Source organism: Bacillus sp. FSL M8-0025 (genome assembly GCF_037975475.1).
Classification (GTDB): Bacteria; Bacillota; Bacilli; order Bacillales; family Bacillaceae; genus Bacillus; species Bacillus subtilis.
The window spans coordinates 793,015-1,254,387 of the sequence record NZ_CP150258.1; the positions used below are offsets into that span (position 1 = coordinate 793,015).

Here is a 461,373-nt window from a genome sequence, read left to right on the forward strand (position 1 = left end):
ACTTGTCCATTTTTCACCGCTTTGAGATTTTTCCAGAGCGGGTTCGTTTTCCACTCATCTACAATGGTTTTGCCTTCGTTGGCTGAGATGAACAAAATATCAGGATCGATTTTGCTCAATTGCTCTAGGCTGACCTCTTGATAGGCGTTATCTGACTTCACAGCGTGTGTAAAGCCTAGCATTTTAAAGATTTCTCCGTCATAGGATGATGATGTATGAAGCTGGAAGGAATCCGCCCTTGCAACGCCGAGAACGATGTTGCGGTTTTCATCTTTCGGAAGTTCGGCTTTTAGATCGTTGATGACTTTTTTGTGATCGGCAAGCTTTTCTTTTCCTTCATCTTCTTTATTTAATGCTTTAGCAATGGTCGTAAAGCTGTCGATCGTTTCGTCATATGTCGCTTCACGGCTTTTTAATTCAATCGTCGGAGCGATTTGTTTCAGCTGTTTATAAATGTTTTTATGGCGCTCAGCGTCAGCGATGATTAAATCAGGCTTCAAGGAACTGATGACCTCAAGATTGGGTTCGCTGCGTGTGCCTACAGATGTGTAATCAATGGAGCTGCCGACAAGCTTTTTAATCATATCTTTTTTGTTGTCATCTGCGATGCCCACCGGCGTAATGCCGAGATTGTGAACGGCATCCAAGAATGAAAGCTCAAGCACAACCACCCGCTTAGGTGTGCCGCTTACTGTCGTTTTTCCTTCTTCGTCATGGATCACTCTGGAATCCTTAGACTCGCTTTTGCCGCTTCCGTTGTTATTCTGGCTTGATGAACAGCCGGATACAATGAGGCAGGCGAGCAATAAAACACTCATGATGGCAATCAACTTGTTAGAATAGGTGCGCATGTCATTCTTCCTTTTTTCAGATTTAGTAATGAGAATCATTATCACATGTAACACTATAATAGCATGGCTTATCATGTCAATATTTTTTTAGTAAAGAAAGCTGCGTTTTTACTGCTTTCTCATGAAAGCATCATCAGACACAAATAAGTGGTATGCAGCGTTACCGTGTCTTCGAGACAAAAACGCATGGGCGTTGGCTTTAGAGGTTTCGAACATATCAGCAGTGACATAAGGAAGGAGAGTGCTGAGATAACCGGACAATTTCTTTTCTATTTCATCTGTTAGTGCAAATTCAATGTCGCCGATATTCATGATAATCGAGAAAACAAAGTCGATATCGATATGAAAATGTTCCTCGGCAAAAACCGCAAGCTCGTGAATTCCTGGTGAACATCCGGCACGCTTATGGAAAATCTGTTTGACTAAATCACTCACAATCCAAGCATTGTATTGCTGTTCTGGTGAAAAGTATTGCATTAGACATACCTCCTGCTCGTACGGATAAAGGCAGCGTTTCATGGTCGTGTGCTCCGTGCAGCGGCTTCTCCTTAATTTTGATTTTTCTGAAAATAGGTCCCGTTCCTATCACTTTACCATGGACGGAAAACAAATAGCTACTACCATTCCTCCTGTTTTTCTCTTCAATGTTCTGGAATCTGTTTCAGGTACAGACGATCGGGTATGAAAGAAATATAGAAAACATGAAGGAGGAATATCGACATGAAACCAGTTGTAAAAGAGTATACAAATGACGAACAGCTCATGAAGGATGTAGAGGAATTGCAGAAAATGGGTGTTGCGAAAGAGGATGTATACGTCTTAGCTCACGACGATGACAGAACGGAACGCCTGGCAGACAACACGAACGCCAACACGATCGGAGCCAAAGAAACAGGTTTCAAGCACGCGGTGGGAAATATCTTCAATAAAAAAGGAGATGAGCTCCGCAATAAAATTCACGAAATCGGTTTTTCTGAAGATGAAGCCGCTCAATTTGAAAAACGCTTAGATGAAGGAAAAGTGCTTCTCTTTGTGACAGATAACGAAAAAGTGAAAGCTTGGGCATAAAGCAAGGAAAAAACCAAAAGGCCAATGTCGGCCTTTTGGTTTTTTTGCGGTCTTTGCGGTGGGATTTTGCAGAATGCCGCAATAGGATAGCGGAACATTTTCGGTTCTGAATGTCCCTCAATTTGCTATTATATTTTTGTGATAAATTGGAATAAAATCTCACAAAATAGAAAATGGGGGTACATAGTGGATGAAAAAAGTGATGTTAGCTACGGCTTTGTTTTTAGGATTGACTCCAGCTGGCGCGAACGCAGCTGATTTAGGCCACCAGACGTTGGGATCCAATGATGGCTGGGGCGCGTACTCGACCGGCACGACAGGCGGATCAAAAGCATCCTCCTCAAATGTGTATACCGTCAGCAACAGAAACCAGCTTGTCTCGGCATTAGGGAAGGAAACGAACACAACGCCAAAAATCATTTATATCAAGGGAACGATTGACATGAACGTGGATGACAATCTGAAGCCGCTTGGCCTAAATGACTATAAAGATCCGGAGTATGATTTGGACAAATATTTGAAAGCCTATGATCCTAGCACATGGGGCAAAAAAGAGCCGTCGGGAACACAAGAAGAAGCGAGAGCACGCTCTCAGAAAAACCAAAAAGCACGGGTCATGGTGGATATCCCTGCAAACACGACGATCGTCGGTTCAGGGACTAACGCTAAAGTCGTGGGAGGAAACTTCCAAATCAAGAGTGATAACGTCATTATTCGCAACATTGAATTCCAGGATGCCTATGACTATTTTCCGCAATGGGATCCGACTGACGGAAGCTCAGGGAACTGGAACTCACAATACGACAACATCACGATAAACGGCGGCACACACATCTGGATTGATCACTGTACATTTAATGACGGTTCGCGTCCGGACAGCACATCACCGAAATATTATGGAAGAAAATATCAGCACCATGACGGCCAAACGGATGCTTCCAACGGTGCTAACTATATCACGATGTCCTACAACTATTATCACGATCATGATAAAAGCTCCATTTTCGGATCAAGTGACAGCAAAACCTCCGATGACGGCAAATTAAAAATTACGCTGCATCATAACCGCTATAAAAATATTGTCCAGCGCGCGCCGAGAGTCCGCTTCGGGCAAGTGCACGTATACAACAACTATTATGAAGGAAGCACAAGCTCTTCAAGTTATCCTTTCAGCTATGCATGGGGAATCGGAAAGTCATCTAAAATCTATGCCCAAAACAATGTCATTGACGTACCGGGACTGTCAGCTGCTAAAACGATCAGCGTATTCAGCGGGGGAACGGCTTTATATGACTCCGGCACGTTGCTGAACGGCACACAGATCAACGCATCGGCTGCAAACGGGCTGAGCTCTTCTGTCGGCTGGACGCCGTCTCTGCATGGATCGATTGATGCTTCTGCTAATGTGAAATCAAATGTTATAAATCAAGCGGGTGCGGGTAAATTAAATTAAGAAAGTGAAAAACACAAAGGGTGCTAACCTTTGTGTTTTTTAATTAATTAAAATGTTTATTAACTTAGTTAAGGAGTAGAATGGAAAAGGGGATCGGAAAACAAGTATATAGGAGGAGACCTATTTATGGCTTCAGAAAAAGACGCAGGAAAACAGTCAGCAGTAAAGCTTGTTCCATTGCTTATTACTGTCGCTGTGGGACTAATCATCTGGTTTATTCCCGCTCCGTCCGGACTTGAACCTAAAGCTTGGCATTTGTTTGCGATTTTTGTCGCAACAATTATCGGCTTTATCTCCAAGCCCTTGCCAATGGGTGCAATTGCAATTTTTGCATTGGCGGTTACTGCACTAACTGGAACACTATCAATTGAGGATACATTAAGCGGATTCGGGAATAAGACCATTTGGCTTATCGTTATCGCATTCTTTATTTCCCGGGGATTTATCAAAACCGGGCTCGGTGCGAGAATTTCGTATGTATTCGTTCAGAAATTCGGGAAAAAAACCCTTGGACTTTCTTATTCACTGCTATTCAGTGATTTAATACTTTCACCTGCTATTCCAAGTAATACGGCGCGTGCAGGAGGCATTATATTTCCTATTATCAGATCATTATCCGAAACATTCGGATCAAGCCCGGCAAATGGAACAGAGAGGAAAATCGGTGCATTCTTATTAAAAACCGGTTTTCAGGGGAATCTGATCACATCTGCTATGTTCCTGACAGCGATGGCGGCGAACCCGCTGATTGCCAAGCTGGCCCATGATGTCGCAGGGGTGGACTTAACATGGACAAGCTGGGCAATTGCCGCGATTGTGCCGGGACTTGTAAGCTTAATCATCACGCCGCTTGTGATTTACAAGCTGTATCCGCCGGAAATCAAAGAAACACCGGATGCGGCGAAAATCGCAACAGAAAAACTGAAAGAAATGGGACCGTTCAAAAAATCAGAGCTTTCCATGGTTATCGTGTTTCTTTTGGTGCTTGTGCTGTGGATTTTTGGCGGCAGCTTCAACATCGACGCAACCACAACCGCATTGATCGGTTTGGCCGTTCTCTTATTATCACAAGTTCTGACTTGGGATGATATCAAGAAAGAACAGGGCGCTTGGGATACGCTCACTTGGTTTGCGGCGCTTGTCATGCTCGCCAACTTCTTGAATGAATTAGGCATGGTGTCTTGGTTCAGTAATGCCATGAAATCATCCGTATCAGGGTTCTCTTGGATTGTGGCATTCATCATTTTAATTGTTGTGTATTATTACTCTCACTATTTCTTTGCAAGTGCGACAGCCCACATCAGTGCGATGTATTCAGCATTTTTGGCTGTCGTCGTGGCAGCGGGCGCACCGCCGCTTTTAGCAGCGCTGAGCCTCGCGTTCATCAGTAACCTGTTCGGGTCAACGACTCACTACGGTTCTGGAGCGGCTCCGGTCTTCTTCGGAGCAGGCTACATCCCGCAAGGCAAATGGTGGTCCATCGGATTTATCCTGTCGATTGTTCATATCATCGTATGGCTTGTGATCGGCGGATTATGGTGGAAAGTACTAGGAATATGGTAGAAAGAAAAAGGCAGACGCGGTCTGCCTTTTTTTTATTTTCACTCCTTCGCAAGAAAACGGATTTTGAAAAATGAGAAAATTTCCTGTGAAAAATGGTATGATCTAGGTAGAAAGGACGGCTGGTGCTGTGGTGAAAAAGCGGTTCCATTTTTCCCTGCAAACAAAAATAATGGGGCTGATTGCGGCTCTGCTGGTCTTTGTCATTGGTGTGCTGACCATTACGTTAGCCGTTCAGCATACACAGGGGGAACGGAGACAGGCAGAGCAGCTGGCGGTTCAAACGGCGAGAACCATTTCCTATATGCCGCCGGTTAAAGAGCTCATTGAGAGAAAAGACGGACATGCGGCTCAGACGCAAGAGGTCATTGAACAAATGAAAGAACAGACTGGCGCGTTTGCCATTTATGTTTTGGACGAAAAAGGAGACATTCGCAGCGCCTCTGGAAAAAGCGGATTAAAGAAACTGGAGCGCAGCAGAGAAATTTTGTTTGGCGGTTCGCATGTTTCTGAAACAAAAGCGGATGGACGAAGAGTGATCAGAGGGAGCGCGCCGATTATAAAAGAACAAAAGGGATACAGCCAAGTGATCGGCAGCGTGTCTGTTGATTTTCTGCAAACGGAGACAGAGCAAAGCATCAAAAAGCATTTGAGAAATTTGAGTGTGATTGCTGTGCTTGTACTGCTGCTCGGATTTATTGGCGCCGCCGTGTTGGCGAAAAGCATCAGAAAGGATACGCTTGGGCTTGAACCGCATGAGATCGCGGCTCTATATCGTGAGAGGAACGCAATGCTTTTCGCGATTCGAGAAGGGATTATTGCCACCAATCGTGAAGGCGTCGTCACCATGATGAACGTATCGGCGGCCGAGATGCTGAAGCTGCCCGAGCCTGTGACCCATCTTCCTATAGATGACGTCATGCCGGGAGCAGGGCTGATGTCTGTGCTTGAAAAAGGAGAAATGCTGCCGAACCAGGAAGTAAGCGTCAACGATCAAGTGTTTATTATCAATACGAAAGTGATGAATCAAGGCGGGCAGGCATATGGGATTGTCGTCAGCTTCAGGGAGAAAACAGAGCTGAAGAAGCTGATCGACACATTGACAGAGGTTCGCAAATATTCTGAGGATCTCAGGGCGCAGACTCATGAATTTTCAAATAAGCTTTATGCGATTTTAGGGCTGCTTGAACTTGGGGAGTATGATGAAGCCATTGATCTGATAAAAGAGGAATATGCGATACAAAATGAACAGCATGATCTTTTATTCCATAATATCCATTCGCAGCAGGTGCAGGCCATTTTGTTAGGGAAAATAAGCAAGGCATCGGAAAAGAAGGTCAAGCTGGTGATTGATGAGAACAGCTCACTCGCGCCTCTTCCTGCGCATATCGGCTTGTCCCATCTTATTACGATTATTGGCAATTTAATTGATAACGCTTTCGAAGCTGTAGCGGAGCAAAGCGTGAAGGAAGTTTTGTTTTTTATCACGGATATGGGCCATGACATTGTCATTGAAGTATCAGACACAGGGCCCGGTGTGCCGCCAGAGAAAATAGAAGCTGTGTTTGAGAGAGGCTATTCTTCAAAGGGGATGAAGAGAGGCTACGGTCTGGCCAATGTGAAAGACTCAGTGCGTGAACTGGGCGGCTGGATCGAACTGGCGAATCAAAAAACTGGCGGGGCGGTATTCACTGTGTTTATACCAAAGGAGAAACAAAGGGGGAATCCATTTGATTCACATCGCGATTGCGGAGGATGATTTTCGAGTTGCGCAAATCCATGAGAGATTGATCAAACAGCTTGATGGATTCAAGATTATCGGCAAGGCGGCTAACGCAAAAGAGACATTGGCGCTTTTGAAGGGACACAAGGCTGATTTGCTTCTGCTGGATATTTATATGCCGGACGAGCTTGGGACCGCGTTGATTCCTGAAATACGAAGCCGATTTCCTGAAGTGGACATTATGATTATCACAGCGGCAACAGAAACCCGGCATTTGCAGGAAGCGCTAAGGGCAGGAATTGCCCACTATTTGATCAAACCCGTAACGGCTGACAAGTTCAGGCAGGTGCTGCTTCAGTATAAAGAAAAAAGGAAGCTGCTCATGTCTCAGCCGGAGGTCAGCCAATCCATGATCGACCATATTTTTGGGAACAGTGTGAAGACAGCTTTGCCGGCAGAGGATTTGCCGACTGGCATTAATTCGATTACACTGCGAAAAATTAAGGAAGCGCTTCAGACTGCGTCAGAAGGATTGACAGCGGAGGAACTTGGGGAAAAAATGGGGGCGTCACGAACAACTGCCCGCCGTTATGCCGAGTATCTTGTGTCAAAGGAAGAAGCAAGAGCCGAGCTTGAATACGGGATTATCGGCAGGCCGGAGAGAAAATATTATTTGGCGGCGGATTAGATATGAAAAAATCTATAATCCTATTGATTATTCTATTGATCTTTATGCAGGGTGATATCAGGCAGGCGGCTGCGCCGCGCCTGCCTGACGGGCCGATAGAAATTGTCGTCCCTGCCGAACCTTCTGGCGGTTGGGATGTCACAGCGCAGGCGATCCAATCAGTTTTGAGGCAGAAGCAGATCGTGAAGGATGATGTTCATATCGTCTATAAATCCGGCGGCGGGGGAGAGAAAGGCTGGAAATATGTCAACAAAAGCAGCAAACAAACCATCAGCATGACGTCCAGCTTAATATTGAGCAATGATCTTCTCGGGCAAAGCAAATTAAAAATGGCCGATTTTACGCCGCTCGCCATTCTCTCCAAGGAGTGGCAGACGGTTGCATTGCCAAAAGGATCAGCGTTAACAAATGGCAAGGATGTGCTGAATGAGATCAACATGCATCCCGGCAAGGTGAGAATCGGCTTTGCCCCGGGGTTTGGCAATGATGATCAGCTCTCGTTCGTCAGAGCGGCAGATATGTACGGCATTGACCCGTTTGACATTCAATTCTCACAGTATGACAGCAGCGAACAGCTCATTCAGGCGCTGATCAGACATGAGATAGAAGCGGCTTCCATGACACTTTCTGAAGCGAAACCATATGAACGAAACGGCGATATCACGTTAGCTGCTGTAACATCTGATAAAAGACTTCCCGGTTTTCCAAATGTACCGACGTGGAAGGAGCAGGGAATCCCGTTTGTTTTTTCTCATTGGAGAGGGATTTTGGGCCCGAAAAATATGTCTGAGGAAGAGATTTCTTACTGGGATCAAGCGCTAAAGAAGGTCACCTCCTCACCTGAATGGAAGCGGAAAATAAACGAACAGGACTGGGAAAGCTTTTATTTGAACAGCAGGGAAACGAAACGGTTTTTAGAAGAGCAATCCGCTTTTTATCAAAGCATCATGACAGGAAATTAAGATCCCGGCATCCCGGGATTTTTTCATGCCGAAAAATGATCAAAAAGAACAAAACGGTTTTAAAAATTTAAAAATACAAAAAAACCAAATTATTTACTTGCGGTTGGTTTTCCCATACGATGGCAAAAAGGCAAGACAAAAAGGGGAGTAAGGGAGAAAAAAATGTAAGCGGATTCATTTAAGGGGGAATGGATGTGTTAGCAATCTTAGGCTTTCTCATGATGCTTGTGTTTATGGCATTGATCATGACAAAACGGCTTTCTGTTTTAACAGCATTAGTTTTGACGCCGATTGTGTTTGCGCTTATCGCCGGATTTGGATTTACTGAAGTTGGGGACATGATGATTTCGGGGATTCAGCAAGTCGCACCGACTGCGGTCATGATTATGTTTGCGATCTTATATTTTGGAATTATGATTGATACAGGCCTGTTTGATCCAATGGTTGGCAAAATTTTAAGCATGGTCAAAGGAGACCCTTTAAAAATTGTTGTCGGGACAGCGGTCCTTACAATGCTCGTCGCCTTGGACGGAGATGGCTCGACAACGTACATGATTACGACAAGCGCCATGCTTCCGCTCTATTTGCTGCTAGGCATCCGGCCAATTATCTTGGCAGGAATCGCGGGAGTCGGCATGGGAATCATGAACACGATTCCATGGGGCGGTGCGACGCCGAGGGCCGCGAGTGCGCTGGGGGTTGATCCAGCTGAGCTTACAGGGCCGATGATTCCTGTCATTGCAAGCGGGATGCTTTGTATGGTGGCGGTTGCGTATGTGCTTGGAAAAGCGGAACGAAAGCGCCTTGGTGTGATTGAACTGAAACAGCCAGCCAATGCCAATGAACCGGCTGCTGCGGTTGAAGATGAGTGGAAGCGGCCGAAGCTTTGGTGGTTCAATTTATTGTTAACGCTTTCTTTAATAGGATGTTTAGTATCGGGTAAAGTCAGTTTAACCGTACTGTTTGTCATTGCGTTTTGTATTGCGCTGATTGTGAATTATCCCAATCTCGAGCATCAGAGACAGCGCATCGCGGCGCATTCCAGCAACGTGCTGGCTATCGGTTCAATGATTTTTGCCGCGGGGGTGTTCACGGGGATTTTGACAGGCACGCAAATGGTTGATGAAATGGCGATCTCGCTCGTGTCCATGATACCGGAACAAATGGGCGGATTGATCCCGGCGATTGTTGCCTTAACAAGCGGCATTTTCACATTCTTGATGCCGAATGACGCGTATTTCTACGGGGTGCTGCCGATTTTATCAGAAACAGCTGTCGCATACGGTGTGGATAAAGTGGAAATTGCCAGAGCCTCTATTATCGGCCAGCCGATTCATATGCTGAGTCCGCTTGTGCCATCCACTCATTTGCTTGTCGGACTCGTCGGAGTTTCTATTGATGACCATCAAAAATTCGCATTGAAATGGGCGGTTCTCGCAGTGATCGTCATGACGGCTATCGCTCTATTGATCGGTGCGATCTCTATTTCCGTATGATCTCCGTATGATAATTCAGGCGTAATGACACACACTAACGGCATACAACATTCCGGAGGTGTCATTATGAGTGATCCTTATATGCCGCTGACTTCAGTCAGAAGCGGAACGGGGTTCGAAGCGGCAAAAGGGGTGCACGGCCTGACTGTGCAAATTGCGAATGTCTATTTTATTCAGCTGCCTTCTGAACCTCACTCATTTGTTTTAATTGATGCCGGCATGCCCCAATCAGCCGGCGTGATTGTCAATGAAGCCAAACAAAGATTCGGTGAAGGGTTTCAGCTGAAGGCGATTATCCTCACACACGGGCACTTTGACCATATTGGGGCAATCGAAGAGATCCTTGAGCATTGGGATGTGCCTGTTTATATCCATTCTCGGGAAATGCCTTATGTAACAGGTAAAGAGGATTATCCTCCGGCTCGTCCTGACAGCAAGAGCGGGCTGGTCGCTAAGCTGTCGCCGCTGTTTCCGCGGCACTCCATCGATATTTCCTCACATGTCCAGGCACTGCCGGAAGACGGTTCAGTCCCTTTTCTTGACGAGTGGATGTGGATCGCGACACCAGGACACACGCCGGGCCATATTTCGTTATTCCGCGATGACGGCCGCGTGCTTGTAGCAGGTGATGCTGTTATTACAGTGGAACAGGAGAAAATGGCTGACGTCTTGATACAAAAACAGGAGCTTCACGGGCCGCCGGCTTATTTCACGCCTGACACAGAGACGGCCGCTGAGTCCATTCTAAAGCTGGCCGGTCTTGAACCGGAAGCGTTATTGACAGGGCACGGCATACCGATGACCGGCAAAAACTTTCGAAGTGACTTAACTGAATTGGCAAATCGATTATCGTCTATTTGACACCCGCACCACGCGGGTGTTTTTTATTGTTTTCCAGGAAGTTGCAGAAAAATCATTTGTCTTGCCGCTTAAAAACGATACAATGAAAAGCATGAAGTGATGTGAAGGGGAGAGTTTGTTGGAAGAAAAAGAAATACTCTGGAACGAAGCGAAAGCGTTTATTGCCGCATGCTATCAGGAATTGGGAAAGGAGGAGGAAGTGAAAGACCGTCTCGAGGACATTAAAAGCGAAATTGACCTGACCGGAAGCTATGTACATACGAAGGAAGAGCTAGAGCACGGAGCGAAAATGGCTTGGAGAAACAGCAACCGCTGCATCGGCAGATTGTTCTGGAATTCGCTGAATGTTATCGACAGACGAGACGTCCGGACGAAGGAGGAAGTGCGTGACGCCCTCTTTCACCATATTGAAACCGCCACCAATAACGGGAAAATCAGACCGACCATTACGATTTTCCCTCCGGAAGAGAAGGGTGAAAAGCAAGTCGAGATCTGGAATCATCAGCTGATCCGGTACGCTGGATATGAGTCAGACGGAGAAAGAATCGGCGACCCGGCTTCCTGTTCCCTGACAGCAGCCTGCGAAGAGCTCGGCTGGCGCGGAGAGCGAACGGATTTTGACCTGCTGCCGCTCATTTTTCGCATGAAAGGCGACGAACAGCCTGTCTGGTATGAGCTGCCGCGTTCACTTGTGATCGAGGTTCCAATCATACATCCGGACATCGAGGCGTTTTCTGATTTGGAGCTGAAGTGGTACGGCGTGCCTATCATCTCTGATATGAAGCTTGAGGTCGGGGGCATTCATTATAATGCCGCGCCATTTAACGGCTGGTATATGGGCACGGAGATCGGAGCGAGAAACCTCGCAGATGAGAAGCGGTACGACAAGCTCAAAAAAGTAGCGTCCGTGATCGGCATCGCCGCTGATTACAATACGGATTTATGGAAGGATCAAGCGCTAGTTGAATTGAATAAAGCTGTGCTGCACTCGTATAAAAAGCAGGGTGTCAGCATCGTTGACCATCATACAGCGGCAAGCCAGTTTAAACGGTTTGAAGAACAGGAGGAAGAAGCGGGCAGAAAGCTGACGGGGGACTGGACGTGGCTGATTCCGCCAATTTCACCCGCTGCCACTCATATCTTCCACCGATCCTATGATAACTCAATCGTTAAGCCGAATTACTTTTATCAAGATAAGCCTTATGAGTAAACAATAGAAAATCGATGATGGCCTTCAAGGCTGCGGGATTCAGTCACAGAGATGTCGGTAACCTTTGAGAAAGGGCTTCCGTTCTTTACAGCCTCAACAAACGATTGCAGGGCGTTTTCCGGACCCTCTGCCAAAATCTCGACACGCCCGTCATCACGGTTTTTGACCCAGCCGGCCAGTTTTCGCTTATCAGCTTCCATTTGAACAAAATAGCGAAAGCCCAAACCTTGAACCCGGCCGTTTACAATGATTCGGTATTGAAGCATGTAAAAACCACCTTTTCTTTTTATGATAATCAATCATTTTACAACCTGTAAAGGGGATGTGTTTGTATGAAACCAGAGCGCTATTCAGTTCTTTCTCTTAATCTGGGAAAACCGCAGACGCTTGAATATGACGGAAAGAAAATCGAAACCGGCATCATGAAGCGGCCGGCTGAATCAGCCGTCATGCTGTATCGGGAGAATTTTGAAGGAGACGGACAGGCGGACCTCGTCAACCACGGCGGACCTGATAAGGCTGTCTGTGTCTACCCGGCGGAGCATTATCCGTTTTGGGAAGAGTTCCTCTCAAGACCGCTGTCAAATGCCGCATTTGGAGAAAATCTGACGGTCGCGGGCCTGACTGAGGAGAATGTTTGCATCGGGGATGTGTTCAGGCTTGATGAAGCTGTTGTTCAGGTCAGCCAGCCGCGCCAGCCGTGTGTAAAGCTGGCGAAAAAGTTTGGTGTAAAAGAAATGGTGCTGAAGGTCCAGCAAACCGGCTATACAGGGTTCTATTTTCGCGTGCTGGAGGAGGGCAGGGTGTCTCCCGGCGCGAACCTTGAATTGCTGTCCAGAGGAGAGAAGGGCATATCCGTCCAGTTCGCCAACCGCATCAACTACCATGATGCAAAAAATCTCACCGCCATTGAACTGATTTTAAGTGAGGCTGCACTATCGGAAAGCTGGAGAGCGTCCTTTATGAAAAAAAAGGACAGGCTGCTGCCGGTTGAATAGAAAAAAGCCGCGCATATCAACGTGCGCGGCTTTGCCATATTTAAGATTGTTTTTTCTTTGATTCAAGCAGGTTGGCAAGAAAATAGGTTTTATAGCTTTGAAGCTTTCTTCCTTCATGGTGCGTGATCCCCTGCTTTTTTAGTTCTGCCACATACCAGCCTTTACTGCCGTAATGCATGTCAGAAAACTCCTTTCCCTATCTGATTTCGAAACGATTGGCATTGTAACATCTATAAAAAGATGCTGAAAAGAGATGCGGGGAAAACTGAGCCTTTCGCACTAGATGTACGAATGTTCTTCTGAATGTATATGCGGAGCAAAAGCCGAATATGATTTAATGGCCGGTTAGTTTGATCATGACAACGCCAAATGTCATAATGGCGAAAACAATGCCGATATATGTGAGCATCCCGTTTTTTTTCTTAACGCCGTAAACGGTCATAATGATGCCTTCAATGAAAAAAATGATGCCGAAAATAATAAACCACATGCAGATAAAGGCTCCTTTCACAGACATAATAGTAGTGTAGCATATCTGAAAGAGCCGGGCTGTGACAATATCAAGAAAGCCGGGCGCATATCGCCCGGCTCATGTTTTATTGTTTATCAACCAATTTGACCAGAAGCTGTGCCAAATGTTCTTTCTCATCTTCGTCTGCAACGCTCCAAAGCTCTTGCAGCAGCATTTCTTCACCGTTTTGCGGCTCTTCATGCTTTGCGAGGTAGTCTCCCAGGATCGCAGCGCTTTTTACAAGCTTGCCGTCATCCAATCCCAGCTTTTTGCCTCGGTTGACTTGTTTTTTCAGGTAGCCTTTAAATTCCTCAAAGTCTTTTAAAATGTCTTCTTTTATTGTGCCATGCATCGCGTTCATTTCGTTTTCAATTTGGATTTTTTCTTGATCTCTGTTCATTGCAAGACCTCCTCGTACAGAATAATGATGCTTTACCTGCAATTGGAGGAGGTTAAACCTGCCGGAAGCCCGGAATGTGTTTTACAGTTTCGTCAGGATAATCGGTTCATCTTTTGTGATGACGATCGTGTGTTCAACTTGGGCAACCATGCTTTTATCCGGCGTCTTGAACGTCCAGCCGTCTCCAGCTTCAACAATCGTTTCTGCTTTCGTTGAAATAAACGGTTCAAGCGCGATGACTGTGCCATTTTTGAACAGTGCGTTATCAAACGGATCATAATAGTTCATGATGTGGTTCGGCGCTTCATGCAGGCTTCGGCCGATTCCGTGGCCGGTCAGGGTTTTGATGACGGTAAAGCCTTGAGAGCGTGCTTCATGATAAACGGCTCTTCCGATCTGGTTTTGGCGCTTGCCCGCTTTTGCCTGCTGAAGCCCCTTTTGAAATGCGTTTTCCGCGCATTGGCAAAGCTTATGAAGGCGTTCTTCTCCTTCACCGAGCACAAATGAGATGCCTGTGTCGGAATAGAAGCCGCCAAATTCAGCGGAGATGTCGATGTTGACAAGATCCCCTGCTTTTAAAATTTTGGATGTGCTTGGTATGCCGTGAGCCACTTCATCATTTACGCTGATGCATGTCACACCTGGAAAATCGTATTCCTTCTCAGGAGCTGAAACGGCGCCGTGCTCATCAAGCACAGCTTTTCCGATAAGGTCAAGGTCTTTTGTGCTCATGCCGGGCTCTGCCTTCCGCTTCATTTCTTCACGCGCAAACGCGACGATTCTTCCGATTTTTTTCAGGCCTTCTAATTCTTGATCGTTTGTTACAATCATCTGTCATTCCCGCTTTCTTTTTAAATAATCTAGATTAAGCTTACCACAACTGTCTTAAAAATAGGAAACACACGGACCTGGGAAAAAAGAAATACCCCCGGGAAAATTGGTATAGATCACTAGATATCTTATATGGTATATTTGAAAAAAAAGGGTATGAGGGGGATGGGTATGCTTTCATTTTTACAAAAACTCGGGAAGTCATTTATGCTCCCGATTGCGGTTCTGCCTGCGGTTGGAATTATCCTTGCGCTTGGCAGAGAGGATGTATTTAATATCCCGTTTGTCTATCAGGCGGGGACGGCGGTTTTTGATCATCTGCCGCTTATTTTTGCGATCGGTATTGCCATCGGCATTTCAAAAGACAGCAATGGGGCCGCGGGTTTATCAGGGGCGATATCGTATCTGATGCTTGACGCGGCAACAAAGACAATTGATAAAACAAATAACATGGCGGTGTTTGGGGGAATTATTGCCGGTTTAATTGCCGGTTACACCTATAACCGCTTCAAGGATACCAAGCTGCCTGAATATCTCGGGTTCTTCAGTGGCAGACGGCTTGTGCCGATTTTAACAGCCATTATTACGATCATTTTAGCGGGCATATTCGGAGTCGTCTGGCCGCCGATTCAATCGTGTATCAACTCGTTTGGAGAGTGGATGCTCGGGCTCGGCGGCATCGGGGCAGGCATATTCGGCCTTTTCAACAGGCTGTTAATTCCGCTTGGCCTTCACCATGTGCTGAACAATATTTTCTGGTTCCAATTCGGAGAATATAACGGAGTGACAGGGGATCTGGCGCGCTTTTTCGCGAAAGATCCGACAGCGGGCACATATATGACCGGATTCTTCCCAATCATGATGTTCGGTCTTCCGGCGGCGTGTCTGGCTATGGTTGTGACTGCGAAGCCGTCTAAACGGAAAGCGACGGCTGGAATGATGATTGGATTTGCTTTAACGGCGTTTATCACAGGGATTACGGAGCCGATTGAGTTTGCATTTATGTTTTTATCTCCGCTTTTATACGCTGTTCACGCGGTCTTAACCGGGTTATCTTTATTTATCGTCAACTGGCTCGGCATCCGTTCAGGCTTTTCTTTTTCAGCTGGAGCTATCGATTATGTGCTCAGCTATGGAATCGCAGAAAAACCGCTGCTTCTGCTTTTGGTAGGTATATGCTATGCGGCAGTATACTTTATCGTGTTTTATGTACTGATTAAGGCTTTGAATTTAAAAACGCCTGGACGGGAAGACGATGATGTGGATGAAGTGCTGGATGAAAATACTGTCCAGGATGTAAATGAAAACATCATGCTGAAAGGGCTCGGCGGAAAAGAAAACCTTCAAACCATTGATCATTGCGCCACAAGGCTGCGACTGACTGTGAAGGATACCGCTTTGGTGGATGAAGCGCTGCTAAAGAAAGCAGGCGCAAAAGGGGTTGTCAAATCAGGCGGGCAATCGGTTCAAGTCATTATTGGCCCGAATGTGGAATTTGCGGCGGAAGAATTGAGGGCTGCTGTCAAATAAAAAAAGCGGAGAGGTTGCCCTCTCCGCTTTTTCTTATTTATCTTCGTTATCCTTTGACGTTTCGGAAGAATCTTCGTCATGTTTTGTGTAATCATAATCGGAAGGATTCACCTTCTTAAAACCTTTCGGCTCGTAGAACCGCAGCAGGTCTCCGTTTATGATTTTATCGGACATTTCAAGTTCCTTCTTGACGAGCGAGTCTTCTGACTTGTCGACTTCGGATTCATCGAGTTCTTTTCCGGTTTTCGTGTCGTAATACTTACCGGATATTTTCGTGTACTTCGGTGAAATAAAGTCTCCGTTTCGGAACGGAATCACTTCACGGTGTTCTTTCGATAAAATATCAGAACCGGACATCAGATAGTCCTTCGTATCCACTCCGAGCAGATGCAGAATGGTAGGAGCCACATCAACGTCTCCGGCATATTTATGAACTTTCTCGCCCTTCACGCCGGCAGCGTGGATAAAGAGCGGCACCCGTTGAAGCTGGGCGTTGTCGTAATCAGTGATTTCATCCTTGCCAAGCACTTTCGCCATCGCTTTATTGTGGTTTTCAGAGATGCCGTAGTGGTCTCCGTACATCACAATAATCGATTTATCATATAACCCGTCTTTTTTCAGATCATTGAAGAATTGTTCAATGGACTGATCAAGGTAATGGGCTGACTGGAAGTAGTTATCGACGACAGAGTCACCAAAGTCTCCAGCCGGGAAGTCTGTATCCCCCTCATCCATTCCGAATGGGAAGTGGTTAGACAGGGTAATGAACTTCGTATAGAACGGCTGCGGCAGGCTTTCCAGCAGCGGCATTGATTCTTTGAAGAACGGTTTGTCTTTCATGCCGTAGTTTTTCGTGTTTTCTTCGTTCATGTCATAGTAAGCAGAATCAAAGAATTTATCAATGCCTTCCGCCTTGTACATTTCGTTACGGTTCCAGAACGTCTGCGTGTTCCCGTGGAAAGTAGCAGATGTGTAATTCTTAGACTTCAGAATCGCCGGAACGGATTGCAGCGTGTTTTGCGCTTTGTTTACGAAAACTGAACCTTGAGCCAGCGGGTACAGAGAGTTTTCCATCATAAATTCAGCATCAGATGTTTTACCTTGTCCCGTTTGGTGGAAAAAGTTATCAAAGTAGAACGTTTCGTTATCATGTGCCAGTTTATTTAAGAACGGTGTCACTTCTTTGCCGTCAATTTTATAGTCGATGATAAATGACTGCAAAGATTCAAGTGAAACGTAAATGACGTTTTTTCCTTCCGCTTTGCCGAAATACACGTTATTCGGCACATCGTAATTGGCTTTCATGTAGTTTTCTACTTCCGTTACGTCGCTGGAATCGGCAAGCGCGCGCTGGCTGTTGGACTTGATATTCTGTACAGCGTCATAAATCGTGAAATTGTATGTTCCCAAGTATTTCACAAGATAGTTCCGGTCGAATGATCTTGTCAGCAATTCAGGACGGTCTGATTCCGCAACTGCCAGGTTGATCAAGAACACAAGAATTGAAGACGCAAAAATAATTCGGAACGATTTTTTGCTTGACGTTTCGGCAGGCTTGTTTACTTTGATCGCCAAGATGATCAGGATGATCGTATCGATAAAGTAAAAGGCGTCAGTCGGTCTCATCAGCGAAAATGCGCTGTCACCGAGTTGGCCGCCGTTTGTTTTAGCCTGCATAATGACCGGAATTGTAATAAAATCATTGAAAAATCTGTAGTACACAATGTTGGCGTACAGTAAAAAAGACATTAAAAAATGAATCACTATAATGGCTGTCTGCTGTAATTTTTTCTTGAACAAGAGTCCAAAGCCAAGAAAGAACAAGCTTGAGCTAAGAGGATTCACAAAAAGCAATATTTTTTGTATCGTGTTGTCTATTCCTAAGTTGAAGTTCAGGACATAACCGACATACGTTTTGATCCATAACAGGACGACCGCAATTAAGAAGAAGGCCAGTCCTCTTTCTTTTATAAATGTTTTCATTGTTACACTCCTTTTTTCCGATCCAGTTCGAGCGAAACGATAGAAAAAACGAACGTATCCAATATAACACGAATCAGCAGATTAGAAAAGTGAAAATCGTATGAGGGAGAAAGTGGCGAAAAACGCCGTCGAATCAACGTTTCGCTTTGATATTACCAAATGTAAAACAAGGTATCTTTCTAGAAATAAAGGAATAAAATGGTACATTGAGAATTGTATGATAAAATATAAGGTATAGATAAAAAGAGGTGAAATGATGGATTTTTCCCATATTGTGTCTGAAGATAAAATTAAGCGCGCCATCAAAGACGGGGACTTTCAAAACCTCCCGGGAATGGGGAAGCCGCTGCCGAAGGATGACGCGGCACACTTGCCGGAATCGCTGCGCATGGGCTATCGTATTTTGAAAAACGCGGGAATGGCAGAGGACGAGGGCGCGCTCAAAAAAGAGCTTATGACCATCGACCATTTAATCGAAAAGTGCTATGACGAAAAAGAACGCGAGCAATTAATCAGAAAAAAATCTGAAAAGCAATTGCTGCTTGATAAGCTTGTCGACAAAAAAGGCATGTTTTCAAAGCCAGCATCCGCTTTTTATAAGAATAAAGTATATGACCGGCTTGGACGAAACAGACCTTCTTCCAGCTGATTTGTCTTGTCTGCAGGATGGCGATTGATAAAAGCCATCCTTTTTATGTTCCAAGTTCTATGTCAAAAGGTTTATGTTTTTCCATCTATGGGAAATGATTCATAAACGAAAAAAGGGTGATGGGATGGAACGACTATTAGTATGGATAGAGCATATATCTGATTGGCTGTGGGGTCCGCCGCTAATCATCCTGCTGACGGGGACGGGCTTGTATTTCACTATTTTGCTGAAAGGTTTTCAATTTCGCTATCCTTTATACATTTTCAAACAGACAATCGGCAGTGTAGGAAAAAAGCCGAAGGGAGAGGGCACAGTCACACCGCTTCAGGCATTGACCTCAGCCCTCAGTTCAACGATCGGTGCAGCGAACATTGTCGGTGTGCCCGCCGCTATTATGTTTGGAGGACCAGGAGCGGTTTTTTGGATGTGGCTTATTGCCTTATTTGCCATGGCGATTAAGTTTTCTGAAAGTGTTCTTGCTGTTCATTACAGAGAAAAAAATGAGCAGGGTGAATACGTCGGGGGACCGATGTATTACATAACAAAAGGGCTGCGCATGAAATGGCTCGGCGTATTCTTCTCTGTTGCGCTGATTGTGGAGCTGATTCCCAGCATTATGGTTCAGGGAAATTCGGTTTCAGTCTCGCTTGCCGAGACGTTTTCTTTCAATAAAATATACGCAGGAATCGGAATTGCATTTTTGATTGGGTTAGTGGTGATAGGAGGGGTAAAGCGGATCGGAAAAGTAACAGAGTTTGTCGTGCCTCTTATGCAGGGGCATACGCAGGTGCCGGTCTCCTGATTGTTCTCATGAATCTATCATCAGTGCCGGCGTTTTTCTCTCTCGTTTTTTCAAATGCGTTTACCTCTTCTTCAGCAGTTGGAGGGTTCGCAGGTGCTGCGTTGGCGGAAACCGTTCGCTGGGGATTTGCCCGCGGGCTGTATTCTAATGAAGCCGGAATGGGAACAGCCCCGATTGCACATGCGGCAGCAATGACTGATCATCCTGTGCGGCAAGGGTTTTGGTCTGTGATCGGCATTGTCATTGACACCTTGATCATCTGCACGACCACCGCTTTTGTCGTTCTTGCATCTGGTGTCTGGACAGGGAAGAACGCCTCAATTGACCCGGCAGCACTGACGACGGCTGCATTTCAGCATTATTTCGGTTCTGGCGGAGGGTACTTCGTTTCGGTTTCCCTAGTCTTCTTTGTCGTATCAACCATTATGGTTGTCATTTTTTACGGCGTAAAGCAAGCTGAATTTCTGTTCGGGCGGCTGGCAGGACACGTGATTAAATTCGTATATTTAGCGGCTATTATCATAGGTGCCGCAGGCGGAGCAAAAGCCATTTGGGGCTTTTTGGACTTAGCATTGGCTTTTATTCTCGTTCCAAATGTGATTGCGCTGTTGTTATTGAGCAGAAAGGTAAAAGCGCTGTACACCGAATTCTTTACATCTGAACAGTACTACCTGAAAGATATAAGAAAAACAAAACAGAATCCTGTTTATCAAACAAAAGAAGCTAAAAATTCCTAGTGCTTTGCTTTGGCGCTGAACAACGCTTTGCTTTTTATGATCAAATAAATGAGTAAAGGCAGCAAAAGAGAAATCACTACATTAATGATTGGTTTGATTCTGTTAAAGTCGATTAGCTGATTTGTATTTAAAAAGAACCAAAAGCCGCATACGACTGAGAACATGCCGGTTGGTGTATACATGGCTTTCGGGTCGATTTTTGAGTGTAAAAACGAAAGGCCGTATACCACGATATATAGGGAACCTGCTATCTTCACCATAATGACTGGAATCCAAAAAGCCGCGATGATCAGGTCTGAGCGATCCAGAAAATCCGTAATGCGGATCTGCCTGATGACCATATAAGCAGGATCAAAGAAAGTAGATGTCAGGTTGGGACCAAAGACAGAAATTGAAGAAAATAACATCACGGCCAGCAATAAAGCGCCCAGCAGTATCGCGAAAATGGTGTATTTTAGCGGGACGCTCCGGTTTGAGAAGAGAAGCGGAAGGATAATCAATTCCCCCATTGTCCCAAACGCGTAATAGCCTGATTGAAGGTATGGGATTAGACCTTCAAAAACAGGCGTCAAGTTTTGAAGCTCAATTTGTGTGGCCAGCGTAAATGGAAGGAACAAGACCAGGATGCCGAATGGAAATAGGAATATCTGCGCCATTCTGGTCAATGTTTCTTTTCCCTCTCTGGCAATACAGATCGCCACAAAGATAATAACACCGCCAAGAACAGCCATTGGTGTTCTCGGGAGAAATAAAATGTTAATCAAATTGATGAAAAAACGGATGTCATGAGCATTGATTAACAGGAAATACAAAGAAAACAGTAAAATGATAATCCGGCCTGCGATTGGTGAGGAATCGCTCAGCAGCTCATAGATATTTTTATCCTGATGCTTTTTCATCAGCCTATGCATGAGCCAGAGTGCCGGAATCACGATGACAACGCCGAGGATGTAGCTGTGCCAGGCATTTTGTTTTGCTGATTCGATCATGAGAATCGGAGCATGCTTTAATCCGACTGCTAACGTATACAGAGCTCCGAAAAATAATCCTTGGTATGCAGAGGTCTTGTCCATAAAGCACATCCTTTCTGTCATGTTCAAAACGGAATATATTTAAACAGGTGCCCCAGCCGCGGAAGCAGGGGATTCACTCTCATATAAATCCATAGAAAAGCACTTCCTGCAATCAGCAGGCTGAAGGCCCATTTTGTTAGATTGTTAGCGGAACGAAAATTCTTCCATTCATATGCGTATATGGCAATGCACACAATCAATGTCTGTACGATAAAGCTGATCATGCTGACGCACCTCCATTAATGGCTGATCGTTTTGTATAGGACACCGCCCTGCTCAATCGTCACAATTGGGACGACGTGAACCTCCATATCTTTATATACCTCTTCCCATTCCTTTTTCAGCAGATTCTTCGTGGTTGCCGTGCTTCTGATGGTCCTGTCTTGAAAGCCGGCCGGGTCCGCCTTTAGCTTTTGCAAACGATGAACGGTGCTGATCACATCCTTCTTTATGGTTCTGTTTAGTGCTTTTTGAATGATGTAATACTGGTCATTTTCTCTCGTCTCATAGGTTGATTGGTTTTCCATAATAATTCCTTTGGCTCTGATCTCGATTGTCATTGACAGCTTTCCGTTTTTTTCAGCGGCATGAAAGGATGCATTGGACTTTTGAAGCTGAATGGATGCTTGCCCCATTTGATTCGGCAGGTCTACTATGAATTCTGGCTGGCGGGCTTGATTCAGCAACATCAGGGCTGCTGTCATGTGTTCATCTTTGAAAATATCCATCAATCTGTCCTTTTTAAAGATCGCAAGCCCGTCAATTTTCAAATTAGATTTGCCTTTCCCTCCAGGTTTTGTTTTAGATGCAGAGATAACCGGTGCATACGGATCACTGCCTATTTCTACTAGATCAGACATGAATCTGCTTAAGAAAACGGGGCGGCTCGTTGCGATAATGGCCAGCTCCCGAATCATTTCCGCCGGAAATTGTTCAAGCTGAACATCGGTATTTAAAATGTCCCGCGCTTCTCCCCGGCTGACTAAAATGAGCGCCGTTAATCTGTTCTGCGGATTTCGCGTTAAAATATCAAAGACTGGGGCAACGCCGTCTCTCGCCATATCCTCTCCAATAATGACTGTACGTCTGTGGGACGTATTGATTGTCCGTGACAAGGAGGTTTGCAGCTTGTTGTTCGCTTCTCTGATCGTAGTGCCGGAAGCTGAATCAACATACCATGTTTTTGAACCGGCAGTTCCGCCGCCGCCCCCTGTTTGTCCGCCTAATTGGCCGACCAAGGGAATCTGCATGGCCACTCGATACTGATCTTTTTTCTTATCAATGGCTGAGCTGACAACAAATGCAATGTCATTGATTTCTGTCCGGTCCCAGCACCCCGTTAGAAGGATACAAATGAGAAGCGGCAAAACACACTTATATATTGTTTTCTTCATCTTTTGGGTCCTCTCTTTTCGCTCCCTTCTGTCCGTTGCCGCGCGAATACGTGCCCGGCCTTCTGGTCATCGTCCACCAAGGCGCCCTGACAAAAATATCTTTTACTTCATCTCGTTTAAACGGAGAAATCCCGGATAAATAAGGAATGCCGAAAGATTGCAGCTTGCATAAATGAAGCACTAAGATAATCGTGCCGAGCATAATGCCGAATATCCCAAAAATACTCGCCAAAAACATAAGCGGGAAACGAAGCATCCTGATGGAGATAGCTAAGTTAAACCGCGGAATTGTGAATGACGCGATCCCTGTTAACGATACGATGATCACCATGGGGGCAGACACAATTCCCGCTTCAACAGCTGCTGTCCCAATGACTAGGGCCCCGAGAATACTGACGGTCTGGCCGATGGTTTTCGGCAGGCGCACTCCCGCCTCACGGAGAGCCTCAAAAGAAATTTCCATAATCAATGCTTCTATGATGGCGGGGAAAGGAATCGGTTCACGCGCAGAGGCCACACTGAACATTAAGTTTGTCGGCATTAAGTCCTGGTGGTATGTAATAACGGCAACATAAATAGCCGGCAAATATAAAGCAACGAATAAAAACATATAGCGAAGCCAGCGGATTAAGTTAGACATCAAATAACGCTCATAGTAATCTTCACTGGCCTGCATAAGCTGCCAAAACGTAATCGGGCCTGTTAAGACAAAGGGCGTATTATCTGTGAAAATGGCAAATCGGCCTTCGAGAAGCTGGGCGGCGACGGTGTCCGGCCTTTCTGTGTATTGCAGCTGGGGGAATGGCGAGTACGTGTCGTCTTCGATAAATTCTTCAATATATCCGCTTTCTAAGACAGCATCAATCTTTATCTTTTTGATTCTTTTTTTTGCTTTGTCAATGACCTTTGGATCGGCAAGCCCGTCAATATAGGCCAAGACAACATCGGTTTTGGTTTTCGTGCCGATTTTAAACGAGATCATTTTAAGCTGAAACGTTTTGACGCGAAAGCGCACAAGAGCGGTATTGACCCTGAGGCTTTCAGTGAAGCCCTCTCTTGACCCTCTGATGGTCGATTCTGTTATCGGCTCTTCAATGCTTCTTCTTTGTCCGCCTTTTATATTTAAGATCAGGCCTTTTGAGTGCCCGTCAGCAAATAAAACCGCGTTCCCCTCAATGATGGATGCAGCCACTTTGCTCATACTCGTTTCTAATGCAACACTTGAAATTGATAGAGTATTTTGCAGCGCCTCTTCATGTTCATCTATTTGATCCGTCAAATGCATTAAGAAAGGGCGGAGGGCGTGATCCTGAATATGTTCAGATTTTACAATTCCTTCGATATAAACAATAAATCCGCACAGCCCGTTTCCAAAGTCAAATTGTCTAAATACGATGTCTGAGCAGCCTTCTGTTAATAAGGTCAGATTTTCGAGGTTTTCCTTCAAATTGGGAGAGATCGGTCTGTCCTGATTGTCTTCAAGCTCTTTGATGAGCTGAAGCGCTTTGTCGCGTTTATTCATAGAGGCTCACCCTGCTTTTTAATGTCATATTCAACAAGTGCTTGTGACTTTTAGGGTAACCTTGTCTGTTTCATATATTCCAGACTAGGATGAAAGCGCTATAAAAAAGTGTTGACTACCTGTATATACAGGAATACAATATGATTATAAGTTGTATATACAAGTTATAAAAACGGATACGGAGGGGTTGGCATGGGGGAACTGAACAAATCGGCACGTCAGATTGTCGAAGCAGTCGGCGGTGCTGAAAATATTGCAGCGGCAACTCATTGTGTTACACGTTTGCGTTTTGCTTTAATAGATGAAAGCAAGGTTGACCAAGAGATGCTTGATCAAATTGATGTGGTAAAGGGATCATTCTCGACAAACGGACAGTTTCAGGTTGTAATCGGCCAGGGAACTGTCAATAAAGTATATGCTGAACTGGTTAAGGAAACGGGGATTGGCGAGTCAACAAAGGATGAAGTGAAGAAGGCCTCAGAAAAAAATATGAATCCTTTGCAGCGTGCTGTGAAAACGCTTGCAGATATTTTTATTCCAATATTGCCTGCGATTGTCACGGCGGGTCTTTTAATGGGGATCAATAACATTTTAACGGCGGAAGGCATTTTCTTCAGCACAAAATCGATTGTGCAGGTTTATCCACAGTGGGCGGATCTTGCTAATATGATTAACCTGATTGCAGGCACGGCCTTTACGTTTTTGCCTGCGTTAATCGGATGGTCTGCCGTCAAGCGGTTCGGCGGCAATCCGCTTCTCGGCATTGTGCTCGGGGTTATGCTCGTGCATCCTGATTTGCTGAATGCGTGGGGATATGGAGCGGCAGAACAAAGCGGAGAGATCCCGGTATGGAATCTATTCGGCCTAGAGGTGCAGAAAGTCGGCTATCAGGGCCAGGTGCTCCCAATTTTGCTTGCTTCTTATATGCTGGCGAAGATTGAGGTATTTTTAACAAAACGCACACCTGAGGGCATACAGCTGCTCGTTGTCGCACCAATTACGCTTCTCTTAACAGGATTTGCCTCTTTTATCATTATCGGCCCGATTACATTTGCGATCGGTAATGTACTGACTTCAGGGCTTATCTCGGTGTTCGGTTCTTTTGCCGCACTGGGCGGTCTGTTATATGGCGGTTTCTACTCAGCGCTCGTGATTACCGGTATGCATCACACGTTTCTTGCAGTCGACCTGCAGCTCATCGGATCAAAGCTCGGCGGCACCTTTTTATGGCCGATGCTGGCGCTTTCTAATATCGCACAAGGTTCGGCGGCTCTGGCCATGATGTTTATCGTGAAGGATGAGAAACAAAAAGGCCTCTCCCTCACATCAGGGATTTCTGCTTATCTTGGCATTACAGAGCCTGCCATCTTTGGGGTGAATCTGCGATACAGATTCCCGTTTATCATTGCAATGGTCAGCTCTGGCCTGGCCGGAATGTATATTTCTTCTCAAGGTGTGCTGGCAAGCTCCGTCGGTGTCGGCGGCGTGCCGGGGATTTTCTCAATCATGAGCCAGTACTGGGGCGCATTTGCAATCGGGATGGCTATTGTATTGATCGTGCCGTTTGCCGGAACATACGCGTATGCGAGATTCAAACATAAATAACAAATGGGGAGCGGGACGTGTTGAACGTTCCCTTTTCCCGTTTTCAATTTAAATATGGTGGTGGAAACAGATGAAAACAGAACAAACGCCATGGTGGAAAAAAGCTGTGGTTTATCAAATTTATCCGAAAAGCTTTAATGATACGACGGGAAATGGTGTCGGCGATCTGAACGGCATTATTGAAAAGCTGGATTACTTAAAAACGCTACAGGTGGATGTGCTTTGGCTGACGCCGATTTATGATTCTCCCCAGCATGATAATGGGTACGATATTCGTGATTATTACTCGATTTATCCTGAATATGGAACGATGGAGGATTTTGAGCGGCTAGTGTCCGAAGCACATAAAAGAGACCTGAAAGTCGTCATGGATCTTGTTGTCAATCATACGTCAACAGAGCACAAATGGTTTCGCGAGGCGATCTCTTCAATAGACAGCCCGTATCGTGATTTTTATATATGGAAAAACCCGCAGGAAAACGGTTCTGTTCCGACGAACTGGGAATCGAAATTCGGCGGCTCGGCATGGGAGCTTGACGAAGCATCGGGCCAATACTATTTGCATCTGTTTGATGTGACACAGGCTGATTTGAATTGGGAAAATGAAGAGGTCAGAAAGCATGTCTATGACATGATGCATTTTTGGTTTGAAAAGGGAATAGATGGCTTCAGGCTTGATGTCATCAACCTGATTTCTAAAGATCAGCGCTTTCTGAATGCGGAGGACGGCGGCGACGGCCGCTCTTTTTACACTGACGGGCCGCGAGTGCACGAATTTCTGCATGAAATGAACGAAAAGGTGTTTTCACATTACGACAGCATGACGGTCGGTGAGATGTCTTCAACAACCGTAGACCACTGTATCCGGTATACGAATCCTGACAATAAAGAACTTGATATGACATTCAGCTTCCATCATCTCAAGGTTGACTATCCTAACGGCGAAAAATGGGCCTTGGCGCCGTTTGATTTTTTGAAGCTGAAGGAGATCCTATCCGACTGGCAAACGGGGATGCACGCAGGAGGAGGATGGAACGCTCTGTTCTGGTGCAATCATGATCAGCCGCGCGTTGTATCAAGATATGGAGATGATGGCGCATATAGGGTGAAATCGGCGAAAATGCTTGCTACGGCCATTCATATGATGCAGGGCACGCCTTATATTTATCAGGGCGAGGAGCTGGGGATGACGAATCCGAAGTTTACTGACATCAGCTCCTATCGGGATGTCGAATCGCTGAACATGTATCACGCCTTTAAGGAAAAAGGAATGGCTGATCAAGAGATCACAGCCATTTTACAGGCGAAATCCCGTGACAATTCCAGAACCCCCGTTCAGTGGGATGCTACGGAGAATGGCGGTTTTACAACGGGCACACCATGGATACCGGTTGCAGGAAATTACCGGGAAATCAATGCTGAAGCGGCGCTGAGGGATCAGAATTCGGTGTTTTACCATTATCAAAAATTGATTCGAATTCGCAAAATGTATGACATTGTGACAGAGGGAACGTATGAGTTAATCGCAAAGGATGACCCGAACATTTTTGCGTATCTCAGACACGGCAGCAATGAAAAGCTGCTCGTGATCAATAATTTTTACGGGACAGAGGCGGCCTTTACACTGCCGGACTCTTTAGCGCCTGACGAATGGAAGGCAGAGGTGCTGTTGACGAACGATGAAGCAAGGGAAGGGCTTCAGAACATGACGCTTCGCCCGTATGAGTCCATTGTTTATCGTTTAACGAAACCGTGTTAAACTAAGCTGGGTGGTCCATAATGAAGGTGAATAAATTCATCACAATTTATAAAGACATCGCACAGCAAATTGAAGGCGGCCGATGGAAAGCGGAGGAGATTCTTCCGTCTGAACATGAGTTGACCGCACAGTACGGTACATCAAGAGAAACGGTCCGAAAGGCGCTTCATATGCTCGCGCAAAACGGTTATATCCAGAAAATCAGGGGAAAAGGCTCCGTCGTGCTCAACCGTGAAAAAATGCAGTTTCCCGTTTCGGGCCTTGTCAGCTTCAAGGAGCTCGCGCAAACGCTTGGCAAAGAAACGAAAACAACTGTACACAAATTCGGGCTGGAGCCTCCGTCAGAGCTGATCCAAAAACAGCTCCGGGCCAATCTGGATGACGACATCTGGGAAGTCATCAGGTCTAGAAAGATTGACGGGGAACATGTGATTTTGGACAAGGATTACTTTTTCAGAAAGCATGTCCCTCACCTGACGAAAGAAATTTGTGAAAACTCCATATATGAGTATATAGAAGGAGAGCTCGGTCTTTCGATCAGTTACGCCCAAAAAGAAATTGTCGCCGAGCCGTGTACGGACGAGGACAGAGAGCTGCTCGATTTACGCGGCTATGACCATATGGTCGTGGTGAGAAACTACGTCTTTTTGGAGGATACCAGTTTGTTTCAATATACGGAAAGCAGACACCGTCTCGACAAATTCCGATTTGTTGATTTTGCGCGGCGGGGGAAATGAGAGAGGCGCCTGCCTGAGGCAGCGCGCTTTTTTGTTTGGTATCAAAATTGATACTATCCAACAAAAATGTGCGTACTTTTACTTTTTATCATAATGGCTACAATAGAGATGAGAGTAACCTAAAGGAGAGGTGTTTTACATGGCAGATCTAAAGAAACAAATTCTGGATGCATACAATTTCAGGCATGCGACTAAGGAATTTGACCCGAATAAAAAAGTGTCAGACAGCGATTTTGAATTTATTTTAGAAACAGGAAGACTGTCTCCGAGCTCACTCGGTCTTGAGCCTTGGAAATTTGTCGTCGTCCAAAATCCGGAGTTCCGCGAGAAGCTTCGTGAATACACATGGGGCGCGCAAAAGCAGCTGCCGACCGCAAGCCATTTCGTCCTGATTCTTGCGCGTACAGCGAAGGATATCAAATATAATGCGGACTACATCAAACGTCATTTAAAAGAAGTAAAACAAATGCCTCAAGACGTGTACGAAGGCTATTTAAGCAAAACAGAAGAATTCCAGAAAAACGATTTGCATTTGCTTGAAAGTGACAGAACATTGTTTGACTGGGCATCAAAACAAACCTATATCGCGCTTGGCAACATGATGACTGCCGCTGCGCAAATCGGTGTTGATTCCTGCCCGATCGAAGGCTTCCAGTACGATCACATTCACCGTATTCTTGAAGAAGAAGGCCTTCTGGAAAACGGAAGCTTCGATATTTCTGTGATGGTGGCATTTGGCTACCGAGTGAGAGACCCTCGTCCGAAAACAAGATCTGCTGTTGAAGATGTTGTGAAGTGGGTTTAAATAAAGAAAGCTGCTCGCTTAGCGAGCAGCTCTTTTTTTATGCCTGATTCGTTCTATTCTGTTTTCTCCTCTGATGTAAGTACATTGCCGTTCCGAGTGCGCTGATAAGAAATCCGGCCAACAGGATCGAGTACATGGATGTGGCTGTGTCCGGAAGCAGGCCGCCAGCCGGACCGTCTGTTCCTGATCCGCCCGAACCGTTTCCTCCAGAGCCGTTAGTCGGTTGAGTGCCGGGAGGCGTATCATTTCCTCCGTTTCCGTCAGTCGGCTGTTTTCCGCCTGGTTTGTCGGAGCCTCCGCCATGACTGCCGTCATCACCGCCTGTCGGTTGGTCGGACGGGAATGCCGGCGGTTTGTTGTTCGAACCGGAATTTAAGATCGTGTATTCGCTGAAGTGGTTTGTATATCCTGTCACCATATCATCGTCAACTGATCCGTTATCTGTCTTTGTGAAAGCTCTCTTTTTCCTGTCGACGTGATAAATGGCAGGGTTATGAGCTTCTTCAATATCAAACATGCGAAGCGAAAGCTGTACGGGCTCCTTGAATGATTTTATTTCTTTTCCTTTTTGCTTTACTGTAAAGTCATATACATCTGCCAATGACACATTCAATTCTCCCGTCGACTTGATTCCGATTGCAGTGTCTGCAGTTTTAAGGTTCGCCATTGGCATCTTCATGCTGTACCAGTAGTTGAACACCGTCAATGAAGGATCTGACTCTCTTTCTTTCAAAAGTTTGACCTGATCTTTTTTTACTTTGAGATTGATAGGCTTCTCTTGTGATCCTTCATGTGTTCCGTAATAGACAAGCGGCGTGTTGGCATTTTTAGCGTAAATCTCAAATTTGTCTTCATCAAGTGTCCAGCTGCCGTCCTTCTGCTTTGTCGGCAGGAATACTTCTTTGATCCGTCCTTCAACTTTAGGAGAGACCTTGTTTCCTAGTTTTTTCAGCTGTTCGGTGAAAATCTCATAATCAACGTAGCCAAGGTCTTCACCATGGGAGGCTTCTGTAAAGACAGAATATCCGTCTCCTCCGGCACCGACAAAATTATTTGTTGCCACGCGGTAGGTATCATCCGTATTTATAGCAACTTTGTCTCCGTTAGGCGATTCAATTTTCACTTCTAACACACGGTGCCCAGGTTCGTTGTTTAATGTAAAGGTATATTCGATTCCGGCCACCTGAGGGAAAGCGCCGCCGCCATTTTCCACATTGCTTAGGCCTTGTTCAAGGGCTTCTTTAATTTGTTTTCCGGTTAAATCGGCCACGTAAAGCGTATTGCCGAACGGCATCACGTTGAGCACCTCGCCGAGTGTGATATCACCTTTGTCAATGCCGGCTCTGATGCCGCCGCCATTTGTTATCGCTATTCTGGCGCCGGCTACTTCTTTCGCTTTTGCCAGCATACCGTCCGCGATGAAGTTTCCGAGATTCGTTTCTTTCGTGCGCACATGCTCACGCTGGCCGTCAAGCGCCACATCCGTATAGCCGACTTTTTCATTTTTTACGTCTTCTAATTCACTTTTGAACTGATCAAGCTCTTGTTTTGCTTCTGCGTTTTCTTCTGTATGCTCATCAATTGGCAGCACGCTCAGATTTGATTTGTCTGTTTGCACAACGCCATTTTCATCAAACGCGACATCAACGCGCCCCAAGAATTGGCCGTATTCTTTTGCCTGTGCCACGATCGTCGGTTCTTCGTTGTTCACGACCTCCATTTTGTCTACGAGGGTGTGAGTGTGTCCGCCGATGATCAAGTCAATGCCTTTTACTTTTTTGGCTAGCTCAAGATCACGGTTATGACCGATATGGGTTAAAGCAATAATTTTATTTACCTTTTCTTCTTCCTGAATCGCTTTGACGGTGTTTTGTGCTGTTTCAAAGGCATCATTGAATACGATGCTTTTGCCCGGGCTTGATGTGGTGGCTGTATCTTCTGTTGTCAGGCCGAATACGGCGACTTTCTCCCCGTCAACGTCTAACAGAATGTAAGGGTGAATGCCGGCATCTTTCTTTTCACCTGCCGTAAAGGTTTGCGGCTTTTTGACAAATGATTTCAGCTTGGGCTCATTTGACACATCTACGTTTGCACTGACAATCGGAAATTCCGGCGCTTCAAAGTGATAGCGGTTCGCCGGATCAACGGTTGCGCTGTTTCCGCTTAGAAAATCAGAAAGCACTGTCGGGCCTTTGTCAAATTCATGATTTCCGAAGGTCATGGCGTCATAGCCCATCATGTTCATCATTTTCAGATCGGCCAAACCGTTCCATTTTGTAAAATACAGATCGCCGGAAAACACATCTCCCGCATCAAGGAGAATGTTGTGATTTGTTTCGCTGCGTACTTCGTTGATTTTCGTCATTCGTCTTGCTGCATCATCGAGATGTGCGTGCGTATCATTGGTGTGCATGACGGTCAGGTCCCACAGTCCGTCTTTAGGAGGATCTGGATTTGAATCATCATCGAATTGCAGCTTATACACACCATAGCCTTCATTCGCAGACTTGCCTACATAAGCGACGTCGTCTGCTTTATCGGCAAATGGCTTGGCCAAAAGCGAGGATTCAAACGTCAGATTCGTGCCGGAAACAGGCGCGATTGACCAGTTGTTGTCTGCTTTTGGATTGACTGTTTTTTGTTCAATAATATAGTCCATCAGCACCTGCCTGTTTTCAACCGCAGAGCCGTGGACAATTTTATCGCTCGTCAGATGAGGGAACCCGCCGCCTCCGGACGCACGATAGTTATTGGTGACCACGAGAAATTCCTGGCTTGGGCTGATCGGCTTGCCTTCATAGGAAAGATTGATGATCCGGGATGAATCCGCATTGATCACTTTTCCGTTCTCATTGTATTTAGCCGGTTTTGTCACATCGACCTGATATGTGACACCGTCAATCACGTCAAAATTATAGGAGCGGAAATTCTCGTTCAGCAAGGCCTGGTCGCCGCCTTTAGCTGGATCAATTTGATTGAATTGGCCTGCTGACATCTCCAGCCAGTCCTTGACCTCGCTGCCTGTCAGCTTGACGATTTGAACAGTATTATCGTAAAGATACAAGTCACCGACATTTTTAATCGCAAGATCTCCGGCTGGAATGTTTGTATAGTAATTGGCTCCGTTTCTGCCGCCTGCTTTAAACGGCGCTCCAGCGGATAAAATCGGCAGGTTCTTGTACTCGGTATCCTTCATTTCTTTTTCAGCGTACCACTTTTGCGCGTCAGTCACGATCTGAATGGAAGGATCATCTTTGACCTGTGCAAAGAAGCTGTTAATATCTGCTTCGGTTTTGCCGACTGGCTTTCGGACATACTCCAGTGTGTTTTGGTGTGTTTGCTGAATGGTGTTTGTAACGGTTTCGTTTCTTGATGTGACGTTGCCAGCAATAGATTCAATACTTCCTTTGGAATCTGCTACTTTCCATGAGCCGTCCGCCTTTTCAAGCTTGAGGTCAATCACGCCTAAATATTTGCCCCAGCTGCTTGGCATGACGACAGGAATGCCGTTAATTGTTCCCTTTTCCACATTGAACTGAGCAACACCCGCATACTCGGCGGAAGGAAAGAGTCCGTGCTGATGGCCCGAGATAATCGCGTCAATGCCTTTCGTTTTAGTGGCAAGGTCAAACACGGCGTTTTCTGCGCCTGATGATTGCGCCTGCTTTTCAATGCCGGTGTGGGCGAGGGCAATAATGACATCTGCGCCTTCCGCCTTCATTTTCGGGATCGTTTCATTGGCGGATTCTACGATATCCTGCACCTGAACTTGCCCCTCGAGATTCTTTTTGTCCCATGTCATGATTTGCGGCGGGACAAAGCCTATGTAGCCGACTTTTACTTTCTGCTCATTACCGTTTTCATCAATGAGGGTTTTTTCATTAATCATATACGGCGTATAACGGTTTTCGCCGCTAGTTGTTTTGACGTTGGCATTTACAATCGGGAAATCGGCTCCTTTGATTGTGCCGTCGAGAAAGTCGAGCCCGTAGTTGAATTCATGATTGCCAAGCGTTCCGGCGTCGTATTTCAGCGCATTCATGACGCTGATAATCGGATGGGTTTTCGTGCCGGAGATAATGTCGTCTTTTTGATATTTCACCGCGTATTCACCCAGCGGATTCCCTTGAATCAAGTCGCCGTTATCCACAAGCAGAGTGTTAGGGTTTTGCTCGCGGTGCTTTTGGATCAATTGCGCTGTTCTTGCCAGACCGAAATCCGCCGTTTCTTTGTCGCTGTAGTAATCGTAATCCATCATGTTGGCATGAATATCAGTTGTAGCCAAAATACTCAGATGCACCTGAGGAGCCGCGCTTTCTTCTGCATGAATGGGTGGTGTTGGGAGGATTAGGCTAAGTATCATAATTGGGGGCAAAAGAATACGGAGAATGTTTTCGACGTGTGTTCGTCTTTTCTGTATTCTCACCAGTTCTCCACCTTTCAACGAAATTTGTGTTACAGCTCCTATTGTAAGAATATTTTGTAACTATTTGTAGGTGTTTCTTTATGATTATTGTAAAAGGGAGAAAAATGAGTACTATGTAGCAGCTTCAAGCGACAAATACTGGGTATTTATGCTTATCGTTTGTCCATATTCGCAAAATGTTTATTTTAGTGTGGCTGGGGTAGAGTGTTTTATGTAGACATATAAAGCGGGAGGTTATGAACCATGGGGAAAAAAATTGCAGTTGTTTTGACAGATTACTTTGAGGACAGCGAGTACACTGAGCCTGCGAAAGCCTTTAAAGAAGCGGGACATGAACTGACTGTCATCGAAAATGAAAAAGGAAAAACAGTAAAAGGCAAGCAGGGAAAAGCGGAAGTGACGGTTGACGCGTCCATTGACGACGTAAACCCTTCAGACTTTGATGCGCTTTTGATTCCCGGAGGATTTTCACCAGACCAGCTTCGCGCTGACGATCGTTTCGTCCAATTTACAAAAGCGTTTATGACTGACAAAAAACCGGTATTCGCCATTTGCCACGGCCCGCAGCTTTTAATCAATGCGAAAGCGCTCGACGGCCGAAAAGCGACGGGCTATACGTCCATTCGTGTTGACATGGAAAACGCCGGTGCCGACGTTGTGGACAAGGAAGTGGTTGTTTGCCAGGATCAATTGGTCACTAGCCGCACACCGGACGATATACCGGCATTTAACCGCGAGTCATTGGCATTGCTTGAGAAATAAGAAAAAACGGACGCTCTTGGGCGTCCGTTTTTTGTTGCTTAGGCTTGAGCACCTGTCAGTTTCTTGTACCTGTAATACAAGAAAGCAGCTGCAGCCGTTCCGATGACCGCAATGCCGAAGTCGAATATGAAAATATGAGCGATGCCCCCCGCTTTTGCGATAAGCCCTGTTGCAATCGGCAGCAGAATCGATGCAAGACTTGAAGCGGTCGCTACAATTCCGGTAACGGTTCCTTTTCGCTTCCAGAAAAGCTCTGTCATTAACGTAATGGTAATTTGAAACACACCCGCAGTTGAAAAGCCTAAGAAAAAGGCAGTGATGTCCAGCACAACTGGGATATGAACGGTCAGCATGACTGCGAGCGTACATAAAGTAATAATAGGATATAAGAGCGTTATGAAGACAGGTTTGACCCATCTATTCAGCAAAACGGCTAATAATAAAACAGATGCCAGAGATCCTATACTATAATAGCTCAGCAATTGTACAGATGCTGATTCAGCTAAACCGGCTGCCTTTTGCGCGTAGCTCGGGAGCCAGATTTGAGAAACCGTAAATAAAGCCGTGGATGTAAAACCGATGATAATCAGTGCGGTGCCTTCCTTCTGAAAAACGGGTTCAGACAAGAAAACGGGAGATTCCTGTTGGCCGCTATTAGTTGGTTTCTTATGTTTTTTAGGAAACGAAAGCGTTGATAAATAAATAATATTCAGGAGATAGACCGCTGCCGGCAGATAAAAAGCAAATCCGTAAAACATGCTGTGGTCTGATAAAAATGTGATCAAAAGCGGCAAAAGTGCGGCCCCGACAGACATAAAGGCTTTGACCAAGACATTCGCCGAACCGGAAGCAGACGGAAAGAGCTCGGTTAGGGCCGGATATGTTCCGGCATCCATCGCTGAATTTGCGACTCCGGCTAATAAGGCGAACACAAACGCCAGCTCATAGCTCGGTGATAAAGGAATACCGACTAAAAAGACGGCCATAATTCCCGCAGAAGCGACAACAAGCGGCTTTCTGCCGATTTTATCTGATAGAACGCCGGAAATGCCGTATGTCAGCAGTTTGCCAAACCCGATAGCGGCAATGACATAACTGATGCCGGTCGGATCGGTATTCCACTGTTTTGTTAATGAAGACATATTGGATGCGAGAATGATGTTGACCATCCCCAGAAAGAAGTAGTTGATATACATTCCGGATGCTGTTTTGATAGATGTCGTTTGCATGCTTGTACTCCTTCAAATCTTATTCGAACACTTTGCTGTTTTGGTTTGGGGAAATGATAAAAAAGACTCGCCGAGTTTCCGGCCAGTCTCCATTATTTACGAAGCGAGGCTAATTCTTGAGCAATCGCCTGCATTTCACTTGGGCTGAATGATTCTTTTTTCATCACCATTCTGTGAAGGTACGTGAGGTCTTCAATCTTCTCATCACTGAAATCCTCCGCTTTGATTACGCCGACGTTCAGCATGTTCAGCTTTTGGGAAATCTCTTCAATCATTTGAGTTAATGTTTCTGTATTTGGGCTGGACAAAGGGTTCCATCCTTTCTATGCGCAATATAGGTATGTTTTATTCTAACAGAATTCCATCAGAAAAAAACCCTATTCTAAAAGCAGGCTGTTCATTCCAAAAAAGTGAAGACATCAGTTGAAAAGAAAATGAACATCCTACTAAGATATTCATGAAGGTTTCTTTTTAGAGAAATAGGGGCAAAGAATAGGGAGGTTGGACAACATGATAAGCGTGTTATTTGTTTGTTTAGGAAACATTTGCCGGTCTCCGATGGCGGAAGCGATTTTTCGGGACCTTGCAGCCAAAAAAGGATTAGAGGAGAAAATCAAGGCGGACTCAGCGGGAATCGGCGGCTGGCACATCGGCAATCCGCCGCATGAGGGAACGCAGGAGATATTGCGCAGAGAAGGAATCAGCTTTGATGGCATGCTGGCGCGTCAAGTCAGCGAACAGGATCTGGCCGATTTTGATTACATCATTGCAATGGATGCAGAAAATATCGGAAGTCTCAGAAGCATGGCGGGATTTAAAAACACCTCACATATCAAAAGGCTTTTGGACTATGTTGAAGATTCAGATCTTGCCGACGTTCCCGATCCTTACTACACAGGGAATTTTGAAGAAGTCTGCCAATTAATCAAATCGGGCTGTGAGCATCTCCTTGCGTCTATTCAAAAAGAAAAACAATTGTGAGTGAAAGGAGAATTTGCATGAACAACGAACGTTTAATGCTGAAAGGGATATTTCTCGGAGCTGCGGCAGGTGCGGCGTTATCACTGCTCCATAAGCCGACAAGACAGGCGTGCGGCATGAGATGGCTGACATGCAAGCATAAACTTTCACTGTATAAAAGCAATCCAGAGCTGTTAAAAAACACTGTTATCACAAAAGTGGATGAGGCCAAAAAGCTCGCCCAAACGCTTTCAAAGGAAGTCGACTTTGTGAACCAGCAGGTGAAAGAGCTGAAGAAAACAACGCCGCAAGTGATGGAACTCGTGCAAGAAACGAAAGAGCATTTTTCAAAAAAATGATCAAACATGCGAGGTGAGACGACATGAGTTTTTTGAAAGAGCTTTTCAGCAGATACACCCTTCATGAAGGACAAAGTAAATCAGCGGAGCTGGCGTATTTTTTTCTATTATCACTGTTTCCGTTTTTGATTTTTATGCTGACGCTCACCGCGTATCTTCCGCTTTCTACTGATGATGTTTTAGGAGTCATAGAACAATATGCTCCCGCCAGTGCGATGTCTCTCGTTGAATCCATTACCCATCAAACCTTAAATAATCGAAATGGCGGTTTGCTGTCATTCGGGATTATCGCCGCATTATGGTCTGCGTCTAATGGAATGAACGCGATCGTCCGGTCGCTAAACCACGCGTATGATGTGGAAGAAAACCGCTCTTTTATCATTGTTCGTCTAACCTCGATTTTTTTGACGATTGCCATGGTATTTACGATTTTAGTGGCTTTGCTTCTGCCGGTATTTGGCCGGGAGATTGGAAGGCTCGCTTCTGACTTTGTCGGCGCGTCGGATCTGTTTTTATCCGTCTGGGCCGCCATTCGCTGGGGTGTCAGCCCGCTTGTGCTTTTGATTGTTTTTTCCGCGCTGTATGTGATTGCGCCGAACAAAAAGCTGTCTCTCCGGTTTGTCATGCCGGGTGCGGTCTTTGCGACTATCGGCTGGATCATTGTCAGCACATTGTTTTCATTTTACGTCAGCACGTTTGCGAACTATAGCGCCACTTACGGGAGCATCGGGGGAATCATCGTTCTGATGATTTGGTTTTACTTGAGCGGCATTTTAATTATCCTAGGCGGAGAAATCAACGCTCTTTTACATAAACGTAAAAAGCTTCCTGATGAAAATCCCTACCAATAGCGCACCCTATAAACGAACTTCGGTTCAAAAAGAAGTCGGGGGGATATCGTGATGACCAAGCATACGAAAAAAGGCGGAAGCCATAACAAACAAAATTCGAAAAGCAAATCGAGCCATAAAACAAGCGGAAGCGCCAACGGACAAAACGGCTACCATTAGCATAAAAGCCTCCTGACATGATGTCGGGAGGCTTTTTGATTAAGAAGATGAAGAATAGGTTTCAGCCGGTGACCAGCTTTTCGGTTTGCCCAGCACAAGGGCCAGCCACACAGCGCTAAGCGTGAGAGTAATGAAGTAGAACAAGTTTGCGCTTTCAAATGTCTGCATATACCAGCCGCCGGCAACCGGGCCGAGGATGCTGCCGAGACTGAATGTAATGCCGCAAAGCAGGTTTCCCGCCGGCAGGAGGTGAGGCGGGAGAAGATCTGTCATATAGCTGATGCCAAGTGTAAAGGTTGATCCGACTGCCATTCCTGCAATAAAAAAGCAGCCGCCGATCACGTAAGGCGAAGGAAATACACCGGCGATGAAAAAGCAAAGAGCCCCAGTCAGCAAAATCACCAGCAGCACATTCCGCCTGCCGTATCTATCGCTGAGGATGCCGAGCGGAAACTGAAAGATAATGCTTCCAATCGCAAATGCGGGAAGGATGATCGCTACTGCGTCTACTGATATCCCCAAACGGAGCGCGTACACCGGAAAGCTTCCGTTCAGCGCCGTTTCCAGAAAGCCATAGCCAAATGTAGGCATAAAGGCAACCCACCCAAACAACATGGCCTGATAAAATCGCCTGAAACTATTGTCTGATTTGGTTTCATGAGGACTGGTTTCCGGGTATGCATTTTGTAGAAAGAAAACAAAAAGCCACGCAAACAGACTGATGCAGCCGGACACGATAAAAGGAAGCGACGGACTCAGTTTGACAAGCGGCACCATGAACGGGCCTGCGGCAAAGCCAAGGCCAAAGGAAAGCCCATAAATAGACAGGTTTCTTCCGCGATTTTGTTTTGATGACATGGAGGTCACCCACGTTTGCGTAGAAAAGTGAAGCATGTGGTCGCCGATTCCAATGAACAGGCGAAGCAGGAACCAAACCCAAACTGACTGAAGCCAAATAAATCCGAATAAGCTTAAAATGACAATGCTTCCGCCCATGACGATCAGTGGCTTGAACCCGAGCTTTCTGAGCGGCGCTTCCATAAACGGCGAAGCCAAAAGCACACCGATATACAGCCCGGTCGCGTGCAGGCCGTTGATAGCAGCGGATTCTCCATTTGTTTCAAAAATGATTGAAATGACAGGCAGTAGCATGCCTTGTGAAAACCCGGAAATGGATACGAGCAAGACAAGGATAAAGAAATGAAATCGTGACATCGTGTCAGTTCTCCTTATGTGGAATCTATGTTGATCGTACAATGTTTTCCAAAAGCAGGCAACCTGAAAAAAGCCTATATCACGCTATACATTTGCCCTCGTGTAATCATGAAGGTTTTTGTGAAGAATAAAAATAAAACAAGTCATAAAAAAGGAGCTATTTCACCATGAATCGTATCTTTTTTATTTTAGTGGCGGCCGGTGTTCCGCTTTCTGTGATTGGCAGTTTGATGCATTGGCCTTCCGCGGTTCTATTTGCAGTTTATTGCGTGACGATTATCGCGCTTGCAAGCTATATGGGGAGGGCGACAGAATCACTGTCCATCATTGCAGGACCGCGTATCGGCGGTTTGTTGAATGCAACCTTCGGGAATGCGGTGGAGCTGATTATTTCCCTTTTTGCATTAAAAGAAGGCCTGACAGGAATCGTGCTTGCCTCTTTAACCGGTTCAGTGCTGGGGAACCTGCTGCTGGTAGCGGGCCTATCGTTTTTTGTCGGCGGTTTAAAATATAAGCGGCAGGAATTTAATATCCATGATGCCCGCCATAACTCCGGGCTTCTGATTTTTGCCATCATTGTCGCCTTTGTGATTCCGGAGGTATTCTCTGTTGGTATGGGAAACGCCAGCAAGCTCAATTTAAGCATCGGCATCAGCATCATTATGATTCTGTTATATGTGGCGGCGCTGTACTTTAAACTTGTCACGCATCGGGGCGTTTATCAGCCGAATAATGCCGCTCAGACTGAAGAAGAGGAAGAGCCAGAATGGTCAGGGAAGGTTGCGACGATTGTCTTGTTTGCGGCAACGATTGTGGTTGCATACATATCCGAAAACCTGGTCCATACCTTTCACTCGGTGGCTGAACAGTTCGGGTGGAGCGAGCTGTTTATCGGGGTCATCATCGTGGCGATTGTAGGAAATGCGGCGGAGCATGCGTCAGCGATTATTATGGCCTTCAAAAATAAAATGGACATTGCTGTTGAAATTGCAGTAGGCTCTACGCTGCAGATCGCTATGTTTGTCGCACCGGTTCTCGTCATCTGTTCTATCTTTTTTCCGACAAGCATGCCGCTTGTATTTACATTGCCGGAGCTCGTCGCGATGGTATCAGCGGTTCTCTTGATGATCGCGATTTCGAATGACGGGGATTCCAACTGGTTTGAAGGGGCGACACTGCTTGCTGCATATGTCATTATGGCGATCGGCTTTTTCCTTCTTTAACCTGAAAAAATGATGGATAACAACAAAGCGGGATGAAAAGACTAAGGGAAAATGCCATAGAAAGAGTGATATGATGAAAAAGCTATTTCATTCCACACTTATCGTGTTGTTATTCTTTAGTTTTTTCGGCGTTCAGCCCATCCACGCGAAAAAGCAGTTTAAGGTTCCTAATTCTGTCGCAAGCATTTCAAAGGAAAACACGTATCCGAATGCTTCACAGGATCAGCCAATGCTTCAGCCGAGCAAGCTGGCAAAGGAATTGCTCGATCATTCTGAGGTGAAGATTGAAAATCCGCATCTCATCAAAATGCTGAATGAATCCAACATATCCGGCACACCGCTTGCAGTAGGGTACCGGGCGACAATATTTCTCGGGAAATGGGCGCTCGGCTATGAATCAAATGAAACAGTCGCAAACTGGGAATATAAAAAAATCAATACAAACCGTGCGGATAACCGCGGCGGGAAAGAAACGGCTGAAATGCATTATGCCCAGGAACAGCAGTACAGAGTGAAGGGCGGCCTGACAGCTAAAGTTCCAAATGCTGAAGATGTCAAAAGCATGATGATGCAAAAAGCAATGAAGAAAACGAACCTTCCGCTTGCATTTGAGACGGTCATTGGGGCTGGCACAAAACGGGATCAGATTTATAAAGTCGCTCCTAAAAAAATCGGTTATCTACATGCATATGCACCGGCTGTGAATGAAAAAGGAAAAGTGACTTACGGAGAAGTGTACTTAGTGCTGAAAGGAAATAAACGCAAACTCGTCGTGAAAAATGTCACGTCACAGGGAATCGGCGCGTGGATTCCGGTTCAAGATCATGTCACGTTTGGCTTTCAGCTTTCCTCACTGCCAAGATAAATAAAAAACTGATTCCAACTCGGAATCAGTTTTTTGTTTATTGGGTTCTCTCGATTCTGACCGCTTCCTCAAGCATTTGCACATTGTTTTGGTAGAGCTGGCGAACGAGAACCCGTCTGACTGCAAGGCTGGCACTGAAATAATCATCATCTTTCACCATGCCTTTAACCGTAAATTCGACGCCGCGATTGATTTTATTCAATGCGGTGATGCCGTGGATTTGAAACGGTTCTGTCGGATTGCCGAATTCATCCCGCTTCAATGAATCACGAAGCTCTTCATTCAGCATGTCACATGCCTCTTCCAACACGCTGTACACACGGTCCGGATCTTCTTTAAAGCTGATAAGAAACGATTCGGTAATCCGCATAAAATCAATATTATAGTTCTCTATTTGTCTGACCTCGCCGTTGCTGATGGTGAGCAGCTTCCCGCTCCATTCCCGGATTTGCAGCGAGCGGAGGCCGATTTCCTCCACTGTCCCGTTGAACAAGTTGTTGACGGTGACATAATCGCCTTTGTGCAGCTGGCGTTCATATATTAAGAACACACCAGCCAGCACATCTTTGATCAGCGATTGGGCGCCAAAACCGATCACGATACCTGCTACGCCCGCCCCGGCCAATATCTTGCCGAAATCATGCACAAATAAAGAAATAACGTAAAAGATAAAACCAATTGTCGCCGTATACTGGGTGACAGAACGGACAAGGCTTTCAATCGTTTTTTCCTTTTTTTCTTCAATAAAATCCGTCCGTTTAAAAAATAGCTGTACCAGCCGGTTGATGATAAAGACACCGATCCAAAGGATAACGGCAACGAGGAGAATATCGACGATTTTATTTTGAAAAATCTCCGTAAGTGTTTCTTTCATCCGCATCTAACTCCTGGCTTGACGTTTTGTGAAGTCTGTATCCTGATAATAACTGTTTTTGACAAGAACATTCGGTCCGAGGCACCGGACATTCGGGCAGTGGCAACTCAGTTCTTTCGCAAGCTTGGTCTCTCTCCACTTTTCATAGGCGGAAGGGAGGCTGTCCGTCTGAATGTTGCCAAGCGGCGGGGTATCACCGAAATCGGTCACGATAATATTTCCGTCGAAAATGTTCACATTCAGGCGGGATCGGCCGTCAGGGTCATTTCGCACTGTGACGTTTTTCGCCGCGCGAAGCCGGCGAAGCAGCTTTTGGTCGTCTTCGTCCGGACTGCAGGCATAAAACGGCAGCGTTCCGAACAGCATCCACGTATTTTCATCACGAATATCCAGCAAGCGGTGAATGGCCTGTCTCATCTCTTTCAGGCTGAGGGATTCAAGAGCGCTTGCGAAATCGCTTGGATACATTGGGTGGACCTCGTGACGCTGACATTTCATATCTTCTGTGATTTGGCGGTGAATATGCTCAATATGCGGAAGTGTTCGTTTGTTCAGCATCGTTTCCGCAGATACCATTACTCCGGCATCCACGAGCGTGCGGCTGTTTTCGATCATTTTTTCAAAATAGCGCGCGCGCTGTTCGAAGGTCGGTTTTCTGTCCATCATGGCGAAGCCGATTTCAGCAAAATCTTCAACTGTACCCCAGTTATGAGAAATATGTAGCACATCGAGATACGGAATGATCCATTCGTACCGCTCGATGTCGAGGGTCAGATTTGAATTAATTTGTGTCCGCACACCCCGTTCATGGGCATATTTCAATAAAGGAACAACATATTCTTTTACTGATTTCAGCGAAAGCATCGGCTCTCCGCCTGTGATGCTGATGGATCTGAGGCGCGGGATTTCCTCCAGCCGTTTTAACAGAAGATCTATTGGCAGAGCATTCGGGTCTTTAGGCTGCAATGTATAGCCTACAGCACAATGCTCGCATCTCATATTGCACAGTGTCGTCGTTGTGAATTCAACGTTTGTCAGCTGCATGTCTCCGTATTGGTCAACATCCATATAGGCTTCCCAAGGGTCAAACTCGGGCGTAATCGGACGCAGCTTCGTGTTTTGTGTCATGACTATCTAACTCCTTTATAAATGGGCATACTAACGCTGCCAACAGTTAATTTTAGACCTGATTTGCCAAGATCGCAAGTAGCGCGGCGATTGAAAAACGGCAAAAAATGAGCTACCATAATAAAAAATGATTGGAGGAACAGAATGGGGAACGCCGTAAACAATAAAGATCAGCAGATTGATTATTTAAAGAACAGACTTGACATGTTTATGAACGTCATCGATTCATTAGACCCTGAAGCAACCGACGTTGAAGATATAGACAGGCTTATCAGCATGCTTGATGACCTGGAAGCCAAATACGAACGTTTTAAAAAAGATTGGGAATAAAACCGCGCGCCCGCCGCGGTTTTTTTATTGGCATAAAGCAACAGTATAAAACAAAGCCCCTATCTGTAAAATAAGAAAAAATGCAGAAGGAGCGCTGGCCATGAAGTGGATGTGTTCAATATGCTGCGCCGCCGTATTGCTTGCCGGAGGTGCAGCACAGGCGGAAGCGGTGCCGAATGAGCCGATTAATTGGGGCTTTAAACGAAGTGTCAATCATCAGCCGCCAGATGTCGGGAAGCAGCTGAACAGTTTAATTGAAAAATATGACGCGTTTTATTTAGGGAATACAAAGGAAAAAACGATTTACTTAACGTTTGATAACGGATATGAAAATGGCTATACGCCAAAAGTGCTTGATGTCTTAAAAAAACATCGCGTAACAGGAACGTTTTTTGTCACCGGGCATTTCGTAAAGGACCAGCCTCAGCTGATCAAACGTATGTCAGATGAGGGCCATATTATCGGCAACCATTCCTTTCACCATCCGGATTTAACGACAAAAACAGCTGATCAGATTCAGGATGAACTTGATTCAGTCAACGAAGAGGTTTATAAAATTACGGGAAAGCAGGACAACCTGTATTTGCGTCCGCCGCGCGGCGTGTTCAGTGAGTACGTACTGAAAGAAACGAAACGCCTCGGCTATCAAACCGTTTTTTGGTCGGTCGCTTTTGTTGATTGGAAAATCAACAACCAAAAGGGAAAGAAATATGCCTACGATCATATGATCAAGCAGGCGCACCCGGGAGCCATTTACCTGCTGCACACCGTATCAAGGGACAATGCAGAAGCGCTAGATGACGCGATTACAGATCTGAAAAAACAGGGCTACACATTTAAAAGCATTGATGATCTGATGTTTGAGAAAGAAATGAAGATGCCGTCCTTGTAATGAGAAGAGCCTCTCCTGAAATGGAGAGGTTTTTCTTTATTTTATACATTTAATCAGTGCGGCCCAGTCCAGATCCCCGAAGCCTTTCTCAATCCCGCTTTCAAAATGGCTCTTGGCCAGCTCGGCAAGAGGAAGATTTGCAGAAACCCGTTTTGCGGCGGCGAGTGCCAGGTTGGTATCCTTCAGCCCTAAAGACATTTTGAAGCCGGCCGGCTCAAATTTCTGCTCGGCCATAATGGTTCCGTAATTTTGATAGACTGGAGAACCAAAGAGCGCGCTGGCGATTTCTAAAAATTGTTTTTGTTCTAAGCCGTATTTCTCCATCATTAAAAAGGATTCAGATAACGCCTCCAGCATGGACACAAGCAAGAAATTGATGCTGATTTTGGCTGCATTTGCCGTCTTGCTTTCTTCGCCGACGTCAAATACCTGCTGGCTCAGGCTGTCGAGAAGAGGCTTGGCAGCTTGCTTTGCTTCCGCCGGTCCGGCTGTTATGATACGGAGCGCGGCTTTGGCTGCGGCATCCGGTCTGCCAAGGACAGGAGCGGCGAGAAAAAATTGTCCTTTCTCTGTATGAGCCGCTGCGAGCTTTTCTGAGAACTCAACACTGATTGTGCTCATCGAGATGTGAATGCCGTTCTCTGCTAATCCTTCAAGCAGCCCGTCTTCTCCGAATGTCACGGCGCTGACAGAATCATCATCTGCAAGCATAGTAATGACAATATCAGCGGACTTTGCCGCCAGCCGCGGCGTATCAGCTGCCTGTGCGCCTTTTGTGACAAATTCTTCTGTCTTTTGTTTCGTCCGGTTATAGACAGTCAATTCGTAGCCTGCTTGAAGAACATTTCGGGCAATGGGCTGTCCCATATTGCCGAGTCCGATGACAGCAATTTTCAATCTGATCACTCCCTGAATATTTTTTCCATTATAAACAATATGAACAGAATATGCATAGCGATCGGCTTACAACAAAAAAGAACAGCTGCTCGCTGTCCTCATTTAAAAATATTGAACCATCCTTTATGTACAAACCAAATCAGCATTCCAATCACAAGCGCTGTCATCAGGCCAAGTACAGCGAAATATCCGTATTTCCAATGCAGTTCCGGCATAAAGTCGAAGTTCATACCGTATACACCGGCAATAAAGGTGAGCGGGATGAAAATGGTTGATACGATCGTCAGTGTCATCATAATCGCATTCATCCGGTTTGAGTTTAGCGTCACGTAGCTGTCACGCAAGTCGGACGTCATGTCACGGTTGGATTCCACAATTTCAGACAACTTTAACAAATGATCATATATGTCGCTGAAGTAGGCTTTCGTTTCCCGCTGCTCTTTCACATGGTCAAGGCTTAAAATCCGATAGAGCAAATCACGCATCGGGATAATCGTCCGTCTCAAATGCAATAGGTCTGTTCTGAGATCAAACACCTCGTTCATCAGCGTTCCATACGTTTTGTGGGGACGGCTTTCTTCAATTTCATTCAGCCGGTCTTCAATTTTATACACGAGAGGAAAATATTCATCAACAAGCTGATCCATGATCATATAAGAAATATGCCCGGGCCCTTTTTTCAATATGTCCGGTGAAGCATACAAACGCTCCCGGACTTTAGCGATACCGGGCGTTTCGTGTAAATGAAAGGTGACGACAAATTTTTCGCCTTGAAAGATATCGACTTCCTCCGTCTCAAGTGTTTCCTTATTCAGCGCATGAATCACGTAAAAACGATAGCCGTCATAATGGTCAAGCTTTGGCCGCTGCATATGCTGGAAGCAATCCTCAATGGCAAGCGGGTGAAAATGAAAAAAATCTCTCAATAACGCCGTTTCCGTATCCTCCGGGCCGTAAAAATCAACCCAGTACCATGCAATATCAGGCTGTTCCACTCGTTCGATTGGTATATTTTTCAGCAGCTGATGCTCTGTTGTGATTGCGGTAATGTTGATCATAAACAACCCTCCACCTGCCATTATATCATGCGGTCTTTATGAGAAAAGTATACGGTACTCTCTGCCTAATTCAAGCGGCATGTTATACTGAACAAAAACGGAAAAAGGGTGGATCTCATGTGGAAGGAAAAAGTATCTGTCACGCCTCCGTATCATTTTGACCGCGTGCTGGACAGGCTGTCTTTAGACCCCCTCAATGCTGTTGATCGAGAGGCGAGGGAAGTCCGTGTGCCAATCAGAAATCAAGCGGGGGACGTATGTATTGTAAAGGTACAGGCGTTAGGCCATGCGGGCGAGCCTGAGTTCCTCGTCAGCGGGGAAACGGATCAGGGAGAAATGATGAAGGAAATCAAGCGGATTTTTCAATGGGAAAATCATTTGCAGCACGTTCTGGATCATTTTTCAAAAACGAGCCTGTCCGCCATTTTTGAAGAGCATGCAGGGACTCCGCTTGTTCTGGACTACAGCGTGTACAACTGCATGATGAAATGCATTATCCACCAGCAGCTCAATCTTTCCTTCGCTTACACGCTAACAGAACGGTTTGTTCATGCGTTTGGTGAGCAGAAGGATGGCGTGTGGTGCTACCCAAAGCCGGAAACGATTGCAGAACTCGATTATCAGGATCTGCGTGATCTGCAATTCAGCATGAGAAAAGCGGAATACACCATTGATACATCAAGGATGATCGCAGAAGGCACACTCAGCTTGTCAGAGCTGCCGCATATGGCGGATGAAGACATTATGAAGAAACTGATCAAAATCAGGGGTATCGGCCCGTGGACCGTGCAAAATATCCTCATGTTCGGACTTGGCCGTCCCAATTTATTCCCGCTTGCCGATATCGGCCTCCAGAATGCCATCAAACGCCATTTTCAGCTGGACGATAAGCCGGCAAAGGATGTCATGCTGGCGATGAGCAAGGAGTGGGAGCCTTATTTAAGCTATGCGTCTTTGTATTTGTGGAGGAGTATAGAATAATTCGTCTGACAATGAAGGAAATCCTGCAAACGTGTTATACTAGAAAGATGTGAAAAAACCATTTCACTTTCTGCCATCCGCAGAAAGCTTCATATAGAAACGGAGAGAACAACGTGAACCAACAAAAGAAACAGGCGCCCGTCGAACTGAAGGTCGGACAAACCTTTCCGCTGACGATTAAGCGTCTCGGCATTAACGGAGAAGGTGTCGGCTATTTTAAGAAAAAAGTCGTCTTCGTGCCCGGCGCGCTTCCTGGCGAAGAAGTTGTTGTGCAGGCCACAAAGGTCCAGCCGAAGTTTTCGGAGGGCCGCATTAAGAAAATCCGCAAGGCATCTGAGCACCGGGTGGCACCGCCTTGCCCTGTTTATGAACAATGCGGCGGATGTCAGCTTCAGCACCTTGCATACAGCCAGCAGCTTCGGGAAAAACGCGATATCGTCATTCAGTCTCTTGAACGCCATACGAAGTTTAAAGTTGAAAACATGGAAATCAAAGAAACGATTGGCATGGACAACCCGTGGAATTACCGCAATAAAAGCCAATTCCAGATCGGGCGCTCGCAAAGCGGCAGCATCATCGCCGGCTTATACGGCCTTGATTCTCATGACATCGTGCCGATTAAAGACTGTATCGTTCAGCATCCGGCAACGAACAAAACAACAGGCATCGTCCGCCGCATTTTAGAGGACTTCAATGTGTCTGTTTATAATGAAAGAAAACGAAAAGGTGACGTTCGCACGATCGTGACGAGAGTCGGCTTTGAAACAGGCGAAGTGCAGGTCGTGCTTGTAACCGCAAAAGAAACGCTTCCGCACAAGGAAGAAATCGTCAAAGCGATTCAAAAGCGATTGCCAGAGGTCAAATCCATTATTCAGAATGTAAACGGGGCGAAAACTTCAGTGATTTTCGGTGAGAAAACAAAACCGCTCGCCGGAAAAACAGTGATTCAAGAAGTGCTCGGCGACGTATCTTTTGAATTGAGCGCCCGCGCTTTCTTCCAGCTCAATCCGGAACAGACCGTCAAGCTGTATGATGAAGTGAAAAAAGCGGCGCAGCTGACCGGAAAAGAAAAAGTCGTTGATGCGTATTGCGGCGTCGGCACTATCGGCATGTGGGTGGCGGACGGAGCGAAGGAAGTCCGCGGCATGGACGTCATCAAGGAATCAATTGACGATGCTAAGAAAAACGCCAAAAAACACGGCATGGCAAATGCCACATACGTAACAGGAACAGCCGAGCACTGGCTCCCGAAATGGACGAAAGAAGGCTTCCGCCCGGACGTCGTCATTGTAGACCCGCCAAGAACGGGCTGTGACAGCACGTTCCTGGACACGATCAAAAAAGTCAAACCGAAACGCTTTGTCTACGTTTCCTGCAATCCATCCACGCTTGCGAAGGATTTGCAGACGCTGTCGAAGGACTATCGCGTGGACTATATTCAGCCTGTCGATATGTTTCCGCAGACGGCGCATGTTGAAGCAGTGGCGAGACTTGTATTGAAATCGTCTAACTAAAATAAACAATACCTAATAAGACCTGGATTTCGGTAAAATAAACAATTCCGATTTCCGGGTCTTTTTCATGTGCAGCCCTTGTCCTGACTGTCTGTTCTCAATTTTATCTTCCTTCTCATTCTCGGAGATCTTTATTTTAACTGGCGAAAAGAGTTGAAAAAACGTGTTGAAAAGCGGGTGAAAAAAAGCGTTATTTAACCGGGAAAATTTCCTTCCAGTATGATTAAAATACATGAGAAGAATGATGTGAAATCATAGATATTTTTTTCATAATTTGTAAAATTATATATTGACTTGCAGTTATTACGTGTGAAATATTGATGATAGGAATATAAGGAAAGGTATGGCGTATATCATTTCAAGAGTCATTCGATGTAAAAAGTTGAAACATTGTAATAAACGAAAGAGGTGAAAATGATGGCCAACCCCATTTTAAAATGAATAACGTATGAGCACTACAACAATTAAATAATAGTGCCGACGATAACAACTATTACAGTAATACCTACAATGGTTATATCCTTGCGACAATCATGCTTCATAATAATTTAGATTGACACTTGGCTAAAAAGTATTGCAGAGAAGGAAATGGATAACTAAATGGATAAAGTATATAAAAAACGACCGTTATATAAAAGAAGTTGGTTTCAAACATTTTTGGCATTTTTAGTATCTCAGCTTTATTTTAATTTTGTAGAATTAACGGGATGGGGTCCTAAGTATAGAGAAATGAATGGATTCCCAGCAAACATAGTTGAACTAGATTTCTTTCAAACATATCTTTCATTCTATGATAATCCATGGTTTAATATTATTACTGTTTTCTTGGGAGTTTTCACTATTATACAAATAATTACAGGGGTAACAAAGGATATTCGAAATTAAAGCAATAACTTCTGATGCCTTATTTAATGATGAAAGAAAATGTACACTTTCTTAATTATCTTATGAGTGAAGACTGCGACACTTAGTCAGCAGTCTATTTTATGGTTCTGGATCAGGATTACCGAATTATAACCCTATACAAATATATAGTAGGTTGCCACTTGCTGCGTTGGTTATTTTCTAAATCATGAGCAAATCCCAAATGATTCAGATTGAAGTTCTTGAATTCTTTTAAATAAGGGTTTATTTTCTCTTCTCATCCTCTTTACTCCATGTGATTCACAAGTGGTAGCAGCTTAAGTAGGTTTTTTCATTCTCTTGAGTACTCAGTTATACCACCCCCAACTCAATTTGCTTTATCTCTATTAGTTTTTCCGCAAATATGATATAGAGATACGGATATGGTGTAGTGTTAAATATCTTATCTTCAATAACAGGGCAATTATTTTGCGTTGGTAATATGGAGAACTCATATGATATTCTATTTAGGTTGGAATCCTTTTTATCCAAAAAGTTCAAAAGCAAGGCCACTAAGAAAGACGAAGGTCAGCGCCAGTGTTAACCACAATATAAAAAATAGGTATAGATGGTCATCCCACGTGAAATGTTCAAAATTTACTATAGATTGATAAGAAATGCTTTCGCATGCGATAAGTGTAAAAGAAGCATGGTCAGTTTTTTAATATTGAGATACAGGTCTAGCTGTATCCTCTAATGAAAGGATTTGATTTTTGTTATGACAGAAAATTTCTGGCGTGAATTGCCACGGCCGTTTTTTGTACTGGCACCAATGGAAGATGTGACAGATGTAGTTTTCCGGCATGTAGTAAGTGAAGCAGGCAGACCGGATGTGTTTTTTACAGAGTTCACAAACTCAGAGAGCTATTGCCACCCGGATGGGAAGGATAGCGTGCGCGGCCGTTTGACTTTTACAGAGGATGAACAGCCAATTGTGGCCCATATATGGGGAGATAAGCCTGAAAACTTCCGTAAAATGAGTATTGGCATGGCAGAGTTAGGATTTAAAGGACTAGATATCAATATGGGCTGTCCTGTGCCTAATGTGACACAGAACGGTAAGGGAAGCGGTCTTATCCGCCGGCCGGAAGTTGCAGCAGAGTTAATACAAGCAGCAAAAGCAGGGGGATTGCCCGTAAGCGTAAAAACAAGACTTGGTTTCACGGATGTAGACGAATGGCGCGAGTGGCTGACACACATACTGAAACAGGATATTGCCAATCTTTCTATTCATCTGCGCACAAGAGCAGAAATGAGCAAAGTAGATGCGCATTGGGAACTCATCCCGGAGATTAAGAAACTTCGTGACGAGGTGGCACCAGATACATTGTTAACAATAAACGGGGATATCCCTGACCGCCAAACTGGCTTGAAACTTGCTGAACAATACGGTGTTGATGGAATTATGATTGGGCGTGGTATTTTTACAAATCCATTTGCCTTTGAAAAGGAGCCGAAAGAGCATAGCAGCAAGGAATTGCTTGATCTCTTAAGGCTGCATCTGGATCTTCATGATAAATATTCAGCATTAGAAGCCCGTCCGTACAAGCCTCTTCCTCGCTTTTTCAAAATTTATCTCCGCGGGTTCCGAGGGGCAAGTGAATTAAGAAATCAATGCATGAACACAAAGTCAACAGATGAAGTGCGTGCATTGCTCGACGACTTTGAGAGAAAGTATCTTGATGGGATAGAGTAACTGCAGTGCTTGATTCAAAAAAGGCTAACAAAATAAAGGAATTTTTACACAATTCTTGACTAAAATACCTGGATTTTCGGTAAATCCGGGTCTTTTTTGTACGCAGCTTTACTCAGCCTGTCTTTTCTCTAATTTATTGTAAGAAAATAATGGTATATTTAGTGGAGATATCTTATAAAGGGGGAGAGAAAAATGAAACGGCTATGCATCATCCCCTGCGGCAAGAAAAAAATCTGGGACGTCCAGCCTGATGCCGGGCCGGTAAGAGCAGAGGACGCTTATCTCAGCCCGTTTCATCAGGCGTGCGAGCGGTATGCGAAAGCATTTTTCGATGAGTGGGTGATTTTGTCGGCGAAGCATGGCTTTCTTCGCCCTAGTGATCTCGTTTCGGGAAATTACGATGTCACTTTTGGCACCGGTCATCCGGAAATCATGACAGCGGACGAGCTAGGCCGTCAATTTCACGAAAAAGGCTTTTCTGATATCGAAGAGCTAGTCATGCTTGGCGGAAAAAAATATCGAAGCATTCTAAACGCCGTCATCGGAGAACACCAGCATATCAGCTGGCCGCTATCATCATACAAAGGCATAGGCTACATGCTCCAAGCGCTGAACCGGGCTGTTGAAGAAAAGCATGAACTGTAGCACGTACATATGAGGAAAAGAGTGGGAACATGAAAAAACTTGTGTTTGGCTTGCTTGCCATTGCGTTATTCGGATGCGGACTATATATCTATCATGTATGGTTCGGTGATCCATTTTCGAAAAATGCTGCAGAACAGAAGCTAGTGTCTTATGTGGAACAAACCTATCCTAAGAAAGAAATCAAGATCACGAATGGGGTATATAACGCTAAAACCTCTGAATATGTATTCGAAGCAACCTCCCAATCTCATCGCTACCCAATGTGTACGAAGGGATTTCTGCATCATAAAGTAACGTGCGATGGAATTGAAGAAGCGTAATACCGAATCAGTAGCAAAACATGTAAATGAAGAAGCATCGAAGGCAATCGAAGCAGATCTGAAAAAAACGGTTCCTCGACTTATAAAAGCTGATGCTGCTTTGAGTATCGAAAACGGACAGTTCACGTTAGATACAAAATGGAACAAACAGCTGGCTGAAAAAGCGCCTATGAGCATGACGATTCAGTTAGACACCAGCGGGTTATCAAAAACAGATGCCGCAAAGATGGCGGAAACGGTCAGAAAAACGCTTAATGAAAAGGGATACACATACTCAAACGGCACGATAGACTGTATGCAGAAGGACGGGGGCGGCGGTATTGGATATGTCAAATATTCAATTGATTTTCTTTCAAAAGCAGCTATTCAGTCAAACGATGCAGAGGAACTAGGAAGTTAAAAAGATTTCCAAGGAAATAAATACGTCGATCATTGTCAAGGGCCGGGTGATATCCGGTCTTTTTTTTGCATGCTGTAAAACGAGACAAATGAATCAGTTTGAGACAAAACGAGACACACGTCTCAAACTGTCTCCAAAGTGAAGATGAGAAGACTGATTTTACGGGCTCAAAAGACTGGCACACTTCTTGCATTTATAATGGTGAACCCTAAATAGAAGGAGGCGCACAAAATGAAATTGTTAAAACGAGAAGGCTTGTCATTAACTGAGGAAAAAGCGCTGTGGATGTACCAAAAGATGCTGGAGATCAGGGGCTTTGAAGACAAAGTGCATGAACTGTTCGCCCAGGGAGTGCTTCCCGGATTCGTTCATTTATATGCCGGTGAGGAAGCCGTGGCTGTAGGGGTGTGCGCTCATTTACATGATGGCGACAGCATTACAAGCACCCACAGGGGACATGGACATTGTATCGCCAAAGGCTGTGACCTGGACGGCATGATGGCGGAAATTTTCGGGAAAGCGACCGGATTGTGCAAAGGCAAGGGCGGTTCTATGCACATTGCGGATCTTGATAAAGGCATGTTAGGCGCAAATGGAATCGTCGGGGGCGGCTTTACGCTCGCATGCGGATCAGCGCTCACGGCTAAATATAAACAGACTAAAAATGTAAGCGTTTGCTTTTTCGGGGACGGGGCAAATAACCAAGGCACCTTCCACGAAGGGCTGAATTTAGCGGCTGTATGGAACCTTCCTGTCGTGTTTGTCGCTGAAAATAACGGCTATGGCGAAGCCACCCCATTTGAGTACGCATCAGCCTGTGATTCAATCGCCGATCGGGCGGCTGCTTATAACATGCCGGGGGTTACAGTTGACGGCAAAGATATTTTAGCAGTTTACCAGGCAGCCGAGGAAGCGATAGAAAGAGCAAGAAACGGCGGAGGCCCATCTTTGATTGAATGTATGACCTACAGAAACTACGGCCATTTCGAAGGAGATGCCCAAACCTATAAAACGAAGGATGAAAGAGTTGAGCACCTTGAAGAAAAGGATGCCATTCAAGGTTTTAAAAACTACCTTTTAAAAGAAACAGATGCTAATAAGCTGTCAGACATTGAACAGCGTGTCAGCGAATCGATTGAAAAAGCCGTTTCGTTCAGCGAAGACAGTCCATATCCAAAAGATTCGGAGCTGCTGACAGATGTGTACGTGTCATATGAAAAAGGAGGAATGTAAGAGATGGCGAGAGTCATAAGCATGTCAGACGCGATCAATGAAGCAATGAAGCTTGCGATGAGAAGAGACGAAAATGTGCTTTTGATCGGTGAGGATGTCGCCGGGGGAGCGGCGGTCGATCATTTGCAGGATGATGAAGCATGGGGCGGTGTATTAGGGGTCACAAAGGGACTCGTACAGGAATTCGGGCGTACAAGAGTGCTGGACACTCCGATTTCTGAGGCAGGCTATATGGGAGCGGCTATGGCTGCGGCATCAACCGGTTTGAGACCGATTGCCGAGCTGATGTTTAACGATTTTATTGGCACGTGCTTTGATCAGGTGATCAACCAAGGGGCGAAATTCCGTTATATGTTCGGCGGAAAAGCGCAAGTGCCGATTACCGTCCGCACCACATACGGAGCAGGGTTCCGGGCCGCTGCCCAGCATTCACAAGCGCTATATGGCCTTTTCACGAGCATCCCTGGACTGAAGACGGTTGTTCCATCCAATCCGTATGATGCCAAAGGTCTTCTGCTTGCAGCAATAGAAGATAATGATCCGGTGTTCTTCTTTGAAGACAAAACGTCCTACAACATGAAGGGCGAGGTGCCGGAAGATTATTATACAATTCCCCTCGGAAAAGCGGATATCAAACGCGAGGGCAATGATGTTACGCTCTTTGCAGTCGGCAAGCAGGTCAATACTGCGCTTGAAGCGGCTGCACAGCTTTCAGAGAGGGGCATCGAAGCCGAGGTCCTTGATCCGCGCAGTCTGTCCCCTCTGGATGAGGATGCGATTTTCACATCGTTAGAAAAAACAAATCGTCTGATCATCATTGATGAAGCCAATCCGCGATGCAGCATTGCCACGGATATTGCTGCGCTTGTCGCTGACAAGGGCTTTGATTTGCTTGATGCGCCGATTAAACGGATTACAGCGCCGCATACACCGGTTCCGTTTTCACCAGTGCTTGAAGATCAATATTTGCCGACACCAGATAAAATTGTCAGCGTCACGCTTGAATTGCTTGGCGAGCCGGCAATGAATTAAAGGGGGAACACAAATGGCGGTAAAAGTAGTGATGCCAAAATTGGGAATGGCCATGAAACAAGGGGAAGTATCGATATGGAATAAAAAAGTAGGCGACCCGGTTGAAAAGGGAGAAAGCATTGCCAGCATTCAATCGGAGAAAATTGAAATGGAGATCGAAGCGCCTGAAAAAGGAACGCTGATCGATATCAAAGTGAAAGAGGGAGAAGAGGTTCCGCCTGGCACAGCTATTTGCTATATCGGGGACGCCAATGAGTCGGTGCAGGAAGAGGCGGGGGCGCCTGTTGCTGAAGACAATATGCCGCAAGCCGTTCAGCCCGTCAAACAAGAAAACAAACCCGCAGCCTCCAAAAAAGATCGAATGAAAATATCTCCAGTCGCCAGGAAAATAGCAGAAAAAGCAGGATTAGACCTAAAACAACTGAAAGGAACTGGACCAGGCGGACGAATCGTGAAGGATGACGTAACAAAGGCTCTTGCTGAACAGAAAAAAGATCAGGCAAAGCCTGTTTCGGAGCAGAAAGCGCAGGAAATCCCGGTGACAGGCATGAGAAAGGTCATCGCTGCCCGAATGCAGGAAAGCTTGGCAAACAGCGCGCAGCTGACGATCACGATGAAAGCTGATATCACCAAGCTTGCCACTCTTCAAAAACAGCTTTCACCAACTGCGGAAGAGAGATACGGCACAAAACTGACGATCACTCATTTTGTCTCAAGAGCCGCCGTTCTCGCTCTGCAAGCTCACCCTGTGCTGAACAGCTTTTATCAAAATGAGCGCATTATCACACATCCCCATGTACACCTTGGTATGGCTGTAGCCTTGGAAAATGGCTTAGTGGTGCCTGTCATCCGCCATGCTGAAAAGCAATCGCTGATTGAACTGGCTCAATCCATCTCAGAAAATGCCAAAAAAGCACGCGAGGGACGTGCGGGAAGCGAAGAACTGCAAGGCTCAACCTTCTCCATTACAAACCTTGGCGCTTTTGGAGTTGAGCATTTCACACCGATATTAAATCCGCCGGAAGCAGGCATTCTCGGTATCGGAGCAAGCTATGACACACCGGTGTACCAAGGGGAGGAGATCGTCAGAAGCACGCTCCTGCCGCTCAGCCTGACATTTGATCACAGAGCGTGTGACGGCGCTCCAGCAGCTGCATTCCTGAAGGCGATTAAAACATATTTGGAAGAACCCGCGGCATTAATTTTATAGGAAAAGCAGGTGAAAACGACATGACACTAGCCATTATCGGCGGCGGACCTGCAGGCTATGCGGCTGCGGTCTCCGCGGCACAGCAGGGCAGAAACGTGCTGCTCATTGACAAAGGCAAGCTTGGGGGGACCTGCCTGAATGAAGGCTGCATCCCCACGAAGTCTTTGCTAGAAAGCGCAAACGTTCTTGATAAAATCAAGCATGCCGGCAGCTTTGGAATCGAACTCCCCGCAGGTGCGATATCAGTCGATTGGAGTAAAATGCAAAACCGAAAACAGCAGGTTGTCAGACAGCTTGTTCAAGGCGTTCAGTATCTAATGAAGAAAAATCAAATACAGGTTGTAAAGGGAACAGCCTCCTTTCTTTCTGAAAGAAAGCTCTTAATCGAAGGAGAAAACGGAAAAGAATTCAGAGAGGCGGATCAAGTATTGATTGCCTCCGGATCAGAGCCAATCGAGCTGCCTTTCGCTCCGTTTGACGGCGAATGGATCATCGACAGCAAAGACGCGCTTTCTCTTTCCGAGATTCCGTCTTCACTAGTCATTGTCGGCGGCGGTGTCATCGGGTGTGAGTATGCAGGGCTGTTCGCCAGATTGGGATCGCAGGTGACCATCATTGAAACAGCGGACCAGCTGATCCCGGCTGAAGATGAAGATATTGCCCGTCTCTTTCAGGAGAAACTTGAGGAAGATGGTGTCGAAGTGCATACCTCATCCAGATTAGAGCGGGTGGATCAAACAGCCAAAACGGCAATATGGAAAAGCGGTCAGCGAGAGTTTAAAACGAAGGCCGATTATGTGCTGGTGGCGATCGGCAGAAAACCCCGTCTTGACGGATTGCAGCTGGAACAGGCCGGAGTTGATTTTTCTCCAAAGGGCATTCCGGTGAATGGGCACATGCAGACGAACGTGCCTCATATTTACGCGTGCGGAGATGCTATAGGGGGCATTCAGCTCGCGCATACCGCTTTCCATGAGGGCATCATCGCTGCTTCTCATGCTTCCGGAAGGGATGTCAAAATCAATGAGAAACATGTGCCGCGCTGCATCTATACGTCCCCGGAAATCGCGTGTATCGGAATGACAGAACGACAGGCAAGAAGCATATACGGGGATGTGAAGATCGGCGAATTTTCATTTTCCGCAAACGGCAAGGCGCTCATTAAACAGCAAGCGGAAGGAAAGGTCAAAATCATGGCTGAACCGGAATTCGGCGAAATCGTGGGTGTCTCGATGATTGGCCCGGATGTAACCGAGCTCATCGGCCAAGCGGCAGCGATCATGAATGGTGAGATGACGGCAGATATGGCGGAGCATTTTATCGCCGCCCATCCGACTTTATCGGAAACATTGCATGAGGCGCTGTTAAGCACGATCGGCCTTGCGGTACATGCATAATAAAGGAAAAGCAGGCGCATGGATATAAGGCGCCTGCTTTTTTATTGTTGAAAGCGCTTTATTTTTCCCCTACAATAGATGAAAACGGCGTGTAAGGGAGGAGCGATCAAGGAAATGAATTCGGTCCCAAACGATTTGCAAACCTGGAAACGTTTTGTGAAAGACGGTGTGCTTGACGAAGCCCGATTAAGAAAACGGATTGCAGAGTCATGGCATCGCTGCAAAAAAGCTGAGGTCAATCCTTATTTAGAAAAAGGCCCGAAGGTTTTACAGCAAACGGAGCTGGATCAGCAGTCAAAAAAACATTCATTCTTCTTGACGACCGCAAAGCCTTACCTCGAAAAACTGCTGCCTGCCATAAAAGAAATGGAAATGATGGCGCTGCTAATTGATTCAGACGGTGTTGTTCTGGCATTGGACGGCCATCCCCGCGCGCTCTATGAAGCCAAACGCATCAACTTTGTCGAAGGGGCATGCTGGACGGAAACGGCTGTCGGAACAAATGCGATTGGCACGGCGCTCCACATCAGCGAGCCGGTTGCGATACAAGGATCAGAGCATTACTCCATTGCTTCCCATCTTTGGAACTGTTCAGCCGCTCCGATTCACCATGAGGATGGCAGCCTTGCGGGTGTGATTGACATATCGTGTCCGGCGGCAGGCGCTCATCCTCATATGCTCGGTATTGCCACTGCGATCGCCTATGCAGCTGAACGGGAACTCGCAGCTAAAAGCCGTGAGAAAGAGCTCCAGCTGATCAGCCGTTTTGGAGAGAGGGCTGCATCCAGTGTGCCGATGGTGCTATGCAATAACAAGCAGCACATCATCAGTGCGAGCATACCGATTCGAACCTCAATGCCTGATTGGCAGGGCCGGCACCTGTATGAGTTGAAAGAACGGGGCTACTCAATCGAAAAAGCTGTCACCATAGGAGATAGCGGCACTTGTTTTTATCTTTCGGAACAAAAGAAAAAGAAGGTGTTCCGATTCAATGGAGTGATCGGGAAAAGCGGCCGATCGCAAGCGATGCTGATGAACCTTGAACGTGCAGCTGCGGCAGATGCAACGGTCTGTTTGTCGGGCGAAACTGGTACGGGAAAGGAAGTCGCGGCTCGCGCTCTTCATGAGAACAGTGAGAGACGTCACGGTCCGTTTGTTGCTGTCAATTGCGGAGCGATTCCGTCTGATTTGATTGAGAGCGAACTGTTCGGATATGCAGAGGGCGCTTTTACGGGAGCGAAACGAAATGGCTATAAAGGCGCCTTTCAAAAAGCAAATCAAGGCACATTATTTTTAGATGAAATCGGAGAAATTTCCCACTCGATGCAGGTTGCACTTTTACGGGTGCTTCAGGAACGCAAGATAACGCCAATCGGCGGGACGAAAGAAATTCCGGTTGATATCAGAGTTATTGCCGCCACACATTGTGATTTACGCGAGCTTGCCGAAAACGGAAAAATCAGAGAGGACTTGTTTTACCGTCTTCATGTCTATCCAATTGAACTGCCTCCATTACGCGATCGCACCGAGGATATCCCGGACCTCTTTGAGTACTACAAACAGAAGAATCATTGGCCAGGCGAACTTCCTTCTGATTTTTGTAATGTGCTGAAGCAATGGAAGTGGCCGGGGAATATCCGTGAGCTGTTTAATGTGTTTGAACGTCTTTCTATCAGATTTCCGGACGGCCGGCTGAGGGATGAATCGCTTCCCGCTTTACTGGAAGCCGCTGGATTGCCGGCCAGCTCTGCAGAAAAAAAGCCGGCTGCTGCCGGCGTGCTTACCTTTCGTGAGCAAATCCAAAAGGATATGATGATCAAAGCGCTTGAATCTGCAAAAGGAAACGTCTCTCAAGCTGCCAAAATCAGCGGGATTCCCCGAAGCACTTTCTACAAACGCCTGAAAAAATTCAACTTGTCCGCTGAATCATAAAGCATACTTCCTTCAGGAAATGGAAACGTTATGTATTGAAGGAGGGTGTTACGATGAATATTCAAAGGGCGAAAGAAATTGTAGAATCTCCCGACATGAAGAAAGTAACATATAACGGCGTTCCTATTTACATTCAGCACGTAAATGAAGAAACTGGAACAGCAAGAATTTATCCGCTTGACGAACCGCAAGAGGAGCATGAAGTGCAGCTGAACAGCTTAAAAGAGGATTAAACAAAAATGGCCCGCTTCATAAGCAGGCCATTTTGTTATCCGCGCGGCGCAAATAAAATAACACAGACACCGATGAGACAAATGAATGCGCCGATCCAGTCATACAGATCAGGTGTTTTCCGGTCAACAAGCCATCCCCACAGGACCGCAAGCACGATGAATACTCCGCCATAGGCGGCGTATACACGGCCGAAAGATGGGAAGGACTGAAACGTCGGAAGAATGCCGTATACAATGAGGATCAGCGCCCCGGCGATTCCGTAGCCGGCTGGCTTTGCCTCTCTCAGCCATAGCCAAACCAGATATCCGCCGCCAATTTCAGCAAGCCCTGCCGCGAGAAATAAAAGAATGGTAATCAGCATCATGAGCACTCCTCAATTTGCATTTATCTTTCATTATAGAGGAGGAGAGCTTTTAAAGCTTCGGATGATTCTCAAATTCCTTCAAATACGCTTTTCGCTGAACCTCTGTAAATTGGCTGATCCAATTGTTTTGAGCCTCTTCACTCAAATGGGGAAGGATATAGCGTTCAACCGCTTCGAAAAACAGCGGATTCGCGATGATGTTCCAGGTCGGGATGCGAACGATTTTCCCGTCTGTTTTTTCGATGATAATATCCTCAAAAAAGATCCCTTTCAAACTGTATTGATGACGTCCCATATAAAGCCGCTTCACCTCGGAAAACAGCACGCTGCGCTTTCTCGAAAAGATCTCGCCATTAGGTCCGGTCTTTATGCTGAAAATGACATTTCCACGGCTTGTGAAGGCAGGAAAAGCCATAAAGAATGTGATCAATCCATAAATCATCGCCAGTAAACCGCCGCCCAAATAAAGCAGGGCATATTTAGATTCAAACGTGAGGGTTTCAGACACCAGCCAGACGCCCACAATAAAGGCGCCCCCTGTAGCGAGGAACAGCCAAGCCCTTAGAAACATCATGCTTTTTACTTCAATCATGTGCTGCCCCTAAAGCTTCGGATGATTCTCAAATTCCTTCAAATACGCACTGCGTTGGATGTCTGTAAACTGTCCGATCCAATTGCTTTTCGCCTCTTCATTCAGATGTGGAAGGATATAGCGTTCAACCGCTTCGAAAAACAACGGATTCGGAATGATGTTCCAAGTGGGAATGCGAATGGTCTTCTGATCAACGGTTTGGATCAATATATCTTCTTGGAAAATTCCTTTTAGACTAAATTTATGGCGGCTCATCTCAATTTTCTTGATATCAGTAAACGTAACAGACACTTTGTCAGTGAACACTTCTCCATTTTTTCCTGTCTTGATGCGGAAAATGGTATTTCCCCGCGGGGTGAAAGCCGGAAAGAAGATGATAAATAAATATAAACAAAACAAGGTGAACAGAAAGCCAGCAGGAATGGCTAATAGGTAATATTTCGTTTGAAACGTAATACCCATATAAAAGAGCCACAAACATGCTAATCCCATACCGGCAGATCCGACAAAAGCCCATATTCTCAGGAACATTTTGCTTTTGACTTCAATGATTTCTTGGTTTTTCAATGCTTTTCTCCTTTTGTTAATTCAATTCTTATCATTGTGAAATGATTTGATTTACAACATCCTTATGAGCAGGGAGGATAGAAAATTCATTCTGGGTGATGCCTGTGACAAGCCAAGTATGGTGGGCCCCCGGCAGGACAAATGCCATGTCAGCCACTTCAGGAGTGTTATCTTTGCCATATGCCAGACGCATAAGTGTATCCATTTTCCCTTTCCGCAAAGCCAAATCATTTGTAAATCGGGTAACGTCCTCTTGGTGGTCATGTTTTTCAAGGAACTCTTTTAGATATGAAGGGTTGTCTGAAGCGCCCTCCAAGAGTTTTTCAAATTCATTTGATGTCAATGTCACAATCGATTCTCTTTTATCCTCTGTATCTATTATATGTAAAAACTCATCTGTCTTAGCAAGTAACCCTTCACTTGATTCCATTTTTGTAATGCGATGGACTTGTTCATCAAAAAGGAGTTCGTGAGAGTAGGTGCCGAATTTTGATACATGGCAGGACACATTCTGTTCGGCGCCTTGCCCGTTAAATTTAGAAAGCTTCACTGTATAGTCAGCGTCGTTTAACACATGGATAAACGGACAGTATTCGTCCTTTAGCCGATATTGATGATTCCGATATTCCGCCGCATCTTTGGCTAAGAGTGAGCGGCACGCGGCTTCAAATAAGGCGCCGAGCTGTTCATCTTCTATTTCGGGAAAATAGGCTTGTTTTAAGGCCATTCCCTGTTCGAAAAACCCTTCGCTGTAAAAGCAAAATAAGAGTTCTTCTATGCTAATTGTAAACTGCTTCATTGTTTATTCTCCTATCCAAATGAAAATTTCCCTTTAAGGAAATGGGTTGCGCCGTGTATAAGCGAATCCGCTGTTTTCTTTGCTTTTTCCATTCCTTTTTTTGCGCTGTCTATCCCTTTATGTATCGATTTATTCGCCGCATCTATGCCGTCATTCACTGATTTGACGACTTTGCCGGCTGATTCCAGCCCTTTTTTGGCTGTATCAACAACAGCATGGATCGGTTCTTTCAGCTTTAAGGCTGCTTTTTCAGCAAAACCGGCTGTATATTTGGCGATTTGTTCTCCGACGACTCCGCCAATGTATGAACCTGCTGCCCCAAGAAGGACAGTACCCACAGGTCCTGCAAAGCTTCCGATTGCACCGCCGATGACAGCACCAGCTGTCGCACCGCCGGCAACAAAAATCGTATTATTCACAGCATTCCCGACGGCCTTGGCGTTTTCACGCTTGAGAACTTCGGGTTTGTCCTGGTATTTTGCATAATTTTCAGCAATTTTCACGCCTGCTCCGAATGTTTCGGTCGCACCGGTAATCAGTGTGGCGGTAATGGCATTTCCTTTCGCGAATCTCAAGCCCGTTTTTCCCACATCCTTCAAAGTGGAGCGTACGCCGGCTTCATTAAGAAATCCTTTTGTGTAGCTTCTGACGCTGTTTGAAAAATCCACCGTGTCCTGAGGGAAGTATTTTGTAAACTTTTTATGTACCAAATCTGAAAATGGACGGTTTGTCTTTTTCAACAAATATTTAGGATTCAAAAGCACTCTTGCCGCTTTTTGATAACGTGAGCTGTCAACGGCCCTGGAAATATCCAAGAGCAGTTTTGAGTGCTGGGCTGTATGCAAGCCGCTTGGCTGTTTCACAAATTTCGTAAGCCCTAATCCGTAATATTTTCCCTGCGTCAGCATAAGAGCGGTTAAGCTTATCATCGTACCGTATTTGTCGTAGGCATTGTAGAGCTTTCGCAAAATATCATCTTGTTCCACAAATTTATCGCCTGTTTTTCTGATGAAAATCTCATTGTCACTCAGCTTAGTGACGAGCGCCTTTCCTGAGCTCCACGCATCGCCCACTCCAGAAAAACAGCTGCTGTAGCGGGGATCGCATTGCAAAATCATCTGCCCCAGCTCCACATGCAGGTCCTTATATTTGTTTTCCATATCAGTTAATTCAGTGACTACATCATTTGCAAGCTGTTCGAGCTTATCCGGATCAACTGCAATGTTTCCTGACACACCGTTCACCTCCCGAGTTTATGTCTTTCCTCTCTTGCTTTACGCTCCAGTTCTTCCATTCTGGCAATTTCAGCTTTTCGTTCTTCTATTTTGACAGCGGCAGCCTTCAGCTCTTGGCTTGTTTCAAGCAGCTCCTGTTCGAATTGATCGTAGGCGGCTTTCGTTTCCTCGAAATCCTGGTCAAACGAATCTCTTGCTTTGCCCTGCCAAGCATCTCCCAATGCAGATAACCGGGATTCAAGCAACATTTTGGAGCTTCTGACCTCTTCTGCGGCCGCACTGTACTTGTTTGCCAGCTCAATGACTTTATATGAGTCCAACTTTTGTCCCCTGCCTTTTCTAAATTCACGCACAATTGGATGTTTTATATAAATGATTATAAATAATTCGGCATGTATCCGAATCGTACAAAAGAACCTTTTCATAAGAATTGGAAGGGCGTATATTCACTTAAAATTCACAGTTGGTGAGACTTTAAGATTACAAAAAAGGTAAAAAAAACAAATCCCTCAGACATAAGCCAAATGAGAAATTTCCCGCTCTATGGGAAAAAACACTAAAATTGATCAAATGACCTAAGTGCGCCAAACGTGTTACGGGACGGGCTATCTCATGGTATAAATGGAATTGTAAACGTTATCAAGGAGGTCGTCATATGAAGAAAAAATCATTCTCAATCGTAATAGCGGGCGGAGGGAGCACTTTCACTCCAGGGATCGTACTCATGCTCTTGGACCATTTGGAGGAGTTTCCGATCAGAAAGCTGAAGCTGTATGATAATGATAAGGAGAGACAGGATCGAATTGCAGGCGCCTGTGACGTTTTTATCAGAGAAAAAGCGCCGGATATTGAATTTGCAGCGACGACTGACCCGGAAGAAGCTTTTACAGATGTCGATTTTGTTATGGCGCACATCAGAGTAGGGAAATACGCGATGCGCGCGCTTGATGAGCAAATTCCGTTAAAGTACGGAGTTGTCGGCCAGGAGACGTGCGGGCCGGGCGGGATCGCATACGGTATGCGTTCGATCGGCGGTGTGCTTGAAATATTAGATTACATGGAAAAATACTCGCCTGATGCGTGGATGCTCAATTATTCCAATCCGGCGGCAATTGTGGCTGAAGCTACGAGACGCCTTAGACCGAATTCTAAAATTCTCAATATCTGTGATATGCCGGTTGGGATCGAAGACCGGATGGCGCAAATTCTTGGCTTATCCTCAAGAAAAGAAATGAAGGTCCGCTATTACGGATTAAATCACTTCGGCTGGTGGACATCAATTCAGGATCAAGAGGGCAACGATTTAATGCCGAAGCTGAAGGAGCATGTATCTCAATACGGCTATATTCCGAAAACAGAGGTTGAAGCGGTGGAGGCGAGCTGGAATGACACATTCGCCAAAGCGCGTGACGTGCAGGCCGCAGATCCTGATACACTGCCGAATACGTATTTGCAATATTATTTGTTCCCGGATGATATGGTGAAAAAATCAAATCCGAATCATACGCGGGCAAATGAAGTGATGGAAGGGCGCGAAGCTTTTATTTTCAGCCAATGTGACATGATTACACGTGAGCAGTCCACAGAAAACAGCGAAATCAAAATCGATGACCACGCATCATATATTGTTGATCTTGCCCGGGCGATTGCCTACAACACAGGTGAAAGAATGCTGTTGATCGTTGAAAATAACGGCGCAATTGCAAACTTTGACCCGACTGCGATGGTCGAGGTTCCATGCATTGTCGGCTCAAATGGGCCTGAACCGATTACCGTCGGCACCATTCCGCAATTCCAAAAAGGGCTTATGGAGCAGCAGGTATCCGTTGAGAAGCTGACTGTTGAAGCGTGGGCGGAGAAATCGTTCCAAAAGCTGTGGCAGGCGCTAATCCTGTCAAAAACAGTGCCGAACGCGCGTGTGGCAAGACTCATTCTCGAGGATTTAATAGAGGCCAACAAAGACTTCTGGCCTGAGCTTGATCAAAGCCCGACCCGTATATCATAACTGAAATTCCCCCATTTTCGAATCTGTAATTGTATATAATAGAAAGAAAATGGGGGGATCTGATATGCAGCTCGAAGAACTGATCAATCAGCACTACAGCAAATTGAATGACAACGATTTTCATATTTTAAAATATATATTGAATCATAAGCACACATGCTATCACCTTGGAATCGACGCGCTTGCTAAAGCTTGCAGTGTATCGCGTTCCTCAATTTTACGGCTTGCCCAAAAGCTCGGTTTCAGCGGTTACAGTGAATTTCGCGTCTTTTTAAAGTGGGAAGATCAGCCGGAAGAAGGCGAGAGTATGAGTTTTCAAAAGCTGCTTGATGATATTGAAGCAAATTTGAAGTTCTTACGGACAAAGGACATGACGGACATGTGCCAGCTGATTGATGAAGCGGACCGCATTTTCGTCTACGGTTCAGGAAATGCGCAAAAGATATGCGCCCGCGACCTGCAAAGAATGTTTATTCCGCGCCATCGCTATCTTATTTTAATTGAAGATACAAATGAATTTAATTTGATGCGCGATGATTTTAAAGTAAACGATCTGTTTATCATCATTTCTCTTTCCGGAGAAACACCGGAGCTGATTCCTCAGGCAAGAATGCTTTCTGCAAAGGGTATTCCCTTTATTTCCATTACGAATTTAAAAAACAATGTCCTCGCCCAGCTGACTCCGCATAATCTTTATGCGACAAGCAAACCTGTGACATTAAGCGATAAAACGGAAATTGTCGCTTTTGCACCGTTTTTTCTCGTTGGCGAAGCATTGTTCCGCGCATATGTTGATTACAAAGAGGCAGAAAAAAATGACAATGAGTAGCAGGGGGTTCTGGTATGATGCAAAAAATTCAGCGCTTTGGAAGCGCGATGTTTGTGCCTGTTTTATTATTCGCGTTCGCCGGCATTATCGTCGGTATCAGCACGCTCTTTAAAAATAAAACCCTCATGGGCCCGCTCGCCGATCCTGACGGTTTTTGGTATCAGTGCTGGTATATCATTGAGCAGGGCGGCTGGACTGTTTTTAACCAAATGCCGCTCTTATTCGCCATTGGCATCCCGGTTGCTTTGGCGAAGAAAGCTCAGGCACGCGCTTGTTTGGAAGCGCTTACTGTCTACCTGACATTCAACTATTTTGTCAGCGCGATATTGACGGTATGGGGAGGAGCATTTGGCGTCGACATGAATCAAGAGGTCGGCGGAACGAGCGGGTTAACGATGATTGCGGGCATAAAAACGCTCGATACCAACATTATCGGAGCCATCTTTATTTCTTCGATTGTCGTCTTTTTGCATAATCGCTATTTTGATAAAAAACTGCCCGATTTTCTCGGCATCTTTCAAGGCTCAACATATATCGTGATGATTTCCTTCTTTATTATGATCCCAATTGCCTTGGCTGTGTCTTATATTTGGCCGATGGTTCAATCGGGAATCGGCTCGCTTCAAAGCTTCCTGGTTGCTTCTGGGGCGGTGGGCGTTTGGATATACACGTTTTTGGAACGGATTTTAATTCCGACCGGCCTGCATCATTTTATTTACACGCCGTTTATTTATGGCCCGGCTGTAGCGGAAGGCGGGATCGTCACGTATTGGGCACAGCATCTCGGCGAATATTCGCAAAGCGCCAAACCGCTGAAGGAGCTCTTTCCGCAAGGCGGATTCGCGCTTCACGGCAACTCAAAAATCTTCGGTATTCCGGGTATCGCCCTGGCTTTTTATGTGACAGCCAAAAAGGAAAAGAAAAAACTCGTCGCAGGGCTGCTGATTCCTGTCACACTGACAGCGATTGTCGCCGGGATTACAGAGCCGATTGAGTTTACTTTCTTATTCATTTCACCTTTCTTATTTGCGGTTCACGCCGTGCTTGCCGCCACAATGTCGACAGTTATGTATATGGCCGGCGTCGTCGGAAATATGGGAGGCGGACTGATTGAGGCGGTGACCTTGAACTGGATTCCGCTCTTTGGCAGCCACGGTATGACATATGTGTATCAAATTTTGATTGGGCTCTCGTTTACAGCAATTTATTTTTTCGTCTTCAGATTTTTAATCCTCAAATTCAATATCGCTACACCAGGACGGGAAAAGGATGAACAGCAGGAAACAAAGCTATATTCGAAAAAGGAATATAGAGAAAGGAAAAACAAGGATGAAACGGCCTCCGCTGCTGAAACGACTGATGACACCGCTTTTCTGTATATTGAAGCGCTGGGCGGAAAAGACAACATCACTGAAGTCACAAACTGCGCCACCCGCCTCAGAGTCAGTGTCAAGGATGAAACAAAGGTTGAACCCGACAGCGTATTCCGCGCGCTTGGCGCACACGGCGTTGTCAGGAACGGGAAGGCGTTTCAGGTGATTATCGGATTAAGCGTACCGCAGATGCGGGAGCGTGTGGAAAAAATATTGAATCAATAAAGACTGCCCTCCTTTTCGGGAGGGTTTTCGTTTGCCGTCAAAAAGACCGCCATAGTAAAGTAAAGAAAGAGACAATCGAGTAAAAAGGGGTTTGGAGGCTTTTACATGCAAAAGGCTTTGTCGTTTTTAAAACCATATTCATTGCTGGCGGGAATTGCTCTGATTCTTATGCTGACGGAGCTTGCAGTTGAACTGATGCAGCCTTTATTGATCGCAAAAATCATCGACGATGGGATATTGAAGCAAGATCTGCGGCATGTATGGATATGGGGCGCGGTCATGATCGGGCTGACCGTGTTATCCTTTGCGGCGGGGATGCTGAATTCCTTTTATGCCGCCCATGTCAGCCAAAGCTTTTCCTATGATACGAGAAAAGGGCTTTTTCAAAAAATCCAGTCCTTCTCCTATTCCACATTTGGACAGTTTTCGTCCTCTTCTTATATTACAAGGCTGACAAACGACGTCACACAGGTTCAAAATATGATTTTTATGAGTTTGCGGTTTATGCTGCGGGCTCCCTTAATGATTGCAGGCGGCATTGTGCTGTCGCTTGCCGTTAATGTGAAACTCGGGTTTTTTCTGCTTGTGACCATTCCGATCCTGATCTTGTTTTTGCTCTGGGTATTAAGGAAAGGCGGGGCACTGTTCCGCTCAGTGCAGAAAAGGCTGGATCAAGTGAACACCATCATGCAGGAAAATTTAATCGCAATCAAGCTGATCAAAGCGCTGCTTCGCGGCAGCCACGAAGTCAAACGATTTATCAAAGCCAACACAAGGCTGATGGAAAAAACGGTTTCGGCCTTTCAGCTTGTGGAATTCACGATGCCTGTACTGATGCTGCTGATGAATCTCTGCATCCTTTTGATTTTGTGGGCCGGGTCCTACAGTATCACGAGCGGAAGCACTCAGGTCGGCGATGTTGTTGCGATAATTAACTACGCAACACGAATTACAGGCGCGCTTTCGATGTTTCCGTTTTTGATTATGATTTTCACCCGGGCGAAGGCTTCAGGGGATAGAATCGGTGAGGTGCTTGAAACAGAAGGCGACGAGCGGGAGGAAGGCATCATATCTGATCGTTTGTCAGGACGGATTGAGTTTCAGCATGTATCCTTTCGCTATCCTGAAATGGACAGAGAAGCGCTCAGGAATGTCTCATTTTCCGCAAAGCCAAGAGAAACGATCGCGATTCTCGGTGCGACGGGCTCGGGCAAGTCTACGCTTTTTCAGCTCATTCCGCGGCTTTATCAGCCGGGTTCAGGCCGCATTTACATAGATAAAAAGCCGGTTCAAGATTTTCCGGCTGAAGGGCTGCGCAGGCAAATTGGATATGTACCGCAGGAAGTCCTCTTGTTTTCCGGCACAATCAAAGAAAACATCGCTTGGGGCAAAGAAAATGCTTCACTAGATGAAATAATGGATGCGGCCAAACATGCGCAAATTCATGAAACGATTTTGAAGCTCCCAAATGGATATGACACTGTTTTGGGGCAAAGAGGCGTCAACCTGTCCGGCGGCCAAAAGCAGCGAATTTCCATTGCGCGGGCGCTGATTCGAAAACCGGCTATCCTTCTTTTAGATGACAGCACAAGCGCGCTTGACCTGCAAACGGAGGCGAAGCTGTTTGAAGCAATCAGCACATACCATTGCACAACTTTGATCATTACACAAAAAATGACCACGGCGATGAAAGCTGATCAGATTTTGCTGCTTGAGGACGGCGAACTGATTGAAAAAGGCACTCACAGTGAGCTGCTTTCTGAATCTCAGTTATACAAGCGCATTTACGAGTCACAATTCGGAAGGGAGGGGAGCGAGTCATGCTAAAAGACATCCGCAAGCCTTTCCAATATCCCAAACTGCCAATTGACAAAAAAGAAGGCGCGAAAAAGCGGGCGAAAGCAAAGGATACAAAGGGCACACTGAGACGAATCTGGTCTTACTTGGCTGAAAGAAAAGGACTGCTCATACTTGTCATGCTGATGGTTTTCATCAGCGCCATATTCGGGCTCCTTGGTCCCTTTGTGATCGGAAAGGCCATCGACCATTTTATCGTCGGGAAAACGGTCAGCGGCTTGATTCCTGTTTTGCTTCTTCTGCTCGCTATCTATATCATTCAGTCCCTGTCGCTTTGGTTTCAAAACTATTGGATGATTACGATCTCGCAGGGCACGGTTTTCAGAATGAGAAGCGAATTGTTCACCCATCTGCATGAGCTGCCGATTCCATTTTTTGATAAACAGCGGCACGGCGAGCTGATGAGCCGGGTGACGAATGACATCGAAAATGTCAGTTCTACCTTAAACACGTCAGTCATTCAAATTTTGTCAAGCGTGATCACCTTTGTCGGGACGATTGCGGTGATGCTGTACATGAGCCCGCTCCTTACATTGATTACGCTGACCATTATTCCGGTGATGGCAGCGAGCCTGAAATGGATCACCAACCGAACGGGAAAGCTGTTTAAAGAACAGCAGAAAAACCTTGGTGATCTGAATGGGTATATTGAGGAATCTGTTTCAGGCGCAAAGGTCATCAAAGCATATTCACGTGAGAAGCAGATTACTGCTGAATTCCTCGAAAAAAACGCTGCACTCAAGACGTCGGGCTTTTGGGCGCAGACGATTTCCGGGTTTATCCCGAAGGTCATGAACTCTTTGAATAACTTAAGTTTTACAATGATAGCGGCAATCGGCGGTTTGTTTGCGCTGAAAGGCTGGATCTCGATCGGCTCCATCGTTGTCTTTGCCGAGTATTCAAGACAATTTACACGCCCTTTAAACGATCTGGCCAACCAGTTTAATACGATGCTGTCCGCAATCGCCGGCGCTGAACGGGTGTTTGACGTGCTTGATGAAAAAGAAGAGCGCGAGGATGAAAAGAACGCCGTGCATCAGCCCATCCAAACAGGCAGCATTGAATTCCGGGATGTGTCCTTCGGTTACGATAAAGGGCAGCAGACACTGAAGCATTTACAGTTTACCGTGCCTGCAGGGCAGTCCATCGCGTTTGTCGGACCGACGGGGGCGGGGAAGACAACCGTCACTAATCTTCTCGCCCGTTTTTACGAGCCTAACGAAGGAAAAATTTTAATCGACGGTACAGATATTAAAACCCTTACTAGAGCAAGCCTGAGAAAAAACATGGGGTTTGTTCTTCAGGATTCTTTCTTATTTCAGGGAACGATCAGAGAAAACATTCGCTATGGCAGGCTCGATGCTTCTGATCAGGAAGTCGAAGCCGCTGCAAAAACAGCGAATGCCCATAGCTTTATTGAAAGGCTGCCAAAAGGGTATGACACCGTGCTGACGCAAAACGGTTCGGGCATCAGTCAAGGACAGAAGCAGTTGATTTCTATAGCGCGGGCGGTGCTTGCCGATCCGGTTCTTCTCATTTTGGATGAAGCGACAAGCAACATTGATACCGTAACAGAAGTCAACATTCAAGAAGCGCTCGCCCGTTTAATGGAAGGAAGAACAAGTGTCATCATTGCACACAGGCTGAACACCATTCAAAGAGCGGACCAGATTGTGGTGCTAAAAGACGGTGAAATGATTGAAAAAGGCAGCCATGACGAGCTGATTCGGCAAAAAGGATTTTACAGTGACTTATATGAAAGCCAATTTGAGAAATAGACCTTTGTCCTGCACAGAGGTCTTTTTTGTTACAGATTTATAGTACTTTTATTTCATTTTCGTAAAATGTAACAAAATTACTTGACGTAAACAAGTTATGTATATATACTAGCTTACATTAAGTAAGTGATAACATTTATCAAGGAGGATAAAATGAATAAATCATTTGAAATTGGCACATTACTTTTAAGAGTTATTACAGGTATTATCTTTTTTGTTCACGGTTTATCAAAGTTTCAGGGAATGGAGGGCACCATCCAATTTTTCGGCAGCATAGGCCTTCCAAGCTTTATGGCGTATGTCATCGCAGCGATTGAACTGATTGGCGGAGTGCTTGTCTTCTTCGGATTGGCTACACGTATTGTCGGTGTACTGTTCGCTCTTACACTGATCGGCGCCATCATCACTGTTAAGCTGAAAGCGCCATTCATGGGCAATGCAGAATTTGATTACCTTCTGCTTTTGACATCCATTCACCTGGCGCTTACTGGAAGTCGATTCCTGGCGCTGGACCCATTTGTGTTTAAAGGAAAAAAGAACGGAAACGTTTCAGCATAAGAAAAGAGGCATGCAGCATGACCAGCATTCATGAGGATACACACATTGGCTATGCCAAACTCACAATTCGCAGTCTGGAGTGTTCGCTTCAGTTCTACTGTAACGTCATCGGTTTTCAAGTCTTAAAAAAGACGGATCGCCAAGCGGAATTAACGGCTGACGGGAAACGCGTACTGCTTATTCTTGAAGAAAATCCGAGCGCTGTCGTCTTGCCTGAACGGTCTGTGACAGGCCTTTATCACTTTGCGATTCTTCTTCCGGACAGGAAAGAACTTGGGATCGCGCTCGCCCGCCTGATTGAACACGGCATTGCTATCGGACATGGAGACCATGCTGTCAGCGAAGCGCTCTACCTGTCTGATCCTGACGGAAACGGCATTGAAATGTACGCTGACCGCCCCCGCAGCACGTGGCAGCGTGATCGGGAAGGAAACTATGTCATGACGACAACCGCTGTTGACATTGAGGGCCTTCTGGAAGAGGCAGGAGATGAGCGGAAAACATCGCTTCCGAACGATACAATCATCGGACACATTCATCTGCATGTCAGTGATTTGAAAGAAGCAAAGGCGTTTTATACAGATGTACTGGGCTTTGACATTGTCGGAAACTATGCGGGCATGTCCGCCCTCTTCGTTTCAGCCGGGGGGTACCACCATCATATCGGCTTAAACATTTGGGCGGGAAGAAATGCGCCGCCTAAACCGACAAATGCCAGCGGACTAGACTATTACACTGTTGTCCTGCCTCACCAAGAGGAGCTGGATTTAGTGGCAAACCGAGTCAAACATGCCGGGTATTCGATTGAAGAGACGGAAAACAGCTTTCGTGTGAAAGACCCTGTTTCCGGCGCCTATATTACATTTGTGATTTAACTGCAATCCCCTTGCCGAAAAAACGGCAGGGGGATTTTTTATTTTCCAGAAACTCCTGTCAAAAATGCCCTGAGGCAGGTATGATAAGAAGGGAATTGGGTATCGGGAGTGATGAGCGTGAAAGCTCTTTTTTTTACGAGAATGTTCACCTTGATGGTGAGCTGTTTAATGTATCTGTCCATTGTGAAAGAGGATGACTGGTTTGGATATGTATTTATAGCAGCAGGTGCTGCCATGTATGCAGCCAATCATGTTTTGCTGACAAAAGAGACAAATGCCATCTGGTTCTGCCTGATTGATATTGCAATCGGCTTTTCGTTCGGATTTATATTTCCCGGCACAGGTTTGTTCATTATTATGCTTTGTCCGGTTGCGGTCGCTTTTTTTCTGCGGGGGTTTCCTAAAAGAACAGCATGGTCTGTCTTATGTCTTTCCTCTATTTTATTTTTGACCGTCCTCATCCGTACATATGCGATGTTCGGCAATGAATTTGTCATTGATCATTTGACTAGCATGACATTCGTCGTCTTCTGCGGTGTCGTGGGCAAATTAATCCGCAAGCTGTTGGATGCGCAGGAAACGGCAAAACAGCAGTTTCAGGAACTGACGGAGTCCCATCTGGCGCTGTCTGCTGCACATCAGGAGCTCCATTTATATGCGAAGCAGGTTGAAGAGCTGACTGCCATTTACGAGCGGAACAGAATGGCGCGGGAAATCCATGATACAGTGGGGCATAAAATGACGGCCCTTCTCGTCCAGCTGCAGCTTTTGCGTGAATGGCAAAAAAGAGACAGCCAAAAAGCGGATGAGACAGTAGGTGTCTGTGAAACACTTGCCCGTGAAGCGCTTGATGATGTCCGCTTATCAGTACGCACTCTGCAAACTGAAAACGATCCTTCGCTAATCGAATCGCTGAAACAGCTGACAGAGGACTTTTGCAAAAATGCAGGGGTCACAACAGAATTTGCGGTCAGCGGCGATCCTGCAATCATTCCGCTGTCTCTTCATCCGACCCTGATTAGAACGGTGCAGGAAGCGCTGACCAATGCCAAACGGCACGGCGGCGCCACAGCTTGTTCGATACAGCTTGCCTGCACAACGGACAGCATCAGCCTTGTCATTAAGGATGACGGAAAAGGCAATCCCGAAGCGGCACTTGGCTTTGGCCTCTTGAATATGAAAAAGCGGGCAGCGGAGCATGGCGGAACGATCCGCTTTGAAAGCGAACAGGATCAAGGATTTACTGTGAATGCAGAATTTTCACTTGCCAATAAAAAATGGAGCTTCAGGCCCGTGCAGCAAAAGGAGAGTTTATCATGATTAAGATCATCATTACCGACGATCAGGATATCGTCAGAGAAGGGCTGGCATCCCTGCTCCAGCTCCGAGAAGAGCTCGATGTGATCGCAACGGCGCGAAACGGACAGGAAGCATTCGAAAAGGCGAAAGAGCTGGAGCCGGATATCGTATTAATGGACATCCGCATGCCGGTTTCCAACGGGGTGGAGGGAACAAAATTAATCACAAGCTCATTGCCCGGCGTAAAGGTTTTGATGCTGACAACCTTTAAGGATTCAGCGCTGATTGCTGAAGCGCTTGAAGAAGGAGCAAGCGGGTACCTGCTGAAGGATATGTCGGCAGATACGATTGTAAAAGCGGTGATGACTGTTCATTCTGGCGGAATGGTGCTTCCGCCGGAATTGACTGCCCAAATGCTGAATGAATGGAAGCGTGAAAAACAGCTGAAAGGAATAAATGAGATAGAAAAACCTAAGGAGCTGCTCGACCTGACCGAGCGCGAAATCGAAGTTCTGGCTGAGCTGGGATACGGGCTGAATAACAAAGAAATTGCCGAAAAGCTTTACATTACAGAAGGCACAGTCAAAAACCACGTTTCAAATATTATCAGCAAGCTGGCTGTCAGGGACAGAACCCAAGCCGCCATTTACTCGGTCAGATATGGTGTATCTGTCTTTTGACATATGACGTTTTGCATATACGCTTCTCTGAAAAGGCCTTTTACAGGCCTTTTTTTCATGCCCTATGTTCTATCTGCCGCTACATGCCGCACGCCTTTCTTTCTTCTACAATGGCAATGGATCAAAAAAAGGAGTGAGACGACGTGCTGCAAGCAGAAAACATCAAAAAGGCATACGGAAAAAAAACAATCGTGAAAGGCATTTCTTTTTCCCTCAAAAAGGGGGAGTCGTTCGGTCTGCTCGGGCCTAACGGTGCGGGGAAATCCACAACCATCTCGATGATTTCCGGCCTTGTGCCGCATGACAGCGGGAACATCACGGTGGGCGGCTATGTTATCGGAAAAGAAACGGCCAAAGCGAAACAAAAAATCGGCATTGTTCCGCAGGAAATTGCATTATATCCGACGCTGACGGCTCATGAGAATCTTATGTTTTGGGGGAAAATGTACGGACTTACGCACGGTGAGGCCAAAAAAAGAGCGGCAGAGGTCCTTGAATATGTCGGTCTGACTGAGCGGGCTAAAGATAAGATTGAAACATTTTCCGGGGGGATGAAACGAAGAATCAACATCGGTGCGGCTTTAATGCATAAGCCCGAGCTGCTGATTATGGATGAACCGACTGTCGGTATTGACCCTCAATCGAGAAATCACATTTTAGAAACGGTCAAACAGCTCAACGAAACGGGCATGACGGTGATCTATACGAGTCATTACATGGAAGAAGTTGAGTTTTTATGCGACCGGATCGGGATAATTGATCAGGGGGAAATGATTGCGATTGGCACAAAAACTGATTTGTGCAGCCGCCTTGGGGGCGATACCATCATTCAGCTCACGGTCAGCGGGATCGATGAAGCGTTTCTTGTGGCGATCCGATCTCTGGCCCATGTGAATGATGTAACAGTCCAGGAGTCAGAGCTCAAAATTGACATTTCTGCGGCCCATCATGAGAAAGTCGTCACAAGCCTGCTTGCTGAAGCTGCTGCTCATCATATAAACCTGCTGTCCCTTCAGGTGCAGGAACCGAATCTGGAGCGCCTGTTTCTGAATCTGACCGGCCGCACGTTGCGGGATTGAGGAGGGACGGCCATGAAAAAAAGCATATGGATCGCATGGAAAGATGTCAAAATCAGAATCACGGACAGAAAAGGGTTTATGATGCTTATCCTAATGCCGCTGATCCTAACGTGTATTTTAGGGGCGGCGCTCGGATCAGTTGTTGACGGAGGCAGCCGGATTGATGACATCAAAGTCGGCTACATTCAATCAGACCAGTCGGATGCAGCGAACATGTTTACAAAAGATGTTCTCAAAAAAATGAAGTCGATAAAGGCCACAAAAGCCGGCAGCGAAGACAAGATGAAGAAGCTGATTGATGAAAAGAAAATCGATGTAGGCATCGTCATCCCGAACCATTGGGAAGCCGGCAAAACCTCAGCTGTTGTTTATGCCGCACCTGATCAAACATTGAAAAGTTCCATCATCGAAACAGCTGCCAGCTCTTTTATAGAGCAATATAAAGCGGTAAAGGAAGCCGCGTCAGCCTCAATGGACTACATCAGCAAAACGGAAGCTGTACAGCAAGGAAAACTTGACCCTGCACAGTTTGCAGAAAAGCTGGCAAAGACGCTTGAAAAAGAAACAGGTGACAAGCTGACTATTGCAGAAAAATCTGTCGGCAGCAAGGCCGTTACCAGTTTTCAATACTATTCGGCGGCAATGCTTTGCATGTTTATGCTGTTTCATATCACAGTCGGGGCGAAATCGTTTTTACAGGAAAAAGATACGGAGACGCTTGCCAGAATGCTGATGACGCCCGCGCAAAAATCTGTCATTCTCTTCGGAAAATGGCTTGGGACGTATCTGTTTGCCATCATACAATTTTTCATATTTCTGATCGTCACAATCAATGCATTTGGTGTGGACTGGGGAGGTAATCTGCTGTTTGTGAGTGTACTCGGGCTTTCTTACGCCGCCGCTGTATCTGGCATTTCAATGCTGCTTGCGTCGTGCATCAGCGATATGAAATCTGCAGATGCGATAGGCGGCTTCGGTATTCAATTGCTTGCGGTTCTCGGCGGGTCCATGCTGCCGCTGTATCAATTTCCGGACGTCTTGCAGTCTGTATCCAAAGCGGTGCCAAATCGCTGGGCGCTTGACGGCTTTCTTTCTTTAATGGAAGGAGGAGGCTGGGCTGACCTTCAAAAGCCTGTGCTTCTTTTTGCGGCGATCGGCCTTTGTTCACTTGTAATTGGTATCAGACGGCTTCATACAAGATAAGGAGGGTACAAAAGGTGAAAAAAATCATAGCCATTTGCGGCATTGAGCTTTCTCTCATTTTTAAGAAGCCGCAGAACTATTTGATCATGTTTGCTGCCCCGCTTTTGCTTACCTTTGTATTTGGGAGTATGCTCGGCGGCAATGATGATAAGGTGCGGCTTGCAATCGTTGATCAGGACGATACGATTCTCTCACAGCATTATATTCGGCAGCTGAAGGCACACGATGATATGTATACATTCGAAAACGTGCCTGAAAACAAAGCGTCAGAAAAGCTGAAACAAAAGAAAATTGCCGGGATCATCGTCATTTCCCGCTCGTTCCAGACACAGCTGGAAAAAGGCAAAAATCCTGAGCTGATTTTCCGTCACGGCCCCGAGCTGTCGGAAGCGCCGATGGTCAAACAATATGCAGAAAGCACATTGGCAACGCTCAATATTCAGGTGACCGCGGCGAAAACGGCATCTCAGACTGCGGGAGAAAACTGGAAGGCGGCGTATAAAACCGTTTTCGCCAAAAAACATGAAGATACGGTTCCGGCTGTAAAACGACAGATGCTCAGTGATAAAAAAGAGGGTGCGGAAGCAAGTGACACAGCCTCCAGAGCAGCAGGTTTTTCCATCCTGTTTGTCATGCTGACCATGATGGGAGCGGCTGGAACCATTTTAGTAGCAAGAAAAAACGGCGTCTGGTCCAGATTGCTTACAGCCTCTGTCAGCCGAGCTGAAATCGGTGCTGGGTATGTGCTTTCCTTCTTTGTTATTGGCTGGATTCAATTTGGCATATTGCTTCTTTCCACCCATTGGCTGTTTGGCATCAACTGGGGGAATCCGGCTGCGGTTATGGTGTTGGTGTCGCTTTTTCTGCTGACCGTTGTCGGCATTGGATTGATGATTGCGGCCAATGTCAGAACGCCAGAACAGCAGCTTGCGTTCGGTAACTTGTTCGTCATCGCAACATGTATGGTGAGCGGGATGTATTGGCCGATCGACATTGAACCGAAATTTATGCAATCCATCGCTGAATTTCTTCCGCAAAAGTGGGCGATGAGCGGGCTGACAGAGATTATCGCTAACGGTGCCCGCGTCACAGATATTCTCGGAATCTGCGGCATCTTGCTTGCTTTTGCAGCAATCACTTTCGCAGCGGGGCTGAAAGCGCTCCGAGCCTAAAAAACATCTGCCGTTTAGGCAGATGTTTTTTTGCATGTGGGTACATTCGTATGGGTGTAGCCTGAACTGCGGTTAATCCTTATCTATCATAGCTAAAATTGATTCCAGCCAAGAAACGTAATTTTTCTCCCGCTCCAGCGCTTTCGTCAGCACAAGATAGTGGCCGAAGTCCGGTGAAGAAAATGACATCGGCTCTGCTGAAGCCATAAGCTTTTCATAGCTTCCCTGTAAGTCAGAAAGCTTGGCCTGGCGTTTTTGCAGCTGGTCTTTGAACAAATCAGAAGCCTCCTGGCGCGATAGACAAGAAATGAAATAAGCCTTCAGCATAAATTCATCCTTCACCGTCTCGGGTATCGGCTGGTGGCGGATCAGCCAGTCATGCAGCTCCTGCTTTCCGCTGTCTGTCAGGGTGTACATCTTTTTCTCCAGCTTTGTGCCCTGAATCGTTGTCCGGAACGTGATAAATCCTTCATCCGTCAGCTTTTTGAGCTCAGGGTAAATCTGGCTGTGCTTGGCGCTCCAAAACTGGCCGAGCTCCTCTTTAAAATAACTCGTAATATCGTATCCACTCAATTCGCCTTTTCGCAAAAGCCCTAATATGGCGTATTTTAATACTCTCATGCTATCCTCCGTGTCTGGCTGTTTCGCAAAACAGATGAGCCGGTGCTCAACTGTGATTCTAACTGCCTATTCCCCTTATTATAGAAAAGGGAGGAAGGGAACACAACCGGGCTCTTTGGAAATGAAGATAAAAGGTTTGTCAGAAGGTATCCGATTTATCTCCGTCAATATAAAAGAGATTTAAATTTAATTTTCAGAAAAAATATTAACCATATTGATTTTTTATGTATAATAGGAAATTGGTGGTATCAACATTTTAAGGGGGAATAAACGTGAAAAAAGTACTTATGGCATTCATTATTTGTTTATCGCTGATTCTATCTGTTTTAGCCGCTCCGCCGTCTGGCGCAAAAGCTGAATCAGTACATAATCCTGTCGTTCTTGTTCATGGAATAAGTGGTGCATCATACAACTTTTTCGCTATTAAAAACTACTTAATTTCTCAAGGCTGGCAAAGCAACAAACTGTACGCAATTGATTTTTATGATAAAACAGGAAATAACCTAAATAACGGCCCGCAGCTTGCTTCATATGTTGACCGTGTTTTAAAAGAGACGGGGGCAAAAAAAGTAGATATTGTGGCTCATAGTATGGGAGGCGCCAATACGCTGTACTATATTAAATATTTAGGCGGAGGCAATAAGATTCAAAATGTCGTAACGCTTGGAGGGGCTAATGGTTTAGTGTCATCAACCGCGCTGCCGGGTACAGATCCTAATCAAAAGATCCTCTATACATCTATTTACAGTCTCAATGATCAAATTGTCATCAATAGCTTGTCTCGGTTACAAGGAGCGCGAAACATCCAGCTTTATGGCATCGGTCATATTGGCTTGCTCTCTAATAGCCAAGTGAACGGCTATATCAAAGAAGGGCTGAATGGCGGAGGCCTCAATACAAATTAATATCTTCAAAAAACAACCTGCTGTCTCCGTTACAGTGGGTTTTTTCGTCTGAGAAAGCCATAGGGTCTTATGACCTTAGTCTATCATACATACGTCAATTTATGACATCAGGCACTTTTTCAAATAGAGCGGACATGTTAAGGTACAACCATCGATTTCTATCAATTTGAAATAAAAGGAGCGCTGTTATGCAAATTAAAGAAATTTTTATGATCCGCTGCGTTTCGTGCTTAAGTGTCGTCTTGCTCCATATCATTTCAATGGTCCTGATGCTTCAGGCAGAAGCTCTTGCAGATATTTCTCACACTGTTGATTCTTTCCGAACACTCCTGATGTTCAGCACGCCCGCTTTTATTTTCATCTCTGAATTTTTACTGGCCCGTTCTTATCCTGATGGGGTGCCTGACGGTTTTTTAAAGAAGCGGGGAAAAGTGATTTTTGTTCCTTTTTTATTTATCGCGGCCATCGATGCGCTGCTGATGACCAGTGCGATGGGGGGAGAGGTAACCTTTCTCGCGTTTGTGCAAAAATATCTGGCGAACGTATTCTTAGGAAACTTTATCGGATACTTCATTCTCGTCATCTTTCAATTTTACATGCTGCATATGATGTTTCATGAGTATTTGAAAAAAGCATCGCCGAAATGGGTGCTGTCTATCTCATTTGTGGTGACAGCCGCTTATTTAGGCTATTTCTCCGCAGCCAGCCCGGCTCCTGCTTCTGAAGAGGGCGGGGCATTTCCGTTCTTCTGGGTTCCGTTCGCAGGCTGGCTTTTCTACTTTTGTCTAGCCTACTATTGCGGAAAAGAATACAAGCGTTTTTTAGCGCTGCTGAACCAATACCGCTGGGTGGTGTACGGCGCCGCAATTGCTTCTGGGGCGCTGGTTGTCACTGTTTCTTATGTCGGTGAAATCGGCATGATCAGCTCGAAGCGGCCTGATATCATGCTGTATTCAACAAGCATGATTTTCCTGTGTTTTCATTTGTTTTCCAAAATGAAGCATGTGCCGAAAATCATGATGTTTATCAGCAACTATTCCTTTTCGATTTATCTGCTTCATGCCTATTTTATGATTATAGGCTACGTGTTGCTTTTGAATATGCCCGAAATTCCTGCCGTACCGACTGTTCTCCTGTTGTTTGCCGTGTGCACAGCCGGCCCGATTCTGACCTCATGGGCGCTGAATAAGTTCAAATATGGGTATTTATTTGTGGGGAAAATTTATCAGCCAAAACAGAAGAAGGTAACAGTCGAAGTGCGTGATCACGCAGGGTGAAAAACAAGCGGCAGGGGGGCTCCTGCCGCTTGTTGTGTATTAAATCATACAGTATATACAATCTTTTTCTTGTAAAATAAAGGAGAAGATTGAATAGAAGGGAGAACATTCATGACATCAGTCAATCTAAGCTACCCAATAGGAGAATACAAGCCGAGGGAATCCATATCGAAGGAGCAAAAAGATAAATGGATTCAAGTACTTGAAGAAGTGCCGGCAAAATTGAAGCAAGCTGTAGAGGGCATGACGGACAGCCAGCTTGACACACCGTACCGGGACGGTGGATGGACCGTTCGGCAAGTTGTTCATCATCTGGCTGACAGTCATATGAACAGCTATATTCGTTTTAAATTGAGCTTGACGGAAGAGACACCGGCTATTCGTCCGTATGATGAAAAAGCATGGTCGGAGCTAAAAGACTCGAAAACGGCAGATCCGAGCGGCTCACTCGCGCTTTTGCAGGAGCTTCACGGAAGATGGACGGCTCTGCTCCGCACTCTGACGGATCAGCAATTTAAGCGCGGATTTTATCACCCTGATACAAAGGAGATCATTACCCTGGAGAACGCGCTCGGCCTGTATGTCTGGCACTCACATCATCATATCGCTCATATTACGGAGCTTTCCAGACGGATGGGGTGGTCTTAACGCTTTTGCCGGCGGAAAGCCGGAATACTGATAGCAGCAATCACCAGAAGTGAGATCACAGCAGCCGCTGCATATAACTGATCATAGCCGCTGGCGACACTCGCATGAATGGCGTCGCTTATCGCGGTTTTGACTTCAGGAACGGGAATGCGTTCGATTTGTTCTTGTAAAGAAGAAACATCAGAACTGTCGATCTCCGGAATCATCTGCATCGCCTTTTCTGAATATCCGCTGTCCGATAAGCGGCTGTTGATCTCATCACCTATTTGGTCAAACCCGGCTGTGATAAAACCTGCATAAAGAGTAGGCGCCAAGGTCAGTCCAATTTGCCTTACTAATGAAAGCGTGCCAAGAGCTGTACCCTTATTTGTTTTTGCCGCTTCTGATACAAGGACGTTCAGCGGAGCGCCTAACAGAAAGCCAAAACCGATCCCAGCTGCCACACTTGCGATCATAAACTCCCATTTTTCCGTCACCCAGAACGGAAATAAAGCAAACCCCGCACATGAGATGATTCCCGAAAGAATAACGGTTTTTACAGGACCTTTTTTGTCGGTAAGCGCTCCGCCAAGCCAAGCGCCGATTCCGGAAGCCAACGCAAGCGGTGTCATCCAATAGCCTGCTTTTGCGGCAGGGACACCCAAATACTGTTCGACATATGACGGGATAAAAATGACTGCCGCCAAGAGCCCCCCGGATAACAAACCGATGATAAGCGTGCGCTGAAACATATGGTTTCGCAGCAGAGAATACGCCAAAATGGGATCGCCTCCTCGCATTTCAACGCTCTTTTCATACGAGATAAGCGCTGCAAAACAGAGTATGCCAAAAATAATACATCCATAAACCTCCGGATTCCCCAAGCTGTGTAAGAGATTTGCCCCGTCAAGATTGGTCATGCCGTACATCACAGCTAAAATCGACAGGGACAAAAGGAAGATTCCGGCCGCATCGAGGCGCTTAGCCTCAGGTGCTTTTGTTTCCGCGATAAAACATGCGCCGAAAACAACCAATAGCACGGCAATCGGCAAATTAATCAAAAACAGCCAATGCCAAGACCCGGTCCAATCAAGCAGAAAGCTTCCGATATTTGGCCCGAGCACAGCGGCCATCCCGTTCATTGCGCCAAGCAGCCCAAGCGCCTTCCCTTGTTTTTCCTTTGGGAGGGTCGCGAGAATGTGAGAGCTGCCGATGATGAAAATCCCGCCGCCTCCAAGCGCCTGAATCAGCCGCGATATCAGAAAGAGCGGGAAGCTTTGGCTCAAAGCAACAAGCAAAGAACCAAGTCCGAACAGGCAAACCTCAATGAGAAAGAGTTTTTTTCTGCCGTAGCGGTCGGAAAGCTTTCCGACGATTGGCACACTGACGCTAAGACCGAGCGTATAAAGGGTGATGCCCCATGATCCCCAGGAAGGAGAAACGGCAAACGACTCGTTTATCGTTGTTAAAGCAGCCGAAATAATTCCGTTATCTAAAGCAGCCATAAACACGCCAATCGTAAACAGGCTGATCGCCCACTTTTGGCCTTTCTGCTCTGTTAATGCTTCAGGCATATTCATCAACCCCTTTTTTATTGACTAGAAGTATATTATTCATTTTAAATGAACTAAATGTCAAATAAAAAAAGCCTGCTCCCGCAGTTTGCGGATGACAGACTTACAGATTTATTCTTTTTTCGCATTCTCTAATGCTCTTGAAAGGATAGACAGCCCTTCGGAAACAGCCTGCTTTTCTTCAGGGGACAGCAGCTCTAATGAACGCTTCAATTTCAGGTGGCCTTTTTCATACAAACCCCGGAAAATCTTTTTCGCATTCTCTGTCAACTGAACAACTACAGAGCGGCGGTCCTCTTCAGAATGTGAGCGTTTGACAAATCCTGATTTTTCAAGCCGGTCAAGCAGCCCAGTTGTATTGGACAGGGAAGCCCCCATTTTTTCAGCAATGTCGCTCACTTTCAATGTTCCATGGTTGTTTAATAGCATCAGCACCTTCATTTGCGGCATGCTCATATCCAGTTTCATCCACTCGGACACATCACCGAGCCCGGCGGACGTTAAGACTTTCATATAGAGCACCCATATTTCCCGTTCCTCCGATGAAAGAATGTTTTCGTTTAATACTGTTGTATCGTGTAAATTATATTCCATTTCATCACTTCCTCATCATTCACTCCTCTTACCATATTACTCGATTTTCACTCCTGAAAGAAAGTGAGCAGAAACCGCATGCGGGACTTTGTCCGAAAAATAACGGTAGTGTATAATGAGTTGGAGATTATTGGGGGAGAGGATCGAACTAGAATATGATTGGAGAGACCATTGCTGATTAAAAAGAATGCTTTATCAATATTAAAAATCGTTTTTCCTATTGCTGTTTTGCTATTTGTTATTTATCAATCGAAAAAAGAACTGACAAATCTGTCATTCAAACGTACGCTCATGGTCATCAACGGACTGGAACGAACGGACTTATTCATGCTTGTGTTGATCGGCTTGCTGGCTGTTGCGGCCATGTCGCTGTATGATTACGTCCTGAAATACTCACTGCGCCTATCGATCACAAACGGAAAAGTATTCAGGGTTTCCTGGATCGCCAATTCATTTAATAATGTGTTGGGATTCGGCGGTTTAGCCGGAGTCGGGTTAAGAATGATGTTCTATAAGGAGCATACGAAAGACCATAAGGCACTCGTGAAAGGAATCGCCTGGCTCACATCATCTATGCTGCTCGGATTATCTGTTTTCAGCATTTTCGTCGCTGCGAGAGTGCTGCCAGTGGATGAAGTGATTCATGAAAAGCCTTGGCTATGGGCGGTCGTTATCGGTTTTGCGCTGATATTGCCGCTGTCTTTGGCGGTGTCCAAAATAAAAGACCGCAAAGCTGGGGACGAAGAGAATGCGGATAAAGTGAAAAATCCGATTTTCGCATATATTGGAGCTTCAGTTGTTGAATGGCTCATGGCCGGGACCGTCATCTATTTTGCTTTGTTCGCTATGGGCATTCATGCAGATATCAGGTATGTGTTCGGGGTGTTCGTCATTGCGGCGATCGGAGGAATGATCAGCCTCGTGCCGGGCGGCTTCGGCTCGTTTGACCTTTTATTTTTGCTGGGGATGGAGCAGCTTGGCTATCATCAAGAGGCCATCGTTACTTCTATTGTGTTGTACAGGCTCGCCTATTCATTTATCCCATTTATCTTGGGACTGTTCTTTGCCGCAGGCGACCTGACGGAAAATACAATGAAGCGGCTCGAAACGAACCCGCGCATCGCACCGGCAATTGAGACGACAAACGTTCTGCTTGTTGTTCAGCGTGCGGTATTAGTGAGAATTTTGCAAGGCTCGCTTTCCCTTATTGTGTTCGTAGCAGGTCTGATTGTCTTGGCCTCAGTTTCCTTGCCGATTGACAGGCTGACGGTTATACCGCACATTCCGCGCCCGGCGCTTTTGCTGTTCAACGGCCTGTCCTTAAGCTCAGCACTCATTCTGCTAATTTTGCCGATCGAGCTTTATAAACGGACAAAACGTTCCTACACGATGGCCATTACAGCGCTTGTCGGCGGCTTTGTGTTCAGCTTTTTAAAAGGGCTTAACATCAGCGCGATATTCGTACTGCCGATGATTATCGTATTGCTTGTGCTATTGAAAAAACAATTTGTCCGCGAACAGGCATCCTATACACTGGGACAATTGATATTCGCTGTGGCGCTGTTTACTGTGGCGCTCTTTAACTACAATCTGATCGCGGGCTTTATTTGGGACCGGATGAAGAAGGTGCTGCGTCACGAATATTTCGTCCACAGCACCTCGCATATTACACATGCAACCATCATGGCGATCATCATTGTGCCGCTGTTCTTCTTTATATTTACAGTGGTCTATCATAAGAGAACGAAACCGATCGGAGAGCAAGCTGACCCTGAGCGTCTTGCTGCGTTTCTTAATGAAAAAGGCGGCAACGCGCTGAGCCATCTCGGTTTTCTTGGAGATAAGCGGTTTTATTTTTCCAGCGATGGGAATGCACTGCTTCTATTTGGGAAAATCGCCAGAAGGCTGGTCGTGCTTGGCGATCCATCTGGCCAAAGAGAATCATTCCCGCTCGTGCTGGAAGAATTTCTAAACGAAGCGCATCAGAAGGGATTCAGTGTTTTGTTCTATCAAATTGAACGAGAGGACATGGCGCTGTATCACGATTTTGGCTACAACTTCTTTAAATTGGGCGAGGAAGCATATGTAGATTTAAATACATTTACCTTGACTGGGAAGAAAAAAGCCGGCCTTCGGGCAATCAATAACCGCTTTGAGCGGGAGGAGTATACTTTCCATGTGGATCATCCCCCATTTTCTGATGCGTTTTTGGAGGAGCTGAAGCAAATCTCAGACGAATGGCTCGGCTCGAAAAAAGAGAAGGGATTCTCGCTCGGATTTTTTGATCCTTCCTATTTACAGAAAGCGCCGATCGCCTATATGAAAAATGCAGAAGGAGAGATCGTTGCATTCGCAAATGTCATGCCGATGTACCAGGAAGGAGAGATATCGGTTGATCTGATGCGCTATCGCGGCGACGCTCCAAATGGCATTATGGACGCATTGTTCATCCGCATGTTTTTATGGGCAAAGGAAGAGGGCTGCACGTCTTTTAATATGGGAATGGCACCCTTGGCCAATGTTGGCACTGCCTTTACATCCTTCTGGTCCGAAAGGTTTGCCGCTGTCATTTTTAATAATGTCAGATACATGTACAGCTTCAGCGGCCTAAGAGCCTTTAAAGAAAAATACAAACCGGAGTGGCGAGGGAAATACTTAGCGTATCGGAAAAACAGATCTCTTTCTGTCACCATGTTCCTCGTTACACGTCTGATTGGCAAAAGCAAAAAAGACTCCGTCTAATAAGACGGAGTCTTTTTTTTATTTCGTTTTTAAGAAGTAGGTTTCAATATCATCAAGCAGATAGTTTGCTGCTTTAATTCCGCCTGCGGTTGTCCACACGACGTCATCGACTTCATGTGCATTACCTGACTTCACGGCCTTTAGGTTTTTCCATAGTGAACTGCTTGTCCACTGATTGGCCCATTTTTCATTTTCTTTTGCATTATCGGCTTTATAAGTGAAATAAAACAGCACATCAGCATCCATATCAGGAATAGATTCTTTACTGTCGGTTGAGAACGTAAATTGGTCCTTTTGTTTCTTAAACAGCTCCACTTGTTTTTCAGGGCGTTTGAAGCCAAGCTGGTCTAAAATAATCCCAGGAAATGAATCGGTATAATAGATTCTTGACTCACCGGATAAAAAGCGTACGACAGAAACGGTTTTGTTTGTCTGGTCGCCCAGCTTGTTTTTTAAATCAGAAACGCGTTTATCAAAATCGGCAATGACTTCCTTGCCTTTGTCCGCCTTATTCACCGCGTTGGCGTATAGAGTCAGGTTATCCTTCCAGTTCCCGGCCAAAGATTCAGCAAAAACAGTCGGCGCAATCGCATTTAACTGATCATAAATTTTTTCCTGGCGCACTTTGTTTCCAATAATCAAATCAGGCTTTAATTCTGCGATGGCTTCCACATTCGGTTCCGTTTCAAGACCGACGTTTTTAACACCTTTCATGTCATCTTTCAGATAGTCATACCACGGGTCGCCCTTCCATGACTTTACGGCTCCGACCGGCTTAATGCCAAGCGCTAAGAGCGCCTCTGTTCCTTCATTAGTTAAAACAACAATCCGTTTTGGATTGGCGGGGATGTTGTCTGATGTCCCCATTGCATGTTTGACCGTTCTTGTTTTGCTGCTTGACCCCTCGCTGTTGCTTGAACTTTCTGAACTATTACAGGCAGAAAGTACCATAAAGGCCATTAAAAATACGAATAGCATGCTGATATGCTTTTTCATCTTTTTCCTCCCAATATTGAAATTCATTATCATTTAGATCATAATAAGCAGTGTTAAGAGTGTCAATCCCTAATTGAGGATTATTCTCAAAAACAAACATTACATAGTAAATAACTAGGAGAATATTAGATCATGATCTGCAAAAAGGCATCTTCAAAATGGATTGTGTTAGTATGTCTGATTTTCATTTTACTGGCGGCTGTCTGCGCAAGCGTCGTGTATGGCTATACAGGTACGTCATGGAGACAGGTCTATCAGGCGTTTACTTCCTTCAACGGAACAAATGAGCATGTCATCATCAAGGATGTCAGGCTTCCGCGCGCTTTGGTTGCGACAGTCGTCGGCGCCTCGCTTGCAGCCGCAGGCGCTCTCATGCAGGCGCTCACAAAAAATCCGCTTGCGTCACCGGGGATTTTCGGGATTAACGCCGGTGCCGGTTTTTTTATTGTTGCCGGATCGTTTTTTCTGCATATTCAGTCACCTCAGGCATTAGTATGGAGCTCGTTTCTGGGGGCAGCATTTACCGCCGCGATCGTCTATGCAGCAGGCTCGCTTGGGAGGGAAGGGCTGACGCCAATCAAACTGACGCTGGCGGGAGCTGCCATGGCAGCCATGTTTTCTTCTCTGACACAGGGCTTGCTGTCTGTCAACGAACTCGAGCTTGCCCAGGTGCTTTTTTGGCTGACTGGCTCTGTGCAGGGCCGGAGTCTGGATCTGTTGATGACGATGTTTCCATATGCAGCGGCAGCGCTGGTAATCTGCTTCTTTCTCGGCCAAAAAATTAACCTCCTCGTTATGGGAGAAGATGTGGCAAAAGGACTCGGCCAAAAAACAAGCCTGCTGAAATTTGTGATGGCGCTTTGTATTGTCATGCTTGCAGGGTCCGCTGTCGCCATTGCCGGGCCGATTTCTTTTATCGGCATCATTATTCCGCATTTTGCCCGCTTTGTCGTTGGTAATGATTATCGCTGGGTTCTGCCATTTTCCGCTGTTTTGGGTGCCATTTTGCTTGTTTGCGCGGATATCGGTGCGCGATATATCATTATGCCTCAGGAAGTTCCTGTCGGGGTCATGACCGCCATCATCGGAATGCCTGTGTTTGTGTACATCGCAAGAAGGGGGGCGAAGCTATGAAACTTCGTTTTGGCGTTACTGCGGCTGAAAAGAAAGCATGGATCGTCTTTTTAATTTTACTGGGGTTAACAGCTGCTGTACTCATCATAAGCGCAGGTCTCGGACAAAGGTTTATTCCTCCCTGGGATGTAGCAAAAACATTCTTTGGTGCAGGTTCCAAGCTGGATGAACTGATGATCATGTCGTTCCGCATGCCAAGAATTTTGACGGCTTTATGCGCCGGTGTCTGCTTGGCAGCGGCAGGCGCGATATTGCAGGGGCTCGTCAGAAACCCTCTCGCATCTCCGGATATTATCGGAATAACAGGAGGAGCGGCGGTAGCGGTCGTGCTTTTAATGATGTTCTTCTCAGACCGCAGCAGTTCACTTACGATCAGTCTGTCATGGCTTCCAGCAGCCGCATTTATCGGCGCATCGGCTGTCGGGCTCATCGTCTATTTACTGGCATACAAAAATGGCGCCTCCACATTTCGGCTGGTGCTTATCGGAATCGGATTTTCAATGTCGGCGCAGGCGATGACTACCCTGTTGATGATCAAAGGCCCGATTTACCGAGCATCACAAGCCAATGTGTATATCACTGGGTCAGTTTATGGGTCAAACTGGCAGCATGTAAAAATAGCTATTATCTTATCTGTCATTCTCTTATTCATTTGTTTTGTCGCGCTAAAAAATATGAATATACAGGTGCTGGGTGAAGATATTGCGGCGGGTGCAGGAAGCGCTGTGCAGCGAAATCGTTTTTTCTTGCTCCTTTTGAGTACGGCTCTTACTGGTTGTGCAGTTTCAGTTGCCGGCACAATCGGTTTTGTCGGGCTGATGGCGCCCCATATTGCAAGACGGCTTGTCGGCTCATCTTATGGCGCGCTGCTCCCAGCGTCGGCACTTATTGGAGCTCTGCTCGTTTTAACAGCTGATATCGTCGGCAGAACCTTATTTGCTCCGGTGGAAGTGCCGGCCGGCGTCTTTACAGCGGCTATCGGCGCACCTTATTTTATTTATTTGCTCTATAAAACAAGAAATTCTTAATCGTTACACCCATTTTCTTAAAAAAAGAAAATGGGTTTTTTTGATAATGACTGAAGATTCGTAATTATTTTTGCTATACTGACAGAGACATTGATAAAGAAAGGGCGGCAGATGAATGAAAGAAGCAGAGGTATTAAAATATGAAGCATTTACAAGCAGTCCCGGCAAAGGAAACCCCGCAGGCGTCGTTTTGCAGGGAGACGATTATACGGAAGACGAGATGCAGATCATAGCTGAGCGTGCTGGGTATTCAGAAACCTCCTTTATCCGAAAAAGCGAGTCGGCCGATCTTGAACTCCGTTACTTTACACCTGGACACGAAATGAATTTGTGCGGTCATGCGACAGTTGCTTCTCTTTACGCATTATGTGAGAAAAGAATGCTGGAGAGCGGTAAAACGTACAGCATCCAAACGAAAGCGGGTATCCTGCCTGTGAAGATTTCTGAAAAAGATGGCCGTATTCATATCACGCTTGAACAGGCCTCTCCGCAATTCAAACCATTTACAGGCGATCGGAAAAAACTTGCGGACGCACTGGGTATCACCGAAGAGGATTTTTATGAAGACCTTCCGATTGTGTTTGGCAGCACTGGGATATGGACAGCCATCGTTCCGCTTAAATCATTGGAGGCTTCCAAAAAAATGGTGCCAGATAACAAACAATTTCCGGAAGTGTTAGTTGATCTGCCAAAAGCTTCAGTCCATCCGTTTACCTTTGAAACCGTCCATCCCGACAGCGACCTGCACGGGCGCCACTTTTCATCCCCGTATTCGGGAACGATTGAAGACCCCGTGACCGGCACAGCATCCGGCGTGATGGGGGCTTATATGAAACATTATGGCAATGCCAAGCAGCATAAATTTATCATTGAACAAGGGCAGGAAATTGGAAAAGACGGAAAAGTGGAGATCGAAATGAACGAAGCCGGCGGCCATGTGAAAGTGAACATGACAGGTACAGCCGTTTACTCAGAAACCCGTATTCTTAAAATCTAATACGGATGATGGTTTACAAAAAGATGCACTTTCCGTTATCATTATGAAATGATAATCATTTTCAATTGTATAGGAAGGTGAGACGGTATGCCTCAAACCGAACAAATACATCAGCATTCAGTACTGCGGGACATCATACGCAGCAGAAGATCGATTCGAAAGTTTAAACAAGAGCCAGTACCTTCAGCAGTCATTCTTGACATGCTTGAAACGGCAAAATATGCGCCAAATCACAGAGTGACAGAGCCATGGAGATTTATTTACGTTTCCAGTGAGACAGGTAAAGCGAACCTCATCAATACATTTGCAGCGTTCTCTATGAAATCCAAGCCGGATATGACAGAGGAAAAGCTTCAAAATTTCAAAAACACACTTGGGCGCGTTCCGGGATTTCTCCTCGTCGTGTTTCAGGAAGATGAAAACAAAAGAGCGCGGGACGACGATTTTGCGGCAACAAGCTCGTTGATTCAAAATCTTCAGCTTCTTGCTTGGGAAAAAGGAATCGGCATGGTTTGGAAAAGCGGAAAAATCCTTTATGACAAAGAAGTCCATCAGGCCTTTGGTTTGCAGGATAATGAGCGTTTCGCCGCCATCATACAAACAGGTTATCCTGACGAGGCGCCGGAAGTGAAAAAACGCACACCAATCCGCGACCGGTTTACTGAAATGTAAAAAGCCCCTTGTCTCAAACGGAGACAAGGGGTTTTTCATTAACGAGATTTCTTTTTCGCTCTGTTGTCGGCTGCTTTCGCACGCTCTTGCGCTTCGCGATCATCTGCATCAGCAAGCTCGGTTGAATATTCTTCGTAAACGCCGTCAGTTTCCCTTTTTAATGCATCGGGAACTTGTGGAAGCTTTTGTTTGTTTTTATCACGGTTTTTGTGGATATGATTTCTGCCCATATCAAATTCCCCCTAAAAAGTGATATCAAACAAATATAGTATTTGGTTTTAAGGGGTTATGTATTCCTACTTCCGCTTAGCAGCTTTTTCCGCTTTTTTAAATTCGCCTGAATAAAGAACTTCCTGCATTTTTTTAAGGTTGGCGCCTTGCTGATGCTTCTCCCTCTTTTTTTCCATAAAAAGGACCTCCTTCAACCATGTTATTCTTAAGGTTGACGCTTCCTGCTGTTTTTATACAGTCTTTCGGTCCGCTATCAGCTGTGAGAGTGCAAATTCAAGATCCGAATATGTAAAACGAAATCCAGAGTTTATCGCTTTTTTAGGAAGAGCGCGCTGTCCTTTCACAATCAAAAGACTCATTTCACCCAATGCTTTTGATAAAAAGAATTCCGGGACGGGGAGCCAGTGCGGGCGGTGCTTCACCCGTGCAATCGTTTTTCCGAATTGCTTCATGTCCACAGGATTGGGCGCGGTGACATTCATTGGGCCTGAGATGCCGGCGTTTTCCACCGCATATCGGATCATCTGGGCCGCATCCTCGACATGAATCCATGACAGCCACTGCCTTCCCGTTCCGATCGTTCCGCCGGCCAGAAACTTATAGGGGAGAATCATGAGCGGGAGAGCGCCTTTTTCTCCAAGCATCACGCCAAATCTCGCATAAACCGTCCTGATGCCCATCGCCTCAATATGCTGTCCTTCCTTTTCCCACAGGTGTGCAGTATGGCTGAGAAAATCCTCATCTGACGTTGCAGAATCCTCTGTAAAGGTTTTCTCAAGGCTTGTGCCGTAAATACCCACGGCACTGGCTTGGATCAGTGTCTGCGGCTTCTCCTTCTGTTTCTGAATAAGCCGCTGCACTTCACGCGTCGCATTGATACGGCTGGAGAGAATGTGCTGCTTCGTTTTTTCCGTCCAGCGGCCAAAAATCGATTTTCCCGCAAGGTTTATCCAGACATCAATATGAGGAAGTTCCTGCTCCGGTGCGGCTCCTTCCGACAGCCATTGGACATATGTCATATTTTTTTGTTCAGTTTCCCTTGCGTTTCTTGATAAAATATAAACATGGTGTCCCTGGCGGGTAAGAACGCCTGTCAGATGCTGGCCGAGAAAACCGGTTCCGCCCGTCATTGCGATATTCATGAACATCTCTCCTCATCGTTCTAATAAATATACTTTACCTCATTGTAATAAAAGAAAACGCGTTTCAGGCCTGAGAAGGGAGATTAAGATGCCGTTTATTACAAAAATATCAACGCAAAAAAAGAATACGGAACGCTTCAATATTTTTTTGGATGATAAATACGCCTTCAGTGTGGACGCGGATGTGCTCGTGAAATTTGAGCTCAAGAAGGGAAAAGAACTCGATGATCTTGACATCATTGAGATTCAATACGGCGATGAAGTGAAGAAAGGCTTCAACCGTGCGCTTGACTTTTTATCCTATCGAATGCGGTCGACGAAAGAGGTCGAGGACCACTTAAAGAAAAAAGAAACCTCGCCCCCCGTCATTGCGGAAGTCATCCATAGGCTTAACGATTACAAGTACTTAAACGACCAGGAATTTGCCTCAGCCTATGTCAGCACTCACAAAAAAACAAACGGAAAAGGCCCTGATGTTTTGTTCAGAGAGCTAAGAGCGAAGGGAATTGATGACGATACAATTAAGGAGGCGCTAAGTTCCTTTTCCTTTGAAGATCAGACAAGAGAAGCGGTCAAGCATGTTGAAAAGCTTCTCAAAAAAGATAAAAAGCTTTCGACGAAAGAACTCAAACAGCGCGCCCAGCTGCAGCTTCAGCGCAAGGGCTTCTCATTTGATGTTATCAGCGCGGCGATGGATCAGATTGAATATGAAAATGATGAAGACACAGAGAAAGAAGCGCTGCGCCTTCACGCGGAAAAAGCGTTTAGAAAATACCGCTATGACGGCTCATATGAAAGCGCCATGAAGGTCAAACAATTTTTATTCCGCAAAGGATTCTCACTCGATTTAATCGAGCAATTACTGCAGGAAGAGGAGTACTGAAATGGAGAAACGATACAGTCAAATGACACCTCACGAACTCAATACCGAAATCGCATTACTTTCTGAAAAAGCAAGAAAAGCCGAACAGCATGGAATCATAAACGAACTGGCAGTGCTCGAACGGAAAATTACGATGGCAAAAGCATATTTGCTGAACCCGGAAGATTACTCACCGGGAGAAACATATCGTGTGGAAAACACTGAGGACGAGTTTACCATCAGTTATTTAAATGGCGTTTTCGCATGGGGATACAGGACCTCTTCCCCTCAGCAAGAGGAAGCGCTGCCAATCTCAGTATTGCAAGAAAAAGAATAAAGCGTAACAGGAGGCTGATGATCAGCCTCTTTTTGTTTGCAGCACATTTACACGAATTCTTAAAGAAAAAATCATTGAATTCACTTGAAAAATCTTTTAAGATGAAACTCGTTGTTTTTTAAAATCAAAGGAGGCGATGACGTTGAGTATCAAAAACCCATCTGTAAAATTTATTATATTTGTTCTTATGATTTGTACATTTTCAATCGGCTATACAGAATACGCGGTGATGGGTATTTTGACGTCGATTGCCAATGACTTTCATATACAGGTTTCATCCGCAGGGCTTCTTGTCACGGCTTATGCGGCAAGCGTTTGTTTGACAGGGCCGCTCGTCACCATCATTTCCGTCAAGCTTCCGAGAAAGCCTGTGCTTCTTGGGCTGATGGCGATATTTATCCTTTCCAACCTGATGAGCGCACTGGCGCCGAATTTTGCTGTATTGGCCATTTCAAGAATTTTATCTGCGTCCATACACGGCGCTTTCTTCGCGATTGCCATGGTATTCGCAAGTGAAATGGTTCCGCCGGAAAAGCGTGCTGCAGCTGCTGCTTCAATGAACGGCGGACTGACAGTGGCTCTAATGCTTGGTGTTCCATTCGGCTCTTATCTCGGAGATGTCCTGAATTGGAGAGCGGTGTTTTCCATCATTACGGCACTTGGTGTCATCGGATTTTTAGGCCTTATGGCTGCCGTGCCGAACAGAAAACCAAAAGTGATCCCAATGCTTATGAATGAGTGGGGGGTTTTTAAACACAAACAAGTGCTGTTTTCCTTCGCGATTACCATTTTAGGCTATTCCGGTGTCTTTATCGCCTACACCTTTATCGAACCCATTTTGAGGCATTCAGCCGGATTCAGCACGGTTGGCATTACAGGTGCTCTCTTTGCGTATGGATTGGGAGGCGTTGCCGGGAATTTCTTTGCTGGAAAAGTACCGCTGCCTTTGCTGACTCGGACGATGATCGGCGTAATGATCGGTTTAATCGGTGTTCTGGCTGTATTTCCTTACATCGCCATTTACCCGGCTGCAGCCATTGTGGCAACGTTCCTATTCGGGGCATGCGCATTCGGCACGCCGCCTCTTCTGCAAACAAAGGTCATTTCCTCATCTGAGGGCGGCACAACCATTGCCGCAGCTGTCAGCGTATCAGCATTTAACCTTGCCAATGCCCTTGGTGCATGGATCGGCGGAATGATTTTAAACGGAACAGGCTCTTATTCCTGGCTGTTTGCAGGAGGTGCGCTTATGACCGCATGCGGACTTGTGCTTTCTACCTTCGCACACTTATCAGAAAAGAAGAGCGTCTACGAATATCAAGTCAATAAAGGGTAAAAAACAGCTGCAGTGTATGCAGCTGTTCTTCTTTACCGTTTGCCTGAGGCTCTCATTCTTTCTTGAGGATGCTGATTGATAGATCCGTCAGCACGCTTTGAAGCATAGTCGTCCTTTGCTCTCGGTTCACCCTGAAATTTGTTTTCGTTTTCGTAAGGAAATCCTTTTTCTTTATTTCGGACCATGTCATATCCCCCTAGGTTCGAGATCAAAAAGTTGCGTCTTTTCAGATGAAGACGTAAGGTTAGTATATGGAGAACACCACGTAATAAAGCGTTATTTTTTTCCTGAAGAAAGGAGACTGCACACATGAATATGTACATTGAGAAACTGACTAATCTGCTTCTGGAAAAGAACGAGATGATCAGCTATATACAGGCAAAAACGTGGGTGGAATTGTTATGGAGCGATTTCGAAGCAACCTACGCAAAAGCCGGACACGCCTATCAAGGTGAAAAAATGACTGAAAAAATCGTCACACAATGGATTGAAAACTATGGCGGCCAGCTCCACCTTTTTCAAAGCTCCCGTAACGACGTGAATGATTACTTAAATCAAAGCAAAGGCCTTTTGCACTAAAAACCTGCCGTTAACGACCGGCAGGTTTTTTCATTTTCTTAAAATTACCTTAACAGGAAGAAATCATAAACAAAACATGTTTCACCAGCCTGTCAATCAGGGAATACCACTTATATCTTGTCAAATGCGAGGAGGAGCTTTATATGAAAAAGAAACAAGTAATGCTCGCTTTAACAGCTGCTGCAGGACTGGGTTTGACAGCACTTCATTCCGCTCCCGCAGCAAAAGCTGCGCCCCTTCACGACATATCTGTCAGCATGCCATCATCCGATTCTTACATCATAAAAACAGGAAAGCTGAATGTCCGGACTGAGCCAAATCATAAAGGTGACATTCTCGGCACTGTATCATCAGAACAAAAAGTAAAAGTCTATGGATTTGTAAATGCCGATTGGGCTCAAATTCATTTCAAAGGAAAAAAAGCGTATATTTCAACCCACTTTTTAATGAAAACCGCAAGCCAAGCGAAAACAATGAAACAGACAGCCTTCTATGCACCGACGCCCGAAAATGGAAAAGCTAAACAGCTCTCATCTGGAAGAGAGGTGACAATACTTGGGTGGGGATTCAGTGAAAACGGCGGATTTGACTTCACTTGGGCGTTCGTGGATTATGGCGGAGTTAAAGGCTATATTCACACAAAGGATTTACAAATGCGATAAAAAGGCAGGCCGAGGCTTGTCTTTTTGCCTATGCATGAAACATTTCTCCTTTCTGCACGTAACAATGAGAAAGGAGATGAGGATATGACGGGTTTAGTCGGCGGAGGGCTTATGATCATTGCTGGCATACTGATCAAACTGTTTCCTCCCAAATCGATCAACAGTGTGTACGGATACAGAACGAGACGCTCAATGTCAGATCAAAGATTATGGAATGAAGCGAACCGTTACAGTGCATCGTTAATGATCCTGTCAGGCTTGGTGATTGCGGGAATGGGTTTGCTACTGGGATCAAACTTGTTTATTCTTCAGCTTATCCTGCTGATTGCCGCCTGTGTCATAACATTTATGCTGACGGAGAAAAGGCTGAAAATCATGACGCACAGTCAAGGAGGAGATAGAAGTGGACGGAGTTAAATGCCAGTTTGTCAATACGAACGGAATCACGCTTCACGTTGCAGCCGCAGGACGGGAAGATGGCCCGTTAATTGTCCTGCTCCATGGATTTCCTGAGTTTTGGTACGGCTGGAAAAATCAAATCAAACCGCTTGTTGATGCGGGTTACCGGGTCATTGCTCCTGATCAGCGGGGCTACAATCTCAGTGACAAACCGGAAGGAATTGATTCGTATCGGATTGATACATTAAGAGATGATATCATCGGGCTTATTACGCAATTCACTGATGAAAAAGCAATTGTCATCGGGCATGACTGGGGAGGGGCTGTTGCATGGCATTTGGCTTCCACACGCCCGGAATATCTTGAAAAACTGATCGCGATCAATATTCCGCACCCGCACGTCATGAAAACCGTAACGCCGCTTTATCCGCCGCAATGGCTGAAAAGCTCGTATATCGCATACTTCCAGCTCCCCGATATACCGGAGGCATCACTAAGGGAAAATGATTATGAAACATTAGACAAAGCGATTGGATTATCCGACCGTCCCGCGCTTTTTACATCCGAGGATGTCAGCAGGTACAAAGAAGCGTGGAAACAGCCGGGCGCGCTGACAGCTATGCTGAACTGGTACAGAGCCCTCAGAAAAGGAAGCTTGGCAGAGAAACCCTCTTACGAAACAGTACCTTACCGAATGATCTGGGGAATGGAAGACCGCTTTTTGAGCAGAAAGCTTGCGAAAGAGACGGAAAGGCATTGCCCGAATGGACATCTCATCTTTGTTGATGAAGCTTCCCATTGGATTAACCACGAAAAGCCAGCCATCGTCAATCAGCTGATTTTGGAATATCTTAAGAACCAATAAGCTAAAATTTCTCTCCATCCGTCTGTCATAATGGCAGACTTTTTCTGTGCGTTTTTTTCATAGTCTGTTTTAAACATGACAAAATAACATTAAAAATCATGAATGTCACCATAAAATTGTAACAAAAAACAGGTTTAAACGACTTTAAAAAAAGGAATAGCCTTACTGAAGATTTGTGTAAAACTCCCCTAAGGCAATACTTAAAAAGAATAATAAAAAGAAGGTGCCTTAATGAAGCAAGGATTAATCTCGATTATTATCCCGTCTTACAATGAAGGGTATAATGTTAAACTCATTCATGAATCTTTAAAAAAGGAATTTAAAAACATTCATTATGACTATGAAATATTCTTCATAAACGACGGAAGTGTTGATGACACGCTTCAGCAGATCAAAGACTTGGCAGCGACGTGCAGCCGGGTAAAATATATATCTTTTTCTCGAAACTTTGGAAAAGAAGCCGCAATTTTGGCGGGCTTTGAGCATGTTCAGGGCGAGGCGGTTATTGTCATGGATGCCGATCTGCAGCATCCGACATATTTGCTGAAGGAATTTATCAAAGGCTACGAAGAAGGGTATGACCAAGTCATTGCCCAAAGGAACAGAAAAGGGGACAGCTTTGTCCGCTCACTCTTATCATCTATGTATTACAAGTTCATTAATAAAGCGGTGGAAGTCGATTTGCGTGACGGTGTCGGTGACTTCAGATTGTTAAGCCGCCAAGCTGTGAATGCACTTTTGAAGCTGAGCGAAGGAAACCGCTTCTCAAAAGGCCTTTTTTGCTGGATTGGCTTTGATCAGAAAATTGTATTTTATGAAAATGTCGAACGAAAAAACGGCACCTCCAAATGGTCGTTCAGCAGTCTGTTTAACTACGGAATGGACGGCGTCGTTTCATTTAATCATAAGCCGCTGAGATTATGTTTTTATACAGGCATTTTCATCCTGCTGCTTTCCATCATTTATATCATTGCCACATTCGTTAAAATTCTGACTAACGGTATTTCTGTGCCTGGGTATTTCACCATTATCTCAGCAGTGTTATTTCTCGGCGGAGTACAGCTGTTAAGTCTTGGAATAATAGGTGAATATATCGGCCGAATCTATTATGAAACAAAAAAACGCCCGCATTATTTGATCAAAGAGGCGAATATCCCGAACAAAGACCTGCCTGAAACGAACGAATTAAAAAGCATGCGGCGTCTGACAAAAATGCACTGAAAATACCAAGCGCCATTGGCAGTGCTTTTTTTGCGTGTCTATTATCTTAAAAGCAAGACTGGAGAATTCATATGAAAAGAAAACATATCATGATCTATGCGGCCAGTTTGCTGGTGTCCGTTCTGGCACACGCTTTTTTTGTGAAAGAATGGGCGGAAGGCAGGTATATGACAGGTCCGGGTGACGGGCTTGCGCAAATGATCGTATTTAAAAAATTATTATTTGACCAATATACACACGGGAATTTTTTCTACAATTATTCATTCGGACTTGGCGGCGGCACATTCAGTCAGCTCGGCTATTATTTTTCTGCGTCTTTTCTTTTTCTTGCTGTGTCTGCCGCTGTTTGGCTGCTTCAAGCCGTCCAGCTGATCGGAGAAACGGATACGCTTTTTTGGGCAGAGTCAGCTGTTTTTATCAGTATTTTCAAATTGAGCTTGATCATCTTTACGTCCGCTTCTGTTTTTCATTATCTTCTTAAGCACAGGGCGGCATCGTTCACGGGAGCCGTGTTATACGGCGTCTCAATTATTTATTTCCGTCACGAAGCGTATTGGGAATTTTTCACCGATACAATGGTTTGGCTTCCGCTGCTTGTGCTTGGCGCAGAAAAAATTATTAGAGAGCGGCGTCCGGCGTGGTTTATCGTTGCGTGTTCGCTGACGTTAATCAACAATTTTTACTTTGCATACATAAACCTTATATTCATCGGAATCTATGTGCTGTTCAGATGGCTGATCCGTTTGGAACCACATGAAGAGAAAAGATGGATTCAAATCAGATTATTTCTCGTTTCAGGCTTCATTTCTTTTGGCATCAGTGCGGCGGCGTTTGTGCCGGTAGTATACGGTTTTTTAAACAACCTGCGCCCTCCATACAGCCAGAAAATAGAGTGGCTCAATTTCGATGATAATATCTTATTTTCGAGCCGGATCATCATTGTGCCGGCCGCTTTTCTGCTGTTTTTGTTTATTATTTCTTTTTACAAAAACCGTGTGTTTCGTCTCTTTGCCGGGTTGAGCCTGCTGTTTATTCTGTTTCATTTCAGTCCGTATGCGGCAAGCGTCTTTAACGGTTTTTCCGCCCCGCAAAACCGGTTTGAATATGTTCTGGCCTTTACCATTGCGGGAGCAGCTGCGGCTGGTTTGTCACAGCTGTCTGAATTGAAACGGAAAGAACTGCTCCCGGCCGCAGCTGTCGTCCTGCTTCTTTACTTGTATCATATCCAAAGGTATAAGCTCGATATATGGAAGCCTGCGAATGAAAGTATTCTATTGCTCTTACTCATGACAATCGCAGCCTTGTTTGCTGCAGCTTTTGCGAAAAAACGGGCAAAAATGGCTGTGTACGGTATAATCATTCTTTCTTCGCTGTTTGTCGCCAACTCCTATCAAAAATACGCGCTCTCAGAAGGCGGCGATTTGGACAGTGTGACAAAAGAATATCTTACAAGTGAGGAATACAGAGGGCGGGAATCATCTGAGCTCATCAGACGTTTACAGAAGGAAGACGATGACCCGCTCATGAGAATCGACTGGATGAACGGGGTCCGCAATAATACGCCAATCATTTACGGATTTAATGGCTTCAGCGCGTATTCCAGCATTTTAAACAAAGATCTGCTGGCCTTCTATTGGAATGATTTAAGCATCGATATGGGCAGGGAAAGCGTCAGCCGTTACGCGTCATTGGGAGACAGGGCGAATTTATACAGCCTGCTTTACGGCAAATATTATATGACCGAAAAAACAAACGAAGCCAGCGTCCCGTACGGCTTCAAAAAGCATTTAGAAACAGAGCATTATGCAGTTTATGAGAATCAGTACATGCTTCCATTCGTTAAAACAGCGGATGCCATATACAGCGAAAGTGAGCTGGACCGATTGCCCGCTCTTGCGAAAGAACAGGCGATGCTGAAAGGAATTATATTAAAAGATCCATCAGGAAAAACGGAGCAGACACCAAAACCGTCCAATTTGATCACCAAGTCGGACATCACCGCAAAACAAGCCCAGTATCAAAACGGGCTGCTAACCGTAACTGGAGAAAACGGAGGAGAGCTGATCATCACCCCGAAACAGCCATCATCCGCTCCGGGAGACTACTATGTCAGCTTTTATTTGAAAAGCAAAGCAAAAGACAAAGGATTTACATTAAAGGTAAATGATTATGTCACAACAAGGAAATCGAACAAATCGATCTATAAAACCGGAGTAAATAATATAACGGTAAGAGTGCCTAAATCAGGCCATATCTCAATCAATCTTCCGAAAGGAACCTATGAGCTGAGAAACATAGCGCTCTATGAAGAAAATTACCAAACGCTGAAAAACGCTGTAATGCAAAATAAAACAGAGAAAGCAGACAAACTGAATTGGAACAAAAATCGACTGACCTTTTCCTATCATCTGTCAAAAGACCAGTACATCATGCTTCCGATCCCATATGAAAAAGGCTGGGAGCTGAAGATCAACGGAAAAACACAGAAGATCGAAAAAGCGGATTATGCTTTTATAGGCTTCAAGGCGCAAAAGGGAGACAATCACATTGAGCTGACTTACTATCCGCCATACTTCAAAATATCGGCGATCATATCTCTCGTCAGTCTGCTGCTTGCTGTTTTTTATATAAGACGTAAAAAGCCCGGCTCTATATAGAGCCGAGCTTTAATTTTTTCTGAAGTTTTTCTTCGCTGAATATCCATCCCGTATAGGATGAACGAATCGTGAGATCATGGCCGATATGAACAATTGCGACAAACGGATAATGGCCTTTGCTCCGATAACGCAGGTCGATAAATCTCACCTCATAATGATCTTTAAACGTATCCACTTCCCACCGGTATACCGGAGAAAAGGACAGAAACGCCGCGATGTTATCATCCTGCTTTGCCGCATGCATTACATCGGTTTCAGGAACAGGCACCCGATTAAATGTATCCAGAATCACGACATGTCCTTCCATGCTTCTTCCTACATAGAAAGCATGTGCTGTCGTCACTGCGATTCGCCATTGCCTGAATTTCATCGTTGGAGAAATAATAATGCTTTCGATCTCATCATGAATCATCTCATGAAGCTTCCGTTTAATTCTCAGCTGCATGATCAGGCGCACCAAGTAGTAGCCTACCAATATGATATATAAGCTGAGAAACGTGATGCCGGGACTCCCGCCTGCATACCAAATCGCGATAGCTGCCAGATGGCTGATAAAAATAAACGGATCAAACGTATTAATCAGCCCGAGCGCAACCCATTTTTTCGAAAACGGACGAATGGCTTGTGTTCCATAGGCGTTGAATATATCAACAAAGACATGCAGAACGACTGCCAGCAGTGTCCACAGCCACAGGTGCAGAAAATCGGCCTGAGGATAAAATAAATACAGAATCGCCGGGATGATGACAGACCAAAACAAAACGGCGGGAATTGAATGGGTAAATCCTCTGTGATTCCTTATATAAACAGCATTGTTTTTAAGCTTTAACACAGTATCAATATCCGGAGCCTGAGAGCCCGCAAGCGTTGCGATCATAACAGCGTGAGCCATTGCCGGATCTGATCCGACAACAGGATCAAGCGTCGCAATACCGCCCAGTGCGATGCCCATAACGACATGTGTGCCCGTATCCATAGGTGACCTCCTTGCAGGGTGATCCTGCACATTCACTTTGTAAGAAATTCCCCATTTTCATATACCCAATTTTTAAACTGATTCAATCGTTCTCATATGTTTCCGCTTTTTCTTTATTACTATTTAATGTAACATATTATCGTACTGTGCCCTTAGTGTACAACAAAAAACAGTCTAAAGAAAAGCGGGGCGCGAAAGACTGGGGAGAAACACATATGAACGTACTTGAAGACAAATTAAAACAAAAAGACATACAGCAATTTCGCGATGATTTAATCTCATGGTTTGAACGAGAGCAGCGCGTTTTGCCGTGGAGAGAGGACCAAGATCCATATAAAGTGTGGGTATCTGAAGTGATGCTGCAGCAAACGAGAGTAGAGACAGTGATTCCTTACTTTCTCCGGTTTGTAGAACAATTCCCGACAGTGGAAGCGCTCGCTGATGCTGATGAAGAAAAGGTGCTGAAAGCATGGGAAGGGCTCGGCTATTATTCGCGAGTCAGAAACCTGCAAAGCGCGGTAAAAGAAGTGAAACAGGAATACGGCGGCATTGTTCCTCCAGACGAGAAAGATTTTGGCGGGTTAAAAGGCGTCGGCCCTTATACAAAGGGAGCGGTGCTCAGCATTGCCTACAATAAACCCATTCCCGCAGTTGACGGAAATGTGATGCGTGTCATGTCCAGAATTCTATCTATTTGGGATGATATTGCCAAACCAAAAACAAGAACGATCTTTGAAGACGCCATACGAGCTTTTATTTCCAAAGAAAAACCATCTGAATTTAATCAGGGCTTGATGGAGCTTGGAGCCTTGATCTGTACGCCAAAATCACCCTCATGCCTGCTTTGCCCGGTTCAGCAGCATTGCTCAGCATTTGAAGAAGGCACTGAACGGGAGCTTCCGGTAAAAAGCAAAAAGAAAAAGCCCGGGATCAAAACCATGGCCGCGATCGTACTGACTGATGAAGACGGACAAGTGTATATCCACAAACGGCCGTCTAAAGGTTTGCTCGCCAACCTGTGGGAATTCCCGAATCTTGAAACACAAAAAGGGATCAAAACTGAGCGTGAACAGCTCATTGCTTTCTTAGAAAACGAATATGGCATACAAGCTGATATCAGTGATCTGCAAGGTGTAGTCGAGCATGTTTTCACCCACCTGGTATGGAATATTTCAGTGTTTTTCGGTAAAGTAAAACAAGTGTCGGATACCAGCAAGCTGAAAAAAGTAACGAAAGAAGAGCTCGAACAATTTGCGTTCCCGGTGTCACATCAAAAAATCTGGAAGATGGCAGGAGAAGCAGCCGCCATCTCGGCTGCTCCGTAAACCATTCTTAATCGTAAGAGACGCGCGTGCCGTGGCTGTAGTCCGCTTCATTGCGCTTCATTCCGCCGCGCGCTTCAATTTCTTGCGTTAATTCCCGGTATTTTGATTGGCCTTCTTCGTTCAAATAAGGCATAATTTGCTGAAAGGCATGATGAAAATAAGCGAGTTCACTGTTCTTCCAATCTTTTTTGGAAACCATGTTCAATTCGCTCATATCACGTCCGACATACATAACAGAAGACCCCCTTTAAAGTTCTTGCCATTATTGTTTGTGGAAATAAAAGAACTATACGCTACAAGGAGATGAGGAAAAATGGAACAAAATAAATGTGCACTCGTAACAGGAAGCAGCCGCGGTGTCGGAAAAGCGGCCGCGATCAGACTTGCTGAGAACGGCTATAACATCGTCATTAACTATGCACGCAGCAAAAAAGCAGCATTAGAAACAGCGGAAGAAATCGAAAAGCTTGGCGTTAAAGTGCTTGTCGTAAAAGCAAACGTAGGACAGCCTGCAAAAATCAAAGAAATGTTTCAGCAAATTGATGAAACGTTCGGCAGACTTGATGTTTTTGTCAATAATGCCGCTTCAGGAGTACTAAGACCTGTCATGGAATTAGAAGAAACACACTGGGACTGGACGATGAACATTAATGCGAAAGCATTGCTTTTCTGCGCTCAGGAAGCTGCCAAGCTAATGGAGAAGAACGGTGGCGGGCATATTGTCAGCATTAGTTCATTAGGCTCTATCCGCTATCTTGAAAACTACACCACGGTCGGTGTATCAAAAGCAGCGTTAGAGGCTTTAACCCGTTATCTTGCCGTTGAGCTTTCACCAAAACAAATTATCGTCAATGCTGTTTCAGGCGGAGCGATCGACACAGATGCGCTGAAGCACTTCCCGAATAGAGAAGATCTGCTTGAGGATGCGCGCCAAAATACGCCGGCGGGACGCATGGTCGAAATTAAAGACATGGTTGATACTGTGGAGTTTCTAGTGTCTTCCAAGGCTGACATGATCCGCGGACAGACAATTATCGTTGACGGCGGACGCTCACTGCTCGTTTAAAAATTTTTAAAAAAGAGGAATAGCTATACGATCACCTGCACATTCTAATGACCGTGGAGGTGATAACAATGGCTAACTCAAATAACTTCAGCAAAACAAACGCTCAACAAGTTAGAAAACAAAACCAACAATCAGCTGCTGGTCAAGGTCAATTTGGCACTGAATTTGCTAGCGAAACAAACGCTCAGCAAGTCAGAAAACAAAACCAGCAATCAGCTGGACAACAAGGTCAATTCGGCACTGAATTCGCTAGTGAAACTGACGCACAGCAGGTAAGACAGCAAAACCAATCTGCTGAACAAAACAAACAACAAAACAGCTAATCACTGAAACAGAAAAAAGCACTTCATCTTCGGGTGGAAGTGCTTTTTTCTGTTTGAAAAACGACAAAACTTGTGGAAGGTCTACAGAATGAGTCAAAGGGTTTGCTTTACGGAGATCGAAATGATTAAAGGAGGAAATGTTTATACTTTCATCAGGCTGAAGGAGGAACCGATGACCGAATTTGAAAAGCTGGTAAGTGAACAGATGAAAACGATGGATAAGCTTCTCGATCTCCAATCAGAGCTCGACCGCTGCAAACAAATTGAGGCGGAACTCCGGCATTTGGAAAGGGATGCAAGGCTGCGTGGGATTCAGGCTGAAATTGCGGTAAAACGGAAACACCTTGCCGATATACAGGATATGTTTCAAAAGCAGACAGAGCAGGTCATTCGTTCATATCGCAGCTCAGAAAAGCCGTCTTCCTTTGTGTAGTGCAGGAATGTGCCATTCCCCGGCCGGAATGGCTCTTTTATTTTCATTTTTCAATTTGTAACGTTATAATAGGTAAAAGACGTTGTCGGTAAGCAAATTTGGACATACTAACTGTAGGGCTTTATAGAAAGTAGGGGAGAAATATGGGCTATCCCAAGGAAGGAGAAACCATTCAAATTCACAGCTATAAGCACAACGGGCTGATTCATAGAATTTGGAATGAGACAACAATCTTAAAAAGTACAGAAATGTGTGTCATCGGAGCCAATGACCGGACGATGGTAACCGAATCAGACGGCCGGACATGGATAACCAGAGAGCCCGCAATCTGTTATTTTCACGCAAGACAATGGTTTAATGTCATCGGGATGCTGAGGGAAGACGGGGTTCATTATTATTGCAACATCAGTTCTCCGTTTGCCTATGATGGCGAAGCAATTAAATATATTGATTATGACTTAGATGTTAAGGTTTTTCCTGACATGACCTACAATATTCTCGATGAAGACGAATATGATGATCATCGGAAAGCCATGAATTATCCAAAAGAAATCGACAGTATTTTAAGAGACTACTTAAATACGCTGCTCCATTGGATTCACCAGCGTCAGGGACCGTTTGCGCCCGAGTTTGTCGATATGTGGTATGAACGGTATTTGCGCTATACAAAATAATGGTTACGTAAAAACCTGTTGCGGGGTACAACAGGTTTTTCACATGGGCTCACACACATCATGACAAAGAGAGAGGGGGAATCAACGTGGGGGTTATGAAACGCTACATGCAATTCGTCAAACCTTATAAGAAGCAAATTTTCGTTACAGTATTAATCGGGATCGTAAAATTCTCCATTCCGCTTGCTCTCCCATTGCTTCTGAAGTACGTAGTTGACGACATTATTCAAGGAGGCGGCACGGCCAGTGACAAAACCACGTCATTGTTCACGATTATGGCGATCATGTTCGCCTTATTTTTAATTTTGCGCCCGCCTGTTGAATATTACCGGCAATATTTTGCCCAGTGGACTGCCAGCAAGGTGCTTTATGATATAAGAGCTAAGCTGTTTGACCATATACAAAAACTGAGCCTTCGTTTTTACGCGAATACAAGAACAGGGGAAGTCATTTCCCGAGTGATTAATGATGTAGAACAAACAAAGGATTTCGTCATCACAGGGCTGATGAATATATGGCTCGATATGCTGACGATTTTGATTGTAATCTCTATCATGCTCACACTGGACGTTAAATTAACGCTGATCTCTATCGTTTTATTCCCATTATACGGAATATCAGTGAAGTATTTTTACGGCCGTTTACGAAAGCTGACAAGGGAGCGCTCACAGGCTCTTGCTCAAGTGCAGGGGCATTTGCATGAACGCATTCAAGGCATGCCTGTCATCAGAAGTTTTGCGATAGAAGATCATGAACAGGCTCAATTTAATGAGAAAAACGGTCATTTCTTAGATAAAGCCATCCGCCACACGAATTGGAACGCCAAAACCTTTGCGGTCGTTAATACCATTACAGATTTGGCGCCGCTCATCGTCATAGCGTGCGCCGGGTATTTTGTCATTAATGGACCGCTGACAGTCGGAACAATGGTCGCGTTTGTCGGATATATTGACAGAATGTACAACCCTGTTAGAAGGCTGATCAATTCCTCTACAACTTTGACACAGTCAATCGCATCAATGGACAGGGTGTTTGAATTTATTGACGAGCCCTATGAACTCACTGACAAACCAAATGCGATAAAGGCCGATCAGATTCGCGGAGGAGTGGAGTTTCAAAACGTTTCGTTTCAATATGAGAAGGACAAAGAAAATATTCTTCATGATGTATCCTTAAAAGTAAATAGAGGAGAAACTGTAGCTCTCGTCGGCATGAGCGGAGGAGGAAAATCAACGCTCGTCAGCCTGATCCCAAGATTTTATGATGTAACAAGCGGCAGACTGCTGATTGATGGGACGGATATTCGCGATTATGAAGCAAGAAGCCTTCGCAACCAGGTTGGCATGGTGCTTCAGGATACCTTTTTATTTAGTGAAACGATTCGGGAAAATATCGCGATCGGCAAGCCTGATGCCACACTTGAAGAGATAATCGAAGCCGCCAAGGCTGCAAATGCCCATGAATTTATCATGAGTTTTCCAGAAGGATATGAGACCCGGGTGGGAGAACGAGGCGTTAAGCTTTCAGGCGGACAAAAGCAGCGGATCTCAATTGCGCGGGTATTCCTGAAAAATCCGCCGCTCCTCATTTTAGATGAAGCTACATCAGCTCTGGATTTGGAAAGTGAGCATTACATTCAAGAAGCGATGGACAAACTGGCGAAGGATAGAACAACTTTTGTTGTTGCCCACCGTTTATCGACAATCACCCATGCGGATAAGATTGTTGTCATGGAAAACGGCACAATCATTGAAATCGGAACCCATGATGAACTCATGGACTATGAGAGCCAGTACAAGCACTTATTTACCATTCAAAATTTGAACTAAAACATCAATCTTATATCCTTTTAACGAAGGATATAAGATTTTTTTGTATATAAAAAAACCCGGCTGTTTAACCGGGTTACTCTTCTGTTTCTATTTCGCAATCTTTCGGATGATACGTTTGAAAACTTGTGATAAGTGTTTCTAAATGTTCAAGCTGCTCGCGATATTCCACGGCGCTTGCCATAATATTGAGCATGTTGTAATCAATAAGCTCCTCATCCGTATTCTGCTGATTTTTTAAAAATGACTTTGTTAAAAGCTGCTTATACCGGATGCCTTCTTCAACCGCGTCATCATGCGGCTTGATTTTTCCGACAAACCTCATCAAAATCCGTTCGTGCCAGTAAAGCAGGTAATCAAGTTCTTCAGTCAATGTTTCCTGAAACTCTTCCGGCATATGATAGATCTCGTTTTCCAGACGATGCAGCTTCTTCAATGTATCAAGCGCCCGATTTGCAGTAATAATGGCCTGTCTGAACAGGACAAGCTTTCTTGATTTCACATAAGTGGTTTTCTTAAAGTAACTTCTTTCTTCTTTATATAGAAGATATGTCTGATCAAGCTTGATCATTTTTTCTTTCAGTTTTTCAATATCCTCTTTCAAAATCGAATGCTCTGTCGACTGCCGCATGGACAATCTGATCCACTTCATAATTTCTTCGGTGTTTTCGACGGTATTATGAATCAGCTTTGTTTCGTACTTAGGAGGCAAAAACACAAGGTTGACGATAAAGGAAGAAAGCACCCCTAAGATGACTGTGCTTGTTCTGATCAGCGCGAACATTAAAAAGTCGTCACCGGCAGATTCTAATATCGCAATGACTGTTACAAGAGCAATTGAAATTGTATGTTCAATTTTAAGTTTCAGCATGATTGTAATGACAATAACTGCTGTTAACCCGATCATAATCGGGCTGGGTCCGAAAATAAGGCCGAACACTGTGGCAATCACAGCTCCGATGATATTTGCTTGAACCTGGTCAATAATAATGAGAAAAGAGCGGTAAATCGACGGCTGGATCGCAAATATCGCTGCAATTCCAGCGAAAATCGGCGCGGGAAGCCCGATCCACGAAGCCAAATAAAGGGCAAGTGTAATCGCAATCCCGGTTTTGAAAATGCGGGCACCAAGTTTCATTGGTTTGTGCGTGCATTCCTTTCTATAGTAAATTGTGTGACATAGCAAATGGGCTAATCCTTAAAATTCCCGGTTAGTTTATTTGCTAAACAATTAAGTAATATACAGGGATCGATACAAATATTCAAGCTATTTTTCTAGAAAAAGACCAAAATCTTACACGTTGTTTGATTCCATAAAAAAAACAGGAGCTCAAAGCTCCTGTTCAAGGTATCTGATTCTAGTTTTTAAGATGTTTAAAAGCATCCTCGACCGCTGCAAGCGTGTCTTTAATATCCTGCTCTGTATGTGCTGTGGTAATAAACCAAGCTTCATACTTAGAAGGTGCTAAATTAATTCCGCGTTCCAGCATCAGCTTGAAAAACGTAGCGAATGTTTCTCCGTCACTCCGTTCAGCCTGCTCGTAATTTTCGACTTTCTCATCAGAGAAGTATACCGTGAGCGCACCTTTTAACCGGTTGACCGTAATGGTGATGCCGTGTGTTTCTGCGTGCTTCAAAATACCTTCCTCAAGCATAGCGCCAAGGTGATCAAGCTTTTCATACACGCCTTTTTCTTTGAGCACTTCCAGACAAGCGATGCCTGATAGGATGGAAGCGGGGTTCCCTGCCATTGTTCCTGCCTGATAAGCAGGCCCTAGCGGAGCTACCTGCTCCATGATTTCTTGTTTGCCGCCATAGGCGCCAATCGGAAGTCCGCCGCCGATAATTTTCCCGAGTGCTGTTAAATCTGGTTTCACCTGTAAGAGATCCTGCGCGCCGCCATACATAAAGCGGAAAGCCGTAATGACTTCATCGTAAATAACGAGAGCGCCTGCATTATGTGTCAATTCATTTACTTTTTCTAAGAAGCCCTCTTTCGGCTCGACGATACCGAAGTTACCGACAATCGGTTCAACGAGAACTGCCGCGATTTCACTGCCCCATTTATCAAGAGCCGCTTTATAGCTATCGATATCATTAAATGGTACTGTGATCACTTCGTTTGCAATGCTTTTCGGTACACCGGCTGAGTCTGGTGTGCCGAGAGTAGACGGACCGGAGCCTGCGGCGACAAGCACAAGGTCCGAATGCCCGTGATAGCAGCCCGCAAATTTAATGATTTTTGTCCGGCCTGTATATGCGCGAGCCACGCGGATGGTCGTCATAACGGCTTCTGTACCCGAATTGACGAATCTTACTTTGTCCATAGCGGGAATGGCTTCTTTGAGCATTTTTGCAAATGTAACCTCGTGTTTCGTTGGTGTTCCATACAATACACCGTTCTCTGCCGATTTTTTAATCGCTTCTGTAATATGCGGGTGGGCATGTCCTGTAATAATCGGACCGTACGCCGCTAAATAATCGATGTATTTGTTGCCGTCCACATCCCAAAAATAAGCGCCGCTTGCTTTCTCCATTGCAACAGGAGAACCGCCGCCGACTGCTTTATATGATCTAGACGGGCTGTTTACACCGCCGACAATGTGCTGTAATGCCTCATTGTGAAGTTCAATTGATTTTGTATGCAAGAATAAAAACCTCCTATATCTCCATGCGTCCTTTCTATTGTAGCATGCTTCCGAACAAGAACAATGGCTTCGGGCTTCAGATTCAGCTGAGATGGTTGTAATCTGGACAAGAATTGGATACGCTTAATAAAAAACATCCGGAGGTAACGTAATGACTATAGAAATCGGACAAAAAGCGCCTGATCTTGAGTTAAAAGGCGATCATGGGGAAACAGTAAAATTATCGGATTATAAAGGAAAGTACATCGTGCTTTATTTTTATCCAAAGGACATGACACCGGGATGTACAACTGAAGCATGCGATTTTCGGGACAGTCACGAAAGCTTCGCCGAACTGGATGCCGTCATTATCGGCGTCAGCCCGGACAGCCAGGAAAAACACGGAAAATTTAAAGAGAAGCATAACCTTCCATTTCTGCTTCTTGTTGATGACGAGCATAAGCTGGCGGAAGCATTTGATGTGTGGAAGCTGAAGAAAAACTTCGGAAAAGAGTATATGGGAATCGAGCGTTCCACTTTTTTAATTGATAAAGAAGGCCGGCTCATTAAAGAATGGAGAAAAGTAAAAGTAAAGGACCATGTAGCCGAAGCGCTTCAAACCCTCAAAGATATGTCGGAAAAGTAAATCTCTATGAGCCTATGCTTACTTTTACCCTGATATCAATTGACAAATTATCGTAGAAAGAGTTACACTAATTATAAACATTACAATGTAAGAATTTTTTTTAGAAGAGAGGTGCATGACGGATGGCTGCACATGAACTAAAAGAAGCCTTAGAAACGTTGAAGGAAACCGGAGTTCGCATTACTCCTCAACGTCATGCGATTCTGGAATATCTCGTTAACTCTATGGCTCATCCAACAGCGGACGATATATATAAAGCTCTGGAAGGGAAATTTCCTAACATGAGCGTAGCGACAGTATATAACAATTTGCGTGTGTTCCGGGAATCAGGTTTGGTAAAAGAGCTCACATACGGTGATGCTTCCAGCAGATTCGATTTTGTCACATCCGATCACTATCACGCGATTTGCGAAAACTGCGGGAAAATTGTGGACTTCCATTACCCGGGCCTTGACGAAGTTGAGCAGCTTGCTGCCCACGTCACGGGTTTCAAGGTAAGCCACCACCGTTTAGAAATTTACGGCGTCTGCCAAGAGTGTTCGAAAAAAGAAAATCATTAAAAATAAGCTGACCGCACGAAACGGTCAGCTTATTTTATTTCGACATTTTCTTTTTATTATAAGACTCATCAAATTCTTTTCCGTCTAATCCCTTATCTAAAGTCAGCGGTTCTCGGCAATGCATGCACATATCGACTCTTCCTAAAACCTTTGTCTCTTTATCACAGCCTGGACAAATGACGCGAACCGCTTTAGTCGAAAGCATTCCGATCCAAAAGTAAACTACCGTGCTGAGACCGATGGATAAAAGCCCAAGTATCATAAACAAACTAGAAAGCAAAACTGACTCTTTGAAAAAGATCCCGATGTACATAATGATAAACCCAACGAAAACCAAACTTAACGCAAATGTTCTGATTTTATTAATTTTGCTGGAGTATTTCGCCATGTCCATCCCCCTCTGTTTTAACTATAGCACAAACCCGATGGGATTTTCTTCATGTTTTCGGTTGAACTGGAATTTACATATGGAGAGTTACTGTGAAATTGTTTATAATAGTTCAATGTGTTTAGAAAAAAGGAATTTCGTTTTAACCATAGAATTGAATCAAATAGAGAATAAAAAAATTTGAACAATTGCATTGGAGGAATAGTGATGGAAAATCTTCTCCGTCCAATTTACCAAGAAAGAGCAAGTCACCCCAATACATTGGCTGTCATTATGATTGAGAGAAGAAACAAAACATCTTCCTTAACAGATAACTTTGATGCAGCTTTGCTGGTGATTGTAAAGGATGCTGATGAGCCAGTTTTTATAAAGCATTATGAATTTGATCATCAAACAGCTTCTTTGCATGTGGTAACAGATTCTCAGATTCAAGAATGGATTTTGCTTGGAACAAATAGAAGAATCATAGATTGGATTGTAAATGGCAGAGTCTTGTTTGACCGTAATGAATACGTAGTTGAACTGATTGACAGGCTGAATACATTTCCGTTTGCCGAACGTAAACTGAAGATCGGACTCGAATACGGCAAATTAATCAGAAGGTATGTTGAAGGGAAAGCTTTTTTTGAAGCCAATCAATTTTTAGATGCCTACAATGCCGTTGTTCATGCGCTGCATCATTTAGCACGTATTGAAGTAATCGACAGAGGATTCCATCCAGAAACCACGGTGTGGAGCCAAGTGCGCCAGATGGAGCCCCAAGTGTACAAATTATATTCCGAGCTGATTGAAAGTCATGAGAGCCTGGAAAAAAGACTTGAATTATTATTCTTAGCAAATGATTTTCTCATCCATTCCAAAGCCGAGATCGGTTCGGCGCATCTTTTCGAAGTAATGAAAGAAAAAGACATTTGGCAATTCGGTGAGCTTCTTCAACATCATGACCTAAAGCACTTTACCCAAGATCTTGGCGTTATGCTTGATTACTTGACGGAAAAGGGACTTATCAACGTCTGCCAGATAGAAACGAAAGGACAGGCTGTCTATCACCGAGGATATTCTTTTAAAAAAGGTGTTGACTCTGATTCTTGACCGTGTTATATTATTAAACGTCGCTGATGCGCTTCTGAGAAAACAAGCTCACAGCGGCGGGAAAATAAATCAAAAAAACATTTGACAAAAGAAAGTCAAAATGTTATATTAATAAAGTCGCTTCAACAAGAAGTGAAAATGATCTTTGAAAACTAAACAAGACAAAACGTACCTGTTAATTCAGTTTTTAAAAAATCGCACAGCGATGTGCGTAGTCAGTCAAACTAGGGCCTGCACGACGCAGGTCACACAGGTGTCGCCGCAGGATGCGGTGAACTTAACCTGTGATCCATTTATCGGAGAGTTTGATCCTGGCTCAGGACGAACGCTGGCGGCGTGCCTAATACATGCAAGTCGAGCGGACAGATGGGAGCTTGCTCCCTGATGTTAGCGGCGGACGGGTGAGTAACACGTGGGTAACCTGCCTGTAAGACTGGGATAACTCCGGGAAACCGGGGCTAATACCGGATGGTTGTTTGAACCGCATGGTTCAAACATAAAAGGTGGCTTCGGCTACCACTTACAGATGGACCCGCGGCGCATTAGCTAGTTGGTGAGGTAACGGCTCACCAAGGCAACGATGCGTAGCCGACCTGAGAGGGTGATCGGCCACACTGGGACTGAGACACGGCCCAGACTCCTACGGGAGGCAGCAGTAGGGAATCTTCCGCAATGGACGAAAGTCTGACGGAGCAACGCCGCGTGAGTGATGAAGGTTTTCGGATCGTAAAGCTCTGTTGTTAGGGAAGAACAAGTACCGTTCGAATAGGGCGGTACCTTGACGGTACCTAACCAGAAAGCCACGGCTAACTACGTGCCAGCAGCCGCGGTAATACGTAGGTGGCAAGCGTTGTCCGGAATTATTGGGCGTAAAGGGCTCGCAGGCGGTTTCTTAAGTCTGATGTGAAAGCCCCCGGCTCAACCGGGGAGGGTCATTGGAAACTGGGGAACTTGAGTGCAGAAGAGGAGAGTGGAATTCCACGTGTAGCGGTGAAATGCGTAGAGATGTGGAGGAACACCAGTGGCGAAGGCGACTCTCTGGTCTGTAACTGACGCTGAGGAGCGAAAGCGTGGGGAGCGAACAGGATTAGATACCCTGGTAGTCCACGCCGTAAACGATGAGTGCTAAGTGTTAGGGGGTTTCCGCCCCTTAGTGCTGCAGCTAACGCATTAAGCACTCCGCCTGGGGAGTACGGTCGCAAGACTGAAACTCAAAGGAATTGACGGGGGCCCGCACAAGCGGTGGAGCATGTGGTTTAATTCGAAGCAACGCGAAGAACCTTACCAGGTCTTGACATCCTCTGACAATCCTAGAGATAGGACGTCCCCTTCGGGGGCAGAGTGACAGGTGGTGCATGGTTGTCGTCAGCTCGTGTCGTGAGATGTTGGGTTAAGTCCCGCAACGAGCGCAACCCTTGATCTTAGTTGCCAGCATTCAGTTGGGCACTCTAAGGTGACTGCCGGTGACAAACCGGAGGAAGGTGGGGATGACGTCAAATCATCATGCCCCTTATGACCTGGGCTACACACGTGCTACAATGGACAGAACAAAGGGCAGCGAAACCGCGAGGTTAAGCCAATCCCACAAATCTGTTCTCAGTTCGGATCGCAGTCTGCAACTCGACTGCGTGAAGCTGGAATCGCTAGTAATCGCGGATCAGCATGCCGCGGTGAATACGTTCCCGGGCCTTGTACACACCGCCCGTCACACCACGAGAGTTTGTAACACCCGAAGTCGGTGAGGTAACCTTTTAGGAGCCAGCCGCCGAAGGTGGGACAGATGATTGGGGTGAAGTCGTAACAAGGTAGCCGTATCGGAAGGTGCGGCTGGATCACCTCCTTTCTAAGGATATTATACGGAATATAAGACCTTGGGTCTTATAAACAGAACGTTCCCTGTCTTGTTTAGTTTTGAAGGATCATTCCTTCGAAACGTGTTCTTTGAAAACTAGATAACAGTAGACATCACATTCAATTAGTAACACAAGATATCACATAGTGATTCTTTTTAACGGTTAAGTTAGAAAGGGCGCACGGTGGATGCCTTGGCACTAGGAGCCGATGAAGGACGGGACGAACACCGATATGCTTCGGGGAGCTGTAAGCAAGCTTTGATCCGGAGATTTCCGAATGGGGAAACCCACCACTCGTAATGGAGTGGTATCCATATCTGAATTCATAGGATATGAGAAGGCAGACCCGGGGAACTGAAACATCTAAGTACCCGGAGGAAGAGAAAGCAAATGCGATTCCCTGAGTAGCGGCGAGCGAAACGGGATCAGCCCAAACCAAGAGGCTTGCCTCTTGGGGTTGTAGGACACTCTGTACGGAGTTACAAAGGAACGAGGTAGATGAAGAGGTCTGGAAAGGCCCGCCATAGGAGGTAACAGCCCTGTAGTCAAAACTTCGTTCTCTCCTGAGTGGATCCTGAGTACGGCGGAACACGTGAAATTCCGTCGGAATCCGGGAGGACCATCTCCCAAGGCTAAATACTCCCTAGTGACCGATAGTGAACCAGTACCGTGAGGGAAAGGTGAAAAGCACCCCGGAAGGGGAGTGAAAGAGATCCTGAAACCGTGTGCCTACAAGTAGTCAGAGCCCGTTAACGGGTGATGGCGTGCCTTTTGTAGAATGAACCGGCGAGTTACGATCCCGTGCAAGGTTAAGCAGAAGATGCGGAGCCGCAGCGAAAGCGAGTCTGAATAGGGCGCATGAGTACGTGGTCGTAGACCCGAAACCAGGTGATCTACCCATGTCCAGGGTGAAGTTCAGGTAACACTGAATGGAGGCCCGAACCCACGCACGTTGAAAAGTGCGGGGATGAGGTGTGGGTAGGGGTGAAATGCCAATCGAACCTGGAGATAGCTGGTTCTCTCCGAAATAGCTTTAGGGCTAGCCTCAAGGTAAGAGTCTTGGAGGTAGAGCACTGATTGGACTAGGGGCCCCTACCGGGTTACCGAATTCAGTCAAACTCCGAATGCCAATGACTTATCCTTGGGAGTCAGACTGCGAGTGATAAGATCCGTAGTCGAAAGGGAAACAGCCCAGACCGCCAGCTAAGGTCCCAAAGTATACGTTAAGTGGAAAAGGATGTGGAGTTGCTTAGACAACCAGGATGTTGGCTTAGAAGCAGCCACCATTTAAAGAGTGCGTAATAGCTCACTGGTCGAGTGACTCTGCGCCGAAAATGTACCGGGGCTAAACGTATCACCGAAGCTGCGGACTGTTCTTCGAACAGTGGTAGGAGAGCGTTCTAAGGGCTGTGAAGCCAGACCGGAAGGACTGGTGGAGCGCTTAGAAGTGAGAATGCCGGTATGAGTAGCGAAAGAGGGGTGAGAATCCCCTCCACCGAATGCCTAAGGTTTCCTGAGGAAGGCTCGTCCGCTCAGGGTTAGTCGGGACCTAAGCCGAGGCCGAAAGGCGTAGGCGATGGACAACAGGTTGATATTCCTGTACCACCTCCTCACCATTTGAGCAATGGGGGGACGCAGGAGGATAGGGTAAGCGCGGTATTGGATATCCGCGTCCAAGCAGTTAGGCTGGGAAATAGGCAAATCCGTTTCCCATAAGGCTGAGCTGTGATGGCGAGCGAAATATAGTAGCGAAGTTCCTGATTCCACACTGCCAAGAAAAGCCTCTAGCGAGGTGAGAGGTGCCCGTACCGCAAACCGACACAGGTAGGCGAGGAGAGAATCCTAAGGTGATCGAGAGAACTCTCGTTAAGGAACTCGGCAAAATGACCCCGTAACTTCGGGAGAAGGGGTGCTCTGTTAGGGTGCAAGCCCGAGAGAGCCGCAGTGAATAGGCCCAGGCGACTGTTTAGCAAAAACACAGGTCTCTGCGAAGCCGTAAGGCGAAGTATAGGGGCTGACGCCTGCCCGGTGCTGGAAGGTTAAGAGGAGCGCTTAGCGTAAGCGAAGGTGCGAATTGAAGCCCCAGTAAACGGCGGCCGTAACTATAACGGTCCTAAGGTAGCGAAATTCCTTGTCGGGTAAGTTCCGACCCGCACGAAAGGCGCAACGATCTGGGCACTGTCTCAACGAGAGACTCGGTGAAATTATAGTACCTGTGAAGATGCAGGTTACCCGCGACAGGACGGAAAGACCCCGTGGAGCTTTACTGCAGCCTGATATTGAATGTTGGTACAGCTTGTACAGGATAGGTAGGAGCCTTGGAAACCGGAGCGCCAGCTTCGGTGGAGGCATCGGTGGGATACTACCCTGGCTGTATTGACCTTCTAACCCGCCGCCCTTATCGGGCGGGGAGACAGTGTCAGGTGGGCAGTTTGACTGGGGCGGTCGCCTCCTAAAAGGTAACGGAGGCGCCCAAAGGTTCCCTCAGAATGGTTGGAAATCATTCGCAGAGTGTAAAGGCACAAGGGAGCTTGACTGCGAGACCTACAAGTCGAGCAGGGACGAAAGTCGGGCTTAGTGATCCGGTGGTTCCGCATGGAAGGGCCATCGCTCAACGGATAAAAGCTACCCCGGGGATAACAGGCTTATCTCCCCCAAGAGTCCACATCGACGGGGAGGTTTGGCACCTCGATGTCGGCTCATCGCATCCTGGGGCTGTAGTCGGTCCCAAGGGTTGGGCTGTTCGCCCATTAAAGCGGTACGCGAGCTGGGTTCAGAACGTCGTGAGACAGTTCGGTCCCTATCCGTCGCGGGCGCAGGAAATTTGAGAGGAGCTGTCCTTAGTACGAGAGGACCGGGATGGACGCACCGCTGGTGTACCAGTTGTTCTGCCAAGGGCATCGCTGGGTAGCTATGTGCGGACGGGATAAGTGCTGAAAGCATCTAAGCATGAAGCCCCCCTCAAGATGAGATTTCCCATTCCGCAAGGAAGTAAGATCCCTGAAAGATGATCAGGTTGATAGGTCTGAGGTGGAAGTGTGGCGACACATGGAGCTGACAGATACTAATCGATCGAGGGCTTAACCATATTTTTGAATGATGTCACACCTGTTATCTAGTTTTGAGAGAATAAGTTTTTCAAAAAAACACTTGATTTTCTCAAGAATACATAGTATAATGTTAAATGTCACTGAAATTGTCTGGTGATGATGGCGAAGAGGTCACACCCGTTCCCATGCCGAACACGGAAGTTAAGCTCTTCAGCGCCGATGGTAGTCGGGGGTTTCCCCCTGTGAGAGTAGGACATCGCCAGGCAGACTTCATTCCGCAGTAGCTCAGTGGTAGAGCTATCGGCTGTTAACCGATCGGTCGTAGGTTCGAATCCTACCTGCGGAGCCATTATTGGAGAGCTGTCCGAGTGGTCGAAGGAGCACGATTGGAAATCGTGTAGGCGGTCAACTCCGTCTCAAGGGTTCGAATCCCTTGCTCTCCGCCACTGATACTTATACATAATTACAATTGAAAGTCTGGGCCCGTTGGTCAAGCGGTTAAGACACCGCCCTTTCACGGCGGTAACACGGGTTCGAATCCCGTACGGGTCATTATATGATGGAGGATTAGCTCAGCTGGGAGAGCATCTGCCTTACAAGCAGAGGGTCGGCGGTTCGAGCCCGTCATCCTCCACCATTATATCATCGCGGGGTGGAGCAGTTCGGTAGCTCGTCGGGCTCATAACCCGAAGGTCGCAGGTTCAAATCCTGCCCCCGCAACCAAATTTTAAAATGGTCCGGTAGTTCAGTTGGTTAGAATGCCTGCCTGTCACGCAGGAGGTCGCGGGTTCGAGTCCCGTCCGGACCGCCATTTGAATACTTAGGCTCGGTAGCTCAGTTGGTAGAGCAACGGACTGAAAATCCGTGTGTCGGCGGTTCGATTCCGTCCCGAGCCACCACCTATGCCGGTGTAGCTCAATTGGTAGAGCAACTGACTTGTAATCAGTAGGTTGGGGGTTCAAGTCCTCTTGCCGGCACTGTTTTTTCAAAATTTAATGTGGAGGGGTAGCGAAGTGGCTAAACGCGGCGGACTGTAAATCCGCTCCCTCAGGGTTCGGCAGTTCGAATCTGCCCCCCTCCACCATTTATAGGGGCATAGTTTAACGGTAGAACAGAGGTCTCCAAAACCTCCGGTGTGGGTTCGATTCCTACTGCCCCTGCCAAATTTATGACATCTTGAGATTATGGCGGTTGTGGCGAAGTGGTTAACGCACCAGATTGTGGCTCTGGCACTCGTGGGTTCGATTCCCATCAATCGCCCCATATTATCATTGGGCTATAGCCAAGCGGTAAGGCAACGGACTTTGACTCCGTCATGCGTTGGTTCGAATCCAGCTAGCCCAGTCTCACTTTTTATATCAACTGCATATAATGTATTAAGTCCATTAAAAATGCGGAAGTAGTTCAGTGGTAGAACACCACCTTGCCAAGGTGGGGGTCGCGGGTTCGAATCCCGTCTTCCGCTCCAATTACGGCGGCATAGCCAAGTGGTAAGGCAGAGGTCTGCAAAACCTTTATCCCCGGTTCGAATCCGGGTGTCGCCTTCTTATTGCCGGGGTGGTGGAATTGGCAGACACACAGGACTTAAAATCCTGCGGTAGGTGACTACCGTGCCGGTTCAAGTCCGGCCCTCGGCACCAATTTTACTTACATGGTAAGTTGAATTGGTGTTTGTGTTTTATCATTATAACTAATCATATTAATGATCTACATAAGTAGATCATTTTTTTAATGCTTTGATTTATCATAACAAGTTAAGTTCCGAGGCCTATTATAAAGCGGCTGTATAGCTAGTCTTTCAACACTTTTATTTTATATTTCCATAAAAACTTTTTTGAAATACGTTGACACTTTATGAGATCCATGATATATTTATATTCGTCGGTTAGATACGACGTAAAACTTGCCGGTGTGGCGGAATTGGCAGACGCGCACGACTCAAAATCGTGTTCCTTCTGGAGTGTCGGTTCGACCCCGACCACCGGTATACTGAAAAACCCGTTTCTTAACAGGAACGGGTTTTTATTTTTTATTAAAGAAAAGGAGCCAAGGCTCCTTTTTATACTTACTCAGCGTATTGGTCTAGGATCTCTTCTAGCACCTCTTCTAGCTCTTCTGTATCTTCAAGCTCTGATTGGCTGAAACGGACGCGTACAAGCTGTTCTCCGTCATTATACATCTCTTCCAGCCACCCTCGGAGTCCTCTTGCTCTGCGGTCGACTTCGAAAATGATTTCCAAACCGTCTTCGTCTAAAAGGAAAATGAGCTCTAATTCATCAAGCATCTGACGATAATATCCGGAAGTCGGAACGAATTCGAATTCTTGAACAAACGGAAGACGACGCTGGAAGTAGGGCGCTTGTTCGCAGTCTGCTTCGTTAAGACGGAAGCCCAGGTTTTCGATTGCTTCAAGCACATTTTCAATCCAAGGGTGCGCTTCAACAAAAATGCGGTCATGATCGGATTTATCGATACCGCCTTGAATGTCAAGGTCTGTCACCACGGCAACCTCTACTTTCCCTACAGTGATCGGCGTATCTAGAGGCAGAGTGAATGTGAACGGAAATTGATGCTCTTCACCAGGCTGTATGGTAAATGAACCAGTGACCCGGAAAGAATGAATTGTAGCGTATTTCCGGTGCTCTTCATCGTCTTTTACAATGACATACCGTGTGCTAAGCTGTAAATCGATATAACGGATGTCCTGAGCGATTTTTCCGCCTTTGACATGTACCGTTCCCTGTACTTCTTCTCCTGGAAAATATGCGTCTTTTTCTAAAATTGTATCTACTTTTGCAGCTCCAATTCCGGCACTTGCCGCAAGCTTCTTAAAAAATGACATGTTAGATCTTCCCCTTTTTCTTTTTTCTCAACAGATATACGTAAGAAGGCGGAAAAAAGATTCGTTTGATTCATACTTTTTTCCTATTATTCGTCTCGGCCTAGGGACAGACTAAGAATAATATTGAAAATAAAGGAGTGGATGGAAGTGAATAAAGAAAGTTTGGTTGCAGATGAATTACACAGAATGTTTTTGGCTGGTGAGCTGCAAATCACAGTAGAGGAGGATATAAACAATATTTCCGAAAGGCTGAGAAACGGCGATCTCAGTTTAGACCGATTAAGCGGTGAAGACGCGTTTATAAAAGAAACGGTAAATGAGGCTTTAAGAAGAGTGGAGCAATAAAAAAGAGACGGCATCTCATCTTTGAGATCCCGTCTCTTTTTGTGGTCTTTACTGCAAGATAAAAGCGTAATTGCTCACCCGAGCCACCCCTTTTCTAACAGAAGATCTGACAGTTCATCATGGAGATAAACAGTTGTATCTAATTGATCATGCAATGCTCTTCTGATGTGGGGATTTTCGGCTTCTGTTATTGCGACAGTGTATTTGTTAATGCTGGTTTTTATTGTTGTTAACAAATCAAGAATATCTTTGGGACAAAGACTTTGTTCAATAGGAAACCACCTCCTTTGTTTTTTTAGCAGCTCCTGATAAGAAAGTATTTGGCTTTGTTTCTTGCTTCTATACAAAATGCTATAATAAGCAACAAATTTTGTTGGGGGGTGTGATGATGAAGCAGATTATTGCGATGGGAGGCGGGGGTTTTTCGATGGAGCCGGATAATTTGTCCCTCGATCAATATATCCTCAATCAATCAAAACGAGAGCAGCCTCGTATTTGTTTTTTGCCGACGGCGAGCGGAGATTCCCAAAACTATATTCAGCGGTTTTATCATGCATTTCAAACATTGGATTGCGTGCCGTCTCATTTATCTTTGTTTAAGCCGCCATCATCAGATTTAGCTTCTTTTATTATGGAAATGGACGTGATTTATGTTGGCGGGGGAAATACGCGGAATTTACTTGTGTTATGGAAAGAGTGGGGGCTGGACCATATTCTCAGGGAAGCATGGAAGAACGGTGTGGTTTTAGCTGGAATAAGTGCCGGTGCGATCTGCTGGTTTGAAGAAGGGGTGACAGATTCAGCCGGACCGCTGACAAGTTTGAAAAGTTTAGGTTTTTTGCAAGGGAGCTTTTGTCCCCATTATGACGGGGAAAAGGATCGGAGACCGGCATACCACCAGCTGATATCTAACAAGTTCTTATGCAGTGGCTATGCAGCGGATGATGGGGCTGCTCTCCATTTCATAGCTGAAATCCCGTTGCCGGTCAAATATTTAGGGTGAAATTGGCTGAATATTATCTATATTCCTCTTTTTTTCAGATTGATTTTATGATAAGATGAGTGCGAAATCAATAGTTACTGGGGGTGCCCGCTTTCGGGCTGAGAGAGAAGGTAAGCTTCTTAACCCTTTGGACCTGATCTGGTTCGTACCAGCGTGGGGAAGTAGAGGAATTGTTTTTGTTATTGTCGTGCTGGGCAATAATATGTTTCTTTCTGACTGTAACCGGGTTCATTTATATGAATCCGGTTTTTTGTGCTGGTTATGGGCTTGATTTTGTCCTTTCAAACGTAGAGAGGGGAAGGAAAAGTAATGCAAAACAATTCAGTGCAGCAAGCCAACATTTCCATTATGTCAAGTTTTTCAGGCAGCAAGAAGGTATACGTGGAGGGCTCTTCTTCGGACATCCAAGTGCCGATGAGGGAGATTCTATTGAGTCCGACGACGGGATCGTTCGGCGAAGAGGAAAACGCGCCTGTGCGTGTCTATGATACAAGCGGACCGTATACGGATCCTGAAGTAACCATTAATATTCAAGAAGGATTAAAGCCGCTCCGCCAAAAATGGATCACAGAGCGCGGTGACGTGGAAGAGTATAAAGGTCGGGCTATAAAACCAGAAGATAACGGTTATAAAAAAGCAAATCCAAACGTAAGCTACCCAGGATTAAAGCGGAAACCGCTGAGGGCGAAGGCAGGTCAAAATGTCACACAAATGCACTATGCAAAAAAGGGGATCATTACACCTGAGATGGAATTTATCGCCATTCGTGAGCATGTGTCTCCTGAATTCGTCAGAGACGAGGTAGCCAGCGGCCGGGCGATTATTCCTTCAAACATTAATCACCCTGAAAGTGAGCCAATGATTATCGGCCGGAATTTTCATGTGAAGATTAATGCGAATATCGGGAATTCAGCGGTTACGTCATCCATTGAAGAAGAAGTGGAAAAAATGACGTGGGCCATCCGCTGGGGAGCGGATACGATGATGGATCTCTCTACCGGAAAAGATATTCATACGACGCGTGAATGGATTATCCGCAATTGCCCCGTGCCTGTGGGAACTGTTCCGATTTATCAGGCGCTTGAAAAAGTAAACGGCGTAGCGGAGGATTTAACGTGGGAGATTTATCGTGATACGCTAATCGAGCAGGCAGAGCAGGGAGTGGATTATTTTACGATTCACGCGGGTGTTTTGCTTAGGTATGTACCGCTGACTGCCAAACGGACAACTGGTATTGTGTCACGCGGGGGAGCGATTATGGCGCAGTGGTGTCTGGCTCATCATCAAGAAAGCTTTTTATACACACATTTTGAAGAAATATGTGAGATTATGAAAATGTATGATATTGCTTTCTCTCTTGGGGATGGTTTGCGTCCCGGATCAATTGCTGATGCCAATGACGAAGCGCAGTTTGCTGAATTAGAGACGCTTGGAGAGCTGACGCAAATTGCCTGGAAGCATGATGTTCAGGTGATGATTGAGGGTCCTGGCCATGTTCCGATGCATAAAATCAAAGAGAATGTCGATAAACAAATGGACATTTGTAAAGAAGCGCCTTTTTACACATTGGGGCCGTTGACAACGGATATTGCTCCGGGATATGACCATATTACTTCAGCGATCGGAGCGGCGATGATCGGTTGGTACGGGACAGCAATGCTTTGTTATGTAACGCCGAAGGAGCATTTGGGGCTGCCAAATCGTGATGATGTTCGTGAAGGAGTCATTACATATAAGATCGCTGCGCACGCTGCGGATCTTGCAAAAGGGCATCCCGGAGCACAAACCCGGGATGATGCGTTATCGAAAGCCCGTTTTGAATTCCGCTGGCGGGATCAGTTTAATTTATCTCTTGATCCGGAGAGAGCCCTTGAATACCATGATGAAACTCTGCCTGCTGAAGGAGCAAAAACCGCTCACTTTTGTTCCATGTGCGGTCCGAAATTTTGCAGCATGAGAATTTCACAGGATATTCGGGATTATGCGAAGAAAAACGATCTCAGTGAAGCAGAAGCCATAAATAAAGGATTAAAAGAAAAAGCAAAAGAGTTTGTCGATACGGGAAGCAATTTATATCAATAAAAAAGATGAAGATGGAGAATGCTCCATCTTCATTTTTTTAGAAAAACAGAGAGCGTCGAAGCGGAGGAATACTCTGTTCAAAGCGGAAAACATTTTCGGGATCATATTTCGTTTTGACACGGCGGAGTCGTTCAACGTTTTCGCCGTAATATGTTCTTGGCCAGTTTCTGATTTCGATATCTGGCCAATTTACGTAGTCTCCCATCGTTTCTCTCGAAAGGGACGTTCTCAGCCCCTCAATCCAGCGGACATTTTGTCTTTTTTCTTCAGGAGATGTCCAGTTTGTTAAGTATTCCTGGGCGATGATTGCATCACGATAATAAAATGCCGTTTGGTCGGGAGCGATCCGTCCGGCTGCCCCGCCGAGTGCTTGCTGCCAGACACTGGCGTTTTGATTCGGAGCGTGCTCTAAAAAGTGTTTTATTGTTGAAATCGCACGTTCTGATAATGGCTTTTCAATGAAAGAGCCGGAGCGTTTCATTTTTTGAGGCTGATTGCCTCCCGGGCTGTTAAAAAAGGTTACCGCTTCGATGAACGGCATTGTTTTTACCATTCCGCTTGTTGGGCTTCCTGCTTTCAATAAAGGCTTTAACAGTTTTTTTAACTCTGTTTTTGGCCCGACAAATTGGCCGAGGGCTTCTATGCGGTTTACTTCTTTAGGCCAAAACTCTATTGATGATGTAAGCCGGTCATCTGTATACGGGGCCCAGTGCTGCCACGTGTTAAATACTTCCTCAAAATCATCCCATCCCCATGTTATAGAAAAAATCGACACTTGAGAGATGGGCACTGCTTTAAATGTCATGGAGGTGACTATGCCGAAATTGCCTCCTCCGCCTCCCTGAGACGCCCAAAATAAGTCTGGATGATTTGAACAGCTGACTGTAATCAGATCAGCGCCCTCTTTTTCGTCTGCTACGATCATCTCAAGCTGCACGAGGCTGTCGCAAGTAAGGCCGGCAGCCCTTGTTAAAAGTCCAATTCCCCCTCCGAGAGTTAAACCTGTGAGCCCTACATTAGCAATGGTGCCTGCGGGAAGCGTCAGGCCGTATTGCCAGAGTGTCCGATAGACTTCTCCCAATTCAGCCCCCGCTTCAATATAGGCCAGCTTTTTATCCTGATTCACAGTTATTTTTTTCATTTCGCTTAAATCAATAACAAGACCGTTATTTAAAAGGGAAAAGTTCTCATAGCTGTGTCTGCCGCCTCTAATACGGAAAGGCACACGGTTTTCACGCGCCCATTTCAGCGCATTGAGTGCATCCTGTTTGTTTTGGCAAAACACAATGATGTCAGGATACCTTTCTAAGCTTAGGTTAATATTGGTTCTTGCTTCGTTATAGTCCGGATCATCCCGTGTCACGATACGTCCGGTCAATTTTGTCTTTTCCACACTCCCACATCTCTTTCTCTCGTATTCTAGTTTCTCTAGCTTATGCGTCAGGGGAAAAGAGTGTATAAGGAAAAAGCGGGGATGCAATCTGATACAGTGTCAACTCCCTTAAAAAATAGTTGACAGGTCGGTATTGTATGAATTAACATGGTCAGTACAAATTTTTCAAATTTATCGCGCTGATCGGAACACCGAAGGCTCTTATCGTTTAGATAAGGGCCTTTTTTGTATGAAAAAGGAGGGATTATTGATGGGAGTCAAAAAAGAAAAGGGGAGAAAACGATTCAGGAAGCGAAAAACCTACGGGAATCAGATTTTGCCGCTTGAGCTGCTGATTGAAAAAAACAAACGAGAGATTATAAACAGCGCGGAGCTCATGGAAGAAATTTATATGAAGATTGATGAGAAGCATACGCAATGTGTAACTAAATAGAAAAAAACCCGCTGATTACAGCGGGTTTTTGCATTTCTACATTAAGCATCTTTTTTAATCGGCAATCCAAGGCCTTCTGCCACGCGTTTTCCGTATTCAGGATCCGCTTTGTAGAAGTGCTCGATTTGGCGCAGCTTGATTTCTTCTTTTTCTACCGGCTTCAAAGCATTAACGATATTTTCAACAAGGCGGGTACGTTCATCTTCACTCATTAAACGATACAGATCACCGGCTTGAGTGTAGTGATCGTTGTGATCGTAGCTTACGCTGTCAGCGATGCCTTGTACCGGATATGCTGCTTGCTTATCCTCAGGTGACTCTTTTGGACCGCCGAAGCTGTTAGGCTCGTAATACACAGATCCGCCGCCGTTATCATCAAAGCGCATTTGTCCATCACGCTGATAATTGTTTACTTTGTTGCGTGCGCGGTTGATTGGCAGCGCTTGATGGTTTGCACCGACACGGTAGCGGTGTGCATCATGATAAGCAAACAGTCGGCCTTGAAGCATTTTATCCGGTGAAACATCAATACCAGGCACGAGTGTTCCAGGTGAAAATGTCGCTTGTTCTACCTCTGCAAAGTAGTTTTCCGGATTTCTGTCTAGAACCATGCGTCCGACCTCGATTAACGGGTAGTCTTTTTGAGACCAAACTTTTGTGACATCAAACGGATCGAAACGGTACGTGTTTGCATCTTCTAAAGGCATGATTTGCACATATAGTTTCCATGCAGGATAATCACCGTTTTCGATTGCATTGAAAAGGTCTTCTGTATGGTAATCAGGGTTTTCACCGGCAATTTTTGCTGCCGTATTGACATCAAGGTTTTTCACGCCTTGTTCTGTTTTAAAGTGATATTTAATCCATACGCCTTCGCCTTCGGCATTTGTCCATTTGAATGTATGGCTTCCGAAGCCGTGCATGTGGCGAAGTGTCGCAGGAATTCCGCGGTCAGACATCAGGATTGTCACTTGGTGCAGTGACTCTGGTGAAAGTGACCAGAAATCCCATACAGCCGTAGGGTTTTTCAGGTGTGTTTTTGGATCTCTTTTTTGTGTATGGATGAAATCAGGGAACTTAATCGCATCGCGGATAAAGAATACAGGCGTATTGTTGCCGACGATGTCGTAGTTTCCTTCTTCAGTATAAAATTTAACAGCAAATCCGCGCGGGTCGCGAACTGTGTCAGCAGAGCCAAGTTCACCGGCAACTGTTGAGAAACGGATGAACAACGGTGTGCGTTTGCCGACTTCAGAAAGGAAAGCGGCTTTCGTGTATTTTGTTACGTCGTTTGTCACTTCAAAATATCCGTGTGCGCCTGCTCCTTTGGCGTGAACAACACGTTCAGGAACACGTTCTCGGTTGAAATGGGCCAATTTTTCGAGTAAATGTACATCTTGAATTAAAGTTGGTCCGCGAGAACCGGCAGTCATTGAGTTTTGATTATCTCCAACCGGAGCGCCCCAGCTAGTTGTCAGTTTATTTGAACTCATGTTATCACCTCTTGGAATTTATAAGAACATAATATCATCTCTAAGTAAAAAGTCAATATTATTTTATAATTATTATAAAATAGTTATCTCTATTAATCGATATATAGTATCGAAATTGTTGAAAAACCTTGTTGTAACAGCTTTTTATGACACTTAATAATTTTTGGAGAAATAATTTTTCCTTCTCTATTTGCGAAACAAGCAGAGTAAGTGATAAACAAGGATATCAAAAATCGTATTTAAAAAAGAGTTGACATATCGGAATAATTTGAATTAACATGTTATTCAAACAAAAAAACAATTGGGCAGCTGATCGGACCGCCGAAGGCTCTCATCTCTACAAGAACAGAGATGGGGGCCTTTTTGTTTTTTTTGAAGGCGGGGTTGGCAGAAAGAGAGGGATAAAAGTGGCTGTGACCATCAGCATCAAAGAAAAGGCATTTGTTCAAGAAGGCCGCAAAAACACGGTCTTAGAAAACATAGAATTATCAATCGCACCAGGCGAATTTCTAACGCTTATCGGACCGAGCGGGTGCGGAAAAAGCACCCTGTTAAAGATTATTGCAGGGCTTGATTCTGAATATGACGGGAGTGTGGAAATTAACGGCCGCAGCGTAACAGCTCCGGGTATTCAGCAAGGATTTATTTTTCAGGAACACCGCCTCTTTCCTTGGCTGACTGTTGAGCAGAATATTGCAGCCGACTTGAATTTGAAGGACCCAAAAGTCAAACAAAAGGTGGATGAACTGATCGAGATTGTCAGATTGAAAGGATCGGAAAAAGCATATCCGCGCGAGCTGTCAGGCGGCATGTCACAAAGAGTAGCCATCGCCCGGGCCCTGCTGCGGGAGCCTGAGGTGCTGCTTTTAGATGAACCGTTTGGTGCACTCGACGCTTTTACAAGAAAACACCTGCAGGACGTGCTGCTGGATATATGGAGGAAGAAAAAAACAACGATGATTCTCGTGACTCATGATATAGATGAATCTGTTTATTTAGGAAATGAGCTTGCGATCCTTAAGGCCAAACCGGGGAAAATCCATAAGCTGATGCCCATTCACCTGGCGTATCCGCGAAACCGGACGACTCCGGATTTCCAAGCGATCAGACAGAGAGTGCTGTCGGAATTCGAGAAAACAGAAGATTTGGAGTACGCAGAAGGATCAGGGATATAGAAAGGGCGGAAGCGGAAATGAAAAAAGGACTCATTGTATTGGTTGCCGTTATTTTTCTGCTCGCAGGCTGTGGAGCAAATGGAGCCAGCGGTGACCACAAACAATTGAAGGAAATTCGTATTGGTATTCAGCAAAGCTTAAGCCCCCTTTTGATTGCAAAAGAAAAAGGCTGGTTCGAAGATGCATTTGAAAAAGAAGGCATCAAAGTGAAATGGGTGGAGTTTCAAAGCGGTCCGCCCCAATTTGAAGGCCTTGCGGCAGACAAACTTGATTTTTCTCAAGTCGGTAATTCGCCTGTGATCGCTGGACAGGCGGCAGGCATTGACTTTAAAGAAATCGGTTTGTCTCAGGACGGCTTGAAAGCAAACGGCATCCTTGTCAATCAAAACAGCGGCATTCAAGACGTTAAGGGCTTAAAGGGGAAGAAAATTGCAGTCGCCAAAGGCAGCAGCGGGTTTGATTTTTTGTATAAAGCGCTTGATCAAGTGGGGTTGTCAGCTAACGATGTGACAATTATTCAGCTTCAGCCTGATGAAGCAGCTTCCGCATTTGAAAACGGATCTGTTGATGCCTGGTCCATTTGGGAGCCGTACTTGTCCTTAGAAACAATGAAACACGGAGCAAAAATCCTTGTGAACGGAGAAAGCACAGATTTATATTCACCGGGTTTTACTTTAGTAAGAACAAAGTTTTCAGAAGAGCATCCAGACGAAGTGGTCCGTTTTCTGAAGGTGTTTAATAAAGCCGTTGTATGGCAAAAGGAACATCTGGATGAAGCAGCGGACTTATATTCTGACATTAAAGATCTCGATAAAAAGGTCGTCGAAAATGTGCTGAAAAATACTGAGCCACTTAATGAGATCATCAGTGACGACATTGTGAAAGCACAGCAGGAAACAGCAGATTTTCAATTTCGAACAAAGGCGATAGATAAGAAGATTGATGTGAAGGATGTTGTCGATAACACTTTTATCAAAAAAGCATTAGAGGAGCATTCCTCAGGAGGTGATCAATGATGAAAGCAGAGGCTGCGGGCTCGCTGCCCAAAACGAATGCGGAAGCGGTGCGAAAAAAGCCCGGAAGGAAGAGATACGGCTGGATGAAGGGGCTTTTACTGCCCGCTGTCATCATTGCCATCTGGCAGGTCATCGGCGGGCTGGGGGTTGTGTCCGCTACAGTGCTGCCTACACCTGTTACGATTGTTCTGACCTTTAAGGAGCTTATTTTGTCCGGCGAACTGTTCGGCCATCTGCAAATCAGCATTTATCGGGCGGCACTTGGTTTTTTGCTTGGCGCGGGGCTTGGATTGATGATCGGGATTTTGGCCGGATTTTCCAAACGGACGGAGCTGTATCTTGATCCGTCGTTGCAAATGCTTAGAACCGTACCTCATCTGGCCGTCACGCCGCTGTTTATTTTATGGTTCGGATTTGACGAAGTATCTAAAATTTTGCTGATTGCGCTCGGTGCCTTCTTTCCTGTCTATATCAATACGTTTAACGGCATCCGCGGGGTTGACGCGAAGCTGTTTGAAGTCGCCCGGGTGCTTGAATTTAAATGGCATCAGCAGATATCCAAAGTGATATTGCCGGCAGCCCTGCCCAATATATTGCTAGGCATTCGCTTATCGCTCGGCATTGCATGGCTCGGGCTCGTTGTGGCAGAGCTGATGGGCTCAAGCTCGGGAGTCGGCTATATGATCATGGATGCGAGACAGTTTTCACAAACGAATAAAGTCTTTGCAGGGATTATCATTTTTGCAGTGGTTGGAAAGCTGACGGATTCCTTCGTCAGGCTGCTTGAACGAAAGCTGTTAAAGTGGAGAAACAGCTACGAAGGATAAAAGATATAAAGGGGAGATGAATATGGAAATTCTTTGGTTTATACCGACTCATGGAGACGCGAGATATTTAGGATCTGAAAGTGATGGACGGACTGCGGATCATCTTTACTTTAAACAAGTCGCGCAGGCGGCAGACAGGCTGGGATATACAGGAGTTCTTCTGCCAACGGGAAGATCGTGCGAGGACCCGTGGCTTACAGCGTCGGCACTGGCAGGAGAAACAAAGGACTTAAAGTTTTTAGTCGCGGTAAGACCTGGTTTAATGCAGCCTTCTCTGGCAGCCAGAATGACATCCACCCTAGACCGCATTTCAGACGGCCGGCTGCTGATCAACGTTGTGGCAGGGGGCGATCCGTATGAGCTGGCAGGCGATGGCCTGTTTATCAGCCATGATGAGCGCTACGAGGCAACAGACGAATTTTTAACCGTTTGGCGGAGACTTTTGCAGGGAGAAACGGTTTCCTATGAAGGAAAGCATATAAAAGTGGAAAACAGCAATCTGCTTTTCCCGCCGCAGCAAGAGCCGCATCCGCCCATCTATTTCGGTGGTTCGTCACAGGCTGGAATTGAAGCTGCCGCAAAGCATACAGACGTGTACTTGACATGGGGGGAGCCGCCTGAACAAGTAAAAGAAAAGATAGAAAGAGTCAAAAAGCAAGCGGCAAAAGAAGGGAGATCCGTTCGATTTGGCATTAGGCTGCATGTCATTGCCCGTGAAACTGAACAAGAGGCATGGGAAGCGGCAGAGCGCTTGATCAGCCACTTGGATGATGACACCATTGCCAAAGCGCAGGCAGCTTTGAGCCGTTACGACTCTTCAGGCCAGCAGCGGATGGCCGTCCTTCATCAAGGCGATCGGACGAAGCTTGAAATCAGCCCGAATCTGTGGGCGGGGATCGGCCTGGTCAGAGGAGGGGCAGGAACAGCTCTTGTCGGTGATCCGCAGACGATTGCCGACCGGATAGCGGAGTACCAGGCACTCGGCATAGAATCGTTTATATTCTCCGGCTATCCGCATTTAGAAGAAGCGTATTATTTTGCAGAGCTTGTATTTCCGCTTTTGCCGTTTGAAAATGATCGGACGAGAAAGCTTCAGAACAAAAGGGGAGAAGCGGTAGGAAACACTTATTTTGTCAAAGAGAAAAATGCATGAGTTTAACTAAAATACAGCCCCCGAACATGGTATGATATTCAAAAAAAGGGGGCTTTTTTTCTGAAAACATTGAGAAGCGCGGCAGTCATTTGCCTCATAGCTATGCTGTCAGCATGCGGACATTCAAAACAGATGGAAATCAAAGCGGCGGACATATCAGATCTTGAAAAAAACAGAATGGATGTCGCAGCTTCACAGGCATTCACTGCCGAAGCCGTCAATATCGGTGAAGGTATTTCTTCAGCTGACATGTACATCGAACATTATCAAAAGGGAAAGCTTGTTGAGAGGTTTGGACCGGTTCGTGCAGATTATTCAGAGGAAAAAACTGATACCATACAATTTGTTTATTTTGAGAATGAAGAGGGGGAAGGAAAGAATAAACATACCACCATTCATTTTGGCATTGTGGATAAACAGGGAACTATAGCGGCTGATTCATCGGTGAAACGCGACGATAGCACAACACAGGAAATGACTCAGAATATTTCATCGCGGAACCGATTACTTTCGAGAAGCCTGCTTTGATCGGCAGCAGTATTAGAGGGACTGACGAGACAATGCACACCTCTGAACATAAAAAAGAGCTCATTAAGCATCAAGATGCGTTACTGTATTATGTGGAATTGCATCATTAGAATGGGCGGCTTCAGGCCGTCTGTTTTACAAAGCGGTATGCTTGCTTTTTTGAATGGTGCATGATACATTTTAAATCGTAACAATTTCGATTTAAAGGGAGGCTATGTGACTTGGCTAAAAAATCAAAAGTGGCAAAAGAGTTAAAACGCCAACAGCTTGTTGAGCAATACGCTGGTATTAGACGCGAGTTGAAGGAAAAAGGAGATTACGAGGCACTCAGCAAGCTGCCAAGAGATTCAGCACCGGGAAGGCTTCACAACCGCTGCATGGTAACGGGGCGCCCGAGAGCATATATGAGGAAGTTTAAAATGTCCAGAATCGCTTTCAGGGAGCTGGCCCATAAAGGCCAGATTCCCGGTGTGAAAAAAGCAAGCTGGTAAGAAAAAACTCCGGCCGATTACAGCGCGCCGGAGTTTTTTTCGTTTTTCTTGAAAGAGATGACGTAGGAAAGGTGCTGGATGATCATGATGATAAACACAATAATAATAGGGAAAAACGGAATGCGCGATTGAAATAGCGGATAAAAAATGAGAAGAACCGCTGCGGCAGGCAGCGAAAAGTAGACAGCGATATATGACGCGCGACATGCTTTTGCCGTCATCATCTGCTCTCTTTCATCCTGCTCTTCAAACTCATCAGGCAGAAGTAGCTGCTTTCTGGCAGGGCGGCTTTTTTTCTGTAAGTACAAATAAACCGCAGACGCCGCAACAAACAGAATAAAGGGAGTGAGGTTTAAATCAAATACCATCCCGCCGCTCTTTGTGCCGAAAAAAGATGCTATGCCTTCTGAGGCTTCAAAGTATGAAATCAGCGCCCAGCATGCAAGGCCAAATAAAACAAGGTGAAAAGCTGCTTTTGTTTTCATGCTCATCTTAGTTTTCCTCCTCTAACCAAAAGACATCCTCCATTTTCATGGAGAAGGCTTTGCAGATTTTCAGTGCTAACAGCAGTGAGGGAACATAATCGCCTTTTTCAATCGCTGCCACAGTCTGTCTTGTGACGCCGACCGTTTCTCCGAGTTTTTCCTGAGAATAGCCGAAGCGTGCCCTCAGCTCTTTTACTTTATTTTTCATCATGACGTCTGTCCCCTTCACAATCTCGATTGATTATATTGTATAGTATACTTAACATTATGTAAATGGAACTTAACAACTTTACAAAAAGATAACTTTTTTTCGACAAAATTTTTATATTCCCTTGACGAAAAATAAATAAACATGTAATATAAAAAAAGTCAGAGCGGTACTGTTGCTGACAATCACAAATGCGGGTGTAGTTTAGTGGTAAAACCTCAGCCTTCCAAGCTGATGTCGTGAGTTCGATTCTCATCACCCGCTCCATACATACGTTATTAACGCAGTGTTTCGTTTCTCAGATAAACGAAGTATTGCGTTTTTTTATGTGAAAAAGAACACGGTATTCGTGTTCTTTTACGTAAGCCAATGTACTGTATGGGTGCCGCCGTGAATTTGTTCAAACATTTTCGTTAATGATGATAAGAGGTTAACAGCGCTGCTTTTCTCAATCGATGGCGGGAAAAAAATGATTTGCAGCATATTCTTAGTCTCGTTTGAAACGGGATAGTGGTTGACGCTGTTTTTGAAATCGCCAAAAATGCCGTTTTCATCAGAGAAAAGCAGTATGTTTTCTTTTTCTCCCAATGAGATCCGGACCGGCTCATGAAGCTTTCCGGCATCATAAATCATAATAGGCAGAGAATATTTTAATGCGAAAAAATCGATTGTGTCATGGGCCGAGTCTTTACTTTCCATGAATTGTTCCTTGGATATCGGGACCAGCATGTCCTCCATTGGGGTTGTTTCTCCCTCAAATGAAGGATTAAGCTGTTTAAAGAGTTTCTGCCATTCCTTGACGAAGGATTCATCGGATATACCGCCGTCCGCATAGTCGAAAAACAAGGATTCTTGAAACAGGCGGAGTCTGCCTTTCAGCATTTGCGGTGAGGAGCCGACTTCGATATTCTCATAAATGACAGCAGCTGCATGTAAGCCGGCCGCACGTTCAGTAATAACAGAATCAAGTTTGATATTCACTAGCATTCACTCCAGTTACGTGATATCAACCTATTATAAACGCTGTATCGTTTTATCACAAAGAAAGGAGGCTGTGCAAAACATGAACGTTTATCAGCTCAAAGAAGAATTAATTGAATACGCGAAAAGCATTGGCGTGGACAAGATTGGTTTTACGACCGCTGATACTTTTGACAGTTTAAAAGACCGTTTGATTCTTCAAGAATCACTCGGCTATCTCTCCGGCTTTGAAGAGCCGGATATCGAAAAAAGGGTGACGCCGAAGCTTCTTTTGCCGAAAGCGAAATCAATAGTGGCAATTGCTCTCGCATATCCTTCCAGAATGAAGGATGCGCCGAGAAGCACGAGAACTGAGCGCAGGGGCATTTTTTGCAGAGCTTCCTGGGGAAAAGACTATCATGATGTGCTGAGGGAAAAGCTTGATCTGCTGGAGGATTTTCTAAAAAGCAAGCATGAGGATATCAGAACGAAGTCAATGGTTGATACAGGTGAATTGTCTGATCGCGCCGTTGCGGAACGTGCCGGAATCGGATTCAGTGCGAAAAACTGTATGATCACAACACCCGAGTATGGCTCTTATGTGTATTTGGCGGAAATGATCACAAATATCCCTTTTGAGCCTGATGTGCCGATTGAAGATATGTGCGGGTCCTGCACGAAATGCTTGGACGCCTGCCCAACGGGAGCACTGGTTAATCCCGGGCAGCTTAATGCGCAGCGCTGCATCTCTTTTCTGACCCAGACAAAAGGATTTTTGCCTGATGAATTCCGGACAAAAATCGGAAACCGCCTGTACGGGTGCGATACGTGCCAAACGGTATGCCCTCTCAATAAAGGGAAGGATTTTCATCTTCATCCGGAAATGGAGCCTGATCCTGAGATTGCCAAACCGTTATTGAAGCCGCTTTTGGCCATCAGCAATCGGGAATTTAAGGAGAAATTCGGGCATGTCTCAGGTTCTTGGCGCGGAAAAAAACCGATTCAGCGAAACGCCATTCTCGCGCTTGCCCATTTTAAGGATGCTTCCGCACTGCCTGAATTGACGGAACTGATGCACAAGGATCCGCGTCCTGTCATCAGGGGGACAGCCGCATGGGCAATCGGAAAAATCGGAGACCCCGCCTACGCGGAAGAGCTTGAAAAAGCGCTGGAAAAAGAGAAGGATGAAGAGGCAAAGCTGGAAATTGAAAAAGGAATTGAGTTGCTAAAAGCTTCAGGCATGACTAAACAAGGCCTGTCCTGACATACGTATAGAGCAGAAGGAAAAAACACTTGAGATCATCCAAGTGTTTTTTCTCTATAAAAAAGTATGGCGGGTGGGGTGAGCTTGAAGTACATTTTAGAACAATTAGCGGAGGAGCGGCTGGGCTTTCTGGTTAACGGGCATGCTATGAGACAGGAGTCTCAAGTCGGAGACCTTAAAGTCATGGAGCGTAAGAAAAAGCTTCTGGAAAAACGTAAAGTTGACATCATAAAAGCGAAAGCAAAGGCCGTGATTAATCATGTGCGGGTTGAGGATGACGGAACGACCTGCCTTTCGTATACCATCCATTACGAATACGTGTGTAAGGAACAAGATGACAGCTTGTATATAGAAGAGCACATAGAGGAGCGAATGGCTTTCCTGTATGATCACATTTTGATTAGTGATCAGGAAATTGCGAAAAAGCCGGCTGGATTTCATGAAGGGACCAGTATTATTGACTATTCTGAAGCTGAAGAGGAAAGAGAAGCGTTTGGCAGGGCTTTTCAATACGATCGTCTCGGCGCTGTCCAATATGCCGAGAAATTTTGGAACAAGCGCAATCCTGCTTATAAAAATTTCAGCGATAACTGTACAAATTTTATTTCTCAGTGTCTTCATGCAGGAGGCGCGCCGATGCGCGGTCATCCGAACAGGGGATCAGGCTGGTGGATGAAACAAAGCTCATGGAGCTACAGCTGGACGGTGGCGCACTCTATGAAAATGTATTTGTCGAATTCAAAGGCCGGACTGCGTGCGGTGCGGGTGAAATCAGCGGAAGAACTGATGCCGGGCGATGTGATTTGCTATGACTTCGAAGGAGACGGCCGCTTTAATCATACAACGATTGTCGTGGCAAAGGACAAAGGCAATATGCCGCTTGTCAACGCCCAGACCTATGACAGCCGGATGAGGTATTGGTCATATGAGGATTCTACGGCATACACGCAGTCAATACGATATGCCTTTTTTCATATCGTTGATGATACGACAAAAGAGTAATTAATGTTATAATGATGGGCGGATAAGAAAAACAGAGGTGAACATTGTGGCATTACATGTCGTTTTATATCAACCAGAAATTCCCGCTAACACAGGGAATATTGCACGTACTTGTGCAGCAACCAATACAACGCTACACCTGATTCGTCCGCTCGGCTTTTCAACGGATGATAAAATGCTGAAGCGTGCCGGACTCGATTATTGGGAGTTTGTTAATGTTGTGTATCATGATTCGTTAGAAGAATTGTTTGAGGCATATGAAAAAGGCCAGTTTTTCTTTATTACAAAATTTGGCCAGCAGCCTCATACATCATTTGATTACACTGATCTTGACGAGGATTATTTCTTCGTGTTCGGAAGAGAAACAAGCGGTTTGCCAAAGGATTTAATTCAAAATAATATGGACCGCTGCCTGCGTCTTCCGATGACAGAGCATGTCAGATCGTTAAACCTGTCCAATACTGCCGCGATTCTTGTTTATGAAGCGCTGCGCCAGCAAAATTACCGTGATTTAAAATAGTGAAAAAACCCGCTCATCGATGATGGGCGGGTTTTTTTGCGGATGTTGAAATGCTTTGTTTCGTTTTTGGGCTTAACAACGTAACAGTGTTATGTTACAATGTACCCATCAAAGGAGCTGGACTTATGGAAGAACAATTAATCTCTAAAAAAGAATTACTTGAAAGAACATCGATTTCATACGGTCAGCTGTATCGATGGAAGCGGAAAAACTTAATACCTGAGGAATGGTTTATTCGTAAATCCACATTTACAGGGCAAGAGACGTTTTTTCCGAGAGAGGAGATTTTAAAACGTATATCAATGATTCAAAAGATGAAAGAAAATTTGTCTTTGGATGAAATGAGGGAAATGCTGTCGCCGAAAATGAAGGATGTCAGCATGACCGCTGATGAATTGCTTCATAAAGGTTTGGTTTCAAGGCCTGCTCTTGAAGCCTATTCAGAAGACGGAGGAAGTCCGGTTTTTTCATCCAGCGATTTGCTTTCGCTATATGTGCTTGAGGGACTGCTGCAGTCTGGAAATGTCAGCCTTGCAGAAGCAAAAATGGCTGCAGAGGTATTAAAGAAGCATGATAATGAAGAGATTGAAAAACAGACGGAGCTGATTGTGCTCCGCAAGCTCGGTGTCACAACTTGTTTTATAGCGGCTGCGGCGGACAGCATTTTGTTTGAATCATCCGTAAAGGTTGTGGAACGGGTAGATTTATTAAAAGCTTCAGAGGAATTAAAAACAACATTTATGCAGGAGGGCCATCAATGGATGTAGTGGAAAAGCTGGTGATAAACGGATCAGGAAGTTCAAAGGGAGGAACATTTCAATCTGTTGAGATTAATGGCAGCGGGACAGTGGCCGGGGACGTGGAGTGTGATACTTTTTCTTTTAATGGAAACGGAAAAGCTGACGGCAGCGTCAAAGCGAAAGCGGTAACCATCAGCGGTTCAGGAAAGATACATGGAGACGTTGAAGCAGAATCTATCCGGATTAATGGCACTGGTTTTATCCAAGGAGAGGTATCTGCAAAACAATTGAAAGTCGCTGGATCATCAACATTTGGCGGCACTGTCAAGGCTGATGGCATTGACATTAGCGGAAAAGCTGTCATGGAAGCAGATTGTGAAACGGAAACCTTTCAATCAGAAGGGAAATGCAAAATCAGCGGGCTTTTAAATGCAGACCAGGTGATCATTAAGCTTTCTGCAGGGGAAAGCTATGCGCGGGAGATCGGCTGCCGCCATCTTCAAGTGACCTGCAGAAAAAGAATGCTGACATTGCTCAGATTGATGCCGCAGCCTGTTCTAACAGCAGAGCTGATCGAAGGTGACGTGATTGAATTGACAAATACAAAGGCGAAAACCGTGCGCGGAAATAAAGTGGTCATCGGCCCGGATTGCCAGATTGAAACTGTCGAATACAGCGGGGACTATACCTGTGATCCAAGCGCGTCAGTTAAAACATCCACAAAGTTGTAAGGAGGATCGTAATGGAGACAACAAAACTGGGAAATTTAAAATTATATGGCGCTGGGCATGCCGCAGGAGGCGCGTATCACAATGTCAGCATCAAAGGAGAAGGTATAGTTGGAGAAGGGCTGTCTGCTGTAGGCTGCCGCATATACGGAACGGGCCTTTTTCTCGGAAAAGCAGAGACTGAGCGGCTGCGTGTGCTCGGAGAAAGTGAATGTAAAGGCGATCTGACAGCCGGCAAAATCAATATATATGGGATAATGAAAGTCAGCGGCTCACTTCAATTTGATCGATTCAATCTGAAAGGCCAGACTGAAATTGGCGGGAATATGACTGGAGAATCCTGCGATGTGAAAGGGAAGCTTAGCGTAAAAGGTGATTGTGAAACAGAAATGTTCCATGTCACAGGCTGTGTTGATGTATCGGGGTTATTAAATTCGGGTGAGATCAAGCTGGGATTGAGCCATGATATAAGCCATGTGCAGGAAATCGGCGGAACAACAATTACAGTGAAAAGACGCGCGAGTTTTTTTAACCGGAAGAAAGTGAAGCTGATCGCCGATGTCATAGAAGGCGATCGGGTTTATTTGGAGAATACCGAAGCGGCAGTCGTCAGGGGAAAAGAAGTGATCATCGGGCCGGGATGCAGTATCGGAACAATTGAGTACGAAAACAAATATGAATGCGATCCGCATTCACAGATTAAAGAAAAAACAAAACTGTAAAACATTGTTCTGTTATACAAAAAGGGTGCTCTTTCAGGAGCACCCTTTTTTATTCTTTTCCAGGCTTGCTTTCGTATCCTGCGGTAAAAATTGATACTAAAAAAGTGACAATGACACCCATCATGATGATTGTTTTCACCGTCTCTCCCCCTCTTCAATTTTTCCGTGCTGTCCGAGTCTGGATGATTCTGTATTTTTCTTTATTATGAACGGTCGCAGTCTGCCTTGTCAACGATGTATAAGTATCTTTATTTTTAAGAAACCAAAGCATGTATCACGGGATGGCGGCATAGATTGTATCAAAGTACCTTATTTGCATAGTGTATCAAACATGATAGAGGAGGTCCTTATGGATATATTAAAGAAAATTGAAAAGTACAGAGAGGAAGAGCAGCGGCTGAAATGGGAAGGAACTTTCGCCGATTATTTGGAGATTATTAAAGAAAATCCGATGGTCGCGCAATCTGCTCATTCTCGAGTTTTTAATATGATAAAAGACAGCGGGATAGAGGAGATTGACGGACGCAAGAAGTACAGTTTTTTTGACCGCGAGCTGTTCGGGCTTGAAGAATCTCTGGAGCGTCTTGTGGAAGAGTATTTTCATCCGGCTGCCAAACGTCTAGATGTCAGAAAGCGGATTCTATTGCTGATGGGGCCTGTGAGCGGCGGTAAATCCACGCTGGTCACAATGCTTAAAAAAGGTCTCGAAGCGTACACGCTGACAGATAATGGCGCTGTATATGCGATTAAAGGCTGCCCGATGCACGAGGACCCTCTACATTTAATCCCCCATCATTTACGCGATGACTTTTACAGGGAATACGGCATTAGAATAGAAGGAAGTCTTTCTCCTTTAAATGTCATGAGGCTGGAGGAAGAGTACGGAGGAAGAATTGAGGATGTGAAGGTGGAGCGCATCTTCTTTTCAGAAGATAAGCGTACGGGAATTGGAACATTCAGTCCCTCTGATCCGAAATCTCAGGATATTGCCGATTTGACGGGGAGTATTGATTTCTCAACAATCGCCGAGTACGGTTCAGAATCAGATCCGCGTGCTTACCGGTTTGACGGAGAGCTGAATAAAGCGAACCGCGGGATGATGGAGTTTCAGGAGATGCTGAAATGTGATGAGAAATTTCTCTGGCATTTGCTTTCCTTGACACAGGAAGGGAATTTTAAAGCTGGGCGGTTTGCGTTAATTTCTGCTGATGAGCTGATCGTGGCTCACACGAATGAAACGGAGTATCGCTCATTTATTTCTAATAAGAAGAATGAAGCCCTGCACTCAAGAATCATCGTGATGCCGGTTCCTTATAATTTAAAAGTGTCTGAGGAAGAGAGAATTTATGAAAAAATGATTGCAGAAAGCGATGTGGCGGATGTTCATATTGCCCCGCATACGTTGAAGGTCGCCGCGATGTTCTCAATCCTTACCCGGTTAAAAGAGCCGAAGCGGTCGGATATTGATCTGGTCAAGAAAATGAGACTGTATGATGGGGAAAGTGTGGAAGGATATAACTCTGTCGACGTTGAGGATATGAAAAAAGAATATAATGATGAAGGCATGAGCGGAATTGATCCGCGGTACGTGATCAACCGGATTTCTTCAACGATTATCAGAAAAAATATGGAATCGATTAATTCTCTCGATGTCCTTCGCTCCTTAAAAGAAGGTCTTGATCAGCACCCATCAATTTCAAGCGAGGACAGGGAGCGGTATTTGAATTTTATTTCTGCCGCCCGCAAGGAATATGACGATATTGCGAAAAAGGAAGTTCAAAAAGCGTTTGTTTATTCATATGAAGAATCAGCAAAAACACTTATGGACAATTACCTCGATAACGTAGAGGCCTATTGCAATAAAAACAAGCTTCGTGATCCTTTGACAGGAGAGGAAATGAACCCTGACGAAAAGCTGATGAGATCCATCGAAGAGCAGATCGGCATTTCGGAAAACGCCAAAAAAGCGTTCCGCGAAGAAATTTTAATCCGCATCTCGGCCTATGCGAGAAAAGGCAAGCGGTTTGATTACAATTCCCATGAAAGACTGCGTGAAGCTATTCAGAAAAAGCTGTTTGCTGATCTGAAGGATGTCGTTAAAATTACGACCTCAACAAAAACGCCGGATGAGCAGCAGCTGAAAAAGGTAAATGAAGTCGTGGCCCGTTTAATTGATGAGCACGGCTACAACTCGACGAGCGCCAATGAGCTGCTGAAATATGTCGGCAGCCTGCTGAACCGATAAGCAACGTGACCCGTCCGAATAGGGCGGGTTATTTTGTCCCATTTTCTAAATAGTTTGTCAATTAAACGTGCATATGTGCATATGATGAATATAAATCTTTTCAAAAGACTTGTTTCATAATCTGGCACAAGCCGGAATACGTATGTATCACGACCACAAATGGTTAAGGAGGGGAATTCATGTCCCAAAATGACAGCGGCCATTTTTTGATTTCTGAGGAAAACTGGTCCCTCCATCGCAAAGGCTTCGATGACCAGCAGCGCCACCAGAAAAAAGTGCAGGAAGCGATCAAAAACAATCTTCCGGACCTCGTAACTGAGGAAAGCATTATTATGTCTAATGGAAAAGATGTAGTGAAGATCCCAATCCGTTCACTTGATGAGTATAAAATCCGTTATAACTATGATAAAAATAAACATGTAGGGCAAGGAGACGGCGAGAGCCAGGTTGGAGATGTTGTGGCCCGGGATGGATCAGACAAAAAACAAGGGCCTGGAAAAGGGCAGGGTGCCGGTGATCAGGCAGGCGAGGATTATTATGAAGCGGAAGTTTCATTAATGGATTTAGAAGAAGCGCTTTTTAAAGAATTAGAGCTTCCGAATCTCCAGCAAAAAGAGCGGGACAATATCATTCATACAGATATCGAGTTTAATGATATCCGTAAAACAGGGTTAACCGGTAATATTGATAAGAAAAGAACGATGATGTCAGCCTTTAAACGAAACGCAATGTCAGGAAAACCGTCGTTCTACCCAATTTATCCGGAGGACCTGAAATATAAGACGTGGAATGACATCACAAAGCCCGAATCAAAAGCCGTCGTTTTAGCCATGATGGATACAAGCGGCAGTATGGGGGTTTGGGAAAAATACATGGCCAGAAGCTTCTTTTTCTGGATGACCCGTTTTTTGCGGACAAAATACGAGACTGTGGAAATTGAATTTATTGCCCATCATACAGAAGCAAGAGTGGTCTCGGAGGAGGATTTTTTCTCAAAGGGAGAAAGCGGCGGAACAATTTGTTCTTCCGTATATCGGAAGTCGCTTGAGCTTATTGATGAAAAGTACAATCCCGCCCGCTATAACATTTACCCGTTTCATTTTTCTGACGGTGACAACCTGACATCTGATAACGCGCGCTGTGTGAAGCTGGTCAATGATATTATGAAGAAGGCCAATCTGTTTTGCTACGGCGAGGTCAATCAGTACAACAGGCATTCAACGTTAATGTCTGCATATAAAAATGTAAAAGATGAGAAATTTAAGTACTATATTTTAAAACAGAAATCTGATGTTTTTCAGGCTCTAAAGAACTTTTTCAGAAATGAAGAGTCTGGTGTAAGCCATCAATTTTCGTAATGAAAAGCCCATTTCAGGGCTTTTTTTTATTTAATAAAAGCAAGAAAACGCTTGCGAAAAAAATACGGGAGAAAAAGAAATTTTTCCTTTGACAAATCTTCTTTCATTTATTAATATTTTATCTTGTGAACTATTATTGAGGAATGAGGTGAAAAGGAGTTGACTGAATCAGAACGTGCTTTGCTCACTTTTGAACAGCTCTTCGATACGTCTCGGGCGATATATAAAAAACAGAAGAAGATATTGGAGATTGTGCTTGAGCCTTTTGATATTACAGTCCTTCAATATTTGCTGATGTTTAAAATTCATCAAAGCGGAAGCACCCCGCTAAGCAAGCTGGCAATGTCGCTTGATCTTAAGCCTGCTTCTGTGACGCGGATGACAGATATTCTGTATAAGCGCCAATTGATGAATCGATATGACAGTCCGGATGACCGCCGTATCGTCATGATTCAGTTAACCGAAGAGGGGGAAGAACTGATAGAAAAAGCCGCTGTGCAATATGCAAAAATGGGTGCTGGCTTGTACCAAAAGCTTGATACCTCCCAGCTGCAGTATTTGCGCAAACTAGCCGGAAGCTTAACGAAGCTTGCTGAAGGCTGTTCAGAAAAAAGCGGTAATTAAAAACTTCTCACATATTTTCACCAGCTTTCCGCAAAATGATAGAGGATGAAACGAAAGGAGAAAACAAAATGAACAGAGGACGTTTAATTCTGACCAACATTATCGGTTTGATTGTTGTTCTTGCAATTATAGCTGGAGGTGCTTACTACTATTATCAAAGCACAAACTACGTAAAAACAGATGAAGCAAAAGTAGCGGGCGATATGGCTGCTATTACTGCTCCAGCAGCAGGTAAAGTATCTGACTGGGATCTGGACGAAGGAAAAACAGTGAAAAAAGGCGACACAGTTGCAAAAATCAAAGGCGAACAAACTGTTGACGTAAAATCCATTATGGATGGAACAATTGTGAAAAACGAAGTGAAAAACGGACAAACCGTACAAGCTGGTACAACAATTGCACAAACGATTGACATGGACAACCTATACATCACAGCAAATATTAAAGAAACAGATATTGCGGATATTGAAGTAGGGAATAGTGTAGACGTAGTAGTTGACGGAGACCCTGATACAACATTTGACGGTACTGTAGAAGAAATTGGTTATGCGACTAACTCAACTTTTGATATGCTTCCTTCTACAAATTCAAGCGGAAACTACACAAAAGTAACACAAAAAGTTCCTGTGAAAATTTCAATCAAAAACCCATCTGATAAGGTGCTTCCTGGAATGAATGCATCTGTTAAAATTTCTGAGTAAAACAGATCAGTCATCAAACCATGAAAGGAGGTTGTCTTAGATGGCTACAGGCAAAGAAAAAAATGCAAAAAACCCTATGTCATTGCTGATTGTGCTAATGGCGGGTTTATTTTTGGCAATTCTAAACCAAACACTGCTTAATGTTGCAATGCCGCACTTAATGACTGAATTTGGCGTAAGTGCAACGACGATTCAGTGGCTGACAACAGGTTACATGCTTGTTAACGGTGTATTGATTCCGTTATCTGCTTTCCTGATTACACGATTTGGCCAGCGGAGTCTCTTTCTCGTCGCGATGTTTTGTTTTACGCTCGGTACGTTAGTCTGCGGTATCGCACCTAACTTCTCTACAATGCTGATCGGCCGTTTGATTCAGGCCGTGGGCGGAGGTATCTTGCAGCCGCTCGTTATGACAACCATTCTGTTAATTTTCCCGCCTGAAAGCAGGGGGAAAGGAATGGGGATTTTCGGGCTAGCGATGATGTTTGCTCCAGCGGTCGGCCCGACTCTTTCCGGGTGGATTATTGAGCATTATACATGGCGCATTATGTTTTACGGTCTTGTGCCGATCGGCGCAATTGTTATCATTGTGGCTTTCTTCATCTTTAAAAATATGGTGGAGCCGCAAAAAATCAAACTCGATACTCTTGGCGCAATCCTATCGATTGTCGGATTCGCCTCCTTATTATACGGAGTCAGTGAAGCCGGGTCTGACGGCTGGACCGACCCGATTGTATTGTCTACAGTTATTATCGGAGCCATTGCAATTGTTGCTTTTGTGGTTCAGCAATTGCGTCATGATGATCCGATGCTTGATTTCAGAGTGTTTAAATATGACATTTTCTCACTCTCGAGTGTCATTAATATCATTATTACAGTGGCACTTTACACTGGTATGTTCCTTTTACCGATCTATCTGCAAAACCTGGTCGGCTTTACGGCGCTTCAATCCGGTCTGCTTCTGCTTCCGGGTGCGATCGTTATGCTGATTATGTCACCGATCTCAGGTATTTTGTTCGATAAATTCGGACCGAGACCGCTTGCGATTATCGGGCTTCTCGTGACAGTGGTAACAACATATCAATACACGCAATTGACAATTGATACACCATATACACACATCATGCTGATCTATTCAATTCGTGCATTTGGTATGTCTCTCTTAATGATGCCAGTCATGACAGCCGGGATGAACCAGCTTCCTGCCCGTCTGAACAGCCACGGAACGGCGATGAGCAACACGCTTCGCCAAATCAGCGGATCAATCGGAACAAGTTTAATTACGACGATTTATACAAACCGGACGACATTCCATTATTCACAAATTGCAGATAAAACAAGCACGGCGGACCCGAACTTCCTCCATGCGTTCCAAAATGCAGTTTCGAATTTAATGGTGAATATGAATGTGTCTTATGATACGGCGAAAACATATGTGTACTCACATATTTATAAACACGCGTCACTCGATTCCAATGTCATGGGGATAAATGATGCCTTTATGTGGGCAACCTTATTCTGTGTAGCAGGTTTGATTTTAAGTATCTTCCTGCGTGACGTCAGAAAAGATAAATTGCGTAAGAAGAAAAAAGAGGAGCTTTCATTACTTCCTGCTCCAAAAGAAGCTAAGGAATCTTAATCTGTACAGGGAGGTTTCCTGAATGAAAATTTATGTAGTGTATGATAGTGAAGGCGAACATACTAAAGTGCTTGCAGAAGCGATTGCTGAAGGCGCGAGAGAAAACGACGCGGCTGAAGTGTTCATCGACCATGTAGATCAGGCTGATATCCGCAAGCTTAAAGATATGGATGCGATTATTTGGGGATGCCCAGGGCATTTCGGAACAATCAGCTCCGGTCTTAAAACTTGGATCGACAGACTTGGCTACTTGTGGGCTGAAGGCGAGCTGATCAACAAAGTCGGTGCTGTCTTCTGCACAACGGCAACAACACACGGCGGCTTGGAAATGACAATGCACAATTTAATCACGCCGATGTTCCACCAAGGCATGATTGTTGTCGGACTGCCTGGCAACGTGCCTGAAAACGCACTTTATGGCTCTTATTACGGAGCAGGTGTCACTTGTCCGGTAGACAGTGATGAGTTAATGTCTGAGGAAGGTATTCAGCTTGGACGCGCGTTGGGAAGACGTGTCAGCCAAGTTACAGGAAACCTAACAGCAGGACAGTAAGGAGAGGTTGAAATGGCCATTATTATAGCAATAATTGCTGCTGTCATTGTCATTGCGGCCCTTATTACATTTAACGTCCGCAACGCCTCACCTGGACCTGAGAAGCAAGAAGCAACCGATAGAATCGCACCTCCAGAAGAGGAAAAAAACGAAGCGCATTACCCTGCTGAAGCAAGGGCTGCCGAGCATACGCCATCCGTTGTCAAAAACGATTCTCCAAAAGAGAAGCGTGACACAATGGGTGATGATATTTACAGGCAGGCGCTGCAAAAGTTTAAGCATTCTGATGAAGTTCATGCAGAAGAAGAGGTCACTGAGGAAAGTGACAAAATGCAGGACCGCAGCTATCGTGATGCGCTGCTCTCTATGAAAAATAAGAAAAAGTAATGAAAAAGGCAAATCCGTTTTCTCATGCGGGTTTGCCTTTTTTGCTGTTTCCATCAATTCGGTTTTTATCAAATAAATCCATGGAATATGTTGTATTCCATCTTGATCTAGTGTACTATGTTACTCATACACCGAGGGTTTTTTCTGGGAGGTAAAGACATGAATTCTTTTTTAGGTTTATTAAAGAAAGATATCAAGCTTTCAAGAATGTGGCTGCTAGTATGGATATGCGGAATCATTTTCTTATTGGGAACAGGCCATATTATAGCTTCTCGCACGAAAGAACCTCTAGTCATTTTTGGTTTTTTTGTTGCAGTTGCTTTTTTTCTGCTTTTCTTATCTCCTGTTTTTGTGTTTTATCACCTTCGCAAGGAAGGGAAATCACAGCTTTGGCTGTACAATCCAAATGGCGGCTTCTGGCTGTTTTCTTCTAAATTGGCAGCATCTTTGCTCTATCAATTTGTGATTCAGTTGGCATTAACAGCCTATGGCATATGGATGTATCATATGCTCTTTGTAAAAAATCTGCTGGAGCATCAAGTTGATATAACGAGTACAGTGGCTTTGCTGAATATGTATGGGCTTATTTCTTCGTTAGATATGTCAGTAACAGTCATTGTGTTTTGGACTGTTTTTCACTCTCTCAAAAATTGGCGCGGAATGCGGTGGGCTGCGATGGTTCTGTTGGTTGCAGTGTGGTTATTCTTCGATGAATACATCATAAGCCCTTTGGTTGAATCTCAAAAGCATTTCTGGCCTGTAACAGTCTATTGCAATTTTGATTTCCACTTCCACAATGTTTGGAGATTGGAATTAAAACCTATCCATCTGTCTGTGCTAGGGTTGCCTATTACTTTAGTCATCACATTCTTGCTGCTCATTATGGCTTCAAAACTGCTTGATCGTAAAGTAGAGGTGTAAATATGGACAATCAATTCCAATCCTCGAAACCGATTTATCTGCAGATCGCTGATCAGATTTTTTATAGGCTGGTCAGGAAGGAGCTGCTCCCAGGAGACAAGCTTCCTTCAGTAAGAGAAATGGCGATTCAAACTAAGGTAAATCCCAATACAATTCAAAGAACTTACAGTGAGATGGAAAGGCTGGGTATTGTGGAGACAAGAAGAGGTCAAGGGACGTTTATTGCGGAAAAAGCAGAAATCGTAGACGAGCTGAAAGACAAGCTGACACGAGAGGTGCTGGAAGGCTTTGTCAAGCAAATGAAAGAGCTGGGGCTAACGAAAGAGGAAATGGTAGAAGGGATTAAAACATTCACAGAGGGAGGCTAAAATGGAAATCAAGCTAGAACATGTATCAAAAAAATACGGCCGCCATACGGCCGTCAATGATGTGTCAATCACCCTATCATCCGGACGGATTTATGGCCTGATCGGACCGAACGGCAGCGGCAAGTCAACGACCCTGAAAATGATGGCTGGCCTTCTGTTTCCGACTTCAGGATTTGTGAAAGTTGATGAAGAGCAGGTTACGAGAGAAATGGTGCGTCAAACGGCTTATCTTACTGAGCTTGATATGTTTTATCCGCATTTCACTGTTAAAGATATGGTGAATTTTTATCAGTCGCAGTTTCCTGATTTTCAAACAGAACAGGCTTATAAGCTATTGAATGAGATGCAGCTGAATCCGGAAAAAAAGATCAAAAAGCTATCAAAAGGAAATCGGGGCAGGCTGAAAATCGTTCTTGCTTTAGCGAGACGGGCAGACGTCATCTTGCTTGATGAACCTTTTTCCGGGCTTGATCCGATGGTCAGGGACTCCATCGTAAACAGCCTTGTGTCGTACATTGATTTTGAGCAGCAGATTGTCGTGATCGCGACACATGAAATTGATGAAATTGAGACTTTGTTAGACGAAGTAATCATCCTCGCCAATGGAGAAAAAGTTGCGCAGCGTGAAGTAGAAGATATTCGTGAACAGGAAGGCATGTCTGTTTTGCAATGGTTTAAATCAAAAATGGAAGTTTGCTAGAAAGAGGAGGAATATGATGAAAACAGTGTTGGAATTGAAAAACGTGACTAAAAACATCAGAGGCCGAACGATCATTGATGATCTCAGTTTTACGATTCGTGAAGGCGAGGTATTCGGTTTTTTGGGGCCAAATGGAGCTGGGAAAACGACAACCATCCGGATGATAGTGGGGTTAATGAAGCTGTCGAAAGGTGATGTCCTCATTTGCGGCCAATCAATTACGAAAGAATATGCCAAGGCGATTAAGCATATCGGAGCGATCGTTGAGAATCCCGAGCTGTATAAATTTTTGAGCGGATATAAAAATCTCCAGCAATACGCAAGGATGGTCAAGGGTGTCACGAAGGAAAAAATTGATGAAGTTGTTGAACTGGTCGGTTTAACAGACAGAATCCACGACAAGGTGAAAACATATTCTCTGGGGATGAGACAGCGTCTTGGCTTGGCACAATGCCTTTTGCATGATCCGAAAGTGCTAATTCTGGATGAACCGACAAACGGCCTTGATCCGGCGGGGATCAGAGAAATCAGAGATCATTTAAAGAAGCTGACCCGAGAAAGAGGAATGGCTGTCATCGTTTCAAGCCACCTGCTGTCAGAAATGGAACTGATGTGTGATCGAATTGCGATTCTGCAAAAAGGAAAGCTGATCGATATTCAAAATGTAAAAGATGAAAACATTGATGAGAATGATACATATTTCTTCCAGGTTGAGCAGCCGAGTGAAGCCGCTACTGTTTTAAATCAGTACGATTTGCTGAGTAAGACAAATGGTGTAGAAATCAAACTGGCTAAAGAGGAAGTCCCTGCGGTTATTGAATTGCTGGTGATGCAGCAAATCCGTATTTATGAGGTCAAGGTCATAACAAAATCATTAGAGGACCGTTTCTTAGAAATGACAGGTGAAACAAAAGAGGAGGTTCAGCATGCTTAATTTGATTTATAATGAGTGGCTCAAAATTTTCAGCCGTGCCGGAACATGGGTGATGATCGGAATTCTGGGGCTGACAATGGTTGGATTTGCATTTTTGGCGAATCATTTTTCTGCTAGTGAATCAAATTCCCATTGGAAACAAGAGCTTCAAGCACAAAACGCCGAATTAAAGAAAGAAATCAAAGAAGATCCTTCACTGAAAGATGGGTATAAAGAAACAATCACACTCAACGACTATCGCATCGAGCATAATATCCCTAGTGACACGGGCTATACGGCATGGTCTTATGTAACGGATTCGGCAAACTTTACCATCCTTACCGGTCTGTTTACTATTATCATCGCGGCCGGAATTGTCGCTAACGAATTTAATTGGGGAACGATTAAGCTATTAATGATTCGGCCGCTCAGCCGTTTTCAAATTTTGATGTCCAAATATATTACAGTTCTCCTGTTTGGGCTCCTGTTGCTGTTGATTTTATTTATCGGTTCTACTTTATTAGGGTTGATCTTCTTCGGGACGGGTGGTGAAACCGCCGCGAACATTCATTTAATCTATAAGGATGGCCATGTCATTGAGCAAAACATGATGGGGCATTTGGCCACAACGTATCTTTCTGAATCCGTCTCGGCTTTAATGGTGGCGACGATGGCGTTTATGCTGTCTGCGGTATTCAGAAACAGCTCTCTTGCGGTTGGTTTTTCCATCTTCTTGTTGGTTGCCGGTACGACTGCAACTGCATTTATTGCAGCGAAATTTGACTGGGCAAAATATATATTGTTTGCTAATGTCGACTTGACTCAGTATGTGGATGGCACACCGTTAATAAAAGGGATGACTATGACGTTTTCTCTCGTCATGCTAGCGATCTACTTTATCATCTTCCTGTTGCTTGCTTTCGGAATCTTCATGAAGCGGGATATTGCAAACTAATAAAGAAAGCTGTTTTGCTTATGCAAAACAGCTTTTTTGTCAAAATAAAAACTGCAGGTTTGCACCTGCAGTTTTTCATATCAATTTATGCTTACGCTTCTTTAGTAACGTTAGCAGCTTGTGGTCCGCGGTTTCCTTCAACGATTTCAAAAGAAACAGCTTGGCCTTCTTCTAAAGTTTTGAAGCCTTCGCCTTGAATAGCAGAGAAATGAACGAATACATCGTCTTGACCTTCTACTTCGATGAATCCGAAACCTTTTTCAGAGTTGAACCATTTTACTTTACCTTCTAACATGAAATTTCCTCCTAAAGCGATCATAACGCTTAAATTCACTATTCTTGCTCTTAACAAACTTTCAAGACGAAAACTCTTACAAAACTTTCTTCTTAAAGATAGTTCGAACAAAAATAATTACCTTTACTCTACCAGTAATCTTCAGAAAAAACAACTGCTTATTGAAATTTTTTTCGGAAAATACCATATTTATTTTTCAATTTGATATTTATTTACGGAAATTCATCTGTTTTCTCGATATGTGATCATACGTTTGCCTTAGTATTTCTTCATTTTGGGAAGATAAGTAATAGGAATTGACAACCTTATTGGATATGAGTAAGGTAAAAGTTAATCAATATTACAAATGACAACGTTTATCAACTAAGAGAGCGTATGATTTTTATGTCTGATATTGCTTGCATGCTCTAATACATAGATAGGAGTATGGTCACAATGAAAAAGTGGCTTATATGCAGTTTTGTCCTTGTTCTTCTCGTTTCATTTACTGCATGTTCACCGTCTGCAGAACATGAATCGATAAAAATCGGGATTGCTGAGTCTGACGGGGCAATATGGAACTATATTGCTCAAAAGGCTGAAGAGGCAGGGCTGGATATTCAGCTGATCCCTTTTTCTGATTATGCGGAGTCTGATATCGCACTTGCTAACAAAGAAATTGATGCCAACGCCTTTCAAACCATTTCATATTTTCAGTCGTTCACTCAAAAATACAAACTTAATTTGGCACCGCTCGGAACGACATACATAACGCCCATGGGCATTTATTCAAAACGATATGACCGAATCCGAGATATACCGCGAGGAGCTGTCGTTTCTGTTCCGGATAAAGCGTTCGATTTTGGCAGGGCGCTTACGGTGCTCCAGGAAGCGGGTTTGCTAACGCTGAAAAACGGATTTAACGGAACAGGTTCAGTTGATATGATTAAAGATAATCCGAGACACCTGAAATTAAAAGCTGTCCGGCAACAGGATGCAGTGAGCGGTGCCGACGTGTTTGTCATGAAACCATCAGAAGCAAAAAAAGCGGGCTTGAACCCGAAAAAGCATACGCTAAAGAGCGGCGGACTCATGTCTGAGGAAGAGATGAATTTGATTGTTGTCAGAGCGGAGGATCAAGATCGGGAAGCGCTGCAAACCATTCTTGAGCTTTATCAAGCTGATGATACAGCGGCATTTATAGAAAAAGAATATCAGGGAGATCTTGTCCCGGCTTTTCTGCCTTTGAAACGTCTTTCAGATTGGAAGAATGAATTCGAACATTGAATTCATTCTTTTTTTTCTGAAAAACACACTCTGTTCCGTCCCGTTTCTTTCGCTTTGTAAAGCATTTGATCGGCAAGAATGGGCAAGGATCCTGGCTGTTCCGTATTATTGGGGTAATGAGCGGCCCCTAGTGATATCGTAACTGAAAGCTCGTCGCCGTTTGTTAATACAATCGGTGCATCACTTACAGTGCTCCTGATCCGTTCAGCGATCCGGGCTGCTTTATCAAGAGAACAGTTCGGCAGGAGCACGGCAAATTCTTCACCGCCGATCCGAGCGGCAGGATCAGTATTTCGGATGCTCTGCTTCAGACGTAACCCTAGCTCTTTGAGCACCTGATCTCCTTCATGATGGCCATATTGGTCATTGATGGTCTTAAAATGATCGATATCCATATAAATCAGTGCAAATTGAAAATGCGGGGTATCGGCCGCCTGCTGATACAGAGCTTTTGTGGTTTCTTCAAACTTTCTTCGGTTATACACGCCTGTTAAAAAGTCAAAGTGCGCCTGAAACTTATATTGTTTAAAAAGAAGATGTGCATTTGTTTCATGATCAATAATATATAAACTGAGCATGCCGCCCGCTATTGATATGATCCAAAAATACAAATGAAGTTCGTATGAATGTAAATCTATAAGAAAATAAAAGGAAAAGGAGATCAAGCTATTTGTGATTATTAAAAGATAGAAAGCATGTTTTAGTTGAACTTTTTTTCTTCTAGAAACAATGAGTGACGGGATGGCAGCGATACAAATGATAATAACCGAGTATAGTGCAGATGTGTTCATTGTAATCAGCAAGCGGCCTGCAGTGATCATGGCCAGGGCCGTTGCCGTTGAAACCCAGCCTCCATAAAGAGCGGCAATCATAATAGGGATATTTCGAAGATCAATAATTGAATGCTGATAGGTAAATCCAAAAACCATCAGAATAACCCCGAGTAAACCGCAGGCCAGTCCCTTAACAGCTTGAAAAGATATGCTGTCTTTTTTATGTACTAACCTTTCTTTAAACAGGTGGGTGAAGAGATAATTAAATGTGATTAAAATGGTCAAATTTACAAACAGTTCTTTCAGCAATATTATCACCCTTATATAAGGTACTAAAGATGGAAGGGAAAGAAAAGAACAAAAAAGGCATTATATAAGGTTTTTTTACTTGAATTGATAAGTTAAAATAATTCGCACTTGACCCATCGGAATTAGTGTAATATAGTAAATGAGAAAATTTGAAGGGAGAGTTTACCTGCTTTGGAGACTTTACTGGTTGTATTACATGTATTTATTTTATTTTTACTTATCTTAGGGCTCTTTGTTATGCAGAAAAAACATGTTTCCTTCTCTAAACGTGTATTTACTGCGCTGGGGCTGGGAATTGTATTCGGATTTGCGCTTCAGCTGATTTACGGCCCGACTTCAAATATAGTCATTCAAACAGCCGACTGGTTTAATATTGCCGGGGGCGGATATGTCAAATTGCTTCAGATGGTTGTCATGCCGCTCGTCTTTATTTCGATTCTCGGCGCATTTACAAAGCTGAAGCTGACAAAAAATCTTGGGAAAATCAGCGGTTTGATTATCGGGATTTTAGTAGCAACAACAGCAGTTGCTGCAGCTGTCGGTATCGCGTCCGCGCTTTCATTTGATCTGCAGGCGATTCAGGTTGACCAAGGAAGTACAGAGCTTTCACGGGGACAGGAGCTTCAGCAGAAATCAGAGGATATGACAGCGAAAACGCTGCCGCAGCAGATTGTTGAACTGCTGCCTGGAAACCCGTTTTTAGATTTTACGGGAGCTAGACCGACTTCAACGATCGCTGTCGTTATTTTTGCCGCTTTCCTTGGAGTGGCATTCCTCGGCGTAAAACACAAACAGCCGGAACAGGCAGAAACATTTAAAAAACTGGTTGATGCCGTTTATGCCATTGTCATGCGTGTTGTCACACTCATTTTGAGACTGACGCCTTATGGGGTGCTAGCCATCATGACAAAAACAATAGCAACGAGTGATCTTGACAGCATTCTAAAACTGGGCATGTTCGTGATTGCATCATATGCCGCGTTAATCACTATGTTTATCATTCATTTGCTGCTGCTGACGTTCAGCGGCTTGAATCCGGTGATTTATTTGAAAAAAGCGGTGCCTGTACTTGTATTTGCATTTACGTCAAGGTCTAGCGCAGGTGCTTTACCGCTGAATATTAAAACACAGAGAAGCATGGGTGTACCGGAGGGAATCGCAAACTTTGCCGGTTCGTTCGGTCTTTCGATCGGCCAAAATGGATGTGCCGGCATTTATCCTGCGATGCTGGCGATGATGATTGCTCCGACTGTCGGCCAAAATCCATTTGACCCGGTGTTTATTATCACTGTTATCGCAGTCGTTGCCATCAGCTCCTTCGGGGTTGCCGGAGTCGGCGGCGGAGCGACATTCGCGGCGCTTCTTGTTTTATCATCATTAAACATGCCTGTCGCGCTCGCCGGTTTGTTAATCTCAATTGAACCGTTAATCGACATGGGGCGTACTGCTTTGAATGTCAGCGGAAGCATGACATCCGGTCTTATTACAAGTAAGGTCACAAAAGAAATTGATCAAGGGGCATTTCATGATCAATCCAGAGTGATTGAAGCTGAAGAAGCGTAACATATGAAAACGTGTAATCCAAGAGGATTACACGTTTTTTTAACGGCCAGGCTCTAAGTCCTCCAGCATTTCCATCATCGTGTTGTCGTCCATGACATTCATTGCGCTTTGTTCAAAATGAATGGGTTCAGCATAATGCGGCTGTCTTTTTTTCGCGGCTGTCTCAGTTTGCCTAGTTTGAGACTGTGTATGCTGGTGCTGTGTTTGCTGCTGTCCGGCGTGCTGGTGCTGACGGCCATTTTGCCGCTGGCTTTGATGTTGCGAACGGTCTTGGTTATCCCCGCTGCCTCCGCCAAATGCTTGTTTGACTATGTTTCCTACATTAGAAGCATCAAATGTGTTATTTTCTGAATTTCTTCTGTTCATTTGTCCTGTGATAAACCCGCTGATTCTTTGGCGGATCTGAGGTGATAATGCAGCAATAAGCATAGTTGATCCTATGATCAATGCTGCGGGGCTGATTCCTCTTCGCTGGTTAAACAACATGATCCCTCCTTTGCAGTGTATTCATATTTTCCCCCTCGTTAGACAAATTAACCGTTATATTTCCCGGGAAAGCATTTCCTCCAGATTTGCATGCATAATTAAACCCAGTTAGAAAAACCTATAAGTAAAGTGATAAAGGAGGAATTCACATGTTTGGAAAAAAACAAGTCCTTGCGTCTATGCTTCTTATCCCTTTGCTTATGACTGGCTGCGGTGTGGCCGACCAAGGTGAGGGCAGACGTGATAATAATGATGTAAGAAACGTAAATTATCGAAATCCGGCCAATGACGATATGCGGAATGTAAACAATCGGGATAACGTTGACAACAATGTTAATGATAATGTCAATAACAATCGTGTAAATGACGATAATAACAACGACCGAAAACTTGAGGTTGCTGATGAAGCAGCTGATAAAGTAACAGACCTAAAAGAAGTAAAGCATGCCGATATCATTGTGGCTGGAAATCAAGCCTACGTTGCAGTCGTTTTAACCAATGGAAATAAAGGTGCAGTAGAAAACAATCTGAAGAAAAAAATAGCCAAAAAGGTAAGATCTACTGACAAAAACATTGATAATGTTTACGTTTCAGCTAACCCTGATTTTGTAGAGCGTATGCAAGGATATGGAAAGCGTATTCAAAATGGTGACCCAATCGCCGGATTATTTGATGAATTTACACAAACTGTACAGCGTGTATTCCCTAACGCTGAATAAATGAAAGAAGCCGCACAATTTGTGCGGCTTTTTCTTTGCGTTAATGACACACTGCGAACTCAGGCTGCATAGAGTAAAAATAAAAAGGTACAAGACGGACCGGCTCAGGGAGGGAGACGTTTGCGGGATGGCATAGGAAAGCGTGCGGCATCCGCTCTATTCCTGTGCGGAGTCCTTGTGATGCTGGCTGTAAGCTCAGCCATCGTATCAAGCGCGATGTATATCCTGTCTTTTCCAGGTCAGGCATCTGGAATAACAAAAGAACAAGTGACGAAGCACATGAAGAAAGAGTCATTCAAACAGGCCGATATTTATTACACTTCTAAGGAAAAGTCCTTACTGCCATTGACGAAAGAAACGCTTGAATATGCGGTCAGTATTAATCAGATTATGATTGGATATTCGAATCAAAAGCCTATTGACATTATTTTTTTTCCTAATGAAAAACAGATGGAGGCTTACTCCGGTTTATTGGATGTAGTTGGTTTTTATTCTGAACGGGAGCAGCTGATCGGATTGTTGCCTGAAGAGAAAAAGAAACTGTTAGAAGGGGACGAGGTAGCGGTTTATTTGTACCAGAGATTGTTGATTCATGAATACTCGCACCATGCGTTTCACCAGAAATTGAAGGAGCTTGAGACGGATCCCGATGAGTTTCCGTTATGGTTTCATGAAGGGTTAAGCGAGTGGATTGCGAACTATGAATTGCTCATAGATCCGATCACGTTTTCTGTCGTGCCCTTTGACCGTTTGCAGACTGATCGAGACTGGCAGGAAGCTAGAGCCGAATATAACACTGATGTCTATTTGCAAAGCTTTTATATGATCGATGAGCTGACGGACAAATACGGGAAAGACATTATTTCAGAAATGATTAAGGAAACGGCAAAAAAAGGGGACTTTGAAAAAGGGTTTAAATCAGCAACAAAGGAAAGTCTTGATCAATTTGAAAAAGATTTTAAGAAAAAATTTGAAAAAAAACAGTGCGGCATTGGATAGTATCTATCCAATGCCTTTGTTATTAGTGAAGTCCTTGCTGACCCATTCCGCCTTGTGTCGGAGGCATTTGTCCTTGGGCAGGGGCGAATGAATTTCTCAGCTGTTCCATATCCTGCGCATCAAGCTGAGGAACCTGGTAATAGCCGTGTTTGTTTTGGTATAGGAAAATTTCAAATGCCATTTCAACATACTCCTGAATTTGCGCAGACAGTACGCGTCTTACGGCCGGATTTGTCATTTCCAGAGAAGCCATCGTCAGCATAGAAGCTTGTGCTTTAATCGCGCAAAGCATTTGTCGGCTGATGATGCTGTCATCAATATCATTCATGGATTGAACAGGTTTTTTAGGCTGTGACGGCTGCATGCCGTAAACAGTCTGGTTGTCTTCCTTCATCATATAAGTTGCTGTTTTTTGTGAAGGTTCGCTTCCTGTTTTGAAGCATTCTGCAGTTATATTGTATTGAGATGTGATGAATTGATGTTGACGATCAAGGATGTTTAGTAATTCTTGATCCTTACAGAATTGTCTCAGCATCATAAACTGATCAAGCACAGTAAGTGTTCCGGAAAGCACCTCATGCATATCAAACATTTCATGTCCGCCGTGGTTTTTATGCGGTTTGCCAGGAATACCTTTGTTCATTTGGGATTGCTGCTGCTGATTGAACTGATCCAAACCGAATTCCTCCTTTTTTTTCAGATCAGCTGTATTTTGTGTCAGTCTGCCGTGTATTATGCAGAAGCCTGAAAGGAATTATATGCTGTCTGTCGAAATGATAAGCAGACAAAATCGTTGTCATTATGTGTATAAGGGAGGAAATATGATGAGGGGTATTCTGCATATTGTGTTGATCACGGCATTAATGTTCTTAAATGTAATGTACACGTGCGAAGCTGTAAAAGCAGCTGAACCGCAACAGCCTATATCGATTGAGAAGGCAATACAGCAAAAAGAAGGACAGGCGCTTGTCGAAGGATATGCAGTCGGCCAGGCTGTTTCCCCGCAGCATTATAAGCTGACAAGCCCTTTTTCAAATGATTATAATGTCGCGCTGGCAGACCGTAAAAACGAGACATCGCCCGAACACATCCTTCCTGTGCAAATCCCCTCCGCCTTCAGAAGCCAATTTGGGCTGCAAACCAATCCGCTTCTTCTTGGGAAAAAGATAACGGTTCAAGGAAAGCTTGAAAATTACTTTAACACGACAGGACTTAAAAACGTTCAGTCGATGAACGTAACCGATGACACGAAAACTCCGCCGGCTGAACAGCAAGTGACCATAAATGAAGCACGGGGAAGGCTGAATGAAGAAGTAACGATAAAAGGGATCATTACAGCTGATCAAAACGCAATCGGAGGCGGGAAGCTGTCGACCTTTTTGCAAGATGAAACCGGAGGCATTAACATTTATTCGCCATCCCCTGAACAATTTCCCGAATTAAAAGAGGGTATGGATGTCACGGTGACAGGGAAAATCACGTCTTACCAGGGGCTGAAAGAAATCGTTCCAAACTCATCAGGCATCAAAATCAACCAGTCAAATCAATCCCTCCCCGCCCCCAAACACTTAACAATCAATGAACTTATTAACGGCAGCCTAGGTGATCAGTATGAAGGACGCCTTGTGAAACTAACCGCTTTTGTTTCCTCAATTCCAAGTTCTCCTGCCGGCGGCGGTTACAATGTAACAATGATTGATGACGACCATCATGCAATGACGCTCCGGGTTATGAATGAAACAGGGGTGATAAACGAGCTTGATGAGGGCAAATGGTATGAATTTACCGGTGTGTTAAGCAGATACCAAACCTTTCAGCTGCTTCCGCGAAAATCGGCTGACCTGAAGCTGCTTGAAGAGCAGCCCGCACCTCCGTCTGCAGAGGGAGAATATGAAGGGATTGTTGACCGGGTAGTTGACGGCGATACCATTCATCTTAAATCTCCGGTACTTGGAACGACAAAAATCCGGTTTGTAAATGTAGATACACCCGAAACATATCACACACCAAAAAATGACGCAGATGAAAATCAATTAAGATTTGGCAAAAAAGCATCTGACTATCTAAAAACGGTTCTGTCCCCGGGTGATAAAATTACTGTCAAGGTCGGGAGTGAAGCCAAGGACAGCTATGGCAGATTGCTCGGACAAGTCATAACCGAATCAGGTTCAAACGTGAACTTAGAGCTTGTAAAAAACGGCTATGCTCCGACGTATTTTATTTGGCCGGTTGACAATGAAGAGGATTATCAGCAATTTCAGGCCGCAGTAGCCGCTGCAAAAAAAGATCAAAAAGGAATTTGGAATGAAAACGATCCCCTCATGGAAATGCCGTTTGAATTCAGAGCCAGAGAGCAAGGGAAAGGCCTGACAAGATATGTGGGGGACTCGTCGAATAAAACATATGTGCAGCCAGCTGACTGGAAGAAGATAGCTGTGGAAAACAGAATTTTCTTCGCCTCAGCAAGTGAAGCGGAGAGCGCGGGATATAAAAAAAGGCAAACGGCACCTCAAGAACATGTGCCGCTTAGAATTCTCAGCATGAATGATTTGCATGGCAAAATCGATCAGCAATATGAGCTTGATCTTGATGGAAATGGAACTGTAGACGGCACGTTTGGACGCATGGATTATGCCGCCGCATATTTAAAAGAAAAAAAGGCTGAAAAGAAAAACTCGCTGATTGTGCACGCGGGAGATATGATCGGCGGAAGCTCTCCAGTTTCCTCTCTTCTTCAGGATGAACCGACTGTAGAACTGATGGAGGACATCGGATTTGATGTCGGAACCGTGGGAAACCACGAATTTGATGAAGGCACGGATGAACTGCTGAGGATCTTAAATGGCGGTGATCATCCGAAAGGCACAAGCGGATATGATGGACAGAACTTTCCCCTTGTATGTGCCAATTGTAAAATGAAATCAACTGGAGAGCCCTTTTTACCGGCTTATGACATCATAAATGTGGAGGGCGTACCCGTTGCTTTTATCGGAGTTGTCACACAGTCGGCAACTGGCATGGTTATGCCTGAAGGAATAAAAAATATCGAGTTTACAGATGAAGCAACAGCGGTGAATAAGGCGGCCAAAGAGCTGAAGAAAAAAGGCGTGAAGGCCATCGCGGTTCTCGCACATATGTCAGCTGAACAAAACGGCAACGCCATTACCGGTGAGTCTGCTGATCTTGCAAACAAAACAGATTCTGAAATTGACGTGATTTTTGCCGCGCATAATCATCAAGTTGTTAACGGTGAAGTGAATGGAAAACTGATTGTTCAAGCGTTTGAATATGGAAAAGCGATAGGTGTCGTTGATGTAGAGATCGATAAAACGACAAAAGACATTGTCAAAAAGTCCGCGGAAATCGTATATGTTGATCAAAGTAAAATTGAACCGGATGTCAGCGCGTCAGCCATTTTAAAGAAATACGAAACAATTGCGGAACCGATTATCAGCGAGGTAATCGGCGAAGCCGCTGTTGATATGGAAGGGGGGTATTCAAATGATGGCGATACACCTCTTGGAAACCTGATTGCGGATGGTATGAGAGCTGCCATGAAAACGGATTTTGCCCTTATGAATGGCGGCGGCATACGTGAAGCGCTGAAGAAGGGCCCGATTACGTGGGGAGATCTTTACAATATTCAGCCATTTGGAAATGTGTTAACGAAGCTTGAGATTAAAGGAAAAGATTTAAGAGAGATTATCAATGCTCAAATCTCGCCGGTTTTTGGGCCTGACTACAGCATCAGCGGGTTTACGTATACGTGGGATAAAGAAACCGGAAAAGCAGTTGATATGAAAATGGCAGATGGCACCGAGATCCAGCCCGATGCCACATATACATTGACCGTCAACAACTTTATGGCGACGGCGACAGGAACCAAATATCAGCCAATCGGACTGCTGGGAAAAAATCCGGTGACTGGGCCAGAGGATTTGGAAGCGACAGTTGAGTACGTGAAGAGTTTTGATGAGCCAATTGCGTATACAAAAGAGGGAAGAATTAAGCTCGCTGCAGCCAGTGATATTGAAGACCCTGTAACAGAAGACCCGGTCACGGAAGAGCCTGGAGATGACCCGGGGACGGAGCATCCAATGAAAGAGGTTCCAGAGCCTGATGTGGATTTGCCTGATATAAAAGAGACTCCGGGCACAGCACCGGTTCATCAGCTGCCGCCTTCAGCCATTTCGAGATTCAATGAAATACCAATCAACAACACAAAAACCGCTGATACCGCTAATAGCATCAGCACATTGCCGTTACAAACCGAGACTGCGGAAAGCGGGTCTGATCATCAGCTTCCGGATACGTCAGCGGGCTACTATAACTTTATGGTAATCGGTGCGGCGGTGACATTGTCAGGAACTTATCTATATGTCAGAAGAAAAAGGAGCGCCTCCAGAACGTGAAAAAAATTATTCCACTATTCATCATTGCTGCCGGCCTAGTGATCGCAGGCTATGGAGGCTTTAAATTGATCGATACGAATATGAAAACGGAACAGACACTAAAAGAAGCAAAACTGGCTGCTGAAAAGCCGCAGGAACTTTTGGGGACGAAAAATAGCACAGATCAAGCAAAGAACAAAGCATCATTTAAGCCTGAGACCGGCCAAGCGAGCGGCATTTTGGAAATACCGAAAATCAATGCAGAGCTTCCGATCGTGGAGGGCACCGATGCTGATGATTTAGAAAAAGGTGTCGGGCATTACAAGGACAGCTATTATCCTGATGAAAACGGACAAATTGTGCTGTCAGGGCATCGGGATACCGTGTTTCGCCGGACGGGAGAGCTGGAAAAGGGGGATCGGCTCCGCATTCTCCTGTCATATGGAGAATTCACATATGAAATTGTAAAAACAAAAATTGTCGATAAGGATGACACATCAATTATCACGCTCCAGCATGAAAAGGAAGAGCTGATTCTGACGACCTGCTATCCGTTTTCATACGTCGGAAATGCCCCGAAGCGCTATATTATATATGGAAAACGAGTGACTTAAAGAGCCGAGGCAGTGCCTGCGGCTTTTCTTCATGAAAAATATGTGCGGCAAAGGTTTTTCATATCAGCAGGGAAAGGGGCTTCAGCAACTATGAGCTCGTCTGTTATCGGGTGAACCGCTTGTACTTTATTGGCGTGCAGTGCCTGCCTGTTTAGCAGCTTGCTCCCGCCTCCGTAAAGCGAGTCTCCTGTCAACGGATGTCCGATGCTCGCCATATGAACACGGATTTGGTGTGTTCTGCCTGTTTCCAGCTCTAATTCAACGAGCGACAGCCGTTCTTTCACATTGCTGGCCATTACCTTGAAATGAGTGACGGCTGTTTGCCCGCCTGGTGAAACCCGGCGTCTTGTCGGGTGTGACCGGTCTCTGCCGATTGGTGAATTAATTGTCCCTTTTTTCGTTCGTAGCTTACCTTCAGCGATGGCGGTATACGTACGCTTCAGCGTCTTTTTCTCTAACTGCTGGTCTAAGATGGCGTGTGCCAAACGATGCTTGGCAAAAACGATAGCGCCAGATGTATCCTGATCAAGACGATGGACGTGGCGCACCTTACATGTTTCGCCATTTATCTGATAATGATAAGCGATCAAATTAGCCAGTGTGCCGGTTTGCCCATCCTCATTCGGATGCGTCGCAATGCCAGCGGGTTTATTGACGATGAGCATATGATTGTCCTCATATAAAATATCAAGCTCGCCATACTCCGGAATGACCGAAGATGCTTCACTTTCCTGAAGATCAATGAAGACGCGGTCTCCCTTTTTTACAATCATATTGTTTAAGACCGATTCGTGATTGACCTTTATCTGTTGATGGGACATCCAGTCTTGTATCACTGGTTTAGAAGCTTTGAGCGCTGTTTTGAGTACGGAAAACAGCCATTGGCCGTCCTGTTTTTCATTGATGAGGATCTCAAGCCCTCTGCCTTTTTGGTTCATGTTAAATGGCTCCTTTTCGAAGCGGAAGGCTGCTGTTTCTCATAGGAAACACTTACCTTAGCTTTCGCGTTTTTTTCTGTGCTATTCTTGAGTAAGACTTAGGATATTCGATGGCAAGAAAGGTGATTGACGTGAGAATTGTGAACGCAGCAACTGCAGAACAGGAGAGCTTTATCAAGGAGCTGTCTATGGAGCTGATCCATGATGTATTTCCTCTTTATTTCTCCGAACTGGACATTCAGCGCTTTAAAAAGAAAGGCGTTCTGTCTTTAAATAACCATTATTACCAAGGAACATTAAAAGAAGCATTTCAAATTATGGCTTGTCTGCAAATGATACATATTATCCTGACCAAGCCTTCACCGCACTCTGATTTGAGTGATCAGGCGATTTTTGAAAAAAACAGCAAGATGCTGAATGATTTTGGGATTTATTTTCCGTTTGCTTTTTCTGACTTTCAAAAGAAGACTAACAAAGCCTTTTTCGGTCAAAGAAGGCTGATATAATCATGCGGCAAGGGCTTTTCTATTTTTAGAAAAGCTCTTTTTGTATCAGAGAAATCATATCATAAAACCTTTCCTCTAACTCCCTTTTTAAACGGCTCGTGTCTGAACATACTAATGATTGAAAGGGGTGCTGACAATGAGTTCAGTTAAAGATACAATGACAACGCAGGTGGCAACCGTTTCTCCGAATCAAACGATTCAGGAAGCGGCTTCTCTAATGAAACAGCATAACGTCGGGGCGATCCCCGTTGTAGAGCAAGGTGTTTTAAAAGGAATGCTGACTGACCGTGACATTGCATTAAGAACTACAGCTCAGGGCCGTGATGGCCAGACACCCGTTTCAGAAGTGATGTCAACAGAACTCGTATCAGGAAACCCCAATATGAGTCTGGAAGACGCGTCGCAGCTGATGGCCCAGCACCAAATCCGCCGCCTTCCTATTGTAGATCAAAACAATCTAGTCGGGATCGTTGCGCTTGGAGACCTGGCAGTCAATCAGATGTCGAACGAGTCTGCGGGATCAGCGCTGACAAACATTTCTCACCAAAATATTCATTAATAAGAAAGAGCTTGCAGTGTGCAGGCTCTTTCTTCACATAAAACCTTACTTTTTGAAAGCAGACTTGTTTCGGGGTATAGTTGAGTGTATACATATGTCTCAATTCGGACTAAAGGAGTTGTACCCAGTGATTAAAGCGTTAATTTTTGATTTTGACGGGCTTATTCTAGATACAGAAACACACGAATATGAAGTTCTTCAGGAAATATTTGAAGAGCACGGCTCAGTGCTGCCGCTATCTGTCTGGGGGAAGGTCATCGGAACTGCTGCGGGTTTCCGGCCTTTTGACTATTTAGAAGAGCAGATCGGGAAAAAGCTGAACCATGAAGAGCTCACACAATTGAGAAGAGAGCGGTTTGCCAAACGCATGGAATCAGAAAAAGCGAGACCTGGTGTCGAAGCGTATTTGAATGCGGCAAAGGATTTAGGCTTAAAAATAGGCCTTGCCTCCAGCTCTGATTATAAATGGGTGTCCGGCCATTTGAAGCAAATCGGCCTGTTTGATGATTTTGAAGTTATTCAAACGGCTGATGATGTGGAAGAGGTGAAGCCGAATCCTGAACTCTATTTATTGGCGGCAAAGAACCTCGGGGTATCGCCAGCGGAATGTCTCGCGTTTGAGGATTCTGTCAATGGTTCGATTGCTGCGAAACGCGCAGGAATGAAGTGTGTCATTGTCCCGAATAAAGTAACGGGCACCTTGATGTTTGAAGACTATGATCACAGGCTTGAATCAATGGCGGAAATGGAGCTCGCCCTATTGCTTGATCATCTGAACTCACAAAACTAGAAAGGAGCGAGTAGGTTGTCTGAGAAATTAGATTTGACCCGGTTTGAAAAGAAAATGGTGATCCGCAATATCGAAGAGAAAGACATCGACAAGATTATCGATCTTCAAAAGGACTGCTTTCCAGGAATGGAGCCTTGGAAGCGGGAGCATTTAATCAGCCATTTGGAGCATTTTCCGGAAGGACAGTTTTGTGCAGAATTCGAAGGTGAAATTATCGGTTCGTGCTCAAGTCTCCTGATTAACTTTGATGAATATGATGACCGCCATACGTGGCAGGACATTACAGATGACGGTTATATCACCAACCATAATCCTGACGGCTTGAATATGTACGGAATTGAAGTCATGGTGCACCCGAAATACAGACGAATGAAGATCGGCCACCGTTTGTACGAGGCGAGAAAGGACTTAGCCAGACGCTTAAACCTGAAAAGCATCATCATAGGCGGACGGATTCCAAACTATCACAAATATGCAGAGGAAATGACAGCGAGAGAGTATGTTGAACAGGTGACACGCCACCAAATTTACGATCCGGTTCTTTCTTTTCAGCTGATGAACGGCTTTACCCTTATGCGAATTAACCCGAACTATCTCCCGGATGATACAGCTTCGATCAAGTATGCGACGCTGATGGAATGGAATAATGTCGATTATCTACCGCAGCAGACAAAACGCTATTATAAATCGGCGTTCCCTGTTAGAATTTGTGTGATCCAATACGAAATGAAGAAAATTTATTCCTTTGAGGAATTTGCGAATCAAGTAGAATACTATGTCGATGTTGCTTCCGACGCAAGATCTGATTTTGCGGTGTTCCCGGAAATTTTTACAACCCAGCTGATGTCCTTCCTTGAGGAACGGTCACCGAGCTTGGCGGTGCAGAGAATTACCGAGTATACAGAAGATTACATCAGCCTGTTTACTGACTTGGCTGTGAAGTATAACGTCAACATTATCGGCGGATCTCATTTCGTCGAAGAGGAAGGCAAGATCTATAATATCGCTTACCTGTTCAGACGGGACGGAACGATCGAGAAGCAATACAAACTCCATATTACGCCGAATGAACGCAAATGGTGGGGGATCAGCGCAGGAGACCAAGTTCGCGTGTTTGATACGGACTGCGGGAAAATCGCGATCCAGATCTGTTATGACATTGAATTTCCTGAGCTTGCCCGGATTGCGGCTGATAAAGGAGCCAAAATTATCTTTACGCCATTTTGTACAGAAGACCGTCAAGGCTATCTGCGTGTCAGATACTGTTCGCAGGCTAGAGCGGTTGAAAATCAAATTTATACGGTTATCTCTGGAACGGTCGGAAACCTTCCGCAAACGGAAAACATGGATATCCAATACGCCCAGTCAGGCATCTTTGCTCCGTCTGATTTTGAATTCGCTCGTGACGGGATTGTCGGCGAAACAAACCCGAATATTGAAATGGTCGTCATCGGCGATGTTGACCTGGAAATTCTCAGAAGACAGCGCCAAAACGGTACAGTGCGCCAGCTAAAAGACAGACGGCGTGATATTTACCATATTCAATATAAAAAATAACCCGAAAAAACCCGCCTGAATTGGCGGGTTTTTTAAAACAAAAGCGGAATTGTTTAGGTGCTATCTTTAAAATAAAAGTAGGTATAGTGGAGGTGCCTTATGGAGTTTCTGTATTTTCGCCATTTCCTATATCATACAGAAAACGGCTAGGCTTCACGTTGCTATTGCTATGGCTGTCCAAGTTGTTTCGAGTGCGACCTTTATCAGTACGATGCTGAGCATTGTCACTTTGCCTGTTTTGCTTTGGAAGCTGCATCCTCTTTTTTCTTGAGAATGGAGAATGGGGATGTTTTATTATTTACGCGGTTTATTGACTCTGACCCGGTCTGGCTTTATATTGAAGGCAGGGAAATCATCACCAAGACATCACATAAAGAGAAGGTCTGTTTCAATTGAATTGGCATTATAGGGAACGCTAATGAAATGGAGATGATGGGGATGGAAAACATTCAGCAAAATCAGGGATTAAAGCAAAAAGATGAGCAATTTGTGTGGCATGCCATGAAGGGAGCGCATCAAGCGGACAGCCTGATAGCCCAGAAGGCCGAGGGGGCCTGGGTAACCGACATAGACGGACGCCGCTATTTGGATGCGATGTCCGGTTTGTGGTGCGTCAACATTGGTTACGGCAGAAAGGAGCTTGCGGAGGCTGCCTATGAGCAACTAAAGGAACTGTCTTACTACCCGTTAACGCAAAGTCACGCACCCGCAATTCAACTGGCGGAAAAGCTGAATGAATGGCTTGGCGGCGATTATGTTATCTTTTTTTCCAACAGCGGATCGGAAGCAAACGAAACTGCTTTTAAAATTGCCCGCCAGTACCATCTGCAAAACGGCGACCACAGCCGTTATAAATTCATCTCAAGATATCGGGCATACCACGGCAATACATTGGGAGCGCTCTCAGCTACCGGACAGGCGCAGCGGAAATATAAATACGAGCCTTTGAGCCAAGGGTTCCTGCATGCAGCTCCGCCAGATATATACCGGAATCCTGATGATGCAGACACGCTTGAAAGCGCAAATGAAATCGACCGCATCATGACATGGGAATTAAGCGAAACGATTGCCGGGGTCATTATGGAGCCCATCATTACAGGCGGAGGCATCCTAATGCCGCCGGACGGATATATGAAGAAGGTGGAGGACATTTGCCGGCGCCACGGAGCCCTTTTGATTTGCGATGAAGTGATCTGCGGGTTTGGACGGACAGGTGAGCCGTTCGGGTTTATGCACTACGGTGTGAAGCCTGATATCATTACGATGGCAAAGGGAATCACAAGCGCGTATCTGCCATTGTCAGCGACTGCTGTGAAACGGGACATTTTCGAAGTGTATCAGGGGGAAGCTCCTTATGACCGTTTCCGCCACGTAAACACGTTCGGCGGAAGCCCGGCTGCCTGTGCTTTGGCGTTGAAAAACCTGAAAATTATGGAGGACGAACAGCTGATTCAGCGATCCCGCGATCTTGGAGCAAAGCTTTTAGGTGAGCTCCAAGCTCTGAGAGAACACCCGGCAGTCGGGGATGTTAGAGGAAAAGGGCTGCTGATCGGAATCGAACTCGTCAAAGATAAATTAACTAAAGAGCCGGCTGATGCCGCCAAAGTAAACCAAGTGGTTGCGGCGTGCAAAGAAAAAGGGCTGATCATCGGCAAAAACGGCGATACAGTCGCCGGCTACAACAACGTCATCCAGCTTGCGCCGCCATTTTGCCTGACAGAAGAGGACCTTTCCTTTATCGTGAAAACGGTGAAAGAAAGCTTTCAAACGATATAATATAAAAGTGATTTATTAAAGGAGCACATGATGAGTTTTCACAACCAGCCGATCTTACCGGCTATTCGCAATATGAAGCAATTTGATGAGTTTTTGAACAGTTCGTTCTCTTACGGTGTTATTCTTGATATTCATCTCGGCCAGCTGAAGGGCGTGATCAAAGAAGCGCAAAAGCACGGAAAGAACATGATGGTGCACGTCGATCTCATTCAAGGGATTAAGCATGACGAATACGGTGCGGAATTTATATGTCAGGATATCAAGCCCGCTGGGATTATTTCCACAAGATCGAACGTGATTGCCAAAGCGAAGCAGAAGAAAATTTATGCCATTCAGCGCCTGTTTTTGCTTGATACAAGCGCGATGGAGAAAAGCATGGAGTTTATCGGCAAGCATAAGCCTGACTTCATCGAAGTGCTTCCCGGCATCGTTCCGTCACTCATTCAGGAAATAAAAGAGAAAACAGGGATTCCCATCTTTGCCGGGGGTTTCATCCGTACGGAAGAGGATGTAGAGCAGGCATTGAAAGCGGGGGCTGTAGCTGTCACAACATCTAATACCAAATTGTGGAAAAAATATGAAAACTTTTTGACGGAAAATGATTGACACCGCTTTCATGCACTGATACAATTGCACTAGGTTAATACATTGTGATGGAGAACTCGGAGACCACAGCAGCTCTTTACGGCAAATGTTTATGCACCCGTAAAGCGGTTTGTTGTGGTTTTTTTATTCTTTTCTTCTCTATCATGCTTTTTAATCGTGACTTTAGGAGGAATGTGCTATGACAGCATTTTGGGGAGAAGTCATCGGTACGATGCTGCTTATCATTTTTGGTGCAGGTGTTTGTGCAGGTGTCAATTTAAAGAAATCGCTTTCATTCCAGTCTGGCTGGATTGTTGTTGTATTTGGATGGGGATTGGGTGTTGCCATGGCGGCATACGCGGTTGGCGGCATCAGCGGTGCCCATTTGAATCCGGCGCTAACGATAGCGCTTGCATTTGTAGGAGATTTTCCTTGGAAAGAGGTTCCGGTTTATATTGCGGCGCAAATGATCGGAGCGATCATCGGTGCGGTGATTATTTATCTGCATTACCTCCCGCACTGGAAGTCAACGGATGATCCCGCTGCCAAGCTGGGTGTTTTCTCAACAGGGCCCAGCATTCCGCATACATTTGCAAACGTTTTAAGCGAAGTGATTGGGACATTTGTCCTTGTGCTTGGAATCTTGGCCATTGGGGCAAATCAATTTACAGAAGGACTTAATCCTTTAATCGTCGGTTTCCTCATTGTAGCAATCGGTATTTCTCTGGGAGGAACCACCGGCTATGCTATCAATCCTGCACGTGACTTAGGTCCGCGGATAGCCCACGCTTTTCTTCCGATTCCGGGGAAGGGCTCATCAAACTGGAAATACGCATGGGTTCCGGTAGTCGGCCCGATTTTAGGCGGATCATTCGGCGGCGTATTTTACAACGCTGCATTTAAAGGGCACATCACAAGCAGCTTCTGGATTGTAAGCGTTATATTGGTTGTGGTATTGTTAGGACTCTATGTTTATACGAAATCACATTCTGCTAAAACATTATCAAATTCAAAATATATTTAATCAAAGGGGAGACATCTTATGGAAACGTACATTTTATCCTTAGATCAGGGGACGACAAGTTCAAGAGCGATTCTGTTTAATAAAGAAGGCAAAATCGTTCACTCTGCTCAAAAGGAATTTACACAATACTTCCCGCATCCTGGCTGGGTTGAGCATAATGCCAATGAAATTTGGGGCTCTGTCCTCGCGGTTATCGCCTCAGTCATCTCTGAATCAGGAATCAGCGCTTCTCAAATTGCCGGCATCGGCATCACGAACCAGCGCGAGACGACGGTTGTGTGGGATAAAGATACAGGAAGTCCTGTCTATAATGCAATCGTTTGGCAGTCCAGACAGACGTCCGGCATTTGTGAGGAACTTCGTGAAAAAGGATATAATGATAAATTCAGAGAAAAAACTGGGCTTTTAATCGATCCATACTTCTCCGGCACGAAGGTGAAGTGGATTTTAGACAATGTGGAAGGCGCAAGAGAAAAAGCGGAAAAAGGCGAGCTGCTGTTTGGAACGATTGATACGTGGCTCATTTGGAAAATGTCAGGCGGAAAAGCGCATGTGACCGATTACTCCAATGCCTCAAGAACACTGATGTTTAATATTTACGATTTAAAATGGGACGATGAACTGCTCGACATTCTAGGCGTACCGAAATCCATGCTCCCTGAAGTGAAGCCGTCTTCCCATGTGTATGCGGAGACTGTTGATTATCACTTCTTCGGAAAAAATATCCCGATTGCTGGAGCGGCAGGCGACCAGCAGTCCGCGCTGTTCGGTCAGGCATGCTTTGAAGAAGGCATGGGGAAAAACACATACGGCACAGGATGTTTCATGCTGATGAATACCGGGGAAAAAGCAATTAAGTCCGAACATGGGCTTTTGACAACAATTGCTTGGGGCATTGACGGAAAAGTGAACTATGCGTTAGAAGGAAGCATTTTTGTCGCTGGCTCTGCCATCCAATGGCTTAGAGACGGATTGAGAATGTTCCAGGACTCTTCGCTTAGCGAAGCTTATGCAGAGAAAGTGGATTCAACTGACGGCGTGTATGTTGTTCCGGCCTTTGTCGGACTGGGAACGCCTTACTGGGACAGCGATGTGCGCGGTTCGGTTTTCGGCCTGACAAGAGGGACAACAAAAGAGCACTTTATCCGTGCGACACTGGAGTCATTGGCTTATCAGACAAAAGATGTGCTTGACGCAATGGAAGCAGATTCAAACATTTCATTAAAGACGCTCCGTGTAGACGGAGGAGCTGTAAAAAACAATTTCCTGATGCAGTTCCAAGGAGACCTGTTGAATGTTCCTGTGGAGCGCCCGGAAATTAATGAAACGACTGCACTTGGCGCGGCTTATTTGGCAGGTATCGCTGTGGGATTCTGGAAGGACCGTTCTGAAATCGCGAACCAGTGGAATCTGGATAAACGGTTTGAACCTGAATTAGAAGAAGAAAAACGAAATGAGCTGTATAAAGGCTGGCAAAAAGCCGTAAAAGCAGCTATGGCTTTTAAATAAAGTAATACTATGGTATAATGGTTACAAGTTAATAAGAACGGTCCTGAGATGAGGAGAGACCACAGCACCAAAGTGTAAGCATGCACTTTGGCTGTTGTGGTCTCTTTTTCTATTTACCGTGACAACAAGGAGGAGACGTAATGATGAAACATCAATTTTCAAGTCTTGAAAGAGATCGCATGCTGACAGACATGACGAAAAAAACATATGACCTATTTATTATCGGAGGAGGAATTACAGGAGCCGGAACAGCTCTTGACGCGGCATCAAGGGGAATGAAGGTCGCACTAAGCGAAATGCAGGACTTTGCGGCGGGAACATCTAGCCGATCAACGAAGCTGGTACATGGCGGCTTGCGCTATTTAAAACAATTTGAAGTGAAAATGGTCGCTGAGGTAGGAAAAGAGCGGGCGATTGTGTATGAAAACGGCCCGCATGTCACTACACCGGAATGGATGCTGCTTCCGTTTCATAAAGGCGGCACATTCGGTTCATTTACAACATCTATCGGGTTAAGGGTTTATGACTTCCTTGCAGGTGTGAAAAAGTCAGAACGAAGAAGCATGCTTTCAGCAAAAGAAACGCTGCAAAAAGAGCCTTTGGTAAAAAAAGACGGCTTAAAAGGCGGCGGGTACTATGTGGAATACCGCACTGACGATGCGAGACTGACCATCGAAGTCATGAAGGAAGCGGTGAAATTCGGGGCAGAGCCTGTGAATTACTCCAAAGTGAAGGAGCTTCTTTACGAAAAAGGCAAAGCCGTCGGCGTATTAATTGAAGATGTGCTGACAAAGAAAGAATATAAAGTGTATGCGAAAAAAATTGTCAATGCTACAGGCCCTTGGGTCGATCAGCTCAGAGAAAAAGACCATTCGAAAAACGGAAAGCATTTGCAGCATACAAAAGGCATTCACCTTGTATTTGACCAGTCTGTCTTTCCGCTGAAACAGGCTGTATATTTCGATACACCTGATGGACGGATGGTATTTGCGATTCCTCGTGAAGGCAAAACATACGTGGGAACAACAGACACTGTTTACAAAGAGGCGCTGGAGCATCCGCGGATGACAACGGAGGATCGTGATTATGTCATCAATTCAATCAATTACATGTTCCCGGAACTGAATATCACTGCGAATGACATCGAATCCAGCTGGGCGGGGCTGCGTCCGCTGATTCATGAAGAAGGCAAAGATCCTTCTGAAATTTCACGGAAAGACGAGATTTGGACATCTGACTCAGGCCTGATCACCATTGCCGGCGGAAAACTGACTGGATACAGAAAAATGGCGGAGCACATCGTTGATCTTGTCCGTGATCGCTTAAAAGAAGAGGGCGAAAAGGATTTTGGACCATGTAAAACGAAAAACATGCCAATCTCTGGCGGGCATGTCGGCGGTTCGAAAAATCTCATGTCCTTCGTTACCGCGAAAACAAAAGAAGGAATTGCAGCCGGTTTATCAGAAAAAGACGCAAAACAGCTTGCGATCAGATACGGCTCTAACGTAGATCGCGTCTTTGACCGGGTAGAAGCGCTGAAAGATGAGGCCGCGAAACGCAACATTCCGGTTCATATTCTTGCTGAGGCAGAATACAGTATAGAAGAAGAGATGACTGCAACCCCTGCTGACTTCTTCGTCCGCAGAACGGGACGTTTATTTTTTGATATCAATTGGGTAAGAACATATAAAGATGCCGTTATTGATTTTATGAGCGAGCGATTCCAATGGGATGAGCAGGCGAAAAACAAACATACAGAAAACCTCAACAAGCTTTTACACGATGCGGTCGTACCGCTTGAGCAATAAATCATAACGGGCTGTCTGCAGCCCGTTATTTCTTTTTACGTGCCGAAAGGGCCAGATCTCAGGTTATCAAGTGACAGAGGCACCCGCTTCATATAAAATAATGGCATAAGCTGATACATAGGAGGACGAATATGACTTGGAGAAAGAGCTATGAACGCTGGAAACAGACAGAACATTTAGATCCGGAATTAAAAGAGCGCCTTATTGAATTAGAGGGAGATGAACAGGCCCTTGAGGACTGTTTCTATAAAGACCTTGAATTCGGTACCGGCGGAATGCGCGGGGAAATCGGCGCCGGGACAAATCGGATGAATATTTACACTGTGCGCAAAGCATCGGCCGGGTTTGCGGCATACATCTCGAAGCAAGGTGAGGAAGCGAAAAAACGGGGCGTTGTCATTGCTTATGATTCCCGCCATAAATCTCCGGAGTTCGCGATGGAAGCGGCAAAAACACTTGCGACACAAGGCATACAAACATACGTGTTTGATGAGCTTCGCCCGACGCCAGAGCTGTCATTCGCTGTCAGACAGCTGAATGCTTATGGTGGAATTGTGGTAACGGCAAGCCATAACCCGCCTGAATATAACGGCTACAAAGTATACGGGGATGATGGCGGCCAGTTGCCTCCAAAGGAAGCGGACATCGTCATTGAGCAGGTAAACGCGATTGAAAATGAGCTGACGATCACAGTGGACGAAGAAAATAAGTTAAAAGAAAAAGGCTTAATCAAAATCATCGGTGAAGATATTGATAAAGTTTATACAGAAAAACTGACGTCCATTTCTGTACATCCTGAATTATCGGAAGAAGTAGATGTAAAGGTTGTTTTCACACCGCTGCATGGAACTGCAAATAAACCGGTCAGACGCGGTCTTGAAGCACTCGGCTACAAAAATGTAACGGTTGTCAAAGAACAGGAACTGCCGGATTCAAACTTCTCCACTGTTACATCGCCGAACCCGGAAGAGCATGCGGCATTCGAATATGCCATTAAGCTTGGGGAGGAGCAGAATGCAGATATTCTCATCGCGACAGATCCTGATGCTGACCGCCTCGGCATCGCGGTGAAAAACGATCAAGGCAAATATACAGTGCTGACAGGAAACCAAACCGGAGCGCTGCTGCTTCATTACCTGCTTTCTGAAAAGAAAAAACAAGGCATCCTGCCTGATAACGGTGTTGTTCTCAAAACGATCGTCACAAGCGAAATCGGCCGTGCTGTAGCTTCTTCATTCGGCCTTGATACGATTGATACGCTGACAGGCTTTAAGTTTATCGGTGAAAAGATTAAGGAATACGAGGCATCAGGCCAGTATACCTTCCAATTCGGTTATGAAGAGAGCTACGGTTATTTAATCGGGGATTTTGCCCGCGATAAGGACGCCATTCAGGCTGCGCTTTTGGCAGTTGAAGTTTGCGCGTTCTATAAAAAACAGGGAATGTCTTTGTATGAGGCGCTCATCAATCTCTTTAACGAATATGGTTTTTATCGTGAAGGGCTGAAATCCCTGACGCTGAAAGGCAAACAAGGAGCAGAGCAAATTGAAGCGATTCTTGCTTCCTTCAGACAAAATCCGCCGCAGAAAATGGCGGGCAAACAGGTTGTCACAGCAGAAGATTACGCTGTAAGCAAACGGACGCTTCTGACTGAAAATAAAGAAGAAGCCATCGACTTGCCAAAATCAAATGTACTGAAATACTTCCTGGAAGACGGGTCTTGGTTCTGTCTTCGTCCTTCTGGAACTGAGCCGAAGGTTAAATTTTATTTCGCCGTAAAAGGGTCATCTTTGGAAGACAGTGAAAAGCGACTTGCCGTCCTTTCTGAAGATGTAATGAAGACGGTGGATGAAATTGTTGAGTCGACAGCAAAATAATTCAAGTATGAGCTGGGTCATTGTAAATGATCCGGCTTTTTCTTTTCTCATCCAAAAGTCTGAAAGAAAATCATCCTACAAGTGAAGTAATGAAATACAAAAAACTGGTATAATCTTAAATACAAGATCAATGCCGGAGTGAGAAACGTGAGCAAAACGAGGATGGAAAAATTAAAAACGCTGAAAACGATTGCGGAAACCTTAAATCAAGGGCACGATATCAAAGCAACACTGGATGAAGTTTTAAAAGAGTTGCTGAGTCTGACAAATCTTCAATCCGGATGGATTTTTCTGATCGAAGAAGATGGGTCTTATACGTTAGCGGCCGACGCTTATCTGCCCCCGGCTTTAAGCCGCAAGGAAAAAGTGCTGATGTGCGAAGGGGAGTGTTACTGCCTGACGAAATTCAATAACGGAGGGCTTAGAAAGGCTGCAAATATCATGAACTGCAAACGCATCGAATCAGCAGAAAACCTGCATTGTTTTGACACAGAAGGGATTACGCATCATGCAACTGTGCCTTTAGAAGACGGGGACAGAAGATTCGGATTGTTAAATGTAGCGGCGGCCGGAAAAACCATGTTTGATGAGGAAGAGCTGCATTTACTCGAGTCTGTCGCCTTTCAGATCGGAACGGCAATCCAGCGTATGAGGCTTTCTGAATATCAACAAAAAAATGCTCTTTTAATGGAGCGTAACCGCCTCGCTCAGGAGCTTCACGATTCAGTCAATCAAATGCTGTTTTCCGTCAGTTTAACTGCCAAAGCTGCGAAGACACTAACAAAAGATGAAAATTTACAGCAGATGATTGATTTCATCCAAAACCTATCACAGGACGCGCTCGCAGAAATGAAAGCGTTAATTTGGCAGCTTCGCCCCGGAGGATTGGAAAAAGGGCTGGCTGAAGCCATTAAAAGCTATGGTGCGCTCATTGGATTGAAGATCATTTTTACACAAAAAGGCTGTCCTGTTCTGACTGATGAGCAGGAGCATATGCTATGGCGTGTCGTACAGGAAGCTTTAAATAACTGCAAAAAGCATGCCGGAACGGATACGGCGTATGTTAGTCTGACTGCTTCTTTGTGCCATGCGGAGCTGGATATCATCGATCATGGGGCAGGATTTCGCTATGAAGCGCATGCCGATCTGCCTTCACTTGGCATCAAGGGTATGAAAGAACGAGCGGAAAAAGCCGGAGCTAAGTTTTGGATTGAGTCAGCGCTTGGAACAGGAACAAAGCTGTCCATCAGGCTTCCGCTAACAAGCCGAAAAGGAGGGGCGGTATGAAAATTGTCATTGCTGATGATCATCATGTTGTCAGAAAGGGTCTGCGTTTTTTCTTTGCCACCCAGGATGATATTGAAGTCGTCGGAGAAGCTGCAACTGGATTAGAAGCTCTCCGTGTCATCGAAGAGACAAAGCCGGATCTTGTGCTAATGGATTTGTCTATGCCCGAGATGGACGGCATTCAAGCCATTAAAAAAGCAATACAGCAATTTCCGGATACGAATATCATTGTGCTGACGAGCTACTCTGATCAGGAGCACGTCATCCCCGCGCTTCAGGCAGGCGCGAAGGCGTATCAATTAAAGGATACGGAGCCCGAGGAATTGGTGAAAACACTAAGACAAGTGCATGCTGGCGAATACAAGCTTTCTACAGCTATTATGCCCCATGTGCTGACACATATGAAAAATCAGCACGACCCGGAAAAAGAAAAATACTATCAATTAACAAGAAGGGAAAAAGACGTTCTGACTGAAATAGCAAACGGGAAAAGCAATAAAGAAATCGCAGCAGCCTTGTTTATTTCAGAAAAAACAGTAAAAACCCATGTATCGAATCTTTTAGCAAAACTTGAAGTGGCCGACCGCACGCAAGCAGCGCTTTTCGCAGTGAAATATAACCTGAATGGAGAGATCTCGAAATGAACATGTTAGTTATAAATGGCACGCCTAGAAAACATGGCAGAACAAGAATTGCAGCATCCTATATTTCAGCTCTGTATCACACGGATTTGATTGATCTAAGCGAGTTTGTATTGCCCGTTTTTAACGGTGAAGCGGAACAATCTGAACTGTTGAAAGTACAGGAGCTTAAGCAACGCGTTACGAAAGCGGATGCGATTGTATTATTATCGCCTGAATATCACAGCGGCATGAGCGGCGCTTTAAAAAATGCCTTGGATTTTCTAAGCAGCGAACAATTCAAATATAAGCCCGTTGCATTATTGGCAGTAGCGGGAGGCGGAAAAGGCGGCATCAATGCGCTGAACAATATGAGAACTGTGATGCGGGGTGTCTACGCCAATGTCATTCCGAAGCAGCTGGTGCTTGATCCGGTGCATATTGATGTTGAAAATGCTACAGTGGCTGAAAACATTAAGGAAAGCATAAAAGAGCTTGTCGAAGAACTCAGCATGTTCGCAAAAGCAGGAAATCCCGGCGTTTAAACGCCGGGATTTGTTTATGTGAGAAGGGCTATTTGATCTTCATAAGTCAGCTCTGTGGCATGATCAATATATCGGAGAAGGGAATACAGCATCTTTTCTAAAACGGCGTAATCCTGTTCAAAATGATACGCATGCAGAAAATGCTCAATTCGTTTTGATAACAAATCGTCCTCTGTACGCACCATTAAAATTAATAAATTATCCCATTGAGAACGATGGGTGTAATAAAGCGCTTTATCGTAATCGGCATAATCCATGAATCGCTTCTCCTTTCTTGGGTGAGAAGTTCATGATTAGTTTATGCCGCATCCTCTGTTATTGACGGGGCAAAACTTGCCGTCTGCGTCAGTAAAGGGGTAGCAATATGAGGGAGACATAAAATCAAAATGCCTGAATGAAGATATCGCTTTTGGTAAACCTATGAGGGAATATATTCTGGGTACAGGAGACTGAAAAAATGAAATCCCTGCCGTATACCATCGCGCTTCTTTTTTGCGGATTGATTATCGTGTCAATGGCTGCAAAAGGTCATTCAACGGACACAGACGAGTCCGTTCAAAAGTGGGAACAGCTTGCCTGGAGCAAAATTCAGGATGAATATAAGGGCGCTTCATTTTCTGATTATGCTTATATGGGGCGTACAGAGGTGAATGATCAGCAGACGAAAGATGTCTTTCGGGTGACAGTCAGACAGAAAGATGACACTTTTTCTGTTCGGGCCGAAGTCTATTTTCATCCGGTGACAAATCATATGATCAGCATCAACGTCTTTAGGCTCTAATAAAAAACTGTACAGCCGTTAAGGCCGCACAGTTTCTGTTTTTAGAAATATCGTTTTGCACCGAGATAGCGCTGTTTCCAGTAAGAGTTGTTCATATTGGAAATGACAACTCCGGAATCGTTGGCATTTATGAATTCCCCGTTGCCTAGGTAAATTCCGACGTGGGAAGGGCCGGCTTTATATGTTGTAAAGAAAACAAAATCTCCGACAGCAGGCTGGCTAACTGATTTCATTGTGTTCCAATATCCCGCTGCCGTTAATCTAGATACGGATGTGACTTTGTTCAGTACATAGTAAATGAATCCGCTGCAGTCAAACCCGGACGGTGTCGTGCCTCCCCAGCGATATGGAACCCCAAGCTGCGCTTTAGCGGCCGAAATCATTGTGTTAATCTTCGCACTCGTTGAGCTGGTGGTGTTTGAAGAACCGGATGAAGACGATGATGAAGCTTTTCCGGAAATGACCAGCTTTTGGCCAACCTGCAAGACATCCGTTTTTAAATTGTTTTTCTCACGAATCTGCTGAGCTGTTACATTAAATTTTTGTGCAATCACCCATAAGGAATCACCGCTTTTCACCGTGTATGTAGTCGTCGTGCCGGAGCTTGCATTTGACGAAGAAGACGACGATGATGAAGAGCCTGAAGATGCTTTACCTGTCAGCTTCAATACTTGTCCAACGTAAAGCACATCTGATTTCAGATTGTTGATATTTCGGATTTGCTGTACAGTCAGGTTATAGTTGTTTGCGATTTTCCAAAGTGAATCACCGCTTTTAACGGTATATTTAGATGTTGCTGAAGTTTGGTTCGATTTGGATGAAGTGTCTTTAGAAGACGTATCAGAGCCGCTTGATTTTGTTTTCAACACCTGATTCACGTAAATGGTGTCTGATTTTAAGTTGTTCAAGACCTTCAATTCAGCGATGGACATATTGACTTTGTTTGCAATTTTCCAAAGTGAATCTCCAAGCTGCACCTTATATGTTCCCGTAGAAGATGAAGAACTTGAACTCTTATTAGAACTGCTTTTTGAACTGGAGCTTGAACTCTTATTGGAACTGCTTTTTGTACTGGAACTTGAAGAAACAGTACCGGACACCTTTAATTTCTGCCCAGCACGAATTAAATCGCTGCTTAGTCCGTTTAATTTTTTCAGTTCCTGCACGGTCATTTTAAACTCATTTGCGATCAGCCAAAGTGAATCTCCGCTTTTCACTGTGTAAACAGAACTTCCGCTCTTCTTGGTTGTTGAGCTTGAAGTAGATGAAGAAGTGCTGGATTTGCTGCCTGGAATAGTAAGCGTCTGGCCGATCGACAGAACAGTAGTCGAAAGATGATTGGCGGATGTGAGGGCCGCCACACTTGTGTTATAGGTTTGGGCCAGTTTCCATAAAGAATCTCCGCTTTTGACCTTAATCGTTGCTGCTTCAGCTGGTGTCACTACTAAAGTTGTGCCGACAATCGCAGATGCTGTCAGCCCTGCTGCTAATTTCTTTTTCATCTTAGCTCTCCTTTTTCCCCCAATGATTTTGCATTTCCTGTTTCTTTTTTATATCGGCACATTTGTCTCATCGTTTTGCCTTTTTATAAAAATAGCCAAATTATCTTAACAATAAGGGGGAAAAAGGGCATAAAAAAGAAGGAATCTTAATCTATTCCTTCATTTTTAAAAGCTTCATGATATCTTCTTTGTTTTTGACGAGGTCGCGCAGTGTGTATTTGTCTAAAACTGCGAGGTAGGCAAAAAGCGCTTCATTCAGCACATGTTTTAAGCCGCAAACCGGGGAAATAACACAGAGATTCTTGTTCGCATCAAAACATTCAACAATATTAAAATCGTCTTCCGTTTTTCTGACAACCTCACCGATGTTGATGTCTTCAGGTTCCATGCCTAATCGTATGCCGCCGCCCCGTCCGCGTATCGTTTCTACGTAGCCGAGCTGGCCGAGCCTGTATATGACTTTCATGAGATGATTTTTTGAAATAGAATACGTTTCGGCAATCTGTTTTATATTTGAAAGTTCTCCGGGACGCTCTGCAGCCAGAAAAATCAACACTCTTAATGAATAATCTGTATAATTGGTTAACTTCATAATAAGACCTCAGAATAAGACATTTTCTATATCTTATCATAATCGATTGAAAAATGAAAAAAAAGGAATTAAAAAAACATGCACCCAGCTGGGTGCATGTTTTTTGCTTACATGTCATTCGGCGGATTTTGGTTTTTACGGTTTTTTTCGATTTCTGTGTTTTGCATTTTGCGTTCAAATGTAGACAGATAACGTGATGCAAAATCCTTACCGCCAAGGCCGAAGGATAAACCGAAAGCGAGTGCGAAGCCGCTAAGAACGATGATAAACGCGGAATTGACGATTGTCGCAGCGACACCAAGCTGATCCAGGGCCATAAAGAAAGCAAGTGCGATAATCGTATATTTAGCAATAGGCGCAAAAGACTTGAATTCCTGGCCTTTTATCATGCTTGAGAGCACTTTTCTCACCAATTCTCCTGCGTAAAGGCCGAGTCCGAGAATGAATACTGCGACAAGGACATTCGGCAGATACGCGATGATGCCAGTGGCAATTTCTACGAGGAAGTGCAGCCGAACAATTTGAAGCGCCTCAGCTGTAAAGAGCAGAATGACAATGATTTGCGCAATCATACCGACAACTTGAGACAAGGACAGCTTTGCAGGCGTTCCGGCTTCCATGCCCATTTTCCCTAAGACAGAATCAAAGCCTGCGCGATGGAGCAGTCCGGACACCATGGATTTCACCCATTTTCCTGCCCAGATACCCGCTAATACAAGCACGATGGCAATCATGATGTTCGGAAGCATGTTTAAAATCGTATTCAGCATAGAGACAGCTGGTTTTGAAATGCCGGCGACATCCAGCTGATCAAGCGCTGAAATGACCACCGGAATCATAATCAGCACATAAGCGATTGTTCCGATGACTGCTGAAAGGCTTGTGTCTTTTAAGTAAATTGATAAACCCATACGTGCCGCGAATCTTTCCGTGCCGATGCTTGCAAGGAAATTCGTAATGATATCACGGACAAGGCGGGCAACAAGCCAGCCGATTAATACGATAAGCGCCGCTGCAAATAATTTCGGCAGAAAAGCGAGCACGCTTTCCATCATATTTGTAAAAGGACCTGAAATGCCGCTGATTTTCAAAGAAGATAAGACCCCTGGCAGAAAAACAAGCAGCACGAGATAAAAGACAATTTGTGAAGCGGTATTGACAGCCTGGTGAATATCTTTTCCTTCAGACACCAAATTCCACTTGCGCAGTTTGTCACTCGTGTTCAGCTTCATCCCGATTTTTTTGACAAGGAAGCTTAAAACAGAGGCTGCAGCCCATCCTAACAGCAGAATGAGTCCAGCTTTCAGCACGCTTGGGATCGCGGCTGCAATCGCCGAAAGCATACTGACAAACGGCGATGCCACTGTTGTCAGGTGCAAAATGTTAAAGAATAAAATAAAGACGATGATCAGTGCGATAAAATAAACGACCTTGCTTATGACTTTTTCCGAGGAATAGCGTGAAGGCTTTTTCCCAGCAAAGAGCTTGTCGTCGATTTTTGTTTTGCTGAGTCCTTTGTATACCGCTTTTTCAATGATTTTAGCAATAGCCCAGCCGATTAATAAGACGAGTAAAGCAATGATTACGTTTGGCAGCTTACTGAGATAAGTAGAAAGCACGTCTGCTACATTCAATTGGTATCGCTCCTTTTTCGTAGTATGGTGTGTGTTTACCCACTGATCCAATAAGCAAACAGATGAATGTGCCGGGGGAATTTTTTCTTGCCTGAGTGAGACTATCATCTTTTGTATGGCGGGCTCATACATTATAGATAAGTCCAAGTAGGGGGGATTCGGTTGAACGCGGAGGAGAAGAAGGGATTACAGCGGGCAATTGAGGAAATTACCGAAATTGCAAAAGGATTCGGCCTTGATTTCTACCCGATGAGATATGAAATCTGCCCGGCTGAAATTATTTATACATTTGGCGCGTACGGGATGCCGACAAGATTCAGCCACTGGAGCTTCGGCAAGCAGTTTCATAAGATGAAGCTGCACTATGATCTAGGGTTAAGTAAGATCTATGAGCTGGTCATTAACTCAGATCCATGCTACGCTTTTTTGCTGGACAGCAACTCACTGATCCAAAATAAATTGATTGTCGCACACGTTCTTGCCCATTGCGATTTCTTCAAAAACAACTGCCGTTTCCAAAACACGAAGCGCGATATGGTGGAAAGCATGGCGGCAACAGCTGAACGGATAAAACACTATGAACAGGTTCACGGGATAAAAGAAGTGGAATCTTTTTTAGATGCGATCCTTTCGATTCAGGAGCATATCGATCCGTCGTTGGTCCGACCAAAGCTCCAATGGAGTGTGGATGATGAGGAAGAGGAGATTGAAGAGGCAGCCACGCCTTACGATGATCTATGGTCTTTGGATGAAAAGAAACCGAAAAAACAAGTGAAAAAATCGAAAAAACCGTTCCCGCCGCGGCCTGAAAAAGATATCCTGCTTTTTATCGAGGAGCATTCCCGGGAGCTGGAGCCATGGCAGCGTGATATATTAACGATGATGAGAGAGGAAATGCTTTATTTCTGGCCTCAGCTGGAAACCAAGATTATGAATGAGGGCTGGGCTTCCTATTGGCACCAGCGAATTATACGTGAGCTTGATTTAACCTCTGATGAAGCGATCGAGTTCGCCAAGCTGAATGCAGGTGTCGTTCAGCCGTCCAAAACAGGCATTAATCCTTATTATTTAGGGCTGAAAATATTTGAAGACATTGAAAAGAGATACAACAACCCGACGGAGGAAATGAAGAAAATGGGCGTGCAGCCTGACTCCGGCCGGGAGAAAATGTTTGAGGTCAGGGAGATTGAATCCGATATCTCTTTCATCCGCAATTATTTAACCAAAGAATTAGTCATGCGCGAGGATCTTTATTTGTTTCAAAAACAGGGCCGAGATTATAAAATCATCGATAAACAGTGGAAGTCGGTGCGCGACCAGCTCGTAAGCATGCGGGTAAATGGCGGTTTTCCATATTTGACAGTAAACGACGGCGATTATATGAAAAATAACGAGCTCTATATTAAGCATTGGTATGAAGGAATAGAGTTAGATTTGAAATATTTGGAGAAAGTGCTCCCTTATTTATTCCAGCTTTGGGGAAGAAGCGTGCACATTGAGTCTGTGCTTGAGGATAAGGAAGTCATGTTTTCGTACGACGGAAAAGGTGTTCACCGCAGATATTTATAAAAAAGAGGATGCAGCGTTCTGCATCCTTTTTATTTTCCAGTTTTTAAAATCTTAAATATGATGTTTGCCTGGTCCGTATTGTTAATCAATCCGCGGAATTTTTCTTTTCCGGGGCCGTACGCGTATACCGGTACTTCTTCGCCGATATGATCGGTACTCGTCCATCCGCTGTTGGAGCGAGTATTAAAAATCTTGATGATGGCTTTGTAGGCCCCTTTGCTTTTGTCAGCCTGTGCAGCTGCTTCAACGCTTTTGATTTCTTCAGATGTGACTTTCAGATTGCCATAGCGGGCGAGCACATCTTTTGCCGGTTTGCCCTCATTGATTTTCTTTGCCATAAATTCAGGGGTTTTTTTGGCGGCGAGAATCGGTTCTGCGTGCCAATTCTTTTCCCCGTTTGCGCCAATGGTAAAGCCGCCGGTTGTATGGTCAGCAGTTGCAATCACAAGTGTATGTTTGTCTTTTTTCGCAAATTCAATCGCGGCTTTATAGGCCTGTTCAAAATCTTTAACCTCGCTCATGGCTCCTACTGTATCATTGTCATGGGCAGCCCAGTCAATCTGGCTCCCTTCGACCATCAAGAAAAATCCTTTTTTATTTTGGTTCAGGCGATCAATTGCTGAAACCGTCATTTCTTTGAGAGACGGTGTTTTGCTGTCACGGTCGAGCGCCTTAGCAAGCCCTCCATCTGCGAAAAGCCCGAGCACCTGCTGATCTTTATTTTTTTTCAATGCTTGTTTAGTTGTCACATAGCTGTAGCCGGCTTGTTTGAATTCCTTTGTCAAGTTTCTGTCCTTGCGGTTAAAATAAGATTTTCCGCCGCCAAGCAAAACGTCTATTTTATGTTTGCCTTTTATTTTGTCATCCATATAGCTGTTGGCGATTTGGTCCATGTTTTTCCGTGATTCATTGTGGGCGCCATATGCGGCTGGAGTGGCGTGGTTAATTTCAGACGTGGCGACAAGCCCTGTTGACTTGCCTTGCTGTTTGGCCTCTTCAAGTACTGATTTCACTTTTTTTCCGTTTTTATCGACGCCAATTGCATTGTTATATGTCTTAACGCCTGTCGCTAATGCTGTTCCGGCTGCTGCTGAATCTGTAATATTATAGTCAGGGTCATCCGGATGCGTCATCATCATGCCTGTCAGGTTCCGGTCAAATTCTGTTAACTTCGGGTTATTCGGTGTGTCACCGTTATTTTTCATGGAACGGTAGGCTCTTATGTAAGGCGTCCCCATGCCGTCGCCTATCATCACAATGACATTTCTGATCTCAGCTTTGTCTTGTTTTTTGGCGCTGGCCTTTTCTGTTTGCTGAAGCTCAGCTCCGGCAAAGATTCCAGCTGTAAGGACAGAAACAGCGGCGATTGGCAGAAGTTTTGATTTCATATTTTGAAACAAACTCATTTTTTTCATGCCTCCTTTAATGTATTCCGTTTATCATGTTAGGGAAATTTTGTTAAATGCGGCTGCTGATCATGTAAACAATAAGTAAAGCCTTGTAAGGAAATGAAAAAACGCTTTTCGTTATCTTGCCTTATTTGATGTAAAGCATTCATTTTTCAGAAAAATCTTTACCTCTCTGTCTTTGCATGATATGTTTGTTTAAATAAAAAAACTGCGGATAACCGCAGCTCTCCTCGAATATTCTTTATCACTCATTTTTCAGGTATGTGAGCCGACCCCGAAAGTTTTTCATTTATTTCCTTTATGTTGAAAAACATCCCATAAAACATGACAAAAGCACTCGTTTTTTGTCACCTTTGCAACGAAAATGAAATATTTAATACCCTTAAAAACTTTTTTTTAGAACGAATAATTAAGAAATTTGTCACATGAAGTCAAGACTATTTCTGATGGGAATCTATCCTTATAATAGAAATCAATAAGATTAATTAAAAAAAAGATACATATATATAGAGTTAACATTTGGGGAGGAAAATATGAAAAAGCAAATCATTACAGCTACGACAGCAGTTGTTTTAGGATCGACGTTATTTGCAGGAGCGGCATCTGCACAAAGCATTAAGGTGAAAAAAGGCGACACGTTATGGGATCTTTCAAGAAAATACGACACAACGATCAGTAAAATTAAATCAGAGAACCACCTTCGTTCAGACATTATTTATGTGGGACAAACTTTATCGATTAACGGCAAATCTACAAGTTCAAAAAGCAGCAGTTCTTCTTCCTCTTCTTCTACATACAAAGTAAAGAGCGGGGACAGCCTTTGGAAAATTTCAAAAAAATACGGCATGACAATCAATGAACTGAAGAAGCTGAATGGCTTAAAATCAGATTTGCTTCGTGTTGGACAAGTCCTGAAACTGAAAGGTTCAACTAGTTCAAGCAGCTCCAGCTCATCAAAAGTGTCATCGTCTTCAACTTCTACTTATAAAGTGAAGAGCGGAGACAGCCTTTCTAAAATTGCGAGCAAATACGGCACTACGGTTAGCAAATTAAAAAGCTTAAACGGCTTAAAATCAGATGTAATCTATGTCAACCAAGTATTGAAGGTGAAAGGAACAAGCACAAGCAGCTCAAAACCTGCTTCATCTTCATCGTCTTCAAGCAGCAAAACGTCATCTACATCACTTAATGTGAGCAAGCTGGTTTCTGATGCAAAAGCGTTAGTCGGAACGCCATATAAATGGGGCGGAACGACAACTTCCGGCTTTGACTGCAGCGGATTCATTTGGTACGTACTGAATAAACAAACAAGTGTGGGCAGAACAAGCACTGCAGGATACTGGAGTTCTATGAAGAGCATTGCCAGCCCGTCTGTTGGTGATTTCGTCTTCTTCACAACATATAAATCCGGCCCTTCTCACATGGGGATTTACATTGGAAACAACAATTTCATTCATGCAGGATCTGACGGCGTACAAATCAGCAGCCTGAACAACAGCTACTGGAAGCCTCGTTACCTCGGTGCGAAAAGATTCTAATTTTTAGAGAAAACCCGTTCATTGGAACGGGTTTTTTTCATTAGACGGAGCACAGGTGTTTTGGTTGCTCCTAAAAATGAAAATGTGATAAAAAATCCAAGAATTTTTTTTCTTTCTTATTTTCATAAAGGGCAATCGCGTAAGCGCCGGCATAGGGCAGCTGTACAGACTGATAAGGAATTCTGATCATCTGTTTCTCTGCTAACTCACGCTTTACTGTAGATAAAGGCAGAAATGAAACTCCGAGTCCTTCCTTGATAAACCGTTTCGTTATATGTGTTTGAGTGACCTTCATTGTTCTCACAAATGGAAATGTCATTCTGACTTGACGGAGCAAGTCGTCCCAGTAATCAGGATGATTGTGGGTCAAAAGCAGGTATTGTTCGAGCACCTCTTTGGCATCAATTTCGTTGTCTTCTATGAAACGCTTATCGGGCGGGGCAACAAGGACGACAGGGTCTTTGTATAAGCAGTGGCAGCTTAAAGAAGAAGACTGTACCTTTAAACAGCTTAATCCGATATCTGCTTCCCCGGCTTTAATCAGTGACGCGATTTCCGCTGATTCGAAAATCGTAACCGCCATTTCTGTTTCCGTATTCATTGCTGTGTACCGTTTCATGACAGAAGGAAGCACAGTATCTGCAATAAGCGGAGAAACCGCGAGCTGTAAGGTTTGAGAGTAGCCTTGTCTCACTCTGTGAAGCTCTGCCATGCTGTTTTCATAATCATCAAGAAGCCTGAGCGCATACGGCAAATACGCCCTGCCTTCATCAGTCAGCTGGATTTGCCTGCCTTTACGCTCGAACAGCTTGCAGCTGATTTCTTTTTCTAATTGCTTGATATGTACGGTCACAGTGGGCTGAGATAAGAAAAGTGTTTCCGCCGTTTTTCGGAAGTTCTCATATTTTGCAGCGGTCACAAAGGTGTGAAGCCATTTGAAATCCATTTCTATTCTCCCTCTGATTAATATTTTTAATTAATTCCCTTTAAAATATTCATTATTTTTTAAATATTATATTTACTATAATAACAGAAAAGGATAGGGGGAATACAAATGGTACATTACGGATTAAAGGGAATTACATGTGTGGAAACATCAATCAGCCATATTGATGGTGAAAAAGGGCGTCTGATTTACAGAGGACATCATGCAAAAGACATCGCACTGAATCATAGCTTTGAAGAAGCGGCTTATTTGATTTTATTTGGAAAACTGCCTTCAACTGAAGAATTCCAGGTATTTAAAGATAAGCTGGCTGCGGAACGGAATCTTCCGGAACATATTGAGCGCTTGATTCAATCACTGCCAAACAACATGGACGATATGTCGGTGCTGAGAACGGTTGTTTCAGCATTGGGGGAAAATACGTACACATTCCATCCGAAAACAGAAGAAGCAATCCGGCTGATTGCAATCACGCCTTCCATCATTGCATACAGAAAAAGATGGACGCGCGGTGAACAAGCAATTGCACCTTCTTCCCAGTACGGACATGTCGAAAACTACTATTATATGCTCACAGGCGAACAGCCTTCAGAGGCAAAAAAGAAAGCGCTTGAAACCTATATGATTCTGGCCATGGAGCACGGCATGAATGCATCCACTTTTTCGGCACGAGTCACGTTATCAACAGAGAGTGATTTAGTGTCAGCCGTCACGGCTGCTCTCGGCACGATGAAAGGTCCGCTGCACGGAGGCGCTCCTTCTGCGGTGACAAAAATGCTTGAAGACATTGGAGAAAAGGAACATGCTGAAGCATATCTGAAAGAAAAACTTGAAAAAGGAGAGCGCTTGATGGGATTCGGCCACAGGGTGTACAAAACAAAAGACCCGCGGGCAGAAGCTTTGAGACAGAAAGCAGAAGAGGTGGCCGGCAATGACCGTGATCTTGATCTTGCGCTGCATGTAGAAGCAGAAGCGATTCGTTTGCTAGAAATCTACAAACCGGGACGAAAGCTGTACACAAATGTTGAATTTTACGCGGCTGCAGTGATGAAGGCCATCGATTTTGACGATGAATTGTTTACTCCGACCTTTTCAGCAAGCCGAATGGTAGGGTGGTGCGCCCATGTACTGGAACAGGCAGAAAACAACATGATTTTCCGCCCGTCAGCGCAATATACCGGTGCCATTCCCGAGGAAATTCTTTCATAACATATTTTGGCGTTTATTCATTTCTGTCGTGTGGTAACGTTCAGTATCAACCACATGTCTAGGAGTGATGAATGGTGAACCCAATGGACAGACAAACAGAAGGACAAGAACCGCAGCATCAGGACAGACAGCCGGGCATTGAGTCAAAAATGAATCCGCTGCCGCTGTCAGAGGACGAGGATTATCGGGGAAGCGGAAAACTGAAAGGAAAAGTTGCGATCATTACTGGAGGCGACAGCGGAATAGGGAGAGCAGCAGCTATTGCCTTTGCTAAAGAGGGGGCTGATATCTCCATTCTATACTTAGACGAGCATTCGGACGCAGAGGAAACACGTAAACGGATCGAAAAGGAGAATGTCCGCTGCCTGCTTATCCCGGGAGATGTTGGGGACGAGAACCATTGTGAACAAGCTGTGCAGCAAACAGTGGACCATTTTGGTAAACTCGATATCTTAGTGAACAACGCCGCTGAACAGCATCCCCAGGACAGCATTCTCAATATTTCAACAGAACAGCTGGAAAAAACCTTTCGCACAAATATTTTTTCCATGTTTCATATGACGAAGAAAGCTTTGCCTCACCTGCAAGAGGGGAGTGCCATTATTAATACGACATCGATTACCGCTTATGAAGGGGATACGGCGTTAATTGATTATTCCAGCACAAAGGGTGCGATTGTTTCCTTTACGCGTTCCATGGCGAAGTCGCTTGCAGATAAAGGCATCAGAGTGAATGCGGTGGCGCCCGGTCCGATTTGGACACCGCTTATTCCGGCGACATTCCCTGAGGAAAAAGTGAAACAGCACGGCTTGGATACCCCAATGGGAAGACCGGGACAGCCGGTTGAGCATGCAGGCGCCTATGTTCTGCTGGCGTCTGACGAATCTTCCTATATGACAGGGCAGACCATTCATGTGAATGGCGGCCGTTTTATTTCAACGTGATCAACGAAAAACCAGCTCCAGAGCTGGTTTTTTTGTGTGATGAAAAATTTCAAAATAAAAAATTTGTCGATTTTTCTAACAATTTTGTTTTCATTTTTGCAATTTTATATATAATATTGAGTAGGAGAAAGGAATGATTCGCGACCAGTACAAATATAGTAGAAAAAAAGAAAAATGACCATTGTTACTCATGAATTCAGAAAATTCAAATAAAATATATAAAAATAGATGATCGGGAGTTGAAGGGGAATGAAAGGGAGCGTTTTTAGGAAGAAAAGCATTCAGGATTTAATCGCTGCGACGAGCGGGGAAAAGTCTTTAAAAAGAGAATTAGGGGCATTTGATTTAACGTTGCTTGGAATCGGCGCCATTATTGGCACAGGGATTTTTGTTCTGACGGGAACAGGCGCAGTCACGGCCGGTCCCGGACTGACCATTTCATTTGTTGTGGCGGCGTTGGCTTGTTTATTCGCCGCCCTGTCTTACGCGGAATTTGCGTCAAGTGTGCCTGTTTCAGGTTCGGTGTATACATTCACTTATGCGACATTGGGAGAGCTTATGGCCTTTATTATCGGGTGGGATTTAATTTTAGAATACATGCTGGCGGTAAGTGCAGTGTCGGTCGGCTGGTCTGGTTATTTCCAATCGTTTTTATCAGGGCTCGGAATTCATCTTCCGGTTGCTTTAACAGCGGCACCGGGCGCAGTGAAAGGCACCTTTACCCTGTTTAATCTTCCTGCATTCGTCATTGTAATGGCGATCACATATTTGCTTTATTTAGGCATCAAAGAATCAAAAAGAGTCAACAATATCATGGTTATCTTGAAGATACTGGTTGTTCTGCTGTTTATCGCGGTGGCAGCCGTTTACGTGAAGCCGCACAACTGGCAGCCGTTTATGCCAATGGGCTTTGGCGGCGTGTTCAGTGCAGCGGCGCTCGTATTCTTTGCTTTTATCGGATTTGACGCTGTATCCTCTGCTGCGGAAGAAACGAAAAATCCCGCGAAGGATCTGCCTAAAGGCATTATTTTCTCTTTACTGGTCTGCACGATTTTATATGTCACCGTATCAGCCATCATGACTGGGGTTATCCCGTTTGCTCAATTTGCGGGTGTGGATCATCCGGTTTCTCTTGTTCTTCAAAGCGCAGGGCAAAATTGGGTGGCAGGCATCATTGATATTGGCGCCGTGCTGGGAATGACAACAGTTATGCTCGTGATGCTTTACGGGCAGACCCGCGTCATGTTTGCCATGTCGCGTGACGGACTTGTGCCGGGTTCACTTTCTAAAGTGCATCCAAAGCACAAAACACCTTATGTGGCCACTTGGTTTTTCGGAACGATGTCGGCGCTTCTCGGCTCACTTGTTCCGCTGGATGAACTTGCAAAGCTGGTGAACATCGGGACGCTGTCGGCATTTGTACTTATTTCTGTGGCAGTTATCGTTTTGAGAAAGAAACAGCCGGATCTTCCGAGAGCCTTTAAATGCCCGGGAGTTCCGTTTATCCCGGGCCTGGCGATTCTGTTCTGCCTGTTCTTGATTTTAAATCTGGGGTGGGTGACGATTGTCCGCTTCCTAGTGTGGCTGTTAATCGGCTTGGTAATCTATTTCCTGTATTCAAGAAAGCATTCAAAATTAAATCAATAAATAACCTTTTGATAAAGAGAGCGGCCATACAGGCCGCTCTCTTTTCTGTTCTTCGCAAATGAATCTATAGAAATGAAGACAAAAATAAGAGATAATATAGGCTGGAAAGGAAGTGACGTTTATTGTCTGAGCAAAAACCAGTCCAATGGGCTTCGAAAATCGGTTTCGTCATGGCAGCGGCCGGCTCGGCTATCGGCTTGGGCGCGATTTGGAAGTTCCCTTACGTAGCGGGGACCAATGGGGGAGGAGCCTTTTTTCTTATCTTCGTGTTATTTACCATCCTCTTAGGCTATCCGCTTTTGGTGGGGGAATTTATTTTTGGAAGACGGAACCAGACGAATGCCATTGATGCATATAAAAAAGAAGCGCCGCGATCAGCTTGGTTTCTTACGGGGTGGATCGGCGTAGCCGCGTGTTTCTTAGTGCTGTCGTTTTACAGTGTAATTGGGGGATGGATTTTGCTGTATATCGTAAAAACGGCGTCAGGCTCACTGTCCGGGCTTTCTCAAGCACAGTATGGCGCTCTTTTTGCTTCTATTATCCAAAATCCGGTGCAGACGCTCGCGGCTCAGCTTGTCTTTATGGTACTTACTGTCATCGTTGTCGCAAGAGGGGTTCAAAAAGGGATTGAACGGGTAAGCGCGGTGATGATGCCGATTTTGTTTTTATTGTTTATTCTGCTCGTTCTTCGGTCTCTTACGCTTAATGGTGCAATGGAAGGCGTAAAGTTTCTGCTTGTGCCTCATTTCGGCGATCTGACTCCGGAATCCATATTATTCGCGCTGGGACAGGCCTTCTTTACGTTAACACTGGGGGTTTCGGTGATGGTGACCTACAGCTCCTATTTGCCGAAAACACAAAATATCCCTCGTTCGGCAGCCTCCATTGTCTTGATGAATATCATTGTGACACTCTTGGCAGGTTTGGCTATTTTTCCGGCGGTTTTCTCATTCGGTTTTCAGCCAAATGAAGGACCGACACTGCTGTTTACAGTGCTTCCGGCCGTTTTTGAACAGCTACCGTTCGGCACGTTGTTTTTTATCGGCTTTCTCGTTGCATTTTTATTTGCAGCCTTAACCTCAGCATTTTCGATGGTTGAAATTATCGTTGCCACAATCGGAAAAGGGGACGAAAAGAAGAGAAAAAAACTGTCATGGACGAGCGGGCTTTTGATCTTTTTGGTCGGAATCCCATGCTGCTTGTCTTATGGCGTTTTGAGTGATGTGCACCTATTTGGCAAAACATTTTTTGATATTGCCGACTTTACCGTCAGCAATGTTTTGATGCCTTCAGGCGCTCTGTTAATTTCTCTATTTATCCCGCTTAAAATTTCGAAAAGCGAACTCTTGGCTGAAATGCGAGATGGATCAAATGCAGGTAAAGCATTCTTTTACACATGGTTTTATTTGCTTCGTTTTATCGTGCCGCTTGCCATTATTATCGTGTTCTTAAATTTAATCGGAATTTTATCATTTTAAAAAACAGGCTCCGTTTCCGGGGCCTGTTTTTTATTTAATAAGATGATATCAACGGTGCCCATGCCGTTTTCAGTTTTTGGATGCCGAGCCTGATGTCCTCTTCTGACAAACCGCCATAACCGATTAAGACAGAAGCAAAAGGCGTCTGTTCTTTATATGAGGGAGACACGGGATAGATGGTTACACCGTGGTCTGCGGCTGCTTGTATTGCTTCTTCCTCACTTGCTGGAAACAAAAGGCGCAGCAGGATGTGAAGCCCCGAGTTCTTACCGAGAATCTCAACGGTGTTACCCAGTTCAGAGCGGATGGCTTCTAACAGGATAGCGTGTTTTTTTCGGTATAAGCTTCTCATTCTATTTATGTGTTTCTGCCACTCTCCGGTTTCGATGAAGTCTGCCAGTGCCAATTGCGAGTGGGCAGAAACGGTCTGCTTCATTAACTGAGCATTGCTTTTGATCGGTTCCATGAGTTCAGGGGGCACAATCATGAAGCTGAGCCGCAAGGAAGGCAGAAGTGACTTTGAAAAAGTGCCCAGATATATGACTCTGCCATTCGGATCAAGACCCTGTAAAGACGGAATGGGATGGCCGCTGTAGCGAAATTCTCCATCGTAATCATCTTCTATAATGAATGAATTTGTTTCTGCCGCCCATGCCAGCAGCTCCTGTCTGCGGGTAATCGTCATAATGGTCCCAATCGGAAACTGATGCGAAGGAGTCGTATACATGAGATAAGGATTCTGACGGTAGAGCTCATCCGGCAGGACGCCTTCTGCATCAGAACAAATCGGAGTGACATCCATGTGATTTGCTTCAAACATCCTTCTTGAACGGTGAAAGCCTGGTTCTTCAAAACCGATTTTTGTACCTGGCTTTAGCGAAAGGCAAAGAATTTGCAGAAGCACGGTGGTTCCTGCGCCGATGATAATCTGGCCGGGCTCGCAATTTACTCCCCGAGACTGCCTGACGAATCGGGCAATCATGTGTCTGAGTTCGTATTCTCCTTGAGGGTCGCCAGAGGTGTGAAACAATCCGGAATAGCGCTCAAGACTTTTTACTATGCTTTTTCTCCATGCGTTAAAGGGAAAGAGGGTCGGATCAACGCTGCCCTGATGGAAGTCAATAGCAGGTGCGTTCTTTTCAAGTAATCCCGGCTGTGCAGACTGATGAAAATGGTCAGGGGCTGTCGGGAAGCCTGGTTCTACTTCCGCCGCGAACCAGCCGATTTTTGGCTTGCTTTTGACATAGCCCTCAGCAGTTAATTGCTCGTAAGCTCGTTCTATAGTTGCCGTGCTGACATCGAGCAAGCTGGAAAGCCTGCGTTTTGACGGAAGTCTTGTTCCCTTTGTGATTCGCGCATGTGAAATTTCTTGTTTAAAAAAGGTATAAAGCTGCTCATACAGCGGTGTTTTGCTCTTTTTATCAAGAAACGGCGTGATATCCATCTCATGTCTCCTTATATCTGGCATGGTCATTTTTTCTGATATTGGCTATTTGGCTAATGCCATTTATTAGCTATGATCATTGTAACGAAAGGAAAGGGGATTGAGAAGATGATCCATATGAAACAATTAACCTCGAAAGAAGAATGGGCTGAGTCGTATCCGATTATGAGTGAATTGAGAACAGAACTGGATATAGAGACGTATTTACAAAGGCTTGAAGCCTGTGTGCAGAAAGAATCGTATATGCTGTTTGCCTTATATGAAAATACAGCAATCAGAGCGCTGTGCGGGGCTCTGCCGAGAGTTTCCATTCATAAAGGAGAGCACTTGTGGATTGCGGATCTTGTTACAACGGCACCTTGCCGATCAAAGGGATACGGCAAAATGCTTTTGGATTATGCCTCAGACTGGGCGAGAAAAGCCGGACTTGGTTTTGTCAGTCTTTCATCTGGCCTTCAGCGTAAAGACGCACATCGATTTTATACAGATAAAATGGGTTTTACTATAGAAAGTTATTTGTTCCAAAAACCGGTGTAATGAAAAAAAGACGCCTGAAAAGGCGTCTTTTTTAAAAGCCAAACTGTAAATTCGTATCTACAGATACAATGGTATACACACAAATAATCACAAAGAGATTAAGGATGACGCCGAGCAGGCCTGGACCTGTGCGCCCTCTCTTGATGAAGAGTTCAACAACGCCGAACGGAACGGCAGCCATGGCGAACGGAAGCATTTGATAGGAATAAAACGTGACGTTGCTGATAATGGCCAAATTCAGCAACAGCAGGGACAGAACCGCTGTCCCGACAGAGATCCAGCCGAATACATTGTGTTCTTTAAAAATTCTTACCAGTTCCATAATTCCACCTCGCCGACATTCGCTGATTTTACAGATTTATTTTTCAGCATGCGCTGGATTTCCTTGGTTGGCCCTGTAACGACCGAACCGTATACATTGACACCGTTTTTCTCTACATAATCTAATCGGTTATCTACATTCAGGTCTTTCCGTTTTGAAATGACCTGAGCCCATTTTTCGTGTTTGGACATGAATTTCAGGGCGTTGATAAACTGATCGCCATTCGACTTGCCTTTTGTATTAAGGGCGGCCAAGAACTTTGAATCCTTTCCAGGATAGCCAAGAGGTTCTGTGGAAGCTGTCTTATTTGTGTTTTTCTCTGTTTCGATTGCGTTCCACAAAAAGCTCACATCATAGCCTTTGAATTTGTTATACACGTCTTTTGTCGGATATGCACGGTCATATGAAAGGTAGACCTCTGATACCGTTCCTTCAGGCAATGTGCTTAACGTTTTTTCTGCTTTTGCGGTCGTTTGTTCAGACTTGTTTGAAGGATGTGTAAAGTAATGGCCGGTTTTATTCACTTCTAAGTCATAGTAGTTTACTGCCGGCGCTTTTACTTTGTTATAAAACATTTCAACCCGTTCATTCCCTACGGCAGCCGTCTTCGTGCCAATCTGCTTTTGCAGCGGGAATTCCGTATTCATCCCAAATAGCTTCACTTGGCTTTTCAGTCCGGAAGTATCAACAAGAACATTCGGCATGGTCAGGGCTACAGTGACTGCGGCAGTTTCCATAAACTCATTGCCGGTGCTGTGTTTTCCACCCATTCCGTAATAGAGGTAGCTTCCCAGCGTACAAAGCGGCAAAATCATCAATGTCGAAATGACGGCAAGCACAGAAATTCGCAAATAAGACTTGCGTTTGCCGTAGGCTAAAATCGCTTTTTGTTTTTCAGGACTGATGCTGAGATCCCAATCGTTATCGTCCTCGAGTTCGCTTTCAATCAGTTCCTGATATACTTCGAGCTTCTCAAGTTCTTCCTCAAATGCAGTCATTTCCTGGTCGCTCATTTCCCCATTTTTATATTGATCAAAACGCTTTTTAAATTCTTCATTCATCATTAACACCTCTATTATAAAGTGCTTTCAGCCGCTGTCTGGCACGAAATAAAACACTTTTAAAATTCGCCTCTGAAATATTCATAATATGGGATGCTTCTTTGTAGTTTAACTCTTTTAAATAATATAGCGTTAAGGCCTCCCGATAATTATCGGGGAGCTCGGACATATAACCAGTCAGCACTTCCTTTATCTCTACCTGATGGGCAGGACTTTGAACAGCATTTTGAAAGAGGCTTCCGATTAAGTCATCAGAAATGGTTACTTCTTTCTTATGCTTTCTGACGTAATCAATGAAGGCGTTTCGCGCCACTTGAAAAAGCCAGGGCTTTACTTTGCTGTGATCATAGGAGTGAATGTGTATGTATGCCCGCATAAAGGTTTCCTGCAGTAAGTCTTCAGCAAGATGCTTGTCTTTTGTCATGGAGAGCAGGAACCTGTAAACATCATTCATGTACATTTGGTAAATTTCATCGATCGTCACTGCCTTTTCTCCCCTCTATGTTATACACGCATAAGAAAGGTTTAAAGTTGCACATTACATGCAAACGGCTTTTTTATACCTAATCAAACACCATTACTATATAGTACCCAAAAATGGCCCCAAAAGATAGTGCGGAGAAATGTTTAACATTTTTTCCAGAGGGGAAAAGATAGTGAAAAAGTGAAGGAGTGGCACAATGGAATATACCAGTATAGCAGATACAGGAATAGAAGCCTCCAGAATCGGCCTCGGCACATGGGCCATTGGCGGAACGATGTGGGGAGGCACTGACGAAAAAACATCGATTGAAACAATCCGCGCCGCTCTTGATCAGGGGATTACACTGATTGACACCGCGCCGGCTTACGGCTTCGGGCAGTCCGAGGAAATCGTCGGAAAGGCAATCAAAGAGTACGGCAAAAGAGACCAGGTGATTCTCGCAACGAAAACGGCTCTGGACTGGAAGAACAACCAGCTGTTCCGCCATGCGAACAGAGCGAGAATTGTAGAGGAAGTTGAGAATTCTTTGAAGCGGCTTCAAACAGACTATATTGATCTTTATCAGGTGCATTGGCCCGATCCGCTTGTGCCAATTGAAGAAACGGCTGAAGTCATGAAGGAATTATATGATGCGGGAAAAATCCGGGCGATTGGCGTCAGCAATTTTTCAATTGAGCAAATGGATACATTTCGCGCCGTCGCACCTCTCCATACGATTCAGCCTCCATATAATCTGTTTGAAAGAGAGATGGAAGAGAGTGTCCTTCCTTATGCGAAAGATAACAAGATAACAACATTATTATACGGCAGTTTATGCAGAGGGCTGTTAACAGGCAAAATGACTGAAGAATATACATTTGAGGGCGATGATCTGCGTAATCACGATCCAAAATTCCAGAAGCCCCGCTTTAAAGAGTATCTTTCTGCTGTGAATCAATTGGATAAGCTGGCGAAGACACGTTATGGAAAATCAGTGATTCACTTGGCTGTCAGATGGATCTTAGATCAGCCGGGAGCGGATATCGCTCTTTGGGGAGCAAGAAAGCCTGGGCAGCTTGAGGCCCTATCTGAGATTACAGGCTGGACGTTGAACAGTGAAGATCAGAAAGATATCAATACTATATTGGAAAATACGATATCAGACCCTGTCGGACCGGAGTTTATGGCCCCGCCGACCAGAGAGGAAATATAACAAAAGCTGAGGGCGAATCCTCAGCTTTTTGGCGTTTTAACGGGAGAAATCTTAAAAATTAGTATCAGGTAATAAAAAATGTTGTTATAATAGATGACAGAAAGAATCATTGATTACGACAAAGGAAGTGCGATATGTATAAGTTTTGTGCAAATGCTTTAAAAGTTATTCTTTCTCTTCGCGGAGGAGTGAAGGTGTATAACAAAGAAAACCTTCCGGCCGATTCAGGTTTTGTCATCGCGTGTACACATTCCGGCTGGGTTGATGTGATTACACTCGGAGTCGGGATTCTTCCTTATCAAATACACTACATGGCGAAAAAAGAGCTTTTTCAAAATAAATGGATCGGTTCGTTTCTGAAGAAAATTCATGCCTTTCCGGTAGATCGGGAAAATCCCGGGCCAAGCAGTATTAAAACGCCGATTAAGCTGCTGAAAGAAGGAGAGATCGTCGGTATCTTCCCAAGCGGAACAAGAACCTCTGAGGATGTGCCTTTGAAAAGAGGTGCGGTGACGATTGCGCAAATGGGGAAAGCGCCGCTTGTCCCCGCTGCATATCAGGGCCCTTCAAGCGGAAAAGAGTTATTCAAAAAAGGAAAAATGAAGCTGATTATCGGTGAGCCTCTTCACCAGGCTGATTTTGCCCACCTGCCTTCAAAGGAAAGACTTGCAGCAATGACAGAGGCTTTGAATCAGCGGATTAAAGAACTAGAGAATAAACTTGATCAGCTATAAGGCGTTCTGAGAGATTGCCCTGAACTGTGAAAATAAGAAAAGCACCTTATACAAGGTGCTTTTCTTATTATGCTTCCTGCTGGTTAGCTGTCTCCAGAAGTTCTTCTTCTTGAAGCTTTTTCACTTCAATATATGCCACGTGGTGGCCGTCAATTTCATTAATGATGAATTCGCAGCCCTCTTCGATGATGGAATCATCTTTTTCAACATCGTATTTTTGAGTAAGGAACCAGCCGCCGATTGTATCGACTTCTTCGTTCTCTAAATGAATGTCTAGCAGGTCGTTTACTTGGTCAATTAACACTTTTCCGTCAAGAATATAATGGCCTTCGCCGATTTTGCGGATTTCGCTAATTTCATCAATATCAAATTCGTCGCGGATTTCACCGACAATTTCCTCAATGATGTCCTCAACCGTCACAAGCCCGGCAGTACCGCCGTATTCATCAGACAAAATGGCCATGTGGACCCTCTCTTTTTGCATTTTGACAAGCAGGTCTTGGATTGGCGCAGATTCAATGACATGAATGATCGGGTTGACGAATTGAGAAATGGTGGAATCAACAGATACCTCACCGCTTATGCAGGCGGTCAGCACTTCTTTAATGTTAATAACCCCGATAATGTTATCTTTATCGCCCTCTTCCACAGGGTAGCGGGTATATTTTTCAATCTGAATGATGTCCATCATTTCAGAAATCTTGATATCATGCGGAAGGCTGACAATTTCGGTCCGCGGAATCATAATTTCTTTCGCGAGCCTGTCGTCAAATTCAAAGATTTTATTCACATATTTAAACTCTGATTGGTTGATTTCACCGCTTTTATAGCTTTCAGACAAAATGATTCGCAGCTCTTCTTCTGAGTGTGCCAGTTCGTTTTCTGAAACGGTCTCCAGGCCAAATGCTTTGGTCAATAACCGTGCGGAATTGTTCAAAAGCCAAATGAATGGGAACGCGATGCGGTAAAACCAAATCAGCGGTTTCGCAAACAGCATAGACACTGCTTCCGCCTTTTGGATAGCGACTGTTTTAGGTGCAAGTTCTCCGACAACAACGTGTAAGAACGTGATAATGGCATACGCAAAAATAAACGATATGACATGTGAAAGGGAACCTGGAACGTTCATTTGGACGAAAAGCGGGTGAAGCAGCCTTTCGATCGTTGATTCACCTAAAACCCCTAATCCGATGGAAGTCAATGTAATTCCGAGCTGACACGCAGATAAATATTCATCAAGATGCGTGGTCACTTTTTTTACGGCTATTGCTGCTTTATTTCCTTCCGCGATCAGCTGATCGATCCGTGAGCCTCTGATTCTGATAATGGCAAACTCAGATGCCACGAAAAATGCCGTCAGGGCGATTAAAACAGCAACTAAAATCAAATTCACTATGTCCAATTAGAACCTTCACTCTAGCAATGAGAATGAAGGTAACACCTCCTGTTAGATAAAATGGTTTTAACTTAACAGCAGCATAAATGATTGGAACACGGCGAGCTTTTCAGGCGGGAGTTTGCTTTTCAGCTTGTCACGATCCTCGGGCTTCAGCCGTTCAAACCGATGCAAGATTCCGGAGATGTTTTGATTCATATGATCAATTTCTAATGCCAGATTTCCAATTTCATCATCAAGTTTAGCTGAAGAGGGAAACTGGTTCTCCAGTCGATCTTTAATATCGGACAGGGCCAATCGCTGCTTCTTGCAATCTACAATAAATATAAGTCGTTTGAGTGCATTTTCGTCGTAGTAACGGTAATTTGAACAGGATCTGGCCGGCGTAAGCAGACCGAGATTCGTATAATAATCAACTGTCCGTTTCGTTACTCCGGCGAGTGCCGCTAGTTCACTGATGCGATAAGTCTCAGCCCCATCTATATCCCTCCCAACCATCACGTTATAGTTATGAGAATAGTTTAATATATGAACGGTGTCTTGCACAAGTTTATTGTTTTTTTCAGACCGGAATTGGAAGTTGTGGAATTCATCATCTGATTGAAGTAACATAGGAAGATAGAATTTTCAAATTTTTATATGCGGAAGGGACAGATGAAATTGGCTGGGTTATCCCGGGAAGTTGAAGAAAATTTAAATAAAGGATCATGGATTCGCAAGCTGTTTGATGAAGGTGCAAGGCTGAAGAAGGAGTTCGGGGAAGACCAGGTATTTGATTTTTCACTCGGCAACCCGATTGTTGAACCGCCTGAAGCTTTTAAGAGAGCGTTAATAGAGGAAGCTGAAAAAGGCAGCCACGGATACATACAAAATCAAGGGCTTCCTGCAGCGAGAGAAAAAGTCGCGCAATTTCTGGGGTCACGTTTTGAAGCTGATTTCTCAGCGGAGCGTATCGTCATGACGGTGGGTGCGGGAGGCGCTTTGAATGTTGCGTTAAAAAGCATCGTAAACCCTGGGGAAGAGGTCATTATTCTCGCACCTTATTTTGCCGAATATAAGTTGTATATTGAGAACTACGGGGGAAAGGCCGTCAGCTGCCCGTTGACAAGCCGGTTTGAGATCGACATTGAAGCGGTAAGGCAATCGATCACTCCACAGACGAAAGGGCTGATTCTCAATACACCGCATAACCCCACAGGCACTGTTCTCAGCCAGAAAAATATAGACGATTTAGGCGCTTTATTAAAAGAAATAGAAGAGAAGAGCGGCCAGACGATTTATGTGCTGTTTGATGAACCGTACAGTCAATTAATCTATGATGAAGAGCTGGCAAATCCGTTTCAATCGTACCATCGTGTGATATTGGCCAGCTCATTCAGTAAAGATCTCGGCATAGCCGGAGAGCGGCTCGGGTATATCGGATTGGACAGCCGAATGCCGGATGCGGACCTTTTGATCAACGCTTTTGTGTATTGTAATCGAACGCTTGGATTTGTGAATGCCCCTGTCATGATGCAGCGGGCTGTGGCACGAATGGATGATTTAAGAGTAGACGCGAGCGCTTATAAAGAGCGCCGGGATTTAATGGTAGACATTTTAAAAGAAGCCGGTTTTGAATTTGAAATGCCAAAGGGAGGTTTCTTTGTTTTTCCGAAATCGCCGATTGAAGATGAAGTTGCATTTTGCGTGCATGCCGCCCAAAAATACAAATTATTAATTGTGCCGAGCAGCGGTTTTGGAATGAGCGGGCATTTCCGATTATCCTTCAGTGTGCCGATCGAGCAGATTAAAAACTCACGGGACATTTTCATTTCTTTATATAAAGATTTTGCTTAAGAAGGCAAAGAAAAGAAAACAGTTTTCAAGGCTGTTTTCTTTTTATATCCGCAAAATCCTTCCTCTTCCAATCCAGACAGGCGCAGAATTGACAAGCAGGCATGCAGTTAAGGCTTTCTTCATGATAAAAGTCTAAAAATTAAAAATCATTTTTGGAATGAGTTGTGTTACAATAAAATATACAATTTATAATCAAACTTTGACTTTTGGAGGTGGTATGATGGGGCCCTCTGCTTAGGCAACAATACACCGCGTACCTCAATGTTAAGGAAAAATGATTATATCAGGAGGTGACTCCTTATCCTTTGTTGAGAGGATAGGGTTAAATGGACGATATTGACAGTCTGATTTTAATTGGCGTGCTCATTGCTTTAACCGCGTTTTTCGTTGCAAGCGAGTTTGCGATTGTTAGAGTAAGGAGATCCAGAATAGATCAGCTTATCACAGAAGGAAACAAACGGGCGATACTCGCAAGGCGTGTCATTACAGATTTGGATGAATATTTATCCGCATCCCAGCTGGGCATTACATTGACATCAATCGGGCTTGGCGTACTGGGTGAACCGGCCTTTGAACGGCTGCTGCATCCATTGTTTGAACCGCTCGGCTTGCCGGACTCGGTTTCACATGCAGCCTCTTTTGCAGTCGCGTACGGCTTGATCACGTTCCTGCACGTTGTTGTTGGTGAACTGGCCCCGAAAACGGTCGCGATTCAAAAGGCAGAACAGCTGACTTTACTGATAGCGGGCCCTTTGCGTTTATTCTATTTGCTCCTGTTTCCGTTTATTTGGATCCTCAATGGATCGGCGCGGCTTTTATGCGGGATGTTCGGTTTGAAGCCTGCGTCAGAACATGATGGTTCCCATTCTGAGGAAGAACTCAGGATGCTGTTATCTGAGAGTTTAAAAAACGGAGAGATTAATCCGTCTGAATATAAATATGTGAATAAGATTTTTGAATTTGATAATCGGATCGCCAAAGAAATTATGATACCGCGGAAGGAAATGGCTGCTGTGTCAACTGAGATGACGATGGCCGAGATGCTCGAAGTCATGCTGAAGGAAAAATACACGCGCTGGCCAGTCACAGATGGAGACAAAGACAGTGTGATCGGTTTGGTCAATACGAAGCATTTGTTTTCTGATTTGCTGTTTATGACAGAAGAAGAACGAATGAAGATGACGATCCATCCGTATGTGAGGCCGGTCATCGAAGTGATTGAAACGATCCCGGTTCATGACTTGTTGATTAAAATGCAGCGCGAGCGCATTCATATGGCTATATTGTCGGATGAATACGGAGGAACCTCGGGACTTGTGACGACAGAGGATATTCTTGAGGAAATTGTCGGAGAGATCAGAGATGAATTTGATGAAGATGAACAGCCGCTGATCCAAAAGCTTGGCGACGGACATTATGTGATGGATGGAAAGGTTCGGATCGATCAGGTGAACAGCCTTCTTGGCGCATCGATTCAAGAAGATGTCGATACGATCGGCGGGCTGATATTAAAAGAAAACATCGATATTGAGGCTGGTGAATCCATTCGCATCGGTTCATATACGATAAAGGTGCTGAAGATGGACGGCCGATTAATCAAGCAAATCGATATAAAAGAAGAAGCCGGCAACACAACCGGGATTACGGCGCACCACAAGCTGCCGCTGCCTGAGCCTGTGATGCTGAACAGTGCAACCTTGAGCGAGAAATAAGCTCAAGGTTTTTTTATATTGTGATTGTCCAGCCGCACCAAAATGCCAAAAGCGACCCGCAAAGTGTCAGGGCGATGTACAAGATGCTTTCTATTACACGTTTGGCCATAAGGAGTTGAATACTTTCAACGCTGAAGGTGGAAAAGGTCGTAAAGGCGCCAAAAAACCCCGTGCCGATGATAAGCGAGACCGAAGCATTTGCAACGTGAAGTCCTGTAAATATTCCGAGCCCGAGAGCTCCGAGAATATTGACTGTCAGTATGCCAATGGGCAGGCTGAGACCTTTGGTTTTGGCGGTTATGACATTGCCAAGCCAGAAGCGAAGCATTGCGCCAAGTCCGCCCCCTATGAAAATACCCGCTAGTGTCATCTTTCCTGCAGCCCCTTTCTTTGCTGAATGCCTGCTATGCGCCGTCCCGCAAAAACACCAATCAGTGCAAATATGATCCCTGATATCAATGAGGCTGCCATATATAAAAGAGCCAATGAGGGTTGTCCTTGCAAAAGCATCACTGTTTCCTTAGAAAATGTGGACATTGTTGTGAAGCCTCCGCAAAAGCCGGTGCCTAAAAAAGCCGACAGCAGAGGCCGTTTTGCCCCGATCATAAAAAATCCGGTCAAAATGCCTAATAGAAGGCTGCCTGCCGCATTTTCCAGCCAGGTTGCCGCCGGGAACTGACCGGTGTGTATCCATAAGTTTAATCCGTATCGGAGGCAGGCGCCAAGCGCGCCTCCGATAAAAACCGTGCTATATATTTTCATGTTTGCCATCCTTTATGATGAAATCCGGGTAATCTGTAACGATGCCGTCCACGCCCATGGCTTGTAATTTTGCCGCTGTCTTTTGATTGTTGACAGTCCATGCAAATATGTTTAAGCCATTTTTATGGACGGAGCCGATCATCAGACGGTTGAGCCGTGTGTGTTTTATATTGACATAGTTTGCAAAAGAGCGGAAGGCCTTCATCTGATTTCTGGACAGCATGCCAAAGTTGGGCCTTGTAATGACCGCTGTCGGAATCGAAGGATAAAGCTCGCGGAACCTTTGGACGGAGCGGAACTGAAAGGATTGAACAATATTATTGATAGAAAAAGAAAATTGTCCTAATAGCTGTCCTACCTCTTCTTCAATTCTGACTTGAGACGGATGGCCTTTTAGTTCAATTAAAAGGCCGATTTTTTTGTGGTAGCGCTTGAGCACCGCTTCCAGGGTCGGAATACGCTCTCCTTGAAAAGCGGGACCGTACCAGTTTCCTGCATCGAGTTTTTGCAATTCCTCCAAGGTAAAATCCTTAACAAAGCCCGATCCGTTTGTTGTTCGGTCAACCCTGTCATCGTGTATCACAACAATCTGCCTGTCTTTTGTAAGCTGGACATCCAGTTCGATCATATCTGCATTCATTTTCACCGCAAGGTCAAATGCGGCAATCGTATTTTCCGGAGCGTAGCCGGATGCTCCGCGATGGGCAATGATGTACAAGCTAAGTCAGCTCCTCGTATGGGCATTTCTGTTATTGTATCAAATCCATATATGCACCGCGATACAAACTGGTGAATTTTTTCTGCCATATCGGAATGGTCCGGGCTGAGGAATGCGTATAACTAAAAAAAGACACTCAGCGTATCAGAACACATTTCGTCAGAAAATTAGGTCTTTCGACATGTTCACAACAAAATATGATCCTTTATAATAGCAAAAAAGGAGGCGAGATCATGGGAAAAGGGAGAATCAGAGTGGAGGAAAGAATTAAAGCCGAAACGGATGCTGAAATGCAAAAAGCAACTCTCCTTGATCAGACACAAACGAAAAAAGGTAAGTGACTGTCCCTATTGAATCTGGCTGATAGATGAATTGAGAAATGACCCCGGCGTTTCGCCGGGGTTTTGTGCTGCAAAAGACATTTAAATGAACATCTTTACGAATATTTTAGTATAATAAACAATTGATTGGGATAGAGGGGAGACAGTCATGCCGGATTATCTGCAGCAGTATTTTACGCTTGATATCATCATTCAAATCGGCATCAGCTTGGCGATTTTGCTGGTGTTTCTTATACTTAGAAAATTATTCACAAGATATTTCTTTAACCTGCTTTTTAATTTGACAAACCGGCCGAAAACAGAAATTTTTAAACAGGTGGTTCTGGCGTTTGATAAGCCGGCCAGATGGTTTTTTGTTGCCCTTGGGCTGTTTTTAGCGATCCGGTATTCACCGTTTTTAGATGAGCAAATGCCGGTCATCAGCAAAATATACCGCTCACTGATTGTGGCGCTCTTGTGCTGGGGTCTTTGTAATTTGACCGCAACATCGTCGTTTATCTTCCATAAGGTGAATCAGCGCTTTGAGCTTGACATGGATGACATTCTGGCCCCGTTTTTATCCAAATTGCTCCGTTTTGTGATCATTGCGCTCAGTGTCAGTGTGATCGCTCAGGAATTCAATTATGATGTCAACGGATTTGTAGCGGGCCTTGGTCTTGGCGGACTGGCTTTTGCGCTTGCCGCGAAGGATACCATCAGCAACTTCTTCGGCGGTATTATTATTATTACTGAAAAGCCGTTTACAATTGGTGACTGGGTGGAGACGTCGACAGTAACAGGATCAGTCGAGGATATTACCTTTAGGAGCACGAGATTCAGAACAGCACAGGGGGCGCTTGTAACGGTGCCGAACTCTACGCTGTCGATGGAAGCGATCACGAACTGGACAAGAATGACCAAACGCCAGATTACGTTTTCCATCCATGTGTCCTACGCTACGCCGATTGAGAATCTTGAACGCTCCATTCATTCTCTCAGAACAATGCTCTTAGAGCATGAGGGCGTTGATAATGAAACAATCATGGTCAACTTTGATACGTTTGCCGACAGCTACTACAATTTATTTTTTAACTTCTATACAAAAACGACGGTTTGGGCTGAAAACCTTAATATTAGAGAGGATATCAACTATAAAATTATTGAGATTTTAGGTGCAGAAGGTGTCCAGTTTGCATATCCCGGCCAAATGGTTGTTGTCAAGCAAAAGCACGAAAGCGACCCATTCCAGGTGAATCTAAATAAAGAGGAAAAGGAACGGGCTTAAAAGAGAGACTTCGTCTGACAGAGGCGGAGTCTTTTTCATGGTAAAATAAGAGAAAAAGGCGGTGTTGAGTTGGAAGCATTCAAAAATATTCTACATGAAGCACAGAGAATTGTTGTGCTGACAGGAGCGGGAATGAGCACAGAATCAGGGATTCCCGACTTTCGTTCAGCAGGGGGCATTTGGACGGAAGATGCCTCAAGAATGGAAGCGATGAGCCTTGATTATTTTTTAAGTCATCCGCGTCTGTTTTGGCCCAAATTCAAAGAATTGTTCCAGATGAAAATGAGCGGCAGCTTTGAACCGAATGAAGGACACTTGCTTTTAGCTGAGCTGGAGAAGCAAGGGAAGCAGGTCGATATTTTCACGCAAAACATTGACGGTCTTCATAAAAAAGCGGGGAGCAGGTATGTATACGAACTGCATGGTTCTATCCAGACAGCAGCTTGTCCGGCATGCGGCGCCCGATATGATCTTCCCCATTTGCTGGAGCGGGAGGTGCCGGAGTGCACGGCGGCCGGAAACAATGGGGACATTTGCGGAACGGTATTAAAAACCGATGTTGTTCTCTTTGGCGACGCCGTCATGCACTTTGACACCCTTTATGAAAAGCTGGATCAAGCAGATCTTTTATTGGTTATCGGCACGTCTCTCGAAGTGGCTCCGGCTAGATTTGTGCCTGAGGATGCAAGCCTGATTCCCGGCATGAAGAAAGTCATCATAAACCTTGAACCAACGTATTGCGACAGCTTGTTTGACATGGTCATCCATCAAAAAATCGGTGAGTTTGCCCGAAGTTTGGGCATGAAAAAGTGAGCCGCTTTATGCGCCTCACTTTTTTATTCATGAACAGGAACCATTGTGTCCTCTAACACTCCGAAGGAATAGCCTTTTTCTTTTAATTTATTGATTAGTACCGGCAGCGCGTTTACGGTAGCGGGAAGATCATGCATGAGAATCACATTCGGGCGGCCTGAAGAGCTGTGTTCCATATTTTCAAGCTGCTCTAACACGGCCGTCACATACTTTGAATTTCGGTATTTCCAGTCCATGCTGTCAATCGTCCAATCCCAGTATACAAAACCGTCTTTCTCAAGATTGCGGATTTGTGAGGGGGTTAGTGACGGCTTGCTTCCGTATGGCGTTCTGACAAGAGCGGTTTTATATCCTGTAATGTCCTGCAGCGTGTCACGCGCCTCCTGCATTTCTTTTAGCGGAGATGTCGGTGTTTGATAGAACAATCTGTTATTGTGGGTAACGCCATGTAAACCGAGTGCGTGGCCTTCCTTTTCTGCTCTTTTCACAGCTTGTTTGAATTCGTTCATCCGCGGTGACAGCATAAAAAACGTCGCTTTTACATCAGCGCTTTTCAGTACGTCGAGCAAGCGGTTTGTAAAGGCTGACGGGCCGTCATCGAAGGTTAAGTAAACCGTTTTATCTCCCATGTCCTGCTTTGTCTGCAGATGTTTTATCAGCAGATCGGGGGAGTCGTTTTTCAGCTTAAGGCTTTCCTTCTCATCTCGAAGCTGTCCGTTAGTTGTGACAGTGACTTCCTTTGCTTTCGTTGAACTGTTAGAATAACCCAAAATCACCATAAGCAAAAGCAGCACACATAAAACTGCTAAACTTGCAAATTTAAAAGCAAGCGAAACTGCAGAAGGAGAAGCCTCTCCTCTCGTTTGTCGCATAACAATCTCTCCATTGGCATAAAATCTCTACATAATGCTGTACAGCAGGCAGCTTATGAAGATGCCTTATGTTTACAACCTATGTATTACCAGTCAAGTATACAGGAATAAAACTGGAAAGCACATAGAAAATTTGTCGAAATGTCAGATTTTAAGGAAAAAATAAACTCCTTTCCGCTATAGATCTCTTGATCTTTCTGTTTTTCAGCTTGTCCAATATGGTAGAATTAGTGACAATGACAGCTTGAATGACATCAGGGACATCTCGAAAAGGGAGGGCTTTTATGAAGGTTTTAGTCAATGGCCGGCTGATTGGGCGCAGTGAAGCATCAATCGATTTGGAAGATCGCGGTTATCAGTTTGGTGACGGCATCTATGAAGTGATCAGGGTGTACAAAGGAGTATTGTTCGGCTTACGTGAGCATGCAGAGCGTTTTTTCAGAAGTGCTGCTGAAATCGGAATTTCACTGCCATTCAGTATAGAAGATCTCGAGTGGGACCTGCAAAAGCTTGTACAGGAAAATGCGGTCAGTGAGGGAGCGGTATACATTCAGACAACAAGAGGTGTGGCCCCGCGAAAACACCAGTATGAAGCCGGCCTCGAGCCGCAGACTACTGCTTATACGTTTACGGTGAAAAAACCGGAGCAAGAGCAGGCATACGGAGTGGCGGCCATTACAGATGAGGATCTTCGCTGGTTAAGATGTGATATCAAAAGTCTGAATTTACTGTATAATGTCATGACGAAGCAAAGGGCCTATGAAGCGGGAGCATTTGAAGCCATTTTACTTAGGGACGGCGTTGTTACGGAGGGTACATCCTCTAACGTTTATGCGGTTATCAACGGCACGGTGCGAACACATCCGGCTAACCGGCTCATTCTCAATGGAATTACACGGATGAATATTTTAGGACTGATTGAGAAGAATGGGATCAAACTGGATGAGACTCCTGTCAGTGAAGAAGAGTTGAAACAGGCGGAAGAGATCTTTATTTCGTCAACGACGGCAGAAATTATTCCGGTTGTGACGCTCGATGGACAATCGGTCGGAAGCGGGAAACCCGGACCGGTGACCAAACAGCTTCAGGCTGCTTTTCAAGAAAGCATTCAACAGGCTGCTAGCATTTCATAAATGAACGAAGAAAAGAGCCCGCTTTTTACAGCGGGGCTCTTTTTATTTTTTAACAAATCCAATCAAAATGGAGATCATTGGCGATATATAGAGGAAGAACGTAAACGGGATGTAGTCTATGACTGGAACACCAAGTGCGCTCGCCATAAATGCGCCGCTGACGCCCCAAGGAATCAATGGGTTAATTAATGTTCCGCCGTCCTCTAATGACCTTGTCAGAAATTTTCGCTGGATGTTTTGTTTGTCATATAAAGATTTAAATGATTGTCCCGGTATTAATATCGATAAATACTGTTCGCCGGTTGCCAAGTTGACGCCGATGCTTGAGCAGACAGTTGCTGCAACAAGACGACCTTTTGAGCGGATGCCTTTCATGACGCCTTCCAATAGTGCAGAAATCAATCCGATTTTCTCCATCAATCCGCCGAGTGCAAAAGCAATCATAATGAGAGAGACAGAGCCCATCATGGATTGCAGTCCGCCTCTGTTAATAATTTTAGCGGCTGCCTCATTGTCAGTTTCGAAAGTTGTGCCATTTTGCAAAGCTGTCATAAACGCCTGCAGGCTGCTGTCGGGTACAAAAATAGCAGTCAAAATTCCCGAGGAAATAATTCCGGCAGTCAGAACGGGGATTACTGATACCCGTTTCATTGCCAGCAAAACGACTAAGAGCGGAGAAAGAAGGGCCCACGGTGTCACGTTTGCAGCATCTTTTATTCCGGTTATGACCTGCTGAATATTATCGGTTGAAGCAGCGTCCGCTGACACTGATGAACCGAGAAAGTAAAACAGAACGACAGTGATGAGCAAAGCTGGAATGGTTGTGCCCATCATATGGCGAATGTGTTCAAAGATTGGTATTTCGCCTATTCCGGCTGCAAAGTTGGTTGTGTCCGACATCGGCGACATTTTATCCCCAAAACAAGCGCCGCATATGACTGCGCCTGCTGTCCATTCAAGCGGAACGCCAGCGGCGCTCGATACGCCGATCAGCGCTACCCCGATTGTGCTTACAGTTGTCAGGCTTGAGCCAACAAGTGTGCTGATGATCATACATGAAAACAAAGCAGTCAACAGAAGATGGCTTGGTTCAATAAAGGATAGGGCATAAACTGTCACAGTCGGTATGGCGCCACTGTACATCCAGGCGCCGATTAAGATGCCGATCAGCGCTAGAACGATAATCGGCTGTACGCCGTTTTTGATCCCGTCTACAATCCCTTTTTCAATGCTCTTCCAGGGAAATCCAAACCATAAAGCTGCTGCTGAAAGCATGACAACACTTAAAAACAGCGGGATATGAGGTTCTACATGAAGCAAGAATAAGCAAGAAATAATAATGCATAACATGAATATAAATAAACCGACGGCTAACGGAAACGTCAGCTTTTTTTGAGAATCCAAAATAACACCCCATATTTATCTTTAATGCTTTTGTGCTTTTGGGCACGAAAGCATTATAACAGAAAAAAACGAAAATCTATGTTTTTTCACAATTATGAATATAAAAGAAGTGAGCACAGGGCGTGCTCACTTTACAATCAGGACGGGTATATCCGATTTCGCTGAAAGCTTTTCACTTACACTTCCGAATATTAGCTTTTTCAGCCTGTTTTGGTCTCTGCTTCCGGTTACGATCAGATCGGCAGAAATGCGGTTTGCATGCTCGATAATTGATTCAGCCGGATCGCCTTCTAATATATCGATATCTCCATCTGCCTGCTGTTCATTCAGCATCATTCTGGCTTCGGCGATGACTTCTTCTGTACGGTCTTCATAGATCATTGGCTCAGGTGATGTTACATCTGATATCAGCGGATCAGGAACACTTGTCATGCCTCCGCTGATATAGCTTGCCTCAGCTGCGGGTCTGGGCGGGTCGATGACGGTCTGATTGTCTTTCATATCATGTGAATGGGCGACGGTAATAGCGGCATTTACGGTTTTAGCAAGATCAATGGCTGTCAGAAGCGCTTTCTTACTATTTTCACTTCCGTCAAACGCAACAATGATACGGTCAGCATGGAACATCCTTCTCACCCTTTCAAAGCGTCTTACAACACTACTACCCGAATTTGAGCACAATTAACCTTTTCCTATTCAAGTAATGATTGACAATAAAAGGTTTTGTTTATATGATGATAAAAAGATGAAATCAGAATGGAAGGAGGGTTTGCTATGCCAAGGAATTTGCGTGTTTATCAAACAGTTTCATATTGGCGCGGCAAACCTTTTGTTCTGTTTTCGTGAACGGTTTTTTAGGTCGGACCGCGCGCTGAAAAGCGCTGTGCGTAACATATCGGTTAAAAAAGGCATGGAGCTGACGCTTCATGCCTTTTTTATATACAAAATCTAAGGAAAGACAGGTGTATGGGATGTGAAGACAAATACAGAGGCGAGGGCAGTTCGTGCCAAACTGGATGAAAAAAGCTGCAAGGAAAAAATAGAAGGCGGCTGATGAGGAGATGGGGATAGATGTTTTCAGTTTTGAAAAAGCTTGGCTGGTTTTTTAAGGCGTACTGGCTGCGCTATACGATTGCGATTGTCCTTTTATTAGCAGTCAATGTCATTGAAATGTTTCCGCCTAAGCTCTTGGGGAACGCCATAGATGATATGAAAGCAGGGGCATTTACTGCGGAAGGGCTGCTGTTTTATATCGGTATCTTTTTTGTGCTGACGGCGGCCGTGTATATCATGTCTTATTTTTGGATGCATCAGCTGTTTGGCGGAGCGAATCTGATGGAGAAAATTCTTCGTACGAAGCTGATGGGGCATTTGCTGACTATGTCGCCGCCGTTTTATGAAAAAAACCGAACAGGCGATTTAATGGCACGAGGGACAAATGATCTTCAGGCCGTCAGTTTAACCACAGGGTTTGGCATCTTGACGTTAGTTGATTCTACGATGTTTATGATGACGATCTTTTTGACAATGGGGTTTTTGATCAGCTGGAAGCTGACCTTTGCCGCCATTATCCCGCTTCCAGTCATGGCGATTGCAATCAGTCTATATGGAAGTAAAATTCATGAGCGGTTTACTGAGGCCCAAAACGCGTTCGGGGCGCTGAATGACAGAGTGCTGGAATCTGTTTCAGGCGTGCGGGTGATTCGCGCGTATGTTCAGGAAACAAACGATGTTCGCCGGTTTAATGAAATGACCGCTGATGTTTATCAGAAAAATATGAAAGTGGCTTTTATTGATTCACTGTTTGAGCCGACGGTAAAACTGCTTGTCGGCGCAAGCTATCTGATTGGGCTCGGCTACGGAGCGTTTCTTGTATTCCGGAACGAGCTGACGCTTGGAGAGTTAGTGTCCTTTAACGTTTATCTCGGCATGATGATTTGGCCGATGTTTGCAATCGGTGAACTCATTAACGTGATGCAGCGCGGCAATGCGTCATTAGACCGGGTAAATGAAACTCTTTCTTATGAAACGGATGTGACAGATCCAAAACAGCCCGCTGATCTTAAAGAGCCTGGAGATATCGTTTTCAGTCATGTCAGCTTTACATATCCAAGCTCAACAAGTGACAATCTTCAGGATATTTCATTTACGGTGCGAAAAGGGCAGACTGTCGGGATTGCCGGTAAAACCGGGAGCGGAAAAACGACAATTATTAAGCAGCTTTTGCGCCAGTATCCTCCAGGTGAAGGGAGCATTACATTTTCAGGCGTACCGATTCAGCAAATCCCTCTTGACCAGCTCCGCGGATGGATCGGATATGTGCCGCAGGATCATTTACTGTTTTCACGGACTGTAAAAGAAAATATTTTATACGGAAAACAGGATGCAACTGATAAAGAGGTTCAGCAAGCCATTGCCGAAGCACATTTTGAAAAAGATTTGCACATGCTTCCGTCCGGTCTGGAGACAATGGTCGGTGAAAAAGGCGTGGCACTGTCAGGCGGGCAGAAACAAAGAATTTCGATTGCGAGAGCACTCATGGCGAATCCGGAAATCTTGATTCTGGATGATTCACTTTCCGCTGTAGATGCCAAAACAGAGGCTGCAATTATCAAGAACATCAGAGAAAACCGCAAAGGAAAAACGACATTTATTTTGACACACCGATTATCCGCGGTAGAGCACGCTGACCTGATCCTTGTGATGGACGGCGGCGTCATTGCTGAGAGAGGCACGCATCAAGAACTGCTGGCCAATAATGGGTGGTACCGGGAACAATATGAAAGACAGCAGCTGTTCACTGCGGAAGAAGGGGGAGCAGGGGCATGAAAATAGGAAAAACGTTATGGAGATACGCACTTCTTTATCGAAAATTGCTGATCACAGCCGTCCTTTTGCTAACTGTTGCCGTCGGTGCAGAACTGACTGGGCCCTTTATTGGCAAAAAAATGATAGACGACCATATCCTCGGCATTGAGAAAACATGGTATGAAGCTGCGGAAAAAGATAAAAATGCCGTTCAGTTTCACGGCGTCTCATATGTCAGAGAGGACCGATTGCAGGAGCCTGTTTCAAAAGCAAAAGAAGCGCATATTTATCAAGTGGGAATGGCGTTCTATTTTGTTGATCAGGCTGTCAGCTTCGACGGGAATAGAACGGTTTCTGACGGGAAGCTGACGATCACAAACGGAGACAAGAGCCGGGCATATGCTGCCGAAAAGCTGACTAAGCAGGAACTTTTCCAGTTCTATCAGCCGGAAATAAAGGGAATGGTGTTACTGATCTGCCTGTATGGGGGCTTGCTTGTGTTTTCGGTATTCTTTCAATACGGACAGCATTATCTGCTGCAGATGAGCGCCAATCGGATTATTCAAAAGATGAGGCAGGACGTGTTTTCGCATATACAGAAAATGCCGATTCGCTATTTTGACAACCTTCCGGCCGGAAAAGTCGTTGCGCGGATTACCAATGATACGGAGGCTATTAGGGATTTATATGTCACAGTGCTTTCAACATTTGTGACAAGCGGAATCTATATGTTCGGGATATTCACGGCTTTGTTTCTGCTTGATGTGAAGCTTGCGTTTGTATGTCTGGCAATTGTGCCGATTATCTGGCTGTGGTCGGTCATATACCGGAGATATGCGTCATATTACAACCAAAAAATCCGCTCGATCAACAGTGACATTAACGCAAAAATGAATGAGTCAATTCAAGGCATGACCATTATTCAGGCTTTCCGCCATCAAAAGGAAACAATGAGAGAATTTGAGGAATTAAATGAATCACATTTTTATTTCCAAAACAGGATGCTGAATTTAAACTCCTTAATGTCCCATAATCTGGTCAATGTCATCCGCAATCTTGCGTTCGTCTGTCTGATCTGGCATTTTGGCGGTGCGAGCCTGAATGCGGCGGGGATTGTTTCTATCGGTGTGCTGTACGCGTTTGTCGATTATTTGAACCGGTTATTTCAGCCGATCACAGGCATCGTCAATCAGTTTTCAAAGCTGGAGCTTGCAAGGGTCTCCGCCGGGCGTGTTTTTGAACTGCTTGAAGAAAAGAATACGGAAGAAGCGGGTGAACCGGCGAAGGAGCGCGCGCTGGGGCGGGTTGAATTTCGTGATGTGTCATTTGCGTATCAAGAAGGTGAAGAGGTATTAAAGCATATTTCCTTTACTGCGCAAAAAGGCGAAACCGTAGCGCTCGTCGGCCATACCGGATCAGGAAAAAGCTCGATTTTGAATCTTCTGTTTCGTTTTTATGATGCGCAAAAAGGTGATGTCTTAATTGATGGAAAAAGCATTTACAACATGTCAAGACAGGAACTCAGATCCCATATGGGTATTGTGCTTCAGGACCCGTACTTATTCTCGGGTACAATCGGATCTAACGTAAGTCTGGATGACGAAAGAATGACTGAAGAAGAAATAAAAAATGCACTGCGGCAAGTCGGTGCTGAGCCTCTTCTTAAGAAGCTTCCGAAGGGCATTAATGAGCCCGTGATTGAAAAAGGCAGCACGCTATCCTCTGGAGAGCGGCAGTTAATTTCTTTCGCAAGAGCTTTGGCGTTTGATCCCGCGATCTTGATTTTAGATGAGGCAACGGCGCATATTGATACAGAGACAGAGGCCGTGATCCAGAAGGCGCTTGATGTCGTCAAACAAGGACGCACCACCTTCGTCATCGCTCACCGGCTTTCAACAATCAGAAATGCTGATCAGATTTTGGTTCTTGATAAAGGAGAAATTGTTGAAAAAGGGAACCACGAGGAACTGATGGCATTAGAAGGCCAATATTATCAAATGTATGAACTGCAAAAGGGACAGAAACATTCCATTGCATAACGCTCAAAAACCCAAAACAATCGTGTTTTGGGTTTTTGGTTTATGTAGTCAATAAGCCAGTCCGACACGGTATCCGACATACTCACCTGTAACGAGCTCACGATATAAAAAGTCCGCAGTATCGCCGACCGAAATGCTTGTGCCGCCCTCAGGCAAAACGTTACGCTCCGTACGATATACGCCGATTGCTGTTCCGTCCGGGAGGTAAGTGGGGCAGATGATTGTCCAGTCTAATGATGATTCTTTAAGCATTTCGTATACTTTTGCATGCTCCTTGGCTGCGCGGGTCTGCTTTCGTTTCGATTCATTTGTTTCAAATCGGTATTTTCCCGGTTCATATCGGGAATCTAGGATCCCTGCGGTGCCGATCGTAATAAGCCGTTTGATATGCTGTTCCTCCATAGCGGAGAGAATGTGTGCCATAGCAGTTGACAAGGTATCATCACCATCTGTGCCTAGACAGCTGATCACGATTTCAGCATTCTCCATTATTTTTTTCACATCTTCTAAGCGGCGGGCGTTCCCCATGATGGTTCTGTCTTTTGAAAGGGGAAAATCAGCATGTTGAGATCTGATCAGAGCGAAAATATCAAATCTTTCATCTGCTGCAGCTTGTGTTAAAAAGGCTTGTCCGACTCGGCCGCTGGCTCCTAATAAAGCGATTTTCATCAAAAAACCTCCTCGCCTTTCATTATAAAAGGATGTTCTCAGTTTGAACAGCGCGGGAAAGAATACCTGTACAAATAAACAGAACGATGGGAAACATATTCATGAATCATGGATACACTTACGAACTGAACCAGCTCCCAATTCACAATGGTGATGAATGACACCCCGATTCCCTCCCTTTTTTTCTAGGATATGTGGAGCAGGAAAAAAGGGTGACAAAATAAAGAGAGCGCAGAAACCGCGCCCTCTATAGCCATATATTGAATTGTTATTGAACTCTGCCGCCCATTTGCTGCTGAGCGAAAGATACTAAACGTTTTGTGATTTCTCCTCCGACAGAACCGTTAGCGCGAGAAGTTGTGTCCGCTCCAAGGTTAACGCCGAATTCAGAAGCGATTTCAAGTTTCATTTGATCGATAGCCTGAGCTGCGCCAGGAACTAGTAAGTCATTTGAAGAGTTTTGGTTAGCCATGTGTAAAATCTCCTTTTTATTTAGTATGGTTGGGTTAACTGGAGTTGCACCAGTCTGTGGACCCTTCTCGGGTGTCACTGCCCCTCGGCGTAACCCAATGCTTGTCGGCTTGTTACTAGTATTATGTTAAAATGGCCGGAAACTCATGCGGAGAATTGTGTGGTAAATCTTGAGAAATAAAAAAAGCTTAGCCGTTTAGGCTAAGCTAGTCATAAATATGAAAAAGCATCAGTTCATGTATCTCGTTTGTAAGAGCAGGCTCGTCAGCGCGGGCGGGAAACAAGTCTCCCCATTCAATCTCACCGCTCTTATGATAGATGCCTTCATAATGGGTCCCTTTATAATAAAATGAAATTTTCCATCCGGGCAGCTTTTCTTTTGGGAACAAAGGTTTCCAGCTGAAATGAGAAATCATTACGGCCACGCTCCTTACATTTGGTATCAATTGACCTAAATAAAAACGGCTTATGTTCATTGTATCATTGTTTCAGAACATCATTGAAGAGGCCTAAATATGCAGTTTGTCCCAGCTTTGGATAAAGATAAGCCCGCTTTATTAAAAAAGCGGACAGGTTACGAAGGCCACAATGCTTCAGGAGATGTGATTGCCTTCTCAGATAAATATGACGCGTATTCAAAACTTCTTCGTTTTGTAAGAGAATCAACATGATGCAAATTTGGATGAGAAAAAATGCTTCGGCCCGGGCGCGAATTCGCTTCAAACATCCATACTTTACCGTTCTGATCAATGCCAAAATCGAAACCAATCTCCCCGATAAATCCCTCGATATGATCATGAAGGACATGGCTTGCAGTCAGTGCCGCTGCAGAAAGCTTTTTAATGACCTCAACTCTTTCAGCGGGATCATCGTATACTTCCGCAAGTGTCTTTACAGTGCCGCCGTTAGAAAGATGTGTTGTAATGCTGTTCTTTCCGGAAATTTTTACGGCGATTGCTGTCACTGTCCATTTTCCTTTTCTGTTTTTATTGGTATGGACACGGAAATCCGCTGGTTTGCCTTGAAATTCGATGAGATCAACACCTTGCTGAATGAGAAAGTCGGACGGGTTGTGATGTTTTTGAAATTCTGCAAGGAATGAGGCGGCATCGGAATAATCAATTGATGTAAAAGTTTTGGCGTCATTCGTATGCTTTACCGTCAGGCCGCCATCTGTTCTTGTCAGCTGATAAATGCCGGTGCCGAGTGCTCCATTTGCCGGTTTGATATAGACTTTTTTGTATGCGCCACAGAGCTCATCAATCAGCTCCACAGACGGTGTCAGCTCGGATCTAGGCAAAAAGGGTGCCGTTCTTGGATCTTTTTCGAGCAATTGATGAACGTTCCATTTATTGAAAAACGTTTTATTAAACCATGGGATCTGATATTCATCGATCAGCCTCTTTTTTGTATGTTGCAAGAGAAGTGAATCTTCAATTTTTCGGTTCGGCAAACGGTCATAAACGACGTTCGGCAATGGAACGATTTTTTTCTCCCAGCCGTTTTCCCTGTAAAGGAGGCCTTCAATCGTGCCTTCCTCCCAATTGATTTGGTGCGCGCCAAAAACGAAGCAGTAGCCCCCGGCTTGCTCGTGTAACGTGACAAGCTTAGAAAAAAAGAGGGAACGATCCTTAAATGGGCGTTCAAGAGATACAGTAAACCCTGCCGTAAAGATGCCGACTAACGGCCCGATATGCACTGTATGATCATGAATCAGTATATCTGCCCTGCTTCGGTGGGGAAGCAAAAGCTCATGAAACAGATTTTCAGAGAGAAGCACGGTTTGTTCCAGATGCCGTCTGTAAGCAACGTGGCATCTGACAACCTTCGTTCCGAATGCAGCATGCAAAAGTCCGTCTTGCTTCAGCGAAGAGGGCAGAAACAGGGTATTTTCACTGGTTTTGTCTATGCCGATCAAAAACCGTTTAGGATTCACGCGGAAGAACTCCTTTCTGGCTTTGCTCAGAAAACAGATATTGGCAGCGCTTTAGGGGACAAGTGTACAGCTGTTCTTTTTGCTCGGGAGAGACACGCAGGATTGACTTTCTGCCTGGTTTGGAATTGATATCTAAAATCCAAATTCTCCCGTCCTTAGCAAGACATATATCAAGACCGAGTTCAAACAACGGCCCATAGCGCTCGTCAAGATAATACGGAACCGATTGGGTAATCGAAAACACATCATCTAGTAAGACCACTTGCTGTTTTTTCGGTATATCTTCAAACCAGGAGTCAAATGTCAGCGCATCAGATCCGCCTGACAAATTGGCCAGCAGCCCGTGTTTGTATCCGCGTCTTACTGCCTTTCCGACTGTATTCCATTCACCTGCTTCGTTTTTTTCCATAAACAGACGAATATCACAAGGGTATTGTTCCTTATCTTGAATGTTTAAGTAAGGCTGAAGCAAATATTGATGCTGAAGCACTTTTTTGCACCATGTTTTAAAAGAAGTCTGGTTGGAAAACGTTTTTGTCTGCTTATCCTTTCCGATGTGATAAGTAGCAGTGATGTTTTTCTTGCCCAGCTTCAAAAGAATCACGCCTCTGCCTCCCGCGCCAAATGCCGGTTTAAGGATGCAGGCTTTTTCTTTGGATAAAAAGGAGTGAATTTGTTCGTAGCGGCTCACCTTTATCGTTTCGGGAATATAGGGATTGATTACAGAGTGCTGCTGCAAATCGTGAAGGACGGTCCACTTATCGGGAAGACCCCGCCCGATAAATTCCGTTTTCGGATATTTTTTGAGCCACTCAACGATTGGTTTTGCTTTTTGGGAATGTGAATCCTTGCCGTAAAAACAGCGATCATAAATATAATCTGGAATCGCCATTTCAGTTTCGTTCCATGTGCTGCTGGCCGAATGATAGACCGATGCTTTGACACGCAAAGTGTCAGGTGAAATATCAAATGGTGTAAACCGGATGAAACGTATGCCGAATTCGGGTGCTCTTTTGGCCAGTTCTGCGGAATAATCCGCTTCATGCTGGCGGGATAAGGACATAAAACCGAGTGTTATCATGGTGAGACTCCCCCTTTTATTCAAAAGCTGCCGGCGGGTGTCCGCAGCTTTACACTAAATACATGTAAGACGAACGCAGCTGACGGTATTCTACTTTACAGAATACGATTCTCCACCTTGCCCTATTCCAAAAGAACAAGCTGATTTTCTAAGAACAGGAATTTGTCTCCTCGTTTGCTAAGTGATTGCATGAGCCTCTATAATACGTATAGGTACATAATCTATATGAAAAAAGCTGAAGCACAGATGGAGGAAGATGAATAGGAATGGGTATTGCAGGAACCTTTATTTTTATGATCGTGATCGGCGCTGCCATTGGGGCGGTGACCAATCATTTAGCAATTCAAATGCTGTTTAGGCCGTATAAAGCGTACTATTTGTTTGGGAAGCGAGTTCCTTTTACGCCCGGGCTGATTCCAAGACGGCGAGATGAGCTTGCAAAACAAATGGGACTGATGGTAGTCAATCATCTCTTAACCCCTGAAGGCATTAAAAAGCGGCTCGTCTCTGATGCAGCCAAAACGCAGGCTCTTCGCGTGGGGGAACAGCTGATTCAAAAGCTGTCACTTTCTGAAGTGACAGTAAAAGAAGCGCTTGAAAAAGCCGGGATGAAGCGCCCAGAAAAAGCTGCTGATGCATGGATCAGCAGCTGGACCGATGATAAGCTGAATGAGCTTTTCCGCCAATACGGGGATCAATCGTTAAAAGAGCTGGTGCCTATAGAGGTGCAGGAAAAGCTTGAGGAAAAAATTCCGATGATTTCAGGATATATATTGTCACGGAGTGTCCGTTATTTTGAAAGTGATGAAGGAAAAATCCGTCTTGGCAATATGATTGATGACTTTTTAAAAGAGCGCGGCATGCTTGGAAGCATGGTGCAAATGTTTCTTGGCAATTCAAGCCTTGCGGATCGCGTGCTGCCGGAGCTGCTGAAATTCTTGCGCAATGAGGAAACAAATAAATTGCTTTCTGATCTCTTAAAAAACGAATGGGGCAAGCTGAGGGAGTATACGTTTAATGAAGCAGACGAAAAATGGAATGCAAAGGCGCTCATTTTCAGTTTGAAACGAAGAATGCTGCAAGCATTTTCGACTGCCCCTTTCTTCGACAATACGATTGGCACGCTTACCGTCCGCTATGAATCTGAGCTGACCCAGCAAATGCTGCCGGCACTGTTAGACAAATTGCTTGAAGGGATTTCGTCCAACCTTGAAAGTGTCTTAAAACGGTTGCGTCTTGAGGAAATCGTCAAGGAGCAGGTGGATCAGTTCCCGGTGGAGCGTCTTGAAGAAATGGTGCTGTCCATTTCAAAAAAAGAATTTAAAATGATTACCTATTTGGGGGGCCTTCTCGGCGGAATTATAGGCGCGATTCAAGCATTGTTTGTCATCCTTTTTTAAGAAGAAATGGTTTTTGATTAATGAAAGGAGCTCCATAGTCTGTTATAGTGGAGTGGTATGTCAAACGGCAATGATGAAAGGAGCTATTTACAATGGCTGTTAATTTTTATGATGTAGCGTATGATCTGGAAAATGCATTACGCGGGAGCGAAGAATTCACCCGTTTAAAAAACCTTTACGACGAAGTTAACGCAGATGAATCAGCGAAGCGCATGTTCGAAAACTTCCGTGATGTACAGCTTAGACTCCAGCAAAAACAAATGGCAGGAGAAGAGATTACACAAGAAGAAGTGACGCAGGCTCAAAAAACAGTTGCGCTTGTACAGCAGCACGAAAAAATTTCTCAGCTGATGGAAGCGGAGCAGCGCATGAGCATGCTGATTGGTGAATTGAACAAAATCATTATGAAGCCTTTAGAAGAGCTTTACGGCAGTGTTGAAGGCTAATCAGCAAAATCCCTTCTTGGATAAGAAGGGATTTTTTATTCATTCAGCAAACTTGGAAATCCAATGAATCTTTTACCTCCCCATTGATGATCACTGATAATGTATGAATTCCTTTGTAATGCTTTCTGGTGGTTAAATCCTTAAAGGATTGGATTCTTGTGTATGATTTCGTTTCGTTTTTTCGTATATTTGTTTCTGTTATTTTAAATACTTTCTGATGACGCTGGCCTCTTGCTTTTACAAAATCAATTGCGTACTCAATTCTTACTTTTTGATCCCTGTCTGAATGAATATAGAAAGAAAATTCAAGGCTTTCGCCAATAACTATACGTTTGGGCTGGCATGTTAAATCATGTAGTTGTATCGAATCAGCATTTTCATAACCAAAAAGCGCTAAGGCCTGTTTATCACCCTTTTTTAATAAGGTCCGATAGGCGTGTTTGATAATCCAGTCTGTATGGGGATGTGTTCCGTACCATTGATCTGCGACTTTACTCAGTAAATGAGGATGCGTTTTTGATATATCATTAAGGTTGTTGGCCACGCTTTTCCTTACATATAAGGACTCGTCCTGCATTAGCTTGTCAAGGATCGGCAATACGGGGGAAGGGTCCGATTTCAAAGCCGGTATCGATTTTCCCCATGGCAGGCGGGGCCTGCTGCCTTCGCTTGCAAGTCTTCTCACGTGTTCATTTTTATGCTCAGACCATGCAAGCAATTGTGCAACCATCTTTTCTTGATCTAACAGCAAAAAAGGCCTTACAGCAAATTCTGAGGTCGAATATTGCGTAAAGTATTCCAATGCCTTTATTGATTCTTCCCAATGCGCTAACCCGTACTGTTCCACATAATCTGGAAATAAAATTCCGCTGAGTCCTTTAAAATGAGGGGCTGTATCCCGTAAAATTGTGAGCGCTTCAACGTATTGTTTTGGCAAAGTTTCGTATAAAGAAACTGTCACGCGGCGCATCCGCTCTTTTAAAGTGAGTTCAGGCCAGTCCTCCAGCCGTAATGTATCCAAGAATCTGTTTTTGTTAAAATCAGGATAGGATGACCTTACATGATGGATCAACTGAGATATCAGTTCTTCATTATATATTTCTTTTAAATCAGCCATATAAACACCGCTTTTTCGTTTATTATTTATATTGTATGGGAATGTACGTTCTGGATCAAGTGTATAGTCCTAAAAATTAACAACTGATCCTACCACGGATATACAAAAGTTGGTTACTTTTTTTAGTTAAAAAAACCCTTGTCATCGGAAAGGAAAACTGAGATAATAACATTGAAAGCGCCTACACTTACCTATTTCAAATGGATACGGTCGCATATCATGCCGTTATATAGAGGGGATAAGCAACAGAGAGTAAGTGTTCGGAGCGCATCATTGGTCAAACAAGGGGTTCCTTATACATGATTTTTCGTAAATCGAAATAACGATATTAGGGAGAATGGCTGCTTCGATCGTATCCTATCAACAAGCCATACATAAAGTCTGCTGAGCCAGGCTTTTTTTGCTTTAAGAAAAGGTTGTTCTAAACACAGAGACAGGGTCATATCCTATACACAAGTACAGTCATCAAGGAGGGGGACATCTCTGTGTCAAAACAATTGCTTGCCTTAAATATAGATGGAGCGCTGCTTCGGTCGAACGGGAAGATTCATCAGGCAACGAAAGACGCGATTGAATATGTAAAGAAAAAAGGGATTTACGTCACACTTGTGACCAATCGTCATTTTCGCTCAGCACAGAAAATAGCGAAATCGCTAAAGCTTGATGCCAAGCTGATCACCCATAGCGGGGCATATATCGCTGAGAAAATTGACGCCCCGTTTTTTGAAAAAAGAATTTCTGATGATCATACCTTTAACATTGTTCAAGTGCTGGAGAGCTATCAATGTAATATTCGGCTTCTTCACGAAAAGTATTCCATCGGAAACAAGAAAAAGGTGAATTCGAATTTATTGGGGAAAGCACTCATTCATCCGTCTGACCCGATCTTTTATCCAGTCCAGTTCGTTGAATCATTAAGCGATCTCCTCATGGATGAGCCGGTGAGTGCACCCGTCATCGAGGTGTACACGGAGCACGACATTCAGCATGACATTACAGAAACGATTACAAAAGCCTTCCCTGCGGTGGACGTGATTCGCGTAAACGATGAGAAACTGAATATCGTCCCGAAAGGTGTCTCGAAGGAAGCGGGTTTGGCCCTCGTCGCTTCAGAGTTAGGCCTGAGTATGGATGATGTCGTGGCCATTGGGCATCAGTATGACGATCTGCCGATGATCGAACTTGCCGGTCTTGGGGTAGCGATGGGGAATGCCGTTCCGGAAATTAAGAGAAAGGCAGATTGGGTTACAAGGTCCAATGACGAGCAAGGTGTCGCTTATATGATGAAGGAATATTTTCGAATGCAGCAGCGAAAAGGATTTCTTGATAAGTTCCACATGAAACGTGTGTAAAAAAGCCGCTCGCGCCCTGACAGGTGCGGCGGCTTTTTTGCCGGATTGATTTTAGCAGTTTATTTCTGTACACTAAAGAAAGTTTTGAATCTGATAAATTAGGTGATGAAGTTGCAAATTAAAATAGAAGGCATACATGATGACCGCCTGCATCGGCCTCTGCAAAATATTGCAAATTTGTTTTATGAAGAGTGCGAGTTTGCGTATGGCGGAGAGGAGCCCGCAGATTTTGTCATTTCTTTAGCGTTGTCACAAACGGATGAGCATGTGACGGTTTCGGGAGAAGTGAAGGGAACTGGCATAAAGGAACAGCATACAAAAATTTTTTCTCCCGGCATGACTGAAAAAGAAGCTTTTAAGCAAGTGAAAAACACAATTTCTTATGTGTATCTCAATCTTCTTCAGGCGCATACGGGCATTACGCAGAAGTGGGGAATCCTCACAGGAATCCGGCCCACAAAGCTGCTTCATAAAAAACTGCAAAGCGGAATGTCCAAGGAGCAAGCGCATGCTGAGTTGAAAAAAGACTATTTAATTCATGATGAAAAAATCATGCTAATGCAGGAAATTGTTGACCGTCAGCTGGCGGCAGTGCCGGATTTGTACCGAGTAAAGGATGAAGTCAGCATTTATATCGGCATTCCGTTCTGCCCGACAAAATGCGCGTATTGCACATTCCCTGCGTACGCTATCCAAGGACAGGCGGGCAGAGTCGGCTCATTCCTATGGGGACTGCATTACGAAATGCAGAAAATCGGTGAATGGCTGAAGGAGCATGATGTTAAGGTTACAACCATTTACTTTGGCGGCGGGACGCCGACAAGCATTACAGCGGAGGAGATGGATCTGCTGTATGAAGAAATGGTCCGCTCCTTCCCGGATGTGAAAAACATTCGTGAGATTACGGTGGAGGCCGGTCGTCCTGACACGATTACAGAAGAAAAACTCGCCGTTTTAAACAAATATGACATTGATCGGATCAGCATCAATCCGCAATCCTACGAAAACGAAACGCTAAAGGCGATCGGGCGGCACCATACGGTTGAAGAGACCATTGAGAAATATCATCTGTCACGCCAGCACGGCATGAATAATATTAACATGGACTTGATTATTGGTTTGCCTGGGGAAGGCGTGAAGGAGTTCAGGCACAGTCTTTCAGAAACAGAAAAACTGATGCCGGAATCCCTTACCGTTCATACTCTTTCATTTAAACGGGCGTCAGAAATGACGAGAAACAAGCATAAGTACAAAGTTGCCGGCAGGGAAGAGGTTTCTCAAATGATGGAAGACGCGGTAGCCTGGACGAAAGAGCATGGGTACGTGCCTTATTATTTATACCGCCAGAAAAACATTCTTGGAAACCTTGAAAACGTCGGATACTCTTTGCCGGGACAAGAAAGCATCTACAACATTATGATTATGGAAGAGGTGCAGACGATTATTGGCATCGGCTGCGGCGCTGCTAGTAAATTTATTGATCGGGATACAGGGAAAATTACGCATTTTGCGAATCCGAAAGATCCGAAATCGTACAATGAGCGCTTCGAGCACTACACGGACGAAAAAATCAAATATTTAGAGCAGATTTTTGAAAAAACGACAAAGCAGCACTGATTACAGTGCTGCTTTTTTTATCCCTGTTTTTTTGCGGGCTGAACCTCAGGCTTCCATTTAAATACCTTGTTCAGCAAGCGGTAAATTCGTTTTGATTCCTTTGTGACAAGCGGTCCCAAAATCGCCAGAATGAGGACATATAATGCGGCAAACGGCTTTAATGTGGCCGACAGTCCGCCGGCTATCCCGAGATTCGCAACGATAATCGAAAATTCTCCCCGCGATACGATCGTCAGCCCGATATTCGATGAAGCCTTATGAGAAAGCCCTGCGCGTCGTCCTGCCACCATTCCGGCGATAAAATTTCCCAGAATGGTCAAAATCACTGCACCCAACGCAAGCCAAACCGCTTCACCAAGCGAAAACGGATCGATACTGAGGCCGAAGCTGAAAAAGAACATCGCACCGAAGAAGTCGCGAAACGGAACAACGAGGTGTTCAATCCTATCGGAATGCTCTGTTTCTGAAAAGACCAAACCGAGCAGCAGCGCGCCGATTGCTTCTGCTACATGAATCGTCTCTGAAAACCCGGCGATAAAAAAGAGTGCTGCGAAAATGACGATAATAAACACTTCGTTTGAGCGAATGTCCAACAGTTTGTTCAACAGCGGCGGGAGTTTTCTTGCTGCGATAAAAAACAGCAGCATATAACCGAAGGCGATCAAAATGGACAAGAGTGCACTCCCTACGGATGTCGCATCACCTAGCACAAGCCCGGAAACAACGGACAGATATACGGCAAGGAAAATATCTTCAAACATGATGATGCCGAGAATCAATTCGGTTTCCGGATTGGCGGTTCTTTTTAAATCAACGAGCACTTTTGCGACAATCGCACTTGACGAGATTGTGATCACGCCTGCGAGGATGAGGACTTCCAGAAAGGAAAATCCGGTGATAAACCCGTAAAGCAGTCCGAGGCTGAAGTTAATCAAAATATAAATCGTCCCGCCGACCGCGATTGATTTTCCTGATTTGATTAACTTCCCGACAGAGAATTCGAGTCCGAGATAGAAGAGGAGGAACAGTACGCCCATTCGCCCGAAAAACTCGATGATTTCACTGCTTTGAATAAATGTTAGATCAATAATCCCCATTTTCGGCGCGTGCGGTCCAACAAGCATTCCCAGCACAATCAGAAACGGAATAATCGAAAATTTAATTTTATTGGCGATCACACTGGCGATTGCCACAAGGACAAGTGCAGTTCCGACTTCAAATACAAGATGGTCCATCGGGGCTCACACGCCCTCTCCAGAAAGAAAATCGTGAATCAGTTTCTTCAGATGCTTTCTCTCACCTGAGAGGACAAGGGTGTCATTTTCTTCAATAATCGAATCCGCTCCGGGATTTAGGAGCTTTTCCTGGTTGTGTTTGATAATCGCAATAACAGTGACATCGTAATTCTGGCGAACATCAAGCTCACCGAGTGTGCGTCCGATCGATTTGGCGCCTTTTTCGACCTTAAACCATTCAATAATAAGATCGCTGAAGGCCATTTCGATGGACTCCAGAGCTTGCGGTTTATAGACCATGCCCCCGAGAATAGCTGCAATTTGCCTTGCTTCAGAATCATCCAATGAAATATTTGAAAGAAGCTCATCCGGGTCCCGGTCATTAAACCGGTAAATTTCCCTTCTTCCGTCATCATGAATGATAATCGTCATTTTTTCGTGGCTTCTTGTTTCGATTTCAAACTTTTTGCCGATGCCCGGCAGATCGTTTTCTTTAATATTCAATGAAAATCCCTCCGAATGTAGTGTTGGCAGTATGGGGTGAGTTACAAATAAAACTTGAGCAAATTATATTCGGAGGTAATTAGACTGGTATTTGACAGGGACGGCACAAGCCTTTTCCAGCCTGTTTATCAGCGGTTCGTCAAGTGGTTTGACAGAGAGATGCCTGACAGACTGTGCCAGCGGGCTGTACTCTTTGATCAGCTCAGCCGGGTGAATGCTGCCCGGCGACGGCGTTTTTGCCGATTGTGTTTCCTGCGGATATGAGGACATAGGCACATAGCTGTCAGTGCTTGCTTCAAACTGGGAAGGCAGAACCACGTCCGAAGGGGGAAAGTACACCATAAATAAACTTAACAGAAAACTGATCAGCAATTTATCCATGTCCTTTCCTCCCTTCTCATCAAGATATCCCTTCTTTTTCACTATATAAAACTTTATGTTTCCATTCAAACAATATGCATTTTTCAGTATCTATTGACCTTGAAAAATAAAAAGGTTTATTTGGGGATGGCGGGGAATGTATAGGAGAAAGAAAAAAGTAAGCGCATACATGGAGGTGCTTTTAATGGAGTTTGTTCAATATGCATGTAATGGGGCCGTTGCAGAGATTATCCTGAATCGGCCTGATGCCCATCACGCCCTGAATGAACAGATGCTGTCTGAATTGAAGGAGGCAGTCGAAATGGCGGCTGCAAGCGAGGCGCTCATCGTTCTCCTGAGAGGAAGCGGGAAAGGCTTTTCGGCCGGCGGTGATATCAGGATGATGACGTCAGAGCATGACCCTGACCAATTTAAACGGCTGATGGATACGATTGAGGCTGTCACCCTGAATTTATATCAGATGAAGAAAGTGACAATTGCAGCCATTCATGGTGCTGCTGCGGGACTGGGCCTGAGTTTGGCGCTTTGTGCGGACATTGTGCTCGCTGAAAAAAACGCCGTTCTCGCGATGAATTTTATCGGCATTGGGCTTGTTCCGGACGGCGGAGGACATTATTTGCTGAAGAAAAGAATCGGTGAAGCAAAAGCGAAAAAACTGATTTGGAGCGGAAAAAAACTATCTGCCTCGGAAGCTGCCGATATGGGGCTTCTTGATGGGACATTTGCCGGAGACCCTGCCGAAGGCGCAAGACCCATTATCGAAACCCTGTTGGCCTCCCCTCTTTTGGCGATGATCGAAACGAAAGGTATTTTTCAAAGCCTCCAAATTGAAGAACTGAAAAAAGTGCTATCCCTTGAGCGCAGCGCCCAAGAGAGAATGAGAAGGACCAAGGATCACCAAGAAGGAATCCGTGCCTTTTTAGAAAAACGGGAGCCGAAGTTTCAAGCGTAACAGATCAGCCGGAAAGCTGATCATCTGTGAAACAAAATCAGCTTTCCGGCTGCATTGACTAAACGATGAGTATGACTATGAAGCTCTTTTTCTTTTAAGAGGGCTTCACCATGCGTTTTTGCCGCTTCTTCATGTTCTGCCTCGAATTGCTCGTTTACCAGCGTGTTCCCCGAAGGATCAAATACGGTAAGGAAATAATCAGCCATCAGGTTTCTCCTCCATTTTAAGGTTTATCAGTCTTTCTTCATTTATATTCTAAAAAGGAAATCAAAATCCTTTATTATGCTTTATCCAAAATTAGTATATAATGGGTCAGGGAAGGAGGAGATTCAGTGCTTACAATTGATCACGTAACGAAGACATTTGGAGATTATAAAGCCGTTGACGGATTGGACTTAGATATTCCGGAACAGCAAATGTTCGGTCTATTAGGCGCAAACGGAGCGGGAAAAACAACAACGTTTCGCATGATCCTAGGATTATTAAGCATTACGGAGGGCTCAATCAGCTGGAAGGGCCGTCCTGTGAATTATCATATCAGCAACAAAATCGGTTATTTGCCGGAAGAGCGGGGCCTTTATCCGAAAATGAAGGTAAGGGATCAGCTCGTCTATCTTGCCAGATTAAAAGGGATGGAGAAGCGAGAGGCTGTAAAAGAGCTCGGGACATGGCTTGAACGCTTCAATATTACAGATTACGAGAATAAGAAGGTGGAAGAGCTTTCGAAGGGGAATCAGCAGAAAATCCAATTCATTTCGGCAGTTTTGCATAAGCCGGAGCTCCTGATTCTTGATGAACCATTCAGCGGCTTGGACCCTGTCAATGTTGAGCTGCTAAAAGAGGCCGTGATCTCGCTGAAAAACAGCGGTGTTTCTATTTTATTTTCAAGCCATCGGATGGAACATGTGGAGGAGCTTTGTGAGAACCTTTGCATATTGCAGAAAGGAAAACCGGTTGTACAAGGCAAGCTGAAGGAGATCAAGCGCTCCTTTGGCAAAAAGAACGTCACCATTCACTCCGATGACGATCTAAGCTTTTTGCAGTCTCATGAAGGCATTCTACAATGGAAGGAAACGGCCGACGGCGTCAAGCTGCAGATTGCCAATGAAGACATTTCTCAAGAGATTTTTGCGATGCTCCAAGGAAAAGGGTTTATCAGAAAGTTTGAGCTTGAAGAGCCGTCACTGCATGATATTTTTATAGAAAAGGTGGGGGCCGTCTATGAATAAATTTTGGATCATGCTTTCTCATACATACAAAAATAAGATTATGGCAAAATCCTTTATTATTTCGACTGTCATCACGGTGCTGCTTGTTTTAGTTGTAACGAATCTGGAGTCGATCATTTCTTTGTTTCAAGGTGACGATGCGAAAGAAAAAATCGCCGTTGTTGATGAAACAAACGAATTATATCCGGTTTTTTCTAAGCAGCTGAAAGCGGTGGATACAGACGGCGATCTTGATGTGAAGCTGTCGAAGCAATCGGAGGATGAGGTCACAAAGCAAGTCAAAGATGAATCACTCGATGGCATGCTCATCATCAAACGAGATGAAAAAGGGACCATTTCAGGAACATATAAAGCGTTAACGATTTCTGATGAAAGCACGTATCAAACACTGCAGCAGGCGCTGACGCAAACCAAAACAGCTGTCGGAACAGCGGAGCTCGGCGTGTCGCAGGAAACGATTAGCAGCCTTTATGCGCCTGTTACTGTGGGGCAGAAGGCGCTGAAAGAAGGGGCAAAGTCTGAGGAAGAGCTTGGCCAGACGGTAGGGCTTGTTTACATTATGCTGTTCGTCATTTATTTCTCGGTGATTATGTATGCCAGCATGATAGCGATGGAGGTCGCAACCGAAAAATCTTCGCGAGTTATGGAAATCCTGATCTCAAGTATGCCGCCGATCCAGCAAATGTTTGCAAAGCTGCTTGGTATCGGGCTTGTCGGGATCACACAGCTTGCTATTATTATAGGAGCCGGCTCTCTGTCGCTTAAGCTGAACCAAAAGAGCGAAACGGCTTCATCTGTCGGCGGATTCCTTAATTTGACCGACGTATCTGCAACCACTGTCATCTATGCTGTCATTTTCTTTTTGCTCGGATACTTTTTGTACGCGACACTTGCCGCGTTTCTCGGCAGTGTCGTCAGCAGAATAGAGGACGTGCAGCAAACGATCACGCCGATGACGCTTTTGGTTGTCGCCGGTTTTATGATCGCGATGTTCGGTTTGAATGCGCCTGACGCAGGATTTATTACGGTAACTTCGTTTATTCCGTTCTTTACGCCAATGATTATGTTCCTGCGCGTCGGCATGCTTGATATTCCGTTCTGGCAGGCGGCTGTCGGAATCGGAATCACACTGCTCACCATTGTCATACTGGCCGTTATCGGCGCCAGAATTTATAAAGGCGGTGTATTAATTTACGGCAATTCAAGCGCGTTCAAAGCGATCAAACAAGCGCTACGTTTAGCGAAAAACTGATTGGAAAACAGCCTGGGGATTCTCAGGCTGTTTCTTTATTGACAGAACGTGCATTCGCAAGAATTCGGTGCTAAAATAAGGGTACTTCATCCTGGAAAGGAGCAGAATGTTGACTGATCTAACCTTTATTCATGCGGCAGATCTTCATCTTGACAGCCCGTTTTACGGGATATCGCATCTGCCGGAGCCGATTTTTGCCCGGATTAAAGAAAGCACGTTTGCAAGCGTGAGACATATGATAGACGCCGCAGTGAGAGAGCACGTTGATTTCATTTTGCTTGCGGGAGATCTGTTTGATGAAGCCAATCGAAGCTTAAAGGCTCAGCTCTTTTTGAAAAAACAGTTTGAAAGACTCAGAGAGTGCGGAATTTCGGTATACGTCATCTTTGGGAATCACGATCATCTTGGCGGGGAGTGGACGCCGATTGAATGGCCTGAGAATGTCCATATTTTTTCGTCCGCTGTTCCAGAAGAAAAATCGTTTTTTAAAGAAGGCAGGCGCATAGCAAGCATTTACGGCTTCAGCTATCAAGCCAGAGCAGTGACGGAAAACCAAGCCGCCCGCTATCGGAGATCAACTGACGCACCGTTTCATATCGGCATGCTCCATGGCACGCTGTCAGGATCTGAAGGACACGATCCGTATTGCCCGTTTACACATGACGACCTCGTGAAAAGCGGGATGGATTATTGGGCGCTTGGCCATATACATAAACGCCAGGTTCTATCTGCCGAGCATCCGGCAGTCATTTACCCGGGAAACACGCAAGCACGCCATATAAAGGAGACGGGAGATAAAGGCTATTATCTCGTTCATGTGACAAACGGAGATATATCTTATGAATTTCAGAGAGCGCACGATGTCCTGTGGGAAAAAGCGGCGGTTGATGTGACGGAGGCAAAGAATATGACCGCCCTCTTCCAAATGGTGGAGAACACGTTTTCGAAGCTGCGGAAAAAGGGGTGCCCTGTTTGTGTAAGGCTTGTTTTACAAGGAACGGCGCCGGAATGGCTGCTGGAGGCGCCAAAAGGCACCTTGGATGAGTTTCTTGAAGCTCTTCAGGAACAAGAAGCGGAAGAGGAACATTTCGTTTGGCCTCTTAGATTGGACGATGAGACAGAAAACGAAGCAAACCTAACAAACCTTGATCCTTTTTTTGGCGGTTTATTTGAAGACATTGATCGCAGCGATCTGTCAGACGTGCTGGAAGGGCTTGAGCGGCATCCAGTGTATAGAAGGCACGCGGACCGGTTTAGCCAAGAGGAGGTAAAGGAAATAAAAGAGCAGGCACAGATATTATTGAAAAGACAGCTTAAGGTGCTTGATACATGAGGCGGTGACAGCTTTGCGAATTATATCTTTACATATCTACCAATACGGAAAATTTTCCAATCGGACCTTTGACTTTTCCGCCTCTCCTGTCCAAGTCATCTACGGATTAAATGAGGCAGGAAAAACGACGATGATGTCATTTATTGAAAGCATGCTGTTCGGTTTTCCGAAAACGAAAAAATATGAACCGAAAACAGGGGGTGTCTACGGCGGTGTTCTTGAAGCTGAACATCCTGAGTATGGGGTGCTGAAGATCGAACGGACGAAAGGGACTGCCGAAAAACTAAGCGTGTACACAGAAAAGGGCGAAGTAAAGCAGGGAGATGTTTTAAAGCAGCTGTTCCAGGGCACAGACAGGTCGTTGTACAAAGCCATATATTCGTTCGACGTATTCGGGCTGCAGGAAATTCACGCCTTTAATCGGGACAAGATAGGGGAATTTTTGCTCTTTTCCAGCTTGTTTGGTGCTGAAGCCGTATCAAAGCTTGATTCAAGGCTGACGAAGGAAAGCGAAAGGCTCTATAAACCAAATGGGCGAAACCCTCAATTGAATCAGGAGCTGGAAACGCTTAAGCAGCTGGCAGTTAAGCTAAAACAGGCTGAAGCAGAGGAAGCGGGCTATCATCAGCTTCTCGAGGAAAAACGAACGCTTGAAGCCCGCCTTGCAGCCGCGGAAACCGAATTGAAAGAGACGGCGGGACATATCCGAATGATTGAGGGAGCGATTGAGCGAAAGCCGCTGCTAAATGAAAAAGCGACACTCGAACAGGTGATTGCAGAATTTCCGGAACACGCAGGACAATTTCCTGCTGACGGACTGCATCAGCTGGAAAAATATGAATCCCATCTTCACCCGAAATCAGCACAGCTTGAGGCGCTTCGGGTGAAGATGGCGGAGTTGGACAAACAGAGGCAAAAGCTTATCCCCGATAAAGAACTATTGGCGAAAGAAACGCTGATACAAGAGCTTTCGGCAGCGTTTCATATGTACCAATCCTGGGGAGAACAGCTGGCAGCCATTCAGGCACAGCTGCGCCAGACGTCTGCGCAGACAGCGGCAGGGCTGGAACAGCTCAATAAAACGGATGAAAATGAGCTCCTGAATATGAACACCTCATATGATTATGAATGGCAGCTTCAGCAAGCGGTGCAGCAATATGTACAGGCAAGAGACAGAAAACGGCAGCTTGACGAGACGTTTGAACTTGCCCGGCAAGAGCTGGAAGACGCGGAAAAGGCCGTTCGTGCCGCTTCGTCCGCGATTCTTGAAAACAGCCAAAGAAAAGATAAAGAAGCAGCTCTTAGAGCATATGATGAAACACAGGGGCAGCACCAAGAGCAAGCGAAGCTCAGAGAACAGCTAACGTTTTTTGAAAGACAGCAGGCTAAACAGAAAAAGACTGTCATTGCAGCTGGTATGTTGTTCATCGTTCTCTTTTCTCTGCTGCAGCAATGGATTCCCGCCATAAGTTTCGGCGCTGCACTTATTGTGTATTGGCTTGTTTCAGGAAAATCGTCTTCTCGAAACAGCCGAGAGACAAGACAGCCCATGACGGATATTTCACCAGCAGAAGCTGAAATGCTTAGAGAAGCGTTATGGGAGGATGACCGCAATAAGCAGCACCTTCTCACACAGCGTGCAGCGCTCCAGCAAAAAGAGGCGGCGTATGAAAGGGTCATCCAGCAGTTTGAACAGTGGGAAGCCGAAATGGCGCCGTCCTTTACACAGGTTGAGCGTTTTATGAATGAGCTCGGATTTAAGGAAGATCCATCATTTTTGCTTGATGCATACAGCTTAATGAAGGATGTTAAAAAAGAAGTGAAGAAAAAGCATGAGCTGACCATAGAAGCAGGCAGGCTGAAAAAGCACCGGAGAACATTCGAAGAACGCGTCAGTATGCTTCTTCCCGTGAATCAGAGTCAGGATATCTCCATTTCGGACGCCCTTCACACATTGCGGAAAAACATTGAACGTGAAAAAGAAATTGAGAAGCAAAAAAAGGAAATTGAAACAGATATTCATTATACAAAGGAACAGATGCTTGAACTTGAGCAAGAAATACAGTATTTCCACGCACAGATTGAACAGTTATTTGCCGCGGCTGCTGCAAAAGACAGAGATGCGTTTTTTGCCATAGCCGACATCAGCAGGCAATTGAAGGATACGGAGAACAAGCTTCATCACGTAAACGCACAGCTTCAAGGCGGGTACCCGGAGGAACTTGAACTGGCGGATTCCAATACGCTTTCTGAATTGAAAGATAAGCAATTTGTTGAGAATGAAAGAAAAGAGCGGCTGACTGAGGAGATCGAGCAGCTCCGCAGCCAAATCGCACTGCTCTCAGTCAAACAGGAACAATTAGAGGCTTCGGGAATGGTCTCAGACCTCAAGCTTCAAACCGAAATGCAAAAAGAACGTGTGAAAGAAACGGCTAAAAAATGGGCCTCCATACAAATGGTCAAACAGGTGATCAGAAACAAATTGGAGCGGCATAAAAAAATCGAGCTTCCGCGCCTTCTGGAGACGGCAGGAGAATTTTTCCGCCCTCTGACTGACGGAAACTACCAAACCATTTATTTTTCCGAAACGGATGATTCGATCATGGTTATGCATCGCGATGGCACTGTCTATCATGCGGAAGAGCTGTCACAAGGGACGTGTGAACAGCTGTATACAGCGATCCGCTTTGCTTTGGCCGTTACGCGCCAGGGTGAGTCAAAGCTTCCGTTCCAGCTTGACGACAGTTTTGTTCATTTTGATCAGGAAAGGCTGAAACGTGTATTACATGTTCTGTATGATTTATCTGAAGGCGGTAGGCAGATTTTGTATTTTACATGCCATGAGCACGTAAAAGATGCATTTCATAGCAGCCAAATCATCCATTTGGTGTCATAAAAGAGGTTCTATAGCTGAAAATCGGTATGTGATATACTGGTATTATGTAAGATACGGAGGGAGCTTTAATAGAATGGCTAAAGGGATTATGCTACATGAGGTTGGCGAACAGGTGGACCAGTATCTATTGATTAAATCCTCGACGAAAGGGATTGCAAGCAATGGAAAACCGTTTTTGACGCTGATGCTGCAAGACCAGTCAGGCGATATTGAAGCGAAGCTGTGGGATGCCAAGCAAAGTGATGAAGTGACCTATGCGCCGCAGACGATTGTCAAGGTCGTCGGCGATGTTCATCATTATCGCGGACGCACCCAGCTGAAGCTAAGAAATATCAGACCGGTAAGCGAGCAAGAAAACGTCAATATTGATGATTTTTTAGAAACCGCGCCGATTCCGAAAAATGAAATGATGGATACCATCACTCAATATATATTTGAAATGAAAAATCCGAATATCCAGCGAATCACAAGGTTTTTGGTTAAAAAACACGAAGCTGAGTTTATGGATTATCCGGCGGCTACGAAAAACCACCATGAGTTTGTCTCAGGTTTGGCGTATCATGTTGTCTCTATGCTGAACCTGGCGAAAGCAATAGCAGATTTATATCCTTCTCTTGATCGTGATCTGCTTTACGCCGGTGTTATCCTACATGATCTTGGAAAAGTGAAGGAGCTGTCCGGCCCTGTTTCCACTTCATATACGGTTGAAGGCAATTTGCTCGGCCATATTTCCATCATGGTGACAGAGCTTTCAAAAGCTGCTGAGGAGCTTCAAATCGATTCTGAAGAGGTGTTAATTCTTCAGCATTTGATTTTGAGTCACCACGGCAAAGCAGAATGGGGCAGCCCGAAACCACCGATGGTGAAAGAAGCGGAAATTCTTCACTATATAGACAATCTGGATGCAAAAATGAATATGATGGACAGAGCGCTTGAGCGCGTGAAGCCGGGCGAGTATACTGAACGTGTATTTGCACTGGAAAACCGTTCCTTTTATAAACCGACATTTCATAAATAACTTAAAAAGGACTGATGCTGACATATTCAGCTCAGTCCTTTTTGATGCGTCTTTCCCGCACATAACTCGTCTCATTCCCGCATATGGTTAAGAATAAAGAATCTATGCAAAGGGGGAGGAGCCCGTGTTATTTTTTCCGTGGTGGGTGTATCTTTGTATTGTAGGCATCATTTTCAGCGCATATAAACTTGTGGCGGCAGCCAAAGAGGAAGAAAAAGTAGACCAGGCTTTTATTGAAAAAGAAGGACAGATTTATATGGAGAGGATGGAAAAGGAGCGAGAACGCCGCAGTTCTCAGCAGCATGAAGAAGAAAATCAAAACCATTCCATCGCATAAAAAAAGCTGTGCGGCTCAATGAGCCTGCACAGCTTTTTTATTATTTAGAACTGCTTGAAGACGAAGAAGTGCTGTTGCTTGTTGAAGATGTATTAAATGTGTCTTTCAGATCTTTATCTTTTACTTCGATGTCAGCTTTCTTCATAACTTTTTGAACAGCTTCCTGAACAGCTGCGTTGTCATTTAATTTTTGTTCAAGCACTTCAGATTTCAGTTCTTTTTTCATATCATCATATTTGCCGCGTTCTTCTGTCTTTTTAATGATATGGTAGCCGTATTGCGTTTTGACAGGATCACTGACTTCACCTGTTTTTAATTTGAATGCAGCTTTGCTGAATGTTTCGTCCATTTGGCCTTCTTTTGCGAACCAGCCAAGATCCCCGCCTTTTGAAGCAGAGCTGTCTGTTGAGTATTCTTTCGCAAGGTCTTCAAACTTCTCGCCTTTTTTCAGCTTTTTCTCTACTTCTTCAGCTGTCTTTTTATCAGCAACAAGGATGTGGCTTGCACGGATTTTGCCTTTTAAGCCTTCCCAGTACTCTTTGATATCGGCGTCTGTTACTTTGATGTTATCTTTAGCCGCTTTTTGTGTCAGCAATTCATATTTTACTTGTTCTTTCAGGTAATCTTTGCCATATTGCTTTTCGAGGGCAGTATATTGATCGCCAAGCTGCGTTTTGTATTCTTTCAGCTTGTTGTCAATTTCTTTATCCGAAACTTTATACTTCTTGTCCAATACTTTTTCTTGCACTAGCTGTGTCAGTACGCTTGCGCCAGCTGTTTTCTTCATGTTTGTGTAAAGCTCGCCTTTTGTGACATCGCCTGCGTCTGTTTTTGCGATAACTTCTTTGTCGCCGCTGCTGCAAGCACTGAGAGCGAGGATGCTTGTAGCAGTGATAGCTGCTATTGCGATTTTCTTCATTGTTTTCAAACACTCCTAATCATTCCAAATTAAATTACCTATGCGTATCATAACATATTGTGGCTTTCTGTAAAAAGATTTTAAATAAAGGGCATTCGTCTAGTCAAACTTTTGCTGATGACATACTTATATATTGATCAAGAAAAGGAGGTATGTAACATGAGCGGAGGATACTCTAACGGATTCGCGTTGCTCGTAGTACTGTTCATTTTGCTTATCATCGTAGGTGCAGCTTACATCTACTAAGCAGCCCGAGGATCGCTTGCAACATAAGCGATCCTTTATTTTCACTAGCGCCTAATCGTTTCAAACATGAATTGCATAACATGTAATTGGTAAATAAAGCTTATTACAGGAGGTGCTTTTTAAGATGGGTGAAGTATTTGCAGGCGGATTCGCTTTATTGGTTGTGTTATTTATTTTATTGATTATCATCGGCGCTTCTTGGCTGTACTAATCAACATAAAAAAGCATAGCTGCTTAATCAGCAGCTATGCTTTCTTTCGTATTTACACTGTAAAGGAGATCTCCACAAACGAAGAGATCAGTAAAATTAATATAGATACATTAATAAATCGGAATACCTTATCTTGCCGCTCTTCAGGAATCTCTCTGACAAGGCATAATGTATTGGTGAGCCTGTTTATGAAATATAAAATAAACACGGCAGCCACGATAAAATAGAATAAAATGATGGGAGATTCCCCCTCTCTCTGAACTGTCCCATATTACATTACCAAATATTTATTAAAAAAGATAGAATGCAAATTGAAAAATCGCCACCAGCACCAGGGTTTGACTACTTTTCAACAAGAATATCCAAGCCGTCAGCTTCCTGATCAATAAAAGCGGTTTTCGGTGCTTTTATCAGCTTGAGAGCCAGCAGGAAATCAGGCAGACAGTAGCCGGCGTGAATGCCCGAGATCATGCAGAAATAATGAGCGTGATTCGGAAATGCCAGTGCTGCGTAAAACAATACCGGTGTAATCAGAAAGAACGGGCTGACGAGTGAAATCAGCATTGTTGTTTTTGGTATACGTTTCCATGTGCGCATGCGCAATATGTAAAACTTTTTTTCTATTTTTCTTTTTTTGCAGATGATTGGCAGGACATGGATGACTTTATGTACAAATAAAATAACGACGAGCAAACCGCCGAATAAAGATACATATTCATCGCTTAAGCTTGTGCCAGGCCGCAGCAGCTCAAAAGCTAAAAAGGTAGATATAAAAACCAAAATCATAAAACATACAGCAGTTAATATTATGCGAACGGCGCCATAATCCTTCATGAGATTTATGGTCTTCCAGCAATTCATCAAAGTCATCCTTCCATACATCTTGAATAGAATCTCAAAATAATTTACTCCTCCCAAGAGAAAAAATCAATGCTTTTTTAAGAAAAAATATCATCCGGCAGGTATTTTTTTGAAACAAGCAAACAAACTGCGAAATATGGGGTTAGAACTTTCTTCTCAGTGAATTATCAGCTAAAATAAGATTAAAGATAGAAAGAAGTGGTGTGGATGGATTCGATGGATCATCGCATTGAGCGATTAGAATATTACATACAATTATTAGTGAAAACAGTAGATATGGACAGGTACCCCTTCTATGCGCTTCTCATTGACAAAGGGCTGAGCAAGGAAGAAGGGGAAGCGGTTATGAGGATATGCGACGAATTGTCGGAAGAGCTGGCAACACAAAAAGCGCAAGGATTTGTAACCTTTGATAAGCTCCTTGCGCTTTTTGCCGGACAGCTGAATGAAAAATTAGATGTTCATGAAACGATTTTTGCCCTGTATGAGCAGGGGCTTTATCAAGAGCTGATGGAAGTCTTTATCGATATCATGAAGCATTTTGATTAACTGTTTACAGGTTCAAGCTCTTCAGCCGGTTCATCCGCCGCACTGTCCTTTGCTTTTTTCTTCAGTTTTCCGTTTACGCTTTCAAAGTCATTGTCAATATTGGTGAGTGACGTTTCGAAAATTTCCATAAAATCATCGCCGTAGATATGGCGTATCATACACATCATTTCTGCCACTTCAGGAAATTTTCCGAATAAATGATACAAAGGCTGTGACCCTTTAAAAACAGCGTTGCGTGTCGGATCAAATTCCTCAAGCAAGCTCCAGAATACCTCGGTACCTTCCTCAGTCAATTGGACATATGTGTTCCTTTTATCATTCAGCCGTTTGGAGAACCTTAAATATCCCCGTTCTTCCAGCTTTTTTGAAAAGTTGAATGCGGTTGATACGTGCATGACCCCGAACTTCGCGATTTCAGAAATGGAAGCTCCATTCAATTGATACGCAATCCATAAAATATGATGCTCATTAATATTCAGGTCATACGGTTTGAGCCATTGCTGCCAATCCTTCTCGATCGATTTCCAAAGAGCCTTGCTAAGCTGAGCCATTTTCTGGGTGAAGACCAGAGCTTCTTTCACATCATAGGGCGGTTCCACTCGATTCATTACGTCACCTGCTTCTCTTTTTCTTTTTCTCTATTATGCCAATAAAATAAAGATTAATAAAGATGAAAATGTAAGAATTTTTTAATAAATTCACAAACCATTGCGACGGCAGGGTTTTTCGGCCAAAAAAAATACGGGTCCAATTTTGGCCCGCATTTTTTTCTTTTGAATAGGATATTAGTTTTGTAAGGTTTTCTCCAGCTGTCTGATTTTCTCTTCGATATCGGCAATTTCTTTTTGCAGATCCTGCTGGTGAGGCTTGATCTCTTCCTGCCATTTTTTAATTGACGTTTGGAGCTCGCCGCCCACGTCTTTAATAACATCCGTGCTTTCTTTTGCCGCTTTGATCAGCTGGTCTTTTAATGCAAGCCCGTCTGACTTTAAGCGTTTGATTGTTTCTTCAAAAGAATCATAATTGGTTTTCATTTTTTCACGCAGCTGCTTTCCTGAGGAAGGTGCAGTAAGAAGAACCGCTGCTCCTCCGATGATGCCGCCTACGAATAGTCCTGTTAATAGAGAACGTCCGCTCGCCATTACAATCACCCCGTCTTTTTCTTCAAAATAGGATTCATTCAGCATTTTTCATTTTTGTTGAAAGCCTGAACTTCTATACATAGCTTGCTTTATTTTAGCATATTTTTTAAGTGAAAAGGAGGGAGAAGGTTGTCTGTCTTTTTGATTGTATTATCCTGCATCACACTTGCCTTCGCTTCAGGCGCTGTTTACTATATCAAACTTCTCAGCCAGGCTGCTTCTTATCCGCCCAAGAGGGTTATCCGGCAGAAAGCGCTTGTTTGTTCAACCGGAACCGCCTTTACACTATGTCTTATCTTTTTCACAAAACTCCTCGCTTAAAACATGCTGACATGCTGCGGGCGCTCTGTTCAAAAAAACCTCTCCCGGAAGCGGAAGAGGTTTTGTGTGACAATTATTTAGCAGCTTCCATAAAGCTTGAACGCCTTAAAATGGTTTGCACAATCGGATAAATAATGATCATTGAGATTGTATTCAGCACAGCGGCCGGCAGAACAACAGCCGCGAACAATGCGGCGAAACCGCCCGGTAAACCGACGATCAATAAAGCTGACGATAGAAACACAATTCCTGATAAGATGGTCCCGATCACTGTCAGCACAGCGGCTACACCTGTTTTCCGGCTCTTTCTGAACAAGAGAAACAGGGAGAAGAACAGAAACGCTGATACGGGTTTATCAATGATGTTAGGGATCTGTCCGGCTGGAAACGCGGTTGTAAGCGCGGAAATGATTCCGGTCACGATCCCGATGACGAGTACATTTTGCACCCGCGGGAACAGCAGAATGCCCATGAACATCATGATCAGCATCATATCTGGTTTCATGCCGCCTAAAAAGGGCGGAATAATGGAATGAAGCGCTGCGCCGATTGCGGCAAACAGAGCCATAATGACTAACTCTTTTGTTTTCATAACTATGCTCTCCTCTGCTAAGCTTTTGCCCTCCAATAATATGCTCATCATTTATTGCGAAGGCTTTACAGAATGTGTTATGCAAACAGTATACCAAACGAACGGTTTGCATAGCCAGACTTTTTACTCATTTTCCTGCTGGAATTTCTTCATGAACGCAGCTAATTTTTCACAGTCTTCGAGAGAGACCGCGTTATAAATAGAAGCGCGGCAGCCTCCCACCGAACGGTGTCCACCAAGGCCGATCATCTTCGCATCTTTTGCTTTCTGGACGAATGTTTTCGTTAATTCGTCATCCCGAAGCGTGAAGGTGACATTCATGCGTGAGCGGCTGTCTTTTCTGGCATGTCCTTTATAGAAGCCGTTGCTTTCATCAATACAGCTGTAGAGAACCTGCGCTTTTTGTTCATTGCGCTGTTCAGCAGCTTCCACACCGCCGTTTTCCTTGAGCCACTCCAGAACAAGGCTCAGCATATAAATCGCAAATGTCGGCGGAGTGTTGTAGAGTGAATCCGCTTTGACATGCGTGGAATATTTCAAGATTTTTGGGACGTTCGCATTTTCATTTTGCAGCCAGCTTTTTTTCATGATGACTACAGTCACGCCGGAAGGGCCGAGGTTCTTTTGGGCGCCTCCGTAGATCACATCAAATTTGGACACATCGATTTTTCTGCTTAAAATATCGCTGGACATGTCGGCTACGAGCGGAATTGGAGAATTCGGAAACTCCTGCCACTGAGTGCCGAAAATTGTATTGTTGGATGTGATATGTAAATATGCGCCGTCTTTTACATCCGTAAGGTCAACCTCTGGAATATAACTGTAATTGTCTGTTTCACTTGTAGCGGTGATAGACGTGTTCCCGAACAGTTTCGTTTCTGCCAGTGCTTTTTCAGACCAAGCGCCGGTCATCACAAAATGTGCGGTTTTTTCAGGTGTTAAAAAGTTCATCGGAAGCATTGAGAATTGAAGGCTTGCCCCGCCTTGAAGAAACAAGATATCGTAATCTTCCGGAATGCCCATCAGTTCGATTAAGAGGCTTTTCGCTTTTTGGTGCACCGCTTCATACTCTTTGCTGCGGTGGGAAAGCTCCATAACAGACATGCCGGATTCGTTAAAATCAATAAATTCTTTCTGTGCTTTTTGCAGAACTTCCAGTGGAAGCGCTGCAGGACCTGCGTTAAAATTCGTTGTACGTTCCATTATGATCTCTCCCTGTTTTCCACGTTAATGTATAAAATAATACAATTATCCTATCACAAAAATTCAGTTTTTTGATAAAAAATTAGAATTATCAAAAGAAATTGACGGATGTTTGCGAAATGTTCACAAAATAAAATAACCTCATCTTATGATGAGGCCAGGCGTTTTGCGATAGAGGAAGAGATGTTCTGCAGATCCTCCGGTTTATAATCATCAGCATGCGTTTTCCAAACCGCTCCGAATCCATCTCCTTTTCCGTAGCGAGGGATAATATGCATATGGTAGTGGAACACAGATTGTCCAGCTTTTTCGCCGTTATTGTTCAGCGTATTTAAGCCGATCGGTTCAAATTCATCCCGGATAGCGCGGGCGATTTTTGGAACAGCATGGAAATATTGTTTTGCTAATTCATCTGTAAATTCATATACATTCTCAATATGTGTTTTCGGAATGACAAGCGTATGGCCTTTTGTCACTTGGCTGATATCAAGAAAGGCAAGTACATGTTCATCTTCATACACCTTCGCGGATGGAATGTCGCCGGCAATAATTTTACAAAAGATACAATTCTCTGCACAATGCATGAGGGTTCCTCCTTATGAAATTGTTTAGTATGTATATACTCATCGTACCACAGAAATGCAGAAAATAGAAAACAGGATGAACGGCGAGCGTTCACCCTGAATGCAGAGGAAGAGCTTATATGAAGAAAATGTGTTATGCCTTTGGTAAGCACCTCATTTGTCAATAAAATGAAGACTTGTTTAATGCCTAACGATTCCTGCGATAAACACCTCATTTGACAATTTGCTTCATACATGAAGAATTCATCAATTCAGTGAAGAGAAATGGTTTGAGCATTGGACATGTTTATTTTCTATCCAACTGTTTCTAAGACGTCTTTGACAAACACCTCATTTTTCAGTTGATATGCTTTTCCTCTACAACTATTATGATGTCCAGAACCTGTCTCTTTATGACAGCAAATTCATCATTTGTTAAAAGGGAATTGTTTCAAATCAGGCCTTGTTTTTGGTACTATGAAGAAAAACACTATAAGGGGAGAAACTATGTCTCTGCTATCGGTAAAAGACTTGACCGGCGGATATACAAGGAATCCGGTTTTAAAAAACGTATCATTCACCCTTGAACCGAATCAAATTGTCGGCTTAATCGGGCTGAATGGTGCTGGTAAAAGTACAACAATCAGACACATCATCGGGCTGATGGACCCGCATAAAGGTTCAATCGAATTAAACGGTAAAACGTTTGCTGAGGATCCGGAAGGCTACCGTTCACAATTTACCTATATACCTGAAACACCTGTTTTATACGAAGAATTGACGCTGATGGAGCATCTTGAACTAACAGCCATGGCATATGGACTGTCAAAAGAAACGATGGAGAAAAGGCTGCCTCCGCTACTAAAGGAATTCCGAATGGAAAAGAGGCTGAAGTGGTTCCCGGCCCATTTTTCTAAAGGAATGAAGCAGAAGGTTATGATTATGTGCGCATTTTTGGCAGAGCCTGCGCTCTACATTATTGATGAGCCTTTTCTAGGGCTTGATCCGCTTGCCATTAACGCGCTGCTTGAACGGATGAATGAAGCGAAAAAAGGCGGGGCGAGCGTGCTGATGTCAACACACATTTTGGCAACGGCAGAACGCTATTGCGATTCGTTTATTATTTTACATAACGGCGAGGTGCGGGCGCGCGGCACGCTGTCAGAGCTCAGAGAGCAGTTTGGAATGAAGGACGCGGCGCTGGACGATTTGTATCTTGAGCTTACAAAGGAAGACGCTGGCCATGAATAATATGCTTGATATTTGGCAGTCGCGGCTGCAGGAGCATATCAAAGAAACAAGAACATACATGAAATATATGCTCAACGATCACCTCGTCATTGTTTTGATTTTTTTTCTAGCGGGCGCTGCAAGCTGGTACAGCAAATGGATACGGGACATTCCCGCTCACTTTCCGTCCTTTTGGGTGATGGCCGTGCTGTTTTCGCTCGTGTTGACAAGCTCTTATGTGCGAACGCTTTTGAAGGAGGCTGACCTTGTTTTCTTATTGCCTCTTGAAGCAAAAATGGAGCCTTACTTGAAGCAGGCGTTTGTCTACAGCTATGTGTCTCAGCTGTTTCCGCTTATTGCGCTGAGCATCGTTGCGATGCCGCTTTATTTCGCAGTCACACCGGGAGCTTCGCTCGTATCGTATGCCGCGGTCTTTGTCCAACTGTTGCTGCTGAAAGCGTGGAATCAGGTAATGGAATGGCGAACGACTTTCCAAAACGACCGCAGCATGAAACGGATGGACGTCATCATTCGCTTTGCGGCGAATACACTCGTTCTTTATTTTGTTTTCCAATCTGTTTATATGTATGCGCTTCTCGTCTATGTCATTATGGCTGTTCTTTATCTGTATATGTCTTCCGCAGCAAAACGGAAAACATTTAAATGGGAAAGCCATATTGAGTCCGAATTGAGACGAAAGCAGCGTTTCTATCGGATTGCCAACCTGTTTACTGATGTGCCGCATTTGCGAAAGCAAGCCAAACGAAGAGCTTATCTCGACTTTTTGCTGCGGCTTGTGCCGTTTGAACAGCGCAAAACATTTGCCTATATGTTCACCCGCGCCTTTTTGCGTTCGAGCGATTATTTGGGCATTCTTGTCAGATTAACGATTGTTTTCGCGCTGATCATTATGTATGTCTCAGCCAGCCCGCTGATTGCAGCGGTTTTGACTGTGTTTGCCATTTTCATTACGGGCATTCAGCTTCTGCCGCTCTTCGGCCACTTTGACCATCTGGCGCTTCAAGAGCTGTACCCTGTGAAAAAAGAAACAAAGCTGAAAAGCTATTTCTCTCTATTAAAAACTGCACTTAGTATTCAAGCGCTGCTGATGTCTGTTGCATCTGCCTATGCAGCCGGCTTGACCGGTTTTCTGTACGCGCTGATCGGTTCTGCCGTTCTGATTTTTGTTGTTTTGCCTGCTTATATGACGACCAGGCTGAAAAAGCACGGAAAGCTGTGAACTGAAAAGAGGTAATCAAATGACAGATAATCAGCTGCTGATGCAGGAAGCTTTGGAATGGAAAATGCATTTTTTGCGAAAGGATTCCATGTTTGAACGCTTTTCGAAGCGTGTCCAGACGAAGGTGAATGAACGGATTCCTGAAAAAATCCATACGGTCGTCACCGAGAGTGTGAAAAAAATGGTAGAAGCGACAATGGCCGGCTCTAATATCATCACCTATAAAAAGGATACAAGTGCACTGTCGCTCAGTGAAAAAAACGAATTGGCGAAAAAAACGATTGTTTCTTATCAGAAAGTGGCAGCTGCTGAGGGAGTCGGCACCGGAGCGGGCGGCATTTTTTTAGGCATTGCTGATTTTCCGCTGCTGCTTTCAATTAAGATGAAGTGTTTATTTACCTTGTCTTCCATTTACGGCTTTAATGTCAAGGATGCACAAGAAAGGATGTTTTTGCTGCTCGTGTTTCAGCTTGCGTTTTCGAGTGATGATGGCCGTAAGTCGCTTTTTTCTGTCATCGAAAATTGGGAGACGGAGAAAAAGAGCATCGACTGGAGAGTGTTCCAGCAGGAATATCGCGATTATATCGACGTCGTGAAGCTTTTTCAGCTTTTGCCGGGCGTAGGAGCGGCAGTCGGCGGAATTGCCAATTATAAGCTGCTTGCTCAGCTTGGAGAAACGGCAAGACATGTTTTTCATCTGAGGATATTAAAGGAAACAGCCGGAGAATAAACACTCCGGCTGTTTTTTTATAGCTGATGATAGGTGATCGCAGCGCCGGCAAGGACCTTGGCCGCTGTCAGCATGGCTTTTTCGTTGATATCAAATTTCGGATGGTGGTGGGAATAGACTCGCTCTGGCTGTTCGGGAGCGGCGCCTGTAAAGAAAAAAGTGCCCTTCACGTTTTGTAAGTAATAAGCAAAATCCTCGCCGCCCATTTGTGGTTCACCGTCAATGACCTGCTGAACGCCCTCGGTATTCTTTGCGGTGCTCACCAAGTGGTTCGTTTCTGCAGGATGGTTCACAACCGCTGGATAACCCTGTTCATAGGTGTACTCATAGGACGCGCCGTGCATGCTGCATATTCCTTTTACAACCGCTTCAATTTCTTTCTCCAGAATGTCCCGGACATTTTCATCAAAAGAACGCGCTGTGCCGATGAGTACTGCTTGGTCTGCGATGACATTAAACGGATTGTCGGCGATGAAGGAGCCTGTCGAAATGACGGCGGATTGAATCGGATTGACTTTGCGACTGACAATGTGCTGCAAAGAGGAAACGATTTGCGAACCGATCAGGACGGCGTCTTTAGTATCATGCGGATGAGCGCCGTGGCCGCCCTTTCCGAAGACTTTAATCGTAAATCGGTCCGCCGCCGCCATGACGGCGCCGGGGCGGCAAAGAATAGTTCCGAGCGGCTCAGTTGCCCAAAGATGAGTGCCGAATATCACATCCGCGTTTTCGAGACAGCCGTCATCAATCATTGGCTTTGCGCCTCCCGGATAATATTCTTCTGCATGCTGGTGGATCATCACAAATGTTCCCTTCAGTTCATGTCTGTTTTGGTGAAGGACCTTGGCCACTGCGAGAAGAGCTGCGGTGTGGCCGTCGTGGCCGCATGCATGCATGACACCAGGCACTTTGGAGGCGTAAGGGACATCTTTTTCATCTTGAATGGGGAGAGCGTCAAAGTCGGCCCTCAAAGCGACTGTAGGGCCGGGTTCGCTTCCTTCTATATATGCTAAAACCCCTCTGCCGCCAACGTTTGTGCGGATTGGGACTCCTAACGATTCATAATAGGAAGCAATAAATGCGGCGGTTTTTTCTTCTTGAAATGAGAGCTCAGGATACATATGAAAATGGCGCCTGATCTCAACCATTTCTTCAAAACAGCCGTCGAGCTGTTTGTTTATCTCTTTCTGCAGTGTGGATATGGACAAAGCCGCTTCCCCCTTTTCTATGCTTTTCCATGATTGTATAGAAAAAGTCTGAATATTTCAACTCATGCTGTTTTAAAGCATCATCACAGCTGCGAGGGTTGTCACCAAAAGGCCAATCGCGACGGGAATGAAGTTTTTTCTGGCAAGCTCAAAAGGATCAACTTTGCAAATGGCCGCGGCGGGAATCAAAGCCCATGGGACCAGTGTTCCTCCGCCCACCCAGATGGCAGAGATTTGTCCGAGCGCGGTCAGAATAGCGGGATCGGCATGGAGAGCGGACGAAAAGAGCTTTGCGATGGAGCCGGCGAGAGAAATGCCAGAAAATCCTGAGCCGTCAAGGCCTGTTATGGCTCCAGCGGCAGTTAATGCAGTGGCGGCAAGCTCCTTTGACATAGGCATCATATGGGATAAAGCAATGCCAAGATCGTTGACAATGCCGTGGGAACCTTTAGGGAGTGAAGTGCCCAGTATGCTTTCATAGCCTGAGTCGCCAAGATAAAAGAAAGTGGCAATCGGGATGACGGGGCCGAAAACCTTAAAACCGAACTTAAATCCGTCAATAAAATAGCCGGTGATTTTTTCAAGCCCTTTATGCTTATACACGAAAAAATGAACGGTAAAGAGGATACAAATTGCAGACCCGCCAATTAACGCGGTTGCATCATTTCCTTGTAGGTTAAACAAGAGCATGCAGGCGATATCTGCAAGAAAGGCAAGCGGAATCAAAAAAGCCAGTATGGACCGCAGGCGTTTTGGCAAGTACAGCGAGTTGTCTTGTTCGCCGGAAAGAACGGGGGAAAAAGAAGCGGGATGCTCCTGTTTTTTGCGTTCGCGCTGAATCATGATAAAGGCAGCAGTTGTTGTTGTCACACCCATAATCAGCACAAGCGGAATACTGGCCGAGACGACATCACCGACTGGAATACCTGCTGCATCCGCAGTCAGCTTTGGCGCCGCCTGAATGACAAAGTCTCCTGACAGGGCAAAACCGTGTCCGAATAAGTTCATGGCCATGGCCGCGGCAAGAGGCGTCAAACCGGCACGCGCGGCTGCGGGGAGCAGGACGGCGCCGATCAAAGCGACACCCGGAGAAGGCCAGAAGAAGAGAGAAATGGCGAACATCAGGCCTCCAATCAGCCAATAGGCAGTCACAGGCCCTCTCATAAGGCTTGCAAAGGGAGAAATCATCGCTTCATTTATCCCTGTTTTTGTTAACAAATCACTCATTGAAACGATAAAGCAAATGATGAAAATCGTGGGCAGCAGTTCGCCGGCAGCATAGATAAAGCTGTGGAATAAACTGCTGACAGAAGCTGAAAGTGAATGGCTGGCCCATAGCGATATGATAAAAATGCCGAATAGAGAAATAAATGTCGTGTCTTTTCTCAGCAGCATAAATAGGATAATTACTCCGATAAAAAACACATACAGAACATGGACAGACAAAATCCCGACTTCCATCATCGATCACTCCTTCCGCTACAGATTATTCATAGGCGGGCGGAAGGTGCCGGGACAGAGGGGAAGGTTATGATGGAAGATGAACATTGATCTGTTTCAGCTGCTCAATCAGATGATGCCTTAATCCTCTATTCGCTTTTTGCAGATGTTTTGGGAAGCATTCAGGAGAAAAAATGACGCACCCTTCAGCAAGCCAGTTTTTTCTATAGGCGATGATGCTTTCCGATGGCTCTATATGAGTTATCCTCGTGCTGCATCTCGTACTCATCAAATCCGAACTGAAAACCGCAGCACGGGCAGATTTCATGAGAATGATTGCCTTCATGATCATATGGCGGTTCAGCCAATCCCTTAAACCCGCAGACTGGGCAAGTATGCTTCATTTTGCTTTCCTCCCAATAAAATAAGCTGCCGGACATGCCGGCAGCTATTCGACAGCGAAATATGTGGTGACATAGGAAGGCCGGGAGAAGATCGACGTTGTGTCAATTCCGGCAGATGTATCGCGTTTTTTGTGGGCTTCTTTGTAAGAACCGGACTGCTGCCAGTCTTGAAAGGCGCTTTCCGTTTCCCACAAGGTCAGAATGACATAGGTGTCACTGTCAAGCGGACGGAGCACTCGAATTGCTTCAAAGCCAGGCTCATTTTCGACTTTTCCCGCTCTGTTTTTAAATCTGTTTTCAAACAGCGGACGCCCTTCCTGAGTGACGGCAATATTGTTCAATACTGCAAAACCGGGATGCTTGATCTCTCCGACTTGGTCAATGACTTCATAAGCGTGTGGTGCCTGGAAAACGGTTTCTCCGTTTGTTTCATGAATCAAAATGGCGTTTTCCTGCCCCTGCATCAAAAGGATATTTTCTGAGGGATGCTTCTCTACGATCGTTTTTAAAAAATCGGCTGTCCCATATGTAATATAAACCTTCATATCAGCCACCTCCTGCTTGCTAGTATATCAAAACAATGGTATAAGTTTCTATTGGCGAGTGCTTCGAACATAATTCCAAACAATTTTTCCCATACTACCTTTAGAAAGGCGAGGTGAGTTCATGTTTAAGATAAAGAAAAAGAAACTTTTTATACCTATCATTATTTTAGTGTTAACTGCTTTTCTCGCTTTAATAGGATATATTTCAATTATTTTTCTCGGCCATTATGTCATAGATGAAAAGAAGCTGATACTTCATGCTTCTTCAAAAATTGTTGATCAAAACGGAGATGAGGTTGCAAGCCTGTATACAGAAAATCGTGAGCCGGTCTCGATCAATGAGATTCCAAAGCAGGTCAGAGAAGCGTTTATCGCTGTTGAGGATAAAAGGTTCTATGAGCATCACGGCATTGATGCAAAATCTGTCGGAAGGGCAGTGTATCGCGATATATTAGCAGGCGGAAAGGTGGAAGGCGGAAGCACGATCACCCAGCAGCTTGCCAAAAATATTTTTCTGACACATGACAAAACGTTTCTAAGAAAAACAAAAGAAGTGATCATTGCGATCAATCTTGAACGGGATTACAGCAAGGACAAGCTGCTTGAAATGTATTTAAATCAGCTTTACTTCGGACATGGGGTTTACGGCATACAAGCGGCGTCCCACTATTATTTTAATAAAGAAGTAAAAGATTTGACTGTATCTGAAGGCGCTGTTTTGGCCGCTATTCCGAAGGCGCCTTCTACGTACTCTCCAATTTTGCACCCTGATAAAAATAAGGAGCGGCGTGATACAATTCTAGGTATGATGAATGACCAAGGCTATATCAGTGCGAAAGAGGCTGTCACCGCACAGGGCCGAACGCTTGGACTGCACGTGAAGAAACAGTCGGAAACACCTTGGTTTGACAGCTACATTGACCTTGTGATCAAAGAGGCGGAAGACAAGTATTCCATTTCCGGAGAGCAGCTTCTTCAAGGCGGATACACGATCAAGGTGCCGCTCGATTCGAAGCTGCAGAAGACGGCTTACCAGGTGATGAAAGAGGGAAGCTATTATCCCGGAACAGATCAGAATGCCGAGGGAAGCGCGGTATTTATTAATAACAAGACAGGCGGTGTAGAAGCGGCCATCGGCGGAAGGGATTACACATCCAAAGGATATAACCGTGTCACAGCTGTCCGCCAGCCGGGTTCCACATTTAAGCCGCTTGCTGTATACGGACCGGCGATGCAGGAAAAGAAATTTAAGCCATATTCTCTATTGAAGGATGAGTTGCAGTCCTACGGAGATTATACGCCGAAAAACTACGACAGCATGTATGAGGGCGAAGTCACTATGTCTGACGCCATTACGTACAGCAAAAACGCGCCGGCTGTCTGGACGCTGAATGAGATCGGCGTCGAAACAGGAAAATCTTATTTGAAAGCAAACGGCATTGATATCCCTGATGAAGGCCTTGCTCTTGCTCTAGGCGGCTTGGAAAAAGGCGTTTCACCGCTCCAGCTTGCCGGCGCGTTTCATACATTTGCCGCGAATGGAACGTATACTGAACCCTTCTTTATCTCGAGCATAATAGATGAAGACGGAGAAACAATAGCCGATCATAAAGAAGAAGGAAAGCGGGTTTTCAACAAGCAGACGTCTTGGAATATGACGAGAATGCTGCAGCAGGTAGTCAAAAAGGGAACGGCCACGTCCGGCACCTATCACGGCGACCTGGCGGGAAAAACAGGTTCAACATCTTATACAGGCGTCTCCGGCGCGACAAAGGACGCCTGGTTTGCAGGCTATACGCCGAAAATAACCGGGGCAGTCTGGATGGGCTATGACAAAACGGATCAAAACCATTATTTGAAAGCCGGGAGCTCATACCCGACGCGGCTGTTTAAGGATATTTTGACACAGGCAGGAGAAACCGGTCATGTGTTCACAAAGCCTAAAAACGTTAAAGACCTGGAAAGCCCGATTGAGCTGAAGCCGGTCAAAACACTCACAGCCGATTACACATTTAAAGCAGCGGGGCTCTTTACTATTGAATTAAAGTGGGACGCTCAAGAGGATGATCGGGCCGTATACAGAATTTATGTAAACAAGGACGGCGAGGAGACGCTTCTTGATTCGGTTGAAGGGAAGGGAAGCTATGAAATTCCTTATGCCAACTTATTTTCGGGCGCGTCTTATAAAATTGTGCCTTATAATACACAGACAAAAAGAGAAGGGGAAGGAACCGATTACGTTCAGCCAAAATTGTTTTCCTCTTAATGGAATTCGGCGATTTTTTGAACTTTGAGCTACATTTCTATACCATTTGCCTAAAACAAGGTATAGTGTAATAAGTCAAGAAATACGAACGTATGGTTGCCGTATGAAAGGTGGAAATCAGATGAGTAAACGAGAAACGTTTAACGAGACGTTTTTAAAAGCTGCGCGGGGAGAAAAAGCGGATCACACGCCTGTGTGGTATATGAGACAAGCAGGGCGCTCACAGCCGGAATATCGCAAGCTGAAGGAAAAGTACGGATTGTTTGAGATCACACATCAGCCCGAACTTTGTGCGTATGTCACAAGACTGCCGGTTGAGCAATACGGAGTCGATGCTGCAATCCTTTATAAAGATATCATGACGCCGCTGCCGTCAATCGGTGTGGATGTTGAAATCAAAAACGGGATCGGTCCTGTGATTGATCAGCCAATCCGGTCTCTGGCGGACATTGAAAAACTCGGCCAGATTGATCCGGAACAGGACGTGCCGTACGTGCTTGAGACGATTAAACTGCTTGTCAATGAGCAGCTGAACGTCCCGCTCATCGGTTTCTCAGGTGCGCCTTTTACGCTTGCAAGCTATATGATCGAAGGCGGCCCGTCGAAAAACTACAATAAAACAAAAGCCTTCATGTACAGCATGCCAGATGCATGGAATCTGCTGATGTCCAAGCTTGCCGACATGATCATCGTGTACGTGAAAGCGCAGATTAAGGCAGGCGCAAAAGCGATTCAAATCTTTGATTCGTGGGTCGGCGCATTGAATCAGGCAGATTACAGAACATACATCAAACCCGTGATGAACCGGATCTTTTCAGAGCTCGCAAAGGAGAATGTGCCGCTGATCATGTTTGGCGTTGGCGCAAGCCATCTTGCAGGTGATTGGCATGACCTTCCTCTCGATGTTGTCGGGCTTGACTGGAGACTCGGCATTGATGAAGCCAGATCAAAAGGAATTACTAAAACAGTGCAGGGCAACCTGGACCCGTCCATTTTGCTTGCGCCATGGGAAGTCATTGAGCAGAAAACGAAGGAAATACTTGATCAGGGTATGGAGTCAGACGGCTTCATTTTCAATCTTGGCCATGGGGTATTTCCTGATGTCAGTCCCGAGGTTTTGAAAAAACTGACAGCATTTGTCCATGAATATTCACAAAACAAAAAAATGGGTCAATATTCCTAAGCATATCTTTTGGTATCTTAATGATATCCTGTCAAAATGTTTGTATCAGATCATTAAAGAGGGTGTAAACAGTGAGTAGAAAGAAAATGGGGCTTCTCGTGATGGCGTACGGCACGCCTTATAAGGAAGAAGATATTGAACGTTATTATACACATATCAGAAGAGGCAGAAAGCCTGAACCTGAAATGCTTCAAGATTTGAAAGACAGATACGAAGCGATTGGCGGCATTTCACCGCTTGCCCAAATCACAGAACAGCAGGCGCATAATCTGGAACAGCACTTGAATGAAATTCAGGATGAGATTACGTTTAAAGCGTATATCGGACTGAAGCATATCGAGCCGTTTATTGAAGACGCCGTAGCAGAGATGCATAAGGATGGCATTACAGAAGCAGTCAGCATCGTGCTGGCGCCGCATTTCTCCACGTTCAGCGTTCAGTCCTACAACAAACGCGCCAAAGAAGAGGCTGAAAAACTCGGCGGCTTAACGATTACGTCAGTTGAAAGCTGGTACGATGAACCGAAGTTCGTGAAATATTGGGTTGACCGAGTGAAGGAAACATATGCGTCAATGCCTGAGGATGAAAGAGAAAACGCAATGCTCATCGTATCCGCACACAGCCTGCCGGAAAAAATCAAAGAATTTGGAGACCCGTACCCGGACCAGCTTCATGAATCGGCGAAATTAATTGCTGAAGGCGCAGGCGTTTCCGAATATGCTGTCGGCTGGCAAAGTGAAGGGAACACGCCTGATCCTTGGCTCGGACCCGATGTTCAGGATTTAACACGTGATTTATTCGAACAAAAAGGCTATCAAGCATTTGTATATGTTCCTGTTGGGTTTGTCGCGGATCACTTAGAAGTGCTTTATGATAATGATTATGAATGCAAAGTGGTTACTGACGATATCGGCGCAAGCTATTACCGGCCGGAAATGCCAAATGCCAAGCCTGAATTTATTGATGCTTTGGCAACAGTCGTATTAAAAAAATTAGGACGTTAAAGAAGGCGATGAACATGAGTGACGGCAAAAAACATGTAGTCATCATCGGCGGCGGCATTACCGGTTTAGCCGCCGCCTTCTATATGGAAAAAGAAATCAAAGAAAAGAATCTGCCGCTTGAGCTGACACTTGTTGAGGCAAGTCCGAGAGTCGGCGGGAAAATCCAGACTGTCAAGAAAGACGGCTATATTATCGAAAGAGGGCCAGACTCATTTCTGGAACGAAAGAAAAGCGCCCCGCAGCTTGTTAAAGACTTAGGTCTTGAGCATTTGCTTGTCAACAATGCGACCGGGCAATCCTATGTGCTTGTAAACCGCACCCTGCATCCAATGCCGAAGGGCGCTGTAATGGGGATACCGACAAAAATTGCGCCGTTTGTTTCTACGGGTCTGTTTTCCTTGTCTGGGAAGGCCAGAGCTGCAATGGATTTCATCCTGCCTGCGAGCAAAACAAAGGATGATCAGTCATTGGGAGAATTCTTCCGCAGACGTGTCGGAGATGAAGTGGTCGAGAACTTAATCGAGCCGCTTCTATCAGGGATCTACGCAGGCGACATTGACAAGCTCAGCCTGATGTCGACATTTCCGCAATTTTACCAGACGGAACAAAAGCATAGAAGCCTGATTCTCGGCATGAAAAAAACAAGGCCTCAAGGCTCAGGCCAGCAGCTGACGGCAAAAAAACAAGGGCAGTTCCAGACTCTGTCAACCGGTTTGCAGACCCTTGTAGAAGAGATCGAAAAGCAGTTAAAGCTGACGAAGGTGTATAAAGGCACAAAAGTGACCAAACTCAGCCATAGCGGCTCTTGCTATTCGCTCGAACTGGATAACGGCGTCACACTTGATGCTGATTCAGTAATTGTGACTGCTCCGCATAAAGCGGCTGCGGGAATGCTTTCTGAGCTTCCTGCCATTTCTCATTTGAAAAATATGCACTCCACATCCGTGGCAAACGTCGCTTTAGGTTTCCCTGAAGGCTCCGTCCAAATGGAGCATGAGGGCACGGGTTTTGTCATTTCAAGAAACAGTGACTTTGCGATCACAGCCTGTACGTGGACGAATAAAAAATGGCCGCACGCAGCGCCGGAAGGCAAAACGCTGCTTCGGGCATATGTCGGAAAAGCCGGAGACGAATCCATTGTCGATCTATCAGATAATGACATTATCAACATTGTGTTAGAAGACTTAAAGAAAGTCATGAACATAAACGGCGAGCCGGAAATGACATGTGTCACCCGATGGCATGAAAGCATGCCGCAGTACCATGTCGGCCATAAGCAGCGTATCAAGGAGCTGCGTGAAGCACTTGCATCTGCGTATCCGGGTGTTTATATGACAGGCGCTTCTTTCGAAGGTGTCGGCATTCCCGACTGCATTGATCAAGGAAAAGCTGCCGTGTCTGACGCGCTTACCTATTTATTCAGCTAAAACCTCCGCTTTATCGCGGAGGTTTTTTTGATGTGCAATGGCAATATTGTGTAAAAAAATGATTGAATTGAACGGCAGGTTATGATACATTTGCATATGTACTTAATGACTAAAATGTTCAAACGGTCAGTTTCGAGGTGAATACAATGTCAATAGATCGAAAAAAGCTCATTTTGGAGGCGGCTACAAAGTCTTTCACGCAGTTCGGGTATAAAGCGACGACAATGGATCTTGTCGCAAAACTTGCGAACGTGGGGAAGGGAACCATTTATACTTTTTTCAAAAACAAAGAAGAGCTGTTTGACGAGATTTTCACTACTTTATTAAAGGAAATGAAACAAAAAGCGGATGAAGCGATGGAGCCGAACCTTCCGTTCCATGAAAATGTGCACAGAGCGCTGTTTGCCATTCTGGAGTTCAGGAAAACACATCAGCTGACGATTAAAATTTTCCAAGAGAATGCCGAGATTGGTACAATGGCTGTTCAGGAAGTGATCCAGAAAATGGAGCGAGCCATACTGTCTTATATCAAAAGTAAGATTGAAGACGGGATCAAAAGCGGCGCAATCAAGCCGTGCGACCCTGAACTGACAGCCTTTGTGATGCTGAAGCTTTATATCGCGCTCATTTTTGACTGGGAAAAACAACACCCCCCGCTTGATAAAGAGACAATTGCGGGACTGCTTGAATTGTATGTTGTCAAAGGATTGTCAGCGAACTAGATAATCCTTTCTCTTTGCAAGAAAATGACCATTTTTCATGATGAGTCAGTTTTAGAATGGAGGCATCAGGATGAACACAATACGAAGTCAGTGGAAAGACATCGTAACAAGTAAAAAATTATTGATTCCCATCATCGCCATTTTGTTTGTCCCGCTTATTTACAGCGGCGTATTCTTAAAGGCTTATTGGGACCCGTACGGCACAGTTGACCAGCTGCCTGTCGTTGTCGTCAACCAAGATGAGGGCGCAACGTATGAAGGAGAAAAACTTCAAATCGGTGATGATCTGGTCAAAGAATTAAAGGATAATAACAACTTTGATTGGCATTTTTCCAATGATCTCGACCAATCGTTAAAGGACTTATTGAATCAAAAATATTATTTAGTTGTCGAGATTCCTGAGGATTTTTCTAAGAATGCCAGCACTGTATTAGACAAAAATCCGAAAAAATTGGATCTGAAATACCACACAAATGCAGGTTCTAACTATGTAGGGGCAACGATCGGCGAAAAAGCGATTGATAAACTGAAAGCCTCTGTTTCAAAAGAAGTGACCGAGCAATATACGAAAGTTATTTTTGATAACTTTAAAGATATCGCAAAAGGTTTGAGCGACGCGAGCAGCGGCGCGAAAAAAATTGATGACGGCACAAAGGATGCGAAAAACGGAAGCGCCCAGCTGAAAGAAAATCTGGCGAAGCTGAAGGAAAGCACCGCTACCATCAGTGACAAAACAGCGCAGCTTGCAGATGGAGCGGCTCAGGTGACGAGCGGCATCCAATCACTTGACAGCTCGCTCGGTAAATTCCAGGACAGCAGCAACCAGATTTATGATAAATCTGGTCAGCTTGCAGCAGGATCAGGCGAACTGACAAGCAAGATGAATGAACTTCTTGCCGGACTTCAAAACGTGCAGAAGGGTACGCCTAAACTTACTAACGGGTTGGATCAGCTCAACAGTAAAGTCCAAGAAGGTTCTGAGAAAGCGGCAAAAGCGGAAAAGATCATTAATGCGCTCGATTTAACGAAGCTTGAAACTGCTGTAAACAATCTGGAAAAGTCAGAAACTGCGATGAAGGAATTCAAAAAACAGCTGACTGACTTTGAAAACAGTTTGAAAAACCGTGATCAGGCATTTAAAAATGTCATCAATTCGAGTGACTTCTTAACAGCGGAGCAAAAAAGCCAGCTGATTAATTCTGTTGAGAAAAAGCTTCCGCAAGTTGATGCGCCTGATTTTGATCAAATATTAAGCCAGCTACCTACAGCTGATCAGCTGCCTGACATCGCAACGATAAAAAGCTCTCTTGAAGACGTGAAAGCGCAGGTGGCGCAGGTGAAAGCCATGCCGGAAGCTACATCTAAGCTTTATAACGGCGCAAAAACAATCCAAGATGCGATTGACAGATTAACTGAGGGAGCTGATAAGATATACAATGGTTCTCAGAAGCTGACAGATGGCCAAACTAAACTGACAGCGGGCATCGGTGAATATAATAAGCAGTTCGCAAAAGCAAAAGCGGGCTCAGAGCAATTGGTGACAGGAAGCAGCCAAGTATCCGGCGGATTGTTTAAGCTGTTAGACGGGTCTAAACAGGTCCAAAGCGGATCATCAAAACTTGCAGACGGATCTGCATCACTTGATACAGGTTTAGGCAAGCTATTGGACGGCACAGGAGAGCTGTCTAGTAAGCTGAAGGATGCGGCTGACCAAACAGGAGATATCGATGCTGATGATCAAACATACGGCATGTTTGCGGATCCGGTTAAAACCAAAGATGATGCCATTCATTCCGTTCCTAACTATGGAACAGGGCTGACACCTTATATCCTGTCAATGGGCTTGTATGTCGGCGGCATCATGCTGACGGTTGTCTTCCCGCTGAAGGAAGCGTCAGGACGTCCGAGAAACGGTTTTGAGTGGTTCTTCAGCAAATTCAATGTCATGATGCTTGTAGGAATCATTCAATCATTGATTGTGGCGACGGTTCTTCTATTGGGAATTGGTCTTGAGGTAGAGAGCACGTGGAGATTTTACGTGTTTACGATCATTACGAGTCTCGCTTTCCTGGCGATAATTCAATTTTTGGCTACAACGATGGGCAACCCGGGGCGATTTATCGCAGTCATTATTTTAGTGCTGCAGCTGGGAGCGAGCGGAGGAACCTTCCCGCTGGAATTGCTTCCGAATTTCTATCAGGTCATCCACGGCGCATTGCCGATGACCTACAGCATTAACGGATTCAGAGCAGTCATTTCAAACGGTGACTTTGGCTACATGTGGCAGATGGCCGGCGTCTTAATCGGCATTGCCCTCGTCATGATTGCACTAAGCATTACTTACTTTACAATGTTAAGCCGGAAGGAAGAAACATCAGAAGAACAGCCGGCTTCATAAAGAAAAAGAACTTGTTTCCTTGGAAACAAGTTCTTTTTTTGTTACATTCCCCATTTAATAAGCAATCCTGTATAGGTTAATCCGCCGCCAAACCCGAAAAGCAAAACGATTTGATCTTTTTTCAGCTTCCCGGCTTTCACTGCGAGATCGAGCGCCAAAACAATTGAAACCGAAGACGTGTTTCCGTAATGCTCAACACTAGTGAGCGTTTTTTCAATCGGGAACGGTGTTTTTTCACAAATTGACTCGATCATGCGCAAGTTGGCGCTGTGAGGAACAAACCAATCGAGATCATCGGAGCTGAGTCCTGCTTTATGTAAAAGCCGTTCAAATTCGCCAGGGACGGTTCTTGCGGCCCATTTATATACCTCGCGTCCGTTTTGCACCATTTTTCCGGAACCGACAAGCTGCACACCGTTTATTTCATTTCGCAGTCCGGCACGATACAAAATATCGCCGCCGTTCCCGCTTGTTCCTTGTACAGACGCAAGAAATCCCGGCGTCTCTTCATCTCGTTCTACTAACAGCGCACCCGCGGCATCGCCGAACAGAACGCATGTCGTTCGATCGGTATAATCCGTTACCTTTGATAACGTCTCTCCGGCGATCACGAGAATTTTATGATGAAGGCCTGATGTGATCAATCCATTTGCCAAATGGAGGCCGTAAGTCAGCCCGGCGCATGTCGCATTAATATCCAGCGCGCCGGTGCTTTCCCAGCCGAAATATTCCTGTATGCGGCATGCTGTACTCGGAAAGGCGTAATCGGATGTGGTTGTGGCAACGAGGATCATATCGACATCATCAAGTGTTCCTTTATAACGGCTCTTGAGATTCTTCACCGCTTCTATGCATAAATCAGAGGTAAATTGATGTTCATCCGCAATCCGGCGTTCTCTCATTCCTGTGCGCTGAACGATCCATTCATCAGAGGTATCAACGATCTTTTCTAAATCTGCATTGGTTAAACGTCTGCTCGGCGCATAGGTGCCGATAGCTGTAATTTTTGCTTTTGACATATGAATCACTCCTTATGGTCAGATTATAACACTAGATATTAGTATCTGGTACTAAAAAAGAAGGTTTTTTTACAAAAAAAGAGAAGTGTAGAATAGGGAATCTATGAAAAAGAAAAAGGAGGCTGAAAAATGGTCAGTCAAGAAGCAGTAGTCTTTTTGGCATTATCCGGGGCTATTGCGTTTCTGTTGCCAATCGGGCTGATTGTATGGTTTAAGCGAAAGTATGGCGCCTCGCTTAAAGTGTTTTTTATTGGCGCTCTCACGTTTTTTGTCTTCGCTCAGCTGCTGGAAGGCGGCGTTCATGTTTATGTGCTGCAAGTGAATGAAATGACGAAAGAAGTGATGCAGCATCCATTATGGTATGGCATTTACGGCTGCTTGATGGCCGGCATTTTTGAGGAGTGCGGAAGGTATATGATGATGCGATTTTTTATGAAGCGCCATCATACCTGGGCGGATGGTCTGGCTTTCGGGGCAGGCCATGGCGGGCTTGAAGCCATCCTGATTACAGGCTTGTCCTCTATCTCACTTATTGTATACGCATTTGCAATCAATAGCGGGACGTTTGAACAGCTTTTGGTCAATGGCGACGTCAAACAGGCGCTTTTGCCGATACAGGAGCAGCTGCTGCATACTCCTTCGTATGAATGGATGCTGGGCGGAATAGAAAGAATCAGTGCCATTGCCGTCCAAATTGGGCTGTCTCTGCTTGTTTTGTACGCGGTTAAAAGCCGCCGGCCGCTGTTTTTGTTGTATTCTATTCTTTTACATGCACTGTTTAATGTACCGGCGGTTTTATATCAGAGAGGAATCATAGAGCATGCTGCTGCTGTTGAAATCATTGTTGCTCTTATAGCGGCTTTATCAGTTTATTGGATTGTAAAAGCAAAAAGGGTGTTTCAATAAAAGGTCCAAGCAGCAGCAATGCCCGCTTGGAAAAATGTGAATGGAAATATTCATTAAGCATGGGTCATCAGAATATTTCTGATTCAGTCTTTAGCAATGACAGCAAGAATGTCTGTGTTTTTTACAAGAGAAACAATGGTGTTTCTTTTTCTTCTTCTCGCAAGGGTCATGGCATTCTTTCTTTTTCTTGCAATGGTCGTGGAAATCTTTATCGAACCACTCGTCAAAGAACCAAAAATCATCGAACCAATCGTGACAACGACATTTCTGTTCATGTGAATGACGACAGCACATAGAAATCCCTCCTCTTCCCATGCTCTCTACAGCATATGAGAGATTGATAGGAAAAGATTGGACGGGTCCCTCGGGAAAAGAGTATATTTTAAGTAGAAAATAAAAGGAGGAATGCCCTATGACGTCCGTACGTAAAACGATGGAGCTCATTAAAGAACTTGTATCGATCCCAAGCCCGACCGGAAATACATATGAGGTGATCAATTATATTGAAAGCCTTTTAAAAGAATGGAAGGTAGAAACGGTTCGGAACCACAAGGGCGGCTTAATTGCAACGCTTCCAGGACGCGACACATCCCGGCATCGCATGCTGACTGCGCACGTTGACACCCTCGGCGCTATGGTGAAGGAAATTAAAGCGGACGGCCGGCTGAAAATCGATTTAATCGGCGGGTTCCGCTACAACTCGATTGAGGGAGAGTATTGCCAAATTGAAACCGCCTCAGGAAAAACGTACACAGGCACAATCTTAATGCATCAAACGTCTGTGCACGTATACAAAGACGCGGGAAAGGCTGAGCGGAATCAAGAGAATATGGAGATCCGCCTAGATGAACCTGTTCACTGCCGGAAAGATACGGAGGAGCTTGGCATTGGCGTCGGAGACTTTGTGTCGTTTGATCCACGTGTCGAGATCACATCAAGCGGATTTATTAAATCGCGCCATTTGGATGACAAAGCAAGCGTCGCCTTATTGCTCCGCTTAATTCATGAAATTCAAACAGAAGACATTGAGCTGCCGTATACAACCCATTTTCTTATTTCCAATAATGAAGAAATCGGTTACGGCGGGAATTCGAATATTCCTCCTGAAACAGTTGAATATTTGGCGGTTGATATGGGCGCTATCGGTGACGGGCAGGCGACGGATGAATATTCAGTATCAATCTGTGTGAAGGATGCGAGCGGGCCGTATCATTATCAGCTCAGAAAGCATTTAGTTCAATTAGCCGAGAAGCATCATATTGACTATAAGCTTGATATATATCCGTACTACGGGTCTGATGCGTCAGCAGCGATCAAATCCGGGCATGATATTGTGCATGGCCTCATAGGGCCGGGAATTGACGCTTCCCATGCATTTGAACGCACCCATAAATCATCTCTTCGCCATACCGCTAAGCTTCTGTATTACTATGTACAGTCACCAATGGTATAAGGGGGAGGACCAATGAAGATTTATAAGCTGAAAAGCACATTCGGTTGGGAAGGTGATGACGGGTTGGGAGAACAGCTGATTCAGCAGATCCTTGCCGGAGAAAAAAACGCCACGTGCGCGCCGAAATCATTGTATTCAAAAGATGAATTGAGGGACGTTTATCAAACAGCGGGTCAGCTTGTTACCGTTTATGATAAACATGACAATCCAAGATGCAATATAAAAGTAACAGATGTCTTTGAAACCACCTTTGGTGCGCCTGATATGAGGTTAGTCAAAGGAGAGGGCAATGGAGACCGAATTGAGGAGTTTCAAGAGGATCATCGGATGGCATGGGCGGAACTGATCAAAAGCGGTGAACTGGAGCTGAATGAGGATACTGTTTTGATTACAGAGTTGTTTGTGCTTGTTAAAGATTAAAAAAGCCTGCGGGGCAAGAACCCCGCAGGCTTTTCATTAACCAGAAATGGTTGCGTTTTGTTCTGTTTTCGATTGGGACATAACAGTTTCTGCTTTCGCAGGATTAAACATGCCTTCCCATTTAGACATCACAACGGCAGCAAGCGCGTTACCAGTCAGGTTGACAACTGTACGTGCCATATCCATGATGCGGTCTACGCCGGCAATAAAGGCAAGTCCTTCAGCCGGAACGCCGATGGTGCCAAGCGTTGCAAGCAAGACAACAAAAGAAGTACCAGGTACGGCAGCCATCCCTTTGGATGTCACCATTAAGACGAGCACAAGCGTAATTTGGTGCCAAATCGTCAAATCAATGCCATATACCTGTGCTAAAAAGAGTGCGGCAATAGATTGATAGAGAACGGAACCGTCTAAGTTAAACGTGTAACCGATCGGAATGACAAATGAAACAATGCCTTTTGGACATCCGATTTTCTCCATTTTTTCCATGATACGCGGAAGAACCGTTTCAGAGCTGGACGTACTGAACGCCAGTAAGATTTCGTCCTTCATGTAAGCAAGGAACTTGAAGATGCTGATGCCGGCAATTTTTGCGACAATCCCGAAAATAACAATTAAGAAGAAAGCAAGCGCGACATAAACCAATCCGACGAGCTTTCCGAGAGAGATAAGAGAACCGAGTCCGAATTTAGACACAGTCACTCCGATAAGAGCGAAAACGCCGAATGGCGCCACTTTCATCACAAGGTTTACAACGTGGAACATGGCATGGGATACACCTTCAAAAAAGGCTAATACAGGCTTGCCTCTTTCACCGATCGCGGAAATACCCAATGCAAATAGTACTGTAAAGCAGATGATGGCTAGAAGATCCCCTTCGACCAATGACTGGAAGAAGTTTGTCGGCACAATATGGAGGAACGTTTCCGCCACTGATTTATTACTTTGTTCTTTTTCAGTTTCAACATATTGACTGATGTCCGATTTTTGAGCTTCGTGTATATTAACTCCTGTACCCGGATGGAAGATGTTTGCAAGGGCTAGTCCGAGAATAATGGCAAAAGTCGTGATGATCTCGAAGTACAGAATCGTTCTGAAGCCTAATTTACCGACTTGCTTTCCATTTCCTGCACCGGCTACACCGATGATTAAGCTGGAGACAACAATAGGAATCACTATCATTTTGATTAAGCGTAAAAAGAGATCCCCGATTGGCTGCAGGTAAGTAGGCAATGCTGGGTTGCCATACCAAATGACGCCAACAATGACACCTAGAATAAGTCCAACGAATATTTGTGTGGCTAATCCAAACTTAATTCTTTTCATAGATTACCTCCCAAAAAACAAAGTATCAACATATATCATGAATAGACATATATTTAATCTCACTATTAGATCAAATTATAATAGATAAGAAATCAATTCGTCTATAGTAAATTATATTTCGAAAATAAAGAATATTCAATGACATTATGATAATCACCAGAATTATCTAAAAACAGGTGAGCTTTGACCTAACCTGACTATTATTTCAAAATTAAGAGATATGTGAAAAAATAAGAAAATCCCACGCGTAAGGCGCGGGATTTTCGCTCATTACAAATCGTTTACTTTTATACAGTCATTGCAGATATTACCATAACACTCATGCTGCTCTTCTATCTTTTTTCCGCATTCCGCACACTTTTTCGAAGGCAGGTTTCTAAAAAATTCTGTGATTTTCCCCAGCATAACCAATCCCTCTTTCCCCTTTGTAGTGATTTCATTGTAATATAACAGATTACAAAAATCAATAACTGTTTTGATACAATGTTTAAAACATGCTTTTTTCAAGAAAAATGGGTATATTGAAGGAGGATCAATTTTTTTGAAAAGATAGGAGGACATTATGAAAGTTACAGTTATCGGATGCTATGGCGGTTTTCCGGCCGCAAATGAAGCGACGTCAGGCTATTTGTTTCAGTCAGGTGATTACTCTCTGCTTGTTGATTGCGGCAGTGCCGTATTGTCTAAGCTGTTCGGATATGTGCCGGCGGAAAAGCTGGATGCGGTCGTTCTGTCTCATTATCACCATGACCATATCGCTGATATCGGGCCGCTGCAATTTGCCAAGCAAGTCGGTTCGTTTCTCGGCAAAGGAGAGCATACGCTTCCGATTTACGGACATGATGCTGATATAGAACAGTTTCAAAAGCTTACATATAAAACACATACAAAAGGGATCGCCTATCAGCCGGATCAGCCGCTGACTGCCGGTCCGTTTACGATCACCTTTTTAAAAACGATTCACCCGGTGACGTGCTATGCCATGCGGATTACTGACGGCAGCCACACTGTCGTTTATACTGCTGATTCCAGCTATCAGGATTCATTTATACCGTTTTCGAAAGATGCTGATTTATTGATCTCGGAATGCAATTTTTATGCCGATCAAGACGGAACAAGTGCAGGCCATATGAACAGCCTGGAAGCCGGGCGCATTGCAAAAGAAGCCGGAGCGGGAGAACTGCTGCTGACACATTTGCCGCATTTTGGCGTGCATGACAATCTTCGCAAAGAAGCGAAAACCGTTTTTAACGGAGAAGTGAATATTGCGAAATCAGGTTTTGTGTGGGAAGGATAAAGGAGGAGCACCATGTTATTTATAGACAATCAAAATATCAATGATCCGCGGATCAATCTTGCTATCGAGGAGTACTGTGTCAAGCATTTAGACCCTGAACAGCAATATTTGCTCTTTTATGTGAATCAACCGTCTATTATCATTGGGAAAAACCAAAATACAATAGAAGAAATCAATACAAAATATGTTGAGGAAAACGGGATTATCGTCGTCCGCCGTTTATCAGGCGGGGGCGCTGTGTACCATGATCTGGGGAACTTGAACTTCAGCTTTATTACCAAGGATGACGGGGACAGCTTTCATAACTTTAAAAAATTCACTGAGCCGGTGATTCAGGCGTTACATCAGCTTGGGGTTGAAGCCGAATTAAGCGGCCGGAACGACATTGTAGTGGATGGCCGGAAAATATCCGGAAACGCTCAGTTTGCAACGAAAGGCCGTATTTTCAGCCACGGCACCCTCATGTTTGATTCAGCCATTGATCATGTTGTATCAGCATTAAAGGTGAAAAAGGATAAAATTGAATCAAAAGGCATCAAATCGATCAGAAGCCGAGTAGCAAACATCAGTGAGTTTCTCGATGATAAAATGACCACCGAAGAATTCCGCAGCCATTTGCTTCGCCATATTTTTAACACAAACGACATTGGAAACGTGCCGGAGTATAAGCTGACGGAAAAAGATTGGGAGACCATTCATCAAATTTCGAAAGAGCGCTATCAGAATTGGGATTGGAACTACGGCCGCTCGCCGAAATTTAACCTTAATCATTCGAAACGTTATCCGGTTGGATCGATCGATTTGCGCCTAGAGGTCAAGAAAGGCAAAATCGAGGACTGCAAAATCTTCGGAGATTTCTTCGGTGTCGGTGATGTATCTGAAATTGAAAACCTGCTGGTTGGAAAACAATACGAACGCAGCGTCATCGCTGATGTGCTCGAAGGTGTGAATCTCAAGCATTACTTTGGGAACATTACGAAAGAGGATTTCCTTGATCTGATTTATTAAGGCAAAACACATCGTTTGAAAGAGCGGTTGTGTTTTTGAAATAATGGAGGCAGGAGGGATTCACATGAAAGTGTTTTTAATCGGAGCGAACGGACAAATCGGACAAAGACTCGTCTCTTTATTCCAAGATAATCCTGATCATTCCATCAGAGCGATGGTCAGAAAAGAAGAACAGAAAGCGTCTCTTGAAGCTGCCGGTGCAGAAGCTGTGCTTGCGAATCTGGAGAGCAGCCCGGAAGAAATCGCCGCTGCGGCAAAAGGTTGTGACGCGATCATTTTCACAGCCGGTTCCGGCGGCAGCACAGGCTATGATAAAACGCTGCTGGTGGATCTCGATGGAGCGGCGAAAGCCATTGAAGCTGCGGACATTGCCGGAATCAAACGGTTTATTATGGTCAGCGCCCTGCAAGCCCATAACCGTGAAAATTGGAATGAGGCACTCAAACCTTATTATGTGGCCAAGCATTATGCTGATAAAATTCTGGAAGCGAGCGGTTTAACCTATACGATTATCCGTCCGGGAGGCCTTCGCAATGAGCCTGGAACGGGAACTGTTTCAGCAGCGAAGGATCTGGAGCGGGGATTTATTTCCCGTGATGATGTGGCAAAAGCGGTCATTGCCTCTTTAGATGAGAAGAATACGGAAAATCGGGCCTTTGATCTGACAGAAGGAGATACGCCGATTGCCGAAGCATTGAAGAAACTATGACAGTACTGACACTCAGGGCTTTTTGCTCTTGAGTGTTTTTTTCTGTTTCTCTATAATGGAGGAGAAAGCTTGGCTTCAATAATGAATGACTATTCATTCACTTTAAGGGGTGGGAGAATGAATCTTGTTTCAAAATTGGAAGAAACAGCATCTGAGAAGCCCGACAGCATCGCATGCAGGTTTAAAGATCACATGATGACGTATCAAGAGCTGAATGAACATATTCAGCGATTTGCGGACGGCCTTCAGGAAGCCGGAATGGAGAAAGGGGACCATCTAGCTTTGCTGCTTGGCAATTCGCCTGATTTTATCATCGCGTTTTTTGGCGCTTTAAAAGCTGGGATCGTGGTTGTTCCCATCAATCCGTTGTACACGCCGACAGAAATTGGTTATATGCTGACAAATGGTGATGTAAAGGCAATCGTGGGCGTTAGCCAGCTTTTGCCGCTTTATGAGAGCATGCATGAATCGCTGCCAAAGGTTGAGCTCGTCATTTTATGCCAGACGGGGGAGGCCGAGCCGGAAGCGGCGGACCCAGAGGTCAGGATGAAAATGACAACGTTTGCAAAAATATTGCGGCCGACATCTGTCGCTAAACAAAATCAAGAACTTGTCCCTGATGATACCGCGGTTATTTTATATACGTCAGGAACGACTGGAAAACCGAAAGGCGCGATGCTGACTCATCAGAATTTGTACAGCAATGCCAACGATGTTGCAGGCTATTTGGGAATGGATGAGAGGGACAATGTGGTCTGCGCTCTTCCCATGTTTCACGTGTTTTGTTTAACCGTCTGCATGAATGCACCGCTGATGAGCGGCGCAACTGTCTTGATTGAGCCTCAATTCAGTCCGGCATCTGTTTTTAAGCTTGTTAAGCAGCAGCAGGCGACCATTTTTGCCGGTGTGCCTACAATGTATAACTACTTGTTTCAGCATGAAAACGGAAAGAAAGATGATTTTTCTTCCATCCGGCTGTGCATTTCGGGAGGCGCGGCCATGCCAGTCGCGTTGCTGACGGCGTTTGAAGAAAAATTCGGTGTTACCATTTTGGAAGGCTACGGGCTCTCGGAAGCATCACCCGTCACGTGCTTTAACCCATTTGACAGGGGCAGAAAACCGGGCTCCATCGGGACAAGTATCTTACATGTCGAAAACAAGGTCGTAGATCCGCTCGGACGCGAGCTGCCCGCTCACCAGGTCGGCGAATTGATCGTGAAAGGCCCCAATGTGATGAAGGGCTATTATAAAATGCCGATGGAAACAGAGCATGCATTAAAAGACGGGTGGCTTTATACGGGGGACTTGGCAAGACGGGATGAGGACGGCTATTTTTACATTGTTGACCGGAAAAAAGACATGATCATTGTAGGAGGATACAATGTGTATCCGCGGGAGGTAGAGGAGGTGCTGTACAGCCATCCGGACGTCAAGGAGGCGGTTGTCATCGGCGTGCCGGACCCCCAAAGCGGGGAAGCGGTAAAGGGATATGTGGTGCCGAAACGCTCTGGGGTAACAGAGGAGGACATCATGCAGCACTGTGAAAAGCATCTGGCAAAATACAAGCGGCCTGCCGCCATTACGTTTCTTGACGATATTCCGAAAAATGCGACGGGGAAAATGCTCAGACGGGCACTGAGAGATATTTTGCCCCAATAAAATGAAAAAGCGAAGCGGTTAGCTTCGCTTTTTCATTTTCAATCCTTTGCTTCTTTTTTAATAATATTTAGCAGCGCCTTTGTATCATTTTTGCTTAATTTGTAGTATGTGCCATCCTTCAAAAAAACGGCTTGCTGGCTGCCGTCAATCCATAGTCTGAATGAGTCATACCGGTCTTTATGAAACTTGATTGTCCCTTCGTAATCAGGGGCTAATGTTTTTTCTGTCTTCACCTGTTTTCCCTGATTCATAATATCCAGCATATCTTTGACGTGCTGTCTTTTTTCAATCTCGATATCTTCCTGGCCGCTTGAAGACAGTGTGATCAAATCCGCGTCTACCGATTGATACACATCGCCTGATCGGCTGTAAAGATAAAAAAATGCGATAAACACAAGACCGATTACCACGATGGCTGCCACTATTTTTTTCATTTGCATCACTCCAAACATTGTTAGTTTTCCCAGCGATCGGGCTTTCCATGCTTAAAAGGGTGGAAAAGTGCGGAACACAGCTTGGTTCTAAGAATTTGAATTTATGATTACAATAGAAGTAACGGGTTGATGTGAGGAGTGAGGCGTTATGCGCAAGTGGATTGCGGCAGCAGGACTTGCTTACGTGCTGTACGGGCTGTTTTTTTATTGGTATTTTTTCCTGTCGGGTGATTCCGCAATACCGGAAGCCGTGAAAGGGACGCAGGCTGATCCGGCTTCTTTCATGAAGCCGTCTGAGTTGGCAGTGGCCGAGCAGTATTCGAATGTCAAGAATTTTTTATTTTTTATCGAGGTACCACTTGATTGGTTTCTGTTTTTTGTTCTGCTTGTCAGCGGTGTTTCAAAGAAAATCAAGAAATGGATCGAAGCGGCCGTGCCTTTTCGGTTTTTGCAGACCGTTGGTTTTGTGTTTGTGCTTTCGCTGATTACAACATTGGTGACGCTGCCTTTAGATTGGATAGGCTATCAAGTATCGCTTGACTATAACATTTCCACACAGACAACGGCCAGCTGGGCTAAGGATCAGGTTATCAGCTTTTGGATCAGCTTTCCAATCTTTACGCTTTGCGTTCTCGTTTTTTATTGGCTGATCAAAAGGCATGAAAAAAAATGGTGGTTATACGCCTGGCTGTTAACAGTGCCGTTTTCGCTGTTTCTGTTTTTTATTCAGCCGGTCATTATCGATCCTTTATACAATGATTTTTATCCGCTGAAAAACAAAGAGCTTGAAAGCAAAATTTTAGAGCTGGCAGATGAAGCCAATATTCCGGCTGACCATGTATATGAAGTGAACATGTCAGAAAAAACAAATGCGCTGAATGCCTATGTTACAGGAATTGGGGCCAATAAACGGATTGTATTGTGGGATACGACGCTGAACAAACTTGACGATTCAGAAATCCTGTTTATTATGGGCCATGAAATGGGCCATTATGTCATGAAGCACGTTTACATCGGTCTGGCTGGTTATTTGCTCGTGTCGCTCGCCGGATTTTATGTCATTGATAAGCTTTACAAGCGGACGGTTCGCCTAACCCGCAGCATGTTTCATTTAGAAGGACGGCATGATCTTGCGGCACTTCCGCTGTTATTGCTTTTGTTTTCTGTTTTGAGCTTTGCGGTGACGCCTTTTTCTAATGCTGTCTCGCGTTATCAGGAGAATAAGGCTGACCAGTATGGGATCGAGTTGACAAAGAACAGAGAAGCCGCTGTTAAAACGTTTCAGGATTTGGCCGTGACGGGGCTGAGCCAGGTTGATCCTCCGGTGCTTGTGAAGATTTTCAGAGGCAGCCATCCGTCGATCATGGAACGGATTCAACATGCGGAGAAAGAAGAGAATGCGCCGGAACATCAGGATGCTGACAAATAAAAAGAAGCAGGTATGGAGGAACCTGCTTCTTTTTACTATTATTGTGCAGCTGCTTGTACGTTGATTAACCCTTTTCCATAGTAGAAAGAGTTTCCAAGATATGTTGCAGTGCTTTCTAAACGATCACGGACTTGCGCGTTTGTCCAAGTCGGGTGCTTAGAAAGAATTAGCGCTGCTGCTCCGGCAACGTGAGGAGTCGCCATGGACGTGCCGTTGTAAGCACCGTAAGTGCCTCCAGGAAGTGTGCTTTGGATGGATACGCCAGGAGCCATCACATCAAGCTCAGAACCTGCGCTTGAGAATGAAGCTCTTTGGTTGCTGCTGTTTACCGCACCTACCGCAATAGTAGAAGGATATTTTGCAGGGTAGCCGACTGTGCTTGAGCTTCCGGACGAACCTTCGTTTCCGGCAGCGGCAGCAACGACGATACCGCTGGAAACGGCTTTATCAACGACTGTTTTCAGCGCTGTAGAACCAGAAGGTCCGCCAAGGCTCATGTTAATAACATCCATATTGTTGGAAATGGCCCATTCAATGCCGTTAATAATCCAGCTATATTGGCCGCTTCCTGTTGAATCAAGCACTTTTACTGCATATAATGATGCGCTTGGCGCTACGCCCAGAACACCGATTGAGTTATTAAGAGCGGCAATCGTACCGGCTACATGCGTACCGTGAGAACTGCCGTCCTGGTATGGGTTTGTTTCAGAAGGTACGAAGCTTGCTCCGCCTCTGACGTTTAAGTCAGGATGAGAAGAGTCAATTCCGCTGTCGATAACAGCTACTTTTACGTTAGAGCCTGTGTAGCCTTGAGAGTGAAGAGCCGGCGCTTTAATTTGAGAAATGCCATAAGGAACAGATTGCGCATATTCATGTGCAATATGATCTTCTTCCACATATGCAACGCTCGGATCTTTTTTCAATTCTTTTACAGCTTTTTCATCCAATGTTGCTGCGGCCGCGTTAACATACTTAAATTGCTTTTGAACCTTTCCGCCTTTTTCAGAAATAACATCCTTTTTCTTGGCGGAACTCATGGCACTCATTGTCTGTTTAAATCCGACAATGTATTTCTTTTCTGTACTGCTTTTTCCGGCAGCCTGCGCAGACATGTTGCTGAACGCCATCGTAAAGATTAACGTTAACGCAAACAACAAGCTGATCCACAATTTTTTGCTTCTCACTCTTTACCCTCTCCTTTTAAAAAAATTCAGAGTAGACTTACTTAAAAGACTATTCTGTGAATTTATTGTAATAGATGGAATAATATTTTAGTAGACCCATTTTTTTGAGATGATTTTATCTCTATTTAGGTATATCATCTCTCGCTATTTCCGTAGAGACTCGAAATAACTATTTTCATACAGAAAAGAACGAAAATAGACATGAGTAAATGTTCATTATGCTGAAATGTCATGCTTTTTTAGGTTAAATGCTCCTGAGTCCCGGCAAATTCCTGTCGAAAAAATTCGTTCAAATGACCTGCGTGTGCTTCCGTGAGAACAATGGATATTATCGTGATATTTTTTCAAAGCATGATGATAAAAGTATTCTGAAAAATAAACTTTACAGAAAAGGGATAGAATGAAAAAATTATTGAGAGGGAGGAAGAAATAAGATGAACATTCGCCAAGCAAAGACATCAGATGCGGCCGCCATTGCGCCGCTGTTTAACCAATATCGGGAATTTTATAGACAGGCATCCGATTTGCAAGGGGCAGAGGCTTTTTTGAAAGCTCGTTTGGAAAATCACGAGTCTGTTATTTTGATAGCAGAAGAAAATGGAGAATTCATAGGCTTTACCCAGCTCTATCCAACGTTTTCTTCTGTGTCAATGAAAAGGATCTACATATTAAATGACTTATTTGTCGTTCCTCATGCGCGTACAAAGGGAGCCGGCGGCCGGCTTCTTTCTGCCGCAAAGGATTATGCAGAGGAAAACGGGGCAAAATGTTTAACACTTCAGACTGAGCACCACAACCGGAAGGCAAGAAGCTTGTATGAGCAAAACGGCTATGAAGAGGATACCGGATTTGTCCATTATCGTCTCAATGTGCCGGCGAAGTGAAAATGGCGGCTTGATGATTTGGTTTTTTGAACGTTCTTCGGTTACGATATAAATGAAAAGGAGTGTGCCGAATGTCAACGTTATTTCAAGCATTGCAGGCAGAAAAAAATGCCTATGATGTTTCAGTCCATGTGAAAACCATATCAACAGAGGATTTGCCGAAGGATGGTGTCCTGATTAAAGTTGCTTATTCCGGCATCAATTACAAAGATGGTCTGGCCGGAAAAGCAGGAGGCAATATCGTCAGAGAGTATCCGCTTATTTTAGGCATTGATGCTGCGGGTACGGTCGTCTCTTCCAATGATCCGCGTTTTGCGGAGGGGGATGAGGTGATCGCGACAAGCTATGAGCTCGGTGTCTCCCGTGATGGCGGATTAAGTGAATACGCTTCGGTGCCTGGTGACTGGCTGGTGCCTTTGCCACAGAATCTTTCGTTAAAAGAAGCGATGGTGTACGGAACGGCGGGATTTACTGCGGCGTTATCAGTGCATCGGCTTGAACAGAACGGTCTGTCTCCGGAAAAAGGCAGCGTGCTAGTCACAGGAGCAACTGGCGGTGTCGGCGGAATTGCGGTATCGATGCTGAACAAGCGGGGCTATGATGTGGTGGCAAGTACCGGAAACCGGGAGGCGGCTGATTATTTGAAACAGCTTGGTGCAAGCGAAGTAATCAGCAGGGAAGATGTCTATGACGGAACGCTTAAGGCGCTGTCCAAGCAGCAATGGCAGGGAGCGGTTGATCCAGTCGGCGGAAAACAGCTTGCCTCGCTTTTAAGCAAAATTCAATACGGCGGATCTGTCGCAGTGAGCGGCTTAACCGGCGGAGGAGAAGTTCCGGCAACCGTGTATCCTTTTATTCTTCGCGGAGTAAGCCTGCTCGGAATCGATTCAGTATATTGTCCGATGGACGTCAGAGCCGCTGTTTGGGAGCGCATGTCTTCTGATCTCAAGCCTGATCAGCTGCTGACCATCGTGGACAGGGAAGTATCATTGGAAGAAACGCCGGGTGCGTTAAAAGATATTTTGCAAAATCGCATTCAAGGAAGAGTGATTGTGAAGCTTTAACAGGATCAGCTTGCAGAGAATGTTATTTTTCTGCAAGCTTTTTTGTGGACAGGATGATCAGCTGCTGAACTGCTGTGTCGCGAAACAAGATTTTCCTGTAAGCCGAACTTTCTCTTCTCATTTTAAAAATAATTGGTGATAATGATTCTCATTCCGTGTTATACTACTCTTGGACATCTTAACCATAGAAACTACCAACAGGAGAGACTGGAACATATGAAAAAAACACTGATTATTCTTACAGTTTTACTTCTTTCTGTCTTAACGGCTGCTTGCTCGTCTTCAAGCGGCAATCAAAACAGTAAAGAACATAAAGTGGCGGTAACACATGATTTAGGGAAGACAAATGTGCCTGAGCATCCGAAGCGGGTTGTTGTTCTTGAGCTAGGTTTTATTGATACACTGCTTGATCTCGGCATTACGCCTGTCGGGGTTGCCGATGACAACAAAGCGAAGCAGCTGATCAACAAGGATGTGCTGAAGAAAATTGACGGCTACACATCTGTCGGCACTCGCTCACAGCCAAGCATGGAAAAAATCGCTTCATTAAAACCCGATTTAATTATTGCTGACACGACCCGGCATAAGAAGGTGTACGATCAGCTGAAAAAAATAGCGCCGACGATTGCGCTTAATAATTTAAATGCTGATTATCAGGATACAATTGACGCTTCGCTTACGATTGCAAAAGCAGTCGGCAAGGAGAAGGAAATGGAGAAAAAGCTGACGGCGCATGAAGAAAAGCTTAGCGAGACAAAGCAGAAAATCAGCGCGAACAGCCAGTCCGTGCTTTTGATCGGAAATACAAATGATACGATTATGGCCAGGGATGAAAACTTCTTTACATCGAGACTATTAACACAGGTCGGCTATCGATATGCAATCAGTACGTCAGGCAATAGCGATTCAAGCAATGGCGGCGACTCTGTGAATATGAAAATGACACTGGAGCAGCTGCTGAAAACAGATCCGGATGTGATCATCCTGATGACAGGAAAAACAGATGACCTCGACGCCGACGGTAAACGCCCGATCGAAAAGAATGTCCTTTGGAAAAAACTGAAGGCAGTGAAAAACGGGCATGTATACCACGTGGATCGTGCGGTGTGGTCTCTGCGCCGCAGTGTAGACGGGGCGAATGCCATTTTGGACGAGCTTCAAAAAGAGATGCCGGCTGCTAAGAAATAAAAGAAAAGACAGGCAAACGCCTGTCTTTTTCTTATTTGATAAAGCCGGATAAGTGGCTGTTGATATTATAGTCTTTTATCAGCCATTTTTCTTCTGCAAATTCAATGTTGCTGAGGCAGGCGTTGACGAGACGGGTGCTTTGAAGCTCCGGGTCACCGCCGGATATTTCTGTCAGCAGGGCGTGAATTGCCGCACCGTGCGCCACGATCAGCACCTTCTTGTTTGGATACGCCTGGTTCACTTTTGCCAAACCGCCCATCAGCCTGTCAGTGAGTTCTTCTAAGGTTTCCATATTCGGATAGATGTTATCTGGATAGCGCTTTGTCCGTTCCTCCAGCGGCATGCCCTCCGCGTCGCCGTAATCGCGTTCCTTAAAATCATCCATCTCGACTATCGGAAGATGCAGATATTCATTAATAATTTCCGCGGTTCTTTTCGCTCTTTTCAGCGGGCTCGTCACAATAATATCCCAAGAAAAGCCCTTTACATATTCTCCGGTTTCTCTTGCTTGGCGTTCACCTGTTGCGTTTAGCGGAATATCGGTTTTGCCTTGGCATTTTTGCTGCAGGTTCCAATCGGTTTCTCCATGTCTTACTAAACAAACGGCTGTCATAAAATCCCCTTCCTGACTTTATTCATATCACTATTATACTAAATCGAAAGCGTGCATCCTATGAAAAAGCCTATGCAAGAACTTCAAATAATAATGCCAGTCCAATTCCGCCGCCGCTTCCGATGGCTGCAACAGCATATTGACAGTCTGTCCGTCTTTTCGCTTCATAAAACAATCTGGTTACCAGAGCTGCACCTGATGCACCGTATGGATGGCCAAGAGCTAATGCGCCGCCGCGCACATTGATTTTTGAAAAGGGAATGCCGAGTTCTTGCGAGCAGACACAAATTTTGACGGCAAAGGCTTCATTGATTTCAAATAAACCGATATCCTCAGGTGTTACATCGTGTGTATGTAAGAGGTTACGGATCGCATCAACCGGTGCCGCGGGCGGATAGTTGGGGTGAATCCCACTGACTGCACTGCCGATAAACCGGAGCACAGGCTTAAGTCCCAGGGCTGCCGCTTTTTCTTCTTCCATTACCAAAAGAGCCGCTGCTCCGTCTGCTATGCCGCTGCTGTTGGCTGCTGTGACTGTTCCGGAGCTGGTGTCGAAAACCGGCTTTGCACGGGGAATAATCGCTTCTATTGGCCGCGTTTTCAAAAATGCTTCGTCCGTCTCCAATTCCCCGAGAGGAACAATTTCTTCACGGTAAAATCCTCCATCATGCGCGTTCCTGCTGCGTTGATGGCTGAGAAGGGCGTACTCATCCTGCATGCTTCTGCTGATGGAATAGCGTGCAGCCGTATATTCTGCCGCAATGCCCATGTCTGGATCGCCGATGGCATCTGGAGAAAAGCGGGCCCGTTCTGAAAAAGGGGATTGGCTGCTGCTTTCTGAGCCGCCCGCGATATACATCGTGCCGGCTCCCGCTTGAATAAGGCTGCAGGCATAGCGCACAGCTTCAAGGCCGGAGCCGCACTGTCTGTCAATTGTCATTCCGGGAACCGATAAAGGCAGTCCGGCTTGAAGGGCTGACAGTCTGGCGAGGTTGCCGCCTCTGCCGGTAGCGTTTCCGAGAATGACCTCGTCAACTTGATCCTCTAGCTTTCGGCTGAGACAGCGGATGATGGGAGCTGACAAATCCTCCGGCAGGAAGGGCTTCAGCAGTCCGTTTTGATTTCCAAAGATCGTTCGTTTTGCATCAACAATAACCGCATTCATTTATACTGTATACTCTCTTCCAGCCATTTTTTCACTCTGGAACGGGCAATTTTTCCGCTGCTCGTTTCCGGCAAGCTGTCTGCAAACACCCATTTTTTCGGAATTTTATAGGAGGCTAATTTCTGTTTACACCAGGCTTTCAGTGTTCTGGCATTAGCGTTTCCAAGAATGACAGCTACAGCGATTTCTCCCCAATACTCGTCGGGAATGCCAACGACAGCCGCGCTTTCAACCTCTGGGCAGGCGAGAAGCACACGTTCAATTTCTTCTGGGAAAATATTTAATCCTCCGTACACGATCATCCCGTTTTCTCTTCCTGATATGTATAGAAAGCCCTCTTCATCAACATAGCCCATATCATCCACTGTCATCCATTCATCTGGTGTGCTGCCGTTCACATAGCCGGAAAACCGCATCGGGCTGTTGACAAATATTTTTCCGACTTCGCCTGGCTGACAGCGTTCTCCTTCAGCGTTGCGGATTTCGATCCGGACATTATGAAAAGGGCGGCCCGCTGAATGCGGTTTCCGTTTGCTGTCTTCCGGTGAAGAAAACGTCACAAAACTAAGCTCTGATGTGCCGTAAAAATCGTACAGCTTGAGATGAGGCCATGCAGCGGCAAGCTTCTCCTTGGATTCTGCCGGCCAGTCTGCGCCGGATGAAATGATTTTGACGGGACTGTCGGGAAAACCCTCAATCCTTGTGAGGGCGTCTGTCATCGTCGGTACGGTATAGAGAACACTGATGGATTCACGGCACAGCCATTCCTTCGCTTTGGCAGGAGAAAACTTTTTCAGCAAACAAACGGTTCCTCCGAGAAACAAAGTGCTGACTGCCCCGTATAAGAAGTGAGAGGACATTAACGTCCCGGGAATCAATACCGTGTCATTTGATGAAATTGAAAAATCTGTTTCTGTACAGGTAAAGCTCTCTATCCATGAGCGGTGAGATCGCGTAAAGGCCTTCGGTTTTCCTGTCGAGCCCGACGTAAATCCCATATAAAAAGGGTGCTCCGGATCAATGGTAGGCAAGGGATCAGCGGCTGCCTCAGAAATATCTGCCATACAGTTATCCAGCAAAACAACAGGTGTCTGGCTATCTGTCAGTTTGTTTTTAAAAAAGGCTAAAGTAACCACAAGATCCGCATTGCTTATGGACAGCCGCTCCTTACATTCTGCCGCGCTCCAGCGTGTGTCGATGGGAATTGCCGTACATCCAGCCGCTGCGGCTCCGGCAAACAGCTGTAAAAACGCCAGACTATTTGGGAGCAGGATCGCCACACGATTCGGCATGCTCGGCTGTGACCGCAGCCAATTTGCGGTTTGAAAGACAAGCCGATCCCAATCTTGGTACGTGATTTGCTCCGATTCAGTCTGGATCGCTACACGGCCGGGCGATGTTTCGGCGGTAGATGAATAGGTATGGGTAATTGTCATGTAGTGTCATCCTCCTTTTGTAAACATCGTATCAGAAAGAGACAAGGCTTGAGTGATTTTTATCGCCAGAAATGCAGATACAGCCGCTTTTATCAAATCACCAGGCACATATGCAAGGCTCATGAAGGCGGCCTGTGACAAATCAATATGCATGATAAAAGCTTGTACCGGTATACCAAGCAGATAAATAAAGATGATGCCGAATACGATATGAGTGAAAAAGAGACGCGATACTGTCACCTTCCGCAGCCTGTTAGCGGCTAAACTGATCAGCCATGAAGCGAGGGGATAAGCCATCAAAAAGCCTGCGCTCGGTCCGAAAAACACACCAAAACCGCCTCGTCCGCCGGGCAACAGCGGCGCTCCGAAGGCGACGAGCAGCAAAAAGACAAGCTGGCTTAAGAAAGCAGACTTTGGCCTGAGGATGCTGCCTGCCAACATGACACCAAGCGTTTGCAATGTAATCGGAACGGGTGTAAAGGATAAGAAGAGAGGGGGCATAAAGCCGAGCACTGCCATCAGCGCGGTGAAAATCGCAATATGCATCATGTCGATTAATTTCAGCATGTGAAATCCTCCAAAAAGTAATCAAATATGGTTATACAATAAATGCAGGCAATTATTATGTCAACTGATTTTTAATTTAAGTTTACATAATGAACGCAAAAAAACCGGCCGTATGGCAGACCGGTTTTTGATGGTTATTCTTCTGTCAGGATGACAAGCGAATCAACGGAAGCGGCCACATGGGAAACGGCGCGGCTGACTTCCTGAAGCCCTCCAAGAAAGGCTTGCAGATCGACGTCGATTTTGCCTGATTGCTCTTTGCTGATTTTCATGCTGTGGACGATTTCATCGAATAAGCGGTTAATTTGCGTCATTTTTTCTTTACTTTCGCTGACTAGCTCATTCACGTCTTTGATATGCTTGGATACAATGTTGATTTGTGTATTCGTATTGTTCACAAGCTCAGAAACAGTAGAGACGGTTTTTTTCGTATCCTCAGAAAGCTTCCGCACTTCATTTGCCACGACAGCAAAGCCTTTGCCGTGTTCTCCGGCGCGGGCGGATTCAATAGATGCATTGAGCGAGAGAAGGTTTGTTTGTTCAGCTATGCCTGTGACGATGCCGAAGATTTTTTCAATTTGCTGCGCGATTTCATCCAGCTTGACCATTTCTTTTTCGATTTGGACAAGGCTTGTGTCAATTTTGTTCATCTGTTTTTGCTGGACTTCTAGCTCTTTTTTTCCGCCGATCGACTTTTCTTCAACAGTGCTGGATGTTACAGTGCCGGCTTTGGATGCTTGAGAAATGCCTTCAGATTTGTCCACAAGCTCTTGAACTGATCTGCTTGTTTCTGAAAACAGATTGGCAATCGATCCAGAGGTTTCTTGAATTTTCTGATGAAGAAGGTTTTTCTTTTCTTCTTGTTCATCACGGGTTTGGTTGTACTCGCTTTGAAATGCTTCAAGGACAAGCTGCTGTTCTAAGTTCAAGATTTTTGTTGTTGCTTTAATGGCTTTTAGCAGTTCTTGCTGATTTGTAATGGATGCTTCATAAATGTCAATCATTGACAAAAGAAGCTCTTGAAACGCACCCATATACCATTTTGGCAAAAGGCCGATTCTTAAATGGATGGAGGCGATTCGGTTACGCTTTTCAATAAATTCATCATCGATAACGCCTGCAAACATTTCCTGAATATGCCGTTTTAACGTTTGTTTTAAGCGGTCAACTGAGCTGTGATCATTAATGATATCCATCAATGAGCTTTCATGGTCAAGGTTTTTATAAAACGCATCAACGATATTTACGATATTTTCTTGAATGAGTGGCTGAAGCTGCTCTAACACGTAAAGCTCAGCATCTCCCAACCTGACCATTTTGAGCTGTTTTTTGACATCTGCATGTTTGTTTGTGAGCTGAATGCGGTTTTTTTGCTGTCCGTTTGAATCTGAAAAGTAAGCTGTTTCTTGTTTTCTGTCTTTTTTAAATAACAATACAATGATCCCCCTTGGGAAAAATATAATTTTTACTTTTTGGCTTTTTAAGCCTTTTTCTTTTTTATCGGCCAAGAGAAACATGAATGAAGCTGCAGATGAAAAATATTTGAAAAACCGTTCATTAAAATGAACGGTTTAATCGAGATCTATTTGTTTTAATGGTTTAATGGCCGGACCCTCTACAACTTCGCCAGATGGCTTAAAGCGTGATCCGTGGCACGGACAATCCCACGTATGCTCACTGTCGTTCCACTCGACCTCGCAGCCTAAATGGGTACAAGTCGTATCAACGAGATGGAGGCAGCCTGTCTCATCCCGAAATGCTCCCGCTCGCCTGCCGTTTATGGTGACGGCTTTCCCTTCTCCTGGCGAAATGTCTTCAAATTGGACATCAGGCTTTTCAAGCTTTCCTTTAATCAAATGCTTGGCGACATCGGCATTGTAGGAAATCACTTTCTGCAACCCGGGATTCAGATGGAAACGGGACGGAGTGAAAATGCTTTCGTATGGATTGTCTTTTTTCTCCACAAGGTCTGACAATAGAGTGGCTGCGACTGCTGAGGACGTCATGCCCCATTTTTTGAACCCGGTCGCTACTAGAATATTGTCCTCATTTTCCGACATCGGTCCGATAAACGGGATTTTGTCGATCGTCACTAGATCTTGTGTGGACCAATAATATGGAATGCTTTCGATGCCGATGGTGCTTTCGGCCAGTTGTCTCAGTGTTTCATAATGTGTAGACATGGCTTTTCCCTGGCCTGTTTTATGGCTTACTCCGCTGAAGAGAATCAGCTTTTCACCGTTTACAACCGTATAGCGGAGCGCCACTGACGGCTGATCGATACTCAAATACATGCCCTCGGGATACTCGATCTTCGGCTTGATGGCAAGGACATAAGATCTGTCGGAGTACATTCTCGCAGCATATAATCCGCCTCCGTCATAAAAAGGGAAGTGGGAACAGCATATGATAAAGCGGCTCTTAATGGCGTGCCGGCTTTTTGTTACCACTTCGGGCCTTTCGCCTTTTTTGATATCAAGCGCAACGGTCTCTTCATAAATTCGGCCGCCTTTTTGAACAATTTGCTCCAGAAGCGCTTTTAAGTATTGAAGCGGATGAAATTGAGCTTGATTCTTCATGACAAGCGCCAGCTTAGAACCTAAGGGAATTGGAAGATCCTTGATAAGGTCTCTTTCAATTCCGAGCTTTGTGTATGCCTCATGCTCGGTGCGGATTTTTTGAACAGCGTTTTCATTTGCCGTATAAAGATATGCGTCTTGCTCGATCCATTCACAATCAATTTGATGTTCATCCACAATGCCTTTTATGTAATCAATTGCGTTTTGGTTTGCTTCATAATAAAGCCTCGCATGGTTTAATCCGAAATGGCGGATAAATTCGTCGTATATTATGTCATGCTGTGCGGTAACTTTAGCAGTTGTATGCGCAGTGGTTCCGTTAAGAACCTGATTTGCTTCAATCAAAACGACACGGAAGCCTCTCTTCGTAAGTTCATATGCCGTTGTGATTCCCGTAATCCCGCCTCCGATAATGGTGACGTCACATTCAGTGTCCTCTTGAAGCGCAGGAAAAGAAGGCAAGTCAGTTGATGTTTTCCAGTATGTTTCAGGTGCTTCCTTTGCAAAATGTTGATTAGCCAAGCCGTTATACCTCCAATCAGATTTATTCTTAATTTTTCCATATTCTATCTTTTCATACATAGGAAGCAGGCATTGTTCATAACATAATAAGGTTGAAAAGGAGTGATTTCATTGGCGAATCAAAAAAAGAAAACATTACCGCCTCAGCACCAGAACCAGCAGCCTGGTTTTGAATATCTGATGGACCCGCGTCCGGTTTTTGATAAGCCGAAGAAAGCGAAAAAATTAGAGGGCAAAACCGCTATTATTACTGGAGGAGACAGCGGAATTGGACGCGCTGTCTCGGTGTTATTCGCAAAAGAAGGGGCTAATGTGGTCATTGTGTATTTGAATGAACATCAGGACGCCGAGGAAACAAAGCAGTATGTAGAAAAGGAAGGGGTAAAATGCCTGCTGATTGCAGGAGATGTCGGGGATGAAGCGTTTTGCAATGATGTGGTCGGGCAGGCAAGCCAAGTGTTTCCATCCATTGATATATTGGTTAACAATGCAGCTGAGCAGCATGTCCAGCCCAGCATTGAAAAAATCACCAGCCACCAGCTGATCAGAACCTTCCAAACAAACATTTTTTCCATGTTTTACTTAACAAAGGCAGTGCTGCCTCATTTAAAAAAAGGGAGCTCTATTATTAATACCGCTTCAATTACCGCCTATAAAGGCAATAAAACGCTGATCGATTATTCAGCGACAAAAGGCGCGATCGTTACGTTTACAAGGTCCCTTTCCCAGTCGCTTGTTCAGCAGGGCATACGGGTCAATGCAGTGGCACCGGGTCCCATTTGGACACCGCTTATCCCGGCCAGCTTTGCCGCAAAAGACGTGGAAGTGTTTGGTTCAGACGTGCCGATGGAACGCCCGGGACAGCCGGTCGAAGTGGCGCCAAGCTATCTATACCTTGCCAGCGACGATTCCACATACGTCACAGGACAGACGATTCACGTCAATGGCGGAACCATTGTGAACGGATAATAAAAAGCCAATCCTTGAAGGATTGGCTTATTCGCTCTGCTTGAGCGCTGCATATTCTTTAGAGAGCGTAAGAAACGCATCTTTATCTTTTTCGTCCAAGGCTTTGTTAATTTGGTCCGTCAGCATGGCAAGCCGACGGTTATACAAGGATTCATCGAGCACCATTTGAATGTAGATATCCGTCATTGTGACATCGAATTCTTTTGTTTTTTGCGTGTTGCGGGACTTCATGAGCTCAGTGTACGATTTTTTCTCTTTCATAAAGAATCCCCCCAATGCCTTTTTTATAGTATATGGATAACGGTCGAAAAAATCAATAAATTTTTATAATTTTTAGACAACTAATACTTGGCAATCTATCGACATATCCTGCAAAATTCCGTAAACCGGCAAGTCTTATGAAAGTAAAATCGGTTTATTACTAGTCATTTAGTACCATTAAATATCATTAAAAGATGATTTTATCTTAAATGTTAAAAAAACCTGTCGTTTTACAAAAACAGATGATAGATTATTAGTATAAATTTTGCAGAAAAAGGATGGAGGCCATAATATGAGTCAGAAAACAGACGCACCTTTAGAATCGTATGAAGTGAACGGCGCAACAATTGCCGTGCTGCCAGAAGAAATAGACGGCAAAATCTGTTCCAGAATTATTGAAAAAGATTGCGTGTTTTATGTCAACATGAAGCCGCTGCAAATTGTCGACAGAAGCTGCCGATTTTTTGGATCAAGCTATGCGGGAAGAAAAGCAGGAACTTATGAAGTGACAAAAATTTCACACAAGCCGCCAATCATGGTGGACCCTTCGAACCAAATCTTTTTATTCCCTACACTTTCTTCGACAAGACCCCAATGCGGCTGGATTTCCCATGTGCATGTAAAAGAATTCAAAGCGACTGAATTCGACGATACGGAAGTGACGTTTTCGAATGGGAAAACGATGGAGCTGCCGATCTCTTATAATTCGTTCGAGAACCAGGTATACCGAACAGCGTGGCTCAGAACCAAATTCCAAGACAGAATCGACCACCGCGTGCCGAAAAGGCAGGAATTTATGCTGTACCCGAAGGAAGAGCGGACGAAGATGATTTATGATTTTATTTTGCGTGAGCTCGGGGAGCGGTATTAGAAAATAGAAAGGAGCTGACCCACAGGGCAGCTCCTTTCATAAAGCTATGCCGTCGGAATTCCTCCGGTGATGCCATATACCTGAGATGTCACATAGCTTGAATTCTCTGAAGCTAGAAATACATAAACATCGGCCAATTCCACTGGCTGCCCAGCGCGATTTAATGGAGCTGGCGGCGTGCCTTGTCCGAATTTCGGGATGTTTTCCGTCGGCTGTCCGCCGGAAATTTGCAGCGGTGTCCAAATTGGTCCGGGTGCAACTGAATTTACTCTGATGCCTTTGGAAGCAAGCTGTTTTCCCAGTCCAACGGTAAAGCCGATAATGGCGTTTTTTGTTGCTGCGTAATCTAACAGCATCGGGCTTGGATTATAGCCTTCAACTGAGGTAGTTGTGATAATTGAAGCTCCCTCCGGCAAATACGGAAGCGCCGCTTTTACAACCCAGTAAAGGGAAAAGACGTTCACTTCAAATGTTTTATAGATTTGTTCAGTAGGCAGATCTTCGATGTTTTCGACCGCTTGCTGTTTGCCTGCAACGAGCGCTAGCACATCAAGTCCGCCGAGTTCGTGATGCGACTGTTTGACTAGATCTTGGCAAAAGGATTCGTCGCTCAAGTCTCCGGGGATCAGCACTGCTTTTCGGCCTTCTGCTTCAATCAGCTCTTTTACCTCTTCAGCATCTGGCTGTTCCTCGGGCAAGTAGTTAATGGCCACATCGGCACCTTCTCTGGCGTAAGCAATCGCGGCAGCGCGGCCGATACCGGAATCGCCGCCCGTGACAAGCGCTTTTCGACCCGTTAGTTTACCTGATCCTTTGTAGCTTTTTTCTCCGCAATCAGGGACAGGCTTCATGTTCTTTTGCAGGCCTGGCGGTTCTTGATATTGTTCGGGAAATTCATCATGAAAAAATGCTTTTATAGGATTCGTAAGATTTGAATCAGACATCAGCAACGCTCCTTTTCTGTTTGGTGTACATTCGTATGTGTACCCCTGAGCATAAGGAGAAAAACATGTTTTGGCAGTTTGAACACTGAAGGACCAAAGAAAACAAGAAAAAACAAAGCCTTCTTCCATATTTATCTTGTCAAATAAGACTATATGAATTATGATAAATTCGAGCTATAAACCAACTAAATATTGGGTATTGGGGAGTGAATCGTCATGAAAAAAGCGGTGGCGGTTTTGCTGTCACTCGGTCTCGTTTTCGGTTTTTCATACGGAGCTGACCATGTGGCGGAAGCCAAAACAAAGGTGAAGGTCTATAAGAACTGCAAGGAGTTAAACAAAGTATACAAAGGCGGGGTGGCCCGCACATCGAAGGTGAAAAACAAAGGCGGAAAAACGAAGTACAAGCCTTACGTCTCTAAGGCGCTTTATGATGCCAATAAAAATAAAGACCGCGATAAAGATCTTATCGCCTGTGAACGTTAAACAAGAAAAAGCAATCTGATGACCAGATTGCTTTTTCTATTGCTTAAGCCGCCTGATCGGCCGCAGCGCTTTTCGCCTTCCTTGTCATAAGGCTGACTGCCATCATGACCGTGATATTCAAAAGCAGGGCGACGATGCCGACATTCAAGTCTTTTGCGGCTTGCGGCAGAGCCGGAAATAAAGTGCCGATCGTCGTTTCCGTCATTGTAATATAAGTAACTGCTCCGACACCTGCAATAATGCCGGCGAAGGCTCCTTGCTTTGTTACCATATTATGCTTGAACAGGCTGAACAAAAGGGCGGGGAATAGCTGTGTGACAAGGCTGTAGCCCATCAAAAGCAGCGTAACGATGGTATTCCCGCCTTTGAAGGTAAAATACACCGAAATCAGCGCAATCACCGGCACTAAAAACTTAGCAAGAGCCGATACCTGTTGTTCTGTCGTGCGGGGCGCGATTACCTTGTACACATTTTTTGCAAACAGCGTGGAGGCGGACATTAAGATCATAGACCCTGGCACAAGTGCTGTCAGCAGTCCGGCAGCACCGATAATTCCGACAAACCAAGGGTCAAATGCTTGCAGAGACAGTCTCAAAAGCGACAAATCCCCGTCTGCGCCATTCAGATCTGGAACTTGCAGGATAGCCGCAAAGCCAACGAAAAGGACGAAGAGCAGGACCAGCTGGTACAAAGGCATGATGATGGCGTTTTTACGAAACACTTTTGGGTTTTCGGCTGAATACGAAGCGGAAAACGTGTGAGGCCACATGTAAAACCCGAGCGCTGTCAAGAGTACGGTTGAACTGAACCAGGCCACACTTTGTCCCGATTCGGGGAGCGTAAGAAAGCCAGGCTTTGCCGTTTCAATCTGCTGAAACATGTCTTGAAATCCGCCGTAGTAATGAATTGGCAAATACACACCTAAAAACAGAACGACAACCAGAATCATGATGTCCTTCACAACCGATATCCAGGCAGACCCGTGAATGCCTGAAACCATAACATAAACCGTGATGGAAACAGCGCCGATCCAGATGGCAGCGGTCGGGGTGATTTTGCCGTACGAGGTTTCCGATACAATCAGCCCGAGGCCTTTCAGCTGCAGTACAAGATAGGGAATGAGTGCGGCGATGCCGACCAGTGAAACGAGAATGCCAAGCAGCGGACTGTTGTATTTTTTTGTGAAAAAATCAGACTGCGACATCAGTTTATGCTGTTTCGCGTACGTCCAAACTGCTGGAAGAAGCCAGTAAGAAAGGATGTAGGCCAGACATCCGTAGGCGATGATATAAAAGGCTGGACCGCCTTTTCCGTAGGCCCAGCCGCTGCCGCCGAGAAACGTAAAAGTAGTATAAATTTCGCCTGCCATCAAAAGGAAGACGAAAACAGTTCCGAAGCCGCGCCCTCCGACCGTCCACTGCTCCAGGTTCATGTCTTTTCCTTTTTGGGCGCGTATACCGAGAAAAATACTCAAGAGCAGGACACCGAAGATGATGATGAGAGCTGCATTCATTCTGCTTCCTCCTTTTTATTTTCCTTGTCGAGGACATACACAATCGCCATCAGCGCAGAGGTCAAAAGAGCCCACATCACAATATAGGCAAGAATAAACGGCATGCCGAACACATAGGGGGTCACCTTATTTGCAAAAGGGATGCCGAGTAAGATTCCGATAAAGGGCAAAGCGGCAAGAACGTGAATCAGTTTCATAGAATCCTCCTTCTATTTAGGAATGGGGTGTACAAGCCCAAGCGTACTGAAAATGATGTCGCAGATATGGCAGCACATGTCATTTTTTGGCGTGAAAGGCTGTGGTTCGAATTATAAATAAATTTATTTTGTTTGTATAGTGTGAATTGTCTGAAATTAATGCTCTGAATCGCCCGAAGAGGGAACGGGCAGTATGATTCAAAAGGCTCAGAGTCTGTTTGGGGCAAATAGATAGTATGTTAATAATTCGCTGACCTGCTCACGGATTCGCGGATTAAAATAGCGGTGGTTTTCTTCATAACCGTCGATGACAAATGTATAGAGTGTAAAGGCCTCATCGCGTTCCGTCTCGCGGATTGCAATTTTTCTTTTCCTCAGTTCTTTTCTGACCTCCATCAAATCCTTTTGTGCTATTTTTAATGATTCGCTGATAAGCTGTTTATAAGGATGCTTCAATTTTAATGTGCTTTCTTCAATTCCGGCGAGATCACGGTTAAAAATCGTAATGGCCATGGGCAAAAAGAGAGCCCGTTCAATTAAATCGTATATTTCCTCCTGCAGATTTGGCATGTTGACTCCTTCTTTCTAAGGGAACGTTTGTTCTATTTGTATTCTATATCGGCTGGTGAAATGTTTCAAGCAGAAAAAATCACCAAAACTTTTTAGTTTTCTGCTGATAATGTGTAGAATAAGGATAGACAAACCCGGTAAGGAGTATAAATGTTGGAGCATTTTTTATCCTATTTGACACAAGAACATTTAACTGAATTATTTCAAAGCTATAGGGCTTTCGGTCCGCTCATTGCTGTGCTGCTGCCTTTAATTGAAGCATTTCTCCCGTTTTTGCCGCTGATCGTGTTTGTGGTGGCGAATACGAACTCGTTTGGCTTGTGGGAAGGATTCATCCTGTCCTGGGCGGGATCAACTGCTGGTTCCATTCTCGTATTTTTGATTGTCCGTCAATACGGACAGAGAAAATTGCTTGGATTTATCCGCAGTCATCCGTCTGTCAGAAAGCTGATGTTATGGGTGGAAAGACACGGCTTCGGTCCCATGTTTCTTCTGCTTTGTTTTCCATTTACACCGTCAGCCGCGGTGAATGTTGTTGCCGGTTTGTCAAGAATCGGAACGCGGCCGTTTATTTTGGCGGCAGCCTCGGGGAAGCTTGTCATGATTTTTATGATCAGCTTCATCGGATATGATCTGCACGCGCTGATTACACAGCCGATTCGAACGGTCATCGCCGTATTGGTGATCACTGTCTTATGGTATGTCGGCAAAAAGGTGGAGCGGTATCTGCATGTAAGAGCCAGTCAGCGTGAGCATGATGGAGGGAGACAGTAACATGAAAAAACGGTTTTGGTTTCTTGCCGGTGTAGTGTCCGTTGTTCTCGCCATTCAGGTTAAAAATGCTGTCTTTATTGATTACAAGGTAGAAGGCGTCAGTATGAACCCGACCTTCCAGGAAGGAAACGAATTGTTGGTCAATAAATTTTCGCATCGATTTAAAACCATCCATCGTTTTGACATCGTCCTTTTTAAAGGCCCTGATCATAAAGTGCTGATTAAACGGGTAATCGGCTTGCCCGGTGAAACGATCAAATATAAAGATGATCAGCTGTATGTGAACGGAAAGCAGGTTGCTGAGCCATTTTTGAAGCATTTGAAATCTGTTTCTGCCGGCAGCCATGTAACGGGTGATTTTTCTTTGAAAGATGTGACGGGAACAAGCAAGGTGCCGAAAGGAAAATATTTTGTCGTTGGAGATAATCGCATATACAGCTTCGACAGCCGGCATTTTGGTCCGATAAGAGAAAAAAATATTGTCGGTGTGATTTCTGATGCCGAATAAAAAGACGCTAATTGAAGAGGCGTCTTTTTGTATGCCGTTTGGAAAAATGTGTTGAAGAAAAATTTGTAAGGAGCTATAATCAAAATTGTTACCTATGTAACAAAATTTATATATTTTTTGATTAGAGGGCTGTTTTTATTGGTTTTTGTTCGTTTTTCATGAAACAAAAGGAGTGGTGAATGATGATGAAATATGAAGCAGTGATTATAGGAGGAGGGCCGGTTGGATTTATGCTGGCTTCTGAGCTTGCGATGGCCGGAGTGGGAACATGTGTGATTGAACGGCTTGAAAAACCTGTTCCGCATTCCAAGGCATTGACGTTGCATCCCCGAACGCTGGAGCTCCTTGAGATGAGAGGGATTTTAGAGCGGTTCGTATCCAAGGGAAGCAAGATACCCTCCGGACATTTTTCAATGCTGGGTACCCGTCTGGATTTTTCAGGCTTGGATACGAGCTGTCCTTACACGCTTTTGCTTCCGCAGTCCAAAACAGAAAAGCTTCTTGAAGATCATGCACGAAGCCTGGGAACAGAGGTGTTTCGGGGTGCAGAGGCGCTGGCGGTTACGCAAAACGGGAAAGCGGTCCAAACGATTTTTAAGGATCGGGACGGCAGTGTACGGACGATCACAAGCAAGTTTGCCGTTGGGGCAGATGGCGCCGGAAGTACCGTCCGGAAACAGGCAAAAATTGAGTTTCCGGGAACAGACAGCACTGTCACCGCTGCGCTTGGGGATGTGGCGCTCCTTTCTCCGCCGCCGTCAGGCGTGCTGTCCCTTTGCACAAAAGAGGGCGGTGTTATGATTGTTCCGTTATCTTCAGACCGATATCGTGTCGTTGTGATCAGCCCTTATCGCACGCAAACGCCGAAAGATGTGCCTGTGACTGAGGAAGAGCTGAAAGCTGACCTCCTGCGAATTTGCGGAACTGACTTTGGTTTAAGCGACCCTTCGTGGATGTCGCGGTTCGGGAACGCCGCGCGCCAAGCGAAACGGTATCGGGACGGCAGAATCTTTCTTGCGGGTGATGCCGCGCATATTCATTTTCCGGCGGGCGGGCAAGGACTGAATGTCGGCCTTCAGGATGCGATGAACCTTGGGTGGAAGCTGGCGGCGGCCATCAAAGGCTCTGCGCCTTCATGGCTTTTGGACAGCTACCATGACGAGCGGCACCCGGCAGCTGAAGGGCTCCTGAGAAACACGGAGGCACAGACAAAGCTGATCGATTTCACTCAAGCAGGCCTCCATTTGCGAAGCATGATGTCGGAGCTGCTGGCCTTCCCTGATGTGAATCGATATGTAGCGGGGCAAATTTCTGCGCTCGATGTCAGATATGAAGCTGATCGTACCATGCCGCCGAATCGTTTGAACGGGGCAAGGCTCCCTGACATGGAACTGATTCTTTCCGACGGCAATTCGGAACGGCTGTACAGCTTTCTCCAAAACGGGACATTCGTTTTGCTGTCATTGAGGCAGGAAGCTGATGATCATATCGAAGTGAAAGGCTTACGTACGGTAACCGCCTCGCTTGCAGAACCGAATGAAAAGTTGCGGGATGTGCATACCATATTGATTCGTCCCGATGGACATGTAGCCTGGGCGGTGGATGCCTCAGCGCCCGATTGTACCGAGGTGATTCAAAAAGGAATCAGCCGCTGGTTTTCCGTCACCAGCCGAGTATAATTCAATTCGATTGTTTCATCTGTAACAAAACGGTATGATAGAAGAAACAATCGAATGAAAAAGGATGGAAAACCCGATGAACACAGATCATACAAAACGCAATCTTTTTGAATTGTATGCGGAGCTCATTCATCAGCAGGAGAAATGGGAGGGGCTTATTAAAGCCTTTTTATCTGACGAATTGAGGAAGCTGGATGTAGAGCACGGGAGTAAATCTCAATTGACGATGACAGAAATTCATGTTCTATCTTGTGTCGGGGACAATGAACCAATTAATGTCACGTCGATAGCAGAAAAAATGAATACGACAAAAGCGACTGTATCACGCATCAGTACAAAATTGCTCGGCGCAGGCTTCCTTCACAGAACACAGCTCAGCGATAATAAAAAGGAGGTCTACTTCCGATTGACGCCTGCTGGAAAAAAGCTGCACAGTTTGCACAAATATTATCATCAGAAGGCTGAACAGCGTTTTCTGTCATTTTTTGACCGCTATACCGAGGAAGAGATTCTTTTTGCGGAACGGCTGTTTCGGGATCTGGTGACAAAATGGTACCCGTCGTCAGAAGAAATTGAAGAGGGGCTTCCTAGCATTTTTAAATAAAAAAACACGCACTGCGGTGCGTGTTTTTCGCGTTTCTTCCTTCTTTTTCAAGGCTGTAACGTAAATCAGTTTTCCTCTTGAAGAGATGTTCAGGAATTTGCACTGCTTATACGATATGTCTATTAGTATCTTTATTTTATACGTTTTTTACTGTGTTTTTGATGCTTTGTTTTCAAGTGAAATAGGGTCTTCTGTTTTAGTTCTCCTAATCTTTACAGAAATACCTACTAGAATGACCGCCATAGTTGTAAATATTCCCATGGTTAATAAGATCGTATCCTGGTTTAAACTCCATCCAATTAAGAAAGAGATGATCGCTCCTCCGAAACTTGCCGAAGCAATAAATAAACTTGTAACTTCGTCAACGTACTTCTGAATAATGATTGATGCTAGTGTTAAAGCAATGGGAAATATGCCCGCTATACTTAGGCCAATCAAAAATGTACCACCCAATTGAAGTATTGGGTTACTTATATAAGAGAAGGCAATCAACAAAACAATTAAACAACTACAGCTAAAAAGGAGGTATTTAGAAAAATCAAGCCTTCTACTTACTAAACCAATCAATATTCTTCCTATGATGATCCCTACCCAGAAAAAGGAGACACTTATAAGACTAATTTGTTCATTGTCTTGGTTTATCATGATTGAAGGTAAAAAGTTGGCAAAATTTGTTTCGATTCCAGCATATAGGAAAGCAAAAAATACAAAAAAGCCTAATTGCTTTGATTTTTTTCTATCTCCTATAAAGTATTGAAATGCTCCTCCGTCTGGAAAGGTCACTTGTTGGTTGGCATTCTTAGCGTACTTTCGGTTCTTGGACAAGAAAATTAACCACCCTACGAATAGGACGAATAAAAAGGTGAATATACAGTAATACGGTAAAAACCAGTTATTGATATCTATGAAGGAATTAATTAATAATGGGAAAGATAAAGCGCCTAATCCAAAGAGAACTTCCAGCTTACTCATTTTTTCTGCATTACTTTCGAAATTAGCAATAACAAATGAACCAACTGTCGTTTCTAATGTGCCTGCCCCATATCCTAAGAGAAAAGCCATTACAACAATATAATACCAATCCTTGGTTAGAAAAAAGATACTTAACGCTACAAGCATTATTGTCAAAGCTAAAGTAAGTGTCCTAAAATGACTGTATTTCTTAATCATTAAAGGTGCGATTAATACTCCGCTTAGAAATCCGGTAAACTGGAAGAAGATTATGACCGAAATATCATCTGTTGTCTTGTTAAAAGCCTCTAATAGAAATGGCGTCAAACTCCCTGTTGATATATGGATAATACCTACTGTAAAAAAGAAAGCATATCCAAATAAATATGTCCCTCTTAACATTCATTACACCCCTATATGAAAAAGCAGGAAAATAAATTCCTGCTTTTTTAGTAACTTCTCTCTTTGAAATACTAGTTGACTGCTGAAACAGACATTGGTTGAGAGTTGCTGTCTTTCTCAAAGAACATTTCTAATACTTCCTGAGATCTAAAACCATCACTAAAAGAAGGGATCTCAACCCAATCATTCTGAGTTGATGCAATCCAATTGATTAACTCGCTTCTAAAAGAATCAGCCCATCCATAAAACTCGTTTGGCGGATCGTTTAATAGGCTTTGCGGTACTGGGCAGTCTACCACGTTCAAGCCATCTATGAGCTTGTAAACGTGAGGATTACCTGTGTGGTATTTAAACTCTTTTTTGTGTCCAACTACCTCAATGCTAAAACCACAGTCTTCAGGTACAGAACATTTTGATGTGATGATATTTACAAATACCTTGTTCTTCAGCTGGCCATAAATTTCTGCATAGTCATCTACGAGTACCTGTTTATCCTCTTTTGTTTTTACATTTGTGTTCATTTTTGCCCTTACTGATTCTGTGATGAAATCACTCTCAAACAAATACCATACCATGTCAATAAGGTGAATACCCAGATCCCCCAATGATCCACTCGTCTTCTTACTGTTAGCGTCATCTCTCCAAGTAAACTTCTTACGCCTAAGTGCACTATTTTTCTTGAAGTGTACTTTTATGGACAGTATGTTACCTAATTCATTATTGATAATTAAGCTTTTTAAGATATTTACGTAAGATAAATATCTATAATTAAATCCCATACTAGCTCTTACGCTCAACCTTTCAGCGGTATCTTTCATTATGCTTGCTTCTTCAAGAGAAATAGCCATAGGCTTTTCACACAAAACATGCTTATGTTTTCCTAATGCTTGCAAAGCATGTTCTTTATGGCAAAAGTTTGGTGATGCTACAATTAAACCTTCTGAGGCATCTGCGTTTTCAAATGACTTCCCGCCGAAAGTTTTCACAAAGCTTTCCGCATTTTGTTGATTTATGTCATATACCCCTACTAACTCTGCATTTTTTATTGTAGATAAAGCAGTTGCATGCGCTCTTGCAATACCACCTGCACCTATGATGCCTATCTTCTTCATTTTTATTTCCTCCTCATGATCCAATTAATTTTTTTAAGGTATTAGTAATTCCTTTTGAGTACTCACTATCAGTTATAAGGTGGTGCAAGTTTTTGGCTTCCTGTGTTGCATTTTTTAGCAGATATCCATTCCCTACTGTCTGTAACATACGAACATCATTTCCACTATCCCCAAATGCGATAGCTCTTTCGGTATTTAGGTTGTATTTCTCTAACATAAACGTTACAATTTCATTCTTTCCTGTCCCTATGGGGATAAAATCTACATCATAGCTGTCTTCTGGATCGCCTGCTAAGGGATTACACCGATTTATATTTACTGAAACGCCGTATTCTTCGCAGATTTTTTCAATAGCTAATAGGTTTTTCTTGTCGTTTATTTCATCTTGTTCCTGATAGTAGAAGTTATGCTTATACCGTGACTTTCCTAATTGAGTTTGAGGATTCAAAAGAATGTTATGATTTTCATGTAGCTGTTTCACAAGTTTTTCAACCTTTTCTTTACTAAACCCTTCATTTATGCGACTGTTCCACTTGTTATCTTGCTGACCGAAGTTATGCTCTGAAAAGTACGTAATTTCAGTTCCAAGATCACTAGCTATAAAATGCGGAAAATATCTAAATTTTCCTCGTCCCATTTTATCGAGAATAGATTCTATACTGCTCCCAGTAACCCATCCGATTATTAGCTCCCCATCTTTACTTTTTTGTTCTAGGTAGTCTTCGAGTTCATAAATGTCTTGTTGTTTTTGTTCGTCGATTGTATGCGGAAAATACGTTTCATCAAAATCACAAAAAACAATATACTGAGGATGTTCAACCGTGGATAACGTTTTATACTCCGATTTCTTGCTTAATAACATGAAACAGTCCCTCCATTACTCTGTCTTGTTCTTCTAAAGTAAATGACGGATATAAAGGCAAATGCAGTACCTGACTATGAGCCTTTTCCGTATGAACCAATTGGAGTCCTGCATACTTGTCCTGTACTAAAGGAGTTTTTTGCATATGAGACAGTATTGGATAATATACATCTGTTTGAACACCAAAATCTTCATTTAATTTAGTCATGATATCTGCCCTATCTTCTGTTCTTACCTTAATAGGAAACAGATGCCATACATGATCTTCACTTAATTCTGGTAATTCAATATAGCCTTTATTCTGCAACTCTGCTAATTGGGTAATGTATCTATCCGCCAAGAACAGTCTTTTGAAGTTGTTTAATGAAAGGTACTTCATTCTCTCTAAACCAATTGCTGCCTGTAAATTGTCCATTTTTGAATTAAATCCAAAATTGATGACTTTCTTATTTTTCACATTTACTTCAAAACCATGATAACTAAATTGAATGCATTTTTTAGCGAGTTCTTCATTATCAGTTGCTATTGCCCCAGCCTTGCCACATACACCAAAATTCTTATAGGGATTAAAACTTAATGTAGTGATGTCTGCATACTTTCCTAAGTCTGTCAGTCCAATTCCTTGGCAGGCATCTTCAATTACTTTTAATTTATAACGATTTGCGATTTGACGGATATGCTGCATGTCTGAATGTTTTCCGTATAAATGCACAGGTAGAATAAACTTTGTATAAGGAGTTATTGCTTCTTCAATTTTGTCAGGATCGATGCAGAATGTTTGTGGGTTAATATCTACATAGATAGGAACGCCTCCCAAAGCTAACACAGCATTTTCAGTAGCTGAAAAGCTATTAGCCGGCATGATAACTTCATCCCCTGGGTTTAACCCTAAAGCCAATAAACCTATCATAATAGCATCGGTTCCACTGCTGGTTGCAATTACATACCTTTTATGTAAATATGTAGATAAAACTTTTTCGAATTGCTCTAAATAGGGGCCACTCGTAAATTTTCCAGTTGGCAAAACTTCAGTTAATGTATTTAAGATATCTTCCACTTCATCATTGGTTATTAATCTGTCTACAGGCAAAAAAGGGACTTTACTGATTTCACGATTTTTTTGATAGTTGAAAAGGTCATGTTCAATATCTATCTTTTCTTTTAATACTTGTTTCCACCGCTCGTTTACAATACTGTCTTCAATAACAAGTTCTTTTCCTTGTACGTCACCTTTTAAGTGTTTTAATAGTGACATGTTTTCTTTGCTTTTACCTGAAATCTTAACCTGTTTTTGCATGAACAGTACCTCCAATGATTTTATAATCTAAAAATTTATTACAAATTTATCCTAATTTCTGAAATCGGTAACATGTCAACAACTTTTTTAAGGAAGGGAAAATATGCCTACAATTGATGAAATAGCAAAATTATGCAATGTGTCTAAAACCACAGTGTCAAGAGTATTGAATAATCATCCGTATGTGTCGAAAGAAAAAAGAGATATGATCTTAAAGGCAATTAACGAACTTGACTACACTCCCAATTATTTAGCTCGGAATTTTAGGAGAAATAAGACTCAAACGATAGCTTTATCGGTTCCGAGTATCGACCATCCATTTTTTGCTCAATTAATAAAAGGGGTCTCTCATGAAGCACTGTTTAAGAATTACAAGGTAATTGTATTTCAGACCTTTTATGACAAACAGACGGAGCTAGAATTATTAGAGTTATTGAAACATAAAGAAGTGGATGGCATTATTCTTGGAACTTTAGAAAATGAATGGGATCAGATATCCCCTTTCTTAAAGTATGGTCCTATCTTATTATGTAATGAATATCATCACTCAGCGGACATCACGATAATTGGGTATGATGAATTTGAAGCTACATACATGGGGGTAGTACATTTAATTGAAAGAGGGCATGAAAAAATTGGGTTTTGTTTTGATACTCCATATAGCGAAGCTCAATGTCAGAGGAAAGAGGGTTACTTGAAAGCTTTACAAGATTACAATTTACATCATAGAAGCGAATGGATATTCGGCGAAATGTTTAATATCGAGGATGGCTTTCGTGTTTTTCATAAGATAAAGGATCTAAAGGACAGACCCTCAGCAATATTTACAGGAAATGATCAAGTCGCCGCAGGGATTATTAAACAGGCGATGAAAAATGGCTTTAAAGTTCCAGAAGACTTAGCTGTAATTGGTTTTGACAACCAATTGATCTGCCAAGTCGTTACTCCGACCATAACAACAATTGATATCCCCGTAATAGAATTAGGCCAACAGGCTGTGTTGAAAATCATCGAGTCCATTTCGGGTAATGCCACTTTAAACAGAAGAATTATTAAACTGCCAACAAAGCTTATTATAAGAGAATCAACGTAACGATAGATTTCCCTTTATCATTTTATATCTTTATATAAGAAAAAGAGGTTATTCATTTTAACCTCTTTTTCAATCGTAAGTCGTCAATTATTTCTTTCATTTCATCCTCTGGCAGCACTCACTTCAAATCTGATCCATTAACAACGAAATATCCGCTTATATTTCCCCATCTCGATGGTTTGCGAATTAAAAGTTCTTGAAGCCTTTTTTCAACTAGGCATTACTGCCGCTGATTGAGCTCTTTTTGTCTTTTTTTTCACCATGAAGATGGTGAAGCAGGCGATAAAACGGCGGCAGCAGGGCAATAACCAGAATGACGCGAATGACCTGAACCGCAACGACAAAGGTGGAATCAGCATGTAAGGTAACTGACGTCGTCGCCATCTCTGCAATCCCGCCGGGCGCAAATGCCAGAACAGAAGTGATGAGCGAAATTCCTGTCAGCTCGGAAACGATCACGGCGCTCAAAAACATTGCTGCGATTAAACCGACGGACGAGACAAACCCGACGATGATAATACGGGTGACGCCGGCAAACATGCTTTTGTACATCTTAGAGCCGATCGTTGCCCCGAGAAATACTTGTGATACATGGTTAGCTTGTGACGGCCACCATGCCGTCATGTCGTGCCCTGTCACCGCAGCTCCGCCAACATGTACAATTGCTACACCGAGCATGCTGCCGAGCAGCCATGGAGCTGGAAATTTTAAAAATTTTGCAGCTTTGCAAGCTCCCCAGGCAGCGAGAATAAGAATGACGGTCCACAAAACGGGAGCGAGCCTAAAATCTGTCGTTGCAGAAGAAATTGTCTCTGCTGCGGCACTTGCGGTACGATCTTGTTTTGTATAGATCAGAATGACTAAAAACGGAATGGAAAGCACCACGAGCAGCACACGCATCATTTGAACGAGGCTGACTATAGCGGTATTGGCGCCTACTTCCTGTGCGATGCTCGGCATGGCGGAAAGTCCGCCGGGAGCGGTGCCGACAAAGCTAGTCATCATATCCGTTTTGCTGAAACGCCAAAGCACATATCCTGACAGCATGGCCAGCAGGATAGACAATATCAGCATAACGCCGACTGAAAACCAATGGTCTTTGAGAACAGAGAGAACGGATAAATTCAGCTTTTGGCCCAATTCGATGCCGAGGATCATCTGCCCGAGGGCGAGCCATCGTCGGTTAATTCCTTTTTGGTCTGGTGCCATCATCAGCCATGCCGGCCGTATCATGGCGAGGCAGCAGGCGACAATCAGTGTTCCGATCATCCATCCAATTGATATTCCGGTTAATGAAAGAATAAACCCCCCGGCTGCACTGATTGCGATAAACCATAGATCTTTGAGGAGATTTTCGTCTTTCTTCAATGTAAAACCCTTCTTCCTTTTTCACGTAACACTCCAATTGTTCACGTAGTGAATGTATTTATTACTATAGTATATTTTTGTTGATAAAGAAATTATGAATTATTTTCTATAAGCGATTCACTTTTCTTATGACCTTGTGTTCGAGCTTTTCTATTGTGTAAGTCAGAGATAAACCCGCTGCCAGCAGACACACGGCAAGAGCGTAAAAAATCACTTCTCCTCCAAATGATGTCAGGATCAGCCCGCCTGCCAGCGGTCCGATTGAGCGGGATATATCCCAATGCAGACCATAGACAGCATAAAACCGGCCCAGCAAATGAGGCGGCGCCAATTTTGATATGAAGGTCTGGATGTGGGTTAGCCCGATGCTTTCGCCAACCGTCATCACCGCTGCCGTCACTAAAAGCATTGTCAGAGAGGTTGAGCATGCAAAGCCGGCTGCCGCAAGGGAGTAGCAAATATAAGTAATGAAGAGGATCGTTTTCATTGAAAGCTTTTCGGTCCCTTTGACAAGAGGTACTTGGAGAACACAGCTGAATAAAGCTTTTGCTGCTGAATAGATGGTCAGCATGGACAGATAATCAGAAAACATGTTTTTGCTGAACAGCCTGTATGTTGTTTCTGTTTGTGCATATAACATGCTGATGGGGAGAGAAAGCAGCAAAAGAAGCAGGACAGGCCTGTATATCATAAAGCTCGCGGATATTTTCGGGGTAACAGCTGGGTGCAGCGGCTTTGTCTCAGGCAGTTTCAGTGCAGCGATCAGAAAGTAGATAAACAATGCCGCAGCATCTAATGCGAATATCCACACGGGGTTATGATTGTACAGAAGCATCCCCACTAGCGGCCCTGCCGTCAGACCCGCCGAATAGATCGCATTGATGATCGCAAACACTTCCGAACGTCTGCTTTCCGGCGTGCTTTCAGCGATTTGGGCGCGGGAAGCGGGAATGTACAACGATCTTCCAATGCCATTCATGACATAGAGAATAGCGAAAACATACGCATGCTCAGCAAATACAAACCCTGTCATTGCCGCTGATTGAAGAAGCAATGCGGTCAAAATCGCTGTGCGCCGCCCAATCCGGTCCGCCGCCTTTCCTGCAGCGAGCGTCAGGAAAATATCAGCAAATGGCTGAAGGCTGATGATCAGCATTGGTATCATGATACTGCCGTTTAATTGTTCATGCAGATACAGCACCATAAAAGGTCCCATCATTGCACCTGTCAGGCTTGTCAGCAATTCGCCGAAAAAGCGGAGCCGAACGGGAGCGGTATATCTCGATTTTATAGAGTGAAAACTGGTCAACATGTGATCGCCGCCTTTCGCTGTTTGATATAGTAGTAGTGTATAGAAGGGGCGGCGGCCCAAAAAGTGAAGAAAAGAAGAGATAAAAGTTCCCCTTTTGTCGGGAGGTGCGGGGATTGAAGCTGATAGAGCACTACGTGGCGCTTGTAAAAACAGGCTGCGCCGAGTATGGGCAAATGAACGAAATGACGCTTACTGAGATTGCCGACTGTTTATTTTGTACAGAAAGAAATGCAAAGCTCATTTTACATAAGCTGGAGAACAGCAATTGGATTATCCGGGAAAGCGGGGCGGGGCGCGGCCGCAAATCTAAAATCGCGTTTCTTCGGAGGCCTGAGGAACTGCTTCTTCAAACTGCAAAGGAATATACCATGTCAGGAAAGCTTAAAAAGGCAAAGGAGCTGCTTCAGCAGTATCAGTCCGCGTTTCCAGGGCTTCAAAATGAATATAACATGTGGCTTTCAGAGGTATTCGGATTTGTGATGGAGACAGGCGAGAATGGGGCGAAGGATGTCCTGCGGCTGTTCATCACGCCTGAATCTGTCAGCAGTTTGGATCCATGCCAAATATTTTTGCGGTCTGAGGGCCATTTCGTCAAACAGATATTTGATACACTCTTTACGTTTGATTCGGATATGCAGGAGCCAAAGCCTCATTTGGTTCATGGATGGGAAGAGGTCGAAAAAAAACAATGGAGATTTTTTCTTCGAAAAGGTGTGTCATTTCATAATGGACAGCAGCTGACATCGCGGGACGTTGCATTTACGTTTCAGCGCTTTTTGGAACTGGCTGACAACCCGTATAAATGGCTTCTGCACGGAGTGAAACAAGTCTTAGAAAAAGGCCCTTATTGTGTGGAGCTCATACTCGATAAGCCGAATGCGCTTTTGCCGTATGCTCTTTGTGATGAACGGCTGTCCATACTGCCGGCAGAACAGGGCGGCGGGAAAAATGGAACAGGGCCTTTTCAGGTGAATCAGCAACACAGCGGGATGCTTGTGCTTGAAGCCAATGAGCGCTACTTCAAGGGACGCCCCTATTTGGATCGCGTTGAGTTTGTGTTTTCTGAGCAAGCCGGAGAGATGAACGGTTTTACCATTCAAGAAAAACAAACATGTCCTGAGCAGCAAACTGTTTTTGATGAGCGGCATGTTCAGTATTTGTCGCTCAATCTGAAAAAGAAGGGGCCTCTTCAGCACCGAAGCTTTAGAAAAGCGCTCCGGCTGCTGATTTCCTCTGAACGGCTCGTTCGTGAAGCGGGAGGGCACCGAAGAATCCCGGTTACGTCCTTTTTGCATCCGAGTCCTTTTGAGTGGGAGGGCGTTTCGCCATCTGAATTGTTGAAGAAAAGCGGATACGAGGGCGAAACAATCGTGCTTTATACCTTTTCGGAAACGGATCATCGTGAGGACGCCGAATGGATTCAAAATATTTGCGCCCAGCACGGTATCAGGCTTACACTTCAATTCTGTGATGCTGCTGAACTGCGACGGCCGGAAATCGTGCAGATGGCGGATATCATTCATGACAGTGCGACGTTTTATCAAGACAGCGAGTTTGGTTTTCTGCATTTGCTGCTGTCGGAGAACAGTTTCTTGTATCAGCATCTATCTGAAAAGTTGACACAGATTTGCTCAGGAATGACAGAGCAGATGTTTTCCATGCCTGACCGCTGTTCGAGAATCAACATCCTGCGTGACATTGACCGGCAGATGATACAGGAGCTGAATGCGATCCCGCTGTATCAAAATGTGCTGCAGGTGACATCAAGTAAAAATGTAAAAGGCCTGGTGCTTGATGAAGAGGGATGGATTGATTTGTACTCCGTATGGCTGTCCAAATAAAAAGAGGGTTCTTTTTTGAACCCTCTTTTTTACGCTGCCATGCTGCGGCATTGTTCAGCACAGGTGAAGCAGGCTTTCGCACATGCTTGGCAATGATCATGATCGTGCTTTCCGCATTCAGTGCCGCATGCTTCACAAATATCGGCGCAAAGTGCACAAATTTCTTTCATAAACGGGCTGTCCGTTTGCATGGCTTTGACCGCCAGCGCGCAAATATCCGCGCATTCCCTGTCAAGCCGGATGCAGCCGCTGAGATGATGCTGCACGCTTTCTTGCAAGCATTTAGTGAAACAATGATTGCAAGCCTTCATACAATCGATGCAAGCCTCAATACAAGCTTCAGAATATTGCTCCATGGTTGATTCCCCCTGTATGACAGTATATGGTTTTATGTTTCCCGGCTGCATTTGAAAAAAACAGGGGAGTGTGTTTTTAGCTAAGGGGATATGTACATATACCCTGAACGGGTATATCTAACGTTCCATCAGATAGTATAGGAACCAGACAGCGTGATTTTGTTCATCACGTGCTGCGCGCGTAAAGACGCCTTTCGCTTTTAAGTTTGACGTTTCCTCGGCCGCACGCAAGTAAAAGTCGACGGTTTCTTGTTCATCTTTAAAAGCGGCATCCAGTCCTCTTGTGAAATTGTCCGGGCATTCTTCCGTTTGTTTCGGCATGATGTGTTTGCCGGTAATTGAACCATACAGTGTGGAAAATTCACGGAGGTGGCGAATCTCGTCACGCCTGATTTCTTCAATCTGTTTTCTGACCTCATCGCTGTGGGCGAGTTCGGCAAGCTTGCGGTAACATTGAATGGCACTGAATTCTCCGTTGATGGCCTTCTGCAAATTCCGAATCAAAACAGGATCCTCCCTGTATGGCACCGGATAGGGATAGTAGCTGTAATGCAAGGGGATTCAACTCCATTCTTAGGAATTGGGCTTCTGTAAAAGTATATGTTGGGCAGGGAGAGATGTGCGGAGATAATCAGCTTTTTATATGTGAAAAGGCCGTTTTTACCAATAGATCAGATTGGTCATTTTCGTCAACATTCGATAAAATATATAGAGATAAAAAGAGAGGGGTCTTCTAATTTGGGAGCAGAGTTTTTAGTAGGCAGGTCCGGGAGTGGAAAAACGAAGCTGATCATCGACAGCATTCAGGATGAATTGCGCCGGGCTCCATTCGGGAAGCCGATCATTTTTCTAGTCCCGGATCAAATGACGTTTTTAATGGAATACGAGCTTGCTAAAACGCCAGATATGGGCGGGATGATACGCGCTCAAGTGTTCAGTTTTTCACGATTGGCCTGGCGCATCCTCCAGCATACGGGAGGAATGAGCAGGCCGTTTCTGACGAGCACCGGCGTACAAATGCTCCTGCGGAAGCTCATTGAGGAGCATAAACAGGAGTTCAAAGTCTATCAAAAAGCGAGTGACAAAAGCGGGTTTACCGCACAGGTTGAGCGGATGCTGACAGAGTTTAAGCGCTATTGTCTGGAACCGGAGGATATCCGCCGGATGGCGGAAAGCGGAACGGCTTCCGAGTATCGCGGAGAACGTGTTTTATCTGAAAAGCTCCATGACTTATCAATTCTGTATCAGCAAATGGAAAAAAGCCTCGCAGATCAATATCTTCACTCTGAGGATTATTTGACATTGCTGGCAGAGCATATCCCGCTTGCGGAAGATATAAAAGGCGCCCATATCTATGTGGATGGCTTTTATCAGTTTACCCCGCAGGAATTCAGGGTGTTGGAGCAGCTTATGGTTCATGCGGAGCATATCACGTTTTCGCTCACAGCGGACAAGCCGTCATATGAGCGGGAGCCGCATGAACTGGAATTGTTCAGAATGACGGGGAAAACCTATTACCGCCTGCATCAGAAGGCGAAGGAACTGAATTTGGACATTACGTATAAAGAGCTGAGCGGGACTGAGCGGCATACAAAGACGCCGGAATTGGCGCATCTAGAGGCACAGTATGAAGCGCGTCCGGCCGTTCCATACGCAGAAAAACAAGAAGCCCTTACTGTGATGCAGGCCGCAAACAGACGAGCTGAGCTGGAAGGCATTGCTCGGGAAATTCACGCCCTAGTCAGAGAGAAGGGATATCGCTATAAGGATGTAGCAATTCTTGCGCGCCAGCCGGAAGACTACAAGGATATGGTGAAGGAAGTTTTCGCAGATTACGAGATTCCTTATTTCATTGACGGAAAAGCATCTATGCTGAACCATCCGTTAATTGAATTTATCCGGTCAAGCCTTGATGTTCTGAAAGGGAATTGGCGTTATGAAGCGGTGTTTCGCTGCGTGAAAACCGAACTGCTATTCCCGCTCAATGAACCGAAGGCCAAAGTGAGAGAACAGGTCGATCAGCTCGAAAATTACTGTATCGCCTATGGTATTAAAGGCGACCGCTGGACAAAGGGCGATCGTTTCCAATACAGGCGTTTTGTGTCATTGGATGATGATTTTGCACAGACTGATCAGGAAATCGAAATGGAAAACATGTTGAATGACACCCGCGATTGGATTGTTCCGCCGCTTTTTCAGCTTCAAAAACGCATGAAAAAAGCGAAGACGGTTCAAGAGAAGGCAGAGGCGCTCTATCGTTATTTAGAAGAGACGGATGTGCCGCTGAAGCTGGATCAGGAAAGGCAGCGTGCTGAGGATGACGGCAGAATCATTGAAGCGCAGCAGCATCAGCAGGCGTGGGACGCAGTCATTCAGCTGCTTGAGGAGTTTGTTGAAATGATGGGAGATGATGAGATTTCTCTTGATTTGTTTCAGCAAATGATAGAAGCCGGCGCGGAGTCGCTTACGTTTTCTCTAATTCCGCCTGCGCTTGACCAGGTGTTTGTCGGCAATATGGATTTGTCCAGAATGTATGGCACCTCCTGCACCTTTGTGCTCGGGGCAAACGACGGCGTTCTGCCGGCACGGCCTGATGAAAATGGGGTCCTGTCGGATGATGACCGGGAATGGCTGAAAACGATTGGGGTTGAGCTATCCTCAGGCGGACGGGAGCGTTTGCTTGATGAGCACTTCCTCATCTACATGGCGTTTTCAAGTCCGTCTGACCGGCTTTACGTATCGTATCCGATTGCTGATGCGGAAGGAAAAACGCTTTTGCCGTCGATGATCGTTAAGCGGCTGGAAGAACTGTTTCCGCATCATAAGGAGCGCCTGTTAACAAATGAACCTGAACAGGTCAGCGATGAGGAACAGCTGATGTATGTTGTGAATAAAAGCGTGGCACAGTCCTTTACCGCGAGCCAGCTCAGGTTATGGACTCGGGAATACGACATCAGCGACGTCTGGTGGAGCACGTACAATGTGCTGATGAGTGAGCAGGACAGGCTGCAATCGAAAAAGCTGTTCTCAAGCCTGTTTTTCCGGAATGAAGTGAAGCAGCTTGAACGCAGCGTGTCGAGACAGCTCTATGGTGAACGCATTCAGGGCAGTGTATCGAGAATGGAAACCTTTAACGCGTGTCCGTTTTCCCATTTTGCGTCACACGGGCTGCATCTGAAGGAACGGCAATTCTTCAAGCTTGAAGCACCGGATATCGGCCAGCTGTTTCATTCCAGCTTAAAGCTGATTTCAGACAGGCTGCGTGAGAAAAAGCTGGATTGGCGCGATTTAACGAAAGAGCAATGCGAGCTGTTTTCCTATGATGCGGTAGAGCGGCTGGCACCGAAACTGCAAAAGGAAATTCTGCTCAGCTCAAACCGGCATTATTATGTGAAGGAAAAACTGCAAAAAATTGTGACACGTGTATCCGGCATTTTAAGCGAGCATGCGAAAGCGAGCGGATTCGTACCGATCGGGCTTGAACTGGGCTTTGGAGGAAAAGGGCCGCTTCCGCCGCTGACCTTTCAACTGAAAAACGGCTGTACGATGGAACTCGTCGGGCGAATTGACCGTGTTGATAAGGCTGAAAGCTCAAAAGGCCTGCTCCTCAGGATTGTCGATTATAAATCAAGCGACAAAGGCCTTGACTTAGCGGAAGTATATTACGGATTGGCACTGCAAATGCTGACGTACCTTGATTTATCGATTACACATTCAGCTGACTGGCTCGGGATGAGGGCGACGCCTGCCGGAGTGCTGTATTTCCACATTCATGACCCGATGATTCAATCTAATCTCCCGCTTGGGCTTGACGAGATTGAACAGGAGATCTTTAAGAAATTTAAAATGAAGGGCTTGCTCCTCGGTGATCAGGAAGTGGTTCGCCTCATGGATACAACCCTTCAAGAGGGACGGTCAAATATCATAAACGCCGGCTTGAAAAAAGACGGATCTCTTAGATCAGACTCGGCAGCAGTCGGTGAAAAGGAATTTGATCTTTTGACAAAGCATGTGCGCCGCACCTTCCAGGAAGCGGGCGAACAAATCACCGACGGACGCGTATCCATTGAGCCGTACAAAATGAAGAACAAGACGCCGTGCACATACTGTGCGTTCAAATCAGTATGCCAATTTGATGAATCACTGGAAGAAAACGAGTATCGCCCATTAAAGGCTGAAAAGGACAAGACAATACTTGAGTGGATAAAAAAGGAGGCGGATGGCAATGAACATTCCTAAACCGGCAGACAGCACATGGACAGATGACCAATGGAATGCCATTGTTTCAACCGGCCAGGATATTCTTGTGGCAGCGGCTGCGGGTTCTGGTAAAACCGCTGTGCTCGTTGAACGAATGATTCGGAAAATCACCGCGGAGGAAAACCCAATAGATGTAGACCGTCTTCTCGTTGTGACATTTACAAACGCCTCAGCGGCAGAGATGAAGCACCGAATCGCAGAAGCCTTGGAAAAAGAGCTTGTACAGCGCCCCGGCTCGCTGCATATTAGACGCCAGCTGTCTCTTTTAAACCGGGCCAGCATTTCGACGCTCCATTCCTTTTGCCTGCAAGTGCTGAAGAAATATTACTACTTGATCGATCTTGATCCGGGCTTTCGGATAGCTGATCAGACGGAAGGCGAGCTGCTCGGGGATGAAGTGCTTGACGAGCTGTTTGAAGACGAATACGCAAAGGGCGAAAAGGCGTTTTTTGAGCTTGTTGACCGCTATACGACAGACCGGCATGATCTGGATCTGCAATTTCTCGTTAAACAGGTGTACGAGTATTCCCGATCCCATCCCAACCCGGAGGCGTGGCTGGAAAGCTTTGTTCATTTGTATGATGTATCAGAAAAGAACGCCATCGAGGAGCTGCCGTTTTATCAATATGTCAAAGAAGATATTGCAATGGTGCTTAACGGGGCGAAGGAAAAGCTCTTGCGCGCGCTTGAGCTGACGAAAGCGCCGGGCGGCCCGGCGCCGCGTGCTGACAATTTTCTTGATGATCTTGCTCAGATTGATGAACTGATTCAGCATCAGGAGGATTTCAGTGAACTATATAAGCGGGTGCCCGCCGTCTCTTTTAAGCGTGCCAAAGCAGTAAAAGGGGATGAGTTCGATCCAGCGCTCCTTGATGAGGCGACAGATTTGAGAAACGGCGCAAAAAAACTGCTTGAAAAGCTCAAAACCGACTACTTCACGCGAAGTCCTGAACAGCACTTGAAAAGCCTAGCCGAGATGAAGCCTGTCATTGAAACGCTCGTACAGCTTGTCATCAGCTATGGAAAACGATTCGAAGCTGTGAAACAGGAAAAATCAATCATCGATTTTTCTGATTTGGAGCATTATTGTTTAGCGATTTTGACAGCTGAGAATGACAAAGGTGAACGTGAGCCGAGCGAGGCTGCAAGGTTTTATCAGGAACAGTTTCATGAAGTGCTCGTTGACGAATATCAGGATACCAACCTCGTGCAGGAATCGATTCTGCAGCTCGTCACAAGCGGGCCGGAGGAGACTGGTAACCTGTTTATGGTAGGAGATGTCAAACAGTCGATTTATCGATTCAGGCTTGCCGAGCCGCTTCTTTTCCTCTCTAAATACAAACGGTTTACAGAGAGCGGAGAAGGCACGGGGCGGAAAATCGATTTAAATAAAAATTTCCGAAGCCGGGCTGATATTTTAGACAGCACAAACTTTTTATTTAAACAGCTGATGGGCGGCAAAATCGGTGAGGTCGATTATGACGAGCAGGCTGAGCTGAAGCTTGGTGCAGCGTATCCGGACAATGACGAGACGGAAACAGAGCTGCTGCTGATCGACAACGCAGAAGATACGGATGCAAGCGAGGAAGCAGAAGAGCTTGAAACCGTGCAGTTCGAGGCCAAAGCCATCGCTAAGGAAATTCGCAAGCTGATTTCATCGCCATTTAAGGTGTATGACGGAAAAACGAAAACACATCGCAATATTCAATACCGGGATATCGTGATTTTGCTCCGCTCCATGCCTTGGGCTCCGCAAATCATGGAGGAGCTGAGAGCACAGGGCATACCGGTTTACGCCAATTTGACGTCAGGCTATTTCGAAGCGGTCGAAGTCGCCGTCGCGCTTTCTGTGCTGAAGGTAATCGATAATCCGTATCAGGATATACCGCTTGCCTCTGTGCTGCGCTCACCGATTGTCGGAGCAGATGAAAACGAGCTGTCTTTGATCCGGCTTGAAAATAAAAAAGCGCCATACTATGAGGCGATGAAAGACTACCTGGCTGCTGGTGACCGGAACGATGAGCTTTATCAAAAGTTAAATACGTTTTACGGACATCTGCAAAAATGGCGCGCGTTTTCGAAAAACCACTCAGTATCTGAGCTGATTTGGGAAGTGTACCGCGACACCAAATATATGGATTATGTCGGCGGGATGCCGGGCGGAAAACAGCGCCAGGCCAATTTGCGTGTTCTTTATGACAGGGCGCGTCAATATGAATCAACGGCATTTCGCGGCTTGTTTCGTTTCCTGCGGTTTATCGAACGCATGCAGGAGCGGGGCGATGATCTTGGTACGGCGAGAGCGCTCAGCGAGCAGGAGGATGTTGTCCGCTTAATGACGATCCACAGCAGCAAAGGGCTCGAATTTCCAGTCGTGTTTGCAGCAGGTCTCGGCCGGAATTTCAACATGATGGATTTGAACAAATCGTACCTGCTGGATAAGGAGCTCGGATTTGGCACGAAGTATATTCATCCGCAATTACGCATCAGCTATCCGACACTTCCGCTCATTGCGATGAAGAAAAAAATGCGCAGGGAGCTGCTGTCAGAGGAATTGCGTGTTCTCTATGTTGCATTAACGAGAGCGAAGGAAAAGCTGTTTCTGATTGGCTCATGTAAGGATCATCAGAAACAGCTTGCAAAATGGCAGGCATCCGCGTCCCAAACTGATTGGCTTCTGCCAGAATTTGACCGCTATCAGGCGAAAACGTATCTAGATTTCATCGGGCCGGCTCTTGCCAGGCACAGAGACTTGGAGGATTTGGCTGGTGTGCCAGCACACGCTGACATCTCAGATCACCCGGCTCGTTTTGCCGTTCAAATGATCCATTCCTATGATTTGCTTGATGATGATCTGGAAGAAAGAATGGAAGAAAAAAGCGAGCGCCTAGAAGCGATCCGCCGAGGTGAACCAGTTCCCGGCTCGTTTGCGTTTGATGAAAAAGCCCGCGAGCAGCTGAGCTGGACATACCCGTATCACGAGGTGACGCAAATTCGGACAAAGCAATCGGTTTCTGAGATCAAAAGAAAAAGAGAGTACGAGGATGAATACAGCGGCAGGGCCCCTGTAAAACCGGCTGATGGAAGCATTCTGTACAGACGTCCCGCTTTTATGATGAAAAAAGGCCTGACAGCGGCAGAGAAAGGGACTGCCATGCATACGGTTATGCAGCATATCCCGCTGTCACATGTGCCGTCGATAGAAGAAGCTGAGCAGACGGTTCACAGGCTTTATGAAAAAGAGCTTCTCACTGAAGAACAAAAAGACGCTATTGATATAGAAGAAATCGTGCAATTTTTCCATACAGAAATCGGCGGACAGCTGATCGGCGCTAAGTGGAAGGACCGGGAAATACCATTCAGCTTAGCGCTTCCGGCCAAGGAGATCTATCCTGATGCACAGGAGGCGGATGAGCCGCTTTTAGTGCAGGGTATCATTGACTGTCTCTATGAAACTGAGGGCGGATTATATCTATTGGATTATAAGTCGGACCGGATTGAGGGCAAGTTCCAGCATGGATTTGAAGGAGCGGCCCCGATCTTGAAGAAACGATATGAAACGCAAATTCAGCTGTACACGAAGGCAGTGGAGCAAATTGCAAAAACAAAGGTAAAGGGATGTGCGCTTTATTTCTTTGACGGAGGGCACATTCTGACATTATAGCGGGATCCATAAGCTCCGGAATTTCAGGCGGAGCGGGTCTCGTTTTCTATATAAAAGAGAGGTGAAAGTATTTGCGGATTTTACATACGGCTGACTGGCATCTTGGAAAAACGCTTGAAGGAAGAAGCAGGCTGAGTGAACAGGCCGATGTGCTGGATGAAATAAATACGATTGTAAAGGATGAGCAGATCGATGCCATTGTAATGGCGGGGGATGCATTTGACACCGTAAACCCGCCAGCTTTAGCCGAGCAGCTGTTTTATGAAAGCCTGTCTGCGCTTAGCGACAGAGGAAAGCGCCCGATCGTCGTCATTGCCGGAAACCACGATAATCCTGATCGTTTGTCCGCCGCTTCACCGCTGACACATGAAAACGGCATTCATTTAATCGGTTATCCGACAACAGAGCCGATTCATATTGAAGTGCCTTCAGCAGGAGAGCTTTTGGCGGTTGGAGCGCTGGCGTACCCATCTGAAGCGCGGTTAAATGAAGTGCTATCCGATACGTTTGATGAAAAGCTGCTCCGTGATCACTATGATGTGAAAATCAGGCAGGCGTTTGAGCATATGACAAGCCGGTTCCGGAACGATGCAGTGAAGATTGCCGCCAGCCATATTTATGTGGCAGGCGGAAACCAAACCGATTCAGAGCGGCCGATTGAAGTCGGCGGTGCATACACGGTGGCTGCTGAAAGCCTGCCGGCAGATGCTGCTTACGTTGCGCTCGGCCATTTGCATCGCCCGCAAACGATCAAGCGGGCGCGGACGCTTGCGCGTTATTCAGGATCTCCGCTCGCCTACAGCTTTTCTGAAGCGGGCTACGCTAAATCAGTGACGATTGTGGACGCAAAGCCTGGGGAAGAGGCCACTTGGCAAGAGGTGTTATTATCAAGCGGCAAGCCACTTGTGAAGTGGAAAGCGGCAAATGGATTAAGTGAGGTGTACAGCTGGCTGGATGAAGGCAGAGATCAGAATGCTTGGATTGACCTGGAAATCCGTGTCGCGGACCAGCTGTCACTTGAAGAGATTCACAGGCTGCGGAAGGCGCACCCGGGCTTTATCCATATCAGGCCGGTTTTTGAAGAACAGAACAAAGACCGGGAACGGATCGAGGTTAAACATGTCTCAATCGAGGACCGCTTTAAGAAATTTTATGAAAAACAAACTGGCGGTGCAGTGCCGGATGAAGAAATGGTGAAGCTGTTTTTAGAGCTTGCATCAGGCGTTGAAGAGGAGGATGCGAAATGAAGCCGATCGCCTTAAGCATTAAGGGGCTCCACAGCTTTAGAGAGGAGCAGACGATAGATTTTGAAGGCCTTTCCGGTGCCGGTGTTTTCGGCATTTTCGGCCCGACAGGAAGCGGTAAATCCTCTATTCTCGACGCAATGACGCTTGCTTTATATGGAAAGGTGGAACGGGCAGCGAATAATACGCACGGTATCTTAAACCAGGCGGAAGATACGCTGTCTGTTTCCTTTACCTTTGCGCTTCAGACGAATCACCAAATCTCATACAAAGTCGAGCGTGTGTTTAAGAGAACGGATGAAATGAAGGTAAAAACGGCACTTTGCCGCTTCATCGAAATCAAGGACGAGCATACGGTGCTGGCTGATAAAGCCAGCGAAGTGAATAAAAGAGTTGAGGAGCTCTTAGGGCTGACGATCGACGATTTTACGAGAGCGGTGGTGCTGCCCCAAGGGAAATTTGCTGAATTTCTGTCTTTAAAAGGGGCAGAGCGCAGGCATATGCTTCAGCGTTTATTTAATTTGGAGCAATATGGAGACAGGCTTGTGAAAAAGCTGAGACGGCAGGCGCAGGAAGCCAATGCGAGAAAAAATGAAATGCTTGCTGAACAGTCCGGTCTCGGTGAGGCGAGCTCAGAGGCAGTGGAGCAGGCTGAAAAGGCTCTCGAACAAGCTGAAGCCCGGCTGGAAGCGATGAGGAAGAACCGTGATCAGGCGAAGGAGCGGTTTACAGAGCATCAGGAGATATGGAATGTCCAAAAGGAAAAATCCGCTTATGAAGAAGAGGAAAAACGTCTCGCAGAAGAACAGCCGCATATAGACAGCATGCAAAAACGCCTGCTGGAAGCAGAAACAGCAGCAGCCCTTAAACCCTATGCGGACCGGTACGCAGAAGCGATCCAGCATGAGGAGCAAGCTGAAAAGGAACAAACGCTAGCCCAAAAGGATTTAGCAGACCGGACAGCTTTCTTTCAGCAAAAACATGAAGAGTATGAAGCGTGGCGCCAGCATAAAAGCGAGAAAGAGCCTGAGCTTTTAACAGAGCAGGAACAGCTTTCACGCTTGCAGGAAATCGAAATCAAACTGAGTGAGGCCAAGCAAGAGGAAGAGCGCAAAAAGGCTGACCTCCGGCAGAAAGAAGAGGCTCTTCAATCTGTCATGAATGAATTAGAGGCCGTAACAGACCGCCTGACACGAGGGCAAAACAGACAGACAGAATTGAAACAGCAGCTCAAATCCCTGCAGGTGACATCCGATGAGCGAAAAAGCTGCCAGCAGGCCGCAGAAATGGCATTGCGCATCAGACAAACCGAGGAACAAATCAAAAAAGAGAAAAAACGAAGTGACGAATTGAACCTCGTGCTTCAGAAGATAAATGAAGAGAAGAATACACTCGTTCAAAAGACGGAAGCAGAAGAAAACAACATCATTCAGGCATATGAGGCAGTTCAAACTGTGTACCATTTGGTGTGCGAAACGGAACGCTCATTAACACGTATGACGGAAGAGACTAGAAAGAGTCAACACACGCTTCATTTACAGCGTGAAAAAGCAAGGGTGGCACTGCTGACAAAAGAGTTAGCCCAAAAGCTGACTGCCGGAAAGCCTTGCCCGGTATGCGGTTCAACCGATCATGATCCATCTGCCTCAGTACATGAAACATATGAAGCAGACAGCCATCTTGAAGAGGACATCAAACGGACAGATGTATTATTGACGGAAGCTGCAGCTCTCAGCCAGGAGATTCTTTCAGCCAAAATTACGCTTGAAGAACAGTCCGCGCGCTTTATTGAACAGTGTCCGTTTTTGCAGACAATTCAAGCGCAGAACCTTGAAGCGGCAGCTTCCTTCGAACATCAGCCGGTGTATGAAGCATTTGAAACTGCCAAATTCGAATGGAAACGAATCAAGCAGGACATTCTTTCTGTTAAGACACGAATGGCACAAATGATCGGCGCCTATCAGGAATCTTTAAAAAAGGCCGAGCAGCTTAATGAAAAAATCGGTTTTGAAAAAAGAGAAGCTGACCGTATTGAAAGCATCATCAGCGAGCTTCAATCCTCAATGGACAGCAGTCTGAACATGTTTAAAGAAGCATTTCAGAATCAATCTGTGAACGAAGCAGAAAAATGGCAGCAAGCCATTGAAGAAAAGGACCGGGCTGCAGAAGAATGTGAAAAACGAATTGAGAAGAGTATCGCGTTTCTTGCTGAGCATGAAGCACAAAAGGAAAAACTGCGGGAATCTGGACACCGGCTTGAACGGGAAAAGCTGGAGCTTCATTATGCGGCTGAACGCATCAAGAGCGTGATAGCTGATTATGAGCACGAACTCGGAGATTATGCAAAAGGAGATTCGATTCAAATCAAACTCCGCTCTATCCAGCAGGATCTAAAGCTGTTAAAGGAAAAAGAACAATCTTTATATGAAGAACTGCAAAGCGCCCAAATGAAGCTCAACCAGGCGAAAAGCCGCGCTTCTGCAAGCGAGCTCACTCTTCAAGAGGCGAAGGGCAGATTGGAAAAAGCAAAAGCTGCTTGGCTTGAGCATACAAAAAACACCTCCATTACCCGGACTGAGGAGGTTGAACAAAGTCTCATCCCAGCTGATGAACTTGAAAAGATGAAAACCGGCATAGACCAGTTTATGGATAAACTGAAGCAAAATGCTGCAAACTTAAAACGAGTAGCAGAGATACTTGCCGGCAGAGCATTATCAGAGAGCGAATGGAACGAAACCGTTGCAGCATTACAAGAAGCTGAGGACGCATTTGGCGCTGCTATAGAGGAAAAAGGCGCGGCAGCAAAAGCACTGGCTGTCATTCGCGACCATCATAAACGGTTTAATGAAATTGAAGCTGAACTGAAAAAATGGCAGACGCATATCGACAGGCTGGACAAGCTGCAAGCTGTGTTTAAAGGCAATACCTTCGTTGAATTTTTAGCTGAGGAGCAGCTTGAAAGCGTTGCGAGGGACGCCTCAGCAAGACTCAGTATGCTGACAAGACAGCGCTATGCCATCGAAGTAGATTCAGAAGGCGGCTTCGTGATGCGGGATGACGCGAATGGAGGCGTAAGACGCCCGGTTTCCAGTTTGTCTGGAGGAGAGACCTTCCTCACCTCGCTTTCACTTGCTCTTGCGCTGTCTGCGCAGATCCAGCTTCGGGGGGAATACCCGCTGCAGTTCTTTTTCTTAGATGAAGGCTTCGGCACACTGGATCAAGATCTGCTTGATACGGTTGTAACGGCCTTGGAAAAACTTCAGTCAGACAACCTGGCTGTCGGTGTCATCAGCCATGTGCAGGAACTGCGTGCACGGCTTCCGAAAAAGCTGATCGTCCATCCGGCTGAACCGAGCGGCCGCGGTACGCGGGTATCACTTGAGTTGATGTAAGGGAGGAGCGGATATGGCAAAGCAGACTGCCGGAATATGTGAGCTGTGCGGCCGGAGCGATGTCCAGCTGACAGAGCATCATCTCACACCGAAAGAGGAAGGCGGAACGTTTTTGCCGACAGCGATGCTCTGTATTCCTTGCCATAAACAGATTCATGCCTTATATACCAATCAAGAGCTCGCTGTACGTTAAAATGGAATGGCTGAACTCAGAAGCGATCCAGAGCTTGCCCGGTTTGTCAAATGGATCAGAAAACAGCCGCCTGAGAAGCTGATCAAAACAAAGAAATCAAATGAACGAAAAAAGAAAAAATGACTAAAAAGCAGCCCTCTCTTTGCAGAGCGGCTGCTTTTATCCGTTTCCAACCATATCCTGATCGTTGACATCGGGGTCTATATAATTTGTCGCGTTGACTGCGTTATTTAATAGAAGGAAATCTCCCGTGTTTCCTGCTCCCGAACCGAGCGCAGATTTTGAAGAGCTTTTCGGAGAAAGGTAAAAGGAATCACCAAAGTTTACGACTCCGCCCGATATGGAATTGATAGCTATAGGCCCGACAATTGCTGGCATAAACGACACCCTTTATCGAAGTCTCTGTTTATTATATGTTCTTGGCGGGCGATTGTGAGCGCGGAGACTGAATCTGTCTGATATGTTTGAGTCTCGCATCACCGCGAATAAGCGAAGCTGATCCGGCATGTAAAACAGAAGAGGCTGAGACCCCTTGAATTTTGATGCTGCGAACATAAATAGCCGGCACCTCGTGGCAAAACGCGCTTTGTACACCTGTTTCGGGGAGCGGCTTCACGGCCTGCTGCTGAAAGATCTGATACTCCTTTTTGTTAAATGAGCCTTCACTATGGTAAAACGTGGACAGAGAACGCTGCACAGCAAATACTTTTACACTCATATCGATTTCATTTGTGTCGCCAACTTGAAACACACTTGCGATCCCGAGAGAATTAAACTTAACTAGTCTGATGCGTGATATGCGTTTAAGCATTATTCTGGCGCAAGCGGAGCAAACGGCCCAATAATAAGAGATTCAGGCGGTGTATCAAAAATAGAAGACAGGTAGATGGATTCAGTGTCTCCGATGTGGAAAACGGAGGAACTGGACACACCGTTCATCCGAATGTCCCCGACTTCCAAGCTGCGGTTGATGACTGTAAAGATCATGCTTGCTCATCTCCTTTCATTTCTGATGGAATATGCTCCAGAAAGTGTTCTACAGCGCGGATGACATCACGCTTCACATGCTCAGCGATATGTTCTGCATATTGTGCAGGCGGTGTATTTTCTTCTTTTTTGATATGGGACATATAATAGTGAATCCTGCTGTCCATTTGTTTTCTGATGTCTTCAATAATATGGTGTCTGTTTGTATCGTCAAGTCTGCTGTCATATTGATTTTCAAGCTGTTCCAAAATATCTGGGATTTCCTCGGTTAAGTACATGTCGACATTCTGGCGGATCTGCTGCATGAGCTGAGCGCTCTCTTCCTGCTGCATCATCCCGATTTGCGGTGTCGACTGGCTGACTTCAAAGTTTTGGACGCTGTTCGGGTCAGTCGGATTTAAGCCGATATTCAAAGTCCCGTCGAGCCTTTCGATTTTCAGCTGATCAAATTTATACTCCACACGCTCAATGGTAGTGGCCGGCCGCTGTTTCATCGTATTCATTTCAGTTTGAATCTCTTTCAGCTGACGTTCGAGCTGCTGAATGTGAATCGCCTGCTGCTGAACGAAGGAATTCAAGTTTTGCAGGTAAGAGGAAACAGATTGATCATACATGTTCTTCACCTCTTTCATATGATTAACGGCCAGGAGGCTGGAGCGGGACCAATGAACCTGTGTCGGGCTCCTGCAGCTGGAGCGGTTGCCCTGAGCCAGAAACTTCTGGTGCCGGTTCTACATAGCTTCCTGTATTATACAAATTTGACAGTGACTTGATTGATCCGGCGCTCCCGATTTGCAGAATGGAGGAGTTGCTGATTGATTCCAGCCGGAGATAGTTGATTTGAATGGTTTGATTAATATAGAAGTTCATGAGCCTCACTCCTTTTACGCATTGGCCACGATCGGCTGATCAACCGCATCATTGTCATACACATTCGTCGCGTTTTGATAATTCATCACCTTGAGGCTGTCGCCGGTATTAAAGCTGCCAGCACCGGCAAACGTTCTGACCTGAGCCTGAGGAGAAATCGTAATGCAGTCCCCGATGTGAACGACTCCGCTCGTACCAATCGCATTAATTTTAAACGCTCCGACAATGGCCGGCATACGAGCACATCCTTTGTTGAAAAATTAAAAAAAGACAGGTAAAGTGAAATGACAATTCTGATTTCAATTGGGCTATTCACGATAGCTTATGACAAACGCACATATGTGTGAGAGAAATTTAAAGGGGACATATCGGCTCTTGATGAAAGCGTTTTATTTTTTCGGGCCGTAATGTTTAAACATGGCAAAAGAGGATGTTGGGTATAAATTGAGCGGAAATGCGGCGAAGGATGCCGCTATCCGCCTAGGGTGATTTTTGTTTATTTCTTTGGTGTTTTTGCGTGTAGAATGCTTTTTGGAGTATGTCGTGCTGCGGTATTCGATTTTTGGGCGGGCACATTCTCGCCCTGAGGTATATCCCAGAAGTGCTGAGCAAAAAGCGGAGTTACATGTGGTGTATTCTAATTGTTATAGAAAATGATTTACATACGGGAGTTTTCAAGATATCTCCCAAAAATCATTTCTTCTTTAATCCGGGTATTCAGCAGGATATCCAGCTCTTGGCTGCATTGAATCGTTTCTTTTGAATTCATGCCGTATTTTTGTGCGGTTTCAATTAGTGTGATCCTCATTTCTTCAATTTTACTGTTCATTACGCTATCTCCAATTCTAGATTTTATTTTGATATAAATACAGGATATCGTTAGTATAACCTATTTTGGCTCAAAAGGTTGCCTTTCGTCAATTTGACTAAAAAAGCGACAATTTTTGCTGCGGCCTTTTTAATGGAGAAAGGACTAAAGTCTTGCTAAGTGTGCTTGCAAAAAGTCCTGCCGTTCCTCAATTTCTCTAAGTATGTTTGTCTGCTCCTTTTCGATCTGAAAGGGGCTTTTTTTGATAAAAGGATCATCAGCAGCACTTTGACAAATGTCAAGGTGCCATTCGTTGATGAGAGGAGATAATCGTTCAATAGTAAACGACCGCTTCAGCACGTTTTTCATTAAGGTGTGATATTGCGACCGGAAGGCGGGAATGGATAGAAGCCTTGACGAAAGCGTCTTTCCTTTTGTCAGAAGCGGGTCTTCTTCATACCATTCTTGTACGGCAAGCGATCTTGTCTCCATCGGGGAAACGTAAAGCCGGCCGGATTCGTTTAAACAAAATGTGTAGTAAAAGCATTGATTGGTGCAGGCGTTGCCGATCAGCCACAAAAAAAACAGCTTGACATTCAGATACAATTTAATCCTTTCAGCCAATTCGTCATCTCCGGCTGTGCGGATCAGTATGAAAAATTCATGTAAGAATGCCGAGGAATCATTGTTAAAAAGGGACAACGGAACCCTTGGATCGGCCGTCTTCACTCCGTAACTCGTTTTACTGGCTGGCTGATGGTTCTTGATGTTCAAATAAATGCCTTCAGGCTGGCCATTGATGGTCAGAAAGCTGTACGAGGCAGCGGGAGCAGGTACGCCGATCTTGTCAAAAAAACAATAGGCGAGTCTGCGCCGCATCAGGGACGGATCACCCTGTTCTGCATTCAAAAAAAGTGTCCTTTCACCAAGCAGAGACTTTTCCCAGCTGATTTCATAGGATGCCTTTTCCGCTCTGTCACGCTGTGTGAGAAGAATGGGAGAAACAGATCGATCTGTTACGAAAAGCCCCTTGGCAGTACCTTTCCTTTTTAGCTGCTCCCGATGAAAAAATAAATGCACGCGCTCCATATTCTTTCCTCCTTCTCAAAACGACATTTGTATGATATGTAGAGCAAGCTCGTCCTGAAACGAAATGAAAACGGAAATGAGAAAAAGGGATTTCAGCATTCGACAGAGAATACATGAAGGAGCATTCTGATTTAAAAGATGATGGAGGAATAACATGAAATTTGCGACAGGGGAACTTTACAACCGAATGTTTGTCGGCCTGATCATTGACGATGAGAAAATTATGGATTTGCAGAAGGCTGAAAAAAAACTGTTTGAACTTGAGACGATTCCGGGATCGCTGATTGAATGTATCGCAGAAGGGGATAAATTCGTTGCGCATGCAAGGCAGCTGGCCGAGTGGGCAAAGAAACCGAATGATGAGCTGGGATCATTTATGTATTCATTATCTGAGGTGAAGCTCCATGCACCCATTCCGAAGCCATCAAAAAATATCATCTGCATCGGCAAAAACTACCGGGATCACGCGATTGAAATGGGAAGCGAGGCTGATATTCCGGAGCATCCGATGGTATTTACAAAATCGCCGGTAACGGTTACGGGGCATGGTGATATCGTAAAGAGCCATGAAGAGGTTACCTCTCAGCTTGATTATGAAGGAGAACTTGCTGTCGTGATCGGAAAAAGCGGGACCCGCATTTCAAAAGAAGATGCATATGACCATGTTTTCGGATATACGATTGTGAATGATATCACGGCGCGTGATCTGCAAAAAAGGCATAAGCAGTTTTTTATCGGAAAAAGCTTGGATACGACATGTCCGATGGGGCCCGTGCTTGTACATAAATCAACGATTCAGGAGCCAGAGCGCCTCAAGGTTGAAACAAGAGTCAACGGCGAGCTGCGCCAATCCGGTTCGGCAAGCGATATGATCTTTTCCATTCCGGAATTAATTGAAACCCTCTCAAAGGGGATGACGCTTGAAGCGGGCGACATCATTGCCACCGGTACGCCGTCTGGTGTCGGCAAGGGGTTTACGCCTCCAAAATTCTTGCGGTCAGGTGACAAAATTGATATTACAATTGACCCGATCGGAACGCTGTCAAACCAAATTGGCTGAATAAAACTGGAGGGCGGACCCGGACCCGCCCGTTTTTTCTGATAATCATCTTTGTGGCAGAGGACAAGTTCATGGTACTATAAGTGGGGTAATTTATCTGATAGGGGGAACATATATGACACACCTACATATTACGACATGGGTGTTAGCGCTGATTCTGCTTTTCGTCAGCTACTCGCTGTATTCGTCAGGAAGTGCAAAGGGCGCAAAAATCACTCATATGATTCTGCGGTTATTCTATATCCTTATTATTTTGACAGGAGCTGAGCTGTTTGTCCGTTTCGCCAACTGGAACGGAGAATACGCCGGCAAAATGATTCTGGGCATTATCACCATCGGCCTGATGGAAATGCTCCTCATCCGCAAGAAAAAAGAAAAATCAACAGGAGGCCTGTGGATCGGCTTCGTCATTGTCCTTTTGCTGACAGTGGTGCTCGGTCTGCATTTGCCAATCGGTTTTCAATTGTTTTAATAGAAAAACCTATGAACCCGGCTCTTTGATAGAGTTGGGTTTTTTTATATTTATCCCCTTATATTCCAAATCATTTAAAATAACCTTAAAATTCCCTGTAAGCGGTATCTCGTCCTATGAAATTATGATACCTTCAAGGAGATTCATTATTTTGCAGGAGGGATAACATGAAACGCAGAAAATTCAGCTCGGTTGTGGCGGCAGTGCTTATTTTTGCACTGATTTTCAGCCTTTTTTCTCCGGGAACCAAAGCTGCAGCGGCCGGCGCGATCGATCAGGCGGCTGCTCTGGAAAACGGCAAAGAGCAGACAGGCGCCATGAAGGAGCCGGAACAGGTGAAATGGTACAAAGTGACCCCGGGAGCAACGGATATTCAGAAAAACTCACATATGGCACTGACCGTAAAGAGTGATTCAGTACTGAATGTATCTGTATATCCAAGTAAGGAAAAAGCGCTTAAAGATGAGACGTTTGAGATGTACCGTTCTTTCACAGCGGAGGATGGAAAAAGCGAAGTCATTTTTCCATACGCGTGGAGCGGCCCTTACTATGTAAAAGTTGAATACCTCGGAGAAGAAGAGCCAGAGGACGGCGGAACGGCAGAAGCAGCTGCAGAAGCCAAGTATACGATTGGGTATAAAGGCACCAAAAAACAGCCGTCAGATTTAGAAGAGGAAGAAGCTTGTCCGGTTGAAATGAGTGTCGATCAGAAGAAATCAGGAAAAGGCATCCTGGATAAGTTGAGAGCGATTCGTGATGAGCAGCTGAGCCAAACAGCAGAAGGCAAAGAACTGACAAGCCTTTATTACAAAGCAGCACCGTTTATCGTTGCAAAGCTCGCACTCAATAAAACAGCAAGAAATGAAATCTATCAGGATCTTGTGACATTAAAGCCGTTATTTGACGATGTGTCAGAAAACGGAGCATCATCTTCGTATAAGGTCACTGAAAAGGATCAAAAAGCGATCAACCGGCTATATGATAAAGCTTTACAATCAGTCCCGTCATTCCTTAAAGAGGAGATAAAGAAACAAGCGGACCGACTAAATATGAAGCAGCTGCAAGGCAAAACAGCCGGAGCCATTTTAACAGAAAACAATATTGCAGCAAAAAGTGAAGTTCAGACAACAAAGGTTATTTTCAAGGTGAAGGACAATAAAAGCCTCTCATCCGTACATAATGAAATGAAGGGCTTTTCTGCAAGCGCGCAATCGAAAAAAGACATATCTAATGTGAAAAAGGCAAAGAAACTGTTTGACAATCTGTATTCATTTGAACTTCCGAAAGACGAGAAACAGAACGGCGCATATACGGCAAGCGCCAAAAGGGTCAAAAGCGCTGCTGCGACACTATCCAAGATGTCCAATGTAGAGTTTGCGGAACCCGTACAGGAATACAAAAGCCTGGCAAACGATATTCAGTACCCTTATCAATGGCCGCTTAAAAACAACGGTGAAAACGGCGGTGTCAAAAACGCAGATGTAAAATATGAGCCTGCCAGCACATTGCTGTCCAAACGCAAGCTTAACGATACACTCATTGCAGTAGTAGACACAGGCGTAGACAGCACGCTTGCCGATTTAAAAGGAAAAGTAAGAACAGATCTCGGACACAATTTTGTCGGACGAAATAACAATGCAATGGATGATCAGGGGCATGGGACGCATGTCGCAGGCATTATTGCAGCCCAAAGCGATAACGGCTATTCAATGACTGGATTGAATGCCAAAGCAAAAATCATCCCTGTAAAAGTGCTTGATTCCGCAGGTTCCGGAGATACTGAACAAATTGCTCTCGGCATCAAATATGCTGCTGACAAAGGAGCAAAGGTGATTAATTTAAGTTTAGGGGGAGGCTACAGCCGCGTGCTTGAATTTGCTTTGAAGTACGCAGCTGACAAAAATGTGTTGATTGCCGCAGCCAGCGGGAATGATGGAGAAAATGCCTTATCTTATCCTGCATCTTCTAAATATGTGATGTCAGTCGGCGCAACGAACCGCATGGATATGACCGCTGATTTCTCTAACTATGGAAAAGGTCTGGACATCTCTGCTCCAGGGTCTGATATCCCGAGCTTAGTGCCGAACGGAAATGTCACGTACATGAGCGGAACGTCTATGGCGACGCCGTATGCTGCCGCTGCTGCAGGATTGCTGTTTGCTCAAAATCCTAAGCTGAAAAGAACAGAAGTTGAGGATATGTTGAAAAAGACGGCAGATGATATTTCCTTTGAAAGTGTCGATGGCGGAGAAGAAGAGTTGTATGACGATTATGGCGATCCGATTGAAATTCCGAAGACACCTGGTGTAGACTGGCATTCAGGCTACGGGCGGCTGAACGTCATGAAGGCTGTCAGCGCAGCTGATTTACAGCTTAAGGTCAACAAGCTGGAAAGCACTCAAACAGCTGTCAGAGGAAACGCGAAGGAAGGCGCACTTATCGAGGTGATGAACGGCAAAAAGAAACTCGGCAGCGCCAAAGCCGGAAAAGACAATGCGTTCAAGGTTAATATCGCGCCTCAAAAACAGGATCAAGTACTGTATGTGAAAGCAACAAAAGGCGATGCGAAAACATCGTATAAAGTTGTCGTCGTCAAAGGAAAACCTTCCGGCACACCGAAAGTAAACGCGGTGAAAACGAAGGATACGGCAGTAAAAGGGAAGGCAAACAGCAAAGCGATGATCAGAGTGAAAAACAAATCAAAGAAAGTCATTGCTTCTGCCAAAGCTGACGCAAAAGGAACGTTTTCGGTGAAAATCAAAAAACAAAAAGCCGGAACGGTGCTGTACGTCACGGCTGCGGATACAGATAAAAAAGAAAGCAAGGAAGCAAAAGTGGTTGTTGAAAAGTAACCAAAAAGCGGTGCTCGATGCACCGCTTTTTTATTTGCGCCCCCGTTGGACTGCTGAATACATAATGGATCGCTTTCCGTTTGAAGCCGTCCATTCAAAACGGTCTCCTGTCCCTTCGCTGCTGTAGTGATGCTGCATCGCGCATTGTGCGGTGTCATGTGAAAAGTGATAAAAGGACACACCCTGCCCCGCCGAAGTATCCGAAAAGACTCCTTTATTATAAGAAAAGACGCAATCGAATACCGATAAGCCGAAGCTGTGCAAGTGCTGCAGAAATGCGAGAAAGGTTTCGTCGTCAAGCGAATCCAAAAGCGCCATGAGAGGCCGCTTGACTGATTTCTCATAGCGGATGCGTTCTCCGCCGGAAAGGGAGATGTTTTCTGCACCGCATGCCAAAACCAACTTGTCCTGAAAGCCGGCTTGCTCCCACTTTCCTTTATGATGGACCCAGATTGGGCTGTGTTGGAGACTGTCCGCCAGCAGTATATCGCCTTCACCGTTTTCGATTAAGCAGATGCCGTCTTCAATGAGGATGGTGCCGTATTCCCACTTTCGTTCCTCTGTATATAACAATTGTTTCCGTTTCATCCATGCTGTCTCCTTTTTCTTCATTCCTCTCTTTTCTTTCCAATTCAAGCCTGTCCCATACAACTCTTTTATGGACAAATCAACTATCTGCCTATAGATGCATAAACTTACTAAGGTGCTGAAAGAAACGAAATTGTTACGAAAGAAACGGGATTGGAGCTGATGTCACATGTGTGGAATTACGGGTTGGGTCGATTTTAAAAAGCAGCTCGTCCAGGAAAAACAAACGATGGACAGAATGACAGACACTCTTTCCAAACGAGGGCCTGATGATTCAAACGTTTGGGGGGAGCACCATGTTTTATTCGGACATAAAAGACTTGCGGTTGTTGATATTGAAGGCGGACGCCAGCCGATGGCGTGTACCTATAAAGGGGATACGTACACCATTATTTACAATGGCGAGCTTTATAACACGGAAGATTTGCGCAAAGAATTGCGGGCGCGGGGCCATCAATTCGAGCGTACGTCAGATACCGAGGTGCTTCTGCACAGCTACATCGAATGGCAGGAAGACTGTGTCGACCATCTCAATGGCATATTCGCTTTCGCTGTGTGGGATGAAAAGCGAAATTTGTTGTTTGCCGCGAGAGACCGTCTCGGCGTAAAGCCGTTTTTTTACACGAAGGAAGGCTCTTCATTTCTCTTCGGTTCGGAAATCAAAGCAATCCTCGCGCACCCTGATATAAAAGCGAGAGTGGACAGAACGGGACTTTCTGAAATTTTCGGTCTTGGACCGTCCAGAACCCCGGGCACTGGCATATTTAAAGGCATAAAAGAAATCCGCCCGGCTCACGCGCTGACATTTTCCAAAGACGGACTTAATATTTGGCGTTATTGGAATGTTGAAAGCGAAAAACATACGGACAGTTTTGATGACACGGTTGCCAATGTCAGATCGTTATTTCAGGACGCGGTGACGCGGCAGCTTGTGTCGGATGTGCCGGTTTGCACATTCCTATCAGGCGGTCTGGACTCAAGCGCAATTACAGCGATTGCGGCGGGCCATTTTGAAAAGGAAGGAAAAGCACCGCTTCATACTTATTCGATTGATTACGAAGAGAACGATAAATTTTTTCAAGCAAGCGCTTTTCAGCCGAATGATGACGGACCATGGATTGAAAAAATGACAGAGGCTTTCGGCACAACGCACCACAAATGCGTCATCAGCCAAAAAGATCTCGTTGATCATTTGGAGGAAGCTGTACTGGTCAAAGACTTGCCGGGAATGGCGGATGTCGACTCATCCCTGCTGTGGTTTTGCCGGGAAATCAAAAAGGACTTTGTCGTCAGCCTATCGGGAGAGTGCGCGGATGAGATTTTCGGCGGGTACCCGTGGTTCCATACGGCAGATGTTGAGTCTGGCTTTCCATGGATGAGATCAACGGAGGAGCGGATCAAGCTGCTTTCTGACTCATGGCAGAAAAAATTGAATCTGAAAGAATACGTAAATGCCAAATATGAAGAAACCTTGGCAGAAACGCCATTATTAGACGGAGAAACGGGTGTGGATAAAGCAAGAAGACAGCTGTTCTATTTAAATATGCTTTGGTTTATGACGAACCTTTTGGATCGGAAGGATCGCATGAGCATGGGGGCGAGCCTGGAAGTGCGGGTGCCGTTCGCCGATCACCGGCTTGTGGAATATGTTTGGAATATTCCGTGGGAAATGAAAATGCATGATAATCGGGAAAAAGGCATTTTACGCAAAGCGCTTGAAGGTATTTTGCCTGATGACATTCTGTATCGCAAAAAAAGCCCGTATCCGAAAACACATCATCCGGAATATACAAAAGGCGTCAGCGAATGGCTGAAAACGATCAGAAGCCAAAAGGACTCCGTGCTCCATACCTTGCTGGACAGAAAACAATTAGATCAGCTTTTAGAAACGGAAGGCTCCTCCTTCAAGGTGCCGTGGTTCGGGCAGCTCATGAAGGGGCCTCAGCTGATCGCCCATCTTGCTCAAATTCATACATGGTTTGAAGCGTATCGCATTGATATTGACGAGAGGTAGGTTCAATGCAAATGTGATTAAAAGCCAGAGATGTATAGATTAAAATAAGAAGGATAGATGAGCAGGGAAATATATGCTCTATCTATCCTTTTTTGTACAACAGCACTATCGAATTGCCCCCGCATTCCTTCAATAAGAATGAATAGGTTTTAATGTTCTGCCGATAAAACTAGCTGATACCGGGCTTAACTTTAATTCCCTAGCCCATACAGAAAGTTGACCAATATGGTGAATTTCGTGAGCGATGATATGGTGTAATATTTCATCTCGCGTATATAAAACACTTGTCTCCCAAGGAACGCTTACAAGTTCATCTTTTATTTGATCTGAATGTGTTTGTAAAACATCAATTATTTCAGTTCGGAATGTGTTTGAGAGAGATTTCACTTTATTGAGTGTTTGATAATCAGCGAACTGAACAGCGATATCTTCTTTTCCTTGGATAGCACGAATCCAACTATATTCCACATCAATAATATGAAAAAGGGTATATAAAATATTCTCTACTCCGCCAAGACGGTTTTTAAGTAATTCTTCAGTGGTTAGTTGATGACACCAAGTAAACCATTGATCTCTAACCTGCCAGTTATATTCAAAAAATTTCATCACTAAACTCACTCCAATACTATCATGTATCATAACAATTAGCCCTTTTTTCCGTGATTCCTCTATTAATGAAGTGATGATTGAGAAATGTTTACATTCTACCTGTTGTATGGCATTAAAAATAATAATGCATATCTCGTCGATGATGCTGTGCGTCTTGTTACTTTTACAAAGTAAGAATCGGCATTTTCTTCATATACAATTAGGAAAAAACATACTAGACTTGAAGAAGCAGTGATACATAGGAGTGAGAAAAATGAAAGAGATAAAAGAAGCTTACCAGCAATGCGGACAGATTGTTGGCGAATATGCGCCAGCCTGTTTCAAAGCATTATCATATCTCCCGCTAAAGCAAAGACAAGCCTCTTGGGCAGTATTGTCGTTTTGCCACACGGCGGCCAGTGCAGACGAAAAGGTATTGCCCGCATTTGAAGCTAAAGCTGATCATGTTTACCAAAGGACAAATAACGGTAATCAACATCTATGGAAGGCTTTTGATCATGCGTATCGGACCTTTACATTGGAAAGTGAACCTTTTCGGGAGTTTATTGCCGCACAAAAAGAAGACGTCAAGCCGTATGATGACCTTGATGAACTGCTCATGTACGCATATCGGACGGGCGGTGCTGCCGGATTGATGCTGCTGCCGATACTGACACGCCGAAAACAAGATCAGCTCAAACAAGCAGCCGTCTCTCTCGGCTTGGCCATACAGCTGGTTCGCTTCTTAAGTGATCTTGGCACAGATCAGCAAAAAAACCGCATTCCCCGTCAGGTAATGCAGCAATTCGGCTATACAGAGGCTGATCTCCAAAAAGGCACCGTAAATAAAGCGTTCACAATGACGTGGGAGTATATCGCTTTTGAAGCAGAAGCCTACCTTGAAGAGTGTCAGGATGCCTTGCCGCTATTTCCGCAGTATTCTCAAAAAACGGTGAAAGCCGCTCTTCATTTGCACCGGGCTGTTTTAGAAAAAATCCGGGCGAAGCAGCACGATGTATTTCAATATCACTTCGCTCTCACAGAGACCGAAGTGAAGCAGATTCTCTCTGATATCTAAAAAAACACCCGGCCTTGATTGAGCCGGGTGTTACGCCATACCTTTTTGAATCCAGATACGTGAGCGCCATCTTCTGTACATTAAGATTCCCCGGACCCATTCATCCGCGATAAAAGAAATCCAAATGCCGGCAAGACCGAAACCGAGGTGGATGCCGAAAAGATAAGCAAGCGGGAGGCCGATGCCCCACATTGAAATCATTGCCATGTAAACCGGGAATTTCGCATCCCCCGCGGCCCGCAGAGAGTTAATGATAATGACATTAAACGAGCGGCCTGGTTCAAGGATAATGGTCATGGCAATCAATAGGCTTGCAGTTGCTATAATGTCAGGGCTTTGTGTGAAGAGTCCGATCAGGTCTTTTGAAAAGATCGTCATCAAAACAGAGGTAGCCGCAGCAATTCCAAGTGCCCAATATAAGCTCTTCATGCAGCGCTCATAAGCGGCATCAAATTGTTTGCCGCCGATATAACGGCCGATTAAGATTTGTGTACCCTGGCTGATCGCAGTGCCGAACAGCAAAATAAACATCGTAATATTTTGCGTATACACTTTTGTTGTCAACGCCTGCGCGCCCATGATCGCGATAAAATACGTGACAATCATTTGCGAAAGGTTGTATGAAAGCTGCTCTCCCGCAGAAGGAATGCCGATTTTCAGCAGCTTGCGCAAATGCTCTTTATGCATATGAAAGACTTTTTTCAGCGACATCTTCAGCTGAATGCGTTTGTTGACAATCACAATCATCGCGATTAATCCGATGACGCGGGCGATAGATGTAGACATCGCCACACCGGCAACACCGAGAACAGGAAAGCCGAACAAACCGAAAATCACAACAAAGTTTCCGGCAATGTTTAAAATGTTCATGCCGATAGTGACAAACATTGTATCTTTTGTGTAGCCGTAGCTTTTTAAGATCGCGCTGAATGTCATGATTAAAGCCTGAATAAAGGACAGACCTCCGACAACTTGTAAAAAGACTTTCGCATCAGGCATCAGTGCGTCTGATAATCCCATCATATGAAGCAGAGGGACAGCCGCGAAAAAGACGACGGCGCTGATGGCCAGGCTGATGAAGAAGTTGGCGCCGATTGACACATAAGCGACTTCCATGGCTTCTTTCTTTTGCCGTGAGCCTAGAAATTGTGAAATGATAACGGTCGTTCCTGTTGCGATAAAGCTGAACATCACGATAATTAAATTTAAAATCTGGTTGCTGACGCCGACTGCTGCCACGCTGTTATCCGAGTATTGGCTGAGCATCAGTGTATCGGCATTACCCATAAACATATATAATGAGACCTCAATAAAGATCGGCCAAGTAAGCGAAAATAATGAGAACGTTTTGTCAGCGGGTTTTTTCAAAGCAGTTGATTTGAAGACAGCTTGTTTCATAGTGTCTAACCCCTTTCGTAAATAAAATCAACGTTTTAAAGTGTACCTCCATTTCCTTATAATAAAAAGGGATAGAAACGATACTTCTTGTAAAAATCCGACTTAAAAAGGAGGATGATTCAAATGCCCCGCATCCTGTTTACAGTCCCGCCTTTTCCGGTATTTATTGCAGCTGGGGAAGGGGTTTTTAAAAAAGGAGAAACCCATGTGAAACGTGTATTCTCCGTGTTTGATCTGATATATGTCAAACAGGGAACGTTATATATAACGGAAAATGAAACATCGTTTTCTGTTGAAGGCGGCGAGTACATCTTGCTTTCTCCCGGTCTTGAACACTACGGGACGAAGGGCAGTGATGAAGCAACCTCCTACTATTGGCTTCACTTCGATGAACACCGATATGAATTTACGGCAAAGGGAGGCAGCAACTGGTCTGAGCTTCAGCAGGAAAAAGGGAGTTTCGAAGAGCCGGCCCGCTACGGATTGGCCTTGCCGAGAAAAGGCAAGGTGCAGCGCCCGCAGTTTATGGCGCAGCAGTTTGAAAAGCTGATCGATTACTCCGCGGAAAACTCTGATTTGCCGCTCAGAAAGCAAATTTTATTTGAGGAGCTGATACTGCATCTTCAAAAAGAAGCGTTCCAAATACCGTCTGCGAAAGAGCGGGTAGCCTGGGAGGCGGCCCGGTACTTACAGGAGCACTATAAGGAAAAGACGACAATCAAGGATCTGTCGCTCGCCCTTCACTATCATCAGGATTATGTGAGCCGCTGCATGCAGCAGGTGCTCGGCGTAACTCCGGCACAATACACGAACCGGGTGAGAATGACGGAAGCGAAGCGTCTTTTATCCTCTACAAATGATAAAATGGGCGTTATTGCGGAAACGGTCGGAATGGAAGATCCGACATACTTTTCAAAACTCTTTAAGCAGATAGAAGGCATTTCACCAATTGAATACCGGAAAATTGTCAGCCGGAAAGTTCAATAACCAGACGAGGGATGAACATGAAAACAACAATTTACGATGTGGCAAAGGCGGCGGGTGTCTCGATCACAACTGTGTCCCGTGTGATAAACAATACGGGGAGAATCAGCGATAAAACACGGCAGAAGGTCATGAATGTCATGAATGAAATGGCATACACGCCCAATGTTCACGCCGCGGCGTTAACGGGAAAACGAACGAATATGATTGCTCTCGTGGCGCCTGATATTTCAAATCCGTTTTACGGCGAACTGGCCAAAAGCATTGAGGAAAGAGCGGATGAGCTCGGTTTTCAAATGTTGATTTGCAGCACCGATTACGATCCGAAAAAAGAAACAAAGTATTTTTCTGTGCTGAAACAGAAAAAGGTGGATGGCATTATTTTTGCAACAGGGATTGAAAGCCATGACAGTATGTTTGCTTTGGAGGAAATCGCCAGTGAACAAATTCCGATTGCCATGATTTCTCAGGATAAGCCGCTTCTTCCGATGGATATTGTTGTGATAGATGACGTTCGTGGCGGATATGAGGCTGCCAAGCATCTTCTGTCACTCGGCCACACGAACATCGCCTGCATTATTGGAGACGGGTCAACGACAGGCGAAAAAAATAGAATCAAAGGCTTCCGTCAGGCGATGGAGGAAGCGGGCGTGCCCATTGATGAATCACTTATCATCCAGACGCGGTTTTCCTTGGAAAGCGGCAAGGAAGAAGCGGGAAAATTGCTCGACAGAAACGCTCCGACTGCTATTTTTGCCTTCAACGACGTATTGGCTTGTGCCGCCATACAAGCTGCGAGAATAAGAGGCATAAAAGTGCCGGATGATCTTTCTATCATTGGTTTTGATAATACGATACTCGCAGAAATGGCGGCTCCGCCCCTGACAACCGTAGCCCAGCCGATAAAAGAGATGGGGCGGAGCGTCATCGAACTGCTGGCAGAAGCAATAGAGGGAAAACGAAAGGCGAAACAAAAAATAGTGCTCCCGCCTGAGCTTGTAGTCAGACATTCTACATCACCGCTCAACACATGAGCCCGCTAATGAGCGGGTTTTTTCATTATGACAGTTGAAGCCAAAAAAACATATTGCGTGTAAACCAAAGGCAGTGTAAAATGAAACCATCTTTTGAGAAAGCGCTTGCGCAAAATGGCAGAGCGGATAGAACCGCTGTTTTTTTAGCTGTTAAGAGAAAGCGCTTTCCCAAAGCGAGCCCGAAATGAGATAAAGGAGAGGATGGGACGTGGAACATCAAGTAAGGTGCGCAGTATTGGGATTAGGAAGGCTCGGTTATTATCATGCGAAAAATCTCGTCACCAGTGTGCCGGGGGCAAAGCTGGTTTGTGTCGGTGATCCGTTAAAAGGGAGAGCGGAGCAGGTTGCCAGAGAACTCGGTATCGAAAAATGGTCAGAGGACCCGTATGAAGTGTTAGAAGATACCGGCATTGACGCTGTCATTATCGTAACGCCGACAAGCACACATGGTGATATGATCATCAAAGCTGCCGAGAACGGCAAACAGATCTTTGTTGAAAAACCGCTGACATTAAGCCTTGAGGAATCTAGAGCAGTTTCTGAAAAAGTGCAGGAGACAGGTGTCATCTGCCAAGTCGGCTTTATGAGACGGTTCGATCCAGCATACGCAGATGCCAAACGGCGGATTGACGCGGGTGAAATCGGCAAACCTATCTATTATAAAGGCTTTACGCGTGACCAAGGCGCACCTCCCGCAGAGTTTATCAAACACAGCGGTGGGATTTTTATCGACTGTTCCATCCATGACTATGATATTGCCCGTTATTTGCTAGGGGCGGAAATCACTTCTGTTTCAGGACACGGCAGGATTCTGAACAATCCGTTTATGGAGCAGTATGGCGATGTGGATCAGGCGCTGACGTATATTGAATTTGACTCCGGCGCAGCGGGGGACGTCGAGGCAAGCAGAACCTCTCCATACGGACATGACATCCGGGCGGAGGTTATCGGGACAGAGGGCAGTATTTTCATAGGGACATTGAGACATCAACATGTGACCATCCTATCGGCTAAAGGGAGCAGTTTTGATATCATTCCAGACTTTCAAACTCGTTTTCATGAAGCCTACTGCTTGGAGCTTCAGCATTTCGCCGAGTGTGTCCGGAATGGAAAAACACCGATTGTGACAGATATTGATGCGACGATCAATTTAGAAGTGGGTATCGCCGCAACCAATTCCTTTCGAAGCGGCAGGCCGGTACAGCTAGATGTGAAGCGCGCTTATACAGGTATGTAAAAGCTAATATGTTGCATTTTAGGCTTTCCGCAAAAAAAAGCAAGGACATTTTTAGCCCTTGCTTTCTCTTTTCTCATATAAATAGTACATATAATCAGTAGGTGCGCCAGAATGGCCCAGCTGTCTCAGCATGGCGGTTACGTTTCCTCTGTGGTAAGTGCCGTGATTGACGACATGCAGGATGGTGTCTGCATAGGTTGATTCCAGTGTACCTAGTTTCGGATGCTGCATTGTGAAGGTCTGTTCTAAGTCCGTCTGGCGGCTGAAGAAATCATGATACTGTGACTCCAGCTCGGCAGCGTGCTGTTTAATCGCTGCCATATTACCTTGCGCGGACTCTAATTTGCCTGCGCTGTCTATAATCTCTTGGTAGGCCACTCCCGAAAGAACATTCAGCCAAATGTAGTCAGCCCTGCACATATGAAGCAGCACGTCGCTGACAGAAGGAAATACGCTCTTTACTTCTTGATAGGCAGTTTCCTCCGGCAGGTTTTCGATATGGGTAAATATTTTCTTGTTTGCCCAAGAATGATAGTCATAAAACTGTTTTGCATCAGTCATCAGTATGCCCCCTTTTCTAAGAAATTCGTTTTTTTCATTTGTTTCTCCTTCAATTGCAAAAGAGTGACACCCCAAAATATCCTGCCGCTGCCCACATTACCGCTGCAGAGCATTTGTTTACGATCACCATTAGCCTGCCGCTCGTATCTATCGTCTGAAACAGCCGGCCCGCTATCGCAAGGCTGATAAACCAAATCCAAGACACAGCGATGCAGGCGGCCATAAAGAGCCATTTCTCAAGCCCCGAATATTGAAGAGAGCTCGTGCCAATGACGCCGATCGTGTCCAGAATGGCATGCGGGTTTAAAAGAGAAACAGCGGCCGCAAACACGGCTTGCTTTTTTGCTGTAAACGCATGTTTCTCATCTTGGCTTGTCTTTGGACGGCTGTTCCAAGTCACCCATCCCATATAAAGCAAAAATAAAAATCCGCCAGCCATCATTGCTGCCTTAAACATGGGCAGCTGCTGCACAATGACAGATACGCCTGCAATGGCTAATACAATGAGCAGGGTGTCGCAGACTGAAGCACTGATGACGGCGGGGAGTGCTCGCCAAACTTGCTTTTGCCACGCGCCTTGCTGAAAAATAAACACATTCTGCACACCCAGCGGCAAAATTAAGCCAAACGCGAGCACAATTCCGTGAATGATTGCATTCATGCTGAAAAAAGCTCCTTTCACATCTTTTTTTCAATCATAAAAGAGAAGTTTACCAAAGTCTCCAGCCATTTGGTTGGGTATGGAGCCAGCCAAATGTATAATGTGAAAAAAGGGGGGCATGACCTTGTCGCAATGGAAGCCAAGCCGAAAGTCAGATGTTCCGCTGCATCGGCAGATCGAACAATATATGAAAGACAAGATTCTTCACGGAGAGTGGGCTGTAGGGACGAAAATCCCTTCACAGAGAACGCTGGCCGGCATGTTTCAGGTCAACCGCAGCACAGTCACAGCAGCCATAGATGAACTCACGTCTCAAGGCTTGTTAGAGGGAAGAAGAGGCGGCGGTACAAAGGTTGTAAACAGTACTTGGAGCGTGCTGGCGGCTGAGCCTCCGCTTGATTGGAGCGATTACGTCCGTTCGGGCATTCATCGCCCTAACTCTGCCATCATTCAGGCTATTAATCAGAACGAACCAAGAGCGGATATCATCAGATTAGGCACAGGAGAACTTTCACCGGATCTGCTGCCTGTTGACACAATGGGCCGGATGTTTCAGCAAATCAATTCGCGTGCCCTGTCTTTAGGATACGAGCAGCCGAAAGGAAACCGTCAGCTGAGGGAGGCAGTGGCCGACCATTTAAAAGGAAAGAAGATTCATGTGTCACCGTCTGCAATTTTAATTGTGTCCGGTGCACTTCAGGCACTTCAGCTCATCTCAATTGGACTTTTAAAACGAGATTCTGTCATTTTGACGGAGAAGCCGTCCTACCTTCAATCCTTGCATGTGTTTCAATCAGCGGGGATGCGGCTTCGCGGCTTGCCGATGGATGGTGAAGGGGTCAAGGCGGGGCTTGTTTCTTCTTATCGAAAACAATATGGAGGACAGCTGCTTTACACGATTCCGTCGTTTCATAATCCGACAGGCACAGTCATGTCAGAGCAGCGAAGGAAAGAGATCATCAGCCTGTCTAAAAAAGAGCAGCTGCCCATCATTGAGGATGATGCGTACGGTGATTTATGGTTTGAAAAAAAACCGCCACAGCCATTGAAAGCAATGGATCATGAGGGCAATATTCTGTATCTGGGCACGTTTTCAAAAACGGTTAGCCCCGGTCTGCGAATCGGCTGGCTTGCCGGTCCGGAGCCGGTTATTGAAAGGTTGGCGGACATTAAAATGCAGACAGACTACGGATCAAGCGGCCTGTCCCAGTGGGCGGCTGCCGAGTGGCTGTCACAGGGGTATTATGAAGAGCATCTGACTTGGGTACGCAGGAAGCTTAAAGAAAGGAGAGACGCCGCCGTTCATTTTCTCGAGCGGTATGCCGGGGACATTGCCACGTGGCGGATTCCCGCAGGCGGCTTTTATATTTGGGTGACATTTCACAAAAACCTGCCTGTCAGCCATTTCTTTTATGGATTGCTGAAACGGCAGGTGCTTGTGAATCCCGGCTACATTTATGACGGTGAAGACCGAAACAGCATCAGGCTGTCATATTCCTATGCATCTCTTGGAGATTTGGAAACTGGCATTAAAGCGGCAGCTGAAACAGCACGCTGCCTGATGATGTCCTAAGCTTTGGTTATACGATGACAGCTCCCAGTGCCCTGGCGAAGGCAATCGCGTGCTCTGGTGCGATTTTGCAGCCTTTCAATTTGTCGAGGGAGACATGAAGCTGTTCAAAACGGCACGTGCTGATGTCCATGTTTTGAAGGGACGTGCCGGTAAAGCTGGCGCCTTCTAATTCGCATCCGTCAAAGTGTGTCTGCTGGAGCACCGTATTGCTGCATTCACTTTGCATAAGAGCACAGTGATCAAATCGAACTTGTTTCATATTTGAGTACGAAAATGAGCTGAAATGTCCGTGGCATTCCTCGAATGAAACATTTCGCAGCGTTGCTTCCGCCACATTCATTCCAACCATTTTTGACTGCTTAACTGAAGTTCTGTGAATGACAGCCCCGCTGAAATCGGCGTTTGATAAATCACATTTTTCAAAGATCACATCGGTCAGTTCAATATGCCGAAAAGACACATCGATAAAGACGACATTTCTGAATACCGTTTTTTCCACACAGAGTCTTTCGATATCTTCGCCGCAGATTGTACAATCTTCAAACAAATGCATGCTGATTACATCATCCTGTGTCACGGCATCATGAAAATCTGCGGTTTGCAGGTTTTCCGGTATGTTCGGTTTTTGAATTGCGATTTTATTCATGTGATGACATCCTTTACTGCCCGAAAAACAGAGGCTTCCGGGTTCAATTTAATAGATCGTTAAGGAAATTGATACATATAGTAAATCGTGAAGAGCCTTTTCTTGGTACAGCAGCCCGCTTGTTTTGTAAGCATAAATGGAAAGCTTCCTATACGTCAAGGCGTTTACAGGCCGAAAAAGCCAAAGGGAACAGGAGGAATGCGGAATGGGGCATTACATCAAAACCGAGGAGCATGTGACACTGTTTGTAGAGGATATCGGACATGGAAGGCCGATCATCTTTTTGCACGGGTGGCCGTTGAATCATAAGATGTTTGAATATCAAATGAATGAGCTTCCGAAAAGGGGATTTCGTTTTATCGGCGTTGATTTACGGGGATATGGGCAATCTGACCGCCCTTGGGAAGGCTACGATTATGACACGATGGCCGATGATGTGAAAGCAGTCATTTATACGCTGCAGCTTGAGAATGCGATTCTTGCCGGTTTTTCAATGGGCGGCGCCATTGCAATCCGTTATATGGCAAGGCATGAAGGAGCCGATGTTGATAAGCTGATTTTACTGTCTGCGGCGGCCCCCGCGTTTACAAAACGCCCGGGTTATCCGTACGGGATGAGGAAGCAGGATATTGACGATATGATTGAATTGTTCAAAGCTGATCGGCCCAAAACACTGGCTGATTTAGGGAAACAGTTTTTTGAGAAAAAAGTGTCTCCAGAGCTTAGACAGTGGTTTCTCAATCTGATGCTGGAGGCCTCCTCCTACGGGACGATCCACTCGGGCATCGCATTAAGAGACGAAGATCTCAGAAAGGAACTTGCTGCAATCAAGGTGCCGACGCTGATCCTGCACGGGAGAAAGGATAGAATTGCGCCGTTTGATTTTGCGAAAGAATTGAAGCGCGGCATCAAACAGTCGGAATTGGTTCCGTTTGCAAACAGCGGGCACGGAGCATTTTATGAGGAAAAAGAGAAGATCAACAGTTTGATTGCGCAGTTCTCCAACTCATAAGAAAAAACCCGACATTGATCGGGTTTTTTATATAATTCCTCTGTTTTGCAGTGCGTTAATGATGAGATCAGCTCCATCGGAAATAGAGGTCTGGTCTGACTCAATGATGAAATCGGGTGAAAGCGGCGCTTCATACGGAGAATCGATCCCGGTGAAATGTTTGATCTCTCCGTTTCGCGCTTTTTTATAAAGCCCTTTTGGATCGCGCTGTTCACAAACATGCAGCGGGCACTTCACATAAATTTCGAAGAACTCACCTTTAGGAAAGAGCGCTCTAACCATGTCCCGATCCTCTCTGAATGGAGAAATAAAAGCCGTTAAAATCATTTGCCCGCTGTCGACAAACAGCTTCGCCACTTCTCCGATCCGGCGGATGTTTTCAATCCTGTCACCAGTCTGAAATCCAAGATCTTTGTTTAAGCCGTGGCGGATATTATCACCGTCAAGCACGTAGCTCTGAATGCCCTTGCGGTAAAGCTTTTCATCGACAGCATTGGCCAGCACCGATTTTCCGGAGCCGGACAAACCTGTAAACCAAAGGACGCAGCTTTTGTGTCCGTTTAAGGACTGTCTGTCAGACTTTGAGATGGAAGCGGGATGCCAAATGATGTTCGGATTGTGTGTCATTGCAATTCCCCGCTGTTTTGCTTGATGGCAACAGGCTGTTGGTGAAGTCCCTTGATCAGCACGGCTGCGACCTCAGGCCGGCTGAATTCTTTAGGCGGCTTTTTGCCTTGGCGGAGAAGCTCTCTCACTTTTGTGCCTGATAAGTGGATGTGGTCTCTCGGGCTGTGCGGACATGTTTTGGAGGTGCCCATGTTTCCGCATTTTCGGCAATAAAAGCTGTGCTCAAAAAACAGCGGCTTGATGCCCAGCTCTTCCTCTGTGAATGATTGAAAAATATTTTGGGCGTCGTATGTTCCATAGTAGCTGCCGACACCCGCGTGATCACGGCCTACAATAAAATGGGTGCAGCCGTAATTTTTTCGGACGAGCGCATGGAAAATCGCTTCCCGCGGACCTGCATAACGCATGGCGGCAGGGAAAACCGATAACATGACACGATCCTTTGGATAATAGTGATTAAGCAAAGCCTGATAGCTCTCCATTCTGATATCGCTTGGGATATCGTCTGACTTTGTTTCTCCGACAAGCGGGTGAAGCAGCAGACCGTCGACCGTTTCTAACGCTGTTTTTTGAATGTATTCATGCGCTCTGTGAACAGGGTTCCTGGTTTGAAAGCCGACAATCGTTTTCCAGCCGAGTTTTTGAAAGGCCGTTCTTGTTTCTGCGGGCGTTGCATAAAACTGTTCGAAAGATTTGTCAGGCAGGCGGCTGACCGTGATAGGCCCTCCGATATAGTAATCCGGGCGCGCCAGCAATTTTTTTACGCCTGGGTGGGCAGGATCGTTTGTTTTAAAAACAGACAGTGCTTCTTGTGTTTTATCAGGATGGTATATATCGGTGACTGTGATCATGCCGTAGGATACACCGTCTTTCACAAGCTTGACGTGATCTCCGGCAGACAGCTGTTTTGCTGTTTTTTCTCCGACAGGCAGCGTAATCGGCAGGCTCCACGGCAAGCCGTTTGCCAGCCTCATTTCCTTCACAACACGATGATAATCTTTTTCTCCCAAAAAACCTGTTAACGGGCTGTAGCCGCCGATCGCAATAAGCTCCAGGTCGCTCAGTGCAAGCTGATCCAGCTCAGCTTGGCACGCGCACCCTTCAAAATGGCATGCGTGATCACAGCGGTTGATTAATACCCCTCCGTGGGGTTCGTTTCCATTCAACGTGTTCAACCTCCATTTATACGTTTCCTTGTTTTCTTTGCTGCAGTTAATGAAAGTTTGACATCAGCGCCTCAACATCATTTCGACTCTCATAGCCAGAACCTGCCGTCCGCTATTCTTGATGCAGGCCGCATTCTGTTTTCTCCCGTCCGGCCCATCTTCCAGCCCTCTCATCGTTCGGGTCCGGGGAAGGCAATGTACACATTTCACAGCCTATGCTCGGGTAATGTTGATCGTGCAGTTTGTTATAAGGCAAATTGTGCAGGCGGATGTACGTCCAAACGTCATCCCATGTCCAGTGGATGAGCGGGCAAATTTTGATGAGCTCAAACTTCTGGTCCAGGTTTACGTATTGAATATGCTTTCTCGTTGGTGACTGATCCCGGCGCAGTCCTGAAATCCAAGCTGTCATGCCGGACAGGTGCTTTTTGAGCGGTTCGATTTTCCGCAATTGGCAGCAGAGGTTCGGGTTATGCTTCCACAGCTCTCCGCCGTACTTCGTCCCCTGTTCTGTTAAGCTCAGCTCGGGTTCGAGCATCTGGATTGCAAATCCCGGATATCGCTCTTTGACGGTCTCGATCAGCTCATATGTTTCCTGAAAATGAAGCCCTGTATCCAAAAAGATGATGTGTGCATTTTTGTTGATTTTTGATATTAAGTCGAGAAGCACCATTCCTTCTGCGCCAAAGCTGCAGGCATACACAATCTTTTCTCCGTACGTTCGGTAAGCCCATTTCAACACATCGAGCTCATCGATCAATTGATCCGTTATCCGTTTGGACAGCATGTCGTTCCATGTGTCATATGTGATGGTTTCGTTCAATGTTTTCCCCCCGTTTGCATCTGCTTTTTTTATCTATTGATCGAGTTATAGGCAGACTATTCATTTTTTGCATAAAGGTTCAGGTTTTAGGTGCCGCGCCCGCCTAAAATGAGGTGCGGAACCATTAAGAGCCCGGCTGAATATGCTTTTTAGCAAAATGGTTTTATGCCCAAGGAGAGGTAGTATGCCGATTGCCATTTATCAGGGGCATCATCATTCGCTTGCCCCGGCGGACATTAACATCGTCATTGATGTCATCAGAGCCTTTACGGTCGCCCATTATGCGTTTATCGGCGGGGCGAAAGAGATTTTGTTGGTCCGGACAGCTGATGAAGCCTTTGCGCTGAAAGACACCTATCCGGATTATGTTTTGACGGGAGAGGAAAAGGGGGGCGGTATCAGCGGATTTGATTTAGATAATTCTCCAAAACGTATGGCTGGGCAGAATATGACGGATAAAAGCCTGATCCAGAAAACAACAAACGGCGTCACAGCAGCATTGGGGGCGCTGAACGCAAAGCATCTGTTCGTAACTGGATTTTCCAATGCCAAAACAACGGCACAGCATGTGAAAAAGCTCGTCGCAAACGATTGTGTCATAAACATAGTGGCTTCCCATCCATCCGGTGATGACGATATGGCATGTGCGGAGTATATCAAAGGCATCATTGAAGGGACAAATGTGGTAACGGCTGCGGAGGCGATTGAAAGAATAAAAGGCTCTTCTGTTGCGGAGAAGTTTTTTGACTGCCGCCAGCCATTGTTTGATTCGGAAGACATCGTTTACTGTACAAAAGAACTGACGGGCGATTTCGTGATGAAAGTGAAACAAGATGGAGAAGTTCCAACGATAGAGAGGGTCATAATATGAATGATTTTTCACTAGAATTGCCAGTGAGAACAAACAAGCCGAGAGAAACCGGGCAGTCCATTTTAATTGATAACGGCTATCCCTTGCAATTTTTCAAAGATGCGATAGCCGGAGCGTCCGACTATATTGATTTTGTGAAATTCGGCTGGGGCACATCATTACTTACGAAAGATCTTGAAGAAAAAATCAGCACACTGAAAGAACATGACATTACATTTTTCTTTGGCGGCACACTGTTTGAAAAGTACGTAAGCCAGAAAAAAGTGAATGAATTTCATCGGTACTGCACCTATTTCGGCTGTGAATATATTGAGATTTCAAACGGTACGCTCCCGATGACAAATAAAGAGAAAGCGGCTTTCATTGCCGATTTTTCTGATGAATTTCTTGTGCTCAGTGAGGTGGGCAGCAAGGATGCGGAATTAGCAAGCCGGCAAAGCTCTGAGGAATGGCTTGAATATATCGTTGAGGATATGGAAGCGGGCGCGGAAAAAGTGATTACAGAAGCCAGAGAAAGCGGAACGGGAGGAATCTGTTCCAGCAGCGGCGATGTCAGATTTCAAATTGTTGACGACATCATTTCCTCGGATATTGATATCAACAGGCTGATTTTTGAAGCGCCTAACAAAACGCTTCAGCAAGGGTTTATTCAAAAAATCGGGCCGAATGTGAATCTGGCCAATATTCCATTTCATGATGCCATCGCGTTGGAAACGCTGCGTTTAGGGCTAAGATCCGATACCTTTTTTCTGTAAAACAGCGGCTGCGGGGCTCTCGTCGTGAAGAGAGCCTCTGCCTATTATTTTTTATGGCGGTACATAGGCGTGAGATAGGGAAGAGAGGTCAGGCGGATGTTGTAGATGAAGTCGATGACTCTTGTCGATATCACCTGGCATATGAGGGCTTGAATGACGATGCCCCAGTCAATAATAGACGCGGTGACCATAAAAATGATGCAATTCATGATGAGCAGGATCGTTCCAGGATTCCCGCCGCGGTAGATAGAAATCATCAGAGCAAGGGCTCCGAATCCTCCGTTCGAAATTTTATATTTGTATAAAAGTCCGATGCCGAGTCCCAATAACACTGCGCCGCTTGCCAGATCAAGCCACAGATTAGATGTGATATCCGGAAAAACCGCATCAAAGATCAATACCGAGACAGAGGTGACGGTGATAGAAGCGAGGGTGCCGGTGAATGTTCTCATCTCCAGCCATTTTAAAGCGGTAAAAAGCATTGATACATTCACAGCCCACACTGAAAATCCGTGGGGGATTTGAAACAGATAATGCAATAGCACCGCAATACCTGCTGCACCGCCTGTTGGAATATCATGCGGAAATAAAAACAAGGACATGCCGAGTCCCTGTAGTACGCCGCCTACGACAATCATAAACGTAAGTTTTGCTTTCATCAGCAGTTCAGCCATTAAGTCATTTGCTCCTTTATGAAAAGACTTGTCCGCTGTTTTCATTTTATGAGGCTGTCCATGATTTATGTCTCAAAATAAAGAAATGGCCCAGCTTAATATGCTGAGCCATCCCACTTGTAGCGATTGACGATCTCCATATTGATCTCTGTTCCAATGCCTTTTCCTTTCGGGATGTGGGCCATTCCTTTTGAAGGCTGCAGGCTGACGAGATCTGTAAAAGGATTCTCCATGACGTCCCACTCGATCGGTTCAATGTGATCTTTCTTCATTTTAGACCATGGGGGCAGACAGGCTTGTGCAAATAAAGCATAGAGCCGTGAAAGCGATCCGTCATATGCATGGGCGGATGCTCTGACGCCGAAATAACGCGCGAGCTGGAGGCAGTCCCGAAACTCATCAATTCCGTTGACATGCATGACATCGGGCTGAATGATATCCAAACAGCGCTGTGAAAGGAGAGGCACATATTGCGCCGGGCCTTTCATGTTTTCTCCGCCGGCAACAGGAACAGACAAACGGCTTCGAATCATAGCATAATCCTGCGGCTGATCAAAGGGCAAAGGCTCCTCAAGCCAGCCAATATTCGTCCATTCGGAGAAATAGCGCTCCCATTTAAAAGCCGCAGCGGCATCGTAGCTTTGGTTTGCGTCCAGAATCATCGTAATGGAGCTGCCTGCTGTATGCTGCAGCGCATTGATGTGCCGGACATCCTCCTTGAATGAAGTCCCGCCAATTTTGACTTTGATTTGCTCAAAACCTTTTTTCAACTGGGCTTCAACATTGGAGACTGAGCGGCTGATCCATTGCGGGGAGTCTGAGTACGATTGAAAAGACGCGTACACAGGAATCTCCTCTCTGTATCGCCCGCCCCATAATTCGCAAACCGAACAATCCGCAGCTTTGGCTGCAATCTCTGTCAGCGCCATGCTTACAGCGGAGGCCGCCCGCTGGTGCCATTTTTGAATCGTGCGCACTAATGACAGGCGGCTGCCAGCCTGTTTTCCTAATAGAAATGGGATGATCCGCTTCGTAAAACCGACATGGAGAGCAGGGAGCCAATCAACGCATTCTCCCCAGCCGTCTATCCCGCTTTCGGTGATAATCCTGATGAGATAACAAGTCCGATATCGTTTAAACCCATTGGCATCTCCGTATGGCTTTTCTAATCGGTGAAATAGCGGAAAGGTTTCAATCCGTACAATTTTCACACTGGGTGCTACCTTTCCTCAGCGGGCTGGAGCCGATTGCCAGCCATTTTAGGGTCTTCTTTTTCTTTTGTTTCTTCATTGTTTTGCTTCACATGGATGAGCATCATCACAAGAATCCCGACAACGAGAGTCAATCCCGCGATGCTTAAAAACATGCCGGGTCTGGACCATTGCATCAGGCGGCCGAAAATCGGAGGACCGATCGCTACCCCTAAGAAACGTACAGAGCCGTACAGCGAGGTGACAAATCCCCGTCTTTCTTTGCCGACAGCCCCGGTAATGAAACTGTTCACACAAGGAAGGACAAGACCTGAGCCTATGCTGCTCAGTACAAGAACACTGATAAAAAGGACAAGATTTTCAATGAATGACAGTGCCGCGTAGGATACGGTCATGAACGCCAATCCAAGTACGATCAGCTTTTTCATTAACGATTGCTTTTGCCCGATTTTGCTTCCTGTTGTATAGGACGTCACACACATAACCAAAAGCGGGATCGCTAAAATCAAGCCTTTTTTCACGCCGTCGGTGTCGTATGTTTTTTCAAGAACATCTGAGAGATAAAACAGGATGCCGAATAAAGTAAACAAACAGGTCGCACCGGCTAAATAAGCGGTAAACAGCCATCTGCCCTCATGTTTAAAGACACTTAACAGCCCTTTTGCATATTTTCCGATTGGTGGCGGTTCTTTTTCCTTTTTCTTTTCTTTAATAAAAATCCAAGTCAGTACGATCGAAATGATACAAAACACAGGAAAGGCAAAAAACGCACCATACCAGACAAGCAGGGCGATCAGCGAGCCAATGATCGGCGATAGCACTTTCCCCATGCCGTTTGAAGCTTCAACAAGGCCGAGCACCTTGCTCTCCTGGGCGCCTTTAAACAGATCTCCCGTCAGTGCCATGGCAATTGGGCCGGTTCCGGCTGCCCCGATTCCCTGTAACGCTCGTCCTGCCATGACCCAAGGGTATGCATTGTCAAAAAAACCTGCCGCAAACCCGGCTAACAAACCGCCGGCACCATACAAAATTAAGCAGGGAATAATGATGACTTTCCTTGAGAATCGGTCTGCGAGATAACCGACAATCGGAATCGCAAATGCTGCAATCAAGGAAAATACTGTGATCACGAGACTGACTTGAAATTGTGATAAATGAAGTTCAGATTTCATTTTTGGCAAAATCGGAATAAGCATCGAGTTTCCTAGGGTTAATATTAAAGGGATTGAACCGATTGCTACAATCGTCATTCCGTTATTTTGTTTTGATGATTCCATCTCAGAGCACACTCCTTTTCTTCTGCTTAGAATGTCCCTGATGGCTTCGTTTATTCAGCGATCAGACAGCAAAAAACCGAACAGAAGATACCTGTTCGGGAAAAAAGAGGGTTAACCGAGAGCCTGTGAAATCAAAGCATATAAGTGTCCATTTTGAATAGGCGCTTTTTTCTGATAGAACAACAGCGGAGGTTCATCATCTTTATGAAATCCCATTTCTATCAGGCTGTCATGCAGAGACGTGTGTTCCCCCGGTATATCGATTCGCATCGGACCTTGTTTGCCGGCCGCCAGCCTGTTGATTAATTGTGCAGCAACGTCTGATGATGGAGCGATAATGGGGCCGAATTTCAAATGGGCCGGTGTTTGTACAGATAGTCCGTACCCAATGAACTGTCCGTCATGATTTCTGGCGATGACACATTCGCATGAAGTGGAAATAAGCTGCTGCAAAAGGTTTGATCGATCTCCTCCAAAGGCGGCCAGATCTGCCGTCGCTAAGTCTTGAAAGTCTTGTTCTCTAAAGGATGACAGTTCAGCGTCAAGCTGTTTTGTATAAGGTTGAAAACTGTGACAGCTGTACTTTCGCACTGTTCCTGCCGTATGAAAGCCTGCTTTTTCATAAAGCGGCAAACCTTCTTTTGTGGCGCAAAGCCTGATGGCGGTGTTTTCATCCGTTTGGGTGATACAGGCGTTTACCATACGCCGGCCTAGACCGAGCCGTTGATATTCTTTGTCCACGATCACGAGGCCGATAGAAGCAAGACGGCCAAACAAAAACAAGCCGATGCAGGAAATAATATCACCGCTGACATTTTGATAGCCGAAAAAGCGTCCTTGCTGGACAAGCAGTGCCAGCTCTTGTTCGCCGTAATCCGGCCACCCGGCTTGCCTGCAAAGCCGCAATAGACTAGGGATATGTTCTTCATGAAGCTTAATCAGCTCATCGATTACCCTCATACAGATCACCTGCTTGTTTCGAGTTTTTTATACATGATGATATGTGTGCCTATGCCGGGAATCTCAAACGGTTCACCGAGTTCTTCCCAGCCAAGCTTTGAATAGTAGCCTTTCACATGGCTTCTGGCATTGCACCAGACTGCCTGAACGCCGTTCTTTGCCAGTTTCTGCTCCGCGTGTTTGATCAGCGTGCTCCCGCCTTTTTGATCACGATATCCTTCAAGCGTTGCCATGCCTCTCAGCCGATATGCTGGGGATTCTGTTATTAATGGCTGAATTTGCGGGGAAAAAGAAGCGATGCTGATCAGCTTTCCTTCAAAAAACGCGCCGAGATGAAAGGAGCCTTTTGCATGATCCTCTTCATATTTGCATTGTTCAATGGATTGATGGGGACGCAGAATGCGGTGCCGAATTTCATATGTATCTTCCGCGGAAATGGTTTTGACTTCGAGCATAATGTTCCTCCTCATGACTGTTTTTCTATATCGTAACACGAATCCCGTTGAAAAAGACCGCCCGATTGGATCAGACAGTCTTTTAAGGGATTAATGCAAAAAGATATTTTGGCGCTGCTCATCTTTTTGCTGAATATATGAAGTGAGCTCAGCGGTTAAGTCAGATCTGAGGAAAGGCGTTATCAAGTAGATGCCGTTAAACAGCTCGCATGCCGTATCCAGCAGGGAGCGTGCAATTGCAAGGCCTTCCGCCTTTTGCTTTTCTTTATCTTCACCGGCATGGGCCATTTTTTCGCGAATCGTATCAGACAGCTTAATGCCGGGAATTTCATTATGGATGAATTCGGCATTCCGGCTGCTTGTCAGCGGCATGATGCCGATATAGATCGGCGTCTTCAGATGTTTTGTTTCGTTATGGATATCGACAAGCTGCTGCTCGGAATAGACAGGCTGAGAAACAAAATAATCTGCGCCGCAATCTATTTTTTTCTCAAGCCGTTTTACCGCTTTATCCAGATGGCGGACGTTAGGATTAAATGCGGCGGCAACTGAGAAATTCGTTTTCTTGCCGAGCGGTTTTCCAGACAGAGACAGACCTTCATTGAATTGTTTGATCAGCCTGATTAAATCAAAAGATGTTAAATCATATACAGACGTCGCACCAGGAAAATCCCCGATTTTAGAAGGGTCACCTGTAATAGCAAGCACGTCATTCAGCCCTAACGTATCAAGGCCCATTAAATGTGACTGTAAGCCGATAATGTTACGGTCACGGCACGTAATATGGACAAGGGAACGCATATCGAGCTGCTGCTTGACAAGGGCGCCGCAGGCAACATTGCTGATCCGCGGGGTCGCCAAAGAATTGTCGGCGAGTGTCAGGGCATCGATTCCCGCTTCTTTTAATTCAGCAGCAGCGGACAGAAATTTGTCAAAGCTTAGTTTTTTCGGCGGGTCCAGCTCTACGATAATAGAGCGTTTTTTCGCTGCGATCTCATCCAGGCCGGGCTCGGTTCGCTCGTGATGAACAGAAATGAATTCTTTCGCCCGGGTTTTGACTTCTTTTTCCGTAATCGGAGCCAGCCCGCCAACCGCTTCCGCCATCGCCCTGATGTGATTCGGCGTTGTGCCGCAGCAGCCGCCGATAATCCGCGCACCTTGCTTACGGAATTCTGACGCGCTGTTTTGAAAATACGTGTCGTCTGTTTCATAGACGAGCCGTCCCTCTTCAAGCGAAGGAAGACTGCTGTTCGGATAAACGGATAAGAATACGTCATCAAAAATCGGCACTTCGCTTAGCGCTTCAATCATGTGATAAGGGCCGAGGCGGCAGTTAATGCCGACAATATCAGCTCCGAGATCCGCAATCGAGCGCAATGCGTCAGAAAGCGGCGTTCCGTCCTGCAATACGCCTTGCTCGTGCATGGAGACATTGAGCATAATCGGAAGATCAGTCTCTTTGCGCGCGATTTTCAGCACTTCACGGGCTTCTTCCAAATCATAATATGTTTCTAACAGCAAGCCATCCGGCTCTTCATGCAGCAGCAGATACAGCTGCTCGCGGAAGCTGCGCTTAATTTCGTCAAGACTGTATGCGTTTTTATTAAATGTGCGTATGCCGCCCATCGTTCCAAGCACGTATGCATCGCCTGCTGAAGCCCGCGCGATCTTTACGGCCTCCTGATTCATTTTTTTGATGTCATCCTCAAGCCCGTGTCTGGATAATTTAATATAGTTGGCTCCGTACGTATTCGTTTGAATAATGTTGGCTCCCGCTTCAACGTACGCTTTATGTATGCGCTGAATTTCCTCCGGCTTTGAAATATTGAGCTCCTCAAAACACCTGTCAATACCATAGGAGTAGAGGAGCGTCCCCATGGCGCCGTCACCGATTAACACCTGTCTTTGCAAATCTTCTAAAAGTCCCATTGTCTGCCTCCTTTATTCACATCAGCAAGGAAAAAAGAGAAATAAAAAAAGTCCTCTTAAGAAGAAGACTTTGTCAGTGATTTTGTCTCTTCTTATCTTCCAAGCTGTTCGAGCTTGCTGGATTTAGCACCTTGGTCATGGCTGATCGCCATTACACCGGTTGCTGAAGCTTCGTCGGGCCAGTCCCTCTGCTTCTCTTGATAAGAACGGATATGAAATTTTCATGTCAGGAAGTGCCAAAAGATATCTGGCGTTTTTCCCTTTCTCCAAATTTACCGAAAATAAAGACAATAATCAATAGGAATCAGAAAATTTATCTGAAATTTATAAATTGAACGTCAATTGGCAGATCTGCTCCCCGTACAGCTGAGATAATCTGCTGCAGGTCATCTTTGTTTTTTCCGGTGACACGCACTTGATCATCCTGCACCTGAGACTTTACTTTCAGTCCGGAGTTTTTGATGATCGTATTGATTTTTTTTGCGTTGTCCTTGTCAATGCCTTGAACAAGCTTTGCACGCTGGCGTACCGTTCCGCCTGACGCGTTTTCAACCTTGCCGTACTCAATGTTTTTTGTCGGTACGTTTCGTTTAATCAATTTGCTGACCAGCACATCTTTCAGCTGGCTTAATTTGAATTCGTCATCGGAAACGAGGATAAGCTCCTCTTTATCTAAAGAAATGTCGCTTTTGCTGCCTTTAAAGTCATATCGGGTACTGATTTCCTTCAGTGCAATTTGGATTGCGTTTTGCACTTCAGGCAATTCCACCTTGGATACAATATCAAATGAACTTTCTTTTGCCATATGAAAACCTCCATAACATTTAACTTATGTGTTGATTATAGTAGAATAAAGAGAAACTTCCAACAGAACAAAGAATCAATTTGTGATGATTGGAAAAAATGTTAACAAAATCCGCAGAGAATAAGCGGAACAGGAAGGACGATAGCATGAGACCAGGGCAGCAATTAACCTTGAGTATAGATCACCAAACCGACTTCGGTTATTTTTTAACCGATGGGGAAGATACGATTCTCTTACATAACAGTGAAATGACTGAGGATATCGAGGACAGAGACGAAGTAGAAGTCTTTATATACGTCGACCAGCAGGAAAGGCTTGCGGCCACGATGAAAATTCCGGTCATCAGCGCGGATGAATATGGCTGGGTTGAAGTGGTGGATAAAGTGGAGGATATGGGCGTTTTCGTTGATGTCGGTTTATCGAAGGACGCACTAGTCGCAACTGAGCATTTGCCGCCGTACGAAGATGTCTGGCCGCAAAAAGGGGACAAACTTTACTGTATGCTGAAGGTGACGAACCGGGGGCGCATGTTTGCGAAACCAGCGCCGGAAGATATCATCAGCGAACTGTTTACCGACGCTTCAGAAGATCTGATGAATAAAGAGCTGACAGGTACGGTGTACAGGCTGATCGCATCGGGTTCATTCGTGATCACGGATGACGGTATCCGCTGTTTTATTCACCCGTCAGAAAGAAAAGAGGAGCCAAGACTGGGTTCAAGAGTCACAGGCCGGGTGATTCAAGTGAAAGAAGACGGTTCAGTCAACTTGTCGCTGCTTCCAAGAAAACAGGATGCAATGTCAGTTGATGCTGAGTGCATTCTAACGTATATGAGAATGAGAAACGGTGCCATGCCGTACAGTGACAAAAGCCAGCCTGACGATATCAGAGAACGTTTTAATATGAGCAAAGCCGCCTTTAAACGCGCGCTGGGCCATTTGATGAAAAACGGAAAAGTGTATCAGGAAAATGGATGGACATACGAGAAAAAATAGCATGAAAATGGCTCGCCTGCAGCAGACTGCGGAGCGAGCCGTTTTTTTATGTCTAGTTTAATTCATCAACCAGTGTTCTGATTGCCATTTCGCGATCCACATTGTCTGAAATCGCTATCGGCGTAATATCAATGGCGAGAATGATCAGAATCAGGGCACCGGCTGCAGCAACATAGGAAACATAATAGAAATAGTTAGCGGTATCAACAGTGTTGACAAGCTCGGCCTGAACTCTGGATGTATCATCCTTGGAAGCGGCGATTTCCTTTGCAGCTTCTACTTTTTCTTCAACGATTTGACCTGCTTTTTTCAGCAGTTCATCCACTTTCAATGCATCTTTGCTGTAAACAGCTTTCTTCAGGTTATCAAAAAAGTCAGCATCCTCTTTTTTAATATCAGCGACAACCTGATTGGCAAAAGCCTTTGCCTGTTTTGTGTTGAGTTTGTCTGTCATCGCTTTATTAAAGACCTCTGGAAGCTGTTTGCCAACTTCCCCTTGGGCAAACACAAAGCCTTTAAAAATTTCCTCACCTGAATACTCAAGCTGCTTTGCCTGTGCCACACTTTCTTGCTGCTTCACCAAAAACACAGTCGTCACCAATACAACCGACAAAAATACTAGAAACGCCTTCTTCAAACTGAAACCTCTCCCTTCTTGTGTTTTTTATTCCACAACAGTCTGCGAATATATGTAAATTGAATCGTGGAATCGATAGGAGTGAGATACAATATCAAAATGCCGGCCATGATAATCGAAAAACTGATGAGGCCCAGCATGACTGCAAAAATCTCATGCATAAAAACAGCGATGATCAAAATCAATCTCCAATGCTTCTTCGGCGCAAACAGCGCCGCGAAGATGACAATTTGAACCAGCAGCGTCCCCCATGTCGGAATCACCACGAACGGACTTGTTACAATTGGCTTCGTTAACGCCTGAAAAAAGCCGTTGAAGCCTATGGTTTTTTCCTGGGCGAAATAATAGACGGCCGTTCCGTCCACCCATTCCTGCTGAGACAGCTTAGCGACGGTAGAGTGAAAATAAAGCACCGCCACTTGGATTCTGATCACAAAATAAGAAATAAAAGCTGTTATTTTTCCAAGTGTTCTTTTGCCCTCTATAGGTCTCGTACTCCAATGCCATTTTCTCGGATCGGTCAGCGTGATGGGAAGCAATAAAAAGGTAATGACGGCTGCTGCCTGCTCGCCTCCGTCGATGACGATCAGCGATGACTGCAGGCTGTAACTGACATACCAATGCAGAACCCCGGTGATTCTGGGGCGCCAGCCAATGACAACAAGCACCAGAATGGCAATGCAGACCCATCTGAAAAGATTTAACATCATATAGTTATTTTCGCCGAGGCAAAAGAGACTGAGATTCATTTTACAAGCTGGATAGCTGCTGATCCCGCTGGCTGGCTTCATAATGAGGCTCGGGTGATTGATGAGCAGCGTCAGCAGGCTGGATAGCGCAATGATGCTTCGCGCGAGGCCGTATACATTTGTCCACGGGTTTCTTTCGTCCCATCTGGTGATGGTCTGTTTTATGTTTTCGAGCATGAGATCACAACCTTGACTATGCTTTTTACCTGATAAGACGAAGGGGTGTATTTAGAATAGCTCCAAGGAACAATATCCTCTTTCGTCAAATAGTAGCTTCCACAAAGCAGCGGGCGGGGAGCGGGTGTTTTTAATTGCACGGTTTTGGCTTTGCTTTTGCATGCGCCGAGGTCCTTTTCTTTACATGCTGTCCACTGTTCCTTGCCGACTTGGCTGTAGATCACGCCCATTTCAACGCCTTGTGACCGCCCATACCGATACAGGCCAAATAGGTTGTCAGCCCTCATATTGGGCCATCTGACCTTGGTGCTGGCATTTTCAGCCTCATATAAGCCGATTGCAGTATCACGCGGATTTTTGCTAAAAAAGCCCCAGCCCTGAGGGAGGATGCTGGACATGAGAAATTTGGAGTCCTTTGTCAGCGGAATCGGGGTTGTCCCTAAGCTGCCAATAATAGAAAACAGAAATAGCGAACCCCAAAGGATTGAAAAAATGAAAAAAAATGATATCGATTTCTGCATTCGACTGCTCCTTTTAACCTGAAGAATCGTTTTTACACTTTTCATAATATAAAAACATTTATGTAATAAAAAGGTTAAAAAGTATGAGAAATCCCATTTTTGTTAAAAGAAAAAACAGGACATTTTACACTGCTATATGTGATTGATATATAGTGGTTTTTTCGATATATTTAAACCATGAAAACGAATCAAGTTAATGACCGCTGGATTGTTCAATTTCGAAAAGGGATTTTCGAGCTGGCCATCCTATCCCTACTGCGTTCTAAACCGATGTACGGTTATGAGCTGACGTCATCCTTAAAAACCACCTCGGCGCTGGCTATTTCAGAGGGAGCGATTTATCCGATTTTGAAACGTATGACCGAGAAGGGATGGATCGAATTTTTTTGGGAAGATTCACTGGACGGCCCGAAAAGAAAGTATTACAAAATGACGCAAAAAGGAGAAGAAATGTTAAAAGAACGGCTGGAGAAATACCTGGAAACCCATCAAGCCTTACTGTCTTTATCGGGGGATTTGCTATGAATGGACAGCTTATCATTGACCGATACATGGAGGAACTAAATGCAGAGCTGGCGAATATGCCTGATGTAGAGAGAGAAAACGCTATCGACGAATTAAAGGGGCATATCACCGCTTTCGTTCAAGACAGAATCAAAGCCGGCCTTAGTGAAGAGGAACTGCAGGAAGCTGTTGAATCTGAATTTTCTCATCCGAAGGAGCTTGCCGAATTGATGATGGGTGATGGGGGAGAGACGAAAAGGAGGAGGTCTTTATTGGGCAAAAGCTGGCTTTCGGTCCTTCTCATTGTCACGATTATCGCCCTGCCGCTGCTGCCGTCCGACTTCAGACATCTGCCGCTGGCTGTTTATTTAATGGTGCTCGCCGGATATGTATGGAAGCGAAAAAAATTGATGATGTTTGCAGGTGTCAGAAAAAACAAAATGCGCTCTCAAAAGGAGATTGTCAAGATTTCGCGAGTCGGTGCGGTTTATCTGCTGTTTTTAGCAGTGCTGCTTCTTTTGAGCCCGTTCCTCAATGCGCTTGTCGTCCTGCTGCTGATTGCAGTAAGCTGCGCCGCTTTTTTTCTTTTTCTTAACATCAAGTAATCTTGTAGGAGGCTGTAAGATGGAAATCAGCATCAATTATCTATTAATTGTCATCGCGCTTTTATTCTTTGTGGTTGCCTATTTTGTCGGAATCAAAAAACAAACCTGGATGCTGGCTGGGTTTAACGAGGCGCGTATACGGGATAAAGACCGGCTGGCCAGAATAGCAGGCTACTTTTTCTTGAATTCCGGTTTGTTCATATTGCTGAATAGTTTTATCTCATTTCAAGGTCAGGAGCAGCTCATACCTCCGCTTATACTGGCATATGGAGCAGGGGTTATTATTTATGTCAATAAAAAATTAGTAGAGTAGAAAAAGAAGGGCAGAGCGAAATATCTCTGCCCTTCTTTTTTGGGAAAATAAGAACGAAGCACCACATACAAGTTTTTGTATTTTTGATAGGATGAAGAAAAATGGTAGATTCCAAAATAGGAAGGATGTGGTGTTTTGCGCAACTTGACCAAGACATCTCTATTACTGGCCGGCTTATGCACAGCGGCCCAAATGGTTTTTGTAACACATGCCTCAGCTGAAGAAAGCATCGAATACGACCATACGTATCAAACCCCTTCATACATCATCGAAAAGTCATCGCAGAAGCCGGTACAAAACACAACCCAGAAAGAATCGCTATTTTCCTATCTTGACAAGCATCAAACGCAGTTTAAGCTCAAAGGGAATGCGAACAGCCATTTTCGCGTTTCGAAAACCATAAAGGATCCAAAGACAAAACAAACGTTTTTTAAATTAACGGAGGTTTACAAAGGAATTCCGATTTACGGCTTTGAACAAGCGGTCGCGATGAAGGAAAACAAACAAGTGAAAAGTTTCTTTGGAAAGGTGCATCCGCAAATCAAGGACGTCTCCGTCACACCGTCTATTTCTGAGAAAAAAGCAATACATACAGCAAGGCGTGAGCTCGAGGCTTCCATTGGAAAAATCGAATATCTTGATGGGGAACCAAAAGGCGAATTATATATCTATCCACACGACGGTGAATATGATCTCGCCTACCTTGTGAGACTCTCGACATCTGAACCTGAGCCTGGCTATTGGCATTATTTCATCGATGCCAAAAACGGAAAGGTCATCGAGTCCTTTAATGCCATTCATGAAGCGGCAGGTACAGGAATCGGCGTGTCAGGTGATGAAAAAAGCTTTGACGTCACAGAACAAAATGGGCGCTTTTATTTGGCTGACGAAACAAGGGGAAAAGGGATCAATACATTTGACGCGAAGAACCTGAACGAAACCTTGTTTACGCTTTTGTCTCAACTGATCGGGTATACGGGCAAAGAAATAGTCAGCGGCACGTCCGTATTTAATGAACCTGCGGCTGTAGACGCACACGCAAATGCGCAAGCCGTTTACGATTATTACAGCAAGACATTTGGCCGTGATTCTTTTGATCAAAACGGAGCAAGGATTACGTCTACCGTGCATGTCGGCAAACAATGGAACAATGCTGCGTGGAACGGTGTCCAGATGGTATACGGGGATGGAGACGGTTCGAAATTTAAGCCGCTGTCTGGATCGCTCGACATTGTCGCGCATGAAATCACACACGCAGTCACACAGTATTCCGCCGGTCTTTTATATCAAGGAGAACCCGGTGCATTAAATGAGTCCATTTCTGACATTATGGGCGCGATGGCTGACCGTGATGATTGGGAGATCGGCGAAGATGTCTATACTCCTGGTATTGCAGGAGATTCATTGCGGTCATTGGAGGACCCATCTAAGCAGGGAAATCCAGATCATTACTCGAACCGCTACACAGGAACAGAGGATTATGGCGGAGTCCATATCAATTCGTCCATTCACAATAAAGCAGCTTATCTTCTTGCAGAAGGAGGCGTGCACCACGGTGTACAGGTTGAAGGGATTGGGCGTGAAGCAAGTGAACAAATTTACTATCGGGCTTTAACATATTATGTAACGGCATCTACAGATTTCAGCATGATGAAGCAAGCGGCGATTGAAGCTGCCAATGATTTATACGGTGAAGGCTCGAAGCAATCAGCTTCAGTCGAAAAGGCGTATGAGGCTGTCGGCATTCTATGAGCAAACAAAAACAGTCAGGACACAGAGTCTGACTGTTTTTGTTTGCTCATTTTCTTAAAAAGAATATCGCCAATGTACCTGGACCGGCATGCGAGCCGATTGCTGAACTGATTGGATGCATAATGATTTCTTTCGGCTTGAACGCTTCCTCAATCAGGTGTTTCATGTCCGTGGCTTTTTCTTTGTTCGCGGCGTAGCTGATCCCGACGGTTTGATCGCTCCAATCATCCCCGCGCTCTTTCATAAGCTCGATGATCCGTTTGAAAAGTTTCTTCTGTCCGCGGATTTTTTCCAGAGGCACAAGCTTGCCGTCCTCCATCTGAAGCAGCGGTTTAATATTCAACAGGCCGCCGACAAAAGCGGACGTTTTAGATATCCGGCCGCCCCTCGCGAGATATGTTAAATCATCAACGGTAAAAATGTGTTCAAGCTGGCTGCAAAAGTTCTTTACAGACGTTTCAATTTCTTGTATTGTATTCCCGTTGATACAGAGATCGGCAGCATGCTGGACAGCCAGACCGTATCCTAATGAAGCGCATTTGGAATCAATGATCCGCAAATCGAAATCGGGGAATTCCTCCTTCACTTCATTGGCGATCATTACAGCTGTCTGATACGTGCCGGAGAGACCTGAGGAAAAGGCAATGTAAAGAGCGGGATCACCTGTTTCGGCATATTGCAAAAACACATTTTTAATCGTTTGCGGTGAGGCTTGGGACGTCTTAGGTGTTTCTCCATTTTGCATCGCTTCAAATATTTGATCCGCATGAATTGTGACTGCATCTTCGAATTCTTTATCGCCGAGAGAAACCCTGAGCGGAATAAAGCCAATGCCTTTTTCTTCAAAATAAGAACGAGGCAAATCAGTGGCGCTGTCAGCGATGAGATGAACTGTCATATTGCTTCCCTTCTTTCCGTTATCGCTCGTTATCATGAGAGTTAAGCCAACTATATCATATTAATTTGCCAAAATCGTGTTCAAATATTTGTTTTAAGGGAAAACATAATAAAGAAGAAAGAGCGGAGGAACATGCCATGGTACTAGATCAAACAAAAAAATTACTCATTGTCATCATCGGCGCTTTACTCAATGCTGCCGGGCTGAACTTATTTTTGATACCTGCAGATGTATATGCCAGCGGATTTACAGGTGTTGCCCAGCTTTTATCAAGCGTCGTTGATCAATATGCCCCCTTTTACATATCGACGGGAACGCTCTTGTTCCTCTTAAACATTCCGGTCGGTATTTTAGGATGGCTGAAGGTCGGCAAATCGTTTACAGTGTACAGCATTTTAAGTGTCGCACTCACTACTCTGTTTATGGGGATCCTGCCGGAAACAAGCCTGTCACATGACATTTTGCTGAACGCGGTGTTCGGCGGCGTCATTTCCGCAGTCGGTATCGGCTTAACATTAAAATACGGAGCTTCGACAGGCGGGCTTGATATCGTCGCCATGGTGCTTGCAAAGTGGAAGGATAAACCCGTCGGCACGTATTTCTTCATTCTGAACGGGATTATCATCTTGACGGCAGGATTATTGCAAGGTTGGGAGAAAGCATTATATACCCTGGTTACGCTGTATGTGACAACAAGGGTGATCGACGCCATTCACACTCGCCACATGAAGCTCACGGCAATGATCGTGACGAAAAAGGCGGACGAAATCAAGGAAGCCATTTACGGAAAAATGGTGCGCGGCATCACAACTGTTCCGGCAAAAGGAGCTTTTACGAACGAACAGAAAGAAATGATGATTATCGTCATCACGAGGTATGAACTGTACGATTTAGAAAAGATCGTCAAAGAAGTTGATCCGAAAGCATTTACGAACATTGTTCAAACGACAGGGATTTTTGGTTTCTTTAGAAAAGACTGACGAAAGCAGGTGGAAGTCGTGAAACGGCTGCTTGTGATGCTCCTCCCCGTGCTGCTTTTGATAGGCTGCGGGAAAGATGAGCAGACAGAACCCGATAAGGAGGTATCAGGCGAAATGGAGAATCAAGAGGTTGTTTTATCTATTGACGCAATTCAGGAGCCTGAACAAATCAAGTTTAACATGTCGCTGAAGAACCAAAGCGAACGTGCTATTGAGTTTCAATTCAGCACAGGGCAAAAATTTGAACTTGTCGTGTATGATTCTGAGCACAAAGAAAGATACCGTTATTCGAAAGACAAAATGTTTACGCAGGCTTTTCAAAACCTGACGCTTGAATCTGGAGAAACATATGATTTCTCTGATGTGTGGAAGGAAGTCCCTGAGCCCGGAACCTATGAGGTAAAGGTGACATTTAAGGGCAGGGCGGAAAATCTCAAGCAGGTTCAGGCTGTTCAGCAGTTTGAAGTCAAATAAGAGGCTATGGCGAGTCGCCATAGCCTTTTTTTATTGGAGTTTGTCCAGCTGATTTTGAAATTGATGCAGCTGTTGACGTTCCGCATCTGTCGAATTGGCATACGCAGAAGATACAGCATTTTTGGCTCTCAGAATCGCTTGCTCCTGATCGCCTTCCTCAAAGCCGTTTGTCACCATGACCGCCTGTTGAACAAATGATTTTGCCTGCTGAAACAGTTCATTTCTCATTTAATATTCAACCTGGCTTTCGGCCGAGTCTCGTGCCGCGGCATGCTGGTGAGCTTCTTCTAAAGTAGACCGATATGGAAATCTTGCGGCGTGTAGCCCGATGGAGTCTTTACCCTGCTGAATAAACCTTCTGGATTTGCTTCGTTTACCCATTTTGAGACTGCCCCCTTCCATACTTTGACGAGATGAGTCGTCTTCAATAGTATGGTGGGGCAAAGTAAGGTTTATGAGTGGGAAAAATTAATACGGACCTTCTTTAAAGTGAGAAATATTCTTTCAAAAACCTTGCAACGCCGTCCTCTTCATTTGTAGCCGTTGTTCGGTTGGCAATCTGCTTGACCGCGTCAATTCCATTTCCCATTGCAACGCCACAGCCTGCAAATTCAAGCATTTCCAAATCGTTATCCTCATCCCCGAAAGCAATGATCCGCTCCCTCGGCACGCCGTAATAATCGCTGATTTTCTGCAGGCCGACCGCTTTATTCATGCCGCTTTTGATAATTTCAATGACATGCCACGGTGCGGCCCATCTTCTATGGTCGATTACCTCGGCATGCACATCCGATAAATATGAGCGTATTGCCGGCACATCCTCTTCTTTTGCATGTATGAGTACAGAAGTCACATCTTCACCAAGATTTTCCCGCAAGTCTCCGACCGTTACATTTGTTGTGTTCATATTAAAGGCATCTATCAGGTGCTCATCATGGTAATGAAAGTATACGTCGTCAATCACTTCAGCAAGCACGTTATGTACGTTGTAGCTTTCGCTGATATCCACGAGCTGTTTGACAACATCAAGCGGCAGTGACGTATGATACCGTCCCCAGCTGTCGTCTTGCGGGTGATGGACAAATGCTCCGTTAAAATTGACAATTGGCGTTGTCAGCTCCATCTGCTGGTAGTACATGGAACTTGAACGATACGGACGGCCTGTTGAGATGCAGACATAATGCCCGTCATCTTTTAGACGCTGTATCGTCTGAAGGGTGTTTTCAGATATGGTTTTATCATCCTTTAATAATGTTCCATCTAAATCTAATGCGATTAAATAGGGTTTTGTCTCCATGAAAAGCTCCTTTAACCTTAGATTTTGCTTGTTTTTCCTTACTTACAGTGTAGCTTTTTACCATCTTTATTGTCTACATGTTACACTTATGATTATGGTTATCCTAAGGAGGGGCACATTGTGATACAAATTGAGAATCAAACCGTTTCCGGTATTCCGTTTTTACATATTGTAAAGGAAGAGAACAGGCACCGCGCTGTTCCTCTCGTGATCTTTATACATGGTTTTACAAGCGCGAAGGAACACAACCTTCATATTGCTTATCTGCTTGCGGAGAAGGGTTTTAGAGCCGTTCTGCCGGAGGCTTTGCACCATGGGGTACGGGGAGAAGAAATGGCTGTCGAAGAGCTGGCGGGGCATTTTTGGGATATCGTCCTAAACGAGATTGAAGAGATCGGCGTACTTAAAAACCATTTTGAAAAAGAGGGCCTGATAGACGGCGGCCGCATCGGTCTCGCAGGCACGTCAATGGGCGGCATCACAACGCTTGGCGCTTTGACTGCATATGATTGGATAAAAGCCGGCGTCAGCCTGATGGGAAGCCCGAATTACGTGGAGCTGTTTCAGCAGCAGATTGACCATATTCAATCTCAGGGCATTGAAATCGATGTGCCGGAAGAGAAGGTGCAGCAGCTGATGAAACGTCTCGAATTGCGGGATCTCAGCCTTCAGCCGGAGAAACTGCAACAGCGCCCGCTTTTATTTTGGCACGGCGCAAAAGATAAGGTTGTGCCTTACGCGCCGACCCGGAAATTTTATGACACGATCAAATCCCATTACAGCGAGCAGCCGGAACGCCTGCAATTTATCGGAGATGAAAACGCTGACCATAAAGTCCCGCGGGCAGCTGTGTTAAAAACGATTGAATGGTTTGAAACGTACTTATAAAGCACTAAGTTATTAACAAGAGCTGAATTTACGTTATACTGTAGAAAAAAGGAGTGAGGGAACGTGGAAGAAGCATTAAAAGAAAACATCATGGGCGCCCTGGAACAGGTTGTCGATCCTGAGCTTGGCGTTGATATCGTGAACCTCGGCTTGGTATATGACGTTGATATGGATGAAGATGGCTTGACGCACATCACCATGACGCTAACATCAATGGGATGCCCTTTAGCGCCGATTATCGTGGATGAGGTGAAAAAAGCATTAGCGGACCTTCCTGAAGTGAAAGACACAGAGGTTCACATTGTATGGAATCCGCCTTGGACTAGGGATAAAATGTCCAGATACGCAAAAATTGCGCTTGGCATTCAATAAAACAAAAAAGGACAGCCTGATATGTGAGGCTGTCCTTTTTTACAGCTGAAAGGAGTGAAAGGGAATGATGTACCTGCTGGCAGTTTTATGCCCGCCGCTTGCTGTTTTGTTTTCGGGAAAACCGTTTCAGGCCTTGCTGAATCTCATATTGACCTGTATCTTTTGGCTGCCGGGCGCGATTCACGCCTGCTTTATCGTCGCCGACCGCCGTGCCGAAAAACGGGCAAGAAGATAATTTGGAAAAATGAGGACGCAGTCATGGTATAATGGTCATAAAAAACAGCAGGGAGAGCACTATGAAAAAGAAATTGCTTGCATTCGCGCTTTGTACTGGCGCGTATGCGGCCCTGTTTGCGTACTCTGTGAACCCAGAGCAAAAAACAGACACAAGCGAGATGACGGATGTCAGCCGCCTGATGCCTGTAAAAATAAAGCAGACAGTGAAAGGGCAGGAAGAGGAAACGCTCATTGACACAGTCAAAGAGGCAAATCGAAAAAACATAAAAATTTCAATCGCCGGGGCCCAGCACTCCATGGGCGGCCATACATATTATGAGGACGGCATCGTTCTCGACATGACGGGCTACAACAAAATCCTGTCACTCGATCAAGAGAAGAAAACCATCAGGGTGCAAAGCGGTGCAACGTGGAATGATATCCAGAAATACGTGAATCCATACGGACTCGCGGTAAAAGTCATGCAGTCACAAAACATTTTTACAATCGGCGGATCTCTCAGCGCAAATGCACACGGACGTGATATTCGCTACGGCTCGCTGATTGATACAGTCAAATCATTTCGGCTTTTAAAAGCTGACGGGACGATTATCACTGTCACTCCAAAAGATGATTTGTTTACGGCGGTCATCGGAGGGTACGGCCTTTTTGGCGTGATTCTTGATGTAACGCTTGAGCTGACAGATGATGAGCTGTATGTCATGAAGACAGAAAAAATGAATTACAGCACATACTCAGACTATTTTTCAAAGCATGTAAAAGGAAATCCAGATGTCCGAATGCATCTGGCGCGAATTTCAACAGCGAAAAAAGGATTTCTGAAAGACATGTATGTCACAAATTACGTATTGGCTGATCATCAGGATCAACTGCCATCATACAGCGATCTCAAAGAAGATGAGTATACGGGAGCCACAAAGTTTGCACTCGGTTTGTCAAGACAGTATGAATGGGGCAGGAATTGGCTGTGGAACACACAGCAATCCTATTTTCTGAGCCAAAACGGCACAGAGATTTCACGCAATAACGTCATGCGGTCCGAATCAAAGTTTCTTGAGTATGAAAACAATGACAACACAGATGTTTTGCAAGAATACTTTGTGCCCGTGAAGGAGTATGGGTCCTATATTGATGACCTGAGACAAACGCTGTCGGACGAAGATCTGAACCTGCTGAACATTACGATCCGCTACGTGCAGAAAAATGAAAAGGCCGACCTTTCCTATGCGAAGGACGATATGTTTTCGCTCGTGCTATTAATAAACGAGGGCTTTTCAAAAGAAGACCAGGCAGATACTGCCCGAATCATCAGGCGCATGACAGACGTTGCCATCAAGCACGGCGGCAGCTATTATCTGCCTTATATGACCTACCAGACAAAAGAGCAAATGAGACAGGCATATCCGGAAAGTGAAGCGTTTTTTCAGAAAAAACGAACCTATGACCCGGATGAGCGCTTTATGAATTACTTTTATCAGAGGTATAAATAATGGGGAAAAACAAATTAAAATGGCTGACATTATCACAAAGCAGCGTGTTTTTCGCAAGCAGCTTAATCTTTCCGTTTTATATTCTGTTTGTGAAAAATATCGGCTCAAGCTACACACAGTTCGGTTTTTCCTACGGATTGTTCGGGTTGAGCGGAGCGCTCATTTACCCGCTCCTCGGACGGCTGTCTGAAAGGTTTGACAGCCGTTATTTTCTGCTTCTGAACTCGTGGGGGATGGCTGTTCTGCTTTTATATGTCCCGCATATCGGAAGCGTCGTTCAAGTGTATATCGTCCAAGTGCTGTTAGGGCTCTTTGGAGCGATGCAAAAGCATGGAGAAAAAGTGCTGATCGCTAATTTTACAGACAGCGGAGAGCGTGGAAAGAAGATTGGGAATTACCATTTTTGGACAGCTGTCTTTTCAGCAGCAGCCATTATGCTCGGGGGCTTTCTCGCTGACTTTTTCACAGTGCAAATGATTTTTTATGCAAGCTCTATTCTATATTTTTTGAGTGGATTGATGATGATGAAAACAGGCTGACGCGGTCAGCCTGTTTTTTTATGCGGCTGAAATGCGGCACCGCATCAACGTTTTTGTGCTGGAGTCGTGCTGATTTTTTTGAGCGGAATTTCCATTGAACAGAAAATTTATAAATGAATAAAAATATTAAATATACGATTGAATTAATTTTTATTCATGTTATAATGTTAAATAATTTCACAAAGACCAAGAGGGTGAACTTGTTTTGAAAATAGGAATTGTAGGTGCTACAGGATATGGAGGCACCGAACTTGTCAGGATTCTTTCGCATCATCCTCATGCAGAGGAATGCATACTTTATTCATCCAGCGGAGAAGGGAATGTCTATAGCGAGGGTTATCCTCATCTTACCGGCTTAGCGGATCAGCAGCTGAAGCCGATTGATATGAATACGATCAAACACGAAATAGATATCATGTTTCTCGCTGCGCCGCCCGGAGTATCAAGTGAATTGACTCCAAAGCTGGCAGACGCGGGAATTCCGGTTATTGATCTGTCAGGTGATCTGAGGATACAAGAATCGGCTGAATATGAAAAATGGTATAAACGGACAGCGGCACCGAAGGCGGTGATTCAAGAGGCGGTATACGGTCTGGCAGAACTGAATCAACTGCAAATTCAACAGGCGAAACTCATTGCCAATCCAGGCTGTTTTCCAACAGCTGTTTTGCTTGGCCTCGCGCCATTGGCTCAAAAGAAACTGCTCGATGAATCTTTCGTTATCGTTGACGCGAAGACGGGTGTTTCCGGAGCGGGAAGAAAAGCATCCATGGGAACCCATTTTTCTGAGCTGAACGGCAATTTTAAAATTTACAAAGTCAATGAACATCAGCACACGCCGGAAATTGAGCAGGCGCTGAATGAATGGCAGCCAGGCCTCGGGCCCATTACATTTTCGGCTCACTTGGTTCCGATGACAAGGGGCATCATGGCGACGATGTATACCAGATTAACCTGTGATCTATCCGCAGATGACCTGCATGATTTATATTCGGAATTTTACCAAGATTCATATTTTGTGAGAGTGAGGCCAAAAGGTCAGTACCCGCAAACGAAAGAAGTGTACGGCAGCAATTTCTGTGATATCGCCGTGACCCTCGATGAGAGAACGAACAGAGTCACGATCGTCTCGGTAATCGATAATTTAATGAAGGGTGCCGCCGGTCAGGCAGTGCAAAACTTTAATTTGATGAATGGCTGGAATGAAGAAACTGGACTCACTATCACGCCAATTTATCCATAGAACGGGAGAGAATCGAACCATGATTCAGTTAAGTGAAGATCAAATTGTAAAAGTAACAGGGGATGTATCCTCGCCAAAAGGGTTTCAGGCAAAGGGTGTGCATTGCGGGCTGCGCTACTCGAAAAAAGACCTCGGCGTCATTATCAGCGAGACACCGGCTGTGAGCGCAGCAGTTTATACCCAAAGCCACTTTCAGGCTGCTCCGATCAAAGTGACACAAGACAGCTTAAAGCACGGACCGACACTGAAAGCCGTCATCGTCAACAGTGCCATTGCCAATGCCTGCACGGGAGAACAAGGCCTAAAGGACGCATACACAATGCGGGAGAGCTTTGCTTCACAGCTTGGCATTGAGCCGGAGCTTGTCGCTGTTTCATCAACGGGTGTCATCGGCGAGCATTTAGACATGGAAAAAATCCACGCGGGGATCGAGCTGCTGAAAGAAACACCTGCGGGATCAGGCGATTTTGAGGAAGCGATTTTAACAACTGATACGGTGATCAAGCAGACGTGCTATGAACTGGCAATCGGCGGCAAAACAGTCACGATCGGCGGAGCGGCCAAAGGCTCAGGGATGATACACCCGAACATGGCCACGATGCTGGGATTTGTGACAACTGACGCGGCAATTGAAGAAAAAGCGCTGCAAAAGGCGCTTCGGGAAATCACTGACGTTTCATTTAACCAAATCACAGTTGACGGAGAAACATCCACGAACGACATGGTATTAGTTATGGCGAATGGCTGCGCTGAAAACGAGTGCCTGACAGAAGACCATCCAGACTGGCCGGTCTTTAAAAAAGCGCTCTTGCTCACTTGTGAGGATCTGGCTAAAGAGATTGCCAGAGACGGAGAAGGCGCGACAAAACTAATTGAAGCCCAAGTACAGGGAGCGAAAAACAATCTTGATGCAAACGTCATTGCCAAAAAGATTGTCGGCTCAAATCTTGTAAAAACGGCAGTATACGGAACAGATGCCAACTGGGGGCGGATCATCGGAGCCATCGGACACTCCGCAGCACAGGTGACGGCAGAAGAAGTAGAGGTTTATCTTGGCGGCCAATGCCTGTTTAAGAATAACGAACCTCAGCCATTCTCTGAATCTCTCGCTAAGGAATACCTTGAAGGAGATGAAATCACCATTGTCATCAAGATGGATGAAGGGGACGGAAACGGGAGAGCGTGGGGCTGTGACCTGACCTATGACTATATCAAAATTAACGCGAGCTATCGCACGTAATAAGGGGAGCGAAATGAAGAAGACAATCGTTTTTAAATGCGGGGGAAGTGTAATCCGTGAGCTGTCGGAAGAATTTTTTCAAAATCTGAAAGAGCTGATGGCGTCAGGCTGGAAGCTGGCGATCGTACATGGCGGGGGACCGGAAATCACAAATATGCTGAAACGGTTAAATATCAAGACAGAGTTTTCGGGCGGACAGAGGAAAACAACGAAGCCGGTGCTGGAAGTAGCGGAAATGGTTTTATCCGGTTCTGTCAATAAATTTTTCGTTGCTGAGCTTGCCAAACACGGACTGCGAGCCGCGGGCATTTCTGGTAAGGATGGCGGTCTTTTGGAGGCTGATTATCTAGATCCGGAAACATACGGAGAAGTGGGAGAAATCAAAAAAGTCGATGCGTCCATGGTGAACGCGCTGATGGAAAATGGCATCATCCCCGTTATTGCGCCGCTGTCTATGACAAGCGACTGTAAAACGCTGAATGTAAATGCTGATCTGGCTGCTTCAGCAGTCGCCGGAGCGCTTGAAGCCGATAAGCTTATGTTCGTCACGGATGTCGATGGAATCATGAAGGAAAAGCAGCGTCTGAACGTCCTGACCCCTAAGGAGATTCAGATGCTGATCAAGCAGGAAGTGATCACAGGAGGGATGATCCCGAAGGTCAATTCAGCCTTGTCAGCTTTATCAGATCAGGTGTCTGAAGTCATGATCGTAAACGGAAAAGGATCATTCTTCGCAGAACAAACCTTTCAAGGGACAAAAATCGTCAAAGCAAAGGAGGCTGTTTCATGAGCAGCTTGTTTCAAACCTACGGCCGTTGGGATATTGACCTCAAAAAAGCAAAAGGAACGTACGTTGAGGATCAAAACGGCAAAACGTACCTTGATTTCATTCAGGGGATTGCGGTATCAAATCTAGGACACTGCCATGAAGCGGTGACAGAGGCAGTCAAAAAACAGCTTGACAGCGTATGGCACGTATCAAACCTGTTTCAAAACAGTCTCCAAGAGCAAGCGGCGCAGAAGCTGGCAGCGCATAGTGCAGGAGATCTTGTCTTTTTCTGCAACAGCGGCGCGGAGGCGAATGAAGGTGCGATAAAGCTTGCCCGAAAAGCAACTGGAAAAACAAAAATCATCACTTTTCTTCAGTCGTTCCATGGCCGCACGTATGCAGGGATGGCTGCGACCGGACAGGATAAAATCAAAACAGGCTTCGGCCCGATGCTTGAAGGCTTTCACTACCTGCCATACAATGATCCTTCTGCTTTTAAAGCTCTTGGGGAGGAAGGCGATATTGCCGCGGTGATGCTTGAAACAGTGCAGGGAGAAGGAGGAGTCAATCCGGCGAGTGCTGAATTTTTATCAGCCGTACAGTCGTTTTGCAAGGAAAAGCAAGCCCTTCTCATCATTGATGAAATCCAGACCGGCATCGGACGGACGGGAAAAGGCTTCGCATATGAGCACTTCGGACTCTCACCGGATATCATCACAGTCGCCAAAGGATTGGGAAACGGCTTTCCGGTCGGCGCTGTCATCGGAAAGAAACAGCTTGGAGAAGCGTTTACCCCTGGTTCTCACGGAACGACTTTCGGAGGAAACATGCTGGCGATGGCTGCTGTGAATGCCACATTGCAAATTGTATTCCAGCCTGACTTTTTGCAAGAGGCTGCTGACAAAGGGGCGTTTTTAAAAGAACAGCTTGAGGCAGAGCTAAAGAGCCCTTTTGTTAAACAAATCCGAGGTAAAGGATTAATGCTTGGAATTGAGTGTGATGGCCCGGTTGCTGACATTATTGCTGAATTGCAGACATTAGGCTTGCTTGTATTGCCGGCCGGCCCGAACGTGATTCGGCTGCTGCCGCCGCTCACCGTGACTAAGGATGAAATAGCAGAAGCCGTCAGCAAGCTGAAACAGGCAATCGCTCATCATTCCGCTGTAAACCAGTGATTTTTTTTCGATATAAAGGCATAAAAATTCATTTTTATAATTAATTATTCATCAAGAGGTGGGCTGTTAGATGGAAGGTTATTTAGTGTTAGAAGATGGGACATCGTTCAGCGGCGAGCTGGACGGTCATGAAAACTGCACGGGAGAAGCTGTTTTTTTCACAGGAATGACAGGCTACCAGGAAGTGCTGACAGATCCATCATATAAGGGACAGATTATTGTATTTACCTACCCGCTGATTGGCAACTACGGCATAAATGAAAAGGATTTTGAAAGCAAGAAACCGCAAGTAAAAGCCGCGGTTGTCTATGAGGCGTGTGATCACTTTTCTCATTATGAAGCGGTATACAGCCTCAAGGAGTATCTACAGAAATGGAATATTCCGCTGTTAACCCATGTTGATACGAGGGCTGTCGTGAAGAAAATCCGGGCAAACGGGACGATGGGTGCGACAGTCACAGCCTCTAAAGAAGGAGCTGAGATTGCTCTTCAACCAGAGAATGTGGCAGAGCAGGCTTCCGCCCAGGAAATCAGCACATTCGGCGACGGGAATAAACATATCGCTCTCATTGATTTTGGCTATAAAAAGTCAATCGCATCATCACTTGTCAAACGAGGCTGCAAGGTTACCGTGGTGCCATACCAGCAAATGGAGGCCGTATACAACATCAAACCCGATGGCATTGTGCTATCGAACGGACCTGGAGATCCGAAAGCAATCCAGCCATATTTAGGAAAGATCAAAAGCATCATCAGCCGCTTTCCGACTCTCGGCATTTGTCTCGGACATCAGCTGATCGCGCTCGCGTTCGGAGGGAATACTTTTAAGCTGCCATTCGGACACAGGGGAGCTAATCATCCGGTCATCGACCGTGAGACGAAACGGGTCTTTATGACAAGCCAAAACCACAGCTATGTGGTTGATGAACAGTCGATTAATGAAGAAGAGCTCACGATCAGGTTTCATCATGTCAATGATACGTCAGTTGAAGGGCTTGCCCATAAAAAACTGCCTGTCATGAGTGTTCAATTCCACCCGGAAGCCCATCCCGGACCTGCGGAAAGCGAATGGATTTTTGATGATTATTTAAAGAATGTGATACCAGCAAGGAGAGAAATTGCGCATGCCTAAAGACACCAGTATTTCAAGCATATTAGTAATCGGCTCAGGCCCGATCATTATCGGGCAGGCGGCAGAATTTGATTATTCAGGCACTCAAGGGTGCATCGCGCTGAAGGAGGAGGGCTACCGGGTGATTCTCGTCAACAGCAATCCGGCGACAATTATGACCGATGAAGCCTTCGCTGATGAAATTTATTTTGAACCTCTGACAGCAGAAAGCCTGACAGCCATCATTAAGAAAGAACGGCCTGATGGGCTTCTTGCCAATTTAGGCGGTCAGACCGCATTGAATTTAGCGGTGGAGCTTGAAGAAACGGGTGTTTTAAAAGAGCACGGCGTCAAACTCCTCGGCACATCCGTTGAAACGATACAAAAAGGAGAAGACCGGGAAAAATTCCGTTCGTTAATGAATGAATTAAAACAGCCCGTGCCGGAGAGTGAAATTGTTGATAACGAGGCCGATGCCCTCCATTTTGCGGAATCCATCGGTTTTCCTGTTATTATCAGACCGGCTTACACATTAGGCGGAAAGGGCGGAGGAATCGCCCCTGATAAAGAAGCCTTTACAGCTATGATTAAGCAGGCGCTATTAGCAAGCCCGATCAATCAATGCCTTGTCGAAAAAAGCATTGCCGGCTTTAAAGAAATTGAATATGAAGTCATGCGTGACAGCAATAACACATGCATTACCGTCTGCAATATGGAAAATATCGATCCGGTCGGCGTGCATACAGGTGACTCTATTGTTGTGGCGCCGTCACAAACATTGACAGACGAAGACTATCAAATGCTGCGGACAGCAAGTCTGACGATCATCTCAGCACTTGATGTTGTAGGCGGCTGCAACATTCAATTCGCGCTTGATCCATTCAGCAAGCAATATTACGTCATTGAAGTGAATCCGCGTGTAAGCCGGTCATCGGCTCTCGCGTCTAAAGCGACCGGTTATCCGATTGCGAAGATGGCCGCGAAACTGGCAGTCGGATACACCCTTGACGAGCTGAAAAATCCGCTCACAGGGTCGACTTACGCAAGCTTTGAACCGGCACTGGACTATGTGATCGTCAAATTTCCGCGCTGGCCGTTTGATAAATTCAAAAACGCAGACCGCAAGCTTGGCACAAAAATGAAAGCCACCGGTGAAGTGATGGCGATTGAACGGAATTTAGAAGCAGCGATACAAAAGGCAGCCGCGTCGCTTGAATTAAAAAATATCGGGACACACCTTCCAGAGCTCAGCGGGTTGTCAATTGGTACGCTATGGGATTTGGCAATCACTCCGGATGACCGCAGATTTTTCGTTGTCATGGAGCTGTTGAGCCGCAGCGTCTCGATTGATGACATCCATGAAAAAACAAAAATTGATCCGTTTTTCCTTCATACCTTTGACAACATCATCAAATTGGAAAACCGCCTGATGGAAGCAGGGAGCGATCTCTCTTTTGAATTATTGAAGAAAGCAAAGGAAAAGGGATTCTCAGACGCAACGATTGCCTCACTGATCGGCAAAACAGAGGAAGAGGTGCGCGCGCTTCGCAAGGAGATGGGCATTACGCCTTCCTTTAAAATCGTAGATACATGCGCGGCAGAGTTTGATGCGAAAACAAACTATTTTTACTCCACATATTTCGGAGAAACCGATGGAGACATCAGCCGCAAAGAGAAAAAACGCGCGCTCATTATCGGATCAGGCCCGATTCGGATCGGCCAAGGCGTTGAATTTGATTACAGTGCTGTTCACGGTGTGCTGACACTGCAAGAGCTTGGATTCGAAACCATCATGATTAACAATAACCCGGAAACGGTCAGCACCGATTATGAAATTGCGGACCGCCTGTATTTTGAACCAATGACAACGGAGCATATTGTAAACGTGGCGGAGCAGGAAAATATTGATTTTGCAATTGTGCAATTCGGCGGCCAAACTGCAATCAATGCTGCTGAAGCGCTCGAAAAAGCCGGCATTACTCTTCTTGGCACATCATTTCAAACGCTCGACGTGTTAGAGGATCGGGATCAATTCTATCAGCTTCTTGACGAGCTGGGATTGAAGCACGCAAAAGGAGAAATTGCTTATACAAAAGAAGAAGCCGCTTCAAAAGCGAGTGAGATCGGCTATCCGGTGTTAATCCGCCCATCTTACGTTATCGGCGGAATGGGCATGATCATTGTTGACTCGCAAGCCCAGCTTTCTCAGCTGCTGAATGATGAGGACAGCATGCCATATCCGATTTTGATTGATCAGTATGTGTCTGGAAAGGAAGTCGAAATTGATTTGATTTCCGACGGCGAGGATGTCTTTATCCCGACATATACCGAGCATATTGAACGGGCAGGTGTCCATTCAGGGGACAGCTTTGCCATTCTTCCCGGGCCGTCCATCACGAGCGGGCTGCAGCAGGGCATGAAAGATGCGGCACAAAAAATTGCCCGAAAACTTTCATTTAAAGGCATCATGAACATTCAATTTGTGATCGACAATGGAAACATACTCGTTCTTGAAGTGAATCCGAGAGCGAGCCGCACGGTTCCTGTCGTCAGCAAAGTAATGGGCGTTCCGATGATTCCGCTCGCCACACGACTGCTGGCGGGAGCGTCCTTAAAAGATCTAAATCCGGCAGTTCAAAATCATCATGGAGTTGCCGTGAAGTTCCCTGTTTTTTCTTCTCATGCGATCCAGGATGTGGATATCAAGCTTGGGCCGGAAATGAAATCAACGGGAGAAGGCATGTGTGTCGCATATGATTCTAACAGCGCCTTGAAAAAAATCTATACAAGAGTCTGGAGTCAAAAAGGAAGCATTTATTTGCAAAACGTTCCGGAAGATGTGCAGGAGTTAGCAGAAAACGCAGGTTTTACCGTTCATGAAGGGGCATTTGCCTCTTGGATGGAACAGGAAGGGAAATCGCTCCACATCAATCTGAGCGGTTCTGAAGAAGCACGCAAAGAACGTTTGGAAGCCATGACGCACGGCATCCCCGTCTTTACAGAAGAAGAAACTGTGCGGGCGTTTTTACAAAGCGGTTCAGGCCATCCGCAGCCTGTATCTCTCAAAGACCTCTATAAAAAGGAAGTGGCAACATGCACACAGTGACGCAAACCAGTTTATACGGAAAAGATTTATTAACGTTAAAGGACCTTAGTGAAGAGGATATAAACGCCTTGCTCGCAGAAGCCGGTGAGCTGAAACAAAACAAAATTCAGCCTATATTCCATGGCAAAACCTTGGCGATGATTTTTGAAAAATCATCAACGCGGACCCGTGTTTCATTTGAAGCGGGCATGGCGCAGCTCGGCGGGAACGCCCTCTTTCTAAGCCAGAAAGATCTGCAGCTGGGGCGCGGTGAGACTGTCGCTGATACGGCAAAAGTGCTGTCAGGCTATGTGGATGCCATCATGATCCGGACCTTTGAACATGAAAAGGTGGAGGAACTTGCCAAAGAAGCTGACATTCCGGTGATCAATGGACTTACCGATAAATACCACCCATGCCAGGCGCTGGCGGATCTCTTGACGATTAAGGAGATAAAAGGGAAGCTTAAAGGCGTAAAAGTCGCATACATCGGTGACGGAAATAACGTGGCGCACTCCTTGATGATCGGCTGCGCGAAAATGGGCTGTGATATCTCGATCGCTTCGCCAAAGGGATATGAAGTGTTAGATGAAGCAGCTGAAGCGGCAAAAACATATGCACTTCAATCCGGATCTTCTATCACGCTGACAGATGATCCGATTGAAGCTGTAAAAGACGCGGACGTAATTTATTCTGATGTGTTTACAAGCATGGGGCAGGAAGCGGAGGAGCAAGAACGTCTTGCTGTCTTTGCGCCTTATCAGGTAAATGCGGCGCTTGTCAGCCATGCCAAGCCTGACTATACATTTTTACATTGTCTCCCTGCGCATCGTGAGGAAGAAGTGACTGCGGAGATTATTGACGGGCCGAACTCTGCAGTGTTCCAGCAGGCCGAAAACCGTCTTCATGTGCAAAAAGCACTGCTGAAGGCCATTTTATATAAAGGGGAATCATCAAAAAACTGCTGAGCCAAACTCAGCAGTTTTTTTGATGGCAACATATTCACAGCCGCTTAGGCGCATACTACAGCAAAAAGGAAAAGGAGGAAAAACAGTGGGACAGCAGCACCAATTCCGGCCCGGACAGAAAGCGCCTAATAACGGTGTCTACGTAGAAATCGGCGAGACAGGGAGCATGGTTAAAAACCCTCAAAAGGTCCATCTGTCAGCAGGGGAAATGTTCCCCGAAACATCAAACCACAACCGGCTGTGGACCTACAAAAGAAAGCCGTGACCACTAAAAAACCCAAAACAATAAATGTTTTGGGTTTTTGGCTTTTTAATGCTGGCTTGCATTTTTGTTCATAGGCATGATTTCTGCTAAAACAATGATTAAGACATACAGTACAACAGCAATGACAGATGATGTTTTGAAATTATACGTAACGCTGTTCATGCTTGCAACCAAGTAGCATGCCATATGTGATAAAAGGAACGTCCAAATAAAGGCAATAATATATCGCACGTTTCCACCTCGTCCTTCTCATTCTATTCTAAAAGTTATCATACCATACAAAAAGCGAAGGGGGAATCCAATTTTAGCAGAAAGTGAGGTGACAAAAGAGTCTGATTCGTCACACTTTAATGGTAAAATATAAAAACGTCAATCAGTATAATAGCCAAAAATGTAAAAGGCTAGGACTTTACCTTATTCGTTTCTTTTCTATTTACATAAGATAGCGTGAGATGAAGTGTGAAAGGAGGCGGGCAAGCGATGGGAATAACGGAAAGATACTTTCAACTGGGAACGGAGCATAATGTCATTCATCTGCCCTATCGCCCGAACGGCTTCGGCATCTTTATCTTGGGGGACAGAACCCACTTTGTCGGACATGATTCAAGCTTTTGGCAGCAGCATTATGGCAGAAATCAGCTTCTGAGCATGTTGATGAATGAAGGATATACTCTTTTTAACAGCAATCTGTTCGGAAGGCATTGGGGGGCGGAAAAAGCAGTCACCTATGCCAAACAGCTGATACATTCTGTGCTGAAGCAGGAAATCCTCAATCCGAAGATTCATATTTTAGCAGAAGGCATGGGTGCTCTCGTGGCCGATGAACTGCTTCGTTTTTCCCCGGATCATATCCGCTCAGCCGCAATGTTGAATCCTTGTCTCGATCTTCAGGCACATTATGAATCGGAAAAAGAAAATAAATTTTTCTATAAGCAATTTTTGAAAGAAGTTTCGAAAAGCTACGGAATTTCTGAAAAAGAAGCGGAAGCGCTTCGTTATAAAACAATTCAAAGCTACCCGAGCGGCGTACCGGTTCATATATGGCAGCGTATGACCGGAGCTCCATATCCCTACAGCGTACATGCGGAAGTTTTCAAGGAAAAACAGCAAAAGCAAGGCTCACCGGTCGACATGACATTTCATTTATTTGAGCATCCAAGCAGAATTTATGCATCAATTTGCAAATTCTTTCATAGTCATGAAAAAGAATTATAGAGAATATAATGACAACAGCCTTCTCTTTTGCGGAGGCTGTTTTGTTTTGGGAAATGAAAAACCGGAAGGGCGGCAGATGCAATGGAATCAACGCTGATTGTAGGTGCGGACGAATTTTTCGGCCTTTCATTATGTGAACGAATGATGGATGAAGGCATACATGTTGACGTTGTTCTGGCGGAAACAGAAGATAAAATGAGACAAATGTACTTAGAAGAAAGACTCATGTGGCTTGGGAGAAATGAACTCTTTCGCCAGCTTGAACACATTGGAGATCAAAATTATGATACAATTTGTATCCAGTTTGGAAGTTTTTTGCCTTTAGACCAATGTGATTCTCCTTATATTTTAGTATATGAAGAAGACCGAAAAGAATGGGAAAAACGTGAAAAAACAGGCTCGGAAAAAACCGTGATCCTGCCGAAAATGTACGGGCCATGGAAAGAAGAAACAGAGGAAGACGGCTATTACACAAACGACGTGGCTGACGAGTTGCTGAGATTCCTGTTAGAACCAAGCCGTCATAGCAAAGATCAGCTTTTTGAATTGCAAGTCACAGAGAAAACCTCAAAAGAAGAAGCAAAAACAAAAATTATCGAGTGGAAAAGACAATTTTCATCAATTTTCGACAAATATTAAGAAAAACCTTCCATGTTTCGAGTTTTCTAGATACAATAAACGTATAAAAATAATACATGTTATAGCTTGTCAAAAGGAGTTGAACATGACTTGATCACAAGGCTTGTCATGATCTTTTCTGTCCTCCTTTTATTGAGTGGATGTGGACAAACTCCGTTCAAAGGAAAAATTGAGAAGGTCGGCATGCTCTTTCCTGATACGATTAATGACCTCGTATGGGGCACAAAAGGGTATAAAGGATTACTGAATATACAATCCAAATACAATGTGGACGTCTATTATAAAGAAGGCGTTAAAACAGAAGAAGATATCATAAATGCGATTGAGGATTTTCATAAGAGGGGCGTCAATCTGCTCTACGGTCATGGGAGTGAATATGCTGAGGTGTTTAACTTGGTCGGCGAAGATTATCCAGATATGGAATTCGTCATTTCCAATGCGAAAGCGAAAGCTGATAATGTAACGAGTGTCCATTTTAGCGGGGAAGCAATGGGCTTTTTTGGAGGAATGACTGCTGCCCATATGTCGAAAACGAATCAGGTCGGTGTAATTGCCTCCTTTACGTGGCAGCCTGAGGTTGATGGTTTTATCAAAGGGGCCAAGTATGAAAATCCGGATATAGAGGTAAATACGAAATATACGGATCATTGGGATGATGATACAACAGCAGTAAAGCTTTATCAGAAAATGAAGAACGAAGGCGCGGATGTTGTGTATCCCGCCGGAGACGGGTATAATGTTCCTGTTATTCAGCAAATCAAAAAAGACGGTCTTTATGCCATTGGCTACGTCACAGATCAATCGGATCTGGGCGAGAATACCGTATTAACCAGCACGGTGCAAAATGTGGACAAGGCCTATGAAATCATTGCTGAACAATTTAATAAAGGCACCCTTGAGGGCGGCGATCATTACTACGACCTGAATACGGGAGTCGTTGAGATGGGAACATTCAGCCCGCTCGTCGACAAAGACTTTCAGCAAAGAATCGCCAAGCTGATCAAAACATACAACAAAACAGGCGAGCTGCCAAAAAACGAATAATGGAGTGACGTCACATGCAGCACGAAAAATCACTTGAATTCTTGCAAATTGCCATGAAATATCTCCCTGAAGCGAAAGAACAGCTTGAGAAATCAGGCATTGAGCTCTCAATGGAGGCCATCCAGCCGTTTATGAATCTATTTACAACGGTAATGGCGGAAGCTTATGAGCTTGGCAAGTCTGACGCTAAATCTGAAACAGAATAAGAAGAAGCCACTTTTTTGAAAGTGGCTTTTCACATGATTTTCTTTTTAATAGCGGAGAGCATGGGCGCAAGCTCCTTTAAAGCGGGCTTGATTTGATCAAGAGAGTTCATAATTGAACCGATTTGGTCCATAATATGCATGTAATTAATCGTCTCTTCGTCGTTTGTCTGAGAAACCTGAGAAACTTCCTCTTGCTGTTCCTCCTCCTTCTCTTCTGTTGGTTTTGCTGCATCGCCGAACATCATTCTTGAAAACACATCCAACTGCATACGCCTCCTTTCCATATACCATACTCTATGAGTAAGATGAACTGATAGTTTAGACGAATATATTGCCATGTGAAAAAAAATAGGATAGAATTAGTACCTGATACTAATAATTGATCACAACCTGATTGATCTTCTAAATTTAAGATATAAAGGAGTCTTCCCTAATGAAAGCTGGAATACTTGGTGTTGGACGTTACATTCCTGAGAAGGTTTTAACAAATCATGATCTTGAAAAAATGGTTGAAACTTCTGACGAGTGGATTCGTACAAGAACAGGAATAGAAGAAAGAAGAATCGCAGCAGATGATGTGTTTTCATCACATATGGCTGTTGCAGCAGCGAAAAATGCGCTAGAACAAGCTGAAGTGGCTGCTGAGGATCTGGATATGATCTTGGTTGCAACTGTTACACCTGATCAGTCATTTCCTACGGTCTCTTGTATGATTCAAGAACAGCTCGGCGCGAAGAAAGCGTGTGCTATGGATATCAGCGCGGCTTGTGCGGGCTTCATGTACGGAGTTGTAACCGGTAAACAATTTATTGAATCCGGAACCTACAAGCATGTTCTAGTTGTCGGTGTAGAGAAGCTCTCAAGCATTACCGACTGGGAAGACCGCAATACAGCCGTTCTGTTTGGAGACGGAGCAGGCGCTGCGGTAGTCGGGCCAGTCAGTGATGACAGAGGAATCCTTTCATTTGAACTAGGAGCCGACGGCACAGGCGGTCAGCACTTGTATCTGAATGAAAAACGACATACAATCATGAATGGACGAGAAGTTTTCAAATTTGCAGTCCGCCAAATGGGAGAATCATGCGTAAATGTCATTGAAAAAGCCGGACTTTCAAAAGAGGATGTCGACTTTTTGATTCCGCATCAGGCGAACATCCGTATCATGGAAGCTGCTCGCGAGCGTTTAGAGCTTCCTGTCGAAAAGATGTCTAAAACTGTTCATAAATATGGAAATACTTCTGCCGCATCCATTCCGATCTCTCTTGTAGAAGAATTGGAAGCCGGTAAAATCAAAGACGGCGATGTGGTCGTTATGGTAGGGTTCGGCGGAGGACTAACATGGGGCGCCATTGCAATCCGCTGGGGCCGATAAAAAAAGGTGAGGTGCACACAAGATGACTAAAAAAAGAGTAGTTGTTACAGGACTTGGAGCATTATCTCCACTTGGCAACGACGTCGATACAAGTTGGAATAACGCAATCAACGGTGTGTCCGGAATCGGTCCGATCACTCGTGTTGACGCTGAAGAATATCCGGCAAAAGTTGCCGCTGAATTAAAAGATTTTAATGTTGAAGATTATATGGATAAAAAAGAAGCCAGAAAAATGGACCGCTTTACACAATATGCGGTTGTGGCTGCGAAAATGGCGGTTGAAGATGCAGATCTTAACATTACCGATGAGATCGCGCCGAGAGTCGGTGTTTGGGTAGGCTCCGGTATCGGAGGACTTGAAACACTAGAGTCTCAATTTGAAATCTTCTTAACAAAAGGCCCAAGACGGGTAAGCCCGTTTTTCGTGCCAATGATGATTCCTGACATGGCGACAGGCCAGATTTCTATTGCATTAGGAGCAAAAGGGGTGAACTCTTGTACGGTTACAGCATGTGCTACAGGAACGAACTCCATCGGTGACGCGTTTAAGGTTATTCAGCGCGGTGATGCAGACGTGATGGTCACAGGCGGAACAGAAGCGCCGCTGACAAGAATGTCATTCGCCGGCTTTAGTGCTAACAAAGCGCTGTCTACTAATCCAGATCCGAAAACAGCGAGCCGCCCGTTCGATAAAAACCGTGATGGCTTTGTCATGGGGGAAGGTGCAGGGATTATCGTTCTTGAAGAACTTGAGCATGCCCTGGCCCGCGGCGCTAAAATTTACGGAGAAATTGTCGGCTACGGCTCAACCGGAGACGCTTATCATATCACAGCGCCGGCCCAAGACGGCGAAGGCGGAGCGAGAGCGATGCAAGAAGCCATTAAAGATGCAGGCATTGCACCTGAGGAAATTGATTACATCAATGCTCACGGGACAAGCACGTATTACAACGACAAATATGAAACAATGGCGATTAAGACTGTTTTTGGCGAGCATGCGCATAAACTTGCGGTAAGCTCTACAAAATCGATGACAGGCCACCTCTTAGGAGCAGCCGGCGGTATTGAAGCCATTTTCTCTATCCTTGCCATTAAAGAAGGCGTGATTCCGCCGACAATCAATATTCAAACACCTGACGAAGAATGTGATTTGGATTATGTGCCTGATGAAGCCCGCAGACAGGAACTTAATTATGTTCTCAGCAACTCATTAGGATTCGGCGGACACAACGCAACATTAATCTTTAAGAAATATCAATCATAATCAAGCCAAACCGGCTGCCCTTAAAGGGTAGCCGGTTTTTTTTGTGTGCATAGGATTAAAAGAGGAGGCGATCACATGAGTGTAGAACAAACATATAGCTGGCTCAGGAAGGCTGATTCAATAGATGATTTGGCGCATTATATTATCCCGCTTTTTTCAGGTGCGGAGAAAAAGAACTGGAAGGGCATTCTGGGGCATCTTCAGCATCATGGGATGTTTAAAAACATAAAAGAGGGTATTCAGACGGTTTCCAAGCTGAAGGAAAAAGGTTTTTACGGACATATCCAAAAGGAAGAACAGTACCTCAAAAACAAATGGCAAGGTCCTGATGTACCAATTGTCACGCTGCCGGTTGATGAACGAAACAGGAGAATCCGTTTAGAATTCGGATCAAAATCAGGACTCGCCTTTCAAGACAAAATGTTTCTTTTTCTTTCGTCAGATTTAGATTTTGGGTCGGTATCTGCCCTTATGACGCATGAGTATCATCACGTTTGCCGGTTAGGTCATCTGACAAAAGAGGAAAAGGATGTCACATTACTTGATACAATCATCATGGAAGGGCTGGCGGAATATGCTGTTTATGAGAGGTTCGGCCGAAGTCAAACGGCTGAGTGGACGACTTGGTATACACCGGAGCAGCTTCAGGCTTTATATGAAAAAAAGATTGCGCCCCATCGGGATATCAAACGGGATAATCGATTATTTCCCCAGCTGTTATTCGGCAAAGGATATCAGCCAAAAATGCTTGGATACGCAGTTGGATTCAATATTGTAAAAAAATATTTAACTGCCAGCAAGGTAAGCGCCGCAGACGGGCTGTCCATTTCTGCTGAGACCTTTTTGGATGCAATGCTTTAAAAGGATAAAATAATGGAATTTCATTAATAATATTACAATTATCCTAAAAAATTCTTGATTTTGCAAAATGATTGTAATAATATACAACTATAAAATTTTTCGATAATTCAATATTATTTATTATTTCTGAATAAGGGGATTGCTTTCTCTTGAAAACGTTTGACAACAAGAGGGGGGAAAGGGGAGCTAGCATGAGCACACTTTTAGAAGTGAATAATTTAAAGACATATTTTTTCAGGAAAAAGGAGCCGATCCCTGCGGTTGACGGAGTCGATTTTCACATCAGCAAAGGCGAAACCGTCGCGCTTGTAGGTGAATCGGGCTCCGGAAAAAGCATTACTTCTTTATCAATTATGGGCCTCGTCCAAAGCTCAGGCGGAAAAATCATGGACGGCTCTATTAAACTCGAAGACAAAGACCTCACCTCATTCACTGAAAACGATTATTGCAAAATCCGCGGTAACGAAGTATCCATGATCTTTCAGGAACCAATGACCTCCCTTAATCCGGTGTTAACAATCGGAGAACAAATTACCGAAGTGCTGATTTACCATAAAAACATGAAGAAAAAAGAAGCCCGTCAACGAGCTGTTGAACTCTTGCAGATGGTCGGTTTCTCCCGGGCGGAGCAAATTATGAAGGAGTACCCGCATCGGCTGTCCGGCGGTATGAGACAGAGGGTGATGATTGCCATCGCACTGAGCTGTAATCCTAAACTGCTCATTGCTGATGAACCAACGACAGCGCTGGACGTGACAATACAAGCCCAGGTGCTGGAGCTCATGAAAGATCTCTGTCAGAAGTTCAATACATCGATTCTTCTCATCACACACGACTTAGGTGTCGTGTCTGAAGCTGCCGATAGAGTGATTGTCATGTACTGCGGACAAGTCGTAGAAAACGCCACTGTTGATGACTTATTTTTAGAACCGCTTCATCCGTATACAGAAGGCCTGCTTACGTCAATTCCTGTTATAGATGGAGAGATTGATAAATTAAATGCGATTAAAGGCAGTGTGCCTACACCGGATAATCTGCCGCCGGGGTGCCGTTTTGCCCCAAGGTGCCCGAAAGCTATGGATAAGTGCTGGACAAATCAGCCTTCGCTTTTGACACACAAAAGCGGAAGAACGGTGAGATGCTTTTTATATGAGGAAGAGGGTGCCGAACAATCATGACAGCAGCTAATCAAGAAACAATCTTAGAGCTTCGTGACGTAAAAAAATACTTTCCGATCCGGTCAGGCCTTTTTCAAAGAAAAGTCGGTGATGTAAAAGCGGTGGATGGTGTTTCATTTTCATTAAAAAAAGGAGAAACACTCGGAATCGTTGGAGAGTCGGGCTGCGGAAAATCGACTGCCGGCAGAACGATGATCAGACTGTACAAACCGACAGAGGGCCAAATTCTTTTTAAAGGGCAGGATATTTCCAATCTGTCAGAGGAGAAGCTGCGGAAGAGTGTCCGCAAAAATATTCAAATGGTTTTCCAAGATCCATTTGCTTCGTTAAACCCGAGAAAGACCCTGCGTTCCATCATAAAGGAGCCGTTTAATACGCACAACATGTATACCATGCGTGAACGAAACGAAAAAGTTGAAGAGCTGCTTGCAAGAGTAGGGCTTCACCCGTCGTTTGCAAGCCGTTATCCCCATGAGTTTTCCGGCGGCCAGCGCCAGCGGATCGGCATTGCCAGAGCACTTACTTTGAATCCAGAGCTGATCATTGCAGATGAGCCGGTTTCCGCACTTGATGTATCCATTCAGGCCCAAGTGATTAACTTGATGGAGGAATTACAGGAAGAATTTAATCTTACGTATCTATTTATCTCTCATGATCTGAGTGTCGTACGCCATATCAGCGACAGAGTCGGAGTAATGTATCTTGGCAAAATGATGGAACTGACCGGCAAGCATGAGCTTTATGACAACCCGCTTCACCCATATACCCAAGCGCTTTTATCCTCCGTTCCGGTTACAAGAAAAAGAGGATCTGTCAAACGTGAACGCATTGTCCTGAAGGGAGAACTGCCTAGTCCGGCCAACCCGCCAAAAGGCTGCGTATTCCACACAAGATGTCCTGTTGCAAAACCGATATGCAAGGAACAAATACCAGAATTTAAAGAAGCTGCTCCCAGCCACTTTGTGGCTTGTCACCTTTATAGCTAATGTTGCCCGCACAGCTTGAGAGGGGGTATGCACACTACATAAACAACAGCTGAGAAGAACGAACATTTCAAGAGGGGGAATATCTAATGAAAAGACGGAAAACCGCACTGATGATGCTAAGTGTATTGATGGTTCTGGCCATCTTTTTATCAGCCTGCTCGGGATCAAAATCGAGCAACAGCAGCGAGAAAAAATCAGCAGGCAAACCGCAGCAAGGCGGGGATTTGGTTGTTGGTTCAATCGGAGCGCCAACACTTTTCAACTCATTATATTCAACAGATGAATCAAGTACAGATATTGAACAAATGATTTACAGCTTTTTAACGAAAACCGATGAAAACTTAAATGTCAAAATGTCACTGGCGGAAAGTGTGAAAGAGCTGGATGGCGGATTGAAATATGACGTAAAAATCAAAAAAGGCGTTAAGTTCCATGACGGAGAAGAGCTTACTGCCGATGATGTCGTCTTTACGTACAGCATTCCGCTTAACAAGGATTACAAAGGAGAGCGCGGCTCTAACTTTGAAATGCTGAAATCAGTAGAGAAAAAGGGAGATTATGAGGTTTTATTTACGCTGAAATACAAAGACCCTAACTTCTATAACAATACGTTAGACAGCTACGGGATTCTGCCTGAGCACATTTTAAAAGATGTACCGGTTGCAGAGCTTGAAGATAACGAATTTAATAGAAAAAATCCAATCGGCTCGGGGCCTTTCAAATTTAAAGAATGGAAAGACGGACAATACGTGAAGCTTGTTGCTAATGATGACTACTATGACGGCCGTCCGTATTTAGACAGTGTCACGTATAAAATCATTCCTGACGCCAATGCAGCAGTTGCCCAGCTTCAGGCCGGAGATATTGATTTCTTTAACGTGCCGTCAACTGACTATAAGACAGCTGAATCGTTTAATAATGTCAAAGTCGTAACAGATTTAGCGTTAAGCTATACGTATATCGGCTGGAATGAGAAAAATGAGCTGTTTAAAGACAAAAAAGTGCGCCAGGCGCTTACGACAGCTTTAGACCGTGAAACAATGGTGCAAACCGTATTAGATGGGGACGGGAAGGTCGCTTATATCCCTGAAAGCCCGGTTTCATGGAACTATCCGAAAGATATAGAGGTTCCTAAATTTGAATACAACGTCAAAAAAGCTAAGAAGATGTTGAAAGAAGCCGGCTGGGAAGATACTGACGGTGACGGCATCCTCGATAAAGACGGTAAAAAATTCGAGTTTACACTGAAAACGAATCAAGGAAATAAAGTTCGTGAAGACATTGCAGTTGTTGTTCAAGAACAATTGAAGAAAGTCGGGATTAAGGTAACGCCGCAAATCGTTGAGTGGAGTGCATTAGTAGAACAGACAAATCCACCTAATTGGGACTATGACGCAATGGTTTTAGGATGGAGTTTATCAACGTTCCCAGACCATTACGATATCTTCCATTCTAGCCAGTCTGAAAAAGGCTTAAATAACATGTGGTACAAAAACCCTGAAGTTGATAAGCTTCTCAAAGATGCAAAATCAATCAGTGACCGTAACGAATACTCAAAAGCTTACGAAAAGATTTACCAAAAACTTGCTGAAGATCAGCCGTATACCTTCCTTTACTATCCGAACAACCATATGGCGATGCCGGCTAACTTAGAGGGTTATGTGTATCATCCAAAACGCGAGTTGTACCAAATTGAAAAATGGTGGCTTGCCCAATAATTTTCCCTTGCAGGGGAGGGAGTGCGTTTCCTTCCCCTTTGAATTTGAAAAAGAACAACGAAGGGGACAAGAATATGGTTACATATATTATTCGAAGAACGTTATCTTCGATTCCTATTCTTTTGGGAATTACAATTTTGTCTTTCATTATTATGAAAGCCGCTCCAGGGGACCCGATGACACTTATGATGGATCCTACGATCAGCCAGGCAGACAGGGCTCAGTTTATTGAAAAGTACGGTCTCAATGACCCTGAGTATGTTCAATATTTAAAATGGCTGGGCAATATGGTTCAAGGCGATTTCGGCACATCCATCATCAGAAAAGGGACGCCTGTTTCAGAACTGATTTTAGCACGGCTGCCCAACACACTCCTCTTGATGCTGGTGTCAACAATTTTGGCGCTGATCATTTCCATCCCATTCGGGGTAATTTCTGCAAAAAAACCTTATTCGAAGCTGGACTACGGCATTACATTTACTTCATTTATCGGTTTGGCAATCCCGAATTTTTGGTTCGGTTTGATTTTAATCATGGTGTTTGCCGTGAATCTCGGCTGGTTTCCAACCGGGGGAGTCGCCACCCTTAACTCAGATTTCAGTATAGTAGACCGGATTCATCATTTGCTTTTACCCGCTTTTGTGCTGGCGACAGCTGATATGGCAGGCTTAACGAGATATACAAGATCCAATATGCTTGATGTTTTAAATCAAGATTATATCCGGACTGCCAGATCAAAAGGTTTCAAAGAGAATCGAGTATTATTTAAGCACGGCTTGCGGAATGCACTATTGCCTGTTATTACGATTTTCGGCTTAATGATTCCTTCCTTTATTGGCGGAGCGGTTGTCGTAGAGCAGATTTTCACTTGGCCGGGATTAGGAAAGCTGTTTGTCGATTCAGCATTCCAGCGCGATTATCCGGTTATCATGGCAATGACTGTGATCTCGGCGGTTCTTGTCGTTGTCGGAAACCTCATTGCAGACATCCTTTACGCGATTGTTGATCCGCGGATCGAATATTAAAAGGAGGGAAACAGAGATGTCAGAGCTGCAAACAACTCCCTCGCCGGAGATCAGGCTGAAAGAAAATATTTCGAAAAAGCCAGAAACAATGACAAAGATTTTCTGGGAAAAATTCTCGAAAAACAAACTGGCCATTTTAGGTGCCGTTATTCTTTTTATCATTATTATGTCTGCTGTTTTCGCCCCTTTAATTGCACCTTATCCCCAAGAGCAGCAAAGCCTGCTTGATAAATATAAGGCGCCGGGCCTTGAACATCTGATGGGAACGGATAAATTTGGACGTGATATTTTCAGCCGGATCCTATATGGAGCGCGTGTCTCTTTATTGGTTGGATTTGCGTCCGTAGTCGGTTCGATTTTGATCGGAACGGTTTTAGGAGCATTAGCTGGATATTTCAGAGGAATAGTGGATGCTGTCATTATGCGTGTAGTTGACATTGTGTTATCCATTCCTGATATTTTCTTGTTGATCACGCTGGTCACCATCTTCAAGCCGGGTGTGGACAAACTGATTTTAATTTTCTGTCTCACAGGATGGACCACAACAGCACGATTAGTAAGGGGAGAATTCTTGTCGCTCCGTTCAAGGGAATATGTTCTTGCTGCTAAAACAATTGGAACAAAAACGCACAAAATTATTTTTTCTCATATCCTGCCCAATGCGTTAGGGCCGATTATCGTGTCAGCTACGTTGAAAGTAGGGTCTGTTATTCTAGCTGAATCGGCGCTAAGCTACTTGGGCTTTGGAATCCAGCCGCCAATCGCTAGCTGGGGGAACATGCTTCAAGACGCACAGAATTTCACAGTAATGATTCAAGCATGGTGGTACCCGTTATTTCCCGGGCTATTTATTTTAATGACCGTTTTATGCTTCAACTTTGTCGGTGATGGCCTGCGGGATGCGCTTGACCCGAAAAATATTAAATAAAAATGAATATCATATCTGTGATAAAATATCACCAAATCAGAAAAAAGCAGATCTTCTTTTGTCAGAAAATATACAAAGAGATCTGCTTTTTATGATTCTTACATAAACCCAGTGATTCCAGATTTCCTCAATCTCTTTGGAATAATTTCTCTATCCCTTGCCTATACTGTGGACAACAGTTTTTATAAAAGTGAGGGGTTAGAGATGTTATTTCTTCATGATGTGTGGGTCAATTGGTTTGAAGGGGAAGAAAATGGCTACAATGTATGCCACTTTCACGAATGGCGCAAGGAAGATACGGTTGAGCTTTTGGATCAGGTGCCGCTGTTAAGGGTGCCGTCAGTACTGTTTCATTACATAGAAAACGATTTGTCAGAGCTTCCGGAAGGTTTGCTTGAAGACGTACATCAGAAATCGTACATTCGGAAAAATCATGAGCGGACAAAGCTTGAGTATTGTTTTGTCGTAACAGACGGAATCGGCATTTTAGCTGTCGACACGATCGGCTACACGATCCCTGTCAGAAAAAGCCGTCTGATCCCAAGACAGGAGCAGCTCGTTTATGAAATGGTAAAAGATGTAGAGCCTGAAGCATATGAATTTGAGCCAAAGAAGCTGGAATCCTCTAAGGAATATCACATCTTATCATTAGCACCAGAACATGTCAGAGGACTGACAAGAAAAGAACGGCAAATCAAGCAGCTGATGTTTATGGCGCTTGACCAATTGAAAGGGCTGAAAAACCGGGCGGAAATCGGCTACTGGTACACAGAGTGGAATCCGCATATGTATGAACAAATCAAAAGGATGAGCTTTGAAGAGATTTGGGACATGCTGTATAACGAAACAATTGAAGGCTGGTCGGACAAGCACCTAGCTTTTTGCGAAAACCTAATAAAAGGACAGCCTTTTTTCGAAAAGCTATGGGAAATGGAAAACGAATCAAAGGTCAACTAAAAAAAACCGCTCTTTGCAAAGAGCGGTTTTTTGATTAGCGTCTTTTTCTTCCAAGACCCATGGCATTCTCCATTTTTTTCAGCATTTTGTTTGCTGTCCGGTTCGCTCGTTCCGCGCCTTCATCAAGAATCCGGTCTAATTCTTCAGATTCTATGAGCTCATAATAGCGGTCCTGGATCGGTTTTAATGCGTTCACCACGACTTCTGCCAAATCACCTTTAAACTCGCCGTAGCCTTTTCCTTCGTACTTTGCTTCAAGCTCTTCAATTGTCGTATTGCCGAGGATTGAATAAATTGTAAGAAGGTTTGAAACGCCCGGTTTGTTTTCCTTATCAAATTTCACAATGCCTTCAGAATCCGTTACAGCGCTTTTGATTTTCTTTTCAAGCTGCTTCGGCTCATCCAGCAATGTAATATAAGCTTTCTGATTCGGATCAGATTTGCTCATTTTCTTCAGCGGATCATTCAGAGACATGATACGTGCACCGACTTTTGGAATTTTCACTTCCGGAATCGTAAAGATGTCGTTGTATTTTTTGTTGAAGCGTTCTGCAAGATTCCGCGTCAGCTCAAGGTGCTGCTTTTGATCCTCGCCGACAGGTACAAGATCCGTTCCGTATAGCAGAATATCAGCGGCCATCAGCGGCGGATATGTTAACAGGCCGGAGACGACAGCTTCATTGCCTTTGGATTTGTCCTTAAATTGAGTCATCCGCTCAAGCTCGCCGATATAGGCGACACACTGCATCATCCATCCGGCCTGCGCATGCGCGGGGACCTCTGACTGAATAAACAATGTTGCTTTTTCTGGATCAAGTCCGACAGCTAAGTAAAGCGCCGCGAGATTGCGGATATTCTTTCTAAGCTCAAGCCGGTCTTGAGGAACAGTTATCGCATGCTGATCGACGATGCAAAAATAGCTGTTATAATCATGCTGCAGTTCGACAAACTGCTTCATTGCACCGATATAGTTGCCGAGCGTCACTGAGCCGCTTGGCTGAATACCTGAAAAAATCGTTTGTTTCATGAAAACATCAACCTCATTTCTTAAAACATAATAAAAAAGGCTCATTCTTCCCCTGTAAAAAAGGGACGAATGAACCGTGGTACCACCCTGATTATTCCATTAAAATGGAATCACTCTGACGTTTGTAACGGAGACTGCTCCGGCTGAGCCTACTTTTTTCCAGTTCGGTCAGCTGCTCCAAAGTCCATTCCACATTGCCCGTTATCTGCTCCCAGCACCGCAGACTCTCTTCAAACAGGTGAAACGTGTACTACTCTTTTTCATAGCAAGCTTTTCTTTTGATTGCTTCATTATAAATCAATTATAACCAATTGTCATCATGAAAAAACATTCTTTTTTCCAGTAAAATTGTAATAATATAAATAACACGAGTGCTGTAAAATCCTTAAATGATAACTGCTATCAGCGTAAAAACAGGCAGATATTATATGTAAAAAGCAATATGGGCAGAAAACACATGAAAAAGTTTTTAATCAATTTATGCTTTAAATGGTAGAAGGATATTATGTTCATGGAAGAAAAACTAACGAAGTTTAAATATTTTAAATTGATAAAATAATATTGCAATAAATTATTTGTTTCATTATAATGAACTTGTTCACTCTATTGTTACAGCTTTTTTACAAAAATAATCAGAAAAGACGGAACAGAATAAAAGTTGTGGAAACTCAGGTTCATTTGTCTGATATTTCTGAGGATTTAGCCGTAAGGAGCTGAAAATTATTATTAGGGGGTTTGCGAATATGAAAAAACGTTGGTCGATTGTCACGTTGATGCTCATTTTCACTCTCGTGCTGAGCGCGTGCGGCTTTGGCGGCAGCGGATCAAACGGTGAAGGGAAAAAGGACAGTAAAGGAAAGACGACACTTAACATTAATATTAAAACTGAGCCGTTCTCCTTACATCCGGGATTGGCAAATGATTCAGTATCAGGCGGTGTTATCCGTCAGACTTTTGAAGGATTGACACGTATCAATGCAGATGGTGAGCCTGAAGAAGGCATGGCTTCTAAGATTGAAACGAGCAAGGACGGAAAGACATATACATTTACCATTCGTGATGGTGTGAAATGGTCTAATGGAGACCCTGTAACTGCACAAGATTTTGAATATGCTTGGAAATGGGCGCTTGACCCTAATAACGAATCACAATACGCTTACCAGCTCTACTACATAAAAGGTGCTGAAGCGGCCAATACCGGAAAAGGCAGCCTAGACGATGTGGCAGTAAAAGCTGTGAATGACAAAACGCTGAAGGTTGAATTAAATAACCCGACTCCATATTTCACTGAATTAACTGCGTTCTATACGTATATGCCGATCAATAAGAAAATTGCAGAGAAAAATAAAAAGTGGAATACAAATGCCGGAGATGATTATGTATCAAACGGGCCGTTCAAAATGACGGCATGGAAACACAGCGGCTCTATTACTCTCGAAAAAAATGACCAGTATTGGGATAAAGACAAAGTCAAACTGAAGAAAATCGATATGGTTATGATCAACAATAACAATACGGAACTAAAAAAATTCCAAGCTGGCGAACTTGATTGGGCCGGTATGCCGCTCGGACAGCTTCCGACAGAATCCCTGCCGACCTTGAAAAAAGACGGTTCTTTACATGTTGAGCCGATTGCAGGTGTGTATTGGTACAAATTCAACACTGAAGCTAAGCCATTAGACAACGTAAATATCCGTAAAGCTTTAACATATTCGCTTGACCGTCAGTCGATTGTTAAAAACGTTACGCAAGGAGAGCAAATCCCGGCAATGGCTGCAGTGCCGCCTACAATGAAGGGATTTGAGGATAACAAGGAAGGATACTTCAAAGACAATGATGTCAAAACAGCAAAAGAATACCTTGATAAAGGCCTAAAAGAAATGGGCTTAAGCAAGGCATCTGATTTGCCAAAAATCAAATTGTCTTACAACACTGATGACGCACACGCGAAAATCGCTCAAGCAGTACAAGAAATGTGGAAGAAAAATTTAGGCGTTGATGTTGAGCTTGATAACTCAGAGTGGAATGTCTATATTGATAAGCTCCACAGCCAAGATTATCAAATCGGCCGTATGGGCTGGCTCGGCGACTTCAATGATCCTATCAACTTCCTTGAATTGTTCCGTGACAAAAACGGAGGAAATAACGATACAGGCTGGGAAAATCCAGAATTCAAAAAGCTTCTGAATCAGTCACAAACTGAAACAGATAAAACAAAACGTGCAGAGCTGCTGAAAAAAGCAGAAGGTATTTTCATTGATGAAATGCCGGTTGCCCCAATCTATTTCTATACTGATACTTGGGTACAGGATGAAAACCTAAAAGGTGTTATCATGCCAGGTACTGGTGAGGTTTATTTCAGAAACGCATATTTTAAATAAGGCTACGTCTGAAAATAAAAGACCTCAAGGTATATGGGGAGAAAAGCCCCATATACCTTTCTTACTGATGGAGTATAAAAATGTAAAAACCATGGAGGTGTTCCCCCTTGCTAAAATATATCGGAAGACGCTTAGTCTATATGATTATCACACTATTTGTGATTGTAACTGTGACATTCTTCTTAATGCAAGCAGCACCGGGCGGGCCATTTTCAGGTGAGAAAAAGCTTCCGCCTGAAATTGAAGCAAATTTAAATGCGCATTATGGCTTGGACAAGCCGCTGTTTGTACAATATGTCAGTTATTTGAAATCAGTTGCAATGTGGGATTTCGGACCGTCATTTAAATATAAAGGTCAGAGTGTTAACGACCTGATCAGTTCAGGTTTCCCCGTTTCATTTACTCTTGGAGCAGAAGCTATTCTCCTCGCTTTAGCGTTAGGTGTATTGTTTGGGGTCATTGCAGCCCTTTACCATAATAAGTGGCAGGATTATACCGTCGCGATTTTAACGATATTTGGTATTTCGGTTCCGAGCTTTATCATGGCGGCTGTTCTGCAATATGTGTTCTCCATGAAGCTTGGGCTGTTTCCGGTCGCGGGGTGGGATTCCTGGGCATACACCTTTTTGCCTTCAATCGCACTTGCTTCCATGCCGATGGCGTTTATTGCCAGACTTTCCCGTTCAAGCATGATCGAAGTGTTAAACAGTGATTATATCCGCACAGCGAAAGCGAAAGGGCTGTCCCGCCCAGCGGTTACAGTGCGGCACGCCATTCGAAACGCACTTTTGCCGGTTGTTACATATATGGGCCCGATGGCCGCACAGGTCTTAACGGGGAGCTTCATTATTGAAACCATTTTTGGGATCCCGGGGCTTGGTGCACACTTCGTCAACAGTATTACAAACCGTGATTATACGGTCATTATGGGTGTAACGGTGTTCTTCAGTGTCATCCTGCTATTGTGTGTATTAATCGTAGATGTGTTATACGGCATTATTGATCCAAGAATCAAGCTTTCCAAAGCAAAGAAAGGAGCCTAGGCCATGCAGAACATTCCAAAAAACATGTTTGAACCAGCCGCAGCGAATGCCGGCGATGCAGAAAAAATAAGTAAAAAGAGCCTTTCCCTCTGGAAAGATGCGATGCTTCGCTTCCGCAGCAATAAGCTTGCAATGGTCGGGCTTATCATTATCGTACTTATTATCCTTATGGCAATTTTTGCGCCGATGTTCTCAAGGTATGATTATTCAACTACTAATCTCTTAAATGCGGATAAGCCGCCTTCAAAAGATCACTGGTTCGGAACAGATGATCTTGGACGGGACATTTTCGTCCGTACATGGGTAGGGGCGCGAATCTCAATCTTTATCGGTGTTGCAGCCGCTGTTCTTGATTTGCTGATCGGTGTTATTTGGGGGAGCATTTCAGGCTTCCGCGGAGGCAGAACGGACGAAATCATGATGCGTATCGCTGATATCCTTTGGGCAGTTCCTTCATTATTAATGGTTATCTTACTGATGGTTGTTCTTCCGAAAGGTCTATTTACGATTATTATTGCCATGACGATTACAGGCTGGATTAATATGGCCAGAATCGTGCGCGGACAAGTGCTGCAGCTGAAGAATCAGGAGTATGTGCTTGCTTCACAGACACTGGGTGCAAAAACATCCCGTCTTCTGTTTAAACATATCGTGCCAAACGCAATGGGTTCTATTTTGGTCACGATGACACTGACAGTTCCTACTGCAATTTTCACAGAAGCCTTTTTAAGCTATTTGGGACTTGGTGTTCCGGCTCCGCTGGCAAGCTGGGGAACGATGGCTTCTGACGGATTGCCTGCATTGACCTATTATCCGTGGCGTTTATTCTTCCCTGCCGGATTTATCTGCATTACAATGTTTGGTTTTAACGTTGTCGGCGACGGATTAAGAGACGCATTGGATCCTAAGTTACGTAAATAAGGGAGTGATACGGGTGACACGCCTATTAGAAGTAAAAGATTTAGCAATTTCATTTAAAACATATGGCGGAGAGGTCCAGGCGATCCGCGGAGTGAATTTCCATCTGGATAAAGGGGAGACGCTGGCCATTGTTGGAGAATCAGGTTCCGGAAAAAGTGTAACCTCTCAAGCGATTATGAAGCTGATTCCAATGCCTCCGGGTTATTTCAAACGCGGTGAGATCCTGTTTGAAGGAAAGGATCTGGTGCCGCTGTCCGAAAAAGAAATGCAAAATGTCCGGGGAAAAGAGATCGGCATGATATTCCAAGATCCGATGACCTCTTTAAATCCAACGATGAAGGTCGGTAAACAAATTACGGAAGTGCTTTTTAAACACGAAAAGATCTCGAAGGAAGCGGCTAAAAAACGCGCGGTTGAACTGCTGGAATTAGTCGGTATCCCAATGCCGGAAAAGCGGGTGAACCAATTTCCGCATGAATTTTCAGGCGGGATGAGACAGAGGGTTGTCATTGCCATGGCGCTTGCAGCGAATCCGAAACTTCTGATCGCCGATGAGCCGACAACTGCTCTTGATGTAACGATTCAAGCGCAAATTTTGGAATTAATGAAGGATTTGCAAAAGAAAATTGACACGTCCATCATCTTTATCACACACGATCTTGGTGTTGTGGCTAACGTTGCTGACCGGGTCGCTGTCATGTACGCGGGACAGATTGTAGAAACCGGTACGGTAGACGAAATCTTCTACGATCCGAGACATCCGTACACTTGGGGGCTTCTTGCATCCATGCCGACACTGGAAAGTTCAGGAGAGGAAGAGCTGACTGCAATTCCGGGCACGCCGCCTGATTTGACAAACCCGCCAAAAGGAGATGCTTTTGCCCTGCGGAGCTCTTATGCGATGAAAATCGATTTTGAACAGGAGCCGCCAATGTTTAAGGTATCCGATACTCATTATGTCAAATCGTGGCTGCTTCATCCTGATGCGCCAAAGGTAGAGCCGCCTGAAGCGGTAAAAGCGAAAATGCGTAAACTGGCAAATACGTATGAAAAACCTGTCTTAGTGAGAGAAGGTGAATGAATTGACTGAAAAACTATTAGAAATCAAACATTTAAAACAGCACTTTGTCACGCCGAGGGGAACGGTTAAGGCTGTAGATGATTTATCATTTGATATCTATAAAGGTGAAACATTAGGGCTGGTTGGTGAATCAGGCTGCGGTAAATCGACAACAGGCCGAAGCATTATCCGGCTGTACGAAGCAACCGATGGTGAGGTGCTGTTCAACGGCGAAAATGTGCACGGGAGAAAATCGCGGAAAAAGCTGCTGGAATTCAACCGCAAAATGCAGATGATTTTCCAAGACCCATATGCATCCCTGAATCCGAGAATGACAGTTGCTGATATTATTGCTGAAGGCCTTGATATTCATAAGCTGGCAAAAACGAAAAAAGAGCGGATGCAGCGAGTTCATGAACTATTGGAAACAGTGGGATTAAACAAGGAACACGCGAACCGCTATCCTCATGAATTTTCCGGCGGCCAGCGCCAAAGAATCGGGATTGCCAGAGCGCTTGCTGTTGATCCGGAATTCATTATCGCGGATGAGCCGATTTCCGCTTTGGATGTATCTATTCAAGCGCAGGTCGTGAATTTAATGAAAGAACTGCAAAAAGAAAAAGGGCTCACATACCTGTTTATTGCCCACGATTTATCGATGGTCAAATACATCAGTGACCGCATTGGAGTCATGTATTTCGGGAAACTGGTTGAGCTTGCGCCGGCAGATGAGCTGTATGAGAATCCGCTTCACCCGTATACAAAATCATTGCTTTCTGCGATTCCGCTTCCAGATCCAGACTATGAGAGAAATCGCGTTCGCCAGAAATATGATCCGTCTGTCCATCAATTAAAGGATGGGGAAACGATGGAATTCCGTGAAGTCAAACCGGGACATTTTGTGATGTGCACGGAAGCCGAATTTAAAGCTTTTTCATGATTCATCAATCCTTCAAGAGAATCTCTTGAAGGATTTTTTTGCGTCCTCATAGAAAGTGAGAATGATATCATTTACAATTAGAGGAAAAAGCGGAGGCGAAATACGATTCAATTTCTGCATAACAAAAATGTTTTTGCGCTATTGCTGTCTCAATCTTTTCAATCTTTAGCAGGAGTCCTCGTCACAATCGTTTTAATGGTCCGGGTCTATCAAATGACTGACTCCGTTTTTTTGGCAGGCCTTATTTTATCGTTCATGTCGTTTGCGAGTATAGCAGCAAGCTTTTGCGTCTCTCCGGTGCTTCGCATTCTCGGTTTTAAAAAGGTGCTTGCGGGAGCGAATCTGCTGAGAGCGGTCTTTACAATCCTGATGGCATACAGCGTCACTCATCACGGACAGGCATTCTTTTGGATTACGCTGCTGTTTGTGTTTTGTTTTTCCTTCGCGGGCGCTTTTTTTCAGCCGGCAAGATTTGCGCTGCTGCCGATTATTGTTCCAAAGAAGCAATATGTAAAAGCGAATGGTGTGATCTCCCTCTCGAATCAATTGTTCTTAACAGCAGGCTGGGGCCTTGGAGGCCTTCTGACGTACGCCGTCCCTTTTGAACTCGTTGTCGGCGCTGCCATTTGCCTGTTAGTTCTATCGGGAGCTTCCATCAGTGTGCTGCATGTAAATGAAGAAGAGGCTGCAGGAACTGCTGAAACAGCATCTGTCAGAAGTATATGGAAGGATTTAATGATCATCCCTATTGTAAGAGACATTACTGTAATGGACGTGATAGAAGCTTTGGCGGGTTCCGTATGGTCATCTGCTATTCTCCTCGCATTTACTGCGGCTGTTTTGCATGAAACAGAGGTGTGGTGGGGGATGTTTAACGCTTCCTATTTTATAGGCGCAATTGTCGGCAGTGTGATTGCCATTCGTTTTTCTTCTTTTTTTGAGCGGAATATGGGCTATGCCATTATGTTCAGCTCGCTTGTAATGTCGGCGCTGACCCTTTTGTTTTCATTTTCTCCAGTCCCATTTTTATGCGCTCTGGCTTGTGCTGCAATGGGGCCTTTTTATCAGGTGCGTGATATTTGCCAGGAAACCATGCTGCAGGAGGTTATTCCCGAGCAGAAACGAATCGGAATCATGGCTGCAAAAAATGCGATTTTGACTCCTTGGTCAGGCGTCACCTACTCCATTATGGGGCTAGTGGCTGATGCTGCTGGTGCGAAAATAGCTTTTATCGCGGCTGCTGCATTATATATCATGACATTTCTGATTGCACTGGCGCAGCCCCGCCTGATTCATTACAGGCGGGAAAACCGAGTTCAATGAGATACACTTCAAAATGAACGGAGCAGCTGGCTCCGTTTTTGCTGAAAAAAAATGAAACCATGGCGGAAGTTCGCACGTCTTTATAGATGTAAGGCTGTTTAAACAAGAAGAAATGGGGTATATCTAAAAGTATGAAGACAACGAACTCATAAGGAGCAAATCAATGAACTGGTATGAAAAGCTTAGCGAGTACTTTCCAATTGAAGAAATGAAATCAAAAGCGCATATGGAAGCTCTTCTGAAAGAGCGAAGCGATATTTATCATAAAGATGAAGGCAAACATCATATTTTAATGTTTGCGGAGTTCGATTCTTTTATCTTCGTTGATTATCTGTATGTGTCTAAGGATGCAAGAGGGCAGGGGCTTGGCGGCAAATTGATCGCGAAGCTGAAAAAGAAAAATAAGCCCATATTGCTCGAGGTGGAACCTGTGGATGAAGATGATACTGATACAGAAAAACGCCTGAGGTTTTATCAAAGAGAGCATTTCAAGCATGCTCAGTCAATTGGGTACCGGCGCCGGTCATTGGCTACGAATGAAGTAAACAAGATGGAGATTCTGTACTGGTCACCAAAAACAGAATCAGAAGAAGAAATTCTTGAAGCCATGAAACAGACATATGAAAACATTCATACTTATAAAGACGAGAAATGGTACGGAGAATCGTACGAAAAAACGGATGAAGTCCTGAAACTCATTGATGAAGAAAAACAAAAAAATATTTTCGATCAGTTAAGCTAATTGAGAATTAGAACATATCATGAACATTAAAAATTTGCTGGATTGACACATTTTTTTCTTAGGATACTGTTCACACTTACTTTTTTATAGTATAATACCTGTAAAGATTCCTTTTTTAGAGTAATTTCAATTTAAGAATAAAATAGATGTTCATCCTACTAATTAGAGGAGTGAAGATGAATGGTTACACTATACACATCACCAAGCTGTACTTCATGCAGAAAGGCGAGAGCGTGGCTCGAGGAGCACGATATTCCATTTGTAGAAAGAAACATTTTCTCTGAACCTTTATCAATTGATGAAATAAAACAAATTCTTCGAATGACTGAGGATGGAACAGATGAAATCATCTCAACCCGTTCAAAAGTATTCCAAAAACTGAATGTGAACGTTGAATCTATGCCGCTGCAAGATTTGTACCGCTTGATCAACGAGCATCCAGGTTTGCTTCGCCGTCCGATCATCATTGACGAAAAACGTTTGCAGGTCGGATATAACGAAGACGAAATCAGACGTTTCCTGCCAAGAAAAGTTCGCTCTTTCCAATTAAGAGAAGCACAGCGTTTGGCAAACTAATAGATCGTATCATCAAAAGAAGGCTGAGTGATCAGCCTTCTTTTATTTTTCAACCTGCTGGTAATAAATGCTCGCAAGGATGACAAACGCAACCGTCAAAATGGGGAGGAGCGTTTCGACTGTGCCGTGCTGCGCCATAAAAAGCGACAGCTTTTTGTCTCTGACAATCATTTCTCCGCCAGTATAAGCAAGCAGCCCGCTTCCCGCGTAAATCAGAAGCGGTATTTTCTCTAGTGCAATATGGATGAGTTTGCTGCCCCAAATAATAACCGGAACCGATACACACAAACCTATAACAACGAGAGAAAACTCACCATGTGATGCTCCCGCAACTGCGATGACGTTGTCCAGCGACATAAAGAGATCTGCAAGCACAATCGTTCGTATCGCTCTCCACAGGGAGGTGCTGCTTTTAATGTGCTTCGTGTCTTTTTTTTCAATCAGCAGCTGATATCCTAAATACAGCAGGAAAATTCCGCCGGCGCACTGCAAGAACGGAATGTTCAAAAGATATACAGCTGCACTTGTTAATCCGATTCTCATGGCAACGGCAATAAATGTTCCGAGAATAATGGCTTGCTGTCTTTGCTTGTCCGGCAAATGTCTGCTGGCCATGGCAATAACAACCGCGTTATCTCCGCCGAGGATCAGGTCAATCCCAACAATGACAAGCAGAGAAATCAGATAGTCATGCTCCATGAAGCGGCACCTCGCTTTCAGTCCTTCGCTTGTACTACTACTATATGAGACAGGTTGTATTTTATGATATCAGCCGCCTGAACTGCCGTTTTTTAGGCAAAGGTGCATTTTTATTTCTTTTGTGACTGTTTTATCATAAAATAGAAATACAAAGGAATTCACACTGGCCTTGGTTAAGGTTAAGATGTGGACGGAATGGGTAAAGTGTAGTAAAGTACAATTAATCGGGAGCTTAGATGTCCCTTCAACATCTTATATAGAAGGGAAGGTTGGCAAATGGAAATTGAAAGAATTAACGAGCATACAGTAAAATTTTATATGTCTTACGGAGATATTGAAGATCGCGGTTTTGACAGAGAAGAAATTTGGTATAACCGTGAGCGCAGTGAAGAACTTTTCTGGGAAGTCATGGATGAAGTTCATGAAGAAGAGGAATTCGCTGTTGAAGGCCCACTTTGGATTCAAGTTCAGGCACTGGACAAAGGATTAGAAATCATCGTCACAAAAGCCCAGCTTTCCAAAGACGGACAAAAGCTCGAACTGCCGATTCCTGAGGATAAAAAGCAAGAACCAGCATCTGAGGATCTTGACGCCTTGCTGGATGATTTCCAGAAAGAAGAGCAAGCCGTCAATCAGGAAGAGAAGGAGCAAAAGCTTCAATTTGTCTTGCGATTTGGCGATTTTGAGGATGTTATTTCTCTATCTAATTTGAACGTTAACGGAAGCAAAACGACTTTATATTCGTTTGAGAACCGATATTATTTATATGTAGATTTTTGCAATATGACTGATGAAGAGGTTGAAAATCAGCTAAGCATCCTGCTGGAGTACGCAAATGAATCCTCAATCAGCATACACCGTCTTGAAGAGTACGGCAAGCTGATTATTTCAGAGCATGCTCTAGAAACGATAAAAAAACACTTTGCATCATAGCAAACCGATTTCCTTCCGGAAATCGGTTTTTTTTATGCACGAAAATGCCATTTTAGAGATGTGAAAAATCAAAAACATATAGACAAGCGGAAAATACAGCGAACAGGAGTTGATCATCTTTTCCAGAAAGTATACTTCATCTGGAAAGGAGAGATGACAATTGTTTAGTGCTGTGACTGAAGACGGCCAAATGTTTCACCTTCTAGGCGCTCAGCAAAACCAGAAATTAAAGCAGAGACGGTTCTTCTGTCCGGTATGCGGGGGAGAGCTAGCTGTGAAGCTCGGACTTCAAAAAGCGCCGCATTTTGCCCATAAACAGAACAAATCCTGCTCCATAGACATCGAACCGGAAAGCGCCTACCACTTAGAAGGAAAAAGACAGCTGTATGTATGGCTGAAAACACAACGGGCTTCACCAATATTGGAGCCGTATATAAGGACAATCAACCAAAGACCGGACGTCATGGCAAGAATCAAGGAGCATATGCTTGCTGTTGAATATCAATGCGCCACTATCGCTCCAGATGTCTTTCAAAAGCGGACAGAGGGCTTCAAACAAGAAGGAATCATCCCGCAGTGGATTATGGGATACAGCCGCTTAAAACGGACTGCTTCGTCCTTTTATCAGCTTTCAGCTTTTCATTGGCATTTTATCAATGCAAGTCCATACAGAGAGCTGATATGTTATTGTCCTGAAAGGCGTTCTTTTCTCCGGCTCAGCCACATCATTCCATTCTACACAAACCATTCTTATTCCTCAGTCCAAACGATCCCTATCCATCGGGCAGGTGCAGGCGATCTTTTTTTCACTGAACCGAAACCCTCAATTCAATATTCAGGCTGGACGAAAGCGATTCACCGTTTTCGCCATAAACCCCATCGGTTTAATTCAAAGGAAACAAATCGCCTTAGGCTGCTGTTTTATGAGAAGCGGCAGACGCCTTTTTCTTTTCTGCCGACTGAAGTGTTTGTTCCTGTTAGAAAAGGGGCAGTTTTTAAGAGTCCGGTTTTTGTGTGGCAGGGGTTTCTTTATTTGTTTATGACGGATCTTGGAGGTAAACGTGCGCCAATTCGTTTTTCAGCCGTTTTGCAGCAGTGCAAACTGCACATTCATAATAAGAACATTGCACTCAGGTTCGAATGCAGCGAAGAGTGTCTTTCAGAAGCGGTTAAACAGTATATTGATTTTTTGTGCAAGAAGGGATTTTTAAGGGAGACTCAGAAAGAAGTATATGTGCTGAATCAGCCTGCAGGTGGCATACACTCCATGCAGGATCTCATAGAAAGAGACCGCAGCTGTTTTATAGAATGAGTTTGTCTTATTTGGCTCACCCTAAGACAAAGGTGGTGGGCAGGCTGTGAAAGGCACAAAAGGAAAGGTTTTTCGTGTTTTTACTGCTTTTTTGGCATTCGTTCTCTTCATTACTGCATATGATTTGACAAAAGGCAGTGAAAAACCGGAAGATATTCACAACACAAGTTTATTGAGAAACAGCTGTTTTTTCAATTGGCTTGAATCAAAGAAGACGAGGGGGATCACCATGGCTGAGGAAAAAAAAGCAAACCAACTGCCTGACAGAAGTGAGGTAAAGGCAGAAGACACATGGAGACTTGAGGATATTTTTCCTAGTGATGAGGCCTGGAATAAAGAATTTCAAGCTGTAAAAGAATTAATTCCGAATTTATCTAAGTATAAAGGAAAGCTGGCAGATTCAGCTGATCATTTATACGAGGCTCTTACGTATCAAGATAAAGTGATGGAGCGGCTGGGTAGGCTGTACACATATGCGCATATGCGCTCTGACCAGGATACTGGGAACTCCTTTTACCAGGGGCTGAATGACAAGGCGGGAAACCTGTATACACAGGCCGCAAGCGCGACAGCTTATTTGGTTCCGGAGATTTTATCCATAGAAGAAGACAAACTGCAGCAGTTCATTCTTGAAAAAGAAGAATTAAAGCTGTACTCTCATGCGATTGAGGAGATTACAAAGGAACGTCCGCATGTGCTGAGCGAGAAGGAAGAGGCACTGCTTGCTGAAGCCTCCGAGGTACTGGGGTCATCTTCAAATACATTCAGCGTGTTAAATAACGCAGATATAACGTTTCCGTCCATTAAAGACGAAGATGGGAATGAGAAACAGATCACTCACGGCAACTTTATTAATTTCTTGGAAAGTGAAAACCGTGAAGTCCGCAAAAATGCGTTTGACGCAGTGTATAAAACGTACGGACAATATAAAAACACAATGGCCACGACGCTAAGCGGCACTGTGAAAAAGGACAACTTCTACGCGAGAGTGAAAAAGTACAAGTCCGCGCGTGAGGCTGCGCTTTCTAACAACAGTATTCCTGAGGAAGTATACGATAACCTTGTTAAGACGATTAATAAGCATTTGCCGCTCCTGCACCGCTATATTGCGCTAAGAAAGAAAGTGCTTGAGCTTGATGAAGTGCATATCTATGACCTGTATACACCGCTTGTGAAAGATGCTGGGATGAAGGTGACATACGAGGAAGCCAAAGATTACATGCTGAAAGGCCTTGCACCTTTAGGGGAAGAATATGCCTCTATCCTAAAAGAAGGACTGGAAAACCGCTGGGTGGACGTTTACGAAAATAAAGGCAAACGCAATGGGGCTTATTCATCAGGAGCTTACGGCACGAATCCGTATATTTTGATGAACTGGCATAATAACGTCAATAATCTCTTTACGCTCGTGCACGAGTTTGGACATTCCGTACACAGCTACTATACGAGAAAGCACCAGCCTTATCCATACGGCAATTACAGTATCTTTGTCGCGGAAGTTGCCTCTACGACAAATGAAGCGCTCCTTGGCGAATATTTGCTGAACAATTTAGAGGATGAAAAACAGCGCTTATATATTCTCAACCATATGCTTGAGGGCTTCAGGGGAACGGTCTTCAGACAAACGATGTTCGCTGAATTTGAACATCTGATCCATACAAAGGCTCAAGAAGGCGAGCCGCTTACACCTGAGCTTCTGACAAATGTCTATTACGACCTGAATAAAAAGTATTTTGGAGACGGCATGGTGATTGATAAGGAAATCGGCCTTGAATGGTCGCGTATTCCGCACTTCTATTACAATTACTATGTGTATCAGTATGCGACAGGGTACAGCGCTGCCCAAGCATTAAGCAGCCAGATTTTGAAGGAAGGAAAGCCGGCGGTTGACCGTTATATTGAATTCCTGAAAGCAGGAAGCTCACAATACCCGATTGATGTCTTGAAAAAAGCGGGTGTTGATATGACGTCCCCAGAGCCAATCGAAGCCGCGTGCAAAATGTTTGAAGAAAAACTTGATGAAATGGAAGAGCTGCTGATGAAAGTCAAGCAGTCTTAAAAAAGTAAGCCTGTGCGGAAATGACGCACAGGCTTTTTTAAAACCCTTTAAAGGTTTTCCGGTGATTCAAGCGGTAGAGGGTAAACAAAATAGACAGAAACAGCAGAGGAGAGGTAATATAAAGCGGCAGCATATGCATCATGCCTAAGATATTCAAGCAGAAAAAAACGGCAATGCACACAATTGAGATCAAAGTAGACATCATGGCGGTCCTCCTCGTCCTTTTTCCTTATAAGGATATGAGTGAATGCACTTCGTTATGTTTTGTGACAAAAATATGAACATTAAGCATAGAGGTTGTCAAAAGTCGACATCTTTTGTTATCATAAGGATGTGAAATTGATCACAAACAAACATTACCCCTTTGTTTGACCGTGAAAAATTTCTCCCATCCCCTTTGTTGTCGTTAAGACATATGAAACCGCGCTTATCCCGGCGCGGTTTCTTTAGTGCTAAAAATGGAACGTACGTTTGGTTATGGCATAAAAAAACAGCCTCAAGCATATGCACGCCTGCGGCTATTTTTCACATGATTGATATTCATCAGAATAAGTGCTGAGAGACTTCCAAAACATTCCGTGTTTGGCTTCTACTTTGGCAACCTTTTTAGCAAACGCCAGTTTTTTCATTTCTTTTTCTACCTCTTCAAGGCTCAGGTCATATACAAGAGCAATTTCCTTCGAAGCAACGAAGCGGAAATATTCAATAAAACATTCTAAAGGCGGTGTTTCCGACGGCTTCGGCTCGTCGCCAAGCATCTCAAATAAAATTTCTTCATATACATCATATGAGTAGCTGCCAGGAACTTTAAGCCCTTCATCCTCATGCTGCGTATTAAAAAACGTCAGTGTCGGATTAACAGAAACATCCATCTCAGCAGCAATTTTCATGTCACATTGAAGCGCCTTGACCGCGCTTTGAGAATGCAGATCTTTTTTGAATTCTTCAAGATCGAGACTGGTATTTTCAGCAATCTCCAAAAGCACGTTTTCATCCGTAATATTTTTCTTTGAAACAAATAGGCTCTCCTGCATATTTCTGAGAAATTGCATGCCGGCTTTTCGTCCTTGCAATTCGGCTGCTTTAAAAGCGAGAGCAGCCATATAAGGCGATGAAAGCGGCTGTTCCTGTTCGAACCAGACATTGCCGTCACATGACATGCCAGAGCGGCTCGCGATCTTTTCCCATGCTTCTGCGAGAAGATGCTTTTTTCGCTTTTTATTTAAAGCGGTAAGGCTTGCGGAAGCGATAATGCGTAAGGTGAAAAAACGTCCGTATCTGATTTTCAGCTTTTTGATGACGGGCTCTAAGGACCAGCATTCAGGACATAAAGGGTCTACAAACATATAAATTTCAAGCGGTTTTTTTGGATGACCGTGGCAATGGGCGAAGTATAGCTCATGCTGATAGTTTGTCAAGATGATCGATCCTCCGCTTCCGTTTGATTCACCATATGCCTTGCTGTCAACTCCAGCCGGCCAAACAAAAACTCACGAATTTCGCCCTCCAGCCCTACATGGTCCATTGCGTCCTTCATACAGCTGAGCCACGCATCAGCTCTCTCGTTTGTAATTGGAAAGGGAAGATGCCTTGCTCTGAGCATAGGATGGCCGTGTTCCTCAGTATAAAGAGGAGGCCCGCCTAAATACTGAGTTAAGAATTGCTTCTGTTTCCTGGCGGTTTCTGTCAAATCGCTTGGAAAAATCGGCTTCAGCAAAGGATGAGACGCGACACGCTCATAAAAAGTATCAACAAGTTGCGATAGAAGTTCCTCTCCAATCGCTTCATAAGGTGCGTTAAACGATTGTCCCATGTTGACTACTCCTTTAAATATGGCTAATAGGAATCATAAATCCTATTGCAAAAAGTAATTTTCTGTATTTCATTGTTTCATCTAGATTTATTTTAGCAACAAGGCATCATTTCTACAAACAAACTGCCTTTTATGCGTTTGATGACTCATTTCGGCTGACAGCCGGGGTTTGTATTTCATATCATATCACATAAAAATCAGGAATGCGTAAGATTTCACTTCGCAAAAAAACCAGAGGGAAAGAGCACCTCTGGTTACGCGTAATAAGCTGAAGTTATTTTTTTTACATAGTTTTGCGTTTCTTGGAAAGGAGGAATGCCTCCGTATCGGTCAACATTCCCCGGTCCGGCGTTGTAAGCCGCTAATGCCATAGACACATTGCCGTCGTATTTATCCAGCATTTGTTTTAAATATCTCGTTCCGCCCTCCACATTTTGCTGCGGATCAAGCGGATTGGAAACGCCAAGTGAGCTTGCTGTTGACGGCATCAGCTGCATGAGGCCCATCGCACCTGCTCCGCTGACCGCTTTTGCATTAAAGCCTGATTCCTGTTTGATGACGGCGCGGATCAGTTTTTCATCAACGCCATATTTATCAGCGGCTTTTTTAATCGCACTGTCAATAGAAAAGTCTCCCGAACTGATCTGATTTGCTTCATGTTTGTTTGAAGCTGAATCTGCAGCAGCTGTTTTAGTGCTTTCTGCCGCTTTTGTGATTGAACCTGAATTGCTGCTCGTATATGAGTTAAGCCCATACGCTGAAAGCAGTGACGGCGCTGTTGTATTCGCGCTGTTCAGCATGCTGAGCGGGCTTGGCGATGAAGAAGGTGCTGATTGCTGAGATGTCAGACCGTTTGTATATTGGCTGAGCAAAGAACTGAAACTTGAAAGCGGGCTTTCCGTATTCTGAGTGTCCGTGCTGCTGCGTGCATTAGATATGGACTGTAATGCCTGAAGCTGAAGTAATGCTGCCCAATTCGTTACATTCACGATGTCATTCCACCTTATATAGACTTTCGTTTTTCTTCATAAAAACGCAGAATTTTATTTTTGGTTTCGCGCTGAGGAATGCTGAATTGCTGAAGCAGCTTTTCGAAGGCTTGTCTGCCCTCATGCCAATCCGCCGCCTCAAATTCAATTTCATAGTCCTCTTTATTTAAATATCGGCTGTGGTCTAAAACTATTAAGCCTTTTTCTGTTTCTTTTTCCGCACGGTTTGTTGCTAAAGATCCAAAGTATTGAATGGCATCCGTATCGATCTGAAGCTTGTGCAGCTGGTCCTTCACAGGGCCCTCGGGAACTGAAAATCCAGCGAGATCTGATACCTCTGAAAGCTGCTGGTGCGTTTCCAGAAGCCCCACATCAGCCGGCTCCTTTAATGTAAGGACATACTTTCCGTTTTTTCTGCGGATACGAAGCGCAGCATGTTTTTGTTTCAGCGCGAAGCTGTCTGTATCAAAATAATGATTCTTTTGATCTGTAAAATCTTTTTCTGTCAGCTGGAGTGCCGATGCTATGTTTTTGAATTCTTGTTTGGTCAGCATGTTTTTAAATTCGATTTCAATCTCTTGGCTCATGATGCTCTTCCTTTCCGCCCTGTAAATCTTATTTTTACTATTATCTCTTTAGATGTTAGGTTTATCAATATCGAGCTCGATATGATAAAATGAATCTGTACTTTGTTTAAAAAAGGAGAGCATTATGCAAAACAGAATCGAAATTTTGAATGCAACATTATCGGATGATCAGCTTCGCCTTGCCTGTCAGACAGAAGGAAACGAAGCGGAACGCAAGCCGTCAGGTCAAATGCTTGTTGATTCTGACCACTTTGCTTTTGTATACATACTTGAATTAGCTGATTCTTTTGAATATGTCATTATAAAGGAACATGTATGGCCGGAACTGAAGCAGGCCCATGCACAAAAAATACCGGTTGTTTTAGAGGCAGGAGACCAAACAATTGAACTGGCAGGCCTGCATGAGGAGCTGGAATATCTTTTAGAAAATATAAAAGATAATGCAAACTATGGAGAAGAAATGGAAGAAAAAGTGAAACGCGTGTTTTTATAGAAACTGGTTCGGAATTGGGGGATGTATGATGGATGACAAACAATGGGAGCGTTTTTTAGTGCCGTACCGCCAGGCTGTCGAAGAGTTGAAAGTGAAGCTCAAGGGGATCCGCACACTATATGAATACGAGGACGACCATTCACCGATCGAATTTGTGACCGGACGCGTCAAGCCTGTGGCGAGCATACTTGAAAAAGCGAGACGGAAAAGCATACCGCTGCATGAAATTGAAACCATGCAGGACATTGCTGGCCTTAGAATCATGTGCCAATTTGTCGATGACATCCAAATCGTAAAAGAGATGCTTTTTGCCAGAAAAGATTTCACCGTTGTGGATCAGAGGGATTATATTGCGGAACATAAAGAGAGCGGATACCGATCATACCATCTTGTTGTGCTGTACCCTTTGCAGACGGTATCCGGAGAAAAGCATGTTCTCGTAGAAATACAGATCCGTACACTGGCGATGAATTTTTGGGCGACCATTGAACATTCATTGAATTATAAATACAGCGGAAACATTCCTGAAAAAGTAAAACTAAGGCTTCAGCGCGCTTCTGAAGCGGCTTCCCGGCTTGATGAAGAGATGTCGGAGATCAGGGGTGAAGTACAGGAAGCTCAAGCTGCCTTTTCAAGAAAGAAAAAAGGAAGCGAGCAACAATAGGTAAAGGGGAAGAAGAGCATGAAATTTGCCGTATCATCAAAAGGAGATCAAGTTTCTGATACGCTGAAAAGCAAAATACAGGCGTATTTATTGGATTTTGATATGGAACTGGATGAAAATGAACCGGAAATCGTTATTTCAGTCGGAGGCGACGGAACGCTTTTGTATGCTTTTCACAGATACAGCGACCGCTTGGACAAAACAGCATTTGTCGGCGTTCACACAGGTCATCTGGGTTTTTATGCCGACTGGGTTCCTCATGAAATTGAAAAACTTGTTCTTGCCATCGCGAAAACGCCGTATCATACAGTCGAATATCCGCTTCTCGAAGTCATTGTGACCTATCACGAAAACGAGCGGGAAGAAAGATACTTAGCTTTGAATGAATGTACGATTAAAAGCATCGAAGGAAGCCTTGTTGCTGATGTGGAAATCAAAGGGCAGCTCTTTGAAACCTTCCGGGGCGATGGCCTCTGCCTGTCAACTCCATCAGGCAGCACAGCCTACAATAAGGCGCTGGGCGGAGCGATTATCCATCCGTCTATCAGGGCGATCCAGCTTGCGGAAATGGCTTCAATTAATAACCGCGTGTTCCGTACGGTCGGGTCACCTCTGCTTCTCCCATCCCATCATGATTGCATGATTAAGCCGAGAAACGAAGTTGACTTTCAAGTGACGATTGACCATTTAACCCTTCTCCATAAGGATGTAAAGTCGATCCGCTGCCAAGTTGCATCCGAAAAAGTGCGGTTTGCGAGATTCCGTCCGTTTCCATTTTGGAAAAGAGTCCAGGATTCGTTTATTGGAAAAGGTGAATAGAAAGAGGACATATCGTGGAGCATTTTTTTATCAGAAAGAACATTACTTCCGCTGAGGACGGGATGACTGTAAAAGAATATGCCGGTGAACTGGGAATTTCGAAACGTCTGCTGACCGATATTAAGTTTGGCGGGGGAGACCTGCAGATTAACGGTGAGCATGTGACGGTCAAATACGTTTTGAAAGAGGGAGATCTTCTTATCGTGAAGTTTCCTGAGGAACAGGTGAGCGAGACGCTGCTGGCAGAGCCTGTTCCGCTCGATATCCTTTATGAGGATGAACATGTGCTTGTGATAAACAAGCAGCCGTATGTGTCATCAATCCCTTCGAGAGAGCACCCCTCCGGCAGCATTGCCAATGGAATTATTGATCATTATCAAACAACCGGAGTGAGGGCGACAGTACATCTTGTCACCCGGCTAGACCGGGATACATCAGGTGTCATGCTTGTTGCCAAGCATCGATTTGCCCACTCCATTTTATCGTCTGCGCAAAAAAACGGCCTTGTGAAACGCCGGTATGCGGCAGTGGTTCACGGGCGGATGGCACAGATGGAGGGAACAGTCGATGCTCCGATTGGCAGACATCCTGACAGTATTATTGAACGGACGGTAACGCCAGACGGCCAGAAGGCTGTTACGCATTTTTACGTCACATGTGCAAATGACGATATGACCTCGGTGACGTTGCAGCTTGAGACTGGACGAACCCATCAAATTCGTGTTCATATGAGTTATCTCGGGCACCCGTTGTGCGGCGATACACTGTACGGCGGAACGAGACAGGAAATTGGCCGGCAGGCTCTGCACAGCGAGCATCTTTCGTTTATCCATCCGCTGACACAGGAGAACATGACGTTTCATGCTCCACTGCCTCAGGACATGAGAAAACTGATAAAAGGAGAGAATCATTGATTCTCTCCTTTTTTATATGGGGCGAAATCTTGATTCGTCGTAAGGCAGGGAGCTTGGAACAGAGACGGTTTCTATTTCTGGAAAGCGAAAGCCTGTCAGTTGATTTCCGAACACGCAGCCTGTATCAATGTTGATGGTGCGATTGACCTTCCGAGGCTCTTTCACAGGTGTATGACCGTATACCACCCAAGCCTTTCCGTTATAGGCTGCCGCCCAATCACGCCTGATGGGTCTGCCGTCCGGATATGTTTCACCCGTCACGTCACCGTAAAGCACAAAGTCCTTCACTCTGCGGGTATATTTGCCGATATCGTCAGCTCTTATGCCAGCATGGGCGACAACTAATTCTCCATTATGTAAGATGTCGTAAAGCGGCGCTGTTTCGTACAGCTTCATAAACTGTTCGCTGACTGATTTTTTCTCATCTTTGGAAAGTTCCTCAAGCTCTGCCGCTGTTGTTTCGAGACCATGCATCACTTTTACCGGATTTCCTTTTAAGTAACGATATAATTTATTGCAATGGTTTCCCGGGACATAACGCACAGCGCCTTTTTCGTAAGCGCCGGCTACAAATCGGATGACCTCTATCGATTTGGGCCCTCTGTCAGTTAAATCTCCGGCAAAAACAAGCACCCTGCCTTCTTCATGGACAGGTACTCCATTTTTGATTGTATAGCCAAGCTTTTGGATTAATGCAGTCATTTCGTCATAGCAGCCATGAATATCGCTGATGATATCGTAAGCCATGCAGCATCCTCCTTACCGATTGTTTTATTTATTATGAAGCAAAGTGTTGCGAGTCATCACAAGCTTTTATGTGCAAATTATAGAAGAATCATTTTCTAAACAGGATTAAGACCTTATCACTTTATTTTTCATCATCACCCTTGTTAAAATCGCGTTATGTTTTTTAAAAATGAGGTTTTGTTCTCTGAGTGAGAACTGGCATAACCCTGACTTAAAAAGGAGGTTCTGATTATGGCGCATACATCTGTCGCATCTTTAGTTGTTGTACTTATCGTTGCATTTTTGACACCCATCCTTTTGCATCGGTTTAAACTCAGCATCCCGGTTGTTGTTGCTGAAATCATTATGGGGCTGATAATTGGGAAAAGCGGCCTTAATTTAGTTGTGGAGGGTGACACCTGGCTCCAGACACTCTCTATGCTCGGATTTATCTTTTTAATGTTTTTAAGCGGGCTTGAAATTGATTTTTCGTCGTTTGAGAAAGGAAAGAAAAAGCAGTTCCTGCCGAATGGCAAGGAAGCGCCGAATACGTTTGCTGCGGCATCTGTTATTTTTGTCGGTATTTTTATTTTATCATTGCTCTTGTCCTATGGGTTCGTCTTGGCCGGATTTATCCAAAATGCATTTTTGATGACCCTGATTATTTCAACGATTTCATTAGGCGTTGTCGTTCCAACATTAAAAGAAGAACGGATCATGAATTCGAATATCGGGCAGATTATTTTGCTTGTTGCTGTTATTGCTGATTTGGCCACGATGATTCTTCTTGCTGTTTTTTCTTCTTTATACGGAGAGGACAGCGGAAACATGTGGCTCCTGATGATTCTGTTTGCGGCCGGAGTGGTGCTTTACTTTTTCGGCCGGGTCTTCAAACATCGCTCTTTTGTTCAATCCATGTCAAAAGGGACGATCCAGATCGGGACGCGTGCCATTTTTACGTTAATCATCGTACTCGTTGCCCTGTCTGAATCACTTGGGGCGGAAAATATTCTCGGCGCTTTCTTAGCGGGGGTTCTTGTTTCCCTGCTTTCGCCAAACAAAGAACTTGTTCAGCAGCTGGACTCATTCGGTTATGGGTTCTTAATACCGATTTTCTTCGTGATGGTCGGTGTGAAGCTTGATATTTGGACTCTTTTCCAGGATAAAACAATTTTAATCATGATTCCGCTCCTGCTGCTGGCGCTGTTAGTCAGCAAAATCATTCCTGTCATGTACTTAAAGAAGTGGTATGATAACCGAACCATTTTCGCGTCTGGTTTCCTGCTGACATCAACGCTTTCGCTCGTGATTGCCGCTGCAACAATCGGGCAGCAGCTTCACGTGATCAGTGCAAATATGTCAGGAGCGCTAATTTTAGTAGCCGTCATTGCAAGTATTTTTACGCCGATCTGTTTTAAAAAATTATACAAACGGGAAGAGCAGCCGGAGGAGAAAAAGACGATTACGTTCATTGGCGCCAATCAAATGACTTTGCCTGTCACACTCGAATTGCCAGCGGAAGAGTATGACGTGCGTGTTGTACACGTCTACCAAGAGAATGCGGAGGAAAAGCTGTCAGAATCAGTGTTTGCTGTTGAAACAATTTCTGACTATGAACACGAGACGCTTGAATCACTCGGCATTTTTGAAACGGATATCCTCGTTGTGGCGACAGGAAATGAAGATATGAATGCAGACATTGCATTACTTGCAAAAGAAAAAGGTACAGAAAGAGTCATTGCAAGCGTAGGATCACCGGAGCATGAAGCAGCTCTGAAGGAGCAGGGAATCAGCATCTTTTCTATTCTGCTGTCGACAAAAACGCTGCTTCGCGCACTGATTGAAGCGCCTGGCGTCATGAAGCTGCTCACGAACCAAGAGTCTTCGCTGTATCAAATTAATATGGAGAACAGTAAATATGATGGTGTCATTTTACGGGAATTCCCTTTAACAGGTGACGTCATCTTTGTCAGGATCTTCAGAGGTGTGGACAGCATCGTTCCTCATGGGGATACGAGGCTGAAACTTGGAGACCGTTTAATTGTCACCGGATCTCGGGGGTACGTAACGGATCTTAAGAAAACATTGGAAGGATAAATCTTGACCAAATAAGGATTCGTGTTAATATAGAGGTGCAGAACAATTCAATATGTATTCGTTTAACCACTAGGGGTGTCCTTCATAAGGGCTGAGATAAAAGTGTGACTTTTAGACCCTCATAACTTGAACAGGTTCAGACCTGCGTAGGGAAGTGGAGCGGTATTTGTGTTATTTTACTATGCCAATTCCAAACCACTTTTCCTTGCGGGAAAGTGGTTTTTTTATTTTCAGAGGGGGAATGATTTGTGAAGTTTTCAGAAGAATGCCGCAGTGCAGCCGCAGAATGGTGGGAGGGGAGCTTTGTCCATCCGTTCGTTCAAGGAATCGGTGACGGAACGCTTCCGATTGACCGTTTTAAATACTACGTACTTCAGGATTCCTATTATTTAACGCATTTTGCAAAGGTGCAGTCATTTGGCGCCGCTTATGCGAAGGATCTTTATACAACGGGGCGGATGGCAAGCCATGCCCAAGGTACATATGAGGCGGAAATGGCGCTTCATCGGGAGTTTGCCGAGCTGTTAGAAATCAGCGAGGAAGAGCGTAAGGCGTTTAAGCCGTCTCCTACTGCGTACTCTTATACATCCCATATGTACCGTTCGGTTTTGAGCGGGAATTTCGCTGAAATCTTAGCGGCCCTGCTGCCATGCTATTGGCTCTATTACGAGGTTGGTGAGAAATTGCTGCATTGTGATCCGGGGCATCCAATTTATCAGAAGTGGATTGGCACATATGGCGGTGATTGGTTTAGACAACAGGTCGAGGAGCAAATCAACCGCTTTGATGAGCTGGCGGAAAACAGCACGGAGGAAGTACGTGCCAAGATGAAAGAGAATTTTGTCATCTCCAGCTACTATGAATATCAATTTTGGGGAATGGCCTATCGAAAAGAAGGCTGGTCTGACAGCGCCATAAAAGAGGTGGAGGAATGTGGAGCTTCACGCCATAACGGATGACAGCAAGCCGGTAGAAGAGCTAGCGAGAATCATCATTACGATTCAGAATGAAGTTGATTTTATTCATATTCGGGAACGTTCAAAATCGGCGGCGGATATTTTGAAACTGCTCGAGCTTATTTTTGAAGGCGGTATAGATAAACGAAAACTGATGATGAACGGGCGCGTGGATATTGCGCTTTTCTCTACTATTCACCGCGTGCAGCTGCCAAGCGGCAGCTTTTCACCGAAGCAGGTCAGAGCCAGATTTCCACACCTTCATATCGGGAGATCGGTGCATTCACTGGAGGAAGCGGTTCAAGCAGAAAAGGAAGACGCGGACTACGTGCTGTTCGGCCATGTGTTTGAAACGGATTGCAAAAAGGGTCTTGAAGGCAGAGGAGTATCTTTGCTGTCAGATATCAAACAGCGGATTTCCATCCCGGTTATAGCCATCGGGGGGATGACGCCGGACAGGTTAAGAGACGTAAAACAAGCAGGGGCAGACGGCATTGCTGTTATGTCAGGAATTTTCTCTTCCGCTGAACCTTTGGAAGCAGCCAGACGATATTCCCGCAAGCTAAAGGAGATGCGCTATGAAAAGGCATTATGAAGCAGTGGTGATTGGAGGCGGAATTATCGGTTCCGCAATTGCTTATTATTTGGCAAAGGAAAACAAAAACACCGCATTGTTTGAAAGCGGAACAATGGGCGGCAGAACGACAAGTGCCGCTGCTGGAATGCTGGGCGCCCATGCCGAATGCGAGGAACGTGACGCGTTTTTTGATTTCGCTATGCACAGCCAGCGTCTGTACAAAGGTCTTGGAGAAGAGCTCTATGCATTATCCGGTGTGGATATCATGCAGCATAACGGCGGTATGTTTAAGCTTGCATTTTCTGAAGAAGATGTGCTGCAGCTGAGACAGATGGACGATTTGGACTCTGTCAGCTGGTATTCAAAAGAAGAGGTGTTAGAAAAAGAGCCGTATGCGTCTGGTGACATCTTTGGTGCATCTTTTATTCAGGATGATGTGCATGTGGAGCCTTATTTTGTTTGCAAGGCATATGTGAAAGCAGCAAAAATGCTTGGAGCGGAGATTTTTGAGCATACGCCCGTCCTGCATGTCGAACGTGACGGTGAAGCCCTGTCCATCAAGACCCCTAGCGGAGACGTATGGGCTAATCATGTTGTCGTTGCCAGCGGGGTGTGGAGCGGAATGTTTTTTAAACAGCTTGGACTGAACAATGCTTTTCTCCCTGTAAAAGGGGAGTGCCTGTCCGTTTGGAATGATGATATCCCGCTGACAAAAACGCTTTACCATGATCACTGCTATATCGTACCGAGAAAAAGCGGAAGACTGGTTGTCGGCGCGACAATGAAGCCGGGGGACTGGAGTGAAACACCGGATCTTGGCGGATTGGAATCGGTTATGAAAAAAGCAAAAACGATGCTGCCGGCTATACAGAATATGAAGGTGGATCGTTTTTGGGCGGGACTCCGTCCGGGAACAAAGGATGGAAAACCGTACATCGGCAGACATCCTGAGGACAGCCGTATTTTATTTGCGGCAGGCCATTTCAGAAACGGGATCCTGCTTGCTCCCGCAACGGGCGCTTTGATCAGTGATCTCATCATGAATAAAGAGATCAACCAAGACTGGCTGCACGCATTCCGAATTGATCGCAAGGAGGCGGTTCAGATATGATGCTACAGCTGAACGGTAAAGACGTGAAGTGGGAAAAAGACACAGGTACAATTCAAGACCTGCTGGCGTCGTATCAGCTTGAAAATAAAATCGTTATCGTGGAAAGAAATAAAGAAATAATCGGGAAAGAACGCTATCACGAGGTTGAGCTTTGTGATCGTGATGTCATTGAAATTGTCCATTTTGTAGGAGGCGGATGAGCATGTTAACAATTGGCGGAAAATCATTTCAATCAAGATTGCTGCTGGGCACGGGGAAATACCCATCGTTTGACATTCAAAAGGAAGCAGTAGCTGTTTCTGAGTCTGATATTTTAACATTTGCTGTAAGGAGAATGAACATCTTTGAAGCATCTCAGCCGAATTTTTTGGAACAGCTTGATTTATCCAAATATACGCTTTTGCCGAATACAGCGGGCGCCAGTACTGCTGAAGAAGCGGTTCGGATTGCAAGGCTGGCGAAAGCGTCAGGCCTTTGTGACATGATTAAAGTTGAAGTCATCGGATGCAGCCGTTCCTTGCTGCCTGACCCTGTTGAGACATTAAAAGCGTCTGAACAGCTTCTTGAAGAAGGCTTTATTGTGCTCCCGTACACGTCGGATGACGTTGTGCTGGCGAGAAAGCTGGAAGAGCTCGGCGTTCATGCCATCATGCCGGGTGCATCTCCGATTGGATCAGGACAAGGAATCTTAAATCCTTTGAATCTGTCGTTTATTATTGAACAGGCGAAAGTGCCGGTCATCGTGGATGCGGGAATCGGCTCGCCTAAAGATGCGGCATACGCAATGGAGCTTGGAGCGGATGGCGTACTGCTCAATACGGCTGTATCTGGCGCTGACGATCCTGTGAAAATGGCTCGTGCTATGAAGCTCGCAGTGGAAGCAGGACGCCTTTCTTATGAGGCGGGCCGCATCCCGCTTAAGCAATACGGAACGGCAAGCAGTCCGGGAGAAGGTCTTCCTGTATGACGGGCAGGTATTCAAGGCAGGAGCTGTTTGCTCCGATCGGCCCATTTGGCCAGAAAAAATTGAAAGAAGCGCGCGCCGTGATTATCGGCGCCGGCGCGCTCGGAACAGCCAGTGCAGAAATGCTGGTGAGAGCGGGAGTCGGCTCTGTGAAAATTGCCGACAGAGATTATGTTGAATGGAGCAACCTCCAGCGCCAGCAACTTTATACAGAAGATGATGTCAAAAAAGAAATGCCGAAAGCAGCCGCTGCGGAGCGCCGTCTCCGTTCGATTAACAGCGATGTTGATGTGACCGGCCTTGTCATGGATGTGACAGCAGAAAATATCTTCGAGCTGATTAGGGATGCATCGATTATTGTGGATGCGGCTGATAATTTTGAAACCCGCCTGATCGTAAATGATGCTGCGGTAAAGGAAGGGATTCCTTTTCTTTACGGTGCCTGTGTAGGGAGCTACGGCCTCACCTTTACCGTGGTGCCGGGTTCTACTCCTTGCCTGCATTGCTTGCTCGATACACTTCCGGTTGGCGGAGCAACATGTGACACAGCCGGCATCATCAGTCCGGCTGTTTTGCAGGTAGCAGTCTTTCAGGTAACAGATGCACTGAAGCTGCTGACGGGAGAGGAGTGCGAGCCTGTGCTGCGCTCCTTTGATTTGTGGAAAAACGAGCGGTCAGAAGTGAGAGCGGCCAGTCTCAAACATGACGCATGCCCAAGCTGCGGCACAAAGGATTTTCCGTTTTTGTCATATGAAAATCAAACAAAAGCGGCTGTATTGTGCGGCAGGAACACGGTGCAGATCAGATCATCTATTACGAAAGAAGCGGATCTTGAAGCGCTTGCCGGTCAGCTGAGGCAGGCCGGGCTTGAAGTAGCTGCGAACCCGTATTTAATTTCCTGCCGCTCGGATGATATGAAAATGGTGCTGTTCCGGGACGGCAGAGCTTTGATCCATGGAACAAATGATATTGCCCGGGCAAAATCCATTTATCATAAATGGATCGGGTAATAAAAGGAGTGTAGTGTAATGAGTATATATAAAGCATTGACAATCGCCGGATCAGATTCAGGCGGCGGCGCAGGGATACAGGCTGATATTAAAACCTTTCAAGAGCTTGATGTATTCGGAATGTCTGCGATTACAGCGGTAACCGCTCAAAATACGCTTGGCGTTCATGGGGTGCATCCGCTGACTGTAGAGGCGTTGAGACAGCAAATTGACGCTGTTGCTGAGGATTTGAGACCGGATGCAGTCAAAACGGGAATGCTCTGGAATGCCGACATGATTGAAGAAGTGGCAAGAAAAATTGACGAGTACGGATTCAATCGTGTAATTGTTGATCCGGTTATGATCGCAAAGGGCGGGGCATCCTTGCTGCGTGATGAGTCAGTTGCCACCTTAAAGGAGTTGCTCATTCCAAGAAGCTACGCGATTACGCCGAATGTCCCGGAAGCAGAAACGCTGACAGGAATGACAATCAGCTCGCTGGATGACCGGAAAAAAGCAGCGGAGCAGCTTGTCAAGATGGGTGCGCAGCATGTCATTATCAAAGGCGGGCACCAGCCTGAGGACAATCACATTACTGACCTTCTTTTTGATGGCAGCATGTTTATGCAAATCACCCATCCTTATATCAATACGAAGCATACGCATGGCACAGGCTGCACCTTTGCTGCGGCTTTAACGGCCCAAACGGCTAAAGGAGACAGCATCCATCAGGCATTTGAGGTTGCGGCCAACTTTGTCCGTGAAGCGGTGGAAAATACGCTCGGCATCGGATCGGGACACGGGCCGACAAACCATTTCGCTTTTAAACGAAACAGCTTAAATACAAGCCGATGAGATCACCAGCTGATGGTGATCTCTTTTGCGTTTGCTACGGTATGCGCTTTTCATCTGGACAAGGTTATGATATGATAGGAATTAAGATCAGGTACTAATACTATGTCTTTATTAAATATAGGAGGCTTTATACATATGAATTTTTCACTTGAAGGCCGCAACATTGTTGTGATGGGGGTAGCCAACAAACGCAGCATCGCCTGGGGCATTGCGCGTTCTTTACATGAAGCGGGTGCACGTTTGATTTTCACATACGCTGGTGAACGCCTGGAGAAATCCGTTCACGAGCTTGCTGGAACATTAGACCGCAACGATTCCATCATCCTCCCTTGCGATGTTACAAACGACGCAGAAATCGAAACTTGCTTCGCAAGCATTAAGGAGCAGGTCGGTGTAATCCACGGTATCGCGCATTGTATCGCGTTTGCCAACAAGGAAGAGCTTGTCGGCGAATACTTAAACACAAATCGTGACGGCTTCCTTTTGGCTCATAACATCAGCTCATATTCTCTGACTGCTGTTGTCAAAGCGGCACGTCCGATGATGACTGAAGGCGGAAGCATTGTCACTTTGACGTACCTTGGCGGAGAGCTTGTGATGCCAAACTACAACGTCATGGGTGTAGCAAAAGCTTCTCTTGATGCAAGTGTGAAATATTTAGCTGCTGACTTAGGAAAAGAAAATATCCGCGTTAACAGCATTTCTGCCGGCCCGATCAGAACATTATCTGCTAAAGGCATCAGCGATTTCAACTCTATCTTAAAAGACATCGAAGAGCGTGCACCGCTTCGCCGCACGACAACACCTGAAGAAGTGGGCGATACAGCTGCGTTCTTGTTCAGCGATATGTCCCGCGGGATTACAGGTGAAAATCTTCACGTTGATTCAGGTTTCCATATCACTGCCCGCTAAGCAGGATCTATTTCAAGCAATCCCGAATAGGGATTGCTTTTTTATTTCTTCTGATTTTCAGCTTTCTGTCATATAGATAGAATATGACACAATCGGAGGGATGAAGATGTCTAATAAGAAAAGAAACGCGGATAAAAAACCGCTCATGTATATTGTTCAGCCGGATTATGCAGAAACTACAAGATCATCCATGCAGGAGATTGTCATCAAAAGAAAGGCCGACAAACCCGCTCCGCCAAAAGCTGAGGAAAAGCCGGCTTACCATGAGAAGCAGCAGGAGGAAGCTGTGGCACAGGATGTCCTGCAAGAAGACCAAAAGCCTGCAGCCGAACCAGTGAGTCAGCAAATACAAGAGGTGAGAGAGCCAGAGAACATAAAAAGCCAAGAGGAACAGAAAGCAGAGCCGCAGGCCGTAGAAGAAACCGTCGAACACGAGCCCCCGAAAGCAGAAAAAAAGGAAGAGCCTGCACTTGAGGCCCGGAAGCCTGAGAAAGAACCGGAAGCTGTCCATAGTGCTGATAAAGCGGAGGAAAAAGCACCGCCGGCACGAAAAGTGAAAAAACCGATGAGCAAGATGACGATCCACGAAAAAATTGATTTTTTAACAAAGCTACCTCATAACATGCCGAGAGCGCTTTGTTTGATTGAAGCCAATGGAAGAACGTACAGGGGCGTGATTGTCGGAAGAAGAAATGATTCCGTCCTGCTTCGAACAACCGGAAACGGAGCCCCAACCGAACTGGCAATTGATGATATTACCTCTTTGCACCCGCTCGGTTTTTAACGAAAAAGAAAAAAGCTGCCCGGCTGATGTTGCCGGACAGCTTTTTTACATAGAGAAAAGCCTGCAGGCTTGCAAGCTTTTCCAGCTTATGATTAATGCTGATGATGTGTACGATTAATTAATCGAGGATTTAAGCAGTTGATTGCGCAGAAGCAGTCTAAGTCAACTTCAATACAGTAGTTCGTTTTTTCGAGTCGGAACACTTCACACACCGTATCTTTATCGGTGAAGTCCAAAATGTGTTTGTGTTCGTCAAATGCGATTAATAATGACAGTGTTGCGCAGCTTCCATGCACTCTTTCGACCCTGAAAAATACTGTATTAAAGCAAGGGCCGTTATCGAGTTCGCCGACATTTCCGAAGGCGACTAATGGCGTTGATTTTGATGTAAATATTGCAAAAGGCACTGTGTCGCCTAACGAATGGCTTACAGATAAAAGCTTAGAGTGGCAGCCGGTCGGGCAGTCTTCTTCAACAGCGTTTTGCAGATCTTCAATATTTTCTACAGCTTCACGCACGCAGCTTGATGTTTTCTGGCTCATATTATCCCTCCTGCCTTATAAATTTGAGACTGGCGAAATGATGGAGAGTCAGCTGCCTCACGCTGGAAGCAGCTGAATGATTTGCACCTGTAATAGAGTTTGGAAGGGGATTCCTCTTTACAAGTGATTATCCATTGTGATGATGCTTTTTATCTTTATGAGGCGATGTTCTGTCAACTAGCTCTGGTGACAGGCACTGAATCGCACAGAAGCATCCGAGATCCACTTCTATGCAGAAATCTGTTTTTTCTAGCCCGAAGAAATCCGGGTCACAAGGGTGGCAAACACTTAAGGTATCGCCTTTAACATCGACAGGGCGTAAAATAGACAGTGTTGCGCAGCAATCGCATAATTTTTCAACGCGGAAGAAAATGGATTCAAAGCATTGCATATCATCCACAAATCCCCCCACGTTTCCGAATGTGGAGAACAATCCGCCTTTTTTATCAAACAAGAGAAACGGAATTGTGTCTTTACCTGCAATTGTCGGATTCAAAAGGTTTGTATAGCAGCCAGTCGGACACTGTTCCTCAACTGCCTCCTGCTCTGCTAAAATCTTTTCCACTGCATCGCATACACAGTTCTCATGCCGGCCATGGGTTTTTCCGCAGCTCATTGATTTCAGCTCCTTCTTTATAGGGTATTTGACTTTAGTCCTTAACAACATATGTACCCGTGCCCCACTTGGTGTGGGTGAACGTCTATATATTCATCATATGCTTGGAAAATAAGAAAAAGCAGAGCGTTTTTAGCTCTGCTTTTAGGTTCTAGAGAACGAGTGTGATTGTTAAGACGGCGACTAGGAGGTTTACTGCTGTAGAGACAACTGTTGCAATATCGGCATCTACTGTTGTAACATTTACGCCGCGGGAGCATTCGATGAGAAGTTTTTGGCGATTTACTTGTTTATTAGCTGCAATCTGCAATAAATCTTGTGCGACTAATTCGGCAATTACGCCGTCTGCAATGGATGTGAGAGTTAATACTATGGTAGCGGAATTAAGCGCTGTTAAAACTGATGTTACGGCTTGAACGTCTGTAGATGAAACGTTGATGTCACAAGAGTCTCTAATAATAATTGTTTCATCGGAAACTTGTTTGTTGAGATTTGCCTGAGCCAGATTTTGGTCAATGAAGGCATTGTCATTGCCAAAAAAACCATTGCCATTACAGCAAACATCACAATGACATTTTCTTTCTTCTTTTTTATCTTTTTCTTTTTCGTCTAACGGATGGTCGCAGTCAGGATCAAGTGCAACCCAAGAGTATGGTCTGCTTTCCATATCTATTCCTCCTTTTCTTTTACTGTTATTAAATGAGCGAGCCTCTTACTTTGACTGAGTCATATATCTTGATGAAGCGCCCTATTTTTATGATTAATTTGAATTGTTATTGTTTTGCCGTCTTTGTCTGAGCTGTTCGATTAATTGCTCTCTGCGGCTTAGCGGTTTTGCGTTCTTTTGCTCTTGCACGGCTGTTTCTTCTTTTTTCTTCTTTTGGCTATCTATTAAAGCTTGTGATTTAGCTTGCAAGTCTTTTACCAGATTCAAGAGCATTTCTTTTTCTTCGTCTGATACTTCTTTCATTTTGTCTTTTGTGACGCCATGTTTAGAAAATATATTTTGGACCAGCATTTTCGTCATTGGATCAGCTTCCGGAAGCTTTGCAAGCTCTTCTTTGAATTTATCGTTATCTGACATTTGTTTTCACCTCGACTTTTAAGTTTGTGAAAAAGAAAGGGTTAAAGGACGTCAAGTTCATTGAGAATGCTGTTTAACACCTGAAGCAAGATTTGTACAAAGGTTATTATTTCGTCGGCAGATAAAGTAATCTTGATGTTTCGGCTGTTGATAATTTTAATGATGGTTCTTTTTTTGATTTGGGAGCTGTCGAGAATAAGGATTTCACTAGCTACAGAGTCAGCCAAGTCCTCGTCGGCGATGACGAGCTGTGTCGCCAGGATAATCAATGTTGTAACTAAGGCTTGTATAGAAAGGGCAGATGTTATATGTGACGTATCTATTGTGATATTTTCGCAATCAATGACTTCGATCTGCTGTTCGAATTCGCTCGATAATTGCTCAAATATATCAGGGTGCAGGGATTCAACTTTTTCTTCAAATGACATAACCTTCACTCCTTTCTTATCCATACTCTATATAATGCAAATGGGGTGCAGAGCGGAATAATAAAAATAACCAATTTTGCGCCGGACAAGATACAATTCATGAAGAATAGGGTTTTGGCATATATGTGAAGGGATCATGATTGGCAAAGGAGTGAACAAGTGGTTATTAATGGGATGACAATTGCTCTTCTTTCGCTTGCGGTCTTTCGGCTCGCCCGCCTGCTGGTGTTTGACACGATTATGGCACCGCTTCGCAGCCTGTTTCATGAAGAGAAGGAGGAAAAGGATGCAGACGGGAATATTGAAACGTATATCGTGATTAAGGGAACCGGTGTCAGGGCGTTTATTGGTGAATTGCTGAGCTGCTATTGGTGCACAGGCGTGTGGTGCGCCGGCTTTTTGATTTTATGCCAAGCGTTGATCCCGCAAGCGGCGCAGTGGCTGATTTTACTTTTGGCGATCGCCGGCCTTGCCGGCATCATAGAAACGCTCGTATCAAAATGGCTGCAAGAATGAGGCGTTACCACCAGCAACTTTTCACTAGTATCAGCATAAAGTAGCATATATGACATAAGGAAAGGAAGGGGACAAAATGAACCAACATAATAAACCTTCCCAAAAATCTCCATATACAGATTCATCGTATCAATCAAAAAAGATAAAAAAGAAAGGCTGCGGGTGCGGAAATAAAAAGAAAAAGCCTCAATAGCCTGGCAAAGAAACCGGAGAACTCCGGTTTTTTGTTTTTTAACGGAGCGGCCTCGCTCAGCATATATCATAAGCGGGGGGATAAAAGTGAATGAGTTTGAAAAATGGATAGAAGGAAGATATGAACCACACGAACAAAAGCAAAAAGAGTATGAAGACACGATGGGTCGCATCAGAAAAGACTTGGATGCATTTGATAAAGCCGGTCTGGAATTTGAAGATGAGATTGAAGAGCTGGCTGAAAAAACGGAGGCCTTACTTAAGAAACATCAAGCTCAATATGATCAATCATAAATCCGCAAACGCCCTATGCGAATATCCAAGCCGATCCAAGCAGCTCACATAGTGTATAGAGAGTAAAGGAGGTGCTTATCTATGGGCTTTGGATACGGATTCGGCGGCGGCTACGGCGGCTGTTATGGCGGTTATGCTGGCGGTTACGGCGGCGGCTATGGTTCAACATTTGTTTTGTTGGTCGTATTATTCATTCTCCTCATCATCGTAGGTGCATCTTTCTTTTAAGATGTATTGAGGAAGTACGGGTTATAACCCGTGCTTCCTTGCCTTGTGTTTATTTTTAAAAATGTTGGAAAAGCACATTGTATTATGTGCATTCATACAATACCGTATTACTCCGCCAAAAGGAGGCGCATTATGGATAATCAATTTTTTAAGAACATCGAAAAGAAAACAGGTGTGAAGATGCAGGATGTAATGAATCTTGCCGGATCACTCCAAAACGCTAATTTTAAAGATGAAAATACAGTGCGCAGTGTGATTAACCGCGTAGCGCAGATGGCAAACAGACGCGTGCCAAAAGAATTAGAAGATAAAATTGTGGAATCTATTACAAGCGGAAAAGAAAAGCTTGATTTTGGCACGATTTCTAAAATGATGGATAATAAATAAGTGGATGGCCTGGCTGACTCACTGCAGCGGGCCTTTTTTTACAGTAAAAACCCGGCAGTAATCTGCCGGGCTGTTAATGATGCAAGGGCTGTCTTGCTTTTTGTAGAAGGGGATACAAAAATCTTGAGCGGTTGGCTGTTTTGCCGCGCCTGTTAGCGGGGCAAGACAAGTATAAATGCTGTTTCGCCCGGGTCATGGCTACATATAAAAGACGTCTTTCCTCCTCAAGAGCGGCCTCGTCTCCTTTTCTTGCCGTTTCTAATGAGAAATCGTGCGGAATCGAGCCGTCTACAGTGCCTAACACGTAGACTGTTTTGAATTCAAGGCCTTTTGACCGGTGAATGGTCATCAGCTGAACGCCATGTTCATCCGTTCTGTTTTTCTCAGCGGCCCTCATATGGTCTACGTGGGCAAGAAAGTCAGGAATCGTTTTGAACTTCTTGGCGACAACCTTGATGTCGCGCAGGTCATCGGAACCTTTTTCCAGCTTGTTGCCCTCATTGCCCCGCTTTTTTAAATACTCGGAGAAGCCCATTTTTCCTTCTGCAAAGGTGATGGCTTCTACGGGCTTCATCGTGCGGAGGCTTGCAAAAAACGGTGCGATTTTCTTGATTTTGTCCAGCTGGAATGGCTTCAGATCAGGCAATTTGGCCAGCGCTTTGATCATGGTACAGTCCTCTGTGATCGAGAGCGCCTTCAGCGTATTCAAAGCGGACTGTTTTAAAAACAAGGCGGGAAGCAAATGTTTAATCGCCTCGGTGTCATCCTCATTTTGGCTGGCATACAAGTAGGCGAGAATCTGGCGGACGATCCGTCTGCTGTAAAACGATTGGACGCCGCGGTCAGCTGTATACGGAATTGACGATTGATGAAGCCTTTCATATATAGCACGGCCTCCGCTGTTTGTGCGGTAAAGAACCGCAAAGTCTTCTGGACTGGCTCCATTTTGAATTTTTTCTTTGATATCGGAAACGACCATTGTGGCTTCTTCCTCTTCATCATAAGGATAAAACAGCACAGGGGCCTGAATGTCATCGCGGGCCGCTTCAAGCGTTTTGGCATATCTGTTTTTGTTCTTTTTCACAACGATATCAGCACTAGAGACGATCGGGTGCGTAGACCTGTAGTTCGCAGTTAAATAGATCGTCTTCGCTCCCGGATAATCCTTTTGAAAATCAAGAATGAAAGACGGATTGCTTCCGCGAAACGCGTAGATGGACTGGTCATCGTCTCCGACACAGCACAGGTTTTGCTCCGGACTGGCGAGCATTTGCATGATTTTGTATTGAACCGGATTAATGTCCTGAAACTCATCAATTAAGATATACGTAAACCGAGATTGATATTGTTCCAGAAGGTCAGGCCGCTCGATAAACAATTCATAGCAGGCTGAAGCCATGTCATCAAAATCAAATTGGCTGTGTTCTTTTTTCTGGCGTTCATAATGTTCATATAAACGATAAACTTGTTTTTCCCACTCATCTTTTAGAGGGATGCGTTCATTTGGGACATAAGTGTTTTTCCAAAAACCGATCTGCTGCAGAGCTTGGTCAACTGGGAATTCTTTCTCATCGATGCCTTCTTCATAGAGTGCTTTTTTGATATATTGTTCCCGCTGCCACTCCATTTTCAGCAGATGCTCACCGTTCCATTTAGCAGAATTAGAGTGATACAAGATCTTATAAAACAGACTGTGGAATGTTCCTGTCACAAGTCTTCTGACTTTTGCCGGCTGTAATCCGTACTGGTTGGCCATACGCTCTTTCATTTCAGCGACAGCTTTTGTTGTAAAGGTGACAAGCAGCATATTTTCAGGCGGTATGCCTAAGTGTTCGATCATGTGGGCGGCACGGGCTGTCAGCACCCGTGTTTTTCCGCTCCCCGCACCTGCAAGCACGAGCAGCGGGCCCTCTGTTTCCGTGACAGCTTTCAGCTGATCCGTGTTTAAACCGACAGACGGAAAAAGGCTCGTATCGGGTTCTATTGTTTTTGGCACAAATGGTGTTCCTGGTTTAATGCTTCTAGGACGGTGCCATTCCGTAACAGCTGGGGACGGGTCAGCGGCGATCGCTTTTCCCTTGGGTAAACGAATGACACCAGATTCCTGATCGTCTTCTTTTTTTTCCTCTTTAGAGGGCTTCGGTTCGCACGCCTCCTCACATGCCGGAAAATCGCCTGGCTGGCGATGGATAAACTCTGGCGGATCGGCGATGTTAAGCCGTAACAAAACGGGCTTTCCGCAATGGGAACAAAATAAATGTCCTTTTATTCCCTCTTCAAAGAGGAATTGATAATGTTCTCTCGAATATGTATGTAAATGTATGATTCTATCATTCAGTCGGGCGCATTTCAAAAAGGGGTCCTCCCAATCAAAAGGTGTTCATTACAGACAATGACTATCATATCAAAAGAAATGTGTTTCAAAAAGTAAGTTTAAGGGAAAAGAGACAGCAGAGGGGTGGGTATTGTATGATATATGCAGGTCAAATTCAGAACCAGCAATACGCTCAATATGCTAATAGAACGATTGGGCATAAGCAGGATTATGCCGGAACCGAAAAAATCAGCTATGTCCCGTTTCAGCGGGTATACAAAGAACTGGAAAAGCAGCAGGAGAATCAAACGGCCGCTGAAAGAAAGGTAAACGAGATGAAACGTAAGCGCTCTCTTTATAAGAGATTGCGAGAAAAAGGAATGGGCACATATATTAATCGATATGTATAAAAAACCGTTCATACGAGAGAACGGTTTTTTATATGCGGAAAAAATCCGGATCTCAAAAAGATCCGGATGCGTTCAGTCCTTCATCATTTGTAAGTGGGGGATGCCGGCATCGAGGAATTCTTTTTCAGAAAGCACGCGATACCCGTGTTTCTTGTAAAACGGCACAGCCTGTGTTTGCGCGTTTAAAATGAAACCGGAAGCGCCTCCGTCTGCCGCGGCTTTTTCGAGCGCTTTCATAATGATGCCGCCGACACCGGCTGAACGGTGGCTTTTCAGTACGCAAATCCGCTCTAACTTGCCGTAGCCGTCCTTCATACGCCATCTTCCGGCACCGACAGGCTTTTCACCGTCATACACGACGATATGCTCTGACTCATTTTCAAGTTCGTCAATTTCTTCTTCAGCAGGCACGTTTTGTTCTTTGACAAAGACTTCTTCTCTTACATAGAATGCATCTTTCAGTTGTTCTTCATTTTTTGCGATAACTGCTTTCAAACATTATTCTCCTCTGCCTAGCAAGAAGGTTTCATATACTGTCCACGATCCGTTTTCCAACTGGTAAAGCAAGTGGAAACGGTCAACGATTTCTTCATGCGACACTTCCTGCATTTTTAATTGTCCCAGCACATCTGAATGCTCATCGTCGGAAAGATTTTGGCCGACCGTCACATGCGGAACGAAATTATATTCCTGTTCTCCTGCCAACACACCGGTGTATAGCTTTTCATTGAGTGTTTTTAACTCTTCCGTCGGTTCTGCTTTGATGTAAATGACATTATTGACAGGCGCAAATGAGCTGTATTTTGTCATTTTGAGAACGAGTGGGTGGGACTCTTTTGCGATGTTTCTTAAATGTGATACGAGCTGATCCGCTTTCTCCTCCGCGCATTCAAAGGATGCTCTCAGCGTCAAATGAGGCGGGATTAGAGAGTAGCTTGGGTCATAGCGCTTTCTGTAAGAGTTTGCAAGGTCTTGGAGCTTTTTTGATGGAAATAAAACGATTCCGTATTTCATATTATGTCCCTCCTGGAAATAAAGTATGATAGAGTGTTAAAGCATTTTTTTCAGCGCCGGGGTGATGAGCGGCTGCCAGTATGTCCATTTGTGGTCTCCGTCAAATGGCTCGAAATCATAATCGGAAAGCTTTTTCTCCAGCAGCTGTTTCAGCTCCCGGTTCGGTTCTGTAAAGTCCAGAATGTTCCCGTCTGTCGTGTGGACGTCAGTTTCTTTTGTTCCGATTTGGTGATAAATAGAGAGGTGTTTGATATCGTCTGACTGTTTTACGGCTTCTAGTACGTGTTTGTCAACATAGGGAGACTGCATGATGATGTTGCCAAACATATTCGGATAATCAAGTGCTGTCATAAGTGACACGGTTGCTCCGAGCGAATCACCGATCAGCGTTCGGCCGTAACCGATCTGATAGGTTGGATACTCATCATCTGCAAAAGGAACGAGCTCATGGGCGATGAACCGTTTATAAGCCGAAAATTTTGAACCCTCCGGATGATAGGTGTTTCTGCGCTCTTTTACATCCTTATAAGGAACACCGATAATAATGCTCCGGTCTATTTCGCGTTTCGACAGCAATTCCTCAACCTGTCTGCCGATTCTCCCCAGCCTGAAATAATCGTGGCCGTCCTGCGCGATAATGACATGGTATTTATAAAGCGGGGAGTAGTTGGACGGCAGATAAACAAGCAAGGTCATTTCCTCGTTAAGCTCTTTTGAAAAGAATTTCTTTTCTTGCACTGTGCCGTTTTTCGGTGCCATAAAAACATTCCTCCAGGACATCACTATACTTTCTTGCATTTTCAATTATTGTACCATGAATTATTAGAAATTTCTCTCTTTAAACGGTTCGGCACACGAAGAAAAAAGTGTTGAAATAAACTGTGAATTGCGCTAATATAAAACAATCAGAAAATTTAAATCGATATTTCTTATCGTGAGAGGTGGAGGGACTGGCCCTTAGAAACCTCAGCAACCGGCTTGTTTTGCATGTGCAAAGCGCCAAGGTGCTAAATCCAGCAAGCGTTTTTTATGCTTGGAAGATAAGAAGAAGCGTTAAACCCCTTCTTCTTATGAAGAAGGGGTTTTTATTTTGAAAAGGGAAGGTGTCAGCTATATGTCACAGCACGTTGAAACGAAATTAGCTCAAATTGGGAACCGTAGCGATGAAGTCACGGGAACAGTGAGTGCTCCTATCTATTTATCAACAGCATACCGCCACAGAGGGATCGGAGAATCTACCGGATTTGATTATGTCCGCACAAAAAATCCGACACGCCAGCTTGTTGAGGACGCCATCGCTAACTTAGAAAACGGCGCGAGAGGGCTTGCTTTTAGTTCGGGAATGGCTGCTATCCAAACGATTATGGCGCTGTTTAAAAGCGGAGATGAACTGATCGTTTCATCGGACCTATATGGCGGCACGTACCGTTTATTTGAAAATGAATGGAAAAAATACGGATTGACTTTTCATTATGATGATTTCAGCGATGAGGACTGTTTACGCTCTAAGATTACGCCGAATACAAAAGCGGTGTTTGTGGAAACGCCGACAAACCCCCTCATGCAGGAGGCGGACATTGAACATATTGCCCGGATGACAAAGGAGCACGGTCTTCTGCTGATCGTAGATAATACATTTTATACACCGGTCTTGCAGAGGCCGCTAGAGCTGGGAGCTGACATTGTCATTCACAGCGCAACCAAGTATTTAGGCGGGCATAACGATCTGCTTGCTGGACTTGTCGTGGTGAAGGATGAGCAGCTCGGAGAGGAAATGTTTCAGCATCAAAATGCGATCGGCGCCGTCCTGCCGCCATTTGATTCGTGGCTTCTGATGAGAGGAATGAAGACGCTGAGCCTTAGAATGCGTCAGCATCAGGCAAACGCGCAGGAGCTTGCGGCTTTTTTAGAAGAGCAGGAAGAAATTTCGGATGTGCTGTATCCCGGAAAAGGCGGCATGCTGTCCTTCCGTCTGCAAAAAGAAGAATGGGTCAATCCGTTTTTAAAAGCACTGAAGACCATTTGTTTTGCAGAAAGCCTCGGCGGGGTGGAAAGCTTTATTACATACCCTGCGACCCAGACGCACATGGATATTCCTGAAGAGATCCGAATCGCAAACGGGGTGTGCAATCGGTTGCTGCGCTTTTCTGTCGGTATTGAACATGCGGAAGATTTAAAAGAGGATCTAAAACAGGCATTATTTCAGGTCAAAGAGGGAGCTGTTTCATTTGAGTAAACACAATTGGACGCTGGAAACCCAGCTCGTGCACAATCCATTTAAAACAGACGGCGGAACCGGGGCGGTCAGTGTACCGATTCAGCACGCCTCGACTTTTCACCAACCTTCATTTGAAGAGTTCGGGGCATATGATTACAGCCGCTCTGGCACGCCGACAAGAACAGCTCTCGAAGAAACAATTGCCGCATTGGAAGGCGGAACAAGAGGATTTGCTTTCAGTTCAGGCATGGCTGCTATCTCAACAGCATTTTTACTGCTGTCACAGGGTGATCACGTTCTTGTGACCGAAGATGTATACGGCGGAACCTTCCGTATGGTGACAGAGGTGCTGACCCGGTTTGGCATTGAGCATACGTTTGTGGACATGACGGATCGTAATGAAGTGGCGCGGAGCATCAAGCCGAACACAAAGGTCATTTATATGGAGACGCCATCAAATCCGACACTTGGGATTACAGATATTAAAGCGATTGTTCAGCTTGCAAAAGAAAACGGCTGTCTGACCTTTCTGGACAATACATTCATGACACCGGCACTGCAGCGTCCGCTTGATCTCGGCGTGGATATTGTACTTCACAGCGCGACAAAATTCTTAAGCGGACACAGCGATGTGCTCTCAGGTTTAGCTGCTGTCAAAGATGAAGAGCTTGGGAAGCAGCTGTATAAGCTGCAAAACGCGTTCGGCGCCGTCCTTGGCGTGCAAGATTGCTGGCTCGTGCTGCGCGGCTTAAAAACGTTGCAGGTCCGTTTAGAAAAAGCGAGCCAAACAGCGCAGCGGCTTGCGGAATTTTTCCAGAAGCACCCGGCGGTCAAGCGCGTGTATTATCCGGGACTGGCTGATCATCCCGGCGCTGAAACCCATAAAAGCCAGTCAACGGGAGCGGGCGCCGTGCTATCTTTTGAGCTTGAAAGCAAAGAGGCCGTTAAGAAGTTAGTCGAGAATGTGTCACTTCCAGTCTTCGCTGTCAGCCTTGGCGCCGTGGAATCGATTTTGTCCTATCCGGCAACGATGTCTCACGCGGCAATGCCTAAGGAAGAGCGTGAAAAACGCGGTATCACTGATGGCCTGCTCCGTCTGAGTGTGGGCGTCGAACATGCAGACGATTTAGAACACGATTTCGAACAAGCGATGAAAGAAATTGCTCCAGTTGCGGTTCGTTAAAAAAGAAGCCGGGGATGGCCCGGCTTCTTTTATTATTGTTCGTCATCAGGATTCAGAATCGCGAGGACTTGATGATCCTCCCAAACGCCATTAATTTTTACATTTTTTCGGGCGATGCCTTCTTTATGAAATCCCGCTTTTTCTAAAACACGCATGGACCCGAGATTACGGGGCATCACACCGGCTTCAATCCGATGCAGTTTCAATTCGTGGAACGCATAATCAACAACCAATCTGACTGCCTCTGTCATAATGCCCTTTCCATTATGGGCTTTGTCTAAAAAATACCCGATGAACGCAGTTTGCAGCGCGCCACGGATGATTTGAAAGAGCGAAACCGTCCCGATTAATCTATCGTCTGACGCTGTAAAGATGCCAAAATGATATTCTTCATCTTTCTCAAGTCTTTCCTGATACTCGGTTATTCGTTTTCTTTGCCCCTCAACCGTATAGTAATCGTCTGCGCGTATCATAGAAAACTGTTCGAAAAAATCCCGATTTTCGCTTTGCAGCCGCAAATTTTCTTCGGCATCCTTTCCTTCTAAAGGTCTAACATAAATGGTTTTTCCTTTTAACATACAGTGATCTCTCCGTTCTCATGTCAGCATTCCTCTTACATTATTCTCAGGGAAATGCAAATATCCTTTTTATAAGAAGGAAGAAAACCAATTTCCAATAAAAGTGCCAACATAGTTGCCGATTAAGTAGCCGAGCGTACCGACAAGCATGATCGGGGCGACAAGCTCCCGCCATCCCTTGGCAATTGCCATCGCAGCCGCAGTCGTCGGTCCCCCGACAGTAGCGTTGACGGCGAGCAGAATTTCTTCAAGCCGCACGCGGAACAATTTTCCGGCAGCTAAGGAAACTGCTAAATTGCTGATCGCAATGATAAACACGAATAATAGAATAAGAGGCGCATTCGTGACGATTAAGCGGAGATCTGCAGGAATGCCGATCACCACAAAAAACAAATAAATCAAAAAGGTTCCAAGTTCCTGAGATCCATTGAGCCTTTCAAAAAAACGCGGGAAAAGAAAAATGATAAGAACAGTTAAAGACGTAAGCACCAGGTACTGATCGCCAAGCGTACCGGTCAGCAGGGGATGAGAAAAAATGCTTTTAAAATAACCGGAAACCTTCATACTAACCGCAACAAGCGCGAAAGCGGCACCGGCATTAAAAGCGATATCCTTTAAGGAAATATCCTTCCGTTTCCAATAGCTTTCAGCACTGTTTCCGCTGTTTTCATCGGCTTTTACCTTCTCTTCAAACGGCATGGCATAATGCCGCTGAAACCATTTGAGTGCAGGAATGCTGATTAAAATAAAAAACAAAAGCGCCATCATAAAATTATTAGCCACAACGGTAGCCGACACATATTCACCAGGCGTCTCAAATTTTGCCGCCATCGCCGCAAAGTTGACCCCGCCGCCGATATAAGAGGCGCTGATCATCCCGCCGATTTTATCGAGATAAGGAATATGCTGTTTGAGAAGAAAAAAAGCTAGAATGCTCCCAAGGACAGTGCCAGCGGAGCTAATCAGAAAAATAAACAGCAAACGCCTGCTTTCCTTAAAAATTTGCCTAACATTGATCTGAAACAATAAAAGTGGTATCGCCAGCGGTACCACATAAGACCACACAGTGTCATACACGGGCGACTCAACAGGAAGCACTCCTACATTTGTAAACACCATAGCACCTGCAAGGGCGATAATAGCGCCCGACACAGCAGAAGCCCACTTAAAGCGCTGCTCCAGCCCGATACTCACTGCCGCCCACACCGCAATAAACCCCCACAATACCCATGCATCATCAGAAGAAATCAAAGAATGCAAAACCCCATCACCTCTATTGTTAGAAAATTAAGACATATTATAATAGCCGGGGAACGGAACAGCAAGTTCAAAAAAAGTTTTTCTAAAAAAGCAGTTGACGAATAGAAGGGAAGGTTATATAATAGAACTTGTCAGAAAGACAACAACATACCCAGCAACACATACATATCATGATTCCGTAGCTCAGCTGGGAGAGCGCTACCTTGACAGGGTAGAGGTCGCTGGTTCGAGCCCAGTCGGAATCATAGCTTAAACCCTTGCGTAGCAAGGGTTTTTTATTTTGCCTATTTATTGATTTTGTCATCATTCATCGAGTTGGGGACGGAAGTTTTTTTAAGCTGATTTTGAAGTGAATTCAAAATCAGCTCTGTTTCTATGCTAGGTTAAAGTTTCAATATTCTTTTCGATTTTTTGAATAACTTGTTCGAGCCATATGATTGGAGATACGCCGTAACTAAGAACGTCCACTCCGTCAGCAGCTTCATCGATAAAATCATTCTTTTCTTCATCCGAATAATCGCTGTTAATAAAATCTTTCAATGCAACTATATCAGTTTCTTGCTCTTCTTTTGGAATCTCTTCTAGTATTCGTCCAGTGCTGATTCTGGAGAATCAATATCCTGATGAAAATAACCGCCAAGGAATCCAAATACAGAATCAGAAACTTCGATTTCTATCATTACTTATCACCACCAAGAAACTGGTAACTTTAAATCTGAGAGATGGTACGTATCTTATTCTATATAACTTTCTGCTATATCAATATCATTTGTCATTTCTAAATCAGGGTACTTTTCATCTAATTTTCTTAAACAATTAATAAGTTCTTTACTTTGCAAACTTTCAGCTAAATCTTCAAATACTTCACTGATCCAATATAAATCTTCTTTATTACAATTTTCTAGATAGCTAATTGAATTTTCCTCATTTTCTGAGAGTACTTCAATTATTTCATCCCAACTCTTTTGAATTTCATAGTCATCATTAAGATTAAGTTCTTTTCTTTTAATTAATATAGCTTCCATTTTTTTCTCTAAGTTCATATTGGTCCTCTTAACTAAGAAGGGCTATTATTTTCAGCTTGCTTTTCCTATTGTTACATCTCCATCATGGAAAAATTCAATAACATAACCAGATTCGCTGAACATGAAAGTATCTGAACCTACAGCAGTTACATCATCAATTACGTTTAAAGCGTTGTCTAAGCTGGTTTTTACAGCTGGATAATCACCATAAGCCCAGAGGAGAATAACATTTTTGTCATCTATTTTATTCTCAATTAACCATTCGTCGATATCTTCAGCATAATCAATAGATCTGTGAGTAGTTACTTCATCCCATTTAATTCTTCCCCATGATGTGAAGGGGAAGCTTTCGCCAAGTTGTTCATGATATTTGCGTGTCTCAGAAATAGTGAGGACTTCTTTGTTATCTCCAAGAGCTTCTAGACATTCTTCGTATAAAGTCATATTAACACTTCCTATTTATTTAAATGTTTTAAAAGGGATTTATAAGTATCTTCGTTTCCGTTAAAAGGTATATAATATTTCTTTGCCTTATCTCCTTTTCCATTTCTATAATCCTCAACATTTATATGAGGTCCCTTTTCGGGGTCATAATCTAATCTCCAAAGGACTTTATTATCTCCAGACATTCGGCCAGTAACTTTACCAAAGCCTGCGCTTTTAGATAAAGTACCTATAAAAGGTTTTGAATCTATTCCTAAATCACCAATTAGATTTAGCGCCTCATTTCTAGCTTGTTCATATGTATCTACCTTTGGAAGCGCGACTTCTCTTGATTTTTTGGAAAGGCCTTTTTTAACTGTCTTGTTGTTTGATGACTTACCATTGATTGATTTAAAGAATACACTATCTTTAGTGGAATCGGCTATTCTTTTTAGGAGCGGCGTATTTTTAACGTTAATAGTATTCCCGGCGTCTTGTAGAATCCCTTCTAATGCAGGAGTATATCGATTAACATAAGGTTTGACAGATGGATTGCCATTCTTAATCTTTTCACTAGCTGCTTTCCCAACTTTAGCAAGATCCTTCGAGCCTGTTGAGACAGATGACTTTCCACCTTTCAATAACAGAAGACTTCCGCCCAAATAAGTAACATAGTGCATCCGTGTATATGCATCCCCGTGAATCATTTTTTTATCCCAATTATCCTTCAATGTGTCAACCATACTTTGAAAGGCAGCTTGATAGTCGTATTCCAAAACGGTATCCAGCACTTTTTGAGGCTCCTTGTTTAAGTTGTCAATTGTCCAACCGATATTCCATCCGAATTGAATGGCTCCTTCACCGGTATCCTTGGCAAGATCGTATATACCAACAATCGCACCCTTGGCGCCATCACCTATGATTTGCAACACTTCTTTTCCGTTATCCATGAAAGCTTTACGCTGTTCAAGAAATGAAACAAATTCAAGCTGTTCAGGGGTAAGGTTCTCATAGCCGACTTTCTTGGCAATTTCTAAGTATTCATCCGGGTCCGTAACTCTGTCAGCTAGTTTCTTCTTTAGCTCTTTGATTTCTCGTTCTTTCGCTTCGTCTTTCTTGATCTTCAAATAAGCTTCAGTTTGTTTCTCAATATCGCCTTTTTTCTTATGTATGTCACTGTCACGGTACGCCTTGGCATTGTAATGGATGGGTGTAGCATTCTTACCCTTGCCAGTGGATTCCTCAAGCTTTTGAAAGTCCTTCTTGATGAATTGCTCGTTTGGCTCTGATTGGGCATATTCAGTAACAAGTGCTTCGTCCACGCTGCCTAGTTTATCGACTGTTTTTTTGCGTTTGTCCTCCGCATCGGCGAGTTCGTCTTTAAAGTCCTCAGTTGAAAATAGATCAAGCGGAAGGATATCGTCGATATCATTTAAGATATCTTTTATGGCTTTCTTTTGTTCAGACATAATAGATTTTGATTTTGTGTAGGCGTTAGCCAATTCATGTTCTAAGAAGGATTCTTCTATGTATGCGTCAGACAAGCTAGCGTCCTCTAAAGTGCCTGAAATGCTTGTCAAGAAAGCAATTTTCATATCAAGTAAGTCAATCCAATTGTCAGCTACACCTGCATGGTCTTGATAAAATGCTTTAATGTTGTCGGCGCCTTTGCCGGAAAACTCACTGTCATCTAAATCAGCTACAGATTTGAAGGCTTTTTTTAGATTGACCATCTGACTTCTTAATTCCTTGTATTCTTTTGCACGTTTATCTGCTTCAGAAAGCAACGTTTTAGCTTCAAATACTTTCATGTTCATATCCTTTCATTGGAATTCGTTAACAAGATATTACCATGGAAGAATGAAGAAAGAGACTAATATGTGAATCGAAAGAATGAAATGAATATTTCGTTCTAAGTACATTGACCTAGATTGTTCGAGGTATTTGAACTTTTTTTGGCTAATATAAGGTAGCAAGTACGTTAACAAAAATAGCAGAGGTATTAAAAAATTCATATCGGTTCTTGATGATAATCATCTTGATAATTATCAAGAACTTGTGTAAAATTCCATTATACATAATGGGAGGTCTACTATGATTAAATTTGAGAATATAAATGAATTAAAAGAATTCATTTCCAAAGAAATTCTCTTAACTAAAGAAGCAGCTGAATACTTAGATATAAGTACACAAAGGCTCCATCAGTTAACTCAATCTGGAAAAATTTCACCTATAAAATCTTCTAGAGCAGGATCGTTATTCTTAAAAGAAGAGTTATATGAAAGAAAATTTGAAATCGAAAAAACATATGGAAGCAACAAGACTATTAACAACATTGAAGAAGTAAACAGTAAAGAAGTAGTGAATGATGCTATTTGTTATTTTACCTTGTTAGCTCTATTTAAGAATAAAGTGAAAAAGTGTGATCCTATATATAATCATTTAGAAACAGAAATAGATTTAACTCAGGATATTCACAGTATTAGTGATAAATTATCAGAAGTCACAGGTTTCCTAAAAAACGACATCGAGTTTGAAGCAGATAAGGTTAAAAGAGGATTTGATACCTTACAAAAAGATGATATAATAGTAAAAATAGGAACAGATATGTATCCTTCACTTCTTGCCAAAACTGATCAAGCTCCAATGTTCTTATTTATGAGAGGTAATCCAAATTTATTAAAATTCAATGCAATCTCAGTTGTTGGAACGAGAAACCCTACGGAAAGTGGCGCTTTAAGAGCGAGAAAACTAGCTGAAAAATTAGGTTTGAATCGTATTGTAGTTGCTTCAGGTTTAGCTAAAGGAATTGACGCTAATGCCCATTTAGGGGCTTTAGGTATGGGGAATCCTACGATAGCTGTTATTGGAACACCTCTAAATAAGTATTATCCAAAAGAAAATATAAAGATCCAAAAGCAAATTGAAGAAACAGGTTTGGTTATTTCCCAATTTGCACCTTCGATGTCTGTACAAAGATGGAATTTTCCAATGAGAAATGCAGTAATGAGTGGCTTGTCCCTTGCAACTGTAATAATTGAAGCTGGAGAAACGAGTGGATCATTAATTCAAGCTGATTACGCCTTAAAACAAGGTCGCTTAGTCTTTATTCCTCAAAGTGCAATTGATGATGACAGGTTGAAATGGCCAAATAAATATATTGCAAAGAGAGGTGCTTTTAAGTTTTCGACAATCAATGATCTTTTGTCTCAATTAGCTTCTAATAATAATGCAATTTTTCAAAACTATAAAACTGAGCCAGAAGAGTCACCAGTAAACATAAGTGAGGTAACGGTAAAATATGTTTCTAAAGACGAATGATTTACAATGCCTTTTGCTTTATTTAGATGCATTTACAGACGAAGAAATTAGTTACCTTTATAAACAATTAAATGATATGGGAAAGAGTATGGTATTTATACAATGTGAAGAAGTTTTAGAGCAAAAAATTCCACCTCAAAGTCTAGTGTTAAAGGAAACATTTCAAGATAAGATATTTGGCCCTCAAAAGATAATTGAAAGTGCAATGGATCTTACTGGATTTGAATCATATCAAATGTTAGTTGTTTCAAAAAGTCATCAACAGTTGAAGCCTGCTATTAACTTGCCTATTGGTACAGTTTTGTACAATAAAAATCCTCATATATTATATGAGGATATTGGGCATTTACCGGATTTAAAAGTGGAAGAAATAGAAAAAATTCCACAATTATTCAACTTAACTACCGGTTATTTCTCTGAAATAGTAACAACATACATCACACAATATAAACCTTTAAGTAATTCAGGATATGTGTTTAGATTTTTTGCCCAATCTGAACAAACAAGTGTTGAAATGATTTCAGCAGGAAGATATTTTGGACCTAAGCACTCTTTATATGAATCTATTCAATTATCGAAAAGAATAACTAAAAGTAAGAGTGAAACCTCACAAAATAATTTATTTAAATCAATCTATAAACCGATTATTCAATTTATTAATGAACAGAATCTTGTAAGTGGAATAACAAGAGTACCAAGCAGACCAGAAAAAGCGGATAGGCTTGCTCCTATAGTTAAGATGCTATCAATTGAATTAGGATTCGAAGATTTATCGTCTAATTTAATTTGTATTAATAATTACCCAACTCACAAAAATCTCGGCAAAGAACAAAGGTTTATCAATGTCAGAAATCAATTTAAAGCTGATTTAATGGAACCTTTAGAACATGTTGTAATAATTGATGACGTCTTCACAACCGGTGCGACAATGTTAGAATGTGCAAAAACGTTATATAATGCAGGTGTAAAAAAAGTGACCGGTGTTGTATTGGGGGTAAATCAATTTGCTGATGAATTTTTAGATAGATACATAGTATGTGAAAACTGTGGGGGAAGACTCCATCTAAGACTAAATAATAAGAATCGCTCAGCATTTTACGGATGTGAACATTACCATCAGCATCAATGTCCGACACTTTCCTATGGAAAAGGCTTAAATAGAATGGTGACTGAAAATTCAATAAAGTTAGCGAATACTCTTGATAAGTTCTAAATTTAAAATTAATTAAACCTCTTTGTTTACTTCATAGAAAAGTTTCCACTGTATTTGTTATTATCTATTTCCACATAATTTATTAATCCTTTTTAGGTTCAATTTTTATAGCTAAGAAATTGTTGGCGAGTTGTTGCCCAAACTTGCCAACAATTAAAATTTTTATTCAGAAGAGATCAGACATCAATTTTGCAACCCCTTGATGGATAAGTATTTGTCAGGAATAAAACTAATAGCTCAGAAGATAATCACTACCTTGACAGGGTAGAGGTCGCTGGTTCGAACCCAGTCGGAATCATACACGGCGGTTAGAGGCGTTATATCAATGTTTATAGCCATTTTTTATTGCGTTGACTTAGGCGTATTAGGAATGCAGGGTAGCGGTGACCGTTACCATGTTTGAACGTTCTTATTCTATTAAACCGGAATAGGAGGCGTTTTTTTATGGATGATGTTCGGAAAGGGAAACCGATTAAACGAATACGCAGAGGTAACGAGGTCTCAATATTTTGAAGAACAAAAGCAAATAACTGTTATGACTCTTACTCTATTTAACTATCAGGAGGGCTCTTTTACTTAATAGAAACGAGATGTGTGTAACAGTTTCCCTTTGGTGTGAATGTAATTCCATATGACCGTGGCGGTTGCCACCATACTTTACAAACGTGTAATCAGAATTGGAAATTGCATACTTAGCCGTTTTGTCAATGATTTTTTTAGAGGTAATTTTACCATTAAAAGGTAAATGATGCTTGCCCATTTAAACAATCTTTTGGCGGGTGTATATTGAATGAAGGGGAGGGATGTAATTGGTCAAGGTTATATTATCATTTGTTTATTTACTTGGCTTTATTTTTTTAAGTAGATGGTCTTTTGATGGTTTTTTTCATCAGGATTATTTTTCGATTGTTGGTTTGTTGTGGTCTATTATTGTTACATTTTTCTTCGGCATTTACACTGGAAGCCCATTGCTTTTTAATAAGATCACACAATCGAAACGATTAACTGTTAAAAACAAAAAAGCATTTTACGTTTTAAGCGGAGCGGCAGTTATCTTTTTTGTCTTATATTTCATCTTCTCTAAATCTCTCATAAATGAAATTGCGCCCTACACTGTCTTGAGTGGCTATATTCTGACTTGGGTATCTGGGATAACTCTAACTAAACTATTGAAGCCAGAAACAGATGGGAATGGGCAAAAAACATAAACGTAATAATATAGACCGCAAGCAAATTGCGGTTTTTTCGGTTAAACGTTAGAAAGATATATTAGTGGTGTCCTGTGAATCCGCATTTACCATCGTCAGAAGTTGGTATTAATATCAATGAATGTTATTAAGATGATTCGTGCGGTGGATCAACATGGAGTTAATCAAACCATAGAATACTTAGAAAAAAGTAACGATTTTTATGTTGAAGACATTGCCTTTGGGACTGCACCTGCTTATGCAAACTCAAAAGAATTTGAAACCTCTATCATCAAAAAATGGTTGAAACTCAAACACAAATTCAAAGGTGAGAATGACTGTATAACTTTTAAATAGAGATTAAGCTTATCCTGGCGGGGCTTGTCATTTGTTTTAGTACGTGGTTTCGCTACAGACTTTACAGTGAAACAATACCAAACATATTTCACAAACTTGATAAAATAACTTTTAAACCTTCCTATAAAATGAAGGTTTTTTATTTGATTTCAATTTTTAAATCCTTTACATACAGCGATTGATTAACTCGATCAATCGCTGCCTTAATGTCGCAGTTATATTTATTTTTCAAGAAAATGTTATAATGAAAAGCCATAAAATGATAGGAGGGGGAATTTCGATGCATTACATAACGGCATGTTTAAAAATCATCAGTGATAAAGACCTTAGTGAGATAATGAAGGAATTCAAAAAACTTGAGGAAGAAACGAACAAAGAAGAGGGTTGTATTACATTCCATGCTTATCCGCTTGAGCCATCAGAACGTAAAATAATGCTTTGGGAGATTTGGGAAAACGAAGAAGCTGTGAAAACCCATTTCACGAAAAAACACACAATAGACGTTCAAAAACAAGAATTAACGGAAGTAGAATGGTTAATGAAAAGCAATGTGAATGATTGAAAGGCTCTTTAAAAAGAGACATTCAATGACTTAGTATCAGCCACTTGTGACTAAGTAGTAAATTGTTGTCCAACTCTTATTTTTTCTATTTAATATTTTTTGAGACGAAAATGTTTTTTAAAGCTGATTTTAAAATGTATTCAAAGTCAGCTCTGTTTGATTTAATGGATTATATTCTTTGGATAGCTTGTTACCATCATAATGGAGATACTCCGTATAAATTGGAGGTTAAAATAATGAGTCATTCTCAAGAAAAAATTGCACTAATTACAGGAGCAAGCAGTCAAGGGGATATTGGTACGGCTATTTGTCGTAAGTTAGCCTCACAGGGTATACATATCTTCTTTACTCACTGGAATTCTGATGCGGCCTGGATAGAAGAATTTCAACAAGAAATTTTACGTATGGGTGTCCGCTGTGAGGCAATGAAAATTGATTTATCAGATGCACATGCTGCATTCACAATACATGAAAAAATTTCAGATAAATTAGGATATCCTTCCATCCTTATTAATAATGCAGCTCATTCCGCAAGTGATAATTATGTATCGTTAGATGCTAAATCACTTGATGAGCATTATGCGGTTAATATGAGATCGAATTTTCTTCTTTGTGTTGAATTCGCCCGTCGGTTTAAAAAATCTAATTTAATATCAGGAAGAATCATCAATATGACATCAGGGCAGGATTTAGGTCCTTTGCCTGGGGAGTTAGCGTATGCAGCAACTAAAGGAGCTATTTCTGCATTTACTAGGTCGTTATCACAAGAACTTGCACCATTGGGCATCACTGTTAACGCCGTAAACCCAGGTCCAACAGATTCTACATGGATGACAGATGAAATAAGAAATTTTCTTTCACCTAAATTTCCAATGGGGCGTATTGGCACACCAGATGATGCAGCACGAATGATTGCTTTTCTTGCAAGTGATGAGGCTGAATGGATAACTGGACAAATTATTCATTCAGAAGGTGGATTTATTCGGGGCTAAGCTACTGAAACACAATATACACCAATGTATGATGTATTCCCAAAACTAAATCTAAACTTGAAGCGAAAATAAGGTCCCTTCTCTTTTTAGAGGGGGACCTTATTTTATTCATGCATGTTTTGCATCCAGAAAATCTGGCGGATAAAGATTAATAAACCGTTACATATACTTTTCCGAATACTGCAGTACCTTTAAACAAAGTAATCGTGGCTTTCCCTTTTGATTTAGCCGTCACTAAACCATTTTGATCGACTTCAGCAACTTTTTGGTTATCAGTCCAATAACGAGTAGCTGAATTATTTTTAACAGAATAGGTTTCTCCAACTTTTAGAGGTAAATCATAGTCTTGAATTTTGATAACATGTGTAGGTGAAATAGAAATGTTCTTTACCTCAGTAGGTGTGGAGTTTATTTCATGAGCTGAAGCTACCCCGCTGACCGACAGAGCTAACGCAGAAATCGATAAAGCAGAAACAACCGTTTTTTTGAAATTCATTTTGAAACACTCCTTTAAAGTTTTTTGTCTTGCACTATAACAATTCAATAAAAGTAATTATTTTCCTTGTAAATAATTGTTAATAATATGTGAACGATCAATTGATTTGAGCTAAGAATATTGTGTGCCCTGCACAGAGTTTGTATTTATGATGGAAAATTGCTGAGAGAGAATGGCCATCCTTAAAATGTTAATAGCACACATTTGATGGGTACTAGTTTGTTGAGCGTGTGGGAATTTTGTTACCTGCACTTTATCCCTGAAGATACCAAATCATTTTTCTTCATCATGTTCTTACTTTCGTACTCATACATTAGAAAATCTTCGTTCTAAATAGGTGAAGAATTGGAGTATTTTTATGAATTTCTGCTGAATATACATTACATAGCAAACTCAAAGAATATAAAAATCGCTTTTTTCCGGATGTTTCGGTAAAAAACGAAACTTTTGTCTCTATGATTTTATTTTATAATGTAAACGGTTTCTTATATAGTAGACTTATACTATCAATTTGCTCAAGTAGATACTGACAGGAAGGATAGAAAAACAGATGGAATACATAAATACAAGACAAAAAGAGATTTTGTATCTGTTGTTATCTGAACCTGATGACTATTTAGTTGTGCAAGATTTCGCAGATAGGGTACAGTGTTCTGAAAAAACAATCCGGAATGATTTGAAAGTGATTGAGGATTATCTCAATGAGCATTCTCATGCACAGCTTATTCGAAAACCAGGGTTGGGCGTTTATTTACATATAGAAGAACAGGAAAGGACCTGGCTAAGCCAACAATTACATACTGAACATTTTTCTTCTAGGCAGCGGAGCGATGAAGAAAGAATGCTGCACATTGCTTATGACTTATTAATGAATCCGAAGCCTGTTTCCGCAAAAGACATTGCCGCTCGGCATTTTGTCAATCGATCTTCCATTAAAAAGGATTTATACGCAGTAGAAGAGTGGCTGAAGCGTTTTGATCTCACACTGGTTTCTAGGCAGCGGCTTGGATTAAAGGTTGAAGGGAACGAAAGAAATAAAAGAAAGGCATTGGCAAGAATATCTGATTTGATCCACAATACAGCGTTTACCAGCCAATTTATTAAAAGTAAGTTTTTACATTATGAAGTAGACTTTGTGACGAAAGAAATCAAATCATTGCAAAAAAAGCATTCCCTCTATTTCACAGACGAAACGTTTGAAAGTTTGCTGCTGCATACATTGTTAATGGTCCGCCGCATCAAAATGAAGCAGCCGATTTCATTGTCCCCAAAAGAAATGGCGGCAGTAAAAAAGAAGAAAGAATATCAATGGACATTTGCTTGTTTACAGCGGCTTGAACCGGTTTTTGCAATCCGCTTCCCAGAAGAAGAAGCCGTGTACTTAACATTACATATATTGGGCGGTAAAGTTCGTTATCCATTGCAGACAGAAGAGAACCTTGAAAATGCTGTGCTTCCTAAGGTTGTAGGGCATTTAATCAATCGTGTTTCAGAGCTGAAAATGATGGATTTTCATAAGGATCAGGATTTGATCAATGGTTTGAACATTCATCTCAATACTGTGCTGCAACGGCTGAGCTACGACCTTTCTGTAGCAAATCCTATGCTCAATGACATCAAAAAGATGTACCCTTATTTGTTCCACCTCATCATTGATGTTTTGGAAGACATCAATCAAACTTTTGATCTTCAAATTCCTGAGGAAGAGGCAGCATATTTGACATTGCATTTTCAGGCAGCGATCGAACGGATGCAGGGCAGCAGCGAGACACATAAAAAGGCGGTTATCGTCTGCCACATGGGGATTGGGATGTCACAATTGCTGCGGACAAAAATTGAACGGAAATATCACCAAATCGCTGTAATGGCTTGTATTGCAAAGGCCGATTTAAAGGATTATATCAAAAAGCATGAGGATATTGATCTTGTCATATCCACCATTGCGCTGGAGAATATAACGGTTCCCCATATTGTTGTGTCTCCGCTTTTAGAGCCTGGCGAAGAGAAGAAATTAAGTGCGTTTATACGTCAGTTGGGCGAATCACACCGCCAAAAACAAAAAACGTTTCAGATGCTGAACAATACGACTCCTTTTTTGGTTTTTTTGCAGCAGGAGGCGGAGCATCGCTACAAGTTAATCGAACAGCTGGCGACAGCTTTGTTTGAGAAAGGCTATGTTGATAAGGACTATGCGGTTCATGCGGTGATGAGGGAAAAAATGTCGGCGACAAATATTGGGTCAGGCATTGCCATTCCTCATGCAAACGCTAAATTTATTAAACAATCAGCAATCGCGATTGCCACATTAAAGGAGCCGCTTGAATGGGGAAATGAAAAAGTTTCGCTCGTTTTTATGCTGGCTGTCAAACACGAGGATCAAACCATGACAAAGCAGCTGTTTAGCGAGCTTTCATATCTTAGCGAGCAGCCGGCCTTCGTCCAGAAGCTGACGAAAGAAGCCAATGTCATGACATTTTTATCTCATTTGGATTATTAAAGCAGGGATTATTCCTTGCTTTTTTTTGTTATAGGGAAAAATGCCTTTATTACCGGAACCTATGGTAAAAAAAGCGATTTTAATGAGCTGATTTCAGTATACAGTTGAGACAAGATCTTATTATTCACACTTTAAAGGAGGTTTCCTATGAAACTGTTAGCGATTACATCTTGTCCGAATGGAATCGCCCATACGTATATGGCAGCGGAAAATCTGCAAAAAGCTGCTGACAGACTGGGCGTTAGCATCAAAGTTGAGACCCAGGGAGGGATTGGTGTTGAAAATAAGCTAACCGAAGAGGAAATTCACGAAGCGGACGCAATCATTATTGCTGCAGACCGCTCGGTAAACAAAGACCGGTTTATAGGCAAAAAACTGCTGTCTGTGGGGGTACAGGACGGCATCCGCAAACCGGAAGAATTGATTCAAAAAGCTCTTAACGGGGATATACCGGTCTATCGTTCCGCTTTAAAATCGGAATCCGGTAATCATCAGGAGAAGAAACAAAATCCAATTTACCGTCATTTAATGAACGGCGTTTCATTTATGGTTCCTTTCATTGTTGTCGGCGGATTATTGATAGCGGTTGCATTAACGCTTGGAGGGGAGAAAACACCTAAAGGCTTAGTTATTCCGGATGATTCCTTCTGGAAAACGATTGAACAGATCGGCAGTGCTTCATTTTCATTTATGATTCCGATTTTAGCCGGCTATATCGCCTATAGCATCGCTGATAAACCGGGACTTGTGCCAGGGATGATCGGCGGTTATATTGCGGCGACTGGAAGTTTTTATGACAGCGCAAGCGGCGCCGGATTCCTCGGGGGGATTATTGCCGGGTTTTTGGCTGGATACGCGGCACTTTGGATCAAAAAATTAAAAGTTCCAAAAGCAATCCAGCCGATTATGCCGATTATTATTATTCCGGTGTTTGCATCACTGATTGTAGGTTTAGCGTTTGTGTTTTTGATCGGCGCGCCTGTAGCTCAAATTTTCGCCTCTTTAACAGTTTGGCTGGCGGGGATGAAAGGGTCGAGTTCGATCCTTCTGGCATTGATTTTAGGGGCGATGATCTCATTTGATATGGGCGGTCCCGTAAATAAGGTGGCGTTTCTGTTTGGATCGGCAATGATTGGAGAAGGAAATTATGAAATTATGGGACCAATTGCTGTCGCCATTTGTATCCCCCCGATTGGCCTTGGCATTGCGACGTTTTTAGGAAAAAGAAAATTCGAGGCATCTCAAAGAGAAATGGGGAAAGCGGCATTTACGATGGGTCTCTTCGGCATTACTGAAGGAGCGATTCCATTTGCGGCGCAGGACCCTCTGCGCGTTATTCCAAGTATTATGGCAGGCTCAATGACAGGTTCTGTGATAGCCATGATTGGCAATGTGGGAGACAGAGTGGCGCACGGCGGACCTATCGTTGCAGTGCTTGGCGCAGTTGATCATGTCTTGATGTTTTTTATTGCTGTGATTGCAGGATCTCTTGTCACTGCTCTGTTCGTCAATGTACTAAAAAAGGATATTACGGCGTCTCCTGTGCTCAGTGAAACTGCACCGCCCTCCGCGCCAAGTGAAGCTGCGGCAGCAAATGAAATAAAGCAGCCAATTCAAAGCCAAAAAGCTGAGATGTCGGAATTTAAAAAACTGACAGACATAATCAGCCCGGAATTAATTGAACCAAATTTATCGGGGGAAACGAGGGATGACATCATAGATGAATTGATTCAGAAATTGTCCCGAAGAGGTGCGCTGCTTTCAGAGAGCGGGTTTAAACAAGCCATTTTGAATCGTGAACAACAGGGAACAACGGCGATTGGCATGAATATCGCGATTCCGCACGGAAAGTCTGAGGCGGTCAGGGAGCCGAGTGTTGCCTTTGGGATCAAACGATCAGGCGTTGATTGGAATAGCCTGGATGGATCAGAAGCTAAATTAATCTTTATGATTGCTGTACCGAAAGAGAGCGGGGGAAACCAGCATCTCAAAATACTGCAGATGCTATCTCGAAAGCTAATGGATGACAATTATAGGGAGCGGCTGCTCTCCGTGCAAACAACAGAAGAAGCCTACAAGCTGCTAGAAGAAATCGAATAAAGCGGGGGATTTTCATGACGATTGAACCGTTATTTTTCAAGCCTATTTTCAAAGAAAGAATTTGGGGCGGGACCGCTTTAGCTGATTTTGGCTATACCATTCCGTCACAACGAACAGGGGAGTGCTGGGCTTTTGCCGCGCATCAAAATGGTCAAAGCGTTGTTCAAAACGGAATGTATAAGGGGTTCACGCTCAGCGAATTATGGGAACATCACAGACATTTATTCGGACAGCTTGAAGGGGACCGTTTCCCTCTGCTTACAAAAATATTAGATGCTGACCAGGACTTATCTGTTCAGGTGCATCCGAATGATGAATATGCCAACATACATGAAAACGGTGAGCTTGGAAAAACAGAATGCTGGTACATTATTGATTGCCAAAAAGATGCCGAGATTATTTATGGCCACAATGCAACAACAAAGGAAGAACTAACTACCATGATAGAGCGTGGAGAATGGGATGAGCTCTTGCGCCGTGTAAAGGTAAAGCCGGGGGATTTTTTCTATGTGGCAAGCGGTACTGTTCATGCGATTGGAAAAGGAATTCTTGCTTTGGAGACGCAGCAGAACTCAGACACAACCTACAGATTATATGATTATGACCGAAAAGATGCAGAAGGCAAGCTGCGCGAGCTTCATCTGAAAAAGAGCATCGAAGTGATAGAGGTCCCGTCTATTCCAGAACGGCATACAGTTCACCATGAACAAATTGAGGATTTGCTTACAACGACATTGGTTGAATGCGCTTACTTTTCGGTAGGGAAATGGAACTTATCAGGATCAGCAAGCTTAAAGCAGCAAAAACCATTCCTTCTTATCAGTGTGATTGAAGGGGAGGGCCGTATGATCTCTGGTGAGTATGTCTATCCTTTCAAAAAAGGAGATCATATGTTGCTGCCTTACGGTCTTGGAGAATTTAAACTCGAAGGATATGCAGAATGTATCGTCTCCCATCTGTAACATGGCAGGGCTTGAGAAATAAATTTGCGAGTGAAGACGCCTATTCTGCAGCAATGATCTAAATAAAATAAGAGTTTAATAGTTGGAGAAGAAATGTTACACTCTTTTCTGTATATGGTAAAGAATGAAAAAACACGATTCGGTTGGTAGTCCGGATGCATGATTGAGAATGTCAGTAACCTTCCCCTCCTCGGGATGTCCATCATTCTTTAATATCTTTTATGAGGAGGGAATCGTTATGAAATTAACGATTTACTACGATGATCAGTTTTGGGTAGGCGTTGTTGAAGTTGTGGACAATGGAAAGCTAAGAGCCTTTCGGCATCTTTTTGGCAAAGAGCCGAGGGATTCTGAAGTATTAGAGTTTGTTCATAACCAACTCCTGAATATGTTGGCCCAAGCTGAGCAGGAAGGAGTTCGTTTACAAGGCAGACGTCAAAAAAAGATCAATCCAAAAAGATTGCAGCGCCAGGTTTCAAAAGAGTTGAAAAACGCCGGAGTAGCTTCTAAAGCTCAAGAGGCGATAAAGCTAGAGCTTGAAGCAAGAAAGCAAAAGAAAAAACAAATAATGAAAGAACAGCGAGAACATGTAAAAGAGCAAAGGTATATGCTCAAAAAGCAAAAAGCGAAAAAGAAGCACAGAGGTAAATAATCCAAACAAAAGCAGGCGCAGTGCCTGCTTTTGTAATTAAGGACTCTACTTTGTAACATATATCCAATGTTTATAATCCGCTGATTTATGATTCAATATAAACCCTAACTTCTCCAAGGTTTTTTGTGAGCCTAGATTATCATGTTCGCATCTTGCGGTGATCCGGTTTACTGTTTCTTGGCTTAATGCCCAGTTTATTAGTTTTTGGGCGGCTTCCACACAATAACCTTTGCGGCGATGACTTTTATTTGTTGCAAAACCGATTTCAATCATGCCATTTTCGTCTGGGTCACCTAAAAATCCAGTTCCCCCAACAATTTCATGACTGTCCTTCTTTACAATAATCCATGAATCAAATCCTTTTGTTCCATTGTTTTTGACTAAAATCTCGCGGAAATAAGGTATCGCTTCAAAAAAATCAGAATTTGGCCATTCACCATTTGTTTCATAACCTAAGTCTTTGATAGCCTGATGATCTAGTTTAGACGCGGCGTCAAGAAGGGGAATATCAATCGTTTTTAAACGTAATCGATTCGTTTCAAGGAGAACCATATATCTAATCCTCTTTTCTTTTTACTGGGAATAATGATAACATATAACAATTTTCTCTGGTACCTTGGCAGTAGAGAAAGATGAAAAAATTGAGGGGGATTGAAAGAGTGACAGGTGAGAGTTTGCCCAGACCAAAAACGGGTAGGAAAATGCTGATGTTAATGTGTCCCTACCCGTTTTTCTGTTCCTGAATGCAGGGTTTCTGATAACATGTTGTGCTACCTTTTCGCAATCAAATAAAGCGATATGGCTCTTTGGGTTTGCACAGGATTATGAATGATAATGACCCATTGGTTTCTTCGTCTTGGAAAGCTTGCTACCGCATACAATGGAGCAGTATCGCGCGGAGTGAACCCACCATTTATCACGTTGATATCTCTTCCTTCAAGATGACAAACTAAGTATTCACCTGGGTTGATGACCTGTTGGTTCGTCCATGCGTAAGAATAAAAGCCGTCTCCAAGATCTTCGGTGGAAGATGGGGGGACAAAGCCATCTACAGTCAATGTGATTTCTCTTCTTCGCTGTCTTTCTGAAAAGTCTGGACTTCTTTGAGGGTTATGAGTATGTGAAAAGTAAGGAATTAACGCAGGGCCATAAAAGTAATGATACAAAGCAACCACTCCTTTATTTTCCATTCATACAAATTGTATGTGGGAGTTATTTGTTCATTCCTGTTTTGTTCCATGTAGACTAATAATGGGCTATAGGCGTCCAAGGAAATCAATTTGTCCTTTCGTTGATTCAATGCTAGTAACCTTGAAAATGCAGGTTAGGATGATAGAATTTACATATTACTGCAAGAAGTTAGACATACATCATTTTGATAGTGGGTGAAAACAATGGCGAAAAAAATGGCAAAAACAAATGCGGTTCGTCTGATAGAACAGCAGAACATCTCTTATGAGGTATTAGGGTATAAAACAGACGGCCAGCCGGTAGATGGCATCTCTGTTGCGGAAAAAATCGGTTATCCTTTGAAATATGTATATAAAACGTTGGTTGCAGCAGCAGGAACAAATCATTATTATGTCTTTGTTGTACCCGTTGCAGAAGAGTTAGATGTAAAAAAGGCAGCAAAGGTGACAGGGGAAAAGAAAATAGAAATGATTGCAATGAAGGAGCTGTTAGCGGTAACTGGCTATCTTCGCGGCGGCTGCTCGCCAATTGGCATGAAAAAATTGTTCCCGACCTATATTGATGCATCTGCAGAAACGCTTGATTTTATCATTGTCAGTGCAGGGAAAATCGGTATGCAGCTAAAGTTGGCGCCACAAGATTTAGCCAAATCATGTGATGCCGCATTTGCAGAAATTGTATAGATGCAGATATAGGGGGAAACAAAAAAGCTTAGTCATATCGATTAAGCTTTTTCCGCATCCCTTTCAAATATGATTTCAAAATAAGCAGCTGCCCCATACCCATCTATACTGGGAGCGAAAATCTGAACAAATCTCCAGCCTCTTTTCGCATAATCATGGATGATTTGCTGGTAGTCTTCTTTAGGCCTTCTTCTCATCGTACTCAGCTCAACTCTTACGAATTCATATTCTTTCATCGTTTGATCCCTCCTATTAAGGTATACGTAAAATGGAGCGAGAAGTTCCGAAAACCTATGTTAAGGTCTGCCTCACTAAACACAGGAACATCTTGAAGAGTTAAGGGGCTATAAAAACGAATTTCACCGGGTCAGCAGTCCAAATGAATCTCTTGCTTATTGCATTTGACTGAGTATATAAGTAAAAAAAGAGCGGCCAGAACATATAAGAAGGAGATGATCATTAACGCACTCATAACAGGGTAGTGTTTAGCGGAGTAGATGAAAAAATAAGCTGTGAAATTTGTTTGGGGCTGCTGACGGCATCAATTCCATTTAGCAGTTTTGAGAGTTTAGCAGTATAGTTCCAATCAAATCGATCTGAAACAAGCTCGCTTCCTTGATACCAATTAACAGCAGCTAAAAACAGAAATACCATAATAGAAAATCCAAGCTGAACAACTAAAAATATTCCCTTCACTTTTGTATGACCTCCAAATCTATGAATATGGGAAAATCAAACAATATATTACCACCCTATGGGTTATTCTTGCAATTTCACTTCCATACAACTCAAACGCAAGTCTATTTTTTTGTTTGTTTTTGGCTTATAATACCTGATGATGGAAAAAGAGTGCGGGTTTATAGATTAGAGAAACAAATGTATTTCTTAGCATTTTTTATTTGTGGAGAGAGTATAGAAGCATTCGATTAGATCTGCTTTTTCACTGAAACGGTTTTCATCTGTTTGCCTGAGCTTTACAATTGGCTGGCAAAAAAACAATGATTTCTTTCAATCAAAACATGCAACGATGCGACATATTTTATATCTTGATGACTTATCTCATTGCCTTTAAGTCATTCTATCGAGAAAGCGATGGTATTTTATGAACAAAGAAACCCTAAAAAACATACTCATGATTTTTTCAATATGCGCAACCCTCCGAGAAACCGATGGTATGCGCATAGCTGATAGCTGGATTTTGAGTGAGATTATACGATTTTTGATTTGCATGGTTGTGTTTTTTGCCATGACATTTCTATTAGATGCTGTTTTTCCAAACAAAAAAGAGTCACATTAATGTGTGGCTCTTTTTGCATCATCTGATCAGAAACATCATAAATGAATCGATCATCATGATGAAGAACAGCAAGCAAAAATAAATAAGCGAGTAGACAAACATATCCTTTGCCCACTTCACGTCATCGTCTGTTTTGAATCCTTTGATGCTTTTTTTGATCCATATGCCTCCGAGAACCAAGGCGGCTAAGAAATAAAATGGGCTTATATGGCCGGTGCCTAGAGAGAAAGGAAATAATAGCGTGACCGGCACCAGGACGGCAATATATTGCATCATTTTTATTTTTGTTAAATGATTGCCTTTGACTACTGGCAAGAGCGGAACGCCAGCAGCGCGATATTCCTCTTTGCGTCTTATCCCAATCGCCCAAAAATGCGGCGGCTGCCACAGAAACATAATCGTGTACAACAGCACTGCTGTCATACTGAGGTCACCGGTTACGGCACAATACCCCATCAATGGCGGCGCAGCTCCTGGGAAGCTCCCGACAAATGTGCTCCACACAGACGTTCGTTTCACCCATACCGTATAGATAATCGCATAAAAAATAAAGGCGGCCAGTCCGAGAAAGGCCGTTAATGGATTGAGGGAATAAAGCATGGCAAGACCTGCGATTCCTAAAACAGAGCCATATGTTAAGATCATGGCTGGCGGCATTTTCCCTGTGACCGAGGCCCTGCTGCGAGTGCGTGCCATTTTTGCGTCCATATGCCGATCAAAATAGTTGTTATAGACAGTGCCGGAAGCCATCACAAACGCGGTTCCCAACATTGCTGTTACCATTGTCATCAAAAAAGCCAAGCCGGTTAACGTTTTTTCTGCGCTTGCAAACGCGATCCAAAATCCGCCGAAGGCTGCTATCGAGTTTGATATGATAATGCCGGGTTTTGCAAGTTTGATAAAATCGTAAATGGTTACCCGGTTCGAAGCTTTTATGTATTTTGTTTCAGATATGGCTGCAGAATCTCTTGTATTCTCCAAAAATAGACGCCTCCCCCAAAACTGCATGCTTTTGTTATCGTAACAAGAGGGGGACGGAATCACAATTATTTCCTATATTTGTCATGATATTGTCATTTTTAAAACAAAAAAATGGGGAGCTGGACTGCCCCCATTTTGATATGCGGCGACTAGTAACCGTAACCTCCGCCATATCCTCCGCCATAACCGCCGCCGTAACCGTGCCAAGGGTAGTAAGGCGGTCGCGGGCGCGGGTAGTAATAAGGCGGGCGCGGATAAAACGGGTAGAACGGATAATACGGTCTTGGATAATAATAAGGCGGATAAAATGGCGGTCTCGGACGCGGATAATAATAAGGCTGTCTTTCATCATAAGGGGTAATTTGTTCAAATGACTGTTCATTCAAAGGGTAATCCAAGAGGAAAACCTCCCTAGCTTTTTTTATTCCTTTTACCATATTCCTGATGCTTAAGTTGGGTGTATGTACATTCATGAAATTCGGTTTTTTTTATGATGAAATTCCTTAAAAAGGATTGACATGAACTTCTAAATCTCATAGTATTACAAATGTGAAATAAATGTTACTACAATGTTACAAAAACATTTCTAAATAGATACAGTTCCAACTGATGAAGAGTAAATCGAAATGGCTACGAAAGAAGGAGTTTTTGTTGTTGGCAAAAAGAATCAAATGGTTTCATGTATTAATAGCAGTTGTATGTGTGGTGGGCCTTATCGGCTTTTTCCATAATCATTCATTGAAAAAAGAAACGGTCATGAATAAAGTAAGAACTGATTCTCAATATGGGAATGTTGAGATCGCAACGCTTGTGAATGACGGGAAAACTTTTAATTACGCGGTTAACTATCCCGTTTTCAAAAATGAAAAAATGGATTCGGCATTAAAAAGATTCGCAGAAAAAGAGGTTCGTCAATTTCAAAAGGAAACAAAAGACGTTGACCAAGAGCATACGACAAAACGCAACGAATTAAATGTTGATTATAAAATTGTCCATTATGCCAAACAGACAGTGGCGATTATATTTAATGAATATAAATACATCGGCGGGGCACACGGGCAAACCGTGAAAAAAACGTTTAACTATGATTTTAGTAAACAAGCGTTTCTTTCCATTGATGATATTTTCAAAGAGGACGCTGACTACTTACATAAGCTTTCGTTAATCGCTTATCACGAGCTGAAAAAGAATAAGGACATTGCCGCGGACGATGCACTGTTAAAGGAAGGGACGGCTCCGAAAAAAGAAAATTTCAGCCGCTTTGCCATCAAGGAGGATTATATCGAACTTTACTTTGACACATATCAGGTTGCAGCAGGCTATCTTGGAGAGCAATCGATTGCCATTAAGAAAAGTCTTTTGAAAGACATTCTGAAAGAACAATATATTGATAAAGCAAAAAATAAAAATAAAATCAAAGAACAAAAGCCGAAGCATGAAGTGATTTCTTTACCCAAAGAGGAAACAGTTGATCCAAATCAAAAAGTCATTGCGCTTACTTTCGACGACGGCCCGAATCCTGCGACAACAAATCAGATTCTAGACTCCTTGAAGAAATATAAGGGTCATGCCACGTTTTTTGTTTTGGGGAGCAGAGTTCAATATTATCCGGAAACGCTAATAAGAATGCTGAAAGAAGGAAATGAGGTGGGGAACCATTCATGGAGCCATCCGCTTCTCACAAGGCTTTCAGTGAAAGAAGCGTTAAAGCAGATCAATGATACGCAAGACATCATTGAAAAAATAAGCGGATATCGTCCGACGCTTGTAAGACCCCCATACGGCGGCATTAATGATGAACTGCGGAGTCAAATGAAAATGGATGTTGCGTTATGGGATGTTGACCCGGAAGATTGGAAAGACCGTAACAAAAAAACAATTGTTGACCGTGTCATGAATCAGGCGGGAGATGGAAGAACCATTTTGATTCACGATATTTACCGCACCTCTGCTGATGCGGCCGATGAAATTATAAAAAAGCTCACCGATCAAGGCTATCAATTGGTGACAGTTTCTCAGCTTGAAGAGGTTAAAAAACAAAGAGAAGCGAAATAAATTAGAAAAGGCTGTCCGTACGGACAGCCTTTTTTCTATTTAATAAGAGCCTGTGGTGGCCCAAACATTTAAGTTTGGTCCTGAATACTTGCCGAAAGCGTAAGAAGTCCTTGGATCTAAATCATATACCATCGGTGTATAGCAAGACTTTTGGCCGGCCACCGCTTTTCCATTGCCGCCTGCAGAATCACAATTATATCTTTTTCCGTCTGTGTTCCGGGTAATCTCCGCATTTGCTTCATAGCCAGACGTCAATGTATTATTCATCGTGATTTTTGCCCAAGCCGTTTTACATGTACTGCTGAATTTAAGCTCGACTACTCCGATGACTTGATTGCTGGCATTCACTAAGTTTGAGGATTTTTTTGTAGAGCCGCTGGACGCACAATCATTGTAATAAGGGCTTTTTCCATCGTAGGCATGGGTTTCCGCCTTGGCGGGTGCACCTTTGACGGCAAAAACAAATACTACTGCGAATAACACCAATGAAGCCTTCATAAACAGTCTTTTCAATTTATGACCTCCTTAATATGGCAAACAATAAATCATATGGAGGAACAATCAAAACATGCATGCTTTTTTGTGAACAATAAAGGCGGCCGGGAGGATGGAGTTCTTGGCCGCCTCTGGTATGAGGTTATGCTTTTACATCAATGGTTTGTCCGAGAGTTGGATGTTGAATCATCTTTAAGGTTTGATCGGCATTTTGCTGGGCGGTGTCCAGCATTTTTTTCGTTAAAGCAATATTTACATTCTGGGCAAGGGATGCTTGATGCATCGCAACCGATAAAGCAGGAATATCCATGGTTCCACCTCCTATGCCTTACCTATCGGCGGGTTTGTATGATTTTACAGTGAAAAATGGCTTAATTTCTCTTGTTGACCCTTACGCTAGAGCATACCGTATGTTTTTGACAAGGAGGGAATCAGGATGAATCTAGTAATGGAAAAGACCTTTGAGCAATACGAAAAGCTGTTTTCAATGGAAGAACAGAAAAGAGAAGATGTATTTCGGTATACGATGATGAGGCCGTTTGAAAAGATGTGGACCGCCATCCAAGTTCCGCTGAAAGCGAAGGAGCCAAACGGCTATGATGTGATCATGGCTGCGAAAATGCTGGGCTATTTGGATGTCCGTGATGCTGAAAGCGGCCAGAAAGCACTACAAATACTGAAAGAATCACATGTTTCAGAGACAGCTGAATCTGCACTTCGGCAATGCATATTTTTTGCTGAGCGCGAACAGCTGCGGGTGAATGCAAAGGAGATCAAATTCGGCCTTTATATCGCTGATCCAAATAAGCTTCAGCTGCAAAAAGGCTACTGCGGGTTTGGCGGGATACCGGGCTTTATTCATGTATGGATTAATCCGAACAGTTATAACCTGCCAAGGATTCCTTCCATTATTGCTCATGAGTTTCATCATAATGTGCGGTTTTCGTATATAGATTTTCATCATGGCTCTGTAAGTGTCGGGGATTATCTTGTGATTGAAGGATTGGCGGAATCATTCGCCAGAGAGCTGTTTGGTACGGAACGATTGGGCCCTTGGGTAACTCGTTTTGATCATGAGGATTTGCAATATTCCATTGATGTGATTAATGAGGTGTTGGATGTGAAAGGAGTTTCGGAAGTCAGCCGTTATATGTTTGGTGATCCAATTGCTAACGACCAAGGCTTTAAGCCTGCAGATTTATCGGCTTTTGCGGGTTATGCAGTTGGCTATCATGCCGTTCAGTCATTTATGAATCAACATCATATCACGATAAGCGAGGCCACACGTTTGGATGCGAAGACCATTCTTTCTCAATGCGGGCTGTTTTCTACATGAAAAAAGCGTCACATACAGCGGCGCTTTTTGATTCCCAAAACCAGCAGTTCTATGGCGGCACAGGCGGCAATTCCGATTGTATATGCTTCGATATCGCTCCATAAAAAACCGTACCCCAGTACAAGCCCGCCAAGAGAAGTATCCCTAATCTGGTCGATCCATTCGGCATGATAGAGCTGGCTGAATTCAATGACAAAACAGAAAGAAAGACTGATAATGCCCGTTATCATTGTCTTCAGCTTCCGAAATAGAAATCCGCATCCCGTAAAGATCATGGCGGCCCACAACGAGTCTCCCAGATAAGTATTGAGAGTATCAGGAAGAACACTGGAGAATGCTCTGGATCCAAGCCCCAGCCCAATGATCAGTACGGTGAAAACTGCATATATCCAACGATTTCGCTTCATTGCGAATTGATACCCCGTCTCTTTTTCATCTCCCTGTATTGTAAGGAATATAGCTTTTATTTGTCCACTAAAAAAGCGGCTGAATAGCCGCGTAGGGTGTTTATTTTGCTTTTAGGTTTACATGGTCGGCTGTCTGATCCGTGTCTATTACAAAATGGAGTTCATAGCGGCCTGTATCATATACATAATCGATTTCATCGGTAAACGGGACGGTTAACACCCGATTTGCTGGTCCTAATTGCTTCTGCAGCACTTCCGGCGTAACTCGGCCTAAATTCAGCTGACGTTCCACACCGGTTCCAAAGTAGCGGATTTCTGAAATTGTCATGTCTTTATGATAGGAAAATCCGTAGCCCGGCTGTCCCATATTCCAGTGATATAAATCAAATCGATTGTCTCCCCCGACTGGTCTTTCCGGTTCCCCAAACGCAGCGTGGACATCCCCTTTTGTGCTTTTGTTAATGGTAAGGCCTTGCGCCTGCTGAGGCATTTCCCCTTTATAGGCGGTGTTATAGAGGTTTTTGACGAGCTCGGCGGCTGATTGATTCGTGTTTTCTGAGAGTGTGTTTGTTTGAGCTGCGGCCTTTGCCGGTGCTGAAAAGGACGCAGCCCCAAAGCCGGTAAAACAGCTTGTTACTGCTGCTGCCGCGGTTATAGCAGACATTGTCTTTTTCATGTTAATCCCTCCTAATTGATCTACCATTCCGTTTCCCGGTGTTAGTGCAATAAAACATGTGAGTGCGCTTTGTATGTTTTATTGAGTTGTTGTAAGGGAACTGAAATAGGTAATTCGGTATATAAAGCAAGAAAGGGGAATGGAGATGCCTGGCAAGAAAAAAATCACAATAAACGGCGTTGAAATGGAAGCGTCCGAGGAACAGACGGTGCTGCAGCTTTTGAATAACAGCTCGATTGAAGTGCCGCAAGTTTGCTATCATCCAAGCTTAGGGCCGATTGAGACATGTGATACGTGCATCGTCAGCATCAATGGTGAGCTGAAGAGGTCGTGCTCCGCTGAATTAAAGGATGGGGATATCATTGATACGCTCTCACCTGACGTGAAAAAAGCGCAGGTCATCGGGATGGACAAGATTTTATATAATCATGAGCTTTATTGTACAGTTTGCGATTACAACAATGGGGGATGCGAAATACATAATACGGTGAAGGAAATGAAAATCAATCACCAAAGCATTCCGTTTGATCACAAGCCATACCATAAGGATGAATCCCATCCGTTTTATCGTTATGATCCAGATCAATGTATTTTGTGCGGACGCTGTGTTGAGGCATGCCAGGACGTTCAGGTAACTGAAACGCTGACCATTGACTGGGAGCGGAAACGCCCGCGCGTCATTTGGGATAACGACGTGCCGATCAATGAGTCGTCATGTGTGTCATGCGGCCATTGTTCAACGGTCTGTCCGTGCAACGCGATGATGGAAAAAGGAATGGAAGGGGAAGCCGGATATTTAACAGGCATCAATAACGAAACGCTGCGACCGATGATTGAGATCACGAAAGGCGTAGAGACAGGCTACGGCTCGATTCTCGCGATTTCTGATATGGAATCGGCCATGCGCGATGAACGAATCAAAAAAACGAAAACCGTCTGCACGTATTGCGGCGTCGGCTGCAGCTTTGATGTCTGGACAAAGGGCAGAGACATTCTGAAAGTAGAGCCACAGGAGGAAGCGCCAGCCAACGGCATTTCTACTTGTGTGAAAGGCAAGTTCGGCTGGGATTTCGTTAACAGCGAAGAACGCCTGACAAAGCCGCTGATCCGTGAAGGTGACCATTTCCGTGAAGCAGAGTGGGAGGAGGCGTTATCGCTGGTCGCCAGCAAGTTCACGGAATTAAAAGAGGCGTTTGGTCCGGATTCTCTCGCTTTTATTACATCTTCTAAATGTACAAATGAAGAATCCTATCTTATGCAAAAGCTGGCCAGAGGGGTCATTGGCACAAATAATGTGGATAACTGCTCCCGCTATTGCCAATCTCCTGCGACTGCCGGCCTGTTCCGGACAGTCGGCTATGGCGGTGATTCAGGATCAATTACAGATATCGCGCAAGCGGACCTTGTTTTGATTATCGGTTCGAACACGTCTGAGTCGCATCCAGTCTTATCCACTCGCATTAAACGGGCTCATAAGCTAAGAGGGCAGAAAGTGATCGTCGCGGATATCAGAAAACACGAAATGGCAGAACGCTCCGATTTATTTGTCCAGCCGCGTGCCGGATCGGATATCGTCTGGCTGAATGCGATCGCCAAATATTTAATAGAAAACGGCAAGGCCGATGAACGATTTTTGAGAGAAAGAGTGAACGGACGGCATGAATATGTAAAAAGCCTCGCGCCGTACACACTTGAATATGCTGAGGAGAAAACCGGGATTGATCAAGAAACCCTTATCCAAATGGCAGAGATGATCGGGCAAGCTGACAGTGTGTGCGCATTGTGGGCGATGGGCGTGACACAGCATATTGGAGGAAGCGACACGAGCACGGCGATCTCTAATCTGCTGCTTGTGACAGGGAACTACGGAAAACCGGGAGCAGGTTCTTACCCATTGCGCGGCCATAACAACGTGCAGGGAGCAAGTGACTTTGGGAGTATGCCTGACAGACTACCGGGCTATGAAAAAGTGACGGACGAACAAGTCCGCCAAAAATACGAGCGGGCATGGGGCGTACCGCTGCCGAAGGAGCCGGGTATGACCAACCACGAAATGATTGAAAAAATCCATTCCGGACAGTTGAAAGCGATGTATGTAAAAGGTGAAGAAATGGGCCTTGTCGACTCCAATATCAATCATGTACACGCTGCATATGAAAAGCTTGATTTCTTTGTGGTGCAGGACATTTTCCTTTCACGTACAGCGGAGTTTGCTGATGTGGTTCTTCCTGCGAGCCCGAGCCTTGAAAAAGAAGGAACGTTTACAAACACAGAACGCCGGATTCAGCGTTTGTATCAGGTATTTGAACCGCTGGGTGAATCAAAGCCGGAATGGCAGATTATTATGGAGGTTGCCAATAAGCTTGGCGCCGGCTGGCTCTATGAGCATCCTGCAGACATTATGGAGGAAGCAGCCAAGCTGTCGCCGATTTATGCCGGTGTCACCTATGAACGTCTTGAGGGCTATAATTCCCTGCAATGGCCTGTAAACGCTGATGGAAAGGATTCGCCTTTACTCTTTACAGAGCGCTTCCCTTTCCCAGACGGCAAGGCCATTCTCTACCCTGTCCAGTGGACAGAGCCTAAGGAATTCGGTGAGGAATATGATATCCATGTCAACAATGGGCGGCTCTTGGAGCACTTCCACGAAGGGAACCTGACTTACAAATCAAAAGGGATTTCGGAGAAAACACCGGAAGTGTTCTTAGAAATTTCTCCTGAGCTTGCGGCAGAACGAGGGATTCAGGACGGAACCCTCGTCAGACTCACATCGCCTTTCGGAAATGTCAAAGTGAAGTGCCTGATTACTGATCGAGTCAAAGGGAAGGAAGTATATCTGCCAATGAACGATTCAGGGGAAGCGGCGATCAACCTGTTAACAGGCAGCCATGCCGATAAGGATACCGATACGCCTGCTTACAAAGAAACATCGGCCAAGATGGAAATTTTGAAGCACGACGGAATCAGCCCGCTGCCTAAGATCAACCACCGCAACGGCAATCCGCAGCCGCAAATCGGTGTGCAGGTTCATAAAAAATGGGCGCGGAAGGATTATATTTTCCCTGGTGACGCTGTGAAAAGGGGGATGGGCCATAATGGCTAAAGCGATTAAACGAATCCAAAAAATCGAGGTAACAGAAGAGGATCAGCGAAAGCGTGATTTGCGGGAAATTGAAGATGCTCTAATTGACCACAAAGAAGCGATTCTCGAAACATTGCATATGCTGGGCCATATGAACGAGCGCGGTGTCCTGCCGTTGCTCCGCGGCCTTTTTGGTCAAGGGGATAAAGTTCTTGATATCCTGGTGAAAAAGGCAGATACAGAGGAAACAGCCAATACGCTGAAAAATCTGCTTCTTCTGTTTGGAACACTCGGCATGCTGGACGTGAAGCAGCTGGAGCCTCTCATTTTGAAAGTGAATGCGGGTGTGGCAAGCGCTGTAGAGCAGAAAAACAGTGAAGAAAAGACAGGTTATTTTGATATTATCCGATCGCTAAAAGACCCGGAAATCAACAAATCAATTACACTGCTCTTTTCCTTTTTAAAAGGAATGGGACAAGATACAAAGGAGCTGGAACGCACGACGCAGCCTCCGGAACACCAAAAACATCATCAGGAACCTCGAGAGAAAAGAGGAATGAATAAGCGAGATTGACCTCCCACCCGAGCGGCTTCAGCCAGCTCGGGTTTTTTGATGAAAAGGTCTAATGGACTAGTAAAAAATATTCAAATACTAGGAAGAAGTAAGATTGTGATGAATGAGATAGAAATAATCGTTACTTTCTTACCTGTTAAGAAAAGGAAAAATCTGATTATAATAGAAATCGATTACTTTAGATGGGGGAACAATCATGAAAAAAGTCTTATTACTATTATTTGTCTTGACGATCGGGTTAGCGCTTTCTGCGTGCAGCCAATCGAGCGATGCGTCAGAGAAGGAAAAACCGAAAGAGAAAAAATCGCAAGAAGAGCTTGAAAAGGAACTTGATAAGGAATTGAAAAAAGGCGGTGAGCCGAAGACCAAAAAAGATGATCAAATACATAAAATAGGAGAAACATTTAAAGCAGGACATACGAATTTTACAGTGAATAAAGTTGATAGAGTGCAAAAAGGTGAATATATGAATGTTGGCGGAGCTGTAAATGAGGAGACAAAAACAATAAAAGATGATGAGGAACGGCTTATTATAGAAGTAACGATGGAAAATATAGGGGAAGATTCAATAAGCTACAATTTTATCGGGTTTGATTTAAGAGATAAGAATGATCAATCAGTGCGGCCTGTTTTTTCTATAGAAGAGAAGGGCAGAATCCTTATGGGAGGAACACTAGTATCGGGGAAAAAGGTTACAGGTGTACTCAGTTATGTCATCCCTAAAGGAGAACAGAAACATTACACACTGGTATATAATCCGTTTTTAGCTGATACAAATAGCAGTAATACAGAAGAGAGAGTAAAGGACGATATTGATTACTTGGTGAAGTTAGATTAGAAGCTAATTTACAGTTGCACGTTTTTCAGCTGTGGAAAACGTGCATTTTTTATAGCGAAACTTGACTTGAAAGGATGAGTGATAAAAGTGCAAACCAAATGGCTGGAACGGGCACAGCGGATTCGGGCGATCGCCCAAGCGGGGCTTGCTTTTTCCAAGGATGTGTACGACAGGGAGAGGTACGAAGAGCTAATGAAGCTTAGCGCGGAAATGATGGCGGATTACTCGGAGAAGGACATTGAAGTTATCACTGATTTATGGCAAGGCGAGAAGGGCTATCCAACACCGAAAGCGGATGTTCGCGGCGCTGTATTCAGAGAGAATCAGATTTTGCTTGTCCGGGAGAAGCATGATGAGCTGTGGTCGCTGCCGGGCGGATTTTGCGAGATTGGTTTATCGCCGGCTGAAAACGTTGTCAAGGAAATCAAAGAAGAGTCGGGGTACGATACAGAGCCGTCTCGATTGCTGGCCGTGCTAGACAGCCATAAACACTCTCATCCCCCTCAGCCTTATCACTATTATAAAATCTTCATCGCATGCAGCATGACGGGCGGGCAGGGGGAAACAGGGATCGAGACGAATCATGCCGCTTTTTTTCCGGAAGACAGACTCCCGCCGCTTTCTCCTAAACGAAACACACCCTCACAGCTTAGCATGCTGTTTGACTTTTTGCGCCATCCGGACAAGAAAACGATATTTGACTAAAAAAGAAAGAGCCTATGGGCTCTTTCTTTTTTATAATGTAATGTGTTTTTCGTTGGCGAGTTTCAGAAGGGTCAAAATAGAATCGGCTTGTTTATGGCCGAGTTTTTGCTTTAATTTGTTTTCTTCAACTAATCGGCTGCCATAAATTTTGACAGAGGCTTTGTCGACGACAGTATGCCAGTTTTCCTGTTTTTTTCCCTCAACAAGCGGTTTTTCATGTCTCTCAGAAAAAGAGAACACAAAGAGTACGAATGCAAGTGAAAGTAGGATTCCGACAACTTGTTTTTTGTAATCAGTCTGTGCTGCCACGTTGTTCTCTCCTTCACCTTTTACCTTCTATTTAATCATAGAACCAAATTATTTTACATAATGGGAAAGTCATTTTTGGAGTTAGTGCATTTGGTTGAAAACAGAGACGTTTTTTGAGCGGAGCGGTGCAATTGAATCCATATTGGATTTGCGTGCTTATGCCTAAGGTCACGTTGTGAGCCAAAACAGCAGTGCAGAATAGAAAAAAATTGAAAGATTATGGTAAGATGAACGAAATTCGAGGGGGAATATATGATGCCTGCATCGAACATCGTGATCGCCTGCCTGCTGTTATCAATTTAATTATTTGTGGTAGTCCCTCTCTTTTTCGAAAGCGGGAGGTGAAGTGGAACATTAATTGCTGAATTCTTTCAAGGGGAGTGACCGTACATGAATGTGTTAAACCGCCGGCAAGCCTTGCAGCGAGCGCTGCTCAATGGGAAAAACAAACAGGATGCGTATCATCCGTTTCCATGGTACGAATCGATGAGAAAGGATGCGCCTGTTTCCTTTGATGAAGAAAACCAAGTGTGGAGCGTTTTTCTTTATGATGATGTCAAAAAAGTTGTTGGGGATAAAGAGCTGTTTTCCAGTTACATGCCGCAGCAGACAAGCTCTATTGGAAATTCCATCATTAACATGGACCCGCCGAAGCATACAAAAATCCGTTCAGTCGTGAATAAAGCCTTCACTCCGCGCGTGATGAAGCAATGGGAACCGAGAATTCAAGAAATCACAGATGGACTGATTCAAAAATTTCAGGGGCGCAGTGAGTTTGACCTTGTTCACGATTTTTCATATCCGCTTCCGGTTATTGTGATATCTGAGCTGCTGGGAGTGCCTTCAGCGCATATGGATCAGTTTAAAGCATGGTCTGATCTTCTGGTCAGTACACCGAAGGATAAAAGTGAAGAAGCTGAAAAAGCCTTTTTGGAAGAACGAGATAAGTGTGAGGAAGAACTGGCCGCGTTTTTTGCCGGCATCATAGAAGAAAAGCGAAACAAACCGGCACAGGATATTATTTCTATTTTAGTGGAAGCGGAAGAAACAGGCGAG

The 461,373-nt window shown here is 44.6% G+C and carries 463 protein-coding genes, 18 tRNA genes, 3 rRNA genes, 13 pseudogenes, 4 riboswitches and 1 other annotated feature (2 of these 502 cut by a window edge); of the genes and pseudogenes, 312 read left to right on the forward strand and 185 right to left on the reverse strand.

What is annotated here, in order from left to right; all coding sequences use genetic code 11:
* Positions 1–851: the 5' portion of a Fe(3+)-citrate ABC transporter substrate-binding protein YfmC gene (gene yfmC, locus MKX38_RS04050; RefSeq protein ID WP_015715495.1), read on the reverse strand. The gene continues 97 nt to the left of window position 1, outside the view; the window shows 851 of its 948 coding nt (coding positions 1–851); it begins with the start codon at positions 849–851; the stop codon falls past the left edge of the window.
* Between the two features lie 108 nt (positions 852–959).
* A complete protein-coding gene (locus MKX38_RS04055; RefSeq protein ID WP_003233730.1) occupies positions 960–1,328 on the reverse strand; it encodes a YfmB family protein in 369 nt (122 codons plus the stop codon).
* Between the two features lie 243 nt (positions 1,329–1,571).
* On the opposite strand from MKX38_RS04055, the gene MKX38_RS04060 reads away from it, so the two are divergent.
* The 10 genes from MKX38_RS04060 to nosA all read left to right on the forward strand — a co-directional run bounded on the left by MKX38_RS04060 (position 1,572) and on the right by nosA (position 11,872).
* Entirely contained in the window at positions 1,572–1,919 is a 348-nt protein-coding gene (locus MKX38_RS04060; protein ID WP_003233729.1) for a general stress protein, read from the forward strand.
* 190 nt (positions 1,920–2,109) lie between these two features.
* Positions 2,110–3,372 (forward strand): pectate lyase, encoded by a 1,263-nt coding sequence (locus MKX38_RS04065; RefSeq protein WP_003244025.1) that lies wholly within the window; start codon positions 2,110–2,112, stop codon positions 3,370–3,372.
* A 126-nt stretch (positions 3,373–3,498) separates the two neighbouring features.
* The gene (locus MKX38_RS04070) at positions 3,499–4,935 is read left to right on the forward strand and encodes an anion permease (RefSeq protein WP_003233725.1); all 1,437 of its coding nucleotides are present in this window, start codon (positions 3,499–3,501) and stop codon (positions 4,933–4,935) included.
* A gap of 127 nt (positions 4,936–5,062) precedes the next feature.
* The gene (yflR, locus tag MKX38_RS04075; RefSeq protein ID WP_029726876.1) at positions 5,063–6,691 is read left to right on the forward strand and encodes a two-component sensor histidine kinase CitS; all 1,629 of its coding nucleotides are present in this window, start codon (positions 5,063–5,065) and stop codon (positions 6,689–6,691) included.
* The gene (citT, locus tag MKX38_RS04080) at positions 6,663–7,343 is read left to right on the forward strand and encodes a two-component response regulator CitT (protein WP_029726875.1); all 681 of its coding nucleotides are present in this window, start codon (positions 6,663–6,665) and stop codon (positions 7,341–7,343) included. Before yflR ends, citT begins: the two co-directional genes overlap by 29 nt.
* A gap of 2 nt (positions 7,344–7,345) precedes the next feature.
* Positions 7,346–8,305 (forward strand): tripartite tricarboxylate transporter substrate binding protein, encoded by a 960-nt coding sequence (locus MKX38_RS04085; RefSeq protein WP_101501757.1) that lies wholly within the window; start codon positions 7,346–7,348, stop codon positions 8,303–8,305.
* Between the two features lie 25 nt (positions 8,306–8,330).
* Positions 8,331–8,456, forward strand: a complete 126-nt coding sequence (locus MKX38_RS04090) for a hypothetical protein (protein ID WP_032679059.1) — start codon at positions 8,331–8,333, stop codon at positions 8,454–8,456.
* A gap of 43 nt (positions 8,457–8,499) precedes the next feature.
* Positions 8,500–9,801 (forward strand): citrate transporter CitM, encoded by a 1,302-nt coding sequence (gene citM / locus MKX38_RS04095; protein ID WP_339188737.1) that lies wholly within the window; start codon positions 8,500–8,502, stop codon positions 9,799–9,801.
* Positions 9,802–9,867: 66 nt separating this feature from the next.
* Entirely contained in the window at positions 9,868–10,662 is a 795-nt protein-coding gene (locus tag MKX38_RS04100; protein WP_144527528.1) for an MBL fold metallo-hydrolase, read from the forward strand.
* A 118-nt stretch (positions 10,663–10,780) separates the two neighbouring features.
* Entirely contained in the window at positions 10,781–11,872 is a 1,092-nt protein-coding gene (nosA, locus tag MKX38_RS04105) for a nitric oxide synthase (RefSeq protein ID WP_044052598.1), read from the forward strand.
* On the opposite strand, the gene MKX38_RS04110 is transcribed toward nosA, so the two are convergent.
* Positions 11,863–12,138, reverse strand: a complete 276-nt coding sequence (locus tag MKX38_RS04110; RefSeq protein WP_339188741.1) for an acylphosphatase — start codon at positions 12,136–12,138, stop codon at positions 11,863–11,865. The genes nosA and MKX38_RS04110 overlap by 10 nt on opposite strands.
* 66 nt (positions 12,139–12,204) lie before the next feature.
* On the opposite strand from MKX38_RS04110, the gene MKX38_RS04115 reads away from it, so the two are divergent.
* Complete coding sequence (locus tag MKX38_RS04115) at positions 12,205–12,870, forward strand: MOSC domain-containing protein (RefSeq protein WP_014479155.1); 666 nt, start codon at positions 12,205–12,207, stop codon at positions 12,868–12,870.
* A gap of 40 nt (positions 12,871–12,910) precedes the next feature.
* Here the strand turns inward: MKX38_RS04115 and MKX38_RS04120 are convergent, their stop codons facing one another.
* From MKX38_RS04120 to map, 4 genes are all read right to left on the reverse strand, one after another.
* Complete coding sequence (locus MKX38_RS04120) at positions 12,911–13,048, reverse strand: YflJ family protein (RefSeq protein ID WP_003233704.1); 138 nt, start codon at positions 13,046–13,048, stop codon at positions 12,911–12,913.
* A 156-nt stretch (positions 13,049–13,204) separates the two neighbouring features.
* Complete coding sequence (locus MKX38_RS04125; protein WP_003244572.1) at positions 13,205–13,360, reverse strand: hypothetical protein; 156 nt, start codon at positions 13,358–13,360, stop codon at positions 13,205–13,207.
* 106 nt (positions 13,361–13,466) lie between these two features.
* Positions 13,467–13,781, reverse strand: coding sequence for a DUF3243 domain-containing protein (locus tag MKX38_RS04130; protein ID WP_003242951.1), 315 nt, complete (start codon positions 13,779–13,781; stop codon positions 13,467–13,469).
* Between the two features lie 81 nt (positions 13,782–13,862).
* Complete coding sequence (gene map / locus MKX38_RS04135; RefSeq protein WP_069322452.1) at positions 13,863–14,612, reverse strand: type I methionyl aminopeptidase; 750 nt, start codon at positions 14,610–14,612, stop codon at positions 13,863–13,865.
* 171 nt (positions 14,613–14,783) lie between these two features.
* Here map and nagE point away from each other — a divergent pair, with 171 nt between their 5' ends.
* A complete protein-coding gene (gene nagE, locus MKX38_RS04140) occupies positions 14,784–16,142 on the forward strand; it encodes an N-acetylglucosamine-specific PTS transporter subunit IIBC (RefSeq protein ID WP_003243372.1) in 1,359 nt (452 codons plus the stop codon).
* A gap of 33 nt (positions 16,143–16,175) precedes the next feature.
* On the opposite strand, the gene ltaS is transcribed toward nagE, so the two are convergent.
* Positions 16,176–18,125: a lipoteichoic acid synthase gene (ltaS, locus tag MKX38_RS04145; protein WP_003233694.1), complete on the reverse strand. Its 1,950-nt coding sequence runs from the start codon at positions 18,123–18,125 to the stop codon at positions 16,176–16,178.
* Between the two features lie 100 nt (positions 18,126–18,225).
* On the opposite strand from ltaS, the gene MKX38_RS04150 reads away from it, so the two are divergent.
* From MKX38_RS04150 to MKX38_RS04160, 3 genes and pseudogenes are all read left to right on the forward strand, one after another.
* The gene (locus MKX38_RS04150) at positions 18,226–18,363 is read left to right on the forward strand and encodes a hypothetical protein (RefSeq protein ID WP_010886442.1); all 138 of its coding nucleotides are present in this window, start codon (positions 18,226–18,228) and stop codon (positions 18,361–18,363) included.
* 18 nt (positions 18,364–18,381) lie between these two features.
* On the forward strand, positions 18,382–18,774 hold the full coding sequence (locus MKX38_RS04155) for a DUF1992 domain-containing protein (RefSeq protein ID WP_003233692.1): 393 nt from the start codon (positions 18,382–18,384) through the stop codon (positions 18,772–18,774).
* Positions 18,775–18,898: 124 nt separating this feature from the next.
* Positions 18,899–20,313 (forward strand): annotated as a pseudogene (locus MKX38_RS04160) (sodium:alanine symporter family protein).
* On the opposite strand, the gene MKX38_RS04165 reads toward MKX38_RS04160, so the two are convergent.
* Genes MKX38_RS04165 through MKX38_RS04180 form a run of 4 tightly spaced genes read right to left on the reverse strand, consistent with a single transcriptional unit; the run spans position 20,310 to position 24,302 of the window.
* Positions 20,310–21,386 carry an endospore germination permease gene (locus MKX38_RS04165; RefSeq protein WP_029726872.1) on the reverse strand — a complete coding sequence of 359 codons (1,077 nt, stop codon included), beginning with the start codon at positions 21,384–21,386 and terminating at the stop codon, positions 20,310–20,312. The pseudogene MKX38_RS04160 and the gene MKX38_RS04165 sit on opposite strands and share 4 nt — an antisense overlap.
* A 23-nt stretch (positions 21,387–21,409) precedes the next feature.
* On the reverse strand, positions 21,410–21,610 hold the full coding sequence (locus tag MKX38_RS04170; RefSeq protein ID WP_151262085.1) for a hypothetical protein: 201 nt from the start codon (positions 21,608–21,610) through the stop codon (positions 21,410–21,412).
* A 15-nt stretch (positions 21,611–21,625) separates the two neighbouring features.
* Complete coding sequence (locus MKX38_RS04175; protein ID WP_003243672.1) at positions 21,626–22,780, reverse strand: Ger(x)C family spore germination protein; 1,155 nt, start codon at positions 22,778–22,780, stop codon at positions 21,626–21,628.
* Entirely contained in the window at positions 22,761–24,302 is a 1,542-nt protein-coding gene (locus MKX38_RS04180; RefSeq protein WP_003233683.1) for a spore germination protein, read from the reverse strand. Before MKX38_RS04180 ends, MKX38_RS04175 begins: the two co-directional genes overlap by 20 nt.
* Positions 24,303–24,494: 192 nt before the next feature.
* On the opposite strand from MKX38_RS04180, the gene treP reads away from it, so the two are divergent.
* The 4 genes from treP to MKX38_RS04200 all read left to right on the forward strand — a co-directional run bounded on the left by treP (position 24,495) and on the right by MKX38_RS04200 (position 29,208).
* The gene (gene treP / locus MKX38_RS04185) at positions 24,495–25,907 is read left to right on the forward strand and encodes a PTS system trehalose-specific EIIBC component (RefSeq protein ID WP_003233682.1); all 1,413 of its coding nucleotides are present in this window, start codon (positions 24,495–24,497) and stop codon (positions 25,905–25,907) included.
* Positions 25,908–25,977: 70 nt separating this feature from the next.
* Positions 25,978–27,666 (forward strand): alpha,alpha-phosphotrehalase, encoded by a 1,689-nt coding sequence (treC, locus tag MKX38_RS04190; RefSeq protein WP_339188746.1) that lies wholly within the window; start codon positions 25,978–25,980, stop codon positions 27,664–27,666.
* A 20-nt stretch (positions 27,667–27,686) separates the two neighbouring features.
* A complete protein-coding gene (treR, locus tag MKX38_RS04195; protein WP_003233679.1) occupies positions 27,687–28,403 on the forward strand; it encodes a trehalose operon repressor in 717 nt (238 codons plus the stop codon).
* 139 nt (positions 28,404–28,542) lie between these two features.
* Positions 28,543–29,208 (forward strand): NAD(P)H-dependent oxidoreductase, encoded by a 666-nt coding sequence (locus tag MKX38_RS04200; RefSeq protein ID WP_014476144.1) that lies wholly within the window; start codon positions 28,543–28,545, stop codon positions 29,206–29,208.
* A 37-nt stretch (positions 29,209–29,245) separates the two neighbouring features.
* Here the strand turns inward: MKX38_RS04200 and MKX38_RS04205 are convergent, their stop codons facing one another.
* Entirely contained in the window at positions 29,246–33,634 is a 4,389-nt protein-coding gene (locus MKX38_RS04205) for a multifunctional 2',3'-cyclic-nucleotide 2'-phosphodiesterase/3'-nucleotidase/5'-nucleotidase (protein ID WP_339188748.1), read from the reverse strand.
* A 243-nt stretch (positions 33,635–33,877) separates the two neighbouring features.
* On the opposite strand from MKX38_RS04205, the gene yfkM reads away from it, so the two are divergent.
* Positions 33,878–34,396, forward strand: a complete 519-nt coding sequence (yfkM, locus tag MKX38_RS04210) for a general stress protein 18 (protein ID WP_003233673.1) — start codon at positions 33,878–33,880, stop codon at positions 34,394–34,396.
* A gap of 38 nt (positions 34,397–34,434) precedes the next feature.
* On the opposite strand, the gene MKX38_RS04215 is transcribed toward yfkM, so the two are convergent.
* Together MKX38_RS04215 and MKX38_RS04220 are read right to left on the reverse strand one after the other, a co-directional pair.
* The gene (locus tag MKX38_RS04215; RefSeq protein ID WP_003233671.1) at positions 34,435–35,625 is read right to left on the reverse strand and encodes an MFS transporter; all 1,191 of its coding nucleotides are present in this window, start codon (positions 35,623–35,625) and stop codon (positions 34,435–34,437) included.
* Between the two features lie 92 nt (positions 35,626–35,717).
* A complete protein-coding gene (locus MKX38_RS04220; protein WP_003243712.1) occupies positions 35,718–35,933 on the reverse strand; it encodes a DUF1128 domain-containing protein in 216 nt (71 codons plus the stop codon).
* 202 nt (positions 35,934–36,135) lie between these two features.
* On the opposite strand from MKX38_RS04220, the gene yfkJ reads away from it, so the two are divergent.
* From yfkJ to MKX38_RS04235, 3 genes are read left to right on the forward strand one after another with little or no spacing between them, the layout of a single operon-like run.
* Positions 36,136–36,606 (forward strand): protein-tyrosine-phosphatase, encoded by a 471-nt coding sequence (yfkJ, locus tag MKX38_RS04225; RefSeq protein WP_019712686.1) that lies wholly within the window; start codon positions 36,136–36,138, stop codon positions 36,604–36,606.
* Positions 36,607–36,623: 17 nt separating this feature from the next.
* Positions 36,624–36,944 carry a hypothetical protein gene (locus MKX38_RS04230; RefSeq protein ID WP_003233665.1) on the forward strand — a complete coding sequence of 107 codons (321 nt, stop codon included), beginning with the start codon at positions 36,624–36,626 and terminating at the stop codon, positions 36,942–36,944.
* A 23-nt stretch (positions 36,945–36,967) separates the two neighbouring features.
* Complete coding sequence (locus MKX38_RS04235) at positions 36,968–37,795, forward strand: YihY family inner membrane protein (protein ID WP_003233663.1); 828 nt, start codon at positions 36,968–36,970, stop codon at positions 37,793–37,795.
* 198 nt (positions 37,796–37,993) lie between these two features.
* Here MKX38_RS04235 and MKX38_RS04240 read toward each other — a convergent pair whose 3' ends face one another.
* Positions 37,994–39,169 carry an MFS transporter gene (locus tag MKX38_RS04240; RefSeq protein WP_003233661.1) on the reverse strand — a complete coding sequence of 392 codons (1,176 nt, stop codon included), beginning with the start codon at positions 39,167–39,169 and terminating at the stop codon, positions 37,994–37,996.
* A gap of 167 nt (positions 39,170–39,336) precedes the next feature.
* Between MKX38_RS04240 and cax the strand changes: the two genes are divergently transcribed.
* Positions 39,337–40,392 carry a calcium/proton exchanger gene (gene cax, locus MKX38_RS04245; protein ID WP_003242902.1) on the forward strand — a complete coding sequence of 352 codons (1,056 nt, stop codon included), beginning with the start codon at positions 39,337–39,339 and terminating at the stop codon, positions 40,390–40,392.
* A 70-nt stretch (positions 40,393–40,462) separates the two neighbouring features.
* Positions 40,463–41,257, forward strand: a complete 795-nt coding sequence (locus MKX38_RS04250) for a YfkD famly protein (RefSeq protein ID WP_003233657.1) — start codon at positions 40,463–40,465, stop codon at positions 41,255–41,257.
* 37 nt (positions 41,258–41,294) lie between these two features.
* Here the strand turns inward: MKX38_RS04250 and mscC are convergent, their stop codons facing one another.
* A complete protein-coding gene (gene mscC / locus MKX38_RS04255) occupies positions 41,295–42,137 on the reverse strand; it encodes a mechanosensitive ion channel protein MscC (RefSeq protein WP_010886444.1) in 843 nt (280 codons plus the stop codon).
* A complete protein-coding gene (yfkAB, locus tag MKX38_RS04260; protein ID WP_003233655.1) occupies positions 42,138–43,259 on the reverse strand; it encodes a radical SAM/CxCxxxxC motif protein YfkAB in 1,122 nt (373 codons plus the stop codon).
* Positions 43,260–43,403: 144 nt separating this feature from the next.
* Here yfkAB and MKX38_RS04265 point away from each other — a divergent pair, with 144 nt between their 5' ends.
* Together MKX38_RS04265 and pdaA are read left to right on the forward strand one after the other, a co-directional pair.
* Entirely contained in the window at positions 43,404–43,589 is a 186-nt protein-coding gene (locus MKX38_RS04265; RefSeq protein ID WP_003223132.1) for an SE1561 family protein, read from the forward strand.
* A gap of 100 nt (positions 43,590–43,689) precedes the next feature.
* Positions 43,690–44,481 carry a delta-lactam-biosynthetic de-N-acetylase gene (pdaA, locus tag MKX38_RS04270; protein ID WP_110109591.1) on the forward strand — a complete coding sequence of 264 codons (792 nt, stop codon included), beginning with the start codon at positions 43,690–43,692 and terminating at the stop codon, positions 44,479–44,481.
* A 36-nt stretch (positions 44,482–44,517) separates the two neighbouring features.
* On the opposite strand, the gene MKX38_RS04275 is transcribed toward pdaA, so the two are convergent.
* Together MKX38_RS04275 and corA are read right to left on the reverse strand one after the other, a co-directional pair.
* A complete protein-coding gene (locus MKX38_RS04275; protein WP_129137522.1) occupies positions 44,518–45,378 on the reverse strand; it encodes an NAD(P)-dependent oxidoreductase in 861 nt (286 codons plus the stop codon).
* 98 nt (positions 45,379–45,476) lie between these two features.
* Positions 45,477–46,436, reverse strand: coding sequence for a magnesium/cobalt transporter CorA (gene corA / locus MKX38_RS04280; RefSeq protein ID WP_339188750.1), 960 nt, complete (start codon positions 46,434–46,436; stop codon positions 45,477–45,479).
* 117 nt (positions 46,437–46,553) lie between these two features.
* Here corA and MKX38_RS04285 point away from each other — a divergent pair, with 117 nt between their 5' ends.
* From MKX38_RS04285 to MKX38_RS04340, 12 genes and pseudogenes are all read left to right on the forward strand, one after another.
* The gene (locus MKX38_RS04285) at positions 46,554–47,417 is read left to right on the forward strand and encodes a DNA-3-methyladenine glycosylase (RefSeq protein ID WP_015252552.1); all 864 of its coding nucleotides are present in this window, start codon (positions 46,554–46,556) and stop codon (positions 47,415–47,417) included.
* A gap of 113 nt (positions 47,418–47,530) precedes the next feature.
* Positions 47,531–48,931 carry a 23S rRNA (uracil(1939)-C(5))-methyltransferase RlmD gene (rlmD, locus tag MKX38_RS04290; protein WP_015252551.1) on the forward strand — a complete coding sequence of 467 codons (1,401 nt, stop codon included), beginning with the start codon at positions 47,531–47,533 and terminating at the stop codon, positions 48,929–48,931.
* 600 nt (positions 48,932–49,531) lie between these two features.
* Positions 49,532–49,816, forward strand: a complete 285-nt coding sequence (locus tag MKX38_RS04295; RefSeq protein ID WP_015252550.1) for a YfzA family protein — start codon at positions 49,532–49,534, stop codon at positions 49,814–49,816.
* A 736-nt stretch (positions 49,817–50,552) separates the two neighbouring features.
* Complete coding sequence (locus tag MKX38_RS04300) at positions 50,553–51,530, forward strand: tRNA-dihydrouridine synthase (protein WP_015715509.1); 978 nt, start codon at positions 50,553–50,555, stop codon at positions 51,528–51,530.
* 192 nt (positions 51,531–51,722) lie between these two features.
* Positions 51,723–52,175, forward strand: coding sequence for a DUF6884 domain-containing protein (locus tag MKX38_RS04305; RefSeq protein WP_019712688.1), 453 nt, complete (start codon positions 51,723–51,725; stop codon positions 52,173–52,175).
* 29 nt (positions 52,176–52,204) lie between these two features.
* A pseudogene (locus tag MKX38_RS04310) lies at positions 52,205–52,895 on the forward strand (hypothetical protein).
* Positions 52,896–53,126: 231 nt separating this feature from the next.
* Entirely contained in the window at positions 53,127–54,128 is a 1,002-nt protein-coding gene (gene acoA, locus MKX38_RS04315) for an acetoin:2,6-dichlorophenolindophenol oxidoreductase subunit alpha (RefSeq protein WP_003242898.1), read from the forward strand.
* Between the two features lie 3 nt (positions 54,129–54,131).
* The gene (gene acoB, locus MKX38_RS04320; RefSeq protein ID WP_014476166.1) at positions 54,132–55,160 is read left to right on the forward strand and encodes an acetoin:2,6-dichlorophenolindophenol oxidoreductase subunit beta; all 1,029 of its coding nucleotides are present in this window, start codon (positions 54,132–54,134) and stop codon (positions 55,158–55,160) included.
* A 13-nt stretch (positions 55,161–55,173) separates the two neighbouring features.
* Positions 55,174–56,370, forward strand: a complete 1,197-nt coding sequence (acoC, locus tag MKX38_RS04325) for an acetoin dehydrogenase complex dihydrolipoyllysine-residue acetyltransferase (RefSeq protein WP_339188753.1) — start codon at positions 55,174–55,176, stop codon at positions 56,368–56,370.
* Positions 56,371–56,390: 20 nt separating this feature from the next.
* Positions 56,391–57,767: an acetoin dehydrogenase complex dihydrolipoyl dehydrogenase gene (gene acoL, locus MKX38_RS04330; protein WP_339188755.1), complete on the forward strand. Its 1,377-nt coding sequence runs from the start codon at positions 56,391–56,393 to the stop codon at positions 57,765–57,767.
* A 114-nt stretch (positions 57,768–57,881) separates the two neighbouring features.
* Positions 57,882–59,699 carry an acetoin dehydrogenase operon transcriptional activator AcoR gene (acoR, locus tag MKX38_RS04335; protein WP_339188758.1) on the forward strand — a complete coding sequence of 606 codons (1,818 nt, stop codon included), beginning with the start codon at positions 57,882–57,884 and terminating at the stop codon, positions 59,697–59,699.
* Between the two features lie 53 nt (positions 59,700–59,752).
* Positions 59,753–59,932 (forward strand): small acid-soluble spore protein H, encoded by a 180-nt coding sequence (locus tag MKX38_RS04340; RefSeq protein ID WP_003244276.1) that lies wholly within the window; start codon positions 59,753–59,755, stop codon positions 59,930–59,932.
* 35 nt (positions 59,933–59,967) lie between these two features.
* Here MKX38_RS04340 and MKX38_RS04345 read toward each other — a convergent pair whose 3' ends face one another.
* The 6 genes from MKX38_RS04345 to MKX38_RS04370 are packed head-to-tail and all read right to left on the reverse strand — an operon-like array spanning position 59,968 to position 63,810.
* Positions 59,968–60,297, reverse strand: a complete 330-nt coding sequence (locus MKX38_RS04345; RefSeq protein ID WP_010886445.1) for a YnfA family protein — start codon at positions 60,295–60,297, stop codon at positions 59,968–59,970.
* Positions 60,298–60,346: 49 nt separating this feature from the next.
* A complete protein-coding gene (locus MKX38_RS04350; RefSeq protein WP_339188761.1) occupies positions 60,347–60,889 on the reverse strand; it encodes a YfjD family protein in 543 nt (180 codons plus the stop codon).
* Positions 60,890–60,898: 9 nt separating this feature from the next.
* Positions 60,899–61,456, reverse strand: a complete 558-nt coding sequence (locus MKX38_RS04355; protein WP_003244496.1) for a YfjD family protein — start codon at positions 61,454–61,456, stop codon at positions 60,899–60,901.
* A gap of 31 nt (positions 61,457–61,487) precedes the next feature.
* The gene (locus MKX38_RS04360) at positions 61,488–62,255 is read right to left on the reverse strand and encodes a hypothetical protein (protein WP_024571964.1); all 768 of its coding nucleotides are present in this window, start codon (positions 62,253–62,255) and stop codon (positions 61,488–61,490) included.
* A gap of 11 nt (positions 62,256–62,266) precedes the next feature.
* Entirely contained in the window at positions 62,267–63,490 is a 1,224-nt protein-coding gene (locus MKX38_RS04365) for a hypothetical protein (RefSeq protein WP_339188762.1), read from the reverse strand.
* A gap of 5 nt (positions 63,491–63,495) precedes the next feature.
* Positions 63,496–63,810, reverse strand: coding sequence for a WXG100 family type VII secretion target (locus tag MKX38_RS04370; RefSeq protein ID WP_003243177.1), 315 nt, complete (start codon positions 63,808–63,810; stop codon positions 63,496–63,498).
* 335 nt (positions 63,811–64,145) lie between these two features.
* On the opposite strand from MKX38_RS04370, the gene glvA reads away from it, so the two are divergent.
* The 12 genes from glvA to lnrN all read left to right on the forward strand — a co-directional run bounded on the left by glvA (position 64,146) and on the right by lnrN (position 78,423).
* Entirely contained in the window at positions 64,146–65,495 is a 1,350-nt protein-coding gene (glvA, locus tag MKX38_RS04375) for a maltose-6'-phosphate glucosidase (RefSeq protein WP_339188765.1), read from the forward strand.
* A gap of 64 nt (positions 65,496–65,559) precedes the next feature.
* Positions 65,560–66,324 carry a MurR/RpiR family transcriptional regulator GlvR gene (gene glvR, locus MKX38_RS04380; protein WP_014479189.1) on the forward strand — a complete coding sequence of 255 codons (765 nt, stop codon included), beginning with the start codon at positions 65,560–65,562 and terminating at the stop codon, positions 66,322–66,324.
* Between the two features lie 14 nt (positions 66,325–66,338).
* Positions 66,339–67,922: a PTS maltose transporter subunit IIBC gene (malP, locus tag MKX38_RS04385; protein WP_339188768.1), complete on the forward strand. Its 1,584-nt coding sequence runs from the start codon at positions 66,339–66,341 to the stop codon at positions 67,920–67,922.
* A gap of 105 nt (positions 67,923–68,027) precedes the next feature.
* Positions 68,028–69,749, forward strand: coding sequence for an ABC transporter ATP-binding protein (locus MKX38_RS04390; RefSeq protein WP_339188769.1), 1,722 nt, complete (start codon positions 68,028–68,030; stop codon positions 69,747–69,749).
* Positions 69,743–71,557 carry an ABC transporter ATP-binding protein gene (locus MKX38_RS04395; protein WP_339188771.1) on the forward strand — a complete coding sequence of 605 codons (1,815 nt, stop codon included), beginning with the start codon at positions 69,743–69,745 and terminating at the stop codon, positions 71,555–71,557. Before MKX38_RS04390 ends, MKX38_RS04395 begins: the two co-directional genes overlap by 7 nt.
* Before the next feature lie 153 nt (positions 71,558–71,710).
* Entirely contained in the window at positions 71,711–72,115 is a 405-nt protein-coding gene (gene catD, locus MKX38_RS04400; protein ID WP_003244204.1) for a DoxX family oxidoreductase CatD, read from the forward strand.
* Between the two features lie 17 nt (positions 72,116–72,132).
* Positions 72,133–72,990 carry a catechol 2,3-dioxygenase gene (catE, locus tag MKX38_RS04405; protein WP_167407981.1) on the forward strand — a complete coding sequence of 286 codons (858 nt, stop codon included), beginning with the start codon at positions 72,133–72,135 and terminating at the stop codon, positions 72,988–72,990.
* A gap of 117 nt (positions 72,991–73,107) precedes the next feature.
* Positions 73,108–74,310: a two-component system sensor histidine kinase LnrJ gene (lnrJ, locus tag MKX38_RS04410; protein WP_339188775.1), complete on the forward strand. Its 1,203-nt coding sequence runs from the start codon at positions 73,108–73,110 to the stop codon at positions 74,308–74,310.
* Positions 74,307–74,969, forward strand: coding sequence for a two-component system response regulator LnrK (gene lnrK / locus MKX38_RS04415; RefSeq protein ID WP_021481180.1), 663 nt, complete (start codon positions 74,307–74,309; stop codon positions 74,967–74,969). The genes lnrJ and lnrK overlap by 4 nt, the downstream gene beginning before the upstream one ends.
* Before the next feature lie 143 nt (positions 74,970–75,112).
* Positions 75,113–76,048 carry a linearmycin resistance ATP-binding protein LnrL gene (lnrL, locus tag MKX38_RS04420; protein WP_339188778.1) on the forward strand — a complete coding sequence of 312 codons (936 nt, stop codon included), beginning with the start codon at positions 75,113–75,115 and terminating at the stop codon, positions 76,046–76,048.
* A gap of 12 nt (positions 76,049–76,060) precedes the next feature.
* On the forward strand, positions 76,061–77,251 hold the full coding sequence (gene lnrM / locus MKX38_RS04425) for a linearmycin resistance permease LnrM (RefSeq protein WP_339188780.1): 1,191 nt from the start codon (positions 76,061–76,063) through the stop codon (positions 77,249–77,251).
* Positions 77,252–77,265: 14 nt separating this feature from the next.
* Positions 77,266–78,423, forward strand: a complete 1,158-nt coding sequence (gene lnrN, locus MKX38_RS04430) for a linearmycin resistance permease LnrN (RefSeq protein WP_339188783.1) — start codon at positions 77,266–77,268, stop codon at positions 78,421–78,423.
* A 72-nt stretch (positions 78,424–78,495) separates the two neighbouring features.
* Here the strand turns inward: lnrN and padR are convergent, their stop codons facing one another.
* A complete protein-coding gene (padR, locus tag MKX38_RS04435) occupies positions 78,496–79,044 on the reverse strand; it encodes a transcriptional regulator PadR (RefSeq protein ID WP_003233588.1) in 549 nt (182 codons plus the stop codon).
* Positions 79,045–79,316: 272 nt separating this feature from the next.
* On the opposite strand from padR, the gene estB reads away from it, so the two are divergent.
* The 3 genes from estB (at position 79,317) to bstA (ending at position 81,874) form a co-directional block, all read left to right on the forward strand.
* Positions 79,317–79,949 (forward strand): esterase EstB, encoded by a 633-nt coding sequence (gene estB / locus MKX38_RS04440; protein WP_003243184.1) that lies wholly within the window; start codon positions 79,317–79,319, stop codon positions 79,947–79,949.
* Between the two features lie 188 nt (positions 79,950–80,137).
* Positions 80,138–81,226 (forward strand): acyltransferase family protein, encoded by a 1,089-nt coding sequence (locus MKX38_RS04445; protein WP_339188787.1) that lies wholly within the window; start codon positions 80,138–80,140, stop codon positions 81,224–81,226.
* Between the two features lie 111 nt (positions 81,227–81,337).
* Positions 81,338–81,874: a bacillithiol transferase BstA gene (bstA, locus tag MKX38_RS04450; RefSeq protein WP_043857895.1), complete on the forward strand. Its 537-nt coding sequence runs from the start codon at positions 81,338–81,340 to the stop codon at positions 81,872–81,874.
* On the opposite strand, the gene MKX38_RS04455 is transcribed toward bstA, so the two are convergent.
* Positions 81,871–83,427 carry an MFS transporter gene (locus tag MKX38_RS04455; protein WP_339188792.1) on the reverse strand — a complete coding sequence of 519 codons (1,557 nt, stop codon included), beginning with the start codon at positions 83,425–83,427 and terminating at the stop codon, positions 81,871–81,873. The genes bstA and MKX38_RS04455 overlap by 4 nt on opposite strands.
* A gap of 111 nt (positions 83,428–83,538) precedes the next feature.
* Positions 83,539–84,021, reverse strand: coding sequence for a MarR family transcriptional regulator (locus MKX38_RS04460; RefSeq protein WP_015252522.1), 483 nt, complete (start codon positions 84,019–84,021; stop codon positions 83,539–83,541).
* Between the two features lie 171 nt (positions 84,022–84,192).
* Here MKX38_RS04460 and mprF point away from each other — a divergent pair, with 171 nt between their 5' ends.
* A complete protein-coding gene (gene mprF, locus MKX38_RS04465) occupies positions 84,193–86,763 on the forward strand; it encodes a bifunctional lysylphosphatidylglycerol flippase/synthetase MprF (protein ID WP_088325470.1) in 2,571 nt (856 codons plus the stop codon).
* An 18-nt stretch (positions 86,764–86,781) separates the two neighbouring features.
* Here the strand turns inward: mprF and MKX38_RS04470 are convergent, their stop codons facing one another.
* Positions 86,782–87,759, reverse strand: a complete 978-nt coding sequence (locus tag MKX38_RS04470) for an iron-siderophore ABC transporter substrate-binding protein (RefSeq protein ID WP_080529084.1) — start codon at positions 87,757–87,759, stop codon at positions 86,782–86,784.
* Positions 87,760–87,891: 132 nt separating this feature from the next.
* Here MKX38_RS04470 and MKX38_RS04475 point away from each other — a divergent pair, with 132 nt between their 5' ends.
* The 4 genes from MKX38_RS04475 (at position 87,892) to MKX38_RS04490 (ending at position 91,590) form a co-directional block, all read left to right on the forward strand.
* A complete protein-coding gene (locus tag MKX38_RS04475) occupies positions 87,892–88,893 on the forward strand; it encodes an iron ABC transporter permease (protein WP_327847244.1) in 1,002 nt (333 codons plus the stop codon).
* The gene (locus MKX38_RS04480) at positions 88,890–89,921 is read left to right on the forward strand and encodes an iron ABC transporter permease (protein WP_003233568.1); all 1,032 of its coding nucleotides are present in this window, start codon (positions 88,890–88,892) and stop codon (positions 89,919–89,921) included. The genes MKX38_RS04475 and MKX38_RS04480 overlap by 4 nt, the downstream gene beginning before the upstream one ends.
* A 115-nt stretch (positions 89,922–90,036) precedes the next feature.
* Entirely contained in the window at positions 90,037–90,918 is an 882-nt protein-coding gene (locus MKX38_RS04485; protein ID WP_339188797.1) for a PhzF family phenazine biosynthesis isomerase, read from the forward strand.
* An 87-nt stretch (positions 90,919–91,005) separates the two neighbouring features.
* A complete protein-coding gene (locus tag MKX38_RS04490) occupies positions 91,006–91,590 on the forward strand; it encodes a nitroreductase (protein ID WP_339188799.1) in 585 nt (194 codons plus the stop codon).
* 38 nt (positions 91,591–91,628) lie between these two features.
* Here the strand turns inward: MKX38_RS04490 and MKX38_RS04495 are convergent, their stop codons facing one another.
* The 3 genes from MKX38_RS04495 to MKX38_RS04505 all read right to left on the reverse strand — a co-directional run bounded on the left by MKX38_RS04495 (position 91,629) and on the right by MKX38_RS04505 (position 92,963).
* On the reverse strand, positions 91,629–91,820 hold the full coding sequence (locus tag MKX38_RS04495; RefSeq protein WP_003233561.1) for a YfhD family protein: 192 nt from the start codon (positions 91,818–91,820) through the stop codon (positions 91,629–91,631).
* A 66-nt stretch (positions 91,821–91,886) separates the two neighbouring features.
* Positions 91,887–91,997 (reverse strand): YfhE family protein, encoded by a 111-nt coding sequence (locus tag MKX38_RS04500; protein ID WP_003223230.1) that lies wholly within the window; start codon positions 91,995–91,997, stop codon positions 91,887–91,889.
* Between the two features lie 54 nt (positions 91,998–92,051).
* Positions 92,052–92,963, reverse strand: coding sequence for a TIGR01777 family oxidoreductase (locus MKX38_RS04505; protein ID WP_339188802.1), 912 nt, complete (start codon positions 92,961–92,963; stop codon positions 92,052–92,054).
* Positions 92,964–93,051: 88 nt separating this feature from the next.
* On the opposite strand from MKX38_RS04505, the gene recX reads away from it, so the two are divergent.
* The 3 genes from recX to MKX38_RS04520 all read left to right on the forward strand — a co-directional run bounded on the left by recX (position 93,052) and on the right by MKX38_RS04520 (position 95,498).
* Complete coding sequence (recX, locus tag MKX38_RS04510) at positions 93,052–93,846, forward strand: recombination regulator RecX (protein ID WP_038428646.1); 795 nt, start codon at positions 93,052–93,054, stop codon at positions 93,844–93,846.
* A gap of 1 nt (position 93,847) precedes the next feature.
* Positions 93,848–94,162 carry a YfhH family protein gene (locus MKX38_RS04515; RefSeq protein ID WP_003244592.1) on the forward strand — a complete coding sequence of 105 codons (315 nt, stop codon included), beginning with the start codon at positions 93,848–93,850 and terminating at the stop codon, positions 94,160–94,162.
* A 142-nt stretch (positions 94,163–94,304) separates the two neighbouring features.
* Positions 94,305–95,498: an MFS transporter gene (locus MKX38_RS04520; RefSeq protein WP_003243500.1), complete on the forward strand. Its 1,194-nt coding sequence runs from the start codon at positions 94,305–94,307 to the stop codon at positions 95,496–95,498.
* Between the two features lie 32 nt (positions 95,499–95,530).
* On the opposite strand, the gene MKX38_RS04525 is transcribed toward MKX38_RS04520, so the two are convergent.
* Complete coding sequence (locus MKX38_RS04525; RefSeq protein ID WP_003223241.1) at positions 95,531–95,683, reverse strand: small, acid-soluble spore protein K; 153 nt, start codon at positions 95,681–95,683, stop codon at positions 95,531–95,533.
* A 124-nt stretch (positions 95,684–95,807) separates the two neighbouring features.
* Between MKX38_RS04525 and MKX38_RS04530 the strand changes: the two genes are divergently transcribed.
* From MKX38_RS04530 to MKX38_RS04555, 6 genes are all read left to right on the forward strand, one after another.
* Positions 95,808–96,077: a YfhJ family protein gene (locus MKX38_RS04530; protein WP_015252516.1), complete on the forward strand. Its 270-nt coding sequence runs from the start codon at positions 95,808–95,810 to the stop codon at positions 96,075–96,077.
* A gap of 143 nt (positions 96,078–96,220) precedes the next feature.
* Complete coding sequence (locus MKX38_RS04535) at positions 96,221–96,739, forward strand: SH3 domain-containing protein (protein ID WP_339188804.1); 519 nt, start codon at positions 96,221–96,223, stop codon at positions 96,737–96,739.
* Positions 96,740–96,823: 84 nt separating this feature from the next.
* Positions 96,824–97,156: an SdpC immunity protein SpdL gene (spdL, locus tag MKX38_RS04540; RefSeq protein WP_003242803.1), complete on the forward strand. Its 333-nt coding sequence runs from the start codon at positions 96,824–96,826 to the stop codon at positions 97,154–97,156.
* Positions 97,143–98,003, forward strand: coding sequence for an epoxide hydrolase EphM (gene ephM, locus MKX38_RS04545; protein WP_076458543.1), 861 nt, complete (start codon positions 97,143–97,145; stop codon positions 98,001–98,003). Before spdL ends, ephM begins: the two co-directional genes overlap by 14 nt.
* 231 nt (positions 98,004–98,234) lie before the next feature.
* A complete protein-coding gene (locus MKX38_RS04550; protein ID WP_003244113.1) occupies positions 98,235–99,224 on the forward strand; it encodes a glycosyltransferase family 2 protein in 990 nt (329 codons plus the stop codon).
* 71 nt (positions 99,225–99,295) lie between these two features.
* Entirely contained in the window at positions 99,296–101,881 is a 2,586-nt protein-coding gene (locus MKX38_RS04555; protein ID WP_003242872.1) for a YfhO family protein, read from the forward strand.
* Here the strand turns inward: MKX38_RS04555 and MKX38_RS04560 are convergent.
* Positions 101,874–102,857 carry a metal-dependent hydrolase gene (locus MKX38_RS04560; protein ID WP_003244136.1) on the reverse strand — a complete coding sequence of 328 codons (984 nt, stop codon included), beginning with the start codon at positions 102,855–102,857 and terminating at the stop codon, positions 101,874–101,876. The two genes, MKX38_RS04555 and MKX38_RS04560, sit on opposite strands and share 8 nt — an antisense overlap.
* A 215-nt stretch (positions 102,858–103,072) precedes the next feature.
* Between MKX38_RS04560 and mutY the strand changes: the two genes are divergently transcribed.
* Positions 103,073–104,182: an A/G-specific adenine glycosylase gene (gene mutY / locus MKX38_RS04565; RefSeq protein ID WP_003243838.1), complete on the forward strand. Its 1,110-nt coding sequence runs from the start codon at positions 103,073–103,075 to the stop codon at positions 104,180–104,182.
* A 7-nt stretch (positions 104,183–104,189) separates the two neighbouring features.
* Here mutY and MKX38_RS04570 read toward each other — a convergent pair whose 3' ends face one another.
* On the reverse strand, positions 104,190–104,414 hold the full coding sequence (locus MKX38_RS04570; RefSeq protein WP_003233542.1) for a hypothetical protein: 225 nt from the start codon (positions 104,412–104,414) through the stop codon (positions 104,190–104,192).
* Between the two features lie 81 nt (positions 104,415–104,495).
* Here MKX38_RS04570 and fabL point away from each other — a divergent pair, with 81 nt between their 5' ends.
* From fabL to MKX38_RS04595, 5 genes are all read left to right on the forward strand, one after another.
* Positions 104,496–105,248: an enoyl-[acyl-carrier-protein] reductase FabL gene (gene fabL / locus MKX38_RS04575; RefSeq protein WP_003223262.1), complete on the forward strand. Its 753-nt coding sequence runs from the start codon at positions 104,496–104,498 to the stop codon at positions 105,246–105,248.
* Positions 105,249–105,316: 68 nt separating this feature from the next.
* Positions 105,317–105,571, forward strand: coding sequence for a gamma type acid-soluble spore protein SspE (gene sspE, locus MKX38_RS04580; RefSeq protein ID WP_003233541.1), 255 nt, complete (start codon positions 105,317–105,319; stop codon positions 105,569–105,571).
* 172 nt (positions 105,572–105,743) lie between these two features.
* Positions 105,744–106,004, forward strand: a complete 261-nt coding sequence (locus MKX38_RS04585; protein WP_003242708.1) for a YgaB family protein — start codon at positions 105,744–105,746, stop codon at positions 106,002–106,004.
* 143 nt (positions 106,005–106,147) lie between these two features.
* Complete coding sequence (locus tag MKX38_RS04590; protein WP_003223272.1) at positions 106,148–106,678, forward strand: DUF402 domain-containing protein; 531 nt, start codon at positions 106,148–106,150, stop codon at positions 106,676–106,678.
* Positions 106,679–106,764: 86 nt separating this feature from the next.
* Positions 106,765–108,507: an ABC transporter ATP-binding protein gene (locus tag MKX38_RS04595; RefSeq protein ID WP_009966836.1), complete on the forward strand. Its 1,743-nt coding sequence runs from the start codon at positions 106,765–106,767 to the stop codon at positions 108,505–108,507.
* 76 nt (positions 108,508–108,583) lie between these two features.
* Here MKX38_RS04595 and MKX38_RS04600 read toward each other — a convergent pair whose 3' ends face one another.
* Both MKX38_RS04600 and MKX38_RS04605 read right to left on the reverse strand, forming a co-directional pair.
* Complete coding sequence (locus MKX38_RS04600) at positions 108,584–109,645, reverse strand: aromatic acid exporter family protein (RefSeq protein WP_003233537.1); 1,062 nt, start codon at positions 109,643–109,645, stop codon at positions 108,584–108,586.
* A gap of 220 nt (positions 109,646–109,865) precedes the next feature.
* Positions 109,866–111,155 (reverse strand): glutamate-1-semialdehyde 2,1-aminomutase, encoded by a 1,290-nt coding sequence (locus MKX38_RS04605; RefSeq protein ID WP_339188810.1) that lies wholly within the window; start codon positions 111,153–111,155, stop codon positions 109,866–109,868.
* Positions 111,156–111,306: 151 nt separating this feature from the next.
* Between MKX38_RS04605 and bcp the strand changes: the two genes are divergently transcribed.
* Positions 111,307–111,780, forward strand: a complete 474-nt coding sequence (gene bcp / locus MKX38_RS04610) for a thioredoxin-dependent thiol peroxidase (RefSeq protein ID WP_003233532.1) — start codon at positions 111,307–111,309, stop codon at positions 111,778–111,780.
* Positions 111,781–111,902: 122 nt separating this feature from the next.
* A complete protein-coding gene (perR, locus tag MKX38_RS04615; protein WP_003223285.1) occupies positions 111,903–112,340 on the forward strand; it encodes a peroxide-responsive transcriptional repressor PerR in 438 nt (145 codons plus the stop codon).
* 34 nt (positions 112,341–112,374) lie between these two features.
* On the opposite strand, the gene MKX38_RS04620 is transcribed toward perR, so the two are convergent.
* Positions 112,375–112,728, reverse strand: a complete 354-nt coding sequence (locus MKX38_RS04620) for a YgzB family protein (RefSeq protein ID WP_339188812.1) — start codon at positions 112,726–112,728, stop codon at positions 112,375–112,377.
* A 207-nt stretch (positions 112,729–112,935) separates the two neighbouring features.
* Here MKX38_RS04620 and MKX38_RS04625 point away from each other — a divergent pair, with 207 nt between their 5' ends.
* From MKX38_RS04625 to MKX38_RS04720, 20 genes are all read left to right on the forward strand, one after another.
* On the forward strand, positions 112,936–113,820 hold the full coding sequence (locus MKX38_RS04625; protein ID WP_003243727.1) for a nucleotidyltransferase-like protein: 885 nt from the start codon (positions 112,936–112,938) through the stop codon (positions 113,818–113,820).
* A 293-nt stretch (positions 113,821–114,113) separates the two neighbouring features.
* A 16S ribosomal RNA gene (locus MKX38_RS04630) occupies positions 114,114–115,663 on the forward strand.
* Positions 115,664–115,833: 170 nt separating this feature from the next.
* Positions 115,834–118,761, forward strand: a 23S ribosomal RNA gene (locus MKX38_RS04635).
* A gap of 111 nt (positions 118,762–118,872) precedes the next feature.
* Positions 118,873–118,988 (forward strand): 5S ribosomal RNA (rrf, locus tag MKX38_RS04640).
* The 16S, 23S and 5S rRNA genes sit together here with 16 tRNA genes alongside, the layout of an rRNA operon.
* Before the next feature lie 9 nt (positions 118,989–118,997).
* A tRNA-Asn gene (locus MKX38_RS04645) sits at positions 118,998–119,072 on the forward strand.
* Positions 119,073–119,077: 5 nt separating this feature from the next.
* Positions 119,078–119,169, forward strand: a tRNA-Ser gene (locus MKX38_RS04650).
* Between the two features lie 34 nt (positions 119,170–119,203).
* Positions 119,204–119,275, forward strand: a tRNA-Glu gene (locus tag MKX38_RS04655).
* Between the two features lie 9 nt (positions 119,276–119,284).
* Positions 119,285–119,360: transfer RNA gene (locus MKX38_RS04660), tRNA-Val, on the forward strand.
* Positions 119,361–119,369: 9 nt separating this feature from the next.
* Positions 119,370–119,446: transfer RNA gene (locus MKX38_RS04665), tRNA-Met, on the forward strand.
* A gap of 11 nt (positions 119,447–119,457) precedes the next feature.
* A tRNA-Asp gene (locus MKX38_RS04670) sits at positions 119,458–119,534 on the forward strand.
* A gap of 12 nt (positions 119,535–119,546) precedes the next feature.
* Positions 119,547–119,622 (forward strand) — tRNA-Phe (locus MKX38_RS04675).
* A 5-nt stretch (positions 119,623–119,627) separates the two neighbouring features.
* A tRNA-Thr gene (locus tag MKX38_RS04680) sits at positions 119,628–119,700 on the forward strand.
* Positions 119,701–119,722: 22 nt separating this feature from the next.
* Positions 119,723–119,807, forward strand: a tRNA-Tyr gene (locus MKX38_RS04685).
* 5 nt (positions 119,808–119,812) lie between these two features.
* Positions 119,813–119,886 (forward strand) — tRNA-Trp (locus tag MKX38_RS04690).
* A 24-nt stretch (positions 119,887–119,910) separates the two neighbouring features.
* Positions 119,911–119,986 (forward strand) — tRNA-His (locus MKX38_RS04695).
* Positions 119,987–119,995: 9 nt separating this feature from the next.
* A tRNA-Gln gene (locus tag MKX38_RS04700) sits at positions 119,996–120,067 on the forward strand.
* Positions 120,068–120,116: 49 nt separating this feature from the next.
* Positions 120,117–120,191, forward strand: a tRNA-Gly gene (locus MKX38_RS04705).
* Positions 120,192–120,196: 5 nt separating this feature from the next.
* A tRNA-Cys gene (locus tag MKX38_RS04710) sits at positions 120,197–120,267 on the forward strand.
* 7 nt (positions 120,268–120,274) lie between these two features.
* Positions 120,275–120,363, forward strand: a tRNA-Leu gene (locus tag MKX38_RS04715).
* Positions 120,364–120,628: 265 nt separating this feature from the next.
* A tRNA-Leu gene (locus MKX38_RS04720) sits at positions 120,629–120,710 on the forward strand.
* Positions 120,711–120,788: 78 nt separating this feature from the next.
* On the opposite strand, the gene spo0M is transcribed toward MKX38_RS04720, so the two are convergent.
* Entirely contained in the window at positions 120,789–121,565 is a 777-nt protein-coding gene (gene spo0M, locus MKX38_RS04725) for a sporulation control protein Spo0M (protein ID WP_003233481.1), read from the reverse strand.
* Positions 121,566–121,706: 141 nt separating this feature from the next.
* Between spo0M and MKX38_RS04730 the strand changes: the two genes are divergently transcribed.
* A complete protein-coding gene (locus MKX38_RS04730) occupies positions 121,707–121,910 on the forward strand; it encodes a hypothetical protein (protein WP_014479229.1) in 204 nt (67 codons plus the stop codon).
* A gap of 74 nt (positions 121,911–121,984) precedes the next feature.
* Here the strand turns inward: MKX38_RS04730 and MKX38_RS04735 are convergent, their stop codons facing one another.
* Positions 121,985–122,257: a spore coat protein gene (locus MKX38_RS04735; protein ID WP_072692951.1), complete on the reverse strand. Its 273-nt coding sequence runs from the start codon at positions 122,255–122,257 to the stop codon at positions 121,985–121,987.
* A 41-nt stretch (positions 122,258–122,298) separates the two neighbouring features.
* On the opposite strand from MKX38_RS04735, the gene MKX38_RS04740 reads away from it, so the two are divergent.
* Entirely contained in the window at positions 122,299–122,913 is a 615-nt protein-coding gene (locus tag MKX38_RS04740; protein WP_339189387.1) for a Type 1 glutamine amidotransferase-like domain-containing protein, read from the forward strand.
* Between the two features lie 69 nt (positions 122,914–122,982).
* A riboswitch (TPP riboswitch) is annotated at positions 122,983–123,090 on the forward strand.
* Between the two features lie 132 nt (positions 123,091–123,222).
* On the forward strand, positions 123,223–124,995 hold the full coding sequence (gene thiC / locus MKX38_RS04745; RefSeq protein WP_032721208.1) for a phosphomethylpyrimidine synthase ThiC: 1,773 nt from the start codon (positions 123,223–123,225) through the stop codon (positions 124,993–124,995).
* A 37-nt stretch (positions 124,996–125,032) separates the two neighbouring features.
* Here the strand turns inward: thiC and MKX38_RS04750 are convergent, their stop codons facing one another.
* Positions 125,033–126,388, reverse strand: coding sequence for an FAD-binding oxidoreductase (locus MKX38_RS04750; RefSeq protein ID WP_015715546.1), 1,356 nt, complete (start codon positions 126,386–126,388; stop codon positions 125,033–125,035).
* 250 nt (positions 126,389–126,638) lie between these two features.
* On the opposite strand from MKX38_RS04750, the gene senS reads away from it, so the two are divergent.
* The gene (senS, locus tag MKX38_RS04755) at positions 126,639–126,821 is read left to right on the forward strand and encodes a transcriptional regulator SenS (protein WP_029317517.1); all 183 of its coding nucleotides are present in this window, start codon (positions 126,639–126,641) and stop codon (positions 126,819–126,821) included.
* A 41-nt stretch (positions 126,822–126,862) separates the two neighbouring features.
* Here senS and katA read toward each other — a convergent pair whose 3' ends face one another.
* A complete protein-coding gene (katA, locus tag MKX38_RS04760) occupies positions 126,863–128,314 on the reverse strand; it encodes a catalase KatA (protein WP_327847400.1) in 1,452 nt (483 codons plus the stop codon).
* A 407-nt stretch (positions 128,315–128,721) separates the two neighbouring features.
* On the opposite strand from katA, the gene MKX38_RS04765 reads away from it, so the two are divergent.
* The 6 genes and pseudogenes from MKX38_RS04765 to rpsN all read left to right on the forward strand — a co-directional run bounded on the left by MKX38_RS04765 (position 128,722) and on the right by rpsN (position 133,504).
* Positions 128,722–129,489, forward strand: a complete 768-nt coding sequence (locus MKX38_RS04765; protein ID WP_010886450.1) for an ABC transporter ATP-binding protein — start codon at positions 128,722–128,724, stop codon at positions 129,487–129,489.
* A gap of 17 nt (positions 129,490–129,506) precedes the next feature.
* Complete coding sequence (locus MKX38_RS04770; RefSeq protein ID WP_003245431.1) at positions 129,507–130,505, forward strand: aliphatic sulfonate ABC transporter substrate-binding protein; 999 nt, start codon at positions 129,507–129,509, stop codon at positions 130,503–130,505.
* Entirely contained in the window at positions 130,502–131,332 is an 831-nt protein-coding gene (locus MKX38_RS04775) for an ABC transporter permease (protein ID WP_010886451.1), read from the forward strand. Before MKX38_RS04770 ends, MKX38_RS04775 begins: the two co-directional genes overlap by 4 nt.
* Positions 131,333–131,354: 22 nt before the next feature.
* Entirely contained in the window at positions 131,355–132,485 is a 1,131-nt protein-coding gene (gene ssuD / locus MKX38_RS04780) for an FMNH2-dependent alkanesulfonate monooxygenase (protein WP_003245787.1), read from the forward strand.
* A 102-nt stretch (positions 132,486–132,587) separates the two neighbouring features.
* Positions 132,588–133,123: pseudogene (locus MKX38_RS04785) on the forward strand (hypothetical protein).
* A gap of 111 nt (positions 133,124–133,234) precedes the next feature.
* Positions 133,235–133,504 carry a 30S ribosomal protein S14 gene (gene rpsN, locus MKX38_RS04790; protein ID WP_003233455.1) on the forward strand — a complete coding sequence of 90 codons (270 nt, stop codon included), beginning with the start codon at positions 133,235–133,237 and terminating at the stop codon, positions 133,502–133,504.
* A 17-nt stretch (positions 133,505–133,521) separates the two neighbouring features.
* Here the strand turns inward: rpsN and MKX38_RS04795 are convergent, their stop codons facing one another.
* Together MKX38_RS04795 and MKX38_RS04800 are read right to left on the reverse strand one after the other, a co-directional pair.
* The gene (locus MKX38_RS04795; RefSeq protein WP_003245008.1) at positions 133,522–133,995 is read right to left on the reverse strand and encodes a lipoprotein; all 474 of its coding nucleotides are present in this window, start codon (positions 133,993–133,995) and stop codon (positions 133,522–133,524) included.
* A 1-nt stretch (position 133,996) separates the two neighbouring features.
* On the reverse strand, positions 133,997–134,197 hold the full coding sequence (locus MKX38_RS04800) for a helix-turn-helix transcriptional regulator (protein ID WP_009966860.1): 201 nt from the start codon (positions 134,195–134,197) through the stop codon (positions 133,997–133,999).
* A 193-nt stretch (positions 134,198–134,390) separates the two neighbouring features.
* Here MKX38_RS04800 and MKX38_RS04805 point away from each other — a divergent pair.
* Positions 134,391–134,464, forward strand: a tRNA-Gly gene (locus tag MKX38_RS04805).
* Between the two features lie 90 nt (positions 134,465–134,554).
* On the opposite strand, the gene MKX38_RS04810 is transcribed toward MKX38_RS04805, so the two are convergent.
* Positions 134,555–135,178 carry a B3/4 domain-containing protein gene (locus MKX38_RS04810; RefSeq protein ID WP_003245517.1) on the reverse strand — a complete coding sequence of 208 codons (624 nt, stop codon included), beginning with the start codon at positions 135,176–135,178 and terminating at the stop codon, positions 134,555–134,557.
* Between the two features lie 82 nt (positions 135,179–135,260).
* On the opposite strand from MKX38_RS04810, the gene queG reads away from it, so the two are divergent.
* The 19 genes from queG (at position 135,261) to MKX38_RS04905 (ending at position 151,497) form a co-directional block, all read left to right on the forward strand.
* Positions 135,261–136,421, forward strand: a complete 1,161-nt coding sequence (gene queG / locus MKX38_RS04815) for a tRNA epoxyqueuosine(34) reductase QueG (RefSeq protein ID WP_003245522.1) — start codon at positions 135,261–135,263, stop codon at positions 136,419–136,421.
* A gap of 66 nt (positions 136,422–136,487) precedes the next feature.
* Positions 136,488–137,423, forward strand: coding sequence for an amidase domain-containing protein (locus MKX38_RS04820; RefSeq protein ID WP_031315024.1), 936 nt, complete (start codon positions 136,488–136,490; stop codon positions 137,421–137,423).
* A gap of 37 nt (positions 137,424–137,460) precedes the next feature.
* On the forward strand, positions 137,461–137,943 hold the full coding sequence (gene trmL / locus MKX38_RS04825) for a tRNA (uridine(34)/cytosine(34)/5-carboxymethylaminomethyluridine(34)-2'-O)-methyltransferase TrmL (protein WP_003233442.1): 483 nt from the start codon (positions 137,461–137,463) through the stop codon (positions 137,941–137,943).
* Between the two features lie 125 nt (positions 137,944–138,068).
* Positions 138,069–138,710 carry a YhbD family protein gene (locus MKX38_RS04830; protein ID WP_014479247.1) on the forward strand — a complete coding sequence of 214 codons (642 nt, stop codon included), beginning with the start codon at positions 138,069–138,071 and terminating at the stop codon, positions 138,708–138,710.
* Positions 138,701–139,414, forward strand: a complete 714-nt coding sequence (locus MKX38_RS04835; protein ID WP_326131912.1) for a polymer-forming cytoskeletal protein — start codon at positions 138,701–138,703, stop codon at positions 139,412–139,414. Before MKX38_RS04830 ends, MKX38_RS04835 begins: the two co-directional genes overlap by 10 nt.
* An 11-nt stretch (positions 139,415–139,425) precedes the next feature.
* Positions 139,426–140,133: a hypothetical protein gene (locus MKX38_RS04840; protein ID WP_019712204.1), complete on the forward strand. Its 708-nt coding sequence runs from the start codon at positions 139,426–139,428 to the stop codon at positions 140,131–140,133.
* A gap of 349 nt (positions 140,134–140,482) precedes the next feature.
* Positions 140,483–142,378 carry a serine/threonine protein kinase PrkA gene (gene prkA, locus MKX38_RS04845; protein ID WP_003233433.1) on the forward strand — a complete coding sequence of 632 codons (1,896 nt, stop codon included), beginning with the start codon at positions 140,483–140,485 and terminating at the stop codon, positions 142,376–142,378.
* A gap of 179 nt (positions 142,379–142,557) precedes the next feature.
* Positions 142,558–143,736, forward strand: a complete 1,179-nt coding sequence (yhbH, locus tag MKX38_RS04850; protein ID WP_003233432.1) for a sporulation protein YhbH — start codon at positions 142,558–142,560, stop codon at positions 143,734–143,736.
* 159 nt (positions 143,737–143,895) lie between these two features.
* Entirely contained in the window at positions 143,896–144,360 is a 465-nt protein-coding gene (locus MKX38_RS04855; protein ID WP_003233431.1) for a MarR family transcriptional regulator, read from the forward strand.
* 35 nt (positions 144,361–144,395) lie between these two features.
* The gene (locus tag MKX38_RS04860; protein WP_003233430.1) at positions 144,396–145,061 is read left to right on the forward strand and encodes an HlyD family efflux transporter periplasmic adaptor subunit; all 666 of its coding nucleotides are present in this window, start codon (positions 144,396–144,398) and stop codon (positions 145,059–145,061) included.
* 40 nt (positions 145,062–145,101) lie between these two features.
* Positions 145,102–146,700 (forward strand): MFS transporter, encoded by a 1,599-nt coding sequence (locus MKX38_RS04865; protein WP_003233429.1) that lies wholly within the window; start codon positions 145,102–145,104, stop codon positions 146,698–146,700.
* 22 nt (positions 146,701–146,722) lie between these two features.
* Entirely contained in the window at positions 146,723–147,253 is a 531-nt protein-coding gene (locus tag MKX38_RS04870; RefSeq protein WP_003233428.1) for an NAD(P)H-dependent oxidoreductase, read from the forward strand.
* Positions 147,254–147,265: 12 nt separating this feature from the next.
* Positions 147,266–147,640 (forward strand): hypothetical protein, encoded by a 375-nt coding sequence (locus tag MKX38_RS04875; RefSeq protein ID WP_003233427.1) that lies wholly within the window; start codon positions 147,266–147,268, stop codon positions 147,638–147,640.
* On the forward strand, positions 147,640–147,795 hold the full coding sequence (locus tag MKX38_RS04880; protein ID WP_072557135.1) for a hypothetical protein: 156 nt from the start codon (positions 147,640–147,642) through the stop codon (positions 147,793–147,795). The genes MKX38_RS04875 and MKX38_RS04880 overlap by 1 nt, the downstream gene beginning before the upstream one ends.
* A gap of 4 nt (positions 147,796–147,799) precedes the next feature.
* On the forward strand, positions 147,800–148,561 hold the full coding sequence (locus MKX38_RS04885; RefSeq protein WP_049635675.1) for a hypothetical protein: 762 nt from the start codon (positions 147,800–147,802) through the stop codon (positions 148,559–148,561).
* Positions 148,562–148,563: 2 nt separating this feature from the next.
* Positions 148,564–148,929: a GntR family transcriptional regulator gene (locus MKX38_RS04890; protein WP_015252495.1), complete on the forward strand. Its 366-nt coding sequence runs from the start codon at positions 148,564–148,566 to the stop codon at positions 148,927–148,929.
* A gap of 1 nt (position 148,930) precedes the next feature.
* Positions 148,931–149,629: an ABC transporter ATP-binding protein gene (locus tag MKX38_RS04895; protein WP_015252494.1), complete on the forward strand. Its 699-nt coding sequence runs from the start codon at positions 148,931–148,933 to the stop codon at positions 149,627–149,629.
* A 16-nt stretch (positions 149,630–149,645) separates the two neighbouring features.
* Positions 149,646–150,563 (forward strand): ABC transporter ATP-binding protein, encoded by a 918-nt coding sequence (locus MKX38_RS04900; protein ID WP_339189388.1) that lies wholly within the window; start codon positions 149,646–149,648, stop codon positions 150,561–150,563.
* Positions 150,556–151,497 carry an ABC transporter permease gene (locus MKX38_RS04905; protein ID WP_038427544.1) on the forward strand — a complete coding sequence of 314 codons (942 nt, stop codon included), beginning with the start codon at positions 150,556–150,558 and terminating at the stop codon, positions 151,495–151,497. Before MKX38_RS04900 ends, MKX38_RS04905 begins: the two co-directional genes overlap by 8 nt.
* A gap of 91 nt (positions 151,498–151,588) precedes the next feature.
* Here MKX38_RS04905 and cspB read toward each other — a convergent pair whose 3' ends face one another.
* The gene (gene cspB, locus MKX38_RS04910) at positions 151,589–151,792 is read right to left on the reverse strand and encodes a cold shock-like protein CspB (RefSeq protein WP_003224086.1); all 204 of its coding nucleotides are present in this window, start codon (positions 151,790–151,792) and stop codon (positions 151,589–151,591) included.
* Positions 151,793–152,227: 435 nt separating this feature from the next.
* On the opposite strand from cspB, the gene MKX38_RS04915 reads away from it, so the two are divergent.
* Entirely contained in the window at positions 152,228–153,058 is an 831-nt protein-coding gene (locus MKX38_RS04915) for a MetQ/NlpA family ABC transporter substrate-binding protein (protein WP_134991634.1), read from the forward strand.
* Positions 153,059–153,060: 2 nt separating this feature from the next.
* Here MKX38_RS04915 and dgcK read toward each other — a convergent pair whose 3' ends face one another.
* Positions 153,061–154,140 carry a diguanylate cyclase DgcK gene (dgcK, locus tag MKX38_RS04920; RefSeq protein ID WP_015252491.1) on the reverse strand — a complete coding sequence of 360 codons (1,080 nt, stop codon included), beginning with the start codon at positions 154,138–154,140 and terminating at the stop codon, positions 153,061–153,063.
* 171 nt (positions 154,141–154,311) lie between these two features.
* On the opposite strand from dgcK, the gene tcyP reads away from it, so the two are divergent.
* Positions 154,312–155,703, forward strand: a complete 1,392-nt coding sequence (gene tcyP / locus MKX38_RS04925; RefSeq protein ID WP_003244685.1) for an L-cystine transporter TcyP — start codon at positions 154,312–154,314, stop codon at positions 155,701–155,703.
* 39 nt (positions 155,704–155,742) lie between these two features.
* Here the strand turns inward: tcyP and MKX38_RS04930 are convergent, their stop codons facing one another.
* A complete protein-coding gene (locus tag MKX38_RS04930; RefSeq protein ID WP_069322471.1) occupies positions 155,743–156,189 on the reverse strand; it encodes a hypothetical protein in 447 nt (148 codons plus the stop codon).
* Between the two features lie 149 nt (positions 156,190–156,338).
* On the opposite strand from MKX38_RS04930, the gene MKX38_RS04935 reads away from it, so the two are divergent.
* Together MKX38_RS04935 and MKX38_RS04940 are read left to right on the forward strand one after the other, a co-directional pair.
* Positions 156,339–156,908 (forward strand): YhcN/YlaJ family sporulation lipoprotein, encoded by a 570-nt coding sequence (locus MKX38_RS04935; RefSeq protein WP_024573573.1) that lies wholly within the window; start codon positions 156,339–156,341, stop codon positions 156,906–156,908.
* A gap of 120 nt (positions 156,909–157,028) precedes the next feature.
* Positions 157,029–157,998 (forward strand): annotated as a pseudogene (locus MKX38_RS04940) (hypothetical protein).
* On the opposite strand, the gene MKX38_RS04945 reads toward MKX38_RS04940, so the two are convergent.
* On the reverse strand, positions 157,930–158,583 hold the full coding sequence (locus tag MKX38_RS04945; protein ID WP_009966881.1) for a spore coat protein: 654 nt from the start codon (positions 158,581–158,583) through the stop codon (positions 157,930–157,932). The pseudogene MKX38_RS04940 and the gene MKX38_RS04945 overlap by 69 nt on opposite strands.
* A gap of 82 nt (positions 158,584–158,665) precedes the next feature.
* Here MKX38_RS04945 and yhcR point away from each other — a divergent pair, with 82 nt between their 5' ends.
* Positions 158,666–162,319, forward strand: a complete 3,654-nt coding sequence (gene yhcR / locus MKX38_RS04950) for an endonuclease YhcR (RefSeq protein ID WP_339188827.1) — start codon at positions 158,666–158,668, stop codon at positions 162,317–162,319.
* Positions 162,316–162,912, forward strand: a complete 597-nt coding sequence (srtA, locus tag MKX38_RS04955; RefSeq protein WP_046160371.1) for a sortase SrtA — start codon at positions 162,316–162,318, stop codon at positions 162,910–162,912. Before yhcR ends, srtA begins: the two co-directional genes overlap by 4 nt.
* 29 nt (positions 162,913–162,941) lie before the next feature.
* On the opposite strand, the gene MKX38_RS04960 is transcribed toward srtA, so the two are convergent.
* A complete protein-coding gene (locus MKX38_RS04960; RefSeq protein ID WP_088325491.1) occupies positions 162,942–163,850 on the reverse strand; it encodes an RluA family pseudouridine synthase in 909 nt (302 codons plus the stop codon).
* 110 nt (positions 163,851–163,960) lie between these two features.
* Between MKX38_RS04960 and MKX38_RS04965 the strand changes: the two genes are divergently transcribed.
* From MKX38_RS04965 to yhdA, 14 genes and pseudogenes are all read left to right on the forward strand, one after another.
* Positions 163,961–164,356 (forward strand): YhcU family protein, encoded by a 396-nt coding sequence (locus MKX38_RS04965; protein WP_003233401.1) that lies wholly within the window; start codon positions 163,961–163,963, stop codon positions 164,354–164,356.
* A gap of 136 nt (positions 164,357–164,492) precedes the next feature.
* A complete protein-coding gene (locus tag MKX38_RS04970; RefSeq protein WP_003245462.1) occupies positions 164,493–164,915 on the forward strand; it encodes a CBS domain-containing protein in 423 nt (140 codons plus the stop codon).
* Positions 164,916–165,042: 127 nt separating this feature from the next.
* Positions 165,043–165,705 (forward strand): HAD family hydrolase, encoded by a 663-nt coding sequence (locus tag MKX38_RS04975; RefSeq protein WP_032730435.1) that lies wholly within the window; start codon positions 165,043–165,045, stop codon positions 165,703–165,705.
* Between the two features lie 15 nt (positions 165,706–165,720).
* Entirely contained in the window at positions 165,721–167,262 is a 1,542-nt protein-coding gene (locus tag MKX38_RS04980) for a bifunctional GNAT family N-acetyltransferase/carbon-nitrogen hydrolase family protein (protein WP_003245514.1), read from the forward strand.
* 181 nt (positions 167,263–167,443) lie between these two features.
* Positions 167,444–167,533, forward strand: a pseudogene (locus tag MKX38_RS04985) (hypothetical protein); the annotation flags it as partial.
* A gap of 152 nt (positions 167,534–167,685) precedes the next feature.
* Positions 167,686–169,038, forward strand: coding sequence for an aspartate aminotransferase family protein (locus MKX38_RS04990; protein WP_339188829.1), 1,353 nt, complete (start codon positions 167,686–167,688; stop codon positions 169,036–169,038).
* 27 nt (positions 169,039–169,065) lie between these two features.
* Positions 169,066–169,644: a glycerol uptake operon antiterminator GlpP gene (gene glpP, locus MKX38_RS04995; protein ID WP_101169435.1), complete on the forward strand. Its 579-nt coding sequence runs from the start codon at positions 169,066–169,068 to the stop codon at positions 169,642–169,644.
* 178 nt (positions 169,645–169,822) lie between these two features.
* Positions 169,823–170,647 carry a glycerol uptake facilitator protein GlpF gene (gene glpF, locus MKX38_RS05000; RefSeq protein WP_003233386.1) on the forward strand — a complete coding sequence of 275 codons (825 nt, stop codon included), beginning with the start codon at positions 169,823–169,825 and terminating at the stop codon, positions 170,645–170,647.
* Between the two features lie 18 nt (positions 170,648–170,665).
* On the forward strand, positions 170,666–172,156 hold the full coding sequence (gene glpK / locus MKX38_RS05005; RefSeq protein WP_077670555.1) for a glycerol kinase GlpK: 1,491 nt from the start codon (positions 170,666–170,668) through the stop codon (positions 172,154–172,156).
* Positions 172,157–172,296: 140 nt separating this feature from the next.
* On the forward strand, positions 172,297–173,964 hold the full coding sequence (glpD, locus tag MKX38_RS05010) for a glycerol-3-phosphate dehydrogenase (RefSeq protein ID WP_015715569.1): 1,668 nt from the start codon (positions 172,297–172,299) through the stop codon (positions 173,962–173,964).
* Between the two features lie 131 nt (positions 173,965–174,095).
* Positions 174,096–175,841, forward strand: a complete 1,746-nt coding sequence (pgcA, locus tag MKX38_RS05015; RefSeq protein WP_021479677.1) for a phosphoglucomutase — start codon at positions 174,096–174,098, stop codon at positions 175,839–175,841.
* A gap of 147 nt (positions 175,842–175,988) precedes the next feature.
* Positions 175,989–177,128, forward strand: coding sequence for a two-component system sensor histidine kinase YhcY (gene yhcY, locus MKX38_RS05020; protein WP_032721229.1), 1,140 nt, complete (start codon positions 175,989–175,991; stop codon positions 177,126–177,128).
* Entirely contained in the window at positions 177,125–177,772 is a 648-nt protein-coding gene (gene yhcZ, locus MKX38_RS05025) for a two-component system response regulator YhcZ (protein WP_015252479.1), read from the forward strand. Before yhcY ends, yhcZ begins: the two co-directional genes overlap by 4 nt.
* Positions 177,769–178,293: an FMN-dependent NADPH-azoreductase gene (gene yhdA / locus MKX38_RS05030; RefSeq protein WP_015715573.1), complete on the forward strand. Its 525-nt coding sequence runs from the start codon at positions 177,769–177,771 to the stop codon at positions 178,291–178,293. Before yhcZ ends, yhdA begins: the two co-directional genes overlap by 4 nt.
* A 14-nt stretch (positions 178,294–178,307) precedes the next feature.
* On the opposite strand, the gene MKX38_RS05035 is transcribed toward yhdA, so the two are convergent.
* Positions 178,308–178,550: a YhdB family protein gene (locus MKX38_RS05035; RefSeq protein ID WP_003233373.1), complete on the reverse strand. Its 243-nt coding sequence runs from the start codon at positions 178,548–178,550 to the stop codon at positions 178,308–178,310.
* A 200-nt stretch (positions 178,551–178,750) separates the two neighbouring features.
* Between MKX38_RS05035 and MKX38_RS05040 the strand changes: the two genes are divergently transcribed.
* On the forward strand, positions 178,751–179,074 hold the full coding sequence (locus MKX38_RS05040) for a YqzG/YhdC family protein (RefSeq protein WP_003233371.1): 324 nt from the start codon (positions 178,751–178,753) through the stop codon (positions 179,072–179,074).
* 41 nt (positions 179,075–179,115) lie between these two features.
* On the opposite strand, the gene lytF is transcribed toward MKX38_RS05040, so the two are convergent.
* From lytF to MKX38_RS05055, 3 genes are all read right to left on the reverse strand, one after another.
* Positions 179,116–180,576, reverse strand: coding sequence for a peptidoglycan endopeptidase LytF (gene lytF, locus MKX38_RS05045; RefSeq protein ID WP_144482632.1), 1,461 nt, complete (start codon positions 180,574–180,576; stop codon positions 179,116–179,118).
* Between the two features lie 151 nt (positions 180,577–180,727).
* Positions 180,728–181,168, reverse strand: a complete 441-nt coding sequence (nsrR, locus tag MKX38_RS05050) for a nitric oxide-sensing transcriptional repressor NsrR (RefSeq protein WP_339188836.1) — start codon at positions 181,166–181,168, stop codon at positions 180,728–180,730.
* A gap of 107 nt (positions 181,169–181,275) precedes the next feature.
* Entirely contained in the window at positions 181,276–182,934 is a 1,659-nt protein-coding gene (locus tag MKX38_RS05055) for a mechanosensitive ion channel (RefSeq protein ID WP_339188839.1), read from the reverse strand.
* A 30-nt stretch (positions 182,935–182,964) separates the two neighbouring features.
* Here MKX38_RS05055 and spoVR point away from each other — a divergent pair, with 30 nt between their 5' ends.
* Complete coding sequence (gene spoVR / locus MKX38_RS05060) at positions 182,965–184,371, forward strand: stage V sporulation protein SpoVR (protein ID WP_003233364.1); 1,407 nt, start codon at positions 182,965–182,967, stop codon at positions 184,369–184,371.
* Between the two features lie 29 nt (positions 184,372–184,400).
* Here the strand turns inward: spoVR and phoA are convergent, their stop codons facing one another.
* The gene (gene phoA, locus MKX38_RS05065; RefSeq protein WP_339188842.1) at positions 184,401–185,786 is read right to left on the reverse strand and encodes an alkaline phosphatase PhoA; all 1,386 of its coding nucleotides are present in this window, start codon (positions 185,784–185,786) and stop codon (positions 184,401–184,403) included.
* A gap of 527 nt (positions 185,787–186,313) precedes the next feature.
* Here phoA and lytE point away from each other — a divergent pair.
* On the forward strand, positions 186,314–187,318 hold the full coding sequence (gene lytE / locus MKX38_RS05070) for a peptidoglycan endopeptidase LytE (protein WP_072175834.1): 1,005 nt from the start codon (positions 186,314–186,316) through the stop codon (positions 187,316–187,318).
* A 70-nt stretch (positions 187,319–187,388) separates the two neighbouring features.
* On the opposite strand, the gene citR is transcribed toward lytE, so the two are convergent.
* Positions 187,389–188,264, reverse strand: coding sequence for a transcriptional regulator CitR (citR, locus tag MKX38_RS05075; RefSeq protein ID WP_003233357.1), 876 nt, complete (start codon positions 188,262–188,264; stop codon positions 187,389–187,391).
* Between the two features lie 108 nt (positions 188,265–188,372).
* Here citR and citA point away from each other — a divergent pair, with 108 nt between their 5' ends.
* The 4 genes from citA to MKX38_RS05095 all read left to right on the forward strand — a co-directional run bounded on the left by citA (position 188,373) and on the right by MKX38_RS05095 (position 193,542).
* The gene (gene citA, locus MKX38_RS05080) at positions 188,373–189,473 is read left to right on the forward strand and encodes a citrate synthase CitA (protein ID WP_339188846.1); all 1,101 of its coding nucleotides are present in this window, start codon (positions 188,373–188,375) and stop codon (positions 189,471–189,473) included.
* A 74-nt stretch (positions 189,474–189,547) separates the two neighbouring features.
* Positions 189,548–190,417: an SDR family oxidoreductase gene (locus tag MKX38_RS05085; protein ID WP_015483011.1), complete on the forward strand. Its 870-nt coding sequence runs from the start codon at positions 189,548–189,550 to the stop codon at positions 190,415–190,417.
* Positions 190,418–190,666: 249 nt separating this feature from the next.
* A complete protein-coding gene (gene bcaP, locus MKX38_RS05090; protein WP_003233350.1) occupies positions 190,667–192,064 on the forward strand; it encodes a branched-chain amino acid transporter BcaP in 1,398 nt (465 codons plus the stop codon).
* Positions 192,065–192,186: 122 nt separating this feature from the next.
* A complete protein-coding gene (locus MKX38_RS05095; protein WP_167408013.1) occupies positions 192,187–193,542 on the forward strand; it encodes a sodium-dependent transporter in 1,356 nt (451 codons plus the stop codon).
* Positions 193,543–193,576: 34 nt separating this feature from the next.
* On the opposite strand, the gene MKX38_RS05100 is transcribed toward MKX38_RS05095, so the two are convergent.
* A complete protein-coding gene (locus tag MKX38_RS05100; protein ID WP_339188850.1) occupies positions 193,577–194,986 on the reverse strand; it encodes a PLP-dependent aminotransferase family protein in 1,410 nt (469 codons plus the stop codon).
* A 108-nt stretch (positions 194,987–195,094) separates the two neighbouring features.
* On the opposite strand from MKX38_RS05100, the gene MKX38_RS05105 reads away from it, so the two are divergent.
* Positions 195,095–195,523, forward strand: a complete 429-nt coding sequence (locus tag MKX38_RS05105) for a GNAT family N-acetyltransferase (protein WP_015715580.1) — start codon at positions 195,095–195,097, stop codon at positions 195,521–195,523.
* A gap of 31 nt (positions 195,524–195,554) precedes the next feature.
* Here the strand turns inward: MKX38_RS05105 and MKX38_RS05110 are convergent, their stop codons facing one another.
* From MKX38_RS05110 to sigM, 3 genes are read right to left on the reverse strand one after another with little or no spacing between them, the layout of a single operon-like run.
* The gene (locus MKX38_RS05110) at positions 195,555–195,845 is read right to left on the reverse strand and encodes an anti-sigma-M factor (protein ID WP_003233341.1); all 291 of its coding nucleotides are present in this window, start codon (positions 195,843–195,845) and stop codon (positions 195,555–195,557) included.
* On the reverse strand, positions 195,833–196,909 hold the full coding sequence (locus MKX38_RS05115) for an anti-sigma factor (protein WP_015252469.1): 1,077 nt from the start codon (positions 196,907–196,909) through the stop codon (positions 195,833–195,835). Before MKX38_RS05115 ends, MKX38_RS05110 begins: the two co-directional genes overlap by 13 nt.
* A complete protein-coding gene (sigM, locus tag MKX38_RS05120) occupies positions 196,899–197,390 on the reverse strand; it encodes an RNA polymerase sigma factor SigM (RefSeq protein WP_003224177.1) in 492 nt (163 codons plus the stop codon). Before sigM ends, MKX38_RS05115 begins: the two co-directional genes overlap by 11 nt.
* 196 nt (positions 197,391–197,586) lie before the next feature.
* On the opposite strand from sigM, the gene akrN reads away from it, so the two are divergent.
* Together akrN and MKX38_RS05130 are read left to right on the forward strand one after the other, a co-directional pair.
* Entirely contained in the window at positions 197,587–198,582 is a 996-nt protein-coding gene (gene akrN / locus MKX38_RS05125) for an aldo/keto reductase AkrN (RefSeq protein WP_003245422.1), read from the forward strand.
* 134 nt (positions 198,583–198,716) lie between these two features.
* The gene (locus MKX38_RS05130) at positions 198,717–199,316 is read left to right on the forward strand and encodes a 1-acylglycerol-3-phosphate O-acyltransferase (RefSeq protein ID WP_003233335.1); all 600 of its coding nucleotides are present in this window, start codon (positions 198,717–198,719) and stop codon (positions 199,314–199,316) included.
* A 67-nt stretch (positions 199,317–199,383) separates the two neighbouring features.
* Here the strand turns inward: MKX38_RS05130 and MKX38_RS05135 are convergent, their stop codons facing one another.
* A complete protein-coding gene (locus MKX38_RS05135; protein WP_080529113.1) occupies positions 199,384–200,718 on the reverse strand; it encodes a hemolysin family protein in 1,335 nt (444 codons plus the stop codon).
* A 60-nt stretch (positions 200,719–200,778) separates the two neighbouring features.
* Positions 200,779–201,210 (reverse strand): Cu(I)-responsive transcriptional regulator, encoded by a 432-nt coding sequence (gene cueR / locus MKX38_RS05140; RefSeq protein ID WP_010886460.1) that lies wholly within the window; start codon positions 201,208–201,210, stop codon positions 200,779–200,781.
* 156 nt (positions 201,211–201,366) lie between these two features.
* Between cueR and MKX38_RS05145 the strand changes: the two genes are divergently transcribed.
* Both MKX38_RS05145 and MKX38_RS05150 read left to right on the forward strand, forming a co-directional pair.
* Positions 201,367–202,548, forward strand: coding sequence for a pyridoxal phosphate-dependent aminotransferase (locus tag MKX38_RS05145; protein WP_015383213.1), 1,182 nt, complete (start codon positions 201,367–201,369; stop codon positions 202,546–202,548).
* A gap of 326 nt (positions 202,549–202,874) precedes the next feature.
* On the forward strand, positions 202,875–204,260 hold the full coding sequence (locus MKX38_RS05150; protein WP_003233322.1) for a hemolysin family protein: 1,386 nt from the start codon (positions 202,875–202,877) through the stop codon (positions 204,258–204,260).
* A 13-nt stretch (positions 204,261–204,273) separates the two neighbouring features.
* On the opposite strand, the gene crcB is transcribed toward MKX38_RS05150, so the two are convergent.
* From crcB to MKX38_RS05165, 3 genes are read right to left on the reverse strand one after another with little or no spacing between them, the layout of a single operon-like run.
* Positions 204,274–204,630: a fluoride efflux transporter CrcB gene (gene crcB, locus MKX38_RS05155; protein ID WP_003233320.1), complete on the reverse strand. Its 357-nt coding sequence runs from the start codon at positions 204,628–204,630 to the stop codon at positions 204,274–204,276.
* On the reverse strand, positions 204,627–205,022 hold the full coding sequence (locus MKX38_RS05160; RefSeq protein WP_033883038.1) for a CrcB family protein: 396 nt from the start codon (positions 205,020–205,022) through the stop codon (positions 204,627–204,629). Before MKX38_RS05160 ends, crcB begins: the two co-directional genes overlap by 4 nt.
* Positions 205,009–205,740 carry a glycerophosphodiester phosphodiesterase family protein gene (locus tag MKX38_RS05165; RefSeq protein ID WP_339188858.1) on the reverse strand — a complete coding sequence of 244 codons (732 nt, stop codon included), beginning with the start codon at positions 205,738–205,740 and terminating at the stop codon, positions 205,009–205,011. The genes MKX38_RS05160 and MKX38_RS05165 overlap by 14 nt, the downstream gene beginning before the upstream one ends.
* Positions 205,741–205,973: 233 nt before the next feature.
* On the opposite strand from MKX38_RS05165, the gene MKX38_RS05170 reads away from it, so the two are divergent.
* From MKX38_RS05170 to srtN, 3 genes are all read left to right on the forward strand, one after another.
* Complete coding sequence (locus MKX38_RS05170) at positions 205,974–206,081, forward strand: YhdX family protein (protein WP_009966908.1); 108 nt, start codon at positions 205,974–205,976, stop codon at positions 206,079–206,081.
* 148 nt (positions 206,082–206,229) lie between these two features.
* Complete coding sequence (mscY, locus tag MKX38_RS05175) at positions 206,230–207,345, forward strand: small-conductance mechanosensitive channel protein MscY (RefSeq protein WP_015383218.1); 1,116 nt, start codon at positions 206,230–206,232, stop codon at positions 207,343–207,345.
* A gap of 69 nt (positions 207,346–207,414) precedes the next feature.
* Positions 207,415–208,158, forward strand: a complete 744-nt coding sequence (srtN, locus tag MKX38_RS05180; protein ID WP_273796250.1) for a sirtuin NAD-dependent deacetylase — start codon at positions 207,415–207,417, stop codon at positions 208,156–208,158.
* Positions 208,159–208,181: 23 nt separating this feature from the next.
* On the opposite strand, the gene MKX38_RS05185 is transcribed toward srtN, so the two are convergent.
* Complete coding sequence (locus MKX38_RS05185; RefSeq protein WP_032725295.1) at positions 208,182–209,030, reverse strand: polysaccharide deacetylase family protein; 849 nt, start codon at positions 209,028–209,030, stop codon at positions 208,182–208,184.
* Between the two features lie 284 nt (positions 209,031–209,314).
* Here MKX38_RS05185 and dat point away from each other — a divergent pair, with 284 nt between their 5' ends.
* A complete protein-coding gene (dat, locus tag MKX38_RS05190) occupies positions 209,315–210,163 on the forward strand; it encodes a D-amino-acid transaminase (RefSeq protein ID WP_017695386.1) in 849 nt (282 codons plus the stop codon).
* 42 nt (positions 210,164–210,205) lie between these two features.
* On the opposite strand, the gene nhaC is transcribed toward dat, so the two are convergent.
* Positions 210,206–211,567: a Na+/H+ antiporter NhaC gene (gene nhaC, locus MKX38_RS05195; protein ID WP_033883042.1), complete on the reverse strand. Its 1,362-nt coding sequence runs from the start codon at positions 211,565–211,567 to the stop codon at positions 210,206–210,208.
* Between the two features lie 126 nt (positions 211,568–211,693).
* Positions 211,694–212,194 carry a universal stress protein gene (locus tag MKX38_RS05200; protein ID WP_033883044.1) on the reverse strand — a complete coding sequence of 167 codons (501 nt, stop codon included), beginning with the start codon at positions 212,192–212,194 and terminating at the stop codon, positions 211,694–211,696.
* A 163-nt stretch (positions 212,195–212,357) separates the two neighbouring features.
* On the opposite strand from MKX38_RS05200, the gene MKX38_RS05205 reads away from it, so the two are divergent.
* The 3 genes from MKX38_RS05205 to bmrD all read left to right on the forward strand — a co-directional run bounded on the left by MKX38_RS05205 (position 212,358) and on the right by bmrD (position 216,414).
* Positions 212,358–212,519, forward strand: a complete 162-nt coding sequence (locus MKX38_RS05205; protein ID WP_010886461.1) for a hypothetical protein — start codon at positions 212,358–212,360, stop codon at positions 212,517–212,519.
* A 119-nt stretch (positions 212,520–212,638) separates the two neighbouring features.
* Positions 212,639–214,396: a multidrug ABC transporter ATP-binding protein BmrC gene (gene bmrC, locus MKX38_RS05210; RefSeq protein WP_273797432.1), complete on the forward strand. Its 1,758-nt coding sequence runs from the start codon at positions 212,639–212,641 to the stop codon at positions 214,394–214,396.
* A complete protein-coding gene (bmrD, locus tag MKX38_RS05215) occupies positions 214,393–216,414 on the forward strand; it encodes a multidrug resistance ABC transporter ATP-binding protein/permease BmrD (protein ID WP_167408017.1) in 2,022 nt (673 codons plus the stop codon). The genes bmrC and bmrD overlap by 4 nt, the downstream gene beginning before the upstream one ends.
* 48 nt (positions 216,415–216,462) lie before the next feature.
* Here the strand turns inward: bmrD and MKX38_RS05220 are convergent, their stop codons facing one another.
* The 6 genes from MKX38_RS05220 to spaC all read right to left on the reverse strand — a co-directional run bounded on the left by MKX38_RS05220 (position 216,463) and on the right by spaC (position 220,571).
* The gene (locus MKX38_RS05220; protein ID WP_144482619.1) at positions 216,463–217,083 is read right to left on the reverse strand and encodes an SDR family oxidoreductase; all 621 of its coding nucleotides are present in this window, start codon (positions 217,081–217,083) and stop codon (positions 216,463–216,465) included.
* Positions 217,084–217,121: 38 nt separating this feature from the next.
* Positions 217,122–217,247: a hypothetical protein gene (locus MKX38_RS05225; protein WP_003245136.1), complete on the reverse strand. Its 126-nt coding sequence runs from the start codon at positions 217,245–217,247 to the stop codon at positions 217,122–217,124.
* 104 nt (positions 217,248–217,351) lie between these two features.
* On the reverse strand, positions 217,352–217,555 hold the full coding sequence (sspB, locus tag MKX38_RS05230) for a beta type acid-soluble spore protein SspB (protein WP_003233287.1): 204 nt from the start codon (positions 217,553–217,555) through the stop codon (positions 217,352–217,354).
* Between the two features lie 205 nt (positions 217,556–217,760).
* The gene (locus tag MKX38_RS05235) at positions 217,761–217,979 is read right to left on the reverse strand and encodes a YheE family protein (protein ID WP_010886462.1); all 219 of its coding nucleotides are present in this window, start codon (positions 217,977–217,979) and stop codon (positions 217,761–217,763) included.
* Positions 217,980–218,128: 149 nt separating this feature from the next.
* On the reverse strand, positions 218,129–219,490 hold the full coding sequence (gene yheD / locus MKX38_RS05240; protein ID WP_003245015.1) for a spore coat associated protein YheD: 1,362 nt from the start codon (positions 219,488–219,490) through the stop codon (positions 218,129–218,131).
* Entirely contained in the window at positions 219,480–220,571 is a 1,092-nt protein-coding gene (gene spaC, locus MKX38_RS05245) for a spore coat associated protein SpaC (RefSeq protein WP_003245845.1), read from the reverse strand. Before spaC ends, yheD begins: the two co-directional genes overlap by 11 nt.
* Before the next feature lie 266 nt (positions 220,572–220,837).
* On the opposite strand from spaC, the gene MKX38_RS05250 reads away from it, so the two are divergent.
* Entirely contained in the window at positions 220,838–221,971 is a 1,134-nt protein-coding gene (locus MKX38_RS05250) for a DUF445 domain-containing protein (protein WP_033883048.1), read from the forward strand.
* A gap of 92 nt (positions 221,972–222,063) precedes the next feature.
* Positions 222,064–222,417: a YlbF family regulator gene (locus tag MKX38_RS05255; protein WP_003224239.1), complete on the forward strand. Its 354-nt coding sequence runs from the start codon at positions 222,064–222,066 to the stop codon at positions 222,415–222,417.
* Between the two features lie 43 nt (positions 222,418–222,460).
* Here MKX38_RS05255 and MKX38_RS05260 read toward each other — a convergent pair whose 3' ends face one another.
* Positions 222,461–223,534 carry a DNA alkylation repair protein gene (locus MKX38_RS05260; RefSeq protein ID WP_277737031.1) on the reverse strand — a complete coding sequence of 358 codons (1,074 nt, stop codon included), beginning with the start codon at positions 223,532–223,534 and terminating at the stop codon, positions 222,461–222,463.
* Positions 223,535–224,019: 485 nt separating this feature from the next.
* On the opposite strand from MKX38_RS05260, the gene MKX38_RS05265 reads away from it, so the two are divergent.
* Positions 224,020–224,886: a Cof-type HAD-IIB family hydrolase gene (locus MKX38_RS05265; protein ID WP_003233277.1), complete on the forward strand. Its 867-nt coding sequence runs from the start codon at positions 224,020–224,022 to the stop codon at positions 224,884–224,886.
* Between the two features lie 111 nt (positions 224,887–224,997).
* Positions 224,998–226,503 (forward strand): coproporphyrinogen III oxidase, encoded by a 1,506-nt coding sequence (locus MKX38_RS05270; protein ID WP_339188867.1) that lies wholly within the window; start codon positions 224,998–225,000, stop codon positions 226,501–226,503.
* Positions 226,504–226,520: 17 nt separating this feature from the next.
* Here MKX38_RS05270 and khtU read toward each other — a convergent pair whose 3' ends face one another.
* The 3 genes and pseudogenes from khtU to khtS form a co-directional block, all read right to left on the reverse strand.
* Positions 226,521–227,738 (reverse strand): K(+)/H(+) antiporter subunit KhtU, encoded by a 1,218-nt coding sequence (khtU, locus tag MKX38_RS05275; RefSeq protein ID WP_038428703.1) that lies wholly within the window; start codon positions 227,736–227,738, stop codon positions 226,521–226,523.
* 6 nt (positions 227,739–227,744) lie between these two features.
* Positions 227,745–228,242 carry a K(+)/H(+) antiporter subunit KhtT gene (khtT, locus tag MKX38_RS05280; protein WP_003233269.1) on the reverse strand — a complete coding sequence of 166 codons (498 nt, stop codon included), beginning with the start codon at positions 228,240–228,242 and terminating at the stop codon, positions 227,745–227,747.
* A 63-nt stretch (positions 228,243–228,305) separates the two neighbouring features.
* Positions 228,306–228,643: pseudogene (gene khtS / locus MKX38_RS05285) on the reverse strand (K(+)/H(+) antiporter modulator KhtS).
* 164 nt (positions 228,644–228,807) lie between these two features.
* On the opposite strand from khtS, the gene MKX38_RS05290 reads away from it, so the two are divergent.
* Complete coding sequence (locus tag MKX38_RS05290) at positions 228,808–229,575, forward strand: enoyl-CoA hydratase (protein WP_003245167.1); 768 nt, start codon at positions 228,808–228,810, stop codon at positions 229,573–229,575.
* Between the two features lie 20 nt (positions 229,576–229,595).
* On the opposite strand, the gene MKX38_RS05295 is transcribed toward MKX38_RS05290, so the two are convergent.
* The gene (locus MKX38_RS05295) at positions 229,596–229,781 is read right to left on the reverse strand and encodes a YhzD family protein (protein ID WP_003233264.1); all 186 of its coding nucleotides are present in this window, start codon (positions 229,779–229,781) and stop codon (positions 229,596–229,598) included.
* A 126-nt stretch (positions 229,782–229,907) separates the two neighbouring features.
* On the opposite strand from MKX38_RS05295, the gene MKX38_RS05300 reads away from it, so the two are divergent.
* From MKX38_RS05300 to yhaL, 6 genes are all read left to right on the forward strand, one after another.
* Entirely contained in the window at positions 229,908–230,804 is an 897-nt protein-coding gene (locus MKX38_RS05300) for an ABC transporter ATP-binding protein (protein ID WP_041338159.1), read from the forward strand.
* Positions 230,797–232,056, forward strand: a complete 1,260-nt coding sequence (locus tag MKX38_RS05305; protein ID WP_003244912.1) for an ABC transporter permease — start codon at positions 230,797–230,799, stop codon at positions 232,054–232,056. Before MKX38_RS05300 ends, MKX38_RS05305 begins: the two co-directional genes overlap by 8 nt.
* Positions 232,057–232,162: 106 nt before the next feature.
* A complete protein-coding gene (locus MKX38_RS05310; RefSeq protein ID WP_167408021.1) occupies positions 232,163–233,389 on the forward strand; it encodes an exonuclease SbcCD subunit D in 1,227 nt (408 codons plus the stop codon).
* 4 nt (positions 233,390–233,393) lie between these two features.
* On the forward strand, positions 233,394–236,285 hold the full coding sequence (gene sbcE, locus MKX38_RS05315) for a DNA repair/recombination ATPase SbcE (RefSeq protein WP_161477113.1): 2,892 nt from the start codon (positions 233,394–233,396) through the stop codon (positions 236,283–236,285).
* 73 nt (positions 236,286–236,358) lie between these two features.
* Positions 236,359–237,303 (forward strand): 3'-5' exoribonuclease YhaM, encoded by a 945-nt coding sequence (yhaM, locus tag MKX38_RS05320; protein WP_003245698.1) that lies wholly within the window; start codon positions 236,359–236,361, stop codon positions 237,301–237,303.
* Positions 237,304–237,427: 124 nt separating this feature from the next.
* Positions 237,428–237,640 carry a sporulation protein YhaL gene (gene yhaL / locus MKX38_RS05325; protein WP_003233252.1) on the forward strand — a complete coding sequence of 71 codons (213 nt, stop codon included), beginning with the start codon at positions 237,428–237,430 and terminating at the stop codon, positions 237,638–237,640.
* Positions 237,641–237,680: 40 nt separating this feature from the next.
* On the opposite strand, the gene prsA is transcribed toward yhaL, so the two are convergent.
* The gene (gene prsA, locus MKX38_RS05330) at positions 237,681–238,559 is read right to left on the reverse strand and encodes a peptidylprolyl isomerase PrsA (protein WP_014476317.1); all 879 of its coding nucleotides are present in this window, start codon (positions 238,557–238,559) and stop codon (positions 237,681–237,683) included.
* A gap of 159 nt (positions 238,560–238,718) precedes the next feature.
* Here prsA and yhzE1 point away from each other — a divergent pair, with 159 nt between their 5' ends.
* Complete coding sequence (yhzE1, locus tag MKX38_RS05335; RefSeq protein ID WP_003327753.1) at positions 238,719–238,805, forward strand: sporulation protein YhzE1; 87 nt, start codon at positions 238,719–238,721, stop codon at positions 238,803–238,805.
* Between the two features lie 124 nt (positions 238,806–238,929).
* The gene (gene yhzE2, locus MKX38_RS05340) at positions 238,930–239,016 is read left to right on the forward strand and encodes a sporulation protein YhzE2 (RefSeq protein ID WP_003155248.1); all 87 of its coding nucleotides are present in this window, start codon (positions 238,930–238,932) and stop codon (positions 239,014–239,016) included.
* A 52-nt stretch (positions 239,017–239,068) separates the two neighbouring features.
* On the opposite strand, the gene MKX38_RS05345 is transcribed toward yhzE2, so the two are convergent.
* Positions 239,069–239,251, reverse strand: a complete 183-nt coding sequence (locus tag MKX38_RS05345) for a hypothetical protein (RefSeq protein ID WP_024571667.1) — start codon at positions 239,249–239,251, stop codon at positions 239,069–239,071.
* Positions 239,252–239,358: 107 nt separating this feature from the next.
* Complete coding sequence (locus MKX38_RS05350) at positions 239,359–239,877, reverse strand: DUF3267 domain-containing protein (protein ID WP_256683330.1); 519 nt, start codon at positions 239,875–239,877, stop codon at positions 239,359–239,361.
* A 207-nt stretch (positions 239,878–240,084) separates the two neighbouring features.
* Between MKX38_RS05350 and MKX38_RS05355 the strand changes: the two genes are divergently transcribed.
* The gene (locus MKX38_RS05355; RefSeq protein ID WP_009966921.1) at positions 240,085–240,426 is read left to right on the forward strand and encodes a YhaI family protein; all 342 of its coding nucleotides are present in this window, start codon (positions 240,085–240,087) and stop codon (positions 240,424–240,426) included.
* Here MKX38_RS05355 and MKX38_RS05360 read toward each other — a convergent pair.
* Both MKX38_RS05360 and MKX38_RS05365 read right to left on the reverse strand, forming a co-directional pair.
* A complete protein-coding gene (locus MKX38_RS05360; protein ID WP_003239501.1) occupies positions 240,423–241,034 on the reverse strand; it encodes an HTH-type transcriptional regulator Hpr in 612 nt (203 codons plus the stop codon). The two genes, MKX38_RS05355 and MKX38_RS05360, sit on opposite strands and share 4 nt — an antisense overlap.
* Positions 241,035–241,211: 177 nt before the next feature.
* Positions 241,212–241,568, reverse strand: coding sequence for a YtxH domain-containing protein (locus tag MKX38_RS05365; RefSeq protein ID WP_003245875.1), 357 nt, complete (start codon positions 241,566–241,568; stop codon positions 241,212–241,214).
* A 129-nt stretch (positions 241,569–241,697) separates the two neighbouring features.
* Here MKX38_RS05365 and MKX38_RS05370 point away from each other — a divergent pair, with 129 nt between their 5' ends.
* A complete protein-coding gene (locus tag MKX38_RS05370; protein ID WP_003233238.1) occupies positions 241,698–241,889 on the forward strand; it encodes a hypothetical protein in 192 nt (63 codons plus the stop codon).
* Positions 241,890–241,962: 73 nt separating this feature from the next.
* Here the strand turns inward: MKX38_RS05370 and trpP are convergent, their stop codons facing one another.
* The 3 genes from trpP to MKX38_RS05385 all read right to left on the reverse strand — a co-directional run bounded on the left by trpP (position 241,963) and on the right by MKX38_RS05385 (position 244,268).
* Positions 241,963–242,481 (reverse strand): tryptophan transporter TrpP, encoded by a 519-nt coding sequence (gene trpP / locus MKX38_RS05375; RefSeq protein WP_119899195.1) that lies wholly within the window; start codon positions 242,479–242,481, stop codon positions 241,963–241,965.
* Between the two features lie 123 nt (positions 242,482–242,604).
* Positions 242,605–243,684 (reverse strand): 3-phosphoserine/phosphohydroxythreonine transaminase, encoded by a 1,080-nt coding sequence (serC, locus tag MKX38_RS05380; protein ID WP_085186356.1) that lies wholly within the window; start codon positions 243,682–243,684, stop codon positions 242,605–242,607.
* A 146-nt stretch (positions 243,685–243,830) separates the two neighbouring features.
* Positions 243,831–244,268, reverse strand: a complete 438-nt coding sequence (locus MKX38_RS05385) for an HIT family protein (protein ID WP_003233231.1) — start codon at positions 244,266–244,268, stop codon at positions 243,831–243,833.
* 486 nt (positions 244,269–244,754) lie between these two features.
* Here MKX38_RS05385 and ecsA point away from each other — a divergent pair, with 486 nt between their 5' ends.
* The 3 genes from ecsA to MKX38_RS05400 are packed head-to-tail and all read left to right on the forward strand — an operon-like array spanning position 244,755 to position 247,447.
* Positions 244,755–245,498 carry an ABC transporter ATP-binding protein EcsA gene (gene ecsA / locus MKX38_RS05390; protein WP_003233230.1) on the forward strand — a complete coding sequence of 248 codons (744 nt, stop codon included), beginning with the start codon at positions 244,755–244,757 and terminating at the stop codon, positions 245,496–245,498.
* Complete coding sequence (gene ecsB, locus MKX38_RS05395) at positions 245,491–246,717, forward strand: ABC transporter permease EcsB (protein WP_017695369.1); 1,227 nt, start codon at positions 245,491–245,493, stop codon at positions 246,715–246,717. The genes ecsA and ecsB overlap by 8 nt, the downstream gene beginning before the upstream one ends.
* 19 nt (positions 246,718–246,736) lie before the next feature.
* A complete protein-coding gene (locus MKX38_RS05400) occupies positions 246,737–247,447 on the forward strand; it encodes an EcsC family protein (protein WP_220396612.1) in 711 nt (236 codons plus the stop codon).
* 17 nt (positions 247,448–247,464) lie between these two features.
* Here MKX38_RS05400 and sndC read toward each other — a convergent pair whose 3' ends face one another.
* From sndC to hmoB, 4 genes and pseudogenes are all read right to left on the reverse strand, one after another.
* A complete protein-coding gene (gene sndC / locus MKX38_RS05405; RefSeq protein ID WP_041052746.1) occupies positions 247,465–248,655 on the reverse strand; it encodes an N-acetyl amino acid acetylase SndC in 1,191 nt (396 codons plus the stop codon).
* 72 nt (positions 248,656–248,727) lie between these two features.
* Positions 248,728–250,119: a hypothetical protein gene (locus MKX38_RS05410; protein ID WP_339188879.1), complete on the reverse strand. Its 1,392-nt coding sequence runs from the start codon at positions 250,117–250,119 to the stop codon at positions 248,728–248,730.
* A gap of 64 nt (positions 250,120–250,183) precedes the next feature.
* Positions 250,184–250,499 (reverse strand): annotated as a pseudogene (locus MKX38_RS05415) (hypothetical protein).
* A gap of 44 nt (positions 250,500–250,543) precedes the next feature.
* Positions 250,544–251,044: a heme-degrading oxygenase HmoB gene (gene hmoB, locus MKX38_RS05420; protein ID WP_044052575.1), complete on the reverse strand. Its 501-nt coding sequence runs from the start codon at positions 251,042–251,044 to the stop codon at positions 250,544–250,546.
* 121 nt (positions 251,045–251,165) lie between these two features.
* Between hmoB and MKX38_RS05425 the strand changes: the two genes are divergently transcribed.
* The 6 genes from MKX38_RS05425 to MKX38_RS05450 all read left to right on the forward strand — a co-directional run bounded on the left by MKX38_RS05425 (position 251,166) and on the right by MKX38_RS05450 (position 260,044).
* A complete protein-coding gene (locus MKX38_RS05425; protein ID WP_076457908.1) occupies positions 251,166–253,310 on the forward strand; it encodes a transglycosylase domain-containing protein in 2,145 nt (714 codons plus the stop codon).
* Positions 253,311–253,431: 121 nt separating this feature from the next.
* The gene (gene hemE / locus MKX38_RS05430) at positions 253,432–254,493 is read left to right on the forward strand and encodes a uroporphyrinogen decarboxylase (RefSeq protein ID WP_017695362.1); all 1,062 of its coding nucleotides are present in this window, start codon (positions 253,432–253,434) and stop codon (positions 254,491–254,493) included.
* A 71-nt stretch (positions 254,494–254,564) separates the two neighbouring features.
* The gene (gene hemH, locus MKX38_RS05435) at positions 254,565–255,497 is read left to right on the forward strand and encodes a ferrochelatase (protein ID WP_029317559.1); all 933 of its coding nucleotides are present in this window, start codon (positions 254,565–254,567) and stop codon (positions 255,495–255,497) included.
* A gap of 14 nt (positions 255,498–255,511) precedes the next feature.
* Complete coding sequence (gene hemY / locus MKX38_RS05440) at positions 255,512–256,924, forward strand: protoporphyrinogen oxidase (RefSeq protein ID WP_003245394.1); 1,413 nt, start codon at positions 255,512–255,514, stop codon at positions 256,922–256,924.
* A gap of 146 nt (positions 256,925–257,070) precedes the next feature.
* Positions 257,071–257,646: a TetR/AcrR family transcriptional regulator gene (locus MKX38_RS05445; protein WP_014479348.1), complete on the forward strand. Its 576-nt coding sequence runs from the start codon at positions 257,071–257,073 to the stop codon at positions 257,644–257,646.
* A 70-nt stretch (positions 257,647–257,716) separates the two neighbouring features.
* Positions 257,717–260,044: a YhgE/Pip domain-containing protein gene (locus MKX38_RS05450; RefSeq protein WP_038427575.1), complete on the forward strand. Its 2,328-nt coding sequence runs from the start codon at positions 257,717–257,719 to the stop codon at positions 260,042–260,044.
* Positions 260,045–260,085: 41 nt separating this feature from the next.
* Here the strand turns inward: MKX38_RS05450 and fabHB are convergent, their stop codons facing one another.
* Positions 260,086–261,063 (reverse strand): beta-ketoacyl-ACP synthase III FabHB, encoded by a 978-nt coding sequence (gene fabHB / locus MKX38_RS05455; protein WP_033883065.1) that lies wholly within the window; start codon positions 261,061–261,063, stop codon positions 260,086–260,088.
* A 129-nt stretch (positions 261,064–261,192) separates the two neighbouring features.
* Here fabHB and MKX38_RS05460 point away from each other — a divergent pair, with 129 nt between their 5' ends.
* The 4 genes from MKX38_RS05460 to MKX38_RS05475 all read left to right on the forward strand — a co-directional run bounded on the left by MKX38_RS05460 (position 261,193) and on the right by MKX38_RS05475 (position 263,842).
* Positions 261,193–261,969: a YhfC family intramembrane metalloprotease gene (locus tag MKX38_RS05460; protein ID WP_042977752.1), complete on the forward strand. Its 777-nt coding sequence runs from the start codon at positions 261,193–261,195 to the stop codon at positions 261,967–261,969.
* Between the two features lie 114 nt (positions 261,970–262,083).
* A complete protein-coding gene (locus MKX38_RS05465) occupies positions 262,084–262,248 on the forward strand; it encodes a hypothetical protein (RefSeq protein WP_170295641.1) in 165 nt (54 codons plus the stop codon).
* Between the two features lie 133 nt (positions 262,249–262,381).
* On the forward strand, positions 262,382–263,422 hold the full coding sequence (locus MKX38_RS05470; RefSeq protein WP_014479351.1) for a M42 family metallopeptidase: 1,041 nt from the start codon (positions 262,382–262,384) through the stop codon (positions 263,420–263,422).
* 12 nt (positions 263,423–263,434) lie between these two features.
* Positions 263,435–263,842, forward strand: a complete 408-nt coding sequence (locus MKX38_RS05475; RefSeq protein ID WP_029317563.1) for an ASCH domain-containing protein — start codon at positions 263,435–263,437, stop codon at positions 263,840–263,842.
* 36 nt (positions 263,843–263,878) lie between these two features.
* Here MKX38_RS05475 and gltT read toward each other — a convergent pair whose 3' ends face one another.
* The gene (gltT, locus tag MKX38_RS05480) at positions 263,879–265,168 is read right to left on the reverse strand and encodes a glutamate/proton symporter GltT (protein WP_003245579.1); all 1,290 of its coding nucleotides are present in this window, start codon (positions 265,166–265,168) and stop codon (positions 263,879–263,881) included.
* 270 nt (positions 265,169–265,438) lie between these two features.
* The gene (gene yhfH, locus MKX38_RS05485; RefSeq protein ID WP_003244802.1) at positions 265,439–265,573 is read right to left on the reverse strand and encodes a protein YhfH; all 135 of its coding nucleotides are present in this window, start codon (positions 265,571–265,573) and stop codon (positions 265,439–265,441) included.
* Between the two features lie 157 nt (positions 265,574–265,730).
* Between yhfH and MKX38_RS05490 the strand changes: the two genes are divergently transcribed.
* From MKX38_RS05490 to lcfB, 4 genes are all read left to right on the forward strand, one after another.
* Complete coding sequence (locus MKX38_RS05490; RefSeq protein WP_003233185.1) at positions 265,731–266,465, forward strand: MBL fold metallo-hydrolase; 735 nt, start codon at positions 265,731–265,733, stop codon at positions 266,463–266,465.
* A 12-nt stretch (positions 266,466–266,477) separates the two neighbouring features.
* A complete protein-coding gene (gene lplJ / locus MKX38_RS05495; protein WP_014479356.1) occupies positions 266,478–267,473 on the forward strand; it encodes a lipoate--protein ligase LplJ in 996 nt (331 codons plus the stop codon).
* A gap of 64 nt (positions 267,474–267,537) precedes the next feature.
* A complete protein-coding gene (locus tag MKX38_RS05500; RefSeq protein WP_046160238.1) occupies positions 267,538–268,182 on the forward strand; it encodes an SDR family oxidoreductase in 645 nt (214 codons plus the stop codon).
* Between the two features lie 117 nt (positions 268,183–268,299).
* Positions 268,300–269,841 carry a long-chain-fatty-acid--CoA ligase LcfB gene (gene lcfB, locus MKX38_RS05505; protein ID WP_029317566.1) on the forward strand — a complete coding sequence of 514 codons (1,542 nt, stop codon included), beginning with the start codon at positions 268,300–268,302 and terminating at the stop codon, positions 269,839–269,841.
* Positions 269,842–269,879: 38 nt separating this feature from the next.
* On the opposite strand, the gene MKX38_RS05510 is transcribed toward lcfB, so the two are convergent.
* A complete protein-coding gene (locus MKX38_RS05510) occupies positions 269,880–270,275 on the reverse strand; it encodes a hypothetical protein (protein ID WP_088325526.1) in 396 nt (131 codons plus the stop codon).
* A 148-nt stretch (positions 270,276–270,423) separates the two neighbouring features.
* Between MKX38_RS05510 and MKX38_RS05515 the strand changes: the two genes are divergently transcribed.
* Complete coding sequence (locus MKX38_RS05515; RefSeq protein WP_339188889.1) at positions 270,424–271,704, forward strand: M48 family metallopeptidase; 1,281 nt, start codon at positions 270,424–270,426, stop codon at positions 271,702–271,704.
* A gap of 38 nt (positions 271,705–271,742) precedes the next feature.
* Here the strand turns inward: MKX38_RS05515 and aprE are convergent, their stop codons facing one another.
* Positions 271,743–272,888, reverse strand: a complete 1,146-nt coding sequence (gene aprE / locus MKX38_RS05520; protein ID WP_015715621.1) for a subtilisin AprE — start codon at positions 272,886–272,888, stop codon at positions 271,743–271,745.
* 434 nt (positions 272,889–273,322) lie between these two features.
* On the opposite strand from aprE, the gene MKX38_RS05525 reads away from it, so the two are divergent.
* The 3 genes from MKX38_RS05525 (at position 273,323) to MKX38_RS05535 (ending at position 276,024) form a co-directional block, all read left to right on the forward strand.
* Entirely contained in the window at positions 273,323–273,772 is a 450-nt protein-coding gene (locus MKX38_RS05525; RefSeq protein WP_019712916.1) for a GNAT family N-acetyltransferase, read from the forward strand.
* Positions 273,773–273,843: 71 nt separating this feature from the next.
* Positions 273,844–274,836: an acryloyl-CoA reductase gene (locus MKX38_RS05530; protein WP_019712915.1), complete on the forward strand. Its 993-nt coding sequence runs from the start codon at positions 273,844–273,846 to the stop codon at positions 274,834–274,836.
* 216 nt (positions 274,837–275,052) lie between these two features.
* Positions 275,053–276,024, forward strand: coding sequence for an ABC transporter substrate-binding protein (locus tag MKX38_RS05535; RefSeq protein WP_003233159.1), 972 nt, complete (start codon positions 275,053–275,055; stop codon positions 276,022–276,024).
* 31 nt (positions 276,025–276,055) lie between these two features.
* Here MKX38_RS05535 and phoE read toward each other — a convergent pair whose 3' ends face one another.
* The 6 genes from phoE to MKX38_RS05565 form a co-directional block, all read right to left on the reverse strand.
* Positions 276,056–276,637, reverse strand: a complete 582-nt coding sequence (gene phoE / locus MKX38_RS05540) for a phosphatase PhoE (protein ID WP_339188891.1) — start codon at positions 276,635–276,637, stop codon at positions 276,056–276,058.
* A gap of 70 nt (positions 276,638–276,707) precedes the next feature.
* Entirely contained in the window at positions 276,708–277,802 is a 1,095-nt protein-coding gene (locus MKX38_RS05545; RefSeq protein WP_339188893.1) for an acetyl-CoA C-acyltransferase, read from the reverse strand.
* On the reverse strand, positions 277,799–279,238 hold the full coding sequence (locus MKX38_RS05550; protein WP_339188894.1) for an acyl-CoA synthetase: 1,440 nt from the start codon (positions 279,236–279,238) through the stop codon (positions 277,799–277,801). The genes MKX38_RS05545 and MKX38_RS05550 overlap by 4 nt, the downstream gene beginning before the upstream one ends.
* Positions 279,239–279,244: 6 nt before the next feature.
* Positions 279,245–279,805, reverse strand: coding sequence for a biotin transporter BioY (locus MKX38_RS05555; RefSeq protein ID WP_339188896.1), 561 nt, complete (start codon positions 279,803–279,805; stop codon positions 279,245–279,247).
* 134 nt (positions 279,806–279,939) lie between these two features.
* On the reverse strand, positions 279,940–281,238 hold the full coding sequence (gene hemAT, locus MKX38_RS05560; RefSeq protein WP_003245216.1) for a heme-based aerotactic transducer HemAT: 1,299 nt from the start codon (positions 281,236–281,238) through the stop codon (positions 279,940–279,942).
* Positions 281,239–281,376: 138 nt separating this feature from the next.
* On the reverse strand, positions 281,377–282,906 hold the full coding sequence (locus MKX38_RS05565) for an FAD-dependent oxidoreductase (RefSeq protein ID WP_339188899.1): 1,530 nt from the start codon (positions 282,904–282,906) through the stop codon (positions 281,377–281,379).
* Between the two features lie 111 nt (positions 282,907–283,017).
* Here MKX38_RS05565 and MKX38_RS05570 point away from each other — a divergent pair, with 111 nt between their 5' ends.
* The gene (locus MKX38_RS05570; protein WP_003245662.1) at positions 283,018–283,875 is read left to right on the forward strand and encodes an SDR family oxidoreductase; all 858 of its coding nucleotides are present in this window, start codon (positions 283,018–283,020) and stop codon (positions 283,873–283,875) included.
* Positions 283,876–283,902: 27 nt separating this feature from the next.
* Here the strand turns inward: MKX38_RS05570 and MKX38_RS05575 are convergent, their stop codons facing one another.
* Positions 283,903–284,136, reverse strand: a complete 234-nt coding sequence (locus tag MKX38_RS05575; RefSeq protein ID WP_003233142.1) for an IDEAL domain-containing protein — start codon at positions 284,134–284,136, stop codon at positions 283,903–283,905.
* 292 nt (positions 284,137–284,428) lie between these two features.
* Between MKX38_RS05575 and comK the strand changes: the two genes are divergently transcribed.
* Positions 284,429–285,007 (forward strand): competence transcription factor ComK, encoded by a 579-nt coding sequence (gene comK / locus MKX38_RS05580; protein WP_029317573.1) that lies wholly within the window; start codon positions 284,429–284,431, stop codon positions 285,005–285,007.
* Positions 285,008–285,051: 44 nt separating this feature from the next.
* Here comK and MKX38_RS05585 read toward each other — a convergent pair whose 3' ends face one another.
* Positions 285,052–285,951, reverse strand: a complete 900-nt coding sequence (locus MKX38_RS05585; RefSeq protein ID WP_003245421.1) for an SDR family oxidoreductase — start codon at positions 285,949–285,951, stop codon at positions 285,052–285,054.
* Positions 285,952–286,167: 216 nt separating this feature from the next.
* Between MKX38_RS05585 and MKX38_RS05590 the strand changes: the two genes are divergently transcribed.
* Positions 286,168–286,437: an excalibur calcium-binding domain-containing protein gene (locus MKX38_RS05590; RefSeq protein ID WP_017695342.1), complete on the forward strand. Its 270-nt coding sequence runs from the start codon at positions 286,168–286,170 to the stop codon at positions 286,435–286,437.
* A gap of 43 nt (positions 286,438–286,480) precedes the next feature.
* Here the strand turns inward: MKX38_RS05590 and MKX38_RS05595 are convergent, their stop codons facing one another.
* From MKX38_RS05595 to MKX38_RS05605, 3 genes are all read right to left on the reverse strand, one after another.
* The gene (locus MKX38_RS05595; RefSeq protein ID WP_015252422.1) at positions 286,481–287,950 is read right to left on the reverse strand and encodes a sodium:solute symporter; all 1,470 of its coding nucleotides are present in this window, start codon (positions 287,948–287,950) and stop codon (positions 286,481–286,483) included.
* Positions 287,947–288,147 (reverse strand): DUF3311 domain-containing protein, encoded by a 201-nt coding sequence (locus tag MKX38_RS05600; protein WP_003224377.1) that lies wholly within the window; start codon positions 288,145–288,147, stop codon positions 287,947–287,949. The genes MKX38_RS05595 and MKX38_RS05600 overlap by 4 nt, the downstream gene beginning before the upstream one ends.
* Before the next feature lie 207 nt (positions 288,148–288,354).
* Entirely contained in the window at positions 288,355–288,717 is a 363-nt protein-coding gene (locus tag MKX38_RS05605) for a hypothetical protein (RefSeq protein WP_024571727.1), read from the reverse strand.
* Positions 288,718–288,867: 150 nt separating this feature from the next.
* Between MKX38_RS05605 and MKX38_RS05610 the strand changes: the two genes are divergently transcribed.
* From MKX38_RS05610 to MKX38_RS05625, 4 genes are all read left to right on the forward strand, one after another.
* Positions 288,868–289,491, forward strand: coding sequence for a VTT domain-containing protein (locus MKX38_RS05610; protein WP_010886465.1), 624 nt, complete (start codon positions 288,868–288,870; stop codon positions 289,489–289,491).
* 1 nt (position 289,492) lies between these two features.
* Positions 289,493–289,999: a signal peptidase I gene (gene lepB, locus MKX38_RS05615; protein WP_003233128.1), complete on the forward strand. Its 507-nt coding sequence runs from the start codon at positions 289,493–289,495 to the stop codon at positions 289,997–289,999.
* 179 nt (positions 290,000–290,178) lie between these two features.
* Complete coding sequence (locus tag MKX38_RS05620; protein WP_116315430.1) at positions 290,179–291,678, forward strand: monooxygenase; 1,500 nt, start codon at positions 290,179–290,181, stop codon at positions 291,676–291,678.
* 76 nt (positions 291,679–291,754) lie between these two features.
* Positions 291,755–292,282, forward strand: coding sequence for a MarR family transcriptional regulator (locus tag MKX38_RS05625; RefSeq protein ID WP_015252419.1), 528 nt, complete (start codon positions 291,755–291,757; stop codon positions 292,280–292,282).
* Positions 292,283–292,429: 147 nt separating this feature from the next.
* Here the strand turns inward: MKX38_RS05625 and glcP are convergent, their stop codons facing one another.
* From glcP to ntdA, 4 genes are all read right to left on the reverse strand, one after another.
* On the reverse strand, positions 292,430–293,635 hold the full coding sequence (gene glcP / locus MKX38_RS05630) for a glucose/mannose transporter GlcP (protein WP_015252418.1): 1,206 nt from the start codon (positions 293,633–293,635) through the stop codon (positions 292,430–292,432).
* 71 nt (positions 293,636–293,706) lie between these two features.
* The gene (gene ntdC / locus MKX38_RS05635) at positions 293,707–294,747 is read right to left on the reverse strand and encodes a glucose-6-phosphate 3-dehydrogenase NdtC (RefSeq protein ID WP_339188906.1); all 1,041 of its coding nucleotides are present in this window, start codon (positions 294,745–294,747) and stop codon (positions 293,707–293,709) included.
* A gap of 13 nt (positions 294,748–294,760) precedes the next feature.
* Positions 294,761–295,609 carry a kanosamine-6-phosphate phosphatase gene (gene ntdB / locus MKX38_RS05640; RefSeq protein ID WP_038829164.1) on the reverse strand — a complete coding sequence of 283 codons (849 nt, stop codon included), beginning with the start codon at positions 295,607–295,609 and terminating at the stop codon, positions 294,761–294,763.
* The gene (gene ntdA / locus MKX38_RS05645) at positions 295,581–296,906 is read right to left on the reverse strand and encodes a 3-dehydro-glucose-6-phosphate--glutamate transaminase (protein ID WP_131227291.1); all 1,326 of its coding nucleotides are present in this window, start codon (positions 296,904–296,906) and stop codon (positions 295,581–295,583) included. The genes ntdB and ntdA overlap by 29 nt, the downstream gene beginning before the upstream one ends.
* A 103-nt stretch (positions 296,907–297,009) precedes the next feature.
* On the opposite strand from ntdA, the gene ntdR reads away from it, so the two are divergent.
* Positions 297,010–297,999: an NTD biosynthesis operon transcriptional regulator NtdR gene (gene ntdR, locus MKX38_RS05650; RefSeq protein WP_041339301.1), complete on the forward strand. Its 990-nt coding sequence runs from the start codon at positions 297,010–297,012 to the stop codon at positions 297,997–297,999.
* 213 nt (positions 298,000–298,212) lie between these two features.
* On the opposite strand, the gene MKX38_RS05655 is transcribed toward ntdR, so the two are convergent.
* Both MKX38_RS05655 and MKX38_RS05660 read right to left on the reverse strand, forming a co-directional pair.
* A complete protein-coding gene (locus tag MKX38_RS05655; RefSeq protein ID WP_015383286.1) occupies positions 298,213–299,367 on the reverse strand; it encodes an AbrB family transcriptional regulator in 1,155 nt (384 codons plus the stop codon).
* A 106-nt stretch (positions 299,368–299,473) separates the two neighbouring features.
* On the reverse strand, positions 299,474–300,679 hold the full coding sequence (locus tag MKX38_RS05660; protein WP_042977776.1) for an MFS transporter: 1,206 nt from the start codon (positions 300,677–300,679) through the stop codon (positions 299,474–299,476).
* 113 nt (positions 300,680–300,792) lie between these two features.
* On the opposite strand from MKX38_RS05660, the gene MKX38_RS05665 reads away from it, so the two are divergent.
* Positions 300,793–302,520: an SgrR family transcriptional regulator gene (locus MKX38_RS05665; RefSeq protein WP_339188911.1), complete on the forward strand. Its 1,728-nt coding sequence runs from the start codon at positions 300,793–300,795 to the stop codon at positions 302,518–302,520.
* A 29-nt stretch (positions 302,521–302,549) separates the two neighbouring features.
* On the opposite strand, the gene MKX38_RS05670 is transcribed toward MKX38_RS05665, so the two are convergent.
* On the reverse strand, positions 302,550–302,876 hold the full coding sequence (locus MKX38_RS05670; protein WP_033880479.1) for a four-helix bundle copper-binding protein: 327 nt from the start codon (positions 302,874–302,876) through the stop codon (positions 302,550–302,552).
* 117 nt (positions 302,877–302,993) lie between these two features.
* Positions 302,994–303,431, reverse strand: a complete 438-nt coding sequence (locus MKX38_RS05675) for a ferritin family protein (protein WP_003245806.1) — start codon at positions 303,429–303,431, stop codon at positions 302,994–302,996.
* 183 nt (positions 303,432–303,614) lie between these two features.
* Between MKX38_RS05675 and addB the strand changes: the two genes are divergently transcribed.
* The 5 genes and pseudogenes from addB to hlpB all read left to right on the forward strand — a co-directional run bounded on the left by addB (position 303,615) and on the right by hlpB (position 315,752).
* Complete coding sequence (addB, locus tag MKX38_RS05680; protein WP_339188913.1) at positions 303,615–307,115, forward strand: helicase-exonuclease AddAB subunit AddB; 3,501 nt, start codon at positions 303,615–303,617, stop codon at positions 307,113–307,115.
* A complete protein-coding gene (gene addA / locus MKX38_RS05685; RefSeq protein ID WP_339188915.1) occupies positions 307,102–310,800 on the forward strand; it encodes a helicase-exonuclease AddAB subunit AddA in 3,699 nt (1,232 codons plus the stop codon). Before addB ends, addA begins: the two co-directional genes overlap by 14 nt.
* 71 nt (positions 310,801–310,871) lie before the next feature.
* Entirely contained in the window at positions 310,872–312,047 is a 1,176-nt protein-coding gene (gene sbcD, locus MKX38_RS05690; RefSeq protein WP_021479600.1) for an exonuclease subunit SbcD, read from the forward strand.
* Positions 312,044–315,436, forward strand: coding sequence for an exonuclease subunit SbcC (gene sbcC, locus MKX38_RS05695; RefSeq protein ID WP_317680037.1), 3,393 nt, complete (start codon positions 312,044–312,046; stop codon positions 315,434–315,436). The genes sbcD and sbcC overlap by 4 nt, the downstream gene beginning before the upstream one ends.
* A 13-nt stretch (positions 315,437–315,449) precedes the next feature.
* A pseudogene (hlpB, locus tag MKX38_RS05700) lies at positions 315,450–315,752 on the forward strand (HNH nuclease-like protein HlpB).
* Positions 315,753–315,788: 36 nt separating this feature from the next.
* Here hlpB and MKX38_RS05705 read toward each other — a convergent pair.
* From MKX38_RS05705 to MKX38_RS05740, 8 genes are all read right to left on the reverse strand, one after another.
* Positions 315,789–316,007: a spore germination protein gene (locus MKX38_RS05705; RefSeq protein ID WP_003233096.1), complete on the reverse strand. Its 219-nt coding sequence runs from the start codon at positions 316,005–316,007 to the stop codon at positions 315,789–315,791.
* Between the two features lie 31 nt (positions 316,008–316,038).
* Positions 316,039–316,440, reverse strand: coding sequence for a spore germination protein GerPE (locus MKX38_RS05710; protein ID WP_339188920.1), 402 nt, complete (start codon positions 316,438–316,440; stop codon positions 316,039–316,041).
* Positions 316,440–316,616, reverse strand: a complete 177-nt coding sequence (gerPD, locus tag MKX38_RS05715; protein ID WP_003233093.1) for a spore germination protein GerPD — start codon at positions 316,614–316,616, stop codon at positions 316,440–316,442. Before gerPD ends, MKX38_RS05710 begins: the two co-directional genes overlap by 1 nt.
* Entirely contained in the window at positions 316,613–317,230 is a 618-nt protein-coding gene (locus tag MKX38_RS05720; RefSeq protein ID WP_064671214.1) for a spore germination protein GerPC, read from the reverse strand. Before MKX38_RS05720 ends, gerPD begins: the two co-directional genes overlap by 4 nt.
* A 22-nt stretch (positions 317,231–317,252) precedes the next feature.
* Complete coding sequence (gerPB, locus tag MKX38_RS05725) at positions 317,253–317,486, reverse strand: spore germination protein GerPB (protein ID WP_003233090.1); 234 nt, start codon at positions 317,484–317,486, stop codon at positions 317,253–317,255.
* Between the two features lie 14 nt (positions 317,487–317,500).
* Positions 317,501–317,722 (reverse strand): spore germination protein, encoded by a 222-nt coding sequence (locus MKX38_RS05730; protein ID WP_003233088.1) that lies wholly within the window; start codon positions 317,720–317,722, stop codon positions 317,501–317,503.
* Positions 317,723–318,144: 422 nt separating this feature from the next.
* Complete coding sequence (gene yisI / locus MKX38_RS05735) at positions 318,145–318,315, reverse strand: aspartyl-phosphate phosphatase YisI (RefSeq protein ID WP_003233086.1); 171 nt, start codon at positions 318,313–318,315, stop codon at positions 318,145–318,147.
* 144 nt (positions 318,316–318,459) lie between these two features.
* Positions 318,460–319,383, reverse strand: coding sequence for a CotH kinase family protein (locus tag MKX38_RS05740; protein ID WP_339188922.1), 924 nt, complete (start codon positions 319,381–319,383; stop codon positions 318,460–318,462).
* A gap of 154 nt (positions 319,384–319,537) precedes the next feature.
* Between MKX38_RS05740 and MKX38_RS05745 the strand changes: the two genes are divergently transcribed.
* The 3 genes from MKX38_RS05745 to wprA all read left to right on the forward strand — a co-directional run bounded on the left by MKX38_RS05745 (position 319,538) and on the right by wprA (position 323,767).
* The gene (locus tag MKX38_RS05745) at positions 319,538–320,443 is read left to right on the forward strand and encodes a fumarylacetoacetate hydrolase family protein (RefSeq protein ID WP_003233084.1); all 906 of its coding nucleotides are present in this window, start codon (positions 319,538–319,540) and stop codon (positions 320,441–320,443) included.
* A gap of 115 nt (positions 320,444–320,558) precedes the next feature.
* Positions 320,559–320,915: a YisL family protein gene (locus tag MKX38_RS05750; RefSeq protein ID WP_339188924.1), complete on the forward strand. Its 357-nt coding sequence runs from the start codon at positions 320,559–320,561 to the stop codon at positions 320,913–320,915.
* A gap of 167 nt (positions 320,916–321,082) precedes the next feature.
* On the forward strand, positions 321,083–323,767 hold the full coding sequence (wprA, locus tag MKX38_RS05755) for a cell wall-associated protease WprA (RefSeq protein WP_339188927.1): 2,685 nt from the start codon (positions 321,083–321,085) through the stop codon (positions 323,765–323,767).
* Positions 323,768–323,797: 30 nt separating this feature from the next.
* On the opposite strand, the gene MKX38_RS05760 is transcribed toward wprA, so the two are convergent.
* Positions 323,798–324,379 carry a DUF2777 domain-containing protein gene (locus tag MKX38_RS05760; protein WP_339189391.1) on the reverse strand — a complete coding sequence of 194 codons (582 nt, stop codon included), beginning with the start codon at positions 324,377–324,379 and terminating at the stop codon, positions 323,798–323,800.
* A 145-nt stretch (positions 324,380–324,524) separates the two neighbouring features.
* Here MKX38_RS05760 and asnB point away from each other — a divergent pair, with 145 nt between their 5' ends.
* Entirely contained in the window at positions 324,525–326,369 is a 1,845-nt protein-coding gene (gene asnB, locus MKX38_RS05765) for an asparagine synthase (glutamine-hydrolyzing) (RefSeq protein WP_029726288.1), read from the forward strand.
* A 129-nt stretch (positions 326,370–326,498) separates the two neighbouring features.
* Here the strand turns inward: asnB and MKX38_RS05770 are convergent, their stop codons facing one another.
* Positions 326,499–326,978, reverse strand: a complete 480-nt coding sequence (locus MKX38_RS05770) for a DinB family protein (RefSeq protein ID WP_121572559.1) — start codon at positions 326,976–326,978, stop codon at positions 326,499–326,501.
* A 231-nt stretch (positions 326,979–327,209) separates the two neighbouring features.
* Between MKX38_RS05770 and farP the strand changes: the two are divergent.
* A pseudogene (gene farP / locus MKX38_RS05775) lies at positions 327,210–328,035 on the forward strand (farnesyl diphosphate phosphatase).
* Between the two features lie 30 nt (positions 328,036–328,065).
* On the opposite strand, the gene MKX38_RS05780 reads toward farP, so the two are convergent.
* Entirely contained in the window at positions 328,066–329,433 is a 1,368-nt protein-coding gene (locus MKX38_RS05780) for an MATE family efflux transporter (RefSeq protein WP_003233074.1), read from the reverse strand.
* A 123-nt stretch (positions 329,434–329,556) separates the two neighbouring features.
* Here MKX38_RS05780 and MKX38_RS05785 point away from each other — a divergent pair, with 123 nt between their 5' ends.
* The 3 genes from MKX38_RS05785 to iolX all read left to right on the forward strand — a co-directional run bounded on the left by MKX38_RS05785 (position 329,557) and on the right by iolX (position 332,688).
* Positions 329,557–330,420 (forward strand): AraC family transcriptional regulator, encoded by an 864-nt coding sequence (locus MKX38_RS05785; RefSeq protein WP_160221971.1) that lies wholly within the window; start codon positions 329,557–329,559, stop codon positions 330,418–330,420.
* A gap of 17 nt (positions 330,421–330,437) precedes the next feature.
* A complete protein-coding gene (degA, locus tag MKX38_RS05790; protein WP_339188930.1) occupies positions 330,438–331,451 on the forward strand; it encodes a transcriptional regulator DegA in 1,014 nt (337 codons plus the stop codon).
* A gap of 208 nt (positions 331,452–331,659) precedes the next feature.
* Positions 331,660–332,688 (forward strand): scyllo-inositol 2-dehydrogenase, encoded by a 1,029-nt coding sequence (gene iolX, locus MKX38_RS05795; RefSeq protein WP_069322511.1) that lies wholly within the window; start codon positions 331,660–331,662, stop codon positions 332,686–332,688.
* 51 nt (positions 332,689–332,739) lie between these two features.
* Here iolX and MKX38_RS05800 read toward each other — a convergent pair whose 3' ends face one another.
* Together MKX38_RS05800 and MKX38_RS05805 are read right to left on the reverse strand one after the other, a co-directional pair.
* Positions 332,740–333,249, reverse strand: a complete 510-nt coding sequence (locus tag MKX38_RS05800) for a DinB family protein (RefSeq protein WP_029317591.1) — start codon at positions 333,247–333,249, stop codon at positions 332,740–332,742.
* Positions 333,250–333,298: 49 nt separating this feature from the next.
* A pseudogene (locus tag MKX38_RS05805) lies at positions 333,299–333,944 on the reverse strand (LysE/ArgO family amino acid transporter).
* 84 nt (positions 333,945–334,028) lie between these two features.
* Here MKX38_RS05805 and MKX38_RS05810 point away from each other — a divergent pair.
* Positions 334,029–335,483, forward strand: coding sequence for a PLP-dependent aminotransferase family protein (locus tag MKX38_RS05810; protein ID WP_339188933.1), 1,455 nt, complete (start codon positions 334,029–334,031; stop codon positions 335,481–335,483).
* Positions 335,484–335,490: 7 nt separating this feature from the next.
* On the opposite strand, the gene MKX38_RS05815 is transcribed toward MKX38_RS05810, so the two are convergent.
* Positions 335,491–336,129: a pentapeptide repeat-containing protein gene (locus MKX38_RS05815; protein ID WP_014479410.1), complete on the reverse strand. Its 639-nt coding sequence runs from the start codon at positions 336,127–336,129 to the stop codon at positions 335,491–335,493.
* Between the two features lie 205 nt (positions 336,130–336,334).
* On the opposite strand from MKX38_RS05815, the gene MKX38_RS05820 reads away from it, so the two are divergent.
* Entirely contained in the window at positions 336,335–337,141 is an 807-nt protein-coding gene (locus MKX38_RS05820; protein ID WP_003245141.1) for an alpha/beta hydrolase, read from the forward strand.
* Positions 337,142–337,168: 27 nt separating this feature from the next.
* On the opposite strand, the gene cysC is transcribed toward MKX38_RS05820, so the two are convergent.
* The 3 genes from cysC to MKX38_RS05835 all read right to left on the reverse strand — a co-directional run bounded on the left by cysC (position 337,169) and on the right by MKX38_RS05835 (position 339,757).
* Positions 337,169–337,768, reverse strand: a complete 600-nt coding sequence (gene cysC, locus MKX38_RS05825) for an adenylyl-sulfate kinase (RefSeq protein WP_076457877.1) — start codon at positions 337,766–337,768, stop codon at positions 337,169–337,171.
* Positions 337,765–338,934, reverse strand: coding sequence for a sulfate adenylyltransferase (sat, locus tag MKX38_RS05830; RefSeq protein ID WP_101172499.1), 1,170 nt, complete (start codon positions 338,932–338,934; stop codon positions 337,765–337,767). The genes cysC and sat overlap by 4 nt, the downstream gene beginning before the upstream one ends.
* A gap of 112 nt (positions 338,935–339,046) precedes the next feature.
* Entirely contained in the window at positions 339,047–339,757 is a 711-nt protein-coding gene (locus MKX38_RS05835) for a phosphoadenylyl-sulfate reductase (protein ID WP_015715655.1), read from the reverse strand.
* A gap of 184 nt (positions 339,758–339,941) precedes the next feature.
* Here MKX38_RS05835 and MKX38_RS05840 point away from each other — a divergent pair, with 184 nt between their 5' ends.
* Complete coding sequence (locus tag MKX38_RS05840) at positions 339,942–340,628, forward strand: 2-phosphosulfolactate phosphatase (RefSeq protein ID WP_339188938.1); 687 nt, start codon at positions 339,942–339,944, stop codon at positions 340,626–340,628.
* Complete coding sequence (locus MKX38_RS05845; protein ID WP_128992626.1) at positions 340,625–341,383, forward strand: phosphosulfolactate synthase; 759 nt, start codon at positions 340,625–340,627, stop codon at positions 341,381–341,383. The genes MKX38_RS05840 and MKX38_RS05845 overlap by 4 nt, the downstream gene beginning before the upstream one ends.
* A 44-nt stretch (positions 341,384–341,427) precedes the next feature.
* Here the strand turns inward: MKX38_RS05845 and MKX38_RS05850 are convergent, their stop codons facing one another.
* The 7 genes from MKX38_RS05850 to MKX38_RS05880 all read right to left on the reverse strand — a co-directional run bounded on the left by MKX38_RS05850 (position 341,428) and on the right by MKX38_RS05880 (position 348,694).
* Complete coding sequence (locus MKX38_RS05850) at positions 341,428–342,057, reverse strand: YitT family protein (protein ID WP_009966972.1); 630 nt, start codon at positions 342,055–342,057, stop codon at positions 341,428–341,430.
* A 95-nt stretch (positions 342,058–342,152) separates the two neighbouring features.
* Entirely contained in the window at positions 342,153–343,268 is a 1,116-nt protein-coding gene (locus MKX38_RS05855; RefSeq protein ID WP_339188941.1) for a mandelate racemase/muconate lactonizing enzyme family protein, read from the reverse strand.
* Between the two features lie 8 nt (positions 343,269–343,276).
* The gene (locus MKX38_RS05860; protein ID WP_003233041.1) at positions 343,277–344,545 is read right to left on the reverse strand and encodes an MFS transporter; all 1,269 of its coding nucleotides are present in this window, start codon (positions 344,543–344,545) and stop codon (positions 343,277–343,279) included.
* A gap of 111 nt (positions 344,546–344,656) precedes the next feature.
* A complete protein-coding gene (locus MKX38_RS05865; RefSeq protein WP_029317595.1) occupies positions 344,657–345,505 on the reverse strand; it encodes a GNAT family N-acetyltransferase in 849 nt (282 codons plus the stop codon).
* A 5-nt stretch (positions 345,506–345,510) separates the two neighbouring features.
* Positions 345,511–345,960 (reverse strand): GNAT family N-acetyltransferase, encoded by a 450-nt coding sequence (locus MKX38_RS05870; protein WP_033883611.1) that lies wholly within the window; start codon positions 345,958–345,960, stop codon positions 345,511–345,513.
* A gap of 90 nt (positions 345,961–346,050) precedes the next feature.
* Positions 346,051–347,889, reverse strand: coding sequence for a bifunctional homocysteine S-methyltransferase/methylenetetrahydrofolate reductase (locus MKX38_RS05875; RefSeq protein WP_003245847.1), 1,839 nt, complete (start codon positions 347,887–347,889; stop codon positions 346,051–346,053).
* 89 nt (positions 347,890–347,978) lie between these two features.
* Positions 347,979–348,096, reverse strand: a riboswitch (SAM riboswitch).
* Positions 348,097–348,202: 106 nt separating this feature from the next.
* Positions 348,203–348,694 (reverse strand): YajQ family cyclic di-GMP-binding protein, encoded by a 492-nt coding sequence (locus tag MKX38_RS05880; RefSeq protein WP_021479576.1) that lies wholly within the window; start codon positions 348,692–348,694, stop codon positions 348,203–348,205.
* A gap of 98 nt (positions 348,695–348,792) precedes the next feature.
* On the opposite strand from MKX38_RS05880, the gene MKX38_RS05885 reads away from it, so the two are divergent.
* Positions 348,793–349,689: a S1 RNA-binding domain-containing protein gene (locus MKX38_RS05885; protein WP_015252384.1), complete on the forward strand. Its 897-nt coding sequence runs from the start codon at positions 348,793–348,795 to the stop codon at positions 349,687–349,689.
* A gap of 52 nt (positions 349,690–349,741) precedes the next feature.
* On the opposite strand, the gene MKX38_RS05890 is transcribed toward MKX38_RS05885, so the two are convergent.
* The 3 genes from MKX38_RS05890 to MKX38_RS05900 are packed head-to-tail and all read right to left on the reverse strand — an operon-like array spanning position 349,742 to position 351,773.
* Entirely contained in the window at positions 349,742–350,326 is a 585-nt protein-coding gene (locus MKX38_RS05890) for a sporulation delaying protein family toxin (RefSeq protein ID WP_003244950.1), read from the reverse strand.
* Positions 350,323–351,252: a sporulation-delaying protein SdpB family protein gene (locus MKX38_RS05895; protein WP_167408047.1), complete on the reverse strand. Its 930-nt coding sequence runs from the start codon at positions 351,250–351,252 to the stop codon at positions 350,323–350,325. Before MKX38_RS05895 ends, MKX38_RS05890 begins: the two co-directional genes overlap by 4 nt.
* A complete protein-coding gene (locus tag MKX38_RS05900) occupies positions 351,237–351,773 on the reverse strand; it encodes an SdpA family antimicrobial peptide system protein (RefSeq protein ID WP_101172495.1) in 537 nt (178 codons plus the stop codon). Before MKX38_RS05900 ends, MKX38_RS05895 begins: the two co-directional genes overlap by 16 nt.
* A 177-nt stretch (positions 351,774–351,950) precedes the next feature.
* Here MKX38_RS05900 and MKX38_RS05905 point away from each other — a divergent pair, with 177 nt between their 5' ends.
* The 4 genes from MKX38_RS05905 (at position 351,951) to nprB (ending at position 354,947) form a co-directional block, all read left to right on the forward strand.
* Positions 351,951–352,298, forward strand: a complete 348-nt coding sequence (locus MKX38_RS05905) for a PadR family transcriptional regulator (protein WP_003245674.1) — start codon at positions 351,951–351,953, stop codon at positions 352,296–352,298.
* Positions 352,295–352,882 (forward strand): hypothetical protein, encoded by a 588-nt coding sequence (locus tag MKX38_RS05910; protein WP_017695665.1) that lies wholly within the window; start codon positions 352,295–352,297, stop codon positions 352,880–352,882. Before MKX38_RS05905 ends, MKX38_RS05910 begins: the two co-directional genes overlap by 4 nt.
* 19 nt (positions 352,883–352,901) lie before the next feature.
* Positions 352,902–353,195 carry a DUF3784 domain-containing protein gene (locus MKX38_RS05915; protein ID WP_003233021.1) on the forward strand — a complete coding sequence of 98 codons (294 nt, stop codon included), beginning with the start codon at positions 352,902–352,904 and terminating at the stop codon, positions 353,193–353,195.
* A 135-nt stretch (positions 353,196–353,330) separates the two neighbouring features.
* The gene (nprB, locus tag MKX38_RS05920; protein ID WP_167408048.1) at positions 353,331–354,947 is read left to right on the forward strand and encodes a neutral protease NprB; all 1,617 of its coding nucleotides are present in this window, start codon (positions 353,331–353,333) and stop codon (positions 354,945–354,947) included.
* 46 nt (positions 354,948–354,993) lie between these two features.
* On the opposite strand, the gene MKX38_RS05925 is transcribed toward nprB, so the two are convergent.
* Entirely contained in the window at positions 354,994–355,845 is an 852-nt protein-coding gene (locus MKX38_RS05925) for a DegV family protein (protein WP_339188949.1), read from the reverse strand.
* Positions 355,846–355,982: 137 nt separating this feature from the next.
* On the opposite strand from MKX38_RS05925, the gene MKX38_RS05930 reads away from it, so the two are divergent.
* Both MKX38_RS05930 and MKX38_RS05935 read left to right on the forward strand, forming a co-directional pair.
* Entirely contained in the window at positions 355,983–356,825 is an 843-nt protein-coding gene (locus tag MKX38_RS05930) for a YitT family protein (protein ID WP_003245017.1), read from the forward strand.
* Between the two features lie 18 nt (positions 356,826–356,843).
* Positions 356,844–357,299, forward strand: coding sequence for a BsuPI-related putative proteinase inhibitor (locus MKX38_RS05935; RefSeq protein ID WP_339188952.1), 456 nt, complete (start codon positions 356,844–356,846; stop codon positions 357,297–357,299).
* A 30-nt stretch (positions 357,300–357,329) separates the two neighbouring features.
* Here MKX38_RS05935 and MKX38_RS05940 read toward each other — a convergent pair whose 3' ends face one another.
* From MKX38_RS05940 to yitU, 3 genes are all read right to left on the reverse strand, one after another.
* A complete protein-coding gene (locus tag MKX38_RS05940) occupies positions 357,330–357,527 on the reverse strand; it encodes a DUF3813 domain-containing protein (protein ID WP_003245613.1) in 198 nt (65 codons plus the stop codon).
* On the reverse strand, positions 357,528–357,680 hold the full coding sequence (locus tag MKX38_RS05945; RefSeq protein WP_017695668.1) for a hypothetical protein: 153 nt from the start codon (positions 357,678–357,680) through the stop codon (positions 357,528–357,530).
* Positions 357,681–357,783: 103 nt separating this feature from the next.
* Positions 357,784–358,596: a 5-amino-6-(5-phospho-D-ribitylamino)uracil phosphatase YitU gene (yitU, locus tag MKX38_RS05950; RefSeq protein ID WP_014476412.1), complete on the reverse strand. Its 813-nt coding sequence runs from the start codon at positions 358,594–358,596 to the stop codon at positions 357,784–357,786.
* A gap of 120 nt (positions 358,597–358,716) precedes the next feature.
* Here yitU and MKX38_RS05955 point away from each other — a divergent pair, with 120 nt between their 5' ends.
* From MKX38_RS05955 to MKX38_RS06015, 13 genes are all read left to right on the forward strand, one after another.
* Positions 358,717–359,484 carry a prolyl oligopeptidase family serine peptidase gene (locus MKX38_RS05955; RefSeq protein WP_116315453.1) on the forward strand — a complete coding sequence of 256 codons (768 nt, stop codon included), beginning with the start codon at positions 358,717–358,719 and terminating at the stop codon, positions 359,482–359,484.
* 63 nt (positions 359,485–359,547) lie between these two features.
* A complete protein-coding gene (locus tag MKX38_RS05960; protein ID WP_003232998.1) occupies positions 359,548–359,856 on the forward strand; it encodes a metal-sulfur cluster assembly factor in 309 nt (102 codons plus the stop codon).
* A 64-nt stretch (positions 359,857–359,920) separates the two neighbouring features.
* Entirely contained in the window at positions 359,921–360,091 is a 171-nt protein-coding gene (locus tag MKX38_RS05965; RefSeq protein WP_003232996.1) for a YqaE/Pmp3 family membrane protein, read from the forward strand.
* Between the two features lie 61 nt (positions 360,092–360,152).
* Positions 360,153–361,583, forward strand: coding sequence for an FAD-binding oxidoreductase (locus MKX38_RS05970; protein WP_326237493.1), 1,431 nt, complete (start codon positions 360,153–360,155; stop codon positions 361,581–361,583).
* Complete coding sequence (locus MKX38_RS05975; RefSeq protein WP_003232993.1) at positions 361,583–362,122, forward strand: MFS transporter; 540 nt, start codon at positions 361,583–361,585, stop codon at positions 362,120–362,122. Before MKX38_RS05970 ends, MKX38_RS05975 begins: the two co-directional genes overlap by 1 nt.
* Positions 362,123–362,327: 205 nt before the next feature.
* Positions 362,328–363,365, forward strand: coding sequence for an N-acetyl-gamma-glutamyl-phosphate reductase (argC, locus tag MKX38_RS05980; protein WP_041345489.1), 1,038 nt, complete (start codon positions 362,328–362,330; stop codon positions 363,363–363,365).
* Positions 363,366–363,384: 19 nt separating this feature from the next.
* Positions 363,385–364,605 carry a bifunctional ornithine acetyltransferase/N-acetylglutamate synthase gene (gene argJ, locus MKX38_RS05985; RefSeq protein WP_032725389.1) on the forward strand — a complete coding sequence of 407 codons (1,221 nt, stop codon included), beginning with the start codon at positions 363,385–363,387 and terminating at the stop codon, positions 364,603–364,605.
* Between the two features lie 13 nt (positions 364,606–364,618).
* The gene (argB, locus tag MKX38_RS05990) at positions 364,619–365,395 is read left to right on the forward strand and encodes an acetylglutamate kinase (RefSeq protein ID WP_015252370.1); all 777 of its coding nucleotides are present in this window, start codon (positions 364,619–364,621) and stop codon (positions 365,393–365,395) included.
* Positions 365,392–366,549: an acetylornithine transaminase gene (locus MKX38_RS05995; RefSeq protein ID WP_069964103.1), complete on the forward strand. Its 1,158-nt coding sequence runs from the start codon at positions 365,392–365,394 to the stop codon at positions 366,547–366,549. Before argB ends, MKX38_RS05995 begins: the two co-directional genes overlap by 4 nt.
* Positions 366,550–366,619: 70 nt before the next feature.
* Positions 366,620–367,681 carry a carbamoyl phosphate synthase small subunit gene (locus MKX38_RS06000; RefSeq protein ID WP_032721333.1) on the forward strand — a complete coding sequence of 354 codons (1,062 nt, stop codon included), beginning with the start codon at positions 366,620–366,622 and terminating at the stop codon, positions 367,679–367,681.
* Positions 367,674–370,766, forward strand: coding sequence for a carbamoyl phosphate synthase large subunit (locus tag MKX38_RS06005; protein ID WP_032721335.1), 3,093 nt, complete (start codon positions 367,674–367,676; stop codon positions 370,764–370,766). The genes MKX38_RS06000 and MKX38_RS06005 overlap by 8 nt, the downstream gene beginning before the upstream one ends.
* Positions 370,754–371,713 carry an ornithine carbamoyltransferase gene (gene argF, locus MKX38_RS06010; RefSeq protein WP_032721338.1) on the forward strand — a complete coding sequence of 320 codons (960 nt, stop codon included), beginning with the start codon at positions 370,754–370,756 and terminating at the stop codon, positions 371,711–371,713. The genes MKX38_RS06005 and argF overlap by 13 nt, the downstream gene beginning before the upstream one ends.
* An 85-nt stretch (positions 371,714–371,798) precedes the next feature.
* Positions 371,799–371,978 carry a YjzC family protein gene (locus tag MKX38_RS06015; protein ID WP_003245356.1) on the forward strand — a complete coding sequence of 60 codons (180 nt, stop codon included), beginning with the start codon at positions 371,799–371,801 and terminating at the stop codon, positions 371,976–371,978.
* Positions 371,979–372,023: 45 nt separating this feature from the next.
* On the opposite strand, the gene MKX38_RS06020 is transcribed toward MKX38_RS06015, so the two are convergent.
* Positions 372,024–372,209 (reverse strand): DUF2929 domain-containing protein, encoded by a 186-nt coding sequence (locus tag MKX38_RS06020; protein WP_029317607.1) that lies wholly within the window; start codon positions 372,207–372,209, stop codon positions 372,024–372,026.
* A 249-nt stretch (positions 372,210–372,458) separates the two neighbouring features.
* On the opposite strand from MKX38_RS06020, the gene MKX38_RS06025 reads away from it, so the two are divergent.
* The 4 genes from MKX38_RS06025 (at position 372,459) to comZ (ending at position 375,082) form a co-directional block, all read left to right on the forward strand.
* The gene (locus tag MKX38_RS06025) at positions 372,459–373,193 is read left to right on the forward strand and encodes a hypothetical protein (RefSeq protein ID WP_032721340.1); all 735 of its coding nucleotides are present in this window, start codon (positions 372,459–372,461) and stop codon (positions 373,191–373,193) included.
* Between the two features lie 81 nt (positions 373,194–373,274).
* A complete protein-coding gene (locus MKX38_RS06030) occupies positions 373,275–373,832 on the forward strand; it encodes a hypothetical protein (RefSeq protein ID WP_014479435.1) in 558 nt (185 codons plus the stop codon).
* Between the two features lie 90 nt (positions 373,833–373,922).
* Complete coding sequence (med, locus tag MKX38_RS06035; protein ID WP_014476425.1) at positions 373,923–374,876, forward strand: transcriptional regulator Med; 954 nt, start codon at positions 373,923–373,925, stop codon at positions 374,874–374,876.
* 14 nt (positions 374,877–374,890) lie between these two features.
* A complete protein-coding gene (gene comZ / locus MKX38_RS06040) occupies positions 374,891–375,082 on the forward strand; it encodes a ComG operon transcriptional repressor ComZ (protein WP_003224559.1) in 192 nt (63 codons plus the stop codon).
* A 29-nt stretch (positions 375,083–375,111) separates the two neighbouring features.
* On the opposite strand, the gene yjzB is transcribed toward comZ, so the two are convergent.
* Positions 375,112–375,351 (reverse strand): spore coat protein YjzB, encoded by a 240-nt coding sequence (yjzB, locus tag MKX38_RS06045; RefSeq protein ID WP_003232972.1) that lies wholly within the window; start codon positions 375,349–375,351, stop codon positions 375,112–375,114.
* Between the two features lie 164 nt (positions 375,352–375,515).
* On the opposite strand from yjzB, the gene fabH reads away from it, so the two are divergent.
* The 9 genes from fabH (at position 375,516) to MKX38_RS06090 (ending at position 385,371) form a co-directional block, all read left to right on the forward strand.
* Positions 375,516–376,454, forward strand: a complete 939-nt coding sequence (gene fabH, locus MKX38_RS06050; RefSeq protein ID WP_003232971.1) for a beta-ketoacyl-ACP synthase III — start codon at positions 375,516–375,518, stop codon at positions 376,452–376,454.
* Between the two features lie 22 nt (positions 376,455–376,476).
* Positions 376,477–377,718 carry a beta-ketoacyl-ACP synthase II gene (gene fabF / locus MKX38_RS06055; RefSeq protein WP_003244890.1) on the forward strand — a complete coding sequence of 414 codons (1,242 nt, stop codon included), beginning with the start codon at positions 376,477–376,479 and terminating at the stop codon, positions 377,716–377,718.
* A 75-nt stretch (positions 377,719–377,793) separates the two neighbouring features.
* Positions 377,794–378,579, forward strand: coding sequence for a DUF2268 domain-containing protein (locus MKX38_RS06060; protein WP_339188961.1), 786 nt, complete (start codon positions 377,794–377,796; stop codon positions 378,577–378,579).
* A gap of 191 nt (positions 378,580–378,770) precedes the next feature.
* A complete protein-coding gene (appD, locus tag MKX38_RS06065; protein ID WP_003232965.1) occupies positions 378,771–379,757 on the forward strand; it encodes an oligopeptide ABC transporter ATP-binding protein AppD in 987 nt (328 codons plus the stop codon).
* Positions 379,754–380,743 (forward strand): oligopeptide ABC transporter ATP-binding protein AppF, encoded by a 990-nt coding sequence (appF, locus tag MKX38_RS06070; RefSeq protein WP_014476428.1) that lies wholly within the window; start codon positions 379,754–379,756, stop codon positions 380,741–380,743. The genes appD and appF overlap by 4 nt, the downstream gene beginning before the upstream one ends.
* An 86-nt stretch (positions 380,744–380,829) precedes the next feature.
* Positions 380,830–382,461 (forward strand): peptide-binding protein, encoded by a 1,632-nt coding sequence (locus MKX38_RS06075; RefSeq protein ID WP_029317612.1) that lies wholly within the window; start codon positions 380,830–380,832, stop codon positions 382,459–382,461.
* Positions 382,462–382,535: 74 nt separating this feature from the next.
* On the forward strand, positions 382,536–383,486 hold the full coding sequence (locus MKX38_RS06080; protein ID WP_014476430.1) for an ABC transporter permease: 951 nt from the start codon (positions 382,536–382,538) through the stop codon (positions 383,484–383,486).
* Between the two features lie 16 nt (positions 383,487–383,502).
* Positions 383,503–384,414, forward strand: coding sequence for an oligopeptide ABC transporter permease AppC (gene appC, locus MKX38_RS06085; RefSeq protein WP_003232961.1), 912 nt, complete (start codon positions 383,503–383,505; stop codon positions 384,412–384,414).
* 204 nt (positions 384,415–384,618) lie between these two features.
* Positions 384,619–385,371, forward strand: a complete 753-nt coding sequence (locus MKX38_RS06090) for a YjbA family protein (RefSeq protein ID WP_003232959.1) — start codon at positions 384,619–384,621, stop codon at positions 385,369–385,371.
* Positions 385,372–385,405: 34 nt separating this feature from the next.
* Here MKX38_RS06090 and trpS read toward each other — a convergent pair whose 3' ends face one another.
* Entirely contained in the window at positions 385,406–386,398 is a 993-nt protein-coding gene (trpS, locus tag MKX38_RS06095) for a tryptophan--tRNA ligase (protein ID WP_003245134.1), read from the reverse strand.
* A 58-nt stretch (positions 386,399–386,456) separates the two neighbouring features.
* Positions 386,457–386,671: a binding site (T-box leader), on the reverse strand.
* A 470-nt stretch (positions 386,672–387,141) separates the two neighbouring features.
* Here trpS and oppA point away from each other — a divergent pair.
* From oppA to spx, 8 genes are all read left to right on the forward strand, one after another.
* Positions 387,142–388,779: an oligopeptide ABC transporter substrate-binding protein OppA gene (gene oppA / locus MKX38_RS06100; RefSeq protein ID WP_015252360.1), complete on the forward strand. Its 1,638-nt coding sequence runs from the start codon at positions 387,142–387,144 to the stop codon at positions 388,777–388,779.
* A 107-nt stretch (positions 388,780–388,886) separates the two neighbouring features.
* Complete coding sequence (gene oppB, locus MKX38_RS06105; RefSeq protein WP_003245554.1) at positions 388,887–389,822, forward strand: oligopeptide ABC transporter permease OppB; 936 nt, start codon at positions 388,887–388,889, stop codon at positions 389,820–389,822.
* Between the two features lie 3 nt (positions 389,823–389,825).
* Complete coding sequence (gene oppC / locus MKX38_RS06110) at positions 389,826–390,743, forward strand: oligopeptide ABC transporter permease OppC (protein ID WP_003232954.1); 918 nt, start codon at positions 389,826–389,828, stop codon at positions 390,741–390,743.
* A 4-nt stretch (positions 390,744–390,747) separates the two neighbouring features.
* Positions 390,748–391,824, forward strand: coding sequence for an oligopeptide ABC transporter ATP-binding protein OppD (gene oppD, locus MKX38_RS06115; RefSeq protein WP_077670618.1), 1,077 nt, complete (start codon positions 390,748–390,750; stop codon positions 391,822–391,824).
* Between the two features lies 1 nt (position 391,825).
* Complete coding sequence (gene oppF / locus MKX38_RS06120; RefSeq protein ID WP_003245567.1) at positions 391,826–392,743, forward strand: oligopeptide ABC transporter ATP-binding protein OppF; 918 nt, start codon at positions 391,826–391,828, stop codon at positions 392,741–392,743.
* A 105-nt stretch (positions 392,744–392,848) separates the two neighbouring features.
* Positions 392,849–394,066 carry an MFS transporter gene (locus MKX38_RS06125; RefSeq protein ID WP_224588911.1) on the forward strand — a complete coding sequence of 406 codons (1,218 nt, stop codon included), beginning with the start codon at positions 392,849–392,851 and terminating at the stop codon, positions 394,064–394,066.
* Between the two features lie 163 nt (positions 394,067–394,229).
* Positions 394,230–394,808 (forward strand): GNAT family N-acetyltransferase, encoded by a 579-nt coding sequence (locus tag MKX38_RS06130; protein WP_003224597.1) that lies wholly within the window; start codon positions 394,230–394,232, stop codon positions 394,806–394,808.
* Positions 394,809–394,988: 180 nt separating this feature from the next.
* Complete coding sequence (gene spx, locus MKX38_RS06135) at positions 394,989–395,384, forward strand: transcriptional regulator Spx (protein WP_014476435.1); 396 nt, start codon at positions 394,989–394,991, stop codon at positions 395,382–395,384.
* A gap of 42 nt (positions 395,385–395,426) precedes the next feature.
* Here spx and MKX38_RS06140 read toward each other — a convergent pair whose 3' ends face one another.
* Positions 395,427–396,083, reverse strand: coding sequence for a TerC family protein (locus MKX38_RS06140; RefSeq protein ID WP_003232944.1), 657 nt, complete (start codon positions 396,081–396,083; stop codon positions 395,427–395,429).
* Positions 396,084–396,252: 169 nt separating this feature from the next.
* On the opposite strand from MKX38_RS06140, the gene MKX38_RS06145 reads away from it, so the two are divergent.
* Both MKX38_RS06145 and mecA read left to right on the forward strand, forming a co-directional pair.
* Positions 396,253–396,393, forward strand: coding sequence for a hypothetical protein (locus tag MKX38_RS06145; RefSeq protein ID WP_119122854.1), 141 nt, complete (start codon positions 396,253–396,255; stop codon positions 396,391–396,393).
* On the forward strand, positions 396,360–397,016 hold the full coding sequence (gene mecA / locus MKX38_RS06150; protein ID WP_003232942.1) for an adaptor protein MecA: 657 nt from the start codon (positions 396,360–396,362) through the stop codon (positions 397,014–397,016). The genes MKX38_RS06145 and mecA overlap by 34 nt, the downstream gene beginning before the upstream one ends.
* Here the strand turns inward: mecA and MKX38_RS06155 are convergent.
* A complete protein-coding gene (locus MKX38_RS06155; RefSeq protein WP_021479547.1) occupies positions 397,011–397,133 on the reverse strand; it encodes a hypothetical protein in 123 nt (40 codons plus the stop codon). The genes mecA and MKX38_RS06155 overlap by 6 nt on opposite strands.
* 43 nt (positions 397,134–397,176) lie before the next feature.
* Here MKX38_RS06155 and coiA point away from each other — a divergent pair, with 43 nt between their 5' ends.
* The gene (coiA, locus tag MKX38_RS06160) at positions 397,177–398,328 is read left to right on the forward strand and encodes a competence protein CoiA (RefSeq protein ID WP_339188965.1); all 1,152 of its coding nucleotides are present in this window, start codon (positions 397,177–397,179) and stop codon (positions 398,326–398,328) included.
* Positions 398,329–398,557: 229 nt separating this feature from the next.
* Positions 398,558–400,387, forward strand: coding sequence for an oligoendopeptidase F (gene pepF / locus MKX38_RS06165; RefSeq protein WP_167408054.1), 1,830 nt, complete (start codon positions 398,558–398,560; stop codon positions 400,385–400,387).
* Between the two features lie 37 nt (positions 400,388–400,424).
* On the opposite strand, the gene MKX38_RS06170 is transcribed toward pepF, so the two are convergent.
* The 5 genes from MKX38_RS06170 to MKX38_RS06190 form a co-directional block, all read right to left on the reverse strand.
* Positions 400,425–400,592 carry a hypothetical protein gene (locus MKX38_RS06170; RefSeq protein WP_003244944.1) on the reverse strand — a complete coding sequence of 56 codons (168 nt, stop codon included), beginning with the start codon at positions 400,590–400,592 and terminating at the stop codon, positions 400,425–400,427.
* Positions 400,593–400,905: 313 nt separating this feature from the next.
* Positions 400,906–401,805 (reverse strand): protease adaptor protein SpxH, encoded by a 900-nt coding sequence (gene spxH, locus MKX38_RS06175; RefSeq protein ID WP_024573348.1) that lies wholly within the window; start codon positions 401,803–401,805, stop codon positions 400,906–400,908.
* Positions 401,802–402,200: a group 2 truncated hemoglobin YjbI gene (locus MKX38_RS06180; RefSeq protein ID WP_003232928.1), complete on the reverse strand. Its 399-nt coding sequence runs from the start codon at positions 402,198–402,200 to the stop codon at positions 401,802–401,804. The genes spxH and MKX38_RS06180 overlap by 4 nt, the downstream gene beginning before the upstream one ends.
* 254 nt (positions 402,201–402,454) lie before the next feature.
* Entirely contained in the window at positions 402,455–403,189 is a 735-nt protein-coding gene (gene cwlQ / locus MKX38_RS06185; RefSeq protein WP_250620407.1) for a bifunctional muramidase/murein lytic transglycosylase, read from the reverse strand.
* 14 nt (positions 403,190–403,203) lie between these two features.
* Positions 403,204–403,776, reverse strand: coding sequence for a CYTH domain-containing protein (locus MKX38_RS06190; protein ID WP_003232924.1), 573 nt, complete (start codon positions 403,774–403,776; stop codon positions 403,204–403,206).
* A 124-nt stretch (positions 403,777–403,900) separates the two neighbouring features.
* On the opposite strand from MKX38_RS06190, the gene MKX38_RS06195 reads away from it, so the two are divergent.
* The 4 genes from MKX38_RS06195 to MKX38_RS06210 are packed head-to-tail and all read left to right on the forward strand — an operon-like array spanning position 403,901 to position 406,666.
* Positions 403,901–404,269 (forward strand): hypothetical protein, encoded by a 369-nt coding sequence (locus tag MKX38_RS06195; protein WP_003232922.1) that lies wholly within the window; start codon positions 403,901–403,903, stop codon positions 404,267–404,269.
* A gap of 28 nt (positions 404,270–404,297) precedes the next feature.
* Entirely contained in the window at positions 404,298–404,933 is a 636-nt protein-coding gene (yjbM, locus tag MKX38_RS06200) for a GTP diphosphokinase (RefSeq protein ID WP_003245294.1), read from the forward strand.
* A gap of 18 nt (positions 404,934–404,951) precedes the next feature.
* On the forward strand, positions 404,952–405,752 hold the full coding sequence (locus tag MKX38_RS06205; protein ID WP_003232918.1) for an NAD kinase: 801 nt from the start codon (positions 404,952–404,954) through the stop codon (positions 405,750–405,752).
* 14 nt (positions 405,753–405,766) lie between these two features.
* A complete protein-coding gene (locus MKX38_RS06210; RefSeq protein WP_014476443.1) occupies positions 405,767–406,666 on the forward strand; it encodes an RluA family pseudouridine synthase in 900 nt (299 codons plus the stop codon).
* A gap of 12 nt (positions 406,667–406,678) precedes the next feature.
* Here MKX38_RS06210 and prpE read toward each other — a convergent pair whose 3' ends face one another.
* Positions 406,679–407,413 (reverse strand): bis(5'-nucleosyl)-tetraphosphatase PrpE, encoded by a 735-nt coding sequence (prpE, locus tag MKX38_RS06215; protein WP_003244765.1) that lies wholly within the window; start codon positions 407,411–407,413, stop codon positions 406,679–406,681.
* A 231-nt stretch (positions 407,414–407,644) separates the two neighbouring features.
* Here prpE and MKX38_RS06220 point away from each other — a divergent pair, with 231 nt between their 5' ends.
* The 10 genes from MKX38_RS06220 (at position 407,645) to cotO (ending at position 416,637) form a co-directional block, all read left to right on the forward strand.
* Positions 407,645–409,489 (forward strand): monovalent cation:proton antiporter family protein, encoded by a 1,845-nt coding sequence (locus MKX38_RS06220; RefSeq protein WP_015252348.1) that lies wholly within the window; start codon positions 407,645–407,647, stop codon positions 409,487–409,489.
* A gap of 61 nt (positions 409,490–409,550) precedes the next feature.
* Positions 409,551–409,659: riboswitch (TPP riboswitch) on the forward strand.
* A gap of 78 nt (positions 409,660–409,737) precedes the next feature.
* Positions 409,738–410,448, forward strand: a complete 711-nt coding sequence (tenA, locus tag MKX38_RS06225) for a thiaminase II (protein ID WP_003232909.1) — start codon at positions 409,738–409,740, stop codon at positions 410,446–410,448.
* A complete protein-coding gene (gene tenI / locus MKX38_RS06230) occupies positions 410,423–411,040 on the forward strand; it encodes a thiazole tautomerase TenI (RefSeq protein WP_339188970.1) in 618 nt (205 codons plus the stop codon). Before tenA ends, tenI begins: the two co-directional genes overlap by 26 nt.
* Entirely contained in the window at positions 411,024–412,133 is a 1,110-nt protein-coding gene (thiO, locus tag MKX38_RS06235) for a glycine oxidase ThiO (RefSeq protein ID WP_339188972.1), read from the forward strand. Before tenI ends, thiO begins: the two co-directional genes overlap by 17 nt.
* On the forward strand, positions 412,133–412,333 hold the full coding sequence (gene thiS, locus MKX38_RS06240) for a sulfur carrier protein ThiS (protein ID WP_072173897.1): 201 nt from the start codon (positions 412,133–412,135) through the stop codon (positions 412,331–412,333). The genes thiO and thiS overlap by 1 nt, the downstream gene beginning before the upstream one ends.
* Entirely contained in the window at positions 412,330–413,100 is a 771-nt protein-coding gene (thiG, locus tag MKX38_RS06245; RefSeq protein ID WP_010886483.1) for a thiazole synthase, read from the forward strand. The genes thiS and thiG overlap by 4 nt, the downstream gene beginning before the upstream one ends.
* A complete protein-coding gene (gene thiF, locus MKX38_RS06250; protein WP_339188974.1) occupies positions 413,097–414,107 on the forward strand; it encodes a thiazole biosynthesis adenylyltransferase ThiF in 1,011 nt (336 codons plus the stop codon). Before thiG ends, thiF begins: the two co-directional genes overlap by 4 nt.
* 18 nt (positions 414,108–414,125) lie before the next feature.
* Positions 414,126–414,941 (forward strand): bifunctional hydroxymethylpyrimidine kinase/phosphomethylpyrimidine kinase, encoded by an 816-nt coding sequence (thiD, locus tag MKX38_RS06255; protein ID WP_014479462.1) that lies wholly within the window; start codon positions 414,126–414,128, stop codon positions 414,939–414,941.
* A gap of 135 nt (positions 414,942–415,076) precedes the next feature.
* Positions 415,077–415,853: an enoyl-ACP reductase FabI gene (gene fabI / locus MKX38_RS06260; protein WP_003232896.1), complete on the forward strand. Its 777-nt coding sequence runs from the start codon at positions 415,077–415,079 to the stop codon at positions 415,851–415,853.
* Between the two features lie 100 nt (positions 415,854–415,953).
* Complete coding sequence (cotO, locus tag MKX38_RS06265) at positions 415,954–416,637, forward strand: spore coat protein CotO (RefSeq protein WP_080265338.1); 684 nt, start codon at positions 415,954–415,956, stop codon at positions 416,635–416,637.
* 92 nt (positions 416,638–416,729) lie between these two features.
* Here cotO and cotZ read toward each other — a convergent pair whose 3' ends face one another.
* The 5 genes from cotZ to cotV all read right to left on the reverse strand — a co-directional run bounded on the left by cotZ (position 416,730) and on the right by cotV (position 419,307).
* The gene (cotZ, locus tag MKX38_RS06270) at positions 416,730–417,179 is read right to left on the reverse strand and encodes a spore coat protein CotZ (protein ID WP_014479464.1); all 450 of its coding nucleotides are present in this window, start codon (positions 417,177–417,179) and stop codon (positions 416,730–416,732) included.
* Between the two features lie 127 nt (positions 417,180–417,306).
* Entirely contained in the window at positions 417,307–417,795 is a 489-nt protein-coding gene (gene cotY, locus MKX38_RS06275) for a spore coat protein CotY (RefSeq protein ID WP_014479465.1), read from the reverse strand.
* A 151-nt stretch (positions 417,796–417,946) separates the two neighbouring features.
* Positions 417,947–418,462, reverse strand: a complete 516-nt coding sequence (cotX, locus tag MKX38_RS06280) for a spore coat protein CotX (RefSeq protein WP_029317621.1) — start codon at positions 418,460–418,462, stop codon at positions 417,947–417,949.
* 93 nt (positions 418,463–418,555) lie between these two features.
* The gene (gene cotW / locus MKX38_RS06285) at positions 418,556–418,879 is read right to left on the reverse strand and encodes a spore coat protein CotW (protein WP_029317622.1); all 324 of its coding nucleotides are present in this window, start codon (positions 418,877–418,879) and stop codon (positions 418,556–418,558) included.
* 41 nt (positions 418,880–418,920) lie between these two features.
* On the reverse strand, positions 418,921–419,307 hold the full coding sequence (cotV, locus tag MKX38_RS06290) for a spore coat protein CotV (protein ID WP_029317623.1): 387 nt from the start codon (positions 419,305–419,307) through the stop codon (positions 418,921–418,923).
* 159 nt (positions 419,308–419,466) lie between these two features.
* Here cotV and yjcA point away from each other — a divergent pair, with 159 nt between their 5' ends.
* The 4 genes from yjcA to spoVIF all read left to right on the forward strand — a co-directional run bounded on the left by yjcA (position 419,467) and on the right by spoVIF (position 420,924).
* Positions 419,467–419,823, forward strand: a complete 357-nt coding sequence (yjcA, locus tag MKX38_RS06295; protein ID WP_268273032.1) for a sporulation protein YjcA — start codon at positions 419,467–419,469, stop codon at positions 419,821–419,823.
* Between the two features lie 279 nt (positions 419,824–420,102).
* Positions 420,103–420,309, forward strand: coding sequence for a hypothetical protein (locus MKX38_RS06300; RefSeq protein ID WP_017695696.1), 207 nt, complete (start codon positions 420,103–420,105; stop codon positions 420,307–420,309).
* Between the two features lie 81 nt (positions 420,310–420,390).
* On the forward strand, positions 420,391–420,537 hold the full coding sequence (gene yjcZ / locus MKX38_RS06305) for a sporulation protein YjcZ (protein ID WP_015252337.1): 147 nt from the start codon (positions 420,391–420,393) through the stop codon (positions 420,535–420,537).
* 132 nt (positions 420,538–420,669) lie between these two features.
* Positions 420,670–420,924 (forward strand): sporulation-specific transcription regulator SopVIF, encoded by a 255-nt coding sequence (spoVIF, locus tag MKX38_RS06310; protein ID WP_003232870.1) that lies wholly within the window; start codon positions 420,670–420,672, stop codon positions 420,922–420,924.
* 73 nt (positions 420,925–420,997) lie between these two features.
* Here the strand turns inward: spoVIF and MKX38_RS06315 are convergent, their stop codons facing one another.
* On the reverse strand, positions 420,998–423,277 hold the full coding sequence (locus tag MKX38_RS06315) for an ATP-dependent helicase (protein ID WP_198878868.1): 2,280 nt from the start codon (positions 423,275–423,277) through the stop codon (positions 420,998–421,000).
* 116 nt (positions 423,278–423,393) lie between these two features.
* Between MKX38_RS06315 and MKX38_RS06320 the strand changes: the two genes are divergently transcribed.
* Positions 423,394–423,648: a hypothetical protein gene (locus tag MKX38_RS06320; protein ID WP_003232866.1), complete on the forward strand. Its 255-nt coding sequence runs from the start codon at positions 423,394–423,396 to the stop codon at positions 423,646–423,648.
* 72 nt (positions 423,649–423,720) lie between these two features.
* Here MKX38_RS06320 and MKX38_RS06325 read toward each other — a convergent pair whose 3' ends face one another.
* From MKX38_RS06325 to MKX38_RS06335, 3 genes are read right to left on the reverse strand one after another with little or no spacing between them, the layout of a single operon-like run.
* Entirely contained in the window at positions 423,721–424,143 is a 423-nt protein-coding gene (locus MKX38_RS06325; protein WP_003245407.1) for a GNAT family N-acetyltransferase, read from the reverse strand.
* Between the two features lie 3 nt (positions 424,144–424,146).
* Complete coding sequence (locus tag MKX38_RS06330; protein ID WP_003232861.1) at positions 424,147–424,662, reverse strand: YjcG family protein; 516 nt, start codon at positions 424,660–424,662, stop codon at positions 424,147–424,149.
* Between the two features lie 36 nt (positions 424,663–424,698).
* Positions 424,699–425,421 carry an esterase family protein gene (locus tag MKX38_RS06335; protein ID WP_003245358.1) on the reverse strand — a complete coding sequence of 241 codons (723 nt, stop codon included), beginning with the start codon at positions 425,419–425,421 and terminating at the stop codon, positions 424,699–424,701.
* Positions 425,422–425,588: 167 nt separating this feature from the next.
* Positions 425,589–425,709, forward strand: a riboswitch (SAM riboswitch).
* Positions 425,710–425,776: 67 nt separating this feature from the next.
* Here MKX38_RS06335 and metI point away from each other — a divergent pair.
* Both metI and metC read left to right on the forward strand, forming a co-directional pair.
* Complete coding sequence (gene metI / locus MKX38_RS06340; RefSeq protein WP_339189394.1) at positions 425,777–426,898, forward strand: cystathionine gamma-synthase/O-acetylhomoserine thiolyase; 1,122 nt, start codon at positions 425,777–425,779, stop codon at positions 426,896–426,898.
* The gene (gene metC, locus MKX38_RS06345) at positions 426,891–428,063 is read left to right on the forward strand and encodes a cystathionine beta-lyase (RefSeq protein WP_339188982.1); all 1,173 of its coding nucleotides are present in this window, start codon (positions 426,891–426,893) and stop codon (positions 428,061–428,063) included. The genes metI and metC overlap by 8 nt, the downstream gene beginning before the upstream one ends.
* Before the next feature lie 32 nt (positions 428,064–428,095).
* On the opposite strand, the gene MKX38_RS06350 is transcribed toward metC, so the two are convergent.
* Positions 428,096–428,641, reverse strand: coding sequence for a GNAT family protein (locus MKX38_RS06350; RefSeq protein WP_015252328.1), 546 nt, complete (start codon positions 428,639–428,641; stop codon positions 428,096–428,098).
* Positions 428,642–428,710: 69 nt separating this feature from the next.
* Positions 428,711–429,901: a DUF819 family protein gene (locus tag MKX38_RS06355; protein WP_339188985.1), complete on the reverse strand. Its 1,191-nt coding sequence runs from the start codon at positions 429,899–429,901 to the stop codon at positions 428,711–428,713.
* A 172-nt stretch (positions 429,902–430,073) separates the two neighbouring features.
* Here MKX38_RS06355 and MKX38_RS06360 point away from each other — a divergent pair.
* Positions 430,074–430,146, forward strand: a tRNA-Val gene (locus tag MKX38_RS06360).
* A 133-nt stretch (positions 430,147–430,279) separates the two neighbouring features.
* Here the strand turns inward: MKX38_RS06360 and MKX38_RS06365 are convergent.
* From MKX38_RS06365 to MKX38_RS06380, 4 genes and pseudogenes are all read right to left on the reverse strand, one after another.
* Positions 430,280–430,581: pseudogene (locus MKX38_RS06365) on the reverse strand (contact-dependent growth inhibition system immunity protein).
* Between the two features lie 54 nt (positions 430,582–430,635).
* Positions 430,636–430,944, reverse strand: coding sequence for a hypothetical protein (locus MKX38_RS06370; protein WP_003232848.1), 309 nt, complete (start codon positions 430,942–430,944; stop codon positions 430,636–430,638).
* Positions 430,945–430,977: 33 nt separating this feature from the next.
* Positions 430,978–431,370: a hypothetical protein gene (locus MKX38_RS06375; RefSeq protein WP_003232847.1), complete on the reverse strand. Its 393-nt coding sequence runs from the start codon at positions 431,368–431,370 to the stop codon at positions 430,978–430,980.
* A gap of 11 nt (positions 431,371–431,381) precedes the next feature.
* Entirely contained in the window at positions 431,382–433,160 is a 1,779-nt protein-coding gene (locus MKX38_RS06380; protein WP_339188989.1) for a T7SS effector LXG polymorphic toxin, read from the reverse strand.
* 283 nt (positions 433,161–433,443) lie between these two features.
* Between MKX38_RS06380 and MKX38_RS06385 the strand changes: the two genes are divergently transcribed.
* The 6 genes and pseudogenes from MKX38_RS06385 to MKX38_RS06410 all read left to right on the forward strand — a co-directional run bounded on the left by MKX38_RS06385 (position 433,444) and on the right by MKX38_RS06410 (position 438,981).
* Positions 433,444–434,670, forward strand: coding sequence for a DNA-protecting protein DprA (locus MKX38_RS06385; protein ID WP_339188992.1), 1,227 nt, complete (start codon positions 433,444–433,446; stop codon positions 434,668–434,670).
* Complete coding sequence (locus tag MKX38_RS06390) at positions 434,651–435,883, forward strand: competence protein (RefSeq protein WP_268273155.1); 1,233 nt, start codon at positions 434,651–434,653, stop codon at positions 435,881–435,883. Before MKX38_RS06385 ends, MKX38_RS06390 begins: the two co-directional genes overlap by 20 nt.
* 809 nt (positions 435,884–436,692) lie before the next feature.
* Positions 436,693–437,091 (forward strand): hypothetical protein, encoded by a 399-nt coding sequence (locus tag MKX38_RS06395; RefSeq protein WP_339188996.1) that lies wholly within the window; start codon positions 436,693–436,695, stop codon positions 437,089–437,091.
* Between the two features lie 135 nt (positions 437,092–437,226).
* A pseudogene (locus MKX38_RS06400) lies at positions 437,227–437,402 on the forward strand (aspartate phosphatase); the annotation flags it as partial.
* 269 nt (positions 437,403–437,671) lie between these two features.
* Complete coding sequence (locus tag MKX38_RS06405) at positions 437,672–437,989, forward strand: putative quinol monooxygenase (RefSeq protein WP_151262135.1); 318 nt, start codon at positions 437,672–437,674, stop codon at positions 437,987–437,989.
* A gap of 236 nt (positions 437,990–438,225) precedes the next feature.
* The gene (locus tag MKX38_RS06410; RefSeq protein ID WP_021479515.1) at positions 438,226–438,981 is read left to right on the forward strand and encodes an SDR family oxidoreductase; all 756 of its coding nucleotides are present in this window, start codon (positions 438,226–438,228) and stop codon (positions 438,979–438,981) included.
* A 148-nt stretch (positions 438,982–439,129) separates the two neighbouring features.
* Here MKX38_RS06410 and MKX38_RS06415 read toward each other — a convergent pair whose 3' ends face one another.
* Positions 439,130–439,477 (reverse strand): Ig-like domain-containing protein, encoded by a 348-nt coding sequence (locus MKX38_RS06415; protein ID WP_041335706.1) that lies wholly within the window; start codon positions 439,475–439,477, stop codon positions 439,130–439,132.
* Between the two features lie 550 nt (positions 439,478–440,027).
* Between MKX38_RS06415 and manR the strand changes: the two genes are divergently transcribed.
* From manR to MKX38_RS06435, 4 genes are all read left to right on the forward strand, one after another.
* A complete protein-coding gene (manR, locus tag MKX38_RS06420) occupies positions 440,028–441,974 on the forward strand; it encodes a mannose transport/utilization transcriptional regulator ManR (protein ID WP_339188999.1) in 1,947 nt (648 codons plus the stop codon).
* 147 nt (positions 441,975–442,121) lie between these two features.
* Positions 442,122–444,074, forward strand: a complete 1,953-nt coding sequence (manP, locus tag MKX38_RS06425) for a PTS mannose transporter subunit IIABC (RefSeq protein WP_339189001.1) — start codon at positions 442,122–442,124, stop codon at positions 444,072–444,074.
* Positions 444,075–444,088: 14 nt separating this feature from the next.
* Complete coding sequence (gene manA, locus MKX38_RS06430) at positions 444,089–445,036, forward strand: mannose-6-phosphate isomerase, class I (protein WP_339189004.1); 948 nt, start codon at positions 444,089–444,091, stop codon at positions 445,034–445,036.
* Positions 445,037–445,205: 169 nt separating this feature from the next.
* The gene (locus MKX38_RS06435) at positions 445,206–445,688 is read left to right on the forward strand and encodes a YjdF family protein (protein WP_072175763.1); all 483 of its coding nucleotides are present in this window, start codon (positions 445,206–445,208) and stop codon (positions 445,686–445,688) included.
* Between the two features lie 45 nt (positions 445,689–445,733).
* On the opposite strand, the gene MKX38_RS06440 is transcribed toward MKX38_RS06435, so the two are convergent.
* Both MKX38_RS06440 and MKX38_RS06445 read right to left on the reverse strand, forming a co-directional pair.
* Positions 445,734–446,240 carry a GNAT family N-acetyltransferase gene (locus MKX38_RS06440; protein ID WP_131227324.1) on the reverse strand — a complete coding sequence of 169 codons (507 nt, stop codon included), beginning with the start codon at positions 446,238–446,240 and terminating at the stop codon, positions 445,734–445,736.
* 218 nt (positions 446,241–446,458) lie between these two features.
* On the reverse strand, positions 446,459–446,854 hold the full coding sequence (locus MKX38_RS06445; protein WP_009967031.1) for a hypothetical protein: 396 nt from the start codon (positions 446,852–446,854) through the stop codon (positions 446,459–446,461).
* A gap of 228 nt (positions 446,855–447,082) precedes the next feature.
* Here MKX38_RS06445 and ybaK point away from each other — a divergent pair, with 228 nt between their 5' ends.
* Positions 447,083–447,562, forward strand: a complete 480-nt coding sequence (gene ybaK, locus MKX38_RS06450; RefSeq protein ID WP_041850956.1) for a Cys-tRNA(Pro) deacylase — start codon at positions 447,083–447,085, stop codon at positions 447,560–447,562.
* A 41-nt stretch (positions 447,563–447,603) separates the two neighbouring features.
* Here ybaK and MKX38_RS06455 read toward each other — a convergent pair whose 3' ends face one another.
* From MKX38_RS06455 to cotT, 4 genes and pseudogenes are all read right to left on the reverse strand, one after another.
* Positions 447,604–447,798 (reverse strand): DUF4177 domain-containing protein, encoded by a 195-nt coding sequence (locus MKX38_RS06455; RefSeq protein ID WP_003232825.1) that lies wholly within the window; start codon positions 447,796–447,798, stop codon positions 447,604–447,606.
* A 131-nt stretch (positions 447,799–447,929) separates the two neighbouring features.
* Positions 447,930–448,258 (reverse strand): annotated as a pseudogene (locus tag MKX38_RS06460) (YjdJ family protein).
* Between the two features lie 619 nt (positions 448,259–448,877).
* Positions 448,878–449,867, reverse strand: a complete 990-nt coding sequence (gene cyoE / locus MKX38_RS06465; RefSeq protein WP_076457955.1) for a heme o synthase — start codon at positions 449,865–449,867, stop codon at positions 448,878–448,880.
* A gap of 122 nt (positions 449,868–449,989) precedes the next feature.
* Positions 449,990–450,238: a spore coat protein CotT gene (gene cotT / locus MKX38_RS06470; protein ID WP_015715704.1), complete on the reverse strand. Its 249-nt coding sequence runs from the start codon at positions 450,236–450,238 to the stop codon at positions 449,990–449,992.
* A gap of 253 nt (positions 450,239–450,491) precedes the next feature.
* Here cotT and pdaC point away from each other — a divergent pair, with 253 nt between their 5' ends.
* On the forward strand, positions 450,492–451,895 hold the full coding sequence (gene pdaC, locus MKX38_RS06475; RefSeq protein ID WP_026113742.1) for a peptidoglycan-N-acetylmuramic acid deacetylase PdaC: 1,404 nt from the start codon (positions 450,492–450,494) through the stop codon (positions 451,893–451,895).
* A 39-nt stretch (positions 451,896–451,934) separates the two neighbouring features.
* On the opposite strand, the gene MKX38_RS06480 is transcribed toward pdaC, so the two are convergent.
* Positions 451,935–452,408, reverse strand: a complete 474-nt coding sequence (locus MKX38_RS06480; RefSeq protein WP_003244679.1) for a YjfA family protein — start codon at positions 452,406–452,408, stop codon at positions 451,935–451,937.
* A gap of 124 nt (positions 452,409–452,532) precedes the next feature.
* The gene (locus tag MKX38_RS06485; protein ID WP_014476499.1) at positions 452,533–452,700 is read right to left on the reverse strand and encodes a YjfB family protein; all 168 of its coding nucleotides are present in this window, start codon (positions 452,698–452,700) and stop codon (positions 452,533–452,535) included.
* A 126-nt stretch (positions 452,701–452,826) separates the two neighbouring features.
* On the opposite strand from MKX38_RS06485, the gene MKX38_RS06490 reads away from it, so the two are divergent.
* The gene (locus MKX38_RS06490; protein ID WP_339189008.1) at positions 452,827–453,726 is read left to right on the forward strand and encodes a DUF2268 domain-containing protein; all 900 of its coding nucleotides are present in this window, start codon (positions 452,827–452,829) and stop codon (positions 453,724–453,726) included.
* A gap of 8 nt (positions 453,727–453,734) precedes the next feature.
* Here MKX38_RS06490 and MKX38_RS06495 read toward each other — a convergent pair whose 3' ends face one another.
* Both MKX38_RS06495 and MKX38_RS06500 read right to left on the reverse strand, forming a co-directional pair.
* Positions 453,735–454,133: a DUF2809 domain-containing protein gene (locus MKX38_RS06495; protein ID WP_017697549.1), complete on the reverse strand. Its 399-nt coding sequence runs from the start codon at positions 454,131–454,133 to the stop codon at positions 453,735–453,737.
* A gap of 100 nt (positions 454,134–454,233) precedes the next feature.
* Complete coding sequence (locus MKX38_RS06500) at positions 454,234–454,809, reverse strand: YjgB family protein (protein WP_339189011.1); 576 nt, start codon at positions 454,807–454,809, stop codon at positions 454,234–454,236.
* A 145-nt stretch (positions 454,810–454,954) separates the two neighbouring features.
* Here MKX38_RS06500 and fdhF point away from each other — a divergent pair, with 145 nt between their 5' ends.
* From fdhF to MKX38_RS06520, 4 genes are all read left to right on the forward strand, one after another.
* Positions 454,955–457,912: a formate dehydrogenase subunit alpha gene (fdhF, locus tag MKX38_RS06505; protein WP_339189014.1), complete on the forward strand. Its 2,958-nt coding sequence runs from the start codon at positions 454,955–454,957 to the stop codon at positions 457,910–457,912.
* The gene (locus tag MKX38_RS06510; protein ID WP_003232799.1) at positions 457,905–458,465 is read left to right on the forward strand and encodes a DUF1641 domain-containing protein; all 561 of its coding nucleotides are present in this window, start codon (positions 457,905–457,907) and stop codon (positions 458,463–458,465) included. Before fdhF ends, MKX38_RS06510 begins: the two co-directional genes overlap by 8 nt.
* Before the next feature lie 196 nt (positions 458,466–458,661).
* A complete protein-coding gene (locus MKX38_RS06515) occupies positions 458,662–459,303 on the forward strand; it encodes a DUF4352 domain-containing protein (RefSeq protein WP_003244850.1) in 642 nt (213 codons plus the stop codon).
* Positions 459,304–459,381: 78 nt separating this feature from the next.
* Positions 459,382–460,008, forward strand: coding sequence for an NUDIX hydrolase (locus tag MKX38_RS06520; protein ID WP_076457825.1), 627 nt, complete (start codon positions 459,382–459,384; stop codon positions 460,006–460,008).
* Positions 460,009–460,038: 30 nt separating this feature from the next.
* On the opposite strand, the gene MKX38_RS06525 is transcribed toward MKX38_RS06520, so the two are convergent.
* Positions 460,039–460,317, reverse strand: a complete 279-nt coding sequence (locus tag MKX38_RS06525; RefSeq protein ID WP_003232791.1) for a hypothetical protein — start codon at positions 460,315–460,317, stop codon at positions 460,039–460,041.
* Positions 460,318–460,707: 390 nt separating this feature from the next.
* Here MKX38_RS06525 and yjiB point away from each other — a divergent pair, with 390 nt between their 5' ends.
* A protein-coding gene (gene yjiB / locus MKX38_RS06530; RefSeq protein ID WP_339189018.1) for a monooxygenase YjiB crosses the window boundary here: on the forward strand, positions 460,708–461,373 show its 5' portion. 525 nt of this gene lie beyond the right edge of the window; 666 of the gene's 1,191 nt are visible here — the first part of the coding sequence; its start codon is at positions 460,708–460,710; the stop codon falls past the right edge of the window.

Coding starts and splice junctions, on each gene's coding strand:
- MKX38_RS04055 (WP_003233730.1), bottom strand. CDS start 1,328: ATGCAATACTTTTCACCAGAACAGCAATACAATGCTTGGATTGTGAGT.
- MKX38_RS04060 (WP_003233729.1), top strand. CDS start 1,572: ATGAAACCAGTTGTAAAAGAGTATACAAATGACGAACAGCTCATGAAG.
- MKX38_RS04065 (WP_003244025.1), top strand. CDS start 2,110: ATGAAAAAAGTGATGTTAGCTACGGCTTTGTTTTTAGGATTGACTCCA.
- MKX38_RS04070 (WP_003233725.1), top strand. CDS start 3,499: ATGGCTTCAGAAAAAGACGCAGGAAAACAGTCAGCAGTAAAGCTTGTT.
- MKX38_RS04085 (WP_101501757.1), top strand. CDS start 7,346: ATGAAAAAATCTATAATCCTATTGATTATTCTATTGATCTTTATGCAG.
- MKX38_RS04090 (WP_032679059.1), top strand. CDS start 8,331: ATGCCGAAAAATGATCAAAAAGAACAAAACGGTTTTAAAAATTTAAAA.
- MKX38_RS04100 (WP_144527528.1), top strand. CDS start 9,868: ATGAGTGATCCTTATATGCCGCTGACTTCAGTCAGAAGCGGAACGGGG.
- MKX38_RS04110 (WP_339188741.1), bottom strand. CDS start 12,138: ATGCTTCAATACCGAATCATTGTAAACGGCCGGGTTCAAGGTTTGGGC.
- MKX38_RS04115 (WP_014479155.1), top strand. CDS start 12,205: ATGAAACCAGAGCGCTATTCAGTTCTTTCTCTTAATCTGGGAAAACCG.
- MKX38_RS04120 (WP_003233704.1), bottom strand. CDS start 13,048: ATGCATTACGGCAGTAAAGGCTGGTATGTGGCAGAACTAAAAAAGCAG.
- MKX38_RS04125 (WP_003244572.1), bottom strand. CDS start 13,360: ATGTGGTTTATTATTTTCGGCATCATTTTTTTCATTGAAGGCATCATT.
- MKX38_RS04130 (WP_003242951.1), bottom strand. CDS start 13,781: ATGAACAGAGATCAAGAAAAAATCCAAATTGAAAACGAAATGAACGCG.
- map (WP_069322452.1), bottom strand. CDS start 14,612: ATGATTGTAACAAACGATCAAGAATTAGAAGGCCTGAAAAAAATCGGA.
- nagE (WP_003243372.1), top strand. CDS start 14,784: ATGCTTTCATTTTTACAAAAACTCGGGAAGTCATTTATGCTCCCGATT.
- ltaS (WP_003233694.1), bottom strand. CDS start 18,125: ATGAAAACATTTATAAAAGAAAGAGGACTGGCCTTCTTCTTAATTGCG.
- MKX38_RS04150 (WP_010886442.1), top strand. CDS start 18,226: ATGAGGGAGAAAGTGGCGAAAAACGCCGTCGAATCAACGTTTCGCTTT.
- MKX38_RS04155 (WP_003233692.1), top strand. CDS start 18,382: ATGGATTTTTCCCATATTGTGTCTGAAGATAAAATTAAGCGCGCCATC.
- MKX38_RS04165 (WP_029726872.1), bottom strand. CDS start 21,386: ATGGACAAGACCTCTGCATACCAAGGATTATTTTTCGGAGCTCTGTAT.
- MKX38_RS04170 (WP_151262085.1), bottom strand. CDS start 21,610: ATGATCAGCTTTATCGTACAGACATTGATTGTGTGCATTGCCATATAC.
- MKX38_RS04175 (WP_003243672.1), bottom strand. CDS start 22,780: ATGAAGAAAACAATATATAAGTGTGTTTTGCCGCTTCTCATTTGTATC.
- MKX38_RS04180 (WP_003233683.1), bottom strand. CDS start 24,302: ATGAATAAACGCGACAAAGCGCTTCAGCTCATCAAAGAGCTTGAAGAC.
- treP (WP_003233682.1), top strand. CDS start 24,495: ATGGGGGAACTGAACAAATCGGCACGTCAGATTGTCGAAGCAGTCGGC.
- treC (WP_339188746.1), top strand. CDS start 25,978: ATGAAAACAGAACAAACGCCATGGTGGAAAAAAGCTGTGGTTTATCAA.
- treR (WP_003233679.1), top strand. CDS start 27,687: ATGAAGGTGAATAAATTCATCACAATTTATAAAGACATCGCACAGCAA.
- MKX38_RS04200 (WP_014476144.1), top strand. CDS start 28,543: ATGGCAGATCTAAAGAAACAAATTCTGGATGCATACAATTTCAGGCAT.
- yfkM (WP_003233673.1), top strand. CDS start 33,878: ATGGGGAAAAAAATTGCAGTTGTTTTGACAGATTACTTTGAGGACAGC.
- MKX38_RS04215 (WP_003233671.1), bottom strand. CDS start 35,625: ATGCAAACGACATCTATCAAAACAGCATCCGGAATGTATATCAACTAC.
- yfkJ (WP_019712686.1), top strand. CDS start 36,136: ATGATAAGCGTGTTATTTGTTTGTTTAGGAAACATTTGCCGGTCTCCG.
- MKX38_RS04230 (WP_003233665.1), top strand. CDS start 36,624: ATGAACAACGAACGTTTAATGCTGAAAGGGATATTTCTCGGAGCTGCG.
- MKX38_RS04235 (WP_003233663.1), top strand. CDS start 36,968: ATGAGTTTTTTGAAAGAGCTTTTCAGCAGATACACCCTTCATGAAGGA.
- MKX38_RS04240 (WP_003233661.1), bottom strand. CDS start 39,169: ATGTCACGATTTCATTTCTTTATCCTTGTCTTGCTCGTATCCATTTCC.
- cax (WP_003242902.1), top strand. CDS start 39,337: ATGAATCGTATCTTTTTTATTTTAGTGGCGGCCGGTGTTCCGCTTTCT.
- MKX38_RS04250 (WP_003233657.1), top strand. CDS start 40,463: ATGATGAAAAAGCTATTTCATTCCACACTTATCGTGTTGTTATTCTTT.
- mscC (WP_010886444.1), bottom strand. CDS start 42,137: ATGCGGATGAAAGAAACACTTACGGAGATTTTTCAAAATAAAATCGTC.
- yfkAB (WP_003233655.1), bottom strand. CDS start 43,259: ATGACACAAAACACGAAGCTGCGTCCGATTACGCCCGAGTTTGACCCT.
- MKX38_RS04265 (WP_003223132.1), top strand. CDS start 43,404: ATGGGGAACGCCGTAAACAATAAAGATCAGCAGATTGATTATTTAAAG.
- pdaA (WP_110109591.1), top strand. CDS start 43,690: ATGAAGTGGATGTGTTCAATATGCTGCGCCGCCGTATTGCTTGCCGGA.
- corA (WP_339188750.1), bottom strand. CDS start 46,436: ATGATCAACATTACCGCAATCACAACAGAGCATCAGCTGCTGAAAAAT.
- MKX38_RS04285 (WP_015252552.1), top strand. CDS start 46,554: ATGTGGAAGGAAAAAGTATCTGTCACGCCTCCGTATCATTTTGACCGC.
- MKX38_RS04295 (WP_015252550.1), top strand. CDS start 49,532: ATGGATAAAGTATATAAAAAACGACCGTTATATAAAAGAAGTTGGTTT.
- MKX38_RS04300 (WP_015715509.1), top strand. CDS start 50,553: ATGACAGAAAATTTCTGGCGTGAATTGCCACGGCCGTTTTTTGTACTG.
- MKX38_RS04305 (WP_019712688.1), top strand. CDS start 51,723: ATGAAACGGCTATGCATCATCCCCTGCGGCAAGAAAAAAATCTGGGAC.
- acoA (WP_003242898.1), top strand. CDS start 53,127: ATGAAATTGTTAAAACGAGAAGGCTTGTCATTAACTGAGGAAAAAGCG.
- acoB (WP_014476166.1), top strand. CDS start 54,132: ATGGCGAGAGTCATAAGCATGTCAGACGCGATCAATGAAGCAATGAAG.
- acoC (WP_339188753.1), top strand. CDS start 55,174: ATGGCGGTAAAAGTAGTGATGCCAAAATTGGGAATGGCCATGAAACAA.
- acoL (WP_339188755.1), top strand. CDS start 56,391: ATGACACTAGCCATTATCGGCGGCGGACCTGCAGGCTATGCGGCTGCG.
- acoR (WP_339188758.1), top strand. CDS start 57,882: ATGAATTCGGTCCCAAACGATTTGCAAACCTGGAAACGTTTTGTGAAA.
- MKX38_RS04340 (WP_003244276.1), top strand. CDS start 59,753: ATGAATATTCAAAGGGCGAAAGAAATTGTAGAATCTCCCGACATGAAG.
- MKX38_RS04345 (WP_010886445.1), bottom strand. CDS start 60,297: ATGATGCTGATTACCATTCTTTTATTTCTCGCGGCAGGGCTTGCTGAA.
- MKX38_RS04350 (WP_339188761.1), bottom strand. CDS start 60,889: ATGATTGAAGTAAAAAGCATGATGTTTCTAAGGGCTTGGCTGTTCCTC.
- MKX38_RS04360 (WP_024571964.1), bottom strand. CDS start 62,255: ATGAAGCAGTTTACAATTAGCATAGAAGAACTCTTATTTTGCTTTTAC.
- glvA (WP_339188765.1), top strand. CDS start 64,146: ATGAAGAAAAAATCATTCTCAATCGTAATAGCGGGCGGAGGGAGCACT.
- glvR (WP_014479189.1), top strand. CDS start 65,560: ATGCAGCTCGAAGAACTGATCAATCAGCACTACAGCAAATTGAATGAC.
- malP (WP_339188768.1), top strand. CDS start 66,339: ATGATGCAAAAAATTCAGCGCTTTGGAAGCGCGATGTTTGTGCCTGTT.
- MKX38_RS04390 (WP_339188769.1), top strand. CDS start 68,028: ATGCAAAAGGCTTTGTCGTTTTTAAAACCATATTCATTGCTGGCGGGA.
- MKX38_RS04395 (WP_339188771.1), top strand. CDS start 69,743: ATGCTAAAAGACATCCGCAAGCCTTTCCAATATCCCAAACTGCCAATT.
- catD (WP_003244204.1), top strand. CDS start 71,711: ATGAATAAATCATTTGAAATTGGCACATTACTTTTAAGAGTTATTACA.
- catE (WP_167407981.1), top strand. CDS start 72,133: ATGACCAGCATTCATGAGGATACACACATTGGCTATGCCAAACTCACA.
- lnrK (WP_021481180.1), top strand. CDS start 74,307: ATGATTAAGATCATCATTACCGACGATCAGGATATCGTCAGAGAAGGG.
- lnrM (WP_339188780.1), top strand. CDS start 76,061: ATGAAAAAAAGCATATGGATCGCATGGAAAGATGTCAAAATCAGAATC.
- padR (WP_003233588.1), bottom strand. CDS start 79,044: ATGAGAGTATTAAAATACGCCATATTAGGGCTTTTGCGAAAAGGCGAA.
- MKX38_RS04445 (WP_339188787.1), top strand. CDS start 80,138: ATGCAAATTAAAGAAATTTTTATGATCCGCTGCGTTTCGTGCTTAAGT.
- bstA (WP_043857895.1), top strand. CDS start 81,338: ATGACATCAGTCAATCTAAGCTACCCAATAGGAGAATACAAGCCGAGG.
- MKX38_RS04455 (WP_339188792.1), bottom strand. CDS start 83,427: ATGCCTGAAGCATTAACAGAGCAGAAAGGCCAAAAGTGGGCGATCAGC.
- MKX38_RS04460 (WP_015252522.1), bottom strand. CDS start 84,021: ATGGAATATAATTTACACGATACAACAGTATTAAACGAAAACATTCTT.
- MKX38_RS04470 (WP_080529084.1), bottom strand. CDS start 87,759: ATGAAAAAGCATATCAGCATGCTATTCGTATTTTTAATGGCCTTTATG.
- MKX38_RS04475 (WP_327847244.1), top strand. CDS start 87,892: ATGATCTGCAAAAAGGCATCTTCAAAATGGATTGTGTTAGTATGTCTG.
- MKX38_RS04480 (WP_003233568.1), top strand. CDS start 88,890: ATGAAACTTCGTTTTGGCGTTACTGCGGCTGAAAAGAAAGCATGGATC.
- MKX38_RS04485 (WP_339188797.1), top strand. CDS start 90,037: ATGAAAGAAGCAGAGGTATTAAAATATGAAGCATTTACAAGCAGTCCC.
- MKX38_RS04490 (WP_339188799.1), top strand. CDS start 91,006: ATGCCTCAAACCGAACAAATACATCAGCATTCAGTACTGCGGGACATC.
- MKX38_RS04495 (WP_003233561.1), bottom strand. CDS start 91,820: ATGGGCAGAAATCATATCCACAAAAACCGTGATAAAAACAAACAAAAG.
- MKX38_RS04500 (WP_003223230.1), bottom strand. CDS start 91,997: ATGGAAAAAAAGAGGGAGAAGCATCAGCAAGGCGCCAACCTTAAAAAA.
- MKX38_RS04505 (WP_339188802.1), bottom strand. CDS start 92,963: ATGAATATCGCAATGACGGGCGGAACCGGTTTTCTCGGCCAGCATCTG.
- recX (WP_038428646.1), top strand. CDS start 93,052: ATGCCGTTTATTACAAAAATATCAACGCAAAAAAAGAATACGGAACGC.
- MKX38_RS04515 (WP_003244592.1), top strand. CDS start 93,848: ATGGAGAAACGATACAGTCAAATGACACCTCACGAACTCAATACCGAA.
- MKX38_RS04525 (WP_003223241.1), bottom strand. CDS start 95,683: ATGGTCCGAAATAAAGAAAAAGGATTTCCTTACGAAAACGAAAACAAA.
- MKX38_RS04530 (WP_015252516.1), top strand. CDS start 95,808: ATGAATATGTACATTGAGAAACTGACTAATCTGCTTCTGGAAAAGAAC.
- MKX38_RS04535 (WP_339188804.1), top strand. CDS start 96,221: ATGAAAAAGAAACAAGTAATGCTCGCTTTAACAGCTGCTGCAGGACTG.
- spdL (WP_003242803.1), top strand. CDS start 96,824: ATGACGGGTTTAGTCGGCGGAGGGCTTATGATCATTGCTGGCATACTG.
- MKX38_RS04550 (WP_003244113.1), top strand. CDS start 98,235: ATGAAGCAAGGATTAATCTCGATTATTATCCCGTCTTACAATGAAGGG.
- MKX38_RS04555 (WP_003242872.1), top strand. CDS start 99,296: ATGAAAAGAAAACATATCATGATCTATGCGGCCAGTTTGCTGGTGTCC.
- MKX38_RS04560 (WP_003244136.1), bottom strand. CDS start 102,857: ATGGATACGGGCACACATGTCGTTATGGGCATCGCACTGGGCGGTATT.
- mutY (WP_003243838.1), top strand. CDS start 103,073: ATGAACGTACTTGAAGACAAATTAAAACAAAAAGACATACAGCAATTT.
- MKX38_RS04570 (WP_003233542.1), bottom strand. CDS start 104,414: ATGTATGTCGGACGTGATATGAGCGAATTGAACATGGTTTCCAAAAAA.
- fabL (WP_003223262.1), top strand. CDS start 104,496: ATGGAACAAAATAAATGTGCACTCGTAACAGGAAGCAGCCGCGGTGTC.
- sspE (WP_003233541.1), top strand. CDS start 105,317: ATGGCTAACTCAAATAACTTCAGCAAAACAAACGCTCAACAAGTTAGA.
- MKX38_RS04585 (WP_003242708.1), top strand. CDS start 105,744: ATGACCGAATTTGAAAAGCTGGTAAGTGAACAGATGAAAACGATGGAT.
- MKX38_RS04590 (WP_003223272.1), top strand. CDS start 106,148: ATGGGCTATCCCAAGGAAGGAGAAACCATTCAAATTCACAGCTATAAG.
- MKX38_RS04600 (WP_003233537.1), bottom strand. CDS start 109,645: ATGAAACTTGGTGCCCGCATTTTCAAAACCGGGATTGCGATTACACTT.
- bcp (WP_003233532.1), top strand. CDS start 111,307: ATGACTATAGAAATCGGACAAAAAGCGCCTGATCTTGAGTTAAAAGGC.
- perR (WP_003223285.1), top strand. CDS start 111,903: ATGGCTGCACATGAACTAAAAGAAGCCTTAGAAACGTTGAAGGAAACC.
- MKX38_RS04620 (WP_339188812.1), bottom strand. CDS start 112,728: ATGGCGAAATACTCCAGCAAAATTAATAAAATCAGAACATTTGCGTTA.
- MKX38_RS04625 (WP_003243727.1), top strand. CDS start 112,936: ATGGAAAATCTTCTCCGTCCAATTTACCAAGAAAGAGCAAGTCACCCC.
- spo0M (WP_003233481.1), bottom strand. CDS start 121,565: ATGTCATTTTTTAAGAAGCTTGCGGCAAGTGCCGGAATTGGAGCTGCA.
- MKX38_RS04730 (WP_014479229.1), top strand. CDS start 121,707: ATGGAAGTGAATAAAGAAAGTTTGGTTGCAGATGAATTACACAGAATG.
- MKX38_RS04740 (WP_339189387.1), top strand. CDS start 122,299: ATGAAGCAGATTATTGCGATGGGAGGCGGGGGTTTTTCGATGGAGCCG.
- thiC (WP_032721208.1), top strand. CDS start 123,223: ATGCAAAACAATTCAGTGCAGCAAGCCAACATTTCCATTATGTCAAGT.
- senS (WP_029317517.1), top strand. CDS start 126,639: ATGGGAGTCAAAAAAGAAAAGGGGAGAAAACGATTCAGGAAGCGAAAA.
- katA (WP_327847400.1), bottom strand. CDS start 128,314: ATGAGTTCAAATAAACTGACAACTAGCTGGGGCGCTCCGGTTGGAGAT.
- MKX38_RS04770 (WP_003245431.1), top strand. CDS start 129,507: ATGAAAAAAGGACTCATTGTATTGGTTGCCGTTATTTTTCTGCTCGCA.
- MKX38_RS04775 (WP_010886451.1), top strand. CDS start 130,502: ATGATGAAAGCAGAGGCTGCGGGCTCGCTGCCCAAAACGAATGCGGAA.
- ssuD (WP_003245787.1), top strand. CDS start 131,355: ATGGAAATTCTTTGGTTTATACCGACTCATGGAGACGCGAGATATTTA.
- MKX38_RS04795 (WP_003245008.1), bottom strand. CDS start 133,995: ATGAGCATGAAAACAAAAGCAGCTTTTCACCTTGTTTTATTTGGCCTT.
- MKX38_RS04800 (WP_009966860.1), bottom strand. CDS start 134,197: ATGAAAAATAAAGTAAAAGAGCTGAGGGCACGCTTCGGCTATTCTCAG.
- queG (WP_003245522.1), top strand. CDS start 135,261: ATGAACGTTTATCAGCTCAAAGAAGAATTAATTGAATACGCGAAAAGC.
- MKX38_RS04820 (WP_031315024.1), top strand. CDS start 136,488: ATGGCGGGTGGGGTGAGCTTGAAGTACATTTTAGAACAATTAGCGGAG.
- MKX38_RS04830 (WP_014479247.1), top strand. CDS start 138,069: ATGGAAGAACAATTAATCTCTAAAAAAGAATTACTTGAAAGAACATCG.
- MKX38_RS04835 (WP_326131912.1), top strand. CDS start 138,701: ATGGATGTAGTGGAAAAGCTGGTGATAAACGGATCAGGAAGTTCAAAG.
- MKX38_RS04840 (WP_019712204.1), top strand. CDS start 139,426: ATGGAGACAACAAAACTGGGAAATTTAAAATTATATGGCGCTGGGCAT.
- prkA (WP_003233433.1), top strand. CDS start 140,483: ATGGATATATTAAAGAAAATTGAAAAGTACAGAGAGGAAGAGCAGCGG.
- yhbH (WP_003233432.1), top strand. CDS start 142,558: ATGTCCCAAAATGACAGCGGCCATTTTTTGATTTCTGAGGAAAACTGG.
- MKX38_RS04860 (WP_003233430.1), top strand. CDS start 144,396: ATGATAGAGGATGAAACGAAAGGAGAAAACAAAATGAACAGAGGACGT.
- MKX38_RS04865 (WP_003233429.1), top strand. CDS start 145,102: ATGGCTACAGGCAAAGAAAAAAATGCAAAAAACCCTATGTCATTGCTG.
- MKX38_RS04870 (WP_003233428.1), top strand. CDS start 146,723: ATGAAAATTTATGTAGTGTATGATAGTGAAGGCGAACATACTAAAGTG.
- MKX38_RS04875 (WP_003233427.1), top strand. CDS start 147,266: ATGGCCATTATTATAGCAATAATTGCTGCTGTCATTGTCATTGCGGCC.
- MKX38_RS04880 (WP_072557135.1), top strand. CDS start 147,640: ATGAAAAAGGCAAATCCGTTTTCTCATGCGGGTTTGCCTTTTTTGCTG.
- MKX38_RS04885 (WP_049635675.1), top strand. CDS start 147,800: ATGAATTCTTTTTTAGGTTTATTAAAGAAAGATATCAAGCTTTCAAGA.
- MKX38_RS04890 (WP_015252495.1), top strand. CDS start 148,564: ATGGACAATCAATTCCAATCCTCGAAACCGATTTATCTGCAGATCGCT.
- MKX38_RS04895 (WP_015252494.1), top strand. CDS start 148,931: ATGGAAATCAAGCTAGAACATGTATCAAAAAAATACGGCCGCCATACG.
- MKX38_RS04900 (WP_339189388.1), top strand. CDS start 149,646: ATGAAAACAGTGTTGGAATTGAAAAACGTGACTAAAAACATCAGAGGC.
- MKX38_RS04905 (WP_038427544.1), top strand. CDS start 150,556: ATGCTTAATTTGATTTATAATGAGTGGCTCAAAATTTTCAGCCGTGCC.
- cspB (WP_003224086.1), bottom strand. CDS start 151,792: ATGTTAGAAGGTAAAGTAAAATGGTTCAACTCTGAAAAAGGTTTCGGA.
- MKX38_RS04915 (WP_134991634.1), top strand. CDS start 152,228: ATGAAAAAGTGGCTTATATGCAGTTTTGTCCTTGTTCTTCTCGTTTCA.
- MKX38_RS04930 (WP_069322471.1), bottom strand. CDS start 156,189: ATGTTGTTTAACCAGCGAAGAGGAATCAGCCCCGCAGCATTGATCATA.
- MKX38_RS04935 (WP_024573573.1), top strand. CDS start 156,339: ATGTTTGGAAAAAAACAAGTCCTTGCGTCTATGCTTCTTATCCCTTTG.
- yhcR (WP_339188827.1), top strand. CDS start 158,666: ATGCTGTCTGTCGAAATGATAAGCAGACAAAATCGTTGTCATTATGTG.
- MKX38_RS04960 (WP_088325491.1), bottom strand. CDS start 163,850: ATGAACCAAAAAGGCAGAGGGCTTGAGATCCTCATCAATGAAAAACAG.
- MKX38_RS04965 (WP_003233401.1), top strand. CDS start 163,961: ATGGCAAGAAAGGTGATTGACGTGAGAATTGTGAACGCAGCAACTGCA.
- MKX38_RS04970 (WP_003245462.1), top strand. CDS start 164,493: ATGAGTTCAGTTAAAGATACAATGACAACGCAGGTGGCAACCGTTTCT.
- MKX38_RS04990 (WP_339188829.1), top strand. CDS start 167,686: ATGGAGATGATGGGGATGGAAAACATTCAGCAAAATCAGGGATTAAAG.
- glpP (WP_101169435.1), top strand. CDS start 169,066: ATGATGAGTTTTCACAACCAGCCGATCTTACCGGCTATTCGCAATATG.
- glpF (WP_003233386.1), top strand. CDS start 169,823: ATGACAGCATTTTGGGGAGAAGTCATCGGTACGATGCTGCTTATCATT.
- glpK (WP_077670555.1), top strand. CDS start 170,666: ATGGAAACGTACATTTTATCCTTAGATCAGGGGACGACAAGTTCAAGA.
- glpD (WP_015715569.1), top strand. CDS start 172,297: ATGATGAAACATCAATTTTCAAGTCTTGAAAGAGATCGCATGCTGACA.
- pgcA (WP_021479677.1), top strand. CDS start 174,096: ATGACTTGGAGAAAGAGCTATGAACGCTGGAAACAGACAGAACATTTA.
- yhcZ (WP_015252479.1), top strand. CDS start 177,125: ATGAAAATTGTCATTGCTGATGATCATCATGTTGTCAGAAAGGGTCTG.
- yhdA (WP_015715573.1), top strand. CDS start 177,769: ATGAACATGTTAGTTATAAATGGCACGCCTAGAAAACATGGCAGAACA.
- MKX38_RS05035 (WP_003233373.1), bottom strand. CDS start 178,550: ATGGATTATGCCGATTACGATAAAGCGCTTTATTACACCCATCGTTCT.
- MKX38_RS05040 (WP_003233371.1), top strand. CDS start 178,751: ATGAAATCCCTGCCGTATACCATCGCGCTTCTTTTTTGCGGATTGATT.
- lytF (WP_144482632.1), bottom strand. CDS start 180,576: ATGAAAAAGAAATTAGCAGCAGGGCTGACAGCATCTGCGATTGTCGGC.
- nsrR (WP_339188836.1), bottom strand. CDS start 181,168: ATGAAGTTAACCAATTATACAGATTATTCATTAAGAGTGTTGATTTTT.
- MKX38_RS05055 (WP_339188839.1), bottom strand. CDS start 182,934: ATGTATGAGCCCGCCATACAAAAGATGATAGTCTCACTCAGGCAAGAA.
- phoA (WP_339188842.1), bottom strand. CDS start 185,786: ATGAAAAAAATGAGTTTGTTTCAAAATATGAAATCAAAACTTCTGCCA.
- lytE (WP_072175834.1), top strand. CDS start 186,314: ATGAAAAAGCAAATCATTACAGCTACGACAGCAGTTGTTTTAGGATCG.
- citR (WP_003233357.1), bottom strand. CDS start 188,264: ATGGATTTCAAATGGCTTCACACCTTTGTGACCGCTGCAAAATATGAG.
- citA (WP_339188846.1), top strand. CDS start 188,373: ATGGTACATTACGGATTAAAGGGAATTACATGTGTGGAAACATCAATC.
- bcaP (WP_003233350.1), top strand. CDS start 190,667: ATGAAAGGGAGCGTTTTTAGGAAGAAAAGCATTCAGGATTTAATCGCT.
- MKX38_RS05100 (WP_339188850.1), bottom strand. CDS start 194,986: ATGGATATCACGCCGTTTCTTGATAAAAAGAGCAAAACACCGCTGTAT.
- MKX38_RS05105 (WP_015715580.1), top strand. CDS start 195,095: ATGATCCATATGAAACAATTAACCTCGAAAGAAGAATGGGCTGAGTCG.
- MKX38_RS05110 (WP_003233341.1), bottom strand. CDS start 195,845: ATGGAACTGGTAAGAATTTTTAAAGAACACAATGTATTCGGCTGGATC.
- MKX38_RS05115 (WP_015252469.1), bottom strand. CDS start 196,909: ATGATGAATGAAGAATTTAAAAAGCGTTTTGATCAATATAAAAATGGG.
- akrN (WP_003245422.1), top strand. CDS start 197,587: ATGGAATATACCAGTATAGCAGATACAGGAATAGAAGCCTCCAGAATC.
- MKX38_RS05130 (WP_003233335.1), top strand. CDS start 198,717: ATGTATAAGTTTTGTGCAAATGCTTTAAAAGTTATTCTTTCTCTTCGC.
- cueR (WP_010886460.1), bottom strand. CDS start 201,210: ATGGTTGGGAGGGATATAGATGGGGCTGAGACTTATCGCATCAGTGAA.
- MKX38_RS05145 (WP_015383213.1), top strand. CDS start 201,367: ATGAAATTGGCTGGGTTATCCCGGGAAGTTGAAGAAAATTTAAATAAA.
- MKX38_RS05150 (WP_003233322.1), top strand. CDS start 202,875: ATGGACGATATTGACAGTCTGATTTTAATTGGCGTGCTCATTGCTTTA.
- crcB (WP_003233320.1), bottom strand. CDS start 204,630: ATGACACTAGCGGGTATTTTCATAGGGGGCGGACTTGGCGCAATGCTT.
- MKX38_RS05160 (WP_033883038.1), bottom strand. CDS start 205,022: ATGAAAATATATAGCACGGTTTTTATCGGAGGCGCGCTTGGCGCCTGC.
- MKX38_RS05170 (WP_009966908.1), top strand. CDS start 205,974: ATGGGAAAAGGGAGAATCAGAGTGGAGGAAAGAATTAAAGCCGAAACG.
- mscY (WP_015383218.1), top strand. CDS start 206,230: ATGCCGGATTATCTGCAGCAGTATTTTACGCTTGATATCATCATTCAA.
- MKX38_RS05185 (WP_032725295.1), bottom strand. CDS start 209,030: ATGCGACAAACGAGAGGAGAGGCTTCTCCTTCTGCAGTTTCGCTTGCT.
- dat (WP_017695386.1), top strand. CDS start 209,315: ATGAAGGTTTTAGTCAATGGCCGGCTGATTGGGCGCAGTGAAGCATCA.
- MKX38_RS05200 (WP_033883044.1), bottom strand. CDS start 212,194: ATGTTCCATGCTGACCGTATCATTGTTGCGTTTGACGGAAGTGAAAAT.
- bmrC (WP_273797432.1), top strand. CDS start 212,639: ATGTTTTCAGTTTTGAAAAAGCTTGGCTGGTTTTTTAAGGCGTACTGG.
- bmrD (WP_167408017.1), top strand. CDS start 214,393: ATGAAAATAGGAAAAACGTTATGGAGATACGCACTTCTTTATCGAAAA.
- MKX38_RS05220 (WP_144482619.1), bottom strand. CDS start 217,083: ATGAAAATCGCTTTATTAGGAGCCAGCGGCCGAGTCGGACAAGCCTTT.
- sspB (WP_003233287.1), bottom strand. CDS start 217,555: ATGGCTAACCAAAACTCTTCAAATGACTTACTAGTTCCTGGCGCAGCT.
- spaC (WP_003245845.1), bottom strand. CDS start 220,571: ATGATAACACTCGGTTTTATGTCCTTATCCCGCCAGCATGAAGCGGAT.
- MKX38_RS05250 (WP_033883048.1), top strand. CDS start 220,838: ATGGGTATTGCAGGAACCTTTATTTTTATGATCGTGATCGGCGCTGCC.
- MKX38_RS05255 (WP_003224239.1), top strand. CDS start 222,064: ATGGCTGTTAATTTTTATGATGTAGCGTATGATCTGGAAAATGCATTA.
- MKX38_RS05260 (WP_277737031.1), bottom strand. CDS start 223,534: ATGGCTGATTTAAAAGAAATATATAATGAAGAACTGATATCTCAGTTG.
- khtU (WP_038428703.1), bottom strand. CDS start 227,738: ATGGACCATCTTGTATTTGAAGTCGGAACTGCACTTGTCCTTGTGGCA.
- MKX38_RS05290 (WP_003245167.1), top strand. CDS start 228,808: ATGGAGTTTGTTCAATATGCATGTAATGGGGCCGTTGCAGAGATTATC.
- MKX38_RS05295 (WP_003233264.1), bottom strand. CDS start 229,781: ATGGCTGATTATTTCCTTACCGTATTTGATCCTTCGGGGAACACGCTG.
- MKX38_RS05305 (WP_003244912.1), top strand. CDS start 230,797: ATGAATAAATTTTGGATCATGCTTTCTCATACATACAAAAATAAGATT.
- MKX38_RS05310 (WP_167408021.1), top strand. CDS start 232,163: ATGTTGACTGATCTAACCTTTATTCATGCGGCAGATCTTCATCTTGAC.
- yhaM (WP_003245698.1), top strand. CDS start 236,359: ATGGCTAAAGGGATTATGCTACATGAGGTTGGCGAACAGGTGGACCAG.
- prsA (WP_014476317.1), bottom strand. CDS start 238,559: ATGAAGAAAATCGCAATAGCAGCTATCACTGCTACAAGCATCCTCGCT.
- yhzE1 (WP_003327753.1), top strand. CDS start 238,719: ATGAGCGGAGGATACTCTAACGGATTCGCGTTGCTCGTAGTACTGTTC.
- yhzE2 (WP_003155248.1), top strand. CDS start 238,930: ATGGGTGAAGTATTTGCAGGCGGATTCGCTTTATTGGTTGTGTTATTT.
- MKX38_RS05350 (WP_256683330.1), bottom strand. CDS start 239,877: ATGAATTGCTGGAAGACCATAAATCTCATGAAGGATTATGGCGCCGTT.
- MKX38_RS05355 (WP_009966921.1), top strand. CDS start 240,085: ATGGATTCGATGGATCATCGCATTGAGCGATTAGAATATTACATACAA.
- MKX38_RS05360 (WP_003239501.1), bottom strand. CDS start 241,034: ATGAATCGAGTGGAACCGCCCTATGATGTGAAAGAAGCTCTGGTCTTC.
- MKX38_RS05365 (WP_003245875.1), bottom strand. CDS start 241,568: ATGGCGAGCGGACGTTCTCTATTAACAGGACTATTCGTAGGCGGCATC.
- trpP (WP_119899195.1), bottom strand. CDS start 242,481: ATGAAAACAAAAGAGTTAGTCATTATGGCTCTGTTTGCCGCAATCGGC.
- serC (WP_085186356.1), bottom strand. CDS start 243,684: ATGGAACGTACAACGAATTTTAACGCAGGTCCTGCAGCGCTTCCACTG.
- MKX38_RS05385 (WP_003233231.1), bottom strand. CDS start 244,268: ATGCATTGTGCAGAGAATTGTATCTTTTGTAAAATTATTGCCGGCGAC.
- ecsA (WP_003233230.1), top strand. CDS start 244,755: ATGTCTCTGCTATCGGTAAAAGACTTGACCGGCGGATATACAAGGAAT.
- ecsB (WP_017695369.1), top strand. CDS start 245,491: ATGAATAATATGCTTGATATTTGGCAGTCGCGGCTGCAGGAGCATATC.
- MKX38_RS05400 (WP_220396612.1), top strand. CDS start 246,737: ATGACAGATAATCAGCTGCTGATGCAGGAAGCTTTGGAATGGAAAATG.
- MKX38_RS05410 (WP_339188879.1), bottom strand. CDS start 250,119: ATGATGGAAGTCGGGATTTTGTCTGTCCATGTTCTGTATGTGTTTTTT.
- hmoB (WP_044052575.1), bottom strand. CDS start 251,044: ATGAAGGTTTATATTACATATGGGACAGCCGATTTTTTAAAAACGATC.
- MKX38_RS05425 (WP_076457908.1), top strand. CDS start 251,166: ATGTTTAAGATAAAGAAAAAGAAACTTTTTATACCTATCATTATTTTA.
- hemE (WP_017695362.1), top strand. CDS start 253,432: ATGAGTAAACGAGAAACGTTTAACGAGACGTTTTTAAAAGCTGCGCGG.
- hemY (WP_003245394.1), top strand. CDS start 255,512: ATGAGTGACGGCAAAAAACATGTAGTCATCATCGGCGGCGGCATTACC.
- MKX38_RS05445 (WP_014479348.1), top strand. CDS start 257,071: ATGTCAATAGATCGAAAAAAGCTCATTTTGGAGGCGGCTACAAAGTCT.
- MKX38_RS05450 (WP_038427575.1), top strand. CDS start 257,717: ATGAACACAATACGAAGTCAGTGGAAAGACATCGTAACAAGTAAAAAA.
- fabHB (WP_033883065.1), bottom strand. CDS start 261,063: ATGTCAAAAGCAAAAATTACAGCTATCGGCACCTATGCGCCGAGCAGA.
- MKX38_RS05460 (WP_042977752.1), top strand. CDS start 261,193: ATGGTCAGTCAAGAAGCAGTAGTCTTTTTGGCATTATCCGGGGCTATT.
- MKX38_RS05470 (WP_014479351.1), top strand. CDS start 262,382: ATGACGTCCGTACGTAAAACGATGGAGCTCATTAAAGAACTTGTATCG.
- MKX38_RS05475 (WP_029317563.1), top strand. CDS start 263,435: ATGAAGATTTATAAGCTGAAAAGCACATTCGGTTGGGAAGGTGATGAC.
- gltT (WP_003245579.1), bottom strand. CDS start 265,168: ATGAAAAGAATTAAGTTTGGATTAGCCACACAAATATTCGTTGGACTT.
- yhfH (WP_003244802.1), bottom strand. CDS start 265,573: ATGCTGGGGAAAATCACAGAATTTTTTAGAAACCTGCCTTCGAAAAAG.
- MKX38_RS05490 (WP_003233185.1), top strand. CDS start 265,731: ATGAAAGTTACAGTTATCGGATGCTATGGCGGTTTTCCGGCCGCAAAT.
- lplJ (WP_014479356.1), top strand. CDS start 266,478: ATGTTATTTATAGACAATCAAAATATCAATGATCCGCGGATCAATCTT.
- MKX38_RS05500 (WP_046160238.1), top strand. CDS start 267,538: ATGAAAGTGTTTTTAATCGGAGCGAACGGACAAATCGGACAAAGACTC.
- lcfB (WP_029317566.1), top strand. CDS start 268,300: ATGAATCTTGTTTCAAAATTGGAAGAAACAGCATCTGAGAAGCCCGAC.
- MKX38_RS05510 (WP_088325526.1), bottom strand. CDS start 270,275: ATGAAAAAAATAGTGGCAGCCATCGTGGTAATCGGTCTTGTGTTTATC.
- MKX38_RS05515 (WP_339188889.1), top strand. CDS start 270,424: ATGCGCAAGTGGATTGCGGCAGCAGGACTTGCTTACGTGCTGTACGGG.
- MKX38_RS05525 (WP_019712916.1), top strand. CDS start 273,323: ATGAACATTCGCCAAGCAAAGACATCAGATGCGGCCGCCATTGCGCCG.
- MKX38_RS05530 (WP_019712915.1), top strand. CDS start 273,844: ATGTCAACGTTATTTCAAGCATTGCAGGCAGAAAAAAATGCCTATGAT.
- MKX38_RS05535 (WP_003233159.1), top strand. CDS start 275,053: ATGAAAAAAACACTGATTATTCTTACAGTTTTACTTCTTTCTGTCTTA.
- phoE (WP_339188891.1), bottom strand. CDS start 276,637: ATGACAGCCGTTTGTTTAGTAAGACATGGAGAAACCGATTGGAACCTG.
- MKX38_RS05545 (WP_339188893.1), bottom strand. CDS start 277,802: ATGAATGCGGTTATTGTTGATGCAAAACGAACGATCTTTGGAAATCAA.
- MKX38_RS05550 (WP_339188894.1), bottom strand. CDS start 279,238: ATGACAATTACCCATACCTATTCATCTACCGCCGAAACATCGCCCGGC.
- MKX38_RS05555 (WP_339188896.1), bottom strand. CDS start 279,805: ATGCTGAAATTAATCGACATGATGCATATTGCGATTTTCACCGCGCTG.
- MKX38_RS05575 (WP_003233142.1), bottom strand. CDS start 284,136: ATGAAAGAGAAAAAATCGTACACTGAGCTCATGAAGTCCCGCAACACG.
- comK (WP_029317573.1), top strand. CDS start 284,429: ATGAGTCAGAAAACAGACGCACCTTTAGAATCGTATGAAGTGAACGGC.
- MKX38_RS05585 (WP_003245421.1), bottom strand. CDS start 285,951: ATGTCTGATTCAAATCTTACGAATCCTATAAAAGCATTTTTTCATGAT.
- MKX38_RS05590 (WP_017695342.1), top strand. CDS start 286,168: ATGAAAAAAGCGGTGGCGGTTTTGCTGTCACTCGGTCTCGTTTTCGGT.
- MKX38_RS05595 (WP_015252422.1), bottom strand. CDS start 287,950: ATGAATGCAGCTCTCATCATCATCTTCGGTGTCCTGCTCTTGAGTATT.
- MKX38_RS05600 (WP_003224377.1), bottom strand. CDS start 288,147: ATGAAACTGATTCACGTTCTTGCCGCTTTGCCCTTTATCGGAATCTTA.
- MKX38_RS05605 (WP_024571727.1), bottom strand. CDS start 288,717: ATGCCAAATCTGCAGGAGGAAATATACGATTTAATTGAACGGGCTCTC.
- MKX38_RS05610 (WP_010886465.1), top strand. CDS start 288,868: ATGTTGGAGCATTTTTTATCCTATTTGACACAAGAACATTTAACTGAA.
- lepB (WP_003233128.1), top strand. CDS start 289,493: ATGAAAAAACGGTTTTGGTTTCTTGCCGGTGTAGTGTCCGTTGTTCTC.
- MKX38_RS05620 (WP_116315430.1), top strand. CDS start 290,179: ATGATGATGAAATATGAAGCAGTGATTATAGGAGGAGGGCCGGTTGGA.
- MKX38_RS05625 (WP_015252419.1), top strand. CDS start 291,755: ATGAACACAGATCATACAAAACGCAATCTTTTTGAATTGTATGCGGAG.
- glcP (WP_015252418.1), bottom strand. CDS start 293,635: ATGTTAAGAGGGACATATTTATTTGGATATGCTTTCTTTTTTACAGTA.
- ntdC (WP_339188906.1), bottom strand. CDS start 294,747: ATGAAGAAGATAGGCATCATAGGTGCAGGTGGTATTGCAAGAGCGCAT.
- ntdB (WP_038829164.1), bottom strand. CDS start 295,609: ATGTTATTAAGCAAGAAATCGGAGTATAAAACGTTATCCACGGTTGAA.
- ntdA (WP_131227291.1), bottom strand. CDS start 296,906: ATGCAAAAACAGGTTAAGATTTCAGGTAAAAGCAAAGAAAACATGTCA.
- ntdR (WP_041339301.1), top strand. CDS start 297,010: ATGCCTACAATTGATGAAATAGCAAAATTATGCAATGTGTCTAAAACC.
- MKX38_RS05660 (WP_042977776.1), bottom strand. CDS start 300,679: ATGTTGACCAGTTTTCACTCTATAAAATCGAGATATACCGCTCCCGTT.
- MKX38_RS05670 (WP_033880479.1), bottom strand. CDS start 302,876: ATGGAGCAATATTCTGAAGCTTGTATTGAGGCTTGCATCGATTGTATG.
- addA (WP_339188915.1), top strand. CDS start 307,102: ATGAACATTCCTAAACCGGCAGACAGCACATGGACAGATGACCAATGG.
- sbcC (WP_317680037.1), top strand. CDS start 312,044: ATGAAGCCGATCGCCTTAAGCATTAAGGGGCTCCACAGCTTTAGAGAG.
- MKX38_RS05705 (WP_003233096.1), bottom strand. CDS start 316,007: ATGCCAGCAATTGTCGGGCCTATAGCTATCAATTCCATATCGGGCGGA.
- MKX38_RS05710 (WP_339188920.1), bottom strand. CDS start 316,440: ATGCTTAAACGCATATCACGCATCAGACTAGTTAAGTTTAATTCTCTC.
- gerPD (WP_003233093.1), bottom strand. CDS start 316,616: ATGATCTTTACAGTCATCAACCGCAGCTTGGAAGTCGGGGACATTCGG.
- MKX38_RS05720 (WP_064671214.1), bottom strand. CDS start 317,230: ATGTATGATCAATCTGTTTCCTCTTACCTGCAAAACTTGAATTCCTTC.
- gerPB (WP_003233090.1), bottom strand. CDS start 317,486: ATGAACTTCTATATTAATCAAACCATTCAAATCAACTATCTCCGGCTG.
- MKX38_RS05730 (WP_003233088.1), bottom strand. CDS start 317,722: ATGCCGGCCATTGTCGGAGCGTTTAAAATTAATGCGATTGGTACGAGC.
- yisI (WP_003233086.1), bottom strand. CDS start 318,315: ATGAACAGTAAAATTGAAGAAATGAGGATCACACTAATTGAAACCGCA.
- MKX38_RS05740 (WP_339188922.1), bottom strand. CDS start 319,383: ATGGAGCGCGTGCATTTATTTTTTCATCGGGAGCAGCTAAAAAGGAAA.
- MKX38_RS05745 (WP_003233084.1), top strand. CDS start 319,538: ATGAAATTTGCGACAGGGGAACTTTACAACCGAATGTTTGTCGGCCTG.
- MKX38_RS05750 (WP_339188924.1), top strand. CDS start 320,559: ATGACACACCTACATATTACGACATGGGTGTTAGCGCTGATTCTGCTT.
- wprA (WP_339188927.1), top strand. CDS start 321,083: ATGAAACGCAGAAAATTCAGCTCGGTTGTGGCGGCAGTGCTTATTTTT.
- MKX38_RS05760 (WP_339189391.1), bottom strand. CDS start 324,379: ATGAAGAAAAAGGAGACAGCATGGATGAAACGGAAACAATTGTTATAT.
- asnB (WP_029726288.1), top strand. CDS start 324,525: ATGTGTGGAATTACGGGTTGGGTCGATTTTAAAAAGCAGCTCGTCCAG.
- MKX38_RS05780 (WP_003233074.1), bottom strand. CDS start 329,433: ATGAAACAAGCTGTCTTCAAATCAACTGCTTTGAAAAAACCCGCTGAC.
- MKX38_RS05785 (WP_160221971.1), top strand. CDS start 329,557: ATGCCCCGCATCCTGTTTACAGTCCCGCCTTTTCCGGTATTTATTGCA.
- degA (WP_339188930.1), top strand. CDS start 330,438: ATGAAAACAACAATTTACGATGTGGCAAAGGCGGCGGGTGTCTCGATC.
- MKX38_RS05800 (WP_029317591.1), bottom strand. CDS start 333,249: ATGACTGATGCAAAACAGTTTTATGACTATCATTCTTGGGCAAACAAG.
- MKX38_RS05810 (WP_339188933.1), top strand. CDS start 334,029: ATGACCTTGTCGCAATGGAAGCCAAGCCGAAAGTCAGATGTTCCGCTG.
- MKX38_RS05815 (WP_014479410.1), bottom strand. CDS start 336,129: ATGAATAAAATCGCAATTCAAAAACCGAACATACCGGAAAACCTGCAA.
- MKX38_RS05820 (WP_003245141.1), top strand. CDS start 336,335: ATGGGGCATTACATCAAAACCGAGGAGCATGTGACACTGTTTGTAGAG.
- cysC (WP_076457877.1), bottom strand. CDS start 337,768: ATGACACACAATCCGAACATCATTTGGCATCCCGCTTCCATCTCAAAG.
- MKX38_RS05840 (WP_339188938.1), top strand. CDS start 339,942: ATGCCGATTGCCATTTATCAGGGGCATCATCATTCGCTTGCCCCGGCG.
- MKX38_RS05845 (WP_128992626.1), top strand. CDS start 340,625: ATGAATGATTTTTCACTAGAATTGCCAGTGAGAACAAACAAGCCGAGA.
- MKX38_RS05850 (WP_009966972.1), bottom strand. CDS start 342,057: ATGGCTGAACTGCTGATGAAAGCAAAACTTACGTTTATGATTGTCGTA.
- MKX38_RS05860 (WP_003233041.1), bottom strand. CDS start 344,545: ATGGAATCATCAAAACAAAATAACGGAATGACGATTGTAGCAATCGGT.
- MKX38_RS05865 (WP_029317595.1), bottom strand. CDS start 345,505: ATGAGGGTAATCGATGAGCTGATTAAGCTTCATGAAGAACATATCCCT.
- MKX38_RS05870 (WP_033883611.1), bottom strand. CDS start 345,960: ATGCTCGAAGTCAAAACCATTTCCGCGGAAGATACATATGAAATTCGG.
- MKX38_RS05875 (WP_003245847.1), bottom strand. CDS start 347,889: ATGGGACTTTTAGAAGATTTGCAAAGACAGGTGTTAATCGGTGACGGC.
- MKX38_RS05880 (WP_021479576.1), bottom strand. CDS start 348,694: ATGGCAAAAGAAAGTTCATTTGATATTGTATCCAAGGTGGAATTGCCT.
- MKX38_RS05885 (WP_015252384.1), top strand. CDS start 348,793: ATGTTAACAAAATCCGCAGAGAATAAGCGGAACAGGAAGGACGATAGC.
- MKX38_RS05895 (WP_167408047.1), bottom strand. CDS start 351,252: ATGCTCGAAAACATAAAACAGACCATCACCAGATGGGACGAAAGAAAC.
- MKX38_RS05900 (WP_101172495.1), bottom strand. CDS start 351,773: ATGCAGAAATCGATATCATTTTTTTTCATTTTTTCAATCCTTTGGGGT.
- MKX38_RS05905 (WP_003245674.1), top strand. CDS start 351,951: ATGAAAACGAATCAAGTTAATGACCGCTGGATTGTTCAATTTCGAAAA.
- MKX38_RS05910 (WP_017695665.1), top strand. CDS start 352,295: ATGAATGGACAGCTTATCATTGACCGATACATGGAGGAACTAAATGCA.
- MKX38_RS05915 (WP_003233021.1), top strand. CDS start 352,902: ATGGAAATCAGCATCAATTATCTATTAATTGTCATCGCGCTTTTATTC.
- MKX38_RS05925 (WP_339188949.1), bottom strand. CDS start 355,845: ATGACAGTTCATCTCATCGCTGACAGCGCCACTGATTTGCCTCGTTCT.
- MKX38_RS05930 (WP_003245017.1), top strand. CDS start 355,983: ATGGTACTAGATCAAACAAAAAAATTACTCATTGTCATCATCGGCGCT.
- MKX38_RS05940 (WP_003245613.1), bottom strand. CDS start 357,527: ATGAGAAATGAACTGTTTCAGCAGGCAAAATCATTTGTTCAACAGGCG.
- MKX38_RS05945 (WP_017695668.1), bottom strand. CDS start 357,680: ATGGGTAAACGAAGCAAATCCAGAAGGTTTATTCAGCAGGGTAAAGAC.
- yitU (WP_014476412.1), bottom strand. CDS start 358,596: ATGGAGACAAAACCCTATTTAATCGCATTAGATTTAGATGGAACATTA.
- MKX38_RS05965 (WP_003232996.1), top strand. CDS start 359,921: ATGATGTACCTGCTGGCAGTTTTATGCCCGCCGCTTGCTGTTTTGTTT.
- MKX38_RS05970 (WP_326237493.1), top strand. CDS start 360,153: ATGAAAAAGAAATTGCTTGCATTCGCGCTTTGTACTGGCGCGTATGCG.
- MKX38_RS05975 (WP_003232993.1), top strand. CDS start 361,583: ATGGGGAAAAACAAATTAAAATGGCTGACATTATCACAAAGCAGCGTG.
- argJ (WP_032725389.1), top strand. CDS start 363,385: ATGATTCAGTTAAGTGAAGATCAAATTGTAAAAGTAACAGGGGATGTA.
- argB (WP_015252370.1), top strand. CDS start 364,619: ATGAAGAAGACAATCGTTTTTAAATGCGGGGGAAGTGTAATCCGTGAG.
- MKX38_RS05995 (WP_069964103.1), top strand. CDS start 365,392: ATGAGCAGCTTGTTTCAAACCTACGGCCGTTGGGATATTGACCTCAAA.
- MKX38_RS06000 (WP_032721333.1), top strand. CDS start 366,620: ATGGAAGGTTATTTAGTGTTAGAAGATGGGACATCGTTCAGCGGCGAG.
- MKX38_RS06005 (WP_032721335.1), top strand. CDS start 367,674: ATGCCTAAAGACACCAGTATTTCAAGCATATTAGTAATCGGCTCAGGC.
- argF (WP_032721338.1), top strand. CDS start 370,754: ATGCACACAGTGACGCAAACCAGTTTATACGGAAAAGATTTATTAACG.
- MKX38_RS06025 (WP_032721340.1), top strand. CDS start 372,459: ATGGGAATAACGGAAAGATACTTTCAACTGGGAACGGAGCATAATGTC.
- MKX38_RS06030 (WP_014479435.1), top strand. CDS start 373,275: ATGGAATCAACGCTGATTGTAGGTGCGGACGAATTTTTCGGCCTTTCA.
- comZ (WP_003224559.1), top strand. CDS start 374,891: ATGCAGCACGAAAAATCACTTGAATTCTTGCAAATTGCCATGAAATAT.
- yjzB (WP_003232972.1), bottom strand. CDS start 375,351: ATGCAGTTGGATGTGTTTTCAAGAATGATGTTCGGCGATGCAGCAAAA.
- fabH (WP_003232971.1), top strand. CDS start 375,516: ATGAAAGCTGGAATACTTGGTGTTGGACGTTACATTCCTGAGAAGGTT.
- fabF (WP_003244890.1), top strand. CDS start 376,477: ATGACTAAAAAAAGAGTAGTTGTTACAGGACTTGGAGCATTATCTCCA.
- MKX38_RS06060 (WP_339188961.1), top strand. CDS start 377,794: ATGAGTGTAGAACAAACATATAGCTGGCTCAGGAAGGCTGATTCAATA.
- appD (WP_003232965.1), top strand. CDS start 378,771: ATGAGCACACTTTTAGAAGTGAATAATTTAAAGACATATTTTTTCAGG.
- appF (WP_014476428.1), top strand. CDS start 379,754: ATGACAGCAGCTAATCAAGAAACAATCTTAGAGCTTCGTGACGTAAAA.
- MKX38_RS06075 (WP_029317612.1), top strand. CDS start 380,830: ATGAAAAGACGGAAAACCGCACTGATGATGCTAAGTGTATTGATGGTT.
- MKX38_RS06080 (WP_014476430.1), top strand. CDS start 382,536: ATGGTTACATATATTATTCGAAGAACGTTATCTTCGATTCCTATTCTT.
- appC (WP_003232961.1), top strand. CDS start 383,503: ATGTCAGAGCTGCAAACAACTCCCTCGCCGGAGATCAGGCTGAAAGAA.
- MKX38_RS06090 (WP_003232959.1), top strand. CDS start 384,619: ATGTTATTTCTTCATGATGTGTGGGTCAATTGGTTTGAAGGGGAAGAA.
- trpS (WP_003245134.1), bottom strand. CDS start 386,398: ATGAAACAAACGATTTTTTCAGGTATTCAGCCAAGCGGCTCAGTGACG.
- oppA (WP_015252360.1), top strand. CDS start 387,142: ATGAAAAAACGTTGGTCGATTGTCACGTTGATGCTCATTTTCACTCTC.
- oppC (WP_003232954.1), top strand. CDS start 389,826: ATGCAGAACATTCCAAAAAACATGTTTGAACCAGCCGCAGCGAATGCC.
- MKX38_RS06130 (WP_003224597.1), top strand. CDS start 394,230: ATGAACTGGTATGAAAAGCTTAGCGAGTACTTTCCAATTGAAGAAATG.
- spx (WP_014476435.1), top strand. CDS start 394,989: ATGGTTACACTATACACATCACCAAGCTGTACTTCATGCAGAAAGGCG.
- MKX38_RS06140 (WP_003232944.1), bottom strand. CDS start 396,083: ATGGAGCATGACTATCTGATTTCTCTGCTTGTCATTGTTGGGATTGAC.
- mecA (WP_003232942.1), top strand. CDS start 396,360: ATGGAAATTGAAAGAATTAACGAGCATACAGTAAAATTTTATATGTCT.
- MKX38_RS06155 (WP_021479547.1), bottom strand. CDS start 397,133: ATGATCAACTCCTGTTCGCTGTATTTTCCGCTTGTCTATATGTTTTTG.
- pepF (WP_167408054.1), top strand. CDS start 398,558: ATGGCTGAGGAAAAAAAAGCAAACCAACTGCCTGACAGAAGTGAGGTA.
- MKX38_RS06170 (WP_003244944.1), bottom strand. CDS start 400,592: ATGATGTCTACTTTGATCTCAATTGTGTGCATTGCCGTTTTTTTCTGC.
- MKX38_RS06180 (WP_003232928.1), bottom strand. CDS start 402,200: ATGGGACAATCGTTTAACGCACCTTATGAAGCGATTGGAGAGGAACTT.
- MKX38_RS06190 (WP_003232924.1), bottom strand. CDS start 403,776: ATGAGCCAAGAGATTGAAATCGAATTTAAAAACATGCTGACCAAACAA.
- MKX38_RS06195 (WP_003232922.1), top strand. CDS start 403,901: ATGCAAAACAGAATCGAAATTTTGAATGCAACATTATCGGATGATCAG.
- yjbM (WP_003245294.1), top strand. CDS start 404,298: ATGGATGACAAACAATGGGAGCGTTTTTTAGTGCCGTACCGCCAGGCT.
- MKX38_RS06205 (WP_003232918.1), top strand. CDS start 404,952: ATGAAATTTGCCGTATCATCAAAAGGAGATCAAGTTTCTGATACGCTG.
- prpE (WP_003244765.1), bottom strand. CDS start 407,413: ATGGCTTACGATATCATCAGCGATATTCATGGCTGCTATGACGAAATG.
- MKX38_RS06220 (WP_015252348.1), top strand. CDS start 407,645: ATGGCGCATACATCTGTCGCATCTTTAGTTGTTGTACTTATCGTTGCA.
- thiO (WP_339188972.1), top strand. CDS start 411,024: ATGAAAAGGCATTATGAAGCAGTGGTGATTGGAGGCGGAATTATCGGT.
- thiS (WP_072173897.1), top strand. CDS start 412,133: ATGCTACAGCTGAACGGTAAAGACGTGAAGTGGGAAAAAGACACAGGT.
- thiG (WP_010886483.1), top strand. CDS start 412,330: ATGAGCATGTTAACAATTGGCGGAAAATCATTTCAATCAAGATTGCTG.
- thiF (WP_339188974.1), top strand. CDS start 413,097: ATGACGGGCAGGTATTCAAGGCAGGAGCTGTTTGCTCCGATCGGCCCA.
- thiD (WP_014479462.1), top strand. CDS start 414,126: ATGAGTATATATAAAGCATTGACAATCGCCGGATCAGATTCAGGCGGC.
- fabI (WP_003232896.1), top strand. CDS start 415,077: ATGAATTTTTCACTTGAAGGCCGCAACATTGTTGTGATGGGGGTAGCC.
- cotO (WP_080265338.1), top strand. CDS start 415,954: ATGAAGATGTCTAATAAGAAAAGAAACGCGGATAAAAAACCGCTCATG.
- cotZ (WP_014479464.1), bottom strand. CDS start 417,179: ATGAGCCAGAAAACATCAAGCTGCGTGCGTGAAGCTGTAGAAAATATT.
- cotY (WP_014479465.1), bottom strand. CDS start 417,795: ATGAGCTGCGGAAAAACCCATGGCCGGCATGAGAACTGTGTATGCGAT.
- cotX (WP_029317621.1), bottom strand. CDS start 418,462: ATGGAAAGCAGACCATACTCTTGGGTTGCACTTGATCCTGACTGCGAC.
- cotW (WP_029317622.1), bottom strand. CDS start 418,879: ATGTCAGATAACGATAAATTCAAAGAAGAGCTTGCAAAGCTTCCGGAA.
- cotV (WP_029317623.1), bottom strand. CDS start 419,307: ATGTCATTTGAAGAAAAAGTTGAATCCCTGCACCCTGATATATTTGAG.
- yjcZ (WP_015252337.1), top strand. CDS start 420,391: ATGGGCTTTGGATACGGATTCGGCGGCGGCTACGGCGGCTGTTATGGC.
- spoVIF (WP_003232870.1), top strand. CDS start 420,670: ATGGATAATCAATTTTTTAAGAACATCGAAAAGAAAACAGGTGTGAAG.
- MKX38_RS06320 (WP_003232866.1), top strand. CDS start 423,394: ATGATATATGCAGGTCAAATTCAGAACCAGCAATACGCTCAATATGCT.
- MKX38_RS06330 (WP_003232861.1), bottom strand. CDS start 424,662: ATGAAATACGGAATCGTTTTATTTCCATCAAAAAAGCTCCAAGACCTT.
- MKX38_RS06335 (WP_003245358.1), bottom strand. CDS start 425,421: ATGGCACCGAAAAACGGCACAGTGCAAGAAAAGAAATTCTTTTCAAAA.
- metI (WP_339189394.1), top strand. CDS start 425,777: ATGTCACAGCACGTTGAAACGAAATTAGCTCAAATTGGGAACCGTAGC.
- MKX38_RS06350 (WP_015252328.1), bottom strand. CDS start 428,641: ATGTTAAAAGGAAAAACCATTTATGTTAGACCTTTAGAAGGAAAGGAT.
- MKX38_RS06370 (WP_003232848.1), bottom strand. CDS start 430,944: ATGAACTTAGAGAAAAAAATGGAAGCTATATTAATTAAAAGAAAAGAA.
- MKX38_RS06375 (WP_003232847.1), bottom strand. CDS start 431,370: ATGACTTTATACGAAGAATGTCTAGAAGCTCTTGGAGATAACAAAGAA.
- MKX38_RS06380 (WP_339188989.1), bottom strand. CDS start 433,160: ATGAAAGTATTTGAAGCTAAAACGTTGCTTTCTGAAGCAGATAAACGT.
- MKX38_RS06385 (WP_339188992.1), top strand. CDS start 433,444: ATGATTAAATTTGAGAATATAAATGAATTAAAAGAATTCATTTCCAAA.
- MKX38_RS06390 (WP_268273155.1), top strand. CDS start 434,651: ATGTTTCTAAAGACGAATGATTTACAATGCCTTTTGCTTTATTTAGAT.
- MKX38_RS06405 (WP_151262135.1), top strand. CDS start 437,672: ATGAAAAGCCATAAAATGATAGGAGGGGGAATTTCGATGCATTACATA.
- MKX38_RS06410 (WP_021479515.1), top strand. CDS start 438,226: ATGAGTCATTCTCAAGAAAAAATTGCACTAATTACAGGAGCAAGCAGT.
- MKX38_RS06415 (WP_041335706.1), bottom strand. CDS start 439,477: ATGAATTTCAAAAAAACGGTTGTTTCTGCTTTATCGATTTCTGCGTTA.
- manR (WP_339188999.1), top strand. CDS start 440,028: ATGGAATACATAAATACAAGACAAAAAGAGATTTTGTATCTGTTGTTA.
- manP (WP_339189001.1), top strand. CDS start 442,122: ATGAAACTGTTAGCGATTACATCTTGTCCGAATGGAATCGCCCATACG.
- manA (WP_339189004.1), top strand. CDS start 444,089: ATGACGATTGAACCGTTATTTTTCAAGCCTATTTTCAAAGAAAGAATT.
- MKX38_RS06435 (WP_072175763.1), top strand. CDS start 445,206: ATGTCAGTAACCTTCCCCTCCTCGGGATGTCCATCATTCTTTAATATC.
- MKX38_RS06440 (WP_131227324.1), bottom strand. CDS start 446,240: ATGGTTCTCCTTGAAACGAATCGATTACGTTTAAAAACGATTGATATT.
- ybaK (WP_041850956.1), top strand. CDS start 447,083: ATGGCGAAAAAAATGGCAAAAACAAATGCGGTTCGTCTGATAGAACAG.
- MKX38_RS06455 (WP_003232825.1), bottom strand. CDS start 447,798: ATGAAAGAATATGAATTCGTAAGAGTTGAGCTGAGTACGATGAGAAGA.
- cyoE (WP_076457955.1), bottom strand. CDS start 449,867: ATGCAGTTTTGGGGGAGGCGTCTATTTTTGGAGAATACAAGAGATTCT.
- MKX38_RS06485 (WP_014476499.1), bottom strand. CDS start 452,700: ATGGATATTCCTGCTTTATCGGTTGCGATGCATCAAGCATCCCTTGCC.
- MKX38_RS06490 (WP_339189008.1), top strand. CDS start 452,827: ATGAATCTAGTAATGGAAAAGACCTTTGAGCAATACGAAAAGCTGTTT.
- MKX38_RS06495 (WP_017697549.1), bottom strand. CDS start 454,133: ATGAAGCGAAATCGTTGGATATATGCAGTTTTCACCGTACTGATCATT.
- MKX38_RS06500 (WP_339189011.1), bottom strand. CDS start 454,809: ATGAAAAAGACAATGTCTGCTATAACCGCGGCAGCAGCAGTAACAAGC.
- fdhF (WP_339189014.1), top strand. CDS start 454,955: ATGCCTGGCAAGAAAAAAATCACAATAAACGGCGTTGAAATGGAAGCG.
- MKX38_RS06510 (WP_003232799.1), top strand. CDS start 457,905: ATGGCTAAAGCGATTAAACGAATCCAAAAAATCGAGGTAACAGAAGAG.
- MKX38_RS06515 (WP_003244850.1), top strand. CDS start 458,662: ATGAAAAAAGTCTTATTACTATTATTTGTCTTGACGATCGGGTTAGCG.